General features: G+C 73.1%; 375 protein-coding genes, 8 tRNA genes, 4 pseudogenes and 1 riboswitch. Of the genes and pseudogenes, 139 read left to right on the top strand and 248 right to left on the bottom strand.

All coding sequences use genetic code 11. The features are described 5' to 3' along the window. The 3 genes from ACF068_RS22525 to ptsP all read left to right on the top strand — a co-directional run. The coding region (locus tag ACF068_RS22525; RefSeq protein ID WP_392276047.1) for a hypothetical protein at positions 1 to 234 on the top strand (234 nt) is incomplete at its 5' end. Between the two features lie 286 nt (positions 235 to 520). After that, on the top strand, positions 521 to 970 hold the full coding sequence (locus tag ACF068_RS22520) for a PTS glucose transporter subunit IIA (protein WP_392276046.1): 450 nt from the start codon (positions 521 to 523) through the stop codon (positions 968 to 970). Between the two features lie 82 nt (positions 971 to 1,052). Beyond that, on the top strand, positions 1,053 to 2,723 hold the full coding sequence (gene ptsP, locus ACF068_RS22515; protein WP_392276045.1) for a phosphoenolpyruvate--protein phosphotransferase: 1,671 nt from the start codon (positions 1,053 to 1,055) through the stop codon (positions 2,721 to 2,723). Between the two features lie 84 nt (positions 2,724 to 2,807). Here ptsP and ACF068_RS22510 read toward each other — a convergent pair whose 3' ends face one another. Continuing rightward, a complete protein-coding gene (locus ACF068_RS22510) occupies positions 2,808 to 3,698 on the bottom strand; it encodes a hypothetical protein (RefSeq protein ID WP_392276044.1) in 891 nt (296 codons plus the stop codon). 13 nt (positions 3,699 to 3,711) lie between these two features. Continuing rightward, positions 3,712 to 4,932, bottom strand: a complete 1,221-nt coding sequence (locus tag ACF068_RS22505; RefSeq protein WP_392276043.1) for an MFS transporter — start codon at positions 4,930 to 4,932, stop codon at positions 3,712 to 3,714. A 112-nt stretch (positions 4,933 to 5,044) separates the two neighbouring features. On the opposite strand from ACF068_RS22505, the gene ACF068_RS22500 reads away from it, so the two are divergent. After that, entirely contained in the window at positions 5,045 to 6,364 is a 1,320-nt protein-coding gene (locus tag ACF068_RS22500) for an aminotransferase class I/II-fold pyridoxal phosphate-dependent enzyme (protein WP_392276042.1), read from the top strand. Between the two features lies 1 nt (position 6,365). Here the strand turns inward: ACF068_RS22500 and ACF068_RS22495 are convergent, their stop codons facing one another. Then, positions 6,366 to 6,929, bottom strand: a complete 564-nt coding sequence (locus ACF068_RS22495; RefSeq protein ID WP_392276041.1) for a GNAT family N-acetyltransferase — start codon at positions 6,927 to 6,929, stop codon at positions 6,366 to 6,368. Continuing rightward, entirely contained in the window at positions 6,926 to 8,911 is a 1,986-nt protein-coding gene (locus ACF068_RS22490) for an acetoacetate--CoA ligase (RefSeq protein WP_392276040.1), read from the bottom strand. The genes ACF068_RS22495 and ACF068_RS22490 overlap by 4 nt, the downstream gene beginning before the upstream one ends. A gap of 225 nt (positions 8,912 to 9,136) precedes the next feature. Between ACF068_RS22490 and ACF068_RS22485 the strand changes: the two genes are divergently transcribed. Next, positions 9,137 to 11,509, top strand: coding sequence for a glycoside hydrolase family 31 protein (locus ACF068_RS22485; protein ID WP_392276039.1), 2,373 nt, complete (start codon positions 9,137 to 9,139; stop codon positions 11,507 to 11,509). Positions 11,510 to 11,579: 70 nt separating this feature from the next. Here the strand turns inward: ACF068_RS22485 and ACF068_RS22480 are convergent, their stop codons facing one another. Beyond that, positions 11,580 to 12,083: an NUDIX domain-containing protein gene (locus tag ACF068_RS22480; RefSeq protein ID WP_392276038.1), complete on the bottom strand. Its 504-nt coding sequence runs from the start codon at positions 12,081 to 12,083 to the stop codon at positions 11,580 to 11,582. Between the two features lie 45 nt (positions 12,084 to 12,128). Between ACF068_RS22480 and ACF068_RS22475 the strand changes: the two genes are divergently transcribed. Continuing rightward, the gene (locus ACF068_RS22475) at positions 12,129 to 13,040 is read left to right on the top strand and encodes a M15 family metallopeptidase (protein ID WP_392276037.1); all 912 of its coding nucleotides are present in this window, start codon (positions 12,129 to 12,131) and stop codon (positions 13,038 to 13,040) included. Here the strand turns inward: ACF068_RS22475 and ACF068_RS22470 are convergent. Genes ACF068_RS22470 through ACF068_RS22455 form a run of 4 tightly spaced genes read right to left on the bottom strand, consistent with a single transcriptional unit; the run spans position 13,030 to position 17,221 of the window. After that, on the bottom strand, positions 13,030 to 13,641 hold the full coding sequence (locus ACF068_RS22470; protein WP_392276036.1) for an ATP/GTP-binding protein: 612 nt from the start codon (positions 13,639 to 13,641) through the stop codon (positions 13,030 to 13,032). The two genes, ACF068_RS22475 and ACF068_RS22470, sit on opposite strands and share 11 nt — an antisense overlap. Further along, the gene (locus ACF068_RS22465; RefSeq protein ID WP_392276035.1) at positions 13,622 to 14,050 is read right to left on the bottom strand and encodes a DUF742 domain-containing protein; all 429 of its coding nucleotides are present in this window, start codon (positions 14,048 to 14,050) and stop codon (positions 13,622 to 13,624) included. The genes ACF068_RS22470 and ACF068_RS22465 overlap by 20 nt, the downstream gene beginning before the upstream one ends. Before the next feature lie 10 nt (positions 14,051 to 14,060). Then, the gene (locus tag ACF068_RS22460) at positions 14,061 to 14,498 is read right to left on the bottom strand and encodes a roadblock/LC7 domain-containing protein (RefSeq protein ID WP_392276034.1); all 438 of its coding nucleotides are present in this window, start codon (positions 14,496 to 14,498) and stop codon (positions 14,061 to 14,063) included. Continuing rightward, positions 14,495 to 17,221, bottom strand: a complete 2,727-nt coding sequence (locus ACF068_RS22455; RefSeq protein ID WP_392276033.1) for a nitrate- and nitrite sensing domain-containing protein — start codon at positions 17,219 to 17,221, stop codon at positions 14,495 to 14,497. Before ACF068_RS22455 ends, ACF068_RS22460 begins: the two co-directional genes overlap by 4 nt. 372 nt (positions 17,222 to 17,593) lie before the next feature. On the opposite strand from ACF068_RS22455, the gene ACF068_RS22450 reads away from it, so the two are divergent. Next, positions 17,594 to 18,004 carry a hypothetical protein gene (locus tag ACF068_RS22450; protein ID WP_392276032.1) on the top strand — a complete coding sequence of 137 codons (411 nt, stop codon included), beginning with the start codon at positions 17,594 to 17,596 and terminating at the stop codon, positions 18,002 to 18,004. Positions 18,005 to 18,138: 134 nt separating this feature from the next. On the opposite strand, the gene ACF068_RS22445 is transcribed toward ACF068_RS22450, so the two are convergent. From ACF068_RS22445 to ACF068_RS22430, 4 genes are all read right to left on the bottom strand, one after another. Further along, the gene (locus ACF068_RS22445) at positions 18,139 to 22,878 is read right to left on the bottom strand and encodes a hypothetical protein (protein WP_392276031.1); all 4,740 of its coding nucleotides are present in this window, start codon (positions 22,876 to 22,878) and stop codon (positions 18,139 to 18,141) included. Positions 22,879 to 22,944: 66 nt separating this feature from the next. Further along, positions 22,945 to 23,856 carry a hypothetical protein gene (locus ACF068_RS22440; RefSeq protein WP_392276030.1) on the bottom strand — a complete coding sequence of 304 codons (912 nt, stop codon included), beginning with the start codon at positions 23,854 to 23,856 and terminating at the stop codon, positions 22,945 to 22,947. Positions 23,857 to 24,067: 211 nt separating this feature from the next. Next, positions 24,068 to 25,594, bottom strand: coding sequence for a hypothetical protein (locus ACF068_RS22435; RefSeq protein ID WP_392276029.1), 1,527 nt, complete (start codon positions 25,592 to 25,594; stop codon positions 24,068 to 24,070). A gap of 92 nt (positions 25,595 to 25,686) precedes the next feature. Next, the gene (locus tag ACF068_RS22430; RefSeq protein WP_392276028.1) at positions 25,687 to 26,406 is read right to left on the bottom strand and encodes a GntR family transcriptional regulator; all 720 of its coding nucleotides are present in this window, start codon (positions 26,404 to 26,406) and stop codon (positions 25,687 to 25,689) included. A 238-nt stretch (positions 26,407 to 26,644) separates the two neighbouring features. On the opposite strand from ACF068_RS22430, the gene ACF068_RS22425 reads away from it, so the two are divergent. The 4 genes from ACF068_RS22425 to ACF068_RS22410 are packed head-to-tail and all read left to right on the top strand — an operon-like array spanning position 26,645 to position 30,253. Next, the gene (locus ACF068_RS22425) at positions 26,645 to 27,961 is read left to right on the top strand and encodes an MFS transporter (RefSeq protein WP_392276066.1); all 1,317 of its coding nucleotides are present in this window, start codon (positions 26,645 to 26,647) and stop codon (positions 27,959 to 27,961) included. Between the two features lie 23 nt (positions 27,962 to 27,984). After that, a complete protein-coding gene (locus tag ACF068_RS22420) occupies positions 27,985 to 28,749 on the top strand; it encodes a LamB/YcsF family protein (protein ID WP_392276027.1) in 765 nt (254 codons plus the stop codon). After that, complete coding sequence (locus ACF068_RS22415; RefSeq protein WP_392276026.1) at positions 28,746 to 29,372, top strand: allophanate hydrolase subunit 1; 627 nt, start codon at positions 28,746 to 28,748, stop codon at positions 29,370 to 29,372. The genes ACF068_RS22420 and ACF068_RS22415 overlap by 4 nt, the downstream gene beginning before the upstream one ends. Then, positions 29,369 to 30,253 carry a biotin-dependent carboxyltransferase family protein gene (locus ACF068_RS22410; RefSeq protein ID WP_392276025.1) on the top strand — a complete coding sequence of 295 codons (885 nt, stop codon included), beginning with the start codon at positions 29,369 to 29,371 and terminating at the stop codon, positions 30,251 to 30,253. Before ACF068_RS22415 ends, ACF068_RS22410 begins: the two co-directional genes overlap by 4 nt. A 105-nt stretch (positions 30,254 to 30,358) precedes the next feature. Here the strand turns inward: ACF068_RS22410 and ACF068_RS22405 are convergent, their stop codons facing one another. The 3 genes from ACF068_RS22405 to ACF068_RS22395 all read right to left on the bottom strand — a co-directional run bounded on the left by ACF068_RS22405 (position 30,359) and on the right by ACF068_RS22395 (position 36,319). After that, the gene (locus ACF068_RS22405) at positions 30,359 to 34,015 is read right to left on the bottom strand and encodes a hydantoinase B/oxoprolinase family protein (protein ID WP_392276024.1); all 3,657 of its coding nucleotides are present in this window, start codon (positions 34,013 to 34,015) and stop codon (positions 30,359 to 30,361) included. A gap of 243 nt (positions 34,016 to 34,258) precedes the next feature. After that, positions 34,259 to 35,677, bottom strand: a complete 1,419-nt coding sequence (locus ACF068_RS22400) for a HEAT repeat domain-containing protein (RefSeq protein ID WP_392276023.1) — start codon at positions 35,675 to 35,677, stop codon at positions 34,259 to 34,261. 249 nt (positions 35,678 to 35,926) lie between these two features. Beyond that, complete coding sequence (locus ACF068_RS22395; RefSeq protein ID WP_392276022.1) at positions 35,927 to 36,319, bottom strand: ankyrin repeat domain-containing protein; 393 nt, start codon at positions 36,317 to 36,319, stop codon at positions 35,927 to 35,929. A gap of 338 nt (positions 36,320 to 36,657) precedes the next feature. Between ACF068_RS22395 and ACF068_RS22390 the strand changes: the two genes are divergently transcribed. After that, a complete protein-coding gene (locus ACF068_RS22390) occupies positions 36,658 to 36,852 on the top strand; it encodes a hypothetical protein (RefSeq protein ID WP_017949565.1) in 195 nt (64 codons plus the stop codon). A gap of 43 nt (positions 36,853 to 36,895) precedes the next feature. Then, positions 36,896 to 38,848 carry a hypothetical protein gene (locus ACF068_RS22385; protein ID WP_392276021.1) on the top strand — a complete coding sequence of 651 codons (1,953 nt, stop codon included), beginning with the start codon at positions 36,896 to 36,898 and terminating at the stop codon, positions 38,846 to 38,848. A gap of 102 nt (positions 38,849 to 38,950) precedes the next feature. Here the strand turns inward: ACF068_RS22385 and ACF068_RS22380 are convergent, their stop codons facing one another. Continuing rightward, the gene (locus ACF068_RS22380) at positions 38,951 to 40,453 is read right to left on the bottom strand and encodes a PLP-dependent aminotransferase family protein (RefSeq protein ID WP_392276020.1); all 1,503 of its coding nucleotides are present in this window, start codon (positions 40,451 to 40,453) and stop codon (positions 38,951 to 38,953) included. 104 nt (positions 40,454 to 40,557) lie between these two features. Between ACF068_RS22380 and ACF068_RS22375 the strand changes: the two genes are divergently transcribed. The 4 genes from ACF068_RS22375 (at position 40,558) to ACF068_RS22360 (ending at position 44,037) form a co-directional block, all read left to right on the top strand. Next, complete coding sequence (locus ACF068_RS22375; protein WP_392276019.1) at positions 40,558 to 41,238, top strand: YitT family protein; 681 nt, start codon at positions 40,558 to 40,560, stop codon at positions 41,236 to 41,238. After that, positions 41,235 to 42,008 (top strand): glycerophosphodiester phosphodiesterase family protein, encoded by a 774-nt coding sequence (locus ACF068_RS22370; RefSeq protein WP_392276018.1) that lies wholly within the window; start codon positions 41,235 to 41,237, stop codon positions 42,006 to 42,008. Before ACF068_RS22375 ends, ACF068_RS22370 begins: the two co-directional genes overlap by 4 nt. Before the next feature lie 40 nt (positions 42,009 to 42,048). Beyond that, positions 42,049 to 43,407 carry an MFS transporter gene (locus tag ACF068_RS22365; RefSeq protein ID WP_392276017.1) on the top strand — a complete coding sequence of 453 codons (1,359 nt, stop codon included), beginning with the start codon at positions 42,049 to 42,051 and terminating at the stop codon, positions 43,405 to 43,407. Positions 43,408 to 43,662: 255 nt separating this feature from the next. Then, positions 43,663 to 44,037, top strand: a complete 375-nt coding sequence (locus tag ACF068_RS22360) for an RNA polymerase-binding protein RbpA (RefSeq protein WP_026278069.1) — start codon at positions 43,663 to 43,665, stop codon at positions 44,035 to 44,037. A 186-nt stretch (positions 44,038 to 44,223) separates the two neighbouring features. Here ACF068_RS22360 and fxsA (ACF068_RS22355) read toward each other — a convergent pair whose 3' ends face one another. The 4 genes from fxsA (ACF068_RS22355) to ACF068_RS22340 all read right to left on the bottom strand — a co-directional run bounded on the left by fxsA (ACF068_RS22355) (position 44,224) and on the right by ACF068_RS22340 (position 48,534). Continuing rightward, positions 44,224 to 44,823: an FxsA family membrane protein gene (fxsA, locus tag ACF068_RS22355; protein ID WP_392276016.1), complete on the bottom strand. Its 600-nt coding sequence runs from the start codon at positions 44,821 to 44,823 to the stop codon at positions 44,224 to 44,226. A gap of 56 nt (positions 44,824 to 44,879) precedes the next feature. Continuing rightward, entirely contained in the window at positions 44,880 to 45,785 is a 906-nt protein-coding gene (locus ACF068_RS22350) for a polyprenol monophosphomannose synthase (RefSeq protein ID WP_392276015.1), read from the bottom strand. Between the two features lie 660 nt (positions 45,786 to 46,445). Next, positions 46,446 to 48,071, bottom strand: a complete 1,626-nt coding sequence (locus ACF068_RS22345) for an amidohydrolase (RefSeq protein WP_392276014.1) — start codon at positions 48,069 to 48,071, stop codon at positions 46,446 to 46,448. Positions 48,072 to 48,093: 22 nt separating this feature from the next. Continuing rightward, positions 48,094 to 48,534: an Lrp/AsnC family transcriptional regulator gene (locus ACF068_RS22340; RefSeq protein WP_392276013.1), complete on the bottom strand. Its 441-nt coding sequence runs from the start codon at positions 48,532 to 48,534 to the stop codon at positions 48,094 to 48,096. A 204-nt stretch (positions 48,535 to 48,738) separates the two neighbouring features. On the opposite strand from ACF068_RS22340, the gene ACF068_RS22335 reads away from it, so the two are divergent. Beyond that, a complete protein-coding gene (locus ACF068_RS22335) occupies positions 48,739 to 49,137 on the top strand; it encodes a hypothetical protein (protein WP_392276012.1) in 399 nt (132 codons plus the stop codon). A 512-nt stretch (positions 49,138 to 49,649) separates the two neighbouring features. On the opposite strand, the gene ACF068_RS22330 is transcribed toward ACF068_RS22335, so the two are convergent. The 3 genes from ACF068_RS22330 to ACF068_RS22320 all read right to left on the bottom strand — a co-directional run bounded on the left by ACF068_RS22330 (position 49,650) and on the right by ACF068_RS22320 (position 52,812). Beyond that, a complete protein-coding gene (locus ACF068_RS22330) occupies positions 49,650 to 50,822 on the bottom strand; it encodes an acyl-CoA dehydrogenase (protein WP_392276011.1) in 1,173 nt (390 codons plus the stop codon). Positions 50,823 to 51,158: 336 nt separating this feature from the next. Continuing rightward, positions 51,159 to 51,305, bottom strand: a complete 147-nt coding sequence (locus tag ACF068_RS22325) for an SCO1431 family membrane protein (protein ID WP_392276010.1) — start codon at positions 51,303 to 51,305, stop codon at positions 51,159 to 51,161. Positions 51,306 to 51,420: 115 nt separating this feature from the next. Then, entirely contained in the window at positions 51,421 to 52,812 is a 1,392-nt protein-coding gene (locus tag ACF068_RS22320) for a C39 family peptidase (protein WP_392276009.1), read from the bottom strand. A gap of 174 nt (positions 52,813 to 52,986) precedes the next feature. Between ACF068_RS22320 and ACF068_RS22315 the strand changes: the two genes are divergently transcribed. Beyond that, a complete protein-coding gene (locus tag ACF068_RS22315) occupies positions 52,987 to 53,589 on the top strand; it encodes a uridine kinase (protein ID WP_392276008.1) in 603 nt (200 codons plus the stop codon). A 410-nt stretch (positions 53,590 to 53,999) separates the two neighbouring features. Continuing rightward, the gene (locus ACF068_RS22310; protein WP_392276007.1) at positions 54,000 to 55,937 is read left to right on the top strand and encodes an AAA family ATPase; all 1,938 of its coding nucleotides are present in this window, start codon (positions 54,000 to 54,002) and stop codon (positions 55,935 to 55,937) included. Positions 55,938 to 55,963: 26 nt separating this feature from the next. Here ACF068_RS22310 and ACF068_RS22305 read toward each other — a convergent pair whose 3' ends face one another. From ACF068_RS22305 to ribD, 10 genes are all read right to left on the bottom strand, one after another. Beyond that, complete coding sequence (locus ACF068_RS22305) at positions 55,964 to 57,205, bottom strand: hemolysin family protein (RefSeq protein ID WP_392276006.1); 1,242 nt, start codon at positions 57,203 to 57,205, stop codon at positions 55,964 to 55,966. After that, the gene (locus tag ACF068_RS22300) at positions 57,202 to 58,542 is read right to left on the bottom strand and encodes a hemolysin family protein (RefSeq protein WP_392276005.1); all 1,341 of its coding nucleotides are present in this window, start codon (positions 58,540 to 58,542) and stop codon (positions 57,202 to 57,204) included. Before ACF068_RS22300 ends, ACF068_RS22305 begins: the two co-directional genes overlap by 4 nt. A 233-nt stretch (positions 58,543 to 58,775) precedes the next feature. Further along, positions 58,776 to 59,228: a PH domain-containing protein gene (locus tag ACF068_RS22295; RefSeq protein WP_392276004.1), complete on the bottom strand. Its 453-nt coding sequence runs from the start codon at positions 59,226 to 59,228 to the stop codon at positions 58,776 to 58,778. A gap of 145 nt (positions 59,229 to 59,373) precedes the next feature. Then, entirely contained in the window at positions 59,374 to 60,249 is an 876-nt protein-coding gene (gene hisG, locus ACF068_RS22290) for an ATP phosphoribosyltransferase (protein ID WP_392276003.1), read from the bottom strand. A 50-nt stretch (positions 60,250 to 60,299) separates the two neighbouring features. Next, positions 60,300 to 60,581, bottom strand: coding sequence for a phosphoribosyl-ATP diphosphatase (locus ACF068_RS22285; RefSeq protein ID WP_126884800.1), 282 nt, complete (start codon positions 60,579 to 60,581; stop codon positions 60,300 to 60,302). Positions 60,582 to 60,616: 35 nt separating this feature from the next. After that, entirely contained in the window at positions 60,617 to 61,102 is a 486-nt protein-coding gene (ribH, locus tag ACF068_RS22280; RefSeq protein WP_392276002.1) for a 6,7-dimethyl-8-ribityllumazine synthase, read from the bottom strand. Positions 61,103 to 61,142: 40 nt separating this feature from the next. Continuing rightward, positions 61,143 to 62,420, bottom strand: a complete 1,278-nt coding sequence (locus ACF068_RS22275) for a bifunctional 3,4-dihydroxy-2-butanone-4-phosphate synthase/GTP cyclohydrolase II (protein WP_392276001.1) — start codon at positions 62,418 to 62,420, stop codon at positions 61,143 to 61,145. After that, positions 62,417 to 63,058, bottom strand: coding sequence for a nicotinamide riboside transporter PnuC (locus ACF068_RS22270; RefSeq protein WP_392276000.1), 642 nt, complete (start codon positions 63,056 to 63,058; stop codon positions 62,417 to 62,419). The genes ACF068_RS22275 and ACF068_RS22270 overlap by 4 nt, the downstream gene beginning before the upstream one ends. Next, positions 63,055 to 63,663, bottom strand: coding sequence for a riboflavin synthase (locus tag ACF068_RS22265; RefSeq protein ID WP_392275999.1), 609 nt, complete (start codon positions 63,661 to 63,663; stop codon positions 63,055 to 63,057). Before ACF068_RS22265 ends, ACF068_RS22270 begins: the two co-directional genes overlap by 4 nt. A gap of 2 nt (positions 63,664 to 63,665) precedes the next feature. Next, entirely contained in the window at positions 63,666 to 64,727 is a 1,062-nt protein-coding gene (ribD, locus tag ACF068_RS22260; RefSeq protein WP_392276065.1) for a bifunctional diaminohydroxyphosphoribosylaminopyrimidine deaminase/5-amino-6-(5-phosphoribosylamino)uracil reductase RibD, read from the bottom strand. A gap of 208 nt (positions 64,728 to 64,935) precedes the next feature. After that, positions 64,936 to 65,066: riboswitch (FMN riboswitch) on the bottom strand. Positions 65,067 to 65,333: 267 nt separating this feature from the next. On the opposite strand from ribD, the gene ACF068_RS22255 reads away from it, so the two are divergent. After that, on the top strand, positions 65,334 to 67,676 hold the full coding sequence (locus tag ACF068_RS22255; protein ID WP_392275998.1) for a chitinase C-terminal domain-containing protein: 2,343 nt from the start codon (positions 65,334 to 65,336) through the stop codon (positions 67,674 to 67,676). Positions 67,677 to 67,950: 274 nt separating this feature from the next. Here ACF068_RS22255 and ACF068_RS22250 read toward each other — a convergent pair whose 3' ends face one another. Continuing rightward, positions 67,951 to 69,126 carry an ROK family transcriptional regulator gene (locus ACF068_RS22250; RefSeq protein ID WP_392275997.1) on the bottom strand — a complete coding sequence of 392 codons (1,176 nt, stop codon included), beginning with the start codon at positions 69,124 to 69,126 and terminating at the stop codon, positions 67,951 to 67,953. A 122-nt stretch (positions 69,127 to 69,248) separates the two neighbouring features. Between ACF068_RS22250 and ACF068_RS22245 the strand changes: the two genes are divergently transcribed. The 3 genes from ACF068_RS22245 to ACF068_RS22235 all read left to right on the top strand — a co-directional run bounded on the left by ACF068_RS22245 (position 69,249) and on the right by ACF068_RS22235 (position 74,012). After that, positions 69,249 to 70,445 carry an MFS transporter gene (locus tag ACF068_RS22245; RefSeq protein WP_392276064.1) on the top strand — a complete coding sequence of 399 codons (1,197 nt, stop codon included), beginning with the start codon at positions 69,249 to 69,251 and terminating at the stop codon, positions 70,443 to 70,445. A 136-nt stretch (positions 70,446 to 70,581) separates the two neighbouring features. Then, a complete protein-coding gene (murJ, locus tag ACF068_RS22240) occupies positions 70,582 to 72,264 on the top strand; it encodes a murein biosynthesis integral membrane protein MurJ (protein ID WP_392275996.1) in 1,683 nt (560 codons plus the stop codon). Positions 72,265 to 72,578: 314 nt separating this feature from the next. After that, positions 72,579 to 74,012 (top strand): uracil-xanthine permease family protein, encoded by a 1,434-nt coding sequence (locus ACF068_RS22235; protein WP_392275995.1) that lies wholly within the window; start codon positions 72,579 to 72,581, stop codon positions 74,010 to 74,012. Here the strand turns inward: ACF068_RS22235 and ACF068_RS22230 are convergent. Next, positions 73,991 to 75,127, bottom strand: a complete 1,137-nt coding sequence (locus ACF068_RS22230) for a glycoside hydrolase family 6 protein (RefSeq protein WP_392276063.1) — start codon at positions 75,125 to 75,127, stop codon at positions 73,991 to 73,993. The genes ACF068_RS22235 and ACF068_RS22230 overlap by 22 nt on opposite strands. A gap of 494 nt (positions 75,128 to 75,621) precedes the next feature. Between ACF068_RS22230 and ACF068_RS22225 the strand changes: the two genes are divergently transcribed. Further along, positions 75,622 to 76,371 carry a DUF5995 family protein gene (locus ACF068_RS22225; protein WP_392275994.1) on the top strand — a complete coding sequence of 250 codons (750 nt, stop codon included), beginning with the start codon at positions 75,622 to 75,624 and terminating at the stop codon, positions 76,369 to 76,371. A gap of 21 nt (positions 76,372 to 76,392) precedes the next feature. On the opposite strand, the gene ACF068_RS22220 is transcribed toward ACF068_RS22225, so the two are convergent. From ACF068_RS22220 to ACF068_RS22205, 4 genes are all read right to left on the bottom strand, one after another. Continuing rightward, positions 76,393 to 78,087 carry a flavin monoamine oxidase family protein gene (locus tag ACF068_RS22220; protein ID WP_392275993.1) on the bottom strand — a complete coding sequence of 565 codons (1,695 nt, stop codon included), beginning with the start codon at positions 78,085 to 78,087 and terminating at the stop codon, positions 76,393 to 76,395. A gap of 49 nt (positions 78,088 to 78,136) precedes the next feature. Beyond that, the gene (locus ACF068_RS22215) at positions 78,137 to 78,934 is read right to left on the bottom strand and encodes a carbon-nitrogen hydrolase family protein (protein ID WP_392275992.1); all 798 of its coding nucleotides are present in this window, start codon (positions 78,932 to 78,934) and stop codon (positions 78,137 to 78,139) included. 433 nt (positions 78,935 to 79,367) lie between these two features. Next, entirely contained in the window at positions 79,368 to 79,823 is a 456-nt protein-coding gene (locus ACF068_RS22210; RefSeq protein WP_064067061.1) for an Lrp/AsnC family transcriptional regulator, read from the bottom strand. A 10-nt stretch (positions 79,824 to 79,833) separates the two neighbouring features. Further along, complete coding sequence (locus ACF068_RS22205) at positions 79,834 to 81,297, bottom strand: amino acid permease (protein WP_392275991.1); 1,464 nt, start codon at positions 81,295 to 81,297, stop codon at positions 79,834 to 79,836. Between the two features lie 292 nt (positions 81,298 to 81,589). Here ACF068_RS22205 and ACF068_RS22200 point away from each other — a divergent pair, with 292 nt between their 5' ends. From ACF068_RS22200 to ACF068_RS22165, 8 genes are all read left to right on the top strand, one after another. Further along, positions 81,590 to 82,606: a GDSL-type esterase/lipase family protein gene (locus ACF068_RS22200; protein ID WP_392275990.1), complete on the top strand. Its 1,017-nt coding sequence runs from the start codon at positions 81,590 to 81,592 to the stop codon at positions 82,604 to 82,606. A gap of 153 nt (positions 82,607 to 82,759) precedes the next feature. After that, positions 82,760 to 83,017, top strand: coding sequence for a DUF5133 domain-containing protein (locus ACF068_RS22195; protein ID WP_392276062.1), 258 nt, complete (start codon positions 82,760 to 82,762; stop codon positions 83,015 to 83,017). A gap of 206 nt (positions 83,018 to 83,223) precedes the next feature. After that, complete coding sequence (locus ACF068_RS22190) at positions 83,224 to 84,129, top strand: STAS domain-containing protein (RefSeq protein WP_392275989.1); 906 nt, start codon at positions 83,224 to 83,226, stop codon at positions 84,127 to 84,129. Beyond that, positions 84,126 to 84,536 (top strand): STAS domain-containing protein, encoded by a 411-nt coding sequence (locus tag ACF068_RS22185; protein ID WP_392275988.1) that lies wholly within the window; start codon positions 84,126 to 84,128, stop codon positions 84,534 to 84,536. Before ACF068_RS22190 ends, ACF068_RS22185 begins: the two co-directional genes overlap by 4 nt. Continuing rightward, the gene (locus ACF068_RS22180) at positions 84,520 to 85,080 is read left to right on the top strand and encodes an ATP-binding protein (RefSeq protein WP_392275987.1); all 561 of its coding nucleotides are present in this window, start codon (positions 84,520 to 84,522) and stop codon (positions 85,078 to 85,080) included. The genes ACF068_RS22185 and ACF068_RS22180 overlap by 17 nt, the downstream gene beginning before the upstream one ends. Then, complete coding sequence (locus ACF068_RS22175; protein WP_392275986.1) at positions 85,077 to 86,093, top strand: ATP-binding protein; 1,017 nt, start codon at positions 85,077 to 85,079, stop codon at positions 86,091 to 86,093. Before ACF068_RS22180 ends, ACF068_RS22175 begins: the two co-directional genes overlap by 4 nt. Further along, positions 86,090 to 87,376, top strand: coding sequence for a PP2C family protein-serine/threonine phosphatase (locus ACF068_RS22170; RefSeq protein ID WP_392275985.1), 1,287 nt, complete (start codon positions 86,090 to 86,092; stop codon positions 87,374 to 87,376). The genes ACF068_RS22175 and ACF068_RS22170 overlap by 4 nt, the downstream gene beginning before the upstream one ends. 78 nt (positions 87,377 to 87,454) lie before the next feature. After that, positions 87,455 to 87,820: an ATP-binding protein gene (locus tag ACF068_RS22165; RefSeq protein ID WP_392276061.1), complete on the top strand. Its 366-nt coding sequence runs from the start codon at positions 87,455 to 87,457 to the stop codon at positions 87,818 to 87,820. Positions 87,821 to 87,988: 168 nt separating this feature from the next. On the opposite strand, the gene ACF068_RS22160 is transcribed toward ACF068_RS22165, so the two are convergent. The 6 genes from ACF068_RS22160 to fmt all read right to left on the bottom strand — a co-directional run bounded on the left by ACF068_RS22160 (position 87,989) and on the right by fmt (position 94,999). Further along, positions 87,989 to 88,837, bottom strand: coding sequence for an RNA polymerase sigma factor SigF (locus tag ACF068_RS22160; RefSeq protein ID WP_392275984.1), 849 nt, complete (start codon positions 88,835 to 88,837; stop codon positions 87,989 to 87,991). Between the two features lie 161 nt (positions 88,838 to 88,998). Further along, complete coding sequence (locus ACF068_RS22155) at positions 88,999 to 90,444, bottom strand: GuaB1 family IMP dehydrogenase-related protein (RefSeq protein ID WP_392275983.1); 1,446 nt, start codon at positions 90,442 to 90,444, stop codon at positions 88,999 to 89,001. A gap of 236 nt (positions 90,445 to 90,680) precedes the next feature. Continuing rightward, entirely contained in the window at positions 90,681 to 91,727 is a 1,047-nt protein-coding gene (locus tag ACF068_RS22150) for a sugar-binding transcriptional regulator (RefSeq protein WP_392275982.1), read from the bottom strand. An 85-nt stretch (positions 91,728 to 91,812) separates the two neighbouring features. Beyond that, a complete protein-coding gene (gene rpe / locus ACF068_RS22145) occupies positions 91,813 to 92,496 on the bottom strand; it encodes a ribulose-phosphate 3-epimerase (protein ID WP_392275981.1) in 684 nt (227 codons plus the stop codon). A 101-nt stretch (positions 92,497 to 92,597) separates the two neighbouring features. After that, positions 92,598 to 94,019: an RsmB/NOP family class I SAM-dependent RNA methyltransferase gene (locus ACF068_RS22140; RefSeq protein ID WP_392275980.1), complete on the bottom strand. Its 1,422-nt coding sequence runs from the start codon at positions 94,017 to 94,019 to the stop codon at positions 92,598 to 92,600. A gap of 35 nt (positions 94,020 to 94,054) precedes the next feature. After that, entirely contained in the window at positions 94,055 to 94,999 is a 945-nt protein-coding gene (gene fmt, locus ACF068_RS22135) for a methionyl-tRNA formyltransferase (RefSeq protein ID WP_392276060.1), read from the bottom strand. A 228-nt stretch (positions 95,000 to 95,227) separates the two neighbouring features. On the opposite strand from fmt, the gene ACF068_RS22130 reads away from it, so the two are divergent. After that, entirely contained in the window at positions 95,228 to 95,749 is a 522-nt protein-coding gene (locus ACF068_RS22130; RefSeq protein WP_392275979.1) for a hypothetical protein, read from the top strand. Positions 95,750 to 96,053: 304 nt separating this feature from the next. Here the strand turns inward: ACF068_RS22130 and ACF068_RS22125 are convergent, their stop codons facing one another. Beyond that, on the bottom strand, positions 96,054 to 98,204 hold the full coding sequence (locus ACF068_RS22125; protein ID WP_392275978.1) for a primosomal protein N': 2,151 nt from the start codon (positions 98,202 to 98,204) through the stop codon (positions 96,054 to 96,056). A 65-nt stretch (positions 98,205 to 98,269) separates the two neighbouring features. Here ACF068_RS22125 and ACF068_RS22120 point away from each other — a divergent pair, with 65 nt between their 5' ends. Further along, positions 98,270 to 98,563, top strand: coding sequence for a hypothetical protein (locus ACF068_RS22120; protein WP_392275977.1), 294 nt, complete (start codon positions 98,270 to 98,272; stop codon positions 98,561 to 98,563). 95 nt (positions 98,564 to 98,658) lie between these two features. On the opposite strand, the gene metK is transcribed toward ACF068_RS22120, so the two are convergent. From metK to pyrR, 13 genes are all read right to left on the bottom strand, one after another. Next, positions 98,659 to 99,867, bottom strand: a complete 1,209-nt coding sequence (gene metK / locus ACF068_RS22115; RefSeq protein ID WP_392275976.1) for a methionine adenosyltransferase — start codon at positions 99,865 to 99,867, stop codon at positions 98,659 to 98,661. 242 nt (positions 99,868 to 100,109) lie between these two features. Further along, a complete protein-coding gene (gene coaBC, locus ACF068_RS22110; RefSeq protein ID WP_392275975.1) occupies positions 100,110 to 101,348 on the bottom strand; it encodes a bifunctional phosphopantothenoylcysteine decarboxylase/phosphopantothenate--cysteine ligase CoaBC in 1,239 nt (412 codons plus the stop codon). 105 nt (positions 101,349 to 101,453) lie between these two features. Then, a complete protein-coding gene (rpoZ, locus tag ACF068_RS22105; RefSeq protein WP_005319902.1) occupies positions 101,454 to 101,726 on the bottom strand; it encodes a DNA-directed RNA polymerase subunit omega in 273 nt (90 codons plus the stop codon). Positions 101,727 to 101,766: 40 nt separating this feature from the next. Continuing rightward, on the bottom strand, positions 101,767 to 102,360 hold the full coding sequence (gmk, locus tag ACF068_RS22100) for a guanylate kinase (RefSeq protein ID WP_392275974.1): 594 nt from the start codon (positions 102,358 to 102,360) through the stop codon (positions 101,767 to 101,769). Positions 102,361 to 102,398: 38 nt separating this feature from the next. Next, on the bottom strand, positions 102,399 to 102,722 hold the full coding sequence (locus ACF068_RS22095; protein WP_064068014.1) for an integration host factor: 324 nt from the start codon (positions 102,720 to 102,722) through the stop codon (positions 102,399 to 102,401). A 332-nt stretch (positions 102,723 to 103,054) separates the two neighbouring features. Further along, positions 103,055 to 103,906: an orotidine-5'-phosphate decarboxylase gene (gene pyrF, locus ACF068_RS22090; protein ID WP_392275973.1), complete on the bottom strand. Its 852-nt coding sequence runs from the start codon at positions 103,904 to 103,906 to the stop codon at positions 103,055 to 103,057. After that, the gene (locus tag ACF068_RS22085; protein ID WP_392275972.1) at positions 103,903 to 105,006 is read right to left on the bottom strand and encodes a quinone-dependent dihydroorotate dehydrogenase; all 1,104 of its coding nucleotides are present in this window, start codon (positions 105,004 to 105,006) and stop codon (positions 103,903 to 103,905) included. The genes pyrF and ACF068_RS22085 overlap by 4 nt, the downstream gene beginning before the upstream one ends. Positions 105,007 to 105,061: 55 nt before the next feature. Next, positions 105,062 to 108,370 (bottom strand): carbamoyl-phosphate synthase large subunit, encoded by a 3,309-nt coding sequence (gene carB / locus ACF068_RS22080; protein ID WP_392275971.1) that lies wholly within the window; start codon positions 108,368 to 108,370, stop codon positions 105,062 to 105,064. Next, on the bottom strand, positions 108,363 to 109,502 hold the full coding sequence (gene carA, locus ACF068_RS22075) for a glutamine-hydrolyzing carbamoyl-phosphate synthase small subunit (RefSeq protein ID WP_392275970.1): 1,140 nt from the start codon (positions 109,500 to 109,502) through the stop codon (positions 108,363 to 108,365). The genes carB and carA overlap by 8 nt, the downstream gene beginning before the upstream one ends. Next, a complete protein-coding gene (locus ACF068_RS22070; protein ID WP_392275969.1) occupies positions 109,499 to 110,059 on the bottom strand; it encodes a hypothetical protein in 561 nt (186 codons plus the stop codon). The genes carA and ACF068_RS22070 overlap by 4 nt, the downstream gene beginning before the upstream one ends. Next, positions 110,056 to 111,342, bottom strand: coding sequence for a dihydroorotase (locus ACF068_RS22065; protein WP_392275968.1), 1,287 nt, complete (start codon positions 111,340 to 111,342; stop codon positions 110,056 to 110,058). The genes ACF068_RS22070 and ACF068_RS22065 overlap by 4 nt, the downstream gene beginning before the upstream one ends. Positions 111,343 to 111,347: 5 nt before the next feature. Further along, on the bottom strand, positions 111,348 to 112,325 hold the full coding sequence (locus tag ACF068_RS22060) for an aspartate carbamoyltransferase catalytic subunit (RefSeq protein ID WP_392275967.1): 978 nt from the start codon (positions 112,323 to 112,325) through the stop codon (positions 111,348 to 111,350). Positions 112,326 to 112,442: 117 nt separating this feature from the next. After that, positions 112,443 to 113,030, bottom strand: a complete 588-nt coding sequence (gene pyrR, locus ACF068_RS22055) for a bifunctional pyr operon transcriptional regulator/uracil phosphoribosyltransferase PyrR (protein WP_392275966.1) — start codon at positions 113,028 to 113,030, stop codon at positions 112,443 to 112,445. A gap of 197 nt (positions 113,031 to 113,227) precedes the next feature. On the opposite strand from pyrR, the gene bldD reads away from it, so the two are divergent. Next, on the top strand, positions 113,228 to 113,728 hold the full coding sequence (gene bldD, locus ACF068_RS22050) for a transcriptional regulator BldD (RefSeq protein WP_064068023.1): 501 nt from the start codon (positions 113,228 to 113,230) through the stop codon (positions 113,726 to 113,728). 174 nt (positions 113,729 to 113,902) lie between these two features. Here the strand turns inward: bldD and nusB are convergent, their stop codons facing one another. The 3 genes from nusB to ACF068_RS22035 are packed head-to-tail and all read right to left on the bottom strand — an operon-like array spanning position 113,903 to position 116,065. Beyond that, the gene (gene nusB, locus ACF068_RS22045; protein WP_392275965.1) at positions 113,903 to 114,331 is read right to left on the bottom strand and encodes a transcription antitermination factor NusB; all 429 of its coding nucleotides are present in this window, start codon (positions 114,329 to 114,331) and stop codon (positions 113,903 to 113,905) included. Positions 114,332 to 114,333: 2 nt separating this feature from the next. Beyond that, positions 114,334 to 114,900, bottom strand: coding sequence for an elongation factor P (efp, locus tag ACF068_RS22040; RefSeq protein ID WP_064068025.1), 567 nt, complete (start codon positions 114,898 to 114,900; stop codon positions 114,334 to 114,336). 58 nt (positions 114,901 to 114,958) lie between these two features. Further along, complete coding sequence (locus ACF068_RS22035) at positions 114,959 to 116,065, bottom strand: aminopeptidase P family protein (protein ID WP_392275964.1); 1,107 nt, start codon at positions 116,063 to 116,065, stop codon at positions 114,959 to 114,961. A 335-nt stretch (positions 116,066 to 116,400) separates the two neighbouring features. On the opposite strand from ACF068_RS22035, the gene ACF068_RS22030 reads away from it, so the two are divergent. Together ACF068_RS22030 and ACF068_RS22025 are read left to right on the top strand one after the other, a co-directional pair. Continuing rightward, on the top strand, positions 116,401 to 117,684 hold the full coding sequence (locus ACF068_RS22030) for a serine hydrolase domain-containing protein (RefSeq protein ID WP_392275963.1): 1,284 nt from the start codon (positions 116,401 to 116,403) through the stop codon (positions 117,682 to 117,684). Positions 117,685 to 117,752: 68 nt separating this feature from the next. Beyond that, complete coding sequence (locus ACF068_RS22025; protein WP_392275962.1) at positions 117,753 to 118,271, top strand: hemerythrin domain-containing protein; 519 nt, start codon at positions 117,753 to 117,755, stop codon at positions 118,269 to 118,271. A gap of 154 nt (positions 118,272 to 118,425) precedes the next feature. On the opposite strand, the gene ACF068_RS22020 is transcribed toward ACF068_RS22025, so the two are convergent. From ACF068_RS22020 to ACF068_RS21970, 11 genes are all read right to left on the bottom strand, one after another. Next, entirely contained in the window at positions 118,426 to 119,325 is a 900-nt protein-coding gene (locus ACF068_RS22020) for a Pro-rich N-terminal domain-containing protein (RefSeq protein ID WP_392275961.1), read from the bottom strand. Between the two features lie 123 nt (positions 119,326 to 119,448). Then, positions 119,449 to 119,889: a type II 3-dehydroquinate dehydratase gene (aroQ, locus tag ACF068_RS22015; RefSeq protein WP_392275960.1), complete on the bottom strand. Its 441-nt coding sequence runs from the start codon at positions 119,887 to 119,889 to the stop codon at positions 119,449 to 119,451. Continuing rightward, on the bottom strand, positions 119,886 to 120,980 hold the full coding sequence (gene aroB, locus ACF068_RS22010) for a 3-dehydroquinate synthase (protein ID WP_392275959.1): 1,095 nt from the start codon (positions 120,978 to 120,980) through the stop codon (positions 119,886 to 119,888). Before aroB ends, aroQ begins: the two co-directional genes overlap by 4 nt. After that, entirely contained in the window at positions 120,977 to 121,492 is a 516-nt protein-coding gene (locus ACF068_RS22005; RefSeq protein WP_392275958.1) for a shikimate kinase, read from the bottom strand. The genes aroB and ACF068_RS22005 overlap by 4 nt, the downstream gene beginning before the upstream one ends. Continuing rightward, positions 121,489 to 122,673, bottom strand: a complete 1,185-nt coding sequence (gene aroC / locus ACF068_RS22000) for a chorismate synthase (protein WP_392275957.1) — start codon at positions 122,671 to 122,673, stop codon at positions 121,489 to 121,491. Before aroC ends, ACF068_RS22005 begins: the two co-directional genes overlap by 4 nt. A gap of 261 nt (positions 122,674 to 122,934) precedes the next feature. Next, positions 122,935 to 123,762 (bottom strand): shikimate dehydrogenase, encoded by an 828-nt coding sequence (locus tag ACF068_RS21995; protein WP_392275956.1) that lies wholly within the window; start codon positions 123,760 to 123,762, stop codon positions 122,935 to 122,937. Then, positions 123,759 to 125,510, bottom strand: a complete 1,752-nt coding sequence (gene mltG, locus ACF068_RS21990) for an endolytic transglycosylase MltG (RefSeq protein ID WP_392275955.1) — start codon at positions 125,508 to 125,510, stop codon at positions 123,759 to 123,761. The genes ACF068_RS21995 and mltG overlap by 4 nt, the downstream gene beginning before the upstream one ends. A gap of 106 nt (positions 125,511 to 125,616) precedes the next feature. Then, entirely contained in the window at positions 125,617 to 126,081 is a 465-nt protein-coding gene (gene ruvX, locus ACF068_RS21985; protein WP_392275954.1) for a Holliday junction resolvase RuvX, read from the bottom strand. Further along, positions 126,081 to 128,750 carry an alanine--tRNA ligase gene (gene alaS / locus ACF068_RS21980; protein ID WP_392275953.1) on the bottom strand — a complete coding sequence of 890 codons (2,670 nt, stop codon included), beginning with the start codon at positions 128,748 to 128,750 and terminating at the stop codon, positions 126,081 to 126,083. The genes ruvX and alaS overlap by 1 nt, the downstream gene beginning before the upstream one ends. Continuing rightward, on the bottom strand, positions 128,750 to 129,091 hold the full coding sequence (locus tag ACF068_RS21975; protein WP_392275952.1) for a DUF6167 family protein: 342 nt from the start codon (positions 129,089 to 129,091) through the stop codon (positions 128,750 to 128,752). The genes alaS and ACF068_RS21975 overlap by 1 nt, the downstream gene beginning before the upstream one ends. An 8-nt stretch (positions 129,092 to 129,099) precedes the next feature. Beyond that, on the bottom strand, positions 129,100 to 129,531 hold the full coding sequence (locus tag ACF068_RS21970; RefSeq protein WP_064068038.1) for a DUF948 domain-containing protein: 432 nt from the start codon (positions 129,529 to 129,531) through the stop codon (positions 129,100 to 129,102). 338 nt (positions 129,532 to 129,869) lie between these two features. Here ACF068_RS21970 and ACF068_RS21965 point away from each other — a divergent pair. Further along, positions 129,870 to 130,187 (top strand): annotated as a pseudogene (locus tag ACF068_RS21965) (regulator); the annotation flags it as partial. 373 nt (positions 130,188 to 130,560) lie between these two features. Here the strand turns inward: ACF068_RS21965 and rpsD are convergent. Next, positions 130,561 to 131,175 carry a 30S ribosomal protein S4 gene (gene rpsD, locus ACF068_RS21960; protein ID WP_126884528.1) on the bottom strand — a complete coding sequence of 205 codons (615 nt, stop codon included), beginning with the start codon at positions 131,173 to 131,175 and terminating at the stop codon, positions 130,561 to 130,563. Positions 131,176 to 131,368: 193 nt separating this feature from the next. Between rpsD and ACF068_RS21955 the strand changes: the two genes are divergently transcribed. Then, on the top strand, positions 131,369 to 132,049 hold the full coding sequence (locus tag ACF068_RS21955) for a DUF2470 domain-containing protein (RefSeq protein WP_392275951.1): 681 nt from the start codon (positions 131,369 to 131,371) through the stop codon (positions 132,047 to 132,049). A gap of 31 nt (positions 132,050 to 132,080) precedes the next feature. Here ACF068_RS21955 and ACF068_RS21950 read toward each other — a convergent pair whose 3' ends face one another. The 4 genes from ACF068_RS21950 to ACF068_RS21935 form a co-directional block, all read right to left on the bottom strand. Then, entirely contained in the window at positions 132,081 to 133,439 is a 1,359-nt protein-coding gene (locus ACF068_RS21950) for a replication-associated recombination protein A (RefSeq protein WP_392275950.1), read from the bottom strand. A gap of 31 nt (positions 133,440 to 133,470) precedes the next feature. Then, positions 133,471 to 134,094 (bottom strand): vitamin K epoxide reductase family protein, encoded by a 624-nt coding sequence (locus ACF068_RS21945; RefSeq protein ID WP_392275949.1) that lies wholly within the window; start codon positions 134,092 to 134,094, stop codon positions 133,471 to 133,473. A gap of 124 nt (positions 134,095 to 134,218) precedes the next feature. Next, complete coding sequence (hisS, locus tag ACF068_RS21940; protein ID WP_392275948.1) at positions 134,219 to 135,481, bottom strand: histidine--tRNA ligase; 1,263 nt, start codon at positions 135,479 to 135,481, stop codon at positions 134,219 to 134,221. 13 nt (positions 135,482 to 135,494) lie between these two features. Then, positions 135,495 to 136,202: an MBL fold metallo-hydrolase gene (locus tag ACF068_RS21935; protein WP_392275947.1), complete on the bottom strand. Its 708-nt coding sequence runs from the start codon at positions 136,200 to 136,202 to the stop codon at positions 135,495 to 135,497. Between the two features lie 153 nt (positions 136,203 to 136,355). On the opposite strand from ACF068_RS21935, the gene ACF068_RS21930 reads away from it, so the two are divergent. Both ACF068_RS21930 and ACF068_RS21925 read left to right on the top strand, forming a co-directional pair. After that, positions 136,356 to 137,144 carry a peptidylprolyl isomerase gene (locus ACF068_RS21930; RefSeq protein WP_392275946.1) on the top strand — a complete coding sequence of 263 codons (789 nt, stop codon included), beginning with the start codon at positions 136,356 to 136,358 and terminating at the stop codon, positions 137,142 to 137,144. 220 nt (positions 137,145 to 137,364) lie between these two features. Beyond that, positions 137,365 to 138,594 carry a DUF349 domain-containing protein gene (locus ACF068_RS21925; protein WP_392275945.1) on the top strand — a complete coding sequence of 410 codons (1,230 nt, stop codon included), beginning with the start codon at positions 137,365 to 137,367 and terminating at the stop codon, positions 138,592 to 138,594. A gap of 64 nt (positions 138,595 to 138,658) precedes the next feature. Here ACF068_RS21925 and ACF068_RS21920 read toward each other — a convergent pair whose 3' ends face one another. The 15 genes from ACF068_RS21920 to pgsA form a co-directional block, all read right to left on the bottom strand. After that, the gene (locus ACF068_RS21920; RefSeq protein WP_392275944.1) at positions 138,659 to 141,157 is read right to left on the bottom strand and encodes a RelA/SpoT family protein; all 2,499 of its coding nucleotides are present in this window, start codon (positions 141,155 to 141,157) and stop codon (positions 138,659 to 138,661) included. A gap of 188 nt (positions 141,158 to 141,345) precedes the next feature. Continuing rightward, positions 141,346 to 141,888, bottom strand: coding sequence for an adenine phosphoribosyltransferase (locus tag ACF068_RS21915; RefSeq protein WP_392275943.1), 543 nt, complete (start codon positions 141,886 to 141,888; stop codon positions 141,346 to 141,348). Continuing rightward, positions 141,885 to 142,988, bottom strand: coding sequence for a protein translocase subunit SecF (gene secF / locus ACF068_RS21910; protein ID WP_392275942.1), 1,104 nt, complete (start codon positions 142,986 to 142,988; stop codon positions 141,885 to 141,887). The genes ACF068_RS21915 and secF overlap by 4 nt, the downstream gene beginning before the upstream one ends. A 1-nt stretch (position 142,989) precedes the next feature. Further along, positions 142,990 to 144,756 (bottom strand): protein translocase subunit SecD, encoded by a 1,767-nt coding sequence (secD, locus tag ACF068_RS21905; protein WP_392275941.1) that lies wholly within the window; start codon positions 144,754 to 144,756, stop codon positions 142,990 to 142,992. Between the two features lie 141 nt (positions 144,757 to 144,897). Further along, a complete protein-coding gene (gene yajC, locus ACF068_RS21900) occupies positions 144,898 to 145,383 on the bottom strand; it encodes a preprotein translocase subunit YajC (protein WP_392275940.1) in 486 nt (161 codons plus the stop codon). 166 nt (positions 145,384 to 145,549) lie between these two features. Further along, complete coding sequence (gene ruvB / locus ACF068_RS21895) at positions 145,550 to 146,632, bottom strand: Holliday junction branch migration DNA helicase RuvB (protein WP_392275939.1); 1,083 nt, start codon at positions 146,630 to 146,632, stop codon at positions 145,550 to 145,552. 133 nt (positions 146,633 to 146,765) lie between these two features. Beyond that, a complete protein-coding gene (gene ruvA, locus ACF068_RS21890) occupies positions 146,766 to 147,383 on the bottom strand; it encodes a Holliday junction branch migration protein RuvA (RefSeq protein ID WP_392275938.1) in 618 nt (205 codons plus the stop codon). After that, on the bottom strand, positions 147,380 to 147,913 hold the full coding sequence (gene ruvC, locus ACF068_RS21885) for a crossover junction endodeoxyribonuclease RuvC (protein ID WP_392275937.1): 534 nt from the start codon (positions 147,911 to 147,913) through the stop codon (positions 147,380 to 147,382). The genes ruvA and ruvC overlap by 4 nt, the downstream gene beginning before the upstream one ends. Positions 147,914 to 148,022: 109 nt before the next feature. After that, positions 148,023 to 148,775 (bottom strand): YebC/PmpR family DNA-binding transcriptional regulator, encoded by a 753-nt coding sequence (locus tag ACF068_RS21880; protein ID WP_392275936.1) that lies wholly within the window; start codon positions 148,773 to 148,775, stop codon positions 148,023 to 148,025. 62 nt (positions 148,776 to 148,837) lie between these two features. Then, complete coding sequence (gene pdxT / locus ACF068_RS21875; protein ID WP_392275935.1) at positions 148,838 to 149,428, bottom strand: pyridoxal 5'-phosphate synthase glutaminase subunit PdxT; 591 nt, start codon at positions 149,426 to 149,428, stop codon at positions 148,838 to 148,840. Beyond that, complete coding sequence (gene pdxS, locus ACF068_RS21870) at positions 149,428 to 150,336, bottom strand: pyridoxal 5'-phosphate synthase lyase subunit PdxS (RefSeq protein WP_073758122.1); 909 nt, start codon at positions 150,334 to 150,336, stop codon at positions 149,428 to 149,430. Before pdxS ends, pdxT begins: the two co-directional genes overlap by 1 nt. A gap of 109 nt (positions 150,337 to 150,445) precedes the next feature. After that, positions 150,446 to 150,994, bottom strand: coding sequence for a hypothetical protein (locus ACF068_RS21865; protein ID WP_392275934.1), 549 nt, complete (start codon positions 150,992 to 150,994; stop codon positions 150,446 to 150,448). Positions 150,995 to 151,181: 187 nt separating this feature from the next. Beyond that, positions 151,182 to 152,342, bottom strand: coding sequence for a glycosyltransferase family 4 protein (locus tag ACF068_RS21860; protein WP_392275933.1), 1,161 nt, complete (start codon positions 152,340 to 152,342; stop codon positions 151,182 to 151,184). Beyond that, positions 152,339 to 153,253 (bottom strand): phosphatidylinositol mannoside acyltransferase, encoded by a 915-nt coding sequence (locus ACF068_RS21855; protein ID WP_392275932.1) that lies wholly within the window; start codon positions 153,251 to 153,253, stop codon positions 152,339 to 152,341. Before ACF068_RS21855 ends, ACF068_RS21860 begins: the two co-directional genes overlap by 4 nt. Further along, the gene (pgsA, locus tag ACF068_RS21850) at positions 153,250 to 154,020 is read right to left on the bottom strand and encodes a phosphatidylinositol phosphate synthase (RefSeq protein ID WP_392275931.1); all 771 of its coding nucleotides are present in this window, start codon (positions 154,018 to 154,020) and stop codon (positions 153,250 to 153,252) included. Before pgsA ends, ACF068_RS21855 begins: the two co-directional genes overlap by 4 nt. A 259-nt stretch (positions 154,021 to 154,279) precedes the next feature. On the opposite strand from pgsA, the gene ACF068_RS21845 reads away from it, so the two are divergent. Together ACF068_RS21845 and ACF068_RS21840 are read left to right on the top strand one after the other, a co-directional pair. Beyond that, the gene (locus tag ACF068_RS21845; protein WP_392275930.1) at positions 154,280 to 156,481 is read left to right on the top strand and encodes an elongation factor G-like protein EF-G2; all 2,202 of its coding nucleotides are present in this window, start codon (positions 154,280 to 154,282) and stop codon (positions 156,479 to 156,481) included. A 179-nt stretch (positions 156,482 to 156,660) separates the two neighbouring features. Then, a complete protein-coding gene (locus tag ACF068_RS21840) occupies positions 156,661 to 158,307 on the top strand; it encodes a hypothetical protein (RefSeq protein ID WP_392276059.1) in 1,647 nt (548 codons plus the stop codon). 45 nt (positions 158,308 to 158,352) lie between these two features. Here the strand turns inward: ACF068_RS21840 and ACF068_RS21835 are convergent, their stop codons facing one another. The 4 genes from ACF068_RS21835 to ACF068_RS21820 all read right to left on the bottom strand — a co-directional run bounded on the left by ACF068_RS21835 (position 158,353) and on the right by ACF068_RS21820 (position 162,865). Next, entirely contained in the window at positions 158,353 to 158,922 is a 570-nt protein-coding gene (locus tag ACF068_RS21835) for an HIT family protein (RefSeq protein WP_392275929.1), read from the bottom strand. A gap of 68 nt (positions 158,923 to 158,990) precedes the next feature. After that, the gene (gene thrS, locus ACF068_RS21830) at positions 158,991 to 160,967 is read right to left on the bottom strand and encodes a threonine--tRNA ligase (RefSeq protein ID WP_392275928.1); all 1,977 of its coding nucleotides are present in this window, start codon (positions 160,965 to 160,967) and stop codon (positions 158,991 to 158,993) included. Between the two features lie 111 nt (positions 160,968 to 161,078). Next, positions 161,079 to 162,299, bottom strand: a complete 1,221-nt coding sequence (locus tag ACF068_RS21825) for a hypothetical protein (protein ID WP_392275927.1) — start codon at positions 162,297 to 162,299, stop codon at positions 161,079 to 161,081. Next, a complete protein-coding gene (locus ACF068_RS21820) occupies positions 162,299 to 162,865 on the bottom strand; it encodes a DUF4365 domain-containing protein (RefSeq protein WP_392275926.1) in 567 nt (188 codons plus the stop codon). Before ACF068_RS21820 ends, ACF068_RS21825 begins: the two co-directional genes overlap by 1 nt. 154 nt (positions 162,866 to 163,019) lie before the next feature. Here ACF068_RS21820 and ACF068_RS21815 point away from each other — a divergent pair, with 154 nt between their 5' ends. After that, a complete protein-coding gene (locus tag ACF068_RS21815) occupies positions 163,020 to 163,745 on the top strand; it encodes a 3'-5' exonuclease (protein WP_392275925.1) in 726 nt (241 codons plus the stop codon). Positions 163,746 to 163,805: 60 nt separating this feature from the next. Here ACF068_RS21815 and ACF068_RS21810 read toward each other — a convergent pair. After that, positions 163,806 to 163,877, bottom strand: a tRNA-Val gene (locus ACF068_RS21810). A 39-nt stretch (positions 163,878 to 163,916) separates the two neighbouring features. Continuing rightward, positions 163,917 to 164,366 (bottom strand): SRPBCC family protein, encoded by a 450-nt coding sequence (locus ACF068_RS21805; RefSeq protein WP_392275924.1) that lies wholly within the window; start codon positions 164,364 to 164,366, stop codon positions 163,917 to 163,919. 89 nt (positions 164,367 to 164,455) lie between these two features. Between ACF068_RS21805 and ACF068_RS21800 the strand changes: the two genes are divergently transcribed. Then, entirely contained in the window at positions 164,456 to 166,789 is a 2,334-nt protein-coding gene (locus ACF068_RS21800) for an SCO7613 C-terminal domain-containing membrane protein (RefSeq protein WP_392275923.1), read from the top strand. A 55-nt stretch (positions 166,790 to 166,844) separates the two neighbouring features. Here ACF068_RS21800 and ACF068_RS21795 read toward each other — a convergent pair. Beyond that, positions 166,845 to 166,919: transfer RNA gene (locus ACF068_RS21795), tRNA-Val, on the bottom strand. A gap of 64 nt (positions 166,920 to 166,983) precedes the next feature. Next, positions 166,984 to 167,448 (bottom strand): TIGR02611 family protein, encoded by a 465-nt coding sequence (locus ACF068_RS21790; RefSeq protein WP_392275922.1) that lies wholly within the window; start codon positions 167,446 to 167,448, stop codon positions 166,984 to 166,986. A 190-nt stretch (positions 167,449 to 167,638) separates the two neighbouring features. Here ACF068_RS21790 and ACF068_RS21785 point away from each other — a divergent pair, with 190 nt between their 5' ends. Next, a complete protein-coding gene (locus ACF068_RS21785; RefSeq protein ID WP_003959770.1) occupies positions 167,639 to 168,052 on the top strand; it encodes an SsgA family sporulation/cell division regulator in 414 nt (137 codons plus the stop codon). Positions 168,053 to 168,308: 256 nt separating this feature from the next. Further along, on the top strand, positions 168,309 to 168,869 hold the full coding sequence (locus tag ACF068_RS21780) for a CGNR zinc finger domain-containing protein (RefSeq protein WP_392275921.1): 561 nt from the start codon (positions 168,309 to 168,311) through the stop codon (positions 168,867 to 168,869). A gap of 27 nt (positions 168,870 to 168,896) precedes the next feature. Here the strand turns inward: ACF068_RS21780 and ACF068_RS21775 are convergent, their stop codons facing one another. Both ACF068_RS21775 and ACF068_RS21770 read right to left on the bottom strand, forming a co-directional pair. Beyond that, a complete protein-coding gene (locus ACF068_RS21775) occupies positions 168,897 to 169,169 on the bottom strand; it encodes a hypothetical protein (protein WP_392276067.1) in 273 nt (90 codons plus the stop codon). A 103-nt stretch (positions 169,170 to 169,272) separates the two neighbouring features. Continuing rightward, on the bottom strand, positions 169,273 to 169,716 hold the full coding sequence (locus tag ACF068_RS21770) for a hypothetical protein (protein ID WP_392275920.1): 444 nt from the start codon (positions 169,714 to 169,716) through the stop codon (positions 169,273 to 169,275). 170 nt (positions 169,717 to 169,886) lie between these two features. Here ACF068_RS21770 and ACF068_RS21765 point away from each other — a divergent pair, with 170 nt between their 5' ends. After that, complete coding sequence (locus ACF068_RS21765) at positions 169,887 to 170,420, top strand: DsbA family protein (RefSeq protein WP_392275919.1); 534 nt, start codon at positions 169,887 to 169,889, stop codon at positions 170,418 to 170,420. Positions 170,421 to 170,426: 6 nt separating this feature from the next. Here ACF068_RS21765 and ACF068_RS21760 read toward each other — a convergent pair whose 3' ends face one another. The 3 genes from ACF068_RS21760 to ACF068_RS21750 are packed head-to-tail and all read right to left on the bottom strand — an operon-like array spanning position 170,427 to position 173,167. After that, a complete protein-coding gene (locus ACF068_RS21760; protein WP_392275918.1) occupies positions 170,427 to 171,269 on the bottom strand; it encodes a GNAT family N-acetyltransferase in 843 nt (280 codons plus the stop codon). Between the two features lie 33 nt (positions 171,270 to 171,302). Then, positions 171,303 to 172,115, bottom strand: a complete 813-nt coding sequence (locus ACF068_RS21755; RefSeq protein WP_392275917.1) for an aminotransferase class IV — start codon at positions 172,113 to 172,115, stop codon at positions 171,303 to 171,305. After that, positions 172,112 to 173,167 (bottom strand): chorismate-binding protein, encoded by a 1,056-nt coding sequence (locus ACF068_RS21750; protein WP_392275916.1) that lies wholly within the window; start codon positions 173,165 to 173,167, stop codon positions 172,112 to 172,114. Before ACF068_RS21750 ends, ACF068_RS21755 begins: the two co-directional genes overlap by 4 nt. A gap of 145 nt (positions 173,168 to 173,312) precedes the next feature. Here ACF068_RS21750 and ACF068_RS21745 point away from each other — a divergent pair. From ACF068_RS21745 to ACF068_RS21725, 5 genes are all read left to right on the top strand, one after another. After that, positions 173,313 to 173,385, top strand: a tRNA-Gly gene (locus tag ACF068_RS21745). A gap of 36 nt (positions 173,386 to 173,421) precedes the next feature. After that, positions 173,422 to 173,495 (top strand) — tRNA-Cys (locus ACF068_RS21740). A 1-nt stretch (position 173,496) separates the two neighbouring features. After that, positions 173,497 to 173,568: transfer RNA gene (locus tag ACF068_RS21735), tRNA-Val, on the top strand. A gap of 19 nt (positions 173,569 to 173,587) precedes the next feature. Next, a tRNA-Val gene (locus ACF068_RS21730) sits at positions 173,588 to 173,659 on the top strand. A 34-nt stretch (positions 173,660 to 173,693) separates the two neighbouring features. Further along, positions 173,694 to 173,765 (top strand) — tRNA-Val (locus ACF068_RS21725). Positions 173,766 to 173,815: 50 nt separating this feature from the next. On the opposite strand, the gene ACF068_RS21720 is transcribed toward ACF068_RS21725, so the two are convergent. The 3 genes from ACF068_RS21720 to ACF068_RS21710 all read right to left on the bottom strand — a co-directional run bounded on the left by ACF068_RS21720 (position 173,816) and on the right by ACF068_RS21710 (position 175,775). After that, the gene (locus ACF068_RS21720; RefSeq protein WP_392275915.1) at positions 173,816 to 174,085 is read right to left on the bottom strand and encodes a zf-TFIIB domain-containing protein; all 270 of its coding nucleotides are present in this window, start codon (positions 174,083 to 174,085) and stop codon (positions 173,816 to 173,818) included. Positions 174,086 to 174,125: 40 nt separating this feature from the next. After that, on the bottom strand, positions 174,126 to 175,103 hold the full coding sequence (locus ACF068_RS21715; protein ID WP_392275914.1) for a phosphotransferase family protein: 978 nt from the start codon (positions 175,101 to 175,103) through the stop codon (positions 174,126 to 174,128). Between the two features lie 465 nt (positions 175,104 to 175,568). Further along, positions 175,569 to 175,775, bottom strand: coding sequence for a hypothetical protein (locus ACF068_RS21710; protein ID WP_392275913.1), 207 nt, complete (start codon positions 175,773 to 175,775; stop codon positions 175,569 to 175,571). Between the two features lie 473 nt (positions 175,776 to 176,248). Here ACF068_RS21710 and ACF068_RS21705 point away from each other — a divergent pair, with 473 nt between their 5' ends. Further along, the gene (locus ACF068_RS21705; RefSeq protein WP_392275912.1) at positions 176,249 to 177,427 is read left to right on the top strand and encodes a serine/threonine-protein kinase; all 1,179 of its coding nucleotides are present in this window, start codon (positions 176,249 to 176,251) and stop codon (positions 177,425 to 177,427) included. Positions 177,428 to 177,455: 28 nt separating this feature from the next. Here the strand turns inward: ACF068_RS21705 and ACF068_RS21700 are convergent, their stop codons facing one another. The 8 genes from ACF068_RS21700 to ACF068_RS21665 all read right to left on the bottom strand — a co-directional run bounded on the left by ACF068_RS21700 (position 177,456) and on the right by ACF068_RS21665 (position 188,422). Next, positions 177,456 to 178,274, bottom strand: a complete 819-nt coding sequence (locus tag ACF068_RS21700) for a TrmH family RNA methyltransferase (RefSeq protein WP_392275911.1) — start codon at positions 178,272 to 178,274, stop codon at positions 177,456 to 177,458. Between the two features lie 39 nt (positions 178,275 to 178,313). Then, entirely contained in the window at positions 178,314 to 179,546 is a 1,233-nt protein-coding gene (cobA, locus tag ACF068_RS21695) for a uroporphyrinogen-III C-methyltransferase (protein WP_392275910.1), read from the bottom strand. A 313-nt stretch (positions 179,547 to 179,859) separates the two neighbouring features. Further along, positions 179,860 to 183,324 carry a nicotinate-nucleotide--dimethylbenzimidazole phosphoribosyltransferase gene (gene cobT / locus ACF068_RS21690; protein ID WP_392275909.1) on the bottom strand — a complete coding sequence of 1,155 codons (3,465 nt, stop codon included), beginning with the start codon at positions 183,322 to 183,324 and terminating at the stop codon, positions 179,860 to 179,862. A gap of 306 nt (positions 183,325 to 183,630) precedes the next feature. Then, positions 183,631 to 184,839 carry a precorrin-6y C5,15-methyltransferase (decarboxylating) subunit CbiE gene (gene cbiE, locus ACF068_RS21685; RefSeq protein ID WP_392275908.1) on the bottom strand — a complete coding sequence of 403 codons (1,209 nt, stop codon included), beginning with the start codon at positions 184,837 to 184,839 and terminating at the stop codon, positions 183,631 to 183,633. Between the two features lie 61 nt (positions 184,840 to 184,900). Continuing rightward, a complete protein-coding gene (locus ACF068_RS21680; RefSeq protein ID WP_392275907.1) occupies positions 184,901 to 185,548 on the bottom strand; it encodes a GNAT family N-acetyltransferase in 648 nt (215 codons plus the stop codon). A gap of 179 nt (positions 185,549 to 185,727) precedes the next feature. Next, complete coding sequence (locus tag ACF068_RS21675; protein WP_392275906.1) at positions 185,728 to 186,591, bottom strand: MetQ/NlpA family ABC transporter substrate-binding protein; 864 nt, start codon at positions 186,589 to 186,591, stop codon at positions 185,728 to 185,730. A gap of 65 nt (positions 186,592 to 186,656) precedes the next feature. Further along, positions 186,657 to 187,328 carry a methionine ABC transporter permease gene (locus ACF068_RS21670; protein WP_392275905.1) on the bottom strand — a complete coding sequence of 224 codons (672 nt, stop codon included), beginning with the start codon at positions 187,326 to 187,328 and terminating at the stop codon, positions 186,657 to 186,659. After that, positions 187,325 to 188,422 carry a methionine ABC transporter ATP-binding protein gene (locus tag ACF068_RS21665; RefSeq protein ID WP_392275904.1) on the bottom strand — a complete coding sequence of 366 codons (1,098 nt, stop codon included), beginning with the start codon at positions 188,420 to 188,422 and terminating at the stop codon, positions 187,325 to 187,327. Before ACF068_RS21665 ends, ACF068_RS21670 begins: the two co-directional genes overlap by 4 nt. A gap of 535 nt (positions 188,423 to 188,957) precedes the next feature. Between ACF068_RS21665 and ACF068_RS21660 the strand changes: the two genes are divergently transcribed. Then, positions 188,958 to 189,317 carry a hypothetical protein gene (locus tag ACF068_RS21660; RefSeq protein ID WP_392275903.1) on the top strand — a complete coding sequence of 120 codons (360 nt, stop codon included), beginning with the start codon at positions 188,958 to 188,960 and terminating at the stop codon, positions 189,315 to 189,317. A gap of 1 nt (position 189,318) precedes the next feature. Further along, positions 189,319 to 189,723: a hypothetical protein gene (locus ACF068_RS21655; protein ID WP_392275902.1), complete on the top strand. Its 405-nt coding sequence runs from the start codon at positions 189,319 to 189,321 to the stop codon at positions 189,721 to 189,723. Here the strand turns inward: ACF068_RS21655 and ACF068_RS21650 are convergent. From ACF068_RS21650 to ACF068_RS21640, 3 genes are all read right to left on the bottom strand, one after another. Beyond that, complete coding sequence (locus tag ACF068_RS21650) at positions 189,701 to 190,183, bottom strand: GNAT family N-acetyltransferase (protein ID WP_392275901.1); 483 nt, start codon at positions 190,181 to 190,183, stop codon at positions 189,701 to 189,703. The two genes, ACF068_RS21655 and ACF068_RS21650, sit on opposite strands and share 23 nt — an antisense overlap. Positions 190,184 to 190,222: 39 nt before the next feature. Further along, a complete protein-coding gene (locus ACF068_RS21645) occupies positions 190,223 to 190,924 on the bottom strand; it encodes a sigma-70 family RNA polymerase sigma factor (protein WP_392275900.1) in 702 nt (233 codons plus the stop codon). 125 nt (positions 190,925 to 191,049) lie between these two features. Beyond that, on the bottom strand, positions 191,050 to 192,198 hold the full coding sequence (locus ACF068_RS21640; RefSeq protein WP_392275899.1) for a glycerophosphodiester phosphodiesterase: 1,149 nt from the start codon (positions 192,196 to 192,198) through the stop codon (positions 191,050 to 191,052). 265 nt (positions 192,199 to 192,463) lie between these two features. Here ACF068_RS21640 and ACF068_RS21635 point away from each other — a divergent pair, with 265 nt between their 5' ends. Beyond that, positions 192,464 to 193,093: a lysophospholipid acyltransferase family protein gene (locus ACF068_RS21635; RefSeq protein WP_392276058.1), complete on the top strand. Its 630-nt coding sequence runs from the start codon at positions 192,464 to 192,466 to the stop codon at positions 193,091 to 193,093. A gap of 115 nt (positions 193,094 to 193,208) precedes the next feature. On the opposite strand, the gene ACF068_RS21630 is transcribed toward ACF068_RS21635, so the two are convergent. From ACF068_RS21630 to ACF068_RS21615, 4 genes are all read right to left on the bottom strand, one after another. Then, complete coding sequence (locus ACF068_RS21630) at positions 193,209 to 194,753, bottom strand: MFS transporter (RefSeq protein ID WP_392275898.1); 1,545 nt, start codon at positions 194,751 to 194,753, stop codon at positions 193,209 to 193,211. Beyond that, a complete protein-coding gene (locus ACF068_RS21625) occupies positions 194,750 to 195,301 on the bottom strand; it encodes a TetR/AcrR family transcriptional regulator (protein WP_392275897.1) in 552 nt (183 codons plus the stop codon). Before ACF068_RS21625 ends, ACF068_RS21630 begins: the two co-directional genes overlap by 4 nt. A gap of 222 nt (positions 195,302 to 195,523) precedes the next feature. Next, positions 195,524 to 196,951 (bottom strand): argininosuccinate lyase, encoded by a 1,428-nt coding sequence (argH, locus tag ACF068_RS21620; protein ID WP_392275896.1) that lies wholly within the window; start codon positions 196,949 to 196,951, stop codon positions 195,524 to 195,526. 82 nt (positions 196,952 to 197,033) lie between these two features. After that, positions 197,034 to 198,227: an argininosuccinate synthase gene (locus ACF068_RS21615; RefSeq protein ID WP_392275895.1), complete on the bottom strand. Its 1,194-nt coding sequence runs from the start codon at positions 198,225 to 198,227 to the stop codon at positions 197,034 to 197,036. 205 nt (positions 198,228 to 198,432) lie between these two features. Here ACF068_RS21615 and ACF068_RS21610 point away from each other — a divergent pair, with 205 nt between their 5' ends. Next, positions 198,433 to 199,164, top strand: coding sequence for a L,D-transpeptidase (locus ACF068_RS21610; RefSeq protein WP_392275894.1), 732 nt, complete (start codon positions 198,433 to 198,435; stop codon positions 199,162 to 199,164). A gap of 30 nt (positions 199,165 to 199,194) precedes the next feature. On the opposite strand, the gene ACF068_RS21605 is transcribed toward ACF068_RS21610, so the two are convergent. From ACF068_RS21605 to argC, 5 genes are all read right to left on the bottom strand, one after another. After that, entirely contained in the window at positions 199,195 to 199,731 is a 537-nt protein-coding gene (locus ACF068_RS21605) for an arginine repressor (RefSeq protein WP_392275893.1), read from the bottom strand. 7 nt (positions 199,732 to 199,738) lie between these two features. Next, a complete protein-coding gene (locus ACF068_RS21600) occupies positions 199,739 to 200,890 on the bottom strand; it encodes an acetylornithine transaminase (RefSeq protein ID WP_392276057.1) in 1,152 nt (383 codons plus the stop codon). A 38-nt stretch (positions 200,891 to 200,928) separates the two neighbouring features. Continuing rightward, a complete protein-coding gene (argB, locus tag ACF068_RS21595; RefSeq protein ID WP_392275892.1) occupies positions 200,929 to 201,834 on the bottom strand; it encodes an acetylglutamate kinase in 906 nt (301 codons plus the stop codon). Continuing rightward, positions 201,831 to 202,982, bottom strand: a complete 1,152-nt coding sequence (gene argJ, locus ACF068_RS21590; RefSeq protein ID WP_392275891.1) for a bifunctional glutamate N-acetyltransferase/amino-acid acetyltransferase ArgJ — start codon at positions 202,980 to 202,982, stop codon at positions 201,831 to 201,833. Before argJ ends, argB begins: the two co-directional genes overlap by 4 nt. Before the next feature lie 112 nt (positions 202,983 to 203,094). Next, entirely contained in the window at positions 203,095 to 204,123 is a 1,029-nt protein-coding gene (gene argC, locus ACF068_RS21585; RefSeq protein WP_392275890.1) for an N-acetyl-gamma-glutamyl-phosphate reductase, read from the bottom strand. Positions 204,124 to 204,371: 248 nt separating this feature from the next. Between argC and ACF068_RS21580 the strand changes: the two genes are divergently transcribed. Then, positions 204,372 to 204,896: a hypothetical protein gene (locus ACF068_RS21580; protein ID WP_392275889.1), complete on the top strand. Its 525-nt coding sequence runs from the start codon at positions 204,372 to 204,374 to the stop codon at positions 204,894 to 204,896. 4 nt (positions 204,897 to 204,900) lie between these two features. On the opposite strand, the gene ACF068_RS21575 is transcribed toward ACF068_RS21580, so the two are convergent. After that, complete coding sequence (locus ACF068_RS21575; protein WP_392275888.1) at positions 204,901 to 206,058, bottom strand: methyltransferase; 1,158 nt, start codon at positions 206,056 to 206,058, stop codon at positions 204,901 to 204,903. 226 nt (positions 206,059 to 206,284) lie between these two features. Here ACF068_RS21575 and ACF068_RS21570 point away from each other — a divergent pair, with 226 nt between their 5' ends. Continuing rightward, a complete protein-coding gene (locus tag ACF068_RS21570; protein WP_392275887.1) occupies positions 206,285 to 206,476 on the top strand; it encodes a DUF1918 domain-containing protein in 192 nt (63 codons plus the stop codon). A 28-nt stretch (positions 206,477 to 206,504) separates the two neighbouring features. Here the strand turns inward: ACF068_RS21570 and ACF068_RS21565 are convergent, their stop codons facing one another. Continuing rightward, positions 206,505 to 207,839: a glycoside hydrolase family 10 protein gene (locus tag ACF068_RS21565; RefSeq protein WP_392275886.1), complete on the bottom strand. Its 1,335-nt coding sequence runs from the start codon at positions 207,837 to 207,839 to the stop codon at positions 206,505 to 206,507. 168 nt (positions 207,840 to 208,007) lie between these two features. Between ACF068_RS21565 and ACF068_RS21560 the strand changes: the two genes are divergently transcribed. Beyond that, the gene (locus ACF068_RS21560; protein WP_392275885.1) at positions 208,008 to 208,871 is read left to right on the top strand and encodes a 3-hydroxybutyryl-CoA dehydrogenase; all 864 of its coding nucleotides are present in this window, start codon (positions 208,008 to 208,010) and stop codon (positions 208,869 to 208,871) included. Positions 208,872 to 209,000: 129 nt separating this feature from the next. After that, positions 209,001 to 209,258 carry a hypothetical protein gene (locus ACF068_RS21555; RefSeq protein ID WP_392275884.1) on the top strand — a complete coding sequence of 86 codons (258 nt, stop codon included), beginning with the start codon at positions 209,001 to 209,003 and terminating at the stop codon, positions 209,256 to 209,258. 15 nt (positions 209,259 to 209,273) lie between these two features. Here the strand turns inward: ACF068_RS21555 and ACF068_RS21550 are convergent, their stop codons facing one another. The 9 genes from ACF068_RS21550 to infC form a co-directional block, all read right to left on the bottom strand. Beyond that, the gene (locus ACF068_RS21550; protein ID WP_392275883.1) at positions 209,274 to 209,804 is read right to left on the bottom strand and encodes an NUDIX domain-containing protein; all 531 of its coding nucleotides are present in this window, start codon (positions 209,802 to 209,804) and stop codon (positions 209,274 to 209,276) included. 77 nt (positions 209,805 to 209,881) lie between these two features. After that, on the bottom strand, positions 209,882 to 211,222 hold the full coding sequence (locus ACF068_RS21545) for a transcriptional regulator (protein ID WP_392275882.1): 1,341 nt from the start codon (positions 211,220 to 211,222) through the stop codon (positions 209,882 to 209,884). A 477-nt stretch (positions 211,223 to 211,699) separates the two neighbouring features. Continuing rightward, positions 211,700 to 214,228, bottom strand: coding sequence for a phenylalanine--tRNA ligase subunit beta (pheT, locus tag ACF068_RS21540; RefSeq protein ID WP_392275881.1), 2,529 nt, complete (start codon positions 214,226 to 214,228; stop codon positions 211,700 to 211,702). Beyond that, the gene (gene pheS, locus ACF068_RS21535; RefSeq protein ID WP_392275880.1) at positions 214,228 to 215,367 is read right to left on the bottom strand and encodes a phenylalanine--tRNA ligase subunit alpha; all 1,140 of its coding nucleotides are present in this window, start codon (positions 215,365 to 215,367) and stop codon (positions 214,228 to 214,230) included. The genes pheT and pheS overlap by 1 nt, the downstream gene beginning before the upstream one ends. 139 nt (positions 215,368 to 215,506) lie before the next feature. Beyond that, complete coding sequence (locus ACF068_RS21530; RefSeq protein WP_392275879.1) at positions 215,507 to 216,700, bottom strand: ATP-binding protein; 1,194 nt, start codon at positions 216,698 to 216,700, stop codon at positions 215,507 to 215,509. Positions 216,701 to 216,754: 54 nt separating this feature from the next. Then, a complete protein-coding gene (locus tag ACF068_RS21525; RefSeq protein ID WP_392275878.1) occupies positions 216,755 to 217,609 on the bottom strand; it encodes a TrmH family RNA methyltransferase in 855 nt (284 codons plus the stop codon). Between the two features lie 101 nt (positions 217,610 to 217,710). Further along, complete coding sequence (gene rplT, locus ACF068_RS21520; RefSeq protein WP_064068121.1) at positions 217,711 to 218,097, bottom strand: 50S ribosomal protein L20; 387 nt, start codon at positions 218,095 to 218,097, stop codon at positions 217,711 to 217,713. Between the two features lie 102 nt (positions 218,098 to 218,199). Beyond that, complete coding sequence (rpmI, locus tag ACF068_RS21515; RefSeq protein ID WP_041128339.1) at positions 218,200 to 218,394, bottom strand: 50S ribosomal protein L35; 195 nt, start codon at positions 218,392 to 218,394, stop codon at positions 218,200 to 218,202. Positions 218,395 to 218,495: 101 nt separating this feature from the next. Next, entirely contained in the window at positions 218,496 to 219,197 is a 702-nt protein-coding gene (gene infC, locus ACF068_RS21510; RefSeq protein ID WP_392275877.1) for a translation initiation factor IF-3, read from the bottom strand. Between the two features lie 289 nt (positions 219,198 to 219,486). On the opposite strand from infC, the gene ACF068_RS21505 reads away from it, so the two are divergent. Then, on the top strand, positions 219,487 to 219,861 hold the full coding sequence (locus ACF068_RS21505; protein WP_392275876.1) for a DUF1844 domain-containing protein: 375 nt from the start codon (positions 219,487 to 219,489) through the stop codon (positions 219,859 to 219,861). A gap of 36 nt (positions 219,862 to 219,897) precedes the next feature. Here ACF068_RS21505 and ACF068_RS21500 read toward each other — a convergent pair whose 3' ends face one another. From ACF068_RS21500 to ACF068_RS21490, 3 genes are read right to left on the bottom strand one after another with little or no spacing between them, the layout of a single operon-like run. After that, entirely contained in the window at positions 219,898 to 220,632 is a 735-nt protein-coding gene (locus tag ACF068_RS21500; RefSeq protein WP_392275875.1) for an SseB family protein, read from the bottom strand. A 22-nt stretch (positions 220,633 to 220,654) separates the two neighbouring features. Next, positions 220,655 to 221,842, bottom strand: a complete 1,188-nt coding sequence (gene mycP / locus ACF068_RS21495; RefSeq protein WP_392275874.1) for a type VII secretion-associated serine protease mycosin — start codon at positions 221,840 to 221,842, stop codon at positions 220,655 to 220,657. Further along, complete coding sequence (locus ACF068_RS21490; RefSeq protein ID WP_392275873.1) at positions 221,839 to 222,693, bottom strand: hypothetical protein; 855 nt, start codon at positions 222,691 to 222,693, stop codon at positions 221,839 to 221,841. Before ACF068_RS21490 ends, mycP begins: the two co-directional genes overlap by 4 nt. Before the next feature lie 43 nt (positions 222,694 to 222,736). Here ACF068_RS21490 and ACF068_RS21485 point away from each other — a divergent pair, with 43 nt between their 5' ends. Then, complete coding sequence (locus ACF068_RS21485) at positions 222,737 to 223,276, top strand: hypothetical protein (RefSeq protein WP_392275872.1); 540 nt, start codon at positions 222,737 to 222,739, stop codon at positions 223,274 to 223,276. A gap of 346 nt (positions 223,277 to 223,622) precedes the next feature. Continuing rightward, complete coding sequence (locus tag ACF068_RS21480) at positions 223,623 to 224,825, top strand: amino acid deaminase/aldolase (RefSeq protein WP_392275871.1); 1,203 nt, start codon at positions 223,623 to 223,625, stop codon at positions 224,823 to 224,825. A 25-nt stretch (positions 224,826 to 224,850) separates the two neighbouring features. Here the strand turns inward: ACF068_RS21480 and ACF068_RS21475 are convergent, their stop codons facing one another. From ACF068_RS21475 to ACF068_RS21460, 4 genes are all read right to left on the bottom strand, one after another. Further along, on the bottom strand, positions 224,851 to 225,738 hold the full coding sequence (locus tag ACF068_RS21475; protein ID WP_392275870.1) for a DUF2510 domain-containing protein: 888 nt from the start codon (positions 225,736 to 225,738) through the stop codon (positions 224,851 to 224,853). A gap of 200 nt (positions 225,739 to 225,938) precedes the next feature. Continuing rightward, positions 225,939 to 226,721: a 3-oxoacyl-ACP reductase gene (locus tag ACF068_RS21470; protein WP_392275869.1), complete on the bottom strand. Its 783-nt coding sequence runs from the start codon at positions 226,719 to 226,721 to the stop codon at positions 225,939 to 225,941. Positions 226,722 to 226,727: 6 nt separating this feature from the next. After that, the gene (locus tag ACF068_RS21465) at positions 226,728 to 228,092 is read right to left on the bottom strand and encodes an aldehyde dehydrogenase family protein (RefSeq protein ID WP_392275868.1); all 1,365 of its coding nucleotides are present in this window, start codon (positions 228,090 to 228,092) and stop codon (positions 226,728 to 226,730) included. Between the two features lie 10 nt (positions 228,093 to 228,102). Continuing rightward, positions 228,103 to 229,473 (bottom strand): glutamine synthetase family protein, encoded by a 1,371-nt coding sequence (locus ACF068_RS21460; protein WP_392275867.1) that lies wholly within the window; start codon positions 229,471 to 229,473, stop codon positions 228,103 to 228,105. A gap of 78 nt (positions 229,474 to 229,551) precedes the next feature. Here ACF068_RS21460 and ACF068_RS21455 point away from each other — a divergent pair, with 78 nt between their 5' ends. The 3 genes from ACF068_RS21455 to ACF068_RS21445 all read left to right on the top strand — a co-directional run bounded on the left by ACF068_RS21455 (position 229,552) and on the right by ACF068_RS21445 (position 232,830). Beyond that, positions 229,552 to 230,298 carry a FadR/GntR family transcriptional regulator gene (locus ACF068_RS21455; protein ID WP_392275866.1) on the top strand — a complete coding sequence of 249 codons (747 nt, stop codon included), beginning with the start codon at positions 229,552 to 229,554 and terminating at the stop codon, positions 230,296 to 230,298. Between the two features lie 176 nt (positions 230,299 to 230,474). Continuing rightward, positions 230,475 to 231,953, top strand: coding sequence for an ethanolamine permease (eat, locus tag ACF068_RS21450; RefSeq protein WP_392275865.1), 1,479 nt, complete (start codon positions 230,475 to 230,477; stop codon positions 231,951 to 231,953). Positions 231,954 to 232,152: 199 nt separating this feature from the next. Beyond that, on the top strand, positions 232,153 to 232,830 hold the full coding sequence (locus tag ACF068_RS21445) for a gamma-glutamyl-gamma-aminobutyrate hydrolase family protein (protein ID WP_392275864.1): 678 nt from the start codon (positions 232,153 to 232,155) through the stop codon (positions 232,828 to 232,830). A gap of 118 nt (positions 232,831 to 232,948) precedes the next feature. Here the strand turns inward: ACF068_RS21445 and ACF068_RS21440 are convergent, their stop codons facing one another. Beyond that, the gene (locus ACF068_RS21440; protein ID WP_392275863.1) at positions 232,949 to 233,848 is read right to left on the bottom strand and encodes a LysR family transcriptional regulator; all 900 of its coding nucleotides are present in this window, start codon (positions 233,846 to 233,848) and stop codon (positions 232,949 to 232,951) included. A 70-nt stretch (positions 233,849 to 233,918) separates the two neighbouring features. Between ACF068_RS21440 and ACF068_RS21435 the strand changes: the two genes are divergently transcribed. Next, positions 233,919 to 235,040, top strand: a complete 1,122-nt coding sequence (locus tag ACF068_RS21435) for a TDT family transporter (protein ID WP_392275862.1) — start codon at positions 233,919 to 233,921, stop codon at positions 235,038 to 235,040. Here ACF068_RS21435 and ACF068_RS21430 read toward each other — a convergent pair. Beyond that, positions 234,958 to 235,683 carry a helical backbone metal receptor gene (locus ACF068_RS21430; RefSeq protein WP_392275861.1) on the bottom strand — a complete coding sequence of 242 codons (726 nt, stop codon included), beginning with the start codon at positions 235,681 to 235,683 and terminating at the stop codon, positions 234,958 to 234,960. The genes ACF068_RS21435 and ACF068_RS21430 overlap by 83 nt on opposite strands. Then, positions 235,683 to 236,225: a helix-turn-helix domain-containing protein gene (locus tag ACF068_RS21425; protein WP_392275860.1), complete on the bottom strand. Its 543-nt coding sequence runs from the start codon at positions 236,223 to 236,225 to the stop codon at positions 235,683 to 235,685. The genes ACF068_RS21430 and ACF068_RS21425 overlap by 1 nt, the downstream gene beginning before the upstream one ends. A 177-nt stretch (positions 236,226 to 236,402) precedes the next feature. On the opposite strand from ACF068_RS21425, the gene ACF068_RS21420 reads away from it, so the two are divergent. Then, on the top strand, positions 236,403 to 237,308 hold the full coding sequence (locus ACF068_RS21420; protein ID WP_392276056.1) for a 5'-3' exonuclease H3TH domain-containing protein: 906 nt from the start codon (positions 236,403 to 236,405) through the stop codon (positions 237,306 to 237,308). Positions 237,309 to 237,357: 49 nt separating this feature from the next. Further along, the gene (locus tag ACF068_RS21415; RefSeq protein WP_392275859.1) at positions 237,358 to 238,203 is read left to right on the top strand and encodes a siderophore-interacting protein; all 846 of its coding nucleotides are present in this window, start codon (positions 237,358 to 237,360) and stop codon (positions 238,201 to 238,203) included. Between the two features lie 351 nt (positions 238,204 to 238,554). Here the strand turns inward: ACF068_RS21415 and ACF068_RS21410 are convergent, their stop codons facing one another. After that, the gene (locus ACF068_RS21410; protein ID WP_392275858.1) at positions 238,555 to 239,265 is read right to left on the bottom strand and encodes a MerR family transcriptional regulator; all 711 of its coding nucleotides are present in this window, start codon (positions 239,263 to 239,265) and stop codon (positions 238,555 to 238,557) included. Positions 239,266 to 239,404: 139 nt separating this feature from the next. Between ACF068_RS21410 and ACF068_RS21405 the strand changes: the two genes are divergently transcribed. Genes ACF068_RS21405 through ACF068_RS21395 form a run of 3 tightly spaced genes read left to right on the top strand, consistent with a single transcriptional unit; the run spans position 239,405 to position 241,255 of the window. Next, positions 239,405 to 240,388, top strand: a complete 984-nt coding sequence (locus tag ACF068_RS21405; protein WP_392275857.1) for a hypothetical protein — start codon at positions 239,405 to 239,407, stop codon at positions 240,386 to 240,388. Then, entirely contained in the window at positions 240,385 to 240,837 is a 453-nt protein-coding gene (locus ACF068_RS21400; protein WP_392275856.1) for an ABA4-like family protein, read from the top strand. The genes ACF068_RS21405 and ACF068_RS21400 overlap by 4 nt, the downstream gene beginning before the upstream one ends. A gap of 4 nt (positions 240,838 to 240,841) precedes the next feature. Beyond that, complete coding sequence (locus ACF068_RS21395; RefSeq protein ID WP_392275855.1) at positions 240,842 to 241,255, top strand: ADP-ribosylglycohydrolase family protein; 414 nt, start codon at positions 240,842 to 240,844, stop codon at positions 241,253 to 241,255. A gap of 62 nt (positions 241,256 to 241,317) precedes the next feature. Here ACF068_RS21395 and ACF068_RS21390 read toward each other — a convergent pair whose 3' ends face one another. After that, entirely contained in the window at positions 241,318 to 244,137 is a 2,820-nt protein-coding gene (locus ACF068_RS21390) for a DEAD/DEAH box helicase (protein ID WP_392275854.1), read from the bottom strand. A 551-nt stretch (positions 244,138 to 244,688) separates the two neighbouring features. Here ACF068_RS21390 and ACF068_RS21385 point away from each other — a divergent pair. Further along, positions 244,689 to 244,847 (top strand): hypothetical protein, encoded by a 159-nt coding sequence (locus tag ACF068_RS21385; RefSeq protein ID WP_392275853.1) that lies wholly within the window; start codon positions 244,689 to 244,691, stop codon positions 244,845 to 244,847. A 62-nt stretch (positions 244,848 to 244,909) separates the two neighbouring features. Here the strand turns inward: ACF068_RS21385 and tatC are convergent, their stop codons facing one another. From tatC to ACF068_RS21335, 10 genes are all read right to left on the bottom strand, one after another. Further along, positions 244,910 to 245,866, bottom strand: coding sequence for a twin-arginine translocase subunit TatC (gene tatC, locus ACF068_RS21380; protein ID WP_392275852.1), 957 nt, complete (start codon positions 245,864 to 245,866; stop codon positions 244,910 to 244,912). Positions 245,867 to 245,915: 49 nt separating this feature from the next. After that, positions 245,916 to 246,191 carry a Sec-independent protein translocase subunit TatA gene (gene tatA / locus ACF068_RS21375; protein WP_392275851.1) on the bottom strand — a complete coding sequence of 92 codons (276 nt, stop codon included), beginning with the start codon at positions 246,189 to 246,191 and terminating at the stop codon, positions 245,916 to 245,918. Between the two features lie 212 nt (positions 246,192 to 246,403). Next, positions 246,404 to 246,601, bottom strand: a complete 198-nt coding sequence (locus ACF068_RS21370) for a hypothetical protein (protein WP_392275850.1) — start codon at positions 246,599 to 246,601, stop codon at positions 246,404 to 246,406. A gap of 20 nt (positions 246,602 to 246,621) precedes the next feature. Beyond that, positions 246,622 to 246,870, bottom strand: coding sequence for a hypothetical protein (locus tag ACF068_RS21365; RefSeq protein ID WP_392275849.1), 249 nt, complete (start codon positions 246,868 to 246,870; stop codon positions 246,622 to 246,624). 71 nt (positions 246,871 to 246,941) lie between these two features. Further along, positions 246,942 to 247,898: a helix-turn-helix transcriptional regulator gene (locus ACF068_RS21360; RefSeq protein ID WP_392275848.1), complete on the bottom strand. Its 957-nt coding sequence runs from the start codon at positions 247,896 to 247,898 to the stop codon at positions 246,942 to 246,944. A gap of 16 nt (positions 247,899 to 247,914) precedes the next feature. Further along, the gene (locus tag ACF068_RS21355; RefSeq protein ID WP_392275847.1) at positions 247,915 to 248,871 is read right to left on the bottom strand and encodes a helix-turn-helix transcriptional regulator; all 957 of its coding nucleotides are present in this window, start codon (positions 248,869 to 248,871) and stop codon (positions 247,915 to 247,917) included. Between the two features lie 170 nt (positions 248,872 to 249,041). Beyond that, entirely contained in the window at positions 249,042 to 249,413 is a 372-nt protein-coding gene (locus ACF068_RS21350) for an FKBP-type peptidyl-prolyl cis-trans isomerase (RefSeq protein ID WP_392275846.1), read from the bottom strand. 46 nt (positions 249,414 to 249,459) lie between these two features. Beyond that, positions 249,460 to 250,443: an FKBP-type peptidyl-prolyl cis-trans isomerase gene (locus tag ACF068_RS21345; RefSeq protein WP_392275845.1), complete on the bottom strand. Its 984-nt coding sequence runs from the start codon at positions 250,441 to 250,443 to the stop codon at positions 249,460 to 249,462. 242 nt (positions 250,444 to 250,685) lie between these two features. After that, on the bottom strand, positions 250,686 to 252,047 hold the full coding sequence (gene pafA / locus ACF068_RS21340; protein ID WP_064069120.1) for a Pup--protein ligase: 1,362 nt from the start codon (positions 252,045 to 252,047) through the stop codon (positions 250,686 to 250,688). A 9-nt stretch (positions 252,048 to 252,056) separates the two neighbouring features. After that, a complete protein-coding gene (locus tag ACF068_RS21335; RefSeq protein ID WP_392275844.1) occupies positions 252,057 to 253,337 on the bottom strand; it encodes an MFS transporter in 1,281 nt (426 codons plus the stop codon). Positions 253,338 to 253,680: 343 nt separating this feature from the next. On the opposite strand from ACF068_RS21335, the gene ACF068_RS21330 reads away from it, so the two are divergent. Next, positions 253,681 to 254,727: a LacI family DNA-binding transcriptional regulator gene (locus ACF068_RS21330; RefSeq protein ID WP_392276055.1), complete on the top strand. Its 1,047-nt coding sequence runs from the start codon at positions 253,681 to 253,683 to the stop codon at positions 254,725 to 254,727. A gap of 104 nt (positions 254,728 to 254,831) precedes the next feature. Here the strand turns inward: ACF068_RS21330 and prcA are convergent, their stop codons facing one another. The 5 genes from prcA to arc all read right to left on the bottom strand — a co-directional run bounded on the left by prcA (position 254,832) and on the right by arc (position 260,554). Then, complete coding sequence (gene prcA / locus ACF068_RS21325; RefSeq protein ID WP_064069118.1) at positions 254,832 to 255,593, bottom strand: proteasome subunit alpha; 762 nt, start codon at positions 255,591 to 255,593, stop codon at positions 254,832 to 254,834. A 34-nt stretch (positions 255,594 to 255,627) separates the two neighbouring features. Continuing rightward, entirely contained in the window at positions 255,628 to 256,473 is an 846-nt protein-coding gene (gene prcB / locus ACF068_RS21320; protein ID WP_392275843.1) for a proteasome subunit beta, read from the bottom strand. A 149-nt stretch (positions 256,474 to 256,622) separates the two neighbouring features. Continuing rightward, positions 256,623 to 256,841 carry a ubiquitin-like protein Pup gene (locus ACF068_RS21315; RefSeq protein WP_016325855.1) on the bottom strand — a complete coding sequence of 73 codons (219 nt, stop codon included), beginning with the start codon at positions 256,839 to 256,841 and terminating at the stop codon, positions 256,623 to 256,625. A 166-nt stretch (positions 256,842 to 257,007) separates the two neighbouring features. Beyond that, a complete protein-coding gene (gene dop / locus ACF068_RS21310) occupies positions 257,008 to 258,519 on the bottom strand; it encodes a depupylase/deamidase Dop (protein WP_392275842.1) in 1,512 nt (503 codons plus the stop codon). A gap of 268 nt (positions 258,520 to 258,787) precedes the next feature. Next, positions 258,788 to 260,554, bottom strand: a complete 1,767-nt coding sequence (gene arc / locus ACF068_RS21305; protein WP_392275841.1) for a proteasome ATPase — start codon at positions 260,552 to 260,554, stop codon at positions 258,788 to 258,790. A 232-nt stretch (positions 260,555 to 260,786) separates the two neighbouring features. On the opposite strand from arc, the gene ACF068_RS21300 reads away from it, so the two are divergent. Next, the gene (locus ACF068_RS21300; RefSeq protein ID WP_392275840.1) at positions 260,787 to 261,098 is read left to right on the top strand and encodes a ferredoxin; all 312 of its coding nucleotides are present in this window, start codon (positions 260,787 to 260,789) and stop codon (positions 261,096 to 261,098) included. 4 nt (positions 261,099 to 261,102) lie between these two features. Here the strand turns inward: ACF068_RS21300 and ACF068_RS21295 are convergent, their stop codons facing one another. The 3 genes from ACF068_RS21295 to ACF068_RS21285 form a co-directional block, all read right to left on the bottom strand. Further along, positions 261,103 to 261,675 carry a hypothetical protein gene (locus ACF068_RS21295; RefSeq protein WP_392275839.1) on the bottom strand — a complete coding sequence of 191 codons (573 nt, stop codon included), beginning with the start codon at positions 261,673 to 261,675 and terminating at the stop codon, positions 261,103 to 261,105. Positions 261,676 to 261,878: 203 nt separating this feature from the next. Beyond that, complete coding sequence (locus tag ACF068_RS21290; RefSeq protein WP_073758328.1) at positions 261,879 to 262,766, bottom strand: tRNA (adenine-N1)-methyltransferase; 888 nt, start codon at positions 262,764 to 262,766, stop codon at positions 261,879 to 261,881. 18 nt (positions 262,767 to 262,784) lie between these two features. Next, positions 262,785 to 264,032: a site-2 protease family protein gene (locus tag ACF068_RS21285; protein WP_392275838.1), complete on the bottom strand. Its 1,248-nt coding sequence runs from the start codon at positions 264,030 to 264,032 to the stop codon at positions 262,785 to 262,787. 107 nt (positions 264,033 to 264,139) lie between these two features. On the opposite strand from ACF068_RS21285, the gene ACF068_RS21280 reads away from it, so the two are divergent. Continuing rightward, a complete protein-coding gene (locus ACF068_RS21280; RefSeq protein ID WP_392275837.1) occupies positions 264,140 to 265,075 on the top strand; it encodes a RecB family exonuclease in 936 nt (311 codons plus the stop codon). Between the two features lie 17 nt (positions 265,076 to 265,092). Beyond that, positions 265,093 to 265,764, top strand: coding sequence for a response regulator (locus ACF068_RS21275; protein WP_392275836.1), 672 nt, complete (start codon positions 265,093 to 265,095; stop codon positions 265,762 to 265,764). A 139-nt stretch (positions 265,765 to 265,903) separates the two neighbouring features. Here the strand turns inward: ACF068_RS21275 and ACF068_RS21270 are convergent, their stop codons facing one another. From ACF068_RS21270 to metH, 4 genes are all read right to left on the bottom strand, one after another. Continuing rightward, on the bottom strand, positions 265,904 to 267,493 hold the full coding sequence (locus ACF068_RS21270) for an ABC transporter substrate-binding protein (protein WP_392275835.1): 1,590 nt from the start codon (positions 267,491 to 267,493) through the stop codon (positions 265,904 to 265,906). A gap of 64 nt (positions 267,494 to 267,557) precedes the next feature. Continuing rightward, positions 267,558 to 269,156 (bottom strand): ABC transporter substrate-binding protein, encoded by a 1,599-nt coding sequence (locus tag ACF068_RS21265; protein ID WP_392275834.1) that lies wholly within the window; start codon positions 269,154 to 269,156, stop codon positions 267,558 to 267,560. 478 nt (positions 269,157 to 269,634) lie between these two features. Continuing rightward, positions 269,635 to 270,336: an HAD family hydrolase gene (locus tag ACF068_RS21260; RefSeq protein WP_392275833.1), complete on the bottom strand. Its 702-nt coding sequence runs from the start codon at positions 270,334 to 270,336 to the stop codon at positions 269,635 to 269,637. Between the two features lie 137 nt (positions 270,337 to 270,473). After that, a complete protein-coding gene (metH, locus tag ACF068_RS21255) occupies positions 270,474 to 273,986 on the bottom strand; it encodes a methionine synthase (RefSeq protein WP_392275832.1) in 3,513 nt (1,170 codons plus the stop codon). 236 nt (positions 273,987 to 274,222) lie between these two features. Between metH and ACF068_RS21250 the strand changes: the two genes are divergently transcribed. The 5 genes from ACF068_RS21250 to ACF068_RS21230 all read left to right on the top strand — a co-directional run bounded on the left by ACF068_RS21250 (position 274,223) and on the right by ACF068_RS21230 (position 280,723). Then, positions 274,223 to 274,987: an IclR family transcriptional regulator gene (locus ACF068_RS21250; RefSeq protein WP_392275831.1), complete on the top strand. Its 765-nt coding sequence runs from the start codon at positions 274,223 to 274,225 to the stop codon at positions 274,985 to 274,987. Between the two features lie 234 nt (positions 274,988 to 275,221). Continuing rightward, the gene (locus tag ACF068_RS21245; RefSeq protein WP_392275830.1) at positions 275,222 to 276,013 is read left to right on the top strand and encodes an MIP/aquaporin family protein; all 792 of its coding nucleotides are present in this window, start codon (positions 275,222 to 275,224) and stop codon (positions 276,011 to 276,013) included. A 31-nt stretch (positions 276,014 to 276,044) separates the two neighbouring features. Continuing rightward, entirely contained in the window at positions 276,045 to 277,571 is a 1,527-nt protein-coding gene (gene glpK / locus ACF068_RS21240; protein WP_392275829.1) for a glycerol kinase GlpK, read from the top strand. Positions 277,572 to 277,577: 6 nt separating this feature from the next. After that, on the top strand, positions 277,578 to 279,188 hold the full coding sequence (locus tag ACF068_RS21235) for an FAD-dependent oxidoreductase (protein ID WP_392275828.1): 1,611 nt from the start codon (positions 277,578 to 277,580) through the stop codon (positions 279,186 to 279,188). 377 nt (positions 279,189 to 279,565) lie between these two features. Next, positions 279,566 to 280,723: a PAC2 family protein gene (locus ACF068_RS21230; protein WP_392275827.1), complete on the top strand. Its 1,158-nt coding sequence runs from the start codon at positions 279,566 to 279,568 to the stop codon at positions 280,721 to 280,723. Positions 280,724 to 280,838: 115 nt separating this feature from the next. Here ACF068_RS21230 and mshC read toward each other — a convergent pair whose 3' ends face one another. The 4 genes from mshC to ACF068_RS21210 form a co-directional block, all read right to left on the bottom strand. Continuing rightward, positions 280,839 to 282,068: a cysteine--1-D-myo-inosityl 2-amino-2-deoxy-alpha-D-glucopyranoside ligase gene (mshC, locus tag ACF068_RS21225; RefSeq protein ID WP_392275826.1), complete on the bottom strand. Its 1,230-nt coding sequence runs from the start codon at positions 282,066 to 282,068 to the stop codon at positions 280,839 to 280,841. Positions 282,069 to 282,189: 121 nt separating this feature from the next. After that, entirely contained in the window at positions 282,190 to 283,017 is an 828-nt protein-coding gene (locus ACF068_RS21220; protein ID WP_392275825.1) for an SCO1664 family protein, read from the bottom strand. Further along, positions 282,981 to 283,571: a DUF3090 domain-containing protein gene (locus ACF068_RS21215; RefSeq protein WP_156695229.1), complete on the bottom strand. Its 591-nt coding sequence runs from the start codon at positions 283,569 to 283,571 to the stop codon at positions 282,981 to 282,983. The genes ACF068_RS21220 and ACF068_RS21215 overlap by 37 nt, the downstream gene beginning before the upstream one ends. Before the next feature lie 65 nt (positions 283,572 to 283,636). Further along, a complete protein-coding gene (locus tag ACF068_RS21210) occupies positions 283,637 to 284,323 on the bottom strand; it encodes a histidine phosphatase family protein (protein ID WP_392275824.1) in 687 nt (228 codons plus the stop codon). A gap of 53 nt (positions 284,324 to 284,376) precedes the next feature. Here ACF068_RS21210 and corA point away from each other — a divergent pair, with 53 nt between their 5' ends. Beyond that, positions 284,377 to 285,375, top strand: coding sequence for a magnesium/cobalt transporter CorA (gene corA, locus ACF068_RS21205; RefSeq protein WP_392276054.1), 999 nt, complete (start codon positions 284,377 to 284,379; stop codon positions 285,373 to 285,375). 11 nt (positions 285,376 to 285,386) lie between these two features. On the opposite strand, the gene ACF068_RS21200 is transcribed toward corA, so the two are convergent. Both ACF068_RS21200 and ACF068_RS21195 read right to left on the bottom strand, forming a co-directional pair. Beyond that, positions 285,387 to 286,172: a ferritin-like domain-containing protein gene (locus tag ACF068_RS21200; protein WP_392276053.1), complete on the bottom strand. Its 786-nt coding sequence runs from the start codon at positions 286,170 to 286,172 to the stop codon at positions 285,387 to 285,389. A gap of 298 nt (positions 286,173 to 286,470) precedes the next feature. Then, entirely contained in the window at positions 286,471 to 287,523 is a 1,053-nt protein-coding gene (locus ACF068_RS21195) for an LLM class F420-dependent oxidoreductase (RefSeq protein WP_392275823.1), read from the bottom strand. Positions 287,524 to 287,710: 187 nt separating this feature from the next. Between ACF068_RS21195 and ACF068_RS21190 the strand changes: the two genes are divergently transcribed. Both ACF068_RS21190 and ACF068_RS21185 read left to right on the top strand, forming a co-directional pair. Beyond that, the gene (locus ACF068_RS21190) at positions 287,711 to 288,694 is read left to right on the top strand and encodes an aldo/keto reductase (RefSeq protein WP_392275822.1); all 984 of its coding nucleotides are present in this window, start codon (positions 287,711 to 287,713) and stop codon (positions 288,692 to 288,694) included. Then, entirely contained in the window at positions 288,691 to 290,922 is a 2,232-nt protein-coding gene (locus ACF068_RS21185; RefSeq protein WP_392275821.1) for a helix-hairpin-helix domain-containing protein, read from the top strand. The genes ACF068_RS21190 and ACF068_RS21185 overlap by 4 nt, the downstream gene beginning before the upstream one ends. Before the next feature lie 95 nt (positions 290,923 to 291,017). Here the strand turns inward: ACF068_RS21185 and ACF068_RS21180 are convergent, their stop codons facing one another. Continuing rightward, entirely contained in the window at positions 291,018 to 291,677 is a 660-nt protein-coding gene (locus ACF068_RS21180; protein WP_392275820.1) for a hypothetical protein, read from the bottom strand. Positions 291,678 to 291,724: 47 nt separating this feature from the next. On the opposite strand from ACF068_RS21180, the gene ACF068_RS21175 reads away from it, so the two are divergent. After that, the gene (locus ACF068_RS21175; protein ID WP_005319466.1) at positions 291,725 to 291,913 is read left to right on the top strand and encodes a DUF5703 family protein; all 189 of its coding nucleotides are present in this window, start codon (positions 291,725 to 291,727) and stop codon (positions 291,911 to 291,913) included. Positions 291,914 to 291,983: 70 nt separating this feature from the next. On the opposite strand, the gene ACF068_RS21170 is transcribed toward ACF068_RS21175, so the two are convergent. The 3 genes from ACF068_RS21170 to ACF068_RS21160 all read right to left on the bottom strand — a co-directional run bounded on the left by ACF068_RS21170 (position 291,984) and on the right by ACF068_RS21160 (position 294,672). Further along, positions 291,984 to 292,793 (bottom strand): chaplin family protein, encoded by an 810-nt coding sequence (locus ACF068_RS21170; RefSeq protein WP_392275819.1) that lies wholly within the window; start codon positions 292,791 to 292,793, stop codon positions 291,984 to 291,986. Positions 292,794 to 292,931: 138 nt separating this feature from the next. Then, complete coding sequence (locus ACF068_RS21165; protein ID WP_392275818.1) at positions 292,932 to 293,165, bottom strand: chaplin; 234 nt, start codon at positions 293,163 to 293,165, stop codon at positions 292,932 to 292,934. Positions 293,166 to 293,340: 175 nt separating this feature from the next. Beyond that, complete coding sequence (locus tag ACF068_RS21160; RefSeq protein ID WP_392275817.1) at positions 293,341 to 294,672, bottom strand: M20/M25/M40 family metallo-hydrolase; 1,332 nt, start codon at positions 294,670 to 294,672, stop codon at positions 293,341 to 293,343. A gap of 141 nt (positions 294,673 to 294,813) precedes the next feature. Here ACF068_RS21160 and ACF068_RS21155 point away from each other — a divergent pair. After that, positions 294,814 to 294,898, top strand: a tRNA-Leu gene (locus ACF068_RS21155). Between the two features lie 79 nt (positions 294,899 to 294,977). After that, a complete protein-coding gene (locus tag ACF068_RS21150) occupies positions 294,978 to 296,225 on the top strand; it encodes an ROK family protein (RefSeq protein ID WP_392275816.1) in 1,248 nt (415 codons plus the stop codon). Positions 296,226 to 296,799: 574 nt separating this feature from the next. Here the strand turns inward: ACF068_RS21150 and xylA are convergent. Then, positions 296,800 to 297,969: a xylose isomerase gene (xylA, locus tag ACF068_RS21145; RefSeq protein ID WP_392275815.1), complete on the bottom strand. Its 1,170-nt coding sequence runs from the start codon at positions 297,967 to 297,969 to the stop codon at positions 296,800 to 296,802. Between the two features lie 82 nt (positions 297,970 to 298,051). On the opposite strand from xylA, the gene xylB reads away from it, so the two are divergent. Both xylB and ACF068_RS21135 read left to right on the top strand, forming a co-directional pair. Beyond that, on the top strand, positions 298,052 to 299,512 hold the full coding sequence (gene xylB, locus ACF068_RS21140) for a xylulokinase (RefSeq protein WP_392275814.1): 1,461 nt from the start codon (positions 298,052 to 298,054) through the stop codon (positions 299,510 to 299,512). Positions 299,513 to 299,535: 23 nt separating this feature from the next. Continuing rightward, positions 299,536 to 300,465: an RluA family pseudouridine synthase gene (locus ACF068_RS21135; RefSeq protein ID WP_392275813.1), complete on the top strand. Its 930-nt coding sequence runs from the start codon at positions 299,536 to 299,538 to the stop codon at positions 300,463 to 300,465. Here ACF068_RS21135 and ACF068_RS21130 read toward each other — a convergent pair. The 4 genes from ACF068_RS21130 to ACF068_RS21115 all read right to left on the bottom strand — a co-directional run bounded on the left by ACF068_RS21130 (position 300,449) and on the right by ACF068_RS21115 (position 304,677). Next, positions 300,449 to 301,078 carry an MBL fold metallo-hydrolase gene (locus tag ACF068_RS21130; RefSeq protein ID WP_392275812.1) on the bottom strand — a complete coding sequence of 210 codons (630 nt, stop codon included), beginning with the start codon at positions 301,076 to 301,078 and terminating at the stop codon, positions 300,449 to 300,451. The two genes, ACF068_RS21135 and ACF068_RS21130, sit on opposite strands and share 17 nt — an antisense overlap. Continuing rightward, the gene (locus ACF068_RS21125) at positions 301,078 to 302,163 is read right to left on the bottom strand and encodes an S-(hydroxymethyl)mycothiol dehydrogenase (RefSeq protein WP_392275811.1); all 1,086 of its coding nucleotides are present in this window, start codon (positions 302,161 to 302,163) and stop codon (positions 301,078 to 301,080) included. The genes ACF068_RS21130 and ACF068_RS21125 overlap by 1 nt, the downstream gene beginning before the upstream one ends. A gap of 141 nt (positions 302,164 to 302,304) precedes the next feature. After that, positions 302,305 to 303,771 carry an amino acid permease gene (locus ACF068_RS21120; RefSeq protein WP_392275810.1) on the bottom strand — a complete coding sequence of 489 codons (1,467 nt, stop codon included), beginning with the start codon at positions 303,769 to 303,771 and terminating at the stop codon, positions 302,305 to 302,307. 204 nt (positions 303,772 to 303,975) lie between these two features. Continuing rightward, positions 303,976 to 304,677 (bottom strand): FadR/GntR family transcriptional regulator, encoded by a 702-nt coding sequence (locus tag ACF068_RS21115; protein WP_392275809.1) that lies wholly within the window; start codon positions 304,675 to 304,677, stop codon positions 303,976 to 303,978. Positions 304,678 to 304,819: 142 nt separating this feature from the next. Between ACF068_RS21115 and ACF068_RS21110 the strand changes: the two genes are divergently transcribed. Genes ACF068_RS21110 through ACF068_RS21095 form a run of 4 tightly spaced genes read left to right on the top strand, consistent with a single transcriptional unit; the run spans position 304,820 to position 307,606 of the window. Next, positions 304,820 to 305,329 (top strand): gluconokinase, encoded by a 510-nt coding sequence (locus ACF068_RS21110; protein ID WP_392275808.1) that lies wholly within the window; start codon positions 304,820 to 304,822, stop codon positions 305,327 to 305,329. A gap of 22 nt (positions 305,330 to 305,351) precedes the next feature. Continuing rightward, entirely contained in the window at positions 305,352 to 306,749 is a 1,398-nt protein-coding gene (locus ACF068_RS21105; protein WP_392275807.1) for a GntP family permease, read from the top strand. Positions 306,750 to 306,806: 57 nt separating this feature from the next. Continuing rightward, positions 306,807 to 307,232: an ASCH domain-containing protein gene (locus ACF068_RS21100; RefSeq protein ID WP_392275806.1), complete on the top strand. Its 426-nt coding sequence runs from the start codon at positions 306,807 to 306,809 to the stop codon at positions 307,230 to 307,232. Beyond that, positions 307,229 to 307,606, top strand: coding sequence for a DUF4440 domain-containing protein (locus ACF068_RS21095; protein WP_392275805.1), 378 nt, complete (start codon positions 307,229 to 307,231; stop codon positions 307,604 to 307,606). The genes ACF068_RS21100 and ACF068_RS21095 overlap by 4 nt, the downstream gene beginning before the upstream one ends. A 76-nt stretch (positions 307,607 to 307,682) precedes the next feature. On the opposite strand, the gene ACF068_RS21090 is transcribed toward ACF068_RS21095, so the two are convergent. Further along, a complete protein-coding gene (locus ACF068_RS21090) occupies positions 307,683 to 309,341 on the bottom strand; it encodes an FAD-binding dehydrogenase (RefSeq protein ID WP_392275804.1) in 1,659 nt (552 codons plus the stop codon). Between the two features lie 86 nt (positions 309,342 to 309,427). On the opposite strand from ACF068_RS21090, the gene ACF068_RS21085 reads away from it, so the two are divergent. Genes ACF068_RS21085 through ACF068_RS21075 form a run of 3 tightly spaced genes read left to right on the top strand, consistent with a single transcriptional unit; the run spans position 309,428 to position 310,655 of the window. Further along, on the top strand, positions 309,428 to 309,955 hold the full coding sequence (locus ACF068_RS21085; protein WP_392275803.1) for an NUDIX domain-containing protein: 528 nt from the start codon (positions 309,428 to 309,430) through the stop codon (positions 309,953 to 309,955). Beyond that, positions 309,952 to 310,344, top strand: a complete 393-nt coding sequence (locus ACF068_RS21080) for a YidH family protein (protein ID WP_392275802.1) — start codon at positions 309,952 to 309,954, stop codon at positions 310,342 to 310,344. Before ACF068_RS21085 ends, ACF068_RS21080 begins: the two co-directional genes overlap by 4 nt. Beyond that, positions 310,344 to 310,655 (top strand): DUF202 domain-containing protein, encoded by a 312-nt coding sequence (locus tag ACF068_RS21075; protein ID WP_392275801.1) that lies wholly within the window; start codon positions 310,344 to 310,346, stop codon positions 310,653 to 310,655. The genes ACF068_RS21080 and ACF068_RS21075 overlap by 1 nt, the downstream gene beginning before the upstream one ends. 36 nt (positions 310,656 to 310,691) lie before the next feature. On the opposite strand, the gene ACF068_RS21070 is transcribed toward ACF068_RS21075, so the two are convergent. Continuing rightward, the gene (locus ACF068_RS21070) at positions 310,692 to 311,618 is read right to left on the bottom strand and encodes an NADP-dependent oxidoreductase (RefSeq protein ID WP_392275800.1); all 927 of its coding nucleotides are present in this window, start codon (positions 311,616 to 311,618) and stop codon (positions 310,692 to 310,694) included. Positions 311,619 to 311,732: 114 nt separating this feature from the next. Between ACF068_RS21070 and ACF068_RS21065 the strand changes: the two genes are divergently transcribed. The 4 genes from ACF068_RS21065 (at position 311,733) to ACF068_RS21050 (ending at position 316,763) form a co-directional block, all read left to right on the top strand. After that, positions 311,733 to 312,029: a hypothetical protein gene (locus ACF068_RS21065; RefSeq protein ID WP_392275799.1), complete on the top strand. Its 297-nt coding sequence runs from the start codon at positions 311,733 to 311,735 to the stop codon at positions 312,027 to 312,029. A 372-nt stretch (positions 312,030 to 312,401) separates the two neighbouring features. Next, positions 312,402 to 313,424, top strand: a complete 1,023-nt coding sequence (locus ACF068_RS21060; RefSeq protein WP_392275798.1) for a phosphotransferase family protein — start codon at positions 312,402 to 312,404, stop codon at positions 313,422 to 313,424. A 9-nt stretch (positions 313,425 to 313,433) separates the two neighbouring features. Next, on the top strand, positions 313,434 to 314,648 hold the full coding sequence (locus tag ACF068_RS21055) for an acyl-CoA dehydrogenase family protein (RefSeq protein ID WP_392275797.1): 1,215 nt from the start codon (positions 313,434 to 313,436) through the stop codon (positions 314,646 to 314,648). A 258-nt stretch (positions 314,649 to 314,906) separates the two neighbouring features. Then, a complete protein-coding gene (locus ACF068_RS21050; protein WP_392275796.1) occupies positions 314,907 to 316,763 on the top strand; it encodes a lysyl oxidase family protein in 1,857 nt (618 codons plus the stop codon). A gap of 9 nt (positions 316,764 to 316,772) precedes the next feature. Here the strand turns inward: ACF068_RS21050 and ACF068_RS21045 are convergent, their stop codons facing one another. From ACF068_RS21045 to ACF068_RS21035, 3 genes are read right to left on the bottom strand one after another with little or no spacing between them, the layout of a single operon-like run. Further along, on the bottom strand, positions 316,773 to 317,366 hold the full coding sequence (locus tag ACF068_RS21045) for a TetR/AcrR family transcriptional regulator (protein ID WP_392275795.1): 594 nt from the start codon (positions 317,364 to 317,366) through the stop codon (positions 316,773 to 316,775). A gap of 43 nt (positions 317,367 to 317,409) precedes the next feature. Next, a complete protein-coding gene (locus ACF068_RS21040) occupies positions 317,410 to 319,071 on the bottom strand; it encodes a class I adenylate-forming enzyme family protein (RefSeq protein ID WP_392275794.1) in 1,662 nt (553 codons plus the stop codon). Then, entirely contained in the window at positions 319,068 to 319,835 is a 768-nt protein-coding gene (locus ACF068_RS21035; protein ID WP_392275793.1) for an SDR family oxidoreductase, read from the bottom strand. Before ACF068_RS21035 ends, ACF068_RS21040 begins: the two co-directional genes overlap by 4 nt. Before the next feature lie 252 nt (positions 319,836 to 320,087). Between ACF068_RS21035 and ACF068_RS21030 the strand changes: the two genes are divergently transcribed. The 5 genes from ACF068_RS21030 to ACF068_RS21010 all read left to right on the top strand — a co-directional run bounded on the left by ACF068_RS21030 (position 320,088) and on the right by ACF068_RS21010 (position 324,217). Next, a complete protein-coding gene (locus tag ACF068_RS21030; RefSeq protein WP_392275792.1) occupies positions 320,088 to 321,326 on the top strand; it encodes an exo-beta-N-acetylmuramidase NamZ domain-containing protein in 1,239 nt (412 codons plus the stop codon). 326 nt (positions 321,327 to 321,652) lie between these two features. Further along, positions 321,653 to 322,264: a hypothetical protein gene (locus ACF068_RS21025; RefSeq protein ID WP_392275791.1), complete on the top strand. Its 612-nt coding sequence runs from the start codon at positions 321,653 to 321,655 to the stop codon at positions 322,262 to 322,264. 131 nt (positions 322,265 to 322,395) lie between these two features. Next, entirely contained in the window at positions 322,396 to 323,106 is a 711-nt protein-coding gene (locus ACF068_RS21020) for a 3-keto-5-aminohexanoate cleavage protein (RefSeq protein WP_392275790.1), read from the top strand. Between the two features lie 175 nt (positions 323,107 to 323,281). Next, positions 323,282 to 323,707, top strand: coding sequence for an Hsp20/alpha crystallin family protein (locus tag ACF068_RS21015; protein WP_392275789.1), 426 nt, complete (start codon positions 323,282 to 323,284; stop codon positions 323,705 to 323,707). A gap of 93 nt (positions 323,708 to 323,800) precedes the next feature. Next, entirely contained in the window at positions 323,801 to 324,217 is a 417-nt protein-coding gene (locus ACF068_RS21010; protein ID WP_392275788.1) for a DUF2267 domain-containing protein, read from the top strand. Between the two features lie 23 nt (positions 324,218 to 324,240). Here ACF068_RS21010 and soxR read toward each other — a convergent pair whose 3' ends face one another. Next, positions 324,241 to 324,741: a redox-sensitive transcriptional activator SoxR gene (gene soxR / locus ACF068_RS21005; protein WP_392275787.1), complete on the bottom strand. Its 501-nt coding sequence runs from the start codon at positions 324,739 to 324,741 to the stop codon at positions 324,241 to 324,243. A gap of 102 nt (positions 324,742 to 324,843) precedes the next feature. Here soxR and ACF068_RS21000 point away from each other — a divergent pair, with 102 nt between their 5' ends. Further along, on the top strand, positions 324,844 to 325,305 hold the full coding sequence (locus tag ACF068_RS21000; protein ID WP_392275786.1) for a MaoC family dehydratase: 462 nt from the start codon (positions 324,844 to 324,846) through the stop codon (positions 325,303 to 325,305). Here ACF068_RS21000 and ACF068_RS20995 read toward each other — a convergent pair. From ACF068_RS20995 to ACF068_RS20985, 3 genes are read right to left on the bottom strand one after another with little or no spacing between them, the layout of a single operon-like run. After that, positions 325,296 to 325,937 (bottom strand): TetR/AcrR family transcriptional regulator, encoded by a 642-nt coding sequence (locus ACF068_RS20995; RefSeq protein WP_392275785.1) that lies wholly within the window; start codon positions 325,935 to 325,937, stop codon positions 325,296 to 325,298. The genes ACF068_RS21000 and ACF068_RS20995 overlap by 10 nt on opposite strands. Positions 325,938 to 325,996: 59 nt before the next feature. After that, the gene (locus ACF068_RS20990; RefSeq protein ID WP_392275784.1) at positions 325,997 to 326,284 is read right to left on the bottom strand and encodes a YiaA/YiaB family inner membrane protein; all 288 of its coding nucleotides are present in this window, start codon (positions 326,282 to 326,284) and stop codon (positions 325,997 to 325,999) included. Positions 326,285 to 326,342: 58 nt separating this feature from the next. Continuing rightward, positions 326,343 to 327,494 carry an acyl-CoA dehydrogenase family protein gene (locus ACF068_RS20985; protein WP_392275783.1) on the bottom strand — a complete coding sequence of 384 codons (1,152 nt, stop codon included), beginning with the start codon at positions 327,492 to 327,494 and terminating at the stop codon, positions 326,343 to 326,345. A gap of 62 nt (positions 327,495 to 327,556) precedes the next feature. On the opposite strand from ACF068_RS20985, the gene ACF068_RS20980 reads away from it, so the two are divergent. Then, entirely contained in the window at positions 327,557 to 328,252 is a 696-nt protein-coding gene (locus ACF068_RS20980; RefSeq protein ID WP_392275782.1) for a TetR/AcrR family transcriptional regulator, read from the top strand. A gap of 114 nt (positions 328,253 to 328,366) precedes the next feature. On the opposite strand, the gene ACF068_RS20975 is transcribed toward ACF068_RS20980, so the two are convergent. From ACF068_RS20975 to ACF068_RS20950, 6 genes are all read right to left on the bottom strand, one after another. Continuing rightward, entirely contained in the window at positions 328,367 to 329,446 is a 1,080-nt protein-coding gene (locus ACF068_RS20975; protein WP_392275781.1) for a zinc-binding dehydrogenase, read from the bottom strand. A gap of 34 nt (positions 329,447 to 329,480) precedes the next feature. Next, positions 329,481 to 330,875 (bottom strand): aldehyde dehydrogenase family protein, encoded by a 1,395-nt coding sequence (locus ACF068_RS20970; RefSeq protein WP_392275780.1) that lies wholly within the window; start codon positions 330,873 to 330,875, stop codon positions 329,481 to 329,483. Positions 330,876 to 330,979: 104 nt separating this feature from the next. Continuing rightward, positions 330,980 to 331,447 (bottom strand): DUF3574 domain-containing protein, encoded by a 468-nt coding sequence (locus ACF068_RS20965; protein ID WP_392275779.1) that lies wholly within the window; start codon positions 331,445 to 331,447, stop codon positions 330,980 to 330,982. Between the two features lie 120 nt (positions 331,448 to 331,567). Next, the gene (locus tag ACF068_RS20960) at positions 331,568 to 332,800 is read right to left on the bottom strand and encodes an MFS transporter (protein WP_392275778.1); all 1,233 of its coding nucleotides are present in this window, start codon (positions 332,798 to 332,800) and stop codon (positions 331,568 to 331,570) included. Further along, the gene (locus ACF068_RS20955; RefSeq protein ID WP_392275777.1) at positions 332,800 to 334,182 is read right to left on the bottom strand and encodes a CitMHS family transporter; all 1,383 of its coding nucleotides are present in this window, start codon (positions 334,180 to 334,182) and stop codon (positions 332,800 to 332,802) included. Before ACF068_RS20955 ends, ACF068_RS20960 begins: the two co-directional genes overlap by 1 nt. Positions 334,183 to 334,302: 120 nt before the next feature. Then, positions 334,303 to 336,510, bottom strand: a complete 2,208-nt coding sequence (locus ACF068_RS20950) for a molybdopterin oxidoreductase family protein (RefSeq protein ID WP_392275776.1) — start codon at positions 336,508 to 336,510, stop codon at positions 334,303 to 334,305. 326 nt (positions 336,511 to 336,836) lie between these two features. Here ACF068_RS20950 and hmgA point away from each other — a divergent pair, with 326 nt between their 5' ends. The 4 genes and pseudogenes from hmgA to ACF068_RS20930 all read left to right on the top strand — a co-directional run bounded on the left by hmgA (position 336,837) and on the right by ACF068_RS20930 (position 341,421). Next, positions 336,837 to 338,159 (top strand): homogentisate 1,2-dioxygenase, encoded by a 1,323-nt coding sequence (gene hmgA, locus ACF068_RS20945; RefSeq protein ID WP_392275775.1) that lies wholly within the window; start codon positions 336,837 to 336,839, stop codon positions 338,157 to 338,159. A gap of 12 nt (positions 338,160 to 338,171) precedes the next feature. Beyond that, entirely contained in the window at positions 338,172 to 338,921 is a 750-nt protein-coding gene (locus ACF068_RS20940) for a GntR family transcriptional regulator (RefSeq protein WP_392275774.1), read from the top strand. 14 nt (positions 338,922 to 338,935) lie between these two features. After that, positions 338,936 to 340,134, top strand: a pseudogene (locus tag ACF068_RS20935) (type ISP restriction/modification enzyme). A gap of 90 nt (positions 340,135 to 340,224) precedes the next feature. After that, entirely contained in the window at positions 340,225 to 341,421 is a 1,197-nt protein-coding gene (locus ACF068_RS20930) for a CaiB/BaiF CoA transferase family protein (RefSeq protein ID WP_392275773.1), read from the top strand. A gap of 136 nt (positions 341,422 to 341,557) precedes the next feature. Here the strand turns inward: ACF068_RS20930 and ACF068_RS20925 are convergent, their stop codons facing one another. Next, positions 341,558 to 341,821: a hypothetical protein gene (locus ACF068_RS20925; protein ID WP_392275772.1), complete on the bottom strand. Its 264-nt coding sequence runs from the start codon at positions 341,819 to 341,821 to the stop codon at positions 341,558 to 341,560. A 292-nt stretch (positions 341,822 to 342,113) separates the two neighbouring features. Beyond that, positions 342,114 to 342,923: an SGNH/GDSL hydrolase family protein gene (locus ACF068_RS20920; RefSeq protein WP_392275771.1), complete on the bottom strand. Its 810-nt coding sequence runs from the start codon at positions 342,921 to 342,923 to the stop codon at positions 342,114 to 342,116. An 808-nt stretch (positions 342,924 to 343,731) separates the two neighbouring features. Here ACF068_RS20920 and ACF068_RS20915 point away from each other — a divergent pair. The 4 genes and pseudogenes from ACF068_RS20915 to ACF068_RS20900 all read left to right on the top strand — a co-directional run bounded on the left by ACF068_RS20915 (position 343,732) and on the right by ACF068_RS20900 (position 347,496). Then, on the top strand, positions 343,732 to 344,562 hold the full coding sequence (locus ACF068_RS20915; RefSeq protein ID WP_392275770.1) for a glycosyltransferase family 2 protein: 831 nt from the start codon (positions 343,732 to 343,734) through the stop codon (positions 344,560 to 344,562). Further along, positions 344,559 to 345,509: pseudogene (locus ACF068_RS20910) on the top strand (glycosyltransferase family 2 protein); the annotation flags it as partial. The gene ACF068_RS20915 and the pseudogene ACF068_RS20910, both read left to right, overlap by 4 nt. Before the next feature lie 12 nt (positions 345,510 to 345,521). Continuing rightward, positions 345,522 to 346,325 carry a polysaccharide deacetylase family protein gene (locus ACF068_RS20905; protein WP_392276052.1) on the top strand — a complete coding sequence of 268 codons (804 nt, stop codon included), beginning with the start codon at positions 345,522 to 345,524 and terminating at the stop codon, positions 346,323 to 346,325. A 76-nt stretch (positions 346,326 to 346,401) separates the two neighbouring features. Then, entirely contained in the window at positions 346,402 to 347,496 is a 1,095-nt protein-coding gene (locus tag ACF068_RS20900) for a DUF5925 domain-containing protein (RefSeq protein ID WP_392275769.1), read from the top strand. An 80-nt stretch (positions 347,497 to 347,576) separates the two neighbouring features. Here the strand turns inward: ACF068_RS20900 and ACF068_RS20895 are convergent, their stop codons facing one another. Then, positions 347,577 to 347,951: a GntR family transcriptional regulator gene (locus ACF068_RS20895; protein ID WP_392275768.1), complete on the bottom strand. Its 375-nt coding sequence runs from the start codon at positions 347,949 to 347,951 to the stop codon at positions 347,577 to 347,579. 72 nt (positions 347,952 to 348,023) lie between these two features. Here ACF068_RS20895 and ACF068_RS20890 point away from each other — a divergent pair, with 72 nt between their 5' ends. The 4 genes from ACF068_RS20890 to ACF068_RS20875 all read left to right on the top strand — a co-directional run bounded on the left by ACF068_RS20890 (position 348,024) and on the right by ACF068_RS20875 (position 351,418). After that, entirely contained in the window at positions 348,024 to 348,947 is a 924-nt protein-coding gene (locus ACF068_RS20890) for a GNAT family N-acetyltransferase (RefSeq protein WP_392275767.1), read from the top strand. Continuing rightward, positions 348,928 to 349,428 carry a DUF402 domain-containing protein gene (locus ACF068_RS20885; RefSeq protein WP_392275766.1) on the top strand — a complete coding sequence of 167 codons (501 nt, stop codon included), beginning with the start codon at positions 348,928 to 348,930 and terminating at the stop codon, positions 349,426 to 349,428. Before ACF068_RS20890 ends, ACF068_RS20885 begins: the two co-directional genes overlap by 20 nt. A gap of 80 nt (positions 349,429 to 349,508) precedes the next feature. Further along, on the top strand, positions 349,509 to 350,093 hold the full coding sequence (locus tag ACF068_RS20880; RefSeq protein ID WP_392275765.1) for a hypothetical protein: 585 nt from the start codon (positions 349,509 to 349,511) through the stop codon (positions 350,091 to 350,093). A 281-nt stretch (positions 350,094 to 350,374) separates the two neighbouring features. Beyond that, the gene (locus tag ACF068_RS20875; protein ID WP_392275764.1) at positions 350,375 to 351,418 is read left to right on the top strand and encodes a lytic polysaccharide monooxygenase; all 1,044 of its coding nucleotides are present in this window, start codon (positions 350,375 to 350,377) and stop codon (positions 351,416 to 351,418) included. 61 nt (positions 351,419 to 351,479) lie between these two features. Here ACF068_RS20875 and ACF068_RS20870 read toward each other — a convergent pair whose 3' ends face one another. Beyond that, the gene (locus ACF068_RS20870; RefSeq protein ID WP_392275763.1) at positions 351,480 to 352,427 is read right to left on the bottom strand and encodes an esterase/lipase family protein; all 948 of its coding nucleotides are present in this window, start codon (positions 352,425 to 352,427) and stop codon (positions 351,480 to 351,482) included. Between the two features lie 162 nt (positions 352,428 to 352,589). Then, positions 352,590 to 353,843: a cytochrome P450 gene (locus ACF068_RS20865; RefSeq protein WP_392275762.1), complete on the bottom strand. Its 1,254-nt coding sequence runs from the start codon at positions 353,841 to 353,843 to the stop codon at positions 352,590 to 352,592. An 82-nt stretch (positions 353,844 to 353,925) separates the two neighbouring features. On the opposite strand from ACF068_RS20865, the gene ACF068_RS20860 reads away from it, so the two are divergent. Further along, the gene (locus ACF068_RS20860) at positions 353,926 to 355,452 is read left to right on the top strand and encodes an FAD-dependent oxidoreductase (RefSeq protein WP_392275761.1); all 1,527 of its coding nucleotides are present in this window, start codon (positions 353,926 to 353,928) and stop codon (positions 355,450 to 355,452) included. Between the two features lie 75 nt (positions 355,453 to 355,527). Here ACF068_RS20860 and ACF068_RS20855 read toward each other — a convergent pair whose 3' ends face one another. Together ACF068_RS20855 and ACF068_RS20850 are read right to left on the bottom strand one after the other, a co-directional pair. Then, complete coding sequence (locus ACF068_RS20855) at positions 355,528 to 357,462, bottom strand: FG-GAP-like repeat-containing protein (protein WP_392275760.1); 1,935 nt, start codon at positions 357,460 to 357,462, stop codon at positions 355,528 to 355,530. Positions 357,463 to 357,512: 50 nt separating this feature from the next. Next, positions 357,513 to 358,016, bottom strand: a complete 504-nt coding sequence (locus ACF068_RS20850; protein WP_392275759.1) for a hypothetical protein — start codon at positions 358,014 to 358,016, stop codon at positions 357,513 to 357,515. A gap of 363 nt (positions 358,017 to 358,379) precedes the next feature. Here ACF068_RS20850 and ACF068_RS20845 point away from each other — a divergent pair, with 363 nt between their 5' ends. Together ACF068_RS20845 and ACF068_RS20840 are read left to right on the top strand one after the other, a co-directional pair. Beyond that, positions 358,380 to 362,306, top strand: coding sequence for a polymorphic toxin-type HINT domain-containing protein (locus tag ACF068_RS20845; RefSeq protein WP_392275758.1), 3,927 nt, complete (start codon positions 358,380 to 358,382; stop codon positions 362,304 to 362,306). 41 nt (positions 362,307 to 362,347) lie between these two features. Further along, positions 362,348 to 362,692, top strand: a complete 345-nt coding sequence (locus ACF068_RS20840) for a hypothetical protein (RefSeq protein ID WP_392275757.1) — start codon at positions 362,348 to 362,350, stop codon at positions 362,690 to 362,692. Positions 362,693 to 363,035: 343 nt separating this feature from the next. On the opposite strand, the gene ACF068_RS20835 is transcribed toward ACF068_RS20840, so the two are convergent. Together ACF068_RS20835 and ACF068_RS20830 are read right to left on the bottom strand one after the other, a co-directional pair. Then, positions 363,036 to 363,995 (bottom strand): hypothetical protein, encoded by a 960-nt coding sequence (locus ACF068_RS20835; protein WP_392275756.1) that lies wholly within the window; start codon positions 363,993 to 363,995, stop codon positions 363,036 to 363,038. Further along, a complete protein-coding gene (locus ACF068_RS20830; RefSeq protein ID WP_392275755.1) occupies positions 363,992 to 367,444 on the bottom strand; it encodes a DNA polymerase III subunit alpha in 3,453 nt (1,150 codons plus the stop codon). Before ACF068_RS20830 ends, ACF068_RS20835 begins: the two co-directional genes overlap by 4 nt. A gap of 152 nt (positions 367,445 to 367,596) precedes the next feature. Between ACF068_RS20830 and ACF068_RS20825 the strand changes: the two genes are divergently transcribed. Continuing rightward, the gene (locus ACF068_RS20825; protein ID WP_392275754.1) at positions 367,597 to 368,631 is read left to right on the top strand and encodes a DUF3533 domain-containing protein; all 1,035 of its coding nucleotides are present in this window, start codon (positions 367,597 to 367,599) and stop codon (positions 368,629 to 368,631) included. A gap of 120 nt (positions 368,632 to 368,751) precedes the next feature. Here ACF068_RS20825 and ACF068_RS20820 read toward each other — a convergent pair whose 3' ends face one another. After that, positions 368,752 to 369,837 carry a S1 family peptidase gene (locus ACF068_RS20820; protein WP_392275753.1) on the bottom strand — a complete coding sequence of 362 codons (1,086 nt, stop codon included), beginning with the start codon at positions 369,835 to 369,837 and terminating at the stop codon, positions 368,752 to 368,754. A 286-nt stretch (positions 369,838 to 370,123) separates the two neighbouring features. On the opposite strand from ACF068_RS20820, the gene ACF068_RS20815 reads away from it, so the two are divergent. Continuing rightward, entirely contained in the window at positions 370,124 to 370,996 is an 873-nt protein-coding gene (locus ACF068_RS20815; protein WP_392275752.1) for an alpha/beta fold hydrolase, read from the top strand. A 258-nt stretch (positions 370,997 to 371,254) separates the two neighbouring features. Here ACF068_RS20815 and fxsT read toward each other — a convergent pair whose 3' ends face one another. From fxsT to fxsA (ACF068_RS20795), 4 genes are all read right to left on the bottom strand, one after another. After that, positions 371,255 to 375,187: an FxSxx-COOH system tetratricopeptide repeat protein gene (gene fxsT / locus ACF068_RS20810; RefSeq protein ID WP_392275751.1), complete on the bottom strand. Its 3,933-nt coding sequence runs from the start codon at positions 375,185 to 375,187 to the stop codon at positions 371,255 to 371,257. Then, on the bottom strand, positions 375,171 to 376,502 hold the full coding sequence (locus ACF068_RS20805) for a TIR-like protein FxsC (protein ID WP_392275750.1): 1,332 nt from the start codon (positions 376,500 to 376,502) through the stop codon (positions 375,171 to 375,173). The genes fxsT and ACF068_RS20805 overlap by 17 nt, the downstream gene beginning before the upstream one ends. Before the next feature lie 121 nt (positions 376,503 to 376,623). Next, positions 376,624 to 378,843 (bottom strand): radical SAM/SPASM protein FxsBH, inactivated beta-hydroxylase extension form, encoded by a 2,220-nt coding sequence (gene fxsBH, locus ACF068_RS20800; protein WP_392275749.1) that lies wholly within the window; start codon positions 378,841 to 378,843, stop codon positions 376,624 to 376,626. Positions 378,844 to 378,852: 9 nt separating this feature from the next. Then, positions 378,853 to 379,017 carry an FxSxx-COOH cyclophane-containing RiPP peptide gene (gene fxsA, locus ACF068_RS20795; RefSeq protein ID WP_392275748.1) on the bottom strand — a complete coding sequence of 55 codons (165 nt, stop codon included), beginning with the start codon at positions 379,015 to 379,017 and terminating at the stop codon, positions 378,853 to 378,855. A gap of 230 nt (positions 379,018 to 379,247) precedes the next feature. Between fxsA (ACF068_RS20795) and ACF068_RS20790 the strand changes: the two genes are divergently transcribed. Then, positions 379,248 to 380,150 (top strand): DUF4231 domain-containing protein, encoded by a 903-nt coding sequence (locus tag ACF068_RS20790; protein ID WP_392275747.1) that lies wholly within the window; start codon positions 379,248 to 379,250, stop codon positions 380,148 to 380,150. Positions 380,151 to 380,253: 103 nt separating this feature from the next. On the opposite strand, the gene ACF068_RS20785 is transcribed toward ACF068_RS20790, so the two are convergent. The 3 genes from ACF068_RS20785 to ACF068_RS20775 form a co-directional block, all read right to left on the bottom strand. Next, positions 380,254 to 380,757, bottom strand: a complete 504-nt coding sequence (locus ACF068_RS20785) for a hypothetical protein (RefSeq protein ID WP_392275746.1) — start codon at positions 380,755 to 380,757, stop codon at positions 380,254 to 380,256. A 136-nt stretch (positions 380,758 to 380,893) separates the two neighbouring features. Next, entirely contained in the window at positions 380,894 to 381,796 is a 903-nt protein-coding gene (locus ACF068_RS20780) for a S1 family peptidase (protein ID WP_392275745.1), read from the bottom strand. Between the two features lie 543 nt (positions 381,797 to 382,339). After that, on the bottom strand, positions 382,340 to 383,644 hold the full coding sequence (locus tag ACF068_RS20775) for a DUF5685 family protein (protein ID WP_392275744.1): 1,305 nt from the start codon (positions 383,642 to 383,644) through the stop codon (positions 382,340 to 382,342). Between the two features lie 287 nt (positions 383,645 to 383,931). Between ACF068_RS20775 and ACF068_RS20770 the strand changes: the two genes are divergently transcribed. After that, complete coding sequence (locus ACF068_RS20770; RefSeq protein ID WP_392275743.1) at positions 383,932 to 384,366, top strand: cell division protein SepF; 435 nt, start codon at positions 383,932 to 383,934, stop codon at positions 384,364 to 384,366. Positions 384,367 to 384,379: 13 nt separating this feature from the next. Here ACF068_RS20770 and ACF068_RS20765 read toward each other — a convergent pair whose 3' ends face one another. Beyond that, the gene (locus ACF068_RS20765; RefSeq protein WP_392275742.1) at positions 384,380 to 385,570 is read right to left on the bottom strand and encodes an acyl-CoA dehydrogenase family protein; all 1,191 of its coding nucleotides are present in this window, start codon (positions 385,568 to 385,570) and stop codon (positions 384,380 to 384,382) included. A gap of 173 nt (positions 385,571 to 385,743) precedes the next feature. Continuing rightward, complete coding sequence (locus ACF068_RS20760) at positions 385,744 to 387,432, bottom strand: MFS transporter (RefSeq protein ID WP_392275741.1); 1,689 nt, start codon at positions 387,430 to 387,432, stop codon at positions 385,744 to 385,746. A 463-nt stretch (positions 387,433 to 387,895) separates the two neighbouring features. On the opposite strand from ACF068_RS20760, the gene ACF068_RS20755 reads away from it, so the two are divergent. Then, entirely contained in the window at positions 387,896 to 388,882 is a 987-nt protein-coding gene (locus tag ACF068_RS20755) for a phosphatase PAP2 family protein (protein ID WP_392275740.1), read from the top strand. Positions 388,883 to 388,986: 104 nt separating this feature from the next. On the opposite strand, the gene ACF068_RS20750 is transcribed toward ACF068_RS20755, so the two are convergent. From ACF068_RS20750 to ACF068_RS20725, 6 genes are all read right to left on the bottom strand, one after another. After that, the gene (locus ACF068_RS20750; RefSeq protein WP_392275739.1) at positions 388,987 to 389,202 is read right to left on the bottom strand and encodes an I78 family peptidase inhibitor; all 216 of its coding nucleotides are present in this window, start codon (positions 389,200 to 389,202) and stop codon (positions 388,987 to 388,989) included. Between the two features lie 346 nt (positions 389,203 to 389,548). After that, complete coding sequence (locus ACF068_RS20745; protein ID WP_392275738.1) at positions 389,549 to 390,514, bottom strand: helix-turn-helix transcriptional regulator; 966 nt, start codon at positions 390,512 to 390,514, stop codon at positions 389,549 to 389,551. 97 nt (positions 390,515 to 390,611) lie between these two features. Further along, positions 390,612 to 391,421: a hypothetical protein gene (locus ACF068_RS20740; protein ID WP_392275737.1), complete on the bottom strand. Its 810-nt coding sequence runs from the start codon at positions 391,419 to 391,421 to the stop codon at positions 390,612 to 390,614. Beyond that, positions 391,418 to 392,701 (bottom strand): glycosyltransferase family 4 protein, encoded by a 1,284-nt coding sequence (locus tag ACF068_RS20735; RefSeq protein WP_392275736.1) that lies wholly within the window; start codon positions 392,699 to 392,701, stop codon positions 391,418 to 391,420. The genes ACF068_RS20740 and ACF068_RS20735 overlap by 4 nt, the downstream gene beginning before the upstream one ends. Before the next feature lie 111 nt (positions 392,702 to 392,812). After that, positions 392,813 to 394,126 (bottom strand): ABC transporter substrate-binding protein, encoded by a 1,314-nt coding sequence (locus tag ACF068_RS20730; protein ID WP_392275735.1) that lies wholly within the window; start codon positions 394,124 to 394,126, stop codon positions 392,813 to 392,815. Next, the gene (locus ACF068_RS20725) at positions 394,101 to 394,607 is read right to left on the bottom strand and encodes a hypothetical protein (RefSeq protein WP_392275734.1); all 507 of its coding nucleotides are present in this window, start codon (positions 394,605 to 394,607) and stop codon (positions 394,101 to 394,103) included. Before ACF068_RS20725 ends, ACF068_RS20730 begins: the two co-directional genes overlap by 26 nt. 129 nt (positions 394,608 to 394,736) lie before the next feature. On the opposite strand from ACF068_RS20725, the gene ACF068_RS20720 reads away from it, so the two are divergent. From ACF068_RS20720 to ACF068_RS20710, 3 genes are read left to right on the top strand one after another with little or no spacing between them, the layout of a single operon-like run. Further along, positions 394,737 to 395,177, top strand: a complete 441-nt coding sequence (locus ACF068_RS20720; protein WP_392275733.1) for a hypothetical protein — start codon at positions 394,737 to 394,739, stop codon at positions 395,175 to 395,177. A 7-nt stretch (positions 395,178 to 395,184) separates the two neighbouring features. Beyond that, positions 395,185 to 397,746 (top strand): ATP-binding cassette domain-containing protein, encoded by a 2,562-nt coding sequence (locus ACF068_RS20715; RefSeq protein ID WP_392275732.1) that lies wholly within the window; start codon positions 395,185 to 395,187, stop codon positions 397,744 to 397,746. Then, positions 397,743 to 398,489: an ATP-binding cassette domain-containing protein gene (locus ACF068_RS20710; RefSeq protein WP_392275731.1), complete on the top strand. Its 747-nt coding sequence runs from the start codon at positions 397,743 to 397,745 to the stop codon at positions 398,487 to 398,489. The genes ACF068_RS20715 and ACF068_RS20710 overlap by 4 nt, the downstream gene beginning before the upstream one ends. On the opposite strand, the gene ACF068_RS20705 is transcribed toward ACF068_RS20710, so the two are convergent. Continuing rightward, complete coding sequence (locus ACF068_RS20705) at positions 398,392 to 399,036, bottom strand: transglycosylase family protein (RefSeq protein ID WP_392276051.1); 645 nt, start codon at positions 399,034 to 399,036, stop codon at positions 398,392 to 398,394. The genes ACF068_RS20710 and ACF068_RS20705 overlap by 98 nt on opposite strands. A gap of 220 nt (positions 399,037 to 399,256) precedes the next feature. On the opposite strand from ACF068_RS20705, the gene ACF068_RS20700 reads away from it, so the two are divergent. Together ACF068_RS20700 and ACF068_RS20695 are read left to right on the top strand one after the other, a co-directional pair. Next, positions 399,257 to 400,054 (top strand): hypothetical protein, encoded by a 798-nt coding sequence (locus ACF068_RS20700; RefSeq protein WP_392275730.1) that lies wholly within the window; start codon positions 399,257 to 399,259, stop codon positions 400,052 to 400,054. Between the two features lie 116 nt (positions 400,055 to 400,170). Beyond that, positions 400,171 to 400,455 (top strand): hypothetical protein, encoded by a 285-nt coding sequence (locus ACF068_RS20695; RefSeq protein WP_392275729.1) that lies wholly within the window; start codon positions 400,171 to 400,173, stop codon positions 400,453 to 400,455. A 108-nt stretch (positions 400,456 to 400,563) separates the two neighbouring features. On the opposite strand, the gene der is transcribed toward ACF068_RS20695, so the two are convergent. The 5 genes from der to aroH all read right to left on the bottom strand — a co-directional run bounded on the left by der (position 400,564) and on the right by aroH (position 405,003). Beyond that, the gene (der, locus tag ACF068_RS20690) at positions 400,564 to 402,012 is read right to left on the bottom strand and encodes a ribosome biogenesis GTPase Der (RefSeq protein WP_392275728.1); all 1,449 of its coding nucleotides are present in this window, start codon (positions 402,010 to 402,012) and stop codon (positions 400,564 to 400,566) included. A 69-nt stretch (positions 402,013 to 402,081) separates the two neighbouring features. Then, positions 402,082 to 402,765 carry a lysophospholipid acyltransferase family protein gene (locus tag ACF068_RS20685; RefSeq protein WP_392275727.1) on the bottom strand — a complete coding sequence of 228 codons (684 nt, stop codon included), beginning with the start codon at positions 402,763 to 402,765 and terminating at the stop codon, positions 402,082 to 402,084. Further along, positions 402,723 to 403,385 (bottom strand): (d)CMP kinase, encoded by a 663-nt coding sequence (gene cmk, locus ACF068_RS20680; protein ID WP_392276050.1) that lies wholly within the window; start codon positions 403,383 to 403,385, stop codon positions 402,723 to 402,725. The genes ACF068_RS20685 and cmk overlap by 43 nt, the downstream gene beginning before the upstream one ends. 173 nt (positions 403,386 to 403,558) lie before the next feature. After that, the gene (locus ACF068_RS20675; RefSeq protein ID WP_392275726.1) at positions 403,559 to 404,644 is read right to left on the bottom strand and encodes a prephenate dehydrogenase; all 1,086 of its coding nucleotides are present in this window, start codon (positions 404,642 to 404,644) and stop codon (positions 403,559 to 403,561) included. Next, entirely contained in the window at positions 404,641 to 405,003 is a 363-nt protein-coding gene (gene aroH / locus ACF068_RS20670) for a chorismate mutase (protein ID WP_392275725.1), read from the bottom strand. Before aroH ends, ACF068_RS20675 begins: the two co-directional genes overlap by 4 nt. 310 nt (positions 405,004 to 405,313) lie before the next feature. Here aroH and ACF068_RS20665 point away from each other — a divergent pair, with 310 nt between their 5' ends. From ACF068_RS20665 to ACF068_RS20655, 3 genes are read left to right on the top strand one after another with little or no spacing between them, the layout of a single operon-like run. Then, a complete protein-coding gene (locus ACF068_RS20665) occupies positions 405,314 to 405,646 on the top strand; it encodes a DUF952 domain-containing protein (RefSeq protein ID WP_392275724.1) in 333 nt (110 codons plus the stop codon). A gap of 52 nt (positions 405,647 to 405,698) precedes the next feature. Continuing rightward, positions 405,699 to 406,169, top strand: coding sequence for a Rieske (2Fe-2S) protein (locus tag ACF068_RS20660; protein ID WP_392275723.1), 471 nt, complete (start codon positions 405,699 to 405,701; stop codon positions 406,167 to 406,169). 10 nt (positions 406,170 to 406,179) lie between these two features. Beyond that, positions 406,180 to 406,935, top strand: coding sequence for a DNA polymerase beta superfamily protein (locus tag ACF068_RS20655; protein ID WP_392275722.1), 756 nt, complete (start codon positions 406,180 to 406,182; stop codon positions 406,933 to 406,935). Here ACF068_RS20655 and ACF068_RS20650 read toward each other — a convergent pair. From ACF068_RS20650 to ACF068_RS20595, 12 genes and pseudogenes are all read right to left on the bottom strand, one after another. Beyond that, entirely contained in the window at positions 406,852 to 407,622 is a 771-nt protein-coding gene (locus tag ACF068_RS20650) for a DNA polymerase beta superfamily protein (protein WP_392275721.1), read from the bottom strand. The two genes, ACF068_RS20655 and ACF068_RS20650, sit on opposite strands and share 84 nt — an antisense overlap. A 3-nt stretch (positions 407,623 to 407,625) precedes the next feature. After that, positions 407,626 to 408,648, bottom strand: a complete 1,023-nt coding sequence (locus tag ACF068_RS20645; protein WP_392275720.1) for an ADP-ribosylglycohydrolase family protein — start codon at positions 408,646 to 408,648, stop codon at positions 407,626 to 407,628. Beyond that, positions 408,645 to 409,379: an NUDIX domain-containing protein gene (locus ACF068_RS20640; protein WP_392275719.1), complete on the bottom strand. Its 735-nt coding sequence runs from the start codon at positions 409,377 to 409,379 to the stop codon at positions 408,645 to 408,647. The genes ACF068_RS20645 and ACF068_RS20640 overlap by 4 nt, the downstream gene beginning before the upstream one ends. A 245-nt stretch (positions 409,380 to 409,624) precedes the next feature. Next, entirely contained in the window at positions 409,625 to 410,743 is a 1,119-nt protein-coding gene (locus ACF068_RS20635; RefSeq protein WP_392275718.1) for a pseudouridine synthase, read from the bottom strand. Next, positions 410,743 to 411,324 carry an SMC-Scp complex subunit ScpB gene (gene scpB, locus ACF068_RS20630; protein ID WP_392275717.1) on the bottom strand — a complete coding sequence of 194 codons (582 nt, stop codon included), beginning with the start codon at positions 411,322 to 411,324 and terminating at the stop codon, positions 410,743 to 410,745. Before scpB ends, ACF068_RS20635 begins: the two co-directional genes overlap by 1 nt. Further along, entirely contained in the window at positions 411,324 to 412,409 is a 1,086-nt protein-coding gene (locus ACF068_RS20625; RefSeq protein ID WP_392275716.1) for a segregation and condensation protein A, read from the bottom strand. Before ACF068_RS20625 ends, scpB begins: the two co-directional genes overlap by 1 nt. A gap of 49 nt (positions 412,410 to 412,458) precedes the next feature. After that, positions 412,459 to 412,983: a hypothetical protein gene (locus ACF068_RS20620; protein WP_392276049.1), complete on the bottom strand. Its 525-nt coding sequence runs from the start codon at positions 412,981 to 412,983 to the stop codon at positions 412,459 to 412,461. Further along, complete coding sequence (locus ACF068_RS20615) at positions 412,980 to 414,005, bottom strand: ParA family protein (RefSeq protein WP_244376298.1); 1,026 nt, start codon at positions 414,003 to 414,005, stop codon at positions 412,980 to 412,982. Before ACF068_RS20615 ends, ACF068_RS20620 begins: the two co-directional genes overlap by 4 nt. A gap of 478 nt (positions 414,006 to 414,483) precedes the next feature. Next, positions 414,484 to 415,599 carry an alanine dehydrogenase gene (gene ald / locus ACF068_RS20610; protein ID WP_392276048.1) on the bottom strand — a complete coding sequence of 372 codons (1,116 nt, stop codon included), beginning with the start codon at positions 415,597 to 415,599 and terminating at the stop codon, positions 414,484 to 414,486. A 142-nt stretch (positions 415,600 to 415,741) separates the two neighbouring features. Next, complete coding sequence (locus ACF068_RS20605; RefSeq protein WP_392275715.1) at positions 415,742 to 417,787, bottom strand: AAA family ATPase; 2,046 nt, start codon at positions 417,785 to 417,787, stop codon at positions 415,742 to 415,744. 289 nt (positions 417,788 to 418,076) lie between these two features. Beyond that, a complete protein-coding gene (locus ACF068_RS20600) occupies positions 418,077 to 418,703 on the bottom strand; it encodes an NUDIX domain-containing protein (RefSeq protein WP_392275714.1) in 627 nt (208 codons plus the stop codon). Positions 418,704 to 418,796: 93 nt separating this feature from the next. Continuing rightward, positions 418,797 to 418,976: pseudogene (locus ACF068_RS20595) on the bottom strand (CTP synthase); the annotation flags it as partial.

The following is a 418,976-nucleotide window of genomic DNA, read 5'->3' as shown; positions in this document are numbered from 1 at the left end:
GGCGTTGATTTTTGGCACGCTGTTGAGTTCTCAAGGAACGGACGCTTCCTTCGTACTCACCCTCTCGGGCTTTCCTCCGGGCGCTTCCCTTCGGTATTTCGTGTTTCCAGTCTAGCAGATCCGTTTTCCGTTTCCGCCACCCGCTGGAGCGGGTTGGTGCCGGAGAGTTCGCTCGCTTTCGCGCTTTCCGTTTCCGGCGGTTCCGACTCTATCAGCGTTTTTCCGACCCCCTGACCACCCCACCGAGCACACAGAGGTGTAGACCAGTGGTGTAGACCAGTTAGGATCCGCTTGAGAGTCGCTGCCGGCCTCCGACTCAGAGTTGCGTCGTGGCCAAGCAGGGGTACGACCCTACCGCCCGTTGGTAGTTGAGGCAAATCGTTGCCGGTAGTCCCTAGGTCCGCCAACCCGGACTTATCGGGCGTAACCCGGACTTCTCATGACATACGCTTCTGATCAGTACGCCGTCCAGGACAGGTAGGGGCGGCGACACACATCTCCACCCCCTGGGAGGCTCCCCATGACCACCGTGACGTCGCCGCTCGAGGGCCGCGCCATCGGCCTCGCCGCCGTACCCGACCCGGTCTTCTCCGGGGCGATGGTCGGCCCGGGTACGGCCATCGATCCCGTGCGCGAGGCTTCGGCGGCCGTGGCTCCCGTGGACGGCATCGTGGTGTCCCTGCACCCGCACGCCTTCGTCGTCGTCGACGGCGAAGGGCATGGTGTGCTCACGCACCTGGGCATCGACACCGTGCAGCTCAATGGCGAGGGTTTCGAGCTGCTGGTGAACAAGGGGGACACCGTGACGCGCGGCCAGGCCGTCGTGCGCTGGAACCCCGCGGCCGTCGAGGCGGCCGGCAAGTCGCCGATCTGCCCGATCGTGGCCCTGGAAGCCACCGCCGACTCCCTGAGCGAGGTCATCGAGGACGGCGGCGTCAAGGCCGGCGACGCCCTCTTCTCCTGGCGGTGACGTCACTGCCGTCGTGCCGGCGGCACCGGGGCGGGACATTCAACGTGGCGGTCCGGCCGCCACTCGATCGGAGACAGGTGTAATGGAGACAACGCTGCGGGGCGTCGGAGTGAGCCACGGGGTGGCGATCGGCGAGGTCCGCCACATGGGCACGGCGGTCCTGGAGCCGCCGGCCAAGCAGATCCCGGCCGAGGAGGCGGAGCGCGAACAGGGGCGTGCCCGTCAGGCCGTCGAGGCCGTGGCGGCCGATCTGATCGCGCGGGGCAACCTGGCCGGCGGTGAGGCGCAGGCGGTGCTCGAAGCGCAGGCCATGATGGCGCAGGACCCCGAGCTGATGGCCGACGTCGAGCGTCGTATCGCCGTGGGGAGCACGGCCGAGCGGGCCGTGTACGACGCGTTCGCCGCCTACCGGGCGCTGCTGGCCGGTGCCGGGGAGTACCTGGCGGGGCGGGTGGCGGACCTGGACGACGTGCGGAACCGGATCGTGGCCCGGCTGCTGGGCGTGCCGATGCCGGGTGTGCCGGACAGCGACGAGCCGTACGTGCTGATCGCGCGGGACCTCGCGCCGGCCGACACCGCGCTGCTGGACCCGACGCTGGTGCTCGGCTTCGTGACCGAGGAGGGCGGGCCGACCAGCCACAGCGCCATCCTGGCGCGGGCGCTCGGTGTGCCGGCCGTGGTGGCGCTGCCGGGGGCCGGTGAACTGGCCGAGGGCACCGTGATCGCGGTGGACGGCAGCACCGGCGAGATCTTCGTGGAGCCGAGCGCGGAGAAGCGGGCGGAGCTGGAGGAGGCGGCGGCCGCGCGCAAGGCGGCGCTGTCGGCGGCGACCGGTCCGGGGGCGACGTCGGACGGCCACAAGGTGCCGCTGCTGGCGAACGTGGGCGGGCCGGCCGATGTGCCGGCCGCGGTGGAGGCGGGGGCCGAGGGCGTCGGTCTGTTCCGTACCGAGTTCCTGTTCCTGGACGACAGCGAGCGGGCGCCGTCGGAGGCCAAGCAGATCGAGGCGTACCGCAAGGTGCTGGAGGCCTTCCCGGAGGGCCGGGTGGTCGTGCGGGTGCTGGACGCGGGTGCGGACAAGCCGCTGGACTTCCTGACGCCCGCCGACGAGCCGAACCCGGCGCTGGGCGTGCGGGGTCTGCGGACGCTGCTGGACCACCCGGAGGTGCTGCGGACGCAGCTTTCGGCGCTGTCGAAGGCGGCCGAGGGCCTTCCGGTGTACCTGGAGGTCATGGCGCCGATGGTGGCCGACCGGGCGGACGCGAAGGCGTTCGCGGACGCGTGCCGTCAGGCGGGGCTGCGGGCGAAGTTCGGTGCCATGGTGGAGATCCCGTCGGCGGCGCTTCGGGCGCGGTCGATCCTCCAGGAGGTGGAGTTCCTGTCGCTGGGGACGAACGACCTGGCGCAGTACACCTTCGCCGCGGACCGGCAGGTGGGTGCGGTGTCGCGGTTGCAGGACCCGTGGCAGCCGGCGCTGCTGGACCTGGTGGCGCTGGCCGCGGAGGCGGCCCGGGCCGAGGGCAAGAGCTGCGGCGTGTGCGGTGAGGCGGCGTCCGATCCGCTGCTCGCCTGTGTGCTGACGGGGCTGGGCGTCACTTCCTTGTCGATGGGTGCGGCATCGATCCCGTACGTCCGGGCGACGCTGGCCAAGCACACGCTGGCGCAGTGCGAGCGGGCGGCGGCGGCCGCTCGGGCGACGGATTCGGCCGAGGAGGCGCGGCTGGCCGCGCAGGCGGTGCTGTCCGGGGAGTAGGCCGGTCGGGGCCGGTTCGCCGGTTCGTGTGGAGGGGCTTTCCCGCCGTGTGGCGGGGAAGCCCCTTCTCCTTTGGTCCGGCGGTCAGTGGTGGCCGGGCCAGGGGTCGTCGGTGGTGATGTCGAATCCTGCGTGGTACGCGACGCCGGGTTCGGGTGGCAGGGGATCTCCGGTGTCGGCGTCGGTGCAGTAGGCGTTGAACACCTCGGCGGCGGTGAGGGGGACGAGGTGTCCCCGGTCGAGGCGCCAGCCGTGGACGTGGTCCGGGGTGTCGGGGGCGGTGGTGCGGAGGACGAGGCCGCCGGGGCGTTCGAGGGCGATCCCGGCGGCGAGGACGGTGACGAACTCGGCTCCTTCGGTGGGGTCGAGTCGGGCGGGGCCGGTGCTGGGCCGTTCGGTGTGGAGGACGGCGAGGAGGTGTTCGTCGGCGGGGACGCTGCAGACGAGGTGGTGGGTGCCGGGTCCGGCCGCTTCGAGGAGCCGGGTCAGGAGGTGGGAGGCCCGGTCGAAGGCGGTGCGGCCGATGTCCTGGCCGCAGTCGGCGCACGCTCCCAGGTCGGTCAGGAGCATGGTGGCGTACTCCCAGGTGGCCTGCCTGACCGCGCGCTGGACGAGGAGCGGGACGAGGCGGTCGACGGGTTGTCCGGTGTAGGGGACGCGGGCGCCGGTGGTGCCGATCTCGGCGGTGTAGCGGCTGCGGCCGGCGGGGGTGTCGGGGTCGAGTCCGGTCTCGGCGCAGTAGTCGGCGTAGTCCTCGGGGTCGAAGAGGGCGACGGTGGTGTGTCCCCCGTGGGTGGCGAGGGTGCGGAGGAGCTTGTCGACCTGGCGGAGGTAGGTGTCGTGGTCGTCGAAGGGGAAGGTGCGGTAGCGGCGCATGGCCGCGAAATCGATCGGGTCGGCGAGGAGACCGACGGTGCTCGCTGCTTCCCGGCGGAGTGCGCGTCGCATGGTCGTGGTGGTGCTGGTGCGTGCCATGGTTCCCCCTTGTCTATCGGTTCTCACTCACCGTAATCGGGGGCACTGACAGTGGGGCCTCGGGGAGGCGGTGGCGGACCAGGCGGTGCTGGGCGAGGCAGGTGGCGGCGAAGCCGGCTCCGAGCAGGGGCCAGGCGAGGGGGCCGGCGGCGATGACGGCGGTGACCAGGAGGGGGCCGGCGCTGCGCTGGGTGGAGGCGGCGAGTCCGTGGACGCCGAGGTAGGCGCCCTGGGCGTCGGTGGGGGCGAGGACGACGGACAGTTCCCAGGAGGCGGTGGCGTGGACCATCTCGGCGAAGGTGAGGGCGACGGCGGCGACGGTGAGGGCGGTGACCGTGGTCCAGCCGTGGCCGGCGGCGGAGGCGGCCAGGGCGAGGCAGCCGGTGGTGAAGAGGAGGGCGAGCGGGAGCAGCAGGGTGCGGGCGGCGGCCGCGGTGGCGCCGAAGCGGGCGAGGGGGACTTGGAAGAGGACGACGAGGACGGAGTTGAGGACCAGGAGGAGGGGTGCGAGGCCGGCGGGTGCGTCGGTGGCGTGGACGATCCACAGGGGCATGCCGACCTGGAGGATCGCGTCGTCGAGGAAGAGGGCGGCTTCGGTGGCGGTGAAGAGCAGGAAGGTGCGGTCGCGCCAGGGGTTGGAGGGTGGGGCGGGTGGGGTGGGGGTGGCGTGGGGGCCGGAGCGGGTGGCGATGCGGGAGGGGGACGGCGGTTCGGCGCAGCGGAGGGTGAGGGCGGCGATGAGGGCGTAGGAGAGGGCGTTGGCGATGAGGAGGGTCTGGTAGGCGGTGGTGGTCGCGACGGCGAGGGCGGCGGCCGCGCCGAGGCCGCCGAAGGCCCAGCCGAGGTTGGAGACGGTGCGGTTGAGGGCTTGGTAGCGGACGCGGTGGGGGCCGGCGATGCGGGCGGCGTAGAGCTTGGTGAGGACGTTGGAGGCGCGGTCCGGGAGGGCGCCGATGGCGGAGTAGAGCAGGAGGAGTGCGTAGGTGTGGGTGGTGAGAAGGGTGAGCAGGGCGAGGGCGCGGAGGAGTTGGGCGCCGACGAGGACGCGGGTGACGGGGAAGCGGTCGGCGAGGCGTCCGGCGAGGGGGGCTCCGGCGATGCCGATGGCGCCGGAGAGGCCGATGAGGAGGCCGACGCGGGCGACGGACATGCCGGTGACGTGGGTGAAGTAGAGCGGGAGGGCGGTGGTCCAGAGCCCGGTGCCGATCTTGTCGATGAATGAGACGAGCAGCATGCGGCGGCCGTCGCGGCCTCCTGGTATGCGCTCTGCGCGTGCGGTCGGGCGCTTGTGCGGGTCCACCGTCTCCCCCTTGACGAGACTTATGTATTGATACATAGTTCAGTACGTGGCAGCACAATATTCGATCACTGGGTCCACGGCCAGGGGAATCGCAGCTTCCGTGGAGCGGGCGGTGGCGGAGGGGGCGCTGGGGCCCGGGGTGGCACTGCCTCCGGTGCGGAGGCTGGCGGACGAGCTGGCCGTCAGTCCCGGCACGGTGGCGACGGCGTACAGGGAGCTGCGGCAGCGCGGGATCGTGGTGACCAGGGGCCGCGGCGGGACGGTGGTGGCGCAGACGCCGGCGGTCGGTTCACGGCGGCCGCCGAGGGTGCCGGCGGGCCTGCGCGACCTGGCGGGCGGGCACCCCGACCCGGCGTTCCTGCCCGTCCTGCGTCCGCCGTCCCCCGTGCCGCCGGTGCCCGGCTCGCACCGGGCGGCACCGAGGCTGGCGTCGCTGGAGGCGCTGGCCCGCGAGTGGTTCGCGCGGGACGGGGTGCCGGCGGAGCGGGTGACGTTCGCGCACGGCGCGCTCGACTGTGTGGGGCGGCTGCTGTCGACGGAGCTGAAGCCGGGTGACTCGGTGGCCGTGGAGGACCCGGGCTTCCACCATCTGCTGGACCTGGTACCGGCGTTGGGGCTGCGGATGGTGCCGGTGGCGGTGGACGACCGGGGCATGCTCCCCGAGGCGCTGGGGGCCGCTCTGCGAGCGGGCGTCCGGGCGGTGGTGTGCAGCCCCCGCGGCCAGAACCCCATGGGGGGCTGCTTCTCCCGGGAACGGCGGGACGCGCTGGCGGACGTCCTGAGCGCTTTCCCGGAGGTGCTGGTCGTCGAGGACGACCACAACGCGGACGTGTCGGGTGCGCCGTCGTACTCACTGGCGGCTGCCGGGCTGCCCCGGTGGGCCCATGTGCGGACGGTGTCCAAGCACCTGGGGATCGATCTGCGGTGGGCGGCGCTGGCGTGCGACGGGACCACGCTCGCCCGGCACGACGGCAGGCTGCTGCTGACGTCCGGGTGGATCAGTCACGTCCTCCAGGAGACCACCGCGCGGCTGCTGGCGGACGAGGACGTGCGGCGGCTCGTCGAGCGGGCCGGGGAGGTGTACACCGAGCGGCGCGAGGCGCTGGTCGCCGGGCTGGCGCGGCACGGCATCGGGGCGCACGGGGCGAGCGGGTTCAACGTGTGGGTGCCGGTGCGGGACGAGTCGGCCGTGGTCAACGGGCTGCGGTCGTGCGGCTGGTGGGTCGCCGCGGGCGCCCGGTTCCGCATCGCCGCGGCCACGGGCGTACGGGTCACCACGGCGGAGCTGGAACCGGCCGACGCGGCGCGGCTGGCCTCGGACTTCGCCGCGGTGCTGGGCGGGTCCGAGGCCATGTACGGCGGTTGAGTCAGAGCTGCTCGAAGGGATGGCGGGCGGCGAACTCCGGAGCCGTCATCCCCATCAGCACCAGGTCGTGGTGGCGCCCGGCGAAGAACTCGTGGTCGCGCAGCCGTCCCTCCTCGGTGAAGCCGAGCGCCCGGTGCAGGGCGAGCGAGGCGCCGTTGAACGCGTAGACGCCCGCCTCGCACTTGTGGTAGCGCCGCTCGCCGAACATGAAGCGCAGCAGCAGGACCACGGCGTCGGCGGCGTAGCCGCGCCGCTGGTGGTCGCCGCCGATGCCGATGCCGTACCGGAACCGGCCGGTGCGCGGGTCGGCGTCATGGGTGGACAGGGCGCCCACCAGTTCGCCGGTGTCCAGGGCCTCGATGGCGAGCCGGAAGGAGTCGCCCGTGGGCGGCGCGACGGCCTCCTCGGCCGCCCACGCGTGGTACCTCTCGGCGGAGCGCGGCGGGTGGAGGACGTCGACCGCGCGCTGGTGGCCGGTGTGGGCGTCGAACTCCATGAAGCCCTGCCAGTCCTCGGGCTCGATCCCGCGCAGCCGTACGCGCCGACCCGTCCAGAACGAGCTCATCGGGTGCTCTTGGCGCGGGCGCGGCCCAGCTCCTCGTAGAAGCGGAGCAGATCGAGGTTGTCGACGGAGCCGGGGTTGACCGCCTTGGACAGGTCCGTGCCCTGGAGGAGGCGCTTGACCGGGACCTCGATGCGCTTGCCGGTGAGGGTGTGCGGGACGCCGGGCACCTGGATGATCTCGTCGGGGACGTGGCGCGGGGAGAGCTGGGTGCGGATCGTCCGCTTGATGCGGTCGACGAGGTCGTCGTCCAGGGTGGCGCCCTCGGCGAGGTGGACGAACAGGGGCATCCAGTAGCCGCCGTCGGGCTCCTCCAGGCCGATGACGAGGGACTCGCGGATCTCCGGGAGGCGCTCGACGGCCTCGTAGATATCGGCGCTCCCCATGCGGACGCCCTGACGGTTCAGGGTCGAGTCGGAACGGCCGTGGATGACGACCGACCCGCGGTCGGTGATGGTGATCCAGTCACCGTGACGCCAGACGCCGGGGAACATGTCGAAGTAGCTGTCGTGGTAGCGGCTGCCGTCGGGGTCGTTCCAGAAGTGGACGGGCATGGAGGGCATGGGGCTGGTGACCACCAGCTCCCCCACCTCCTCGACGACCGGCTTGCCCTGCGGGTCCCAGGCCTGGAGGTCGGTGCCCAGGCAGGCGGCCTGGAGCTCGCCGATGTGCACCGGCAGGGTGGGGACCGCGCCGGCGAAGCAGCTGCACACGTCGGTGCCGCCGCTGACGGAGGCGATCCACAGGTCGTCGCGCACCTCGTCGTGCAGCCAGCGGAACCCGTCGGGCGGGAGCGGCGAGCCGGTGGTGGCGACGCACATCACCCGGGACAGGTCGTAGTCGCGGGAGGGGTGGACCCCCGCCTTGCGGCAGGCCATGACGTACGCGGCGGACGTGCCGTACAGGGTGGCGCCGGTGATTTCGGCGATCCGCCACTGGGCGCCTGTGTCCGGGTGGCCGGGGCTGCCGTCGTACACGACGACCGTGGTGCCGGTGAGCAGGCCGGAGACGAGGAAGTTCCACATCATCCAGCCGGTGGAGGTGTACCAGAAGAACCGGTCCTCGGGGCCGAGGTCGCAGTGCAGCCCGAGCTGCTTGACGTGTTCGAGGAGGATGCCGCCCTGGGACTGGACGATCGCCTTGGGCAGGCCGGTCGTGCCGGAGGAGTACAGCACCCACAGGGGGTGGTCGAAGGGCACCTGCTCGAAGACCGGCTCCGTGTCCCCCGCCGTGAGGGCGGACCACTCCAGGGCGCCCTCGGGGGCCTCGGTGCCCAGGAGCGGGATGTGGACGACCGCCCGGAGGGTGGGCAGCTCGCGGCGCAGCTCGGCGACGGTGTCGCGGCGGTCGTGCTCCTTGCCGCCGTACCGGTAGCCGTCGACGGTGAACAGGACGACGGGCTCAACCTGCTGGAAGCGGTCCAGGACGCTGCGGGCGCCGAAGTCGGGGGCGCAGGAGGTCCACACGGCGCCCACGGCGGCGGCGGCGAGGAGGGCGGTGACGGCCTGCGGGATGTTCGGCAGGTAGCCGCTGACGCGGTCGCCGGGGCGTACGCCGAGGGCGCGCAGCTCGGCGGCGAGGGAGCCCACCTGGCGGCGCAGCTCCGCCCAGCCGATCGGCGTCACCTCGTGCGTCTCGTCGACGTACAGGAGGGCGGGCGCGTCGGGCCGGTCGGCGGCGGCGCGCAGCGCGTGCTCGGCGTAGTTGAGCGTGGCGCCGGGGAACCACCGGGCGCCGGGCATGGAGCGGTCGCCGAGGACCCGCTCGTACGGCGTGGAGAAGCGGATGTCGAACCACTCGGCCACCGCCTGCCAGAAGGCGTCGAGGTGGTCGACCGACCAGCGGTGCAGTGCGGGGTAACCGCCGTCCGCGGGTGCGCCGTGCCGTTGGGCCGCCCAGGCCTGGAAACGGGTGACCGCGGCCGTGTCGACGCGGTCCTGGTCGGGCTTCCAGAGCGGCTCGGGCTGGGCGTGCTCTGTGGTCATGGGGCTGCTCCCTGGCTGTACGTCCCTGTACGCGGGTCATGCGTGGGTCCCGCGCACGTGCGGGGGTGTGCGCGTGACGCGGCTGAGCAGGACGATGCCATGTGATCGTTGTTCGCACCAGGGCTCACCACCCATGGCCGGCGGGATGAACATGTGCTCCCGCCACGGGTGAACGCAGGTTGAACGGGCCGCGCGGCCCCGGGGCCGGGTGGCAGGGTGATCGTCATGGACGGTCGTGATCTGGTGCGCTCGGTGAGGATCTTCGGCACGGTACGGGGGCTGCGGGCGATGCGGTCCGCGTGGCGGCAGCGGCGTACGGACGCCCGGGGGCTGCCGCCGGCGGGACCGGAGCGCGCCCGGGTCCCGGGGCCCGTGGAGGGTGTGGAGCCGATGCCGGGCGGGGGGACCGTGCGGTTCGCCCGCTCGTCGGTGCGGGTGTGCGTCTTCGTCGGCGGGACGGTGTTCTGGGGCTGGGACGGGGCGGAACCGCTGCCGTCGTACGCGCTGGCGGGCCGGCCGCCGGAGCCCGATCCGCGGGCGGAACTGGAGCCCGACAAGGGCGGCGGCTGGCGGGTGGTGTCGGAGCGGGTGACGGTGGCGGTGTCGCGCAACGGCGCCGTGGAGGTCCGCACACCGGGCGGGGTGGTGCTGCGCCGGGACCTGCCTCCCCGGTGGTGGGAGCCGGTCTCCGGGGGCCCCTCGCGGTGGGTGCAGCGCTCGGAGGTGCCCGCGGACGCGCGGTTCTTCGGGCTGGGCGGGCGGGCGTCGGGGCCGCGGCTGCGCAGCGGGACGTACCGGCTGTGGAACACGGACCCGCGCGGGAGCTTCGCGCCCGGTGACGACCCGCTGTACATCACCATGCCGGTGCAACTGGTGGTGTCGGACGCGGGCACGCACCTGGCGTTCCACGACAACTCCTGGGACGGCCAGGTCTCCTTGCGGGAGGGCGAGGAGGGGGCCGGCTCGGGGCACGACCGGCCGGGCGCGAGCGAGGTGCGGATGAGCGGCGGGCCGCTGCGCTGCTGGGTGGTCGTCGGCACCCCCGCGCGCGTGCTGCACGGCTGGACGGTGCTGACGGGCGCCCCCGCGTTGCCGCCGTCCTGGGCGCTGGGGCCGCAGCACGCCCGGTGGGGCTTCGGCAGTGCGGAGGAGGTGCGGCGGGTGGTGGGCGGTTACCGGGAGCGGGACCTGCCGCTGTCGGTGCTGCACCTGGACATCGACCACTACGACCGGCACCAGGTCTTCACGGTGGACGAGGAGCGGTTCCCCGACCTGCCCGGGCTCGCGCGGGAGCTGCGCGAAGAGGGCGTGCGGCTGGTGTCGATCGTCGACCCGGGGGTCAGTGCGGAGCGCGGGAACCCGGTCTACGAGAGCGGCCGCGCGGTCGGGCCCTCGGGGGCGTTCGTCAGGGACGGGAGGGGTGCCGAGGTGCGGGGCGTGGTGTGGCCGGGCGACTGCGTCTATCCGGACTTCACGGATCCGGCGGTCCGGGACTGGTGGGGCGGCCTGTACGAGGAACGGCTGGCGCGGGGCTTCTCCGGGGTGTGGCACGACATGAACGAGCCCGTCTCCTTCACGCCGTTCGGTGACATGACGCTGCCGCGCTCGGCCCGGCACGTCCTGGAGGGCCGGGGCGGCGACCACCGGGAGGCCCACAACCTGTACGGGCTGGCGATGGCGCGGGCGGGCTACGAGGGGCTGCGGCGGCTGCGCCCGGACGAGCGGCCCTTCCTGTTCTCCCGCTCCGGGTGGGCGGGGATGCAGCGGTACGGCGGGACGTGGTCGGGCGACGTGTCCACGGGGTGGCCGGGGCTGCGGGCGTCGCTGTCGCTGGTGCTGGGCCTGGGGCTGTGCGGGGTGCCGTACTCGGGCCCCGACGTCGGCGGGTTCGACGGGAGTCCGACGCCCGAGCTGTTCCTGCGGTGGTTCCAGCTCGGTGCCTGGCTGCCGCTGTTCCGCACCCACGCGGCGATCGACGCGGGGCGGCGCGAGCCGTGGGAGTTCGGCCCGAAGGTGCTGGAGCACGCCCGGGAGGCGCTGGCCGAACGGGAGCGGCTGCGGCCCTACTTCGTGACCCTGGCGCACTTGGCGCGCCTCACCGGTGCCCCCTACGTGCGGCCGGTGTGGTGGGGCTCCCCGGAGGACCGGGCGCTGCGGGACTGCGAGGACGCGTTCCTGCTGGGCGACGCGCTGCTGGTGGCGCCGGTGTTCGCGCGCGGCACGGACCGGCGGGCGGTACGGCTGCCGCGCGGCCGCTGGTACGACACGGCCACGGAGCGGGCGTACGAGGGGCCCGGGCAGGTGCTGGTGGACGCGCCGCTGTCGCGCGTTCCGGTGCTCGCCCGCGCGGGCGCGGTGATCCCGGTGCGGGACGGGGACGGGGCGGACGCGCTGGAGGTGTGGGCCCCGGCCGTGGGGCGCACCGGTGGCGGGCTGGTGGTGCGGGACGCCGGCGACGGGTGGGCGGGGGCGGAGATCGAGCGGTACCGGTCGCGGGTGGTGGACGGGCGGGTCGTGGTGGAGCGGGTGACTGACGACGGGGCGGTGGAGGTCGAACGGGGCGTGCGGATCCGGGGGGTGGGGGCGGGGTCGGGGTGAGGGGGGTGGAGTGTGGGGCGGGTGGTGCGTGGGGGTCGCGGGTGGGGACGGGGCCTGCCGTGCGTAGGGGTCAGCCGGGGTAGCGGCCCGCGAACCAGTTGGCGACCGCTGCCGTGTGGAGGGGGAAGGCCAGTTCCGCCGGGGCGTGCAGGAGGTGGTGGCCGGTCGTCTCGTCGGTGGGCACGGAGGGCGGGAGGGCGGCGGCCGGGCGTTCGGGCAGCAGGCCGAAGAGCAGCAGGTGGCCGGCGGGCGAGCTCATGGCGTCGGCGAGGGTCACGTCACCCGCCGGCGCCTCGATCCCCGTCTCCTCCCTCAGCTCCCGCACCACCGCTTCCCGCCAGTCCTCGGCGTGGTCGATGAAGCCGCCGGGCAGGGCGGTGCCGCCGCGCCGGGGTTCGATGGCGCGGGTGATGACGACGAGCCCGGTGCCGCGCGCGTCGGTCGCGGGCAGCAGGGCCACGGCGACGGGCAGCGGGTTGCGATAGGCGACGTCGCCGCAGTGCGCGCAGGCGCGGGGCCAGCCGGCGCCCGCCGCGTAGGGGGCGCCGCAACCGGTGCAGTGGGAGTCCTTCACGGAGAGGGACTGTACCCATCCCGCCGGGCCTGATAGACGGGGCGCATGACACGACGTGCTTCCTCGCTGCCCGTTGTCCGTGCCCTTGTCCCCGCCCTGCTGACGGCCGCCGCCGCGCTGGCCCTGGTGTCGACGGCGGGCGCGCCCACCGCCCGGGCCACCCCCGAGCCCAAGGCCCCGGAGGAGTTCGTGGCCCTGCGGTCCGTCGACCCGACGATCATCCAGGAGATGCGCTACACCACGGAACACAACTTCGTGGGCGAGCCGGTGGACGGCTACCGGCAGCCGGTGTGCATCCTGACCCGTCCCGCCGCCGAGGCGTTGCACCGGGCCCAGCTACGGCTGCTGCGACAGGGCCACTCGCTGAAGGTCTACGACTGCTACCGGCCGCAGCGGGCGGTGGACCACTTCGTGCGGTGGGCCAAGGACCTCCAGGACGAGCGGATGAAAGCGGAGTTCTATCCGCTCGTCGCGAAGTCCCGGCTGTTCGCGGACGGATACATCGCCGAGAACTCCGGGCACAGCAGGGGGTCCACGGTGGACCTGACGATCGTGAAGCTGCCCGCCGTGCCGACCCGCCCCTATGTGCCGGGCGAGCGGCTGGTCCCTTGTCACGCCCCACGGGAGGAGCGCTTCCCCGACAACTCCATCGACATGGGGACGGGTTTCGACTGCTTCGACACGCTGTCCCACACGGACGACCCGCGCGTCCAGGGGGCGCAGCGGGCGAACCGGCAGCTACTGAAGGGGACGCTCGGCACGGAGGGGTTCGCCAACCTCCCGGAGGAGTGGTGGCACTTCACGTACAAGCCGGAACCGTTCCCCGCCACCTACTTCGACTTCCCCGTGTCACTGCGGTCCGTGGCCGGGCACCCTGCCACGGCCCGGCGTGCGGAGACTGGGCGGCCTGTACCCCTGTCCATGGGGGTACGGGCCAGCGGGGTCGTCAGGTGGTGACCGGCTCGCGGGTGCGGGCGGCGAGGGTCATGGCGTGCTCGACGACGGCGACCAGGACCGCCTTGACCGACTCCCGGTCGCGCGCGTCGCACATCATCAGCGGCACCTCGGGGTCGAGGTCGAGTGCCGCCCGTACCGACTCGGCCGGGAAGCGGGCCGAGCCCTCGAAGCAGTTGACGGCCACCGCGAACGGGATGCCCCGGCGCTCGAAGTAGTCGATCGCCGCGAAGCTGTCCTCCAGGCGGCGGGTGTCGCACAGCACCACCGCCCCCAGGGCGCCCTGCGCGAGCTCGTCCCACAGGAACCAGAAGCGGTCCTGCCCCGGCGTGCCGAAGAGGTACAGCACCAGGTCCTCGCGGAGCGTGATGCGCCCGAAGTCCATGGCCACCGTGGTGGTGGACTTGGACTCCACGCCGTGCAGGTCGTCGACCGGCCGGCCCGCCTCGGTGAGGGTCTCCTCGGTGCGCAGCGGCCGGATCTCGCTGACCGCGCCCACCAGTGTCGTCTTGCCCACCCCGAATCCGCCGGCGACCAGCATCTTCAGTGTCACCGGCTCGACCGGTCGCTTCTTGCGGCCGGTGCTAGAGCGCCCGAAGGCCATTGATCACCTCACGGAGGATGCTGACGTCCGGCAGTTCGGCCGGCGGGACGGGACGGGTTACGTGGACGAGTTCGTCCTCGACGAGGTCGCCGACCAGGACGCGGACCACCCCGACGGGGAGGTCCAGCCCGGAGGCCAGCTCGGCGATCGACCGGGGGAGGTCGCTGCACCGCTCCACGATCTCCACGTGTTCCGGTGACAGCGTCTGGTCACGGCCGGGGTCGTCGGCCGCGGGCTCGGGGACGACCACCGCGATCAGGTCGAGGCGGTGGCGGGTGGCGCTGCTGGTACGGCCGCGTGTCATCGCGTACGGGCGGACCACCGGGCCCGCGTCGTCGTCGAACCAGTGGTGCGGCTCATGGCGGTCCCGGACCCGTGTCCGGCTGTGCCGCCCTCCTGCGTCACTCATCGCATCCCCCTCACCCTCCGGCGTGCAGTCCGGTCCGAGGTGCCGTCGCGAGGTGGGCCCCGACCCGCTTGACCATGAGCGTCATCTCGTACGCGACGAGACCGACGTCCGAATCGGCGTCCGCCAGCACGGCGAGGCAGCTCCCGTCACCCGCGGCCGTGACGAACAGGAAGGCCTCCTCCAGCTCGACGACGGTCTGGCGGACGCGACCGGCGTCGAAGTGCCGGCCGACGCCCTTGGCGAGGCTGTGGAACCCGGAGGCCACCGCCGCCATGTGCTCGCTGTCCTCGCGGCTGAGGTCCTTGGAGGACCCGGTGGCGAGGCCGTCGCTGGAGAGCACCAGTGCCTTGCGGATGGAACCCACCCGGTCGACCAGTTCGTCGAGGAGCCAGTTCAGCTCGCCGGTCGAGCCGGTTGAGTTGGGTGCTGCGGCGTTCGGTGCGGTCATCGACCGTCCCCCTCCGGTGTCGTTCCTGGTGCTGGTGCTGGTCCGTCGTGGCCGGCGGGCGGGGTGCTCTCGGCGTTGTGCCTGCGTCCCCGCTGCCAGCCCCGCTGCATCGCGGCCATGCGGCTGCGTACTTCTTCCGCCTCGCGCTCGGCGTCGCGCTCGGTGTCCGTGGCCCTGTCCGGGGCCGTGCCCCCGTCCGCGTACGCGCCCGGGTCGTCCGGGGCGGCCCGTCCGGCCGTCCGCCGCAGTTGCGGGGCGAGGCTCGCCTGGCGTACGCGGCGGGGAAGGCCGCGCAGCAGGAGGGTCGCGTCGTCGGCGGGCGGGGGCGCGGCGGGCTCGGGCGCGGTGGGCCCGGGCGCGGTGGGCCCGGCGGGTGCCGCGGGCTCCTCCGGCGCGGGATGCGTACGGCCGCCCTCGTCCAGGCGCCGGCCGCGGTGGGCGACGAGCGTCGGGGGCTTGCGGCGCGGCAGCGGTACGGGGCCGCCGGACGGGCGCTCATGGGTGCGGTCGGCGGCCTGCTGGTGCTGCTCGGGCTCCGCGCGGTGGCCGGACACGGGACGCAGCGGGGGCCGGGCGCGGAAGAGGCCGCCGCGCTCGCTCTCGCTCTCCTCCAGGTCGCCGAGCCGTTCATCGAGGGTCCCGAGGTCGGCGAGCCGGTCGTCGAGGCCGAGCGCGCCGACGGGTGCCTCCAGTTCGACCGGACCGTCGAGTACGGACGGCCCGGTGGCGGCCGACAGGCCGGAGGGCACCTTGGACAGGGCCGCGCGCCGGCGCGGGGCGTCCTTGCCGCCCTTGCGGTCGAGCCGGAATCCGGCGCCTTGCGTCTCGGGCGCGTCGGTGAGCAGCGCGGCCGGGATGAACACGACCGCCGTGGTGCCCCCGTACGGGGAGGGCTGGAGCGAGACGCGGACGTTCTGGCGCTGGGCTAGGCGGCTGACCACGAACAGGCCGAGCCGGTCGGTGTCGGAGAGCTCGAACTCGGGGGTCTCCGCGAGGCGCAGGTTCGCGTCGAGCAGGGCTTCGGGTGCCATGCCGAGGCCCCGGTCGTCGATCTCCAGGGTGAAGCCGTTGGCGACCCGCTCGCCGTGGACGTGCACGGCGGTGTGCGGCGGGGAGAACACGGTGGCGTTCTCGAGGAGTTCGGCGATGAGGTGGGTCAGGTCGGCGACCGCGGGCCCGCCGACGCCGATGCGCGGCAGCCGCCGCACCTCGACGCGCTCGTAGTCCTCGACCTCGGCGACCGCGGCCCGTACGACGTCCATCAACTGCACCGGCTTGCGCCACTGCCTCGAGGGCGCGGCGCCGGAGAGGATGACCAGGCCTTCCGCGTGGCGGCGCATACGCGTGGTGAGATGGTCCAGGCGGAACAGGTCGGCGAGTTCCTCGGTGTCCTCGGTGCGCCGCTCCATGGTGTCCAGGAGGGTGAGCTGGCGGTGGAGGAGGACCTGGTTGCGGCGGGCGAGGTTGACGAAGACCTCGGACACGCCGCGGCGCATGTCGGCCTGCTTGACGGCGGCTTCGACGGCGGCCCGCTGGAGGGTGTTGAGGGCCTGGCCGACCTGGCCGACCTCGTCCTTCTCGTACTCCAGGTGGGGCACTTCCGTCTCGACGTCGACGTGCTCCCCGGCGGCGAGGCGGCGCATCACGCTGGGCAGCCGTACGCCGGAGACCTCCTGGGCCTCCTTGCGCAGGCGCCGCAGGTCGCGCACGAGCGCGCGCCCGATGCGTACGGAGACGACGATCGACACGAGGACGGCGAGGAAGCCGAGCACACCGGCCACGCCCGCCTTGAACAGGACGCTGTGGGCGACGGGTTCGACGCGGTCCTGGTAGCGGTTGCCGGCCTCGGTGTTCTCCCGGGCGAGGCCTTCGAGGACCGGATTGGCCAGTTCCTGCCATCTGGCGGCGTCGATGGTGCGGGGCTCGTCGGTGGCGCCGGCGGCGAGGAGCGCGTCCTCCGCGTCGCGGAGGGGCTCGGTGCGGGGGCTGCGCCAGTAGGACTGGAAGACATGGCGTTCGGAGCCGGGCATGAGCTCCAGGTTGACCTCGTAGAGCAGTTCCCGGTGGGCGACGAGGTCGGAGATGGCGCGAACCTCCTGGGCGGTGAGCCGCTTGCTGATGAGGGAGGAGACCGTCAGGGCGTCCTCGCGCGACAGCATCTCCCGGGCGCGGACGACGCCGACCAGGGCGCGGCCCTCCTTGTCCATCTCCACGTTGTCGAGCGCGTGGAGGTTGCTGAGGAAGCTGTAGCAGGGGTCGACGAGGCGGTTGTAGAACTCCAGTGCCTGGACGCGGCCGACGGCGCGGCTCTCCACGGAGCGGCGCAGCGCGGTGAGGTCGTCGAAGCCCGCGGTGAGGGAGCGGAGCCGGCGGGCCGCCTGGGCGCTGAGGGCGTCGAGGACGCCCGGGTCCTTGGCGTTCTCCCGGATCCTGGCGACGGCCCGGTCCGTGGCCACGCGGTCGCGGCGCAGCACGGGGAGGGCCTCGGCGGCGCGGGGGTCGGCCAGGTAGATCAGCGTCTGGCGGCGTTCCTGCTGGATGACGTGGATGGTCTCCTCGAGCGGGTGCCCCACCCGTTCGACGATGTAGCCGACGTCCAGGAGCTGACCGGCCTCCCGGCCCGTGATGAGGGTTGCGAACCCCCACAGGCCGGTGAGGGACAGGAGCGGCACGAGGAGCAACGCCACGATCTTCCTGCGGATCGACTTCCCGCGAAAGCGCATGGCCTCCCCCACTCGCACCCGCCTGGTCGTCCGGCGTGGGTGTACACATCAACACATCAACAAACGGCGCGAGCCTACTACTGCACCACGGACAACTCGAAGGGACGTCCGGGCGATTTTCAGCCGCAGCCGGACGCGCAGATCGTGAGTTGTCCTGCTATTCGCCACGGTGACCCATGGGGTGTGTCGGAGGACACCTGGCGGAGCGTCATTTCCGATTCGATGGGGGATGGCTGGAATTGCATGTTCCGAGGGAATCTTCACCGCCGGCCGTTCGTCCTCCTGTGCGGGGAGGCGAGAAACCTCGGCGTAAAGCGGCCGAAGAGGGGCAGCCACCTTTGAGACGGTCGGTCGTGGGGAGTGGCGGTTCGGATGGAGACGGCAGCGCGGCGCGAACTGTGGGTGGAAGAGCCGGTGGGGAGGCCCAGGCTGCCGGACGCGGTGCGTTCGGCGGCGGTGCGTGCCGTGCTCGTCGTCGCGCTGACGCTGATACAGGCGATGGTGGCGTTCTTCTGCACGGTCACCACGTCCTGGCTGGCCTTCCCGATGGTGCTGAGCAGTGTCGCCAGTACGGTGATCGCGACCTGGGCCGTGCTGGACGTGTGGGTGACCCGGCAGGTGTGGAACCAGCGGCACGGTGTGGTGTCGACCCCCAGCAGTACGGCGCGGAGGCTGCGCCGTGAGCGGCGCCGGGCCCGGCGCGCCGCCCGCGCGGAGGCCCGGGCGACGGCGCGCATACGGGGGCGGCGGGGCGCGGGCGACAACCGGCTGTCGAGGGCGTGACCGCCCGGCCGGCCCGTACGGTGACGGGCCGGCCGGTTGACGCCGGGCCGGTGACGGGCCGCCGGGCCGGTGACGGGCCGCCGGGCCGGTGACGGGCCGCCGGGCCGGTGACGGGCCGGTCGGTGGCCTCCGGGTCAGTCGGTGGTCGCCGGCACCGGGTCCGGGGTGCGCTTGTACATGCGGGTGGCGGTGATCTCCCCGTGCACGACCGTCTCCCCCTCGGCCGGGGGCTGCGGCAGGCCGGGGCGGAGGTGCTCCTCCACGCTGATGTACTTCAGGCCCGCCCGTAGGTCCGCGTCGTTGCGCAGCCGGATGACCAGCGGGAACTCGGCCAGCGCGGTGGTGTCGAAGAGGCCCGTGGTGTAGAGAAGCTGAACACCGAGCGCGTCCGACACCGCCCGCTGGAGCTCCAGCAGGTACGTGGCGTTGGCGCGGCCGATCGGGTTGTCGAGGAACAGCGTGCCGGCGTGCCGGTGCTTGTCGCGGCCCCGGTCGTTGCTGCGCAGGGCGGCCATCGTGCAGTAGAGGGCGATGGCGGCGGTGAGGAGCTGGCCGCCGGAGAAGACGTCGCCCATCTGTCCGACCGGGACCCGCTCGGCGCGCAGCACCGCGTCCGGCTTGAGGATCTCCACGGCCACGCCCCTGGGTTCGAGGGCGGCCTGGACACCGCGCAGCAGCAGGGACATGCCGTCCCGGCGCAGGTCGGAGTTCTTCCTGACGGCCGCGCGGGTCGCCTCGTCGATGACCTCGCCGAGCCGGTCGACGAGCGTGGCCTGGTCGGGCTCCTCGAAGCGGATGCGGAGGAACTCCTGGCCCGACCACTCCCCCAGGCCCTCGGGGAGCCGGGAGAGGCGCTGCGCCGAGCGGAGCGTGGCCAGGGCGGACTCCACCAGGCCGCGCAGCCGGTCGACGATCGACTCGCGGTTGCGCTCCAGTTGCGCCAGCTCGTCGGTGAGGACGCGCAGCCGGGGCGCGAAGGCGTCGGCCCACTTGGCGGCGTGCTCGGGCAGGGCCGAGGCGGGCAGTTCGCGGATCTGCTGGCGGGCGGGGGTGCGGACCTGCTCGTAGCGGGTGGAGTTGGCGTGCCGTACGAGGATGTCGGACGCCTCCCGTACGGCCGCGTCGGCGGCGGACAGGTCGGCCGCGCAGCCACGCAGGGAGCGCCGGGCCTCGGCGGCGGACCGGCGCGCCTCCTCCAGGCTGCCCGGGTAGGGCTCCGGCGTCTCCTGGTCCTCGTCGGGGTGCTCCCTGAGCAGGTCGCGGAGGAGGGCGGCCGTCTCGTCGAAGCCGCCGGCCGCGTCCTCGGCGGCCCGGTGGGCCTGGAGGAGCCGGGCGTGGGTGGCCCGGGCGGTCTCCAGGGCGTCGGTGTGGGTGGCGAGTTCGGTGGTGGCGGTGCGGAGGAGGGACTGGGCGTGGTCGGCGTCGGCGGGCACCAGCTCCCCGGGCAGCTCGGTGTGCGCCTCGCCGTCCTCCGGGGCCAGACGCTCGGCCTCGCCGCGGAGCCTGCCGAGCTTCTCACTGGCCTCGGAGGCCCGGGTCTCCAGCATCTGCACCAGGGACTCGGCGCGAGCGGCGGCGGCCTGGCGGGAGGGGCCGTCGGCGCCGTCCGGGCTCTCCAGGAGCTGGGCGGCGCGGGTGCGGACCTTGTTGGTGAGCCGGTCCAGTTCGGCGAGGGCGGCGCTCTCGTCGCTCTCGGCCCGGGCCTGCTCGGCGCGCAGGTCGGCGCCGACGCCGACCTTCTCGTAGAGCTGGGAGGCGGCGCGGTAGGCCTCGCGGAGGGCGGCGAGCGGTACGCGCGGGGCGTCGGCGTCCTGCGCGGGCAGGGTCTCGGGGGCGCCGGCGATCTCGGCCCGCTCGGCGCGCAGGGCGCGGGCGGTGCGGTGGGCGTCGTCGGCGGCGCGCTGGGCGGCGCGGCGGTCCTCGTCGGCGGCGCGGGCCCGCTCCAGGCAGGTCTGGGCGCGGGCCTCGTACTCGGCGGTCTCGTCGGCCAGTTCGCGCAGCCGCGCCTGCCAGCCGGCCCGCTCGCGCAGCCGGAACGCCAGTCCCGCGAGGGCGTCGGCGACCCGGCGGGCCCGCTGGGCGGCTTCCTGCCGTTCGTCGCGGACCCGGGCGGTGTCGGCCGCCGCCTCGTCGGCCTCGGCCCGTGCCGTACGGGCTTCGGCGAGCGCCACCTCGGCGGCCTCGGCGGCCGCGCGGGCGGTGGTGGCGGCCTCCGCCAGCTCGGTGAGCATGCCGGGCGGGCAGTCGGCGCGCCAGGAGCCGATGCGGGCGGCGAGCGAGCGGTCGCCGGTGAGGCGGGCGGCGAGGGTGCGGATCTCCTCGTCGCGGGCGGTGGCACGGGCGCGCAGCGCCTGGCGCTCCTCGTCCGCGGCGTGCTCGTCGTGCATGGCCGGGTTGGGCGGGACGAGGAAGACGTCGGTGTCCGCGCCGGTCTGTCCGGGGACGGGGGCGAGGAGGGCGGCGGCGGTGCCGACGGCCACGGCGGAGCGCGGCAGCAGCGCGGCGCCGGCCAGGGCTTCGCGGGCCCGGGCGTACGAGACCGGGTCGGTGATCACCACGCCGTCGACCAGCTCGGGCCGGGCGGCGAGCACGGCGGCGTGGTCGGCGGGGTCGACGGCCTGGGCGAGGTAGCGCCAGCCGGGCAGGGCGGGGATGCCCTGTTCGCCGAGGTACTCGACGGTGGCGAGGACGTCGGGGCCGGGCGGCAGGAGCCCGCCGTCGCCGAGGGCGCCGAGGATGCGGGAGTCGTCGGCGGCGGCGGTGCGCAGTTCGAACAGCTTGCGTTCGGCGGAGGCGATGCCCTGGTCGAGCAGCTCGCGGAGGTCGTCCGCGTACCGGTCGAACTCCTCGACGGTGAGGGGGCCTTGGGCCGTGCGCGCGGGTGCGGGCGTCCCGCCGTGACCGCCGGGGTGGCCGTCGTCGTCCCCGGCGCCCGGGCCGGTGTCCGTGCCCTGGCGGGGGCCCGGGACGGCGGCCCTGGGACCGGCCGGGCCGGTGCCGGGCGGTTCGGCGGCGGACGGGCCGGTGGCCGACGGCAGGCTCAGCAGCTCGGCGAGGCGTTCCTCGGCGGCGATGGCCTCGGCGGCGCGGCGCTCGGCCTGGTGGGCGTGGTCGGCCGCCTGGGCGGCGTCGGCGGCGCGGGCGGCGGCCAGTTCGGCGCGGGACTCGGCGGCGGCCGCCTCGCGGGCCCGGTCGGCCGCCGCGCGGGCGGCGTCGCGGGCCGTGTCCCAGGCGGCGACGGTGGTCTTCTCGGCGTCGCTGGCGGCGAGCGCGGCGCGGGCCGGGTCGGCGTCGGGGGCGGTGTCGTCGAGCCAGCCGGCGCGTACCGCTTCGGCCGTCTCCTGCTCCACCTCGGCGAGGCGCTGGCGCAGGTGGCCCGCTTCGCTGCGGGCGCGCTGGGCCTCGGTGGCGGCGGCGGTGGCGTCGCGGTGGGCGGTTTCCCCGGCCTCCTGAAGGGCGGCGGAGCGCTCCTCCTCCTCGGCCGCCTGCCGTTCCCCCTCCTCGGCGGCGGTGTGCAGGGCGCGTACGAGGTCGGCGGCGGCCTTGGCGCGGGCGGCGAGCGCGGGGGCGGCGTCGCGCTCGGCCTCGCGGATGGCGGCGGCCACGCGCGCGGAGCGGTCGGCGGCGGCGCGGTGCCTGAGGACCGCCTCGGCGGCCTGCCAGGCGGCGTGCAGGGTGCGGGCGTCCATCAGCTCGCGCCGCTGGGCGGCGGCGCCCTTCTCGGCGGCGGTGAGGGCCAGGGAGGCGTGGCGGTAGGCCAGCTCGGCGGCGATCAGGGAGCTGCGGGCGCGGGCGTCCTCCGTCTCGGTGACGGTGTGGGCGGCGGCGGTGACCTGCCGGGCCAGCTCGGCGGCGCGGCCGCGTTCCTGAGCGGCGCGGGCGGAGAGGCGGTGGGCGAGCGTGCGGGTGCGGCGCTCGGCCCCGGCGTGGACGTCGCGGGCACGCGCGCGGGTGCCGGCCGCTTCGACGATCCGTCCCAGGAGGTCGACGGACCCGGCGGTGAAGTCCCGTTCGGCGGTGAGCTCGGCGCGGCGGCCCAGCTTGTTGCCGAAACCGCTGACCAGGTCGGCGAGGCCGTCCGTGTCGCGGGTGTCGGTGACCGCGCGCAGCAGGAGGTCGGTGAAGTCGGAGTCCTTCTTGACCGCGAAGAGGCCGGCGGCCTCGCCCTCGTCCGCGTTCATCTCGCGCTGGTAGCGGAACAGTTCGGGGTCCAGGCCGAGGTCGCCGAGGTGTTCGTTCCAGCGGTCGTGGATCTCCTCCCAGTACACCTCCAGGTGCGGGTACGCCTTGCCGGCTTCGGTCAGGGCGTCGCGGAAGCCCTTCATCGTGCGGCGGCGGCCCTGCGCGCCGGAGATGCCCTCGGCGGGCGGGCGTACGGAGGTGGCTTCCGCGACCGGGAGGGAGTCGAGGCCGAGACCGGGTCCGGGGCGGAAGGAGTACCAGGCCTCGGCGAACTTGCGCGGGTCGTTGGAGACCTGGCGGCCGCGCCACTCGCTGACCTTGCCGACCACGACGAGCTCGCCGGTGAGGGTGTGCTGCCATTCGAGGGCCACGTGGCCGCAGTCGTCGGCGAGCAGGAACTTGCGCAGGACGCCGGAGCTGGCGCCGCCGAGGGTGTTGCGGTGGCCGGGCAGCATCACCGAGAAGATCAGCTTGAGCAGGACGGACTTGCCGCCGCCGTTCTCCAGGAAGAGCACGCCCGCGGGCGCGGGGCGGCGCGGCGGGCCGACCGGTTCGTCCTCGAAGAACTCCGCCTGGGTGGGGGCGGGGTTGGGCACGGGCGCGCCCACTCCGCGCAGGTCCAGCACGGTGTCGGCGTACCGCGCACCGGCCGGCCCGATGGAGTAGAGGCGGACCCGGGACAACTCGTACATGTCGGCGGACTCTCAGTCGTTACTGTCGTGGTGCGCGTGTCAGGTGGGCGTGTCGGAGGGCGCGTGTCAGGCGTGGAAGGGCAGACCGGCGTCGGCCGCGAGCTCCAGGTCGTCGCCCTCGGGCGGCGGCAGGAGGGTGGCGGTGCCGTCGGAGACCGGGACGACGCCCAGGTCCAGGAGCTCTGCCATGGCGGCGCTGCCCGCCATGTCGCGGACCTGGAGCTGGTAGCGGGCGGTGGTGCGGTAGGAGCCGCCGCCCTCGTCACCGGTGCGCTGGAGGAAGCCGGAGTCGGTGAGGAAGGCGACGGCCTTGCCGATGATGCCGGTGGTGGAGCCGGCGAGCCGGCGGGCGTCCTTGGTGGCTCCGGTGGCGCTGCGCCGGGCGTAGATGCGCCAGGCGGCCTCCAGGCCGGGGGCGTCGCTGGCCGGGTCGGTGTTCTCGCCCTGTTCCTCGGCGCGCTCCTCCAGGCGGCGGCAGGCCTGGCGTACGAAGGCGTCGACGCCGTTGACGGTGAGGCGGCCGATGTAGCCGTCGTCGGCGAGGTCCTCGGGGCGGGGGAAGGCCATGGCGGCGACGGCGAGGTGGGCCAGGCCGTGCAGGAAGCGGTCGCCCGAGTCGGTGGAGGCGCGGCGGGCGTAGTCGCCCATGCGGACGGCGAAGACGGAGTCCTCGGCGGCGGTGACGGCCATGCCGGCGCGGGGGGACACCTCCAGCACGATGAGGCCGAGGCCGGTGGCCACGGCGTCGGCGACCCGCGCGAAGGCGGGCTCCTCGCGGTAGCGGCGGAGCAGGTCGGCGTACTCGGCGTCCCGGGCGGGGAGCAGCTTGGGCTGGAGCCCGAAGGAGACCAGGCGGGCGGCGTCGGCGGCGTCGGCCGGTGTGACGGCGGAGCCGCCGGTGGGCGTGCCGGGCTGGGCCGCCTCGGGGGCGTCCGGCTCGCTCCACGCGTCGGTGTGCTCGGCGTGGTGGTCGCTCACGGCTGGGGCTCCTCGGTACGGGTGGATCGTGGTCGGGACGGGGACGGGGACGGAGGCCGGAACCGGAACCGGGGCCGGGGCCGGGCCGCGGACCGGGCCAGGGACAGGGTCCGGGGCCGGGACGTGCGGCGGGGTGCGGCGCTCCCGGCCGCGGCCGGGCTCGGCGTCCACCGCCCCGCCGGGCGGTGGACGGGGGCGGTGGCGGGGCCGGTCACGCGGTGTCCTTGCGGTCGGCGGCCATGCCCACCGCGTCGAGCAGCGCGGTGCCGACTATCAGGTCGGCGCCGCCGAACTCCGGGTCGTCCAGCTCGGTGCCGTCGTCGACGGCGAACAGCAGGCGTTCCTCGCCCTGCCGGTAGGCGGTGCCGACCGGGGGGCTGGCCGCGTGTACGGCCAGCAGGGCGACCAGGTAGGGCAGTTCGGGGTCGCGGCGGCGGGCTTCGGCGAGAAGTCCGGAGAGCCTGCGCGGCGCGTCGTGCTCCAGGTCGAGCAGTTCCATGGCGGTGGCAAGCTGCGCCTCGCTGAAGCGGCTGTCGTCGGGGGTGGCGATGAGGTCGGGCTCGGGCATCTCGGCGCCCAGGTGCTCCCGCTCCACGGGGGGCGTCAGCAGCAGCTCGACCAGGTCGCCCATCCGTACGGCGCCGGGGGCGCGCAGACCTGTGCCGTGGGCGAAGTACGCGTCGGTGACCTTGGTGGCCCGCTCCACCGGCAGGGGGAGGAGGGGGGCGACGAGCTGACCGTAGAGGTCGAGTCCGGCGCGGGCGGTGGGCTGGGTGAAGGCCTGTCGGTCCTGTTCGGCGCGGAACAGCGGCCCGGCCTCCAGGAGCCGGGACTGGAGCTGGGTGTGGCGGCGGATGCAGTCCTTGACGATGTCGACGAGCTCGGCGGCGCGCCGCTTGTGCTCCTGGTCCTCGGCCTCGTCGCGCGCCTTGCGGATGTTGGTGAGGATGGCGTTCTCGTGGCGGTACCGGTCGGCGACGTGGTCGAGCGCCTCGTCGATCATGTCGGGTACGGCGCTGAGCCAGTCGACGGCCCGGACGTTGCGCCGGGTGGCCTCCAGGGTCTTGCGGAGGGTCTCCGCGTACTGCACGGTGCGGTACCGCGCCTGTTCGGCGGCGAGCTGGGCGTCGGCGAGCCTGCCGCGGCTGATCAGCACCTCCAGCTTGACCTCCGCGGCGATCTGCGCGCTGGTGACGTCGGTGTCGAGGGCGCCGACGAGGACGTTGACCGCCTCGTCGGTGGTGCGGAGGTAGACGCTGCCCCCGTACCCGGGGACCTCCTCGATGAGCTTGAAGTCGTAGTCGCGGCGTACGTAGACGCCGTCGGCGCCGAAGGTGCCGTACACGGCGCGGAAGCCCCGGTCGACGCTGCCGACGTTGATCAGGTTCTCCAGGACCCAGCGGGCGACGCGCTCGTGCTCGGCGGCGGGCCGCCGCGGGGCCTGGGCGGCGACCCTGGGCAGCAGCCGGGCGACGATCTGCTCGTGGTCGGCGCCGGTGTCGAAGTCCATGTTGAGCGTGACGAGGTCGATCGCGGCGAGGGCGACCTCGGCCATGGCGTACGTCGAGTACTCCCCCGCCAGGTTCGCCTTGCGCGCGTCCAGGTCGTGCAGGGGCGCGGTGCACGCGAGCGCGCGCAGCCGCCGCGCGAGCCCTTCGTCGGCGGCCGGGCCCTGCGCGGGCCGCGGCCCCGCGCTGAGCTGGGGCGGAACCGATTCCGTCGAGGCAGGCGAAGTCACGCTGCACAGATTAGGTCCTCGCACCGACAACGGTCGAAACGGCGCAGACGGCCCGCGCGGGCCCGTGGGCCGGCCGGTGTGCGCGGCGGCCGTCAGCCGGCGCCGGGCGGCGGGTCCGCCGCGACCACATCGGAATAGACCCGGACCAACTGCTCACGGGAATCGTCGAGGTAGTCCATGAGCAGCCGTTCGGCACGGGTCGGCTCCCCCGCCTGAAGAGCGTCCAGTATCTCCCGGTTTCGCATGAGATACGGCTCATGGAGCGCCCGGGGATCGGCCACCGAGTGGAAGGCGAGCCGGAGTTCGGCGAGCACCCCGCGCATCAGCTCGTCCGTGCGGTCGCTGCCCGCGAGGGCGACCAGCTCCCGGTGGAAGTGGATGTTGGCGGTGGACACGCCCTTCCAGTCGCCGTCCCGGGCGTCGCGCTCACCCCCGGTCACCGCGAGGACCAGGCCGTCGAGGGCGTACGGGGGCTCACCCAGGTCGTGCAGGACGGCGCATTCGACGAGCCGCCGGGTGCGGTAGATGTCGACGACGTCCTCGACGGCGAGGACGCGCACGAAGACCCCCCGGTTCAGCTCGTGGACGAGCAGCCGCTCGTGCGTGAGCAGCCGGAACGCCTCGCGCAGGGTGTTGCGCGACACCCCGAGCGCGCCCCCGATGCTCTCCTCCGACAGGCGGGTGCCGGGCGGGAAGAACCCCTCGGCGATCCGGGTGCGCAGGATGTCCGCGACCCGTTCCGCGGTGCTCGTACGGCCGAGGAGCACGCGGTCGTCCGCGAGCCCGCCGCTCCCTGAGCCCGTCGTCCCCACAGCGCCCTCTTCTCATCCGTCTCATCCGACTCGCACGACTTGTTCGTCTTTGTGCGTCCCGTCCGCCTCACCCGTCGGCGGCGCGTGCCCCCCTCATCGTAGAAGGAAGGGCGAGGTGCGAGAACGAGGGGACGAACCTCTTGTCGGATCGTTCAACGATCCCTACCTTGGGGACACCGCACCGCTCCCGCTCGACCCCGTACCGCTCCGGCACGCCTCCCCCAGCTACGAGGTGCAGATGAGTACGCCCCGGACGACTCCGACGACTCCGACGACTCCGACGACCCCGACGACCCCGACGACCAAGGGCGAACAGCCCGACGACGACGGCGCGTTCGCCTGGCTGCGCGCCCTCGGGCCGCGCGGCCGCCGCGCCTTCGGCGGCGCGTTCGGTGGCTACGCCCTGGACTCCTACGACTTCTTCACGCTGCCGCTGAGCATGGTGGCGATCTCCGCCTACTTCGGTCTGAGCAGCGGCCGGACCGGCCTGCTCACCACCGTCACGCTGGTCGTGTCGGCAGTCGGCGGCGTCCTCGCCGGGATCCTCGCCGACCGGATCGGCCGGGTGCGGGCGCTGATGATCACGGTGATCACCTACGCGCTGTTCACCGTCCTGTGCGGCTTCGCGCCCAACTACGAGACGCTGCTCGTCTTCCGCGCCCTCCAGGGCGTCGGATTCGGCGGCGAGTGGGCGGTCGGGGCGATCCTGGTGGCCGAGTACGCCTCCGCCAAGCACCGCGGCCGGACCCTCGGCGGCGTCCAGAGCGCCTGGGCGGCGGGCTGGGCCCTCGCGGTCGTCGTCTACACGCTGGTCTTCCACTTCGCCGACCCGGACACCGCCTGGCGCGTGATGTTCTGGACGGGCGCCCTGCCCGCCCTGCTGGTGATCTGGGTGCGCCGGAACGTCGAGGACGCGCCGGACGCCGCCGCGGTACGCGCGTCGAGCGCCGAGCGCGGCTCCTTCACGGCCGTCTTCCGGCCGGGTCTGCTGCGGACGACGGTGTGCGCGACGCTGCTCTCCACCGGCGTCCAGGGCGGCTACTACACGCTGGCCACCTGGGTACCGACGTACCTCAAGAGCGACCGCGGGCTGACCGTCGTCGGTACGGGCGGCTACCTGGCGTTCCTGATATCCGGCGCGTTCCTCGGGTACCTGACGGGTGGTTACCTCACCGACCGGCTGGGGCGGAAGCGCAACATCGTCGTCTTCGCGTTCCTCTCGGCGGTGTGCATCCTCGCCTACACGAACATCCCCTCCGGGGCGAACGGTCTCGTCCTCGTCCTGGGCTTCCCCCTCGGCTTCTGCATGTCGGCCATCTTCAGCGGCTTCGGCTCGTTCCTCGCCGAGCTCTACCCGACGGCGGTGCGCGGCACGGGCCAGGGCTTCACGTACAACACCGGACGGGCGGTCGGCGCGTTCTTCCCCACCCTGGTCGGCTTCCTCGCCGAGAGCTGGGGCGTGGGAGGAGCGCTGGTCTTCGGCGCGGTCGGGTACGGCATCGCCGTGCTCGCCCTGCTCGGCCTGCCCGAGACGCGCGGGCGCGAGCTCGTCTGACACACGGGGACGGAGTCACCACCATGACCTGGGCATCGATCGACCTCAACGCCGACCTCGGGGAGGGCTTCGGCCGCTGGCGGCTGACCGACGACGAACAGCTCCTGTCGGTCGTCACCAGCGCCAACGTGGCCTGCGGCTTCCACGCCGGAGACGCGGCCACCATGCGGCGCGTCTGCGCGCTGGCCGCCGAGCGCGGGGTGCGGATCGGCGCCCAGGTCTCCTACCGCGACCTGGCCGGCTTCGGACGGCGCTCCATGGACGTGCCGTACGACGAGCTGGCCGCCGAAGTGGCCTACCAGATCGGCGCCTTGCAGGTGTTCGCCCGGGCGGCCGGTGCGCGGGTGTCGTACGTGAAACCGCACGGGGCGCTGTACAACCGCGTCGTCCACGACGAGGGCCAGGCGCAGGCGGTGGTCGACGGCGTGCTGCTGACCGGCGAGCGGCTCCCGCTCCTGGGCCTGCCCGGCTCACGCGTGCACGAGGTGGCGGAGAAGGCCGGACTGCCGGTCGTCGCCGAGGCGTTCGCCGACCGCGCCTACACCGCGGCCGGCACCCTGGTGCCGCGGACCGAGGACGGCGCCGTCGTCACCGACCCGGCGGCCGTCGTGGAACGGTCGGTGTCCATGGCCCGGTTCGGTGTGGTCACCTCCCGGTGCGGACGCCCGGTACCGGTTCGCGCCCGGTCGCTGTGCCTGCACGGCGACACTCCGGGGGCGGTGGGCCTGGCCCGCCGGGTCCGGGCCGAGCTGGAGTCCTCGGGCGTGCGCGTGGAGGCCTTCGTATGAGGACCCTCCCGGTCGGCGAGCGGGCCCTGCTGGTCGAGCTCGACAGCGGCGAGGAGGCCGAGGCCTTCCACGCCGAGCTGCTGCACCGCCGGGCGGCCGGCGCGCTCCCCGCCGTGACGGAGATCGTCCCGGCGGCGCGGACGGTGCTGCTGGACGGGGTGGCGGATCCCGGGCGGCTCGCCGCCCTGGTCGCCGGCTGGGAGACCGGCCCGACGCACGCGCGCGTGGAACCGGTCGTCGAGATACCTGTCCGGTACGACGGGCCCGACCTGGCGGACGTGGCGGCCCTGTGGGGTGTGCCGCCCGGCGAGGCGGCCCGGATCCACGCGGCGGCCGAGTTCCGGGTGGCGTTCTGCGGGTTCGCCCCGGGGTTCGGGTACCTCACGGGGCTGCCGGCGGTGTACGAGGTGCCCAGGCGGGCCACCCCGCGCACCGCCGTCCCGGCCGGCTCGGTGGCGTTGGCCGGCCCGTACACGGGGGTGTACCCGCGCGCGTCGCCCGGCGGCTGGCAGCTCATCGGGACGACCGACACCGTGCTGTGGGACCCGGCCCGGGAGCCCGCGGCGCTGCTGTCGCCGGGCACCCGGGTCCGCTTCGTGCCGCGGGACGTGGGGGGCCGATGACCGACCGGGCCTTCGCCGTCGTACGGGCCGGGGCGCTGACCACCGTGCAGGACCTGGGGCGTCCCGGCCACGCCCACCTGGGCGTTCCGCATTCGGGTGCCCTCGATCCGTACGCGAGCGGCCTCGTCAACCGGCTGGTCGGCAACCCGGCGGACGCGGCCGTGCTGGAGACCACCGTCGACGGCTGCGCGGTGCGGCCCCGCTGTGCCGTGACCGTCGCGGTGGGCGGGGCGCCATGCCCCGTCACGGTCGACGGGCGCCCGGCCGGCTGGGGCACCGCCGTGCGCGTCCCGGCGGGCGCCGTCCTGGAGGTGGGCACGGCGGTGCGCGGCCTGCGCTGCTACGTGGCGTTCGCCGGGGGCGTCGCCCCCGACCCGGTGCTCGGCAGCCGGTCCACGGACCTGCTCTCGGGGCTCGGCCCGGCCCCGCTGCGCGACGGTGCCGTGCTGCCGCTGGGCCCGGCCCCGTCGTCCGCGCCCGGGGCTCCGCCCGCGCCGGCGCCCGGCGTCGTGCCCTGGCCGGGGCCGCCCCGGGAACTGGTGCTGGGCGTCCGGCTCGGCCCGCGCGACGACTGGTTCACCCGGCGGGCGCTCAGCACCTTCGCCACGCACGCGTACCGGGTGTCGCCCGCGAGCAACCGCATCGGGCTGCGCACCGAAGGACCGCCCCTGGAGCGTGCGGTGGCGGGTGAGCTGCCGAGCGAGGGCATGGTCCTGGGCGCCGTCCAGGTGCCCCCGGACGGGCGCCCGGTGGTGTTCCTCGCGGACCATCCCACGACGGGCGGCTACCCGGTGGTGGCCGTCGTCCGGGAGCGGGACCTGGCGGCGGCCGCCCAGGCCGTGCCTGGGACGCCCGTCCGGTTCGTGCCCACCGGCCCGTGACCGGCGGCCCCCGGGGACCGGGCCGGGCCCGGGGAACCGGACCGGGGTCACGGGGTGGCGGCCGGCGGATCCGGGGTCACGGGGTGGCGGCCGGCGGATCCGGGGTCACGGGGTGGCGGCCGGCGGATCCGGGGTCACGGGGTGGCGGCCGGCGGGTCCGGCGGGCCGGCCGGGGGGGCCGTACCCGCCGCCCCCGGGGGTGGCGACGACCAGGACGTCCCCCGGCTCGACGTCCACCACGTCCACCCCCGCCAGCCGGCGTCCGGTGCCGTCCGCCCGCTCCACCGCGTTCTCGCCGAGCGCGCCCGGAGCGCCGCCCGCCATCCCGTACGGGGGGACCCTCCGGTGCCCGGTCAGGAGCGCCACCGTCATGGGCTCCAGGAACCGGATGCGCCGGACCACGCCGTCACCGCCCCGCCGGCGGCCTCGGCCCCCGCTGCCCTCCCGCACCCCGAAGGCCTCCACCCGGACCGGGTAGCGCCACTCCAGGACCTCGGGGTCGGTGAGCCGCGAGTTGGTCATGTGGGTCTGGACGGCGTCCGCGCCGTCGAAGCCGTCCCCGGCGCCCGAACCGCTCGCCACCGTCTCGTAGTACTGCACCCGGTCGTTGCCGAAGGTCACGTTGTTCATGGTCCCCGAGCCCTCGGCCTGGACCCCCAGCGCGGCGTAGAGGGCGCCGGTCACCGCCTGCGAGGTCTCGACGTTGCCCGCGACCGTCGCCGCCGGGTGGACGGGGGCGAGCATCGAGCCGGCCGGCACCCGCACGTCCAGCGGCTCCAGGCAGCCGCTGTTGAGGGGGATGTCGTCGTCGACGAGCGTGCGGAACACGTACAGCACGGCCGCCATGACCACGGCCGTCGGCGCGTTGGTGTTCCCCGGCTGCTGCGGTGACGTGCCGCTGAAGTCCAGGACGGCAGCGCGGTGCTCGCGGTCGACGCGGACGGCCACCTGGATGACCGCCCCGCCGTCCGTCTCGTAGCGGTAGGAGCCGTTCTCGAGGGTGGCGACGATCCGGCGCACCGACTCCTCGGCGTTGTGCCGTACGTGCCGCATGTAGGCGTGGACGACGTCCAGGCCGAACTGCTCCACCATGCGGTCCAGTTCCTCGATGCCCTTCTCGTTGGCGGCGATCTGGGCCCGCAGGTCGGCGAGGTTGGTGTCCGGGTCCCGGGAGGGGTACGGGGCGTCGGTGAGCAGCCTCCTCGTCTCGGCCTCGCGCAGCTTCCCGTCCCGTACCAGGAGCCAGTTGTCGAAGAGGACGCCCTCCTCGTGGATGCTGCGGCTGAAGGCCGGCATGGAGCCGGGCGTGATCCCGCCGATCTCGGCGTGGTGCCCGCGGGAGGCGACGAGGAAGCGGAGTCCGCCGGACGGTCCGAAGACGGGCGTCACGACCGTCACGTCGGGCAGGTGCGTGCCCCCGTGGTACGGGTCGTTGATGGCGTACACGTCTCCGGGGCGCATGGTCCCCCGGTTGCGGCGCAACACCTCCTTGATGGACTCCCCCATGGAGCCGAGGTGGACGGGGATGTGGGGCGCGTTCGCGATCAGGTTGCCGTCCGCGTCGAACAGGGCGCAGGAGAAGTCGAGCCGTTCCTTGATGTTGACCGAGTGGGCGGTGTTCTCCAGCCGCACGCCCATCTGTTCGGCGATCGCCATGAAGAGGTTGTTGAACACCTCCAGGAGGACCGGGTCGACCTCGGTGCCGACGGCGCTGCGGCGCGGCCGGGGGCGGGCCCGGGTCAGCAACAGGTGGCCGGTGTCCGCCGCGACGGCCCGCCATCCGTCGTCCACGACCGTCGTGGCGTCGGCCTCGGCGACGAGGGCCGGTCCCGGCACGCCGTCGCCCGGGCGGAGGTCCTCCCTCCGGTACAGCGGGGTGTCCGTGCGCTTGCCGCCGGTGAACATCGCCACCGTCGCACGCGGCCGTGGCGCGCCCCGGGCGGGCCGTTCCGGCGTGGCCGGGCCGTGGGCGCCGGCCCGGCCCACCGCCTCGACCGACACGGCCTCCACCACCAGGGGCTTGTCCATGGTGAAGCCGTACCGCGCCCGGTGCGCCGCCGTGAACGCCTCCGCCATGGCCTCGGCCGGGCCGAACGGTACGGCCAGGCCGGCGTCCGTTCCGGCGTAACGGAGCAGTACGCGCGCGTGGGTGCTGATCGCGCCGCCGGGCAGCCCGTCGGCCCGCAGTTCCTCGGCGGTGCGCGCGGCGAGCCGGTCGCAGAGGTCCCGCACGCGCGCGTGCACGGCGTCGCCGTCCAGTTCCGCCTCGACGGACCGTTCGCGCATCGCGGTGGCGTCGGCGAGCCCGATGCCGTACGCGGAGAGGACGCCGGCCAGGGGCGGCACCAGGACGGTGTCGACCCCGAGGGCATCGGCGACCGCGCACGCGTGCTGGCCGCCGGCGCCGCCGAAGCTGGTCAGGGCGTAGCGGGTGATGTCGTGGCCGCGCTGCACGGAGATCTTCTTGACGGCGTTCGCCATGTTGAGGACGGCGATCTCCAGGAACCCGGCCGCCACTTCCTCCGGGGTGGGGGCGGTTCCGGTGTGCCGCCGCACCTCCTCCGCGAGGGCGGTGAAGCGGTCGCGGACGACGTCCGGGTCGAGCGGCTGGTCGCCCCGGGGGCCGAAGACGGCCGGGAAGTGGTCCGGCTGGACGCGGCCGAGCATCACGTTGGCGTCGGTCACGGTCAGCGGTCCGCCGCGCCGGTAGCAGGCGGGCCCCGGGTCCGCCCCGGCGGAGTCGGGGCCCACGCGGTAGCGCTGCCCGTCGAAGTGGAGGACCGAGCCGCCACCCGCCGCGACGGTGTGGATGTTCATCATCGGGGCCCGCATCCGCACCCCCGCCACCTGGGTGCCCAGCTCCCGTTCGAACGCGCCCGCGTAGTGCGACACGTCGGTGGACGTGCCGCCCATGTCGAAGCCGATCACCCGCCCGTACCCCGCCTGCTCCGACGTGCGGGCCATGCCGACGACCCCGCCCGCCGGGCCGGACAGCACGGCGTCCTTGCCGCGGAAGTGGGCGGCCTCGCGCAGCCCGCCGTTGGACTGCATGAACATCAGTCTGACGCCGGCGAGTTCGCCCGCGACCTCGTCGACGTACCGCCGCAGGATCGGGGAGAGGTACGCGTCGACGACCGTGGTGTCGCCGCGCGGCACCAGTTTGATCAGCGGACTGACCTCGTGCGAACAGCTGACCTGGGTGAATCCGGCCTCGCGGGCCGCCTCGGCGACGCGCAGCTCGTGCTCGGGGTGGCGGTAGCCGTGCATGAGGACGATCGCGGCGCTGCGGAAGCCGTCACCGTGGGCGGCTGCCAGCCGGCCGGTGACGGCGGGCAGGTCGAGCGGCCGGACGACGGTTCCGCGGGCGTCGACGCGTTCGGGAACCTCGACGACCCGGTCGTACACCGCCTCGGGCAACAGGATGCGCCGGTCGAAGATCCGGGGCCGGTTCTGGTAGGCGATGCGCAGCGCGTCACGGAAGCCCTCGGTGACGACCAGCACGGTCGGCTCCCCGCGCCGCTCCAGGAGGGCGTTGGTGGCGACGGTGGTGCCCATCTTCACCGAGGCGATCCGGTCGGCCGGTACGGGCTCGTCCGGAGCGAGCCCCAGGAGGAGCCGGATGCCGGCGACGGCGGCGTCCCGGTACCGGGCGGGGTCGTGGGAGAGCAGCTTGCGGGTGACCAGGCGACCGTCGGGCCGCCGGGCGACGACGTCGGTGAAGGTGCCGCCCCGGTCGATCCAGAACTCCCAGCGCCCTGCCATCCCCCCATTTTCTCTCGGACGGCTCGGTCCGCCTCCTGGGCGCCCCCCTCTTTTGAAGGCTCGGTTCGCCTCCGGGGCGCCTTCAGTCGGCGCCGACGGTCGATCGTGCTCGGTTCCTCGTTCCTCGGAACCTCCGCGCGTTCTCCCTTTCGGCACCGCCGGCGCCCCTTCGGCTCACTCGCCCCGCCGGCGGCCCTTCGGCTCGCTCGCCCGGCCGGCGCGCCGGGCGAGCGGCCGGGCGGGTCAGACCTTGGGGAGGTCGGGGCCGATGCGGCTGCGGACGGCGTCCTGGACCTCGTCCTCCTCGGCGGGATCGGCGGCGAGCCGGCGCAGCCGTTCGGCCACGCGTACGTCACCGGTCTCGGCGTGCAGGGCGGCGATCTCCCTCGTCGTCTCCTCGCAGTCCCACAGGCACTCGACGGCGAAGCCGGTCGCGAAGGAGGGGTCCGTGGCGGCCAGGGCGCGTGCGGTGCGCCCGCGTAGCTGGGAGGAGGCGGTCTCGCGGTAGATGTGGCGCAGTACGGGCGCGGCGCAGGCGACGCCCAGCCTGCCCGTGCCGTCGACGAGCGCGTAGAGCGAGGGGGCGTCGGGGCCGTCGGCCCGTACCGCCTCGCGCAGCGCCCCGAGGACGAGCGTGGCGTCCCGGGCGTCGCCCCGGCAGGCGAGCACCCCGGCCGCGGAGGCGCCGAGCGGGTCGGGCCGGTGCACCCAGCCCCGGGCCCGGTCGACGGCCGCGTCGCCGCACATGCGCTCGAACGCCGCGACGGCGGCTTCGGCGACGGTACGGGAGTCACTGGCGGCCGCGGCCTCGATGAGGTCGAGCACGGCGGGGTCCCGCGCTTCGGCGAGGTAGTGCAGGGCGGCGCAGCGGGCGCCGTCCTGGCCGGCGCGGGCCGCTTCGAGGATCAGCGGCCGGTCGCCGGGGCCGGCGACGGCGGTCAGGCAGCGGGCGGCGGGCACATGGAGCACGGAGCCGCGCTCCAGGCCCTCCTGGGCCCACTCGAAGACCGCCTGGACGCTCCAGCCGGGCCGGGGCCCCGTGGGGCGCATCTGGCGCTGCCAGCGGTCGAAGGAGCCCTGTTCCCGGGCGGCCCGGACGCGGGCGCCGACCGCTTCTCGGGGGTCCTCGGCCCACAGCCGCCACGGGCGCGGCTCGAAGGCGTCGCGCACGGCGGTGGCGAGCTCGGCGTCGCCCTCGGGGGTGGCCGGGAACCTGGCGAGGATCGGGCCGGCGAGACCGCGCAGCCCGGCGTCGTCGTCGCGCAGGGCCAGCTCGTCGAGCGCCCAGGACCAGTTGGCCCCGGTCGCCGCGTACCGGCGCAGCAGTACCAGGGCGTCCCCGCGGCCGTACGCGGCGAGGTGGCCCAGGACGGCCAGCGGGAGCCCGGTGCGGGCCTCCTCGGTGTCGAGGTGGTCCTCGGCACCGAACAGGTGGGCCTCGATCTCGTCGAGCCCGCCGTGCAGATCCAGGTAGAGCCGTGCGTAGTAGAGGGAGCGGTTCTCGACCTGCCAGTCCTTGCGCGGGTCGTGGAGAACACAGTGGTTGAGGGCCGCGAGGGCTTCCGCCCGTGGCGCGGCCAACGCGTGCAGCGTGCCGTCGCCGCGACCCCTCTGCAGCAGGCCGAGCAGCGTACCGCTCGGCGCTATGACTGGATCGAACATGGAAAATGCCTCACATCAAGCTGTCGACGCACCCGGAGGACACCGGGGATCCCGGGGTGACCGGGGAACGGTGATGACCTAGGCCGCGCAGCAACATGTGGAGCCGCCCGTCGTCTTCCGCTTGGTGTTGACCATCTTCCTCTGCCTCTCGTCGGTGGCCCCGTACGGGCCCGACGTCATGATGACCCAGCCATTTCGCCACCGCGACCACATTTACGGCACCGCTCTCACCTGGCGTTCAGCACCCGTTCACCGGGAGCCGAACAGCTCCAGGAGGTGTGCCTTCCCAAACATCCTGGCGGTATCCACGGCGGACGGAGTTCCTGCTTCCGGATCGGCGCCCGCGGCGAGGAGGGCACGGACGATGGTGTCCTCGCCCTTGAAGACGGCGCCGGCGATCGGCGTCTGGCCCCGGTCGTTGACTCGGTCGGGGTCGGCGCCGCGCTCCAGCAGGGCGGCCACCGCGGCCTCGTGGCCGTGGTAGGCCGCGAGCATGACCAGGGAGTCGCCCTTGTCGTTGGTGAGGTTCGCGGGCACGCCCGCGTCGACGTAGGCGGCGAGCGCCTCGGCGTCGCCCTGCCGTGCCAGATCGAAGACCTTGGACGCCAGCTCGATCACCTCGGGGTCCGGGGTTTCACTCATCGGACGTACCGCCTCTCACCTCGTTGACGCGTCATGCCGCCATGGACGCGTGCGGCTACGACAGCCGCGTTGACCTGCATGGACCCGGTCGGACCGGTACGCACGGCGGGAGCGCCGTACGAGTGAACCGACAGGGTACTGCCCGGGCGCGGACATGACCCGGTCCGGCATTGGCAAGGGATGAGCAGCGGAGCGAAGGGGTCACGACCCGGGCATTCCGTCCGCCAGTCAAGTGAAAAGCACATAATTTCACCCATTTGCACCTTTTATCACATAGATACTTTCTGTGAGGCTGGAAGAACTGAAGGTGACTGTCCCCTCACCCAGGAGATCCCCTCATGATCCTGTCCATCTCAGGCGTGGTACTGCTCGGCATCATCGTCTTCCTCTTCTTCAAGAAGGACGGGCTCAAGGCCTCCCACGCCCTGGTCTGCGCGCTCTTCGGCTTCTACCTCGCGGGCACCGCGATCGCACCCAGCATCACGGCGGGCGGCGCGAGCCTGGCCAGCCTGCTGGGCGGGATCAAGTTCTGACGCCCCGCGGCCCCTTCCACGACCCCAGGACCAGGAGTACGACGTGGCACGGCGCCCCCTTCCGCGCATCCCGCACCTCCCGAGCCTCCCGAGCATGCCGAGCGGCGCCACCGCCCGGATCGCCCGCGGCCGGGAGATCGCCCGAACGGCCGCCGACAGCGCCACGGACGTCCTCCATCCACTGATCACGATCAGTCGTGGTCTGCGGAAGCTGGTGGGGGCCGGTCGCGCCAAGTGGGCCGCGACGCCCAGGGAACGGCGCGGTCCCGCGCTGTTCGTGGTCGCGGCCTGCGTCATGGCCGTCGCGCTCGTCCCGTACGGGCCGCTGCTGGCCCTCGTCTCGGTCATGGGCGCGGCGGCGTGGCAGGGGCGCGAGCGCCCGGTCGTCAGGACGGGCCCCGACGAGGCCGAGACGGAACGGCTCCGGGCGCTGTACGAGGCCCTGGTGCCGTACTTCTCCGTCCCCGAGGACCCAAGCCCGCTGTTCGCCCACGGCGGCGACTGGTCGAAGGCCTTCGGCGACGCCGAGTTCGACGGTGACGGGCGGCCCACCCGGCTGCGGATCACCTACCCCGCCTACTTCACGGACGGCGAGGCCGAGTCCCGCGCGCGGATCGAGCAACTGCTGTTCGCCAAGTCCGGCCGGGGCCGGGAGTACCTCTTCGACTGGGACGAAGAGGGCAACCAGCTCCTCATGCGGGTGCTCCCCGCGCTCTCCACGACGGTGGCCGCCCAGCGCTTCGTCACCGTCCCGGGCGAGACCGTGCTCGGGTTCACCGACCCCGACGCCGTCCAGCGGACCGTGCCCGTGCTGGACGGTGACGAGACCCGGGACGCGCCGCCCGTGGTGTGGCGCACGGGTCCCCGCTCCACCGAGCCGCACCTGCTGGCCGTCGGGCAGCCGGGCAGCGGCACCACCACCCTGCTGCGGTCCGTCGCGCTCCAGGCGCTCCAGCACGGCGACGTGCTCGTCGTCGAGGGCGCCGGAACCGGCGAGTACGCCTGCCTCGTCGGGCGCGAGGGCGTCCTGGCCGTCGAGTGCGGACTGTCCGGCGCGCTGGCCAGCCTGGAATGGGCGGCGCACGAGACGGAGCGGCGGCTGATCGCGGCCAACCGGGCGCGCCAGGCCGGTCACCCGGCGCCCGAGGACACCAGACGGCCGCTGTGGATCCTGCTGGACCGGCCGAGCGTGCTCGGCCACCTGGCGGCCGCGGACGGCCGGACGGACCCCCAGTCGCTGCTCCAGGTCCCCCTGCGGCACGGCCGGGCGGCCCATGTGACGGTGGTCGTGGCGGAGCAGTTCGACTGCCTGGACACGCTCGGCGAACCCGTCTGGGCCCACACCCGTGCCCGGGTCGTGCTCGGACCCGCCTCCGCCGAGCAGGTGCGCTGCGTCCTGGACGCCACTCCGCACACCACGCCGACCCCGCACGTGCCGCCGGGGCGGGGCTACGCCCGGCTCGGTACGGGACCGGTTCTCCGGCTCCAGGTCCCCGCGACGCCGGACCCGTACGACGACGCCACGACGGAGACGCACCGGCAGGCCGTCCTGGACCTCCTCCCGCCGCGCCAGCCCGCCCCGGCACCGGCCGCGCCCCCCATGCCGGCCGGCCCCCCGAAGGCGGCTCCCCGGATGGCGGACCCCGCCGAGGCCGACCCCCCGGAGGCCGAGCCACGGGCCGCCGCGCCGGCCACCGACGAGCCACCGCTCCAGCCCGTACCGCAGGACGTCCAGCCGGTGCCGCGGGCCGTCCAGCCCGTACCCCAGGCGCTCCAGTCCGTACCGCCGGTCCTCACCGACGCCCTCCACGCCGCGCCCGGAGCCGCCCCGCCGGCACCGCAGGCGCCCGGGCCCCTCCCCCAGGCCCCCCAGCCCGCGCCGCCCCAGGCCTCCCCGCCCCTCACCGCGGCCCCGGCCACGCCGCCGGCGGCCGGACCGCCCGCCGTACCGGACCCGCTGCCCGGCGGCCCGCGGACCGCCCCCACCGGCGGCTGACCCGGCACCGGGGCCCACACCCAGCACCCCCGCACCCACGGCCCGGCCGGCGGGGGCGCCGGTCCCGTCGAGCGCCGCGCCCCTCCGGCCGTCCCACCCCGCTCAGGCCACGAACGTCCTCGGCGAGTCGCCCGAACCGGCGCTCGCGCCCGCCCTCACCAGCCGGGCCGCCGCCGCGAGGCGTACCGCCGCCTCGTCCGCGACCGGACCGGCGACGGTGAACGGGAGCCGGACGTACCCCTCGAAGGCGCCGTCCACGCCGAAGCGGGGACCGGAGGGCACCCGTACGCCCACCCGCTCGCCCACCTCGGCCAGCCGGGAGCCGGACAGCCCACCGGTGCGGACCCAGAGGGTCAGACCCCCGCGCGGCACCTCGAACTCCCAGTCGGGCAGCTCCCGGCGTACGGCGGCGACCAGCGCGTCGCGGTTCTCCCGCGCCTGGGCGCGGCGCAGGGCGACCGCCTCCTCCCAGCCGCCGGTCCGCATCAGCCAGTTGACGCCGAGCTGCTCCAGTACGGGGGTGCCCAGGTCGGCGTACGCGCGGGCGGCGACCAGCGCGCGGATCACGTCGGGCGCCGCCCGTACCCACCCGATGCGCATGCCCGCCCAGAAGGCCTTGCTGGCCGATCCGACGGTGAGCACCGTGCTCCCGGCCGGGTCGAAGGCGCACACGGGCCGGGGCATGTCGAGCCCCTCCTCCAGGTGCAGCTCCGTCATGGTCTCGTCGACCACGAGCACCGTCCCGGCCGAGCGGGAGGCGTCGACCAGGGCGCGCCGCCGGTCCTCGTCCGCCAGGGCCCCGGTCGGGTTGTGGAAGTCCGCCACCACGTAGGCGAGCCTCGGGGCGGCGTCCCGGAGCACCTGGCGCCACCGGGCCACGTCCCAGCCGTCCAGGCCCTCGGCCATCGCGACCGGCACCAGCCGGGCGCCCGCCTCCCGCATGAGCTGGAGGATGTTGGCGTAGGAGGGTGACTCGACGGCGATGCGCTCGCCGCGCCCGGCGAACAGGTGGCAGATGGCGTCGATCGCCCCCATGGCGCCGGTCGTCACCATGATCTGCTCAGGCATCGTCGGGATGCCCCGCTCGGTGTACCGGTCGGCGAGCATCTGCCGCAGCGCGGGCAGGCCGGCCGGGTAGTCGCCATGGGTGTGGGCGTAGGGCGGCAGCTCCTCCAGGGCGCCCTGGAAGCCGCGGGTCAGCCACGGCTCGGGGGCGGGCAGCGAGGCGCAGCCCAGGTCGATCATGGAACCGAGCGACTCCGGCGGGAGCGGTTCCAGGCCCCGGGCGGGCAGCGGGTTCCCGGCGGGCACCGCCGTCCAGCTCCCGGCCCCGCGACGGGACTCCAGGAACCCCTCGGCGCGCAGTGCCTCGTACGCGGCGGCGACCGTCGTACGGCTCACGGACAGGGCGAGGGCCAGTTCCCGCTCGGCGGGGAGCCGGGCGGCGACCGGGACGCGCCCCTCCAGCACCAGCAGGCGGATGCCGTCGGCGAGTGCCCGGTAGGCGGGGGGCTTGCGGGTGCCGGGGCCGGCCGGCCGCGGCTGCTGCGCGTTGAGCTGCCGGGCGAGCTGGGCCGGGCCCACCGCCGAAGTCCACTCAGCCATGGAATTCAGTCCACCTTCCTCGAATTGGACCTGGTTGGCCTCCAAAGCCCTGCCACAGGGTGGCATGAGTCAGTCCACCACCATCACATCGGGGGGCACAACCCATGTCGACGACATCCGGCTCACCGGATCCCGGCCCCACGCCCGCACACCTCACCCGCCGGCTGTTCCAGCTCTACGCCGGCCTCACCCTGTACGGGGTCAGTTCGGCCCTGCTGGTCCGCAGCGGCCTCGGCCTGGAGCCGTGGAACGTCCTGCACCAGGGGCTCGCCGAACGCACCGGCCTGACGATGGGCGCCGTGCTGACCGTCGTCGGCGCCCTGGTCCTCCTCCTGTGGATCCCGCTGCGCCAGAGGCCGGGCCTGGGCACCGTCTCCAACGTGCTGGTCATCGGCGTCGCCATGGACGGGGCCCTGTGGCTGGTCCCGGACGCCCACGGGCCGGTGGCGCAGATCCCGGTGATGACCGCCGGCATCGTCCTCAACGGGGTGGCCACCGGCCTCTACATCGCCGCCCGCTTCGGCCCCGGCCCGCGCGACGGCCTGATGACGGGTCTGCACCGGCTCACCGGCCGTTCCCTCCGGCTGATCCGCACGACGATCGAGGTCACCGTCGTCGTGACCGGGTTCCTGCTCGGCGGCTCCCTCGGGATCGGTACGGTCCTGTACGCCCTGGCCATCGGCCCGCTGGCACAGTTCTTCCTGCGGGTCTTCGCCGTCCCCGGCGGCACGGTGAGCACCGTGGTCGCCTCCGGGGAGCCCCGGCAGGCCATACTGCGGCCGTGACTCGCCTACGCCATCCCTATCTGGACCACCCCTCCACCCCCATACCCTTCGCCCATCGCGGCGGGGCGGCGGACGGACTGGAGAACACGGCGGCGGCCTTCCGGCGCGCCGCAGCGACGGGCTACCGCTACTTCGAGACGGACGTGCACACGACCGCGGACGGCCGGCTGGTGGCGTTCCACGACGCCACCCTGGACCGGGTGACGGACACCCACGGCCGGATCCGGGACCTGCCCTGGAGCGCCGTGCGGCACGCGCGCGTGGCGGGCAAGGAGCCGCTCCCGCTCTTCGAGGAGCTGCTGGAGGAGTTCCCGGACGCCCGCTGGAACGTGGACGTCAAGGCGGAGCCCGCCCTGGAGCCGCTGATCGAGGTGGTGCGCAAGGCGGGCGCCTGGGACCGGGTGTGCGTCGGCTCGTTCGACGAGGGGCGGGTCGCCAGGGCGCTGCGGCTGGCGGGGCCGCGGCTGGCCACCTCGTACGGGGTGCGGGGCGTGCTGGGGCTGCGGCTGCGGTCGTACGGAATCCCGGCGGCGCTGCGGGCGGGTGCCGTCGCGGCCCAGGTGCCGGAGACGCAGAACGGGATCCGGGTGGTGGACCGGCGGTTCGTGCGGGCCGCCCATGAACGGGGTCTCCAGGTACACGTGTGGACCGTGAACGATCCGGTGCGGATGACCGCTCTGCTGGACCTCGGGGTGGATGGCATCATGACCGATCATCTGGAGACGTTGCGCACGGTACTGACAGACCGGGGTGTCTGGGTCCAGGCCTGACCTATGTCTCCCGTCTCGGGGACGAACAAGGGGGGCGGGCATGAGCGACGCCGCGACAAACGACCGGGCCGCCGGTGAGACCGGGCCCTCCGACCGCCGGCGGGAGCAACGCGGCTGGTATTTCTACGACTTCGCGTGCTCCGTCTATTCGACGAGTGTGCTGACGGTCTTCGTCGGCCCCTACCTGACGTCTATCGCCAGGGCGGCGGCGGACGCGGACGGTTTCGTCCACCCGCTCGGCATCCCGGTCCGCGCGGGCTCCGTCTTCCCGTACGCCGTCTCGGTGTCGGTGGTCCTCGCGGTCCTGGTGATGCCGCTGGCGGGTGCGGCGGCCGACCGTACGGGCCGCAAGAAGCCGCTCCTGGCGGCCGCCGCCTACCTGGGGGCGGCCGCCACGGCGGGCCTGTTCTTCCTGGACGGGGACCGCTACCTGCTGGGCGCCTTCCTCCTGATCGTGGCGAACGCCTCACTCGCGGTGTCGATGGTGCTGTACAACGCCTACCTGCCGCAGATCGCCGAGCCCGCCGAGCGCGACGCCGTGTCCTCGCGCGGGTGGGCCTTCGGTTACACGTCGGGCGCCCTGGTGCTCGTCCTGGACCTGGTCCTGTACACGGGCCACGCATCCTTCGGGCTCTCGGAGCCGGAGGCGGTGCGGATCTGCCTGGCCTCGGCCGGCCTGTGGTGGGGCGCCTTCACCCTCGTACCGCTGCGGCGGCTGCGCGACCGGGCCGTGGTGGCCGGCGGGGACGGGGCGGTCGGTTCGGGCTGGCGGCAGTTGCTGTCCACGCTGCGCGACATGCGCCGGCATCCGCTGACGCTCTCCTTCCTCCTCGCGTACCTCGTCTACAACGACGGTGTGCAGACGGTGATTTCACAGGCTTCCGTCTACGGCTCCGAGGAACTGGGGCTGGACCAGACGACGCTGATCACGGCCGTACTGCTGGTACAGGTGCTGGCCGTGGTGGGAGCACTGGGCATGGGGCGGCTGGCGCGCACGTACGGCGCCAAGCGCACGATCCTCGGTTCGCTGGCCGTGTGGACGCTGATCCTGGGGGCCGGTTATTTCCTGCCGTCGGGGGCGCCGGTGTTCTTCTACGTCCTGGCGGCGGCGATCGGGCTGGTGCTGGGCGGCAGCCAGGCGCTGTCGCGTTCGCTCTTCTCCCACCTGGTGCCGCGCGGCAAGGAGGCCGAGTACTTCTCGGCGTACGAGATGAGCGACCGGGGACTCAGCTGGCTGGGGCCACTGGTGTTCGGGCTCGCCTACCAGCTCTCGGGCAGCTACCGGGATGCCATCATCTCGTTGGTGATCTTCTTCGTCCTCGGATTCATCCTCCTCGCGCGGGTACCCGTACGGCAGGCGGTGGCCGCCGCGGGGAACCCCGTGCCGGACCGGATTTAGACGCGGAAGTGAAAGGCCGGTAGTGTACGCCTTTGGCCTGCCAGGCGGACCGTTACTGCGTGCTCTGAAAGCAAAGACGCTGGGTGACATCTGCTGCCAGATGTGACAAACCGGGCACTGGTGGGTACAACAAGGGGCGGCACGACGGGCGACGCATGACCCGCAACGGGAATCTTTACCGCCGACCGGACGTTGACCGGATGACGACGACAGCGACACCTGTCCTGTGGGCGACAAGCCCGGGAGGCACGATTCATGAGTGAGCGAGCTCTTCGCGGCACGCGCCTCGTGGTGACCAGCTACGAGACCGACCGCGGCATCGATCTGGCCCCGCGCCAGGCCGTGGAGTACGCATGCGAGAAGGGGCATCGTTTCGAGATGCCGTTCTCGGTCGAGGCGGAAATTCCGCCGGAGTGGGAGTGCAAGGTCTGCGGAAGCCAGGCACTCCTCGTTGACGGGGACGGCCCCGAGGAGAAGAAGGGCAAGCCGGCGCGTACGCACTGGGACATGCTCATGGAGCGGCGCACCCGCGAGGAGCTCGAGGAGGTGCTGGCCGAAAGGCTGGCGGTCCTGCGCTCCGGCGCCATGAACATCGCCGTGCATCCGCGCGACAGCCGGAAGTCCGCGTAGGCGCACAACAGCAGCGTCCGCGACAGCGGGCGTCATGAGCAACAGCCGCGGGGCGGCGGTACACCTGGTGTACCGCCGCCCCGCGGCGTTCGCGCGTCCGCGTCCCGGGCGCTGCCGCCCGCCCCTAGGACGTGTTGCGAAAGTCCCGTCCGGCCGGCGGCAGCGAACGGCGACACCCGGCGGCGGTCAGCGGGTCAGCGGCGGGCGGGGCCCGTCGTCGCCGTGGGCGCCCGGCTGCCGGGACGCCTCGTCGCGGATGACCTCGCCCTGCACGACCTTGCCGCCGGCGTGGTGCGTACGCGTCTGCTGGAAGGCGTCACCGAGGGAGCCGTAACCGGGCACGGCGACGGCTCGCATCCGCCGCTCCAGGGCCTTCTCCGCGTACCGGCCCGCGATCGTCCGCACGGCCGGAACCAGCAGCAGCAGACCGGCCACGTCCGAGATCAGGCCCGGCAGCATCAGCAGCAGCCCGCCGAGCATCAGGAACCCGTTCCCGGTGCCGGTCCGGTCGGCACCGGCGCCCGGCACGGGCGCGCCGCCCTGTTGCCGCTGGAGCGTTTCGGTCAGCGTACGGAACGCCCGCCGCCCCGCCCGCTTGATCACCGCACCGCCGAGCACGCCCCCGGCGACGAGCAGGAGCAGCACGGTCAGGCCGCCCGCCGCGCCGGCCACCAGGGTCAGCAACCAGATCTCGAGCACCAGCCAGGCGGCGAGGCCGAGCGGGGCCAGGGTGCGGGCGCGTGAGCGCGGCGTACGGGCGGGAGGAGGCGTGGTGCCGGTCGTCATGCCCCCAGTGTGCCGGGGAGCCCGCCGGGACGGCGTAAAGGAACGATCAGTGACCGTCAGGCACGGCCGGCGGCGCCGTCGGCCCCAGGAGCCTCCTGAGCCCCGTCGGTCCCGCGGGTCGTGTCGGTCCCGGCGGAACCGGCGGAACCGGCGCTCCCGGAGGCCGCCGTCTCCGCCGGGCCACCGGCCGGGGAGCCGGTGGCACCGCCGGCCGGCGCGGCCGGGCGGGGGGCCGCGGCGGGGCCGGACGGCTTGCGGCCGAGCAGGCGGTCGGCGCGGGACCCGACGCCCCACGCGGTGACCCGCCACAGCGCCTCGACGACGATGTCCCGGCTCATCTTGGAGTCGCCGAGCTCCCGCTCCACGAAGGTGATGGGCACCTCGACGACGTGGTACCCGGCGGCCACCGCGCGGCGCGCAAGGTCGACCTGGAAGCAGTAGCCCTGGGAGGCGACCTCGTCGAGCCCCAGGCCCTCCAGGGTCTCCTTGCGGAAAGCCCGGAATCCGCCGGTGACGTCCCGGATGGGCACGTCGAGGAGCAGGCGGGAATAGGTGCTGCCGCCGCGGGAGAGGAACTCGCGGGACTTGGGCCAGTTCACGACCCGGCCGCCGGGGACCCAGCGCGAGCCCAGCACGAGATCGGCGCCCTTGAGGGCCGTCAGCAGCCGGGGCAGTTCCTCGGGCTGGTGGGAGCCGTCGGCGTCCATCTCGACGAGGACGCCGTAGTCGCGCTCGATGCCCCAGCGGAAGCCCGCCAGGTAGGCGGCCCCGAGGCCTTCCTTGCCCTTGCGGTGCAGGACGTGGACGTGCGCGTCCTCGGCGGCCAGTTCGTCGGCCAGCTTGCCGGTGCCGTCCGGGCTGTTGTCGTCGGCGACCAGGACGTCGACGTCCGGCACGGCGGCGCGCACCCGGGACACGATCGGCTTGATGTTCTCGGCCTCGTTGTAGGTCGGGATGATCACCAAGGCTCTGCCGAGCGGGCCGTACCGCCTCTGGCCACCGTCGTTCACTGCTGCCCCTTACGTCCGTACACGGATCACCACCATAGCGAGCCCGGGGCGCGGCCCGTCGCGGCGCGGTGCGCAAAGCGGCCGGACCGGCCGCGACGGCCCGTGCGGCGGGCGGTGCCGCGGGCGGCGCGGAGCCGGCACGGAAGGGCGCCGGAGGGCGTGGGGAGGGCGCCGGGCGGGGCGCGGATGGGGGCCCGACGTCCTTCGGGCCGACCTGGGGCCCGCTGGCTGCGGGTCGACCGAGAGCCGTTGTCTACTGAACGTCCGGGCCCCACCCGGGTCGCACCTCCCCGGGCTCCGGGGAGCAGGGGGGACCTCCGGCCGGCGGGTGCCTCCCTTCGCCCCCGGCACGCGGGCGCTGGACCTGGCTCCCAGTGGTGGTGTGCCGGTGCGGCGCACCACCCCATGGCCCAGCGGCGTTCGAGGACTGCGTGGAGGTCGGCCGGTCGGACGTCCTGTGGTGGACGCGGCCGAACCTACCCGCCGCCGACCGCTCGCTGTCAACAGTCGTTCCACCTGGGGTGATTGACAGAAACAGCAGGTCAGAGGGGAAGATCCGCAGGTCGCGGGGGACCCTGCGGGAAGCCGGCCGGACCGTGCGGCCCCGTCACGTCACTCGTTCGGTCGCAGGAAGACGGTACGTCCGCCGACGACGGTCCGCAGGCAGACGGGGAGGTCCACGCCCGGGGTCAGGTCGGGCAGGCCGGGCGTTCCGGAACGGGGGTCGGTGGACCAGCGGGCGACCCGGTCGTCGGGTGCCTGGACGACCAGTTCGTCGGCGCGCCAGACCGCGTAGTCGGCGGGCGCGCCCGGCACCAGGACGCCGGCGTCGTCCCGGCCGGTGGCCCGCCAGCCGCCCCGGGTGTGGGCGGTGAAGCCGGCCCGCACCGAGATGCGGTGCTCCGGCGTGCGGTGGAAGGCGGCGGCCCGGACGGTGCCCCAGGGGTCCAGCGGGGTGACGGGGCTGTCGGAGCCGAAGGCCAGGGGGACGCCGGCGCGCAGCATCGCGGCGTACGGGTTGAGCGTGCGCGCCCGCTCGGCGCCCAGCCGCCGCGCGTACATCCCGTCCTCCCCGCCCCAGGCGGCGTCGAAGGCGGGCTGTACCGAGGCGGTGAGGCCGAGCTCGGCGAAGGCGGCGATGGTCTCCGGGGTGAGCATCTCGGCGTGCTCGACGCGGTGGCGGGCGGCACGCACGCGTGCCAGGCCGACCGCCTCGGCGGCCGCCCGTACGCCGTCGACGACGGCGCTGACGGCGGCGTCCCCGATGGCGTGGAAGCCCGCCTGGAGCCCGGCCTCGGTGCAGGCGGTGACATGGGCGGCGACGGCGGCGGCGTCCAGGTGGGCGGTGCCGGTGTGCCCGGCGTCGGCGTACGGCTGGTGCAGGCAGGCGGTGTGCGAGCCGAGGGAGCCGTCGACGAAGAGGTCCCCGGCCGCTCCGACCGCGCCCAGTCCGCGGACGCGGCGGGCGTCCTTCTCGCCGGTCACCGCCTCGGCCCAGTAGCCGACGACCCGGAGGCCGGGCTCCTCGGCCGCCAGCGCCAGCAGAGCGGTGAAGTCGTCCTCGTCGGAGATCTCCGGGCCCGCGCACTCGTGGACGGTGCCGATGCCCAGGGAGGCGGCGCGGGCCAGTGCGGCACGCTGGGCGCCGGCGCGCTGGGCGGGGGTGACGGCGGCGTGCGCGGCGGCCCGTACGGCGTGGTGGGCGGCGCCGGTGAGCGGCTGGTCCGGGTGGTGTCCGGGCAGGTCGGTCACGCCGGGGACGAGGTCCAGCAGGGCGGTGGTGACGACCGCGGAGTGGACGTCGACGCGCGGCAGGTAGAGCGGGCGCCCGCCGGTGGCCTCGTCGAGTTCGGTACGGGACGGGGGGCGCTGTTCGGGCCAGCGGGCGGCGTCCCAGCCGTGGCCGAGGAGGACCCGGTCGGTGGGGCGCGCGGCGCTGTGCGCCCGTACGCGCTCCAGAGCCTCGGCGAGCGTGCGGGCGCCCGACAGGTCGAGGCCGGTGAGGGCGAGCCCGGTAGCCGTGGTGTGGACGTGCGCGTCGGTGAAGGCGGGGGTCACCAGGGCGCCTTCGAGGTCGATCACCTCGTCCACGCCGGAGGCGAAGGCGTCGGCGGCGCCCTCGGACCCCACCCAGGCGACATGGCCGCGTTCGACGACCATCGCGGTGGCGAAGGGGTCGGCGGGGCTGTGGACGTCTCCGCCGCGCAGGAGCACGGTGCGGTGTGCGCTCTCGGTCATGACGACCAGCCTAGATACCTGGTCAGACGCGCGGGGGCCGGGCCTCGTACGGAGTGGACAGGACCACGGTGGTACGGGTGGAGACGCCGGACTGCGAACGGATCCTGGTGAGCAGGTGCTCCAGCTCCAGCGGGGTGGAGACCCGCACCTTGAGGATGTAGTTCTCGTCGCCGGCCACGCTGTGGCAGGCCTCGATCTCGGCGATGTCGGCGAGCCGGTCCGCGATGTCGTCGGGGGCGCTGGGGTCGAACGGTTTGACCGAGATGAACGCGGTCAGCGGCAGGCCCACCGCCTCGGGGTCGACGACGGCGGCGTAACCGCGGATGACTCCGCGCTGCTCGAGGCGTCGGACGCGCTGATGCACCGCCGAGGTGGACAGGCCCGTGGCCTTGCCCAGATCGGTGTAGCTCATGCGCCCGTCCTTGACGAGCAACTCGACGATCTGACGATCCAGCTCCTCCATGCGGTCAACCTATTGCCCCGGGTGCCCCGCGGCACAGTCGGAGGCGCCCCGGAAGGGCACCTGCGGGCGGCATGTGACGAAGGCCACAGGTTTGCGGCAGGCGTCCTTCGTGACCGGATGGTTATCCGCGCGCGTGGAAGGGAATTGGTTGCTGTGGTCGAGGCCGCAAGAGCCTGGTCGGCCCACCCGAGGGGGAGATTCTCCATGCAGGAGCCTGTTGATTCGGTCGCATCCCACGAGGACGACGAACTCGACGCGTACGACACTTTCGAAATGGTCCGGGTCATTTGCCCGGACTGCTCGCAGCCCATCGCACTGCTGGCGGACGAGGACGAGCTGCCGGAGCACGCCCTGTGCCCGACGCCGTGGAACCCGTTCGTCCTGACGGTGTGCACGGGCACGGGACGGGCCGCGTCGGAGGCGCGGCCGGCCGACGAGTCCCTGGAGCTCCAGGAGCAGGACACGGCCCTGCTGCTGACCCTCCCGCAGGGGCTGGACTGGCGCACACAGCCGTTCTCGCACGTGGGCGGCCCCGGTTCGCGGCCCATCAAGGTGCCGCGCCCGACGCAGCGCCGGATGCCGCGGATGGGGCGCGCGGCCTGACGGGTCCGGCCCCGGCGCCCGGCCCGCGTGCCGGCCGCTCCGGCTCCACCCGGATCACTTGGTGACGGTCCCGCGTCCTCGCCCTGAGCACGGCGGGGGCGCGGGGACCTCACCGTCCTCCGCCCCCATGGCTGTTGACCCCACAGGGATGTGACGGTGCGTCAACCGGGTTCGGCGCACCGGTGCGCGATGGGGGCGACCTCCCCGTACGGGCTCGGCGGTCGGGGGTGAACTGGCGCCCGAATGCGCCGGGGGGTGACCAGGCGGGACCGCCCGGCGTTGGCCGGGCATGACCTCGCTGCACTCGACGTACCCGACGTACCCGACGAGCGGCTACGGTGCGAGCCGCATGGTCCCGGGTACGGAAGAATCGGTTCCGCAGTCCTCCGACCCGCCCATCTACCGGGCGCTGGTCCGTCAGTGGGCCGGCAGCGGCAAGACGCTGCCGGGCCGCCGCGACCAGGAGTGGTCCCGGCTCACGGCGGCCCCGGTGTGGGCGCTGCCCGGGGAGATCAGCGGCTCTCGGGGCCCACGACGTGACGGGCGATGACCATCCGCTGGATCTGGTTGGTGCCCTCGACGATCTGGAGCACCTTGGCCTCACGCATGTAGCGCTCGACGGGGAAGTCGGCGGTGTAGCCGTAGCCGCCCAGTACCTGCACCGCGTCGGTGGTGACCTTCATCGCCGCGTCCGTGCAGAAGAGCTTGGCCATGGCCGCCTCCCGGGAGAACGGCAGGCCGGCGTCGCGCAGCCGGGCCGCGGACAGGTACAGCGCGCGTCCCGCCTCGACCTGGGTGGCCATGTCGGCCAGCATGAAGCGCAGGCCCTGGAAGTCGGCGATGGGGCGGCCGAACTGCTTCCGGCCGGTGGCGTAGGTGAGCGCTTCGTCCAGCGCCGCCTGGGCGACGCCGATGGCGCACGCGGCGATGCCGAGCCGGCCCGAGTCCAGCGCCGACAGGGCGATGGCGAAACCCTGGCCCTCGTCGCCGATGCGGCGCGCGTCGGGGACGCGCACGCCGTCGAAGTGGAGCTGGGCGGTGGGTGAGCCCTTCATGCCCATCTTCTTCTCCGGCGCGGCGGCCGAGAGGCCGTCCGCGTCGCCGGGGACCAGGAAGGCGGTGATGCCGCGCGGGCCTTCGACGCCCGTGCGGGCCAGGACCGTGTAGAAGTCGGCGACGCCGCCGTGGGTGATCCACGCCTTGGTGCCGGTGATGACCCAGTCGTCGCCCTCGCGGACGGCCTTGGTGCGCAGCGAGGCGGCGTCCGAGCCGGAGGAGGGCTCGGACAGGCAGTAGGCGCCGAGGAGCCCGCCGCCCAGCATGGCCGCCAGGTGCTCGGTCCGCTGCTCCTTGGTGCCGTAGCCCGCGAGGGCGTGGCAGGCGAGGGAGTGGACGCTCACCCCGAGGCCCACAGTGAGCCGGGCGGCGGCGAGCTCTTCGAGGACCTGGAGGTAGACCTCGTACGGCTGGTCGCCGCCGCCGAAGGCGGAGTCGTACGGCAGGCCGAGCAGACCGGCTTCGGAGAGCAGGGTGAAGACCTCGCGCGGGAAGCGTCCGGCGTCCTCTTCCTCCGCCGCGCGCGGTGCGATCTCCCGCTGGACGATGTCACGAACCAGGGCGACGAGGTCCCTGGATTCCTCGGTGGGCAGCTGTCGTTCCACCGGCTGCGGGGCGCGGTCGGACATGGGGGCGCTCTCCTCCCTATCGGGCGCTGCGGCGGGCGCGCGCGAAGGGTAGGGCGGCGCCGCCGGGTCTCACTGCTTCGCCGATGCTGCCTTCCCGGATCACGGAACCGGCTGACCAGCGGCTGTGGCGGGTTGAGTATGCCCGATCGAGTGGCTCCCGTCACCGGTGGGCCGGGATGCCACGGGGACGCGACGGTCCGGAAGCTCGAGGGCCTGGGGGTGCCGGCGTGAAAACCGCTGCTCGGCATGGGCTTCCACGTCTCCGGGCGGCACCGCGAACGGGGAGCTGATCCGCTCCGTCCGGGAGCGGACCCGCCGCCCGGATCGCCGGGGCCGTCAGATCAGGCCGAGCCGCGTGACCAGCATGGCGAGGACGACGACGAGCACCCAGCCCAGGATGTGCTCCAGCAGCTCGGGGCCGTCGTCCTTCGGCCCGCCGGTACGGGCCCTGGGGGCGGCGAGGGCAGCGGCGTTGGTGGTCATGGTTTCCCGCTCTGTCGACCGTTGGGGGACGCCCTCCACAGTGCCAGCGCGGACGGGCCCCGGGGTAGAGACGTTCATCACGGTCCCGGGGCCGTCCGCCGCTGTCCGGCCCCGCTCAGCGGACGCCGACCGCCGCCAGGGCCCGGCGCTGCGCGGTCGTCGGACGGGCGGGCCAGTACAGGTAGCAGACGCCGCCCGTGCCGGAGACCACCTTTCCGGTGGCGTTGTAGCGCTTGGTCCGCAGCCAGATGTTCTCCCACTCGCGGCGCCGGTAGACCCGGCGTACGGCCTCGTTGCTCGGGGACGCGGGGTCGTTGGCGATCACGTCGCCGCCCTCGGTGAAGCCGATCACGGTCATCAGGTGGCCCGCCGTGCCGTAGCCGGCGCCCGTCAGCTCCTCGGCCCGGAAGGACTGCGAGGTGATCGCCGGGACACCCGCCCGGACCAGCGTCTCCAGGTCGGTCAGCGACCGCAGCCGCGTGACGACGGCGCTCAGGCCGTCGTAGGTGGCGGCGTAGGCGGCGTTGAAGGGCCAGTTGCCGCAGCCGTCGTACTGGTGGTCGAAGGTGGAGCGGGCCGCGTGGCACACCTGGGGGTCGGCGTAGGCGGGGTCCACCCAGGCCAGGTCCTCCGCGGTCGGCCGGCGGCCCCAGTACTCGACGATCATCTGCGAGGAGGTGGGGCTGCACCAGGCCTCGCCGCCGTTGTCGTACTCCGGGTACTGCCCGATGTGGAGGTTCTGGGAGTAGCGCGGGACGACCAGCTCGCGCGCCACGCCCGGCTCGGAGGCGGGCACCGTGAACCGGTCCGGGACGTCGGACGCCATGGCGCCCACCCGCCACACGGCCGGGGTGAGCCGGGTGCCGGGCCGGCGGTGGAGCGTGAGCCGCAGCCGGTAGGAGACCAGGCGCAGCCCGCTCGCCGTGTCGTCGACGGCGAGGGTGTCGGTCCAGACGCTGCTCCTGCCGTCCGTCTGGCCGTCCACCGAGGTGCGCCGGATGTCGCCGTCGCCGGCCGCCCAGCGGCCCATCACGTACCAGGGTGTCTCGGAGCCGTCCGGGTACCGGCCTTTCAGCTCGACCGCGATCCAGGTCCCGGCCGGGGTGGCGGCGTTCCAGGAAGCGATGACCTCGGTCGCGGGGGCGGTGGGGATGTGCTCGGGCGAGGTCCAGGTCGCGTACTCCCAGGTGCCCTTCGTGCCGGTGTGCGGATCGGTGTAGTCGGTGCGGCCGGCGGGGGTGTCGATCACCAGCGCGGGGCGCTGGGAGAGGACGGCGCGGGTCCCGGCGCGGATGCCGGTGCGCCAGTCCGTGTACGAGGTCCAGAAGCGGTTGTCGACGAAGCCGGACGACGCCCGGGGGCCGGCCGCGGCCCCGGTGGTGCCGCCGGCGGTCAGGGCGGAGACGGGCGCCGAGGAGGCCGCGGCGGTGCCGACCACGGCGAGCGCGGCCGCCAGCACGGTCCTGCGGGCGGCCGACGGCGCTTCGGGCGGCGGGGAACTGGTCATGGCGAGACCCCCGGTCGGTCGGGATGTTCGACGGGTACGTCAGGGCGGCGCGTACGACAGGTGCGTACGGCGGGTCCGCCCACTATCCCGGTTCCGGCGGCGGATCGGCCAGCGCCGCGGCACGCGTCGCCCCACGAATATTGGTCTCCACCTGTGGCTTTGTAGGGTGGCCGCATGGACGCCCTCGACCGCCACGCCGCCGCGCTGCGCGCGCTGCCGCCTTCGTGCGGCCCCGTCCGGCTGGTCGCGGTCGACGGACACGCCGGCTCGGGCAAGTCCACGTTCGCCGGCCGGCTGGCGGCGGCGCTCGGTGGCGCTCCCGTCCTCCACCTGGACGACATCGCCACCCACGAGGAACCGTTCGCCTGGACGGACCGGCTCCGGGAGCAGGTGCTCGAACCGCTGACCCGTGGCGAGGTCGCCCGCGTTCACCCGTACGACTGGAATCTGCGGCGGTTCGGTCCGCCCCGGCCGCTCCCGCCGGCCCCGGTCGTCCTCGTCGAGGGCGTGGGCGCCGGACGCCGGGCGCTGCGGCCCGTTCTGGCCCGGCTGCTGTGGATGGAACGGGGCCCGGTGGAGTCCTGGGAGCGGGGCCGGCACCGGGACGGACCGGCACAATCGGCGTTCTGGGACGGATGGACGGCGGCCGAGACCCGGCATTTCGCGACGGACCCGTCCCGGCCCTTCGCCGACGTCCTGGTACGCGAGTGCACCGTGGGATACGAGTGGCTGCCGGGGCCGTCTGTGACAGCGAGCCCGGACCACATCGTCACGTGACGTAACCGGCTCCGGCCCCCGTCCGGTCCACCGTACTGAGCAGTCGGAAATCAGCCTCCAGAGTGCCCCAACTTCGCTTGACCGACGGGGCTTACAGGTCTTACGTTCTCAATGTGCGGCTTTTCGGAGCCGACACGGACGCGAAGCCCCCGGTTGTTCCCCCGTGATCGGGGGCTTCGTTCTGCCCCCACCCCGCCGATTCCGGCGCCGCTCGAGCACCCGACGCTCACCGTCGGTCACCATTCCCGGGAAGCTCGCGGGCCCCTTCGCGCTCTTAAACGAACACTCCCCGTGCAGGTACGATGCCCCTCGGTGCGGTCAAATCCCGTTGATGAGAGGGCGATTGGGAACGCTTCCGGCGGGCGGCCGCCCGGCGGACAGGTACGGGGACACGGTTTGTGGGGGACCCGATGGACATCGGCACGCAGGGCACGCACGCCCCGGCCGACCTCGCCTGGCTGCGTGGCGTGGACGCCTACACCATGGGTGCGTATCCGCAGGCGGAGGAGGAGTTCCGGGCGGCGGTCCGGATCGATCCCGGCATGGCCGACGGCTGGCTCGGACTGCACGCGCTGCGCGTCGACACGACCACCGCGCTGCTGCGGATGTACCGCAACCGGGACCGGTTCGGTGAGCAGCGGGCCCGCTATCGCCGGACGCTGAACTCCTGGTACTGGCTGGGCTGGTGGGTCCAGCCCGTGCTGGAGTCCCCGCGCGACCTGCTGCTCGCCCACGCCTCCCACTGGCTCGACGGCCGCCACGTGCCGGAGCTGGACCGGGCGCTGGCGGGGCTGCCGCCCGTGGACGCCGACCCGCAGGTGCGCTTCCTGCACGCCTGCCGGGCCTACCTGGTCAAGGACTGGGACCAGCTCGTGCGCCACACCGAACCGCTGGTGGGCGATCCGCTGCTCGGCATCGAGGCCGGGCTGTTCGGCGGCATGGCCCGGGTGCGCCTGGAGATGTACGGGCAGGCGGAGCCGCTGCTGGCCGCCGCCCTGATGCGCTGCCGCAGCGAGCAGCCGCAGCGCAAGGAGCTGCGCTACTGGCTCGCCCGCGCGCGCGAGGGCACCGGCCGCAGCGCCGCCGCCCTCCCCCTGTACCGGGCGGTGCACCGGATCGACCCGGCCTTCATGGACACGGCCGCGCGACTCGCCGCGATCGCCGAGTACGACGGGTTCGACGGGACCGACGACCCGGTGGCCGACCTGGCCGCCGTCTCCCTGGCCGGCTTCGGGCAGGACGCGGCGGACCTCCCCGACGTCCCGGACGCCCCGCCCGGCGACGGGCTCCGTCTGGGCGGCGACCCGCAGCAGCCGCCGGGGCAGGCGCAGGGCGGGGGGCAGCCGCCGGGCCAGGCACCTGCCCAACCGCCCGCCCCCGCCCACGGCGTACGGGAGCAGGCGCCCGGTCCCGGCCGGCCGCGGACCCCGGCGTTCCCGGCGAGCCCCACCGATCCGGCGCTGCTGGCGGAGGCGCTCGCCGAGCTGGAGCGCATGGTGGGCATGGAGCCGGTCAAGCGGCAGGTGAAGGCGCTGTCGGCGCAGCTCGAGATGGCGAGGCTGCGGGCCGAGCAGGGGCTTCCGGTCCAGCCGCCGAAACGTCACTTTGTCTTCTCCGGTCCCTCCGGCACCGGGAAGACCACCGTCGCCAGGATCCTCGGCCGGGTCTTCTACGCGCTCGGGCTGCTCGGCGGCGACCACCTCGTGGAGGCCCAGCGGTCCGACCTGGTCGGGGAGTTCCTGGGGCAGACCGCCGTGAAGGCCAACGAGCTGATCGACTCGGCGCTGGGCGGGGTGCTGTTCGTCGACGAGGCGTACTCGCTGTCGAACTCCGGCTACAGCAAGGGCGACGCCTACGGCGACGAGGCGCTCCAGGTGCTGCTCAAGCGCGCCGAGGACAACCGCGACCACCTGGTGGTCATCCTCGCCGGCTACCCGGAGGGCATGGACCGGCTGCTCGCCGCCAACCCCGGTCTGTCGTCCCGCTTCACCACCCGGGTCGACTTCCCCTCGTACCGGCCCGCCGAGCTGACCGCCATCGGCCAGGTGCTGGCCGCGGCGAACGACGACGTCTGGGACGAGGAGGCCCTCGACGAGCTGCGCTCCATCAGCGGCCACGTCGTCGAGCAGGGCTGGATCGACGAGCTGGGCAACGGCCGGTTCCTGCGCACGCTGTACGAGAAGTCGTGCGCCTACCGGGACCTGCGGCTGTCCGGCTACACCGTGACGCCCACCCGCGAGGACCTCGCCACGCTGCGCCTGCCGGACCTGATGCAGGCGTACGGCGAGGTCCTGTCGGGCCGCGGTCCCTCGAACCGCGGCCCCCAGGACCCGCCGGGCGGCTACTGACCCGGGCGGGGTGCGCCCCGGGCGGATCAGGCGGTCAGGACGCCCTTGCTGGCGGAGCCGGAGGGCTGCTCCGACGGCGCTCCGGCGAGCGGCTCCTGGTTCCGGTCCGGACCCGGCTCCTGGTTCCCGCCCGTTGCCGTGCCCGGCCCCGTCCCCCGGTCCAGGTCCCGGTCGCGGTCGTCGTCCGGGGAGCCGGCCGGGGGCGCGGGGGCGACCATCGGGACCGGTGGCGCGGCCGAGCGGTGTGCCGGGTCGCGTACCTCGCCGACCAGCATTTCCAGGACGTCCTCCAGGGCGACCAGGCCCAGGATGCGGCCCGACGCGTCGGCGACCTGCGCCAGGTGCGTGGCCGCGCGGCGCATCACGGTGAGGGCGTCGTCGAGCGGCAGCTCCGCCCGCAGCGTGGCCATCGGCCGCCAGACGTGCTGCGGTACGGCGCGGCCGGCGTCCTCCAGGTCCAGCACGTCCTTGACGTGCACGAACCCCATGAAGCCCCCTCCCCCGCCCTCCGCGCACACCGGGAACCGGGAGTACCCGGTGCGGACGGTGAGCTCCTCGACCTCGGCGGGTGTGACCGACGGGGTGACCGTCACCAGGGACGGACGCGGGATGAGGACGTCGGACACCGGGCGGCTGCCCAGTTCCAGGGCGTCCTCCAGGCGTTCCTGTTCGGCCGGGTCGAGCAGCCCGGCCTGGCCGGCGTCCTCGACGAGCCGGCCGAGCTGGGCACGGGTGAAGACCGCCTCCACCTCGTCCTTGGGCTCCACCCGGAAGGCCTTCAGCACCAGCCGGGAGCACGCGCCCAGCGCCGCCGTCACCGGACGGCACAGCCGGGCGAAGCCGACCAGCCCGGGGCTGAGCCACAGCGCGGTCCTCTCGGGCGCCGCCATGGCCAGGTTCTTCGGCAGCATCTCGCCGATGACGAGGTGCAGGAAGACCACCACGGCGAGCGCGATGACGTAGCCCAGTGGATGGACCAGGCCCTCGGGCAGCCGTACCGCGTGGAAGACCGGCTCCAGCAGGTGCGCCACCGTCGGTTCGGCGACCGCGCCCAGGGTGAGCGAGCAGACGGTGATGCCGAACTGCGCGGCGGCCATCATCCGCGGCAGGTTCTCCAGGCCGTACAGGACCTGCCGGGCCCGCTTGGAGCCGGGGCCGAGGGGCTCGATCTGGCTGCGGCGTACCGAGACGAGGGCGAACTCGGCACCGACGAAGAAGCCGTTCGCGAGCACGAGCAGGCCGGCGAAGAGGAGCTGGAGGACGCTCATCGGACCGCCTCCGTCATGACACCGGCGTCCGCCGTGCGGACCAGCCGCACGCGTTCGGCTCGGTACCGGTCCACCTGGCGCACGGAGAGGCGCCAGCCGGGCAGTTCGGCGCGGTCGCCGGGGGCGGGGATGCGGCCGAGCAGGTCGGCCACGAGCCCGGCGACGGTCTCGTACGGCCCGTCGGGGACGTCGAGGCCTATCCGCTTCAGGGTGTGGACGCGGCAACTGCCGTCGGCCTCCCACGCGGCATGGCCGTCCTCGGCCGCGACGGCGGCGAGTTCGGGCAGGTCGTCGGCCTCGGCGTCGTGCTCGTCGCGGACCTCGCCGACGAGTTCCTCGACGATGTCCTCCAGGGTGACGACGCCGGCGGTGCCGCCGTACTCGTCGACGACGACGGCGATCGGCTGCTCACTGCGCAGCCGCTCCAGCAGTGCCTGGGCGGGCAGGGTCTCGGGGACCAGCAGCGGAGGGACGGCGACCCGGCCCACCGGGGTGCGCAGCCGCTCGTGTCCGGGCACGGCGAGCGCGTCCTTGAGGTGGACCATGCCGACGATCTCGTCGATGCGGTCCCGGTAGACCGGGAAGCGCGACAGGCCGGTGGCCCGGGTGAGGTTGACGACGTCCGCGGCCGTGGCGTCGGTGCGCAGGGCGTTGACCTTCACGCGCGGGGTCATCAGGTGCTGCGCGGTGAGCCCGCCCAGCGAGAGGGTGCGTACGAAGAGGTCGGCCGTGTCCTGTTCGAGGGCGCCGGCCCGTGCCGAGTGCCGGGCGAGCGAGACCAGCTCGCCGGGGGTACGGGCGGAGGCGAGCTCCTCGGTGGGCTCGACGCCCAGCAGCCGCACGAGGCGGTTGGCGGCGGCGTTGAGCAGGGTGATGACCGGCCGGAAGGCGGACGAGAACAGCGCCTGCGGGCCGGCGACGAAGCGTGCCACGTGCAGGGGCCGGGAGACGGCCCAGTTCTTCGGGACCAGCTCGCCGATCACCATCTGGACGGCGGACGCGCCCAGCATGCCGATCACCACCGCGGCGCCGGAGACGGCCCCCGCGGGCAGTCCCGTGGCGGTCAGCGGCCCGTCGAGGAGCCGCGCGAGCGCCGGTTCGGCGAGCATGCCGACGACGAGCGAGGTGATGGTGATGCCGAGCTGCGTGCCGGACAGCTGGAAGGACAGCTCCCGCAGGGACGTCACGACCGTGCGGGCCCGCCGGTCGCCCTCGGCGGCGGCGCGTTCGGCGTCCGCCCGTTCCACGGTGACGAGGCCGAACTCGGCCGCCACGAAGAAGCCGTTGGCGAGGATCAGGAGGAATGCCGCGGCGAGCAGCAGGAGGGGGATGGTCATGCCGCCGACTCCTCGGAGGGGGCGGCGCAGGTACTACCGGACGATCCGTCCATTGCTGGAGGGAATCACTCCTCGGGTCGCTGGGGCCCCGCCGGCCGTGTGGTGCGTGGTGCTGCCGTGTGTGCGGGGCGGTGGCGCGGTCGGCGCCACCGCCACAAGAGTAATCACGCGGGGCCCCGGTGGGGCAGAGGGTCGGCGCCCATCCGGGCGACCGGCGGGCGGCGGGGGCGCGTTCAGGCGGCGTCGGTGCCGGTGCCGCGGGTCTCGGCGAGGGCGCGCAGGGCCTGGGCGTCGCGGATGGCCTGCCGCTTGCCGATCCCCGGCTGGATGCCGAGCGCGGGCATGCTGGTGCCGTCGCTGAGGTCCAGGAACACCCAGGGGTCGCCCTCGCGCAGGTTGACCTGGAGGATCTCCGCCCAGGCGAGCCGGCGCCGCCGCGTGAGGTTGACCACGGTGACGCCCTCGTCGTCCGCGACGACCTTGGGGCGGCTGAGGAGGGCGAGCACGCCGAAGAAGAGCGCCGCCGTGAAGACGAAGCTGGCGCGCTCCCCCGGGCCGAGCTTGTCCAGCATCAGGGCGACGGCCGTGATGGTCGCGAACATCACCGTGCCCACGGCCAGCAGGACGGCCCGGGTGCGGGTCGGCCGGAAGGTGACCGGGAGGACGGGGAGGCGGGGGTCGGACATGTGACGTACCGGTTCTGGGTCGGGCCTCGGAGGGGGCGGCGCAGCGGGGGTGGCTCCGGGGCGGCCCCTGGGCCGGCCCGGGAAAGACCGCGTCCGGCGCGGGCCCGGGGGCCGGGCGCCGGAGGCGGTTTAGCCGGGCCGCGCCTCAGAGGCGGCAGGCGTGGATCTCGGTGGTGAGGATGGCGCGGGCGCCCAGGGCGTACAGGTCGTCCATGATCCGCTGCGCCTCACGGGCGGGGACCATGGCGCGGACGGCGACCCAGCCCTCGTTGTGCAGCGGGGAGACCGTCGGGGACTCCAGGCCGGGGGTGAGGGCGACGGCCTGCTCCAGGTGCTCGGCGCGGCAGTCGTAGTCCATCATCACGTACGACCGGGCCACCAGGACGCCCTGGAGGCGGCGCAGGAACTGCTGCACTCGTGGGTCGTCGGCGGGGGCGCCGGTGCCGGCGGCACCCCCGGACGGAGTCCGGGGGAGGATGACGACGGCCTCGGACCTGAGGATCGGCTCGCCGATGACCTCCAGGCCCGCGTTGCGCAGCGAGGTGCCGGTCTCCACGACGTCGGCGATGATCTGGGCGACACCGAGCTCGATCGCGGTCTCGACCGCGCCGTCGAGGTGCACCACGGAGGCGTCGATGCCCTGGTCGGCGAGGTGCTTGGCGACGATGCCCTCGTAGGAGGTGGCGATCGTCATGCCGCCGAAGTCGGCGGGGCCGCTCGCGGTGCCGGGCTTGGTGGCGTACCGGAAGGTGGAGCGGGCGAAGCCGAGCTGGAGGATCTCCTCGGCGTCGGCGCCGGAGTCCAGCAGGAGGTCGCGGCCGGTGATGCCGATGTCGAGCTTGCCGGAGCTGACGTAGATGGCGATGTCGCGGGGGCGGAGGTAGAAGAACTCGACCTCGTTCTCCGGGTCGACCATCACCAGCTCTTTGGACTCCTTGCGCTGCTGGTAGCCGGCCTCATGGAGCATCGCCGACGCAGGTCCGGACAGTGAACCCTTGTTGGGGACGGCGATGCGCAGCATGGGGTGGGCTTCCTAACTATGAAAAGGAGGTTCTGTGGGAGCGGTGGTGCTCAGAGGTGGGCGTAGACGTCGTCGAGCGAGATCCCGCGAGCGACCATCATCACTTGGACGTGGTACAGCAGCTGCGAGATCTCCTCGGCGGCGGCTTCCTTGCCCTCGTACTCGGCGGCCATCCAGACCTCGGCGGCCTCCTCGACGACCTTCTTGCCGATGGCATGGACGCCCTTGTCCACCAGCTCGGCGGTGCGGGAGGTGGCGGGATCGCCGGTCTTGGCCTTGAGCTCCAGCTCGGCGAAGAGCTCTTCGAAGCTTTTACGGGTTCTGTTCGCCATGATGGTCCTAAGAGTACGGGGTGGGACATGCCCACTCAGCGCCAGGGTTCGCTGACCGTGCGCAGTGTGGTGGCGGTGGAGACGGCGGCGGTGACCGCCTCGTGCCCCTTGTCCTCGTTCGAGCCCTCCAGGCCGGCCCGGTCCAGGGCCTGCTCCTCGGTGTCGCAGGTCAGTACGCCGAAACCGACGGGGACGCCGGTGTCGACGGAGACCTGCACCAGGCCCTGGGTGACGCCCTGGCACACGTACTCGAAGTGGGGGGTGCCGCCGCGGATGACGACGCCGAGCGCGACGATCGCGTCGTAGCCGCGGCCGGCGAGGACCTTGGCGACGACCGGGAGCTCGAAGCTGCCGGGGACCCGCAGCAGGGTCGGCTCGTCGATGCCGAGCTCGTGCAGGGCGCGCAGGGCGCCGCCGACGAGGCCGTCCATGATCTTCTCGTGCCACTGCGCCGCGATCACGGCGACCCGGAGGTCGCCGCAGTTCTTCACGCTCAGTTCGGGTGCGCCCTTGCCGCTCACGTACGTACTCTCCTCGTGCTCTGGTGCTGGACCGTGCTGGTTACTGGTTGTTGCAGGGGGACGCGCCGGAGGCGTCGAGCCACGGCAGGTCGTGGCCCATCCGGTCGCGCTTGGTGCGCAGGTAGCGGAGGTTGTGCTCCCCGGCCTGGACAGGCATGGGCTCGCGGCCGTTGACCGTCAGTCCGTGGCGGACGAGGGCGTCGACCTTGTCGGGGTTGTTGGTCATCAGCCGGAGGCTGCGTACGCCGAGGTCGGCGAGCATCTGGGCGCCGGCGGCGTAGTCGCGGGCGTCGGCGGGAAGGCCGAGCTCCAGGTTGGCGTCGAGGGTGTCGTGGCCGCGTTCCTGGAGTTCGTAGGCGCGCAGCTTGGACAGCAGGCCGATGCCGCGTCCCTCATGGCCGCGCAGGTAGACGACGACACCGCGGCCGGCCTCGGTGACGCGGTCCATGGAGGCCTGGAGCTGGGGTCCGCAGTCGCAGCGCAGCGAGTGGAAGATGTCGCCGGTGAGGCATTCGGAGTGGAGGCGGACGAGGACGTCCTCGCCGTCGCCGATGTCGCCGTGGACGAGGGCGATGTGCTCGACGCCGTCGACGGTGGAGCGGTAGCCGTACGCGGTGTACGCGCCGTGCGCGGTCGGCAGCCGTACCTCCGCCTCGCGGCGGACGGTGGGCTCGCTGCTGCGGCGGTAGGCGATGAGGTCCTCGATCGAGATGATCGTCAGGCCGTGCTTGCGGGCGAAGGGCACCAGCTCGGGCAGGCGCAGCATGACGCCGTCCTCGCCGGCGATCTCGACGATGGCGCCGGCCGGGCGGAGTCCGGCGAGCCGGGCCAGGTCGACGGCGGCCTCGGTGTGCCCGTTGCGGACGAGGACGCCGCCGGGCTGGGCGCGCAGCGGGAAGACGTGGCCGGGCCGGACGAAGTCGGCCGGGGCGGCCACGCCGCTCGCGAGGAGCTGAAGGGTGGTGGCGCGGTCGGCGGCGGAGATGCCGGTGGTCACGCCGTGGACGGGGGCGGCGTCGACGGAGACGGTGAAGGCCGTCTTCATGGACTCGGTGTTGTCGCCGACCATCTGCGGGAGCTGGAGGCGGTCCAGTTCGTCGCCCTCCATGGGGGCGCAGATCAGGCCGCGGCACTCGCTCATCATGAAGGCGACGATCTCGGGGGTGGCCTTCTCGGCGGCGATGACGAGGTCGCCCTCGTTCTCGCGGTCCTCGTCGTCGACGACCACCACGGGGCGGCCTGCGGCGATGTCGCGGATGGCCTGCTCGACGGGGTCGAGGGCGAGGTCCGTGGCGTCCCAGAGGGGGAGGCTGCTCATGCGGGTGCTCCTTCCAGGGAGGCGGACTCGCTCGCTCGGGAGCGCAGCCACCAGTCGCGCAGGCCCCACAGGACGAGCGCGCCGTAGATGACGTAGACGAAGCCGGAGAAGGCGTAGCCGTTGACGAAGTTCAGCGGTACGCCGACGAGGTCGACCAGCAGCCAGGCGAACCAGAACTCGACCATGCCGCGGGCCTGGGCGTACATGGCGACCAGCGTGCCGACGAAGATGTACGCGTCGGGCCACGGGTCCCAGGACAGCGCCGGGTAGGCGGTGAACAGGCCGCCGACGGCGAGGGTGCCGAGGAGGGCGCCGCCCGCCATGAGGCCGCGTTCACGCCAGGTGGCGAAGCGCACGGCGATGGAGCCGTCCTGGTCGCGCTGCCGGCCACGGGTCCACTGCCACCAGCCCCAGGCGGCGACGACCATGACCACGACCTGCTTGCCGGCGCTGCCGGTGAGGTGGCCCGCGAAGGCGGCGAAGAGAATGGCGCCGGACAGGAACTGGGCGGGCCAGGTCAGCACGGAGCGCCGCCAGCCGAGCGCGAGGGCGACCAGGCCGATGGTGTTGCCGATCATGTCCGACCAGAGGATGTGCTGGCCGAAGGCGGTGAAGGCCTCTGAGTTGAGCCAGTTCACTGGGTGTTCCCCCCGTAGGTGGTGCCGACGAGCCGCTCGACGTACTTGGCGATGACGTCGACCTCGAGGTTGACCGGGTCGCCCGGCTCCTTGATGCCCAGCGTGGTGAGGGCGAGGGTCGTCGGGATGAGGCTGATGGTGAAGTGGTCGGCCCCGGCGTCGACGACGGTGAGGCTGACGCCGTCGACGGTGATGGAGCCCTTCTCGACGACGTACCGGCGGAGCGCGGCCGGGAGGGAGACCTTGACGATCTCCCAGTTGTCGGAGGGGGTGCGTTCCAGGATGGTGCCGGTGCCGTCGACGTGGCCCTGCACGATGTGGCCGCCGAGCCGGTCGCCGACGGCCATGGGGCGCTCCAGGTTGACCCGGGAGCCGGGGGTGAGGGCCCCGAGGCTGGAGCGGTTCAGCGTCTCGGCCATGACGTCGGCGGTGAACTCGCCGTCGGCGGTGTCCACGACGGTGAGGCAGACGCCGTTGACGGCGATCGAGTCGCCGTGCTTGGCGTCCCCGGTGACAAGGGGGCCGCGCAGGCGGAAGCGGGAGGAGTCGCCGAGGTTCTCGACGGCGGTGACCTCGCCCAGCTCTTCGACGATTCCGGTGAACACGCTCAGCGCTCCTTGGGTGTGACGGTGGCGGTGATACGAAGGTCGGGGCCGAGGGGCACGGTCTCGGTGACGTCGAGCCGCAGGGCCTCGGTGAGGGTGGTGATGCCGGCGCCGGTGAGGGCGGTGGGCCCGGCGCCGAGGAGGACCGGGGCCAGGTAGCCGACGACCCGGTCGACGGCTCCGGCGGCGACGAAGGAGCCGGCGAGCGTCGGGCCGCCCTCCAGGAGGACGGAGCGGACGCCCCGCTCGTAGAGGGCCGCCAGCAGGGCGGGTACCGACAGGCCGCGGCCGTCCCTGGGGAGGCGTACGACGTCGGCGGCGGGGAGCCGGTCCGTGGCGGCGTCCTGGGCGACCGCGATCAGGGTCGGGGCGGCGTCGTCCAGGACGCGGGCGCCCGCCCGGACGGCGGTGGCCTCGGTGTCGACGACCACCCGCAGCGGCTGGACGGCGCCCTCGACGCCGCGTACCGCCAGGTGGGGGTCGTCGGCGCGGGCGGTGCCGGAGCCGACGACCACGGCGTCGGCCTCGGCGCGCAGCCGGTGGACGTCGGCACGGGACGCGGGCGAGCTGATCCAGCGGCTGGTGCCGTCCTGGGCGGCGACGCGGCCGTCGAGGGTGGCGGCGTACTTCCACAGGACGTAGGGGCGGCCGAGGCGTACGGAGGTGAGCCAGGCGGCGTTGCCGGCCTCGGCCTCGGCCTCCAGCAGGCCGCCGACGACCTCGACGCCGGCCGCGCGCAGGGTGTCGGCGCCTCCGGTGGCCCGCGCGTCCGGGTCGCCGACCGCGTAGACCACGCGGGCGATGCCGGCCTCGACGAGGGCCTGGGAGCAGGGGCCGGTGCGGCCGGTGTGGTCGCAGGGTTCGAGGGTGACGTACGCGGTGCCGCCACGGGCGAGGACGCCGGCCTGGCGCAGGGCGTGGACCTCGGCGTGCGGGCCGCCGGCGCGCTGGTGCCAGCCGGCGCCGACCTCGTGGCCGGAGGCGTCGTGGATCACGCATCCGACGACGGGGTTGGGGCTGGTGGAGCCGAGGCCCCGGGCGGCGAGCGCGACGGCTCGGCGCATGGCGGCGACGTCGGCCGTGTCCGCGGGCTGGTCCACTGCGGTGGCCACCGGGTCCTCCTGCCTCTTCGGGCGCGGACTCCGGGGCCTGCCGAGGACGACAGGGAGCGGGTAGGACACCACCGCACAGGGGACGCGTGGCCGGAACACCGGTCGCCGGACACCGGCGACCAGCGGACGTACGGCCGGTCGCCCCAGGGGGGGTCACCCGCCGCGCACTGCCTCCCATCCGGACTTTCACCGTCGGTCCAGGAATTTCACCTGGTCAACCGGCCACTGGATGCGGCCGGGTCGCGGACTGTAACCGCCGGTTCGGAATTACACCGACCCCGGAGTGCGCTGCTGCTGATACAGGGCCAGTGTGCCACGCCCGCTCGTCACCCATGCGGGCGAAGGCTGTGGGCTGCCTCACAGACCGCCGGGACCCCTCCGGGATGCCGAACGGTCCGGACCTATTGGTCCAGACCTATTGACCGGCTGGTCTAGTCCTCTTAATGTCTGCGTCACCTCCACGGAGACGGCCCGCCGGGTGTGCGCACGCCAGGGCCCAACGCGACCCATCCGCCTGTCAGTTGTGTGCCCCTCAGCCTCCACGGGAGGAAACCCACCGTGCTGTCCCCCACCCGCAGACGAGCCACTCTGCTGGCGTCCGGCGCCGCCGCGGCCGGACTGCTGCTCGGCTCGCTCTCCGGTGGCGTCTCCCACGCCGCCACCGACCACGAGTCCTGTCGCCCCGACGGTCTCCACCGGACGTCCGGCGTCGACGTCCCCTACTGCTCGGTGTACGACACCGACGGTCGCGAGAAGATGGGCGCCGACCACCAGCGGCGGGTCATCGGCTACTTCACCGGCTGGCGCACCGGCAAGGACGGCACGCCCGCCTACCTCGCGCCGAACATCCCGTGGGACAAGGTCACCCACATCAACTACGCCTTCGGCCACATCGACTCGGGCAACAAGCTGTCCGTCGGCGCCGACGGCCCGGACAACGCCGCGACCGGTATGACCTGGCCGGGGGTCGCGGGCGCCGAGATGGATCCCGCGTACGCCTACAAGGGCCACTTCAACCTGCTGAACAAGTTCAAGAAGCAGCACCCGGACGTCAAGACGCTGATCTCGGTGGGCGGCTGGGCCGAGACCGGCGGCTACTTCGACGACGGCGGCAAGCGCGTCGGCTCCGGCGGCTTCTACTCGATGGCCACCAACGCCGACGGCTCGGTCAACCAGGCGGGCATCGACACCTTCTCCGACTCGGCGGTCGCCTTCATCAAGAAGTACGGGTTCAACGGCGTCGACATCGACTACGAGTACCCCACCTCCATGAAGGACGCGGGCAACCCGCTCGACCACGCGATCTCCAACGCCCGCCGGGCCGGTCTCGTCAAGGGCTACGCCGCCCTGATGAAGACCCTGCGCGAGAAGCTGGACCGGGCGGGCGCGGCCGACGGCAAGCACTACATGCTGACCGTCGCGGCCCCCTCCTCCGGATACCTGCTGCGCGGCATGGAGACCTTCCAGGTCCAGAAGTACCTGGACTACGTCAACATCATGTCGTACGACCTGCACGGCGCCTGGAACGAGTACGTCGGCCCCAACGCCTCGCTCTTCGACGACGGCAAGGACGCGGAGCTGGCGGCGGCGAACGTCTACGGCAGCGCGCAGTACGGGGGCATCGGCTACCTCAACACCGACTGGGCGTACCACTACTTCCGCGGCTCCATGCCGGCCGGCCGCATCAACATCGGCCTGCCGTACTACACCCGCGGCTTCAAGAACGTCCAGGGCGGCACCGACGGCCTGTGGGGCAGGGCGGCCACGACCACCTGTCCGGCCGGGTCCGGCCTCACCAAGTGCGGTGACGGCGCGGTGGGCATCGACAACCTGTGGCACGACAAGGACGACAGCGGCAAGGAGTCGCCGGCCGGCTCCAACCCGATGTGGCACGCCAAGAACCTGGAGAAGGGCGTTCTCGGCGACTACCTGCCGAAGTACGGCTTCGGCGCGGACACCAGGCTGACCGGCACCTACGCCCGCAAGTACGACTCCACGCTGGTCGCGCCGTGGCTGTGGAACGCGGAGAAGAAGGTGTTCCTGTCGACCGAGGATGAGCAGTCGGTCGCCCGCAAGGCCGACTACGTGGTCGACAAGGGCATCGGCGGCACCATGGTCTGGGAGCTGGCCGGTGACTACGGCTGGAACGCCGCCAAGGGGCAGTACGAGCCGGGGTCCGCGCTGACCTCGCTGATGTACGACAAGTTCAGGGCGGCCACCCCCTACGGCGCGAAGGTCTCCGACAAGACGCTGCCCGCCAAGGCGGTGAACATCGGGGTCGAGTTCGGCGAGTTCAAGCTCGGCGACTCCAACTACCCCCTCACCCCCAAGGTGAAGATCACCAACGGGACGAGGACCACGCTGCCGGGCGGCACGGAGTTCCAGTTCGACTACTCCACGGCCGCCCCGGGCAACGCCTCCGACCAGTCCGGCTTCGGCACCAAGGTGATCAGCAGCGATCACACCGGCAACAACGTCGGCGGGCTCAAGGGCGACTTCCACCGCGTCTCGCTGAAGCTGCCGGCCTGGCAGACGCTGGCGCCGGGCGCGTCGGTGGAGCTGTCCTTCAACTACTACCTGCCGGTGTCCACCCCGTGGAACTGGACCGTGAACATCGGCGGGACCACCTACGCTCTCGCCGGCGACCTGGCGCGCGGGGCGACGGTGGTGGAGCCGGGCTCCGGCACCGGTCCCTCGCCGGACCCGACGAACCCGACGCCGACCCCCACGCCCACTCCCGGCGCGTGCACCGCGCCCGCGTGGAGCTCGGCGGCCGAGTACGGCTCCGGCGCCACGGTGTCCCACGCGTCCCGCACCTGGAAGGCGAAGTGGTGGACCAAGGGCGAGGAGCCCGGCACCACCGGCCAATGGGGTGTCTGGCAGGACCTCGGCGCCTGCTGACCCGGTGACGGGACGGGCCCCGGCGGCGGAGAGACGGCCCTTGCCGCCGCCGGGGCCCTTCGCCGTGCTCCGGGGAGCCGCCCTTTGCCATGCCTCCGGGGAGCCGCCCTTTCGGCGTACCGCCTGCCGCCGGGGGCGGCTTTCGCCGTGGCGCCGGGGCCTTACGGCGTGACGTGCGACGCCGGTGGCGGCGGCGCGGGGTCCCGCGTGCCGCTCAGGGTCCCGCGTGCCGCTCGGGGACGGACGGGACGCGGTGGGCCGGCCGGCCCGGAGGTCAGGGGGTCGTGGGGGCGAAGAGCTCGTCCTGGGCCGCGTCCCGGACCGTCAGCAGCGCGCCCCGCAGTACCGCCGCGCCGCCCAGGGCGCTCGCCCGTACCTCCGTGCGCAGCGGGGACAGGGCGGCCAGCCGGTCCTCGACGCGGGCCGCCAGCGCGGGGCCGCCCGCGTGGCCGGTCTCACCGCCCAGGACGACGCAGCCGGGGTCGAGCACGGCGCTGACGGCGGCCGCGCCCAGGGCCAGCCGGTCGGCGAGGGCGTCGAGGAAGTCGTCCGCACCGGCGGCCAGGGCGGTCCGCACGGCCACGGCACCGGCCGGCTCCTCGCCCCGGTCGTCGCCGGACACGACACCGTGCTCGGCCGCCAGTGAGCGGATCGCCGCCGAACCGGCCAGCGCGTGGAAGCCGCCGTCGCAGCCGGTGGCCGACGGCAGGCCCCCGGTCCCCGGCACGGGCAGGAAGCCGATCTCGCCCGCGCCTCCGGAGGCGCCGCGCCGCAACGCGCCGTCCAGCACGACGGCCGCGCCGACGCCGTGGCCGAGCCACAGCAGGACGAAGGTGTCCCGGTCGGGGGCGGCACCCTCGCGCTGCTCCGCCACCGCCGCGAGGTTGGTCTCGTTCTCGACGACGACGGTGGCGGGCAGCCGTTCCTGGAGGGCGCCGACGAGCCGGCGGTGCCAGGCCGGCAGGCCGGTCGAGTCGCGCAGCTCGCCCGTGGCCGGGTCGATCAGGCCGGGCGCCCCGATGCCGACGCTGTGCAGCCGCCGCACCCCCGCCTCGGCCACCGTTCGCTCCAGCAGGCCGACCGCGCGCTGCACGGCGGGCTCGTCGCTGTGGCCGGTCATGGGCAGGGACGCCTCGGCGAGCGTGGCGCCCAGCAGGTCCGTGACGACCACGGAGACGCTGGTGGTGCGGACGTCGAGGGCGGCGAGGTGCGCCCGGTCGGCGACGATCCCGTACAACCGGGCGTTGGGGCCCCGCCGTTCGGCGCCCGATTCCCCGACGACCCCGATGAGCCCGGAGCCCTGGAGCCGTTCGACGAGATCGGCGACGGTGGGGCGGGAGAGCCCGGTGAGGTTCTTGAGCTGACCGGCCGTCAACGGCCCCTGGTCCTGGAGGAGTCGCAGGGCGAGCCGGTCGTTGATGGCCCGGGCGGTGCTGGGCGATGCGGGCATGCCGTGATCCTCTCAGACCTCGTCGTACCAGCTTACTATCAGGCAGGGTTCCTGATAATTTACGTCCCGCCGGAGAGGCCGGAGAAGGAGCAGGACGGGGAGGGCCCGTGGCGTCGCACGACATGGTGTTCGGCAAGGAACGGCTGAGGCGGGCGCGGTTCGCGGTGGCCGCCGTGTTCTGTGTGCACGGCGCCGTGACCGGCAGTTTCGCCACCCGCATCCCGTGGATCCAGGACCACGCGGGCGTCAGCGCCGGCCAGCTCGGCCTGGCGCTCGCCTTCCCCGCGCTGGGCGCCTCGGCCGCGATGCCGCTGGCGGGCGCGGTCAGCCACCGCTTCGGCGCCCGGGCGGCCCTGCGCGGCCTGTTGGCGCTGTGGACCCTCTCGCTGGTCCTGCCCGCCCTGGCGCCCGGCGTGTACACGCTGTGCGGCACGCTGTTCGTGTACGGGGCGACCGCGGGCATGTCCGACGTGGCCATGAACGCGCTGGGTGTCGAGGTCGAGAACCGCCTCGATAAGTCGATCATGTCCGGCCTGCACGGCATGTGGAGCGCCGGCGCCCTGATCGGCTCCGCCTGCGGCACGCTCGCCGCGCACCTGGGCGTGGACGCCCGGGTGCACCACCTCGTCGCGGCGCTGGTGCTCACGGCCCTGGGCCTGGTCTTCTGCCAGGGCGTCCTGGACCTGCGCAGCGCGCCGGACGAGGAACCGCCGCCCCGGTTCGCGCTGCCGCCCAGGTCGGCCCTGGTGATCGGGGCGATCGGCTTCTGCGGGGTGTTCGCGGAGGGCGCGAGCCTGGACTGGTCGGCGGTGTACCTCCGGGACGAGCTGGACGCGTCGGCGGGTCTCGCGGCCGCGTCGACCACCGCGTTCGCCCTGACCATGGCGGTGGCGCGGCTGGTGGGCGACCGGGTCGTGGACCGCTTCGGGGCGGTGCGCACGGTACGGGCCGGGGGCGCCGCGGCGACGGCGGGCGGCCTGCTGGTGGTGTCCGCGCCGCACCCGGCGGTCGCCATGGCCGGGTTCGGGCTCATCGGACTGGGCGTGGCCGTCGTCGTCCCGCTGGCCTTCGCGGCAGCCGGGCGCAGCGGCCCGAACCCGAGCCAGGCGATCGCGGGCGTCGCCACGATCACGTACACCTCGGGCCTCATCGCCCCCTCGGCGATCGGCGGAGTGGCCGACGCGACGTCCCTCACCGTGTCGTTCGGGCTGGTCACCCTGCTGACCTTCGGGCTGGTGCTGGGCGCGGGCGTTCTGCGCACCGCCGGCCGGACGTCCGACCCGGCGAGCACGGCGAAGACCGCACGAACCCCCCACTGACACGCGGGCCCGCCCGGCCCGGCCTTGAAGGTCCTCCGGCTCAGTCCTGCCGCAGCCCCGCTCCTTGTGCCGGGACCGCGGGAGCAGTGAGGCGCGCGAATTGGGAGCGTGGGATCTTGCGGCATAGGTTGACGGCATGGTGGAGGGGGCGAACTCCGCGGCGCAGACCATGCCGCAGGAGCAGCGGACAAGGGGGCGGCATGCCGCCCGGCGGAACAAGGACAAAGGCGGGCTGGCTCGTTCGTCCTTGTTGATGGCTGTCGGCACGGTGGTGTCGCGGGCGACGGGGCTGATCCGTCAGGTGCTGCAGGCCGCGGCGCTGGGAACGGGCCTGCTGGCCAGTACGTACAACACGGCGAACACCGTGCCGACGAGCCTGTACACGCTGCTGATCGGCGGCGCGCTCAATGCTGTGCTGGTGCCGCAACTGGTGCGGGCCCGGGCCACGGAGCCCGATGGCGGGCGGGCGTACGAGCAGCGGCTGATCACGCTCGTGGTGTGCGTGTTGGGCGTGGGGACGGCGCTGGCGGTATGGGCGGCGCCGCGGATCGTGGGCCTGTACATGCGGGACACCCCGGACAATCACGAGGCGTTCGAGCTGACGGTGACGTTCGCGCGGTTTCTGCTGCCGCAGATCTTCTTCTATGGGCTGTTCAGCATCTACGGGCAGGTGCTGAACGCGCGTGAGAAGTTCGGCGCGATGATGTGGACCCCGGTGCTGAACAACGTCGTGCTGGTCGGCATGTTCGCCGCCTATCTGGGGCTGATGACGGTGCCCGACCGGGTGGAGGACATCACCGCCGCCCAGGTGCGGCTGCTGGGGATCGGGACGACCGCGGGCATCGCCGTCCAGGCCCTGGCTCTTATCCCGTTCGCCCGGGCGGCCGGTTTCCGGTTCCGGCCGCGGTTCGACTGGCGGGGCACCGGCCTGGGCAAGAGCGTGCACGCGGCGAAGTGGACGCTGCTGTTCGTCCTGGCCAATCAGGTCTCCCTGACGGTGGTCACGAACTACGCCAATGCCGCCGACCAGGAGCTGCCGCAGGCCGGCGCGGGCTACTCCGCCTACACCTACGCGCAGACGATCTGGATGCTGCCGCAGTCGATCGTGACCGTGTCCCTGGTGACGGCGCTGCTGCCGCGCATGAGCCGGGCCGTCGCCGAGGGCCGCATCCCGGACCTGCGCGCGGACCTGTCCCGGGCGCTGCGGATCAGCGGCGTGGTCATCGTGCCCGCCGCCTTCCTCTTCCTCGCCCTGGGGCCCCAGATCTCTTCGCTGCTGTTCGCCCACGGAGCAGCCGATGCCGCCTCAGCCCGCCCACTGGGCTACATGCTGCAGGGGTTCGGGCTCGGGCTCATCCCGTTCTCCGCCCAGTACCTGCTGCTGCGCGGCTTCTACGCCTTCGAGGACACCCGCACCCCGTTCTTCATGGCGGCCTGGATCGCAGGCGTGAACATCGCCCTGGCCACGGCCTGCCATGTGGCCCTGCCCGCCCGCTGGTCGGTGGTCGGCATGGCCGGCGCCTACACCCTCTCCTATGTGGCCGGTCTCGCGCTTACCGCCTGCCTGCTGCGCAACAAGATGGGGAGCCGGATCGACGACGGAGGTCTGCGCCGCACCTACGTGAAGCTGCTGTGCGCCGCGTGCCCGGCTGCCGGGCTGGGCTGGGCCGCGGCGCGTGCGTGCGCCGGCCTGGGAGAAGGGACGTGGCCTACCGCTGTCGCCTTGGCCGCCGGGGCCCTCGCGACAGCCCTGGCGTATCTCCTTCTTGCCCGGTTGCTGAAGGTCGACGAGCTCCGTCGTCTGCCCGGGATGGGTTGAGCCCGGGCAAACGATGGAAGGGGGCGAGGAGGAACGCCGGCACCAGCCGCCACCATGGGTGTCACGTCCGGCGACGTGCGGCGGGGTCGCGCTCGGCGACGTGCGGCGGTAGGAGATCCGGGCCCGGCGGTCTCGGTGCACACGTCGAGCGTCACCGACCCGGACCGGGCCCGCAGTGACGTTCCGGGCCGGCCGGGCGGCGGGGGCGGGGTGGTGGAGGGCCGGGATTACCATGGCGGCTGGTCTTTTTCGGCCGCACCCGGCCGGGATCCGGTCGCGCGGTCGCCCGAACCGGAGAAGTGGAGTCACCACCCATGAACCTCGGCGTGCGCTGGACCCTGCACGGCGACGGACGGACACCCGCTCCCGGAGCCGTGGTCCGTCCCGACGAACGGCTGTCGTGGCCCCGTACGGTCGGGCTCGGCGCACAGCACGTGGTGGCCATGTTCGGTGCCTCGTTCGTGGCACCCGTGCTCATGGGGCTCGACCCCAACCTGGCGATCATGATGTCCGGCGTCGCCACGGTGATCTTCCTGCTCGCCACCCGCGGCAGGGTGCCCAGCTACCTCGGCTGCTCCCTGTCCTTCGTGGGCGTGGCGGCGACCATCCGGGCGTCGGGCGGCGACAGCGCCACCGTCACCGGGGCGGTCCTCGTGGTCGGCGCCGTGCTGTTCCTGGCGGGCCTCGCGGTACAGCGCTTCGGCGCCCGGATCATCCACGCGGCGATGCCGCCGATCGTGACGGGCGCCGTCGTCATGCTGATCGGCTTCAACCTGGCGCCGGTGACGGCCTCGACGTACTGGCCCCAGGACCAGTGGACCGCGCTGCTGGTGATGCTGTTCACCGGTCTCGCCGTCGTCTGTCTGCGCGGCTTCTGGTCGCGGGTGGCCATCTTCCTGGGGCTGGTCTTCGGTTACGCCGTGTCCTGGCTGTTCGACCTGGTCTTCGGCCGGATCCACTCCCCGCTCGGCGGCCCCGAGGCCGTCGACCACTGGCGGCTGGACCTGTCCGGCGTCGCCAAGGCCGACTGGGTCGGACTGCCGTCCTTCCACGCCCCCGCCTTCGAGTGGTCGGCGATCCTCGTCGCGCTGCCGGTCGTCATCGCGCTGGTGGCGGAGAACGCCGGGCACGTCAAGGCGGTCGGCGAGATGACCGGCGACCCGCTGGACGACCAGCTCGGGACCGCCATCGCCGCGGACGGCGCCGCCTCGGTCCTGTCCACCGCCGTGGGCGGCCCGCCGAACACCACATACTCCGAGAACATCGGCGTCATGGCCGCCACCCGCGTCTACTCGACGGCCGCCTACTGGGCCGCCGCCGGCTTCGCGCTGCTCTTCGGCCTGTGCCCCAAGTTCGGCGCGGTCGTCGCGGCCATCCCCGGCGGCGTCCTGGGCGGGATCACCGTGATCCTCTACGGAATGATCGGCCTGCTGGGCGCGCAGATCTGGACCAACGCCCGGGTGGACCTGCGCAATCCGCTCAACCTCGTCCCCGCCGCCGCGGGCATCATCATCGGCGTCGGCGGCGTCAGCCTGAAGATCACCGACAACTTCGAGCTGGGCGGCATCGCGCTCGGCACGATCGTCGTCATCACCGGCTACCACGTGCTGCGCGCCTTCGCCCCGGCCCACCTCAAGCAGCAGGAACCGCTGCTGGACGCCGGCACCTCCGCGTACGACACCGAAGACGGAGACGGCACCGGAGACCAAGACGGCACCGGCGGCGATCAGCCGGTCGCCAAGTCGTAGGCGTAGTCGGCGGAGAACTCCCCCGCCGCACCGGAGCAGCCGTCCGACTCCCCAGGCAGCTTGATCCACAGGTAGGCGTCGATCCGGGCCTCACCGGTCCGGGTCGTCGGGGTCCGGCCGAGTGCCCGGCCGGCCGGGTCGCACCACTCACCGGGCGCGGGGGCGCCGTTGCCGTTGCGGCTGGTGTCGATGACGGCACCCAGGTGGGACGGTCCGCCGAGCGCGGTGAGCACCCGGCGCGCGTAGGCGGCCTCGTCGGCGGTGCCGTGGAAGTTCGAGACGTTGGTGAAGATGCCGTCGCTGCTGGTCGCGGCGCCCGCCTCGCGGAGGGCGCCGGCCATCTTCGCGGCCGAGTGCCAGCCGGAGTGGCCCGCGTCGAAGTACACCTTGGCCTGCGGGTTGGCGGCCCGCAGCGCCTTGCCCGCGCGGGCGAGCGAGGCGTAGCGGGCGGCCCGCTGCCCGTCCGAGAGGCAGTCGGCGAGCGCGATCGAGTCCGGCTCCAGGACGACGATGACCGGCCCGCTGCCGAGCCCGTCCGCGAAGTTCCGTATCCAGCCGTCGTAGGCGTCCAGGTCCGGCGCGCCGCCCTGCGAGGCGCCGCCGCAGTCCCGGTCGGGTATCGCGTACGGCACGAGGACGGGCACGCGCCCGGCGGCGGCTGCCCCGGAGGTGACCGCGCGGACCCGGCCGGTGATGGCGCCCGGGTCGTACTCGGCGAACCAGACCGCGGCCGGCTGGTCGGCGATCCGGGACTCGATGACCGGCCGGCGCGGGTCGCCGGGGTTGGCACGCACCCAGTCCAGGACCTGCGACTCCGGATGGCGGTACAGGGCCGCCGACACGGTCCGCGGGGCGGGCGCCCGGGGCGCCCGCTTCTTGGTCACGGAGGGCTTGGGCCTCGGCGCGGCGGACGGCTTCGCCGGGGTGCGCGAGGGCGTCGGGGACGGTGAGGGCGAGGCGGCCGTGGGGCTGGGCCGCGCGGGCAGCGGTACGGGCAGGGCGCTGGCCGACACCTCGGGGCGCGGCCGGGCCGAGTCGTCGCGGTCGCCCCCGGTCGCGGCGAGCAGGCCGCTGACGGTGCCGACGGCGACGACCACCGAGGCGGCGGCCGCCATGGCGTGACGGCGCGCGGTGCGGCGCCGCTCGGCGCGGCGTCCCCGCGCCCGCCGCCGTCCGCCGCCTTCGCCACCGCCGCCGGGGCCGCCCGGGCGGTCCTGGCCCCCGCCACGACCGCCACGGCCACCCCGGCCACCGCCGTCGCGCCCGGGCCCGCCGGTGCCACCGCTGCCGGGCAGCTCCGTCCCGGACCAGGCGGCCGCCCCCGGCTCCGCCGCGTCCGCCGGATCCGCGCCCGGGCCGGTCGCCGGGCCCGTGGTGGCCGGATCCGGCCTGTGCGGGGCCGCCGCGTACGGGGCCTCCGCCTCGTGGCGGGCGGCTCGTTCCGGTGGCCCGGTGCGGCCCGTACGCTTCGTCGGGCGCTGTGCGCGCACGCCTGACACCGTGGTTTTCCCCTCCCCCTGGGTGCTCGCCCGGGCGGATCGTTCCCCCGTTCCGGGGAAGCCCGGCGCGATGACACCACCGAGAGCCTACCTACTGGGACGCTGCCCCCATGGCGCAGATCGAACAGTTCTCGGCGGCCCCCTCGGCGGTCGGCCCCGTCCTGACCCGGATGCGGGCGTTCCGCGAACTGTGGCCGGCGGCGGACGGCGTGGCCGTGTTCAACCGGGTCTACCTGACCGTCACGGAGGAGATCGCCCGGCGCATCGACGCGGGCGGGTTCGCGGACCGGCGGGCCGCCGCCACGCTGGACGTACGGTTCGCGGAGAGGTACCTCGCGGCCGTCGACGCGGTCGCCGCGGGCGGGCGTCCGCCCGCGTGCTGGCGGCCGCTGTTCGACTACCGGCGCCATCCCGGCGTACGGCCGTTGCAGTTCGCCCTGGCGGGCATCAACGCGCACGTCGGGCACGATCTGGCGCTGGCCGTGGTGGACGCCTGTCGTACGCTCGGCTGCGAACCGGCCGACCTGGAGGAGGAGTTCGACCGGGTGGGCGACATCCTCGTACTGCTGGAGGAGCGCATCCGCGAGGAGCTGATGCCGGGCCCCGACCTGCTGGAGATCGCCGACCCGCTGACCCATCTGGTGGGCTGCTGGAGCCTGGAGCGGGCCCGCGAGGGGGCATGGCTCGCGGCCCGCTCCCTGTGGCAGCTCGAGCGGCTGGGGCGGCTGACCGGACTGGCCGGGCCGACCCGGGCGGGCGGGCCCCCGGAGCCGGCCGAGGAGTTCACCGAACGCCTCGACCGCTCCGTCGGGCTCGTGGGACGGATGCTGCTGACCCCGCTCGCACCGCCCGGACACTGACGTCCCGCGCGGTGCCGGCCGTCAGTCCTCCGGGAGTTCCACCGGGGCGATCTCGTCGTAGACGTCGCCCGGGCCGGGGTTCGTGGCGTCCGTCCCGCCACCGAAGTGGTGCATGACGCCCCACACGGCGTTCAGCGCGGTCTGGACGGCGCCCTCGGCCCAGCCGGCCGTCCAGGAGATGTCGTCGCCCGCGAGGAAGATGCCGCGCTTGTCCTCGGGCAGCCGGTCCTGCATGAAGTGGGTGAACAGGCGCCGCTGGTAGCGGTAGTGACCCGGCAGGTTGGCCTTGAAGGCGCCCATGAAGTAGGGCTCGTTCTCCCACGACACGGTCACCGGGTTGCCGATGATGTGCTTGCGGATGTCGACCTTCGGGTAGATCTCACCGAGCGACTTGAGCATGACCTCCATGCGCTCGTTGGCGGAGAGCGGCAGCCACTTCAGGCTGTCGTCGCACCAGGTGTACGACAGGCAGATGACGGCCGGCTTGTCCGGGCCGTCGTCCAGCAGGTACGTGCCGCGGGTCATCCGGTCGGTGAGCGTCATCGACATGACGTCACGGCCCGTCTCCTCGTCCTTGTCCAGCCAGAAGGGCCGGTCGACCGGGACGAAGAGCTTGGACGACTCCATGTAGTGGGTGCGCTCCATCGCCGTCCAGTGGTCGATGGGGAACAGCGAGTCGTCACAGGCGATCTTGGACAGCAGCATCCAGGACTGGGCGGTGAAGATCGCCGCCTGGTACGTGCGGATGTCGCCGTTCGCGTCGGTGACGGTGATGCGGTTGCCGGCGGTGCGGTGCAGGCGCGTGACGGCGGGCTTGGGGTCGCCCTCGTGGAGCGACTTCAGCGACGTGCCGAGCGGCCAGTGGACGATCTTCTCCGGCTCGCGCTCCCACAGGCGCAGCGGTAGCTGCTGGGAGCCGCCGACGATGCCGCGGTGGTGGTCGTCCGCCTCGGTGTAGACGACGCGGAGGATCTCCAGGATGGAGTTGGGGAAGTCGGTGTCCCAGCCGCCGGTGCCGAAGCCGACCTGGCCGAAGATCTCGCGGTGCCGGAAGGACTTGAAGGCCTCGGACTCGCAGAGGAAGCCGTAGAAGGTCTGGTTGTCCAGCTTCTCGACGAGCTTGCCCCAGATCTCGCGGATGCGCGGGACGTCGCGCTCGCGCATGGCGCGGTTCATGTCGGAGAAGTCCGCGCCCTCCTCCAGGCACTCGTTCCAGGCCTTGGCCACGTCGCGGTAGACCTGCGGCAGGTCGTCGATGGTCTCCGCGTAGTGGGACTCGCCCTTGAGGTCGACGACGGTCGACGGGGTCGACTCGGCGAGCGGGTTGGGGAACGGGCGGGTCTCCAGGCCGACGAGGTCGATGTAGTGCTGGAGCGCGGTCGAGGAGGGCGGGAACCGCATGGCGCCCATCTCGGCGGTCAGGCCCTCGGTGCCGGTGCCCTCGAAGCCGACGGTGCGCAGCCGGCCGCCGATCTGGTCGGCCTCGTAGACGACGGGCTTGAGGCCCATCTTCATCAGCTCGTACGCGGCGACGATGCCGGACAGCCCGCCGCCGATCACGGCGACCTCGGTGCCGTGCTCGGTCGCGGGTATCTGGCCGAGCCCGGCCGGGTGGGCCAGGTAGTCGTCGTACGCGTACGGGAAGTCCGGACCGAACATGGTGATCGGCGGCTGCGCGTCGGTGTGCTGGACGGCGGTGGGCACCGTGGACGTCATGGGGTACGGACTCCTTGCGGGAAAGCTGGGGCGGGGCGGGAGGCGGGGCTCAGACGAGGGAGGTGTAGAGGCCGGGGCGGCGGTCGCGCAGGTAGGGGTTCGCCTCGCGCGAGGAGGTCAGCAGCTCCGGGTCGACGTCGCCGGTGACGAGCTCCTCGCCGCGGCCGGCGCGGGCGCGGGCGGTGCCGTCGGGGCCGGCCAGGGCGGACAGGCCGACGAACTCGAACTCGCCCTCGGGGCCGGTGCGGTTGGCGTACGCGATGTAGATCTGGTTCTCGAAGGCGCGCACCGGCACCACGGACTCGGCGACGATCTCGGCGGGGTGCATCAGGGCGGTGGGCACCAGCAGGAGCTGGGTGCCGGCCAGGGCGTGCGCCCGCACGTTCTCGGGGAACTCGACGTCGTAGCAGATCATCAGGCCGACGCGCAGTCCGCCGAGCTGCGCCTGGACGACCGGCTGGTCGCCGGGCGTGAAGGCACCGGTCTCGAAGCCGCCGTAGAGGTGGGTCTTGCGGTAGCTCAGCAGCCGGGTGCCGTCCGGGCCGATGAGCTGGGCGGCGTTGTACACGTGGTCGCCGTCGCGCTCGGGGTAGCCGTAGGCGACGGCGAGGCCGTGACGCTCGGCGATGTCGGCCACGGCGTCGGCCCAGTCGCCGTCGGCGGGCTCGGCCAGCCGGGCGATCCCGTCACCGATCGCGTACCCGGTGAGGAACATCTCGGGGGCGACCAGCAGCTCCGCGCCGGTAGCGGCGGCACGGCCGGCGGCCTCGTCGAGGACCTTGAGGTTGGCGGCGACGTCACCGGGCTGTCCGGAGCTCTGGAGCAGGGCGGTGCGCAGCGGCGGCATCGGCAGACCTCGGTCGGGTGCGTGACGGGCGGGGAAGGTGTCGTAAGACGTTCAAAACGGTACGGTCCGGGGTTCTTCCGGGACAAGGCGTGACCGTTGCGGACCGACGACCGATCCATTGCGCGGAAGGGGTGCCGCGCGGTGATTCATTGCGCGGCCGCTCTCCCTGGCTCGGAAGGCTCCCTCGCCGAGCGTCGGAGCCAGGTCGCCCCCGGGCCGCGACGCGGCGGGCCGGCGCCTCCCACCAGCCCGGAGGGCTCCGCCGCCACCTCCGAGGACGGGGCGGGGACCGGGTCCGTACGGGCTAGGGAGTGTGGTGTCGATCAGGCCGGATCAGCGAGAGCCCGGCAAGATCGGCGAGACGCCCCCTAGGTCGTATCCGGAAAGCCTCCCCTGGCCTCCGGGCGCACGCCGATACTTTCCCGGACACTCCCTAGGCCGGCGAGCCGGAGGAGAAGCGCCGCAGCAGGGGGGAGAGCACCAGCACCGACTTGGTGCGCTCCACGAACGGCTCGCCCGCGATGCGCTCCAGCACGCGCTCGAAGTGGCGCATGTCGGAGGCGAAGACCTGGACGATCGCGTCCGCGTCACCGGTGACGGTGGACGCGGCCGCGACCTCCGGGTAACGCTCGAGACCGCGCTGGATGGTCTCGGGCGAGGTGTTGCCCCGTGCGTAGATCTCGATGAACCCCTCGGTCTCCCAGCCGAGCGCCGCCGGGTCCACCCGGACGGTGAACCCGGTGATGGCCCCTTCGGCCCGCAGCCGGTCCACCCGCCGCTTGACGGCGGGCGCGGACAGACCGACGAGCGAGCCGATGTCGGCGTAGGAACGGCGGGCGTCCTCGGCGAGGGCGTGGACGATGCGTTCGTCGAGATCGTTCAGTCGCACTGGGCGTGGGTCACTTCTCTGCGGTGGCCAAACGGGAGCGGCGCATGCCGTACAGGAAGTAGAACACGAGGCCGACGGCCATCCAGACACCGAAGACGATCCACGTGATGGCGTCGAGGCTGAACATGTTGTACGCGCAGAACAGGAAGCCCAGCACCGGGAAGAGCCAGCCGAGCGGGACCCGGAAGGTGCGCGGCATGTCCGGACGGGTGCGGCGCAGCACGATCACCGCGATGTTGACCAGGGCGAAGGCGAACAGGGTGCCGATGCTGGTGGCGTCGACCAGCTCACCCAGCGGGATGACGGAGGCGAGCAGACCGCAGAAGACGGACACGATCACGGTGTTGACGCGCGGGGTGCCGGTCTTCTCGTCCACCTTGCCGAACGCCTTGGGGACCAGGCCGTCGCGGGACATGGCGAACAGGACGCGGGTCTGGCCGTACAGCACGGTCAGCACGACGCTGGCGATGGAGATGACGGCGCCGGCGGCGAGGAGCGTGCCCCAGAAGGCGTGGCCGCTGACGTCGTTCATGATCGCGGCGAGCGAGGCCTCGGAGCCCTCGAAGTCCTTCCAGTTCTGCGCGCCGACGGCGACACCGGCGACCAGGACGTACAGCGCGGTGACGATGATCAGCGACAGCATGATCGCGCGCGGCAGGTCACGCTGCGGGTTCTTGGCCTCCTCGCCGGCCGTGGAGGCGGCGTCGAAGCCGATGTAGGAGAAGAAGAGGCTGGCACCGGCGGCGCTGACGCCCGCCATGCCGAGCGGCATGAAGTCGGCGTAGTTGCCGGACTTGAAGCCCATGAAGCCGATGGCGCAGAAGAGGACCAGCGCGGCCATCTTCACCACGACCATGATCGTGTTGATGCGGGCGGACTCACGGGCGCCGCCGAGCAGGAAGACCATGGCGAGCATCACGACGATCAGGCCGGGCAGGTTGATGACACCGCCCTCGCCGGGCGCGGAGGAGAGCACGTCCGGGATCGTGACGCCGATGGTGCCGTTCAGGAGCTCGTTGAGGTACTCGCCCCAGCCGACGGCCACCGCGGCGACCGAGACGCCGTACTCCAGCACCAGGCACCAGCCGCAGACCCAGGCGACGAGTTCGCCCATCGTTGCGTACGCGTACGAGTACGAGGAGCCGGCGACGGGGATCGAGCCGGCCAGCTCGGCGTAGGAGAGGGCGGAGAAGAGGGCGGTGAGACCGGCGATCACGAACGCCAGGGTGACCGCGGGTCCGGCCTGCGGGACGGCGTCCCCGAGGACGACGAAGATACCGGTGCCGAGCGTGGCACCGATGCTGATCATGGTGAGCTGCCACATGGAGAGTGAGCGGCGGAGGGAACCGCCCTCACCCTGTCCACCCTCTGCGACCAGCACGTCCACCGGCTTGCGGCGGGTGAGGGCGGAGAGGCCGGACGCCTTGGGCGCGGACTTCTCGGTGGCGGGAGGGGCTGCGCCTTGGTCCAGCACTGCGGAGGCTCCTTCATGGCTGCGGGTCGAACGGAGGCGACCCGCGGCGGCTCCGTGGGCGTGCGTGCGCAGACCACGGGGAAGGGGAACCGCCGAGCAGGCGGTCGCCGCCACTCCTGGTACGGGCCCTGAGCCTACGATGTGCGGTTCGCGCTCGTAATGCAGGGTTGTTGCGCACCGACGATTGATCATTGCGCGCTTGGGGCACAGACGGGGAAACATTGCGCCCCGCCGCACGAATCGACACATTGGGGGTCCGGGGCAGGCATTTCACCGACCTGAGGAGACCCGCATGACCTGGCAGGATCCGGTGCCCTTCCTCCGCGGGACGGCCTGGCTCGACGACCGCGGCCGCGCGGTGCGCGCCGACCCGGCCGACCTGGCGCGCCTGACGTGGGACTCGGCCCGGCGGGCCGAGCTGCCCATCGGCGTACGCCTGGAGTTCACGGTGTCGCCGGGCACCCGGGCCGTGGAGATCCGCTACCGGGCCACCGTGCCGGACGCGCCCCGGGACCTGCGCCGGCTGGCGCACTGCTTCGCGCTCTGGGAGGGCCGGACATGCGTCCACGAGGCCCTCGCCGACCCCGCCGAGGAAGCCACCGTCACCGTCCCGCTTCCCGGGGGGCCAGGGCCCTACACCGTCCACCCGCCGGAGAGCCAGGCCCCCGACGTCCTGGGGCTCCGGGCCGTCGGCGGCACCCTCTCCCCCGCTCCCCCGCGGCCCCGCTGGCTGGTGCACGGCGACTCGATCACCGAGGGCTGGTGGTCCACCCGCCCCGCCCACTCCTGGCCCGCCGTCGCCGGACGGGCCCTGGGCCTGGACACGGTCAACCTCGGCTACGCGGGCTGCGGGCGCGGCGAGCTGCCCACCGCCCAGCACCTGGCCGCCCTCCCCGCCGACCTCCTCACCCTGGCGTTCGGCACGAACTGCTGGTCCGGCGTCCCGCACTCGGCGCCCCTGCTGTACGAGACGACGCGGGCGTTCATCACCCTGGTGCGCCGGGGCCATCCGGACACACCCCTGCTGCTGCTCTCGCCGCTGTTGCGCCCCGAGGCGGAGTCGACGGCCAACGCCCTGGGCGCGACGCTCGCCGAGCTGCGCACCGCCATGGAGGAGGCCGTCCGGGACCTGGTCGCGGCCGGTGACGAGCGGCTGGCCCTGCTGCCCGGGCGGGACCTGCTGGGGCCCGGGCACCTCGCGGACGGTCTGCATCCGGACGACGCGGGCCACGCGCGGGTCGCCGCCGCGGTCGCCTCGGCGGTACGGACCGCGGGGCCGCTCCGGGGACGGGTGCTCACCGGGAGGTGACGGCCGGTCCACCGCGCACATCCGTGCCGGAGGGAGGTGAGGGGGAATGACCCGACGACGTCGGGGTAGGGGCGCCTCTGGCCGGTGACAACATTTTCCGGCTGACAATCCCAGGTCCGGGGTTTTCCGCCACAAGGAGGTTCTGACGTGCTGATGGCGCACCCGTCGATGCTGCGCAAGCTCGTGGCCAGGTATGAGGAACTGGCCGCATCCGGTGCGGAGTCGGTGGACCCGAAGATCGTGCGTCAACGGGAGGACACCGCCTACACCCTGTGCGTGTCCACCGGCACACGTGACATACGCGACGCTCTGCGGGTGGCCCGGCAGGCGATCGCGGCGGCCGGGGAGCAGGTGACCGTCAGGGCGGCCGGGGAGCCGGTGACCGTCGCGGCGGCGTCGGTCTCGCGCTGAGCGGACGGGGAGGGCGGCGACCGGCACTCTCCGGTCGCCGCCCTCGGCGTCCGCGCGGTGGAGTCACGTTTCTTCCCACCGCCCCCGGCCACTACGATCCAACCGCCGTTGCACACGAGAAGCGGGCCGGGCGGCCATCCCGTCGATGTTTCCGGCGCCTCGCCGCGGAAACCCGCCCGAACCGTTTCCGACTGCGAGAGGTGCTTGTGAACACCAGCGAATCGAGCGTGCGGGACCGCCTCTGTGAGGCCCTGCGGGAGCGCGAGGAGGAGATCGCGGACCGCTGGGTCCGGCTCCAGCTGGAGCAGGCGGTGCTCAGCACGGACATGAGCGAGCACGAGGTGCGCGAGGAAGCGGACCTGCTGATCTCCGCCCTCGCGGCGGGCCTGGCCAGTGACGTACCGGTGGAACGCCTGGTGGCGTCCCGCAACGAGCTGCGCCAGACGGTCATAGAGCTGTCGCTGCGCCGCGCGCGGGCCGGTGCCTCTCCGACCGCCACGTCGTTGGCCGTGCTGTCGCTCAAGGAGGCGCTGCTGTCCGCCGTGCAGCACACCACCCGCGACTCGGCCGAGCTGTTCTCCGCCGCCATCCTGGTCAACCGGCTGCTGGACGCGGCCGGTGTGCTCTCCTTCGAGACGTACGTGGAGGGGCGCGAGGAGATCATCCAGCGGCAGAGCCGACAACTGCTGGAGGTCTCCACGCCGGTGGTCCGGCTGTGGCGGCACGTGCTGGCCGTACCCCTGATCGGCACGCTGGACACCGCCCGCACGCAGGTCGTGATGGAGAGCCTCCTCCAGGCGATCCAGGACAACGAGGCCCAGGTCGCCATCATCGACATCACCGGAGTGCCGGCCGTCGACACCGCGGTCGCCCAGCACCTGATGCACACCGTCAACGCGGTGCGGCTGATGGGCGCGGACTGTGTGATCAGCGGGATCCGGCCGCCGATCGCCCAGACCATCGCGCAGTTGGGCATCGACCTGTCGACCATCCTGACCCGGGCCACCCTGGCGGACGCCCTGGCCGCCGCCATCCGGCTGACCGACCAGCCCGCCGTCGGCCAGGACCCCGTCGGCCAGGACGCCGTCAGCGCCCGGCCGGTGACCGCGTGACGGCCCCGCGCGCCACCGGCGTGCCGATCCTGCGGCTCGGCGACGTGCTGGTCACCGGGCTGCTCAATGAGCTGGACGACCAGTCGGCGGTGGCCTTCACCGACGAGCTCACCGAGCGGATCGCCGGGGACGGCGCCAGGGGTGTGCTGATCGACATCTCCCGGCTGGAGATCATCGACTCGTTCGTCGCGCGCACCCTGATGGAACTCACCACCATGGCCCGGCTGCTCGGCGCCCGGGTGATCGTGGCCGGGATGCGGCCGGCGGTCGCCATCACCCTGGTCGAGCTCGGCCTGCAACTGACCGGCGTCGAGACGGCCCTCAACGCGGAACAGGGCCTGACCGCACTCGGCTGGCACCGTATGCCCCGACCCCCGGGGGAGGTCCGACGTGACGCTCGGCGGTGAACGGGTGGCGACACCGGGCTCCGAGCTGATCGCCCAGCGCTCCCCCCTCTCCGGCTCCTCCGTCGCGGCCGGGCCGTCCGGCACCCGCGCCGACGCGTCCGACGGCGGCCCCGCGGACCCGCCGCCACCGGCCGGCGGCCACGGCGCCGGGTCGCGCTTCAACGTCGCCTCCGAGGAAGACCTGCTGACGGTCCGCCACGCGGTGCGGGCCGCCACGATCGAGGCCGGCTTCGGTCTGGTCGACCAGACCAGGATCGTGACCGCCGCCAGTGAGCTCGCCCGCAACGCCTACGTCCACGGGGGCGGCGGCTCCCTGGAGATCGAGGCCGCGACCCGGGCCGGGCGCCGGGGCCTGCGGCTGACGGTCCGGGACGACGGGCCCGGCATCCCCGACCTGGAGGAGGCGCTAACCGACGGGTTCACCACCGGCGGCGGGCTGGGCCACGGCCTGGGCGGCGCCCGGCGGCTGATGCACGAGTTCCAGGTCCACAGCCGCCCGGGGCAGGGCACCACCGTCGTCGTGACGCGCTGGAACGACCGTTGACGAGGTCACCGGAGTCCGTCACCACCCACGTCCCGGTGGACCACTACAGCGCCGTCCAGCTCGCGGCCACGGCCGCCCGCCGGACGGCGCTGGAACAGGGGCTCACCGGCGCGCTGCCCGACCAGGCGGCCGTCCTCGCCAGCGAGCTGGCCGGCAACGTGGCCAAGCACGCCCGGCGCGGCTCCCTGTACATCCAGCCGCTGCCGCTGCGCGCCGGGGTGGAGATCCTCGCCGTCGACCGGGGGCCGGGCATGGCGGACCTGGAGCAGTGCCTCACCGACGGGTACACCACCAGCCGCACGCTCGGCTCCGGCCTGGGCGCGGTCCGCCGGATCGCGGACGAGTTCACCGTACGGACGAGGGAGGGCACCGGCACCGTCGTCTCCGCCCGGCTGGGTGAGCCGGGCGGCGGCCCCGCCGAGGGGACGCCCGGCGTGGGCGCGGTGCGCGTGCCCGCCGACGGGGAGACCGCGTGCGGCGACTCCTGGGGTCTGGCCGTGTCCGGGGAGATACGCACCGCCCTGGTCGTCGACGGCCTCGGGCACGGCACGCCGGCGGCCGAGGCGGCCGAGGCGGCCGTCCGCGCCTTCCACCGGGACCCGGACCAGCCGCTGCCGCAGTTGCTGCGCGCGATGAACCGGGCGCTGCGGCGCAGCAGGGGCGCGGCGGTCGGGCTGCTGCGTCTGTCCCCCGACGGTGTGGACCACTGCTCGGTGGGCAATGTGCGCGCCCTGCTGCTGGGACACGACGGGGTGCGCCGGCGCTTCGGCGGCCAGCCCGGGGTCGTCGGCTGGAACATGCCCGAACCGCGGGTGCAGCGGGTGCCGGCCGAACCGGGCGCCATCGCCCTGCTGCACAGCGACGGCATCGACGCCGGGTGGACGCACACCCTGACCCCGTTCCTCACGGGGCTGCCCGCGCCGCTGCTCGCCGCAGCCCTCGTCCACGAGAACCGGCGGAGCCGGGACGACGCGACCGTCCTCGCGCTCGGCCCGGCCCGGAGAGAGCCATGAAACCGCAGATCACCACCCTGCACTCGCTCGCGGGGCTGCGCAGCGCCCTGCGACGGCTGGCCCACCGGGCCGGCCTGTCCGTCGAACTGCGCTACCGGCTGGCGCTGTCGGCGACCAGGGTGGCGCGCGCCGAGCTCGCGGCCGGCCGGCCCGTCCTGCTGGAGACCGTGCCGCCGCGGCCCTCCGGCCGTGCGGACGGCCGCCCGGGCGAGGGGCGGGCCGGCGGCGGGCCGGGCGACGGTGCCGCGGAGGGGCGGCTCGTCGTACGGCTGCACCTGCCGCACGCGCCGCGCCGGCCCTCCCTGGAGGGGCTGCCGCTGCCCGCGGAGCAGCTGCCCGGCACGGCCGCCGTGTGGCGGGTCCCCGCCCCCGTCCCGTCCGCCGAGGACACCGGCCGGGACGACCCGCCGGGTCTGGTGGAGCTGCTGGAGGAGGAGCTGAGCGCCGCCGTGGACCGGGCGGACGCGCTCGCCGAGGACCACCAGCGCCTCAAGCACGAGCTGGCCGAGACGAACAGCGGCGTGCTGGCCCTGTACGTGCAGCTCGAAGAGCGCGACGAGCAGTTGCGCCAGGCCCACGGCCGGATACTGCGCCAGCTCGAGGACGCCCTGCGCCCGCCGCCGGTACGGGTGCCGGGCCTGGAGATGGCCGTCCACTACGAACCCGCGGAGAAGCACGCCCCGACGGGCGGCGACCTCTACGACTGGTTCGTCCTGCCGGACGGCACCGTGCACATCACGATCGTGGACGCCCTGGGGCACGGACTGACCAGTACGCGCAGCGCGCTCAACGTCACCCACGCGGTCCGCACCCTGGCCCTGGAGGGGCACCCCCTGGAGTCGATCGTCGCCCGGACGGACGAGGTGCTCGCCACCTTCGACCACGAGCTGATGGCCACCGTGCAGCTCGTGCGGCTCGACCCGGACAGCGGGGAACTGGTGCTGGCCAACGGCAGCCACCCGCCGGCCCTCCTCGTACGGGAGGACGGGGAATCGTCCCTGCTGGAGGTGCGCGGCCGGGGCATCGGCTTCCCGCTGCCCGGCAGCGAGCGGCTGCTGCGCGCCCGGCTCGACCCCGGGGATCTGCTGGTGCTCTACACGGACGGGCTGACCGAGAGCCGCCGTGACCCCCGGGAGGGCGAGCTGCGGCTGGCGCGGGCGGCCCGCCGGCACCGGCACCTGCCGATAGAGGAGATCCCGGCCGCCATCGCCGACGAGATGCACACGGTGATCCTGCATCCGGACGACACCGTCGCCCTGACCGTGCGGCGGGTACGCGGCTGATCCTCGCCGGACCCGTGGTGAACGCACGAGGTCTGGGTAAGCGAGCGGTGAAGGATGAAGGAGCCGCTCGTGGTTGTCATGATTTCGCCCTCCGTCGACTGTGCCTCGGCCCGTGACTCGGCCGCGCGTTTCGTCACCGAGCACTGCCCGTGGGCAGACCTGGACGCCGTGCAACTGGTGGTCACGGAGCTGACCGCCAACGCCCTGCGCCACACGACCGGCTGGTGGCGGCTGCGGATGCGGGCCGAGCCGGGCGAGCTGGCCGTGGAGCTGGACGACTCCAGCCACGCCGTTCCCGAGGCGCGGACGCCGGACTTCACGGGCGGTGGCGGCGGCTTCGGCTGGCCGATGGTGCTGAGCCTGGCGGGCCGGGTGGAGGTCCGCCCGACGGCGGCGGGCAAGACGGTTCGGGCGATCTGGTCGCGCCGGGCGGCCGCGGCCTGATCCGGCCCCCCTCGCGGCGGCACGGGCGGCACGGTCGGGCGGTCAGGCCGTCAGGCCGTCACGGCCTCCGTACCGGAATCGCCGCGCCGTCCCCCGCCCACCCCACAAGCGCGTCCGCCGGCGTCCGGACCGTGGGGCCCGGGCGCCGGCGGTGACCGGCCGGTGGAGTCACTCCACGGCCAGGAGTCCTTCCCGCAGCCGCGCGGTGATCCGCGACAGCAGCCGGGAGACGTGCATCTGCGACACCCCCAGCTCCGCGCCGATCTCGGCCTGGGTCATCTCGTCCACGTACCGCATGCGCAGGATGCGCCGGTCGCGCTCGTCGAACTTCTCGATGAGCGGCTTCAGGGCCTGGACGTTCTCGACGATCTCCAGCTCCCGGTCCGGCGCTCCCAGCCGGTCGCCCAGCGTCTCGGAGGAGTTGTCGGCGCTGTCGTCGAGCGGGAGGTCGATGGAGCCGGCGGTGTACCCGTTGGCGGCGACGAGCCCTTCGAGGATCTCGTCCTCCTCCATCCCCAGGTGCTCGGCCAGTTCGGCCGGGGTCGGAGAGCGGTCGAGGCGCTGGAAGAGCTCGTCGGTCGCGCGGGCGATGTCGATGCGCAGCTCCTGGAGCCGCCGGGGCACGTGCACCGACCAGCTCGTGTCCCGGAAGAACCGCTTGATCTCACCGATGACGCACGGCATCGCGAAGGTGGTGAACTCCACCTCGCGGCTGAGGTCGAACCGGTCGATCGCCTTGATCAGCCCGATGGTGCCGACCTGGATGATGTCTTCCATCTGGTCGGCCCGGTTGCGGAAGCGGGTCGCCGCGTACTTCACCAGGGAGAGGTTGAGCTCGATCAGGGTGTTGCGGACGTACTGGTACTCCGCGGTCCCCTCCTCGAGAACAGCCAGCCGGTCGAAGAACTGCTTCGACAGCTCCTTCGCGTCCTTCGGAGCCACCTCGCCCGGGTTCCGGATCTCCGGCAGACCGGTCGTGGCCTGCGAGGCGGTACCGGCCGAGATCGTGGTCGCCATGGACACTGCACCCTCCCTCTTGTCTGCACGCGTTCGCAGGGCGCGTGTACCCGCCTCCGGCCCGAGCACGCGTACGGATTCGGCCCGGCGTGAAAAAAGCGGAACGGCCGCTCCGCGCACCTGGCGCGAAACGGCCGCTCCGACCGCGGCTTGAGGGGCCGTCAGCTCCAACTGGCGTGCAGCGGCTTGCCCTCGGCGTACCCGGCGGCGCTCTGGACGCCCACGATGGCCTTCTCGGCGAACTCCTCCAGGGAGGCCGCGCCGGCGTACGTGCAGGACGAGCGGACGCCCGCGATGATCGAGTCGATCAGGTCCTCGACGCCCGGGCGGGCCGGGTCCAGGAACATCCGCGAGTGCGAGATGCCCTCCTCGAAGATCGCCTTGCGGGCCCGGTCGTACGCGGACTCCTCGCTCGTGCGGTTGCGGACGGCGCGCTTGGACGCCATGCCGAACGACTCCTTGTACAGGCGGCCGCTGGCGTCCTGCTGGAGGTCGCCCGGGGACTCGTACGTACCGGCGAACCAGGAGCCGATCATCACGTTCGACGCGCCGGCGGCGAGCGCCATGGCGACGTCGCGCGGGTGACGGACACCGCCGTCGGCCCAGACGTGCTTGCCGTACTTCTTGGCCTCGGCGGCGCATTCTAGGACGGCGGAGAACTGCGGGCGGCCCACGCCGGTCATCATCCGGGTGGTGCACATGGCGCCGGGGCCCACACCGACCTTGATGATGTCCGCGCCGGCCTCGATCAGGTCGCGCACGCCCTCGGCGGCGACGATGTTGCCCGCGACGATCGGCACGTGCGGGTCGAGACCGCGGACGGCCTTGATCGCGGCGATCATCGACTCCTGGTGGCCGTGCGCGGTGTCCACGACGAGGGTGTCGACGCCCGCGTCGAGAAGCTGCTTGGCCTTGCCGGCGACGTCGCCGTTGATGCCGACGGCGGCGGCGATGCGGAGCATGCCGTTGGCGTCGACGGCCGGCGAGTAGAGCGTGGCGCGCAGCGCGCCCTTGCGGGTCAGGATGCCGGCGAGGCGGCCGTCCTTGTCCACGGCCGGGGCGTAGCGGCGGTTGTGGTGGTCGAGGGTGTTGAACGCCTCGCGCGGGTCGATGTCGGCGTCGAGCAGCAGCAGCTCGTCCTTGGACATGACCTCGGAGAGCTGGGTGAAGCGGTCGACCCCGGACAGGTCCTCGTCGGTGACGACACCGATCGGACGCTGGTCGGCGTCCACGACGACCGCCGCGTTGTGCGCGCGCTTGGGCAGCAGCGACAGCGCGTCGGCGACCGTCTGGTGCGGGTCGAGGACGATCGGGGTGTCGAGGACGTGGTGACGGCTCTTGACCCAGGAGATGACGTCGGTGACGACCTCGATCGGAATGTCCTGGGGGATGACGACGAGGCCACCGCGCCGGGCGACGGTCTCGGCCATCCGGCGGCCGGCGATCGCCGTCATGTTGGCGACGACCAGGGGGATGGTGGTCCCAGTGCCGTCGGGGGAGGACAGGTCGACACCCTGGCGGGAGCCCACGGCCGAGCGGCTAGGCACCATGAATACGTCGTCGTACGTGAGGTCGTACGGCGGCTTCAGGTCATTGAGGAAACGCACGTGCTGAACATCCCAGTCGTTCGGAGTTGGCCCCCGGGCATTTCAGCCGGGGGGAAAACGCACGTACTTCATTCTCCCATGGCCGCACACGCGTACGCCCCGGGCGAAAGGCACAGGGACGCGGGAGGGCCCTGGTGGTTTCCTCCAAGCGGGCACCGTCCGGGCGCGCGCCGGCCCCCGGACGGTGCCCGGGGGCGGTGACGGCAGCGGAGCCCCGGGGTGGCCGGAGCCCGGGGCTACTCGTCGGGGTCCGCGCGGTCGAGGGCCGGGCGGGGGCCCGGGGTGAACTCGGTGAGCAGGTAATCCGCCGCCATGGTGTCCGTGACCAGGCTGGTGACCAGCCCGGACCGCAGTACCGCGCCGATCGCCGCGGCCTTGCGGCGGCCGCCCGCGATGGCCACGACCTCCGGGATGCGCCGCAGCCGGTCGGCCTCGACCGTGATGCACCGCTCCCCCAGGTCCCGGCCGACCCGGCGTCCGGACGCGTCGAACAGGTGGGCCGACATCTCGGCCGCGACGCCCAGCGAGGCGTAGTGCGCCCGCTCCTCGTCCGTGAGCATGTCGTGCACCGTGGAGATGCCCGGCTCCCAGGAGCCGATGGACACGGCCGCGACGGTGACCTTGTCGAAGTACTCGAAGGCGCGCGCGATGCCGGTCTGGTTGCGCAGCGCCGCCGCGGTCGCCGGGTCGGGCAGCAGCATGGGCGCGTAGATCGGGTGCGCCTCGCCGCCGGAGACCTGGGCGGCCCGCCGTACCGCCTCCACCGAGCCGCGCTCGGCGGTGCCGGCGTCGTACACGCCCGTGAGCTGGACGACCGTGCAGGGCGGCAGCCGGTCGAGGGCGGCCGCCATGTGGATGGTGGAGCGGCCCCAGGCGAGGCCCAGGACGTCGCCCTCCGCCACGAGCTCACCGAGCAGGTCGGCCGCGACCTCGCCCAGGTTCTCGGGGTCCGGCGAGGCGTCCTCGCCCTCCGGCGGGGACTCGACGACCACCGCGTGACGCAGCCCGTACCGGGCGCGCAGCGCGTCGGAGCGCTCCGCGTCGAGCTCGGCGGGTACGCGGATCTCGATGCGTACGAGGTCACGCTCGAGGGCGGTCTCCAGGACCCGGGCGACCTTGAAGCGGCTGACGCCGAACTCCTCCGCGATCTGGATCTTGGACTTGCCCTCGAGATAGAAGCGACGGGCCATGGCCGCCGCCTGCACCAGCTCCGCGGGTCCCATCCGCAGGGCTGGCCGTCCCGCCGACATAGCAGACACCGCGTTCTCCTCACTGCTGTTCACACTTCGGATCGCCATCCTCGCAGATGCGGCGGTCCTCGATCGGTCCTGATGGGCTGCGTTCATCTGCCCGTGGTCCACCCGTGGCTCAGTGGCCGCACGCCCACGCGGCCGTGGTGGTCGCCGCGGTGGCCTGTTCGCGCAGGGCCCGCACCGCGGCGGCCGGGTCCTCCGCTCCGTACACGGCGGAACCGGCGACGAAGACGTCCGCACCGGCCTCCGCGCAGCGCTCGATCGTGGCGGCCGAGACCCCGCCGTCGACCTGGAGCCACAGCTCCAGGCCGTGCTTGGAGATCAGCTCCCTGGTGCGGCGGATCTTCGGCAGCATGATGTCGAGGAACGCCTGGCCGCCGAAGCCCGGCTCCACGGTCATGATCAGCAGCATGTCGAGCTCGGGGAGCAGGTCCTCGTACGGCTCGATGGGGGTGGCGGGCTTCAGCGCCATCGACGCCCGCGCGCCCTTGGCCCGGATCTCGCGGGCCAGCCGCACGGGGGCCGCGGCCGCCTCCACGTGGAAGGTGACCGACCCGGCCCCCGCCTCCACGTACTGCGGGGCCCAGCGGTCCGGGTCCTCGATCATCAGGTGGCAGTCCAGCGGGGTGTCCGTCGCCCGCCGGAGCGACTCCACGACGGGCACGCCCAGGGTCAGGTTGGGCACGAAGTGGTTGTCCATGACGTCGACGTGGAGCCAGTCGGCGCCGTCGACGGCCTTCGCCTCCTCGGCGAGCCGGGCGAAATCGGCGGACAGGATGCTGGGGTTGATCTGGGCCATGAGCCAAGCCTGCCATGTCCCATGGGGTTTCTTTTACCCGATGCCGCCGCGGCCCTCGCGGGACGCGGCACACTTGCCGCATTCCCGGCGAATCGAAGTGCTCACGCGGTACGCCGCAGCAGCGCCAGGTACATCGCGTCCGTTCCGTGCAGATGCGGCCAGAGCTGTACGTCGGGCCCGTCGCCGAGCGCCGGGACCCCCGGCATCAGGGGCCTGGCGTCGATCAGCTCGGCGCCGCCGTGCCGCTTGAGGACGTCGTCGACGACCACCCGCGTCTCGGCCAGGTGCGGCGAGCAGGTCGCGTACCCGACGACGCCGCCGACCCGGACGGCCCGCAACGCCTCGGTGAGCAGACCCCGTTGCAGCGGGCCGAAGCCCTCCAGGTCCTCCGGACGGCGGCGCCAGCGGGCCTCGGGGCGGCGCCGCAGGGCGCCCAGGCCCGAGCACGGCACGTCCACGAGGACCCGGTCGAAGGAGCCGGGGCGCCACGGCGGCCGGGTGCCGTCGGCGGCGATGACCGTGTACGGGCCGGGGTTGCCGGACAGCGCACGGTCGACCAGCCGGGCGCGGTGGGGCTGCTTCTCGGAGGCGAGCAGGGCGGCGCCCCGCTCGGCGGCCAGGGCGCCCAGCAGGGCCGCCTTTCCGCCGGGGCCCGCGCAGCCGTCGAGCCAGCGGGCGTCGGGGCCGTCGACCGGGGCGTTGGCGAGGGCGATCGCGACGAGCTGGCTGCCCTCGTCCTGGACGCCCGCCCGGCCGTCGCGCACGGGGCCGATCGCGCCGGGCTCCCCGCCCTCGGCGAGCCGCACGGCATAGGGGGACCAGCGGCCCGGCAGGCCGGCCTCCTCCCCCAGCAGGTCCAGCAGCTCGTCGGGGGTGGACCGGCCCGGGCGGGCCACCAGGGTGACCTCGGGCCGCTCGTTGTCGGCCTCCAGCAGGTCCTCGATCCCGGCGCGCCCGCCGCCCAGCGCGTCCCACAGCGCGGAGACGACCCAGCGGGGGTGCGAGTGGACGACCGCCAGGTGGTCCTCGGCGTCCTCGTCGTACGGCGGGGCCACCTGCTCCAGCCAGGCGTCCAGGTCCTGCTGCGCGATCTTGCGGAGCACGGCGTTGACGAACTTGGCCCGCCCGTCGCCGAGCACCACCCGCGCCAGCTCCACGCTCGCCGACACCGCCGCGTGCGTGGGGATGCGGGTGCCGAGGAGCTGGTGCGCGCCCAGCGCGAGCACGTCCAGCACCGGCGGGTCCACCTCGCGCAGCGGCCGGTCGATGCAGGCCGCGATGACCGCGTCGTAGGTGCCCTGGCGGCGCAGCGTGCCGTACACCAGCTCGGTGGCGAGCGCCGCGTCGCGGCCGTCGAAGCCCTCCTTCTCGCGCGCCTTCTTCAGCAGCGGCGGCAGGACGAGGTTGGCGTACGCGTCGCGCTCGTCGACGGCGCGCAGCGCCTCGAAGGCCAGGATCCGCACCGGGTCCTTCTTGGGGCGGCGGTACGGCTTGGGGGGACGGCGACGGGACTGCTCGCTCAAAAGGTGCTCCGCTTTTCGGTGAGGCATCTACCCTTTCAGCCTACGTCGGCCGGGCCGGCCTTCTCCCCCGGGGCGATCCGGACGCCCCGGGCCCAGTCGGCGGCGCGCATCGGCTTCTTGCCCTGGGGCCGCACCCACAGCAGCTCGACGGCGTGCGATCCGGTACCGACGTACACGTTGTTCTTGCCGGCCGACAGCTCGCCGGGGGCCAGGTCGGTGCGGTCCGGGACGAGGGCGGCCTGGACGATCTTCAGCCGCTCGCCGCGGAAGACGGTCCAGGCGCCGGGGGCGGGCGTGCAGCCGCGGACGACACGGTCGACGCGCAGCGCCGGGGCGGTCCAGTCGAGGTGCGCGTCCTCGACGGTGATCTTCGGGGCGAGCGAGATGCCGTCGGCCGGCTGCGGCACGGCCTTCAGGGAGCCGTCCTCGATGCCGTCCATCGTCGCGGCGAGCAGCCCGGCGCCGGCGAAGGCGAGCCGGGTGAGCAGGTCGCCGCTGGTGTCGGTGGGCCGGATCCCCTCGGTGATCACGCCGTACACGGGGCCGGAGTCCAGCCCCTCCTCGATCTGGAAGGTCGAGGCTCCGGTCACCTCGTCCCCGGCCATGATCGCGTGCTGCACGGGCGCGGCGCCGCGCCAGGCGGGCAGCAGCGAGAAGTGCAGGTTCACCCAGCCGTGCGCGGGGACGTCCAGGGCCACCTTGGGCAGCAGGGCGCCGTAGGCGACGACGGGGCAGCAGTCCGGCGCGATCTCGCGCAGCCGGGCGAGGAACTCCTCGTCGCGGGGCCTCACCGGCTTGAGCACCTCGATCCCGGCCTCCTCGGCGCGCTGGGCCACCGGGCTGGCGACCAGCCGGCGGCCGCGCCCCGCGGGGGCGTCGGGGCGGGTGACGACGGCGGCCACCTCGTGCCGGTCCGAGGCGATCAGGGCGTCCAGGGCGGGTACGGCGACCTCGGGGGTGCCTGCGAAGACGAGCTTCATCAGTGGCTGACTGCCTGTCTGTCCGGTGGCGGTGGTGGGCAACGCACCAGTTTAGGTGCCGTCGGGGCGGGGGCGTACGCCGCCTTGCGCGCCCTGGGCATATGCGGATACGCCCCCGCAGCGTGACCCGGACCCCGGGTGGCGCGTTGGTCAAGGCAGATTGACCGTCACGGGCCGCCGCCACGGAGTGGCCCACCCCTTTCCAACGCCGGTTCGAGAGGCTTGTACATGGCCGACCACGCAACCCACGACGCCCAAGCCCGGGCGAGCCTGCACCTGCTGGTGCGGGACATCGAGCGGGTCCGCCGGCAGGTGGACGCGCTGCGCACGCTCACCGCCCAGCTCGGCAATGTCTACCGCCCGCGGCGCTCCGGCCCGTCCACGGGCTTCGTCGTCTACGGCAGGGCCCCGGCCCCCACCGTCCGGCTCGCCCAGGAGCTGCGGGACAGCGTCGAGACCCTGGTGACCGCGGCGGTGGACTTCGACCGCTCGCTGGGCTTCTCGTGGGACGCGGTGGGCTCGGCGCTCGGGGTGACCAAGCAGGCGGTCCACCGCCGGTACGGTTCCCGGCGCGCCACGGCCCAGCAGCCGGGCCCGGCGGAGGCGGAGCACACCGTCGAGCCGGGCGGTACGCGCACGATGCCCTCGGTCCCGGCCGCGCGGTCGATGCCGCCGCAGCCCACCTCCGGCTCCCAGACCCTCCGCGAGGAGGTCCGCCCGAGCGCCTTCCCCGGCCCGCGCAACGGCTGACCCCACCGGCCGCCCGGCCCCCTGCCCCCAGGGGACCGGGCGGCCGCCCATGCCGGCTTCTCGCCCCGTGCGTGTCGGGTGCCGCCCGGCGTGAGGCGCCGCCCGCCGGGCACCGCCACGGGGCCTTCCCGGAAGGGCGCCGAACCGCCGCCCTGGGGGCGGATCCCGCCCATGGGCGCCGCCGCGCCGGTCCCGGTCCCGCCGGTCGGGTCGGACAGAGCCCGGCGCGCGCCCGCGGACCCACGGCGCCACCACCCCGCGCCCGCCCGGTCAGCAGGCCCGGGAGGTCCGGCAGGCCCCTCGGTCAGCCGATGTCGGGAGGGTCCACGCGGATGCGGACCGGGTCCGTGCCGCCGCGGGCGAGGCGGGCCGCCTGGGTGGTCTTGAGGGCGGCCGCCAGGGCCGAGCCCCGGCCCGGCGGCACCCGGAGCAGGGCCCGCTCCCAGACCTCGCCCGGCGGCGGGTCGCCCGGGCGGCGGGGGGCGCCCGGCGGCGGGGGCGCGAGGGGCACGGGGCCGAGGACCTCGGCCTCGGCGGGCAGCTCGGCGGCGGCCAGGAACGCCGCGACCGCCTCCGCCCGGCCCGTCACGGCGGCCATCCGGGAGACCGGGGGGAAGCCGAGCTCGGCCCGCTCGGCCAGCTCCCGCTGGGCGTGCCCGACCGGGTCCCACCGCACCAGGGCCTGCACCGGCCGCAGGGTGGGCTCGGCCACGATGACGACGGTGCCGCCCTCCTCCTGGCCGCGTACCAGCGAGGCGGCGTCCGTCCAGCGCCGCAGGGCCTCCTCGCCGGCCCGCAGGTCGGCCCGGCCCAGCATGGCCCAGCCGTCCAGGAGCAGGGCCGCCGCGTACCCGCCCTCGGCGACCGGCTCGGCGCCCGGGGTGCTGACCACCAGGGCGGGACGCCCCGGCACGGTGTCCAGCACATGGTCCCGCCCCGAGGTCCGTACCGGTACGGCGGGGAACGCCCGCCCCAGTTCCTCGGCCGTGCGCCGGGCGCCCACCACCTGGGCCCGCAGCCGAGCGGACCCGCACTCCACGCAGTGCCAGTCGGGCGCGCCCCGCCCGCACCAGCCGCACCGCAGCTCCCGCTGACCGGGCGCCTCCAGGGGGCCCGCGCAGTGCCGGCACCGCGCGGGCGTCCGGCACCGCTCGCACGCCAGCCGGGGTACGTATCCCCGCCTGGGCACCTGCACCAGCACCGGCCCGGTCTTCAGGCCCTCCCGGGCGACCTGCCAGGCCAGCGACGGCAGCCGGGCCGCCCGCGCGGCCTCGTCGCGCGCCAGCTCCCCGTCCCCCACGGTCCGGACGAGCGGCGCGGCGGCCCGCACCTGGTCCCGGGGCGCCACCAGGGGGCGGGCCCAGCCGGTCTCGACGAGCTGGGCCGCCTCGACCGTGCAGCTCGTGCCGCCCAGCAGGAAGGCGCACCCGTCGTGCGCGGCGCGCAGGAGCAGCACCTCGCGGGCGTGGGGCAGCGGGGCGTGCTGCTCGCTGTGGCTGGAGTCCCCGTCGTCCCAGATGGCCACCAGCCCCAGGTCCCGCACCGGGGCGAACATCGACGCCCGGGTGCCGACGACCGCGCGGACGGCTCCGCGCCGCACCGCGAGCCACTGCGCGTACCGCTTCTCGGGCCCCGCCTCGGCGGTCAGCAGGGCGTGCCGCCCCTGGCCGAGCACGGTGGTCAGGGCCTCGTCGACCCGGCCGGCCGCCCGCCCGTCGGGCACCACGACGAGCGCGCCGCGCCCCGACGCGAGGGTGGCGGCCACCGCGCGGGCGAGCTCCTCCGCCCAGTGCGGTCCGGGCAGCGCGTTCCACACGGCCCGTGGCGCGCGACCGTCCGCGAGCGCGGCCAGGAACGCCTCCCCCCGTTCGTACCTGCTCCAGGTGCCGGGGTCCGGCGGCGGGGGCGGCGGCAGCGGCGGGGGCGACGGCTTGCCCTCGGCCCTGGCGTTGCGCGGCGGGACGGCGAGCTGGAGCACGTCGGCGAGGCTGCCGGCGTACCGGTCGGCGACCGCCCGGGCCAGGCCGAGCAGTTCGTCGTCGAGGACCGGTTCGGGCGACACCACGTCGGCCAGCGCCGCCAGCGGTCCCGAGTAGTCGGACTCGGCCCGCCGTTCGACCAGGAAGCCGTCCAGCAGCCGTCCGCCCTCGCGCCGCCCGTCGCGCACCTGGTGGGCGCCCGCCCCGAACCGCACCCGCACCCGCACGCCCGGCCGGGCGACGGCGTCGAGTTCCTCGGGCACGGCGTAGTCGAAGAACTGGTCGAGGTGGAGCACGCCTTTGTTGACCACGACCCGCGCGACGGGCAGCTCCTTGGCCAGGGCGGCCCCGCGCCAGGTGCGCGGTTTGGCGCGGGGCACCTTCGCCTTGCGCACGGTCTCCCGTATGAGCGCGAGCTGCTCGGGCGGCTCGGCCCCCCGGCCCCCGCCTTCCCTCTTCCCGTCGTCGCTGCTCACAGCCACATTCCTACCAGAGCGGACTGACAGCGCCCGTTGTCGGCGGGGTGCGCTTCCATGGTCCCGTGACCGTCCATGACACCGCGAGGCTGCTGCCTCCCCCACGGGTCCTCCGCGACCACTGCCGTGCCCTGGCCCTGCTGGAGGCGATCCTCTGCCGCGACCCGGCGTACCGGCACTACTCCTTCGACGCGCAATGGTCGCGGACCGAGGAGCTGGCCTCGATGAGCAACGGCTCGGGCGTCCTCGCGTCGCGTCCCCTCACCGACGAGGTGGTGGCCGCCCTGAACCCGGGGCCGGCGCTCGCCGGCCTCGCCGGGGACCTGGCGGCCCTCGGCCGTCCCGGGTCCGGCCGCTGAGCCGTTCCCCGTCCGCCCGTGCCGCCGCCGGAACGCCGAAGTCCGGCACCCCTGTCGGGGATGCCGGACTTCCGGTCGGGCGGTCGGCCTGCGGGCTACAGTCCGGCGGCCTTGCGCAGCGCGTCCACGCGGTCGGTGCGCTCCCAGGTGAAGTCGGGGAGCTCGCGGCCGAAGTGGCCGTACGCCGCCGTCTGGCCGTAGATCGGCCGCAGCAGGTCGAGGTCGCGGATGATGGCGGCCGGGCGGAGGTCGAAGACCTCGCCGATCGCGTTCTCGATCTTCTCCACCTCGACCTTGGCGGTGCCAAAGGTCTCGACGAAGAGGCCGACCGGCTCGGCCTTGCCGATGGCGTAGGCGACCTGGACCTCGCAGCGCGAGGCGAGCCCGGCCGCGACGACGTTCTTGGCGACCCAGCGCATGGCGTAGGCGGCCGAGCGGTCGACCTTGGACGGGTCCTTGCCGGAGAAGGCGCCGCCGCCGTGGCGGGCCATGCCGCCGTACGTGTCGATGATGATCTTGCGGCCGGTGAGGCCGGCGTCGCCCATCGGGCCGCCGATCTCGAAGCGGCCGGTCGGGTTGACCAGCAGGCGGTAGCCCTCGGTCTCCAGCTTGATGCCGTCGTCCAGGAGCTGCTTGAGGACGTGCTCGACGACGAACTCGCGGATGTCGGGCGCGAGCAGCGACTCCAGGTCGATGTCCGAGGCGTGCTGGGAGGAGACGACGACCGTGTCGAGGCGGATGGCCTTGTCGCCGTCGTACTCGATGGTGACCTGGGTCTTCCCGTCGGGCCGCAGGTAGGGGATGGTGCCGTTCTTGCGGACCTCGGTCAGGCGCTTGGAGAGCCGGTGCGCGAGGTGGATCGGCAGCGGCATCAGCTCGGGCGTCTCGTCCGAGGCGTACCCGAACATCAGGCCCTGGTCGCCCGCGCCCTGCTTGTCGAGCTCGTCCTCGTCGCCCTCGACGCGCTTCTCGTAGGCGGTGTCGACGCCCTGCGCGATGTCCGGCGACTGGGCGCCGATCGAGACGGAGACGCCGCAGGACGCGCCGTCGAAGCCCTTCTTGGAGGAGTCGTAACCGATCTCCAGGATCTTGTTGCGCACCAGCGTGGGGATGTCGGCGTACGCCTTGGTCGTCACCTCGCCGGCCACGTGCACCAGGCCGGTGGTGATCAACGTCTCCACGGCGACGCGGGAGGTGGGGTCCTCCCGGAGCAGCGCATCGAGAATCGTGTCGCTGATCTGGTCAGCGATCTTGTCGGGGTGACCCTCGGTCACGGACTCCGAGGTGAAGAGACGACGGGACACAACGCTCCCTGGGTTTGCAGCGGCTGCTGGCTGATCATTTGCGGACCGGCAGGGGGCTGCGCCCCGCGTCGTTCCGAGGACAGTTTATCGGGCGCTCTCGGCCGTCGGACCAGGTGTCTCGCAAGGTGGGAGCCGGATCGGCCACATCCACCGTTTCGGCGGTAGGAAGATCGGCTTCCACTCCGGGCCGGAACGCCGGTTTTCGTGGGGTTTCATCCACCCAAAGGGGCGAAATCAGAGATTCATCCTGTTTTGTCCGAGTCGGTCTTCCCCACCCCGCCGAGCCGGGGTGCGACGAGGTCCCAGACGGTTTCCGCCAGGGCTTCTTTCGGGCCGTGGGGAACGGGGGTCTCCCCGCCGTCCGCCGCCAGGACCACGGCTTCGTTCTCCTCGGAGCCGAAGGTCTTGCGCTCCCCCACCTCGTTCACCACGAGGAAGTCGCACCCCTTGCGGCGCAGCTTGTCCCGACCATTGGCCAAAACATCATCCGTCTCGGCGGCGAACCCGACGATCACCTGCTCCGGACGGGGACGCTCCGCCGAGATCTCTGCCAGGATGTCGGGGTTGCGCACCAGGGCGATGGGGGCCGGCTCCTGGCCGTCCTTCTTCTTGATCTTGCCTTCGGCGTACGTGGCGGGGCGGAAGTCCGCGACGGCCGCGGCCATCACCACGGTGTCCGCGTCGGCGGCCGCCTTGAGCACCGCCTCGCGGAGCTGGACGGCGGTGCCGACGTGGACGACGTCGACGCCCGCCGGGTCGGGCATCCCGGTGTTGGCCTCGATCAGCGTCACCCGGGCGCCCCGGGCGGCGGCGGTCCTGGCGAGGGCGTACCCCTGCTTGCCGGAGGAGCGGTTGCCCAGGTAGCGCACGGGGTCCAGGGGTTCCCGCGTACCGCCCGCGCTGATCACCACGTGCCGGCCGGCGAGGTCGGGCACGGCGGTGGCGCCGCGGGCCAGCACCCGGCGGCAGACCTCGAAGATCGCGTCCGGGTCGGGCAGCCGGCCCTTGCCGGTGTCGGCGCCGGTGAGGCGGCCCACGGCGGGCTCGACGACCACGGCGCCGCGGCGGCGCAGGGTGGCGACGTTCTCCTGGGTGGCGGGGTGCTCCCACATCTCGGTGTGCATCGCCGGCGCGAAGACCACCGGGCACCGGGCGGTGAGCAGCGTATTTGTGAGGAGGTCGTCCGCCAGGCCGTGGGCGGCCTTGGCCAGCATGTCGGCGGTGGCGGGGGCGACGACCACGAGGTCGGCGTGCTGCCCGATGCGTACGTGCGGGACCTCGTGCACGTCCGACCAGACCTCGGTGGAGACCGGGTTGCCGGAGAGCGCGGACCAGGTCGCGGCGCCGACGAAGTGCAGGGCGGCCGCGGTCGGGACGACCCGTACGTCATGACCGGACTCGGTGAGCCGGCGCAGCAGCTCGCACGCCTTGTAGGCGGCGATGCCCCCGCTGACCCCGAGGACGACCTTCGGCTTGTCCACTCAACGCCTCCCGGCTCCGTAACGCGTACGAGTCCTACGACTCCATGACACACCACAGGCCCGGCGGAGTGTCCACCGGGCCTGTCATGACGTGCAGTGGGGCGCCTACTGGGCCGGGCCCTCGATGGCCTCGGAGGTCAGCAGACCCGCGTTGATCTCACGCAGGGCGATCGAGAGCGGCTTCTCGTGGACGTGGGTGTCCACCAGCGGACCGACGTACTCCAGCAGGCCCTCACCGAGCTGCGAGTAGTACGCGTTGATCTGACGCGCACGCTTGGCCGCGTAGATCACGAGGCTGTACTTCGAGTCAGTGGCCTCGAGCAGCTCGTCGATCGGCGGGTTGATGATGCCCTCGGGCGCGGTGATGGAAGAGGACACGCTCTACCTTCCGAAAAACTTCTGGAAAATGGGACAAAGATCAAACAACTTGCATCAAGGCTAGCAGCTCACGGGCTACGTCCTCGACGGAGGTGTTGACCAGGGTGGTGTCGAACTCCGACTCCGCCGCGAGCTCGACCTTGGCCGCCTCCAGGCGTCGCTCGATGACCTCCGGCGGCTCGGTGCCGCGGCCGGTCAGCCGGCGGACCAGCTCGTCCCAGCTCGGCGGGGCCAGGAAGACGAGCTGGGCCTCGGGCATCGACTCGCGGACCAGCCGCGCGCCCTGGAGGTCGATCTCCAGCAGCACGGGCTCGCCCGCCTCGATCCGCTCCAGCACCGCGCGGCGCGGGGTGCCGTAGCGGTTGCCGGCGAACTCGGCCCACTCCAGCAGTTCGCCGTTGGCGACCAGCTTGTCGAACTCGTCGTCGGCGACGAAGTGGTACTGCACGCCGTCCCGCTCACCGGGGCGCGGCTTGCGGGTCGTCGCGGACACCGACAGCCAGACCTCGGGGTGGACCTTGCGCATATGAGCGACGACCGTGCTCTTGCCGACCCCGGAGGGGCCGGAGAGCACGGTCAGTCGCGGACGTACGTCCGGGGGCTCGGGGGCGGTCCCCCGGGATGTTGCGGCCATGGGGCGATTATTCCAGGTTTAAGCCAGTGCCCCGGACGTCAGGCCCCGGTGCTGCCGAACTCGCGCTCCAGGGAGGCGATCTGGTTGGAGCCGAGGCCCCGGACACGACGGCTCTCGGAGATGCCGAGCCGCTCCATGATCTGCTTGGCGCGGACCTTGCCCACGCCCGGCAGGGACTCCAGGAGGGCGGAGACCTTCATCTTGCCGATGACCTCGTTCTCCTGGCCCTGCTTGATGACCTCCTGGAGCGAGGCGCCGGAGTGCTTGAGTCGATTCTTGACCTCGGCCCGCTCCCGGCGAGCCGCGGCGGCCTTTTCGAGCGCGGCTGCGCGCTGTTCAGGGGTAAGGGGCGGAAGAGCCACGCCTACGTCACCTCGGATGTCGAACTGTCGGATACGGACCGGTGAGGAACCTAGTCGGCCCACACCAGGGGAGCAACGAGCAACGCAGTGCACGTTGGCTCTGCGACGGAGACTAGCGGCCATGGCCGCCAGAGTCAGCGAGAACGAAGGAAAAGTCCTGGTCAGCATCGACCTACCCAGACATGTGCGACATAACGACCCGGTTTTGCGCGCAGATTCCGACATGGGGAAGCACGAGCCGGTCGAACGTGAGACGCATCACACCGGAAACACCGGAACCCACGGTCACCCCGAGGTGACCGTGGGCTCCGACCAGGAGCGGAACGGGCGGGTCAGCCGCCGGTCGCCGCCCGCACCTCGTCCGCGTACCGCTCCGCCGCCCCGCGCAGCGCCGCCGCGTCGGGACCGTGCCGCAGCACGCCCCGGCTGACGCTCGGGACCACGTTGCGCACGGCCGCCCCGAAGACGGCCGGCAGGTCGGCCGGGGTCGCGCCCTGGGCGCCGATGCCGGGCGCGAGGAGCGGGCCGTTGATGTCCAGGTCGTACGAGGAGAGGTCGCCGAGCGTGGCGCCGACCACCGCGCCGAAGGAGCCGAGCGGCTCCGCGCCCGCGTTGTCCGCGGCGAGGTGGGCCAGCATGGTGGCGCCGATGGTGCGGCCGGCCGGGTCCTCGGTGCGGACGGCGCGCTGGACCTCGGCGCCCTCCGGGTTGGAGGTGAGGGCGAGCACGAACAGTCCGGCGCCGCTCTCGCGGGCCAGGTCGACCGCCGGCTTCAGGGAGCCGTACCCGAGGTACGGGGAGACCGTCAGCGCGTCCGAGAAGAGCGGCGCGCCCTCCCGCAGGTAGGTCTCGGCGTAGGCGGCCATGGTGGAGCCGATGTCGCCGCGCTTGGCGTCCATCACCACCAGGGCGCCCGCCTCCCGCAGATCGGCGACGGCCCGCTCCAGGACGGCGATGCCGCGCGAGCCGAACCGCTCGAAGAAGGCGCTCTGCGGCTTGAAGACGGCCACCCGGTCGGCCAGCGCGTCCACCACCGTGCGCGTGAAGCGCTCCAGGCCCGCCACGTCGTCCGCCAGGCCCCAGTCGGCCAGCAGGGAGGCGTGCGGGTCGATCCCGACGCACAGCGGGCCACGGGCGTCCATGGCGAGCCGCAGACGGGCACCGAAGGGGGCGAGGGGGCTCATGCGGCGGCCTTCCGGGTGTCGGCGCCGACGGCCTCGGCGAGAGTGGCGTAGGGGGACGCGTGCAGCCGGGCCGCGAGGCCCTTGTGGATGGCGCGGGCGTAGAACGGGCCCTCGTAGACGAAGGCGCTGTACCCCTGGATCAGGGTGGCCCCGGCCAGGATCCGCTGCCAGGCGTCCTCGGCGTTCTCGATGCCGCCGACGCCGACGAGCGTAAGGCGGTCGCCCACGCGCGCGTAGAGACGGCGCAGCACCTCCAGGGAGCGCTGCTTGAGCGGCGCCCCGGACAGGCCGCCGGTCTCGCTGCTGAGGTACGCCGGGGACTTCAGGCCCTCGCGCGCGATGGTGGTGTTGGTGGCGATGATGCCGTCCAGGCCGAGCTCGACGGCCAGGTCGGCGACCGCGTCGACGTCCTCGTCGGCCAGGTCGGGCGCGATCTTGACGAGCAGCGGGACGCGGCGGTCGGTGACCGTGCGGTCGGCGGCCTCGCGGACGGCCGTCAGCAGGGGCCGGAGGGACTCCGTGGCCTGGAGGTTGCGCAGCCCCGGGGTGTTCGGCGAGGAGACGTTGACGACCAGGTAGTCGGCGTGGCGGGCGAGCCGCTCGGTGGACTTCACGTAGTCGGCGGCGGCCTCGGCCTCCGGGACGACCTTGGTCTTGCCGATGTTGACGCCCACGACCGTCCGGAACACCGGCACGCGCGCGTGGAGGCGGGCGGCGACGGCGGCCGAGCCGTCGTTGTTGAAGCCCATGCGGTTGATCAGGGCGCGGTCGGTGACGAGGCGGAAGAGGCGCTTCTTGGGGTTGCCGGGCTGCGGCTCACCCGTGACCGTGCCGATCTCGACGTGGTCGAAGCCGAGCATGGCCATGCCGTCGATGGCGACGGCGTTCTTGTCGAAGCCGGCGGCGAGCCCGAAGGGGCCGTGCATGCGCAGCCCGAGCGCCTCGGTGCGCAGCTCCTTGTGGCGGGGTGCCAGGGCGGCGGCGAGGAACGTGCGCAGCACCGGGACGCGGGCGGCCAGCCGGATCCAGCGGAAGGCCAGGTGGTGGGCCTGCTCGGGGTCCATGCGGGTGAAGAACAGCCGGAAGAAGAGCTTGTACATGTGTGGTGGTGTCCTCATGAGGAGGGGGACACCGTTTCCGGTGTCCCCCTCGCTGCTAGTCGCGGGCCGCGGTCAGGTGCTCGGCGTGTTCCTGGAGGGAACGGACGCCGACGCCGCCGTGGTTGAGCGCGTCGATGCCCTGGACGGCCGCGGCGAGCGCCTGGACGGTCGTCAGGCACGGGACGCCGCGGGAGACGGCCGCGGTGCGGATCTCGTAGCCGTCGAGGCGGCCGCCGGTGCCGTAGGGGGTGTTGACGATGAGGTCGACCTCGCCGTCGTGGATGAGGCGGACGATGGTCTTCTCGCCGTTGGGGCCCTCGCCCTCGGACTGCTTGCGCACGACGGTGGCGTTGATGCCGTTGCGCTTGAGGACCTCGGCGGTGCCGGAGGTGGCCAGCAGCTCGAAGCCGTGGGCGACCAGCTCGCGGGCCGGGAAGATCATCGAGCGCTTGTCGCGGTTGGCGACCGAGATGAAGGCGCGGCCCTTGGTGGGCAGCGGACCGTAGGCGCCCGCCTGCGACTTGGCGTACGCGGTGCCGAAGACCGCGTCGATGCCCATGACCTCGCCGGTGGAGCGCATCTCGGGGCCGAGGACGGTGTCCACGCCGCGGCCGTGCACGTCGCGGAAGCGCGACCACGGCATGACGGCCTCCTTGACGGAGATCGGCGCGTCCAGCGGCAGGGTGCCGCCGTCGCCGTTCTTCGGCAGCAGGCCCTCCGCGCGCAGCTCGGCGATGGTGGCGCCCAGCGAGATGCGGGCGGCGGCCTTCGCCAGCGGCACGGCGGTCGCCTTGGAGGTGAAGGGGACCGTGCGGGAGGCGCGCGGGTTGGCCTCCAGGACGTACAGGATGTCGCCGGCCATGGCGAACTGGATGTTGATCAGGCCGCGGACGCCGACGCCCTTGGCGATCGCCTCGGTGGAGGCGCGCAGCCGCTTGATGTCGAAGCCGCCGAGCGTGATCGGGGGCAGGGCGCAGGCCGAGTCGCCGGAGTGGATGCCGGCCTCCTCGATGTGCTCCATGACGCCGCCGAGGTAGAGCTCGGTGCCGTCGTAGAGGGCGTCGACGTCGATCTCGATGGCGTCGTCGAGGAACCGGTCGACCAGGACCGGGCGGGTCGGGGAGATCTCGGTGGACTCGGCGATGTACGCCTCCAGGCGCGCCTCGTCGTACACGATCTCCATGCCGCGGCCGCCGAGCACGTACGACGGGCGTACGAGGACGGGGTAGCCGATCTCGTCGGCGATGGCCTTGGCGCCGGCGAAGGTGGTCGCGGTGCCGTGCTTGGGGGCGGGCAGTCCGGCCTCGGCGAGGACCTGCCCGAAGGCGCCGCGGTCCTCGGCGGCGTGGATGGCCTCCGGGGAGGTGCCGACGACCGGCACGCCGTTGTCCTTGAGCGCCTGGGCGAGGCCCAGCGGGGTCTGGCCGCCGAGCTGGACGACGACGCCCGCGACGGGTCCGGCGAGGGTCTCGGCGTGGACGATCTCCAGCACGTCCTCGAGCGTCAGCGGCTCGAAGTACAGGCGGTCGGAGGTGTCGTAGTCGGTCGAGACCGTCTCGGGATTGCAGTTGACCATCACGGTCTCGTAGCCCGCGTCGCTCAGGGCGAAGGAGGCGTGGACGCACGAGTAGTCGAACTCGATGCCCTGGCCGATGCGGTTCGGGCCGGAGCCCAGGATGATCACCGCGGGCTTCTCGCGCGGCGCGACCTCGCTCTCCTCGTCGTACGAGGAGTAGAAGTACGGGGTCTTGGCGGCGAACTCGGCGGCGCAGGTGTCGACCGTCTTGTAGACCGGGCGGACGCCCAGGGCGTGCCGGACCTCGCGGACGACGTCCTCGCGCAGACCACGGATCCCGGCGATCTGGGCGTCGGAGAAGCCGTGGCGCTTGGCCTCGGCGAGCAGCTCGGGCTCGAGCTTCTCGGCGGCGGCGAGCTCGTCGGCGATCTCCTTGATCAGGAAGAGCTGGTCGACGAACCACGGGTCGATCTTCGTGAAATCGAAGACCTCCTCGGGCGTGGCGCCGGCGCGGATGGCCTGCATGACGGTGTTGATACGGCCGTCGGTGGGGCGCACGGCCGCGCGCAGCAGCTCGTCCTTGTCGCCGGGCTCGCCGGTGAAGGTGAACTGGCTGCCCTTCTTCTCCAGGGAGCGCAGGGCCTTCTGGAGGGCCTCGGTGAAGTTGCGGCCGATGGCCATGGCCTCGCCGACCGACTTCATGGTCGTGGTCAGCGTGGAGTCGGCGGAGGGGAACTTCTCGAAGGCGAAGCGCGGGGCCTTGACGACGACGTAGTCGAGGGTCGGCTCGAAGGAGGCCGGAGTCTTCTCGGTGATGTCGTTGGGGATCTCGTCGAGCGTGTAGCCGACGGCGAGCCGGGCGGCGATCTTCGCGATCGGGAAGCCGGTGGCCTTGGACGCGAGGGCGGAGGAGCGGGAGACCCGGGGGTTCATCTCGATGACGATGACCCGGCCGTCCTCGGGGTTGACCGCGAACTGGATGTTGCAGCCACCGGTGTCGACGCCGACCTCGCGGATGATCGCGATGCCGACGTCCCGGAGGATCTGGTACTCGCGGTCGGTGAGGGTCATCGCCGGGGCGACGGTGATGGAGTCACCGGTGTGGACGCCCATGGGGTCGAAGTTCTCGATGGAGCAGACGACCACGACGTTGTCGTGCTTGTCGCGCATCAGCTCCAGCTCGTACTCCTTCCAGCCGAGGATGGACTCCTCCAGGAGCACCTCGGTGGTCGGGGAGAGCGTGAGGCCCTGGCCGGCGATGCGGCGCAGCTCCTCCTCGTCGTGGGCGAAGCCGGAGCCGGCGCCGCCCATGGTGAAGGAGGGGCGGACGACGACGGGGTAGCCGCCGAGCGTCTCGACGCCCTTGAGGACGTCGTCCATGGAGTGGCAGATCACCGAGCGGGCGGACTCGCCGTGGCCGATCTTGGCACGGACGGCCTCGACGACGCCCTTGAACAGGTCGCGGTCCTCGCCCTTGTGGATCGCCTCGACGTTGGCGCCGATGAGCTCCACGCCGTACTTCTCCAGCACACCCTGCTCGTGCATGGAGATGGCGGTGTTGAGCGCGGTCTGGCCGCCGAGGGTGGGCAGCAGCGCGTCGGGGCGCTCCTTGGCGATGATCTTCTCGACGAACTCGGGGGTGATCGGCTCGACGTAGGTGGCGTCGGCGATCTCCGGGTCGGTCATGATCGTCGCCGGGTTGGAGTTCACCAGGATGACCCGCAGGCCCTCGGACTTGAGGACGCGGCACGCCTGGGTGCCGGAGTAGTCGAACTCGGCGGCCTGGCCGATGACGATCGGGCCGGAGCCGATGACCAGGACGGACTGGATATCGGTGCGCTTAGGCACGCTCGGCCTCCATCAGGGTTACGAAGCGGTCGAAGAGGTACGCGGCGTCGTGCGGGCCGGCGGCCGCTTCGGGGTGGTACTGGACGCTGAAGGCCGGCTGGTCGAGCAGCTGGAGGCCCTCCACCACGTTGTCGTTGAGGCAGACGTGGGAGACCTCGGCGCGGCCGAAGGGGGTCTCGGACACCTTGTCGAGCGGGGCGTCGACGGCGAAGCCGTGGTTGTGCGCGGTGACCTCGACCTTTCCGGTCGTACGGTCCTGCACGGGCTGGTTGATGCCGCGGTGGCCGTACTTCAGCTTGTAGGTGCCGAAGCCGAGCGCGCGGCCCAGGATCTGGTTGCCGAAGCAGATGCCGAACAGGGGCGTCTTGCGCTCCAGCACGGCCCGCATCACGGAGACGGGGCCGTCGGCGGTGGCGGGGTCGCCGGGGCCGTTGGAGAAGAACACGCCGTCGGGGTTCACGGCGTACACGTCCTCGGCGGTGGCGGTGGCGGGCAGCACGTGCACCTCGATGCCGCGCTCCGCCATCCGGTGCGGGGTCATGCCCTTGATGCCGAGGTCGACGGCGGCGACGGTGAACTTCTTCTCGCCGACGGCCGGGACGACGTAGGGCTCCTTGGTGGCCACCTCGGCGGCCAGGTCGGCGCCCTTCATCTGCGGGGCGGCCTGGACCTTGGCCAGCAGGGCGGCGTCGTCGGCGAGGGCCTCGCCGGAGAAGATGCCGACGCGCATGGCGCCGCGCTCGCGGAGGTGGCGGGTCAGGGCGCGGGTGTCGATGCCGCTGATGCCGACGACGCCCTGGGCGGCCAGCTCCTCGTCGAGGGTGCGGCGGGAGCGCCAGCTCGACGGGACGCGGGCGGGGTCGCGGACGACGTAGCCGGAGACCCAGATCTTCCCGGACTCGGGGTCCTCGTCGTTGACACCGGTGTTGCCGACGTGCGGCGCGGTCATCACGACGACCTGGCGGTGGTACGACGGGTCGGTCAGCGTCTCCTGGTAGCCGGTCATGCCGGTGGAGAAGACGGCCTCGCCGAAGGTCTCCCCCACGGCCCCGTAGGCGCGGCCGCGGAAGGTGCGGCCGTCCTCCAGGACGAGTACGGCGGGAACCTTGGTTCCCCGGGTGGAGGTGGTCATCGTGCGGTGCCTTCCGTCGTAGTGATCATGGTGTTGAGGGTGTCGGCCCAGGTGCCGTGCTCCGCCGCCCGGTCCGAGCGGAAGCCCGAGTCGATCAGCGTGCCGCCGTGCTCCCAGGTGACGACCAGCAGGCCGCCCTCGGTGAGGACCTTGCCCGCGATGCCCTTGTCGAGGCGGGCGCCGCGCAGTTGCCCGGCCGGGACGAAGAAGTCGCGCGCCCCGGGGCGGACGACCACCAGTCCCGCGTCGGTCAGCGTCAGCTCGACCCGGCTGCGGGTGCCCAGGCCGTGGGCGACGATCCGGTCGAGCCACTGCCCGGCGGTGGTGGACCCGTGGTAGCGGCCGCTCATCGTCAGTCTCGCCGCACCGGGCGCGTCCGGCGCGGCGGGGAGGTCCGGCAGACCGGACTGGAGGCTGCCGCGCCACTTCCATCCCTGGCGCATCAGCCAGTAGACGAGGGTGATGAAGAGCAGCAGTCCGGCGACCCAGCCGAGCCGGGCGGCCCAGTCGGTCACCTCGGCGGACTTCTGCTCCGCGGCCAGTTCGATGAGTGTCACGCCAGCTTCCCGTCCATGAGCGTCGCCCGGCCCCGCAGGAAGGTGTGGGTGACACGCCCCGGCAGCTCACGGCCCTCGTAGGGCGTGTTGCGGCTGCGGGAGGCGAAGCCCGCGGGGTCCACGGCTCCACGGTATGCCGGATCGACCAGGGTGAGGTTGGCGGGCTCACCAGCCGAGACGGGGCGGCCGTGGCCGGTGGCGCGGCCGATCCGCGCGGGCGCGAAGGACATGCGGTCGGCGACGCCGGCCCAGTCCAGCAGCCCGGTCTCGACCATCGTGTGCTGCACGACGGACAGCGCGGTCTCCAGGCCGACCATGCCCATGGCGGCGGCGGCCCACTCGCAGTCCTTGTCCTCGTGCGGGTGCGGGGCGTGGTCGGTGGCGACGATGTCGATCGTGCCGTCGGCCAGCGCCGCGCGCAGCGCCATCACGTCGCGCTCGGTGCGCAGCGGCGGGTTGACCTTGTAGACCGGGTTGTACGAGCGGACCATCTCGTCGGTCAGCAGGAGGTGGTGCGGGGTGACCTCGGCGGTGACGTCGATGCCGCGCGACTTGGCCCAGCGGACGATCTCGACGGACCCGGCGGTCGACAGGTGGCAGATGTGGACGCGGGAGCCGACGTGCTCGGCGAGGAGCACGTCCCGGGCGATGATCGACTCCTCGGCGACGGCCGGCCAGCCGCCGAGGCCCAGCTCCGCGGAGACGACGCCCTCGTTCATCTGGGCACCCTCGGTGAGGCGGGGCTCCTGGGCGTGCTGGGCGACGACGCCGCCGAAGGCCTTCACGTACTCCAGGGCGCGGCGCATGATCACGGCGTCGTCGACGCACTTGCCGTCGTCGGAGAAGACGGTGACGCCGGCGGCGGACTCGTGCATGGCGCCGAGCTCGGCGAGCTTCTTGCCCTCCAGGCCGACGGTGACGGCGCCGATGGGCTGGACGTCGCAGTAGCCGTGTTCCTGGCCGAGCCGGTAGACCTGCTCGACCACGCCGGCGGTGTCGGCGACCGGGAAGGTGTTGGCCATGGCGAACACGGAGGTGTAGCCACCGGTGGCGGCGGCGCGGGTGCCGGTGAGGACGGTCTCGGAGTCCTCGCGGCCGGGCTCGCGGAGGTGGGTGTGCAGGTCGACCAGGCCGGGCAGCAGGATCCGCCCCTCGGCCTCGACGACGGTGGCGCCGTCGGCCGGCAGGCCGGAGCCGACCCGGTCGATGGTCTCGCCGTCGATCAGGACGTCCTGGGCCTCGCCGCCCAGCACCTTCGCACCACGGATCAGGATCTTGCTCATGGTTCTTACTTCTCCTCGGTACGGGTGTGGGCGACGGCGGACTCGTTACCGCCGAGCAGCAGGTAGAGGACGGCCATGCGGATGGAGACGCCGTTGGCGACCTGCTCGACGACCGTGCAGCGGCCGGAGTCGGCGACCTCGGCGGTGATCTCCATGCCGCGCACCATCGGGCCGGGGTGCATCACGATGGCGTGTTCCGGCATCCGCGCCATGCGGTCCCCGTCCAGGCCGTAGCGGCGGGAGTACTCGCGCTCGGTGGGGAAGAACGCGGCGTTCATGCGCTCGCGCTGGACGCGCAGCATCATCACGGCGTCGGACTTCGGCAGGGTGCTGTCGAGGTCGTACGACACCTCGCAGGGCCAGGTCTCGACGCCGACGGGGACGAGGGTGGGCGGGGCGACCAGGGTGACCTCGGCGCCGAGGGTGTGCAGCAGGTCGACGTTGGAGCGGGCGACCCGGCTGTGCAGGACGTCGCCGACGATGGTGATGCGCTTTCCGGCCAGGTCCTGCCCCAGGCCGGCGTCCCGGCCGACGAGGCGGCGGCGCATGGTGAAGGCGTCCAGCAGGGCCTGGGTGGGGTGCTGGTGGGTGCCGTCGCCGGCGTTGATGACGGCGGCGTCGATCCAGCCGGAGGTGGCCAGGCGGTACGGGGCGCCGGAGGCGCCGTGCCGGATGACGACGGCGTCGACGCCCATCGCCTCCAGGGTCTGCGCGGTGTCCTTGAGCGATTCGCCCTTGGAGACCGAGGAGCCCTTGGCACTGAAGTTGATGACGTCGGCGGACAGGCGCTTCTCGGCCGCCTCGAAGGAGATGCGGGTGCGGGTCGAGTCCTCGAAGAAGAGGTTGACGACCGTGCGGCCGCGGAGGGTGGGCAGCTTCTTGATCGGCCGGTCGGCGACCCGGGCCATCTCCTCGGCGGTGTCGAGGATGAGGACGGCGTCGTCGCGGGTGAGGTCGGCGGCCGAGATGAGGTGGCGCATCATCGGGGGTTCTCTCCGTTGAGGTGGAGGTGAGGGCCGGAGTGACCTGTTGTCGGACAGGCCCGGCGGGCATGCGGGCGCACGGCGGCACACGCCGTACGACGGGGTCGTACGGGGGTGCTACCGCTCGCCGGCCGGGGCGGTGGGGGCGGTCTCCCGCACACCGAGCAGCACGGTGTCGCGACCGTCCTCCTCGGCGAGCTGGACCTTGACCGTCTCCCGCAGCGACGTGGGGAGGTTCTTGCCGACGTAGTCGGCGCGGATCGGGAGTTCGCGGTGTCCCCGGTCGACGAGGACCGCGAGCTGCACGGCGCGCGGGCGGCCGATGTCGCCGAGCGCGTCGAGGGCGGCGCGGATGGTGCGGCCGGAGAAGAGGACGTCGTCGACGAGGACGACGAGGCGGCCGTCGATGCCGTCACCGGGGATCTCGGTGCGGGCGAGCGCGCGGGCGGGCCGCATCCGCAGGTCGTCCCGGTACATGGTGATGTCGAGGGAGCCGACCGGCACCGGGCGGCCGGTGATCTGCTCGAGCTTGTCGGCGAGACGGCGGGCGAGGAAGACGCCGCGCGTGGGAATGCCGAGGAGGACGACGTCGTCGGCACCCTTGGCGCGCTCGACGATCTCGTGGGCGATGCGGGTCAGGACCCGCGCGATGTCCGGGCCCTCGAGGACGGGGCGTGCGGCATCGGACTGCTGAATGGCGTCCATACGAAACGGACCTCCTTCTCCGCCTCACGGGACGGACCTTAAAGGACGTCGGAATTGCGTCACCCACGGTACCAGGGCCCGGCGGCTGCTCCGCTCCGGCCCGGTGAAGACCGTCGGTACGGACCATTCGGCTTGACGCAGCCAAGTAACGCTGCGTAACCTCACAGTGAGTTACCAGCCTTCGTCCCGGGAGCTATATGTCCAGCGAATACGCAAAACAGCTCGGGGCCAAGCTCCGTGCCATCCGCACCCAGCAGGGCCTCTCCCTCCACGGTGTGGAGGAGAAGTCGCAGGGCCGCTGGAAGGCCGTGGTGGTCGGTTCGTACGAGCGCGGTGACCGTGCCGTGACCGTGCAGCGCCTCGCCGAGCTGGCCGACTTCTACGGCGTCCCGGTGCAGGAGCTGCTGCCGGGCACCACGCCGGGCGGGGCCGCCGAGCCGCCGCCGAAGCTCGTCCTGGACCTGGAGCGCCTGGCCCACGTCCCCGCGGAGAAGGCGGGCCCGTTGCAGCGCTACGCGGCGACGATCCAGTCGCAGCGCGGCGACTACAACGGCAAGGTGCTCTCCATCCGCCAGGACGACCTGCGCACCCTGGCCGTCATCTACGACCAGTCGCCCTCGGTGCTGACCGAGCAGCTGATCAGCTGGGGAGTGCTGGACGCGGACGCGCGTCGGGCGGTCGCCCACGAAGAGGCCTGATCCACGGGCCACCACAGCAGAAACGTTGCCGCCGGGTGCGGGGGAAGCCTTCGGGCGCCCTCCGCACCCGGCGGTTCCGTCATGGGGCCCGTCCCCGGCCTTCCTCCCGCCCCGGGTACGCCGAAGGGCCCGCGGCGCGTGGTGCGCGGCGGGCCCTTCGGCAGGTCGTCGGGATCAGTCCCGGCGGAGCTTCGGCTTGAGGTCCTTGAAGCGGGCCATCATGCCGTTGACGAACGACGGGGACTCGTCGGTGGAGAACTCCTTGGCGAGCTGCACCGCCTCGTCGATCACCACCGCGTCCGGCGTGCCGTCCACCCAGACGAGCTCGTACGTACCGAGGCGCAGGATGTTCCGGTCGACGACCGGCATCCGGTCGAGCGCCCAGCCCTCCGCGTAGGTGGCGATGAGCTCGTCGATGCGGCCGGCGTACTGCGCGTACCCCTCGACGAGCTCCATCGTGTACTCGCTGACCGGCGGCTGCCGGTCGTCGGACCGGGCGTGCCGGACCCAGTCCGCGAGGACCTCCTGCACGGACGCACCGCGCTGGTCGGCCTCGAAGAGGATCTGGAAGGCGCGCTTACGGGCCTTGTTCCGGGCAGCCACGGTTAGCTGTTCACCCGGCCGAGGTAGCCGCTGTCGCGGGTGTCGACCTTGATCTTCTCACCGGTGGTGATGAAGAGCGGGACCTGGATCTGGTGGCCGGTCTCCAGGATGGCCGGCTTGGTGCCACCGGTGGAGCGGTCGCCCTGGACACCCGGCTCGGTCTCCTGGATCGTCAGCTCGACGGCGGCGGGCAGCTCGACGTAGAGCACCTCGCCCTCGTGCGTGGCGACGGTGGCGGTGAAGCCCTCGATCAGGAAGTTCGCGGCGTCGCCGACGGCCGCGCGGGAGACGTGCAGCTGGTCGTACGTCTGCATGTCCATGAAGACGAAGTACTCGCCGTCCATGTACGAGAACTGCATGTCGCGGCGGTCGACGGTGGCCGTCTCGACCTTCACACCGGCGTTGAACGTCTTGTCGACGATCTTGCCGGAGAGCACGTTCTTGAGCTTGGTGCGCACGAAGGCCGGGCCCTTGCCGGGCTTGACGTGCTGGAACTCGACCACGGACCAGAGCTGGTCGTTGTCGAGCTTGAGCACCATGCCGTTCTTGAGGTCGTTCGTGGAAGCCACGGTTGCGGAATCTCCTGGACTGACGCTGGTGGACGACCGAGGCGTGGTGCGTCACGCGCTACAGCGCGAGCAGCTCCTTGGTCGTGATGGTGAGTAGCTCGGGTCCGCCGTCCGCCTCCTGGCGTACGACGAGCGTGTCATCGATCCGGACCCCGCCCCGGCCCGGGAGGTGGACCCCCGGTTCGACGGTGACCGGCACACAAGCGTCCAGTTTACCCATGGCGCCGGGTGCCAACTGCGGGTCCTCCTCGATTTCGAGCCCCACACCGTGTCCGATGACGGGTGCGACGCACTCCGCGTACCCGGCGCCGTCGAGGATCTGGCGGGCCGCGCGGTCCACGTCGCCGTACGCCCGCCCCGGCGCCAGTGACTCCCGGGCGGCGCGCTGAGCGGCGAAGACGAGGTCGTACAGCTCGATCTGCCAGTCGGCCGGCGAGGTCCCGATGACGAACGTCCGGCCGATCTCGCAACGGTAGCCGCGGTAGTTGGCGCCCAGACAGACGGAGAGGAAATCACCCTCCTCGACCCGGCGGTCGGAGGGCCGGTGGCCGCCCCGGCCGGCGTTGGGGCCGGTGGCGACCGAGGTGGGGAACGCCGGGCCGTCGGCGCCGTGGTCGACCAGCCGGCGCTCCAGTTCGAGCGCGAGATGGCGTTCGGTGCGGCCGACGAGGATGGATTCCAGCAGCTCGCCCAGGGCCTGGTCGGTGATCTCCGCCGCGATCCGGAGGCAGGTGATCTCGTCCTCGTCCTTGACGATCCGCTCCTGCTCGATGGCCGAGCCCAGGTCCGCCAGGCGCAGTCGCGGGGCGGCCGCGCCCATCGCGCGGTGCCGGGCCACGCTCAGGTGGTGCTCCTCGACCGCGAGCACGTCCGCTCCGGCCGTGCCGGCGAAACCGGCGGCCGCGACCGCCGGGTCCCCGCCGGACGGGGGCAGCACCACGAGCCGCAGCCACTCGTCGATGCGGCCCTCCACGGGGTCGCCGGACGGCGTGCGGGGGCACAGCAGGACGTCGTCGTCGGCGCCCAGGAGCAGGACGGCGCCCGGGGGCGCGCCGCCCGCGAGATACCGGACGTTGGCGGGGCGGGAGACCAGGGCCGCCGCAGAGCCGGACGCCGCGCACCGGTCGCGCAGCCGCCCTCGTCGGTCCGCAAACACCTCTGACATGCCCCGAGCCTACGAGGGTGGGCGCGCCCCGGCAGGTCGGGCGGGTCCGACCGGGGCGGGGCGCCTCCCCGGGGCCCGGGCGCCCGGGCCGGGCGCGGGCCACGCGGGCGGCTACGGCGGGCGGTCACGGCGGCGGTCACGGCGGGCGCGCATTGTCGCCGACGGGCGCCCGGCGGGCATCCTCCCCGGGCACCGTCGCGACCCGGGGAAATGCGGGGGCCGTCCCTCTGCCGGAGGGAGGAAACGGCCGGGTACCTGCGGCGGACGCCGCAGCGGACGTCCGCTGCGAGGCTTTCCGCACCGGGCCGCACCGGGCGGCCCGTGGAGGGAGAGACGTGATCGCCAAGCAGTCAGCCGTGCGCGGCGCCCGCCGGACGGCCTTATGGATGACCGCCACGACGCTCGTGGGGGCGACCCTGCTGACCGTCGCCCCGGCCGCCATGGCCGCCCCGTCCCCCGCGGCATCCGCCGCATCCGCCGCATCCGCCGCATCCGCCGGGCAGGGTGACCGGGTACACGGCACCGACCTGGGGCCGGAGCTCCGGGCACTGGTCGAGCGGGCCGGGGCGAGCGCCGCGCTCGGCGAGGTCCGGGACCGGGGGCGGGTCACGTGGCGGGGAGCGGCCGGCGCGGCCGACCTGCGGACGGGGGCGCCCGCCCGGGCGGACGGACGCTTCCGCATCGGCAGCGTCACCAAGACGTTCGTCGCCACGGTGGTGCTCCAGCTCGCGGCCGAGGGCCGCATCGGGCTCGACGACCCGGTGGAGCGGTATCTTCCCGGACCTCTCCCCCATGGGCGGAGCGTGACCGTCCGGCAGCTCCTCAACCACACCAGCGGCATCTACGACTACACCTCCGACCCGGAGTTCGCCCTGGAGGACGAGGCGGACGTACGCCGGTTCCTGGCGGAGGACCGGTGGCGGACGTACAGCCGCCGGCAGCTTCTCGACGCGGCCGACCGCCACGACCCGTACTTCGCGCCGGGCCAGGGCTGGAGGTACTCCAACACCAACTACGTGCTGGTGGGAATGATCGTGGAGAAGGTGACCGGCAGGACCTGGCAGCGGGAGGTGGAACGGCGGATCCTCCGCCCGCTGCGGCTGGACGGCACGGTCATGCCCGACACCTCGACGCGCATCCCGGGTCCGCACGCGAAGGGCTACTTCCCGCTGCCGGAGGGCCCGGCCGACGTCAGCCGGCTCAACCCCAGCGTGGCCGGCGCGGCCGGGGCCGGCATCTCCTCCACCCGTGACCTCAACCGGTTCCTGTCGGCACTGCTCGGCGGGCGGCTGCTGCCGGAGGCGCAGCTCGCGGAGCTGAAGCGGACCGTCCCCGCGCCCGAGCTGGGCGCCTCCTACGGGCTGGGGATCATCCGGTACGAGACGGCCTGCGGACCGGTGTGGGGCCACCCCGGCGGAATCGAGGGCTACTCCACGTTCCTCCTCGGTACCGAGGACGGGCGGCGCCAGGTGGCGCTGTCGGCCAACCCCTACGGGCCGGACGCCGGCGAAGGGGCGGTCACCGAGGAGCTGCTCGACAAGGCGCTGTGCGGCCCGGCCGAGCGGCCGGGGCGGACGCCCGCGTACGGTCATGCCGCCGACCGGGTGAGGTTGCGGTAGTCAACGGCCGGAAGCGGGGTATCCGGCGCTTCGGACAGCAGTCGCCACGGTTCGAAGGAGTCGCCACCATGCCCAGCAGCAGCCCCGCCACGACCACCACCGACGTCGTCGAGCTGATCCTCCGGGACCACCGCCGGATGGAGGAGCTGTTCCGGGCGATGCGCAACGTCCAGGCGGACCGTGCCGGGGCGCTCCAGGAGTTCGCCGCCCTCCTCGTGGCCCATGCCGAGGCGGAGGAGCGCGAGGTCTACCCGGCGCTGCGGCGCTACAAGAACGTGGACGACGAGGACGTCGAACACAGCGTCCACGAGCACCGGGAGGGCAACGAGGCCCTCCTGGCGCTGCTGGAGGTCGGGGACACCGGCTCCGAGGAGTGGGACGAGAAGCTGGAGGAGCTGGTCACGGCGGTGAACCACCACGCCGACGAGGAGGAGCGGACGCTCCTGAACGACGCGCGCGAGAACGTCGCGGCCGAGCGCCGCGCGGAACTCGGCGCGGCGTTCGAGGAGGCGCGGGCGCGGCTGCTCGCGGACGACTGCGGCAGCGTGGAGAACGTGCGCCGGCTGGTGGAGTCGTCCTCCGACTGATCCCCGGCCCCGAGCCGGCGCCCCCGGCTCCCCGCCGGCCACCGGGCCCGCGTCCCCGGCCCGGTCAGTCGCACCGCCCGGACGGTTCCCGCCGTCCGGGCGGTGCGGTCGTGCGGGCGGTGCGTGACCGGGCCGGACGGACGTACCCGCGACCCTAGAAGGCCGGGGGGCTGGCGATCGCGCGCGCGAGGACGTCGTCCAGGACGCGGGCGGTGGTCTCCACGTCGTACTTCGAGTTGTCGATGATCGGCAGGCCGGAGCCGTACCAGCCGGCCATCCGGCCGTGGATGCCGGCGACCTCCTCGTCGGAGAGGCGGCGGTTGCCGGACCGCTCGGCGTTGCGCTCCAGGACGATCTCCAGGCCCGGGAGGAGCACGACGGGCAGCAGGCCCGGCCCGACGTGCCGCTTCCAGCCGCCGAGGCCGACGACGGGCCGGTCGGGGAAGACGGCGTCGTCGAGGATGCAGGAGATGCCGTTGGCGAGGAAGTTCCGCGCGGCGAAGCCGCAGGTGCGCCGCGCGAGGCGGTATTGGGCCTCGGACTGGTCGTTCCAGCCGTCCTGGGGGTCGGCGAAGCCGGCGCGGACCCATTCGCGGACGTCGTCGAGGCTGATGTGGGCGGTCGGCACCCGGCGGTTGTTCGCCCAGTACCGGGCGACGGTCGTCTTGCCCGCGCCGGCCGGGCCTATGAGCAGGACGGCCAGGGTGGCGGCGCCCGTACCGCCGTGGTCGGCGGGCGGGGGCGGGGCCGGGGCGGCGACCGGGGCGCCGGGCGGGAGGTGGATGTGGCCCGTGGCGTCGCGCGGGGGCGCGCCCGGTGGCGTCCAGCCGGGCGGCACCGGCGCCGCGGGCGCGCCCGGTGGCGTCCAGCCGGGCGGCACCGGCGCCGCGGGGGCGGCCGGGGGCGCGGGTACCGGGGCCGCCGCGGGCGGGGCGGGCGGCCCCTGGGGCGGCGGCGGGCCCGGGTGGTGGGCGGCGGGCTGATTCATCCATCCGGTGGCTGCGTGCCCCGGGTGGTGGGGCGGCGGCAGCGGAGCCCCCACTGCATGCTGCATCCGGTGCCACTCCGTCTCGTGCGACTGACGCTGGTCGGGCGGCCGTTCGGATCGGCCGTTACCGAACCGTACCCTCCCCGGCCGCCGTTGGGTGAAACGGCCGGGGAGGTGGGGACGTGCCGGTCAGCCGGTGAGCTCGTCGGCGAGGGCGCGCAGGGCCAGCCGGTAGGAGCCGATGCCGAAGCCCGCGACGGTGCCGCTGGCGACCGCCGCGACGACGGAGGTGTGACGGAACTCCTCCCGCGCGTACGGGTTGGAGATGTGCACCTCGATGAGGGGGGCGGTGCGCTGGGCGGCCGCGTCCCTCATCCCGTACGAGTAGTGGGTGAAGGCGCCGGGGTTGATGACGACCGGGAGCGCCCCGTCGGCCGCCTCGTGCAGCCAGCGGATCATCTCGCCCTCGTCGTTCGTCTCGCGTACGTCGACGTCGAAGCCGAGTTCCTTGCCGAGGGCCCGGCAGGCGTCCACCAGGCCGGCGTAGGAGGTCGCGCCGTAGACGTCGGGCTCCCGCGAGCCGAGGCGGCCGAGGTTGGGGCCGTTGAGGACCAGCACTTTGCGGGTCACGCGGCGACCTCCCCGTAGGCCGCGACGAGGACGGCCGGGTCCGGGCCCTCGAGCACCGTGGGCTTGCCCAGCCCGTCGAGGACGATGAAGCGCAGCAGGTCGCCGCGGGACTTCTTGTCGACCTTCATGGTCTCCAGCAGCTTGGGCCACTGGTCGCCGCGGTAGGTGAGGGGCAGTCCGACGGACTCCAGGACGGCGCGGTGCCGGTCGGCGGTGGCGTCGTCGAGCCGTCCGGCGAGCCGGCCGAGTTCGGCGGCGAAGACCATGCCCACGGAGACCGCGGCGCCGTGGCGCCACTTGTAGCGCTCGTTCTTCTCGATGGCGTGGGCGAGGGTGTGACCGTAGTTGAGGATCTCACGCAGGCCGGATTCCTTCAGGTCGGACGAGACGACGTCCGCCTTGACCCGGATGGAGCGCTCGATGAGCTCGGCGGTGTGCGGACCCTGGGGCGTCCGCGCGGCGGCCGGGTCGGCCTCGATGAGGTCCAGGATCACCGGGTCGGCGATGAAACCGGCCTTGATGACCTCGGCCAGGCCGCTGACGTAGTCGTGGACGGGCAGCGAGTCCAGCGCGGCCAGGTCGCACAGGACGCCGGCCGGCGGGTGGAAGGCGCCGACCAGGTTCTTGCCCTCGGCGGTGTTGATGCCGGTCTTGCCGCCGACGGCCGCGTCCACCATCGCCAGGACGGTGGTGGGCACGGCGACCCAGCGCACCCCGCGCAGCCAGGTGGCCGCCACGAAACCGGCGAGGTCGGTGGTGGCTCCGCCGCCCACGCCGACGATCACGTCGGTGCGCGTGAAGCCGGTCTGCCCGAGCGCCTTCCAGCAGTACGCCGCTACCTCGGCCGTCTTGGCCTCCTCGGCGTTCGGCACCTGGATGGCGACCGCCTCGTATCCCTGGTCGGCGAGGTCGGCGCGCAGCGCCTCACCGGTCTCGGCGAGCGCCTCGGGGTGGATCACGGCGACGCGCTTGGCCTTGGGGCCGATGACGCCGGCGAGTTCGCCGAGCAGTTGCCGGCCGACCAGTACCTCGTACGGGTCGGTGCCGGCCGTGCCGCCGACCTGGATGCGGGTCACTGCCTGGTCAGTCACTTCTTCAGCTCCAGTGCGTCGAGGACCGCCTCGGCGACCTCTTCGGGGGTCTTGTCGTCGGTGGCGACCACCACCCGGGCGACTTCGGTGTACAGGTGGCGCCTGGCCTCCATCAGCTCGCGCCACTGACGGCGCGGGTTGACGGCGAGCAGCGGGCGGGCGGTGTTGAGGCCGACGCGCCGGACCGCCTCCTCGACGTCCATCGACAGGTAGGCGACCGGCAGCCCGGCGAGCAGTGCGCGGGTGCCGGCGTCGAGGACGGCGCCGCCGCCGAGGGCGAGGACGCCCCGGTGCTCGGCGACGGCGGTCCGGACGGCCTCGCGTTCGAGGGCGCGGAAGTGCTCCTCGCCGTCCTCGACGAAGATGTCCGAGATCTCGCGTCCCTCGGCGGCCACGATGTCGGCGTCGGTGTCCCGGTAGGGCGCGCCGAGCCGTTCGGCGAGCAGCGCGCCCACGGTGGACTTGCCGGAGCCCATCGGGCCGACCAGGACGATCAGCGGGCCGGTGCTCACCGGATGTGGAGGTTGTCGAGGTACGAGCGGACGTTGCGGCGGGTCTCCGTCACGCTGTCGCCGCCGAACTTCTCCGCGACCGCGTCGGCGAGGACGAGGGCCACCATGGCCTCGGCGACGATGCCGGCGGCCGGGACCGCGCAGACGTCGGAGCGCTGGTGGTGAGCGGCGGCTGCCTCGCCGGTGACGACGTCGACGGTCTTCAGCGCCCGGGGCACGGTCGCGATGGGCTTCATGGCGGCGCGGACGCGCAGCAGCTCGCCCGTGGTGAGGCCGCCTTCCGTACCGCCGGAGCGGCCGGAGGTGCGCCTGATGCCCTCGTCGGTGGCGACGATCTCGTCGTGCGCCTTGGAGCCGGGCACGCGGGCGAGGTCGAACCCGTCGCCGACCTCGACGCCCTTGATGGCCTGGATACCCATCAGGGCGGCGGCCAGGCGGGCGTCCAGGCGCCGGTCCCAGTGGACGTGCGAGCCGAGGCCGACGGGTACGTCGTAGGCGAGGACCTCGACGACGCCGCCGAGGGTGTCGCCGTCCTTGTGGGCCTGGTCGATCTCGGCGACCATCGCCTCCGAGGCGTCGGCGTCCAGGCAGCGCACCGGGTCGGCGTCCAGCTTCTCGACGTCGGCCGGGGTCGGGTACACGCCGTAGGGGGCCTTCGCGGCGGCCAGCTCCACGACGTGCGACACGATCTCGATGCCGGCGGTCTCCTTGAGGTACGAGCGGGCGACCGCGCCCAGCGCGACGCGGGCCGCGGTCTCGCGGGCGCTGGCCCGCTCCAGGACCGGCCGGGCCTCGTCGAAGCCGTACTTCTGCATGCCGGCCAGGTCGGCGTGGCCGGGGCGGGGCCGGGTCAGCGGGGCGTTGCGGGCCAGTTCGGCGAGCTCGGCCGGGTCGACCGGGTCGGCCGACATGACCTTCTCCCACTTGGGCCACTCGGTGTTGCCGACCATCACGGCGACGGGCGAGCCCATGGTCAGGCCGTGGCGTACGCCGCCGAGGAAGGTCACCTCGTCGCGCTCGAACTTCATCCGCGCACCGCGCCCATAGCCGAGGCGCCGACGGGCCAGGTGGTCCGCCACCATCTCCGTGGTGATCGGGACGCCGGCGGGAAGGCCCTCCAGCGTCGCCACCAGTGCGGGGCCGTGCGACTCCCCCGCGGTCAGCCAGCGCAACCTGCTCAACGGTGCTCCTCATGCTCGCGCCTCGACTGCGACGGCGCGACCGGGTGCGCGGCCCTGGCCCGCCTCCCCCGATCCTCCCATGTCCGGGGGGCGCCCCGGTGTCCGGTCCAGCACGCGGACATCCGGTCCGTCAGGCGGACACCCCCTGGGCGGCCCGGCGCACGGACTCCCCGGACGGGCCGGAGCCGACCGGCGCCTGGGCCACCCCGGGCACCCCGGAGCGGACCGGCGCGCACGGGCCGGGGCGGACCGGGCGGGGCGCTACCCGGCGGCCAGGGCCCGCTCCCCGGCGGCCCGCATGGCGGCCATCGGGGCGGGCGTGCGCCCGGTCATCTGTTCCACCTGGAGGACGGCCTGGTGGACGAGCAGGTCCAGCCCGCCGACCACGCCGCCGCCGCGCGCGGACCAGGCGGCCGCCAGGGCGGTGGGCCAGGGGTCGTACAGCACGTCGAAGAGGGTGCCGGGCCGGGCGGGCACCCCGGCGGCGAGCGCGTCGGTGGTCCCGGCGGGCGTGGTGGCGACCACCAGCGGCGCCGCCAGGCCCTCGGCCGCGCGTGACCAGTCGGCGGTACGGACCGGGACGCCGAGCCGCTCGCCCCAGCCGCGCATCTCGGCGGCGCGGGCCTCGCTGCGCACATAGGCGGTGACGGGGCCGGTGCAGACGCGGGACAGCGCGGCGAGCGCGGAGGACGCGGTGGCGCCCGCGCCGAGCACCGTGGCGGACTCCACCGTCTCCACGCCCCGCTCCCGCAGCGCGGCGACCATGCCGGGGATGTCGGTGTTGTCGCCCAGGCGGCGGCCGTCCTCGGTGAACACCACCGTGTTGACGGCCTCGACGGCGGCGGCCGTGGCGGTGACCTCGTCGAGCAACGGGATCACGGCCCGCTTGAGCGGCATGGTCAGGGACAGCCCGGCCCAGGACGCGTCCAGCCCCTCCAGGAAAGCGGGGAGCCGGGCCTCGTCCACTTCGTGCCTGCCGTACGACCAGTCGGTGAGGCCGAGTTCCGCGTAGGCGGCGCGGTGCAGCACCGGGGAGAGGGAGTGGGCGATGGGCGACCCGAGTACGGCGGCGCGCTTCGCTGTGCTCACTGGCCGGACTTCTCCCGTTCCTTCTCGTACTGCTCGACGTTCCGGTTGTGTTCCTCGTTCGTCACCGAGAAGACGGTCTTCTCCTCGTTGATCGAGACGAAGTAGTACCAGGGGCCGGGAGTCGGCTTCAGCGCGGAATTGATGGCGTCGACGCCCGGATTGCTGATGGGGCCGGGCGTGAGGCCCTTGATGTCATAGGTGTTGTACGGATCGTCGATCTTCCGGAGATCGGCGACCGTACCGACGTCAAGGGTGCTTTCTTCCTTGATGTAGTTGATCGTGGAGTCGAATTCGAGCCGGCCGACCGTCTCCAGGTTGTTGGGCTTGAGCCGGTTGTAGACGACCCGGGCGACCTTGTCGAAGTCGCGCTTGTACTTGCCCTCGACCTGGACCATGCTCGCGACGGTCAGCAGTTCCCAGGGCCCCTTGAGGCCGAGGGAGGTGGCCTTCGTCTCGATGTCGAGCTTCGCGTATTCGGCGTTCGCCCGGGCGACCATCTTCTTGAGGACGTCCTCCGGCTTGGTGCCCTTCGCCACCGGATAGCTGGCCGGGAAGAGGAATCCCTCCAGCGGGTCCTTGAGGTCGGGGTGGTTGGTCGCCCAGGCCGGCAGCCCGAGGGTCTTCGCCTTGGCCAGGGCGACCGATTTCGTCGTGCCCGGCTTCAGTTCGAGCTTCTTGTCGATCTGCGCGTAGACGTAGGCGCTCCGCTTGCCTTCCGGAATGGTCAGCGCGTTCCGGTTCGCGGGATCGAGCATGGCTTCGACGGCGCTGGCGGCGGACATGCCCTTCTTGAGCGTGTAGACGCCGTCCTGGATGCTCTTGCCGTCGGGGTTCTTCTCCTGGGCGGAGACGAAGGCACCCTGGCTCTTGACCACACCGTTCTTGACGAGCAGCGCGGCGATCTCGTAGCCGCCCGCGCCCTTGGGGATCTCCACCTGGACGGTCTCGCCGGTGCCGTCGCCGGTGAAGTCGGGGGCGGGGCCGAACTGCCCCTGCCAGAACTGGTAGCCGAAGTAGCCGACACCGCCCGCGCCGCCCGCCATGACCAGGGCGACGACCAGGCAGGCCAGTCCGTTGCGGCTCTTCTTCTTCTGCTGCTTGCCGCCCCGGCGGCCCGGCCCGCCGCCGCCGCGCCGCGATCCGGCGGCCTCGTCGTCGTGGCCGTCGTCCTCGTCGCCGTCGTCGGCGCCGTCCGAGAAGAACGGGTGGCTCTCCTCCTCCGGCTCCTGTTCCGGTTCCCGGCGCTCCGGTTCCGGTTCGGCCCGCCGCCGGCCGGGCGGCTGCGGCGGCGGGTACGCCTCGGGCGTGCCGTACAGGTCGGGTCCCTGGGCGCCGTACGGGTCGGCCGGGGCCGCCGCGCCGTAGGGCATGGCGGTCTGCTGGCCGGTGTCCCAGCCTCCGGTGTCGTACGGCTGCCCCCCGTAGGTCTGCCCCGCGTAGGCCTGCTGCGGGTAGGACTGCTGGGGGTGGCCGTGCTGCGGATGCCCCTGCTGGGGCGGGTACTGCTCGGCCTGGGGCTGCTGGGGGTGCGCCTGCTGCGGAGGGACCTGCGGGCCCTGGTACTCCTGCCCGCCCTGGTACTGCTGGTCGCCGTAACCCTGCTGCGGCTGCTGCTGGTACGGGTCCTGCTCGTTCCCGTACGGCGTCTGCTGGTAGTAGGCCTGCTGACCTTCCCACCCCTGGTGCCCGTGGGCCGGGTCCTCGGGGTGCCACGGTTCGGAGCCGGGGCTCCGGCCATACTCAGTCATCGATCCCCAAACAGCCGCGAGGCTTCCGGACGATCCGCCTCTACGTCGCGCGGCGGCGGTTCTGTTCGAACACCACCGCATCGCGCGGAACGTTACCGTATCGCGATCAGATGACCACTTCGACGCTCTCCCCGGGCGGATTACCCGATACCCGTTCGGACTCAAGAGCGTTCTGAAGGATGATCACAGCGGCCGCCTGATCGATGACAGAACGGCCCTTTTTGGACTTCACGCCCGACGCGCGGAGCCCCTGACCCGCCGTCACTGTGGTCATCCTCTCGTCCACCAGTCGTACGGGGACGGGGGCGACGCCCCGGGCGAGCTCCTGGGCGAAGGCGCGGACCTTGACCGCGGCCGGGCCCTCGCCCCCACTGAGGGAGCGAGGCAGCCCGACCACGAGTTCGATCGGTTCGTACTCCTCGGTGAGCTGCTTCAACCGCCGGTGGGCGGCCGGGACGTCACGTCCCGGCACGGTCTCCACCGGTGTGGCGAGCACCCCGTCGGGGTCGCACGAGGCGACCCCGATCCGGGCGTCCCCGACGTCGATCGCGAGCCGGCGGCCCCGTCTCATCAGACGGTGTCCGCGACGAGACGCTCGACGGCGGCCAGGGCGTCGCCGATGGCCTCCGGGTTCTGGCCGCCGCCCTGGGCGACGTCCGGCTTGCCGCCACCGCCGCCGCCGAGGGTCTTGGCGGCCGTGCGGACCAGGTCGCCGGCCTTGAGCCCGCGCTCACGGGCGGCCTCGTTGGTGGCGATGACCGTCAGCGGGCGGCCGTTGGCGGTGGTGAACAGGGCCACCACGGCCGGGCGGTCGCCCGGGATGCGGCCGCGCACGTCCAGGACCAGCTTGCGGAGGTCGTCGGCGGAGGTGCCGTCGGGGACCTGGCCGGTCACCAGGGCCACGCCGCGCACGTCCTGGGCGCCCTGGGCCAGCCCGGCGGCGGCCTGGAGCACCTTCTCGGCGCGGAACTTCTCGATCTCCTTCTCGGCGTCCTTCAGCTTGGCGAGCATGCCGGAGATCTTCTCGGGAAGCTCCTCGGGACGGCCCTTGACCAGCTCCTGGAGCTGGGCGACGACCGTGTGCTCCCTGGCCAGGAAGTTGTAGGCGTCGACGCCGACGAGGGCCTCGATACGGCGCACACCGGAGCCGATCGACGACTCGCCCAGCAGCTTCACCAGACCGAGCTGGGCGGTGTTGTGGACGTGCGTACCGCCGCACAGCTCCTTGGAGAAGTCGCCGATGGTGACGACGCGGACCCTCTCGCCGTACTTCTCGCCGAACTCGGCGATGGCGCCCTGCCGCTTGGCCTCGTCGATGGGCATGACCTCGGCGTGCACGTCCAGCTCGCGGGCCAGCACCTCGTTGATCTTCTGCTCCACGTCGGTCATCACCGTCTGCGGAACGGCGGACGGGGAGCCGAAGTCGAAGCGGAACCGGCCGGGCTGGTTCTCGGAACCGGCCTGGGCGGCCGTGGGGCCGAGGGCGTCACGCAGCGCCTGGTGGGTGAGGTGCGTGGCGCTGTGGGCGCGGGCGATGGCCCGGCGGCGCCGGACGTCGATCGTGGCGTAGGCGGTGGCGCCCACGGTCACCTCGCCGACCTGCACCGATCCCTTGTGGACGGAGACGCCCGGGACCGGCTGCTGGACGTCGCGCACCTCGATGACGGCACCGCTGTGCAGCCGGATGCGGCCGGTGTCGGCGATCTGGCCGCCGCCCTCGGCGTAGAACGGCGTGCGGTCGAGGACGACCTCGATCTCGTCGCCCTCGGTGGCGGCCGGCGAGGGGACGCCGTTGACCAGCAGGCCGACGACGGTCGTCTCGCCCTCGGTGTTGGTGTAGCCGACGAACTCGGTGGCACCGGAGGTGTCGGCGATCTCCCGGTAGGCGGAGACGTCGGCGTGGCCGGTCTTCTTGGCGCGGGCGTCCGCCTTGGCGCGGTCCCGCTGCTCCTGCATCAGGCGGCGGAAGCCGGCCTCGTCCACGGAGAGGCCCTGCTCGGCGGCCATCTCCAGGGTGAGGTCGATGGGGAAGCCCCACGTGTCGTGGAGCAGGAACGCCTTGTCGCCGGGCAGGACCGTGCCGCCGCCGGCCTTGGTCTCGGTCACGGCGGTGTCGAGGATGTTGGTGCCGCCCTTGAGGGCCTTGAGGAAGGCGGCCTCCTCGGCGAGGGCGACGGTCTCGATGCGCTTGCGGTCGGTCTCCAGTTCGGGGTACTGCTCGCCCATCGTCCGGATGACCGTGTCGACGAGCTCGCCGACGACCGGGCCGGTGGCGCCCAGCAGGCGCATGTTGCGGACGGCGCGGCGCATGATGCGGCGCAGCACGTAGCCACGGCCCTCGTTGCCGGGGGTGACGCCGTCACCGATGAGCATCACGGAGGTGCGCATGTGGTCGGCGACCACGCGCAGCGAGACGTCGCTCCCGTGGGCCTGGCCGTACCGCACACCGGTGAGTTCGGTGGCCTTGTCGATGACGACCTTCAGGGTGTCGGTCTCGTACATGTTCTGTACGCCCTGGAGGATCATCGCCAGGCGCTCCAGGCCGAGACCCGTGTCGATGTTCTTGCTCGGCAGGTCACCGAGGATCTCGAAGTCCTCCTTCGAGGTGCCCTCGCCCCGCTCGTACTGCATGAAGACCAGGTTCCAGATCTCCACGTACCGCTCGTCGTTGACGGCCGGGCCGCCCTCGACGCCGAACTCGGGGCCGCGGTCGTAGTTGATCTCGGAGCAGGGTCCGCAGGGGCCGGGGACGCCCATGGACCAGAAGTTGTCCTTCTTGCCCAGGCGCTGGATGCGCTCGGCGGGCACGCCCACGACGTCGCGCCAGATCTGCTCGGCCTCGTCGTCGTCCTGGTAGACGGTGATCCACAGCTTCTCCGGGGCCAGACCGTAGCCGCCGTGCTCGACGGAGGTGGTCAGCAGCTCCCAGGCGAGCTTGATGGCGCCTTCCTTGAAGTAGTCGCCGAAGGAGAAGTTGCCGCACATCTGGAAGAAGGTGCCGTGCCGGGTGGTCTTGCCGACCTCCTCGATGTCCGGCGTGCGCACGCACTTCTGGACGCTGGAGGCGCGGGTGTACGGCGGCTTCTCCTCACCGAGGAAGAAGGGCTTGAACGGCACCATGCCGGCGTTGACCAGGAGCAGAGTCGGGTCGTCCGCGATGAGCGACGCCGAAGGGACGACGGTGTGCCCGCGCTCCTCGAAGAAGCTCAGCCAGCGGCGGCGGATTTCAGCCGACTCCATCAGTGGTCCTCATTCCGGTTGTACGAGTGGTTGTCGGGGTACGGACGGCGGGCGCCGTCCCGGGGGCTGTCCAGGGCGGCGCGGCGCGGCGCCGGCAGCGCCGGGTCGTCGGCGGGCGCCTCGATGCCGAGGGCCTCGCCCAGTTCGGCCTCGCGCTGGAGCATGCCCGCGCGGACGTCGAGTGCGAACTCCTTGAGCCGGTGGCCGGTCTCGACCGCCTTGTCGGCGGCCTGGGCGGCGAGGCTCTCGGGGGTCAGCCGCTTGAGCTTGCGGTTGACCTTGGTGGTGGCCCACACGCCGGCTGCGGCGCCCGCGGTGAACCAGAAAGCACGGCGGAACATCCCTTGCGTCAGCCCTTCCGCTTCCGGCCCCTGGCGCCCGGCACCGTACGGCCGACGATCACCGTACGCCGGGGCTGCTCGGCCGGCCTGTCGTTCTTGTTCCGGCTCATCGCCCGGCGCACGCCGTAGCCGAACGCCGCGACCTTGACGAGCGGTCCGCCGAAGGTGGAGGCGACCGTCGTGGAGAGCGCGGAGGCGTTGGAGGTGACTTCCTGGACGTCCGACGCGATCGCGTCGACCCGGTCGAGCTGCGTCTGCGCGGAGCGCACCGTCGCGGAGGCGTCGGCCAGCAGCGGGACCGCCTGCTCGGTCACCTCGGCCACGAGTCGGGTGGTCGCCCTGAGCGTCTGGGCCAGCCTCACCAGCACCACGGCCAGGAAGGAGACCAGGATCGCCCAGAAGACGGCGACCAGAATCCCGGCAACCTCTCCACCGGTCACTGCGCACCGCTCTCTGCTCGTCGGTCGTCGGACGTCGCACGTCGGGTGTCGAACGTCGTGAAAGTCGTTCTCCGAGCCTATCGCGCCGATGCTGGCTCCCCGTACCGCATTAGGGGCGTCCGGAGCCGGAGTTGTGCGGTCCGATTGCACGCAGCGCGTTCCTCTGAGTACGCTCCGTGTTCCATGTGTTCCAAGCGACGGGCCGTCTTCCGGCGGAGCTGAACCGGTTCGTCGGACGTGAGGGCGAACTCGCCGAAGTGGAGCGGTTGCTGGCCCGGTTCCGGCTCGTCACGGTGACCGGCGTGGGAGGGGTGGGCAAGACCCGGCTGGCGCTCACCCTCGGCGGTCTGGTGGGCCAGTCCGTGGTGCTGCGGGAGGAGACCCCCGCGGGCATGCGCTACCGGCTGCTGGACACCGTCCGGGCGTACGGCGCCCAGTGGCTGGCCGCGCTGGGCGACGAGGAGCGGATGCGGCGGCGGCACCGTGACTGGTACATGGGCCTGGCCACCTGGTGCGAGGTGGAGTGGTTCAGCCCGCGCCAGGCCGAGGTGGCGGCCTGCGCCGACGGCGCGCCGCCCGATCTGCGGGCCGCCCTGGAGCTGTGCCTGGAGGTGCCGGACGAGGCGCACCTGGCGCAGCACCTGGCCGCGAAGCTGGGCGCGGAGCGGTTCCGGGCGTACGTGGCGGAGGGCGGGGCGCTGTCGCTGGACGCGGCGGTGGAGCGCGCGCTGTCGGGCCGGCCCTGCGCGGGTGCCCCGGAGGGCGGCGGGGCGGCGGCGTGCCGTGCGGGCCGCTGCGGGTGCGTCGGGGGCGGGAGGCCTCCGGGCGGGGCGCCTCCGGGCCCGGCGCCTCGGGACCGGCGGTCGTGAGGGCGCCGGCCGGGCCTGCCGCGGCCGCGTGCGGAAACGAGCCCGCGCGGCCCGCCGTCCGCCCCCCCGTCCGGCCGGCGATCGCGGGCGGAAACGCCGGAGCCCGCCGCTCCCCGGAGGGAACGGCGGGCTCGGTGCACGCGTGAGCGTTACACCCGGGTCAGCGGGCGTAGTACTCGACGACCAGCTGCTCGTCGCAGATGACCGGGATTTCCTTGCGGTTCGGCTCGCGGTCCAGGCGGAAGGCCAGGGCCTTCAGGTTGACCTGGAGGTAGCGGGGGGTCTCGCCGTCGGGGGCGAAGCCACCCTCACGGGCCACCTGGAACAGGCTCTTGCTGCGGCTGCGCTCGCGGACCATCACGACGTCGTCGGGACGGACGCGGAACGACGGCTTGTCGACCTTGCCACCGTTGACCTCGATGTGGCCGTGGACGACCATCTGGCGGGCCTGGTAGATGGTGCGGGCGATGCCCGAACGCAGGACCAGGGCGTCGAGACGACGCTCCAGCTCGACGACCAGCGCCTCGCCCGTCTTGCCCTCGGCCTTCTTGGCGCGGTCGTAGGCGCGCGCCATCTGGCGCTCGCTGATGTCGTACTGCGCACGCAGACGCTGCTTCTCGAGCAGACGGACCTTGTAGTCCGAGTTCTGCTTGCGGCCACGGCCGTGCTCGCCCGGCGGGTAGGGGCGGGCCTCGAAGTACTTGACGGCCTTCGGCGTCAGCGCGATACCGAGCGCACGGGACTTCTTGACCTTGGGACGCGACTGGTTAGGCACGTTCTCCAGACCTCCGAATAGGTTAGGTTAGGCTTACCTTAATCAAGGAGATCGCATGTCGAGCCCTGGGAACACCACGCGCATCACAGACAGCAGCACAAAGAGCGACGCTCCTGCTTCGCAGAGCGCCGATGTGACGGAGGTCCGATCAGCTCATGGTCAGCCGCGTCCCAGCGGGCTTGAAATCGCGCGGATGCCGTCAGCAGCCGAGCGCACACGAACTCTCGTACAGAGTACATGCTCCGCGGTGCTCATCCTCCCGGGGGCGGACGAGGCCCGGCCCGACGAGCTGATGCCGGGCGCGCGCTCGGTGGGACCCGACGGGGCGGTCCACCTGCTGTTCCCGGCCGCATCCCCGGCCGTGCGGGCCGCCACGCACGCCCAGGACCACGACCTGCCGGCCGTGCTGGAGCTCACGGACGTCGCCCCGGTCGCCGTCCCCAACCGTGTGCGCGGCCGGGCCTGGGCCTCCGGATGGCTGACGTGCGCGCCCGGCCACGGGGAGCCCGGGACGACGACACTGCGCCTGGAGGTCGGCGAGCTGTACGTCGACGACCTGTGGGGCGACGCCGCGGTGGGCGCCGAGGAGTTCGCCCGGGCCGAGCCGGACCCGCTCATCGCGTACGAGACCGAGGTGCTCCAGCACCTCGCCGCCGCCCACGACGACCACGTCCAGGGCCTGGGCGCACTGCTCGGACGGCGGGCCGGCGTCCGGCGCGTGGTGCCGCTCGCGCTGGACCGGTTCGGACTGCGGGTGCGGTGCCGGGAGGAGACGGGGGGCTGCTTCGACGCCCGCTTCGACTTCCCCGAGCCCGTGCGGGATGTCCACGGGCTGCGGCGGGCGATGCGCGCGCTGTTCGAAGCGGCCGGCTAGGGCGTGCGGGACGCCGTCGGCCGGACACCCCCTAGGGCGTTCCCTCGCCGCGGAGCCGCTCCCGCACCTTCTCCACCACGTCCGCGTACCGCGCCTCCGCGCCGTACCGCGTGGGTTCGTAGTAGCGCCTGCCGTGGATCTCGTCGGGCGCGTACTGCTGGGCCGCGATGCCGCCCGGGACGTCGTGCGGGTACACGTACCCCTGGGCGTGGCCGAGCTTGGCGGCGCCCTTGTAGTGGCCGTCGCGCAGATGGGGCGGGACGGGGCCGGCCAGGCCGTTGCGCACGTCCGCCCGGGCGGCGCTGATCGCGGTGGTCGCGGCGTTCGACTTGGGGGCCAGGGCGAGGGCGATCGTGGCGTGGCTGAGGGTGAGGGCCGCCTCCGGGAAGCCGATCATGGCGACCGCCTGGGCGGCCGCGACCGCGAGGGGAAGCGCGGTGGGGTCCGCGAGCCCGATGTCCTCACTGGCGGAGATCATCAGACGGCGGGCGATGAAGCGGGGGTCCTCACCGGCCTCGATCATCCGCGCCAGGTAGTGCAGGGCCGCGTCGACGTCGGAGCCCCGGATGGACTTGATCAGGGCGCTGGCCACGTCGTAGTGCTGGTCGCCGTCCCGGTCGTACGTCACCGCGGCACGGTCCACCGTCTCCTCGAGGGTGGCGAGGGTGATCTCCGGTTCGCCCTTGGCGAGGGCCGCTCCGGCCGCCGCCTCCAGGGCGGTCAGCGCCCGGCGGGCGTCACCGCCCGCGATGCGCAGCAGGTGCGCCACCGCGTCGTCCGGCAGGGTCACCGCGCCGCCCAGACCGCGCTCGTCGGTGAGCGCGCGCTCCAGCAGTCCCCGCACGTCGGTGTCGGTGAGCGGCTCCAGGGTGAGGAGCAGCGAGCGCGACAGCAGCGGGGAGATCACCGAGAAGTACGGGTTCTCGGTGGTGGCGGCGATGAGGGTGACCCAGCGGTTCTCCACGGCCGGGAGCAGCGAGTCCTGCTGAGCCTTGCTGAAGCGGTGGATCTCGTCGAGGAAGAGCACCGTCTCCTTGCCGAAACCGCCGGCCGCCCGCCGGGCGCCGTCGATGACCGCCCGGACCTCCTTGACGCCCGCCGTGATCGCGGACAGCTCCACGAACCGCTTGTTGGTCGCCTTGGAGACGACGTACGCAAGGGTCGTCTTACCGGTGCCGGGCGGGCCCCAGAGGATCACGGAGGACGCTCCGGCGGGCCCGCCCGCGCCCTCGCCGACCAGTCGGCGCAAGGGGGATCCGGGCTTCAGCAGGTGCTGCTGGCCGACGACTTCGTCGAGGGTGCGCGGACGCATCCGGACGGCCAGGGGGCTGCTGGACGGGTCCTTCTCCTGGCGTTCCTCGGCTGCGGCGGTAAAGAGGTCGGGCTCCACACCGTGAAGCCTATGTCAGGCCACTGACACGTCAGCCGGTCCAGAAGTCCCACCAGCGGGTGAGGACCAGCATGCCGATGATCCCGATGTGCAGGACGGGCAGGACCCAGGTGAACTCGTCGAGGAACGTGCGCACCGGGCGGGGGGCGGGCAGCAGGCCCGCGCGGACGTTGTGCGAGGTGACGTACCAGAACATGGTGAGGGTGGCGGCCCAGGCCAGCGAGCACCACAGGCACAGCGCGTTGATCTCGTACAGCGACTGGTACATCAGCCACATGCAGAAGCCGGTGCCGAACAGCGTCCCGGCGTTCAGGCCCAGCCAGTACCAGCGCCGGTAGCGGGCGCCGGCCAGCAGCCCGGCACCGATGGCGACGACCATGCCGTAGGCGACCAGGCCCAGCATCGGGTTGGGGAAGCCGAAGACCGAGGCCTGCTCGCTCTTCATGATGCTGCCGCACGAGACGACCGGGTTCAGGCTGCACCCCGGGGTGAAGTCCGGGTCCTGAAGCAGCTTGAACTTGTCCAGCGTGATCACCCACGCCGCCAGCAGCCCCGCCGCCCCCGTGACCACCAGCATCCACGCGAACGCCCGCCCCGCCCCCACGGACGTCGTGCCGGGGCCGGAGGACGCTTCGTCAACCGCTGTCGTCGTCATGGTGGGCCGTTCCCTCACTCGGTCGGTGCATGAGGCAGTGGTCATTCTGCCGTACACGGGCGCCCGTCCGCCGTTCGCGGGACATAAGGACACCCCGGCCGGGGGCCGGGGTGTCCGGAAGGCGTCAGGCCAGGCGCGCGCCCAGCTTCTCGACGAGTCCGTCGAGCGCGACCGGCTCCTGCTCGCCGGTCTCCATGTCCTTGAGCTGCGCCACGCCCTCGGCGAGGTCCCGCTCGCCCAGGACGAGGGCGTACCGGGCACCACTGCGGTTGGCGGCCTTCATCGCCGCCTTGAGGCCCTTGCCGCCGTACGCGAAGTCCGTCGCCACCCCCGCCTTGCGCAGGCCGGTGACCACGCCGAACAGCCGGCGCCGGGCGTCCTCGCCGATCGGGACCGCGAAGACGCTGGTGGTGGCGGGCAGGTCGAGGGTGACGCCCTCGGCCTCCAGCGCCAGCACCGTGCGGTCCACGCCGAGCGCCCAGCCCACCGACGGCAGGGCGGGGCCGCCGATCATCTCGGACAGGCCGTCGTAGCGGCCGCCGCCGCCCACCGCGGACTGCGCGCCCAGGCCGTCGTGGACGAACTCGAAGGTGGTGCGCGTGTAGTAGTCCAGGCCGCGCACCAGCTTCTCGTCGTCCTCGAAGGCCACCCCGGCCGCCGTCAGCAGCTCGCGCACCTCGGAGTGGTACGCCCGGCACGCCTCGCACAGGTGGTCGCGCAGCAGCGGCGCGCCCACGAGCTGCTTCTGGACGTCCGCGCGCTTGTCGTCGAGGACCCGCAGGGGGTTGATGTCGATCCGGCGCCGGGTGTCCTCGTCGAGGTCGAGGCCGCGCAGGAAGCCCTGGAGGGCCTCGCGGTAGACGGGGCGGCACTCCTTGTCGCCCAGCGAGTTCAGCAGGATGCGGAAGTTCCGCAGGCCGAGCGAGCGGTACGCCTGGTCGGCCAGGATGATCAGCTCGGCGTCCAGCGCGGGGTCCTCGGCACCGATCGCCTCGGCGCCCACCTGCGAGAAGTGGCGGTAGCGGCCCTTCTGGGGGCGCTCGTAGCGGTAGTACGAGCCGGAGTACCAGAGCTTGACGGGGAGGTTGCCCTGCTTGTGCAGGTTGGCCTCCAGCGCGGCGCGGAGCACCGACGCGGTGCCCTCGGGGCGCAGGGCCAGCCGGTCGCCGCCCTTGGTCTCGAAGGCGTACATCTCCTTGGTGACGATGTCGGTGGACTCGCCGACACCGCGCGCGAACAGTTCGACGTTCTCGAAGCCGGGGGTCTCGACGTACCCGTAGCCGGAGTTCCGCAGCGGCGCGGAGATCGCCTCGCGGACGGCGAGGTACGTCGCGGAATTCGGCGGCAGCAGGTCGTAGGTGCCCTTGGGGGCCTGGAAGGTACTCACGGGGCTTCTCTCGTCACATTCCTCGTCGGGGAGCGGGGGACGCTCCCTGGCCGGCCGCCACCTCGCGCAGGTACGGGTTGGTGGCGCGCTCGCGGCCGATGGTCGTCTGGGGGCCGTGGCCGGACAGCACCACGGTCGAGTCGTCGAGCGGCAGGCACACGCGGGCCAGCGACGCGAGCATCTCGTCCATGTCACCGCCGGGCAGGTCGGTGCGTCCGATGGAGCCGGCGAAGAGCAGGTCGCCCGAGAAGAAGACCGGCGGGACGTCCGCGGCCTCGGGCATCCCGAAGGTCACCGACCCCTTGGTATGGCCGGGCGCGTGCGCCACGGTGAGCTCCAGGCCGGCGAGGCTCAGCTTCGACCCGTCGGTCAGCTCGTGGACGTCGTCCGGCTCCCCCACGGTCAGCTCGCCCATGAGCGGCATGCCGATGGAGCGGCCGAGGGCCTTCTCCGGGTCGCTCATCATGTACCGGTCGGCCGGGTGGATCCAGGCGGGTACGTCATGGGCGCCGCAGACCGGGACGACGGAGGCGACGTGATCGATGTGGCCGTGGGTCAGGACGACGGCCACGGGCTTGAGCCGATGCTTCTTGAGCGTCTCCTCGACCCCCTGGGTGGCCTGGTGGCCCGGGTCGATGATCACGCACTCCTCGCCGGCGGCGGGGGCGACCAGGTAGCAGTTGGTCCCCCAGGCCCCGGCGGGGAACCCGGCAATGAGCACGATCGTCCTTAAGGGTCGTCCGGCACGCGTCGTCCGGTAAAGGAATGCAGCAGATCAGAGCCTACCGGCGCTGCTCAATCCACAGCCAACCCGTATACGGTACGGGCACACTCGGCCAGGACAGGAACAGACGACCGACAAGGAGAAGACCCGGTGGTCACCAGCGATCAGCGGCGGCGCCAGCTCGCCCGGGAGAAGTTCGAGCGGCAGCAGAGGCGCCGGGAGGAGGCCCAGAAGAGGGCCAGGCGCCGCACCCGGATCGTCGTGGCCGCGGTGGCCGTGGCGCTGGTGGCGGGAGCCGGGGCCTACACGAACTTCCGCACCGAATCCGCCGACGCGAAGAAGCCCATCGAGTTCCCCTCCTCGTCGCCGGGCGCCGAGTCCTCGCCGGAGCCGAAGGCCGACGAGCCGAAGATGAGCGTCGACGCCAAGGCGGCGTACACGATGGCGCTCACCACCAACCACGGTGCCGTGTCGATCACCATGGACGCGTCGAAGACACCGCGCACGGTGAACTCGTTCAAGCACCTCGCGGACAAGAAGTACTTCGACGGCACGACGTGCCACCGGCTCACCACGCAGGGCATCTTCGTGCTCCAGTGCGGCGACCCCAAGGGCGACGGCACCGGAGGCCCGGGCTACACCCTCCCGGACGAGAACCTCGCCTCGCTGGGCAAGCCGGGCGCGGACGGCAAGGTGACCTTCAAAGCCGGGACGGTGGCGATGGCCAACACCATGCAGCCGAACACCGGCGGCAGCCAGTTCTTCCTGGTCTACAAGGACACCAAGCTGCCCCCGCAGTTCACACCCTTCGGAACGATGGACGCGGCCGGCCTGAAGGTCGTCCAGGACATCGCGGAGGGCGGGGTCGAGGGCGGCGCGACGGACGGTGCGCCCAAGAAGGCCGTCACCCTCCAGAAGGCGGTCGTCGGCAAGGCGTGAGCCGCGGCGTGACGCACAGCGTGACCTACGGCGCACCCAGGGCGTGAACCACCGAATTCGGTCGCGCTGAGAGCGGACAGCCGGGCGGCAGGTCGCCTAGATTGGCGTTGTGCAGCGCGGTTCGAATGTCGCGTTGTGGAGGGCGGGCGAGGCCCGTCAGGGAACTGTGGACGATGCCCGGGGGTGACCGCCCTCGTCGGCATCATGTGGAGGAGGCGCTGTGAGCAGCGACCCGTGGGGCCGCGTCGACGAGACGGGCACCGTGTACGTGCGTACAGCCGACGGCGAGCAGGTCGTCGGATCGTGGCAGGCCGGATCTCCCGAGGAGGCACTGGCCTACTTCGAGCGCAAGTACGAGGGCTTGGTTGTCGAGATCGGCCTCCTCGAGAAGCGGGTGAAGACCACCGACCTGTCGGCCAAGGACGCGACGGCCGCGATCGACCACATCCGTCATCAGGTGGACGAGCACCACGCCGTCGGCGACCTCGAGGCGCTGCGCAAGCGGCTCGACAAGCTGGTCGAGACCGTGGAGGCGCGGCGCGAGGAGCGCAAGGCCCAGAAGGCCAAGCAGACCGACGAGGCGCGGCACGCCAAGGAGGCGCTGGTCGCCGAGGCGGAGGAGCTGGCGCAGAGCGAGCAGTGGCGGGCCGCGGGTGAGCGGCTGCGGGCGCTGGTGGACACCTGGAAGGGTCTCCCCCGGCTCGACCGGAAGTCCGACGACGAGCTGTGGCACCGCTTCTCGCACGCCCGGTCGGCGTTCTCCAAGCGGCGCAAGGCGCACTTCGCGTCGCTGGACGCGCAGCGCGAGGAGGCCCGCAAGGTCAAGGAGCGCCTGGTCGCGGAGGCCGAGGCACTGTCCGGCTCCACCGACTGGGGCGTGACGGCCGCCCGCTACCGCGAGCTGATGGCGGAGTGGAAGGCGGCGGGCCGGGCCCAGCGGGAGCACGAGGACGATCTGTGGAACCGTTTCCGCGGTGCCCAGGACGTCTTCTTCGCGGCCCGCAGCGAAGTCTTCGCGGAGCGTGACGCCGAGCAGGCGGAGAACCTCAAGCTGAAGGAGGAGCTCGCCGGCGAGGCCGAGAAGCTGCTGCCGGTGACGGACCTGAAGGCGGCCCGTGCGGCCTTCCGGGCCATCAACGAGCGGTGGGAGGCGATCGGGCACGTACCGCGCGACGCCCGTCCCAAGGTCGAGGGCCGGATGCACACCGTCGAGCGGGCGATCCAGGAGGCCGAGGAGACCGAGTGGCGCCGGACCAACCCGGAGGCACGCGCGCGTGCGGCGGGTCTGACGGGCCAGCTCCAGGACGCGGTCGACAAGCTCCAGAAGCAGATCGACGCCGCCCGTGCGGCCGGCAACGACGCCAAGGCGGACAAGCTGGCGCGTGAGCTGGAGGGCCGGCAGGCGCTGCTGGACCAGGCCCTGAAGGGTCTCCAGGAGTTCGGCGGCTGACCGCGCGTACCGCGCGTACGAGAAAGGGGCCTCCCCGGCGGGGGAGGCCCCTTTCGCTGTCCGGTTACGGTCGGCGGGCCGAGGTCACGCGGTACACGTCGTACACGCCCTCCACGCCCCTGACCGCCTTGAGGACGTGCCCGAGGTGCTTGGGGTCGCCCATCTCGAAGGTGAAGCGGGAGGTGGCCACCCGGTCGCGGGAGGTCTGGACGGCCGCCGACAAGATGTTGACGTGCTGGTCGGACAGCACCCGGGTGACGTCCGACAGCAGCCGGGAGCGGTCCAGCGCCTCGACCTGGATGGCGACCAGGAAGACCGAGGACTGGGTGGGCGCCCATTCGACGTCGAGGATCCGCTCGGGCTGCTGCGACAGCGAGTCCACGTTGACGCAGTCGGCGCGGTGAACCGATACGCCACTGCCGCGGGTGACGAAGCCGATGATCGGGTCGCCCGGTACCGGCGTGCAGCAGCGGGCGAGCTTGACCCACACGTCCTCGACGCCCTTGACGACCACGCCCGGGTCGGCCTTGGCGCGCCGCTTGCCGCGGCCGCGCGACGGCGGGGCGGACTCGGCGATGTCCTCGCTGGCGGCCTCCTCGCCGCCGAGGGCCTGCACCAGCTTCTGCACGACGCCCTGGGCGGCGACATGGCCCTCGCCGATCGCCGCGTACAGCGACGAGATGTCGGGGTAGCGCATCTCGTGCGCGAGGGTGACCAGCGAGTCGCCGGTGAGGATGCGCTGGATCGGCAGGTTCTGCTTGCGCATCGCGCGCGCGATGGCGTCCTTGCCCTGCTCGATCGCCTCGTCGCGGCGCTCCTTGGAGAACCAGGCGCGGATCTTGTTGCGGGCGCGCGGCGACTTGACGAAGCCGAGCCAGTCGCGGGAGGGGCCGGCGCCGGCGGCCTTGGAGGTGAAGACCTCCACCAGGTCGCCGTTGTCGAGGGTCGATTCCAGCGGGACGAGCCGTCCGTTGACCCGCGCCCCTATGGTGCGGTGGCCGACCTCGGTGTGGACGGCGTACGCGAAGTCCACCGGGGTGGCGCCCGCGGGGAGCGCTATGACGTCACCCTTCGGGGTGAAGACGAAGACCTCGTTGCGGGACAGGTCGAAGCGCAGTGACTCCAGGAACTCGCTGGGGTCCTCGGTCTCCTTCTGCCAGTCGAGGAGCTGGCGCAGCCACGCCATGTCGTTGATGTGGTCGTCCTTGCCGCCGGCCCGCTTGGGGACGTCGGTACGCACCTTGGAGGCACCGGCGACGGCTTCCTGCTTGTACTTCCAGTGCGCGGCGATGCCGTACTCGGCGCGGCGGTGCATGTCGAAGGTGCGGATCTGGAGCTCGACGGGCTTGCCGTTGGGTCCGATGACCGTCGTGTGCAGCGACTGGTACATGTTGAACTTCGGCATCGCGATGTAGTCCTTGAACCGGCCGGGGACCGGGTTCCACCGCGCGTGGACGGTGCCGAGTGCGGCGTAGCAGTCGCGGACGGTGTCGACGAGGACGCGGATGCCGACCAGGTCGTAGATCTCCGCGAAGTCACGGCCGCGGACGATCATCTTCTGGTAGACGCTGTAGTAGTGCTTGGGCCGGCCGGTGACGGTGGCCTTGATGCGGGCGGCGCGGAGGTCGGCCTGGACCTCGTCGGTCACTATGGCGAGGTACTCGTCCCGCTTGGGGGCGCGCTCGGCGACGAGGCGGACGATCTCGTCGTACATCTTGGGGTAGAGGATCGCGAAGGCGAGGTCCTCCAGCTCCCACTTGATGGTGTTCATGCCCAGCCGGTGGGCCAGCGGCGCGTAGATCTCGAGGGTCTCGCGGGCCTTCTTCTCCTGCTTCTCCCGCTTGAGGTAGCGCATGGTGCGCATGTTGTGCAGCCGGTCGGCGAGCTTGATGACCAGGACACGCGGGTCCTTGGCCATGGCGACGACCATCTTGCGGACCGTCTCGGCCTGGGCGGCCTCGCCGAACTTGACCTTGTCGAGCTTGGTGACGCCGTCGACGAGGAGGGCGACCTGGTCGCCGAAGTCCTTGCGGAGCTGCTCCAGGCCGTACTCGGTGTCCTCGACGGTGTCGTGGAGGAGGCCCGCCATCAGCGTGGCCGGGTCCATGCCGAGCTCGGCGAGGATGGTGGTGACGGCCAGCGGGTGCGTGATGTACGGGTCGCCGCTCTTGCGCTTCTGGCCGCGGTGCCAGCGCTCGGCGACCTGGTAGGCGCTCTCGATCTGGCGGAGGGTCGACGTCTCGATCTTCGGGTCGTTGCCGCGGACTATGCGCAGCAGCGGCTCCAGGACCGGGTTGTACGGCGACGAGCGCTGGCCGCCGAGCCGGGCGAGGCGGGCGCGCACGCGGTTGGAGGAGCCGCCGGAGCGGGCGACGGCGGGCGGCGTGGGCTTGGGGGCCGAGACGGGGGCGGGGCCCTGGGCGCGCTGCGGCGCGGCCTTCCGCGCGTCCGCCGCCGCCTCGCCGCGCGCGGCCTCGTCGGGGGGCGTGGCTGGGGGCGCCGCGGCCTTGTCGGCCTGCTGGTCGGGCTTCGCGGCGGAGAGTGGCTGGGCCTCGTCTGGCAAGAGCGCTCCTCGTGCGGGTCCGGGTCCCCCGGTCAGGCCCGGAATCCCATGGTACTGACCCCGGGCGAGCCGTTCCCCCTCGGACGGGACGGGACCGGTCCGGGCCGGGGCGCCGGGAGCCCCGGACGCGCACACGAAACGGGCACCCGGTGTTCCGGGTGCCCGTCGTGGTGCCGTGTGCGTGCTGGTCAGAGCGTGATCAGCGACTCCAGCGGGGCGCCGGCCAGGCTCCGCTCCAGCCGGGCGCGACCGCCCAGGAACCCGAGTTCCATGAGGACGGCGACGCCCGCGACCTCCGCGCCGGCCCGCCGGATGAGCTCCAGCGAGGCCTCGGCGGTGCCGCCGGTGGCGAGGACGTCGTCGATGACCATGACCCGGTCACCGGGGGCCAGGTCCTCGGCGTGGACCTCGATCTCCGCGGTGCCGTACTCCAGCTCGTACGCCTGGCTCAGTGTCGCGCCGGGCAGCTTGCCCGCCTTGCGGACGGGGACGAAGCCGAGCTTCGCGGAGACGGCCACCGGGGCGGCCAGGATGAACCCGCGCGCCTCCAAGCCGACGATCTTGGTCGCGCCGTGCCGGACGCACAGCTCGGCCAGCGCCCCGGTCAGGGCGGCGAACGCCTCCGGGTCCGCCAGGAGCGGCGTGATGTCCTTGAACGTCACCCCCGCGATGGGGTGGTCCGGGACGTCCCGGATGCGGCTGAGCAGCAGCTCCCGTGTGGTGACGGTCATCGGCGCTTGCCCCGCCCCCGGGTGGGCTGGCGGCGCTGGCCGACCACCGCTCCGGCCGGGGCGGCGTCCTGCGGCTCGTCGTCCCGGTCGTCGGTCCCGGTGTCCCCCGCGTCCAGGGGCTCGCCCTTCTGGGCGGCCTGGGCGCGCTTGGCGAGGACCCGCTTCTTCAGCGCCTTCATCTGCGGGTCGCGTTCCTTGAGGTCGGCGACGAGCGGCGTGGCGATGAAGATCGACGAGTACGCGCCGGCGGCGAGACCCACGAACAGCGACAGCGAGATGTCGTTGAGCATGCCCGCGCCGAGGAAGCCGCCGCCGATGAACAGCAGGCCGGCGACCGGCAGCAGCGCCACGATGGTGGTGTTGATGGAGCGGACCAGGGTGCCGTTGAGGCTGCGGTTGGCGATCTCGCTGTAGGTCCAGCGGGTCTGCTTGGTGATGTCCTTCGACGCCTCCTTCAGACCGTCGAAGACGACGACGGTGTCGTAGAGGGAGTAACCGAGGATGGTGAGCAGACCGATCACGGTGCCCGGGGTGACCTCGAAGCCCACCAGGGCGTAGATGCCGACGGTGATCGTCAGGTCGTGGACCAGGGCGATCAGCGCGGCCAGCGCCATGCGCCACTCGAAGGCGATGGCCAGGTAGACCACCACGAGGATCATGAAGACGCCGAGGCCGGTCCAGGCCTTGTTGGCGATCTGCTCGCCCCAGCTCGGGCCGACCAGCTCGCGGTCGATCTTGTCCGCGGGGAGGTTCAGGTCCTCGGCCAGTTCGGCGGCCACCCGGTCGGCCTGGCCGGTGTTGAGCTCGCTGACCTGGATGCGCAGGGTGCCGTTGCCGAGCTTCTGGACGATCGCGGCGTGGCCGGAGGCCTCCTCCGCGTACTCCTGGGCCTGGGCGACGGAGGCGCTCGTCTTCGGGGTGTTGAAGACGGCACCGCCCTTGAACTCGATGCCCATGTTGAGGCCCTGCACCGCCAGGCCCACGACGGCGGTGATGGTGATCAGGATGGAGACGCCGTACCAGATCATCCGCTTGCCGACGAAGTCGTAGCCGACCTCGCCGCGGTACAGCCTGGCGCCGATGCTGCCGAGACGCGACATCTCACGCCTCCTTCGGGTCGATGGGGGCGGACAGACGGCGCGAGCGGCGCAGCGGGGGCTTCGCCCCGAGCCGCTTCGGGTCCAGACCGGACCAGGGGTGCCCGCCGGCGAAGAACTTCGTGCGGGCGAGGAGCGTCATGACCGGCTTGGTGAAGAAGAACACGACCACGACGTCCAGCAGCGTGGTCAGGCCCAGCGTGAACGCGAAGCCCTGCACCTTGCCGACGGTGACGATGAAGAGCACGGCGGCGGCCAGGAACGACACGAAGTCGGAGACCAGGATGGTGCGCCGGGCGCGCGGCCAGGCCCGCTCGACGGCCGGGCGGAGCGTCCGCCCCTCGCGGATCTCGTCGCGGATGCGCTCGAAGTACACGATGAAGGAGTCCGCGGTGATGCCGATCGCGACGATCGCACCGCAGACGGCCGGCAGGTTCAGCGCGAAGCCGATGGCCGGGCCGAGCAGCGCCATCAGGGTGTACGTGAGGATCGCGGAGGCCAGCAGGCTGAGCAGGGCGACGACGGACAGGCCCCGGTAGTAGACCAGCAGGTAGATCACGACGAGTGCCAGACCGATGGCACCGGCGATGAGACCGGCCTTGAGCTGCTCGCCGCCGAGGGCGGCGGAGACGGTGGTGACGCTCTGCTCCTCGAAGCTCAGCGGCAGCGCGCCGTAGCTGAGGATGTTGCCCAGGTCCTGGGCGGACTGCTGGTCGAAGCTGCCGGAGATCTCGGCGTTGGCGCTCAGCGTCGTGCGGACGGAGGGCGCGGAGACGACCTCGCCGTCGAGGACGATGGCGAACTGGTTCATCGGCGGCTGCTGCTGCGAGAGCCGGCTCGTGATCTTCTGGAACTTCTTGGAGCCCTTGTCGGTGAACTCCATCTGAACGATCCACTGACCGTTCTGCTGGTTGATGGCCGCCTGGGCGTCGTCGACGTCCTTGCCGTCCACCTCGGCCGGGCCGAGGATGTACTTCTCCCACTCGCCGATGCCGTTCTTGCCACAGCCGATGGTCGTGTCGCTGGGCTTGGCGTGCTCGCCGGCCGCGACCCGGGCCTTGCGGTCCGTGCAGTCGAGCGCGATGAACTGGGCCTGGAGCTTCTCGGCGGCCGCGGCGTCACCGGACGGCGTCGGCTTGGGGCTTTCGGGCGTCTTCGGCTTGCCGGAGGCGGAGCCGCTGGGCGCCGGCGTCGGCGCCTTGAGCGCGTCGGTGACGGCACGGCCCTGCGCGGTGGCGCTCGGCTTGGGGGACGGAGCGGTCACCTCGTCCTGGCCGCCCTTGCCGGAGGGCGAGGCGCTGGGCTTGGGGCTCGTCGACGGCTTGGGGCTCGTCGAGGGGTCCGGCTTCACCGGGCCGCCGGGGGCGACGGTGATGACGGGGCGGAAGTAGAGCTGGGCGGTGGTGCCCACCTGCTCCCGGGCCTGCTGCGAGTTCGTCCCCTTGGGGATGTTGACGATGATGTTCTCGCGGCCCTGGGTCTGGACCTCGGACTCGGTCACGCCCAAGCCGTTCACACGGCGCTCGATGATCCCGACCGCGGTGTTCATGTTGGTCTCGTTGACCGCGCTCTCCTGGCCGGGCTCCGCCTCGGCCTTGAGGGTGATCGTCGTACCGCCGGCGAGGTCGATGCCCAGGCGCGGCGTGGTGTGCCCCGACCAGAACATGCCGCCGGTCAGCGCGGCCATGACGATCAGGATCGCGGCCAGGGCGCGCCCCGGCTTGCCCTGCCCCCCCGATGCCGGCCCTCGGCCCTTCTTGGGTGCTGCCACCTTCTCGTTTCTCCCTGTCCAACCGCCGCTACGCCGGGTGAGCGTCGAGGCGGCCACGAAGTGGTGTGGGGAATCCCCCGTGTGTGTCGGCACGGAACGGACCGCGCACGCCGGTGGGCGCCGCGGTCCGTCGGCACGGCCCTACTTCGCGTCGGTGCCGCCGTCGTTCTTCTCGTCGGCCTTGGCGTCCTCGGCCCGCGGGGCGGTCGCGCCGTCGTCGGCCGCGTCCTTCTTGCCCAGGTCGATCCGGGCGTCGTCGTCGGCGGCCGCGGCGTCGGTGGATCCGGCTCCGGTGAGCGACGAGGCGTCGTCCGGCACGACGGCGGCGTCGGTCTTCAGGTCACCGTCACCGTGCACGATGCGGTTGTACTCCTCGTCGTCGAGCACGGCGCCGACGGCGTTCTTGGCGTACACGGCGTGGACTCCTGGAGCGACCTCCAGGAGGACCGTGTCCTCGCCGACCTCCTTGACAGTGGCGTACATCCCCCCGATCGTCCGTACGCCGGTTCCGGGCTGCATCTGGTTGCGCATTTCCACCGCCTGCTGCTGCTTCTTCTTGGCAGAGCGGGTCATCAGGAACATGGCCCCGATGAGGACGATGAACGGCAGGAGAGTCACGATACTCACGGGACGACAAATCCTTCGCACGGTCGCGGGGCAACCGCGGCCTGATCTTCGGGGGTGGGTACGCCGGCCTGAAGGGTCGGCATCGGCGGAGTCTAGGCGAGTCCGCATCGATGGAACAACGCCCAGCATGGCACCGCGGTTCCTGGCCCGGCGAGTCCCCTCGCCGTCACACCCCGAACAGGCCCTGTTGTCCGCCGCCCGGGCCGCCGGCCTGCGGGGGCAGCAGCCCGAGGTGCGCCCACGCCGCCGGGGTGGCGACCCGGCCACGGGGCGTACGGGCCAGCAGACCCTCCCGTACGAGGAAGGGCTCGGCGACCTCCTCGACGGTCTCGCGCTCCTCGCCCACGGCGACGGCGAGGGTGGACAGGCCGACCGGCCCACCGCCGAACAGCTTGAGCAGGGCTTCCAGCACGGCCCGGTCGAGCCGGTCCAGGCCCCGGTCGTCCACCTCGTACACCTTGAGGGCGGTGGCGGCGATGTCGCGGTTGATCATGCCGTCCGCCTTGACCTGGGCGTAGTCGCGGACCCGGCGCAGCAGGCGGTTGGCGATACGGGGCGTGCCGCGGGAGCGGCCGGCGATCTCGGCGGCGCCGTCGGTGTCGATCCCGACGTCCAGGAGCTGGGCGGAGCGGTGGATGACGCGCTCCAGCTCGGCCGGCGCGTAGAACTCCATGTGGGCGGTGAAGCCGAAGCGGTCCCGCAGCGGGGGCGGCAGCAGGCCGGCCCGGGTGGTGGCGCCGACCAGGGTGAAGGGCGGCAGCTCCAGCGGGATGGCGGTGGCGCCGGGGCCCTTGCCGACGATGACGTCGACGCGGAAGTCCTCCATGGCCATGTAGAGCATCTCCTCGGCGGGCCGGGACATCCGGTGGATCTCGTCGAGGAAGAGGACCTCTCCCTCCTGGAGGGAGGAGAGGATCGCGGCGAGGTCGCCGGCGTGCTGGATCGCGGGGCCGGAGGTGATGCGGATGGGGGCGCCCATCTCGGCCGCGATGATCATGGAGAGGGTGGTCTTGCCGAGGCCGGGGGCGCCGGAGAGCAGGACGTGGTCGGCGGTGGCGCCCCGGGCGAGGGCGGCCTTGAGCACCAGGTCGAGCTGCTCGCGCACCCGCTCCTGGCCCACGAACTCGTCCAGTGACTTGGGGCGCAGGGCCGCCTCGACGGCCTGGTCCTCCCCGTCGGCGGACGCCCCGACGAGCCGGTCGGCCGCGGCGTCGGCGGCCGGCGTGCTGGTGTCGTCGTCCCAGTTCACTGCGGATTGCCTCGTGTGGTCATGGCGGCGGAGCCGCACGGGTGGTCGGCCGGCGGCACCGGTCCCCGGTGGGGCGCGGGATGCGCGGCGGGGCCGGTGGGTCCGGTGGGCGCGGTGGCTGTGGCGAGCGGGGTCATCGGGTGCGGTTCAGGGTCTGGAGGGCGGCCTTCAGGAGCTGTCCGATCGGGGGTACGTCGCCGGCGGCCTCGGCCTGCGGGGCGACCGCCGCCACCGCGTCGTCGGCCTCGCGGCCGGCGTACCCCAGGCCGATCAGCGCGGCGTGGAGCTGGTCGCGCCAGGGCGCGGGGCCCGCGGTGCCGACGCCCTGCCGGCCGATGTGGGCGCCGACCGGTTCGCCGAGCCGGTCCTTCAGCTCCAGCAGCAGCTTCTGCGCGCCCTTCTTCCCGATGCCCGGCACCGCGGTGAGCGCCTTCTCGTCGCCGGACGCGACCGCGACGCGCAGCGCGTCCGGGGAGTGCACGGCGAGCATGGCCTGGGCCAGGCGCGGGCCGACCCCGCTGGCGGTCTGGAGCAGCTCGAAGACCTGGCGCTCGTCGTCGTCCGCGAAGCCGTACAGCGTCAGGGAGTCCTCCCGGACCACCAACGACGTGGCCAGCCGGGCCTCCTGACCGACCTTCAGCCCGGACAGGGTGTTCGGGGCGCACTGGACGGCCATGCCGATGCCGCCGACCTCGATCACGGCGGTGGTCGGGGCGAGCGCGGCGACCGGGCCGGAGACAAAGGCGATCATGCGGTGGGGCCTTTCCTTGCGTGGTGTGCGGCGACCGCCTGCTGGAGGCGGTTCTGGGCGGGGGCGCGCCAGATGTGGCAGATGGCGAGGGCGAGCGCGTCGGCGGCGTCGGCCGGCCTGGGCGGGGCGTCCAGCCGGAGCAGCCGGGTGACCATCGCTCCGACCTGGGCCTTGTCGGCGCGGCCGCTGCCGGTGACGGCGGCCTTGACCTCGCTGGGGGTGTGCAGGGCGACGGGGATGCCCCGGCGCGCGGCGCACAGGATGGCGACGGCGCTGGCCTGGGCCGTGCCCATCACCGTACGCACATTGTGCTGGCTGAACACCCGCTCCACGGCGACCCGTTCCGGCCGGTGCTCATCGAGCCACTCCTCTATGCCGCGCTCGATGGCGACGAGGCGGTGCCCCGTCTCCGCGTCCGCGGGCGTACGCACGACGCCGACGCCGAGCATGGTCAGCGGGCGCCCGGCGACGCCTTCGACGACCCCGACACCGCACCGGGTCAGCCCCGGGTCCACCCCGAGAACGCGCACGCCGCCCCCCTTCTTCGTCAACCTGTTCGTGCAGGCTATCGGGTGGCACCGACAACGGGACGGGCCGGCGAGGGGTGTGTCCCCTGCCGGCCCGTCACCCGTGCGTGGGTCAGGCGTCGACCTTCGCCATGACGTCGTCGGAGACGTCGAAGTTGGCGAAGACGTTCTGCACGTCGTCGCTGTCCTCGAGCGCGTCGATCAGCTTGAAGATCTTGCGGGCGCCCTCCTCGTCCAGCTCGACCTGCATGGTCGGGACGAAGTTGGCGTCGGCCGAGTCGTAGTCGATGCCGGCCTCCTGGAGGGCGGTGCGGACCGCGACCAGGTCGGTGGCCTCGCTGATGACCTCGAAGGTCTCGCCGAGGTCGTTGACCTCCTCGGCGCCCGCGTCCAGGACGGCGCCGAGCACGTCGTCCTCGGACAGCTCGCCCTTGGGGACGATGACGACGCCCTTGCGGTTGAACAGGTACGACACCGAGCCCGGGTCGGCCATCGAGCCGCCGTTGCGGGTCATGGCGACACGGACGTCGGAGGCGGCGCGGTTGCGGTTGTCGGTGAGGCACTCGATGAGCACCGCGACACCGTTCGGGCCGTAACCCTCGTACATGATCGTCTCGTAGTCGGCGCCACCGGCCTCCAGGCCGGCGCCGCGCTTGACCGCGGAGTCGATGTTCTTGTTCGGGACCGAGCTCTTCTTCGCCTTCTGGATGGCGTCGAAGAGCGTGGGGTTACCGTCGGGGTCGGCGCCGCCGGTGCGGGCCGCGACCTCGATGTTCTTGATCAGCTTCGCGAAGAGCTTGCCGCGCTTGGCATCGATCACGGCCTTCTTGTGCTTCGTCGTAGCCCATTTAGAGTGGCCGGACATCTGCCTGTCTCCTTCGCGTAACCAATTTCTGAACTGACCCCGGAGATCCTACCGGGAGCGGGTCAGGCCGCGGCGCGCACCATGTCGACGAACAGGGCGTGCACGCGGTGGTCGCCGGTCAGTTCCGGGTGGAACGACGTGGCGAGGGCATTGCCCTGCCGTACGGCGACGATGTGGCCGTCGTGCTCGGCGACGACCTCGGCCCGGGCGCCGACCGACTCGACCCAGGGGGCCCGGATGAAGACGCCCTCCACCGGACCGCCCTCGACGCCCGCGACCTCGACGGCCGCCTCGAAGGACTCGTTCTGGCGCCCGAAGGCGTTGCGGCGGACGATCATGTCGATGCCGCCGAGCGTCTCCTGGCCCGAGCGCGGGTCGAGGATCTTGTCGGCGAGCATGATCAGGCCGGCGCAGGTGCCGTAGACGGGCATGCCCGCCCCGATGCGCTCGCGCAGCGGCTCCATGAGGCCGAACAGGTCGGCGAGCTTGGAGATGGTGGTGGACTCGCCGCCGGGGATGACCAGGCCGTCCACCTCGGCGAGCTCCTCGGGACGCCGGACCGGCCTGGCCACGGCGTCCGCCGCGGCCAGGGCGATCAGGTGCTCACGTACGTCGCCCTGGAGGGCCAGGACCCCGATGAGCGGAGTGGTCATCACCAGCCCCGGTTCGCGTAGCGCTCGGCCTCGGGGAGGGTGTCGCAGTTGATGCCGACCATGGCCTCGCCCAGGTTGCGGGAGGCGTCGGCGATGATCTTCGGGTCGTCGTAGAAGGTGGTGGCCTTGACGATGGCGGCGGCGCGCTTGGCCGGGTCGCCGGACTTGAAGATGCCGGAGCCGACGAAGACGCCCTCGGCGCCGAGCTGGCGCATCAGCGCGGCGTCGGCCGGGGTGGCCACGCCACCGGCGGAGAACAGCACGACCGGCAGCTTGCCGAGCTCGCTGACCTCCTTGACGAGCTCGTAGGGGGCGCGCAGCTCCTTGGCGGCGGCGTACAGCTCGTTGTTGTCGAAGCCGCGCAGCTTGGCGATCTCGTTCTTGATCTGGCGCAGGTGGCGGACGGCCTCGACGACGTTGCCGGTGCCGGCCTCGCCCTTGGAGCGGATCATGGCCGCGCCCTCGGCGATGCGGCGCAGGGCCTCGCCCAGGTTGGTGGCACCGCAGACGAAGGGAGTGGTGAAGGCCCACTTGTCGGAGTGGTTGACCTCGTCGGCCGGGGTGAGGACCTCGGACTCGTCGATGTAGTCCACGCCGAGGGACTGGAGGACCTGGGCCTCGACGAAGTGACCGATGCGGGACTTGGCCATGACCGGGATGGAGACCGCGTCGATGATCTCCTCGATCATGTTCGGGTCGGACATCCGGGCCACACCGCCGTCCTTGCGGATGTCGGCCGGGACCCGCTCCAGGGCCATGACGGCGACGGCGCCGGCGTCCTCGGCGATCTTGGCCTGCTCGGCGTTGACCACGTCCATGATCACGCCGCCCTTGAGCTGCTCGGCCATGCCGCGCTTGACGCGGGCGGTGCCGGTCTCGGGGGACTGCGGGGTGGTGGTGCTGGACACGGATGGACCTCACTCGGGAAACGGGGCGGTTTCAGCTACACCGAGGAAACCGGGGCCACCCAGTCCACATCAAGGGCCAATGGTGAGCCGGTGGCTCGTTTTGCCGGGCTCAGCCGCTCCCGGGCCGGTCCGCGAGGGCCACCGGCGGCTCGTCGTCCATCTCGAACGCCATCGGGAACGGGGCGTGCCCGGCCAGCCGGAACCAGCGCACCTTGCGGTGCCGGCGCAGCGCCCGGGCCGCCCGTACGGCGTCGTTGTGGAACCGGCGGGCCATCGGCACCCGGCGCACCGCCGCCGCGAGCTCGCCGGCCGCCTCCTCGCCGCCCGGGGCCTCCCGTACCGCCTCCATCTGCTCCGGCTCGCCGAACACCGCGCGCAGCGCCTGGCTCAGCTCGCTCTCGGCGACCTCCCGCTGCTCCTCCTCAGCCTGCCGGGCGGCGTGGGCGGCCTCGTACAGCACGATCGACGCCGCCGGGTCGAGCACGCCCGAGGTGGCCAGTTCCTGGGCCACCGAGGCGCGGCGCAGGAGCTGGGCGTCGAGCGCCGCCCGGGCCGCGTCGATCCGGGCGTGCAGCCGGTCGAGCCGCCCGGCGGTCCAGCTCAGGTACAGGCCGATGGCCACCAGGCCGACGACGATCCAGATGAGGGTTTCGATCACGGCGGAAGGCTACCGGCACCCCGCCACCGGACGGCCCGCGGTACGCCGCGGCCCGGCGGGCAGGGGACGGGTCCGGGCGGCCGGGCAGGGGCCGGCGTCCGGGCGGCCGGGTGCGGCTCCGGCCCGCGTCCGGACGGCCGGGCACGGGCCGGGTGCTCGTACGGCGTCACGGCCACGGCCCGCCGGGTCAGTCGCGGGCCAGGCCCCAGCGGGCGCGGAGGCCGAGGCGCTCGTCGGTGGCGACCGACGCCGCGCCGTCCGTGACCGTCTCGTACACCGCGAGGATGTCCGCGCCGACGGTCGACCAGTCGAAGCGGCGGACATGGGCGCTGCCCCGCTCCCGCAGCTCCTCGCGCCGGTCCGGGTCGCCGAGCAGGCGGACGGCGGCCTTCGCCAGCGCGTCCGCGTCCTCGTTGGCGAACAGCTCGCCCGCCGCGCCCTGGTCCAGGACCTGGGCGAACGCGTCGAGGTCGCTGGCCAGCACCGGGGCGCCCGCCGACAGGGCCTCGACCAGGATGATGCCGAAGCTCTCGCCGCCCGTGTTGGGCGCGACGTACACGTCCACGCTGCGCAGCAGCCGCGCCTTGTCCTCGTCGCTGACCATGCCGAGGAACTCGACCCGCGAGCGCATGTCGGCCGGCAGGGACGCGACGGCCTCCTCCTCGTCGCCCCGGCCCGCGACGAGCAGCCGGGTGTCGGGGCAGGCGGCAAGGATCCTGGGGAAGGCCTTCATCAGCACGGGCAGTCCCTTGCGGGGCTCGTCGATCCGCCCGATGAACCCGAGGGTCCCGCCGCGCCACTCCGCCTTCGGTTCCGCCTTGGCGAAGAAATCGACGTCGACGCCGTTGGGGATGACGACGGCGTCGCCGCCCAGGTGCTCGACGAGGGTCCGGCGCGCGTACTCGCTGACCGCGATCCGGGCGCTGATCTTCTCCAGCGCGGGCTGGAGGATCGGGTACGCGGCGATCATCGCCCGCGACCGCGGGTTGGACGTGTGGAAGGTCGCCACGATCGGCCCCTGCGCCGCCCAGCAGGACAGCAGCCCCAGGGACGGCGACGCCGGCTCGTGGATGTGGATGACGTCGAACGTGCCGTCGTGCAGCCATCGCCGCACCCGGGCCGCCGACAGGAAGCCGAAGTTCAGCCGGGCCACCGAGCCGTTGTACGGCACGGGGACCGCGCGCCCCGCCGAGACGACGTACGGCGGCAGCGGCGTCCCGTCGTCGGCGGGGGCCAGCACCGACACCTCGTGGCCGAGCCGGATCAGATGCTCGGCGAGGTCCCGGATGTGGAACTGGACGCCGCCCGGCACGTCCCAGGAGTACGGGCAGACGATGCCGATCCTCACGCGCCGGGCCCCTTCGCGGGATCCAGGTCGGCGAGCCACAGCCGCTGCAACATGTGCCAGTCCTCCGGGTGGTCGGCGATTCCGGTGGCGAAGGCGTCGGCCAGCGCCTGTGTCATGGAGGACGTCTTCTCGGCGCGCGTACCCGTCTCGGGGACGTCGACGGGCGCGTGCACCCGCCCCTTCATGACCGGCGACCCGTCGTACCAGAGCGTCACCGGCAGCAGCAGCGCGCCGGTCTGCTGGGCCAGCATCGCCGGCCCGGCCGGCATCCGCGCCGTCTCGCCGAAGAACTTCACCTCGACGCCCGACGTCGACAGGTCACGGTCGGCGACCAGGCAGACCAGCCCGCCCGCCCGCAGCCGCCGCGCCAGCGTCCCGAACGCCGAGCCGCCGGTGTGCGGCAGGACCTCCATGCCCAGCGACTCCCGGTACGCGACGAACCGGTCGTACAGCGTCTCGGGCTTCAGCCGCTCGGCGACCGTCGTGAACGGCACGCCCAGCGCCCGCGTGACCCACACGCCGGCGAGGTCCCAGTTGGCCATGTGGGGCAGCGCCAGGATCACGCCCCGGCCGGCGGCGAGGCCGTCGGTGAGCTGGTGCACGTCCTTCACGTCGACGGATTCCCCGACGCGCTCCGCGCTCCACGCGGGCAGCCGGAACGACTCCATCCAGTAGCGCATGTACGAGCGCATCCCGGCCCGCGACAGCTCGGCGAGCCGCGCCGGGGAGGCGTCGGGCACCACGCGCGCGAGGTTGGACTCCAGGCGCAGCACGCCCTTGCCGCGCCGCTTCCACGCGGTGTCGGCGATGCGCCGGCCGAGCCCGGCCGCCACCGGCTCGGGCAGCTTCTTCACGGCCGACCAGCCGAGCCCGTACAGCGCGTCGGTCACCCGCTCACCCACAGCGCTCATGTCGCCTCACTCCCCCTCGCACCCGAAGCGCCCGAAGCACCCGAAGCGTCGCCGGGCGCCCCCGCACCACCGGTACCAGCAGCACCACCGGTGCCAGCAGCACGATCGGTACCAGCAGCACCACCGGTACCCACCGCCGCGTCCGCCTCGGCCGCTTCGCGCCGTACCGTCACCACCCGCTGCCCCAGCGTCACCGCGCTGCCCACGGCCACCAGCCAGAGGGCGATCGGCAGCAGCACCTGGATGCCCGGCACCCCGAACCCGTGGAGTCCGGCGAGACCCGCGGCCACCAGCGAGACCACGAGCCGTTCCGCTCGCTCGACCAGCCCGTTGACGGCCACCGGCAGGCCGATCGACTCGCCGCGCGCCTTGGTGTACGACACGACCTGGCCGCTCGCCAGGCAGAAGATCGCCACCGCGCACAGCACGTTGTCGTCGCCGCCGCCCGCGTACCACAGGGCGAAGCCCCCGAAGATCGCCCCGTCTGCGACCCGGTCCAGGGTCGAGTCCAGGAAGGCGCCCCAGCGGCTGGAGACACCGGCCTGGCGGGCCATGTTCCCGTCGACCAGGTCGGAGAACACGAACAGGGTGATGACGATCGTGCCCCAGAAGAACTCGCCCCTGGGGAAGAAGACCAGCGCGCCCGCCACCACGCCGGCCGTGCCGATGAGCGTGACGGCGTCGGGGCTCACCCCGCGGCGGAGCAGAAACGCGGCGAACGGCGTGAGAACACGCGTGAAGAAAGCACGCGCGTACTTGTTCAGCATGGCCTTCCCGAGGGTCGGTGGGCCGCGCGGCCCCTACGGCCACCGGCTGGCCCATCGTAGCCACGCGGGGCCACCCGCCACCCCGGGGCACCCTGCTCCCGTCGCGGTGTCGGACGTATGGACGCAACCTGGCCTGAGTGGAAAGCTCGAAAGACGACCGCGGGCACCGCCGGAGCTGCCCGAAGGAGGCTCCTCCCCCGCGCCCGCGCCCCCCACCTCCACCGTGCACCCCGTGCACTCGCGATCAGGAGGAAGAATCATGGGCGACAAGGCGAACGCACACCCCGGAGCCGCCGGCAGGGCAATAACGGCCGACCAGCCCTCATCGGTACGGAACGTGGTGCTGGTCGGCCACAGCGGATCCGGCAAGACGACCCTCGTGGAGGCCCTCGCGCTGACCGCCGGAGCGGTCAACCGGGCGGGCCGGGTCGAGGAGGGCGGCACGGTCTCCGACTACGACGAGATCGAACACCGCCAGCAGCGCTCCGTACAGCTCTCCCTCGTCCCCCTCGAATGGGGCGGGTGCAAGATCAATCTGCTGGACACTCCCGGGTACGCCGACTTCGTCGGGGAACTCCGGGCCGGTCTGCGCGCCGCGGACGCGGCCCTCTTCGTCGTCTCCGCCGCACAGGAGGCCGACGCCGTCGCCGGCTCGTGCCGCATGGTGTGGGAGGAGTGCGCGGCGGTCGGCATGCCCCGGGCCATCGTCGTCACCCACCTCGACACCGCGCGCGTCGACTTCGACGAGCTGACCCGCGTCCTCGCGCGGATCTTCGGCGGCGACGACCCCGACGCCATCCTGCCGCTGTACGTCCCCGTCCTGGGCGCCCAGACGCCCGACGGGCACTCCCCCGCCACCGGACTCGTGGGGCTGCTCACCCAGAAGGTCTTCGACTACTCCTCCGGCGAGCGGAAGGAGAACCCGCCCGACGACGCCCAGCTCCCGCTCATCGCGGAGGCCCGCAACCGTCTCATCGAGGGGATCATCGCCGAGAGCGAGGACGAGACCCTGATGGACCGCTACCTCGGCGGCGAGGAGATCGACCTCAAGACCCTCGTCGACGACCTGGAGAAGGCCGTCGCCCGGGGCACCTTCCACCCGGTCCTCGCCGCCGCGGCCGCCGCGTCCGGGGCGAAGCAGGGGCTCGGCACCGTCGAACTGCTGGACCTGATCACCCGCGGCTTCCCCACCCCCCTGGAGCGCGAGGCGCCCACCGTCACCACCCCCGACGGAAGGGCGCGCCCCGGGATCACCTGCGACCCGGACGGGCCGCTCGTCGCCGAGGTCGTCAAGACCTCCTCCGACCCGTACGTCGGCCGCATCTCGCTGGTACGGGTCTTCTCCGGGACCCTGCGCCCCGACGAGACCGTCCACGTCTCCGGGCACGGCCTCGCCGACCGGGGCCACGAGGATCATGACGTCGACGAGCGGATCGGCGCGCTCTCCGCGCCCTTCGGCAAGCAGCAGCGGCAGCTCAACCGCTGCATCGCCGGCGACCTGGCGTGCGTCGCCAAGCTGTCCCGCGCCGAGACCGGCGACACCCTCTCCTCCAAGGACGACCCCCTCCTGATGGAGCCGTGGAGCATGCCCGACCCGCTGCTGCCGCTCGCCATCCAGGCGCACGGCAAGGCGGACGAGGACAAGCTGTCCCAGGGGCTGTCCCGGCTCGTCGCCGAGGACCCGACCATGCGGCTGGAGCAGAACCAGGACACCCACCAGGTCGTCCTGTGGTGCCTGGGCGAGGCGCACAAGGACGTCGCCCTGGAGCGGCTGCGCAACCGGTTCGGGGTCCAGGTCGACGTCGTCCCGCACAAGGTGTCGCTGCGCGAGACCTTCGCCGGACCGGCCTCGGGCCGCGGGCGGCACGTCAAGCAGTCCGGCGGGCACGGGCAGTACGCCATCTGCGAGATCGAGGTCGAGCCGCTGCCGCCCGGGTCCGGGATCGAGTTCGTCGACAAGGTCGTCGGCGGGGCCGTACCGCGCCAGTTCATCCCGTCGGTCGAGAAGGGCGTGCGCGCCCAGGCCGCCAAGGGCGTCGCGGCCGGTCATCCGCTCGTCGACGTGCGGGTCACCCTCCTCGACGGCAAGGCCCACTCGGTGGACTCCTCCGACGCGGCCTTCCAGACGGCCGGCGCCCTGGCGCTGCGCGAGGCCGCCGCCGACGCCCGCATCGACCTCCTGGAACCGGTCGCCGAGGTCCAGGTCCTGGTACCGGACGAGTTCGTCGGACCGGTGATGAGCGACCTGTCCGGCCGGCGCGGCCGGGTCGTCGGCACCGAGCAGGCCGGCCAGGGGCGGACGCTCGTCCGGGCCGACGTACCGGAGATCGAGATCGGACGGTACGCCGTCGACCTCCGCTCCATCTCCCACGGCACCGGCCGGTTCGACCGCGCCTACGCCCGTCACGAGGCGATGCCCCCGCAGATCGCCGAGAAGGTCCGCGAACGCACGGAGGACTGACCACCGTTGGCCGTGCCGCCCGCCCAACCCCGTTGAGCGGGCGGCATTCCGCCGTCCGCCGACGCGCGCGCGATGTCCTCGATAGGCTGTAGTGCCCAGCTCAGCAGGTGTGCGGGGCACGGGGGTTGGGAACAGACCGCAGTGCGGACACACGCGGCGATGGGGGCGGCGAAGTGACAATGGACAGTTTCGGCCCCGGGGCACAGGTCCCGCTCCAGGGCTCGGCCGGACAGACCGTGGCGACGCACGCGCTGGCATCCGCCGCCTACCGGGAGAACGTCGAGGTCGAGGAGATCCTCAAGGCCAACAACGAATGGCACGAGTCGACCGTCACGAAAGGCCGGTTCTCGCTGTTCAAACCGACCTTCGGCGAGGCGTTCTCGCGGGCCGTCCAGGTACGGATGCTCGGTGGCGCCCGCAAGCCGCTCATCCAGTCCTTCGGCACCGATCCCCAGCCGGTCGTCGAGCACTGCCTGGCCGCCACCAACATCCGCAAGCGGCGCGACCGGCGGCTGACCCTGATCACCCTGGTCTTCGGCGTGCTGTTCCTGCCCGGCATGCTGGTGTGGCTGACCGTCTTCCAGTTGCGCCGCATGCTGGCCGGCGGCGCCTCCGGCAAACGCTCGGGACCGCTGGGCACCCTGCTGCTGGTCGGGGTGGGCATCCTGGCCGTGCTGTTCCTGTTCCGGCTGCCCTTCACCGGCATCCCGGCGCTCTACCTCCGCGCCATGTTCGTCGCCCCGGTGATCGGCTGGTTCCTCGCCAAACGGATCTGCGAGGCGACCGCGAAGGATCTGCGCGCCCGCTGGGACTCCCTGCTCAGCGGCGGTGGCGGCATGGGCCCCAAGATCCCCGAGGCCGTACCGCACGACCCCAACGAGACCGCCGCCGAGGAACTGCGCCAGCAGCTCGAGAAGCTCACCGCCGAGCAGCGCTCCAACGTCGTCTTCTACGCCGGCCCCAAGGGCATCCTCGGCATGGGCACCCGCTGGGGGAGCTGGCACCTCGCCGAGGAACTCGTCCCGCAGGAGGGCAAGGAGATCCACGCCTTCCGCACCTGGGACGTCATCCGCCCCATCCACGACGAGCTGAAGATGCTGGAGCGCGGCACCCTCAAGACCGGCTTCCCGGCCCCGTCGGTGAAGCACTGGATCGTCACCCCGGTCGGGGAGGGCGCGAAGGAGGTCGCCCGGCCGGAGGGCGAGGACATCGTGGCGTACCAGGTCAAGCCGCACGAGATACAGCGCATCTGCAACGAGAACCAGTTCGGCAAGGGCAACCGCCACTACCTGGGCGTGCAGTTCGTCCTGTGGGACGGCCAACTGGTCCTCACCATGATGGTCACCGTCACGGCGCTCCTGCACACGCTGCGCATCGAGGTCACCGGCCACGCCCTCGGCCCGGTGCACGGGCTGTTCACCACGAAGCCGGAGCCCAAGAAGAAGGTCGTCTCCAAGACCGTCCGGTTCTGGGAGACCAAGGAGATCCCGCTGCCGCTGATCGACAACGACGAGGTGGTACGCCTGGCGGTCCGGGCCCCGCTGACGTGGTTCCCGCCGGTCCTGGACTTCCTGGGCGGCAAGCTGGTCCTGCCGGAGCCCTTCGGCCTGCGGCACGCCTGGGCGGCCCAGCCCTGGCGCCACCGCTTCATGGCCGACGACGCCATCCGCGCGGCCACCCCGGTCATGCGGGCCGTGCACACGGCGACCATCAGGATGCTCACCGAGCACGGGGTGGACACCGAGCGCTTCAGCAACCGTTCGATGGTCCTCAGCGGCCTCGTCCAGGACCCGATGCCGAAGAAGGCCGACACGTACGACGCGTGACCCGGCACCGCCGGCCGGACGGGCCGGCGGGGCGGACGGCCGCGACTAGGCCGTGGGTCCTGCCGGCCAAGCCTCGGCGAGCATCCGGCGAGTGTCGCCGAGGAGCTGCGGCAGCACCTTGGTGTGGCCGACGACCGGCATGAAGTTGGTGTCGCCGCCCCAGCGCGGCACGATGTGCTGGTGCAGGTGGGCGGCGATGCCCGCGCCGGCGGACGCGCCCTGGTTCATGCCGATGTTGAAGCCGTGCGCGCCGGATGCGGTCCGCAGCGCCGTCATGGCCTGCTTGGTGAACCGCGCCAGTTCGGCCGTCTCGGCCTCGTCCAGTTCCGTGTAGTCGGCGACGTGCCGGAACGGCACGACCATCAGGTGTCCGCCGTTGTACGGGTACAGGTTGAGCACGGCGTACACGCTCTCGCCCCGGGCGACGACGAGGCCGTCCTCGTCCGACTTGGCCGGAATGGTGCAGAACGGGCAGCCGTCGTCGGCGCCGGGGCCGGTCGGCTTGTTCTCGCCCTGGATGTACGCCATCCGGTGGGGCGTCCACAGGCGCTGGAACGCGTCAGGCGTCCCGACTCCGATCTGCTGCTCCGGCTCAGTCGTCATGCGTGCCAGCATATTCGCTGGCGGTGGAGCGATGACCGAGGGGCGGTCCCGTCGACCGGGACCGCCCCTCGGCTCCTGCGTCAGACCTGGACCCGGCGCTCCACGACGTCGGCGATCTTCGCCAGCGCCTCCTCGCGCGGGATGCCGTTCTCCTGCGAACCGTCCCGGTAGCGGAAGGAGACCGTGCCGGCGTTCATGTCGTCGTCACCGACGATGATCATGAAGGGCACCTTCAGCTTCTGGTGGTTGCGGATCTTCTTCTGCATGCGGTCCGAGGACGCGTCGACCTCGATCCGGAGGCCCTTCTTCTTCGCCTCGGCGGCGAACTCGTGGAGGTAGTCCACGTGCGCGTCGCCGATCGGGATGCCGACCGCCTGCACCGGGGCCAGCCACGGCGGCATGGCGCCCGCGTAGTGCTCCAGCAGCACCGCGAAGAAGCGCTCGATGGAGCCGAACAGGGCACGGTGGATCATGACCGGCCGCTGACGGGAACCGTCCGGGGCGGTGTACTCCAGGTTGAACCGCTCCGGCAGGTTGAAGTCGAGCTGGACGGTCGACATCTGCCAGGTCCGGCCGATCGCGTCCTTCGCCTGGACCGAGATCTTCGGGCCGTAGAAGGCCGCGCCGCCCGGGTCCGGGGTCAGGGGCAGGCCCTGCTTCTCGGCCACCTGCCGCAGCGTCTCGGTGGCCTCCTCCCAGATCTCGTCCGAGCCGACGAACTTCTCCGGGTCCTTGGTGGACAGCTCCAGGTAGAAGTCGTTGAGACCGTAGTCGCGCAGCAGGTTCAGGACGAAGGTGAGCGTCTTGTCGAGCTCCTCCGCCATCTGCTCCTTGGTGCAGTAGATGTGCGCGTCGTCCTGGGTGAAGCCGCGGGCACGGGTCAGGCCGTGCACGACGCCGGACTTCTCGTACCGGTACACGGTCCCGAACTCGAACAGGCGCAGCGGCAGCTCACGGTAGGACCGGCCCCGCGCGTCGAAGATCAGGTTGTGCATCGGGCAGTTCATGGGCTTGAGGTAGTAGTCCACGCCCTCGTCGAGCTGCATGGGCGGGTACATACCGTCCGCGTACCAGTCGAGGTGCCCGGAGGTCTCGAAGAGGCGGCCCTTGGTGGCGTGCGGGGTGTAGACGAACTCGTACCCCTCCTCCTCGTGGCGCTTGCGCGAGTAGTCCTCCATGACGCGGCGGATGATGCCGCCCCGGGGGTGGAAGACGGCGAGGCCGGAGCCGATCTGGTCGGGGACGGAGAACAGGTCCAGCTCGGTGCCCAGGCGGCGGTGGTCGCGCTTCTCGGCCTCGGCGAGGAAGTCCAGGTGCGCCTTCAGCTCGTCCTTCGACGGCCACGCGGTGCCGTAGATGCGCTGGAGCATCGGGTTCTTCTCGCTGCCGCGCCAGTACGCCGCCGCGTTGCGCATCAGCTTGAACGCCGGGATGTTCCGGGTGGTCGGCAGGTGCGGGCCGCGGCAGAGGTCCTTCCAGCACAGCTCGCCGGTCTTGGCGTCGAGGTTGTCGTAGATGGTCAGCTCGCCGCCGCCCACCTCGACGTCCGCGCCGTCGTCGCTGGACGCGGAGCCCTTGATGCCGATGAGCTCCAGCTTGTACGGCTCGCCCGCCAACTCCTCGCGGGCGGCCTCGTCGCTCACCACCCGGCGGGAGAAGCGCTGGCCGCGCTTCTGGATCTCCTGCATCTTCTTCTCGATGGCCTTCAGGTCATCGGGGGTGAAGGGGCGCTCGACGTCGAAGTCGTAGTAGAAGCCGTCCTTGACCGGCGGGCCGATGCCGAGCTTCGCCTCGGGGAACAGCTCCTGCACGGCCTGCGCCATGACGTGCGCGGTCGAGTGGCGGAGGATGTTCAGACCGTCCTCGGAGGAGATCTCCACCGGCTCGACGGTCTCGCCGTCGGCGACCGCGTAGCCGAGGTCCTTCAGCTCGCCCGCGACCCGGGCGGCGACGACGGTGCGCTCACCGGTGAAGAGGTCGGCGGCCGTAGTGCCCGTCGTCACCACGCGCTCTTCCCGCTCGGAATCGCGTTGGATGATCACACGGACGTCTGACACCGGTCTCTCCTGACTGAAGGGGAAGCGCGCCGCATGACGTGTGCGACGGCCAGACGTCATGGTACCGAGCCGCCCGGCCCGCCCGCGAAACGGTTTCCCCCGCCCCGGGCCTCAGTCCCCCGGGCCGCACGCCTCCCCGAAGATGCCCAGGTTCTCGTGCAGGGACTTCATCAGCCGGTCCCGCTCCGCCTCGTCGACCTGCACCGGAACCACCCCGGAGGCGTCCGTCAGCCGCCGGAACCCGCCCCGGCTCTCCAGCCGCCCCGCCACCCGGACGGGCAGCCCGACCAGGTGCGCGTGCCCGGCCGTGCGGTAGGACTCCTCGTCCAGCGCCACCCGTACGTAGGGCACCTCCGCCCCGGCCAGCACCCGCAGCCGCACCGTGCCCGCCCCGCGCGGACCCGACCGGCGCATGCGGACCACCGTCCCGGTGATGCGCACGGGCACCGAGGGCTCCTCCTGGAGGTACCGGGCGCCCGCCTCCCGCAGCGCGGGCAGGTCGCCCGGGGAGAACTCGACCGGCTCCGGCCGGGCCGCGCACCCCTCCGGGACGCCCGCCGCGGGCGCCCACTCCAGGGCGATCCGCGCTCCCTCGGCACCGCGCACCAGCGAGACCAGCGCCTCGGTGAGCTCCCTGCTGACCCCGGCCTCGACAGCCGAGTCGAACGCCTCCGGCCTGCCGGTCGCCCGCTGATAGTCGACGGCCTCCCGGGCCGCGTACAGGGCGTGGTAGAGCCGGGCGGTGACCACCCGGCCGGGGTCGACCGGCACGAAGGCGGTGAGACCGCGGCCGCCCTGGGCGTTGCCGACGAGGACGCCGTCCAGCGAGGCCCGGGCCTGCCGCCGGTGCCGGGCGCCGTGGTAGCCGGCGCGGCCGCGCACCGCGAGGGCGCCGGCGAGGAGGACCTGCCGGGCGGCGGAGCGGAGCTGTTCCTGCACGGGCCACGGGACGGTGCCGGACGGCCCCTGCGGGACGTCCCGCCACCAGCGGACCTCGTCGCTGGGCACCGTCAGCCCGGTGAGGACCTCGCGGGCGGACGGCGCGGGGCAGTGGGTGAGCGCGGCGAGGGCCTCGCCGACGAGGTCCTCGCAGTCGGGGAAGGCACGGCTCTCGGGAACGAGGAGGCTGGTGGCCCCTCCGCCGGGGCCGGGCGGGGTCCAGCGGCTGTAGCGTCCGGGCGCGCCGCCGCGGCGGCGCCAGCCGTGCCGGTCCAGCAGGGCACCGAGGACGAGCGGGTCGACCTGGGCGGGATCGAGCGGGGTGTGGGGGGCCGGAGTGGCGCCGGGGGCGGTGGGGGGCGGCCGCATGGGCTCGCCGGTCGGCCGGTGCATCAGGGTCTTCCTCCCGCCCCGACCCGGGTCATGATGTCGCAGAGCGCCCGGTCGTCGAATATCCGATGGGTTGGTACGCGCACGGTGGTGCGGCGCCGGCCGGTGACCGGGTGCCCCGCGAGGTTGGTCCAGTAGCAGCAGTGCCGCAGGTCGAGACGGTCGTGACCGGCGCGCAGCCAGTCCTCCCGGGACCTGGGGGCGATCATCACGACCAGGATCTTGTGCACCGAGACGGGGGTGCGGGCCAGCTTCACCAGGTGGTCGTTGTCGAGGGTGAAGGAGAACGCGGGCCCCGGCGGGTGCGGCGGGATCTGGTAGGTGCACTTGAGCTGCACCTTGATGGTGACCTCGTCGTCGACGGTGTGCCCGGGGGCGCTGTGGCTGACGTGCCAGTCGATGCCGTTGTCCGGAAACGGCTGGGACAGCGAGCAGCCCGCGGCGGCCGCGACCGCGTGGAGGTAGCCCACCTGGAGGGTCTCCATGCAGGCGGTGGTGGCGAGCGCGCCCCGCAGCGGCGCGACGCGCTCGGGCAGCAGCCCACCGGGTTCGGGCTGCGCGAGCGCCATGGCTCCCATGCCTTCCGGGTGGCGACGGGGCGTCAGTCCGACGGCCCCTCACCTGTGTTGTCACCGTCCTGCGTACGGCGCAAACGGCGCGGGTATCACCGTTTCGGGCAGGGGGATCACGCCATCTGCCGGGCACGCGCGAGGAGTTCGGGGTATGACGCTCTGGTACGAAGGGCCCCTGGCCGCTTTCGACACGGAAACCACGGGAGTTGACGTCGAGCGGGACCGCATAGTGTCGGCCGCCGTCGTCGTCCAGGATGCCGCCGGCGGGCGGGTCCGGGCCACCAGGTGGCTGGTCAATCCGGGCATACCGGTGCCGCCGGGCGCCACCGAGGTGCACGGCCTGACGGACGATCACCTCCAGCGCAACGGGCGCTGGCCGTCACCGGTGGTGGAGGAGATAGCGCGGCAGCTCGCCGAGCACTGCGCGGCGGGCCGGCCGCTGGTGGTGATGAACGCGCCGTTCGACCTGACCCTGCTCGACCGGGAACTGCGCCGCCACCGCGCCTCGTCGCTCTCCCGGTACCTCCAGAACGCCCCGCTGTGCGTACTGGACCCGAGGGTGCTGGACAAGCACCTGGACCGGTACCGCAAGGGCCGCCGTACGCTCACGGACCTCTGCGCCCAGTACGAGGTGGCGCTGGAGGGCGCGCACGACGCGGCGGCGGACGCGACGGCGGCGCTGGAGGTCGTCCGGGCGGTGGGGCGCCGGTTCGCGGCGCGGATGGAGCGGCTGTCACCGGCGGAACTGCACACCTTGCAGGCGGGGTGGCACGCCGCCCAGGCCCGGGGCCTCCAGGCGTGGTTCGCGCGCAACGGCTCAGAGGAGGCCGTGGACCCGGCCTGGCCGCTGCGCCCGGAGCTGTCGGCGGCCGCCTGACGCGGACGGGCCCGGGAAGCGCGAAGGCCGGTCCGTGACTCACGGACCGGCCTTCCCCGGTGGGCGATACTGGGTTCGAACCAGTGACCTCTTCGGTGTGAACGAAGCGCTCTCCCACTGAGCTAATCGCCCGGGAACGCACTGAACCATACAGGCCCCGGCCCGCTTCCTTCAAACCGTTCGCACCCGGGCGGCCAGGCCCCGGCGCCCCGCCCGCATCATCACGGCGTGGTTGGCCCGGAAGAGGGGGCGGCAGGGCAGGGCGAGGCGCCGCAGCAGGGGCCGTTGGACCTCGACCTCCTGCTCGTAGAGGACGCGCGTGCGGTCGCCCCCGGGGGAGGTGAGCGTCCAGCGGGCCCATCCCTCGACGTCCCCGGCGAGCGAGGTCTCCAGGACCCGGGCGGCCGGGTCACGGCGCCGCTCGGTGAGGGTCACCACGAGGTCGTACGGGAGGAAGGACCGCACGCGGGCGGTGCCGGTGCGCTCGTCGAGCCGGGTCGCCTCGCGCACCTGCGGCCACCAGGAGGGGTACTCCTCGGCGTGCTCCAGGACCCGGTAGACGGTCCCGGGCGGGGCGGTCAGTTCCCAGACGCTGCGGAAGCGGTAGTGGCACCAGTTCATGGTGCGAGTCTGCGCCGCCGGGCCGTACTCATGCCCGTCTGAGTACGTACGCTCATGTCGCGCGGTGTGGCCCGGGACACACTCCGCTCATGAACACCGTGCCGTCACCGGCCGAGGAGCTGGTGGTCCTGGACCGTGAGCTGGCGCAACTGGACGCCCGCCGGTCGCATTTGCTGGCCCGCAGGGCCTGGTTGCTGAGCGTGCTGTACGCGCCGGCCGCTCCCGGGCGCCCCGCGCCACCGACGACACCGGCGGCCGCCGCCGGGGCGGAGACCGCGCCGCGCGGCGCGCGGAACGTGCTGCTGACGCTGGGCGGTGTGCTGCTGGCCGTCGCCGCGGTCGCCTTCACGCTGGTGAGCTGGGGACACCTGGGCATCGGTGGCCGTGCCGCGGTCCTGGCCGCGGTCACGGCCGGGGCGCTCGCCGCGCCGGTGGTGCTGCTGCGCCGGCGGCTGGGCGCGACGGCGGAGACGGTGGCCTCGCTGGGCCTGCTGCTGACGGTGCTGGACGCGTACGCGCTGCACCGGGTCGCCCTGTCGCAGACCGGCGCCCTGGCGTACGCGGCGGTCGCGTCGGCGGTGCTGGCGGCGCTGTGGGCGGCGTACGGCGTGGTGGCCGTCGGGCTGCGGGGTCCGCTCCCGGTGGCGGTGGTGGCGGCGCAACTGCCGCTGCCGCTGTGGGCGCTGGCGTCGGGCGCGGGGACGCTGACGGTCGGCTGGGCGCTGCTGGCGACGGCGGCCCTGGACGTGCTGATGGCGGTGCGGCTGCGGCCGGGTGGCGCGGTGCGGGTGGTCACGGGTGCGACGGCCGGTGCGACCGGGGGCGGGGCGGTCCTGGTGGCGTCCTGGTTCTCGGTGGTGGACGGCGGGGCGGGACCGGCCGTGCTGCTGCTGGGGGCGGCGGGTCTCGCGCTGTACGGGGCGTGGGGGGCGACGGCCGGCGGCGAGGGGTGGGCCGCGGCGTGGGCGGTGGTCGCCGGGCTGCTGGCGGTCGCCGGTGGCGGCGGGCTGGTGCGGGAGGTGGTGCCCGGGGCGTGGGCGGTGCCGGGTCATCTGCTGGTCGCGGTGGCGGTGTGCGGGGTGGCGGTGCGCGGTGGGGTGCCGGGCGCGGTGGGCCGGGGACTGGCCTGGGCGTCGGCGGCTGCGCAGGCGGTGGCGCTGGTGTGGGCGCTGCCCCTGGTGGCGGCCGCCGTGGCGGGGATCCGGCCGGGTGCTCCGTGGGCGGTGGAGGCGTCGCTGGTGATGGTCGCCGGGGTGCTGGTGTGCCTCCGGTCCGTGCCGGCGCGGTGCGGTGCGCTGGGGCTGGGCTGGGTGGCCGCGTTCGGTCTGCCGGACGCCCTGTCGCTGCCGTTCGGGGGCGCGTCGGCGGCCCGGCTCCTGCTGACGGCCGGGCTCCTGGCCGTGGTGGTGCGTCCGGCCCGGGTGGCCGCCGGGCTGCCGGGGCGTCCCGGTGCGGCGCGGGACGCGGTCGGCGGTGGCGCCCTGGGCGGGGCGCTGCTCGGCGGCGTGGTCGTCGCGGTGGACGCGTGGGGTACGGGCCCGGCGGCGGTCGTCGTGCCGGGGGTACTGTGCGGGCTCCTCGCGGGCGCGGCGGTCCTCGGCGGGGGCGCGCACCGGACCGTGGCGGCCTGTGCCGCGGTGGTGGCCGCGACCGGCCTGGTGGGCGCCGTCGCCGCGGCGGTGGACCTGCCGATGGACCTGGTGGGCCTGGCGCTGCTGGCCGTGCCGGCCGCGACGGCGACCGTCGGGGCGGTGCTGCGGCGCCACCCGGTGGCCGTGCCGGTCGAGCTGGCGGGCGCCGGGGCGGGGGCCCTGGCGGTGGGGACGGCGTCCGCCCGCCCGGCGGTCCTGGCCCTCGTGCTGGCCCTGGGCGGGGTGCTGGCGGCGGCCACGGCGGTACGCCCGGAGCGGCGCCCCGCGGCCGGGTACGCGGCCACGGCGCTGTTCGTGGCGGCGACCTGGGTGCGGCTGGCCGCCTCCGGGGTGGCCGCCCCGGAGGCGTACACGGTCCCGGTGACGGTGCCGGCGCTCGTGGTGGGCGTGCTGCGGACGCGCCGCGACCCGGCGGCGTCGTCCTGGACGGCGTACGGTCCGGGCCTGGCCGCGACCCTGGTGCCGAGCCTGTTCGCGGCGTGGGGCGACGCGGACTGGCCGCGCCCGCTGCTGCTGGGCCTGGTGGCGCTCGCCGTCACGCTGGCGGGCGCCCGGCTGCGGTTGCAGGCCCCGCTGCTGCTGGGCGGCGCGGTCCTCGCCCTGGTCGGGGTGCACGAACTGGCGCCGTACGTCGTCCAGGCGGTCGGCGCGCTGCCCCGCTGGCTGCCGCCGGCGCTGGCCGGTCTGCTGCTGCTCGCGGTGGGCGCGACGTACGAACAGCGACCGCGCGACGCCCGGCGGCTCCGCGACACCCTCGGCCGGATGGGCTGACCGGGGAACGCCGAAGGCCCCGGAGACATAGGTTCTCCGGGGCCTTCGGGCCGGGTGGTGGGCGATACTGGGTTCGAACCAGTGACCTCTTCGGTGTGAACGAAGCGCTCTCCCACTGAGCTAATCGCCCGGGCGCACCGCAAACATTACCCCATGTCAGAGGGTGCCCCGACCACGTCCGGCGGCCCGGTGGATCACCGTTCGATCTTCCAGGGCAGGGTGAGCCCGTACTTCCACAGGTAGACGCTCAGCAGCGCCGCGATGATCACCAGGCCGACGGTGGTGAGGATGATGTTGCGCCGCCGCACCTTGGGGTCGAGGGCCCGCTGCGCGGCCTCGGTCACTTTCCGTTTGGTCCAGCGCAGCACGAGCTGCGCCCAGACGAACTCGGTCGCCCAGATCGCCATGCCGCCGAAGATCACGACCCAGCCCGGCCCCGGCAGCACCAGCATCGAGACGCCGGCCGCCACGACGGCGAGGCCGACGACGAACACGCCGACCTGCCAGCTGATGTGGAGCGTCCTGCGCGCCTTGATGAATTCGGGCGCCCGCGAACCGAGTGCCGGTTCCGCGGTCGCCTCCCCCGTCACGTCCCCCGTGGCGGGTGTGGTGGTCGCCGGTCGGGCGACCTTGCCCCGCTCGTCACTCTCCGCGTTCATGAGCACCAACCTACCCGACGGCGACCGGGCACCGGAATGGACGTATAAGGCCCGCTTACACACCGCCATACGAGGTACCTCAAGGGCCACAAAACAGACAGAGGGGTTTACAACGGCACCGTAGGTGGCATGTCGATTTCGCCGACGTGCGAATCCCCGAGCGCACACTGAGCGAAAGGCCCTGGCGCTTATGAACACCACGGTCAGCTGCGAGCTGCACCTGCGCCTCGTTGTATCCAGCGAGTCCTCACTGCCTGTACCGGCGGGCCTGCGGTATGACACGGCCGATCCCTATGCCGTGCACGCCACCTTCCACACCGGAGCCGAGGAGACGGTCGAGTGGGTGTTCGCCCGCGACCTTCTCGCCGAAGGGCTCCACCGCCCCACGGGCACCGGCGACGTCAGAGTATGGCCGTCCCGCAGCCACGGCCAGGGCGTCGTCTGCATCGCGCTGAGCTCCCCGGAGGGCGAAGCCCTGCTCGAGGCCCCCGCGCGTGCCCTGGAGTCGTTCCTGAAGCGGACCGACGCCGCGGTGCCGCCCGGCACCGAGCACCGTCACTTCGACCTCGACACGGAGCTCTCGCACATCCTGGCCGAAAGCTAGGGCCAGGCCGAGAGCCGCACGGCGCCGTCCGACTCGGGGCGACGGCGCCGCGCGGAGAGCTCGTACGGCCGTGACCGGCCGGATACGGCGACACCGGCGCCGTCACCGCGGAAACCACCGCGGTGACGGCGCCGGTGCGTTTCCGGCCGCCCGGGCGCCCCGCTCCCCCGGACACCGCCCCGGCGCCCCGCCGGCGAGCCGCTAGAGTCGGCGCCATCCGGCGGGCGCCCGCCCGCGGCAGGCCAGGGAGCGAATCGTGCTGATCCCCCACGACACCCGGATCGCGCTCGACACCGTCGTCGATCTGCTGAACACCGCGCCCGAGGGCGGCCGGGGCGACGGGCTCGGCACCATCGCGGCGCTGTACGCCTTCGTACGGGACCACAACGTCAGCGGGGTCACCGACCTCGGCGAGCCGGACCTGCGGGCCGTACGCGACGTACGAAAACGATTCGCCGAGGTGTTCGCGGCACCCGACGCCCGTACCGCCGCCGAGCTGATCAACCAGCTCGTGGCCGCCGCCGGCACCACGCCGCAGCTCACCGACCACGACGGCTACGACTGGCACGTGCACTACTTCGCGCCGGGCGCCTCGGTCGCCGACCACCTGGCCGCCGACTGCGGCATGGCGCTGGCCTTCATCGTGGTCGCCGGCGAGCAGGACCGGCTGCGCCGCTGCGAGGCGCCGGACTGTGGACGGGCCTTCGTCGACCTGTCCCGCAACCGCTCGCGCCGCTACTGCGACAGCCGCACCTGCGGGAACCGGCTCCACGTGGCGGCGTACCGGGCCCGCCGCAAGGAGGCGGCGGCGGGCTGAACCGCACCGCGCCGGGCCCGGCCGCGGTTACAGCACGAACAGATCGTGCACCGCGGCCATCAGCAGCAGGCAGCCGATGACCGCCAGGAAGATCACCAGCGGTGGCTGGGAGAGCGCGAACAGGCATCCGCGCCGCTCCTCGACGGTGGTACCGACGGTCATGTCGCCGGTTCTGTCGGCGGCTTCTCCGCCGGAGGTGGCGGAGGTGTGAAGGGCGTGGGTTCTGTCGATGACCTCGTCGATGGCGTGCTGGGCGGTTGCGTAGGTGGCGGGGAACGACTCCCGCGTGGTTTCCGGCATCTCGGTCCCGATGATGGCGCAGCCGGTCACCGCGTGAACGGCGAACGCACATGATCGGCAGGGGAGTTCACCCCTTCCCGTGGTCCCTGGCCGTGTGCCGTGCTCAGATCCCGTGCTTCTTGAGAATGGCCTCGATGTCGCTGAAGTCGTCGGCGGGCTTCGCCGTGGCGCGGCCCCCGGCTCCCAGCGACGGCGCGGACGCGGCCGGCTCGGCCGCCGGGCGGCCCTCCCCGCCCTCCGCCCGCTCCCGGCGGGCCTTGCGACCCCCGCGCTCGGCACGGGTCCCGCCGGCGCGCCGGCGCTCCACGGCCCGGGTCGTCATGAACAGCAGCCAGGACAGCCCGAGCACGGCGAAGCCGCCCCACGCCACCGGGCTGAAGGCGGTCCGGGCCAGCCACTCCACGGCACCGGTCATGACCAGCCCGAGCGGGACCAGCGCGTAGGCGGCGACACGGGCGGCGGCCAGGAACCTCTTGCGGTACGCGGTGAGCGCCGCGATGCCCAGCCCGGCGGCGGACACGGCGGAGCAGATCGTCTCGGCGAGCATCCGGTCCTCCAGGCGGGTGCGGACGGTACGTCCCCTCCATCCTGCACCGCCCGGCCGCGCCGCGGCCATGCCCCGAGCGGCCACCGGGGCGATCTCCGGGACATCTCAGGGCCCGCCTCCACCCCAGGTCCCGGTTGGGGCCCCGGCGGTCCTGCTGGAAGACTGCCCCCATGAACGACTCCACCACCGACCGCACCGCGAGCCCCGTCGTCCTGGACGTCTGGTGCGAGCTCCAGTGCCCCGACTGCCACGCCGCCCTGGACGACCTGCGCGCCCTGCGCGCCCGGTACGGGGACCGGATGGAGGTGCGGCTGCGGCACTTCCCGCTGGAGAAGCACCGGCACGCCTACGCCGCCGCGCAGGCCGCCGAGGAGGCGATCGAGCAGGGCAAGGGCTGGCCGTACGCGGAGGCGGTGCTGGCCAGGACCCAGGAACTGACCGCCCGGGGCGAGCCGGTACTGATCGACACGGCTCGCGAACTGGGCCTGGACGCCGAGGAGTTCGACACCGCCCTGATCGACGGCCGGCACCTGCTGATCGTCGACGCCGACCAGGCGGAGGGCAAGGCCATCGGCGTCACCGGCACCCCGACGTACGTGATCGGCGGCGAGCGGCTGGACGGCGGCAAGAGCCAGGAGGGGCTGCGCGAGCGCATCGAGGAAATCGCCGACCGGCTCCTGGCCGAGCCGGACGGCCGGTCCTGAGGGCCCTCAGAGCAGCGGCTTGACGCTGTTCACGTGCGTCGTCGCGTACCCCAGCGACTCGTAGAGCCGCTGGGCCGGCGCGTTGCCCGCGAAGACGTGCAGGGCGATCCGGCGCTCCCCCGCCTCCAGCGCGATCCGCTCGGCCAGCAGCATCAGCGCCCGGCCGTACCCCCTGCCCCGCTGCTCGACCGTCACCTCGACGTCGTACACGAACGCGGCCTCCTCGCCCGGGGAGAGCTCCAGCCGGCCGGTCCACAGGTGCCCGACGGGCAGGCCGTCCCGGACCGCCACGTGGAACGCGGCCCCGGCCGTGGCCGGGCCGTCCGGCAGGTGCCGCAGCCGGCTCGCCTCGGCCCGCGCCACCGCCTCCTCCTCCGGTACGCCCCGCTCGGCCCAGCTCCGGGCGAACCGCCGCTGGGAACGGACCTCCCACTCCGCGTACTCGACCCGGGTCATGGGCCTGGTCAGGACCTCCGGGGGCAGCTCCGGCGGCGGCCCGGTGAGGTCCTTGGCCATGTTGCGGCTGCGCTCGGTGTAGCCGAGGGCGGTCGCCATCCGCAGCGCGGCCTCCGCCCCGGCCGGTACGGAGACGGTGACCTGGTCGCAGCCCCAGTCGCGCAGCACCTCCTCGGCGGCGAGCGCGGCCACGGTGCCACGGCCGCGCCGCCGGTCCGGCTCCTCGATGCGGAGCGAGCGGATCAGCCCGGCCGGCCGCCGCCCCGTGCCGGGGACGGTGCCGAGCTCGACGGAGCCCGCGCGGCGGCTGTTCACGCAGACGTCGTAGAGGCGCGAGCGGCCGCCGTCGGGGGTCTGCTGGAGCGGCCCGGCCGGCCGCAGGGTGGTGGTCATCGCCTGTGTCCTACCCACCCCGCGCCCGGCTGCTCACATCTGGGCCGCGCGCTCCGCGAAGATCCGCATGGCCTTGGCGGTGACCGGCCCCGGCGCACCGGGCAGCTCGCGCCCGTCGACCCGGTGGACCGCCTGGACGTCGCGGAGGGTGGAGGTCAGGAAGATCTCGTCGGCGCGCTCCAGGACGTCCATCGGCAGCACGGCCTCCTGGGCGCCGGTCCATTCGACGGTCAGCGCCCGGGTGATGCCGGCGAGGCAGCCGGAGGCGAGCGGCGGGGTGTACAGCCCGCCGTCCAGGACGACGAAGACGTTGGAGCCGGTGCCCTCGCAGAGCTGTCCGACCGTGTTGGCGAACAGCGCCTCGCTCGCGCCCGCCTCGTGGGCCCTGGCGAGGGCGACCACGTTCTCGGCGTACGAGGTGGTCTTGAGCCCGGCCAGCGCACTGCGCTCGTTGCGGGTCCAGGGAACGGTGATCACGGCGGTGCTGTCGGGGCGGGGCCGCGTCTCGCCGAGGGCGACCACCAGCGTCGGTCCGGCGTCGCCACGGTCGGAGCCCAGCGGGGACAGCCCCCCGGTGTACGTGACCCGCAGCCGGCCCAGCGGCATCGGGTTGGCCTCCAGCACGGCGGCGCAGGCCCGGCGGACCTCGTCGAGGTCGGGGTCGGGCAGGCCGAGGCCGCGCGCGGAACGGGTGAGCCGCTCCAGGTGCGGGTCCATCGCGAAGGGCCGGCCGTCCACGGCCTTGAGCGTCTCGAAGACGCCGTCACCCACGGTGAGTCCGTGATCGAGTACGGAGACCTTGGCGGCGTCCGCGTCGTGCAGCGCGCCGTTGACCCACAGTTTCATGTCCCGATGGTCCTTCCACTCGCCTCGTACGTGCCCGACGCTACAGCGAGCAGCCGGGAGGCCTTCAGTTCCGTCTCGTCCCACTCGCGCTCGGGGTCCGAGCCCCAGGTGATGCCCGCGCCGGTGCCGAAGCGCAGCACGCCCGGGCCTTCCGTGCGGTCGATCCAGAAGGTGCGTATGCCGACGGCCAGCTCGCCGGTGCGGCGGTCGGCGTCGACCCAGCCGATGCCGCCGCAGTACGGCCCCCGGGGGGCGGTCTCCAGCGCGTCGATGATCCGCAGGGCGCTCGACTTGGGGGCGCCGGTCACCGAACCGGGCGGGAAGGTGGCGTCCAGCAGGTCCTTCCAGCGGGCCCGGGGCGCCAGCTCGCCGCGCACGGTGGACACCAGGTGCACGAGCCCGGGGTGTTCCTCCAGGGCGCACAGGGCGGGCACGGTGACCGATCCGGTGGCGCACACCCGCCCCAGGTCGTTGCGGACCAGGTCGACGATCATCACGTTCTCGGCGCGGTCCTTGTCCAGGAGGTCCTCGGCGGTCCGCCCGGTGCCCTTGATGGGGCCGGACTCGACGGTGGCGCCGTCCCTGCGCAGATACAGCTCCGGCGAGGCGGTGGCGATCTCCACGCCGTGGGCGGGGAGGCGAATCGTTCCGGCATAGGGGGCCGGGTTGCCGCGCGCGAGGAGCGCGGTGAGCGCGTCCACGTCGGCGGCGGGGTCCGGCAGGGGCGCGGAGAGCACCCGGCAGAGGTTCGCCTGGTAGACCTCGCCCGCCGCGATGTGCTCCCGGATCCTCCGTACGCCGGCGGTGTACGCGGCGCGGTCGAGCGAGGACGTCCAGTCACCGGCGGCCGGCCCGCGCCAGGCGCCGGGAACGGGCGCGGGCACCGGGTCGGGACGTACGTCGCCGAAGCGTGCGCAGGTCAGACGGCCCTCGAAGTCCGCGCTGACCGCCCAGAAGCCGGTCGAGTCGAGGGCCTCGGGGTCACTGGTGACATCCCGCAGGTCGGTTGCGAGGAGGCCGCCGAAGCGGGCCAGAGGAGCGAGGTCGTGCACGGATGCGAGTCTATGGCCGGGGCCGACGGGACGGTGCGGAGCGGGCTCAGCGCAGCACGCTGGGCAAACGCGTTTTTGTGCTGGCCCGGGAATCCGCTAGAGTTCAACACGTCGCCGGGACGCGGAAGCGGAACGGAAACGACAAGCGGACGTGGCTCAGTTGGTAGAGCATCACCTTGCCAAGGTGAGGGTCGCGAGTTCGAATCTCGTCGTCCGCTCGAAGTGGGGGATCCATCCCGAACCCCTGCACTCCTGGTGGAGTGGCCGAGAGGCGAGGCAACGGCCTGCAAAGCCGTCTACACGGGTTCAAATCCCGTCTCCACCTCCAAGGACGATTAGCTCAGCGGGAGAGCGCTTCCCTGACACGGAAGAGGTCACTGGTTCAATCCCAGTATCGTCCACTGGATCTTCGGATCCCCCGCGCGATTAGCTCAGCGGGAGAGCGCTTCCCTGACACGGAAGAGGTCACTGGTTCAATCCCAGTATCGCGCACGCAGTGCCCGTGATCTCCGGATCATGGTCCCGAGGACGATTAGCTCAGCGGGAGAGCGCTTCCCTGACACGGAAGAGGTCACTGGTTCAATCCCAGTATCGTCCACACGCCCCGGAGCCCCGGCCGCATCACGCGGCCGGGGCTTCGTCGTCGTCTCAGGACGAGAAGAGCATCCGGCCGAAGCCGCGGTGGTGGCCGTGGTGCCCGTGGTGCGGGGCGCCCCAGGCGGGGGCGTGCGCGGCCGGGTAGGCCTGCGGGGCCGGCGGGGCGGGCGGGGCCTGCTGGACCCACTGCGCCTCCAGGCGGGTCAGGGCCTCCAGCTCGCCGTAGTCCAGGAAGATCCCCCGGCAGCCGCTGCACTGCTCGATCTGGACGCCGTTGCGGTTGTAGGTGTGCATGGGGGCATGGCACTTGGGACACTGCATGCTCGGCTCAACTCCTCGCCGTACGGATGGTGTCCTCACCCTACGACGGAGCCGCGGCGTCCAACTCGGGTGGGAGTGTCGCGATTCGGGTACAGGCGTCGATCACGCTCAGTTCGACGTCGTCCAAGTCCCGGCTCTCGGCCGTGCTCTTGGCGATCGCGAGGGCGGCCGTCTGGACCGTCAGCGCGCGGGCCGGCACGTCCAGCCGGGGCCAGGGGTCGCCGTCGGCGGGTACGGCCGGACCGCCCGCCGCCCGGTAGGCGCCGAGGAAGCGGTCCCACACCCGCGGAGCCAGCAGCCCGGCCGCGTACCAGGCGGCGGGGCGGGCCAGGTCCCACGCGGGCTCGCCCACCCCCAGGTCGTCGACGTCGATCAGCAGCCAGGGCCCGGTGGCGGCGGGGTGGCGGACGAGCTGGCCCAGGTGCAGGTCCCCGTGGCAGAGCGCCGCGCCCGTCCCGGGCGGTACGGCGGGGCCGGGTGCCTCGTCGCGCGCCCAGGCGGGAAGGCGGCGCCAGGCGGCCCGTACCGGCGCGGCGGCCGGGTGCGGTCCGGCCGCCGTCATCCGCGCCACCGCCCGGGCCGCCTTGGCGGGGCCGCGCATCACCGGCAACGGACCGGGCAGGTCGCCGGGCGGTACGCGGTGGAGGCGGGCGAGCAGGGTGGCCGCCTGCTCCCACGGGGCGGCCTCCGGGTCGCCCGGGTCGACGGGGCTGCCGTACGGCCAGGCGCTCACCGGTCGGCCGCCCACCTCCCGCGCGGCCACCGGGAGGGGCGGCAGCAGGATGCCCGCGAGGCGCGGGTGGGCGGCGACGGCGAGGCGCACGCGGTGGGCGGCGGCCTCGGTGTCCGGGGCGTGCGCCTTGGCCACGGCGTGCCCGTGCCGGACCACGGTGCCGTCCGGGCGGTCCGCCAGGACGGCGCCGGACCCCCGGCAGGCGCGGCAGTCCGGGTGGGGCACGGCCCGCCGGGCCACGGCGTCGAGCTCCCGTACGAGGGCGTCGGTCTCCTGCTGCTGCACGCCACGACCTTACGGGTGCGGTGCGGTGCGGTGCCCGGGCGCGGGGCGGGCCCCTCAACGACGGGCACGTCAGCCTCGGACGATCCGGCCTGCGGACGACGCACAAGGGAGAGGGCCACGGCCTCGGCGAACCGGTCCGCAGACGGGCGACGGGCTGGGGTGGGGCCGTGCAGGGTCGCCCCCGCAGAGGCCGGCGGCGACGAACGGCCACACATCCGGTAGGGCGCCCCGCCGGCCTCAAGGAGGTGAGCCCGGAGGAGCCACACCCCCCACCCACCGGCAGGCACCGCGCACCGCGCACACCGCCCCGCGGCACGGGCGGGCAACCAGGGTCGGGGGGACAAAGCGGTGGCCGGCAGCTCCCCAGCTGCCGGCCACCGCTGCCGTCCGCCGCACCCCCGTCCCCACGGGGTTGTTGGCCGGATGACCCCGACCCGGGCCGCTCTCCCGGGTCCGGGGCGCCGTTCAGCGCCCCAGCATCACGCCCACGGACGACGCCTGTGTGACCACTGCGTCCCAGCCGCCGAAGGCGACCACCAGGAGCACGGCCAGCGGGAGGACCATGGCCGTGGCCACCAGGGGGTGGCGTCGGCCGGACGGGCGGGCGCCGAACGAGGCGTACGCCTTGCGTCCCTGCGTGCGGACCATCGTCCGCGTTGCCGTGTCCGCCATGGTTCCTCTCCTGTCGTTTCGGCAGCGGCGGGTGTCTGACCTCGGGGGACGAGTGCTGCCACCCGCCGCTTGACCTCAACATTAGGGAAGCGGTGGGCCCGGCACGTCATGCCCGCGTACCCATTCGCGGGCCTCCCGGAGGATGAGCCGCCACCGGACGGCGTACTCCCCTGGGTGGAGACGGACGTGCCGGTGTGGGGGACTTCCCGGAGGGGTCCGCGGCGCCGGGTGACGTCACTCACGTCCGGTCGGCGCCTCCGTACCGCCGGTCACCGTGGAGGGTCAACACCCGTATCGGGGGCGGGGCTTGAGGTCACGGGCCGCTCCTGGGGGGCCATCGGCACTGACAATCGATCGGTTCGCGAGGGCGCGGCCTATGAGCGCGCCGGGGCGCGGGTACGTAAGCTGTGCCACGTCAAACGGACACCGGTGCAGCGAGGGTGGGGCCTCCCCACCGCAGGTAGGGGACGGACATGGCGATGATGCGGCTCCGGCGCGAGGACCCGCGTGTCGTCGGCTCATTCAGGCTTCACCGGCGGCTCGGCGCGGGCGGCATGGGGGTCGTGTACCTCGGTTCCGACCGGCGGGGGCAGCGCGTGGCCCTGAAGGTGATCCGGCCGGATCTCGCCGAGGACCAGGAGTTCCGTTCGCGCTTCGCCCGCGAGGTGTCGGCCGCGCGGCGGATCCGCGGCGGGTGCACGGCCCGGCTGGTGGCGGCCGACCTGGAGGCGGACCGGCCCTGGTTCGCCACGCAGTACGTGCCCGGACCCTCCCTGCACGACAAGGTCGCCGAGGAGGGTCCGCTGGTGGCGGCCGACGTGGCGGCCATCGGCGCGGCGCTCTCGGAGGGCCTGGTGGCCGTGCACGAGGCCGGGGTGGTGCACCGGGACCTGAAGCCGTCGAACATCCTGCTGTCGCCCAAGGGCCCCCGGATCATCGACTTCGGCATCGCCTGGGCGACCGGCGCGTCCACGCTCACCCATGTGGGGACGGCGGTGGGCTCGCCCGGCTTCCTGGCGCCCGAGCAGGTCAGGGGCGCGGCGGTCACCCCGGCGACGGACGTGTTCGCGCTGGGGGCGACCTTGGCGTACGCGGCGATGGCGGACTCGCCCTTCGGGCACGGGAGTTCCGAGGTGATGCTGTACCGGGTGGTGCACGAGGAGCCGCAGTTGCACGGCGTGCCGGACGCGCTGGCGCCGCTCGTGCGGGCGTGTCTGGCGAAGGACCCGGAGGAACGTCCCAGCACCCTGCAACTGTCCATGCGGCTCAAGGAGATCGCCGCCCGGGAGGCGCAGGGGCTGTCCGACGTCCGGCCGCCGGCGCCGCGGCCGGCCGCGAGGCCGGTGGACGACCGGCCCACGGGGCGGCTGACGGAGCGTTACACGGAGCGCGGCACCCAGGACCGGTCCCCGCGCACGCCCGCGCCCGGGGCGCGCGGCGCGTCGGCTCCGCGCGCCTCGTCGCCGCGCAATCGGCCGCCGGCCCGGACCGGCGGCGGCCGGACGGCGTCGCGGCCGGGGGTCCGTACGGGAGCGGGCGGTGCGCGCCGGCCGGCGAACCCGCGGCTGCTGCGTCAGCGGATCTTCGTCTTCGTGGTGGTGACGCTGATCGTGCTGCTGGGCATCGCGGCGGCGCAGGGCCTCCAGGGATAGGGACCGGGGCCCCCTGGAGGGCCGCCGGTCAGGCCCCGGGGCGGCCGGTGGCCACCGCGTAGAACGCGACGGCGGCCGCCGCGCCCACGTTGAGCGAGTCCACGCCGTGGGCCATGGGGATGCGCACCCATTCGTCGGCGGCCATCAGCGCCTTGGTGGTGAGTCCGTCGCCTTCCGCGCCCAGCATCAGGGCGACGCGCTCCAGCCGGTGCGGGGCTGCCGCGTCGATGCTGGTGGCCTTCTCGTCGGGGGTCAGCGCGAGCAGCCGGAAGCCGGCTTCCCGTACCATCTCCAGGCCTCGGGGCCAGGTGTCGAGGCGGGCGTAGGGGACGGAGAAGACGGCGCCCATGGAGACCTTCACGGACCGGCGGTAGAGCGGGTCCGCGCAGTCGGGCGACAGCAGGACCGCGTCCATGCCGAGGGCGGCGGCGCTGCGGAAGATGGCGCCGATGTTGGTGTGGTCGTTGACGCCCTCCATGACGACCACCCGGCGGGCACCGGTGAGGAGTTCGCCGGCCGTGGGCAGCGGCTTGCGCTGCATGGAGGCGAGCGCGCCGCGGTGCACGTGGTAGCCGGTGACGCGTTCGGCGAGGTCCGGCGTCACCGCGTACACGGGCGCCGGGACCTCGTCGATCACATCGCGCATGGCGTCGACCCACTTGGCCGACAGCAGCATCGACCGCATCTCGTACCCGGCCTGCTTGGCGCGCCGGATGACCTTCTCGCCCTCGGCGATGAAGAGGCCCTCGGCCGGCTCGCGCCGGCGGCGCAGCTCGACGTCGGTCAGACCCGTGTAGTCGTGCAGGCGCGGGTCGTCGGGGTCGTCGATGGTGATGAGTTCGGCCACGGGGTGATACTGCCTCGTCCGGTATGGGGTGCCAACGGGTTACTTGGTGCTCTTGTGCGGGCCTTCGGCGACGACCGGTCCGATGACGATGACCGCGGGCGGGCGGACGTCCTCGGCCCGGACCCGCTCCGCGACCGTCGCGAGCGTGGCGTCCACGCGCCGCTGGGAGGCCGTCGTGCCCTCCTGGACGAGCGCGAGCGGGGTGTCCGGGGCCTTGCCGTGCGCCACCAGTGCCTCGGCGATCGCGCCGATCTTGTCGACGCCCATGAGGATGACGAGGGTGCCGGTGAGCTTGGCGAGCGACGCCCAGTCGACGAGCGAGCGCGGGTCGTCGGGGGCGACATGGCCGCTGACGACGGTGAACTCGTGCGCCACGCCCCGGTGGGTGACCGGGATGCCCGCCGCACCGGGAACGCTGATCGAGCTGGAGATGCCCGGGACGACCGTGCAGGCGATGCCGGCCTCGGCGAGTGCCTGCGCCTCCTCCATGCCCCGGCCGAAGACGAAGGGGTCGCCGCCCTTGAGGCGGACGACGGACTTGCCGGCCTTGGCGTGCTCGACGAGGGCGTTGTTGATGGCCTCCTGCGCCATGAACCTGCCGTACGGGATCTTCGCCGCGTCGATCACCTCGACGTGCGGCGGCAGTTCGTCGAGCAGGTCGCGGGGGCCGAGGCGGTCGGCGATGACCACGTCCGCCTCGGCCAGCAGCCGGCGGCCGCGCACGGTGATCAGGTCCGGGTCGCCGGGGCCGCCGCCGACCAGGGCGACGAAGGGCGTGCGGGAGCGGTGGTGCGGGGCCGCGATCGAACCGTCGCGCAGCCCCTCCACGATCGCGTCCCGTACGGCGGCGGAACGGCGCGGGTCGTGTCCGGTGAGCACGGCGACGGTGACGCCCTCGCTGCGGCCGGTCGCCGGGGTCCAGGCCGTGGCCGCCTCGGCGTCGTCGGAGCGTACGCACCAGACGCGGTGGCGCTCGGCCTCGGCGGACGCGCGGGCGTTGGCCTCCGGGTCGGTGGCGGCGATCAGGGCGTACCAGGCGTCGGCCAGGTCCCCGTCCTCGTACCGGCGCTTCACCCAGGTCAGCTCGCCGGCCTCCACCATGGCTTCGACGGACGGCGTCGCGGACGGGGAGACCAGGGTGATGTCGGCGCCGGCCGCGATGAGGGCGGGGAGGCGGCGCTGGGCGACCTGGCCGCCGCCGATGACGACGACGCGGCGCCCGGTCAGGCGCAGTCCGACGGGGTAGGCGGGGTGCTCGGCGTGCTCGGCCATGACGGTGCGGCTCCTCGGCAGGGCGGTGGTGCGGTGTGCGGGGCCGCTGCGACGGTGAAGCGGCTGGTGGGGCGGGGGCGGCGCGGTGGGGGACGCTGCCGACCACGATACGGTGCGCTCCGCCGGACGGGTCCGGGGCGGTGGCCCGGGCCGGGCGGCCGGCGGGTCCGGGAGGGGCGGAGGGTGGCCGGGCGGTGCCGGAGGCCCGGGGGCCAAGGGGGCGGGTGGTGGCCGGTGGACCGGGAGGCGGGCGGTACGGGCGGCGGGGGCCGCCGGGGCTTGCGTCCCCGGCGGCCCTCCCCCGCCGCGCCCGCTACTTCTCCGTGACGCCCGCCGAGTCGAACGTCGCCACCTCGTGCATCGCGCGGGCCGCGCTCTGGATCACCGGCAGGGCCAGCAGGGCACCGGTGCCCTCGCCCAGGCGGAGGTCGAGGTCCACCAGCGGGCGGAGGCCCAGCTTGTTCAGGGCCGCCATGTGGCCCGGCTCCGCGCTGCGGTGGCCAGCGATGCACGCCGCCAGCGCCTCGGGGGCGATGGCCCGGGCGACGAGTGCCGCCGCTCCCGCGCTGACCCCGTCGAGGACGACGGGCGTGCGGAGGGAGGCGCCGCCGAGGATGAACCCGACGAGCGCCGCGTGCTCCAGGCCGCCGATGGCCGCGAGGACACCGATGGGGTCGGCCGGGTCCGGCTGGTGCAGCTCCAGTCCGCGCCGGACGACGTCCACCTTGCGGGCGTGCATCTCGTCGTTGATGCCCGTGCCCCGGCCGGTGACCTCCGCGGCGTCGGCGTCCGTGTAGACGGAGATCAGCGCGGCGGACGCGGTGGTGTTCGCGATGCCCATCTCACCGGTCAGCAGCGCCTTGTTGCCCGCGGCGACGAGGTCCCTGGCCGTCTCGATGCCGACCTCGACGGCCGCGAGGACGTCCTCGCGGCTGAGGGCGGGGCCGGTGGTGAAGTCGGCGGTGCCAGGGCGCACCTTGCGCGGCAGGAGGCCGGGGGTGGCCGGCAGGTCGCCGGCGACGCCGACGTCGATCACGCAGACCTCGGCGCCCACCTGGTTGGCGAACGCGTTGCAGACCGCGCCGCCGCCCAGGAAGTTGGCGACCATCTGGGCCGTCACCTCCTGGGGCCAGGCGGTGACGCCCTGGGCGTGCACGCCGTGGTCGCCGGCGAAGATCGCGACGGCCGCGGGCTCGGGGATGGGCGGCGGGCACATCCGGGACAGGCCGGAGAGCTGCGCGGAGATGATCTCCAGCATGCCGAGCGCGCCGGCCGGCTTGGTCATCCGCTTCTGCCGCTCCCAGGCCTCGCCGAGCGCCTTGGCGTCGAGCGGGCGGATGTTGGAGACGGTCTCCTGGAGGAGGTCGTGCGGCTCCTCGCCGGGCAGGGCGCGGCGGCCGTACGTCTCCTCGTGGACGACCCACGACAGCGGGCGGCGCTTGGACCAGCCGGCCTGCATCAGTTCCGGCTCCTCCGGGAACTCGTCGACGTAGCCGACGCACAGGTACGCGACGACCTCCAGGTGCTCGGGCAGGCCGAGGGCGCGGACCATCTCGCGCTCGTCGAAGAAGCTGACCCAGCCGACGCCGAGGCCCTCGGCGCGGGCGGCGAGCCACAGGTTCTCGACGGCGAGCGCCGAGGAGTACGGGGCCATCTGCGGCTGGGTGTACCGGCCGAGGGTGTGGCGTCCGCCGCGGGTGGGGTCGGCGGTGACGACGATGTTCACCGGGGTGTCGAGGATGGCCTCGATCTTCAGTTCCTTGAACTGCTTGGCCCGGGCCTTCGGCAGCGACTTGGCGTACGCCTCGCGCTGGCGCTGGGCGAGCTCGTGCATGGTGCGCCGGGTCTCTGCCGAGCGGATGACGACGAAGTCCCAGGGCTGCGAGTGGCCCACGGACGGTGCCGTGTGGGCCGCTTCGAGGACCCGGAGGAGGACCTCGTGCGGGATCGGGTCGCCGCGGAAGCCGTTGCGGATGTCCCGGCGCTCGCGCATGACCCGGAGCACGGCCTCGCGCTCCACGTCGTCGTAGCCGGGGGCGGGCGCGCCCTGGACGGGCGCGCCCTGGACGGGGGCGTCCGGGGCGGGGGCGTCGGGGGCGGGGGCGTCCGTGCCGGGGGTGGCGTCCGCTTCGGGCGTGGCGTCCGGGGCGGGTGCGTCCGGGGCGGGTGCGTCCGGGGCGGGTGCGGCGTCCGCTTCGGGCGTGGCGTCCGGGGCGGGGGCGTCGGAAGGGGCAGGGGCCTCGGGGGCGTCCGGGGCGGTGGGCGCCTCCTGGGCGGGGGTCTCCGCCGTCGGGGGGACCTCGGCCTGCCCGGCGTCGGCAGCCTGCTCGGGGTCGGCCGTCTCCAGGACCTCGGGCTGCTGCTCGGGGGCGGCCTGCGCGGGCTCGGCCGCCGGCGCAGGCTCGGGCGCGACGGCCACGGGCTGCGGCTGCGGCTCGGCGGCCGGCTGCTCGGCGAGGACCGGCTGGGCGGCGACGGGCTGCTCGGCGGCGGGCTCCGTTGCCACCGGCTCGGCGGGCTCGGCGGGCCCGGCGGGCTCGGCGACGGGCTGCTCGGCGACCGGCTCCGGTGCCACCGGCTGCTCGGGCGCGCCAGGCTCGGCGGGCGCGGGCTGCTCGGCCACCGGCTGCTCGGGCACGGGCTCGACGACGGGCTGCTCGGCAACCGGCTCCGGCGCGGCCGGCGCGGCGGCGGGGGCGTCGCCGTCGCGGGGGGCCGGGACGGTCACGGCGACGTCCGCCGCGGGCTCCTGGGCGGCGGCGACGGGTTCGGCGGCGGGCTCCTGGGGGGCCGGCTCGGCGGGCGGCGCGGGCGCCAGGTGCGGCGCGGTCGGGACGGTGCCCTCGACCGGCACGAACTGCCCGGCCGGCGCGGGCACCTGCTCCGGAACGACCGTTTCTGCTGTGGCAGGCGGCGATGTGTGGGGCTGCTGGGGTTGCTGTGGCTGCGGGGACCACGGCTCCGCGCTCTGCGGCGGCAGCTCACCGAGCTGCGGACCGGGCAGCGGCGACGGCACCGGCTCCTCGCGGGGCACGTCCAGGTACTCCAGGCCGCCGGAGGTCGCCGGACCGGGCTGGGCGGGGCCGCGGTCGGCGAGCGAGCGGACGACGCCGCCCGTGGCGTCCGGGACCGGCGGGCCCATGTGGAGCGGGCGACGCGCGGGCGCGGGAACCTGCGCCTGGGCGGGCTCGGGGGCGGGCGCCGGGACCTGGGCCTGCGCCGGGGCGGGCTCGGGCATCCGTACGCCGGTCAGGTCGACCGACCCGGAGTCATGCCCACCGGCCTCGTGCGCGCCCGCCTCGTGGACGGCGTGCTCGTGGTGGACGACCGGCTCCTGGACGAACTGCTCCGGCGCGACCGCCTCCCGGGCGGCCTGCTCGGGGGCCGTTGCGGCCTGCTCCGGGGCGGCCGGTTCGTACACCGGGGCCACCGGCTCGTGGGCGGCCGGCGCGGCCTGCGCCACCGGCTCGAACACCGGCTGTTCCTGCTGGAGCTGCTGGGCCTGCTGGGCCTGCTGCTCGGCGATGACCGCCGCGCCCACCGGGTCCACCGCCGCGGGGACGGTCGGGGGCATCGCCATGGGCGCCGGGGCGACGCCGGCGTGCGGCTCGCTCCAGGCTCCTTGCGACCCCGGCATCAGCAGCAGGTCGTCGTCCTCGGCAGCGGTGTCGGAGGGGTCCAGGAAGGTGTAGGCGCCCGGGGCGGGGACGCCCGGCTGCTCCACCATGCCTGCGTTCTCCGGCTGCCCCTCGCCCGGGACCTGGCCGGTGTCAGTCATGCGTACCCCTCGCCCATCGGTTGTGCTCCTTCAGACCGTCGCCCGCCAACAAGAACGAGCATGCGCGCCGCGCGGCACGAACGACCCGCGGACAAGACGTATTGTCGCGGCCTTCTGCCGCCGTGGCAGCGGGATCCGCCACCGTCGGCTGTGGACTGCGCCACGTCGCGCAACCCCCCGGTAGCGCCGTACGGCGGAGGGGCGCCGGAAAGGCCCCCTCGTCCGGATGCCGACGAAGCGATGTGCCGGTCGTCCGGCCGCCGTACAACGATCGGCCAGCCTACCTGCCGTGGTGTAGTGACATGGTCACGGGGAGGGTGCCGGCCGGTGGCCGGACAGCAGGAAGACGACCGTGCGGTCGCGTTCGGTCCAGGCGCCGGGGTCGAGTTCGACGGACTGGAGGAGCGCGCACTCGACCGCGTACCCGCCCTCGGTCAGCGCCGCCCCGACGGCCTCCGCCTCGTCCCGGGTGGTGGCGTGCGTGACGATGCGCTCGGGCCGGCGGTCCGCGCAGGCGGTGACGACGGCCACTCCCCCGCCCCCGATCCGTACGACATCGGGTTCCGGCAGCCGCTCCAGCACGTGCGGCGCCCGTCCCGCCACCGTCTGGACCTGGACGCCGTAGTGGCGTGCGGCGGCCTCGGTGCGGGCGCAGGCGGCCGGGTCCTCGTCGACCGCGATGACGGCGGCCCCGAAGCGGGCGGCCTCCACGGCGAGCGCGCCGGCGCCGCAGCCGATGTCCCAGACGAGGTCGCCGGTGCGGGGGCCGAGGCGGGCGAGCTGGGCGGCGCGGAGGTCCGCCGTCTCGCCGGTGCGGAGGTCGTCGCCGTACGCGTGCGCGGGCAGCCCCCAGCCGCGTACGGCTCCGGGGTCGGGGCCCATCAGCCAGCCGCCGCCCTGGGCGCCGGCCGCGGCGCCGCCGATGACGATGACGACGTTGGGGTCGCGCCAGGCGTGGTCGGCGGCCTTGTCGGAGGTGAGGACGGTGACCTGTTCGCGTTCCGTGCCGAGTTCCTCGCAGATGACGAACGTGCGGTGGACGTCGTCGAGGAGGAGGGCGAGTTCGGCGGGGCCGGCGCCCGGGGAGGTGAGGACGGCGACCTTGGGGTGGGCGCGGCAGACGTTGACGGCGCGGCGCAGCGTACGGCTGTGGGCGACGACGACGTGGGCGTCGTCCCAGGGCATGCCGGCGCGGGCGAAGGCGGCGGCGACGGAGGAGACGGCGGGCACCACTTCGACCTCCAGGCCGTACTGGGGTGCGCGCAGGGTGCGGACGACGCCGAAGAAGCCGGGGTCGCCGTCGGCGAGGACGACGGCGGTGCCGCGGTGGCCGGCGATGCGGCGGGCGGCGAGGTCGACGCTGCCGAGGCGGACGCGTTCGGCGGCGGGAGGGATGTCCGGGAGGGCCAGATGGTGGCCTGCTCCGGCCACCAGGGTGGCGGCCGAAAGGGCGGACCTGGCGGCCGTGGTGAGGGGCGAGCCGTCCCAGCCGATCACCGTGACCCGGTCGGCCATCTTCGTCTGTCTCCTGGAGTGTTGTGGAGGTCGGGTGGAGTGCTGGTGAGCGTACCGGGTGTCAGTTCCAGTCGGTGAACGAGGAGTATCCGGCGTCGGCGAGCTGGTCGGCGGCGCCTTCGAGGTCCTCGGGGAGCAGGCTCCAGACGATCAGGTCGGTCCTGATGTCGGTCCAGCCGCCGTCCTCCGTCTGGGTGCGCGCTATCCAGGCGTTGCGGAGGACGCCCTCGCTGATGCAGCCGATCTTCTGGGCGACCTGCTGGGAGGCGGTGTTGTCGGCGGCGGTGCGCAGTTCCAGGCGTTCGAAGCGCTGGTGGCGGAAGAGCCACTGGGCGACGGCGAGGACGGATTCGGTGGCGTAGCCCTCGCCGCGGGCCCAGGGGGCGGTGACGTAGGCGACCTCGGTGGCGCGGGTGCGCCAGTTGGTGTTCTTCAGGTGGATGGTGCCGACGAGGCGCTGGGTGAGGAACTCGGTGACGGCGAGGACGACGCCGCGGCCTTCGGTGCGTTCCCCGGGAGCGATCCTGCGGACCCAGTCCTCGGCGTGGCCGGTGGTGTAGGGGTGCGGGGCGGAGGTCCAGGCGACGACCATCTCGTCGTTCATCATCTCGGTGTGCGCGGGGATGTCCGACTCGTCGTAGGGGCGCAGCACCAACCGTTCCGTGCTGATGGAGATGTCCGGAAAGGTGGTAGTCATGCGCAGCTCCATGCAGGGGACCGTCCGTAAAGGCCGTGAAGGCACAGCATGCAGCATGCAGCCGGTTGTGCGCATGGCCGGGTCGGTACGGATTCGTCGGTACGGATACGTCGACTCGTCGATGCGTCGACATGGCGGAGGCCCCGCGCACCGGACGGGGTGCGCGGGGCCTGTGTGCCGTACGGACGGGGCTACTTGACCGCGCCGAAGGCGGGGACGATGGAGCCGTCCTTGTAGGTGTCCTCGATGAACTTCTTCACCTCGGGCGAGTTCAGCAGCTCGGCGAGCTTGCGCACGCGGGCGTCCTTCTCGTTGCCCTCCTTGACGGCGAGGAAGTTGGCGTAGGGGTTGCCCTCGGCCTTCTCCAGGGCCAGGGCGTCCTTGGCGGGGCTGAGCTTGGCCTCGATGGCGTAGTTGCCGTTGATGACGGCGGCGTCGACGTCGTTCAGGGCGCGGGGCACGGTGGCGGCCTCCAGCTCCTTGAACTCCAGGCCCTTCTTGTCCTTGATGTCGGACAGCTTGCCGTTGGCGCCGACGCCGTCCTTGAGGGTGATGACGCCGTTGTCGGCGAGCAGCTTGAGCGCGCGGCCGCCGTTGGTGGTGTCGTTGGGGACGGCGACGGTCTGGCCGGGCTTGAGGTCCTTGAGCGCCTTCAGCTTCTTGGAGTAGAGGCCGAGGGGCTCCAGGTGGACGTTGACGACCGGGACGATGGTGGTCTTGTTCTTCTTGTTGAAGTCGTCCAGGTACGGCTTGTGCTGGAAGTAGTTGGCGTCGACCTGGCCCTGCTGGGTGGCGGTGTTCGGCAGGACGTAGTCCGTGAACTCCTTGATCTCCAGCTTGAGGCCGGCCTTCTCGGCGAGGTTGTCCTTGACGAAGCCCAGGATGTCGGCGTGCGGCGTGGGGGACGCGGCGACGACGAGGGGCTTGGTCTCGTCGGCCTTGCCGGAGCCGCCCTTGGAGGAGGACGGGTCGGAGGCGGTGCCGCAGGCGGTCAGGCCGAGGGCGAGGACGGTGATGCCGGCGAAGGCGGTGGTGAGCTTGATGTTCTTACGCACGAAAAGTGCCTCTTTCTGGTGGTGCGGACAACGCCCGGACAAGGAGTGCGGGCTGTTTTTGGGGGTCAGGAAGCGGTGCGGCCGCGGCGGGCGAGGAGGAGTACGGCCAGGTCGCCGATGAGCTGGATGATCGTGACGATGACGATCAGCAGCACCACGGTGATGAGCATGAAGCCGGTCTCGAACCGCTGGTAGCCGTAGGTGATCACCTTGGAGCCGAGGCCCTCGCCGCCGACCGCGCCGGCCAGGGCCGAGTAGCTGATGAGCGTGATCACGGTGGTGGTCAGGGCGGCGATCAGGGACGGGAGGGCCTGCGGGAGCAGCACCTTCCCCACGATCGTCGGGATCCCGCCGCCCATGGACTGGACGGCTTCGACGAGTCCGTGGTCGACCTCGCGGATCGCGGTCTCGACGAGGCGGGCGAAGAAGGGGATGGCTCCGATGGAGAGCGGCACGATCATGGCGGTGGGGCCGATGAAGGTGCCGACCACCAGTGTGGTGACCGGGATGAGGGCGACCAGCAGGATGATGAACGGCAGCGACCGGCCGATGTTCACGATCACGCCGATGACCTTGTTCACCGGGCGGTTCTGGAGCAGTCCGCCCTTGTCGGTCAGGACGAGGAGGACACCGAGCGGCAGGCCGCCGGCGACGGTGACGACGGTGGACCACAGCACCATGTAGAGCGTGTCGATGGTGCCCTGCTCCAGCAGGGGCCGCATTTCTTCCCAGGTCACTTCGCGATCTCCTTGACCAGGCCCTGTGCGGGCACCTTCGGTTCCCCGTCGACGACCTCCACCTGGAGGCCCTGTTCGCGCAGGAAGCCGATGGGGACGACGTTCTCCTCGTAGCGGCCGGGCAGCTCGATGCGCATGCGGCCGATCTGCCGTCCGGCGACGGTGTCCATGGCGGCGCCGAGGATCGAGATGTCGATGTTGTACGTGCGGGAGAGCTGGGAGATCACCGGCTGGGTGGCGGCCTCGCCGTGGAAGGTGACGTCGACGACCGTGCGGTCGCCGCCGGAGGCCTCGCCGGTCACCGGGAACAGCTCCCGGGCGAGCTCGGAGCCGGGAGTGGCGAGGAGCTCGGCGACGGTGCCGGACTCGACGACGCGGCCCCGCTTCATCAGGGCGGCGGAGTCACAGATCTGCTTGACGACGTCCATCTCGTGGGTGATGAGCAGGACGGTCAGGCCGAGCTGCCGGTTGAGGTCGCGCAGCAGTTGGAGGATGGAGCGGGTGGTCTCGGGGTCCAGGGCGCTGGTGGCCTCGTCGGAGAGCAGCACCTTGGGATTGCCGGCCAGGGCGCGGGCGATGCCGACGCGCTGCTTCTGGCCGCCGGAGAGCTGGCCGGGGTACGCCTTGGCCTTGTCGGCGAGGCCGACGAGGTCGAGGAGTTCGAGGGCACGGCGGGAGCGGTCGGCGCCGGAGACGCCGAGGATCTCCAGCGGCAGCTCGATGTTGTCCTGGACGGTGCGGGAGGACAGCAGGTTGAAGTGCTGGAAGACCATGCCGATGCGGCTGCGTGCCCGGCGCAGGTCCTTGCCCGCGCGGCGGCCGCGGCCGGCGAGGGCGGTGAGGTCGGTGCCGTCGACCGTCACGGTGCCGGAGGTGGGGCGCTCCAGGAGGTTGACGCAGCGGATGAGCGAGGACTTGCCGGCGCCGCTCTGTCCGATGACGCCGAAGACCTCGCCTTCGCGGACATGCAGGTCGACGCCGTCCAGAGCGGTGACCTGGCGGCCTCGCGACTCGTAGACCTTGGTCAGGCCCGTAGTGGTGATCACAGGGGTTTCCGTCACTGTCGAGTGCACGGCGCGGTGTCCGCCGGGCACGGGGCATTCGTCGTTCCGACGCGCGGCACGGCTGATTCGGCCGGGTGGGCCGGGGAACGGCTCGTGCGCGGGGCAGGCGTGGTCCGTCGGTTTCGATGACGTACGGAGCACGGCTCGGCTGTCGGGTCTCGCTTCGGGGCGCGAGGCTCAGGCAGGGGCCCTCAGAAGGCGCACATTCGACACATACAACGAGCACCGGGCGTCGTGATCGCCTCGGTCGCAAGGGTGCGGCAGCTCGTCGTGGTCATGCGGGCCAGTAAACCAGACCCCCTGTCGGCGTCCGGATGGCTGTCCGAATAGCGGACGGGCCGTGTACGTCATACGGACAACCGTGGGGCGGTGGCGGCACGGCGCCGGGGGCCGTTCCGCCCGCTGTGGCCTGGGCCGTCGCCCTTCCCGCGACCGTCGGCCGGGGTGCCGGGGGTGGCCGGCGGGGGCGCCCGCTGTGGTCAAGACCACGGTCGCCCCGGCCCGGCCCGTCGCCCTCGCGGGGGCGGTCGCACGGGGCCTTTTGGCCCGTAATAGTCTCGGGCGCATGCTTGACGCCCTGACGGTCGCGGTCTCCGTGGCCGCGCTCGCCCTCGCCGCCTGGTGCGGCTTCGCCGCGTACCGGGACCAGCCGACGAAGGACTGGCACTTCATCGGCATGGCGGTGGTGACGGTGCTGGCCCTGGCGCAGCTCGTGGTCGGCGTCGTACGGCTGGTGGGGGGCGAGGATGCCGACGAGGGTACGGCGATCTTCCTGGCGTACCTGATCGGCGCGTTGTGCGCGGTGCCGGCGGCCGGTTTCCTGTCGCTGACCGAGCGCAGCCGCTGGGGGTCGGCGACCGTCGCGGCCGGGGCGGTGGTGCTGGCGGTGCTCGAAGTACGCCTCTACGACATCTGGAACGGCTGACATGACGGAGCGCCGGTTGGCCCGGGGGCCGGGCATGCTGCTGGTGTGGCTGTACGGGGTGATGTCGGTCGGCGCGGTGTCGCGGTCGGTGTTGCAGATCGCCACCGAGTTCGGCCGCGCGCCGCTGGCGTACTCGCTGTCGGCGCTGGCGGCGGTGGTGTACGTGTTCATCACGTACACGCTGGTGCGGGGCGGGGAGACGGCCCGCAGGGCGGCGCTGGTGTGCTGCGCCGCCGAGCTGGTGGGCGTACTGACCGTGGGTACCTGGACGCTGGCCGATCCCGGCGCCTTCCCGGACGCCACGGTCTGGTCGGACTACGGGTACGGGTACGTCTTCATCCCGGTGCTGCTCCCGGTGACCGGGATCCTGTGGCTGCGGAAGGCTAGGCGGCCTTCTCCAGCGTGACGAGGGTGAGCCGCGGGCCCACTTCCTCGGTGGCGACGGTCTCGTACCCCTTCTTGCGGTAGAGGCGCAGGTTGGCGTCGCTGCGGTGTCCGGTGAAGAGCTGGAAGCGCTTGGCGGCGGGGGCGCGGCCGGTGGCGAAGTGCTCCTCGATGGCGTCCAGAAGGCGGCCGCCGAGGCCGTGGCGGCGCAGCCGCGGATGGACGATGAGCTTGCCGATGGTGGCGGTGCCGGTGTCGTCGATCCGGCCGCGTACGGAGGCGATGACCTCGTCGCCGAGCCGGGCGACCAGGGCGTGGCCGCGGTCGAGTTCGGCCTTCAGGTCGTCGAGCGACTGGGTGAGGGGTTCGATGGCGTAGTCGCCGTAGAGCTCGGCCTCGCTCTGGTAACACAGGTACTGGAGCTTCAGGATGTGTTCGGCGTCCTGCGCGCTCGCCGCTGAGATGGTCACGCTCATGCCCATGTATGCATGCCTCCGGCTCACCTGATCCGCCCTGTGGGTCTACCGCTCCATTCCCCGATGTGCAGGAACGGCAACCTCTGCCGCGAGCATTCTGCGCAGGCATCCCAGGCAACGGGAACGCATTGGCCCCAAACTGCCTTGTGAGATACCCAACTCTCCTGCGATTTCCCGGTAGGTGGGGTCGGTGGGCGACAGCATCGCGGTCAGCAGGCGCCGGCAGTGGACGGGTGTGCGCGCGACGGCGGTCCGCAGGGCACGGCGGCGTTCGGCGACCAGCGCGGCGCTCTCGGGCTCGGTGTCGGACACGGGGTCGTGGGCGTAGGGCAGTTCCCGTACGACGGTGCGGCGGGCGCGGCGGGCTTCCGCCCGGACCGCGCGGCGCAGCCAGTCGGCGGGGTGGTCGGGAACGCCGGGGCCGCCGTCGAGGCGCTCCAGGAGCCTGAGCCACACGGCCTGTTCGAGGTCGCCCGGCTCGACGCCGGCGGCCGCGGCCTCCGCCGCCGACTCGGCGGCGAGCAGCGCGGTGAGGGCGCGGACCAGTTCGGGGAGGGCGTCCCCGGCCGGCGCGGGGGCACCGGTGGCGCGGGCGGGTGCGCGGCGGGCGGGCACATGGCGGGTTGGTGCGGTGCCGGTGGGTGCGGTGGGGGTAGGTGCGGTGCCGGTGGGTGCGGTGGGGGTGGGTGCGGTGGGGGGCGCTTCGGGCAGCGGCTCTCGGGTGGGCGTCGCTTCGGGGGGTGTCATGCCGGCCATGACACGGCCGCCGGGTGGCGCGGTTGCCCGCGCCACCCGAAACCGCCCGTCCGGGGGTTGTGCCGGGCGGGGTGCTGACGACCGCGCGACACGGGCCCGGCCGGGCGGGGCGTGGGTCAGCGGGCGCGGTGGTCCGCGGCGGCCAGGAGGCCGGTGTCGGGCTGGTCGGTGAAGATGCCGTCGATACCGGTGGCGAAGTACGCCCGGTACGCGCCGAAAGCGTCCCCGTAGGCCGCCGGGTCCGTGCCCCGCCGGAACTCGGCCGGCAGGAAGGTGTTCTCGTTGCGCAGCGTGTACGGGTGGAGGACCAGCCCCTCGGCGTGCGCGTCGCGCACCAGGGTGGTGGGCTCGCCGAGGGTGCCGTCGGGGCGCCGGGGGACGACGAGGTCCAGCGTGGGGCCGATGCCCTGGGCGAAGGAGGCGATCCACTCCAGGCCCTCGGGGGTGATGAGGTCGGCGACCGTGCGCGGGTCGCCCGACTCGGTGAAGTCCCAGGGGCGGGTGCCGGCGCCGGACAGCAGGACGACGCGCGGCGCCGAGACCAGCTTCGCCATCCGCATCATGCTGCTGGGCTCGAACGACTGGAGGAAGGTCGGCGAGCCGGCGCCGTGGCGCCCGTACCGGCGCAGCAGCTTGGCGAGCGGTTCCTCCAGGGCGAGGCCCAGCTTGCGGAAGTAGGTGGGGTGCTTGGTCTCGACGTGCAGCCACACCGGGCGGCCGCGGCGGTGCCCCTCCTTCTCGGCCCAGCGCAGCACCTCCTCGAACGTGGGGACGGTCCAGCGCCCGTCGTAGAGGGTGTTCTCCTGCCGGGTGGCGGGGATCCGCTCCTTGGCCCGCAGCGTCTTCAGCTCGGCGAGCGTGAAGTCCTCGGTGAACCAGCCGGTCAGGGGCGTGCCGTCGACGGTCTTGGTGGTCTTGCGGGAGGCGAACTCCGGGTGGTCGGCGACGTCCGTCGTCCCGGTGATGTCGTTCTCGTGACGGCAGACGAGGTGCCCGTCCTTGGTGGGGACGAGGTCCTGCTCGATGACGTCCGCGCCCATGTCGAGGGCCAGCCGGTAGGAGCCGAGGGTGTGTTCGGGGCGGTGGCCGCTGGCGCCCCGGTGCGCGATGACCGTCGGCACGGGCAGGTGCCGGTACGCGGCCGGCGGGCGGCCGTGCGCGGCGGCCGGGCCGGCGCCGGCGCCCACGGAGAGGGCGGCCGAGCCGAGCACCGCCGCTCCCAGCACCGTACGGCGCCCGGGACTCGTGTGCGCGCCCTGTGTCATGGAGGCTCCCTTGGTGAGTACTTTTCGGACATCCTTGCGAGGCCGATCGTAGGCAGCGGCGCCCCGCCCGGGGGAGACCTCGCGCGAATTCGCGGAAAACACGGGTCAACACTGTGTATCGACTCGGTGAACCCGGTGTGCGTCCGGGCGTGGCCCACGAGTATCGTCCTCACCTGCACATACTGGTCATGTACGTGGTCGGCTGATTTCGACGGAGGACTCGTTGTCCCGCTTCGCGCTCATCAAGGCAGTGCTCGGCCCGGTCATGCGCCTGATGTTCCGCCCCCGGGTGGAGGGCGCCGAGAACATCCCCGGTGACGGGCCGGTCATCCTGGCGGGCAACCACCTGACGTTCATCGACTCGATCGTCCTGCCGATCGTGTGCGACCGTCAGGTCTACTTCATCGGCAAGGACGAGTACGTCACGGGCAAGGGCGTCAAGGGCCGGCTCATGGCGTGGTTCTTCACGGGCGTCGGCATGATCCCGGTGGACCGGGACGGCGCCAACGGCGGTGTCGCCGCGCTGATGACGGGGCGCCGGGTGCTGGAGGAGGGCAACGTCTTCGGCATCTACCCGGAGGGCACCCGCTCCCCCGACGGCCGCCTGTACCGCGGCCGCACCGGGATCGCGCGCCTCACGCTGATGACGGGCGCGCCGGTGGTGCCGTTCGCGATGATCGGTACCGACAAGCTCCAGCCGGGCGGCGCGGGTCTGCCCCGCCCGGGCCGGGTGACGGTGCGCTTCGGCGAGCCGATGGAGTTCTCCCGCTACGAGGGCATGGACCGTGACCGGTACGTGCTGCGGGCGGTGACGGACTCGGTGATGACCGAGGTGATGCGCCTGTCGGGGCAGGAGTACGTGGACATGTACGCCACCAAGGCGAAGGCGGCGTAGCGGTACGGGGGCCCGGGCTCCCGTACTGCCGGAGGGCCGCACCCGCGTCGGGTGCGGCCCTCCGGCCTGTCCGGCACGGGTCCGGCCAGGTGCCGGACCTGTGCCCGGACACCCCCTAGGGGTGTTCGGCGCCCTCTTCGAGCCTCTGGCCCCGGAGCAGGAACCAGGCCGCGACCGCCGTCGCCAGCAGGACGGCCGCGCCGGCCCCGGCCGCGATGCGCAGGCCCTCGACGAAGGCGTCCTGCGCGGTGGTGACCAGCGCCCCGGCCGTCGCGTCCGGCAGGCCGGCGGAGGCCTCCACCGCGCCGCCCAGCGACTCGTGCGCGGCCGCCGCCGTGTCGGCGGGGACGCCCGGCGGGGTGACGAAGTCGCTGTAGACGCCGGTCACCACGGAGCCGAGGAGCGCGATGCCGAGCGCCGCGCCGAGTTCGTACGCCGTCTCGGAGACGGCCGACGCGGCCCCCGCCTGCTCGCGCGGGACGCTCGACAGGATGACGTCGGCGGTCACGGTGAACGCGAAGCCCGCGCCGACCCCGACGACCAGCAGGGACACGCCGAGCATCGGGTAGCCCGTGGAGCGGTCGAGCAGGGTCAGCGCGGCGAGCGCCAGGCCCACGGCGGCGAGGCCGCCCGACACCACGGACCGCACCGAGAAGCGCCGGGCCACATGACCGGCGATCAGACCGGTCGTCACCGCGCCGAGGGCGGCGGGCAGTTCGGCGAGGCCCGCCTCCAGCGGGGAACGTCCCTGGACGAGCTGGAGGAACTGGGAGAGGAAGAACACCAGTCCCGACAGGCCCAGGATGGTCAGCAGATCGGCGAGCACCGCGCCGGAGAAGCCCCGGTGGTGGAACAGCCGCATGTCGAGCAGCGGTGCGGCGAGCCGGAGCTGGCGCCGTACGAACCAGGCCAGCGCGGCCGCGCCGATGACGGCGGCGGCGGCCGTACCGAGGTGAAGCCCGTGCGCGGCGGCCTCCTTGACCGCGTACACGACGCCGATCATGCCGACGAGCGACAGCGCGACGCTGGGCAGGTCCCAGGGTCCGGGCGCGGGGTTCTTCGACTCGGGGATGTACCGCATGCCGACCAGGACGAGCACGGCCATGACCGGCAGGTTGATCAGGAAGACCGAGCCCCACCAGAAGTGCTCCAGCAGGAAGCCGCCGACGACCGGGCCCACCGCCGCGCCGGCGGACGCCATGGCGCCCCAGATGCCGATGGCGAGGCTGCGCTCGCGCGGGTCGTGGAACAGGTTGCGGATGAGCGCCAGCGTGGAGGGCATGAGGGTCGCGCCGGCGACGCCGAGCAGCGCACGGGCGAGGATCATCATCTCGGGGCTGGTGGCGTACGCGTTGAGGACGGAGACGGCACCGAAGGCGGTGGCCCCGGTCAGCAGCAGCTTCTTGCGGCCGATGCGGTCGCCGAGACTGCCCATGGAGACGAGGAGCCCGGCGATGACGAAGGAGTAGACGTCGCCGATCCACAGCAACTGGGTGCCGGTCGGCCGGAGGTCCTCGCTGAGGAACGGTGTCGCCAGGCCGAGCACGGTGGCGTCGACGGCCACCAGCAGCACGGCGAGGACCAGTACGGCGAGTGCCAGCCACCGGCCCGGGCGGCGCAGGACCTCCGCTTCCCTGGTGGGCTGATCGGTACGGGTCATCTCTCCACGCTCCTGCGTGCTCCGCCGAGCAGCAGCTCGGCGATCATGTACTGGTAGTCCTTGGCGGCGACCCGCCCGTCCTGCACGGCCCAGGCACAGGTGCCGATGAGCCCGTAGAGCGCCTCGGTGAGCCAGGCGGGCGTGAGGTCGATCCGGAACTCGCCCTCCTCCTGGCCGCGCCGGAAGAGCGCGGCCACGCGGGCGTCGAGGCGGGCCCAGCCCTCGTTCATCTGGTCGCCCTCGAAGAGCTGGTTCTCGGTGACGAGGAACGCGAGCAGCCCGGCGACCGGCTCCAGTCCGGCGATCAGCCGGCGCAGTGCCGCCTCGGCGGTGCCGTCCTCGAACCGGGCGGCGTCGATGGCCGCCTCGAACTCCTGGATCCCGAGCGCCTCCAGGGCCCTGACCAGCGCGTCCCGTCCGGCGAAGTGCCGGTGAAGGGTCGCGCGGCCGATGCCGGCGGCGCGGGCGACCTCGTCCATGGTGGCGGTCGCCTTGCGGGAGAGGAGGGCGGCGGCGGTGCGCAGCACCTGCTCACGGTCGACGGTCATGAGACAACCATAACCCACGTGAGACATCAACGTCTCATTCGGGATCCGATCGACTCGCCTGATACGCCGACGGCGCGGTCCCTCAGGCCACACGCCCGTACGCCACCGGCTCCGGCCCGCTCCCGCTGCGGCCCCGAACGCACCGAAGGCCCCTCGCGGGGCCTTCGGTGGGTGCTGGGAAAGCGCGGCACGCGCGATCGCGCGCAAGGTGCCGCCGCGCCGTTACCGCTTGGCAGTGGCCCAGGCGCGCTGGATCACGAGGTCGGCCTTGAGCTCGGCGAGCTGGGTGGCGACGGCGGAGGGGGCCGTGCCGCCCCGGCCGCTGCGGGAGGCGAGGGCGCCGGGGACGTCCAGGACCGTCCGCACCTCGGGGGTGAGGTGCTCGGAGATCTTGGCGAACTGCTCGTCGGTGAGCTGGTCCAGCTCGATGCCGTGCGCCTCGCACTCCTTGACGCACTCACCGGCGACCTCGTGCGCCACCCGGAACGGCACACCCTGCTTGACCAGCCACTCCGCGATGTCGGTGGCGAGCGAGAAGCCCGCCGGGGCCAGCTCCTCCATCCGCTCGCGGTTGACGGTGAGCGTGGCCATCATGCCGGTGAAGGCGGGCAGCAGGACCTCGAGCTGGTCGCAGGAGTCGAAGACCGGCTCCTTGTCCTCCTGGAGATCGCGGTTGTACGCGAGCGGGAGCGCCTTCAGGGTCGCCAGCAGGCCCGTGAGGTTGCCGATCAGCCGCCCCGACTTGCCGCGCGCGAGCTCGGCGATGTCCGGGTTCTTCTTCTGCGGCATGATCGACGAGCCGGTGGAGAAGGCGTCGTGCAGGGTCACGAAGGAGAACTCCTTCGTGTTCCAGATGATGACCTCCTCCGCGATCCGGGAGAGGTTCACCCCGATCATCGCGGTGATGAACGCGAACTCGGCGACGAAGTCGCGCGAGGCCGTGCCGTCGATGGAGTTGCCCGCGCTGCCGTTCTCGAAGCCCAGGTCCTTGGCGACCGCCTCCGGGTCCAGCCCGAGCGACGAGCCGGCGAGGGCGCCGGAGCCGTACGGGGAGACCGCCGTCCGCTTGTCCCACTGGCGCAGCCGCTCCGCGTCCCGGGAGAGCGACTGCACATGGGCGAGCACATGGTGGGCGAAGAGCACGGGCTGGGCGTGCTGGAGGTGCGTACGCCCCGGCATGGCGACGTCCGGGTGGGCGTCGGCCAGGCCCACCAGGGCGTCCTGGAGGTCGGCGAGCAGCCCGCCGATGATCCGGGCGTGGTCGCGCAGGTACATCCGGAACAGCGTGGCCACCTGGTCGTTGCGGGACCGGCCCGCGCGCAGCTTGCCGCCGAGGTCGGGGCCGAGCCGCTCCAGCAGGCCCCGCTCCAGCGCCGTGTGGACGTCCTCGTCGGCGATGGTGCCGGTGAAGGAGCCGTCCGCGACGTCGGCCTCCAGCCGGTCGAGGCCCGCCAGCATGCGCGTCAGCTCGTCGGCGGTCAGCAGCCCGGCCTTGTGCAGGACGCGGGCGTGGGCGCGGGAGCCGGCGATGTCGTACGGCGCGAGGCGCCAGTCGAAGTGCACGGACGCGGACAGCTTGGCCAGTGCCTCGGCGGGACCGTCGGCGAAGCGGCCGCCCCAGAGCCGGACGTCACCGTTGTTGCTGCTCACTGCTTCAAGCTCCTCAAGGCCGGGGAAGTACGACGCCTCCCCGCCCACGGGGAACGGGGAGGCGGCTGTCGAACGAGCGGGGTCAGGTCAGGTCACGCTTGGCGGCGATCTTCGACGAGAGCGCGAAGATGTCGATGAAGCCCTGCGCCTTGGACTGGTCGAAGGTGTCGCCCGAGTCGTACGTGGCCAGGTTGAAGTCGTACAGGGACTTGTCCGACTTCCGGCCGGTGACGACGGCGCGGCCGCCGTGCAGGGTCATCCGGATGTCACCGGAGACGTGCTGGTTGGCCTCGTTGATGAAGCCGTCCAGGGCCCGCTTGAGCGGCGAGAACCACAGGCCGTCGTAGACCAGCTCGCCCCAGCGCTGCTCGACCTGCCGCTTGTAGCGGGCCAGCTCGCGCTCGACCGTGACGTTCTCCAGCTCCTGATGGGCGGTGATCAGGGCGATCGCGCCGGGGGCCTCGTAGACCTCGCGGGACTTGATGCCGACCAGCCGGTCCTCGACCATGTCGATCCGGCCGATGCCCTGGGCGCCGGCCCGCTCGTTGAGCTGCTGGATGGCCTGGAGGACGGTGACGGGCTTGCCGTCGATGGCGACCGGGACGCCCTCCTTGAAGGTGACGACCACCTCGTCGGGCTCACGGGGGGTGGCCGGGTTCGAGGTGTACTCGTAGATGTCCTCGATCGGCGCGTTCCAGATGTCCTCGAGGAAGCCGGTCTCGACGGCCCGGCCGAAGACGTTCTGGTCGATGGAGTACGGGGACTTCTTGGTGGTCGCGATCGGCAGCTCCGCCTTCTCGGCGAACGCGATGGCCTTGTCGCGGGTCATCGCGTAGTCCCGGACCGGGGCGATGCACTTCAGGTCGGGACCGAGGGCCTGGATGCCGGCCTCGAAGCGGACCTGGTCGTTGCCCTTGCCGGTGCAGCCGTGGGCGACGATCGAGGCGTCGTGCTTCCTGGCGGCGGCGACCAGGTGCTTGACGATCGCGGGCCGGGAGAGCGCCGAGACCAGCGGGTAGCGGTCCATGTAGAGGGCGTTGGCCTTGATCGCCGGGAGGCAGTACTCGTCGGCGAACTCGTCCTTGGCGTCCGCGACCTCGGCCTCGACCGCACCGCAGGCGAGCGCGCGCTTGCGGATGACGTCCAGGTCCTCGCCGCCCTGGCCGACGTCCACGGCGACGGCGATGACCTCGGCACCCGTCTCCTCGGCGATCCAGCCGATGGCGACGGAGGTGTCCAGTCCGCCCGAGTAGGCGAGTACGACGCGCTCGGTCACGGGTTTCTCCTTACGGTGCATTCACTGACAGGTATAACTATGCAGACCGCCGTATGTTTTGTCAACGCGGGGTCCCGGTGGTCCGGGAGGCGGGTGACGCGGGGGCCGGTGGGCCGGGGAGGGGCGCGCGGACCGGCCGTGGGGCCCGGCCCCGTTCGGCCGCGCGCGGCGGGCGGGAGGGGGGCGGCGGGCGTACGGTCCGGGCATGCGCCGCCCAGGTCCCGCCTTCGCCGCCGTTCTCGCGTCCGCCCTCGCCGCCGTCCTCGTGGCCGTCCTGCCGCCGGTCCCGGTCGCCGCCGCCGGGGAGGGTCCGCCGCTGCCCGCGCGGATGGCGGACACGGGGGGCGGTACGCAGCTGATCACGGCCGTCGCGCCCCGCGCCGGGGCCACCCACGGGAGGGTGAGCTGGTGGGACCGGCGCGGCGGGCGGTGGGTGCGGGCGGGTTCGGCGGCGGCGCGGTTCGGGGCGAACGGGCTGGTCGAGGGCGGCCGGCGGCGCCAGGGCACGTCGACCACGCCGACGGGTCTGTACGCGCTGCCGTACGCCTTCGGCATCGACGCCCGCCCGGCGGGCACGGGGGTGCGGTACCGGCGCGTGACGCGGGAGTCCTGGTGGTGCCAGGACAACCGGTCACGCGCCTACAACCGCTGGGTGGAGGGCCTGCCTCCCGACTGCCGGGCCGGGGAGGCGGAGCACCTCGTCACCTACGGGCGGCGCTACGCCCACGCCCTGGTGATCGGATTCAACTACGACCGTCCGGTACGCGGCCGGGGCGCGGGCATCTTCCTGCACGTGGCGGGGCGCGGGCCGACGGCGGGCTGCGTGGCCGTTCCGGCCCGCGCCATGCGCCGGATCCTCACCTGGGCGGACCGCTCCCGCCGCCCGCACATCGCGATCGGCACGGAGTCGGGCGCGACCGCCGTCACCCGGTACTGACCCGGTGGTCGGGGCCGGGTGCCGGGCCGGTCACCGCTCCTTCTGCGCCAGCCGCAGCAGGTGGTCCGCGAGGGCCTGGCCGCCCGCGGGGTCGCGGGAGATGAGCAGCAGGGTGTCGTCACCGGCGATGGTGCCGAGGATGGCGTGCAGTTCGGCCTGGTCGATGGCCGACGCGAGGAACTGGGCCGCGCCCGGGGGCGTCCGCAGGACCACCAGGTTGGCGGAGGCCTCGGCGGAGATCAGCAGCTCGCCCGAGAGGCGCCGCATCCGCTCCTCCTTGGCCGACTCGCCGAGCGGGGCCTGCGGGGTGCGGAAGCCGCCCTCGCTGGGCACCGCGTAGATGAGTTCGCCGCCCGTGTTGCGGATCTTCACGGCGCCCAGCTCGTCGAGGTCCCGGGAGAGCGTCGCCTGGGTGACGCTCAGCCCGTCGTCGGCGAGGAGCTTCGCGAGCTGGCTCTGGGACCGCACCGGCTGCCGGTTGAGGATGTCCACGATCCGGCGGTGGCGTGCCGTCCGGGTCTGCGGGACGGACGGCCCCCCGTGGTCGAGGTCCTGCGCGTCGGTCATCGTCGTCTCATTCTCCGGCTCGTCCTTCCCCGTTCACGCTGCTGAGGACGCCGGGCAGGGCCCGGAGGAAGGCGTCCACCTCGTCGTCACCGATGACGAGCGGCGGCATGAGCCGTACGACATCGGGAGCGGGCGCGTTCACCAGGAGGCCGGCGTCCTGAGCCGCCTGCTGCACCTGAGGCGCGAGGGGCTCGGTGAGCACGATACCCAGCAGCAGGCCCGCACCACGGACGTGGGAGACCAGCGAGTGGTCCAGGGCCTCGATTCCGGCGCGCAGCCTCTCGCCGAGGCGCTTGACCTCGTCGAGGGCGGAATCGGCGGCGAGGGTGTCGAGTACGGCGAGTCCGGCGGCGCACGCGACGGGGTTCCCGCCGAACGTCGTGCCGTGGTGGCCGGGCTTCAGCAGGTCGGCCGCCGGGCCGAACGCGATCGTCGCGCCGATGGGCAGGCCGCCGCCCAGGCCCTTGGCGAGGGTGACGACGTCCGGCTCGACGCCGTGCGCCTGGTGCTCGAACCAGTGGCCGCACCGCCCGATGCCGGTCTGCACCTCGTCGAGGACGAGCAGCGCGCCGGTCGCGCGGGTGATCTCCCGGGCGGCCTTCAGATAACCGGGCGGCGGGACGACGACGCCGATCTCGCCCTGGATGGGCTCGATGACGACGAACGCCGTCCGGTCGGTGACGGCGGCGCGGAGCGCGTCGACGTCCCCGTACGGCACATGGGTGACGTCGCCGGGCAGCGGCAGGAACGGCTCCTGCTTGCCGGGCTGGCCGGTGAGGGCCAGGGCGCCCATGGTGCGGCCGTGGAAGCCGCCGGTGGTGGCGACCATATGGGTGCGGCCGGTCAGCCGTCCGATCTTGAAGACGGCCTCGTTGGCCTCGGCGCCCGAGTTGCAGAAGAAGACCCGCCCGGGCCGGCCGAGGAGCTGGAGCAACCGCTCGGCGAGGGCGACGGGCGGCTCGGCGACGAAGAGGTTGGAGACGTGGCCGAGGGTGCCGATCTGCCGCGAGACGGCCTCGACGACGGCGGGGTGGGCGTGACCGAGGGCGTTGACGGCGATGCCGCCGACGAAGTCGAGGTACTCGGTGCCGTCCGCGTCCCACACCTTGGCGCCCTCGCCCCGGACGAGGGGGAGCCGAGGCGTGCCGTAGTTGTCCATCAGCGCGCCTTGCCAGCGCTGGGTCAGTTCCTGGTTCGTCACTGCGGTCCCCCTGGTCCGTCCGGCACGACCATCGTGCCGATGCCCTCGTCGGTGAAGATCTCCAGCAGGATCGAGTGCTGTACGCGCCCGTCGATGACGCGCGCGGTGGTGACGCCGTTGCGCACGGCGTGCAGGCAGCCCTCCATCTTGGGGACCATGCCGCTGGAGAGCTCGGGCAGCAGCTTCTCCAGCTCGGTGGCGGTGAGCCGGCTGATGACCTCGTCGCTGTGGGGCCAGTCCTCGTACAGGCCCTCGACGTCGGTCAGCACCATCAGAGTCTCGGCGCCCAGCGCCGCAGCGAGTGCCGCAGCCGCCGTATCAGCATTGACGTTGTAGACATGTCCGTCGTCCTGGGAACGTGCGATCGAGGAGACGACCGGGATGCGGCCGTTGTCCAGCAGTGCTTGGATGGCGCCGGTGTCGATCTCGGTGATCTCACCGACGCGGCCGATGTCGACGAGCTCGCCGTCGATGCGCGGCCGGTACTGCGTGGCGGTGATGGTGTGCGCGTCCTCGCCGGTCATGCCGACGGCGAACGGGCCGTGCTGGTTGAGCAGTCCGACGAGCTCGCGCTGGACCTGTCCGGCGAGCACCATCCGTACGACGTCCATCGCCTCGGGCGTGGTGACGCGGAGGCCGGCCTTGAACTCGCTGGCCAGGCCGTGCTTGTCGAGCTGGGCGCTGATCTGGGGACCGCCGCCGTGGACGACGACCGGCTTGAGGCCGGCGTGCCGGAGGAAGACGACGTCCTGGGCGAACGCGGCCTTCAGCTCCTCGTCGACCATGGCGTTGCCGCCGAACTTGATGACGACGGTCTTGCCGTGGTGGCGCGTCAGCCAGGGCAGCGCCTCGATGAGGATCTGCGCCTTGGGCAGGGCGGTGTGCTTGCGTGTGGTGCTCATGAGCTGTACGCGCTGTTCTCGTGGACGTAGTCGGCGGTGAGGTCGTTGGTCCAGATGACGGCGGACGCGGACCCGGCCGCCAGGTCGGCGGTGATCTTCACTTCGCGGTACCGCATGTCGACGAGGTCGCGGTCCTCGCCGACCGAGCCGTTCTTGCAGACCCAGACGCCGTTGATGGCGACGTTGAGCCGGTCGGGCTCGAAGGCGGCCTTCGTGGTGCCGATGGCGGACAGCACGCGGCCCCAGTTGGGGTCCTCGCCGTGGATGGCGCACTTGAGGAGGTTGTTGCGGGCGATGGAGCGGCCCACCTCGACGGCGTCGTCCTCGCTCGCCGCGTTGATCACCTCGACGCGGATGTCCTTGGACGCGCCCTCGGCGTCGCCGATGAGCTGGCGGCCGAGGTCGCCGCAGACCTGCGTCACGGCCTCGGCGAAGTCGTCGTGGTCCGGGGTGATGCCGGAGGCGCCGGAGGCGAGCAGCAGGACGGTGTCGTTGGTGGACATGCAGCCGTCGGAGTCGACCCGGTCGAAGGTGACGCGGGTGGCGTCGCGGAGCGCCTTGTCGAGCGCGGCGGCGTCGACGTCGGCGTCGGTGGTGAGGACGACGAGCATGGTGGCGAGACCGGGGGCGAGCATGCCGGCGCCCTTGGCCATGCCGCCGACGGTCCAGCCGTCCTTGGTGACCACGGAGGTCTTGTGGACGGTGTCGGTGGTCTTGATGGCGATGGCGGCCTTCTCGCCGCCGTGCTCGGACAGTTCCCCGGCGGCCTTCTCGACGCCGGGAAGCAGCTTGTCCATGGGCAGGAGCACGCCGATGAGTCCGGTGGAGGCGACGGCGACCTCGCCGGCGCCGATGTCGAGGACCTCCGCGACCTTCTCGGCGGTGGCGTGGGTGTCCTGGAAGCCCTGGGGGCCGGTGCAGGCGTTGGCGCCGCCGGAGTTGAGAACGACGGCCCGCAGCTCGCCGGTCTTCAGGACCTGCTCGGACCACAGGACGGGGGCGGCCTTGACGCGGTTGGAGGTGAACACGCCCGCGGCGGCGCGGCGGGGCCCGTTGTTGACCACGAGGGCCAGGTCCGGGTTGCCGTTCGCCTTGATCCCGGCCGCGATGCCCGCGGCCGTGAATCCCTTCGCTGCCGTGACGCTCACTGTGCTTCTCCGTTCGCTGCTGCGCCCGCGCACGGTGGTGCGGGCATCGTCGTCGTCCGCGGCCCGGTCGCCGCGTGTTCCGCCCCGGCCACCACGGGGAGGCGTCCCGGGCTCACGGTGCGACTCCGGTCGTGGAAAGACCCGTGTCCTCGGGGAGCCCGAGGGCGATGTTCATGCTCTGCACCGCGCCGCCGGCGGTGCCCTTGGTGAGGTTGTCGATGGCGCTGATCGCGATGACGCGGCCGGCCGCCGGGTCGAGGGCGATCTGGACCTGTACGGCGTTGGAGCCGTACACGGACGACGTCGCGGGCCACTGCCCCTCGGGGAGGAGGTGGACGAACGGCTCGTCGGCGTACGCCTTGGTGTAGGCGGCCCGGACGTCCTCGGCGGTGGTGCCCGGCTTCGCCCTGGCGCTGCACGTGGCGAGGATGCCGCGGGCCATCGGGGCGAGGGTGGGGGTGAAGGAGACGGTGACGGGCTCCCCTGCGACCCCGCCGAGGTTCTGCATCATCTCGGGGGTGTGGCGGTGGCCGCCGCCGACGCCGTACGGGCTCATGGAACCCATGACCTCGGAGCCGAGCAGGTGCGGCTTGAGCGCCTTGCCCGCGCCGGAGGTACCGGTCGCGGCGACGACCACCGCCTCCGGCTCGACGAGGCCGCCCGCGTACGCGGGGTAGAGCGCGAGGGAGACGGCGGTGGGGTAGCAGCCCGGCACCGCGATGCGCTTGGTCCCCTCCAGCGCGGCGCGGGCACCCGGCAGCTCGGGGAGGCCGTAGGGCCAGGTCCCGGCGTGCGCGGAGCCGTAGAACCGCTCCCAGTCGGCGGCGTCCTTCAGCCGGAAGTCGGCGCCCATGTCGATGACCAGGACGTCGTCGCCGAGCTGCTCGGCGACCGCGGCGGACTGTCCGTGCGGAAGGGCGAGGAAGACCACGTCGTGGCCGGCGAGGACCTCGGCGGTGGTCGGTTCGAGGACGCGGTCGGCGAGCGGCGGCAGGTGGGGCTGGAGCGTGCCGAACGTCTGGCCCGCGTTGGAGTGGCCGGTCAGGGCGCCGATCTCCACCCGGGGGTGGCCGAGGAGCAGCCGGAGCACCTCTCCGCCCGCGTACCCGCTCGCACCCGCCACTGCTGCTCGTACTGCCACTGGACCCTCCTCGTCGATGGCATGACTATACGCATCTTCGCAGTTTTATGCAACGTTTCCGCGTGCCTGCCGGCATGGGCGGGCACGGGCGCGCCCGTGCGGGGAGCGGGGAGCGCCGGCGGCGGCACTGACGGACTTCTCGGGGCGTTCGGCGGCCACAACGCCTCGTTGACGTTCACGCGTTGAGGGGACGGTACGGACGGTAATATCCGCTGCCTCAGCGATTCGGCGCGAGCAGGAGCACGACGATGGCAGCGAACCCGGTGGCCGGTGTACTCGCCCGTGTGGCGGACGTGATCCGGGACGTGCCTGCCGACCGGAGCGGTGCGCTGTGGCGCCTCGCGGAGGACAGCCGTCAGCTCGACGCCAATGTGGTGCGCCTGGCCGCCGGCTCCCGGGTCGCCGCGCACGTCGAGCCGGACCTGGACGTGCTGGTCTACGTGGTGGACGGCACCGGGCGGCTCGGCACCCCGGAGGGTGAGCTCCCGCTGGAGGCGGGGTGCGTGGTGTGGCTGCCGCGCGGCTCGCGGCGCGGGATGGCGGCCGGGCCGGAGGGGCTGACGTACCTGACGGCACACCGCCGCCGGCCGGGGCTCTCCATCCGGTCCGCCCCCGGTGCCCCGGCGGAGGACCGGGCGGACGACGGTGACCGGGCGGGCGGCGAGGCCGTGTGCCTGCTCGGCCGGGTGTGCCCGGAGTGCGGGCGGCTCGCCCCCGACGAGTCCGGCGTCCGCTTCTGCGGGCGCTGCGGGAGCCGGCTGCCGGACGCCTGACCGGCTACTTCTTCACGGCCCGCAGCACGACGAACTTCGGGTCGGCCGCCACGACCTCGGAGTTGCCGAAGACGCGGCGCAGCGTCACGTGGTAGCCGAGGTGCCGGTTGCCGACCACCCACAGCTCGCCGCCGTCGCGCAGCGCGCGCCGGGCGTCGGAGAACATCCGGCGGGCCGTGACGTCGGTCATGGCCTGGTGACTGTGGAAGGGCGGGTTGTTCAGCACCAGGTCGACGGAGCCGGCCGGGACGTCCGCGAGTCCGTCGCCGACCAGGAACTCGGCGTCGCCGCCGGGCGGGCCGCTGCTCCGGTACGTCTCCTCGGCCGACGCGACCGCCTGGTACGACTCGTCGGTGAACAGGAGCCGCGCCCCCGGGTCGGCGAGCGCCACGGCGAGGCCCACCACCCCGTTGCCGCAACCCAGGTCGACGACCCGGGAGCCGCCGAGGCCGCGCGGCAGGTGCTGGAGGAAGAACCGGGTGCCGATGTCCAGGCGGTCGGCGCAGAAGACGCCGGCGTGATTGACGACGGTCCGGCCCGCGACGGGCGCCGGGGCGTCGTCGGGGAGGGCGTAACGGAGCGGCCAGGGGCTCGGGGTGCGCGGGAGCGCGGGGTCCGGCGTGCACAGGACGAGCCGGGCCTTCTTGACCGCCAGGGACGTGGGGGCGGGGCCGATGATCCGCTCGAAGAGCCGGAGCGTGGAGGTGTGGATCTCCTTGACCATGCCGGTGCCGACGACGACCGTCCCGGCGTGCACGGCCGGGGCGAGGCGGTGCAGCAGGTCCTCCAGGAGCGCCAGGCTCTTGGGGACCCGGACGAGCAGCACGTCGATGCGCTCGGGCGGGGCGTCCCGGGTGGTCAGCAGCCGCACGGCGCCGGGGTCGACGCCGTTGCGGGCGAGGTTGGCGCGGGTGGCCTCGCGCGCGAGGTACGAGTCGGTGATCTGGACGACCCGCCCGGGGTGGTGCCCGGCGAGCGAGGTGGCCAGGGCGCCCCACCGGTCACCGGCCACGACCACGGTGCCGGTGTCCGGGAGCGGTGTTCCGGCGAGGTGTCCCAGCAGGTACTCGTCGGCGGCGTCCCAGGCGCGCAGCCGGTCGCGCGGGTCCTCGGGGAAGCGGGCGAGTTCGTACGCGCCCCATGACGTGGTCAGACGGTTCATTGTCCGCCCAGGCTAGCCGGTGGGGCGGGGGCCGCCGGAACCGGAGCGCGCCCTCCAGCGGTCCGGGACGTCGAGCGGCGCGAACGCGTGCTGCGGGACACGCTCGTTGCCCCCTCAACGACCGGCACCCGACCGGCTTCCTCCGGGTGACACGGACCACACCTGCGGACGTAGACTCCCCCTACGGAACGACAAACAGGGCGAAATGCCGCAAGGAGGTCACTCGATGCACGCGATCGTGGGCGACACATTGCTGGTGCACGGCAGGGTCGTGGGCCAGCACGACCGGACCGCCGAGGTCATCGAGGTGCTCGGGCCGGACGGCACTCCCCCGTACCGCGTCCGCTTCGACGACGGTCACGAGGCCGTGATGTCCCCGGGCCCCGACAGCGTCGTACGCCACAAGGAGCCCGGTTAGCCGTCCGGCACGATCGGCGAGACGCTCCCTAGTCCGGCGGACGGGCCGGGGTCGGGTAGTGGTCGGCCACCACCCGGGCCATCGCGCCGATACGGTCCGCCACGACCTCCTTGGCCGAGAAGAAGACATGCCCCCGCACCCGCGGGTACTCCCCCGCGAGCGTGAGGTGGCGTGACAGTTCGGCCGGGTCCTGCCAGGCCGCCGGCTGGGCGGGGTCACCGGCCTTGTACAGCGCCTCCCCGACGTACAGCTCGACGCCCGTGCCCCGCGCCACGTCGTCCCACCAGGGCACCAGCGTGGCGTAGTCGGCGGCGGCGAAGCCGATGTGCCAGTAGAGCTGCGGCACCACGTAGTCGATCCAGCGCTCCTTGACCCACTTGCGGGTGTCGGCGTGCAGGTGGTCGTAGGTCTGGACGCCCGCCCGGGTGTCCGAGCCCAGCGGGTCGGCGGCGCGGTTGCGCCACACGCCGAAGGGGCTGATCCCGAACCGTACGTCCCGGTCGATGTCCCGGATCCCCTCGGACATCTCCCGCACCAGCCGGTCGATGTTGTCGCGCCGCCACGCGGCCTTGTCCGGGAAGCCGGCCCCGTGGGCGGCGTAGGTGTCGTCGTCGGCGAAGGCCTGGCCCGCGACCGGGTAGGGGTAGAAGTGGTCGTCGAAGTGCACGGCGTCGATGTCGTAGCGGCGTACGGCGTCGAGCATGGCGTCCTGGACGAACCGCCGCACCTCCGGCAGCCCCGGGTCGTAGTACAGCTTCCCGCCGTACGGCAGCACCCAGTCCGGGTGGACCCGGGCCGGGTGGCCCTCCGCCAGCCGGGCCGGGTCCGTGTGGTTGGCCACCCGGTACGGGTTGAACCAGGCGTGCAGCTCCAGGCCCCGCGCGTGCGCCTCGGCCACCGCCGTGCCCAGCGGGTCCCAGCCCGGGTCCCGGCCCTGGACGCCGGTGAGCCACTGCGACCAGGGCTCGTACGGCGAGGGCCACAGCGCGTCGGCGGTGGGGCGCACCTGGAACACCACCGCGTTCAGCCGCCGCTCCACCGCGGCGTCGAGGAACGCCAGCAGCTCGGCGCGCTGCCGGTCGGCCGGGAGGCCCGGCTTGGAGGGCCAGTCGCGGTTGGCGACGGTCGCCAGCCACATCCCGCGGAACTCCCGGCCGGCCCGCCGCCTGCCATGCTTCCCGTGCTTCCCGTGCTTCCCGTGTTTGTCGTGCTTCCCGTGCTTCCCGTGTTTGTCGTGCTTCCCGTGGCCCTGGCCGTGCTCGCGGCCGGACCGGGCCGCCGCGCCCGCGTCCGCCGCCGTCCACAGCGAGGCCGCCGCTCCGATCACGGCCGCCGCCAGGCTCCGTCTACCGATATGCCGCATTCATATGCCCCTTACCGGTGGGTTGTCCCGTTGTCTCCCCGTCCCCGCAGAGCATGCCCGCCCCGGAGCGGCCTCCACCCGCGCGAACGGAGTAACGTCGTGGGGTCGAGGCGGGCGCCGGAATCACACGGGGGACCTGCCGCAGGGAAGATCAGCGAAAGGCACGATGTGACCGACATCGAACGCGTCGGAGTGGTGGGCTGCGGCCAGATGGGCGCGGGCATCGCGGAGGTGTGTGCCCGTAGCGGCCTGGAGGTCAAGGTCGCCGAAACCACCGGCGAGGCCCTGGAGATCGGCCGTACCCGGCTGTACAACTCCCTCTCCAAGGCCGCCCAGCGGGGCAAGATCACCGAGGAGGAGCGCGACGCGACGCTCGCCCGGCTCAGCTTCACCACCGATCTCGGCGAGTTCGCCGACCGTGACCTGGTCGTCGAGGCGGTCGTCGAGAACGAGCAGGTGAAGACCGAGATCTTCCAGGTCCTCGACCAGGTCGTGACCCGCCAGGACGCGATCCTCGCCTCGAACACCTCCTCCATCCCGCTGGTGAAGCTGGCCGTGGCGACGTCCCGCCCCGACCAGGTCATCGGCATCCACTTCTTCAACCCGGCCCCGGTGCAGCAGCTCGTCGAGCTGATCCCGGCACTGACCACCTCCGAGGGCACGATCAGCCGCTCCCAGGCCGTGGTGGAGAAGGTGCTCGGCAAGCACGCGATCCGCGCCCAGGACCGCTCCGGCTTCGTGGTGAACGCGCTGCTGATCCCCTACCTCCTCTCCGCGATCCGGATGTTCGAGTCGGGCATCGCCAGCCGCGAGGACATCGACAACGGCATGGAGATGGGCTGCGCCCACCCCATGGGGCCGCTGAAGCTCGCCGACCTCATCGGCCTCGACACGGTCCACTCGGTCGCGGACTCGATGTACGCCGAGTACAAGGAGCCGCTGTACGCCGCTCCCCCGCTGCTCCAGCGCATGGTGGACGCGGGGCGCCTCGGCCGTAAGACGGGATCGGGCTTCTACCCGTACGGTTCGTGACGCTGAGCGACGAACTTTCGCACGGGGTGTGCGGAGCGTGTGCGCATATGCCCTGCGCACACGCTCCCCGCGCTCCCGTCACGGGGGTTGACTCGGTACCGCTCAGTCGACCAAGAGGAGCGGAGAACCGTGACCACCGATCCCGAACACTTAACGGCCGTCGAGGAGTTCGCAGAGCTGCGCCGCTGTCTCGACGTCGGGCTCGCCCGGATCGACGGGCAGCTCGCGCTGCTCGCCCAGCGCAACGGCCAGATCGACCGTGAACTGACCGGTCTGGCCGCGCGCGTGGCGGCACTGGAGCAGGCCAAGTGGCCGCTGCCCGCCGTTTCCGCGTGCACCGCCGTGGGCGCGCTGGCGGTGGCGGTGTGGCAGGCGCTCGGCCACTGACCCGGGCGACCGCCGTCAGCCGAGCCGGAGATGGTGCAGCATCAGCAGCCCGGCCGCCATGTTGGCGGCCGGGACCTCACCCCGGGCGATCATGTCCGGGACGAGTTTCAGCGGTATCCACTCGCGGCGGGACGACTCGAAGTCGTCCTGGGGGTGGCCCACGTACGTGGCGTCGTCCGCCCAGTAGAGGTGGTGGCGGGCGTCGGTGAGGCCGTTGGACGGTTCGACGGTCAGGAGGTGGTGCAGGGGGCCCGGGCGCCACCCGGTCTCCTCCTCCATCTCCCGGGCTGCCGCCGCGGCGACGTCCTCGCCGTCCTCGACGACCCCGGCGGCGAGTTCCCAGCCCCAGCTATCGGTGATGAAACGGTGCCGCCACAGCATCAGCACCTCGTTGGCCGCGTTGACGGCCGTCGCCACGGCCACCGGGCGGAGCCGGATGAGGAAGTGCTCCAGGTGCCGGCCGTCGGGGAGTGCGACGTCCGCGAGGTTGACCTTGAACCAGCGGTTCTCATAGATGGTTTGTTCGCTCAGGTTCGTCCACTGCACTTTTCTGCCACCTTCCGACAAGTAGGTGGCAATATCGCAGCAGGCCCTGGGACCGTGCGGAACGTCGCACGGCAAGGTCACAGCGGCACGCGCAGCGCCCCGTCGATGAGCCCGGCCGCCTCCTCGGCATCACTGCACCCGCTCGCCACCAGGTGTTCGCGCACCTCGCGCAACCGGTCCCGCAGCCGTTGCGACTCCATCCCGCGCGCCCGTTCGGCCATCTCGGCCGCCGTCACCGCCGCCCGGTCCGCCTCGCCCTGCCGCAGTTCGATCTGGCTCAGCATGGCGAGCCGGTGCACACGCCCCCGGTCGTGCGCCGGTGTGCGCACCGCCGCCGCCGCGTGCTCCCGCGCCCCGTCCAGATCGCCCAGGCTCAGCAGGGCCTCGGCGACCTGCACGTTGACCAGCCCTGGCTGGACGTAGCCGGTCTCGTCCGGCTCGTGGCCCGGCCGGATGCGCTCCGCGTCCGCCTCCGCCCGCCGGATGCATCTCAGCGCGCCGGACCCGTCGCCCAGGTGCGCGTACGCCTTGGCCTGCATCGCGTACAGGTCCGCGGCGAGCGCCGGGGTGATCTGCCGTCCCGCGGTGCGCAGCGCGGCCTCCGCGAACGCCACCGCCTGCCGGTACTCCCCCATGAACAGCGACTGGTTGACCAGCAGGGCGATCACATAACCGCCGAGCCCCCGGTCGCCGCTCGCCTTCGCCAGCCGCAGCGCCTGGTGGAAGTACCGCTGGGCGAGGCCGTGCGCGTCGGAGTCGTACGCGCAGATGCCGGCGACCGCGACCAGTCCGCCGGTCGCGCGGTGCAACTGGCGGCCCAGCGCGTCGCTGTAGCCGCCGCGCAGCAGCGGCGCGGTCTCCGCGTTGAGGAAGCCGACGATCCGGGCGCGGGTGGCGATGCCGCCCGCCCGGCGGTACATCAGCTCGTAGTGGGCGCGGGCCGCGCGCAGCATGGTGATGTCGGACAGGCTCACCCGGGTCTGGCCGTCGCGCGAGACGTCGGCGTCCTCAGGCGGGTTCTCCCACTCCCACACGGGCATCACGGCCGGGGTGCCGGTCACCGCCGGTGCGCCCAGGACGTGCGGCCGCTGCTGCTCGTCGGAGCGCCACAGCGCGGTGGCCCGCTCCACGAAGCCGGACAGCGGCGAGCCGTGCGCGGCGGCGGCCTCGCCGGGGACGCCCAGCCCGATGTCGTCCAGGGTGACGGGGCGGCGCAGCCGGGCGCCCAGCACCTCGCAGATCAGGTCCGGGACCTGGCCGCGCGGCCGCTGGCCCTTCAACCAGCGCGCCACCGCGGTGTGTTCGTACCGCAGCGCCAGGCCGCGCGCCCGTCCGGCCTGGTTCACGTGGGCGGCCAGGCCCGCGTGCGAGATCCCCGCCTCGTCGAGCAGGGCGTCGAGCAGGGTGTTGGGCTGCATGGGCCCCTCCGGTGACTCGGTGTGCCCAGACTAGTGGAGTCGGGTTCGCACGGGGTGTGAACGGAATGCCCGTATCCGTACTCCGCGCGCGCTGCCGCCGGGCGCCCGGCGCCGGTTGACTGGGCGGTCTCTCACAGAGGCGGCCGGGCCGCCGGCTCCCCCTCGAACAGTGCGGCGGCCCGCAGGAGCGTCGTCCGTCCTGCCTGATCTGCCCGACACTCCGCGGCAGGGCGGACGGCGCCGGCCGCACCGCCATGTCCCCGACGGACGCGACCGATGGGAGGGCACAGGACGGGTACGGCGCGGCCCCGGGTCCGCGCCGTACCCGTACGACCGTCGCGCACGGCCGATCACGTCCACGCCGCCGGGGAGACGCCCGGCGGTACCCGCGTCCCCGGCCCTACGGCGTCCGGTCCGGGCACGCGTGAGGGGCACGGCCCGTGGTCCCGGCCGTGCCCCTCCTCGTGCGTACGGGCGTCAGGCGCCGCGCAGCACCGCGCCGGTCCGCTCGGCGGCCACGGCCACCGCGGCGTCACGGGCGGCCGAGGCCTCCTCGACGGTCAGCGTGCGGTCGGCCGCCCGGAACCGCAGGGCGTACGCCAGGGACTTCTTGCCCTCGCCGATCTGCTCGCCCTCGAAGACGTCGAACAGCCGGATGGACTCCAGCAGTTCACCGGCGCCCTCGCGCAGCGCGCTGCCCACCTCGGCGGACGGCACCTGCCGGTCCACGACCAGGGCGACGTCCTGCGTGGCGACCGGGAACGCCGAGATCCGCGGCGCGCGCACGGCACCGGCCGAGGCCCGCTCGACGGTGTCGAGGTCCAGCTCCATCGCGCACGTACGGGCGGGCAGGTGCAGCGCCTTGATGACGCGCGGGTGCAGCTCGCCGGCGTGGCCGACGACCCGCTCCTCGCCGTCCACCACCACGGCCAGCTCGGCGCAGCGGCCCGGGTGCCACGGCCCGTACTGGCCCTGACGCACGATCAGCTCGGTGCCGGCCTCGCGGGCGACGGTCCGGGCGGCCTCGACGGCGTCGGCCCAGTCGGACGGGCGGCCACCGCCCCACCAGCCGGCCTGCTCGCGCGCCCCGGCCAGGACGACGGCGGCGTGCCGCGGCTGCTCGGGCAGGACGGCGTTGACGCCGGCGATCTCCTCGTCGGTCGGGCGCCGGTCGACGGGCAGCCGCACCGCGACGCCCTGCTCCCGGGCGGCCCTGAAGACCAGGCCGGTCTCGAAGAGCGCCAGGTCGTGGCTGCCGCGGCCGTCGTTGCGGCGCAGCGCGCCGAGCAGGCCCGGCAGCAGCGTCGTGCGGAGCGCGGGCTCCTCGTCGGAGAGCGGGTTGACGAGGGTGACGACCTCGCGGCACGGGTCGTCCGCCGGGATGTCGAGCTGGTCGAGGACCTGCTCGCCGATGAACGGGTAGTTCAGCGCCTCGACGTACCCGGCACCCGCCAGGGCGCGGCCCACGCGGCGGTGGGTGCGCTGGCGCTCGGTGAGCCCGCGGCCGGCCGGGGGCCTGGGGAGCGTGGAGGGCAGGTTCTCGTACCCCTCGAGCCGGATGACCTCTTCGGCGAGGTCGTTGGGCTCGTTGAGGTCGGGACGCCAGGACGGGACGGTGACGACCAGCTCGTCCTGCCCGTACACGTCGCAGCCGACCTCCTGGAGGCGGCGGACGACGGTCTCCCGGCCGTACGCCACGCCGGCGACGCGGTCGGGGTGGTCGGCGGGCATCGTGATCGTGCGCGGCGCGGACGGCGCGAGGACCTCGGTGACGCCGGCCTCGGCGGTGCCGCCCGCGAGGAGGACCAGCAGGTCGACGGTGCGCTGCGCGGCGGCGGCCGCGGCCTGCGGGTCGACGCCGCGCTCGAAGCGCTTGGACGCCTCCGAGGACAGCTTGTGGCGGCGCGCGGTGCGGGCGATGGAGATCGCGTCGAAGTGCGCGGCCTCGATGACCACCTCGGTGGTGCCGCGGACCTCGCCGGTCTCCGGGTCGGTCTCGGAGTCGGCGATCTCGGTGTTGGCGCCGCCCATGACGCCCGCGAGGCCGATGGGGCCGCGGTTGTCGGTGATGAGCAGGTCGGCCGGGTCGAGGACGCGGACCGTGCCGTCGAGGGTGGTGAGTTTCTCGCCGGGCTCGGCGCGGCGGACCCCGATGGGGCCGTCGAGCCGGGAGCGGTCGTAGGCGTGCAGCGGCTGGCCGAGCTCCAGCATCACGTAGTTGGTGATGTCCACGGCGAGGGAGATCGGGCGCATGCCGGCCTTCTGGAGGCGGCGCTGGAGCCAGATCGGGGAGCGGGCCTCCGGGTCGAGGCCGACGACGGTGCGCGCGGTGAAGCGGTCGCAGCCGATCGGGTCGGAGACCTTGACCAGGTAGCCGTAGGAGTTGGGCGCGGGCACGTCGAGGAGCGCCGGGTCGCGCAGCGGCAGGCCGTAGGCGGTGGCGACCTCGCGGGCGATACCGCGCATCGACAGGCAGTAGCCGCGGTCGGGCGTGACGGCGATGTCGAGGACCTCGTCGTACAGCTCCAGCAGCTCGGTGGCGTCGATGCCGACCTCGTACTCCGGCGGGAGGACGATGATGCCGTGGGAGCCGTCGTCGCCCATGCCCAGCTCGTCGCCGGAGCAGATCATGCCGCGCGAGACCTTGCCGTACGTCTTGCGCTCGGCGATCCGGAAGTCGCCGGGGAGGACGGCGCCGGGCAGGGCCACGACGACCTTGTCGCCCTCGGCGAAGTTCCGGGCGCCGCAGATGATCTCCTGCGGCTCGCCGGTGCCGTTGGCGCCGCCGACGTCGACGGTGCAGAAGCGGATCGGCTTCTTGAACTCGGTCAGTTCCTCGATGGTGAGGACCTTGCCCACCACGAGCGGGCCCGTCAGGCCGGCGCCGAGCCGCTCGACGGTCTCGACCTCCAGCCCGGCCGACACCAGCTTGGCCTGTACGTCACGGCCGGTCTCCGTCGCCGGCAGGTCGACGTACTCCCGCAGCCACGAAAGCGGGACCCGCATCAGATCTCCATCCCGAACGGCCGGGTGAACCGGACGTCACCCTCGACCATGTCTCGCATGTCTTCGACGTTGTGGCGGAACATCAGCATCCGCTCGATGCCGAACCCGAAGGCGAACCCGCTGTACTTCTCGGGGTCCACGCCGCAGGCGGTGAGCACCTTGGGGTTGACCATGCCGCAGCCGCCCAGCTCGATCCAGCCCTCGCTGCCGCAGGTGCGGCAGGGCCGGTCCACGTCGCCGACGGACTCGCCGCGGCACACGTAGCAGAGCATGTCCATCTCGGCGGACGGCTCGGTGAACGGGAAGAAGTTCGGGCGCAGCCGGGTCTTCATGTCCGGGCCGAAGAGCGCCTGGACCATGTGGTCCAGGGTGCCCTTGAGGTCCGCCATGGTCAGGCCCTCGTCGACGGCCAGCAGCTCGATCTGGTGGAAGACCGGGGTGTGCGTGGCATCGAGCTCGTCGGTGCGGTAGACGCGGCCGGGGCACACCACGTACACGGGCGGCTCGCGGTCGATGAGCGTGCGGGCCTGCACCGGGGAGGTGTGGGTGCGCAGCACGATGCCGGACTCGTCGCCCGTCGTGGCCTCGCCGTCGGAGGAGGTGCCCCGGACGAAGAAGGTGTCCTGCATCTGGCGCGCCGGGTGGTCCGGCACGAAGTTCAGGGCGTCGAAGTTGAACCACTCCGCCTCGACCTCGGGGCCTTCGGCGACCTCGTAGCCCATGGAGACGAAGACGTCCGCGACGCGCTCCATGAGGGTGGTCAGCGGGTGGCGGGCGCCGGCCGGGGTGCGGTCGTGGGGCAGGGTGACGTCCACCGCCTCCTCGACGAGCACGCGCGCGTCGCGCTCCGCCTCCAGCTCGGCCTGCCGGGCGGCCAGTGCCTTGTTCACGGCACCCCGGGCCTGCCCCACGCGCTTGCCGGCCTCGGCCTTGGCGTGCGGCGGCAGGGCGCCGATCTCCCGGTTGGCGAGCGCGAGCGGCGAGGTGGGGCCGGTCTGGGCGACCTTGGCCTCGTGCAGCGCGTCGAGGTCGCCGGCGGCCGCGAAGGCGGCGAGCGCCTCGTCCCGCATGCGCTCGATCTCTTCCGGTTTCAGTGCCTCGACCTCGACTGGGTCGTACGACTTGTTCGGTGCCGACATCTCTTCCCGTACTTCCGATGGGCTGGCTGGGGCCCCCGCTCGACGACCGAGGACGCAAAGGTGCCAAAGGACGAGTCTAACGGGGTGTGGGCGGCGCGATGAGCCGCGGATCAGCCCGTGGACACTCGGCGGGCCCTGGCTAGGCCAGGTAGGCCGGGGCGCCCACGGGCAGCGTAAATCGGAACTGGGCGCCACCGGCGGGTCCGCGGCCGACGGTGATGGTCCCGCCGTGCGCCTCGACGATGCCCTTGACGATGTACAGGCCGAGGCCGGTCCCGCCGCGCTTGCTCCCCCGCCAGAAGCGGGTGAAGACACGGCCCATCGACTCCTCGGGGATGCCGGGGCCTTCGTCGCTCACGGTGACGGCCGTTCCCTTCTCGTCGTCCTGGGGGCCGGTGGGGGCCACCTCGATGGTGACGGTTCCCTCACCGTGGCGCACCGCATTTTCCAGCAGGTTGCCGAGGATCTGGTCGATCTTGTCCGGGTCCGCCCACAGATCGGGCAGCGGGTGGCGTACGCGGACGAAGAACCGGTCCGGCGACTGGCCGCGGGCGGTGTGCGCCTGGACGTGGCGGCCGACGGCGGCCGCGATGTCGACCGGCTGGCGGCGCACCTCGAGACGCCCGGAGTCTATTCGGGAGATGTCGAGGAGTTCGGCGATCAGCCGGGTGACGCGGTTGGCGTCGGCGTCGACGGTCTCCAGCATCAGCCGCTTCTGGTCGTCGGTGAACCGCTCCCACTTGGCCAGCAGCGTGGCGGTGAACCCCTTGACGGAGGTGAGCGGGGAGCGCAGCTCGTGGGCGACGGTGGCGATCAGTTCGGCGTGGCTGCGCTCGGTGCGCCGCCGCGCCTCGGTGCCGCGGACGGTGACGACGACCTTCCGGACCGGCCCGAGGGGCTCCTCGCGCACGTAGCGGGCGGCGACGAGGACCTCCCGGTTGCCGGGCAGCAGGAGGTTGCGCTCGGGCTGGCCGACGCGGATGGCGAGTCCGCCGTACGGGTCGGTCAGCGTCCACCAGCGCCTGCCCTTGAGGTCCTCCAGCGGCAGCGCCTGGTCCAGGGGCCGGCCGAGTGCCTCGGCGCGGGGGACGGCGGTGAGGCGCACGGCGGCGGCGTTGAAGCACACCACCCGGCCGTCCGCGTCGGCGACGACGAGGCCGTCGGGCAGGTCGTCGGGGTCGATCCCGGGCGTGGCCGTCGCGGGCCCGGGCGTGGCGGGCGCGTCCGTCCCGGCCGTGTCCGTCCCGGTCGTGCCGGGAGCGGCGGAAGCGCCCGCGCCGGCGCCCGCTAAGGCGCCCTTCCGTGCCGCGGGCCTGCTGGTGCCGACCGTCATCCCCGTCTCCCACCCCTCCGTGTCACGCAGTGGGCCCCCGAGCCCGCCACCCTACTAGCTGGAGGTCACGGAGCGGCACCCTCCGGCAGCACGCTGCGCACGCGCGGAGCCGTAGAGACATACGGCCGCGGCGGTCGCCAGGTTCAGGCTCTCGGCCTTGCCGTGGATGGGGACGCGCACCACGGCGTCGGCGAGGGCGCGGGTCTCCTCGGGCAGGCCCCACGCCTCGTTGCCGAAGATCCAGGCGGTGGGCCCGCCCATGGTGCCGGCGTCGAGCTCGGCGTCCAGGTCGTCCCGGCCGGCCCCGTCGGCGGCGAGGATCCGCACCCCGGCGCCCCTCAGTCCGGCGACGGCCTGCTCGACGGGGACGCCGACGGCGACCGGGAGGTGGAAGACGGAGCCGACGGAGGCGCGCACCGCCTTGGGGTTGTAGAGGTCGACGGAGGCGTCGGTGAGGACGACGGCGTCGGCGCCGGCCGCGTCGGCGCACCGCAGCACGGTCCCGGCGTTGCCGGGGTCGCGTACGTGGGCGAGGACGGCGACCAGCTTGGGCCGGCCGGCGAGGATCTCCTCGAACGGCGAGTCCAGGAAGCGGCACACCCCGAGCAGCCCCTGCGGGGTGACGGTCTGGGAGACCTCGGCGAGCACGGCGTCGGAGGCGTGGTGGACGCGGGCGCCGGTGGCGCGGGCGGCCTCGACGATGCCGGCGTACCGCTCGGCGGCCTCGACGGTGGTGAACAGCTCCACCAGGGTCGGTTCGCCGCCGGTCCGGTGGGCGACGGCCTCGCGCACGGCCTGGGGGCCCTCCGCGATGAACCGGCGCTCCTTGCCCCTGAAGTTGCGCTTGGCGAGCCGCCGCGCCGCGATGACGCGCGGGGAACGGGGGGAGATCAGCTCGGGGGTGCCCATGGTGGTCGGCGGCTCTCTTCTCGTACGCGCGGGGGTTGAACAGACCGGACCCGCAGGCTCGGGGCCTGCGGGTCCGGAGGAAAGAACTGCGGCCTGGGAGATCAGGCAGCGGCCTTCGGGGCGTTGACGTCGCTCGGGAGCGCCTTCTGGGCGACCTCGACGAGCGCGGCGAACGCGTTGGCGTCGTTGACCGCGAGCTCGGCCAGGATCTTGCGGTCCACCTCGATGTTGGCGGCCTTCAGACCCTGGATGAGGCGGTTGTACGTCATGCCGTTGGCGCGGGCAGCGGCGTTGATGCGCTGGATCCACAGCTGACGGAAGTCGCCCTTGCGCTTCTTGCGGTCGTTGTAGTTGTAGACCAGCGAGTGGGTGACCTGCTCCTTGGCCTTGCGGTACAGGCGCGAACGCTGACCGCGGTAGCCGCTGGCCTGCTCGAGGATCGCCCGGCGCTTCTTGTGGGCGTTGACTGCCCGCTTGACGCGTGCCACTTGTTAACTCCTTGTAGCGGGGCCGTGGTTGGACTCACACGGCCCGGAAACGATATGGGTCCCGGTGTCGGGCTGCCCCCGGTGGCCGGGGGCGGAGGTCAGTCAGATGCCCAGCATCTTCTTGATCTTGGCGCTGTCACCCGGGGCCATCTCGGCGTTGCCGGTGAGGCGACGCGTCAGCTTGGACGACTTGTGCTCGAGCAGGTGGCGCTTGCCGGCGCGCTCACGCAGGATCTTGCCGGAGCCGGTGACCTTGAAGCGCTTCTTGGCACCGGAGTGCGTCTTGTTCTTCGGCATAGCGCCGTTCTCTCCTCGTCAGTGGCGCTCCCAGCCGGTCCGGGGACCGGCAGGCGGGAGCGTCATGTGTGTCGGTTGAATCCTGGGCGGGTGCCCGGGAATCAGGCCTCGGCGGCCTCGTCGGCAACCTCGTCGGCGACCTCGTCCGCCTGGGCGGGCTGGCCCTGGCGTTCGGCCTTGCGAGCGGCCTGGGCCTCGCGGGCCTCGGCCATCGCCTCGGTCTTCTTCTTGTGCGGGCCGAGAACCATGATCATGTTCCGGCCGTCCTGCTTCGGGTTCGACTCGATGAAGCCGAGGTCCTGGACGTCCTCCGCGAGCCGCTGGAGCAGGCGGTAGCCGAGCTCCGGCCGGGACTGCTCGCGACCACGGAACATGATCGTGATCTTGACCTTGTCGCCCTGCTTGAGGAACCGGACGACGTGACCCTTCTTGGTGTCATAGTCGTGCGGGTCGATCTTCGGCCGGAGCTTCATCTCCTTGATGACCGTGTGCGCCTGGTTCTTGCGCGCCTCACGGGCCTTCATGGCCGACTCGTACTTGAACTTCCCGTAGTCCATGAGCTTGCAGACCGGCGGACGGGCGTTCGCCGCGACCTCGACGAGGTCGAGGTCGTACTCCTGCGCAAGCTCCAGGGCCTTGGCAAGCGGAACAATCCCGACCTGCTCGCCGCTGGGACCGACAAGTCGCACCTCGGGAACGCGAATCCGGTCGTTGATGCGGGGCTCGGCGCTGATGGATCCTCCTCGGTAGCACCACGCGACCGCCTGGCGGACGGACGCGTAACGTCTGTTTAGTGAGACCAACCGCGCCGGCGCATGAAAAATGCCCCGGACGGGACACAGGCGGGGCTCCTCGTCATACCGGAGCACCGCCACGGCGTACCGCGGGGCGCACATCGGGCGGCTCCATCGTCCGTACGGAACGATGGTCGCCACCTGACCGGTGACCCGCCGTCCCGGAGGACGGTCAGGTGGGAGATCGGAGCCTCCACTTGTGGGCCGGAGCACGAGTCGTGTCCAGCCGGTCGTCACACCAGGTTACCAGCTCCCGCCGGGTGCGGCTAACCGGGACGGGGCGCATATCGTGGGCCCCATGAGTGACGCAACGCCGAGCAACGCCTCCGCCGCCCAGACCCCCGATTTCGAGACGATGACCCGCGACATCGCGGAGGTCCCCGCGGTCGAGGTGATCGTGACGGTCGCCGTCAACCTGATGAGCGCCGCCGCCGTCAAGCTCGGGCTCACCGAGGAGGGCGACGAGCACAAGGACCTCGACGAGGCGCGCAAGCTGATCCACGCGCTGGCGGGTCTCCTGGACGCGGGCGTCACCGAGATCTCCTCCTTCCACGCGGCTCCGCTGCGGGACGGTCTGAAGTCGCTCCAGCTCGCCTTCCGCGAGGCGTCCTTCGTGCCCGACGAGCCGGGTCAGGGCCCGGGCGAGAAGTACACCGGGCCGGTCTACGGCTGATCCGCGCGGCCGTCCCTCTCAGGGGCGTACGCAGTCTCAGGGACGTACGTAGAAGGGCTCGCCCGGGGGCGTGGCAGTGGCCGGCAGGAGTGCCAGGTCGAGGCCGCGCACCAGGCGGGCCCTCAGTGTCTCGTCGGCGGCCAGGGCGCGGGCGACGCGACGGGCCGCCTCGGCGGGGGCCGCGTCCGGGGCCAGCACCAGGGCGAGGGTGCCGTCCGCGGTGCCGGGGCCGAGGTGGGCGCGGAGGACCGCGGGTTCGGCGGCGACCACGGTACGCACCGCCGCCGTGACGGCCGGGTCCGCGAGCGGGTCGGTGGAGGTGCGGCCCTCGGCGAGGGCGAGCAGCGCGCGGCCGGTCAGCTGGTACGGCACCGGCCCGGCGAGGTCCAGCACCAGGGTGTCGGCCTTCTCGTGGGCGGCCGCCTGGAGCGCCTGGTGCAGCGGTACGGCGACGGGGCGGGCGGCCGGGTCCCACAGGGCCAGGGACGCGAGGGAGGTGAACGCCGGCAGGGCGCGGCGGTCGCCGGCCGTGAGCGTGGGGACGGCCATGTCGCTGGTCTTCTCGCGGCGCAGCCCCGTCTCCGGGTCCTCCTCCACCTCGCCGAGGACGGCGACGACCGGGACGAGCAGCCGGGCGTCCTTGAGGGCGGCGAGGACGCGCGGCTCGGCGGCCCGGTCCTCGGCCCAGGCCGCGAGGGCCTCGGCGAGCCTCGGGTCGGCGGTGCCGTCGTCGTCGGAGAAACCGGGGTCAGGGATGTTCTTGAGCGCCACGCGACGAGCCTAACGGCGCGGGTCAGCGCCCGGCGGCGCGGCCCCCGCGCCACAGCACGAGCGCGGCGGCCAGCAGCAGCACGCCGATCCCGCCGGCGACCGGGGCGAGCAGGCCGGTGTCCTCGTCCCCGCCGGGCGCGGCCGCCGGGCCCGTACCGAAGTACCGCTTGCCGTAGCCGGCGGTGGCGGCCTTGAGGTCGGCCGGGCGCAGCGCGGCACCCGCCCGGATCGCGGCGGCCGGGTCGACCGTCCCGTAGCCCTTGTCGATGTCGTGGCCGCCGCCCCGGGGGCGGTCCCGGGCGGTGTCCGTGAGCAGCTTCTTGACCTGGGCGGGGGTGAGCCCGGGGTGGGCGGCCTTGACGAGGGCGGCGGCGCCCGAGACGAACGCGGAGGCGGCGCTGGTGCCCCAGCCCTCGTAGTACTTGCGGTCGGGGTCGGCGATGATGATGTCGACGCCGGGCGCGCTGACCGTCGCGTACCAGCGGCTGGTGGAGAACGCGGCGTGGGTGCCGTACCGGTCGACGGCGGTGACCGCGATGACGCCGGGATAGGCGGCGGGGTACGAGATGTGGTCGCCCTTGTCGCCGCCGTTGCCGGCCGAGGCGACGACGACGGCGCCCTTGGACAGGGCGTACTGGACGGCGGCGTCCTCGCCCGCGTCGGGGTGGGCGGACTCGCTGTCGTCGCCGAGCGACAGGTTGATGACGTCGGCGCCCTGGTCGACGGCCCAGCGGATGCCCTGGGCGAGGGCGGTGCCCCGGGTGTTGCGGGCCTTGGTGCGGGCCGGGTCGCCGCCTTCGAGGATGACGCGGACGGGCAGGATCTTCGCCTCGGGCGCGATGCCGAGGACACCGTCCTCGCCGCCGGGGCCGTGCCCGTGGCCCGCGATGATGCCGGCCATGGCGGTGCCGTGGCGGGCCCAGGGCCGGTCGCCGCGCCGGGCGCCGAAGCCGATGAGGTCCTTGCCGGGCAGGACGTTGCCGGCGAGGTCCGGGTGGGTGTCGTCCACGCCGGTGTCCAGGACCGCGACGGTGACGCCCTCGCCCTTGGTGGTGTCCCAGGCCCCGGCGGTGTGCAGCGCCTCCAGGCCCCACTGGCGCTCCCGGATGGTGTCGGCGTGCGCGGGCGCGGCGGGCAGCACGGCGAAGGCGGTGGCGGCGAGGGCTGCCGTGAGGGCCGCGCCGCGGCGGCGGTGGGTCGGGGACGTCATCGGAGCTCCTGTGCGGCTTCCGCGCCGGTGGTCGCCGTGGTGCGGAGGCGGCGCTCGATCCGGTCGGCGATGCCGTCGGCGTCGTGGCCGAGTCCCGCCTGCGCGGGGGTGCTGGTCTGGCCCTCGGCCATCGCCTCGGCGGCGGGCTGCGGGTCGGCGACCGTACGGCCGTCGGCGAAGCCGGACACCGCGTAGACGATGACGGGTACGTCGGTGAGCACGCTCACCCGCCAGCTCGCCCGCTGCGCGTCCCCGAAGCGGGCGGCGACGGTGCCGGGTGCGGAGAGGGTGCGCGGCAGCAGGTCGGTGCGCTCGTCGAGGCTCTCGGCCCGGAAGCGCTCACGCAGCGCGGCCATGCCGGGGCGGTCGGCGTCGGTGAAGACCATGCCGACGGTGGTGACGCTGGTGGAGGTGGCGTCGGTGTACGTGGCGCGCAGCACCCGGTCGCAGCCCACCGGCCGCAGGGTCCGCAGCAGCAGCGGGTCGAAGGCCCCGGCGCACGGCCCGTCCGGCGCGACGGCGACCCGCGTCCAGGTGCGGTCGGCGCGTCCGGGTCCGGCGCCCTCGCCGTCGAGGGTGCGCGGGAACAGGGTGTCGACGGGGACGCTGTGCCAGAGGCCGCGCGCCTCGCCGAAGCGGTCACCGGCGGAGGTCCGCGCGGCCGAGTCCCCCACGAGCCACGACCCGGCGGCCGCCCCGCCGGTGAGCCCGAGCCCCAGCACCAGGCAGGCGACGGCCGCCGCCGCGCGGGCGGGGTGCCTGCTGCGGACGGGCCGGAGGCGGGTGGTCGTCTCGACGGGCGTCTCTGGGGGCAGCCAGTAGGGCGGGGCGGTCGGGTGCGGGGCGGTCACGTGCGGGGCGGCGGGGTGCGGGGAGGCGGCCCCGGGCCGGGGCGTGAGGTCGACGGCGCCGACGGGCCGCCGCCGGGTGGGCGGCGGGGGCGTCGGCGTCGCGGGCGCCGCCGTCGTGGGCTTCGGCGTCGTGGGCGGTACGGCCCGGGGCGCCGCTCCGGGGGCCGGCGGGGCGGCAGGGGTGGTCGCCTGCTCGCGGACGGGGCGCAACCGGGCGGTCGTCTCGACGGCCCCGGCGGCGGGCGCGGAGGCGGGGACGCGCGGCGCCGTGGCGGGCCCGGGGGCGGCGGTGGTTCCGGGCGTCGGGGCGGGGGCTCGCGGCGCGGAGGCGGGGGCCGGGGCGGCTTCGCGCGCCGGCGCCGGCGCCGGCGCGGGCGTGCGCGGCGCGGAGGCGGGCGCGGGTGCCGGGGCGGGCGCGGTACCGGGGGCCGGAGCGGTGGCGGGCGCGGGCGGCGCGGTGGTGGCGTGGCGGGGCCCGGAGGCGGGTGCCGGAGCGGTTCCGGGGGCGGGGGCCAGGGGGCGCGTAGGGGCGCCGCCGGGTCCCTGGGCCGGAACGGTGCCGGACGCGGTCGGCCGGGTCTGACCGGAACCCGTCGCGGGGCGGGCCGCCGGTGCGGTGGTGGGGCGGGGCGGCGTGACCGGAGCGGTGGCGGACGCGCTCGCCGGGGCGGAACCGGAACCCGGGGCCGACGGCGGTATCGACGGCGGGCGGGGAGTCCGCGTGGCGCCGGGCGAAGGGTGTCGTGCCTCGGTGCTCATCCGCCCCCCTCGGTGTCGTCCGGATCGCCTTGCGGGGCAGGCCCGTTCGTCAGCGCGTGGGTAACTCTACGGGCTGCGCCCGCTCGGACGGGAACGCGGCCGCCGGCCGGGCCGGATCTGACCGGAACGTCCCCCTACCCCCGGGTAGGCGGTTCTGGCAGGCTCTGGCCATGACTCCGCGTGCCGCTGACCGGGCCCGGTACGACCGGGCCACCGCCCATCTCGACGCGCCCCTCGCCGTCGTCGACCTGGAGGCGTTCGACGCCAACGCCGACGATCTCGTCCGCCGGGCCGGCGGCAAGCCGGTACGGGTGGCGAGCAAGTCCGTGCGGTGCCGGGCGCTGCTGGAGCGGGTGCTGGCCAGGGACGGGTTCGCGGGCGTCATGTCGTACACGCTCGCCGAGTCGCTGTGGCTGGCGCGGGCCGGGTTCGACGACGTGCTGCTGGCCTATCCGTCGGCCGACCGCGCCGGGTTCGCCGAGCTCTCGCGGGACGCCAAGCTCGCGGCCGCGGTGACCGTGATGGTGGACGACCCGGCGCAGCTGGACCTGGTCGACGGCGCGCGGGACGGGGGTGCCGAGGAGGTCCGGGTGTGCCTGGAGCTGGACACGTCGCTGCACCTGCTGGGCGGCAGGATCCGGATCGGGGCCCGCCGGTCGCCGCTGCGTACGCCGGCGCAGGTGGCGGAGCTGGCGCGGTCGGTGGCCCGGCGCCCGGGGTTCCGGCTCGTCGGGCTGATGGCGTACGAGGGTCATGTCGCCGGTGTGGGTGACGCCCTCGCCGGCCGGCCGGTGCGGTCGCGGGCGGTGCGGCTGATGCAGGCGGCCGCCCGGCGGGAACTGGCGGTGCGGCGGGCGGCCGTGGTGGCGGCGGTACGGGCGGTGGCGCCGGACCTGGAGTTCGTCAACGGGGGCGGGACGGGGAGCGTCCAGCACACGGCGGCCGAGGACGCGGTGACCGAGGTCGCGGCCGGGTCGGGGCTGTACGTACCGCGTCTGTTCGACGACTACACGTCGTTCCGCGGCCGTCCGGCGGCGCTGTTCGCGCAGCCCGTGGTGCGCCGGCCGGGCATGGGCGTGGTGACGGTGCTGGGGGGCGGGTACCCCGCGTCGGGTGCGGCGGGGGCGGACCGGCTGCCGGTCCCGTACCTCCCGGAGGGGCTGCGGTACGACCCGCGGGAGGGCGCGGGTGAGGTGCAGACCCCGCTGCTGGGCCCGGCCGCCGACGACCTGCTGATCGGCGACAAGGTGTGGTTCCGGCACGCGAAGGCGGGCGAGCTGTGCGAGCGGTTCGACGCGCTGCACCTGATCGAGGGCGACCGGGTCACGGCGACCGTGCCGACCTACCGGGGTGAGGGGCGGACGTTCCTCTGACGGGCCCGGCGGGCGCCCGGCGCGGTCACGGGCCGATGCTGCTGCCCACTCCCCCACCGGTCGAGCTGCCGACGGGCCGGATGCCGGCGGTGATCTCGTCCATCGCCGACAGTGGCGGGGCGCCCGGCCCGGCGGAGAACGCGAACCGCACGATCACGGGTGACTCGCTGCCGAGCGACGAGGGGAAGACCAGGGACTGGACGTAGCCGCCGGGGCCCTGGCCGGTGGTGACCTGCCAGCGGACCAGGTAGCCGGTGCGGCCGGCGACGACCGCGGCCCGTTCGGCCAGCACCTTGTGGGAGCGGATGCCGCCGTAGGGCCGGACGCCGAGGGTGTCCTCCTCGAAGGCACGGTCGGCGGCCCTGGCGATGTCCTCCTCGGCGATGGCCTTGGGGTCGCTGGTGCCGGTGGCCGTGGCGGTGCGGGAGGACACCGTGCCGCGCTTGCAGGTGCGGCTGCTCGCGGCGGGGCACGGGTCGTCGGCGACCGTCGAGACGGTCGGCACGTTGTCGGTGGTGAACTCCGCCTTCTCCCAGCCGTCGAGGACGGGCAGGGTGATGCCGTTGAGCTGGTCGACGACGAGTCCCGGGTCCTCCTGAGGGGAGGTGGCCGGGGCGGGGGGCGGCGACGCGGGCGCGGACGTGACCGGTGGTGGCGTGGGGCTGTTCGCGGCGTCGGCCGGCGGTCCGTCGCCGCCGCCGAGGAGGAGCGCCGCCGCGCCGGCCACCGCCACGCCGGCCAGCGCGACGGCGACGAGGCGGCCGGTCCGCCGCTCCGGGCGCGCGGGGGTCAGGGCGGTGGGGGCGCCGGTGCCGGCGGCGCGGGTGTGCCCGGTCCAGGCGGTGCCGTCCCACCAGTGCTCGACGGCGGGGTCGGCCGGGTCGGGGTACCAGCCGGGTGGCGTCATGCTCATGCGGTCACCTTAGGGGGCGCGCACGGCATCCGGTCGGTCCGGTACGGCGCTCCCGCCGGTCCGGCGCACAAGACCCGGCCGGCGTCGTCCGTCCGTCCCTCACGTGCACGCTCCTGCTCCGCGCCCGGCAGCCGGGCGTCGTGCGCCGCCCGGCTGCCGGGTGGGTGGAGGTGGCCGCGGGGGTGGCCGCGAGGGGTGGGCTAGAGGGGCGTGACGTACGCCCCGGAGATGCCGCCGTCGACGAGGAAGTCGGTGGCGTTGACGAACGACGAGTCGTCGCTCGCGAGGAAGGCGACGGCGGCCGCGATCTCGTCGGCCTCGGCGAAGCGGCCGGCCGGGATGTGCACGAGGCGGCGGGCGGCGCGCTCGGGGTCCTTGGCGAACAGTTCCTGGAGGAGCGGGGTGTTCACCGGCCCGGGGCACAGGGCGTTGACGCGGATGCCCTCGCGGGCGAACTGCACGCCCAGCTCGCGGGACATGGCCAGGACGCCGCCCTTGGAGGCGGTGTACGAGATCTGGCTGGTGGCCGCGCCCATGATGGCGACGAAGGAGGCCGTGTTGATGATGGAGCCCCTGCCCTGGCGCTGCATGTAGGGGATGGCGGCCTTGCAGCACAGGTAGACGGAGGTGAGGTTGACCTCCTGGACCCGCTTCCACGCCTCCAGGCCGGTGGTGAGGATGGAGTCGTCGTCGGGCGGCGAGATGCCGGCGTTGTTGAAGGCGATGTCGACGCTGCCGTAGGTCTCGTACGCGGTCCTGAAGAGCGCCTCGACCTCGTCGGCGTCGGTGACGTCGACGCGTACGAAGGTGCCGCCGACCTCGTCGGCCGCCGCCTTGCCCGCCCGCTCGTCGATGTCGCCGCAGACGACGTGGGCGCCCTCGGCGGCGAGGCGGCGGGCCGCGGCGAGGCCGATGCCGCTGCCGGCGCCGGTGATGACGGCGGTACGGCCGGTGAGGCGGCGGCACACAGGGGTTTCGGTCATGGTGGGTCAGGCCTCCGTACTGATGAAGACGTTCTTGGTTTCGGTGAAGGCGGTGAGGGCGTCGGGGCCGAGTTCGCGGCCGAGGCCGGACTGCTTGTAGCCGCCGAACGGGGTCCAGTAGCGGACGCTGGAGTGGGAGTTGACGGAGAGGTTCCCGGCCCGGACGGCGCCGGAGACACGCAGGGCGCGGCCGATGTCCCGGGTCCAGACGGAGCCGGACAGGCCGTACTCGGTGGCGTTGGCGAGCCGGATCGCGTCGGCCTCGTCGTCGAAGGGGAGGACGGCGGCGACGGGGCCGAAGACCTCTTCGACGGCGGCGGGCGCGTCGGGCGCGAGGCCGGTGAGGACGGTGGGCGGGAACCAGAAGCCGGGGCGTTCGGGGGCCTTGCCGCGGATGCCTTCCGCGTCGTCGGGGACGTACGACCGGACCCGGTCGAGCTGGGCGCGGGAGATGAGGGGGCCCATCTGCGTCCTCTCGTCGGACGGGTCGCCGACGACGATCTCCTCGATGGCGGGCGCCAGCAGCTCCAGGAAGCGGTCGTACACGGCGCGCTGGACCAGGATGCGGGTGCGGGCGCAGCAGTCCTGTCCGGAGTTGTCCAGGAAGGACATGGGGGTGGCGGCGGCCGCGGCCTCGATGTCGGCGTCGGCGAAGACGATGTTGGGGCTCTTGCCGCCGAGTTCCAGCGTCACGCGTTTCACCCGGGCGGCGCACTTGGCCATGATGGCCTTGCCGACCCGTGTCGAGCCGGTGAAGACGATCTTGGCGACGCCGGGGTGCTCGACGAGGGCGTCGCCGGTGACGGGCCCGGCGCCCGGCAGCACCTGGAACAGGTGCTCGGGGAGGCCGGCCTCCAGGGCGAGTTCGGCGAGGCGGAGCGCGGTGAGCGGGGTGGTCTCGGCGGGCTTGAGGACGACCGCGTTGCCGGCCGCGAGGGCGGGGGCGGTGCCCCAGGCGGCGATCGGCATGGGGAAGTTCCACGGCGCGATCACGCCGATGACGCCGAGGGGTTCGAGGACGGTGATGTCGAGGCCGCCGGGGACGGGGATCTGCCGGCCGTTGAGGCGCTCGACACCGCCGGCCGCGTAGTCGAGGAGGTCGCGGACGTTGCCGGCCTCCCAGCGGGCGTTGCCGAGGGTGTGGCCGGCCTCGCGGACCTCCAGGCGGGCCAGTTCCTCGACGTGCTCGTCGACGACGGCGGCGAAGCGGCGCAGCAGGCGGGCGCGGTCGGCGGGGGCCGCCGCCGCCCACCCCCGCTGGGCGGCGGCGGCACGGGTGACGGCCGCGTCGACGTCGGCCGGGGTGGCGGCCGGGACGGTCGCGACGACCTCTTCGGTGGCGGGGTCGAGTACGAGGTGCTCGGTGGTCACGACAGGGGCCTCACATGCGTTCGAAGGAGCGGCGCAGCTCCCAGTCGGTCACCGCGGCGTCGAAGGCCTCCAGCTCGACCCGCGCCATGTTGCGGTAGTGGGCGACGACCTCGTCCCCGAAGGCGGCCTTGGCGATGGGGCTGCTCTCCCACAGTTCGGCGGCCTCGCGCAGGGTGGTGGGGACGTGGTCGTAGTCGGCGGCGTACGCGTTGCCGTCGCACGGCTCGGGGAGCTCCAGCTCCTGTTCGATGCCGTACAGGCCGGCCGCGACCAGGCCGGCGACGGCGAGGTGCGGGTTGACGTCGCCGCCGGGGAGGCGGTTCTCGAAGCGCATCGAGCGGCCGTGGCCGACGACCCGGAGGGAACAGGTGCGGTTGTCGTACCCCCAGGCGACGGCCGTCGGCGCGAAGGAGCCGGGCTGGAAGCGCTTGTAGGAGTTGATGTTGGGGGCGTAGAGCAGGGAGAAGTCGCGCAGCGCGGCGAGCTGTCCGGCGAGGAAGTGCCGCATGACCCGTGACATCCCTCCCGGTCCGTCGCCCGCCATGACGCTGTGTCCGGCCTCGTCGATGGACTGGAGGGACAGGTGGATGTGGCAGGAGTTGCCCTCGCGCTCGTTGTACTTCGCCATGAAGGTGAGCGAGACGCCCTCCTGGGCGGCGATCTCCTTGGCGCCGGTCTTGTAGATGGCGTGCTGGTCGCAGGTGACCAGGGCCTCGTCGTACTTGAACGCGATCTCGTGCTGGCCCGGGTTGCACTCGCCCTTGGCGGACTCGACGGTCAGCCCGGCGGCGGCCATCTCGTTGCGGATGCGGCGCAGCAGGGGTTCGATGCGGCCGGTGCCGAGGACGGAGTAGTCGATGTTGTACTGGTTCGCCGGGGTGAGGTCGCGGTAGTCGGCGTTCCAGGCCTGCTCGTAGGTGTCCTTGAAGACGATGAACTCGAGCTCGGTGCCGACGTGGGCGGTGTAGCCGTGTTCGGCGAGCCGTTCGAGCTGGCGGCGCAGGATCTGGCGGGGCGCGGCGACGACCGGTGAGCCGTCGTTCCAGGCGAGGTCGGCGATGAGCATCGCGGTGCCGTCGTTCCAGGGGACCCGGCGCAGGGTGGTCAGGTCCGGGCGCATGGCGAAGTCGCCGTAGCCCTTGGCCCAGGAGGACATGTCGTAGCCCTCGACGGTGTTGAGCTCGACGTCGACGGCGAGGAGGTAGTTGCAGCCCTCGGTGCCGTGCTCCAGCACGTCGTCGAGGAAGAAGGGTGCGGCGAACCGCTTGCCCTGGAGCCGCCCTTGCATATCGGGGAAGGCCAGGACCACTGTGTCGATCTCACCGCTCGCGACGAGGGCACGCAGTTCCTCGACGTCGAGCGGGGGTTTGCGGTCTGCCACGGGATTGCTCCTCCTTCGGTCAGCCGGGAGCCATAAGGTATTGCGGAAGACCATTGCTTGGGAAGGGGAAACGGCGAGGTGGCGAAGAAGAGCCCGGGCGGCGAACCCGGGGACCGGTTGGCACCCGTGCTGCGGCCGGTGCGCGCGGGCAACGGCTTCGAGGAGGCGCTGGAGCAGATCCTCCAGGTCGTACGGCTGGGTCTGGTGCCCGGCGGCGAGCGGCTGCCCGCCGAGCGGGAGCTGGCCGACCGGATGGGGATCAGCCGGGTGACGCTGCGCGAGGTGCTCAAGGTGCTCCAGGAGCAGGGCCTGGTGGAGAGCCGGCGCGGCCGCTACGGCGGAACGTTCGTGCTGCACCGGGACCGGGCGCCCGGCGACTCCGGCGAGGCGGAGCTGCGGCGGCGCATCGCGTCGGTCGACGTCGAGGACACGCTGCGGTTCCGCGAGGTGCTGGAGGTCGGCGCGGCGGGGCTGTGCGCGGCGCACGGGCTGACCGAGGAGGGCGCCGAACGGCTGCGCACGGCGCTGCGGGCCACGCACGACGCCCCGCTGGAGGAGTACCGGCGCCAGGACACGCTGCTGCACCTGACGCTCGCCGAACTGTCCGGCTCGCCCACACTGACGGCCCAGTACGCGGCCGTGCGGGCGTCGGTCAACGACCTGCTGGACTGCATCCCGCTGCTCGTGCGCAACCTGGAGCACTCGCAGCACCAGCACACCGCACTGGTGGAGGCCGTCCTGGAGGGCGACGCGGACGCGGCGCGCGAGGTGATGCGGGAGCACTGCGCGGGTACGGCGGCGCTGCTGCGCGGGTTCCTGACGTGACGGGGCGCGGGCCGGGGCGGGCGACCACGGGCGGCGGGGGGCGGGCGGCCACCGGGGGCGGACCGGGCCGTCGGCGTAACCCGAAAGTAACGCACGGGTCTTGCGCTCCCGCCCGCCCACCGCAAAGGTATGGGTCCATTCCATTGGGCCCCGACCGACACGGGAGCACGGCTGCCATGACGCTGGAAGAAACCAAGGACACACCCGGACCGGCGGACTCCGGCTCCGACTCCGGATCCGGCTCCGAATCCGACGACTATCTGCGGCGCCGGGCGCTGCGGCAGGGCAGCGCCGGCTGGCTGCTGCTCACCGGGCTCGGAGTGGGGTACGTCGTCTCCGGCGACTTCTCCGGCTGGAACATCGGCCTCTCCGAGGGCGGCTTCGGCGGGCTGGCGACGGCGACCGTGCTGATGGGCGTGATGTACGCCTGTCTCGTCTACGCCCTCGCCGAACTGTCCGCCATCCTGCCGGCCGCCGGCGGCGGCTACGGCTTCGCCCGCCGGGCGCTCGGCACCTGGGGCGGGTTCCTCACCGGGACGGCCATCCTCATCGAGTACATCCTCGCCCCGGCCGCCATCTCGATCTTCATCGGCGACTACGTCGAATCCCTCGGCCTGTTCGGCCTGGAGTCCGGCTGGCCCGTCTACCTGGCCTGCTTCGTGATCTTCATCGGTATCCACCTGTGGGGCGTCGGCGAGGCGCTGCGCTTCAGCCTGGTCGTGACCGCCGTCGCGGTGGCCGCCCTGCTGATCTTCGCGGCCGGCGCCCTCACCGAGTTCCACACGGACGGGCTGAACGACATCCCGGCCGACCCCACGGCGTTCGGGGCGAACTCCTGGCTGCCGTACGGGCTGCTCGGCATCTGGGCGGCCTTCCCGTTCGGGATGTGGTTCTTCCTGGGGGTCGAGGGCGTGCCGCTCGCCGCCGAGGAGGCCAAGGACCCGGTGCGCTCGATGCCCCGGGCGCTGTCGCTGTCGCTGATGGTCCTGGTGCTGCTGGCGGTGCTGACGTTCTTCGCCTCGACGGGTGTCCGCGGCTCGGCCGCCATCCAGGACGCTGGCAACCCGCTGGTGGTGGCCCTCCAGGGGGACGGGGACCCGACGGCGCTGAGCCGGTTCGTCAACTACGCGGGGCTGGCGGGGCTGGTGGCCTCGTTCTTCTCACTCATCTACGCCGGTTCGCGGCAGCTCTTCGCCCTCTCCCGGGCCGGGTACCTGCCCCGGTTCCTGTCGCTGACCAGCCGCCGCAAGTCCCCGTACCTGGGGCTGCTGATCCCGGGCGCGATCGGGTTCGCGCTGGCGGCCGGGACCGGGAACGGGGCGCGGATGCTGAACATCGCGGTGTTCGGCGCCACCATCAGCTACGCACTGATGGCGCTGTCCCACATCGTGCTGCGGCGCCGCGAGCCGGAGCTGCCCCGCCCGTACCGTACGCCCGGCGGGATCGTCACCTCTTCGGTCGCCTTCGTGCTGGCGCTGTCGGCGCTGGTGGCGACGTTCCTGGTGGACAAGGACGCCGCGTTCATGGCGCTGGGGGTCTACGCGGTCGCCCTGGCGTACTTCGCCTTCTACAGTCGGCACCGTCTCGTCGCCAACGCGCCCGAGGAGGAGTTCGCGGCCCTGGCCGCGGCCGAGGCCGAACTCACCCGCGACTGAGCCCGTGTCCGGGACCGGGACGGGACCGGACCCGGGACCGGGGCTGGAACCGGGACCGGGGCCGGGGCTGGAACCGGGACCGGGGCCGGGGCTGGAACCGGGACCGGGGCCGGAACCGGGGCTGGAACCGGAACCAGGACCGGGACGGGAAGCGCTCCCGGCGCCCGGCGCCCGGACCGAGACAGAGAGGAACCACACCGTGCCGAAGCCGCTCATCGGCGTCACGACCTACCTGAACCCCGCCCGGTGGGGCGTGTGGGAGCTGCCCGCCGCGCTCCTCCCGGAGGCGTACCCCCGTCTGGTCCGGGCCGCGGGCGGCATCGCCGTGATGCTCCCGCCGGACGCGCCGTCCGTCGCCGCCGATGTGGTCGCCCGCCTCGACGGGCTCGTCGTCGCGGGCGGCGCCGACGTCGACCCCGAGCGGTACGGGGCCGAGCGCGACCCGCGCACCGGCCCGCCGGCGGCGGCGCGGGACGCCTGGGAGCTCGCGCTCATCGGGGCGGCGCTGGCGGCGGACACGCCGCTCCTGGGCATCTGCCGCGGCATGCAACTGCTGAACGTGGCCCTCGGCGGCACGCTGGTCCAGCACCTGGACGGGCACACCGGCGGGGTCGGCGTGTTCGACGCCCACACGGTGAAGCCGGTTCCGGGGACGCGGTACGCCGCGCTCGTCGGCGAGGCGACGGCGGTCCCCACCTACCACCACCAGGCCGTGGACCGGCTGGGCGAGGGCCTGATCCCCTCGGCGCACGCCGAGGACGGCACCGTGGAGGCGGTCGAACTGCCGGGTGCCCCGTGGGTGCTGGGCGTGCAGTGGCACCCCGAGATGGGCGACGACCCGCGGGTCATGGAGGGCCTGGTCCGGGCCTCCTCGTGACGAGCCCGTCCGGGCGGCCCGGGCGGCGTTGCCAGGGGGTGCCCCGACGATCTGGCCGGATCGGCGCGAGGTGCGGTGGCGGACGCCGAGAGCCCGGCAAGATCGGCGCGACTGCCCCCTAGCCCCGCGCCAGGGACAGCAGGTCGCGGGCCGGGCCGGTGGGGAGGGGGCCCGTCGGCCAGACGGCGCGGAGGGCGCGGCGGAGGTGGACGCCCTCCACGGGGACCTCCACCAGGCGCCGCGAGGACAGCTCCTCGGTGACGGCCAGTTCGCTGAGCACCGCCGGTCCCGCCCCGCTGACCGCCGCGCCCTTCACGGCGGTCGTCGAGGCCAGCTCCATCAGGGGGTCGGCCAGCCCGCCGTACTCGGCGAGCGCGGCGTCCAGGACCTGGCGGGTGCCCGAGCCGTACTCGCGCAGCACCAGCGGGGTGGCCGCCAGTTCCGCGGGGGTCAGCGGGGCGCGGCGGCGGGCCCACCGGTGGGAGGGCGCCGTGACGACCACCAGGCGGTCGTGGGCGACCACCGCCGCGTCCAGGCCCTCCGGAACGGTGAGGCCCTCGACGTACCCCAGGTCCGCCTCCCCGGCGAGCAGCCCGGCGGCGACGTCGGTCGAGTTGCCGGCCCATAGCGACACCGCCGTGTCGGGGCGCTCGGCCCGCAGCGCGATGAGCCAGCCGGGCAGCAGGTACTCGGCGATCGTCATGGACGCGGCGACCCGCAGCCGCGAGTCGCGCCGGTCGCGCAGCGCCTGGGCCCCGGCGTCGAACGCCTCCGCCGCCTCGACGATCCGCCGCGCCCAGTCGGTGACCAGGGTGCCCGCGTCGGTGAGCCGGGACCCGCGCGGGGAGCGGTCCACCAGGGCGACCCCCAGTTGGCGTTCCATGGAGCGGACGCGGCTGCTGGCGGCGGGCTGGGTGATCCCGACCTCGCGCGCGGCGCGGCCCAGGCTGCCGTGCCGGGCGACGGCCAGCAGCAGTTCCAGGGCCCCGAGGTCGGGAACGCGGTGCGCGAGAGTCATAACCCCAGTTTATGTGGCCATAGGACAGTGATCTCTGGTGAGGGGCATCCCCGGGACACAGGGTGGTGCCATGGCAACCCTCGCGCAGCACCGTGTCCCGATCACCCGCGCTCCCCGCGCCACGGCCGTCCGGCACCTCGGGCCCAACTGGTACGCGACGGTGATGGGCACCGCGATCGTCGCCAACGCGGGCGCCGCGCTTCCCGCCCCCGTGCCGGGGCTGCGTACCGCCTGCGCCGCCGTCTGGGCGCTGTCCCTGGTGCTGCTGCTCACCCTGCTCGCGGCGCGGGCGCTGCACTGGACGCACCACCGGGACCAGGCCCGGACGCACCTCCTGGATCCCGCCGTCGCCCCGTTCTACGGGTGCCTGGCCATGGCCCTGGTGGCGGTCGGGGGCGGGGCGCTCGTGGTCGGCGTGGACTGGATCGGGCCGGGTGCCGCGCTGGCCCTCGACGCGGTCCTGTTCACGGCCGGGACGGTGATCGGGCTGACGGTCGCGGTGGCGGTCCCGTACCTGATGGTGGTGCGCCATGACACCGGTCCGGCCTCACCGGTGTGGCTGCTGCCCGTCGTGGCGCCCATGGTGTCCGCGGCGCTCGGCCCCCTCCTGGTGCCGCACCTGCCGCCCGGCCAGTGGCAGCGGACCCTGCTGACCGCCTGTTACGGGATGTTCGGGCTGAGCCTGCTGGCGACCCTGGTGGTGCTGCCGCTGGTCTTCGGGCGGCTGGTGACCGGCGGCCCGCTGCCGCTGGCCATGACGCCGACGCTGTTCCTGGTCCTCGGGCCGCTGGGCCAGTCCGCGACGGCGGCGAACAACCTCGCCGGCGCGGTGCCGGCCGGCGTGCCGTACGCCGCCGGCCTGGCCGTGCTGTATGGCGTGCCCGTGATGGGCTTCGCGCTGATGTGGCTGGCGCTGGCCGGGGCGGTGGTGCTGCGGGCGCGTCGCCGGGGCATGCCGTTCGCGATGACCTGGTGGGCGTTCACGTTCCCGGTCGGTACGTGCGTGACGGGCGCGGAGGGGCTGGCGCGGCACACCGGGCTCGCCGTCCTGGGGTGGCTGGCGGTCGGCCTGTACGCGCTGCTGGTGGCGGCATGGCTGACGGCGGCCGTCAGGACGGCCCGTGGACTGGCCGCCGGAGAGCTGCTCGCAGCGACTCCGGTGCCGCGGCCAGCGACGGCCCGTACCACGTGAGGTGCCGTCCGTCGACGAGCGCGGCGGGGATGCCGTCGAACGCCTCGGGCCCGTCGTCGGCGGTGAACCGGTACGGCTCGTCCGGCAGGACGACCAGGTCGGGCCCGGCGGCGCGCAGCTCGTCGAGGGGCACGCGCGGGTAGCGCTCGGGGTGGTCCGCGTACACGTTGACGACGCCGAGGCGGGCCAGCAGGTCGCCCGCGAAGGTGTCGCGGCCCAGCACCATCCAGGGGCGGCGCCAGACGGGCACGACGGCCGTGCGGCGCGGACCGGGCGTGACCGCCGCCCAGGCCTCCCGCGCCGCCTCCAGCCAGTGCGGCCGCTCCGGCACCCCGCAGGCGCGCAGCACCCGGTCCAGCTCCGGGAAGGCCTGGTCCAGGTCGCGGACCTCGGTGACCAGGACGTCGATCCCGGCGGCGCGCAGGGCGGCCAGGTCGGGGGCCCGGTTCTCCTCCTCGTTGGCGACGACGAGGTCGGGGCGGAGGGCGACGACCGCCGCGACGTCCGGGTTCTTGGTGCCGCCGATACGGGTGACGTCGAGTCCGGCGGGGTGGGTGCACCAGTTCGTGGCACCGACCAGCAGTCCCGGGGCCGTGACGGCGACGGCCTCGGTGAGGGAGGGCACCAGCGACACGACCCGCATCAGGCGGAGGTCTCGATGTGCTCGGCGACGGACACGACCAGGACCCGGGTGTGCGGGTCGCCGGCCCGCCAGCGGTGCCGGACGCCCCCGGAGAGGTAGAGGGTGTCGCCGCGCTCCAGCCGGTACGCCTGCCCCTCGGCCTCCACCTGGGCGGTGCCGTCGGCGACGTACAGCATGGCGTCGTTGCGCAGCACGAGTTCCCGCCCCGCGTCGTGCTCGCCGGTGAACTCCTCGGCGTGCATCTGGTGCTGGCCGCGCACCAGCGCCCGCGCGCCGGGGCGGCCGGGATCGTCCGCGGCGCGTACGACGTCGACGGTGCGTGCCGGGTCGGCGGCGTCGAGCAGCGCCACGGTGGTGGTCTCCAGGGCGTCGGCGATCTGCTGGAGGGAGCGCTCGCTGGGCCGGGCGCGCTCGTTCTCGATCTGGCTGAGGAAGGGCACGGACAGCCCGCTCCGCGCGGCGACCGCGGCGAGGGTGAGCGCCATGGCTCTTCGCCTCCTGCGGACGGCCACGCCCACCCGGAGCGTCTCCTTCTCGTCCATGTCTCGGCTCCCTCCCTCTGCGACCACCTTACGCAGCGGCGGTACCACCGAGTAGCGCAACGGTAGGGAAAGGCGCGAAGCGGCGGGCCCCGGGGGACGTGTGCTCCGCGCGGGCCCGTCGCGGACGCCCGGCTGTCAGTGGGGTGGGGCATGATCGGAGGCGTGACGCGACGCCTGATGCTCCTCGACTCCGCCTCCCTGTACTTCCGCGCCTACTTCGGGGTCCCCGACTCCGTCCGGGCGCCGGACGGCACGCCGGTCAACGCCGTGCGCGGACTGCTGGACTTCATCGCCCGGCTGGTCCAGGACCGGCGGCCGGACGACCTGGTCGCCTGCATGGACGCGGACTGGCGGCCGGCCTGGCGGGTGGAGCTGATCCCGTCGTACAAGGCGCACCGGGTGGCCGAGGAGACGGAGGTGGGGCCGGACGAGGAGGAGGTCCCGGACACGCTGTCGCCCCAGGTGCCGGTGATCGAGGCGGTGCTGGACGCCCTGGGGATCGCCCGGGTGGGTGTGGCGGGGTACGAGGCGGACGACGTCATCGGGACGCTGGCCGGGCGGGCGGCGGGGCCGGTGGACATCGTGACCGGCGACCGGGACCTGTACCAGCTTGTGGACGACGCCCGGGGCGTGCGGGTGCTGTACCCGCTCAAGGGCGTCGGCACGCTCCAGGTCACGGACGAGGCGTGGCTGCGCGGCAAGTACGGGGTGGGCGGGCCGGGGTACGCGGACCTGGCGCTGCTGCGCGGCGACCCGAGCGACGGGCTGCCGGGCGTGCCGGGCATCGGCGAGAAGACGGCGGCCAAGCTGCTGGACACGTACGGGGACCTGGCCGGGATCATGGCGGCGGTGGACGATCCGGCGTCGAAGCTGACGCCCGCGCAGCGGAGGCGGCTGGACGAGGCCCGGGACTACGTGGCGGTGGCCCCGAAGGTCGTACGGGTCGCCGGGGACGTGCCCCTGCCGGAGTTCGACCCCGCGCTGCCGTCCGGCCCGCGCGACCCCGCGGGCCTGGAACGGCTGGCGGAGCGGTGGGGGCTGGGCGGTTCGCTGGACCGGCTCCTCGTCACGCTTCGCGGATGAGGTGTTAACTTAGGTATACCTAAGCAACCACGTCCCCCGGGAGACCACTGTGGCGGAACAGCCGGCTCGCAAGGCACCCCAGGCGCGAGAGGCGCGCGTCGTGCACACCGAGCGGATCACGCCGCACATGGTGCGCATCGTGCTGGGCGGTGACGGGCTGGACGACTTCCCGGCGGACGAGTTCACGGACCATTACGTCAAGCTGCTCTTCCCGGCGCCCGGCGTGACGTACCCGGAGCCGTTCGACATGGCGCGGATCCGCGAGGAGTTCCCGCGTGAGCAGTGGCCCACCACCCGGACGTACACGGTCCGGGCGTGGGACCCGGCCCAGCGGGAGCTGACCCTGGACTTCGTCGTGCACGGCGACGAGGGCCTGGCCGGCCCGTGGGCGGCGCGCGCCCGGGTGGGCGAGACCGTGCGCTTCCTCGGGCCGGGCGGCGGGTACGCGCCGGACCCCGCGGCGGACTGGCACCTGCTGGTGGGCGACGAGAGCGCGCTGCCCGCCATCGCCGCCTCGCTGGAGCGGCTGCCGGAGGACGCGGTGGGCCACGCCCTCGTCGAGGTCGAGTCCCCCGACGAGGAGCAGAAGATCGCGGTGCCGTCCGGCGTGGAGCTGCGCTGGATCCACCGCGGCGCGGCCCCGGTCGGCGACGCGCTCCTCGCGGCGGTCCGGGCGCTGGACTTCCCGCCCGGCGACGTGCACGCCTTCGTCCACGGCGAGGCCGGCTTCGTCAAGGAGCTGCGCCGCCACCTCCGCCTGGAGCGCCAGGTGCCGCGCGAGCGCCTGTCCATCTCCGGCTACTGGCGCCTGGGCCAGACGGACGAGGCCTGGCGCGCGGTCAAGCGCGACTGGAACGCCCAGGTGGAGCGCGAACAGGAATCCCCCGCCGCCTGACCCCCCGGGCCCCGGCCCCTTACCGGATCAGGCTCCCGCGGGCGCTCGCCGCGTGACACCGACCGCGCCGGGCGCCCGGCACCGCCCCGGCAGCCTCACGCGAGCGCCCGCGGCCCCACGCGGCCGCCGCGGCCGCCGGCACCTCCCGAGGGCGCCCCGCGGTCCCACCCGACCGCCCGTCCGCCGGCACCGCGCGCGGGCGCCCCTCGGCCTCACACGACCGCCCGCCGGCACCGCGCCCAACCGCCCCGCCCGACACCGCGTCCGGCAGCCCGGCGCGGCCGCCCCGGCCCGTCGGCACCGGGCGCGGGCAACCTCGCGGCGGCCCGGGCGCGGTGCGACCCGGGCCGGTCACTCCCCCGCCCGCGCCCCCGGCGCCACCCCGTCACCGGCGTGGCCGGCGGCGTCGGCCACGCCGAGGACCCGGTCCCCGTCCCCGTCCCCGTACGCGCGGGCCGAGGCGTCCACATGGGCCAGGCGGCGCAAGGACGAGAGGACCGCGTCGCCCAGCACCGTGCCGATGACCGCGCATTCGACGACCTCCTCGCGCTTGACGTTGCGGGCCACCCACGCCAGGTCGGCGGCGGCCACCTTCTCGGCGGCGTCCGCGTAGGCGTCCAGCAGCTCCACGAACGACCCGTGCCCCAGGCGCCGGAGCGCGGCGATGGCCCCCGCGAGCGACTCGGCGTGGGGGCCATCGGTGTACACGTGCCAGCCCCGGCGCGTGATGAACTCCGCCGCCGTGGCGCGCGCCGCCTCCATGTCCTCGTCGGCCTCGCCCGCGTGCCGGGGCGTGAGGCGGTCGGCGGCCTCACCGAGCATCTCGTGCACCGGCCGGCCGTCGTCGTCGACCGCGTCGAGCACCTCCCGGATGGCGGCCACCGACAGGCCGCCCACGTCCAGCAGAGCCCGGATCAGCCGCAGTCTGCGCTCGTGGAGCGTGTCGTAGCTGGCCTGGTTCGGGCTGGTCAGCCGGCCCGCCGGGAGGAGTCCCTCCCGTACGTAGTACTTGATCGTCGGCACCGCGACCCCGGTCCTGCGGCTCAACTCACCGATACGCACGCGGCGTTCACCCTCTTCGTTTCCGGCTCACCCTTGCCAACGCAACCTCCATCATAGATAGTCTCACTATCAGATAGCAGACAGTGCCGCTATCCATACATGTCCCGGCCGTGGCCGTCACACAGGGGGATCCAGAAGCATGTCCGTCTTCCGTCGACTCGCCGGTCTCCACCGGCCGCTGACGCTCTTCTCCGGCGCGATGATGGTGCTCGCCGTCGTCTCCGCGGCCGGTCTCGCCGTCGACGACCGCGTCCTGGTGGGCGCGCCGATCTGGGCGAAGCCGCTCAAGTTCACCCTCTCCCTCACCGCCTACTGCTTGTCCCTGGCCTGGATGCTGTCGCTGCTCCCCCGCTTCCGGCGGGCCGGCTGGTGGGCGGGGACCGTCGTCGCGGCGGCGGGCGCCGTGGAGATGGCCGTGATCACCGGCCAGGTGATCCGGGGCAGGCGCAGCCACTTCAACGTCGGGACCGCTTTCGACGCCGGGCTGTACGAGATCATGGCGGTGACCATCGTGATCCTGTGGACCGCCACGCTCACCCTCGCCGTGCTCCTCTTCCGCACCCGGCTCGTGGATCGGGCCTCCACCTGGGCCATCCGTCTGGGCACGGCGCTCGCCCTGGCCGGCACGGGGCTCGGCTTCCTGATGACGCAGCCGACGCCCGAGCAGAAGCCGGACTCCACGACCGTCGGCGCGCACAGCGTCGGAGTCCCGGACGGCCGCCCCGGCATGCCGCTCACCGGCTGGTCGACCACCGGCGGCGACCTGCGGATCCCGCACTTCGTGGGCATGCACGCCCTGCAACTGCTCCCGCTGCTGGTCCTCGTCCTCGTCACCCTGGCCCCGCGTTTCCGCCGGCTCCACGACGAACGGGTCCGGACCCGCCTGGTACTGGTCGCGTCGGCGGCGTACGCGGCGGTGCTGGCCCTGCTCACCTGGCAGGCGCTGCGCGGTCAGCCGCTGGTCCACCCCGACGGTGCGACGCTCATCGCGGCGGCCCTGATCCTCGCCCTCACCGCGGCGGCGACCTGGGTGGCGCTGCGCCGCTCCACGCCCGCCCCGGCCGCCGGCACCACCCCGTCACCCGCTCCCGCCCCCTCGGCACACCCGGAGCACGCGGCATGACCGTCCTCCTCTTCGAGCTGTCCTTCTTCCTGGCCGCCCCGGTCTGGCTGCTGATGATCCTGGCGCCCAACTGGTCCCGGACGGCCCGGATCGCCGCCTCGCCCTGGACCGTCGTCCCGATCCTGCTGGTCTACCTCGGCCTCGCCGTACCGGTGTTCCCCGAGCTGTGGACCGCCGTCCGCGAGCCGGACCTGGAGACGTTCCGCGCCCTGACCGCACTCTCCGGCGGCGCGGGCGCGATCTGGGCGCAGGTCATCGCGTGGGACCTGCTGATCGGCCAGTGGATGTTCCTCCAGGCCCGGCGCCTCGGTCTGCACCCGCTGGTGACCGGACCGCTGCTGGTCCTGACGATCCTGCTCTCCCCTGTCGGGCTGCTGCTCTTCCTGGCCGTCCGGGCGGCGGCCCGCCGGAGCGCGCCGCCCCGCCCCGGCGGGCCGGCCGTACGCTGACCCCATGCCAACCCCCGACCGTCACGGCCGTGTTGCCGGTACCGTCCTGGGCTCGGCCGTCGGAGACGCGCTCGGCGCCCCCTTCGAGTTCGGCCCGCCGGGCGTCTACTCGGCGCGCTTCCCGGACGGGAGGGGCGCGATGTGCGGGGGCGCCGGCTGGGACCCGGGCGAGGCCACGGACGACACGCAGATGGCCGAGGACGCCCTGGCCGCCGCGATCGACCTGGGCGGTGACACCGATACCGTCGCGGCCGTCACGGGCACGCTGGCGGGCGCGGTGTACGGGGCGGGGGCGATCCCCGACCGCTGGACGGCCGCCCTGCATGTGCCCCTGCCGGGCCACGGCGACCGGGTGCTGCGGGTCGCGGAGCTCACCGCGCTGGCCGGGGCCCTCGCGGCGGGCCCCCGTCAGGGGTGACCTGAGCCCGGAGCGCGTCAGGGCCCGGCCGGGATCCGGCCGGGCCCTGACGTCGTGCCCCGTCAGCCCACCGAGCTGTAGGCGACGACGCCCCTCAGCAGCGCGTCGACCGCCTTCCGCGCGTTCTTGGTGACCGTACTGCCCTCGCCGGGCGCCGCCGCCGCGATCTGTCCGAGGACGTCGATGACCTGCTTGCACCAGCGGACGAAGTCACCGGCCGGCATCTCCGCCTCGCGCAGCACCTCGTCGAGGCTCTTGTCGGAGGCCCACTGGTAGGCGGCCCAGGCGAAGCCGAGGTCCGGTTCGCGCTGGCCGACGCCCTCGGCCTGGTTGATCCGGAAGTCCTCCTCCAGGGCGTCCAGCCGTCCCCAGATGCGGACCATCTCGCCGAGCGCCGCCTTGGCCTTGCCCGTGGGGAGCTTCGGCGCGACCGCGTCGTCGGCCTGCCGGGACTCGTAGACCAGGGCGGAGACGCACGCGGCCAGTTCGGCCGGGTTGAGCCCCTCCCAGACGCCGTCCCGCAGGCATTCGCTGGCCAGCAGGTCCAGTTCGCCGTAGAGGCGGGCGAGCCGCTTGCCGTGCTCGGTCACCTCGTCGCCGCGCAGGTAGTCCATCTCCGTGAGCAGGGCGACGATCCGGTCGAAGGTCCGCGCGATGGTGTTCGTACGCCCCTCGATGCGCCGCTCCAGTTGCCGCGTGTCGCGCTGGAGCCGGTGGTACCGCTCGGCCCAGCGGGCGTGGTCCTCCCGCTCGTCGCACCCGTGGCAGGGGTGCGCGCGCAAGGCGGTGCGCAGCCGGGCGATCTCGCGGTCGTCGGCGGCGGCCGAGCGCTGCTTGCGGTGCCGCTCCGGCGCTATGTGCCCGGCCTTGGTGCGCAACGCGGACGCCAGGTCGCGCCGCGACTGCGGGGAGCGCGGGTTGAAGGACTTGGGGATGCGCATCCGCTCCAGCGGTTCGACCGGCACGGGGAAGTCGATCGACGCCAGCCGCTTGACCTGCCGCTCGGCCGTGAGCACCAGCGGGCGCGGCCCGTCCTGGTGTTCGAAGCCGCGGTGCCCGTTGGCCCGGCCGGCCGGCAGGCCCGGGTCCAGCACCAGCGCCAGTCCGGCGAACTTGCCGGTCGGCACATGGATGACGTCGCCCGGCTTGAGGCGCTCCAGGGACGTCGCGGCCGCCACCCGGCGCTGCGCGGCGCCCTGCTTGGCCAGCTCCGTCTCGCGCTCCTTGAGCTCGCGGCGCAGCCGCGCGTACTCCTCGAAGTCACCGAGATGGCAGGTCATGCCCTCGCGGTAGCCCTCCAGGCCCTCCTCGTTGCGCTGGACCTGGCGGGAGATGCCGACGACCGACCGGTCCGCCTGGAACTGGGCGAAGGACGTCTCCAGCAGCTCGCGCGAGCGGTGCCGGCCGAACTGGTCGACCAGGTTGACCGCCATGTTGTACGAGGGCTTGAAGCTGGAGCGCAACGGGTACGTACGCGTGCCGGCGAGTCCCGCCAGGTGGCCGGGGTCCATGCCGCGCTGCCAGAGGACCACGGCGTGGCCCTCGACGTCGATGCCCCGCCGCCCGGCGCGCCCGGTCAACTGGGTGTACTCGCCGGGGGTGATGTCGGCGTGCTGCTCGCCGTTCCACTTGACGAGCTTCTCCAACACCACGGAGCGGGCGGGCATGTTGATGCCGAGCGCCAGGGTCTCGGTGGCGAACACGGCCTTGACCAGGCCCTGGACGAACAGCTCCTCGACGACCTCCTTGAAGGTCGGCAGCATGCCGGCGTGGTGCGCGGCGATGCCCCGCTCCAGGCCCTCCAGCCATTCGTAGTACCCGAGGACGTGCAGGTCCTCGGTGGGGATGGAGGCGGTGCGCTCCTCGACGATCTCGCGGACGCGGGCGCGTCCCTCGTCGTCGTTGAGCCGGAGGCCCGCGTACAGGCACTGCTGTACGGCGGCCTCGCAGCCGGCCCGGCTGAAGATGAACGTGATGGCGGGCAGCAGGCCCTCGGCGTCCAGCCGCTCGATGACCTCGGGCCGTCCCGGGGTCCAGATCCGCGAGCGCTGCCGCCGCTCCCGCTCGCGGTCCGCCTCGCGCCCGCGCCGCCGGTCCCGGCCGCCCATCGGGCGCGAGTTCTCCATGCGCGCCAGGCGGACCAGGTCGGGGTTGACCTCGCGGCGGGCGGAGCCGCGGCCGCCGTGGTCGGTCTCCTCCTCGAAGAGGTCGTAGATCCGGCGTCCGGCCAGGACGTGCTGCCACAGCGGCACGGGCCGGCTCTCCGAGACGATCACCTCGGTGTCGCCACGGACCGTGTCGAGCCAGTCACCGAACTCCTCGGCGTTGGACACGGTCGCGGAGAGCGACACCAGGGTCACGGACTCGGGGAGGTGGATGATCACTTCCTCCCAGACGGCCCCGCGGAACCGGTCGGAGAGGTAGTGCACCTCGTCCATCACCACGTACCCCAGGCCCCGGAGGGACTGGGACCCCGCGTACAGCATGTTGCGGAGCACCTCGGTGGTCATGACGATCACCGGCGCGTCGGCGTTGACGCTGTTGTCACCGGTGAGCAGCCCGACCTTCCCGGGCCCGTACCGCTTGACCAGGTCGGCGTACTTCTGGTTCGACAGGGCCTTGATGGGCGTGGTGTAGAAGCACTTGCGCCCCTGCTCCAGGGCGAGGTGCACGGCGAACTCACCGACGATGGTCTTGCCCGAGCCGGTGGGTGCCGCGACGAGTACTCCCTTGCCGGCCTCGAGGGCCTGGCACGCCTCGATCTGGAAGGGGTCCAGCTCGAAGTCGTACAGGGCGCGGAAAGGAGCGAGCGCGGTGGCCTGCTCGGCGGCGCGGAGCCGGGCGGCCGCGTACGCTTCCGCGGGTGTGAGTTCTTCTGTCATCTTGTTATCGAGCCTACCCGCCGCCACTGACAGTCAGCCGATCTTTAACCGCACCCTTCTCCGTCTCCGCCCGGAGGACCGGACGCACCCCTCGCACCACCGCGCTGTTCGCCGGTGCGTCCCGCCGAGAACCTTCCTGTGAGCCCGCGGTTGGCATGATCCACCGCAGACCGCGTGCGTTCCGCTACGCAACGCACTCACGGGAGGGGAACAATGAAGATCACATCGTCCCGCACGGGAACGGCCCTGCTTGCCGCCGTAGTCTCGTCAGGCGCCACGCTGGCTTTGGCCGCGCCGGCGAAAGCTGCATCCGCGACACAGTGCAGCGGCTGGCAGCGGCAGGAGATCGACACCATAGGCACGAATCTGGTCGTGCAGGTCCAGCTGTGCGTCCAGCGCACGGCAGCAAACGCGATAACCGCTCGAGCGGAGACTCGCTGGACCGCGGCGGGGGCGGGATCAGCACCGGCCTCGACAAGTTCTCCATACAGGTCAGGCTGGAGCGCAACGACGCCACGGTGAAGTCCGCAAGCGCCCAGTACACCGGACACATGAACAACTACCCGGAGTCGGCCCGGCTGCTGATCACCCCGTCCCACTACAGCAGCGTCCCCGCCGGGTGGACCGCGGACGGCGTGGTTACGTACAACGTCGCCAATGACGGAGGCGGGGACAAGACTTGGCAGCTGGGCGGCTCGCCTTCAATTTGATCTTCTCGTAGGTCCCCCGCCACGGGGCCCACTCACCGGTGGGCCCTTACCTGCGGCTCACCTCAGGTGACGTCGTCGTATGAGCTGCCGTTCAACCGCTGCGAACGGCCACCGTCCGCCTGCTCGGGCAAGGCCGGGGCGGCGTGGACGGACTCGACGGCGCCGATGGCTTCAGGCGTGAGGTCCAGCACCGAAGCCTCGTCCTCGCTCAGCTCGGCGTCGCCGTTCCCGCGCCGCCGACGCATGTCGTTCAGCAGCGAGAGTCCGGTCGCCAGGAAGTACAGCACGGCCAGCGGGCCCGCCAGCAGCAGCATGGAGAGCGGCTCGCCGCCAGGGGTGGCGATGGCCGCGAACGCGGTGAGGCCGATGATCATCCCTCGCCACCAGCCGAGCATGCGCTTGCCGCTGATGACGCCCGTCATGTTGAGGGCGATGAGAAGCAGGGGCAGCTCGAAGGCGAGACCGAAAACGATCACCATGCGGGTGATCAGGTCGAGATAGTCGTCGAGTGAGATCTGATTCTGCGTGTCGGACGGCGTGAAGCTGAGCATGATCGCCGCTGTCTGCGGCAGGATCGCGTATGCCAGGTAGGCACCCGCCACGAAGAGGGGGACGCCGACCGCCACGAACGCGTAGGCGTAGCGCCTCTCGTGCCGGTGCAGCCCCGGGGCGACGAACGCCCACAGCTGGTAGAGCCACACCGGGGTCGCCGCGAGGACGCCCGCCATGAGGGCGACCTTGAGGGCAATGGTGAAAGGCGAGATCAGCGTGTCCGTCTTCAGGACCGCGCACAGCTGCCCGTTCTTCTGGACGACGACACCGCCCTCACAGCCGACCGAGTCGATGATCGGCCTCATGAGGAACTCGAAGATGTCCTTCTGGAAGAAGGCCGCCACAATCGTGACGACGAGAATCGCCAGGACCGCCTTCAGCAGCCGGTTCCGCAGTTCACGCAAATGATCGACAAGGGGCATGCGCCCCTCGTCGTTCTTCTCCCGCTTGCGGGCAGACTTGAGCAACCCACTTCCCTTGTCTCGTGCGAGTGCGGCAGCCGTCAGCGCGTGTGCGTCAGCTCTTGGTGGTGTTCTGCTCGGCGACCGGGCGGGCGCTGCTCACGTCGCCGGGTGCGGCCTGGATGGTGCGCGGGGCGGGCTGCTGGGCCGCGGGGTCGGCGGTGGGAGCCGGCTCGGCGTCGTCCTTCTTCATGGCCTTCGCCTCGCTCTTGAGGATGCGGGCCGACTTGCCCAGCGAACGCGCCATCTCGGGGAGCTTCTTGGCACCGAAGAGCAGCAGGATGACTGCGATGATCAGAACGATCTCGAGGGGCTTCAGATTGCCGATCATGTGCGACTTCCTTCTCACCGAGGCGGCTGGGGGGAGGGGGCTTACCTGTGCGACCGGACAGTTGTCCAGCCCCATGCTGCAAGGATCGTAACTCGCACGGGTAAACGTCGGGCAATCCCTGTGCATACTCCGCGTTCCCGGCGAGTACCTCCATACCTCCGCCGGGACAAGCAGCGTACCTCTCGGGCCCGGGCGCGAGGAGGGTGGCGGCCCTACCGCAAGTCCTCGCCCGTACGGGCGAGATCGGTGGCCGCCCGCTCCAGGTCCTCGGCGGCGCGGTTGATCCGCTGTGTGGTGTGCGTCACTTGACGGCCGAGGCGCTGGGCCTCGATGAACACCCGGATGCCGAGGACGCCGAGGACGGCGATACCGAGGAACCCCAGGGCGATGGCGAGCATGGGCCAGAACATGCGCAGAGCCTAGACGACGGTCAGACCGTGGAGTGGAGGCGGAGCGTCCGCACGCCGCCGCCGGTGAGGAGTTCGACGATGCGCTCACCGGCGGGCTTGCGTACGGCGGAGCCGCACGCGGGGCACGTGAAGGAGTAGAAGGTGGTCCGGCGGCTGGCGCCGATGGCCAGGCGCAGTGACCCGGCCGACAGTTCGCAGCGCGCCTGGCACTCGGGGCAGGCGGCCTTGAAGAGGACGGGGGCCGGAGGCGGCGGAATAGTTCCGGGCATCACGGACAATTACCTCAATTCGCTCGACGGTGGTCTGATCGGCCTGATCGGCTCGACTGCCCCGGCTCCGCCTACTCCTGGTCGCCGTACGCGGCCAGCGCCTCGCACGCCGCCTGCCGGGCGCTCGCCGCCAGCTCCGGCGGGGTGACGATCCGGCCCTCCCCGCCCAGGCGCAGGGCGAGGCGCCGCAGCGAGGCCGGTTCCGGCGTGCGCAGGGTGATGCGCAGCCCGCCGTCGGGCAGTTCCTCGGCGCTGTCGTGCGGGTAGTACTCGGCCACCCAGCGGCCGCCCGGCCCCACCTCGACCACGACCTCGGGGTCGTCGGCCGACGGCTGGACCAGGCCCTCGGACAGGTCGCGCAGCTCGATCTCGGGCGGCGCGGACGGCTCGTCCAGCAGCCGGATCTCGGCCACCCGGTCGAGGCGGAAGGTCCGCCGCGCCTCGGACAGTCGGCACCAGGCCTCCATGTAGGTGTGGCCGACGGCGAAGAGGCGGATCGGGTCGACCTCCCGCTCGGTGAGCTCGTCCCGCGCGGGCGAGTAGTACCGCAGCCACAGCCGGCGCCGTTCCGAGATGGCCCGGTCGACCTCGGCGAACACCCCGCCCTCGGACTCGAAGGTCACCGACAGCCGGGAGCTGGCGCCCGCCGCCTCCCCCGCCGCGGCCTCCAGCTTGGCGGTGGCGCGCAGCAGCGCCTCCCGGTCGCCCTCCCGCAGTCCGGGCAGCGTGGCGACGGCCCGGGCCGCCACCAGCAGGGCGGTCGCCTCGTCGGCGGCGAGCCGCAGCGGCTCGGCGACGTCGTCGGGGTTGTGCCACCAGATCTGCTCGCCGTCCGTGTCGATGTCGAGCAGGTCGCCACCGCGGAAGCTGGTGCCGCACATGGGCAGCACGTCGAGGTCGGAGATCAGCTCGTCCTCGGTGATACCGAACGCCCGTGCGACGTCCCCGACATGGGCGCCGGGGCGCTCACGCAGGTACGTCACCAGCGAGAGCATCCGCCTGGTCTGGTCGATCGCGTTCGCGGCCATCGAAGTCCGTTCCCCCTCAGCCCTTGGCCACGGCGCGCAGCCGGTCCACCACGTCGGCCCGCAGATCGGCCGGTTCCAGTACGACGACGTCCGGGCCGAACTCGACGAGCCAGGCGTCCAGTCCGTGCCCGTACGGGATCTCCAGCTCGTCCCAGCCGCCCCCCAGCTCCCGCACCGACAGGGCGCGGGCGCGCAGCGGGTAGCCGCAGTCGGTGCGCAGCCGGATCCGGGCGGAGCGGGTCGCCGTCTCCCCCGCCCAGCTCTCGACGGTCTCGCGGACGGTCGACACGTCCGGTACGGGGGCGGTGAAGGCCCCGGCCCGGGAGCGGACCCTGCCGGTGATGCGGGAGAGCCGGAAGACGCGCTCGGCGCCCCGGTCACGGTCCCAGCCCGCCAGGTACCAGTGGCCGCGCCAGCACTCCAGCGTCCAGGGCTCGACCTGCCGGGTCTCGGGGCGGGCGGCATTGGCCTTGCGGTACTCGAAGACGACGGGGCGCCGGTCCCGGCAGGCCAGCATCAGCGGCTCGAAGGCCGCCTCGTGGACGGGGATGCGCGGTTCGAGGGCGCTGTGCGGGGTGTCGTACGCGTCCCCGGCCTCGGGCATGCCGGCGGCGCGCAGCTTCTGGAGGGCTCCGCTGGCGGCGCCGGCGAGGCGGGCCTGCTGCCAGACCTTGGCGGCCAGGCCCAGGGCGGCCGCCTCCTCCGCGTCGAGCTGGATCGGGGGGAGCCGGTTGGAGTCGCGGCGGGCCAGGTAGCCGGTCTCGCCGTCGAGGTTGTCCACGGTCTCGATGACCAGGCCGAGCTCGCGCAGATCATCCTTGTCGCGCTCGAACATGCGGTTGAAGGAGTCGTCCGAGCCGGCTTCGAGGTACGCCTCGATCGAGCCGCGCAGCTCGCGCTTGCTCAGCGGGCGCCGGGTCCCCAGGAGGCACAGCGCCAGATTCATCAGCCGCTCGGCCTTGGCAATGGCCATCGACGCCCTGCACCTCTTCTTATGGACTCACTTTTCCCGCTCAACGTACCGCCCCGGGGTGTCGCGGGAAAAGTCGCGCCACGGCGGAGGGCCCGTACCGGGAGGCACGGGCCCTCTGGGTGGCCGGTCGGCCACGGGTGCGGTGTGCCTCAGCGGCGACCGCGGGCGGATCAGACGCCGACGAGGTCGCAGACGAAGATCAGCGTCTCGCCCGGCGCGATGGCGCTGCCGGCGCCACGGTCGCCGTACGCGAGGTGCGCGGGGATGATCAGCTGGCGGCGGCCGCCGACCTTCATGCCCTGCACGCCCTGGTCCCAGCCCGCGATGACCTGGCCGATGCCGAGCTTGAACTGGAGCGGCGTACCGCGGTTCCAGGAGGAGTCGAACTCCTCACCGGTGGAGAAGGCCACGCCCACGTAGTGGACCTTGACCATGTCGCCGGCCTTGGCCTCGGGGCCGTCGCCCTCCCAGATGTCCTTGATCTCCAGGTCCTTCGGCGGCTCGCCACCCGGGAAGTCGACCTCGGGCTTCTCGATGCTCACGAAAACAGTGCTCCTCAAACGAATGTACTGGGCAACCGGGACAGTCTTACATCACGGCGAGGATGTCGAGCGAGAAGACCAGCGTCGAGTTGGCGGGGATGTCCCCGGACGCCTGGTCGCCGTAGCCGAGCTCCGGCGGGACGACGAGCATGACGCGGCTGCCCGCCTTCTTGCCCGCCAGCCCCTGCTGCCAGCCCTTGATCAGGCTCTGCAGGGGGAACTCGGCGAGCTGGCCGCCCTTGTAGCTGGAGTCGAACTCCTTGCCGCCCTCCCACAGGACGCCCTTGTACTGGAGCAGCAGCTTGTCCGTGGGCTTGACCACCGGGCCGTCGCCCTCCAGGACGTACTTCGCGACGAGGCCCTTGGGCGCGGGCTTCTTCGGCACGTCGATGGACGGGGCGGCGCCGTCGGTGTTGGTGCCGATCTTGGGGAGGTCGATGTTGTCCTGCGCGACCTCGCGGCCCTTGGCCGAGCTCTTGCCGTTGAAGGTGCCGCGGATGTCGACCACGAACACCAGGGTGTCGGTGCCCTTGATCCCGCCCTGCGGGTTGCCCTGGGACCCGTAACCGAGGGCCGGCGGGATCGCCAGCTCGACGCGGCTGCCGACCTTCTTGCCCGGCAGCGCCCTGTCCCAGCCGGGGATGAGCTGGCCGACGCCGATGGCGCTGGTCAGCGGCGCCTTGCGGTCGTACGAGTTGTCGAAGACCTTCGCCGTGTCCCAGATCTGGCCGAGGTAGTCGAACTGGAGGTAGTCACCCTTGGCCACCGTCTGCCCCTTGCCGGGGATCAGCGTCTTCACCGCCAGGTCGGACGAGGGCTTGCCCGGGCCCTTGGCGACGGTCGGCTTCTGGCCGAACGCGGTGCCCGCGGTGATGGCGGGGAGCGGTCCCTCCACGATCTTCGTGGACGTCTCCGGGGCGGACGCCGACGGGCTCTCGTCGGTCTTGGCCTTGTCGGACTTGTCGTCGCCGCAGCCCGCGAGCGTGAGCAGGCCGGCGGGGACGGCGAGGAGGAGGGAGCGACGGCGCACGGAATGCCTCGTATCTTGGTCGGGATCTCGGGATCTGTAGGTCTTCGCAGTCGAGTTCGCGAGGGTGTCGCGTCACTCTACGGCGTGACTCTACGGCGTGGGTGAGGCGCCGTACGAGCCCCGCACGACGCCTCCCGGTGGTGATCCCGGCCTCCCGCCCGGCCCCCGGGCGCCCGGCGGCGGGCGCCCTCGGGCCGGTGCCGCCGGCGGGTCCCCCGCGGGACCCGGCGGCGGCCGCCGGCTCACATCCCGGCGATGAGCTTCTCCACCCGGTCGTCCACCGACCGGAAGGGGTCCTTGCACAGCACGGTGCGCTGCGCCTGGTCGTTGAGCTTGAGGTGCACCCAGTCCACCGTGAAGTCCCGGCGCTGCTCCTGCGCCCGGCGGATGAAGTCGCCGCGCAGCCGTGCCCGGGTGGTCTGCGGGGGCACCGACTTGCCCTCGAAGATCTTCAGGTCGTTGCAGATCCGGGCGGCCTGTCCCTTCTTCTCCAGCAGGTAGTAGAGCCCGCGGCGACGGTGGATGTCGTGGTACGCGAGGTCTATCTGGGCGACCCTGGGGTGCGACATGGTCATGTTGTGCTTGGCCCGGTACCGCTCCAGCAGCTTGTACTTCATGACCCAGTCGATCTCGGTGCCGATCCGGTCGAGGTCCTCCTGCTCGATGGCGTCCAGCGTGCGGCCCCACAGCTCCAGGACCTGGGCGACGGTGCCGGTGCGGATGCCACGGCGGTCGACGAAGTCGGCGGCCTTCTCGTAGTACTCCCGCTGGACCTCCAGGGCGGAGGCCTCGCGGCCGCTGGCGAGCCGCACCTTGCGCTGGCCGGTGATGTCGTGGCTGACCTCGCGGATCGCCCGGATCGGGTTCTCCAGGGTCAGGTCCCGCATCACCGTGCCGGCCTCGATCATGCGCAGCACGAGGTCGGTGGCGCCGACCTTGAGGAGCATGGTCGTCTCGGACATGTTCGAGTCGCCGACGATGACGTGCAGCCGGCGGTAGCGCTCGGCGTCCGCGTGCGGTTCGTCGCGGGTGTTGATGATGGGCCGGGAGCGGGTCGTCGCGGAGCTGACGCCCTCCCAGATGTGCTCGGCGCGCTGGCTGACGCAGTACACGGCGCCGCGCGGGGTCTGGAGCACCTTCCCCGCGCCGCACAGCAGCTGCCGGGTGACGAGGAACGGGATGAGGATGTCCGCGAGCCGCGAGAACTCTCCGTGGCGGGCGACGAGATAGTTCTCGTGGCAGCCGTAGGAGTTTCCCGCCGAGTCGGTGTTGTTCTTGAAGAGATAGACGTCGCCCGCGATTCCCTCCTCGTGCAGGCGGCGTTCGGCGTCGACGAGCAGACCTTCGAGAATGCGCTCGCCGGCCTTGTCGTGGGTGACCAGTTCCGTCACGTTGTCACATTCTGGAGTGGCGTATTCCGGATGTGATCCCACGTCGAGGTAGAGGCGGGCACCGTTCCGCAGGAAGACATTGCTGCTGCGGCCCCATGACACGACACGGCGGAAGAGGTAGCGCGCCACTTCGTCAGGAGACAGTCGGCGCTGTCCCCTGAACGTGCACGTGACGCCGTACTCGTTCTCCAGCCCGAAAATGCGGCGGTCCATGACTGAACATTACGCCTGATGGCCTGAGCTGAAACCGGGTTCGACGGCACCGTTTCGATCATTTTCCGATGCCGCCACGACATCTTCGGCGTGTTGGGCCTGGTGGCGGGGAACTGCCAGTACGCGCTGGGTCGCCAGCAGGACCAGCAGGGCGGCGAATCCGCCGGCGCCGGCCACCGCGAAACTCGCGGTGGTGCCGGAGTGCTGGACCACCGGGCCGGCGACGGCCGTTCCGGCGGCGGCGCCCACCCCGAAGGTGGTGACCAGCCAGGAGAACGCCTCGGTGACCGTGCCGCGCGGCGCGTGCCGGTCCACGACGATGAACGCGCAGGCGATGGCGGGCGCGAGGAACACGCCCGAGACGGCCGCCAGGGCGGTCATGGCCGCCACGCCGGGGGTCAGCGTGAGCGGCAGGTAGCCGAGCGCCAGAAGGCCGATCAGGGCCCGCAGGCGGCGCTCCGGGGCGCCCGCCCACTGCCGGGCCCCGTAGACCGTGCCGCCGACCAGCGCGCCGAGGCCCAGGGCGGCCATCAGCCAGCCGTAGACGGACTCGCTGCCGTAATCCTCGGCGTACGCGTAGGCGGCGACCGTGATGGAGCCGAGGGCGAGGCCGACGAAGAAGAACGCGCCGAGCAGGGCGAGCAGCCCGGGTGAGCGCAGCGCGCCGAGCCAGTGGGCCTCGCGCGGGGCGGAGCGCCAGGCACGGGACGGCTCGGACAGCACGACGGACAGGGCGCCGAGCACACCGATGGCGTTGATCACGAGCAGGGCGGCGGCGGGCGACCAGAGCGCCACGAGCAGGGTGACCAGCAGAGGCCCGACGGTGAACATGACCTCCTGGGCGACCGCGTCCATGGCGTACGCCCGGTGGACCCGTTCCTCGCGGCCCAGCACGCTCGGCCACAGGGCCCGCAGCCCGCCCTCCAGGGGCGGGGTGAACAGACCGGCGACGGCGACCGCCGCGTAGGTGAGCGGGAGCGGATCCGTGCCGGCCAGCACCAGCAGGGCCATGCCCAGGGCGGAGACCAGGGCCGCCGGGAGCTGGACGCGGGGCTGGCCGTACAGGTCGACGGCCCGGCCGAGGAGGGGCTGGCCGACGGCGTTGCCGATGCCGTACACCGCGGCGAGGGCGCCGGCGAGGCTGTAGCTGCCGCCCTCGGCACGGGTGAACACCATGATCGCGATGGGTCCGGTGCCGTTGGGGAGGCGCCCTATGAGGGTGCCGATGAGCAGCCTGGCGGCATGGGGTGCCTTCAGGATGTCGGCGTACCCGCCCGGTGCGGCGGCCATGTGCTGCCCCTCTCCCCCGGCCGGAGGCCGAGGTTTTACGTATAACGTCCTTCGTCATACGTACCATGACGGCATCCCGCGGGTCCACCTCGCGGGCGGGATCCCCGAAGCGGAGGCGTGCGTGCACCACCCGGACCCCCAGGTCCCCGACCCGGCGCCCAGGACGGCGGCCGGGCCCGCCCCCGGGCGGGCCGGTGCCCCCGGCGGGCGGGACGCCGACGCCTCCGGGGCCGGCGCACCCGCGCGCCCCGCCGCGGACGGCGGCCCGCCCGGCGGGGCGGTCGTGGCCGGCGACCCGTCCGGCGGGACGGTCGTGGCCGGCGACCCGTCCGGCGGGACGGTCGTGGCCGGCGACCCGTCCGGCGGGGCGGCGGGCCGCCCCGGCGCAGCGCGGCCGACGAGCCGGGACGTGGCCCGGGCGGCCGGGGTGTCCCAGGCGACCGTGTCGCTGGTGCTCGGCGACAAGTGGCGCGGGCGGGTCTCGGAGCGCACCGCCCGGCTGGTGCGGGAGGCGGCGGACGAGCTCGGGTACCGGCCCAACCTCGCGGCCCGGAACCTCCGTCTGGGCCGTACCAGGACCGCGCTGCTGGTGGTGCCCGCGCTGACCAACGAGTTCTTCGCCCGGGTCTACACGGGCGCCGCCGCGGTGGCCGCCCGGCACGGGTTCGGTGTCGTCCTGTACCCCTCACCCGAGGGCGTCGGCCCGGCGCGCGACCCCTTCGCCTCCGCCCGCGCGGCCCTGGACGGCGTGATCGCGTCCTCGATGGCCGCCGACGCGCTGCGGGCGATCGGGGGCACCGACCTGCCGCTGGTGATGCTGGACAGCGACCCGGCGGACCCGGGCGCGGCGGCCCGGGTGAACCTCGACATCGCGGACGGCGTGCGCCAGGTGACGGAGCATCTGCTGACCCTGGGTCACCGCCGTTTCGCGCACCTGTCGTCGGCGGTGCCGTCCTGGACGTTCGACGTCCGCGGCCGGGCCATGACCGCCTGCCTGGGCGGCGTCCCCGGCGTCACGGTACGGACCGTTCCGGCGCCACTGGACGTGGGCGGCGCCCGGGAGGCCGCCGAGCGCGCGCTGACCGCGCCGGGGCCGCGCCCGACGGCCCTGGTCTGTGACGACGACATCGTGGCGGCGGGCGCCTGCAAGGCGGTACGGCGGCTCGGGCTGCGCGTCCCGGAGGACGTGTCGGTCACCGGCTTCGACGACCTGGCCCTCGCCACGGCGGTGGAACCGGAGCTGACCACGGTCCGGCTGCCGGCCGAGCGGATCGGCGAGCGCGGGATGACGGCCCTGCTGGACGTCCTGGCGGGCCGTCCGCCGGAGTCCGGCGACCTGCCGGTCACCCTCATGGTCCGGGGCTCCTCGGGGCCGCCCCCGGCCCCCTGACACAGAATCCCGGCCACGGCCCGGGCACGGCCCCGCGACGGCCCCCGGCATGCCGGTGCCCCGGACCGCGGGTGCGGTCCGGGGCACTCGTGTCCGGGCCCGGATCAGTCCTCCGACTCCTCCGGCTCCTCGTCCGAGGGCGCGTCCGTCGGGGTGGAGGCCGAGGCGTCCGCCTCCAGGAGGCGGGAGAGCTGGCGGCCGACGATCCGCTTGAACTTGCGCTGCTGCGGGCGCGTGCGGTCCAGGATCGCCACCTCCAGCCGCTCCGCGGGGATCTCCCGCTCGCTGCCGTTGGTGTCCCGGGACAGCGCCTGCACGGCGAGCTTCAGCGCCTCGGCGAGCGACATGCCGTCGCGGTGCCGCTGGTCGAGGAAGCTGCTGATCTGCTCGGCGTTGCCGCCGACCGCGACCGAGCCGTGCTCGTCCACGATCGACCCGTCGTGCGGCAGACGGTAGATCTGGTCGCCCTCCGGGGAGGTGCCCACCTCCGCCACGACCAGCTCCACCTCGTAGGGCTTCTCGCCCGCGCTGGAGAAGATGGTGCCGAGCGTCTGGGCGTAGACGTTGGCGAGCCCGCGGGCCGTCACGTCGTCGCGGTCGTAGGTGTAGCCGCGCAGGTCCGCGTACCGCACGCCGCCGATCCGGAGGTTCTCGTACTCGTTGTACTTGCCGGCCGCGGCGAAACCGATGCGGTCGTAGATCTCGCTGAACTTGTGCAGCGCACGGGACGGGTTCTCACCGACGAAGACGATGCCGTCGGCGTACTGCAGCACAACCAGGCTGCGTCCACGGGCGATGCCCTTGCGGGCGTACTCCGCCCGGTCCTGCATGGCCTGTGCGGGCGAGACATAGAACGGCGTCGTCACCGGCTATCCGTCCCTTTCTTCAGATGGGCAAACATCAGAGCAGCGCGGCGCGCGGGCCGTCGGGCTGTTCGAGGCGGCGCTCCAGGATCGCGCGGGCGGTCTCGGAGGACTCGGCCTCGGTGAGCCGCCGGAAGCCCTCGTCGGTGATGACGGTGACGATCGGGTAGATCCGCCGGGCCACGTCCGGGCCGCCGGTCGCCGAGTCGTCGTCCGCCGCGTCGTAGAGCGCCTGCACGACCAGGGTGATGGCCTGCTGCTCCGTCAGGTCGTCGCGGTAGAGCTTCTTCATGGCGCCACGGGCGAAGATGGAGCCGGAGCCGGTGGCCGCGAAGCCGTGCTCCTCGGACCGGCCGCCCGTCACGTCGTAGCTGAAGATCCGGCCCTTCTCCCGCTCGACGTCCCAGCCGGCGAAGAGGGGGACGACGGCCAGGCCCTGCATGGCCATGCCCAGGTTGCTGCGGATCATCGTGGAGAGGCGGTTCGCCTTGCCCTCCAGGGAGAGCTGGGCGCCCTCGACCTTCTCGAAGTGCTCCAGCTCAAGCTGGAAGAGCTTGACCATCTCCACGGCGAGTCCGGCGGTACCGGCGATGCCCACCGCCGAGTACTCGTCGGCCGGGAACACCTTCTCGATGTCCCGCTGGGCGATCATGTTGCCCATCGTGGCGCGCCGGTCACCGGCGAGCACCACGCCGCCGGGGAAGGTGGTGGCGACGATGGTCGTGCCGTGCGGTGCCTCGATGGCACCCTGGAGGGGCGGCAGGGTCCGCTTGCCGGGCAGCAGCTCGGGCGAGTGGTCGGCCAGGAAGTCCATGAAGGAGGAGGAGCCGGGCGTCAGGAAGGCTGCCGGCAGACGCCCGATGCTACGAGGGTTGGCTTCCACGCGTTTCCTTCCGAAATGAGGCGGCGGCCCGCCGCTGCGACGGTCGGGCCGATCATGCGTGCTGTGCACGGACCTTACCCGTGCCGTCGCCGGTCATCCGTCCCGGTGCCCTCGGCTTTCACCGACGGCACCGGGAGGGACAACGAGCTCTACTGTCCGCCCTTTTGCACGAAGGACCGCACGAAGTCCTCGGCGTTCTCCTCGAGGACGTCGTCGATCTCGTCGAGTACGGAGTCGACGTCGTCGGACAGCTTCTCCTGGCGCTCCTTGAGGTCCTCCGAAGCCTGCGCGTCCTGCGCCTGCTCCTCGACCTCCTCGGTGGAACGCGTGGCCTTCTGCTGCCCGCCGCCGGTGTCCTTGGTCGCCATATCCCTCACCCCGCTCGTTTGCCCGCTTGGTTCGGTGTCTCAAGATCAGACCCTACAAGGACGGTCTGACATCGGCCCTGCACTTTCTCCAACGTCCAGGGAGTATCCCCATGATTCCCGGAGATCCCCCGGCCAAGCTCTTTTCGCACGAGTACTCGGCCGGGGCTCAGTGCCCGGACAGCACGCGGACCAGGTCCTCGGCCGTGCGGCAGCGGTCCAGGAGCTCCTTCACGTGGTTACGTGTACCGCGCAACGGTTCCAGGGTGGGAACCCGCTGGAGGGAGTCGCGGCCGGGCAGATCGAAGATCACCGAGTCCCAGGAGGCGGCGGCCACGTCGTCCGCGTACTGCTCCAGGCACCTGCCCCGGAAGTAGGCCCTGGTGTCCTCAGGAGGCTTCGACTGCGCCCGCGTGACCTCGTCCTCGGTCAGCAGCCGCTTCATCCTCCCGCGGGCCGCCAGACGGTTGTACAGGCCCTTCTCGGGGCGCACGTCGGCGTACTGGAGGTCGACCAGGTGCAGCCGCGCCGCGTCCCAGTCGACGCCGTCCCGGCGGCGGTATCCCTCCATGAGCTCCCGCTTGGCCACCCAGTCCAGCTCGCCCGCCAGGCTCATGGGATCGTTCTCCAGCCGGCCCAGGGTGTCCTCCCACCGGGCCAGCACGTCCATGGTCTGCTCGTCGGCGTCGGCCCCGAACCGCTCCTCCACGTACTTGCGGGCCAGCTCGAAGTACTCCATCTGCAATTGCACCGCGGTGAGTGTCCGGCCGCTGCGCAGCGTGATCAGGTACTGGAGCGAGGGGTCGTGGGAGACCTGGTGCAGGGTGCGCACCGGCTGGTCGACCGCGAGGTCCACCGTGATGAAGCCGTCCTCGATCATCGAGAGCACCAGGGCCGTCGTGCCGAGCTTGAGGTAGGTCGAGATCTCGGAGAGGTTCGCGTCGCCGATGATCACATGGAGGCGGCGGTACTTCTCGGCGTCGGCGTGCGGCTCGTCCCGGGTGTTGATGATCGGCCGTTTGAGGGTGGTCTCCAGTCCGACCTCGACCTCGAAGTAGTCGGCACGCTGACTGATCTGGAAGCCGTGCTCGTGGCCGTCCTGGCCGATGCCGACCCGGCCGGCGCCCGTGACGACCTGCCGGGAGACGAAGAAGGGCGTCAGGTGGCGCACGATGTCCGAGAAGGGGGTCTCCCGCTTCATCAGGTAGTTCTCGTGCGTGCCGTAGGAGGCGCCCTTGTTGTCGGTGTTGTTCTTGTAGAGGTGGATCGGCTGGGCGCCCGGGAGCTGGGCGGCCCGCTCCGCGGCCTCCGCCATGATCCGCTCGCCGGCCTTGTCCCACAGGACGGCGTCGCGCGGATTGGTGACCTCGGGGGCGCTGTACTCGGGGTGGGCGTGGTCCACGTAGAGCCGCGCGCCATTGGTGAGGATCACATTGGCCAGGCCGATGTCCTCGTCCGTGAGCTGACTGGAGTCGGCGGCCTCGCGGGCGAGGTCGAAGCCGCGGGCGTCCCGCAGCGGGTTCTCCTCCTCGAAGTCCCAGCGGGCGCGTCGCGCCCGGTGCATCGCCGCCGCGTAGGCGTTGACGATCTGGGACGAGGTGAGCATGGCATTGGCGTTCGGGTGGCCGGGGACGGAGATCCCGTACTCCGTCTCGATGCCCATTACTCGCCGTACAGTCATGCGGCCCTCCTTGCCCGGCGGCGTCCCCGTCCGGGAACGGCGCTCAAGTACCGCTGCTTCTCCGATGCGTGTGCGGTGCCCGTCCCCGCACTGCGCGACTCGGCGGTACGGAAGAGCCTAGAACGCCTCTGCGCTGGTGGGGAGATCAATTGCGTCATTGCTGCGGTGTGGTCGGAATGGTGGCCAGGACCGGTGAAAGCAGCCGGCCGCGGATGCCCTCCCCCGCTTTTCGCGGGGGACTCCCGGGCACCCGCAGCCGGAATGCGATCTACAGGTACTGACCGGTGTTCGCCACCGTGTCGATGGAGCGACCGGTGTCGGCGCCCTGCTTTCCGGTGACGAGCGTGCGGATGAACACGATCCGCTCGCCCTTCTTTCCGGAGATCCGGGCCCAGTCGTCCGGGTTGGTGGTGTTGGGCAGGTCCTCGTTCTCCTTGAACTCGTCCACGCAAGCCTGGAGGAGGTGGGAGACCCGGAGGCCCTTCTGGTTGTGGTCGAGGAAGGCCTTGATGGCCATCTTCTTCGCCCGGTCGACGATGTTCTGGATCATCGCTCCGGAATTGAAGTCCTTGAAGTACAGGACTTCCTTGTCACCGTTGGCGTACGTGACCTCGAGGAACCGGTTCTCCTCGGACTCCGCGTACATCTGCTCCACGACCGACTGGATCATCGCCTGGGCCGCGGCTTCCTTGGACCCATTGTGCTCGGTCAGGTCGTCCGCGTGCAGCGGCAGCGAAGGTGTCAGGTACTTGGCGAAGATGTCCTTGGCGGCCTCCGCGTCCGGACGCTCGATCTTGATCTTCACATCGAGCCGGCCCGGCCGCAGGATGGCGGGGTCGATCATGTCTTCGCGGTTGGAGGCGCCGATGACGATGACGTTCTCCAGGCCCTCCACGCCGTCGATCTCGGCGAGCAGCTGCGGGACGATGGTGTTCTCCACGTCCGAGCTGACACCGGAGCCACGGGTGCGGAACAGGGACTCCATCTCGTCGAAGAAGACGATCACCGGGGTGCCCTCGCTGGCCTTCTCACGAGCACGCTGGAAGACCAGGCGGATGTGCCGCTCGGTCTCGCCGACGTACTTGTTGAGGAGCTCGGGGCCCTTGATGTTGAGGAAGTAGCTCTTCCCCGCGGGCTGCCCGGTCACCTCGGCGACCTTCTTGGCAAGGGAGTTGGCGACGGCCTTCGCGATCAGCGTCTTGCCGCAGCCGGGCGGGCCGTACAGAAGGATGCCCTTCGGCGGCCGCAGCTCGTGCTCCTGGAAGAGGTCGGGGTAGAGGTACGGGAGCTCGACCGCGTCGCGGATCAGCTCGATCTGGTTCCCCAGACCGCCGATCTTGGTGTAGTCGACGTCCGGGACCTCTTCGAGGACGAGTTCCTCGACCTCGCTCTTCGGGATCACCTCGTAGACGTAGCCGGACCTGGGCTCCAGCAGCAGGGCGTCGCCGGGCCGGATGGTGATGTCCAGCAGCGGCTCGGCGAGCCTCACCACCCGTTCCTCGTCGGTGTGCCCGATCACCAGGGCGCGCTCGCCGTCCTCGAGGATCTCCTTGAGGGTGACGATGTCCCCGGCGCGCTCGAACTCCATGGCCTCGACCACGTTGAGCGCTTCGTTGAGCATGAGTTCCTGGCCGCGCCGGAGCTCGTCGAGCTCGACGCTGGGGCTGACGTTCACCCGGAGCTTGCGGCCCCCGGTGAAGATGTCGCAGGTGCCGTCCTCGTTCGCCTGCAGGAAGACACCGAAGCCGGCCGGAGGCTGCGCGAGCCTGTCGACCTCCTCCTTGAGGGCCACGATCTGGTCGCGGGCCTCACGGAGCGTATTGGCGAGTCGCTCGTTCTGCGCGGACACGCCGGCCAGGTTGGTCTGCAGCTCGACGATCCGCTCTTCGAGAATCCTCGTGTGACGCGGAGAGTCGGCGAGCTTACGTCGCAGGACGGCGATTTCCTGCTCGAGATAGGCAACCTGGCCGGCAGGGTCTTCAGACCCCCGCCCCGGCCGGATGCCGCGGTTGATGTCGTCGTCGTGGGCTGCCACGGTCCTCACCTCCTCCAAGGGGAGCTGGACGCTTCCTGACCCTACCTGGGTGGGTGGTGATTGAAACCCCTAGATCACAAAGACTCTCGGGGTGTGTCCGATCTTCACCCTTGCGCTCTCCCTCGCATCAGGGGGATACCCACCCATCAACATCTGAAAGCGGGCGGTTGTATGGTCGGAGTGGTCAACACCCGTCAGGGTTGGCCCGACTTACCACAGCAGAGGCAGGAACATGACCGTGCAGCACGAGGCCCCGACCACGGGCGCGGGCGAGGACCTGGAGGTCTGGATCGACCAGGACCTCTGCACCGGCGACGGGATCTGCGCGCAGTACGCTCCCGAGGTCTTCGAGCTGGACATCGACGGCCTGGCCTACGTGAAGAGTCCCGACGACGAACTGCTCCAGGCCCCCGGCGCCACCACACCCGTGCCGCTGCCCCTGCTCCAGGACGTCGTCGACTCCGCCAAGGAGTGCCCGGGCGACTGCATCCACGTACGCCGCGTCGCCGACCGGGTCGAGGTCTACGGGCCTGACGCGGAGTGACCGCTCACGCACTCCCGGCTTCGGCCGCGGAGGAGCGGACGAACTCGTCCCCCTGCCAGCGCCACTTGACCGTCTCGCGCCGGTCCGGGCAGCAGCTCGGCACGTCCGGTGAGGAATAGCCCAGCACGGTCGCGGTGACCACCCCGTCACGTACGGCGAGCCGCTCGACGCTGCGGCGCTCGGCCGGGGCCACCAGCGTGGCCACCACCCGGGGTCCCGCGGCACCGCCGACCAGGACGTACACCCCGCTGGGCGGGGTGCCGGAGCCCGCGCGGCAGTGCGCCGCCACGACCGTCTCCGGCCGCCCGTCGCCGTCGATGTCGCCCGTGGCCCGCTCGGCCACCACGCTGGGCGCCCCCGCGCAGTCGAGCGGGTACGCCACCGAGGCCGGGTCCGGGGCCGGCGCGGGCGCCGGGGCCGCCGCTGTCCGGATCACGCCCGTCTGGGAGGCCGTCGCGGCCCCGGGCTGGAGCATCCCGGCGCCGGCGACCACCGCGGCCATCGCCGCGGCGGTGGCGAGCCAGTGCACCGGGCGGGCGTGGGTGTGTGCGAGGTCCGGGACGGCGGAGGTCGGCACGCGGAGCGTCTCCTGTGGGCTGTGCGGTGGGGGTGGCCAGCATCGTGCCACACGTCACACGGGGCCCGTAACCAGGGGGTCGGTAACGCGAACGTAAAGGCGCCGCCGTCGAGTTCCCCCACCGGTGGCGGGAACTCGACGGCGGCGCCGCTGCGTTGTCGGGGCCTCGGGACGGGTGCCCGGGGCCTGCGCCGGACCCGGCGTCAGCCCTTGTTCGGGCCTTCGTAGTCCTCGCCGTACGCGCCCTTGGCGGGCCGGCGGCGGCGCATCGGGGGCTCCACGCCGTCCGCGAGGCGGCGGGCGGTGAGCAGGAAGCCGGTGTGGCCGATCATCCGGTGGTCGGGGCGGACCGCCAGGCCCTCCACGTGCCAGTTGCGGATCATCGACTCCCAGGCGGCCGGCTCGGCGAAGCAGCCGATCTCGCGGATGGACTCCACGGTCCGGGCGAGCTGGGTGGTGGTGGCGACGTAGCAGCAGAGGATGCCGCCGGGGACGAGGGCCTTGGAGACGGCCTCCAGGCACTCCCAGGGGGCGAGCATGTCCAGGATGACCCGGTCGACGTCGGTGTCGGACAGGTTGTCCTGGAGGTCGCCGACGGTGAGCTGCCAGGCGGGGTGCGGGCCGCCGAAGTAGCGCTCCACATTGCCCTTGGCGATCTCGGCGAAGTCCTCGCGCCGCTCGTAGGAGTGCAGCATGCCGTCGTCGCCGATGGCGCGGAGCAGGAAGCTGCTGAGCGAGCCGGAGCCCACACCCGCCTCGACGACGCGCGCGCCGGGGAAGATGTCGGCGAACGCCAGGATCTGCCCCGCGTCCTTGGGGTAGACCACGGCGGCGCCGCGGGGCATGGACAGGACGTAGTCGGGGAGCAGGGGGCGCAGCGCGAGGTAGGCGACGTTTCCCGTGGTACGGACAACACTGCCCTCGGGAGCACCGATCAGCTCGTCGTGCGGGAAGGAACCCTTGTGGGTGTGGAAATTCTTCCCGGCCTCGAGCGTGAACGTGTAGTGGCGTCCCTTGGGGTCGGTGAGCTGGACCTGGTCCCCGACCTCGAAGGGCCCGCGACGGCGGGCGGCACCGGTCGGTTCGGACATGTGACCAGTGTATGGGCTTCAGGAGCCCGGGCGTGCCATGGCCTGGACGAAGGCCCGCTCGACGTCCGCGGTGGACAGGACGCCGTAGATCTCGCCGGACTCCTCGACCACCAGGTACTCGGTGGCCGGATTCGCGCGGAGCCGGTCCAGCAGCGCCTCGCCCGCGAGGTCCGCCCCGACCCGCATGCCCTCGGTGAGGTCCTGGGCGAGGCCGCCGACCTCGACCCAGGGGCGGCGGTGCTGGGGGACGCCGACGATGGCCGTCTCGCGGACGAGGGCGGTGGGCTCGCCGTGGCCGTCGACCACGACGAGGGCCCGGGCGCCGGCCTCGTTGGCGCGGCGGAGCGCCTCGGACAGGGGGGTGGCGGGCTCGACGGGGACGGCCCGCCGGGTGAGGGTGCGGGCGCGCAGCTCGGGGAGGTGCTCGCGCAGCCGCGCCATGCGGAGGCTGTTCCCGGCGCCGGTCCAGATGATGGCGGCGAGGATGGCCGCGAGGAGCGCGTCGGTGACGGTCTCCAGGCCGCTGATCTCCTCGGTGTCGTTGCCGAGGGCACCCGTGTGGGTGAGCAGCGGGAGGCCGATGAGGACGGTGACGGCGAGGGCGCGGCCGACCCAGGCGGCGGCGACCGTGCCGCTCATGGGCTTGCCGGTGAGCTTCCACACGACGGCGCGGAGCATGCGGCCGCCGTCGAGCGGCAGCCCGGGCAGCAGGTTGAAGGCGGCGACGATCAGGTTGGAGATCATCAGGCCGGCGAGCAGGACGCCGGGCACGGTGCCGGGCTCCACGGCGTACATCGTGGCGTAGAAGACCCCGGCGAGGACCAGCGAGAGCAGCGGGCCGACGAAGGCGAGGACGAACTCGCGGCCGGGGGTCTCGCACTCCTTCTCGATCTCCGAGACGCCGCCGAAGAACTGGAGCTGGATGCGGCGGACCGGCAGCCGGAAGCGGAGCGCGGCGACGGTGTGCGCCAGTTCGTGCACGAGCACGGAGGCGTAGAAGGCGACCGCGAAGAAGAGGGAGACCAGGTAGCGGGCATTGCCGAGCTCGGGCAGGACGCGCTCGATCTGGCCGCCGAAGACCCAGGTGATGAGGGCCGCGACCAGGAACCAGCTGGGGGCGACGTACACGGGCACGCCGAGGACGCGGCCCATCAGGATGCCGCCGCCTTCCCGTGGCCGCCGCGGCTTTCCGCTGTCGGGAGCGGTGGCTCCGGCCTGGTCGGACCGCGGGCGGGGGTGCTCGCCGCTCTCGTCGTCCTTGTTCACAGGTTCCCTTCGGTGTGAAGCGTCACACGACGATCATGCAGTGTGGGAGGTTCTGGCGTCGATGGTATGCCGCGGGGTGTCAGTGGCGGGCCGTAGGGTTTGGAACCATGACCACGAGCCCCTCCAGCTCTCCGAGCCCGTCCGCGTCCTCGGGCCCACGCCCGCCCGTGTCGCTCTCGCCGTCGCGGGCGAGCGACTTCATGCAGTGCCCGCTGCTGTACCGGTTCCGGGTGATCGACAAGCTGCCCGAGAAGCCGAGCGCGGCGGCGACGCGGGGCACGCTGGTGCACGCCGTGCTGGAGCGGCTCTTCGACGACCCGGCGGTGGAGCGGACGGTGCCGCGGGCGAAGGCGATGGTGCCGGGGCAGTGGACGCGGCTGCTGGAGTCGCGGCCCGAGCTCGGCGAGCTGTTCGAGGGGGACGCCGACGGGGAGCTGCTGGCCCGCTGGCTGGCCGAGGCGGAGCAGCTCGTCGAGCGGTGGTTCACGCTGGAGGACCCGACGCGGCTGGAGCCGGCGGAGCGGGAGCTGTTCGTGGAGACCGAGCTGGACTCGGGGCTGCGGCTGCGGGGGGTGATCGACCGGGTCGACGTGGCGCCGACGGGCGAGGTGCGGATCGTCGACTACAAGACGGGCAAGGCTCCGCGTCCGGAGTACAGCGAGGGCGCCCTGTTCCAGATGACGTTCTACGCGCTGGTGGTCTGGCGGCTGAAGGGCGTGGTGCCGCGCCGGCTCCAGCTCGTCTACCTGGGCAGTGGCGACGTGCTGACGTACGACCCGGTGGAGGCGGACCTGCTGCGGGTGGAGCGCAAGCTCCAGGCGCTGTGGGACGCCATCGCGCTCGCCACCGAGACGGGTGACTGGCGGCCGCGTCCGACGAAGCTGTGCGGGTGGTGCGACCACCGGTCGGTGTGCCCGGAGTTCGGCGGCACTCCCCCGGTGTACCCGCTGCCGATCGTCCCCGCGCCGCGGGCGGACGGAGAGGTTCCGGGACCGGCGGGGCCGGGGGCGGGCGACCAGGGCAGAATGGGCCCCGTCCGCTGAGCCTTGGAGGAGTACCTGTGGCCATCCGCGTCCTACTGGTCGACGACCAGCCGCTGCTGCGTACCGGTTTCCGGATGATCCTGGAGGCGGAGCAGGACATCGCGGTCGTGGGTGAGGCCGGGGACGGCCTCCAGGCCCTCGACCAGGTCCGGGCGCTTCAGCCCGACGTCGTCCTGATGGACATCCGGATGCCCCGCATGGACGGGGTGGAGGCGACCCGCCAGATCACCGGTCCGGGCCGGGACGGTCCGGCGAAGGTGCTGGTGCTGACCACGTTCGATCTGGACGAGTACGTGGTGGAGGCGCTGCGCGCCGGGGCCAGCGGCTTCCTGCTGAAGGACGCGCCGGCCAATGAGCTGGTGCAGGCGATCCGGGTGGTCGCGGCGGGCGAGGCGATGCTGGCGCCGAGCATCACGCGCCGGCTGCTGGACAAGTACGCGGACCACCTGCCGTCCGGCGAGGAGCCGGTGCCGGACGCGCTGGGCACGCTGACGGACCGCGAGGTCGAGGTGCTGAAGCTGGTGGCGCGCGGGCTGTCGAACGCGGAGATCGCCGCGGACCTGTTCGTCAGCGAGACGACCGTCAAGACGCACGTGGGGCATGTGCTGACCAAGCTGGGCCTGCGCGACCGCGTGCAAGCGGCGGTGTACGCGTACGAGAGCGGTCTGGTGCGTCCCGGCGCCCAGTGACCGCCGGCGCCGGGCACGCCGCCGCGGGCACCGTCGGCGTACCGCGCGCGGTGGCGTGCCGACGGCGTGCCGGTGGCGTACGCGGACGGGGTGCCCGGCCGGTGGCCGGGCACCCCGTTCGTGCGTGGGGCGGGCGGGATCAGCCCTTCTTGATCTCCCAGAAGCGGAAGACGGTGGACGCGTCCAGCGTCCACTCCAGGCCGCTGATGCCGTCGCGGGCGACCGCGTACTGCTTGCCCTGCCACAGCGGCAGGATCGGCAGGTCCTTGGCCACCTGGTCCTGGAGCTTGCCGAAGTCCTCCTCGGTGGCGGTCCGGTCGGCGGTGGCGGAGGTGCGCGGGACGAGCGTGCCGGTGATCTTGCTGTTCTTGTAGTTGTTGGCGAGGACGTTGCCCTCGCCGAAGAACGGCTGCGTGAAGTTGTCGGGGTCCGGGTAGTCGGGCACCCAGCCCTTGACGTACACGCCGTACTTGCCGGCCTTGATGTCCTTCTCGTACTGGTCGAACTCGACCGACTGGACGGTGGCCTCGAACAGGCCGCTGTCGTTGAGCTGCTTGGCGATGGCCTTGAGCTCGTCGTCGGTGGAGGGGCCGTAACGGCTGGGCGTCGACCAGAGGGTGAGCTTCACCTTGTCGTCGATGCCGGCCGAGCGCAGGGCCTGCGCGGCCTTGTCGCGCTGCGGCTTGTCGCCGTACTCGTTGACGAAGGCCGTGTTGTGGCCGACGACGCCCGCCGGGATGATCGAGTACAGCGGGGTGGCGGTGGACCGGTAGATCTCGTTGACCAGGGCGTCCCGGTCGACGAGGTAGGCGATGGCCTTGCGTACGCCGAGCTTGCCGACGACCGGGTCCTCGACGTTGAACACCAGGTGCTGAACCTCGGCGCTGGAGCCCTCGATGACCTCTATCTCGCGCTCGGCGGAGGTGCTGGAGGCCTGGATGCCGGCGATCTCGGCGGCGGCGAGACCACGGTAGGCGATGTCCACGTCGCCCTTCTGGAGGGCCGTGCCCAGCGCCTTGCGGTCGCCGTGGAAGAACTTCAGCCGGACGCCGCCGTTCTTCACCTTGACCGTGCCCCGGTACTCGGGGTTGGGCGAGAAGACGGCCTCGCCGTCGCTGAAGGAGTCCAGCTTGTACGGGCCGGAGCCGACGGCCTTGCCGTCCTCGCGCAGTTCCCCGTCCTGGTACTCGCGGTGGTCGACGATGGAGCCGGCACCCGAGGCGATCTTGCTCGGGAAGGTGGCGTCGGGGACCTTCAGCGTGAACACGACGGTCTTGTCGTCCGGCGTGTCGATCTTGGCGATGGTGGCGAGCAGCGGCGCCGGCCCGGCCGGGTCGTTGATCTTCATCGCCCGCTCGAAGGAGAACTTGACGTCCTCGGAGGTCAGGGCATTGCCGTTGCTGAACTTCAGCCCGTCACGCAGCGTGCAGCGGTAGACCTTGCTGCCGCCCTGGTCGAAGCCGCACTTGTCGGCCGCCTCCGGCTGGGGCACCGACGAGCCCTTGGGGAAGCCGAGCAGGGACTGGAAGACGTTGTTGAACAGCAGCCACGAGCCCGGGTCGTAACCGGCGGCGGGGTCCGTCGCCAGAACCTCGTCGGACATGCCGACGGTCACCGAGCCGCCGGCGTCACCGGCGCCGCCGCTCTTCTCCTCGCCGCAGCCGCTCAGCAGGGCGGCCGCAAGCCCCGCGGCGAGCGGGGCCGTCAGCCACTTGTTGTGTGCCTTCACAGGAACCTTGCCTTTTGGATCTCATCGCCGGCCGAGCCCGTGTGCGCGGCCGGGTACAGCAGGGTCAGGCGATACCTCGGGAGAGCTCCCAGAGCTGCAGGTCCGAGGAGGTGTTCAGCGCCCACTCGACACCGGTCAGGTCGTCGCGGGCGGCGACGTACTGCTTGCCCTGCCACAGCGGCAGCACCGGGACGTCGGTGGCGACGATGTCCTGGATCTGCGCGAAGGCGGGCGAGGCGGCGTTGCGGTCCGCCGCGCGGCGCGACTCGGGGAGCAGCCGGCTGCGCGTGGCGCTGTTGACGTAGGGGGTGTTGAGGAAGTTGTCCGCGTCGAGGAACGGTGCGACGTAGTTGTCCGGGTCCGGGAAGTCGGGGAACCAGCCGAGGCCGTACACGGCGTAGTCGCCGCGCTTCTGGGCGGGGCGGAACTCCGACCACTTGGCGCCCTGGACGGTCACGTCGAAGAGCCCGGTGGCGTTGAGCTGGTCGCGCAGCGCGGCGAACTCCCGGGCGGTGCCGGTGCCGTAGTGGTCGCTGGTGTAGTGCAGCGTCAGCTTCACCGGGGTCGTGATGCCGGCGTCGCGGAGGATGCCGGCGGCCTTCTTGCCGTTCGGCTCGCCGTACTTGTTGAAGAAGGAGTTGGTGTGGGCGGTGATGCTGGAGGGGATGAGCGAGTACAGCGGGGTGGCCGTGGACCCGTACACCTTGCCGGCGAGCTGGTCGCGGTCGACGACGGCCGCCATGGCCTGGCGGACCGCCTTGTTCTTGACCGACGGGTCGTTGGTGTTGAAGCCGAGGTAGCGGATCTCCAGGCCGGGCACCTCGGTGATCTTGACGCCGGGCTTGGGGTCGTCGTTGAGGTCCTTGACCTGCTCGGGCGACATCGTCCGGGTCATCATGTCGATGTCACCGGACTCCAGCGCCTTGCCCATCGCGCCGGGGTCGTCGAAGGACCGCAGCTCGACCTTGTCGTTGCGGAGCTTGATGTCGCCCTTGTAGTGGCTGTTCCTGGTGAAGACCACCCGGGTGACCCGGTCGCCGCTGACGTGCGCCTTCATCGTGTACGGCCCGGAGCCGTCGACGTCGAAGCCGTCGCGGAGCTTCTTGGCGTCGTACTTCTCGCTGCTGAGAATGCCGGCGACGGGGGTGGAGAGCTTGTACGGGAATGTGGCGTCGGGGCTCTTGAGGTGGAAGACGACCTCGTCCTCGCCCTTGGTCTCGATCGTGTCGATGTTCGACAGCAGACCGGCGGCGCCGTTGTCCGACTTGATGGCGAGCACCCGCTCGATGGAGAACTTGACGTCCTTGGGGGTGACCGGCGTGCCGTCCGCGAAGGTCAGACCGTCCCGGAGGGTGCAGCGGTAGCTCTCGCTGGCGCGGTCGGTGAAGCCGCACTGGGAGGCCGCCTCGGGCACCGGGGCGCCGCCGCCGCGCGGGACGTGCATCAGCGTCTGGACGGTCTGGCGCAGCACGTTCCAGACGCCGGTGTCGTAGGCGAAGGCCGGGTCGAAGGGGGCGGAAGCGTCCTCTGTGGCGGCGAACTGGTCCGTGGTACCGACGACGATGGCGTCACCGCCGGAGCCGCCACCCGAACCGCCGCAGGCGGCGAGCAGGGGGGCGAGCAGGCCTGCGACGGCCGGCAGCACCAAGGTCTTGCGGTTCATTCTGGACGTTCTCCTCATCCGGCACTGGGTACAGCGGCGTTCGGACACTCCGCCGCGTCCGCCCGGTCGGGGCGGGGCGATCGGGCCGGGATACAGAGCGATCGATCGTGTGTTCCCGTGGGCTTGGTGGCCGGACGGGGCACGCGGAAACTGCGGCGAAGTTCTCGGCAAGAGATTAGTAGGCGACGCCACACTTCCAGGAACGGGGCCGAGTTGGGGCGACATCGGACAGTGATCAGTAATGCGCGCCGATCGATCTCTATGCGCTGGAATGATTCGTACACGGCTCCATGAATCAGGACACATGGGCGAGGCCGAAGCATGGTGTTCCGGGCATGTGGGCGTTTCCGGCCATGCGGTCCGCGCCACGCTGAGTGAGCAAGGTCACTCCGGGAGCCGGATGCCGGGGCACCGGGAATTGCCTCCCCGGACACTTCCGGTTTTCGCTGCTATTCGGCGCCGTACGCTCGGTGTGCGCTCAGTTCATTCGGGTGATCAATGTCCGCAGAAAGCGCAGGTCGACTTCTTCCAGGGATCGCACGACGACCCGCCCGTCGGCGGGCGCGATGGGCGCGACGGAGGGCACGGCGACCACCCGGCAGCCCGCGGCCTCGGCGGCCGCGACACCGGTCGCGGTGTCCTCGATGACGGCGCATCTGGCGGGCTCGGCGCCCACTCCGCGGGCGGCCAGCAGGTACGGGTCGGGGTGCGGTTTCGTACGGGAGACCTCGTCGCCCGCGACGGTGAGCGTGAAGCGGTCGCGGCCCAGCGAGTGCAGGACGCGGTCGATGATGCGGCGGTGCGAGGCGGAGACCAGCGCGGTCGGCACGTTGTGCGCGGCGAGCTCGGTGAGCAGCCGCTCGGCGCCCGGCATGAGCGGCACGCCCCGGCCGATGCGCCGCTCGAAGCGCTCGTTGAGCAGCACGGTCAGCTCCGGGAGTGTGATGTCGGCGCCGGTGGCCTCGATGAGGTACCCGGCGCTGCGGGTCATCGGGCCGCCGACGACCACGTCGCGCCAGGACTCGTCGAGAGCGTGGCCCAGCTCGCCGAAGACCTCGACCTCCGCGTCCCACCAGAACCCCTCGGTGTCGACGAGCGTGCCGTCCATGTCGAGGAACACCGCCTGGAGGGCGGAACCCCCGGCCGTACGGGTCAGGGACGCGGGGACCGTACTGGTCATCGGCACACCTCCAGGAAGGGACGAGAAGGCCGGCCGCTCTCCCCGGTGGGAAGCCCTCCGGGACATCCCCGCCGGGATTCCGCCGGGGAGGAGCGACCGGCCTGTTCTGGACCGACCAGTGTACGTCGCGCCGGGTGTCAGCGCGCGTTGAAGTACTTCGCCTCGGGGTGGTGGATGACGATGGCGTCGGTGGACTGCTCCGGATGGAGCTGGAACTCCTCGGAGAGGTGGACGCCGATCCGCTCCGGCCGGAGCAGGTCCGCGATCTTGGCGCGGTCCTCCAGGTCGGGGCAGGCGCCGTAGCCGAGCGAGAACCGCGCGCCGCGGTACTTCAGCGCGAACATGTCCTCCACGTCGGCGGGGTCCTCGCCCGCGAAGCCCAGCTCCGCGCGCACCCGCGCGTGCCAGTACTCGGCGAGCGCCTCCGCCAACTGGACGGACAGACCGTGCAGTTCGAGGTAGTCGCGGTACGAGTCGGAGGCGAACAGCTCGGCGGTGGCCTCGCCGATCCGGGAGCCGACGGTGACGACCTGGAGGCCGACGACATCGGTCTCGCCCGACTCCTCGGGGCGGAAGAAGTCGGCCAGGCACAGCCGCCGGCCCCGGCGCTGGCGCGGGAAGGTGAAGCGGGTGCGCTCGTTGCCGCTCTCGTCCAGGAGGATCAGGTCGTCGCCCTTGGACACGCAGGGGAAGTAGCCGTAGACGACGGCGGCCTCCAGCATGTTCCGGGTGTGGAGCTGGTCCAGCCAGCCGCGCAGCCGGGGCCGGCCCTCGGTCTCGACGAGCTCCTCGTACGTCGGCCCGTCGCCCGCGCGGGCCTGCTTCAGGCCCCACTGCCCCTTGAACAGGGCGCCCTCGTCCAGCCAGGACGCGTACTCCTTGAGCTGGATGCCCTTGACGACCCGGGTCCCCCAGAACGGCGGGGCGGGTACGGGGTTGTCGGTGGCCACGTCGGAGCGGACGCCGCTCTCGGGGGCCGGCTCGTCGACGACGGCGCCGGCCGTGGGGCGCACCCGGCGCTGCTTGAGTTCGGGGAGGGTGGCGCCCGGGACGCCGCGCTTGACGGCGATGAGGGCGTCCATCAGGCGCAGGCCCTCGAACGCGTCCCGGGCGTAGCGGACTTCGCCCTGGTAGATCTCGTGCAGGTCCTGTTCCACGTAGGCGCGGGTCAGGGCGGCGCCGCCGAGGATGACCGGGTAGGCGGTGGCCAGGCCGCGCTGGTTGAGCTCCTCCAGGTTCTCCTTCATGATCACGGTTGACTTGACCAGGAGACCGGACATGCCGATGACGTCGGCCTTGTGCTCGTCCGCGGCTTCGAGGATGGCCGAAACCGGCTGCTTGATGCCGAGGTTGACGACGTTGTAGCCGTTGTTGGACAGGATGATGTCGACGAGGTTCTTGCCGATGTCGTGCACGTCGCCCCGGACGGTGGCCAGGACGATGGTGCCCTTGCCGTCGTCGTCCGTCTTCTCCATGTGCGGTTCCAGGTGGGCGACCGCGGTCTTCATGACCTCGGCCGACTGGAGCACGAACGGGAGCTGCATCTGGCCGGAGCCGAACAGTTCGCCGACGACCTTCATCCCGTCCAGCAGGGTGTCGTTGACGATGTCGAGGGCGGGGCGGGTGGTGAGGGCCTCGTCGAGGTCGGCCTCCAGGCCGTTCTTCTCGCCGTCGATGATGCGCCGCTTGAGCCGCTCCTCCAGAGGCAGCGCGGCCAGCTCTTCGGCCCTGCCCGCCTTGAGCGACTTGGTGTTGACGCCCTCGAACAGTGCCATCAGCTTCTGCAGCGGGTCGTAGCCCTCGCTGCGCCGGTCGTAGATCAGGTCGAGGGCGGTGGTGACCTGCTCCTCGTCGAACCGGGCGATCGGCAGGATCTTGCTGGCGTGCACGATCGCCGAGTCCAGGCCCGCCTTGACGCACTCGTCGAGGAAGACCGAGTTCAGCAGGACCCGGGCGGCCGGGTTCAGACCGAAGGAGATGTTCGACAGGCCCAGGGTGGTCTGGACGTCCGGGTGGCGGCGCTTGAGCTCGCGGATCGCCTCGATGGTGGCGATGCCGTCCTTGCGGGACTCCTCCTGACCGGTGCAGATGGTGAAGGTCAGGGTGTCGATGAGGATGTCCTCCTCACGGATGCCCCAGGTGCCGGTCAGGTCGGCGATCAGCCGTTCGGCGATGGCGACCTTAGCCTCGGGCGTGCGGGCCTGGCCCTCCTCGTCGATGGTCAGCGCGATCAGCGCGGCGCCGTGCTCCCTGGCGAGGGCGGTGACCTTGGCGAAGCGGGAGTCCGGGCCGTCGCCGTCCTCGTAGTTGACCGAGTTGATCACCGCGCGGCCGCCGAGCTTCTCCAGCCCGGCCCGGATGACGTCGACCTCGGTGGAGTCCAGGACGATCGGGAGGGTGGAGGCGGTGGCGAACCGGCCGGCCAGCTCCTCCATGTCGGCGACGCCGTCGCGGCCGACGTAGTCGACGCAGAGGTCGAGCATGTGGGCGCCCTCGCGGATCTGGTCGCGGGCCATCTCCACGCAGTCGTCCCAGCGGCCCTCCAGCATCGCCTCCCTGAACTTCTTGGAGCCGTTGGCGTTCGTCCGCTCGCCGATCGCCATGTACGCGGTGTCCTGGCGGAACGGCACGGTCTGGTACAGCGAGGCCGCGCCCGGCTCGGGGCGGGGGTCCCGCTCGGCGGGGACGAGGCCGCGGACGCGCTCGACGACCTGGCGGAGGTGCTCCGGCGTCGTGCCGCAGCAGCCGCCGACCAGGGACAGCCCGTACTCGCGGACGAAGGTCTCCTGGGCGTCCGCGAGCTCGGGCGCGGTCAGCGGGTAGTGCGCGCCGTCCCTGCCCAGGACCGGCAGGCCGGCGTTGGGCATGCAGGACAGCGGGAGGCGGGAGTGGCGGGCGAGGTAGCGGAGGTGCTCGCTCATCTCGGCGGGGCCGGTGGCGCAGTTCAGCCCGATCATGTCGATGCCGAGCGGCTCCAGGGCGGTGAGCGCGGCGCCGATCTCGGAGCCGAGCAGCATGGTGCCGGTGGTCTCGACGGTGACGGAGCAGATCAGGGGCAGGTCCAGGCCGGCGGTCTCCAGGGCCCGGCGGGCGCCGAGGATGGCGGCCTTGGTCTGGAGGAGGTCCTGGGTGGTCTCGACGAGCAGCGCGTCGGCGCCGCCGGCGATGAGGCCCTCGGCGTTCTGCTGGTAGGCGGCGCGGAGGGTGCCGTACGCGACGTGTCCGAGGGTGGGCAGCTTGGTGCCGGGCCCCATGGAGCCGAGCACCCAGCGCTGCCGGCCGTCACCGGCGGTGAACCGGTCGGCGGCCTCGCGGGCGATCCGGGCGCCGGCCTCGGACAGCTCCAGGATGCGGTCGGAGATGTCGTACTCCCCCAGGGCGGAGAAGTTCGCGTTGAACGTGTTGGTCCCGACGCAGTCGACACCGGCGGCGAAGTACTCCTCGTGGACCGTACGGACGATGTCGGGCCGGGAGACGTTGAGGATCTCGTTGCAGCCCTCGAGGCCCTCGAAGTCCTCGAGCGTGGGGTCCTGCGCCTGGAGCATCGTGCCCATGGCTCCGTCGGACACGACCACGCGGGAGGCGAGCGCGTCGCGGAGGGCCGCGGCTCGGGTCCTGCTGTCAGCGGAAGGGGTCGGCAACGAGGCCATGGATGTGCTCCCTGGAGTGCGACGGCTGTCGGCTTTGCGCCCTCGGGGGAGGACGCACCGGGCCAGAGTAACCGCGTACCCGCCGGGGCGGACATCTTGTTCCAGGTGGTGGGACGGCATGCTGGGGCGGCGGCGTCCGTTCGTGTGAGTACCCCGGGGGCTTCCTCGATGTGGCTCAAGGTCGGCAACGACCGATAGTGTTCAGCATTGTCGAACTGAGGGAGAAAGGCCGGGCGATGCCGAAGAACATCCAGTCGCTGGAGCGGGCGGCGGCGATGCTGCGACTGCTCGCCGGTGGGGAACGCCGTCTCGGACTGTCGGACATCGCCTCGTCGCTGGACCTGGCCAAGGGCACCGCGCACGGCATCCTGCGCACCCTCCAGGCGGAGGGCTTCGTCGAGCAGGACCCCGCCTCGGGCCGTTACCAGCTCGGCGCGGAGCTGCTGCGCCTCGGCAACAGCTACCTGGACGTGCACGAGCTGCGCGCCCGGGCCCTGGTGTGGACCGACGACCTGGCCCGCTCCAGCGGTGAGAGCGTCCACCTGGGGGTGCTGCACCAGCACGGCGTCCTGGTGGTCCACCACGTCTTCCGCCCGGACGACAGCCGTCAAGTGCTGGAGGTCGGGGCCATGCAGCCGCTGCACTCCACGGCGCTCGGCAAGGTGCTGTCCGCCTACGACCCGGTGGCGCACACCGAGGCCCTGGAGGTGGACCGCAAGACGTTCACCCCGCGCACCGTGACGGACCTGGAGGACTTCGAGGCCGTCCTGGACCTGACCCGGGCGCGCGGCTGGGCGGCGGACGTGGAGGAGACCTGGGAGGGCGTGGCCTCGGTGGCCGCCCCCATCCACGACCGGCGCCGGATGCCGGTCGGGGCGGTGGCCATCACGGGCGCCGTGGAGCGGGTCTGCGACGGCGGCGAGCTGCGTCACGAGCTGGTCGCGGCGGTACGGGACTGTGCCCGCGCGGTCTCCCGGGACCTGGGCGCCGGGCGCTTCTGACGCCCCGGGGCACCCCTCGGTAACGAACGCATTTCGGCCAACAGAACCCTTGACGCCACGTTTACCCGGGGGCAAAACTGCCGTTCATCGGTCGGCATTGTCGAACACTTACCGGCAATACGCGCTAGAGTGTGACAACGCCAGGAGGCCGGTTAACGCCCACACCTGAGGGCGCGGACCACCGGAGGGACCCGGGGTTCGCCTTCCCCTGGACGAAGGACAAAGGAGTCGCGGGTGTCCAGCTCCGACATCTTCATCGGCGAGATCATTGGTACCGCCGTACTCATCCTGCTCGGCGGTGGCGTGGTCGCCGCCGTCGTACTCAAGCGCTCGAAGGCGCAGGACGCCGGCTGGCTGGCCATCACCTTCGGGTGGGGCTTCGCCGTTCTGACCGCCGTCTACACGACGGGCACCCTGTCCGGCGCCCACCTCAACCCCGCCGTCACGGTCGGCATCGCGATCAAGGACGGGGACTGGAAGAACGTCCCCGTCTACTTCGCGGGCCAGCTCCTGGGCGCCATGGTCGGCGCGGCGCTGGTCTGGATCGCCTACTACGGCCACTTCCAGGCCCACCTCACCGACCCCGAGATCGTGGGCGACCCGGCCGACAAGGCCATCGAGGGCCCGCACAACGAGGCCGCCGGCAAGGCCGGCCCCGTGCTCGGCGTCTTCTCCACCGGCCCCGAGATCCGCAACGTCTGGCAGAACCTGGCCACCGAGATCCTGGGCACCGCGGTGCTCGTGCTGGCGGTCCTCACCCAGGGCCTCAACAACAGCGGCAAGGGCCTCGGCACCCTCGGCGCCCTGATCACCGCGCTCGTCGTGGTCGGCGTCGGCCTCTCCCTCGGCGGCCCGACCGGCTACGCCATCAACCCGGCCCGTGACCTCGGACCGCGCATCGTGCACGCCCTGCTCCCGCTGCCGAACAAGGGCGGCTCCGACTGGGGCTACGCCTGGATCCCCGTCGTCGGCCCGCTGGTCGGCGGAGCCCTCGCCGCGGGTATCTACAACATCGCGTTCGCCTGAGCCGTCCTTCTCTACCGATACGGGAGCAACCGTGACCGACGCACACACCACCGGCCCCTTCATCGCGGCCATCGACCAGGGCACCACCTCCAGCCGCTGCATCGTCTTCGACCGCGACGGGCGCATCGTCTCCGTCGACCAGAAGGAGCACGAGCAGATCTTCCCCAAGCCCGGCTGGGTGGAGCACGACGCCGCGGAGATCTGGGCGAACGTCCAGGAGGTCGTGGCGGGCGCCATCGACAAGGCCGGCATCACCGCCGCCGACGTCAAGGCCATCGGCATCACCAACCAGCGCGAGACCACGCTGCTGTGGGACAAGAACACCGGTGAGCCCGTCCACAACGCCATCGTCTGGCAGGACACCCGCACCGACGCCCTGTGCCGCGAGCTCGGCCGCAACGTCGGCCAGGACCGCTTCCGGCGCGAGACGGGCCTGCCGCTCGCCTCGTACTTCGCCGGCCCGAAGATCCGCTGGATGCTCGACAACGTCGACGGCCTGCGGGAGCGCGCCGAGCGCGGCGACATCCTCTTCGGCACCATGGACTCCTGGGTCATCTGGAACCTCACGGGCGGCACCGACGGCGGGCACCACGTCACCGACGTCACCAACGCGTCCCGCACCATGCTGATGAACCTGCACACCATGGAGTGGGACGACAAGATCCTCCAGTCCATGGAGGTCCCCGCGACCGTCCTGCCCGAGATCCGGTCCTCCGCCGAGGTGTACGGCCACGTCAAGGGCGGCGTCCTGGACGGTGTCCCGGTCGCCTCCGCGCTCGGCGACCAGCAGGCCGCCCTCTTCGGCCAGACCTGTTTCTCGGAGGGCGAGGCCAAGTCGACGTACGGCACCGGCACCTTCCTGCTGATGAACACCGGCGAGAAGATCATCAACTCGTACTCCGGGCTCATCACCACCGTCGGCTACAAGATCGGCGACGACGCCCCGGTGTACGCCCTGGAGGGCTCCATCGCCGTCACCGGCTCCCTGGTGCAGTGGATGCGCGACCAGATGGGCCTGATCAACTCCGCCGCCGAGATCGAGACCCTCGCGTCCTCGGTCGACGACAACGGCGGTGCGTACTTCGTACCGGCCTTCTCCGGCCTCTTCGCCCCCTACTGGCGCTCCGACGCCCGCGGGGTGATCGCCGGCCTCACCCGGTACGTCACCAAGGCGCACATCGCGCGCGCCGTGCTCGAGGCCACCGCCTGGCAGACCCGCGAGATCACCGACGCCATGACGAAGGACTCCGGCGTCGAACTGGCCGCGCTCAAGGTCGACGGCGGCATGACCTCCAACAACCTGCTGATGCAGACGCTCTCGGACTTCGTGGACGCCCCCGTGGTGCGCCCCATGGTCGCCGAGACGACCTGCCTCGGCGCCGCCTACGCCGCCGGCCTGGCCGTCGGCTTCTGGCCCGACACCGACGCGCTGCGCGCCAACTGGCGCAGGGCCGCCGAGTGGACCCCCCGCATGGACGCTGACAAGCGTGACAGCGAGTACAAGAACTGGCTCAAGGCCGTCGAGCGGACCATGGGCTGGATCGAGGACGAGGAGTAAATCGACATGACCACCCTGCAGAGCGTCCCTGCCCTCGGGACGCACCCGGCTGCCGGTTCCCTGCCGAGCCGTGCCGAGACACGGGAGCAGCTCTCCAAGGCGACGTACGACCTCCTGGTGATCGGCGGCGGCATCCTCGGCATCTCCACGGCCTGGCACGCCGCGCAGTCCGGGCTGCGGGTGGCCCTGGTGGACGCCGGCGACTTCGCCGGCGCCACCTCCTCCGCCTCCTCCAAGCTCCTCCACGGCGGTCTGCGCTACCTCCAGACCGGCGCGGTGAAGCTCGTCGCGGAGAACCACTTCGAGCGCCGTGCGGTCTCCCGCCAGGTCGCCCCGCACCTGGCGAACCCGCTCACCTTCTACCTGCCGGTCTACAAGGGCGGCCCGCACGGCGCCGCCAAGCTCGGCGCGGGCGTCTTCGCCTACTCGGCGCTCTCCGCCTTCGGCGACGGCGTGGGCCACCTCCTGAGCCCCGCCAAGGCCGCCCAGGACGTGCCCGAGCTGCGCACCGACAACCTCAAGGCCGTGGCCGTCTACGGCGACGACCAGATGAACGACGCGCGCATGGCCCTGATGACCGTCCGCGCCGCCGTCGACGCGGGCGCCACCGTCCTCAACCACGCCGAGGTCACCGGCCTGCGCTTCACCCAGGGCCGGGTCACCGGCGCCGACCTGAAGGACCGCACCAGCGGTGACGAGTTCGGCGTCGACGCCCGCCTGGTGCTCAACGCCACCGGCCCCTGGGTCGACCACCTGCGCCGGATGGAGGACCCCAACGCGGCCCCCTCCATCCGCCTGTCCAAGGGCGCGCACCTCGTCCTGAAGCGCACCTCGCCCTGGAAGGCCGCGCTGGCCACCCCGATCGACAAGTACCGCATCACCTTCGCCCTCCCCTGGGAGGACATGCTGCTGCTCGGCACGACCGACGAGGAGTACGAGGGCGACCCGGGCGAGGTCGCGGTCAACGAGAAGGACATCACCCAGATCCTGGACGAGGCCGCCTTCTCCATCCGCGACCAGCAGCTCTCCCGGGACCTGATCACCTACTCCTTCGCCGGCCTCCGCGTCCTGCCGGGCGGGCCCGGCGACACCTCCAAGGCCAAGCGCGAGACGGTCGTCACCGAGGGCCGCGGCGGCATGCTGTCGGTCGCGGGCGGCAAGTGGACGACGTTCCGCCACATCGGCCGTACGGTGATGAACAAGCTGGCGTCCCTGCCCGGCCACCCGCTGGGCGAGGACATGGAGCCGATCTCCCGGCTCCCCAAGAAGCTGCCGCTGCCGGGCATAGCCAACCCCAACGCGGTCGCCCACCGGCTGCTCGTCGACGGGGGCACCCCCGGCCCGCGCATGTCCGCCGACACCGCCCGCCACCTGGCCACCCACTACGGGTCGCTGTCCTTCGACATCGCCCGCCTGGCCAACGACGACCCCGCGCTGGCCGAGCGCATCCACCCGGACGCGCCGGAGATCTGGGCCCAGGTCGCCTACGCCCGGGACCACGAGTGGGCCGAGACGGCCGACGACGTGCTGCGGCGCCGGACCACGCTGACGATCCGCGGCCTGGCGACGGACGACATCCGCGCCAGGGTCGAGGACATGCTCGGCAAGAAGGCCTGACCGACGGGCCGGGCCCCGGCCGTACGGGCCCGGTGACCACCGGTCAGGAACACGAGGGCGGCTCCGGGGGGAGCCGCCCTCGCTGTACGTCCGGACACGTCATGGCGGCGCCCGCCTCACCGGCCCGGACCCGCAACCGCCGCCGCGGGCGCCGGGCTTCGCCGTGCGGCGGCCGTGCGCCCGGCGGGCGCGGAGCGGCGGCCGGCCCGTGGGCGGCGCGCCGCCGAATCGGCCGGCTCTCCGCCGTGTTTCCCCCGGTCGCCCTGGGTAGTGGCTCCCGGTCGGCACCGCACTCGGAGGTGTACGGGGACTGCGGGCGGTGCCCCGGAAAGCCGTAAGGTTGGTCCGTACGCACGGAACTTCGGAAGGAGGCCTGGGTGATCGAGCTCGAGGGGGTTCCCGAGCTGATCGACCCGGTCATGGTGGCCGCGTTCGAGGGCTGGAACGACGCCGGCGACGCCGCCTCCACCGCGGTCGCGCACCTGGAACGGGAGTGGAAGGGCGAGGTGTTCGCGGCGCTGGACGCCGAGGACTACTACGACTTCCAGGTCAACCGGCCCACGGTGTACCTGGACGGCGGGGTACGGAAGATCACCTGGCCGACCACCCGTCTGTCGGTGGTCCGGGTGGGCGGCGACAAGCCGCGTGACCTGGTGCTGGTGCGCGGCATCGAGCCGTCGATGCGCTGGCGCTCGTTCTGCAACGAGCTGCTCGGCTTCGCCCACGAGTTGGGCGTGGAGATGGTGGTGATCCTGGGCGCGCTGCTCGGCGACACCCCGCACACCCGGCCGGTGCCGGTCAGCGGCGTCACGTCCGACCCGGACCTGGCGCGCACCATGGACCTGGAGGAGACCCGGTACGAGGGGCCGACCGGGATCGTCGGCATCCTCCAGGAGGCCTGCACGCACGCGGGCGTGCCGGCGGTGAGCCTGTGGGCGGCGGTGCCGCATTACGTGTCGCAGCCGCCGAACCCCAAGGCGACGCTGGCCCTGCTCAACCGGCTGGAGGACCTCATCGACCTCCGCATCCCGCTGGGCGAGCTGGCCGAGGACGCGCGCGCCTGGCAGGTCGGCGTGGACCAGCTCGCCTCGGAGGACAGCGAGGTGGCGGAGTACGTCCAGACGCTGGAGGAGGCGCGGGACACCGCCGAGCTGCCGGAGGCGTCGGGCGAGGCCATCGCGCGCGAGTTCGAGCGGTACCTGCGGCGGCGGGACGGGGGGCCGGGCCACGCGACCGAGACCGGCGGCGACAGCTCGTACCTGCGCGACACGTCGAGCGGGCGGACGCGGCCGCCGAAGCCGTCGAAGGCGGAGGACACGGGCGCGGAGGGCGGCTCCCAGGACTCCCCGGAAGCGCCCGGGAGGCTGCCCCAGGACGCCGCGGAGACCCCGGAGGCCCCGGGCACCACGGAGGCCCCGGAAGCCCCGGAGGGCCCGGAAGCCCCGGACGCGACGCGGGCCGGCGAGACGCCGGACACCCCGGACTCCCCCGGCTCTCCCGGATCCCCCGGTTCGCCGGGTTCCTCGGAGGACTGACAAAGCTGACGAAGCTGACGACGAAGGGGCGGCACCTCGGCCGAGGTGCCGCCCCTTCGTCGTCAGCGGTGCCGTACGCCCCCCAGGGGCGTGCCGGAGACGGTGTCGTCCCGCCCTACAGGGCCACGCCCAGAAGGGCGTCGACGGCACGGGAGACAAGGCCCGGCGCGGCCTCGTCCGTGCCGCCCTCCGCCTCCTGGCGGGCGGCCCAGCGGTCCACGGCCGCGAGGGCGGCCGGGGCGTCCAGGTCGTCGGCCAGCGCCTCGCGCACCTCGTCGACCAGCGCGTCCGCGGACGGCCCGTCCGGGCGGGAGACGGCGGCGCGCCAGCGGCCCAGCCGCTCCACGGCGGCCCGGAGCACCTCGTCGGTCCATTCCCAGTCGGCGCGGTAGTGGTGGGACAGCAGGGCGAGCCGGATGGCGGCCGGGTCGACGCCCTGGCGGCGCAGCGCGGAGACGAAGACCAGGTTGCCCTTGGACTTGGACATCTTCTCGCCGTGCAGGGCGACCATCCCGGCGTGCACGTACGCCTTGGCGAACGGGTGCTCGCCGGTCAGCGCCTGGGCGTGCGAGGCGCCCATCTCGTGGTGCGGGAAGACCAGGTCGGAGCCGCCGCCCTGGACGTCGAAGCCCATGCCCAGGTGGTCCAGCGCGATGGCGACGCACTCGATGTGCCAGCCGGGGCGGCCGGGCCCGAGGGTGCCGCCGTCCCAGCTCGGCTCGCCCTCGCGGGCGGCCATCCACAGCATCGGGTCGAGCGGGTTCTTCTTGCCGGGGCGGTCGGGGTCGCCGCCGCGCTCGGCGGACAGGGCCCGCATGAGCTCGGCGTCGTAGTGCGAGACCTCGCCGAAGTGCGGGTCGGCCTCGACGGAGAAGTAGACGTCGCCGTCGAGCTCGTACGCGGCGCCGGCGTCACGGAGCCGCTCGACGAGCGGGACGATGCCGGGTATCGCCTCGACGGCCCCGATGTACTGCCGCGGCGGGAGCATCCGGAGGGCGGTCATGTCCTCGCGGAACAGGGACGTCTCGCGCTCGGCGAGGGTCTCCCAGGCGATGTCGTCGCGGACGGCGCGCTCCAGGAGCGGATCGTCCACGTCGGTGACGTTCTGGACGTAGTGGACCTGCCGCTTGGTGTCGAGCCACACGCGCTGAACGAGGTCGAACGCGTTGTAGGTCGCCGCGTGACCGATGTGGGTCGCGTCGTACGGCGTGATGCCGCACACGTAGATACGGGCGACGGGGCCGGGGGCGAGGGTCACTCGCTCGCCGGTCGCGGTGTCGTGGATCCGGAGGTCGCGGCCCTTGCCGGGCAGGGCGGGGACCTCAGAAGCGGGCCAGGCATGCATGTCACGAGCGTAACCGGACGCGAGTTCCGGATACGAACCGGATACGGAATTCCCGACCGAACACGCCCTCTTGCGCGACCGCCGCCCGTGTGCGCGGCCCGGACGGTACCCGGGAGACGGGTCAGACGGGCGGCCAGGGGATGGCCGGCCATTGGCCGGAAGGCTCCGGGTGGCGGCCGGACGCGCGCAGGGCGGCGACCCGGGACCGTACCGCCGTCACCTCGCCGGGCGTGATGAGTTCCGCCAGCCGGGCCGCCAGGGGCGCACCGGGCTCCAGGGCGGCGTCCAGACGGGTGAGGACGTCCAGGGCCTCCGCGGGCAGCGGTTCGCCCGCCCAGCCCCACAGGAGGGTGCGCAGCTTGTCGTCCACGTGGAAGGTGACGCCGTGGTCGATGGCGTACAGCCGGCCGTCCGGCGCGGGCAGCAGGTGGCCGCCCTTGCGGTCACCGTTGTTGATCACCGCGTCGAGCACCGCGAGCCGCCGCAGCCGTACGTCGTCGGCGTGCACCAGCAGCGCGGTGCGGTCCTCGTCGACCTGGGCGAACCCCACCGCCTTCCAGCCCTCCCCCGGCTCCTCGTCCTCGACGAGCGCCAGCAGGGGGGCGGACGGGTCGTCCTCGACCCACCGCTGGACCATGCCCTCGCCGAACGGGCCGTCCCGGAGCACGGTCGGCGGGACCAGACCCCAGCCGGTTGCCTCGGACACCTCGTACGCCGCGACCTCGCGCCGCGCCAGCGTCCCGTCGGGGAAGTCCCACAGCGGACGCTCGCCGGCGACCGGCTTGTAGACGCAGTCCGCCTCCTGGCCCTCGTACGCGACGGAGCAGAACAGCACCGCGTTGGACGCCTCGCGGACCTGGCCGCGCACCGTCAGCTCGCCCTTGGCGAGCAGGTCGAGCAGCTCCACCGCCGTCAGGCTCCCCGGCGGTATCCGTTCTGGCGCGGGCATACGTGTCCTTCCGGATCGAGCGGCAGGCTGCACAGGGGGCACGGCGGCCGTCCCGCGTTGACCACGTCGAGGGCCCGCTTGGCGAACGCCCTGGCCTGCGCCCCGGTGAGCCGGACGCGCAGCATCGGCGGGCCGTTCTCCTCGTCCTGGAGCAGCCGCTCCTCCGCCTCCGCGAGGTCCTCCTCGGACTCCACGTCCAGCTCGACGAGCGCCTGCGCCTCGACGATCATGCGCTGTTCCTCGCCGTCCCAGGCCAGCGCCATCGTGCCGACCCGGAACTCCTCCTCGACCGGGGAGTCCAGGGGCGCGGTGTCACTGACGTCGGACGGTGCCACGGCCGGCACCGGGGCGTTGCCCCCGGTGCGCCGCACCACCTCGTCGAGCAGCTCGTCGATCCGCTCGGCGAGCGCGGCCACCTGGGTCTTCTCCAGGGCGACGCTGGTGACCCGGCCCCCGGCGGAGGCCTGGAGGAAGAACGTACGGCGGCCAGGCAGCCCGACCGTGCCGGCCACGAAGCGCTCCGGTGGGTCATAGAGGAACACCTGACGGGACACGTTCCCTCTCCCTTGCTTCGGTTCGGACGGGCGCTACGGCCCGTCCACCCTACTGTGCGATTGGATCACGGTGCTCCCGCGCCGCCGCCCACCTCGGCCGCCTCGCCGCCGGGCTGGTCGCGCGGAACCAGCGCGGCGAAGTCACCGGTGTCGCCGAGCCGCAGAAGAGAAGGCCGGAGACGGGTGTAACGGATCGCCGTCACGGAACAAGGATCCACATGGATCCGCTGGAACAGATCGAGATGCATCCCGAGTGCGTCGGCGACGAGCGACTTGATGATGTCGCCGTGCGAGCACATCAGGTAGACCGCGTCCTCCCCGTTGTCCGCCTCCACGCGCGCGTTCCACTCGCGCACGGCCTCCACGGCGCGCGCCTGCATGGCGCGCATGGACTCGCCGCCGGGGAAGGCGGCGTTGGACGGGTGGCGCTGGACGACGTCCATCAGGGGTTCGTCGGCCAGTTCGGCGAGCTTGCGCCCGGACCAGTCGCCGTAGTCGCACTCGCCGATCCGCTCCTCGGAGTGCAGGGGCAGCCCGGGGCGGGCGTCCAGCAGCGGCTGGAGGGTCTCCCGGCACCGCTGGAGCGGGCTGGTCACGGCCGCCGCGAGCGGCACCCCGGCCAGCCGGCCGGGCAGCGCCGCGGCCTGTGCGGCGCCGCGCTCGTCGAGGGCGACACCGGGCGTCCGCCCCGCGAGTACGCCGGAGGTGTTGGCGGTCGAGCGTCCGTGCCGTACGAGGATCAACGTGGCCATGCCTGCCAGCCTAGGCGGCTCCGTGCGTGCAAGGCGCCGGGGGCCGGGGAAGAATACGCGCCGTGATCGTGGACTGTGCCATCTACCGGGACGGGCGCCGCAGTGAGGGCCCGTCCGACTTCTCCGACGCGCTCGCGGCGGCGCGCGCCGCCGAAACGGGCGACGCCTTCCTCTGGATCGGGCTGCACGAGCCGACGGAGCAGGAGTTCGATCACGTCGCCGAGGAGTTCGGCCTGCACCCGCTGGCCGTGGAGGACGCCCTCAAGGCGCACCAGCGGCCCAAGCTGGAGGTGTACGACGACTCGCTGTTCATGGTGCTCAAACCGGTCGTGTACGAGCCGGCGAGCGACACCGTCACCACGGGCGAGCTCATGGTGTTCATGGGCGACTCGTTCGTGGTGACGGTCCGGCACGGCGAGGGCGCGCCGCTCACGGCCGTGCGCAAGCGGCTGGAGGCGGAACCGGAAGTACTCCGCCAGGGGCCCACGTCCGTGCTGTACGCGATCAGCGACGCGGTCGTGGACCACTACATCGAGGTGGCAGGCGAGCTCCAGGTCGACCTGGAGGAGATGGAGACGGAGGTCTTCCAGCCGACGGGCGGCGACGCCAAGAACACGGCGTCGCGGATCTACATGTTCAAGCGGCAGGTCCTGGAGTTCCGCCGGGCCACCGGGCCGCTGGCCGCGCCGATGGCCCGGCTGGCGGGGGCGGGCGTGCCGTTCGTCAGCGCGGACGCCCAGCCGTTCTTCCGGGACGTCAGCGACCACCTGACCCGTGCGACGGAGCAGGTGGAGGGGCTGGACCGGCTGCTGTCGGACATCCTGTCGGCCCATCTGGCGCAGATGGGGGTACGGCAGAACGACGACATGCGGAAGATCTCGGCGTGGGCGGCGATGGCCGCGGTGCCCACGATGGTCGCGGGCGTCTACGGCATGAACTTCGACCACATGTGGGAGCTGCACCAGACGTGGGGCTACCCGGCCGTGATCGTGCTGATGGGCGTCGTGGTGGTCGGGCTGTACCGGCTGTTCAAGCGCCGGGGGTGGCTGTAGGCGCCGGGGGCTCAGAAGGCCGGGGCGGGCTCGGCCGGTCCGCCCAGCGGGTTGCGCCGCTCCGGCATCCTGAGGTCCACCATGCGGCGCCAGCCGCCGGCCCTCTCGTACGCGTACATGGCCCGGATGCCCAGGGCGAGGGCGGTCCGCTTGGCGGCCGGCCACCGCAGGACGCGGCCCATGTGGTCCATGACGGCGAGGCTGACGTCGCGGTAGACGGCGATCTCGGCGAGCGCGCACTGGCGCAGGGTGCGCTGGATGGTGCGGCCGTGCCCGGCGTAGGCGAGGCGCAGCAGTTCCTCGTGGCAGTAGGCGAGGTGGTTCTCCTCGTCGTGGCAGATGATCCGGATCGCCTTGCCGACCTCGGGGTGGTCGCCGAAGTACGTGACGAGCATGTCCATCTGGTCGGCGGCACGCTGCTCGGTGACCCGGCTGTGCGAGAGGTAGACCAGGACGTCCTCCTCCGTCAGCCGCTGGTCCCGGCGCAGCTTCTCGTGGGCAAGGCCGATGCCCCGCTGTTCCAGCAGCATCGTGTAGTCGGTCCCGGGCGGCACGGGGACCGGTTCCAGGCCGCGCTTCTTGAGCAGGCCCTGGAAGATCCGGCCGTGCTTGTCCTCGTCGGCACCGTGCCGGGTCACCTTGGGGGCGAGTTCCGCCATGCTCTCGGGGAGCAGGGCCGCGATACGGGCGTTCTCCCAGCCGCCCTGGGCCTCCCCGCTGGCCGCGATGGAACAGAAGAGCTGGTAGGAGTCGTCGTTGTCGACGATCTCCTGGAACAGGCTCCGGGCCGACAGCATCAATGCCACCTCCATCAGCGCGTCCTCGCGCCCATCCGCGAAGTCCCGCGAAGAAGGAGTCAAATGCCGCATGCCGGGCGTGGCAACAGCAGGACCTCGGAAGTCCGCCGGATGGCGGAGCATCGGTGGCAGGGGAGGGAACGGGGCCGGCGCGCGCGGCGGACGCGCCCGGGCAGTAACCAGTCGGGGGCGTGGCGCGTTGTGCTGCGTGACGGCCGTGGCGGGGATGACCCCGAGCCCCCACCACGGCCGCAGGCCTGTCCGGAAGGCCGGCCCGCAGCGAGGGCTCAGGGGGTGCCTAGTCGACCAGGCCGGCGCGTTCCAGGGCCTCGGTGCCCGCCCGCAGCGCGGCGATCCGCTCGTCGAGCGTGAAGCCGGCCGGGGCGAGGGTGAGCGTGGTGACACCGGCTGCCGCGTACGCCTGCATCCGGTCGGCGATCCGCTCCACGGAGCCGAGCAGTGTGGTCTGGTCGATCAGCCGGTGCGGGACGGCGGCCGCGGCGCCGCTCTTGTCACCGGACAGGTACTTGTCCTGGATCTCGGCGGCTTCCTTCTCGTAGCCCATGCGCTGGGCGAGCTGGTTGTAGAAGTTCTGCTTGCGGCTGCCCATGCCGCCGACGTACAGCGCGGTGTACGGGCGGAACATGTCGGCGAGCCCGTTGACGTCGTCGCCGACGGCCAGCGGGAGGGTCGGGCAGACGTCGAAGCCGTCCATGGTGGCGCCGGCCTTCTCGCGGCCCGCGCGGATGTGCCGCAGCGCGGTCTCCTCCAGGTGCTCGGCGGAGGGGAAGATCAGCAGGGCGCCGTCGGCGATCTCGCCGGTCTGCTCCAGGTTCTTGGGGCCGATCGCCGCGATGTAGAGCGGGATGTGCTCGCGCTGCGGGTGGACGGTCAGCTTGATCGGCTTGCCGGGGCCGCCGGGGAGCGGGAGGGTCCAGTGCTCGCCCTCGTGGGTCAGCCGCTCCCGGGCCATGGCCTTGCGCACGATCTCGACGTACTCGCGGGTGCGCGCCAGCGGCTTGTCGAACTTGACGCCGTACCAGCCCTCGGAGACCTGGGGTCCGGAGACGCCGAGGCCGAGGCGGAAGCGGCCGCCGGACAGCGAGTCCAGGGTGGCCGCCGTCATCGCCGTCATGGTGGGCTGGCGGGCCGGGATCTGCATGATCGCGGAGCCGATGTCGATGTTCTCGGTCTGGGCGGCGACCCAGGCGAGGACGGTGGGGGCGTCGGAGCCGTACGCCTCGGCGGCCCAGCAGACGTCGTAGCCGAGGCGGTCCGCCTCCTGGGCGACGGCGAGGTTGTCGCCGTCCATGCCCGCGCCCCAGTAGCCGAGGTTGATGCCGAGCCGCATAGCCGGTCCCCTTACTCATCGACTCATGTACTGATCAGTAACGATCTGCGTCCGGACTCTAGCGCGCGGGTGCGCGTCCCGTCAGGAGGGGGACGCGCCTGGTACCGGAGGGGGACGCGCCTCACGCCGGTACGAGCTTGTCCACAGGCTCTCTCCGCGTGGGCCTCTGGCCAGTAATCTCGCGGCCATGGAGCAGAGGCATCTCGGCCGTACCGGCCTGCGTGTGTCCCGGATCGGCCTCGGCACCCTCACCTGGGGGCGGGACACCGACGAGCACGACGCGGCGGACCAGCTCAAGGCGTTCTGGGAGGCCGGCGGGACGCTGATCGACACGGCGGACGTGTACGGCGGCGGCGAGGCCGAATACCTGCTCGGGCAGCTCATGGAGCGGCTGGTCCCCCGACGCGACATGGTCGTCGCCACGAAGGCCGGCAGCGTGCCGGACCCCGACCGGCGGTTCGACGGCTCGCGCGGTCACCTCCTGGCCGCGCTCGACGCGTCACTGGCCCGCCTCGGCACGGACTACGTGGACCTGTGGCAGGTGCACGCCTTCGACCCGGAGACCCCGCTGGAGGAGACGCTCCAGGCCCTGGACATAGCGGTCAGCAGCGGCCGGGCCCGGTACGTGGGGGTGTCCAACTTCTGCGGGTGGCAACTGGCCAAGGCCGCCACCTGGCAGCTCGCGCCGGGCGGGGCCCGGGCCCGGCTCGCCAGCACGCAGATGGAGTACTCGCTGCTCCAGCGGGGCGTGGAGCGCGAGGTGCTGCCCGCCGCGCTGGACCTCGGGGTGGGACTGCTGCCCTCGTCGCCGCTCGGGCGCGGGGTGCTCACGGGCAAGTACCGGCAGGGCACGCCGTCCGACTCACGGGGGGCGTCCGACCGGCTGGCGCCGTTCGTGGAGCCGTACCTGGACGACTCGGCGACCCGGATCGTGGACGCGGTGCTCACGGCCGCCGACGGGCTGGCGGCCACCCCCCTCCAGGTGGCCCTGGCGTGGGTGCGGGACCGGCCGGGTGTGGTGGCGCCGGTGGTGGGCGCGCGCAACGCGCAGCAGCTCACGGCCGCGTTGTCAGTGGAGACCCTTAGTCTTCCTGACGAGATCCGCCGGGCGCTCGACGACGTGTCGGCGCCCGTGCACCGCTATCCCGATCAGGACTGGAGCACGCTGTGACCGCGCTTCCCCGGGGGGCAACCCCCGGCTCCTCGGCCGACGACGACCAGGACGCCCCCGCACCCGACGCCCCGGAGGCCCCCGACGCCGCCGGGGCTCCCACCGCCCCGGTGGGTGACGGCGCGGACGCGGGCGGGACCCCGGACGCGGCGGACACCGACGGGGACACCGGGGCCGACACCGAGGCGGACGGCGGCGGTACGGAGGAGGAGGCTCCGGGCGCCGCCGCGGAGGGCGCCGCCGCGGAGGGCGCCGCCGGGAGCGGGGTCTCCGAGGCGGAGGCCGAGCTGGCGGCCCAGCGGGAGCTGCGGGCGCGGATCGAGCAGCGCAAGGCGGAGAAGGGCGGCCCCATCGAGGCGGGCGCCAAACTGAGCGGCACGGCCGCCGACCTGCTGGCGGCGGTGCGGGCGGTGGAGAGCGGCGGGGCGTCCGGCACGGCGTTCTTCGACTCCCCCGCGCCCGCGCCCCGCCGGCCCGCCCCCGAGCCCGCCGCGCCCGCGCGGCCGGCCGCCCCGGTGGAGCCAGCCCGTCCCGCGCGGGCGGCCGCGCCGGAGACGGTCGCGGCCGTGCGTGCCGTGCTGGCCGAGGGCGGCGCGCCCGAGTCGCTCGCCGCGGGCGTCGCCGCCGTACTGGGCGCGACGGCGGCGGACGCGCTGCGCGACGACCCCTGGCAGCTGCTGTCGGTGGCGGGGGTGCGCCCCGAGCAGGCCGACGGGTTCGCCCGGGCGCTGCTCGGCGCGGAGTGCGGCCCCGGGGACGAGCGCCGGACGGTCGCCCTTGTCGACTGGGTGCTCCAGCGCGCCGCCCTCCAGGGGCACACGGCGCTGGAGGCGTCGGCCGTGCGGGCGGCGCTCGCGGAGCGGTCCGTGCCCGAGCCGGACGAGGCGGTGCAGCACGCGATCGCCGAGGGCGCGGTGCTGGTCTTCCACGACGGGCTGGACGAGGACGAGAGCGCCGGGGACGAGGAGCGGGCGGAGGACACGGAGCCGGTGCCGGTGCTGCTGGGGCTGGACCGGTACGCGCTGGCGGAGGAGAGCCTCGCCGACGGCCTGGCCCGGCTCGCCAGGACCGGCCCGGACACCCGCTGGCAGGACGCCCCCCGGACCGACCTGACCCGCGCGGTCGCCGGGCACGGGCTGGTCGCCCACACCGGCGGCGAGGCGGCACGGGCCGAGGCGGTCGCCCTGGCCGGTGCCGCGAGGGAGCTCGGGCTCCGCGCGGCCGTGGCCGCGTACACGGAGAACGGCCGCCGCCGGCTGGGGCCGGAGGCCGGCGCGGTCACCGTCGCCGGGCTGCTGGCCGGGACGGCCGGTCCCGGCCGGGACGAGGACGGGGCGCTCGCCCTGGACCTGCTGGTCGTGCTGGACGCTCCGCAGCTCGACGTCGAGACGGCCGCGATGCTGGTGGAGGCCCTGCCGGACGGCTGCCGCCTGGTGCTCAGCGGTGACCCGGGCGTGCTGTGGTCGGCGGGCGCGGGACGGGTCTTCGCCGACGTGCTGGCGGCCGGGGCGTGCCCGCACGTCGCGTCGCGCACCCCGGACCCGGGGCCGATCGGCGAGCTGGTGTCCGGCATCGGGATCGGGGAGCTCAACCAGGTGGAGGCACCGGGCAAGGAGGTCGTGATCGTCCCGGTCCGGGAACCGGGCGAGGCGGTGCACCGGACGGTGCAGCTCGTGGCCGACTCGATCCCGCGCGCGATCGGGGTGCCCGCCGACCGGACCCAGGTGATCACCGTCGGCCATGGCGGTCCGGCGGGGACGCGGGCGCTCAACGCGGCGCTGAAGCAGCGGCTGAACCCGGGGCCGGGCCGCTTCGGCGGTTTCGATCCGGGCGACCGGGTCGCCCACGCCCCCGCGCCGGGCCGGACGGTGCCGGGCACGGTCCTCTCGGCGGACGCCGACGGGCTGCACCTGGACTGCGAGGGCGAGCGGGTGCTCGTCCCCAAGGACCGCGTGGACACCGCCCTGCGGCACGGCTGGGCGCTGACCGCCCACCAGTCGGTGGGCATGCGCTGGCCGGCGGCGGTCGTCGTCCTGCCGGGCGACGCGGCGGAGGCGCTGGACCGGGCGTGGGTCCACACCGCGTTCGGCCGGGGCGAGCGGCACCTCTCGGTGGTGCACGGCGTGGACCAGGCCCTGCCGCGCGCCGTGGCCGAGGTGCTCCCCCGCCCCCGCACCACCCGGCTGCGGGGCCTCCTGGAAGCCCTGCTCGCCACCGGCGAGGACTGACCCCTCGGGCGGATCTCCCCCGGGGACACCCGCGCAGACCCCGGCCCCCGCCGCCCCGGCGGGAGCCGGGGCGGCGGCGGGGCCCGGAGCGCGGGTCAGGCGGAGTGGGGACGATGGTCGTCGGGGTCGCCGTGGAGCTCGTCCTCGTCGAACACCGCGCTCACGTCGAAGCGGCAGATCACCCGGCCGGGATCCGCCTGGTCGAACGGGGTGCTCAGCCACTCCCCCGCTTCCGGCAGCTCGTCGGCGGCGGCCACCCACAGCGTGGAGTCCCCCTCCTCCAGACCGAACTCCTTGTGCCGCGAAGCGATCTCGTCGGGTTCGAACTCGCCGAACAGCACCCCCAGCGCCGCGGGCACGCTCGCCCCCACCACGGCGGCGGTCCGCTCGCCGTCGTCCTCCCGGTCCAGATCCGCGATGCGCTGCGACTGGGCCAGCAGGCGCTGTGGCTCCACGACCGCGTAGTCGCGACGGATCAGCACGGTCAGCGCGCTCGGTTCCTCCGGGCCCTCGTACGGCGGGAGGGAATCCTCCACGCCGGGGATCTCGAACGGCGTGACCTCGTCGTAGCGGTCGTAGAGCCGCTCGTCGTAGGCCTCGGCCGCGGTGGCGAGCGCGTTGAAGGCGGCGTAGACGGCCGGGTCGTCGTCACCGGTGCGGTTCTCGACCGCCTCCAGGTGCCGGTCCAGTGCGGCTTTGACCGCCTCGGCGGCGGCGCGTACCTCGGCAGCGGTGGGCTGCGCAGCATCAGACATAGTGCAGACGCTATCCGTACCGGGCCTCTGCCCGCACAATAGATGCGATGCCGGAATACGAATTCGTCGACGTGTACGTGCCTCGCGGGGTGTCCCGCAAGGAGGCGACCCGTCTGCTGACCGACCATGCCGAGTACGGACACTGGGAGTTGGACCGACTGAGTCTGCACCGGGACGGCAGCCGCCGTGTGCGGCTGCGCAGGCGCATCATCCGTCAGGTGCGCGCCACCTGGTGAGGGTGGCGCGCAGCACGGAGCGGGCCCCGCGATCGCGAGGCCCGCTCCGTCGTCTCCGCGGGGACGGGGACTACGAGGACTGCCGGGCACGGCGGTAGAGGACCGTGCCCCCGAGCAGCAGGCCCGCGCCCGCCGGGATCAGCATGCCGAGCGGTGCCGCACCGGTCAGCGCCAGCTCGTCGTCCGCCTCGGGCGGGGTGACGGTGTGCGCGCCGGGCTCGTTCGGCTCGATCGGCGAGCCGTGCTCGTCCGGGGTACCCGGCTGAACCGGCTTACCGGGCTTGCCCGGCTCGTCCGGCTCATCGGGGTTGCCGGGCTCGTCCGGGTTCCCCGGGTTGCCGGGCTCGTCGGGGTTGCCGGGCTCGTCCGGGTGGCCGGGGTTACCGGGCTCGTCCGGGTTCCCGGGGTTGCCGGGCTCGTCCGGGTTCCCGGGGTTGCCGGGCTCGCCCGGGTGGCCGGGCTTGTGCGGGTGACCGTTGGCGCAGCCGTTGCCGAACGACGGATTGAGCGCGCCGACCACGTCCACGCTGTTGCCGCAGGCGTTGACCGGCACGTTCACCGGGGCCTGGACGTTGTTGCCGGACGCGACGCCGGGAGAGTTCGCCGCCGCCCCGTTCGCCTTGGCGCCGTTGGACTTGTTGACGCACTTGTTCCCGAACGACGGGTTCAGTGCCCCCACGACGTTCACGGTGTTGCCGCACGCGTTCACCGGCACGCTGACCGGTGCCTGCACGTTGTTCCCGGACGCGACGCCCGGGGAATTCGTCGCCGCCCCGTGGGCGTCGGCGCCGGTGTGCGCCTGGGCGAATCCGCCGCCGAGGGCGAGCACACCGCCCGCGGCCGCCACGATGGTCAGGCCCTTTCGCGTGACCTGTCGCATAGCTGGTTCCCTGCCTTCTAGGCTTCCGGAATACTCCCGGGCACAGCGCCCGGGGTACGAAATTCCGGCGGCCCCGGAGCGCATGGCGCGCGCTCCGGGGCCGGCCGGGCTCGGACCACTAGGGGTCGAGGCTCAACGTCAGTCGTTGACGCAGACGTTCCCGAAGGCCGGGTTCAGCAGGCCGATGATGTTCACCGTGTTGCCGCAGGCGTTGACCGGGATGTGGATGGGAACCTGCACCACATTGCCCGAGATGACACCGGGGGAGCCAACGGCGGCACCGTTCGCACCCGCATCGGCCATGGCCATGCCCGCGCCAGCCAGGACCAGTCCGCCGGTGGCGGCCGCGACAGCGGCGACCTTCTTGATCATTATTCCTCCTTGTTGGCAATGCGGTCCCAGCCGCGGACCGCATCACTTGTAACGACAGGGAGGTAATCGGGCTACGACCGGATGACGTCGTTCACCCTTTTCGGTCAGATGTGCACACGCGGGCGATTATTGGAGTTTCGTTTCACCCGACTATTCCAGGTAATCGGGCCGGGGCTCAGCTGGCGTCGATGAAACGGTCCAGCACCCGCACCCCGAATTTCAGGCCCTCCACCGGGACGCGCTCGTCCACCCCGTGGAACATCCCCGCGAAGTCCAGCTCCGGCGGCAGCTTCAGCGGCGCGAAGCCGAAGCAGCGGATGCCGAGGTCGTCGAAGGACTTGGCGTCGGTCCCGCCGGACAGCATGTACGGCACCGCCCGGGCGATCGGGTCCTCCGCCCGGAGCGCGGACTGCATGGCGTCCACCAGGTCCCCGTCGAAACTGGTCTCCAGGGCCTTGTCCGCGTGCACGTCCTCGCGCCGGACCCGCGGCCCCAGCAACCGGTCCAGGTCGGCCAGGAACTCCTCCTCGTACCCCGGCAGGAAACGCCCGTCCACGTGGGCGGTCGCCTGCCCCGGGATGACGTTGACCTTGTACCCGGCGCCGAGCATGGTCGGTGCGGCGGAATTGCGGAGGGTGGCACCGATCATCTTGGCGATGCCGCCCAGCTTCGCCAGGGTGGCGTCCATGTCCTCCGGGTCCAGCGGGGTCCCGAGCGCGTCCGAGAGCTCGTCCAGGAACGACCGTACGGTCTTGGTGACCCTGACCGGCCAGGTGTGCCGGCCGAGCCTGCCGACCGCCTCGCACAGCTCGGTGATGGCGTTGTCGGTGTTGGTCATGGAGCCGTGCCCCGCCGTGCCGTCCACGGTGAGCCGCATCCAGTGCATGCCCTTCTGGGCCGTCTCCACCAGGTACAGGCGCAGGTTCTCGTTCACCGTGAACGAGAAGCCGCCGACCTCGCCGATCGCCTCCGTGACGCCCTCGAAGAGACCGGGATGCTTGTCCACGAGGTGACGTGCCCCGTACGTGCCGCCCGCCTCCTCGTCCGCGAGGAACGCCAGCACGATGTCGCGCGGGGGCTTGCGGCCGCTGCGCAGCCGGTCCCGTACGACCGCCAGCGTCATGGCGTCCATGTCCTTCATGTCGACCGCGCCGCGGCCCCAGACGCAGCCGTCCGCGATCTCGCCCGAGAACGGGTGGTGCGTCCAGTCCCCCGCGTTGGCCGGCACCACGTCGGTGTGGCCGTGGATCAGCAGGGCGGGCTGGGACGGGTCCTCGCCCGCGATGCGCGCCACCGTGGAGGCGCGTCCCTTGTGGGACTCGATGATCCTCGGCTCCAGCCCCACCTCCGCCAGCTTCTCGGCGATGTACTCGGCGGCCGCGCGCTCGCCCGGCCCCGAGTGGTCGCCGTAGTTGCTGGTGTCGATCCGGATGAGGTCGCGGCAGAGGTCCGTGACCTCGTCCTCGCCCCTGACGGTGGCGGTTCGCGCCGTGCTCGACTCGCTCACGCTGGTTCCTCCCGCGTCGCTGCTGCTGAGGCTCCCATCCTGCCCCCTCCCCCGGCGCGGACGGGGGCGTGATCGAGCCCTCCCAATGTTTGCTATGGTTTTCCACGTCGGAACGGCCACGGGCCGCGAGACAGACACCTTGTCCGGGTGGCGGAATGGCAGACGCGCTAGCTTGAGGTGCTAGTGCCCTTTATCGGGCGTGGGGGTTCAAGTCCCCCCTCGGACACAGCGAGAAGAGCGGTTCCGGTCGGCAGACCGGGGCCGCTCTTCGGCGTCACCGGGCTTCGCATAGGCTCGGCCGCACCATGAAGAGCACCCCCGACCCGCTGGAGCCCAAGGCCGACAAGGACACCGTGCGGCGGCACAACCTGAGCCTGGTGCTGCGGGCCGTGCACGACGAGGGCGAGGCGACCCGGGCGGCGGTCGCGGCGCGGGTCGGCCTCACGCGGGCTGCGGTGTCGTCGCTGGTGGAGCAGCTCCTGGCGGGAGGGTTCCTCACCGAGCGCGGCAAGACGTTCAGCGGCCAGGCCGGCCGGCCCGGGACGGCGCTGAGAGTGGCCCGTACGGGACCGGCGGGGCTCGGCGTCGAGATCAACGTCGACTACGTGACCGTCTGCGTCGTCGACCTCGCCGGTGCCGACCGGGTCCGGCTCACCGAGCACGTCGACAACCGGGGCGCCGCCCCCGGCGAGGTACTGGAGCGGGCCGCGCGGATCGCGGCGCGGACGCTGGACTCCGCGGCCGGGCACGACCTCCACCCGGCCGGGGCCCGGCTGGCGCTGCCCGGTCTGGTCTCCGGCGGCACGGTGCGCCAGGCCCCGAACCTCGGCTGGGACCGGGTCGCGGCGGAGGACCTGTTCGGGCGGGCCCTGGCCGCCGCGCGGCCCGGCCGGCCGCCGCTGCCGGTGGGCTCGGACAACGAGGCGAACGCGGCGGCGCTGGCGGAGCTGTGGTTCGGCGTCGGCGCCGGGCCGGAGCGCGTGCGCGGCTTCCTGTACCTGACCGGCGAGATCGGGGTGGGCGGGGCTGTCGTCGTGGACGGCCGGCTGCTGCGCGGGGCGCACGGCTTCGCCGGGGAGATCGGGCACGTCGTGGCGGACGCGGACGGTCCGGAGTGCCGGTGCGGTTCGCGGGGGTGCCTGGAGCAGTACGCCGGGCAGGCCGCGCTGCTGCGGGGCGCGGGCCTGGACGAGGCGGCGGGGCTGCCGGGCGTGGCCGAGCTGGAACGGCGGGCCCGCGCCGGTGACACCCTGGCCGTGGCGGCCCTGGAGCGCGCCGGGCGGATGCTCGGGCTGGTCGTCTCCGGCGCGGTGAACCTGCTGGACCCGGAGGCGGTGGTGCTGGGCGGCATCTACCGGCCGCTCATGCCGTGGCTGGGCCCGGCGGCCGACCGTGAACTGACCCGGCGCGTGGTGTCCGGGCTGTGGCCGGCGGGGTCCGGGCGGCTGCGGGGCTCCTCCTCGTCCGGCGACGCGGCGCGCGGCGCGGCGGCGGTGGTCGTCCGTGACGTGATCGCCGACCCGGCGGGACACACCGCCCGCGCGGCCGGGTAGCCCCGGCCGCGCGCCGGGTGACTGCGGCGGGTGGCCTTACGAGGGGTGGGTTGCGGCCGGTGGGTCAGGGGCGGGGCCCCTCCGGGCTCACCTCCTCGCGGTTGGCGGGGCACCCTACCGGTCTTGTGGCCGTTCGTCGCCGCCAACCGCTGCGGGGGCGACCCTGCACGGCCCCTCCTCGCCGTACGACCCTCCCCAACCCGCCGTAGGTACCGATATCCGCGGGCCGGATCGTCCTAGGGGGCTCTGTGGCGTGTACGTCGTCCGGACGACGTTCGAGGGAGAGGGCCACGGCCTCGGGCGAACCGGCCCGCGGACGGGCGACGGGCCGGGGTGGGGCCGTGCAGGGTCGCCCCCGCAGAGGATGGGGGGTCCCCCCTGCTCGAGCGAAGCCGAGAGCTTGGGGGAGGCAAGGGGCGGGTGCCCTTACCGGTGGCGCAGGCCGCCGGCCTCGAGGAGGTGAGCCCGGAGGGGCCACACCCCCCACCCACCGGCAGGCACCGCATCGCCGGGGCCGGAAGAGGCCACCCACCGGCAGGCGCCGCGCACCGGGCACCGAGCGCGGCCGGTGGGCTCAGCGGGTGGCCAGGAGGTGTTCGAGGGCCAGTTGATCGAGGCGCTCGAAGGACATGGAGCGGGCCGCCGCCGTCGCGGGGTCGAAGGTCTCGTACGCCGAGGCGTCGGCGAGCAGCCCGGCGAGGCCGTCGGCGGCGGTGGGGCGGGTGAGGTCGGGTACGCGGGAGGCGGCGAGGGCGGCTCGGACCTCGGGGTCGGCGCGGAACGCGGCGGCGCGGTCCTTGAGGATCAGGTAGTTGCGCATGCAGTTCTTCGCGGACTCCCAGACGCCGTCGGGGCCGTCGGTGCGGACGGGCTTGAAGTCGAAGTGGCGGGGGCCGTCGTAGCCGGCGCTCTCCAGAAGGTCGACCAGCCAGAAGGCCTGGCGGAGGTCGCCGGCGCCGAAGCGGAGGTCCTGGTCGTACTTGATGCCGGACTGGCCGTTGAGGTCGATGTGGAAGAGCTTGCCCGCCCACAGGGCCTGGGCGATGCCGTGGGGGAAGTTGAGGCCCGCCATCTGCTCGTGGCCGACCTCGGGGTTGACGCCGACGAGTTCGGGGCGTTCCAGGCGCTCGATGAAGGCGAGGGCGTGGCCGATGGTGGGCAGGAGGATGTCGCCGCGCGGCTCGTTGGGCTTGGGCTCGATGGCGAAGCGCAGGTCGTAGCCCTGGGAGGTGACGTACTCGCCGAGGAGGTCGAAGGCCTCCTTCATGCGGTCCAGGGCCGCCCGGACGTCCTTCGCGGCGCCCGATTCGGCGCCCTCGCGGCCGCCCCACGCGACGTACACCCCGGCGCCGAGCTCGACCGCGAGGTCGATGTTGCGGATCGTCTTGCGCAGGGCGTAGCGGCGGACGTCGCGGTCGTTGGCGGTGAAGGCGCCGTCCTTGAAGACCGGATGGGTGAAGAGGTTGGTGGTGGCCATGGGGACCTTGAGGCCCGTGCGGTCGAGGGCGGCGCGGAACCGCTTGACCAGCGCTTCGCGCTCGGCGCCGGAGGACCCGTGGGGGATCAGGTCGTCGTCGTGGAAGGTCACGCCGTACGCGCCGAGGGCCGCGAGGCGCTCGACCGTTTCGACCGGGTCGAGGGCGGGGCGGGTGGCGGTACCGAAGGGGTCGGCGCCCTGCCAGCCCACCGTCCACAGCCCGAAGGTGAACCTGTCCTCGGGAGCGGGGATGAAGCGTTCCGACATGTCCGGGCCTCCAGCCGATCTATTTGTTTTCTGACATTACTAATACGCTACGGGAAGCCCTTCGCCAAGAGAGAGGTGCGCGATGTCGTCGTCCCCGGTGGTCATCGGTGTGGACAGTTCCACCCAGTCGGCCAAGGCGGTCGTGGTGGACGTGGTGTCCGGGCGGGTGGTGGCGACGGGCCGGGCCGCCCACACCGTGAGCGGCGAGGGCGGCGCCCGGGAGAGCGACCCCGAGCAGTGGTGGCGGGCACTGGCCGCGGCCGTGGGCGAGGCCCTGCGCGGCCGGGACGCCCGGGCGGTGACCGGCATCGCGGTGGCCGGCCAGCAGCACGGACTGGTCGTCCTGGACGCCGCGGGCCGCCCGCTGCGTCCCGCGCTGCTGTGGAACGACACCCGCGCGGCACCGCAGGCCGCCGCGCTCGCCGGGGAGCTGGGCGCCGACGGCTGGCTGGCCCGTACCGGTTCGGTGCCCGTGGCGTCGATGACGGCGGCCAAGTGGCGCTGGCTGTGCGAGCACGAGCCGCGTACCGCCGCGGCGGCCGCCGCCGTGCGCCTCCCCCACGACTTCCTCACCGAGCGGCTCGCCGGCACCGCCGCCACCGACCCGGGGGACGCGTCCGGCACCTGCTGGTACGCCACCGCGACCGGGGCGTACGACCCGGGGCTGCTGGACCTCCTGGGGCTGGACGGCGCCCTGCTGCCGGCGGTCGCCCCGTCGGGGGCCACCCGCGTGGGGTCGCTGACGGCCCGGGCGGCCGGGGAGCTGGGCCTGCCGGAGGGCATCGCCGTCGCCGCGGGCACCGGGGACAACATGGCCGCCGCCGTGGGGCTCGGGCTGGGCGCGCGGGGGCTGCTCGACCACCCGGTGGTGTCGCTCGGTACGTCCGGGACCGTCTTCGCGGCCACCCGCACCCGGCCGGCGACGGCCGCGCTGGCCGGGTTCGCCGCCACCGACGGCACGTTCCTGCCGCTGGGCTGCACGCTCAACTGCACGCTGGCGGTCGACAAGGTGGCGGCGCTGCTGGGCCTGGACCGGGAGGACGCCGCGCCCGGCGGGGAGGCCGTCCTCCTGCCGTACCTGGACGGTGAGCGCACCCCCGATCTGCCCCGCGCGTCGGGTCTGCTGACCGGACTGCGGCACGCGACCACCCGGCAGCAGCTCCTGGGGGCCGCCTACGAGGGCGCGGTGTTCACGGTCCTGCGGGTGCTGGACGAGCTGCCTCCGGCGGGGGCGGACGTGCCGCTGCGGCTGATCGGCGGCGGCGCCCGGGGGCGTACGTGGGTGGAGACCGTGCGCCGCCTGTCGGGGCGGCCGGTGGTACTGCCGCGCGCTCCGGAGCCGGTCGCGCTGGGTGCCGCCGCGCTGGCGGCGGGGGCGGCGACCGGAGAGGATCCGGTGGCCGTGGCGTCCGCGTGGGGCGGCGGTGCGGGCGAGGCGCTCCCGGCGGTGGAGCGCGACCGGGCCACCTGGGACCGGATCGCCGCCGCCCTGCCCGCCGCCGGCGCCCTGGGGGCCCGGTGGGAGGCGCGTACGCCCGGGTGACGTGGGCGTATACCGTGGGGCGGGTGAGACGCAGGACCAGGGCCCCGGTGGCCCCGCTTCCGCAGCGCGACGGCGTGGACCCGGTGCGGCTGCGGCTGCCGGCCGACCCGGAGGGGTCGTGGGCGACCGTCCGGGACCATCTGCTGGGCCGGTACGCGGGGGCGATCGGCGCCGGGCGGGTGGACGCGATGCTCGCGGCGGGCCGCTTCGTGGGGGCGGACGGGGTGCCGGTCGGGGCGGACGAGCCGTACGCGCCCGGGCGTTACGTGTGGTTCCACCGGGACTTCCCGCCCGAGGAGCGGGTGCCGTTCGAGGTGGGGATCGTGCACCGGGACGAGCGGATCGTGGTCGCCGACAAGCCGCACTTCCTGGCGACGACGCCGCGCGGGCGGCACGTCACGGAGACGGCGGTGGCGCGGTTGCGGCGCGAGCTGGGCCTGCCCGGGTTGCAGCCGGCGCATCGGCTGGACCGGCTGACGGCGGGGCTGGCGCTGTTCGTGGTGGAGCCCGGGGACCGGGGCGCGTACCAGTCGCTGTTCCGGGACCGGCGGGTGCGCAAGGAGTACGAGGCGGTGGCCCCGTACGATCCGGGGCTCCCGCTGCCGGTGACCGTGCGCAGCCGGATCGTGAAGGAGCGGGGGGTGCTCGCGGCCCGGGAGGAGCCGGGCGAGCCGAACAGCGAGAGCCGGGTCGAGCTGCTGGAGCACCGGGGCGGGCTCGGCCGGTACCGGCTGGTGCCGGCGACCGGCCAGACCCACCAGCTCCGGGTGCACATGGCCCGGCTGGGCGTGCCGATCCTGCACGATCCGCTGTATCCGGTGGTGCGGGAGGACGGGCCGGAGGACTTCACCCGACCGCTGCAACTGCTGGCGCGGCGGCTGGAGTTCACCGACCCGGTCACGGGTGTGCCGATGCGGTTCGTGAGCGGGCTGTCGCTCAGTGGCCTCGGTTGATCCACTCCTGGAGGTGCGGGGCCTCGGCGCCGATGGTGGTGCCGTCCCCGTGTCCGGTGCGGACGACGGTGTCCGGCGGCAGGGTGAGCAGCCGGTCGCGGATCGAGTCGATGATCGTGGGGAAGTGGGAGAAGGACCGGCCGGTGGCGCCCGGGCCGCCCCGGAAGAGGGTGTCGCCGGTGAAGACGGTGCCCAGGTCGGGCGCGTACAGGCAGACGGCGCCGGGGGCGTGGCCGGGGGTGTGCAGGACGGTGAGGTCGGTGCCCGCGATGGTGAGGGTCCGGCCGTCGGTGAGTTCCCCGTCCGGGTAATGGTCGGGGTGGGTCCGCTTCCACAGCGGCAGGTCGTCGGGGTGCAGCAGGACGCGGGCGCCGGTGGCGGCGGCGAGCGCCGGGGCGGCGCCGATGTGGTCGTCGTGGGCGTGCGTGCAGATGATGGCCCGCAGCGTCCGGCCGTCGAGAGCGGCGAGGATGGCGTCGGCGTCGTGGGCCGCGTCGATGACGACGGCCTCGGCGCCGTCCCCGACGATCCACACGTTGTTGTCGACGTCCCAGGTGCCGCCGTCCAGCGAGAAGGTGCCGGAGGTGACGAGGTGGTCGATGCGCGCGGTCATCAGAAGACCACCACCGAGCGCAGGACGTCGCCCTCGTGCATCCGGGCGAACGCCTTCTCGACGTCGCCGAGGCCGATCGTCTCGGTGACGAAGGCGGCCAGGTCGATGCGGCCCTGCCGGTGCAGGTCGATGAGCATGGGGAAGTCGCGGGAGGGGAGGCAGTCGCCGTACCAGGACGACTTGAGGGCGCCGCCGCGTCCGAAGACGTCGAGGAGCGGGAGCTCCAGGGTCATCTCGGGGGTCGGTACGCCGACGAGGACGACGGTGCCGGCGAGGTCGCGGGCGTAGAAGGCCTGCCGGTACGTCTCGGGCCGGCCGACCGCCTCGATGACGACGTCGGCGCCGAAGCCGTCGGTGAGTTCACGGATCGCCTCGACGGGGTCGGTGGTGCGGGAGTTGACGGTGTGGGTGGCGCCCATGGTCCGGGCGGTCTCCAGCTTGCGGTCGTCGATGTCGACGGCGATGATCCGCGCGGCGCCCGCCAGCCGGGAGCCCACGATCGCCGCGTCGCCGACGCCGCCGCAGCCGATGACGGCGACGGAGTCGCCCCGGCCGACCTGGCCGGTATTGATCGCCGCGCCGATGCCGGCCATGACGCCGCAGCCCAGGAGGCCGGCGACGGCGGGGGCGACGGACGGGTCGACCTTGGTGCACTGGCCGGCGGCGACGAGGGTCTTCTCGGCGAAGGCGCCGATGCCGAGGGCGGGCGACAGCTCGGTGCCGTCCTCCAGGGTCATCTTCCGTACGGCGTTGTGGGTGGCGAAGCAGTACCAGGGCCGGCCCCGCCGGCACGCCCGGCAGGTGCCGCAGACGGCCCGCCAGTTGAGGATGACGAAGTCGCCGGGCGTGACGTCGGTGACGCCGTCGCCGACGGACTCGACCACACCGGCGGCCTCGTGGCCGAGGAGGAACGGGAAGTCGTCGTTGATGCCGCCCTGCTTGTAGTGCAGGTCGGTGTGGCACACCCCGCACGCCTGGATCCGGACGACGGCTTCGCCGGGGCCGGGGTCGGGGACCAGGATGGTCTCCACCCGCACGGGTTCGTTCTTCCCCGGGGCAATGACCCCTGTGACCTGCTGCGCCATCGTGGCTCTTCCCTTCGTCACGCGATTGTCCGGCACCACTATTCCGGTCGGGGGCGTCCCGGGGGGTGCATATTCGGCCGCACAAGCGAAGCCCCCGCCGGACGGGTGTCCGGCGGGGGCTCGACGCGTGCCCGGGGTGGGTCAGTCCTGCGGCTGCGAGGTGGCCAGCGCGTTGACGCGCTTGCGGACGGCGAACCAGCCGCCGACGAGCAGGGCCGCGATCAGCGGCAGGCAGTTGACGGTGGTCCGGCCGACGCCGCCGCCGTACCACATCAGGCCGAGGACGGAGACGAGGAAGACCAGCGTCACGATCTGGGTGTAAGGCGCCCAGGGCAGCTTGTAGGAGGGGCGGGTGACCTTGCCCTCCTTGGAGCGCGACCAGAACAGCAGCGAGCAGAGCATGATCATGCCCCAGGTGCCGAGGATGCCGATGGAGGCGAGGTTCAGCACGATCTCGAAGGCCTCGCCGGGCATGACGTAGTTCAGGGCGACGCCGAGGACGCCGAAGCCGGCGGTGAGCAGGATGCCGCCGTAGGGCACCTGGCCCTTGTTCATCCGGGCGGTGAACTTGGGCGCGGAGCCGGACATGGCCATCGAGCGCAGGATGCGGCCGGTGGAGTACAGGCCGGAGTTCAGGCTGGAGAGGGCGGCGGTGAGGACGACCAGGTTCATGACGCCGGCCGTGCCGGGGATGCCGAGCTTGTCGAAGACGGTGACGAAGGGGCTCTGGTCGCCGGAGAACGAGGTGTACGGCAGGAGCAGGACCAGCAGGACGACCGAGCCGACGTAGAACAGGCCCACGCGCCACATGATCGAGTTGATCGCCTTCGGCATGATCTTCTCGGGGTTCTCGGTCTCACCGGCGGCGACGCCGACCAGCTCGACGGACGCGTAGGCGAAGACGACGCCCTGGACGACCATCAGCATCGGCACCATGCCCATCGGGAAGATGCCGCCGTTGTCGGTGATGGTGGCGAGACCCGGGGTGTGGCCGCCGACCTCGTGCTGGGTCACCACCAGGAAGATGCCCACGCACATGAAGATCACCAGCGCGGCGACCTTGATGATCGCGAACCAGAACTCCATCTCGCCGAAGTACTTCACCGAGATCAGGTTCGCGGTGAGGACGACGGCCAGGGCGATCAGGGCGAGGATCCACTGCGGGACGTCGCTGAACATGGCCCAGAAGTGGGCGTAGGTCGCCGCCGCGGTGATGTCGGCGACGGCGGTGGTCGACCAGTTGAGGAAGTACAGCCAGCCGGCCGTGTAGGCGCCCTTCTCGCCCATGAACTCACGGGCGTAGGAGACGAAGGCGCCGGAGGAGGGACGGTAGAGCACCAGCTCACCGAGGGCCCGGACGACGAAGAAGGCGAAGACGCCGCAGACCGCGTACGCGATCGCGAGCGAGGGACCGGCCCCGGCCAGGCGGCCACCGGCGCCGAGGAAGAGGCCGGTGCCGATCGCGCCACCGATGGCGATCATGTTGACGTGGCGGGACTTGAGGTCCTTGCTGTAACCGGCGTCACCGGCGTCGATGTGGGGGGCGCCCGTCGCCGCGGGAGTCCCGGGGCTCAGGGTGTCGGCCGCAGGCATGGTGCGGTCACTCATCTGGAAGTCGCCTTTGTGAGGGGTCGTGCGGTATCAGCCAGCCGTACGTGGGTGATGAATGTGGTCACCGCGGCAGAAGGCCAGGGCACATAGTCACGGCTTCGCCGCCGTTTTGGCTGTGGCCTATGTCACGTACGGGCGGATCTGAGGTGTTTTTGAGGTTACCGACTGGTTAATCAGCGTTGAGCAGCTTACGTGGTGGAGCTACGGCGCGAGGACGTCGAGCTCTCGGAGCGCCCCGGTGGCGATCTCCCTGGTGAGCCGCTCGGCCCGGTCCGCGTCCCGCTCCCGTACGGCCTCGGCGACCCGCACGTGGAGGGTGACGGCGGCCGGGTCGGGGTCCTCGAACATCACGTGGTGGTGCGTCCGCCCCGCGAGGACCTCGGCGACCACGTCGCCGAGCCGGGCGAACATCTCGTTGCCGGAGGCGTTGAGCACAATCCGGTGGAAGGCGATGTCGTGGACCAGATACGCCTCGAGCTGCCGGCCGCGCGAGGTCGCGACCATGCCGAGGGCCTGCTCGGTCAGCTCCCGGCACTGCTCGGGGGTGGCGTGGGTGGCCGCGAGGCCGGCGGCGACCGGCTCGACGGCGGAGCGGAGGACGGTGAGCGAGCGGAGCTGGCGGGGGCGGTCGGCGCCGGCCAGCCGCCAGCGGATGACGCGCGGGTCGTAGACGTTCCACTGCTCGGTGGCGCGCACGGTCACGCCGACGCGGCGGCGCGACTCCACCAGGTGCATGGATTCCAGGACGCGGACCACCTCGCGGATCACGGTGCGTGACACCTCGAAGCGCTGGGCGAGCTCATCGGTGCGCAGCACACTGCCCGGCGGGTACTCCCCCGCGGTGATCGCCAGGCCCAGGGTGTCCAGGACATGCGTGTGGAGCCCGGGTGCCTGCGTCTTCATGTGCATAGCGTAACCGCCACTGAAAAGTATGACTTTTACGTCACAGGCTCTTGAATACGTCGTACCAGATGGGTTTCAGTGTGCGGCGACGGATGCCGCGCGGGCGTCCGGATCGATGTCGAGGAAGACAGCGAGGCACCCCATGGAGCAACCCCCCGTCGTCGTGGTGATGGGCGTGGCCGGGACCGGCAAGACCACCGTCGGCCCGCTGGTCGCCGAACGCCTCGGCGTCCCGTACGCCGAGGGCGACGACTTCCACCCCGAGGCGAACATCGCCAAGATGTCGGCCGGCGTCCCGCTGGACGACGACGACCGGTGGCCCTGGCTGGACGCCATCGGGCGGTGGGCGCACGGGCGGGCGGGCCTCGGCGGGGTGGTGAGCAGCTCGGCGCTGAAGCGGTCGTACCGCGACCGGCTGCGGGCGGCCGCGCCCGGTGCCGTCTTCCTGCACCTGACCGGCGACCGGTCGCTGATCGAGGGGCGGATGGCCGCGCGCACGGGGCACTTCATGCCCGCCGCGCTCCTGGACTCGCAGTTCGCCACGCTCCAGCCGCTCGGGGACGACGAGGCCGGGGTGGCCGTGGACGTCGCCGGCTCCCCCGAGGACATCGCCGACCGGGCCGTCGCCGCGCTGCGCCGGCTCGCCCCCTGATCCGCCTACCCGAGGAACCCCTGTGACCAGTCTCCACGTCGAGATGCTGGCAGCGGACGCCACCGAGCCGATCACCTCGGCCGGCAACGCCCGGCTCGGCATCGCCGTCCTGGCGGGCATCGCCCTCATCGTCCTGCTCATCACCAGGACCAAGCTGCACGCCTTCCTGGCGCTGACCATCGGCTCACTGGCGCTCGGCGCCTTCGCCGGCGCCCCGCTGGACGCGACCATCGCCTCGTTCACCAAGGGCCTCGGCTCGACCGTGGCGGGAGTCGGTGTGCTCATCGCGCTCGGGGCGATCCTCGGCAAGCTGCTCGCCGACTCGGGCGGTGCGGACCGGATCGTCGACACCATCCTGGCGAGGGCGGGCGGCCGGGCCATGCCGTGGGCGATGGTGCTGATCGCCTCGGTGATCGGGCTGCCGCTGTTCTTCGAGGTCGGGATCGTGCTGCTGATCCCGGTGGTGCTGATGGTGGCCCAGCGGGGCGGCTATTCGCTGATGCGGATCGGCATCCCGGCGCTGGCGGGCCTGTCCGTGATGCACGGGCTGATACCGCCGCACCCCGGCCCGCTGGTCGCCATCGACGCCATCGGCGCCAACCTGGGCGTGACGCTGGCGCTGGGCATCGTCGTCGCCGTCCCGACCGTGATCATCGCCGGTCCGCTCTTCTCCCGGTACGCGGCGCGCTGGGTGGACGTCCCGGTGCCCGAGCGGATGGTCCCCCAGCGGGCCTCCGAGGACCTGGAGCGCCGGCCGGGCTTCGGCGCCACGGTCGCGACGGTGCTGCTGCCCGTGGTGCTGATGCTGGTCAAGGCGCTGGTGGACATCGTGGTGGACGACCCGGAGAACCACGTCCAGCGGGTGACCGACGTCATCGGCTCCCCGCTGATCGCGCTGCTCGCCGCCGTCCTGGCCGGCATGTTCACGCTGGGCCGGGCGGCCGGCTTCACCAAGGAGCGGATCTCCTCCACGGTCGAGAAGTCCCTCGCCCCGATCGCCGGCGTACTGCTGATCGTCGGCGCGGGCGGCGGTTTCAAGCAGACGCTCATCGACGTGGGCGTCGGGCGGATGATCCTGGACTTCTCCGACGACTGGTCGGTTCCGGCGCTGCTGCTCGCCTGGCTGATCGCGGTGGCGATCCGGCTGGCCACCGGCTCGGCGACGGTCGCCACCATCTCGGCGGCCGGGCTGGTCGCACCGCTGGCGGCCGACATGTCGACCGCCCACGCGGCGCTGCTGGTACTGGCGATCGGCGCGGGCTCGCTGTTCTTCAGCCATGTCAACGACGCCGGGTTCTGGCTGGTGAAGGAGTACTTCGGGATGTCCGTCAGCCAGACGGTCAAGACCTGGTCGGTGATGGAGACGATCATCTCGGTCGTCGGCATCGGGTGCGTGCTGCTGCTGTCCCTGGTGCTGTAGCCGCGCCCCGGGTATTGCCTCGCGGTCGGGGCGGCGGTCTTGCCAGACTGTCGCCCCATGACGGACTCCGAACAGCTCAAGCCGTATCTGCTGGCCTTCCCCGGGCCGTTGCGCGACCGGTTGGTCGCCGCCGTCCTGTCGGGCGAGAAGGTGTCGACGACCGGTCTCCTCGTGGAGTACGAGGCGGAGGACGAGGAGCTGCCGGAGATCGGCGAACGCTCCGCGCTCATCGACTCCGACGGCCGCGAGGTGGCGGTGGTCGAGGTGACGGAGGTGCGGGTGCTGCCGCTCGGCGAGGTGGACCTGGCGCACGCGCTCGACGAGGGCGAGGGGTACGCCTCGGTCGCCGAGTGGCGGGCGGGCCACGAACGCTTCTGGCACGGCGCCGAGATGCGCGAGGCCCTCGGGGACCCGGACTTCACGGTGGACGACGGGACGATGGTGGTCGCCGAGCGGTTCCGCGTCGTGGAGCGTCTGCGGTGACGGGGGTGGACGAGGCGGTCGCGGGCGAGTTGCGGCTGGTGGACCCGGCGGTACGCACGTCCCGGGCGGAGGCGGCCCGGCTGCTGCACCCGGACTTCGTGGAGGTCGGCGCCTCGGGGCGGCGGTGGAGCCGGGACGACATGCTCGCCGCGCTGCCGGAGCTGGAGGGCGGTGCGGCGGACGGGCCCCGGTACGAGGTGTCCGGCATGACGGGCGTCCTGCTCGCCCCGGACCTGGTGCACCTGACGTACGAAGCGGTCCTGGACGGCCGCCGGACCCGGCGCAGCTCCCTCTGGCGCCGCGACCCGGAGACCGGCGGCGCCTGGCGGCTGTACTACCACCAGGGGACTCCGGTGCCGGAGGGCGTGCCCTAGGGAGTGTGGCGACACCCGCCTCGGGGGGTGCCGTGCCGGCAGGGCCGCGGGGCACCCGCGCGCGGCCCGATACGCGCTACGCGCCGGTGGCCTGCGCGGCGGCGCGGCCGGCGGCGCGGCCCGAGAAGATGCAGCCGCCGAGGAAGGTGCCCTCCAGGGCCCGGTAGCCGTGGACGCCGCCGCCGCCGAAACCGGCGGCTTCGCCGGCCGCGTAGACGCCGGGCAGCGGGGTGCCGTCGGCGGTGAGCACGCGGGAGGAGAGGTCGGTCTCCAGGCCGCCCAGTGACTTGCGGGTGAGGATGTTGAGGCGTACGGCGATGAGCGGGCCCGCCTTGGGGTCGAGGACGCGGTGCGGGGCGACCGTGCGGATCAGTTTGTCGCCGAGGTACTTGCGGGCCCCGTGGATCGCCGTGACCTGGAGGTCCTTGGTGAAGGGGTTGGCGATCTCGCGGTCGCGGGCGACGATCTCGCGGCGCAGCGCGGCCTCGTCGATCAGCGGTTCCTTCGTCAGCGCGTTCATGCCGCGCACCAGGGACGTCAGGTCGTCCTCGACGACGAAGTCGGCACCGTGGTCCATGAACGCCTTGACGGGGCCGGGGACGTCGGCGCGGGCGCGGTCCAGGACGCCCCGCACGGACTTGCCGGTGAGGTCGGGGTTCTGCTCGGACCCGGAGAGGGTGAACTCCTTGCCGATGATGCGCCGGTTGAGGACGAACCAGGTGTGGCCGTGGCCGCTCCGCGCGATGTGTTCGAGGGTGCCGAGCGTGTCGAAGCCGGGGAACAGCGGGACGGGCAGCCGCCGGCCGTGCGCGTCCAGCCACAGCGAGGACGGTCCGGGGAGGATGCGGATGCCGTGCCGCGCCCAGATGGGGTTCCAGTTCTCGATGCCCTCGGTGTAGTGCCACATCCGGTCGCGGTTGATGTGGTGGGCGCCGGCCTCCTCGGCGATGCCGAGCATCAGGCCGTCGACGTGGGCGGGCACGCCGGAGAGCAGCTTCTCGGGCGGGGTGCCGAGCCGCTCGGGCCACTGGGCCCGGACCAGGTCGTGGTTGCCGCCGATGCCGCCCGAGGTGATGACGACGGCCTGGGCCCGGTACGCGAACGTGCCGGTGACCCGGCGGCTGCTGGCCGTGCCGCGCTCGGCGCCGGACGGCTCCAGGACCTCGCCGCTGACGGTGTCGACGGCGCCCGCGGTGCGGCCGAGGCCGGTGACCCGGTGACGGAACGCGAGCCGTACGAGGCCCCGGTCGACGCCCGCGCGGACGCGGCGCTCGAAGGGGGCGACGAGGCCGGGGCCGGTGCCCCAGGTGATGTGGAAGCGCGGGACCGAGTTGCCGTGCCCGGTGGCGCCGTAGCCGCCGCGTTCGGCCCAGCCGACGACCGGGAAGAAGCGGACACCCTGCCGGTGCAGCCAGGCCCGCTTCTCGCCGGCCGCGAAGTCGACGTACGCCTCGGCCCACGCGCGCGGCCAGTGGTCCTCAGGGCGGTCGAAGCCGGCGGTGCCGAGCCAGTCCTGGAGGGCGAGGGCGTGGCTGTCGCGGATGCGCATCCGGCGCTGTTCGGGCGAGTCGACGAAGAACAGCCCGCCGAAGGACCAGTGCGCCTGGCCGCCGAGGGACTGTGCCGGCTCCTGGTCGAGAAGGATGACGCTGCGGCCCGCGTCGACGAGCTCGGCGGTGGCGACCAGGCCCGCGAGACCCGCCCCGATCACGATCACATCAGCGTCGTACGCCATGGGTCCTCATCCTTGTCGGCCGGGTGCTCCGATCTTCGGTACGCGGCGGTAACACGTCAACAGGCGGGCGGTGATTTCATGGCCGCATGAGCGCTGCCGAAGAGATCCTGGACGTCGTCGACGAGCACGACGAGGTGGTGGGGCGGGCGCCGCGCGGCGAGGTGTACGCGCGGGGCCTGCGGCACCGGTGCGTGTTCGTCCTGGCCCGGGACGCCGAGGACCGGCTGTTCGTCCACCGCCGCACGGCCACCAAGCTGGTCTTCCCGTCGCTGTACGACATGTTCGTGGGCGGTGTCGTCGGGGCGGGCGAGGGCTACGACGAGGCGGCGCTGCGGGAGGCGGAGGAGGAGCTGGGCGTGCGCGGGCTGCCGGCGCCCACGCCGCTGCTGAAGTTCCTGTACGAGGACGGGGGCGGGCGCGGGTCGTGGTGGTCGGCCGTGTACGAGGTGCGGTGCGCCCTGCCGGTGGAGCCGCAGGCCGAGGAGGTCGCCTGGCACGCGTTCCTGCCGGAGCGGGAGCTGGAGGCGCGGCTGGGCGACTGGGAGTGGGTGCCGGACGGGCTGGCGGCCTACGAAAGGCTGCGCGAGTACCGCGCCGGTAGTCTGATCATGTGAGCGACTTCGTGCGGGGCCTGCGGCTGTGGTTCGCGCCGCAGCGGATCCGGGAGGAGGGCGCGACGCCCGACTACCGGTTCTCCCTCGCCAACGAGCGCACCTTCCTGGCCTGGCTCCGTACCGCGCTGGCGCTGGTCGGCGGCGGGTTCGCGGTGGACCAGTTCCTGCCCGACCTGCGGTGGGGCGTCCGGGTGGGGATGGCGCTCGCCCTGCTGGCCGCCGGGGCGCTGTGCGCGCTGCGGGCGGTGAACCACTGGGTGCGGTGCGAGCGGGCGATGCGGCGGGGCGAGGACCTGCCGGTGAGCCGCTTCCCGACGCTGCTGAGCCTGGCGGTGGGTCTGGTCGCGGGCGCGATGGTGGTGGTCGTCCTGTTCGGCTGGCGCGACTGATGGACGTGGGCGGCCGCGACCCGGGGCTCCAGCCGGAGCGGACGCGGCTGGCGTGGCGGCGTACGACCCTGTCGGCGACGGTCGCGGCGGTGCTCGCCGCCAAGCAGGCGCTGCACGACGGGGTGGACGCGGCGGGACTGGTGGGGGCGGGGCTGTCGCTGCTGGTGTGGCTGGCGTTCCTGATCGTCGCCCATCGCCGGGTGGGGGCGCTGGCCCCGGTGCGCCCGGTCCCGATGACGCCGCGCGGCGCGGTCGCGGCGGCGGCCTGCACGGTGGCGCTGGCCGCGTTCGGGGTGGCGGTGGTGGTGTGAGCGTGGCGGCGTGTCACGGGTTCCGCCGCCCGCGCCTCAGCCGACGGTGACGACGACCTTGCCGTGCAGGCCGCCCTCCCTGTTGGCGCGCTGGGCCTCGGCGGCCTGCTCCAGGGGGAAGGTGCGGGCGACCCGGACCGACAGGGCGCCCTGTTCGGCCAGTTCGGCGAGGACCGTGAGGTCGGCCATGTCGGGGCGTACCCAGTAGTAGTGGCCGCCGAGCGCGACGACCTCGCCGTCGGCGACGGAGGCCAGGCGGCCCTCGGGGGCGAGCAGGTGGGCGGAGTCCTTGAGGACCTGACCGCCGACGGTGTCGAGGGCCGCGTCCACGCCGTGCGGGGCCAGCTTCCTGACCCGTCCGGTGAAGCCGTCCCCGTACGCCACCGGTTCGGCGCCCAGCTCGCGTACCCGGTCCAGGCCGTTCCCGCGGGCGGCGCCGATGACCCGGGCACCGATGTGCCGGGCGATCTGGACGGCCATCGAGCCGACGGCGCCGGACGCGGCGTTCACCAGGACGGTGTCGCCCGGCCGCACGGCGAGCGCCCGGTGCAGCGCCTGGTACGCCGTGAGGCCGGCCAGCGGCAGGGCCGCCGCCTCCTCGAAGCCCAGGTTGCGGGGCTTGCGCGCCAGGGTGCGGACGGGCGCCGCGACGTACTCGGCGAAGGTGCCGTGGCACAGGACGTCCTCGCGGACGTACCCCATCACCTCGTCCCCGACGGCGAACTCCGGTACGGACACCCCGGGCTGGATGACGACGCCGGAGACGTCCCAGCCGGGGATCACCGGGAAGACGGTGTCGAAGGTCGTGTCGAGGTACCCGGCCTGGGCCTTCCAGTCGACCGGGTTGACGGCGGCAGCGCGCACCCTGACGAGCACCTTGTCCGGGCCCACCTTGGGGTCCGGCCGGTCGCCGTACTCGAGGACTTCGGGGCCGCCGTAGTGGTGGTAGCTGATGGCCTTCATGGTCCGACCCTCCGGGCCGCTCCGCCGGCTCGCAAGCGGAGGGAACCACAAACCGATCAATGCCGACAAAAAGGGCTAGCCTGGTGGTGTCGTCCTCGACGTCGGAGGCCCGCGATGACCGTTCTCCATCAGGAACACTCCTCGCACACCCACGTGCACGGTCCGGCCTGCGGGCACCGGGCGATGGTCCACAACGACCACTTGGACTACGTCCACGACGGGCACCTGCACCGGGAGCACTCCGGGCACTGGGACGAGTGCGAGCCGGGGGAGCACATCGCCCACAGCGGGCACAGCCACGAGCACGGCGAGGGGTGCGGGCACCCGGCCGTCGCACACGGCGACCACATGGACTACGTGCACGAGGGACACCGGCACGCGGCGCACGAGGGCCACTGGGACGATCACTGACCGCCGCCACCGACCGGGGTGCGCCCGGGGCCCGCGCCGAGGCCGGCCGGCCTCCGGGGACGGGTGAGCCGCCGCACACCCACTCGCCGGGCCCGGAGCGCGCGTTCATGTCCGTGACCGGGTGACGGCCGGGGCTTGGGGCGGGCGGCGGGCCGGGGCCAGGAGGGTAGAGGGCGGGTGCAGCGGCGATGAGCGAGGTGGGCGGGACACAGTCGATCGGCGACGGCGTTCCCTCCTGTGCACGCTGTTCAGTGACATGACCCCGGAGCTGGATACCCACAGGCGATTACCGGTCCGGTACTGGACGACATACCGACTGGTCGGTCATGCTGCGTACCACCACCCGTCTTCCCGTATCCGGAGGTGCGAACGATGAGCTCAGCTCCCCCACCAGGTCTCGATCCCGAGCGGTTGCGCGGCTTCCTCGACCGCGAGCGGCCCGGCCTGGTGAGCGGACCGCTCAGCGCCCGCCTCGTCGAGGGCGGCCGGTCGAACCTCACGTACCTCGTCACCGACTCCACCGGCCAGTGGGTGGTGCGCCGCCCGCCGCTCGGACACGTCCTCGCCACCGCCCACGACATGAGGCGCGAGCACCGGGTGATCAGCGCCCTGCACCCGACGGCGGTGCCGGTCCCCGAGCCGCTGGTGCTGTGCGAGGACGAGGAGGTGCTCGGAGCGCCGTTCTACGTCATGGAGTTCGTGTCCGGCACCCCGTACCGCACCGCCGCGCAGCTCGCCCCGCTCGGCCCCGGGCGCACCCGGGCCGCCGTCCTCGGCCTGGTCGACACCCTGGTCGACCTGCACGCGGTGGACCCCGCGGCCGTGGGGCTCGGCGACTTCGGGCGGCCCGACGGCTTCCTGGACCGGCAGCTCCGGCGCTGGGGCAAGCAGCTCGACGCCTCCCGCAGCCGCGAGCTGGCCGGGATCGACGAGCTGCACGCCGCCCTGGGCCGTGACCTGCCGCGCTCCCCCGCGGCGACCGTCGTGCACGGCGACTACCGCCTGGACAACGCGCTGCTGGGCGAGGACGACCGGGTGAACGCCGTCCTGGACTGGGAGATGTCCACGCTCGGCGACCCGCTCACCGACCTGGGCCTGCTGGCCATGTACAGCGTCCGGCTGGACCTGCCGCACTCCCCCGTCTCCACCACCGCGGCCGCGCCCGGGCACCCCTCGCCCGCCGAGCTGGTCGAGCGCTACGCCGACCGCTCCGGCCGCGACACCTCCGCCATCTCCTGGTACACGGCGTTCGCCTGGTTCAAGCTCGCCGTGATCCTGGAGGGCATCCACTACCGCTACACCCTCGGGCAGACCGTCGGCGCCGGTTTCGACCGGATCGGCGAGCTGGTCCCGGTCTTCATCGAGCACGGCCTCACCACCCTCCAGGAAGGCTGACCGTCACCCATGGACTTCGCATTCGACGCGCGCACCGAGGAACTGCGGGCGAAACTCCTCGCCTTCATGGACGACTTCGTCTACCCGGCGGAGGAGCTCGCGCACGAGCAGCGCGCGAAGCTCGCCTCCCCGTGGGACACCCCGGCGGTGGTCGAGAATCTCAAGGCCGAGGCGCGCCGGCAGGGCCTGTGGAACCTCTTCCTGCCCGACGAGGAGCACGGCGCCGGTCTGACGAACCTCCAGTACGCCCCGCTCGCCGAGATCACCGGCCGCTCCCCGCACCTGGCGCCCACGGCGCTGAACTGCGCGGCCCCGGACACCGGCAACATGGAGGTGCTGGCCCAGTTCGGCGACGAGCGGCAGAAGGAGCGGTGGCTGCGGCCGCTGCTCGCCGGGGAGATCCGGTCCGCCTTCGCGATGACCGAGCCCGAGGTGGCCTCGTCCGACGCGACCAACATCGAGACCCGGATCCGGCGGGACGGTGACGACTACGTCATCAACGGCCGCAAGTGGTACATCTCCGGGGCGATGAACCCGGACTGCGCGATCTTCATCGTGATGGGCAAGACCGACCCGGACGGCGAGGACGTCCGCCGCCAGCAGTCGATGGTCCTGGTGCCCCGCGACACCCCGGGGCTGCACGTCCGGCGCGCGATGCAGGTGTACGGGTACGAGGACCACTCCCACGGCGGACACGCCGAGGTCGTCTTCGAGGACGTCCGGGTGCCGGCGGCGAACCTGATCGGCGAGGAGGGCGGCGGCTTCGCCATCGCCCAGGCCCGGCTCGGCCCCGGGCGCATCCACCACTGCATGCGGCTGATCGGCATGGCCGAGCGGGCGATCGAGCTGATGTGCCGCCGTGCGGTGTCCCGTACCGCCTTCGGCAAGCCGCTGGCCGCGCAGGGGCAGGTGCAGGGGTGGATCGCCGACGCCCGGGTGACGGTGGAGCAACTGCGGCTGCTGGTGCTGAAGACGGCCTGGCTGATGGACACGGTCGGCAACAGGGGCGCCCACACCGAGATCCAGGCCATCAAGATCGCCACGCCCCGCGCGGTGGTGGACATCATCGACAAGGCGGTCCAGGTGCACGGCGCGGGAGGCGTCAGCCAGGACTTCCCGCTCGCCGAACTGTGGGCGTCGGCACGCACGTTGAAGCTCGCGGACGGCCCGGACGAGGTGCACCAGCGGTCGCTGGCGCGGCGGGAGCTGAAGGCGTACCTCTGAGTTCCCGTACGGAAGCGGGTGGAGCCCGGGGCCTTCGTGGTCCCGGGCTCCTCCGCGTGCGAGGCCCGGCGACGGGAACCGCGGGGCGGTCCGGTCCGGCGGCCGGTGACTGGTTTCGGCCAAGGATCCGGGGGTGACCGGTTCACAGCCAACCCACAGGACCCGGGGACGCTCTCACGGGCCGGAGACGGCCACGCGCCCCGACCACGCGCGCCGGCCGCCCTCCGTCCCCGATCGGCACTCGCAGAACGAGGAACGATGACCAGATCCCACCAGACCCGTCTCGGGCGCTCGGTGATCGCCGGAACCGCGGCCGTCGCCGTGACCGCCGGCATCGTCGCCGCCGCGCCCGACGGCAAGGCGGCCCCGTCCACCCCGCAGCTCAGCCTGATCGCCGCCGCCAAGTCGGTGACGCTCGACTCCTACAAGGAGGAACCGGGCGTCTACCTCGACCTCGGTACCTACCTCACCGCCGAGGGCGCCCCGCTGGAACTGCGGGTGACCCGCAAGTCCTACAAGGACCCGGTCGTCGCCACGCAGATGGTCCGCGAGGGGAACAGGACCCGCGCCAAGGCGCTGCCCGCGGGCCTGGTGAAGGACTTCTCGGGGCTGCCCGGGTTCGTCCAGGTCACCCTCACCAACGCGGCCGGGAAGACCGTGCTGAACCGCACGGAGGACTTCTGCCCCAACAACGCCTCGGGACGGGTCCGGCCCGACGCCCCGGCGACGTCGAAGTATCCGGAGAGCTGCCCCACCAACCCCTTCACGCTCGGTTCCGTGTGGGGCGTGGAGCAGGGCTGGGCCGCCAACACGTACGCGGGCGTCTACTCGCGGCCCGTCGTCCTGCCGGCCGGCACCTACACGGCCAAGGTGTCCGTGGCGAAGCGCTACCGGGACGTCTTCGGCATCGCGGACAAGCCGCAGACGGTCAAGGTGACCGTGCGCGAGGTCAGCGGCGAGGGGGGCGGCGCCGGAGTGGCGTCCGCCGCGCGGCGCGACACCCACGCGGCCGGCCACACCGGGGTGACCGCCCCGGCCGGGCACGACGGGCACGCGGCCCCGTCCGCCGCCGGGCACGACGGGCACGGCGCTCCGGCGGGCCACGGCACGCACCCGGCTCCGGCCGGGCACGGCACCGCGGCGGCCGGGCACGGCACCGCGGGCGGGCACGCGGGGCACGGGGCCGTGGCCCCGGCGGCGCCCGCGGCTCCCACCAGCGGTGCGGGACCCTCGTACAACGTGGGCCACGGGCCTCTGATCCCGGCACCGCCCGCCGTGCCGTGGGCGGTCAAGCGGCAGGGCCTGAAGGCGGGGGCGCGGATGGGTGACGGGGGCGGCCAGACCGACGGCTCCCGCAAGGCGCCCGCGGTGAAGGCCGCCCCCAAGCGGCCGACCGGCAAGGCGACCGTGCCCGACGTCCCCAAGCCCGACCTCCGTTCGCTGCCCGCCTACGGCATCACCGTCAGCCCGCCGGCCACCGAGGGGCCCGACAAGGGCAAGGACTTCCTCGCCTTCAGCGCCAACGTGTGGAACGCCGGCCCCGCCCAGCTCGTCGTCGACGGCTTCCGCTCCCCCGGCAAGGAGCTGATGGACGCCTACCAGTACTTCTACGACGCCAAGGGCAAGCAGGTCGGCTACACCCCGACCGGCACCATGGAGTGGGACCCGCGCCCGGGCCACGTGCACTGGCACTTCACCGACTTCGCCAGCTACCGGCTGCTGAAGGCGGACCAGAAGGAGGCCGTGCGCAGCGGCAAGGAGGCCTTCTGCCTGGCCAACACGGACGCGGTCGACTACACGGTGAAGAACGCCAACTGGCACCCGTACAACACCGACCTGTCCACGGCCTGCGGCCAGGAGAACTCGATCTCGGTGCGTGAGGTGCTGGACGTCGGTTCCGGCGACACCTACACCCAGGACCTGCCCGGCCAGTCCTTCGACATCACCACGCTGCCGAACGGCACCTACTACATCCAGGTGCTGGCCAACCCGGCGAAGCGGCTCAAGGAGACCGACCTGACCAACAACAGCGCGCTGCGCAAGATCGTCCTCGGCGGGAAGAAGGGCGCCCGTACGGTCACCGTGCCGGCGCACGACCTGGTGAACGCCAACTGACGTCCGGCGTCAGGGCCGCAACGCCCTCAGCAGCAGGTCGGCCAGGTGGTCGGCCACCTGCTGGGGGCTGAGCGGCCCGCCCGGGCGGTACCAGGTGGACAGGTGGTGGACCGAGCCGAAGTGGTAGTCCACCACCAGGTCCGCGGGCGTGGCGGTGGAGAAGACGCCCTCCTCCTGGCCCTCCTCGATGAGGGCCCGGAACCGCTCGTGGTAGCGGCGCCGCTCCGCCCGCACCTGCTTGTTCTTCTCCGGGCTCAGGTGGTGCATCGACCGGAAGAAGATCGACGCGTCGTCGAGGTTGTCGATGGTGGTGACCACCACGTCGGCGGCGGCGTCGCGCAGCCGCTGCTCCACCGGGGCGTCCGCGCCCGCGAAGGCGTCCAGCCGCTCCTGCTGGAGCCGCAGCACGCGCGAGTACACCTCCTGGAGCAGGTCCTCCTTGGAGCCGAAGTAGTGGTAGAGGGCGCCCTTGGTGACGCCCGCCGCCTCGACGATCTCCTGGACGGAGGTGCGGTCGTAGCCGCGCTCCGCGAAGAGCCGGGTGGCGGTGGCCAGCAGCCTCTGGGGGACGGGGGTGCCGCTCCCGTCCGTCGTCCTGGCCATGTGCCGCCACCTCTCTCGTGTCCGCGTCCGTGTCGCCGTCGTCTTACGCGGGGTAACGCAGTTCCCGCCTGAGGATCTTCCCACTCGTGGTCTTGGGGAGTTCCGGCAGGATCTCGACCTCGCGGGGATATTTGTACGCCGCCAGCCGCCGCTCGCAGTACGCGGACAGCTCGGCGGGCTCGATCGAGGCGCCGGGCCGGAGGCTGACGTAGGCCTTGACCGTCTCCCCCCGGTAGGCGTCGGGGACCCCGACGACGGCCGCCTCGCGGACCGCCGGATGGGTGTGGAGGACGTCCTCCACCTCGCGCGGCCACACCTTGAAGCCGGAGGCGTTGATCATGTCCTTCTTGCGGTCGACGACGTAGAGCCAGCCGTCCGGGTCCATGAAGCCGATGTCGCCGGTGCGCAGTTCGCCGTCCGGGAAGGTCGTGGCGGTGGCCTCCGGCAGCCGCCAGTAGCCGGGGACGACCTGGGGGCCGCGTACCGCGATCTCGCCCTGCTCGCCGAACGGCACCTCGGCGCCCGTTTCGTCCAGGATGCGCACGACGGTCGCGGGTCCCGGCACGCCGACCGACAGGGTGCCGGAGACGGGGTCGACCGGCGCCTCCTTCTCGGGCGGTACGGAGGCGCAGGGGGCGGTGCACTCGGTGAGGCCGTAGCCGTTGCGGATGTAGGGGCCGAACGCGGTGCGGAACTTCTCGACGAGCGCCGGGGGCACCGGGGCGCCGCCGGAGGAGATCACCCGGAAGGAGGCGAAGTGGCCGGGCGTGGCGGCGGGGTGGGCGGCCAGGGCCATGAAGGCGGTGGAGGGGCCGACGGTGTAGGCGGGACGGTGCTCGGCGAAGGCGTCCAGGACGACGCCCGCCTCGAAGCGGTACGCGAGGACGAGGGTGCCCGCGTTGGCGACGCAGGCGGCCAGTTCGCAGACCAGGCCGGTGATGTGGAAGAGCGGGGCGAGGGCGAAGTAGGCGGCGCCCTCCTCGACGGGGTGGCCGGTGCGCTGCCGCTCGGCGTTGTACATGATCCCGTCGTGCCGGTTCATGGCGCCCTTGGGGGTGCCGCTGGTGCCGGAGGTGTAGCTGATCAGGGCGATGTCGGGGCCGGCGGGGTCCCGCCCGTCGGGCGCCGGGTGCCCGGCCCGCGCGACGGCGACCAGGTCGTGGGTGTCGGCCGGGACGGGCAGCCGCTCGAAGCCGAGGACGCGCGGGTCGTCGCGGGTCTGGAGGTCCTTCTCGCAGGCGGTGAGGACGACGGTCACGGACGAGGCCGCGGCGGTCCCGCGGAGGTACGCCTCCCAGGCGCGGTCGGAGCAGACCAGCGCGCTCGCCCCGGAGTCGTCCAGGGCGTGGGCGACCTCGGCCGACTTGTACATCGGGTTCAGCGGGACGACGGTGGCGCCCGCCTTCCAGGCGCCGAGGAGGGCGAGGACGAAGTGCGGGGTGTTCTGGAGCATGACCGCGACCCGGTCGCCGCGGCCGATGCCCCGGGAGGCCAGGTGTCCGGCCACCGAGTCGGAGAGCGCGTCGGTCTCGCGGTAGGTCAGGCGACCGTCGAAATAGGCCAGCGCGGGGTGCTCCGGGGCGCGGGCGGCGGCCGCGCGGAGGGCGTGCACCAGGGTGGCCGCCGGCCGGACCGGCGCCCGCTGGGCGTCGCTGAGCTGGGCGAGCCAGGGCTTGGCCGCGTAGATCGAGGTCGTCGGGTTCACTGCCCGCTGCCCTCCCACTTCTGCTGGATGTGGCTCATATTGTTCAGCCAGCGTTCGGGGTCGCTCGCACGGGCCCGGTAGTAACCGGCCACCTCGGGGTGCGGCAGGATCAGGAAGCGGTCGGACTCGATGCCCTCGAACAGCGCGTCGGCCACGTCCTCGGGTTCGATGGCGGTGGGGGCGAGGACGAGGTCCCCGGCCGAGCCGGCGGCGGTGAGCATGTCGGTGCGGACGCCCTGCGGGCAGATCGCGTGGACCTTCAGGCCGCGGTGGCGGTAGGTGAGCGAGAGCCATTCGGCGAAGGCGTAGGCGCCGTGCTTGGACACGCTGTACGGCACGGCGCCGACCATGGTGAGCAGCCCGGCGGCGGAGACAGTGGAGACGAAGCGGCCCGAGCCGCGCTCCAGCCAGTCGGGCAGCAGGGCGCGGGCGGCGCGGACGTGGGCCATCACGTTGACGTCCCAGGCGGCCGCCCAGACGTCCTCGCCGGCGAAGGCGTCGCCGGGTGAGGCGAGGCCGGCGTTGGCGCAGTAGACGTCGACGGTGCCGCCGAGCGCGTCGCGGGCCTCGTCGACGATCGCGGAGGCGTCGCCGGGGACGGCGGTGGCGCCGATCTCGTCGGCGACGGCCTTGGTGCGGGCGGGGTCGAGGTCGTTGACCACGACGCGGGCCCCTTCCGCGGCGAACCTGCGCGCGAGGGCGGCTCCGATGCCGCCGCCCGCTCCGGTGACGACCACGCCCGCGCCCTGGACCGTCGTGCTCATCGGGACCCGCCTCTCTGGTGACTGGTGTCTGGCGTGCCCGCGGTGCCGGTGACCGGTGCCGGGCAGCCTGTCGCCGGTGCCCGGCGACCTGTGGCCGGCGCCCGGTGAGGGTGACCGATGACCACGGACGAGCGACAGACTAACCAGTCGGTATGTGCGGAGGGAAGGCCGTCGTGCCGTGTTCGTTCCCTGGCGGCGCGGGGCGCGCTAGCGTGCGTGGCCGGAACGGTCGGTCGTCACGGAGGTGTGCGGATGAGCGTGTCCAGGCGGGGTCTGCTGGTCGCCGGCGGTGCGGCCGGGGCGGTGGCGGCCGCGGCGCCCGCCGTCGCGCACGGGGGCGGCCGGCGGGTGCGGACCGGTTTCGACCTGCTCGCGGCCGACGGGTACGCGGCGCTGGCCGGGCAGCGGGTGGGCGTGGTGACCAACCCGACGGGGGTGACGGCAGGGGCCCGGCACATCGTGGACGTGATGCACGCCGACGACCGGGTGGACCTGGTGGCGGTGTTCGGCCCCGAGCACGGGTTCCGGGGCACGGCCCAGGCGGGCGGTTCGGAGGGGCGGTACGACGACCCGGCGACGGGGCTGCCGGTCTACGACACGTACCTGAAGAGCGGGCAGCCCCTGGCGGACGTCTTCACCGCGTCGGGCGTCGACACGGTCGTGTTCGACATCCAGGACGTGGGCGCCCGCTTCTACACGTACATCTGGACGCTGTACGACTGCATGGTGGCGGCGGCGCTCGCGGGCAAGCGCCTCATGGTGCTGGACCGCCCGAACCCGGTGACCGGGCGGGCCGCGCTGGGGCCCGTCCTGGAGCGGCCGTTCGCGACCTTCGTGGGGCGGGAGCCGATCGCCCAGGCGCACGGGATGACGGTGGCGGAACTGGCGCGGCTGTTCAACGGGGAGTTCCTGGCGAAGCCGGTGGAGCTGGCGACGGTACGGATGTCGGGGTGGCGGCGGTCGGACTTCTTCGACGCCACGGGGCTGCCGTGGGTGCCGCCGAGCCCCAACATGCCGACGCCGGACACGGCGCTGGTGTACTCCGGGACGTGTCTGTTCGAGGGCACGAACCTCTCGGAGGGGCGGGGGACGACCCGGCCCTTCGAACTGCTGGGCGCCGAGGGCGTCGACCGGCGCTGGGCGGAGGCCGCGAACGCCCTGGACCTGCCGGGCGTGCGCTTCCGGGAGGCGTACTTCGCCCCGGTGTTCTCCAAGTTCCAGGGCAGGACGGTGGGCGGGGTGCAGGTGCACGTCCACGACCGGGAGGCGTTCGATCCGGTGCGCGCGGGTATCGGTCTGCTGGTGACGGCGAAACGGAGCTGGAGCGGGTTCGCCTGGCGGGCGGACAACTGGATCGACAAGCTGACGGGTTCGACCCGGGTCCGGACGCTGGTCGACGCGGGCGCGGACACGGACGAGGTCGTGGGCGCCTGGGAGGCGGACCTGGCGGCCTTCCGCGCGGTGCGCCGGCGGTACCTGATGTACCGCTGATCCGGTGGGGCCGGTGGCCGAACCGGCCACGGCCGCCGGGGTGGCGGCGCCGGGGACCGGCCGTCCGGAGCGGTGGTATCCCGCCGTTGCCGTCGCGCGGGCGGTACGGCCGGGTATGGGGGTGTTCGTGCGCGGCCGGACGCCGCCGTACCCGCTGTGTGGTGAGGGAGCGTCAGTTCCGCCGGAGCGCCACTCCCGGCGCCGTGGGGACATTTCACGTCAGATGTCCCGCTGATGGGCGTCATTCGTTTTTCGATGGAGCCGAACCGGGAACCCGTACGTCCATTCATCGACGCCGAAGTACGAGTGACGGAGGTGGCAGTGCAATGGCCGGTTTCCGGAGTCTTGCAAGACAGGTGCGTGATCCGGGATGTGATCTGGCGCTGCGGCGGTACTCGCTGCGCAAGTGCCTTGAGCGGTTCGCCCCTTATGGGCACCGGGCGACCTGGGACCACCTGTGCACCAGGCACAGGTTCGGGCCGGAGGACCGGGAACCCGATCCGGCGCGGCTGGTGGCCGCGCTCGACGAGCTGGAGGAGGCACGGGCGGTCTGGCTCGCGTACGAGGAGAAGTTCGCCGCGCGCCGCAGGCGCGAGAAGCACGACGGGCTGCGGCGGCCCGGCTGGATCGACGACTGGCACCGGCGCACGTGGGGCGGCAACGGCATAGCGCGGTGCGACGACCCGTCGCTGCACCCGACGGTGCCCCTGGCGGAGGCGCTGCGCCGGCTGATCACCGCCCTGGAGGCCGGCCCCGGCGAGCACTGCCCGGTGTGCGCGGGGGACGCGATCGTCTGGCGACCGGACCTGTCGAACGAGCCGTGGTTCGGACCGGTGTGCACCCACTGCGGAGTGGTGGTGCCGCAGGCGGTGCTGACGCCCGACGCGCTGGCGACGGCGAAACGGGAGCGGCGCCGGGAACTCGTGTCGGTGGCGTGAGTGCGGGCAACGAGCGGGGGCGCGCGACTGCGTCGGCACGCCCCCTCAGCCCGGCCGGTACGCCCCTCGCCGGTCGTGGGCCCGTCGCCGGTGGCGGGCCCGTCGCCGGTGGAGGATGCCACCATCGGGGCATGATCCAGGTCTGTCTGAACGGGAGCCGCGGGCCCGGTGACGCCGCGGCCGTCCCCGTGTCGCCCGCCGCGCTGGCCGAGGCGGCCGCCCGCGCGGTCGCGGCCGGGGCCGCCGATGTCCATCTGCACCCCAAGACACCGTGCGGGGACGACACGATGTCCCCACGGGTGGTGGCCGCGGCACTCGGGGCGGTACGGGAGGTGGTGGACGTCCCGGTCGGGGTGACCACGGGCGCCTGGGCCGAGCCGGATCCACGGCGGCGGGTGGAGCGGGTGCGCTCCTGGACGGTGCTGCCCGACCACGCCTCGGTCAACTGGCACGAGCCGGGCGCCGAGGAGGTCGCCGCCGCGCTGCTGGAGCGCGGCGTGGGCGTGGAGGCCGGTGTCTGGTCCGGTACGGACGGCGCGCGGCGGTTCCTGGCGTCGCCCCTGGCGCCCCGGGTGACGAGGGTGCTGGCCGAGGTGACGGACCGGGACGCGGCGACGGCCGGGGACACGGCCCGGGCGCTGCTGGCGGAGCTGGGCGGTGCCCGTGGCGTGCCCGTCCTGCTGCACGGCGAGGAGGGCGGCGCCTGGCCCGTGCTGCGCCTGGCGGTACGGCTGGGGCTGGACACCCGCGTGGGCCTGGAGGACACGCTGGTCCTGCCCGACGGGCGGCCCGCGGGGTCGAACGCGCGGCTGGTGGAGGCGGCGCGGGCGTACCGGGCGTGACCGCCGGGCGGACACGTGCCCGCCGAGCGGACAGGCATCTGCCGCGCGCGGGCACGCGGTCGGCCAGGAGCACGCGAGTGAGTTTTCTTGAGTCGCGGCTTGTCAACTTTCACCGGCCGAGCTATAAGAAAAAGCAGACGTCAGCAGCATCCGTGATGACGCAGAGGAGGGACCGATGATGCTGATGCGGACCGACCCCTTCCGTGAGCTCGACCGGCTCACCGAGCGCCTGTTGGGCACCGGCACCCACCCGGCGGCCATGCCGATGGACGCCTACCGCGAGGGGGAGACCTTCGTCGTCCGGCTCGACCTCCCGGGCGTGACGCCCGAGAGCATCGACCTGGACGTCGAGCGCAACGTCCTCACCGTCAGGGCCGAGCGGCGTACGGCCCCGGACGGCGACGCCGAGATGGTGATCGCCGAGCGGCCGTCCGGCACCTTCAGCCGCCAGCTCTTCCTGGGCGAGACGCTGGACACCGAGCGCATCGAGGCGTCGTACGACGTCGGTGTCCTGACGCTGCGGATCCCGGTCGCCGAGCAGGCCAAGCCCCGCAAGATCGAGATCAGCGGCGGCAGCGACCGCAAGCAGATCAGCGGCTGACCCGGCCCGCCGCCGCAGCGCGAGAGACGGGCGGGGCCCGGTTCCTCCCGGCCCCGCCCGGGCCCGTCGATCGAGGTACCGAGGGGAAGAGAGATGCGCATGCGTTGGGACGCGTTCCTGACCGCGGTACAGGAACGCGGTGAATACCCCTCCCGGCGGGAGGCGGACCGGGCGGCCAGGGTCGTCCTGGCGCTGCTGGGCGCCCATCTCGTCGGCAACGAGCGGGCCGAGCTGGCCGCCGGCCTGCCGGAAACCTGTGCCCTGGTGCTGCTCAACCCGCTCCCGGCCGCCGAACCGCTCGGGCCCGACCGGTTCGTACGGGCCACGGCGGCGTGGATCGAGGGTGCCACGGAGGAGACGGCCAAGTGGGACATCGGCGCGGTGCTGAGCGTCGTGGCCGACACCGCGGACGAGGACCTGATGCGCCGGATACTCCTCCAGCTTCCGCCCGGGTACGACCTCCTGTTCGGCCGCCCCGGCATGGACCCGGGCCTCCCCCCGCCGGCCTGACGCCCCGGCACCGCGAGCGGGGGCTACGCCGGCGCTTCGGACCCGGGGGTCTTCCGGCCGGCCGGCCGCCGCGCCTCGGGCAGCAGGCGGGAGCCGGCGAGGCGCTCACCGAAGACGTCGTCCGGGTTGGACAGCACGCACGTCTCCAGGGAGAGGCAGCCGCAGCCGATGCAGTCGGTCAGATGGTCGCGCAGCCGGCCGAGCTGCTTGATCCGCTCGTCCAGTTCCGCGCGCCACGCCTCGGACAGCCGCGCCCAGTCCTCCCGGGTGGGCGTGCGCTCCTCGGGCAGCCGCGCCAGGGCGTCCCGGATCGTGGCCAGCGGGATGCCCACGCGTTGCGCGGCGCGCACGAAGGCGACCCGGCGCAGCGCGTCCCTGCTGTAGCGGCGCTGGTTGCCGCTGGTGCGGCGGCTGCTGATGAGGCCCTTGGACTCGTAGAAGTGCAGGGCCGAGACGGCCGCCCCGCTGCGCGCGGAAAGCTGGCCGACGGTGAGCTCGTGGATCTTCTCTGGAAGCTGCGGCACCCCTCGAACCCTACTGGTCGTCCCCGGCGGTCCGTTGACAGGAGCGCACCCGGCCAGCATGCTGAGCAAGCGCTTAGACATCGAGAGTCAGGGAGCCGGGACATGGCAGAGCCGAGGATCTTCACGTCCGCCGACGAGCTGCGCGGCGCGGTGGGCGAACAGCTCGGGCACAGCGACTGGCTGGAGGTCGAGCAGAAGCGGATCGACCTGTTCGCCGAGGCCACCGGCGACCACCAGTGGATCCACGTGGACCCCGAGCGCGCCGCCTCGGGACCCTTCGGGACGACCATCGCGCACGGCTACCTCACGCTGTCGCTGCTGCCCCTCCTCGTACCGCAGATCATGCGGGTGGAGGGCATGCGGATGGGCGTCAACTACGGGACCAACAAGGTCCGCTTCCCCGCCCCGGTGCCGGTCGGCTCGCGGCTGCGCGCCACGGCCCTCCTCAAGGACGTCGAGGACGCGGGCGGCGGTGTGCAGGTGACGGCCGTGGTCACGGTGGAGCGCGAGGGCGGCGACAAGCCGGTGTGCGTCGCCGAGTCCCTGTCCCGCTACTACTTCTGAGCGCCGGGGGCCCCGGCCCCCACCATGCGCAGGACGAGGTCGGCGTAGAGCGCGCCGACCTCGTCGGGCGTCCGGCGTCCGGCGGTGCTGAACCAGCGGGCCACGTCGATGCAGAGCGAGAGCACCGCCAGGGTGGTGCCGGAGACGTCGGGGACGTCGAACTCGCCCGCCGCCACGCCCTCGTTGATGATCCGGCGCACCGCGGCGTCGCTCTTGCGGCGCAGCTCGAAGATCTCCTCGCGGTGCTCGGCGCCGAGCGACTCGAGTTCGTACTGCACCACGCGCGCGGTGGTGCGCCGTCCGGCATGCCAGCGGACGAAGGAGCGTACGGCGTCGGCGAGCCGCTCCGCGGCGGTCCCGGGGCCGTCGGCGGCGGCCTGGAGTATCTCCAGGGCCTTCACGTGGCCGATGCGGCTGATCCGGTGGAGCAGCTCTTCCTTGGTCTTGTAGTGGATGTAGAGCGCCGCCGGGCTCATACCCGCCCGGCCCGCGATGTCGCGGGTGGTGGTGGCGTGGTAGCCGCGCTCGGCGAAGGCCTCGACGGCGGCGACGAGCAGCCGCCTGGCCGCGTCGGGGGTCACCTCGTCCCACGGCGTGTCCTCGCCGCCGGCCGTCTCCTCCGCCGTGCTCATCGTTCGCCCCTTCCGGTGGTCGCGGGAGGGAACACCATACCCCGACAGTGAGCAAGCGCTTAGAGCTTCTGGAACGGGTCGTGCTCGGCGAGCAGCTTCTCCAGCCGGGCCTGGTCGACGCGGCTGGTGATCTGCCCGGCCTCCTGCCGGTCGCGGACGACCTTGGCGAGGGTGAAGGCGGAGGTGGTGAGGTAGAGCACGGCGATGCCGAGGAAGGCGCGCACCCAGGCGTCGGTCTCCAGGTTGAAGATGCCGAGCGCGACCGCGCCGAGGGCGACCGCGAAGGACGCGACGGCCTGGCCGTAGTAGGCGGCGGTGTTCTGCTGCTTGACCGGTGTGTCACTCATGGGGACAGGATGCGCGGCTGTGGCACGGCCCGTATCCGTACCCGTACTCACACCGTACTCAGAAGGCGGAGACCCCGGTCAGGGCGCGGCCGATGATGAGCTTCTGGATCTGGCTGGTGCCTTCGTAGAGGGTCATCACCCGGGCGTCGCGGAGGAGTTTGCCGACCGGGTACTCGTCGATGTAGCCGTAACCGCCGAAGACCTGGAGGGCGTTGTTGGCGGAGCGCACGGCGGCCTCGGAGGCGAAGAGCTTGGCCTTGGAGGCGGCCGTGGCGAACTCCTCGCCCCGGTCGACGAGATCGGCGACCCGCCAGGTGAGCAGCCGCGCCGCGTCCACGTCCACCGCGATGTCGCTGATCAGCTCCTGGACGAGCTGGTACGAGGCGATGGGCTTGCCGAACTGCTCCCGCTCCCCCGCGTACCGCACGGCCGCGTCCAGCGCGGCCCTGGCGATGCCGACGCAGCCGGCGGCGACCGACATCCGGCCCTTGGCGAGCGCGGACATGGCGATGGAGAAGCCCTTGCCCTCGGGGCCGAGCAGGGCGGAGGCGGGGACCCGGACGCCCTCCAGGACCAGTTCGGCGGTGGCCTGGCCGCGCAGGCCCAGCTTGCCGTGGATGGTGCGGCGGGTGAGGCCGGGGGTGTCGGTGGGGACGAGGAAGGCGGAGACGCCCCGGTGGCCGGGGCGGTCCCCGGTCCGGGCGAAGAGGAGCACCACATCGGCCCAGGTGCCGTTGGTGATGAACATCTTGGTGCCGTCGATGACGTAGTCGCCGCCGTCGCGCACGGCCCGGGTGGTGAGGTTCCCGGCGTCGGACCCCGTGCCGGGCTCGGTGAGGCCGAAGCAGCCGATCGCGTCGCCGGAGGTGAGCCGGGGCAGCCAGTGCCGCTTCTGCTCCTCGTCGCCCCAGGCCGCGACCGTCTTGGCGACCAGACCGAGGGAGACGGAGACGATGCCGCGCACGGAGGAGTCGCCGCGCCCCAGCTCCTCGGTCACCAGGCAGTACGCCAGGTGGTCACCGCCCGAGCCGCCGTACTCCTCCGGCACGGTCAGGCCGAGGAAGCCGAGCGCGCCGAGCTTCTTGACGATCGACTTGTCGACGTTCTCGGCGCGGTCCCACGCCACGACGTGCGGGGCGATCTCGCGCTGGACGAAGTCCTCGGCGAGCTGCCGGACGGCTTCCTGCTCGTCGCTCAGCTCCAGGTCCATACCCGCACACCCCACTTTAACTATCACTGCTAGTTTCTTGTGCCAGGCCTACTATGTGCCGCATGGCCCGACCGCGCAAGCCCCTCCTCAGCCGAGACCGCATCGTCGCCACGGCCGCCGCGCTCGTGGACGCGGAGGGCCTGGACGCCGTCTCCACCCGGCGTCTCGCCGCCGAGCTGGGCGTCAGCGGGCCGTCGCTCTACAACCACTTCCGGACGAAGGACGAGATCCTGGAGGCGGTCGCGGACTCCGTGAGCGCCCGGGTCGACCTGTCGATGTTCGACGAGTCCGACGGCCGCGACTGGCGTACGGCCCTGCACGACTGGGCCGTCTCCTACCGCGCGGCCCTCACCGCCCACCCGAACGTCGTCCCGGTGCTGGCCCGGGGGCCGGGCCGCCGTCCGGCGGGCCTCCGGGTCGCCGACGCCGTCTTCGGCGCCATGGTCCGCGCGGGCTGGCCCCCGGCCCAGGCCACCCACATCGGCGCGCTGATGCGGTACTTCATCACCGGCTCGGCGCTCGGCTCGTTCGCCCGCGGCTTCGTCGACGACGAGACGGCGTACGACCCGGCCGACTACCCCCACCTGGGCCAGGCCCATCTGCTCGCCGAACGCCAGGAGCAGGTCGACGAGGGCGCCTTCGAAACGGGCCTGCGGGCGCTGTTGGACGGACTGGCGGTCCGCTACGAGGGCGTACGGGACGCACCGCCCCCGGGCGGCTCCGTGGCGCGGGACGCTTCGGCCGGGGCCGAACGGTAGCCGCGCGGCCCCGCGGCGCGCCGACGCACGGACGCCCCGGCCGCGCGGGGCGGGCCGGGGCGTCCGCCGGGCCGGGCGGGACCGGGAGGTTCCCGGTCGGGCGGGTGCGGAGGCCTAGAAGACCACCAGGGCGCGGCCGCCCTTGCCCGCGAGCATGTTGTCGAACGCCGCCGGGATGCCCTCGAGCCCGATCCGCTCGGTGACGAGCGCGTCCAGGTCGAGCCGTCCGGCGCGGATGTGCGCGGCGAGGACGGGCAGGTCGGCGGCGGGGTCGGAGTTGCCGTACACGCAGCCCGAGAGCGTCCGGCCCCAGTGGAAGATCTCCAGGGCGTTGAACGTCACCTGCTGGTCCTTGCCGCCGATGCCGACGACCGTGGTGCGGCCGCCGCGCCGGGTGGAGTCCCAGGCGGTACGGATGGTGGCGGCGCGGCCGACGCACTCGACCGCCACGTCGGCGCCGTGCCCGCCGGTGAGCTTCCGGACCTCCTTGGCCGTGGTCTCGGAGGCGACCAGGTACTCGGTGGCCCCGGCCCGCCGGGCGAGCCCTTCCTTCTCGGGCGAGACGTCGACCGCGATGACCGGCCCCGCGCCCGCGATCCGCGCCGCCTGGAGGGTCGCGAGGCCCACCCCGCCGACGCCGAACACGACGACGGACTCGCCCTCGCGGACCCGCGCGGAGTGGTGGACCGCCCCGTACCCGGTGAGGACGGCGCAGCCGAGGAGGGCGGCGTCGGTGAGCGGTACCCCGTCGGGGACGGGGAGCACGCAGTTGGCGGCGACGACGGTCTCCTCGGCGAACGCGGCGACGTTCAGGCCCGGGTGGAGCTCCCTGCCGTCCTCGGTGACGGCGTGGACGTTGCCCGCGCCGGTGAGGGCGTCGGCGCACAGCCACACCTCGCCGAGCGTGCAGGGGTGGCAGGAGCCGCAGGACGGCGCCCAGTTGAGGACGACGCCGTCGCCGGGGGCGACGTGGGTGACGCCCTCGCCCACGGCGAGCACGGTGCCGGCGCCCTCGTGGCCGAGGACGGCGGGGACGGGCACCCGCATGGTGCCGTTGGACAGCGACAGATCGGAGTGGCAGACGCCGGCGGCGGCGAGGCGGACCCTCACCTGGCCGGGGCCGGGCTCCGGGAGTTCGATGCCGGTGATCTCCAGCGGAGCACCTATGGCGGGCAGGACGGCGGCGCGGACCACGATCGTTTCTCTCTCTCCCGGTGCGTCGACCGGCTCAGAACTGGAGGGACTTGGTCTGGAGGTACTCGGTGAGGCCGTGCGCGCCGAGCTCGCGCCCGACACCGGACTCCTTGTAGCCGCCGAAGGGGGCGAGCGGGTTGAAGCGGCCGCCGTTGATGTCGACCTGGCCCGTCTGCATGCGGCGCGCGAACGCGACGGCCTCCGCCTCGTCGCCGGCCCACACCGCGCCGGCGAGGCCGTACGGGGAGTCGTTGGCGATCCGGAGGGCGTCCTCCTCGTCCGCGTACTTGAGGAACGAGACGACCGGGCCGAAGATCTCCTCCCGGGCGATGGTCATCTCGGGGGTGACGTCGGCGAAGACGGTGGGGCTGACGTAGTAGCCCTTGTCGAGGGGCGGTTCGGTGCCGCCCGTGACGAGCCGGGCGCCCTCCTCGACGCCCTTCTCGATGTAGCCGCGGACACGCTGGAGCTGCTTGGCGTTGACCATCGGGCCGAGCCGGTCGCCGGGGGTGAACTTGGCGACGGCCTCCGCCGCGATCGACACGGCCTCCTCGTACTGGTCCTCGTGCACCAGGACCCGGGTCAGCGCGCTGCACCGCTGGCCGGAGTTGGACAGGGCGTTCGCCAGGCCGACCTGGACCGCCTTGGCGAGGTCGGCGGAGGGCAGGATGACGTTGGGGGACTTGCCGCCGAGTTCCAGGGCGACCCGCTTGACGGCTCCGCCCGCGAGCGCGCCCATCCGCTTGCCGACGGCGGTGGAGCCGGTGAAGGAGATCATGTCCACCCCCTCGTGCTCGGCGAGCGCCTGGCCGGCGACCGGTCCCAGGCCGGTGACCAGGTTGAAGACGCCGGCGGGGAAGCCGGCCTCCTCGACGGCCTCGGCGAAGAGCTGGGCGGTGAGCGGGGTGTCCTCGGCGGGCTTGAGCACCACGGTGCAGCCGGCGGCCAGGGCGGGGGCCACCTTGGCGACCACCTGGTGGAGCGGGTAGTTCCAGGGCGTGATGGCGCCCACCACGCCGATCGGTTCGAGCAGGACGGTGGAGTTGCCGACCTTCTCCTCGAACGGGTGCGACGCGGCCATCTCCGCGTACGTGCCGGTGATCAGGACCGGCAGCCCGGCGTGCACCTGCTGGGCGAGCTGCTCCGGCGCGCCGAGCTCGGCCGTCACCGTGGCGGCGATCTCCTCCTGGCGCGCGGCGAGCACGTCGCGCAGGGCGGTGAGCCGGGCGGCCCGCTCGGCGGGCGGGGTGGCGGCCCAGGCGGGGAAGGCCGCCCGGGCGGCCCGGACCGCCGCGTCGACGTCCTCGGCCGTGCCGGCCGGGACGTGGGCGATGACCTGCTCGTCCGCCGGGTTCACCACCGCGATGGTGTCGGTGCCTGCGGCGGGCCGCCAGGCACCGTCGATGTACATCCCCTCGTGGGCCTTCATCCGCTTCTCCTCCGGGCCGTCGGACCGTTCTCCATGGTCTTCCGACCCCAAACTAGCGGTGGTAGTTTTCTGACGCCAGGGGCTGCGGGACCGAGCACATCACATCAGAAGTCCGCCGTGGTCCTCTCATCGAGGCGGGCGACCGACTCCTGGCCGAAAGTACGCTCATACGCGGCGCGGATCCGCTCGATCCGCGGATCGCGGGCGGCCGCCTCCGCCGGCGGGTAGAGCAGGACCAGTTCGTACGAGCGCTCCCGCTCGATCCCGCCGTTCGCGTCCCGCCACTGCCCCCGCCCCTCCCGCACGGTCAGCCCCTCCGGGAAGGCGGGGGTGACCTCGCGGTCGACGAACGCCATGAACTGCCGGTCGGTGACGGCCGGTCCGCCGTCGGGCCGCCCGGTCCCGAAGAGCAGCCGCGTCTCCCGGTAGGCCGCGCCCCGGGCGCTGCCGGCCGCGGTGCCGGCCGCCCCGTCGTCGCCGAGGGCCGCGTACGCGGCGGGGGCGCCGGCCGCGAGCAGGACGGCCGCCGTGGCGACGGCCAGGCGGGCGCGGGCGGTGGTCGGGATCGGCATGACGTGCCCTTCCGTGCGGGGACGTGAGCGCGATCACTCTGGCAGTCCGCCGCCGTCCGGACCGGCCGAAACACCGGAACCGACCGGATCCGGTGACCCGGGAGCACCCGGGCCGTGGCGTCAGGTGCGCTGCCGGCCCTCGTGGGCAGCGCGGCGCCCGGCCCGGGGGCGCGGGGCCGCGTCCTGGCCGGGCCGGCGTCCCGCCCTTACGCCCAGCCCCGCCGACGCCACCAGCAGAACGCCGAGCAGGACGAAAGGCGCCGCCACGCCCGCGACCCCGGCGACCAGGCCGGCCGAGGCGGGGGCCGCGACCTGGCCGAGCCGGTTGCCGGTCAGGCGCAGGGCGAGGGCCGTGGAGCGGGCCCCGGCGGGGGCGGCCCCCACCACGGTGGTCATCGACAGCGGCTGGCCGACGCCGAGGCAGAAGCCCAGCAGCACCAGCACCACCGCCAGCACCGGTACCGGGAGCGGCAGGGCGATCCCGGCGCACAGCAGCCCGGCGAGCAGGCAGGTGCCGGTGAGCAGGGCCGTACGGCCGACCATCCGGATCATCGGTGTCATGACCAGCCGGCAGGCGATGGTGGCGGCGGCGCGCAGGCTCAGCAGCAGTCCCACGGTGGCGGGGGCGATGGCGCGGTGCTCCCCCACCACCGGCAGGTACGCGGTGAGGACGTCGGTCGCCGAGAGCACCGCGAGGCTGATGAAGATGCCGGCCGGGACGCCCCGCGTCCGCAGGATCCGGTGCACCGGGACCCTGCCCCGCTCCACGCGCGCGTGGCCGGTCCCGGCGCGGTCCTCGACGCGCCACAGGGACGTGAAGGCCACGGCCGCGACGCCCGCCGAGACCGCCAGGGCCAGGGCGCTGGTACGGCCCATGGCGCCGTCGTGGCCGGAGATCAGCAGGCCCGCGGCGACCGGCCCCACGAGCTGGCCCAGCGACGCGCCGATGGTGAAGTGCCCGAAGTCGCGGTCCTGGTCGGCCGGGAGGGACCTGCGGGCCACCAGGGACTGGGCGCCGATGACGAAGCACAGGTGGCCGAGGCCCATGACCCCGCTCCACGCGGCCATCCACCCGAGCGTGCCCGCCGTCGCGCTCAGCGCGCACCCGCCGGCTATCAGCACCACGCCGGCGGACAGCAGCGGGCCGCACCGCCCCCGGTCGGTCCGGCGCCCCAGGGGTACGGCGGCGAACAGCGGCAGCAGCGCGTAGACGCCCGCGACGGCACCGACCGCGCGCTCGTCGGCGCCCAGGGCCAGGGCGCGGTACGACACGGCGGGCCGCGCCATCGACACCGCCCCCTGCGCGAAGCCGAAGGCGATGACGAGGCGCAGCAGCCAGTACCGGCGCTCCATCAGACGGTGCCGAAGAGGATTCCCGCGCCGAGCACCACCAGCGAGGTGAGCGCGGCCCACTTCACGGTGAACCGGGTGTGGTCGCCGAACTCGACCTTGGCCATGCCGACCAGGACGTAGACGGCGGGCACGAGCGGGCTGGACATGTGCAGCGCCTGGCCCGCCAGCGAGGCGCGGGCGATCTCCAGCGGTGACACGCCGTGGGCGGCGCCGGCCTCGGCGAGGACGGGCAGGACGCCGAAGTAGAAGCCGTCGTTCGACATGAAGTACGTCAGCGGCAGGCTCAGCAGGCCGGTGACCAGTGCCATGTGCGGGCCCATGGCGTCCGGGACGGCACCGACGAGCCAGTCGGCCATGTGCTCGACCATGCCGGTGCCGGTGAGCACGCCGGTGAAGACGGCGGCGGCGAAGACCATGCCGGAGACGTTGAGGACGTTGTCGGCGTGGGCGGCGATGCGGGCCTTCTGGTCGGGCATGTGCGGGAAGTTGACCGTCAGGGCGAGGGCCGCGCCGATCAGGAAGAGCACCGGGATGGGCAGCACTTCCAGGATCATGGCGGTGAGCAGGACCACGGTGAGGGCCGCGTTGAACCAGTACAGCCGGGGCCGCAGGGTGGGGCGGTCGGGGTCGAGTCCCTGGAAGGCCCCCTCGGGCTCCGGTCCGGTGCCGCCGGCCGCGGGGCCCGCGGGGCGGCCCCCCTCGGCGTCCCCGCCCGCCGTGACCAGCACGCTCTCCGGCCGCGGCGCCATGGCCCCGTCCAGGCTCAGGTGCCCCAGGCGGGTGCGCTCCCGCCGCCCCAGGACGTACGCCAGGACGAAGACGAACACCAGGCCGACCCCGAGGGCGGGGATCATCGGTACGAAGATGTCGCCGGCGTCCAGCTTGAGGGCGGTGGCCGCGCGGGCGGTGGGACCGCCCCAGGGCAGGGTGTTCATGACGCCGTTGGCGGTGGCGGCGACACCGGTCAGGACGACCGGGCTCATCCCCAGGCGCTTGTAGAGCGGGTACATCGCCGAGACGGTGATCATGAAGGTGGTCGAGCCGTCGCCGTCGAGCGAGACGATCGCGGCGAGCACCGCCGTACCGACGACGATCCGCATGGGGTCGGCCTTGCAGAAGCGCAGGATGCCCCGGACGACCGGATCGAAGAGCCCGACGTCGATCATCACGCCGAAGTAGACGATGGCGAACATCAGCATCGCGGCGGTGGGCGCGAGCTTGCCCACGCCTTCGATGACGTAGTCGCCGAGGTGCGCGCCCTGTCCGACGAGGACGCAGAACAGGGCGGGGATGAGGACGAGCGCCGCGATCGGCGACATCTTCTTCAGCATGATCAGGACCAGGAAGGTCGCGATCATGCCGAAGCCGAGGATGGTCAGCATGGAGGACACCTAACGTTCACCCTTGAACTCCACCGGGGGCGGCGGCCCGGACGACGTTAGGTGCCCCGTTCTGCCGTCAGCAAGGTGTTGACGCGTGAGCAATACGAGCAAAACCCCAGGTCATGGCGCCGGTGATACCTGTACGGGGAAGCCGTTGAGCACGGCGGTGCCGGACAGGGGGTCGAGCCGGGTGCCGTCGAGGAGCTGGTTGACGTTGACGCCGGGGCGCGTCGAGGCGACGGTCGTGCGCGTGCCGGGCCGGTCGTGCCCCCAGCCGTGCGGAAGGCTCACCACGCCCCGGCGCACGGTGTCGGTCACCTCCACCGGGACCCGGAGCTCGCCGCCCTCGCCCTTCACCCGGGCGGGGGTGCCGTCGGTGAGCCCCAGGCGGGCCGCGTCGTCGGGGTGGACCTGGAGGGTGCAGGTGTTGGTGCCGCCGTTGAGTGTGGGGACGTTGTGCATCCAGCTGTTGTTGGAGCGGAGGTGACGCCGGCCGACGAGGAGCAGCGTGTCGTCGGCGGGCGGGGCGGCGTGGAGGAAGGCGCGCAGCCGGGGCAGGTCGGCGGCGATGGGGTCCGGCAGGAGTTCGACGCGGCCGCTGCGGGTCTTCAGGATCTGCGGGACGCGCGGCTCCAGGGGGCCCAGGTCGATGCCGTGGGGGTGCTCCCGGAGCCGGTCGAGCGTCAGCCCGTACGGGCCGAGGCGCAGCATCAGGTCCAGGCGCCGCTCGGCGCCGGTGCGGCCGGTGAGCCGGGCCGCGTACTCCTCGGGGTCCTGGCCGTAGGCGGGTGAGTGCGGCTCGGTGACGGCCTTGGCGAGGGTGCGCCGGATGACCATGTCGTCGACGGCGGACGGGTCGGCGCCGTGCATGCCGGTCGCGGCCAGGACCAGCCGGGCGTGGATCTCGCACTCGTCCATGCGGCCCGGTTCCAGCGGGACGGGCGCGGGCGTGTGGCGGACCTGGTTACGGACGGCGAACCCGTTGAACGCGAAGTCGAAGTGGGCGCTCTGGGAGGGCGGCGGCGGGGGCAGGACCACGTGCGCGTGGCGCGAGGTCTCGTTGAGGTAGGGGTCGACGCTCACCATGAAGTCCAGCGAGGCGAGGGCCCGGTCGAGGCGGTCGCCGTCCGGGGCGGACAGCACCGGGTTGGCGGCGATGGCGACGAGCGCCCGGATCCGCCCCTCGCCGGGGGTCTCGATCTCCTCCGCCAGCGCGGCCGTGGGCAGTTCGCCCTTCGCCTCCGGGTGCCCGGACACCCGGCTCGCCCAGCGGCCCAGCGCGAAGCCCTTGCCGGGGCCCGCCGGGCGGGGCGCCGGCGCGGTGGCGGAGAGCGGGAACAGCGCGCCGCCGGGCCGGTCGAGGTTGCCGCTCAGGACGTTGAGGACGTCGACGAGCCAGTTGGTCAGCGTGCCGTACGCGACGGTGCTGCCGCCGACCCGTCCGTACACGGCCGCCGCCGGGGCCGCCGCCAGCTCGCGGGCCAGGGCCCGGATGGTGCCGGCGTCCACGTCGCACGCCCCGGCGACCGCCTCGGGCGCGAAGTCCCGTACGGCGGAACCGACTTCCTCGACCCCCCGGACGTGCCCGGCCAGTGCCCCGAGGTCGGTGAGGCCCTCCTCGTACAAGACGTGCACGAGGGCGGCGAGCAGCAGCGCGTCCGTGCCCGGGCGGATCGCGACGTGCCGGTCGGCGAGGCGCGCGGTGCGGGTGCGGCGCGGGTCGACGACGGTGAGGGTGCCGCCGCGCTTGCGCAGCGCCTTGAGCTTGCCGGGGAAGTCCGGCGCGGTGCACAGACTGCCGTTGGAGTCCAGGGGGTTGGCGCCGATCACCAGCAGGTGGGCGGTGCGGTCCAGGTCCGGTACGGGGATGGCGAACGCGTCGCCGAACATCAGCCCGCTGGAGACGTGCTTGGGCATCTGGTCGAGCGTGGAGGCGGTGAACAGGTTGCGGGTGCGCAGGGCGCCGAGGAGGACGGGCGGGTAGAGCGCCCCGGCCATGGTGTGGACGTTGGGGTTGCCGAGGACCACCCCGACGGCGTCGGCGCCGTGCCGTTCGACGAGCGGCGGCAGCCGGCGGGCGATCAGGTCGAACGCCTCGTCCCAGGAGGCCTCCCGCAGCGTGCCGTGCTCGTCGCGGACGAGCGGGGTGCGCAGACGGTCCGGGTCGGCGTCGAGCTCGCCGAACGAGGCGCCCTTGGGGCAGATGAACCCCTGGCTGAAGACGTCGTCCCGGTCGCCGCGCGCGCCGGTGACGCGTGTGCCGTCGAGGGTGAGGGTGAGCCCGCAGGTGGCTTCGCAGAGCGGGCAGATGCGCGGGGCGGTGGGCATGGCGGGCCTCCCGGGGCGGCGTGTGGGCACTCGCGGCGAGCATACCGACCGGTAGGCATGCGGGCGACGGTTTCGCGGGGCCGGGTTCCCGGGGCCTGCCCGACCCGAGCCGGGGCCGTGCCGCCCGTACCGGTAGCTGCCACCCCCTCCGCACCTGGGCGCACCGGGGAAGCGCACCGCCCTGGGGGCAGGTCCCTGCCGCCGCGCCGCCGGAACCCGACGGCTCCGGAAATCGTCCAAGACGCGCCCCGCCCCCGTTGACGTGCGGCGGACGGAATCCTACGGTCATACATAGGATTCCATCCACGCAGGTCGAGGAGCGGGCGATGACCCATGGCGGCAGCGAGCAGGCGAAGAAGATCGCCGAGGCACTGGAGTACTCCTCCGGCTTCGGCAACGAACACGGTTCGGAGGCCGTACCCGGCGCGCTGCCGCTCGGGCGGAACTCCCCGCAGCGCGCGCCGCTGGGCCTGTACGCCGAGCAGCTGAGCGGCTCCGCGTTCACCGAGCCGCGCGCCCACAACCGCCGCTCGTGGCTGTACCGCATCCGCCCCTCGGCCGCGCACCCGCCCTTCACCCGCGTGGACAACGGGGCCATCCGCACCGCGCCCTTCACCGAGACCGTCGCCGACCCCAACCGGCTGCGCTGGAACCCGCTCCCCGAGCCGGCGCCCGGCACGGACTGGCTGGCCGGCCTGTGGACGCTCGGCGGCAACGGCGACGCCGCCCAGCGCACCGGCATGGCCGTGCACCTCTACCACGCCAACGCGTCCATGGACCGTGTCTTCAGCGACTCCGACGGCGAGCTGCTGATCGTCCCCGAGCGCGGCGGACTGCTGCTCCGCACCGAGCTGGGCCTGCTCGCCGCCCGCCCCGGCGAGGTGGCGCTCGTCCCGCGCGGGGTGCGCTTCCGCGTCGAGCTGCTGGACGGGACCGCGCGCGGTTACGTGTGCGAGAACTACGGCCAGCCGTTCCAGCTCCCCGACCTGGGCCCGATCGGCGCCAACGGCCTGGCCAACCCGCGGGACTTCCGCGCCCCGGTCGCGGCCTACGAGGACGTGGAGGGCGAGGTGGAGGTGGTGAACAAGTTCTGCGGGAACCTGTGGACCGCCACGTACGGCCACTCCCCGCTGGACGTCGTCGCCTGGCACGGCAACCACGTTCCGTACGTCTACGACCTGCGCACCTTCAACGTCATCGGGACGATCTCCTACGACCACCCCGACCCGTCGATCTTCACGGTGCTCACCTCGCCGTCCGACACCCCCGGGCTCGCGGGCGTCGACTTCGTGGTCTTCGCCCCGCGCTGGCTGGTCGGCGAGGACACCTTCCGCCCGCCGTACTTCCACCGCAACGTGATGAGCGAGTACATGGGCCTGATCGAGGGCGCGTACGACGCCAAGGCCGAAGGGTTCGTCCCCGGCGGCGGCTCGCTGCACAACATGATGTCGGCCCACGGCCCCGACCGGGAGACGTTCGACAGGGCGAGCGCGGCCGAGCTGAAGCCGCAGAAGATCGACGACGGCCTGGCGTTCATGTTCGAGACGCGCTGGCCCGTCACGGCCACCGCCCAGGCGGCGGACGCCGACCACCTGCAGCGCGGGTACGACGACGTGTGGCAGGGTCTTGAGCGCCACTTTCGGCCGTAGTACGGAGTACCCGTGACCGCTTTCGCCCCTGACTCGCTGGTCCTGAACCGCAAGCTCCCGTTGTGGTACCAGGTCTCGCAGTCCCTGCGCGCCTCCATACTCGGGCGCGCGCCGGACGCCTCCTTGCGGCTGCCCACCGAGGAGCAGCTCGCCGCCCACTACGGGGTCAGCGTGCTGACCATGCGGCAGGCGCTCAAGGAGCTGGAGGCGGAGGGGCTCATCACCCGGCACCGGCGGCGCGGCACCTTCATCGAGCCGGGCGCCCGGCGCAGCGCGCCCCGCCGGCTGCTGGGTTCGATCGACGCGATCGTGGCCCAGCAGTCGGGCGAGCGGACGACGATCCTCGGCCACGGCGGCGACAAGGTGCCGGGCGATCTCGCCGAGCACTTCCCCGGGCTGTCGGAGGTGGTCGTGTACCGGCGGCTGCGCCGCGACGGCGAGAGCGGTGAGCCGACGAACTGGGCGGAGAACGCTGTCCGGCCCGAGGTCGCGGCCCGGATCGACCTGGCCGACCTGGAGCGGTGGCCGATGACGAAGGTGCTGCGGGACGCGGTGGGGGTGCGGATCAGCCGGATCACCGACACCGTGGAGGCCCGGCTCGCGGACCCGGAGACGGCCGAACTGCTCCAGGTCCCGCTGCTGTCCCCGATCCTGCACTACACGGGCGTGACCTACGACGAGGACGGCCGGGTCGTGGACGTGGCGCGCATCCGCTACCGGGGCGACCGGTTCTCCTTCACCGTCACGGTGGAGGCGGACTGAGCGCGGTCACTACCATGCGGGCCGTGACGGATGACGCGCCCCTGCTCGACGACCTGATGCCCTGGTCCGTGGCGCCGCTGCGGCTGGGGCGTTCCTGGGTGGTCGCCCCCGACGTGCGCACCCTGCGGGCCCGCTGGGCGGCGCTGGCGGCGGCCGGGGACGGCGAGCGGGAGGCGCTGTTCCGGCCCAGCCGGGCGCGGACGCTCACCAGTTCGGTGGCCGCGCTGCCCGGGCAGCGCACCGGCACGGGGCGGCTGGCGCGGGAGGCGGGGCCGTGCCCGGAGCCGGTGCGGCTGGCCCACGGGCCGTTCGACGAGCAGTGGCTGCTGCCGGACCACCGGCTGCTGGACGTGGCCCGCCCGGAGCTGTGGCGGGTGGCGGACGAGCGGCAGTCGTTCGCCGTGGAGCAGGGGTACGTGCCACGGGCGCCGGGGCCCGCGCTCCTGGTGACCGCCGCGCTGCCGGACGGCCGCTCCCCGGCGGGGCGGCCCGGCCGCATCCGCCCGCTGTACCGGCGCCCGGGCGGCCGGGAACCGAACCTCGCGCCGGGGCTGGCCGAGCTGCTGGGCGCGCGGTACGGCCGCCCGGTCGCACCCGGGGACGTGCTGGCCTGGGCGCTGGCCGCCGCCCGCCCCTCCCCCGCCGGGTGCGCCGTCCCGCTGCCGGCCGACCCCGCCGTGTGGGCGTCCGGTGTGGAGCTGGGCCACCGGATGGCGGAGGTCCAGCTAAGGGGCGCCCGGGGCGGTGAGCGCCCGCGCCTGCCCGGCGGCCGCCGCCCCTACGTGCGCGCCGCGCTCCCGGCGCGCCCGCGCGGCCTGGCGTACGACGCGGAGACCGAGGCCCTGCTGGTCGGCGACGGCGGCCGGGTGGCCCCCGTACCGGCCGAGGCCTGGGACTACCGGGTGGGCGGGATCCGCGTGCTGGAGCTCTGGTTCGCCCGCCGCACCGCCCCCGCCGAGCCGGGCACCCTGGAGGCGATCCGCCCCGCCGCATGGCCCCAGAGTGGACGTCCGAGCTGCTGGAACTGATCACCGTGCTCGCCCTCCAGGCCCAGCTCGAGTCGCTCCGGCCCGACCTGTCCGCCACCGGGCGGCTCACCCGTACCGACCTGCGCACGGCCGGCGTGCTGCCCGCCCCGGGCACGGCCCGCCGCCCCGCCTCCGTCCTGGACCGGGACGAGGAGGGCCCCGAGGGCCAGCTCGCCCTGCTGTAGCCCCCGAGGCGCCCGGAGCCGCCCCGCACCGGGCGTCGCCCGGCCCCGAGGGGTGACAAAGGTGGTACGTACACGGTAGGTACGGCTGTCATGAGCACTCTGCCACTGCCCCTCGAAGGCATCACCGTCGTCGCCGTCGAGCAGGCCGTCTCCGCGCCGTTCGCCACCCGCCAGCTCGCCGACCTGGGCGCCCGGGTGATCAAGGTCGAGCGTCCCGGGGGCGGTGACTTCGCCCGTGCGTACGACACCGCTGCCGGCGGTCTGGCCTCGCACTTCGTGTGGTGCAACCGGGGCAAGGAGTCGGTGGCCGTGGATCTGAAGGACCCGCGCGGACTGGACGTCGTCCGCCGGCTCGTGGCCGGCGCGGACGTGTTCGTGCAGAACCTCGCGCAGGGCGCGGCGGCCCGGCTGGGCCTGGACGCGGCCACCCTGTGCGCGGCGCACGAACGGCTGGTCGCGGTGGACATCTCCGGGTACGGAGCGGGCGGCCCGTACGCGCACAAGCGGGCGTACGACATGCTCGTGCAGTGCGAGGCCGGGCTGGTGTCGGTGACCGGGACACCCGCGCAGCCCGTCAAGGCGGGCGTCCCGGCGGCCGACATCGCGGCGGCGATGTACGCCTTCTCGGGGGTGCTGGCGGCGCTGCTGCGGCGGGCGGCCACCGGGCGGGGCGGCCCGGTGGAGATCTCCATGCTGGAGTCGCTGGCCGAGTGGATGGGCCATCCCCTGCACCACGGGATGCACGGGGGTGAGGCACCGGCGCGCACCGGGGTGGCGCACGCCGTGATCGCGCCGTACGACGCCTACCCGACCGCCGACGGGGGCCAGGTGCTGCTGTCGGTGCAGAACGACCGCGAGTGGCGGCGGCTGGCCGCACAGGTGCTGCACCGGCCGGAGCTGGGCGACGACCCGGCGTTCGCGACCAACACGGCCCGGGTGGCGCACCGGGGGAGGACCGACGCGGTGGTGGCGGAGGCGCTGGCCGTGCTGGACACGGCGGAGGCGATCGAGCGCCTGGAGGCGGCGGGCATCGCGTGCGCCCGCCTCAACACGGTCACGGACGTGGCGGCCCACCCGCAGCTCGCGGCGCGGGACCGGTGGCGGGAGGTCGGCACCGAGGTCGGGCCGTTGCGGGCGATGCTGCCGCCGATCACCCTGCCGGGTGGTCCCGAGGCGCGGATGGGCGCGGTGCCCGCCCTGGGCGAGCACACGGACGCGGTGCTGCGGGAGCTGGGCTTCTCGGCGGACGGCCGTGAGGAGCTGCGGCGGGCGGGCGTGGTCGCCTGAGGCCCGGGGCGCCCCCGGCCTTCGCGGGGCCGGTGCCGCACGGCCCCGCCCCCGGCCGCCGCACGGTCACAGGCCGTGGTCGTGGCCGGGGAACGACCTGGCGCGGCGGGAGCGTGGGCGGCGGGTGCGGGAGCCGTCAGGCGTGGTTGCCGAAGAGCGAGCGACGCAGGCGGCGCAGCGGGGCGAAAAGCCTGACGCGCGCGCTCTTGCTGGTGCGGGTGTGGGCGATGTCACGCGTCGTCAACTCCCGCATGAGCAGGGTCGCTTCGGCCGACTCGCGCTGCGGGACGGCCGGGCCGCCCAGCACCGAGAGGTGGCGGTCGAGGCGCCTGCTGGTCGCGCTGCTCCCGCATGTGATGGCAGGCACCCGAGGCCTGCTGCGCACCGTTATCTGTTCCATGTCACTCCCCACCCGTACGAGGGCACCCGGCCGCTGCAGATTAACCCTATCGTCCCCGCATCACACCCGTGTATCCCGGTGGAGCGATTCACCACACATGTACGACGGTTGACGACTACCCTCCGAATGCGGCTGGTATCAGCGCGAGTTGGATGGCTTTCCGCCTGGGGCAGGACCGGGCCGGCCCGCGGCCCCGTGACCGAAGGGCCGGTCAGCGCCCCAGTGGTGACGGGGCGTTACCGACTTCGTGGGCACGGGGCCGGCGGGCGGGCCCGGTCACCGGTCGCGCTCCTTACAGCGCCGCCCTGAAGGTGGGGAGGTAACCGCCGGACTGCCCGGCGGCCGTGGGGTGGTAGGACTCGCCGATGTTGAGCCAGTTCACGCTGTGCAGCCAGGACGCGCCCGAGCAGATCTCGTGGCCGGTGAAGGCCGCGGTGACGTCGGCCCAGGCGTACCCGTGGTCGGCGGCGCGCTTGGCCGTCGCCGCGTTGAGGTGGTCGGCGCCGCTGTTGATGGCGCGGCGCTCGTTCTCGGTGAGACCGGCGAGACAGCTCCCGCCGAGCTGGTAGAAGCGGGGGTAGCCGATGACGACGACCCGTGCCGAGGGGGCCTTCGTCCTGATCGCGGAGTAGACCGAGTCGAGACGGCCCGGCAGGGTCGTGTCGACGTAGTTCTTCGCCTCGTTGACGCGGGCGATGCAGGTGGCCTCGGACTGGAGGACGCAGGTGGTCATGACGTCGGCGAAGCCGGCGTCGTTGCCGCCGATGGTGAGGGAGACGAGGTCGGTGGCGGAGGACAGGGGGCCGAGCTGACTTGCCGTCACATCGTTGGTGCGGGCACCGGAGCAGGCGGTGAACGCGAACGACGAGGGGGAGTTGGCGGCGGCCCACAGGGCCGGGAAGGCACGGGTGCTGCGCTTGCAGTTGCCACTGGAGCTGTCGTAGCTGCCGGCGCCGACTCCGGAGGAGTACGAGTCGCCGAGGGCCACGTAGTCGAGGGCCGCGGCCGACGAGTCGGCTCGCGCCGCCCCCGCCCCGGTGAGGGCGAGGACGATACCGAGGAGGAGCGAGGTGGAGAAGGCCGCGGCTCGGGACAGTTTCATGGAACCTCCCTTAGGCAGGATTTCTGCCTAAAAAGTTCGTAGCAGGATGCAGTGTCCATGCCAATAGCCGGGCGTGGCGCGCAGGTGACGTCGAGTCAAAGTCTGCTCGGCCTTGAGGGCCGATATCCGCAACTTTGGGGGCAACTCACCCGTGCGGAGTCTTTTTCGATGAGGTGTCAACCTCCCCCGCCGTCCGATGCGACGGCACCGGGGGCCGGGCGCCTGGTGCCACGCGCCGGTTGCCGGGTGCCGCGCGCCGGGTGCCGCGCGCCGGGGTGCGGTCACGGCCGGCCTTCGGGGGGCGCCGGGCCACTGACATACGCGCGTGACGCGGGGGGAATTCGGTTTCCCAGGCACACCTCCCGCCCCAATTCCCTCGTATACCCGGAAGGATTGTTTCCGCTCCATTCCCGGGAACCGGTCGCGCCCACGAGCGTCTTTGTCGCAGTCCGTCAAAGTACGGCCAAAGAAGCAAAAAGGTGAGCCGCTGTCCAGGTCTTGCCATACAGTCGCCATTATCAATACCGTCGTACATCCACCCGCACCGGTCCATCACGCAACGCGGCTCAAGGGGAGGGCTCGAGCGCCGCGAGGGAACGGGGGCGGGGCGCGGTAGGGGGGTGCCGTGCCCGGTGTCGTTTCCCGTGCCGAGGCGCGTACCGCGCACGGCCGGAACTGCCAGTTCACCCGTCCTCTACGGAGATCCGCTCCGCCGTGGGACGCGTGGGCGACAACCCCCCTTTCGAACCGGATACACAGCCGGACCGCCCGGGGGTGGGCGGTCCACCGGACGAGAGGGAAATGACCCATGAGCTCTTTCCTGCACCCGGCCGCCGGCGATGCCGTCGAATCCGACGACGGCCGAATAGCCGCCCAGTACCGGGCGATCACCTCGCACCTGGCCATCACACCGCCGGTGAGTGTGGTGATTCCCGCGATGAATGAGGCGGAGAACCTTCCGTACGTGTTCAAGACCCTGCCCGACTGGATTCACGAAGTGGTCCTCGTCGACGGGAATTCCACCGACGACACGGTCGGCGTCGCCCGGGGGTTGCGGCCGGACGTGAAGGTGGTGGAACAGGCAGGCAAGGGCAAGGGCGACGCCCTCATCAGCGGCTTCGCCGCCTGCACCGGCGACATCATCGTGATGGTCGACGCCGACGGCTCGGCCGACGGCCAGGAGATCGTGTCGTACGTCTCCGCCCTGGTCGGCGGCGCCGACTTCGCCAAGGGCTCCCGCTTCGCCAACGGCGGCGGCACCGACGACATGACGCCGGTCCGCAAGCTCGGCAACCGCCTGCTGTGCGCCGCCGTCAACGCCAAGTTCGGCGCCCGCTACACCGACCTCTGCTACGGCTACAACGCCTTCTGGCGCCACTGCCTCGACGAGATCGCCCTGGACTGCACCGGCTTCGAGATCGAGACACTGATCAACATCCGGGTCGTCAAGGCCGGCCTCCGGGTCCAGGAGGTGCCCAGCCACGAGTACGTGCGCATTCACGGCGTCAGCAACCTCAACGCCGTGCGCGACGGCATCCGCGTCCTGCGGGTGATCCTCCGGGAGAAGGGCGTCCGGCGCGCCGGGCGCCGCCGCACGGCGGGCTCCTCCGCCGGCGCGCCCCGGGTGGGGCTGTCGTGAGGGGGCGTCGCTTCTCCGTGGTGATCTGCGCGTACACCGAGGACCGCTGGGAGGACGTCCTGGCGGCCGTGGAATCCGTACGCCGCCAGTCCCGCCCCGCGCTGGAGACGCTGCTCGTGGTGGACCACAACGAGCCGCTGCGGGGGCGGCTGGGCAAGGAGTACGCGGACGCCGGGGAGGACGTGCGGGTGCTGGCCAACGCGGGCCCCCGCGGCCTGTCGGCCGGCCGCAACACCGGGATCGCCGCCGCCCGCGGTGACATCGTCGCCTTCCTCGACGACGACGCCGTCGCCGACCGGGACTGGCTGCGGTGGTTCGACGCGGCGTACGACGACCCCCGGGTGTGGGCCGTCGGCGGGCGGACCGTTCCGGCCTGGGTGTCGGGCCGGCGCCCGGTCTGGTTCCCGGAGGAGTTCGACTGGGTCGTCGGCTGCACCTACCGGGGCCTGCCCGCCGGGCGGGTCCGCGTGCGCAACGTCCTGGGCGGCAACGCCTCCTTCCGGCGCGGCGCCTTCGACGCGGCGGGCGGGTTCGCCACCGGCATCGGGCGGGACGGTGACGCGCGGCCGCTGGGCTGCGAGGAGACCGAGCTGTGCATCCGGCTCGCCCGTGCCGTACCGGACGCCGTGCTGCTGATCGACGACCGGGCGGTGATCCACCACAAGGTCCCGCCCGCCCGTGCGACGTACCGCTACTTCCGCGCCCGCGCCTACGCCGAGGGGCTGTCCAAGGCACTGGTCGCCCGGAGCGTCGGCGCGGGCCGGGGGCTCGCCACCGAACGCCGGTACACCGCGCGCGTGCTGCCCGCCGGAGTGGCGCGCGGGCTGCGGGACTTCGTGCTCGCCCGGCCGGGCGGCGCGGGCCGGGCGGGCGCCATCGTCACCGGTGCGGCGGTGGCGGCGGCCGGCTACGCACGGGGCTCACTGGCCACCCGGAGGTGCGGGTCCGCGCGGGACGGCATGAACGGCCCGGTCGCGGTGCCGATCCTGATGTACCACGCGGTGGGGCACCGGCCCGCGAGGGCCGCGTACCGGCTGAGCGTGTCACCGGAGGCGTTCGCCGAGCAGATGGGGCTGCTCGGCGAACGCGGGTTCACCCCGGTCACCACCGCGCGGCTCGGCGCCGCCTGGCGGACCGGGGCGCCGCTGCCGGCCCGGCCGGTGCTGGTCACCTTCGACGACGGGTACGAGGGGGTGCACCGGCACGCCCTGCCGGTCCTCGCCGCGCACGGCTTCGCCGCCACGCTGTTCGTGTCGACCGGCTGGCTGCGCGGCGCGCACCACGAGGGCGGCGCACCGGACACCATGCTCGACTGGGACCAGGTGCGGGAACTGGCGGCCGCGGGCACCGAGATCGGTGGCCACAGCCACACCCACCCGCCGCTGGACCGGCTCGGCGATGAACGGCTCCGGTCCGAGGCCGTACGGTGCCGGGAGATCGTCGCGCGGGAGCTGGGCACCGCGCCCGTCTCCTTCGCCTACCCCTACGGCTACTCCAGCCGGCGGGTGCGCCGCGCGGTCCGGGAGGCCGGGTTCGCCCAGTCGCTGGCCGTGGGCAACGCGCTGGCCCGGCGCTCCCAGGGGCCGTACGCGCTGCGCCGGGTGACCGTGCGGCGGACCACGGACCTCGCCGCGTTCGAACGGCTGGTGGAGGGCCGGGCGGTCGGCCGGGCCTTCGCACGGGACCGGGCGCTGACGAAGGGGTACGCGCTCGTCCGGCGCGCCGCGCGGGCGGCGGACGTCCTGGTCCGAACACGCACGTAAACGCGGCGGACGTCCTGGTCCGAACACGCACGTAAACACCGTGCGGGGAAGGCGGGTGTGCCGGATCATGGGGCGCATGTCCGCCAACCCGCATGAGGCCCTGCCGATCCGGCTCACCGTCGACGACAGCGATTCCCCCGCCGATGTCGTCGACGCGCTGTTCCTCGGGCGCTTCGCGACGGGCGAGCAGCCGTACGCGCACAGCTCGTCCATCGACCGCGTCAAGCCCGGCGCGACCCTGCTCCCACCGGGCGCCGCGGTGCTGCGCACGGCCCGCGACGACGACCGCAGCGCCACCCTGGCCGAGGGCGACGGGTGGACGCTGCTCGTCTCCCGCTGGAGCCGGGGCGCCGACGTGACCGTGACGGCGGTCGACGCCGACCTGGCCGAACGGGTGCTGAAACAGGCCACGGAGGGGGCGAAGGACGACCCGGAGCCGCAGCCGGACAACGTGACCATGGGCTTCTGGTACGTGTCGCCGCGCCGCGGCCCGCACCGCACCACCCGCCGGATCACCGCCGGGACGTGGGAGGAGATCCGGCCCAACTACACGGCGCCGGTGGCCGAGGCGATGGACCGGCTGATGAAGGTCACGCCCGACGACATCGCGGGCCGCCTGCTCCTGCTGCACGGCCCGCCGGGCACCGGGAAGACGTCCGCGCTGCGCACCCTGGCCCGGTCCTGGCGCGACTGGTGCCAGGTCGACTGCGTCCTGGACCCGGAGCGGCTGTTCAACGACGTCGGGTACCTGATGGACATCGCCATCGGCGAGGACGAGGGCACCGGGAACGGCCGGTGGCGGCTGCTGCTGCTGGAGGACTGCGACGAGCTGATCCGCGGCGAGGCCCGGCACACCGCCGGCCAGGCCCTGTCCCGGCTGCTGAACCTGACGGACGGGCTGCTGGGCCAGGGCCGCAACGTGCTGGTGGGCGTCACCACCAACGAGGACCTGGAGCGGCTGCACCCGGCCGTGGTCCGCCCGGGCCGCTGCCTGGCCCGGATCGAGGTCGGCCCGCTGACCCGCCCGGAGGCGGTGACGTGGCTCGGCACCGAGGAGGGCGTCGGCCGGGACGGGGCGACGCTGGCGGAGCTCTACGCGCTGCGGCGCGGCACCGGCCCGGCGGCCATCCCGGACCAGGCGCGCGGCGCGGACGCGGGGCTGTACCTGTAGCGAGCGGGCGGGCGCCTACCGCGGGGTGCGCGTACCGCGGGCAGTGCGGGATGCGCGTACCGCGGGTGCGCGCGGAACCGCTACCGCTCGTACACCGCCCGGAGCGCGTCCGCCACGGCCGCTTCGGCGTCGGCGCGGGTCAGGCCCAGCCGGTGGGCCTCCGCGGCGTACGCGGCGGCCGCGGCGGCCACCTGGCGGGCGGCGGCGTCACCGGCGGCGGCGACGAACGTGCCGGCCCGGCCGCGCGTCTCGATCACCCCGTCCGTCTCCAGCACCCGGTAGGCCTTGGCGACCGTGTTCGCGGCGAGGCCGAGTTCCTCCGCGAGGCCCCGGACGGTGGGCAGTTTGTGGCCGACGGGCAGCTTGCCCGAGCGGGCCTGCTCGGAGATCTGGGCGCGCAGTTGTTCGTACGGGGCGGTCGGGGAGTCCGCGTCGATGGCGATCTTCAGGGTCACGGGCACGATTGTCCCGTACGCGGGCGTAATTGGGAGGCGGCCGCCGTGGCCGCGCGCGTACCGTGCCGCTCCATGACCACGATCGTGCGTGACTTCCGGCCGGCCGACGCCGAGGCCGTGACCAGGGTGAGACGGGCCGCGCTGCCCTTCGAGGTGACGACGCCGAAGGCGGTGCTCTTCCGCGTGGCGTCGGCGAACCCGGCGGCGAGGTACCGGCTGCTGGTGGCGGAGGAGGACGGCGAGGTCGTCGGCACGGCCCAGATCGGCCTGGCGTACGAATCCGGCACCCCCGGGCTGTCGTACGCCAACCCCCAGGTGCACCCCGCGCACCGCGGGCACGGGGCGGGCGGCCTGCTGTTGCGCACCGCCGAGGAGCACCTGGCGGCCGAGGGGGCGCGGAGCGTGTACGCCTGGGTGCTGGACGAGCCGGACTGCCGGTCGTTCGCCGGGAAGCGCGGCTACCGGCCGACCCGTCCCGCGCACTTCCTGCGGCTGGACCTGGCGGGCGGCACCCTGCCGGAGCTGCCCGGGGAGCTGCCACCCGGTGTCGAGCTGCGCACCGCCGCCGCGTACGCCGACGACCCGCGCCCGCTGTTCGAGGCGGACGCGGAGGTGACGGCGGACGAGCCCAGCGACATCGGTGCCGACCTGGACGACTACGAGGACTGGCTCGCCGGCACCTGGAACCACCCCCTGCTCGACCGCGACCTGACCACGGTGGTGACGGTGGACGGCGAGGTGGCCGCGTTCACCGCCGCCCACACCGACGGGGAGACCCGCTACCACTCGGGCATGACCGGCACGCTGCGCGCGCACCGGGGCCGGGGGCTCGCGAAGCTCGCCAAGACGGACTCGCTGCGCCGCGCCCGGGCGGCCGGATACACGGACGCGTTCACCAACAACGACGCGGAGAACGGGCCGATGCTGGCGATCAACGAGTGGTTCGGCTACCGGGTCTGCGCGACGGAGGTCCGGCATGTCCGCGCGCTCGGTTGACGTCCGCCTCGTCAAGGCGGGGCGGACGAAGATCGTGTATCCGGCGGTGGTGGTCGGCGAGGCCGGATCCCGTCTCACCGTGCGCGCCCCGTGGGCGGTGGACGGGACGCGGGACTTCGGGTTCGTACGCTTCGAACCGGGTGACGTCTTCACCGAGCACTACTGGCGCGACCGGTGGTACGCGGTGAAGGAGGTCCGCTCGGGGGACGGCTCCCTGAAGGGCTGGTACTGCGACGTCACCCGGCCGGCCGTGGTCGACGCCGCCCTGGGTGAGGTGGTCGTGGAGGACCTCGACCTGGACCTGTGGGTGTCGGCGGACGGCAGCGAGGTGCTGCGGCTGGACGAGGACGAGTTCGCCGCGAGCGGCCTGGCCGAGCGGGACCCCGCCGCAGCGGCCGCCGCGCTCGCCGCCCTGGACGCGCTGGAGGCCCTGGCCCGGACGGGTGGCCTGCCGGGCGGCCTGGAGCCCGGCTCGCGGTAGGGGACGACGCGGGCGCACGGCCTCCGGCGGGGCGCCTACCGTGGGGGCGGAGGTCTTCCGCGGGGCATGAAGGGACGTACATGGGCGCCGGTTGGGCGGGGTTGTTGGTCGCCGTCGTGGGCGTGGCGGGAACTCTGGGGGCCGCGCTGCTCACGCAGAACCGCGCGGACCGCACCAAGCGGATGGAGTTGCGCGCGGCGGCCGAGCAGCGTCGCGAGGAGCGCGAGCACGCCGAGGAGCTGCGCCGGGTGGAGCTGGCCGAGCAGCGCCGGCGCGAGAACCTGGAGCGGCGGCGCGCCTGTTACATCGCGCTGAACACCGCCGCGCGCCAGTTCCTGACGTCGATGACCAGCCATCTGCACGCCCTGCGGCGCGGCGAGGACGCCGAGGTGTCCCTGGCGGATCTGGAGGCGAGCAGGCTGGCCTTCCGGGACAGTTACGCGGAGGCCCAGATGGTGGTCCCGGAGGCGGTGTTGCGCACGTGCAGCACGGCCAAGTCGCGTCTGAACGCCGCGTACGGCACGCTCCGGCAGTACGGTGCGGCGCCCGCCGCCCACCCCGGCGAACTGGCGGGCCTGGAGGACGAGTTCCACCGGGGGGTCTGGCCGCACCTGCGGGAGATGAAGCGTTCCATGCGCGCCGACCTGGGCGTCGACGACGACTAGGGCGTGCGGAGCGGGGGGCCGGCGCGCCCGGCGAGCCGAGCGGCCGGGCGGGCGGCTGCCGAGCGGCTACCTGAGCGTCTTCTTAGCATCGCCTTAAGCGGAGCATAAGGATCCTCATCAGCCGCTCGCAGGGGCCGGACCAGGCGTTTCCAGGGGCTAGTTTGGCGATCACCGGAGCTGGTCCGGACCGTCGGTGCCGAAGCCGGGGGGCTGCGCCGCCCGTCCGGGCCCGGGTCCGTAACCCCCCACATCTGTTCGTCCCCTCGAAGGAGAACGTCATCGTGACTGATCGCCGCCTCAGCAAGCCGGCAGCCGCCGCCGTCGTCCTGGGCCTCGCGCCGTTCACGCTCGCGGGACCGGCCGCGTCGCCGGCCATGGCGCACGGAACGATGACCGATCCGGTCAGCCGGGTGTCCGCCTGTTACGCGGAGGGGCCGGAGAGCCCGGACTCGGCGGCCTGCAAGGCGGCGCTGGCGGCGAGCGGTCCGCAGGCGTTCTACGACTGGAACGAGGTCAACATCGCCAACGCGGCGGGCCAGCACCGGAAGTTGATCCCGGACGGCAAGCTGTGCAGCGCCAACCGCGACAAGTACAAGGGGCTCGACCTGCCCCGGGGCGACTGGCCCTCGTCGAAGCTGGCCGCCGGCGGCCACACCTTCCGGTACAAGGCGACCGCCCCGCACAAGGGGTCCTTCGAGCTGTACATCACCAAGGACGGCTACGACCCGGCCAAGCCGCTGAAGTGGTCGGACCTGGAGGCGAAGCCGTTCGCCAAGGTGACCAACCCCCGGCTGGAGAGCGGTGCGTACGTGTTCGACGGCACCGTCCCGGCCCGGTCCGGCCGGCACCTGATCTACTCGATATGGCAGCGCTCCGACTCGCCCGAGGCGTTCTACACCTGCTCCGACGTGGTGTTCGGCAAGGACGACGGGCAGACGGGCGGCGCTCCCGCGCCGGTCGCGTCGGCACCCTCCGACGAGCAGATCGAGCAGGGTACGGACAAGTCGACGGTCGACCACGGCGGGCACGGCGGCGACGACCACGGCGCGAGCCCCGCGGCGCCCGCGAGCCCGGCGGGCTCCACCGCCCAGGAGTCCGGGCGGCCCGAGCAGGCGGACGCGACCGCCCAGGCCGAGCAGGCCGGCACGCTCCAGGCCCAGGGCGCCGGGACCCCTTCGCCCGTCGCCGCCGCCGCGAGCGGGGCCGACCTCGCCGAGACCGGCGGCAGCGGTGCGACCCCGTACCTGGCCGCCGGTGGCGCGGCCGTCCTCGCGGTGGGTGCCGCCGTGCTGTTCGGCAGCGCCCGCCGCAGGTCCACGCGCTGACGACCGGTCGCATGCGGGAGGGGCCCGTCCGGATCCGGACGGGCCCCTTCGCGTCGTTGCGTCAGCCGACGACGGACGCGCAGGTGGTGGGCGTCGCGTGCGCCGGGTCCAGGGCGTTGACGACCTCGTGGTACGCGATGCGGTCGAGCAGGCCGATGGCCACGTGCTCGGAGAAGTCCAGCGGGCACAGGTCCTGGAGCAGGACGTTGCGGACGCCCGGCCCGTCGAGGAACTGGGAGCGGTACGGGGTGACGACCTCCTCGTACTTGGTGGCGATGACGGTGTAGCGGACGCCGGGCACGGTGTCGCCGCCCTCGTTGAGCTTCTGGAGGAACGGGGAGCCGGCCACCTGGTCGGCGAGGCCGGGGGTCTTGGCGCTCAGCAGGTCGGCCGCGCCGGGGAAGTACGGCAGCAGTTCGGCCAGGCCGAGGAGCGTGGTGCCGTGGTTGTCGGGGGCGATGCCGACCAGGGCGTTCACCTTGTCGGCGCCGCCGAGGAACTTGAGGTAGTGGCGCGGCATCATGCCGCCCTGGGAGTGGCCGACGAGGTCCACCTCGGCGGCGCCGGTGGCGGCGAGGACCTGGTCGACGTAGGTGTCGAGCTGTCCGGCGGACGCGGCGATGGGGCCGAGGCCGTGGAAGAACGGCACGCCCGGCAGTTGGCCGTAGTCGAGGGAGAAGACGCAGTAGCCGCGCCGGACCAGGTAGGGGGCGAGGGAGAGCCAGTTGTCGACGGAGTTGCCGAAGGTGCCGTGGACGAGGACGACCGGGCGGGGGTGGGCGGCCGACGGCCGGCAGGTGTAGTCGTTCCAGCCGCTGCTGGGGGCCGAGGCCTGGGCGGCGGAGGCGGGCGCGAGGGTCGCGGCGACGGCGAGCAGCAGGACGGCGGAGGCCCTGAGCGCGCGGCGCAGGCGCGAGGTGCCGCGTGACGGGGTGCGGGCGGACCCGGGTGAGGGGGTGCGGGTGGCGGCGCGGGCGTGTCTGCGGAAGGGCGGGCGTGAGGGCAGCATCGAGTGGTCTCCTCGCGGCTCAAGGAATGGGGATGGGGCGATGGCGGTACGCCCTGTGGCCCGGACCACTGGTGGGGAGGCACGGCAGTTATGCCGTGCTCATGCCAAGCTACGCACGGGTAGCGGCAACAAGGAAGTTACGCGTCGGTAAAAACTGACGTCCTACCACCTCACCGGCAGCCGCAGCGGGAAGCGCCGGATCGTCTCCGTGTCCCACCGCACCTGTCGCGCCGGGACCGCGAGCCGCAGTCGGGGGAACCGTTCGGCCAGGGCCCCGACCGCCACCCGCAGCTCCGCCAGCGCCAGGGGCGCGGCCACGCAGTGGTGGCCGCCCCAGCCGAAGGTCATGTGGGGGTGGGCCGGCCGGTCCGGGTCCAGCTCATGGGGGTCGCGGAACACCGAGGGGTCCCGGTTGGCCGCGAGGTACGACACATGGACGAAGTCGCCCGCGCGGATGAGGACGCCCTCCACCTCCACGTCCTCCAGCGCGACGCGCGGGATGCCGACGCCCTTGCGGAACGGGATGAGACGCAGCAGCTCGTCCAGCGTCCCGGGCAGCCGCGCGGGGTCGCGCACCAGCTCCTCCCACCGGCCGGGGCGGGTGAGCAGGGTGTAGACGATGTTGCTGATCTGGCAGGTGGCCGTGTCGTTGCCGCTCAGGATCAGGGTCACCGCCAGGACCGCCAGTTCGCGGTCGTCCAGGGGCCGTTCACCGTCACCGGCGTGCGCGGTCGCCATGGCGCTGATGAGGTCGTCCCCCGGGGCCCTCCGCCGCCGGGCCACCAGGTCGGTGAAGTGGTCGCGCAGGAACCGCTTGGCGTCCGCCGCCGTCCGCCGGGCCTCCGGGGCGGTGGCCAGCATCTCGTGCGTCCGGCGCAGCAGCAGCGGCCGGTCGGCCGGGGCCACGCCGAGCAGCTCGCAGATGGTGTGGTGCGGCAGCCGGGTGGAGAGGTGGTGGGCCAGGTCGGCCGGCGGGCCGTGCTCGGCCATCCCGTCCAGCAGCCGGTGGGCCACCCGCTCGATGGCCGGCCGCATGCGCTCGACGTTCCGCTTGGTGAACGCCCGCGCGGCGACGCGGCGCAGGCGGCCGCTGTGCGGCGGGTCCAGCACGTTGACCGACTCCGGCGACACGATGGGCTCCGGCGTCAGCCGCGGATAGTCCCGGCCGACGATGGCCGCGCGGCTGAACCGGGGGTCGGTGGTCACCCGCCGTACCCCGTCGAAGCTGGTCACCAGCCAGGCGTCGGCGTCGCCGTAGGGCAGCCGGACGCGGCTCACCGGCCCCCTGGCCATGAGGTCAGCGAGCACCGGGTCGAAATCGAGGGCCTCGCTGAAGTCGAAGGGACAGCCGACGGCGTCCGGCCATGTGGGCGGATGTGGCCGGCCACTCGACGCGGGTGACTGCTTCAGGGGCATATTCCACATATGCCGCATCTTCCGGCAGACAACCGTTCCGTGCACTCCCAGGCCGTGCCCGCACGGCAGAAAGCGGTGAGAGATGCCCACCGACCCGCACACCGCCGCACCGCGCCGAGGGGCACCGGTGCACGGCGCCGTGGACGTCCTGGTCGTCGGCGCCGGCCCGACCGGGCTCACCCTCGCCTGCGACCTGGCCCGCCGGGGCGTCCGTACGCATGTCGTCGAGGCGGGCGAACGGCTCTTCGGGGGCTCCCGGGGCAAGAGCCTCCAGCCCCGCACCCAGGAAGTGCTGGACGACCTCGGGGTCATGGCGGAGCTCCGGTCGGCCGGCGGCCCGTTCCCGCCCATGCAGACCTGGCGGGACGGCCGCCGGGAGGGCACCTGGCGGCTCCTCGAACGTGACCCCGGGGCGCCGGTGTCGGGGTATCCCGAGCCGTGGCTGGTCCCGCAGTGGCGTACCCAGGAGATCCTCCGCGACCGGTTCCTGGCCCTGGGCGGGACGGTGGAGTACGGAACCCGGCTGACGACCCTGCACCAGGCGGAGCGGCACGTGCTGGCCGAGCTGGAGCACGCCGACGGCGGCCGCCGGACACTGACCGTGCCGTACCTGGTCGGGTGCGACGGCGGGCGCAGCACCGTGCGGGAGGCGCTGGGCGTCGCGATGAAGGGCGAGGAGGGCGGGCTGCGCCCGGCCGTGGTGGCGGACGTGCGCGTCCGGGGCCTGGACCAGGACCACTGGCACATCTGGCCGGACGGCCCGGGCGGCGGGGACGCGGGCCTGCTGCTGTGCCCGCTGCCCGGCATGGACGCGTTCCAGCTCAACGCCCGCGCGGACGGCGAGGAACGGGAGCTCACCGAGGACGCGGTACGGGAGCTGGTCGCCACCCGCACGCACCTGCCCGCCGACGCGGTCACCGACGTGCTGTGGCACTCGTACTACCGGCCCCGTACCGCGCTGGCCGAGCGTTTCCGGGACGGGCGGGTGTTCCTCGCGGGCGACGCCGCGCACGCCCACCCGCCGGGCGGCGGGCAGGGGCTGAACATCGGTGTCCAGGACGCCTACAACCTGGGCTGGAAGCTGGGACAGGTGCTGCGCCACCACGCCCCGGACGCGTTGCTGGACAGTTACGAGGCAGAGCGCCGGCCCGCCGCCGCGCACGTCCTGGAGCTCAGCTCCCGGCTCTACCGGGCGGGCCGCAGCCCGGACGGGGGTGACGAGCAGGCACGGCACCGGGGCCGGACCACCCACCTGCTGTCGGTCCACTACCGGGACAGCGCCCTGAGCACCGAGACCCGCGAACGGCTCCCCGGCACGGCCGTCCAGGCGGGCGACCGCGCCCCCGACCTGCCGTGCTCCACGGAGGGCGGCGGTACGCGGCGGCTCTTCGAGCTGCTGCGGGGCCCGCACTTCACCCTGCTCGTGGTGGACCGCACACCACCCCGGGTACCGCCGGCCGTCGTCACGCACCGGGTGGCCGGCGGCGCCCTGGCGGAGGAGCTGGGCGCGGGACTGTTCCTGGTCCGCCCCGACGGCCACATCGGCCTGGCCACCCAGGACCCCGCCCACCTCGACCGCTACCTGGCGAAGACCGGCCTGGCGGACTAGCTGGCCGCGGCTGCTCCGACGGCCCCGGCGCCGTCAGCGGGTACCTCCCGCGGTGGCGCCGGGGGTCACTGAGCCTCAGCTCGCGGTGGTGAGAGAGACGTTGTCGAGGGTGATGGCGGTTTTGGCGGGGTTGCCGCCGATCTCGAAGTTGAGGGACCCGGTGGTGGTGTCGATGGTGGAGGTGAAGGTGTAGGTGTACCGCTTGAGGCCGGTGCCGAGGTCGACGACCTGGTCCAGGGTGGAGGTGTAGGGCTCTTCGCCGAGCTGGACGATGGCTCGGATCCGGGCGGCGGCCGATGCCTTGGCGTCGAACGTCAGGGTGTACGTCGCCCCCTTGCGGAGGGCGAGACCGTTCTGTCCGGCGATGGCTTCCCAGGAGGCGGTGGTGTCCGCCTCGACGGTGGCGAGCAGCGTGCCGTCGGCGTGGACGACGGAGGCGCGTTCGGCGGCCCACCACTCGTCGACGTTGGCGCTGAAGGTGCCGTTGCGGATCAGGTTGGTGTAGTGGACCGGTCCCGGGGTGACGACGGGGGCGGTGAAGCCGCTGTTGCCGTTGCCGGGGTAGGCGTAGATGCTGCCATTGGTGTGGAGGGCGATCAGGTCGCCCTTCTTGTCGCCGTTGAAGTCGGCGGCGGAGACCAGGCGCATGTTCTGCCAGCCGTCGCCGTTCTTCTTCGCCCCGTGGAAGGTGCCGTCACCCTTGCCCGCGTACATGTACAGGGCGCCGCTGTTGTGCACGGCGTAGATGTCGGCCCGGGCGTCGTTGTTGAAGTCTCCGGCGACCAGCACGCGCATGTTGGACCAACCGGAACTGGCCACGACCCCTGCGGCGAAGTTCTTCCCGTTGCCCGCGTAGAAGAAGAGGTGGCCGTTGGTGTGAATGGCGGTCAGGTCGCCCTTGTTGTCGCCGTTGAAGTCGGCGGCGGCGAGCAGACGGATGCCGCCCCAGCCACTTCCGGCCACGGAGGACCCGGTCACCCCGTTCTTACCGTTGCCCGAATACAGGTAGAGATTGCCGTTGGCGTGGGCGGCGAGGATGTCGGCCTTGCCGTCACCGGTGAAGTCCGTGGCGGCCAGCAGGCGCATACCGCTCCACTTGCCCTCGCTGACCTTGACACGATTACCGAACTTGCCCTTGCCATCCCCCGGCTGGACGTAGAGGTAGTCGTCGGCGGCATCGATCGTGAGCAGATCGGCCTTGCCGTCACCGTTGAAGTCGGTGGCTGTCATCAGCTGCGACCATGACCGTCCTACCGTGGTGGCGACCCAGTCGGCCACATCGTCCGTACGCGTGGCAACAGCGTCGGTGCGGGTCTCGGTCTCCCCCACACACCCGCCCTGACGCGACCGGGTGGCCACACCCACCAGCTCCACACGGCCCTCGGCCTCCCGCAGCAGCGGGGCACCGGTATCTCCCTTGCACAGGGCGTCGTTCCCGGTGACGCCGGTCAGGGTGAGCTCCGTGTCCGACACGGTGCCGGTCTTCATCGACGCGGTGTGGGCCGTGCCGGGCACCCATTCGGTCCTGGTCCGGCCGAACCCGACCGCCTGGACAACGTCCCCCTCTCCGGCCGGGGAGGCGGCCAGCCCGACCGGCGCCATGCCGGTGGCCGGCGTCGCCAGGCGCGCCATGACCAGATCGCGACTGGGTGACGGAACCAGCTCGACGACCTCGGCCGCGTGCCCGCCCGACCCGGTGAGGGAGCCGCGCCCAACCGTCGCGGTGGTCTTGAGGGCCGGCTTGCCCGGCGCGACGTTCGTGGGGGCCTTGAGGTCTGTGGCGAAGCACGCCGCGGCGGTCAGCACCCACTGACTGTCGACCAGGGTGCCGGAGCAGGAACGGGCGGTGTCGCCTTCGCCGATGTGGAGACGGGCGACGGATGCCTTGGCACCGAGGGAAGCGTCGGCACCAGTGGCTGCCAGGGCAGGGGTGCCGGTGAGCATGGTCGAGGTCCCGGCAGCGGCCAAGGCCATGGCGAGTACGACGGGGCGCGTGCGTGTACGGAGCACGGTGGGAATCTTCCTTGGAGTAGGACGGTCGGTGACTGCGGTCGGCGCCATCAGCCGGTGACGCGAAGTTCGACGAGTACCGAGCGCGGCCCCTTGTCGACGCCCTCACCCAGAGCCTTGTAACCATTGGCCGCCGCCTCGACCGTTGTCTTCTTGCCGTCGGCGGTGACAGTCGCCTGTACCGGATGGTCCTCAGTCCAAAGACCGAAGACGTCGGGCAGTTCGAGGGCCAGATAGCCTCGCGCCGCATTGACGTCGAAGCAGTAACTCTTTTGCCCCGTACGCGACTTGACCAGGATGTCCGGAGTGCCCTCGCAGGTGGTCAGCGTGATGTGACCGTCACCACGTCGCAGCATGATCTGCTGGTTCTGCTCGATTTGAGCGGCGCCGGGATACGAGAAGTCCTCCACCACCCACGGCAGGTCAGCGGCCGCAGCCGGCTCCGCCTTCTGCGGCGCGGCGCTTACGGCGCCGAACGCCGAAATTCCGCCAACCACCGAAAACACGCCAATAAGACCGCTCAACGCAGCAATGCGAACGCGGGATATCGCCACAGTTCCCCCTGAGGCTCGATACAGCAGGCGTGAACTCGCCTGCACAAGTTACACACAAGTAGAACACATGTATGGTGCTCTACACGCAAGTCGCCGGAGTGGACGCTGCCTTGCAACACTCCCCCCGCGAACCGGCCTGCATATGAGCCCGGTTGACCTTGTGACCAGCCAGTGGACGCACCTCAAGAGGCGATCCGCCGGCAAAGGTTCGACATGCGCGTCATTTAGTTGAGAATCAAACGAGGGGGAGTCGGTCGAGTGAACCGACACACATTCCTTCCCGGAAGGGGAGAACCCGGAAGGCCGCCTGGTAGAACGGCAAGGCAGTGGCGGGGCATCGTCAGCGCCGCGCTACCCATCGCCATGCTGGTGGGCGTACTGGGAAGCGCACCTGCGTCCGCCGATGACGACCCGGCTGATGCCGCTTTCGATCGCAGCCTGGTCGTCGACTACTGGCAGACCGGCGGTTCGGGAATCAAGGAGGCCGCGGAGCGATCTCTGTTGGGTTCCGACGAGGACATTCGCGCATTCCTCGACAAGGCGCCCGAGATCGAGTACGACGATGACTACGTCGAGGCCACCCGCATCTTCAGCGTTGGCGGGGTGGCTGTTCGGGAGGCCACGAAGAAGGCACTGAAGGGCACCCCGAGGCAACTGCGTGCGTTCCTGTACAGCGGATGGAAGAAGCCGCTGGAGGAGGACCGTGAAGTCGAGGCTTCCCGTGTCATCAGTGTGGGTGGCGTCGGCGTGCGGGAGGCCGGCGAGGCGGCTCTGAAGGCCGGTCCCGAGGCTGTCGCGAAGTTCCTGGAGACGGACCAGTACGAAGCCAGGGAGGTCGACAACGAGGTCAGGGTTACCCAGCTGTTCAGCGTTGGCGGGCCGAACATGCAGGCCGCCGCGAAGGTCGCTCTGCGGGGTACGCCTGACGACATCGTCGAGTTCCTGGAGGTCGGGCAGTTCGTCGCCCGCAACCGCGACCAGGAACACGCCACGATCGCGCAGCTGACGGAGCAGGCCAAGCAGGCCGGCATCCAGGCCGGGGAAGCCACGCGGAAGTCCGAAGCGGCATCCGCCCGAGCCGTCGCCGCCTCCCAGGCCGCCAAGGAAGCCGCAGCGAAGGCGGCACGGGAAACCGCCGCGGCCGGCAAGGATGCCGGTGTCGCCGCGTACAAGGCCGAACAGGCCGCCGCGTCCGCGCGAGCGGCGGCTGCCGCAGCACGGACGGCGATCGGTGCGGCCAGCGCCGCCAACAGGGCCGCGCGCACTGCGGCGCTCAGCGCGGCGCAGACCGCCAATGCCGCGGCTGCAGCGGCCACTGCGGCCAACGACGCCTACACCGCGGCGATCGCCGCGGCCGATAACGCCAGCAAGGCGGAGACCGCGAAGAAGGCCGCGGCCAACGCCCGCGCCGCGGCGCTCCTGACCCGCACATCAGCCGCCGCGGCCGAGCAGGCCCGTACGGCTTCGTTGGCCGCCATCAACGCGGCGGACGCCTCTCGGAGCGCCGGAGACAACGCCAACGCGGCCGCGAGCTCGGCCGAGGAGGCCAACCGGCACGCCGAAGCGGCCGGTGTGCACTCCGCCGCGACGCGCAACGCCGCGGCCGAGGCCCGTCGTCACGCCGGTGTCGCCAACCGCGCCGCGGACAGTGCCACCGCCCTGGCCCGACGCTCCGCGCAACAGGCCCTTGAGGCCCGCGACGCGGCGAACTCCGCCGCCGACCACGCCGAGAAGGCCGCCGAGGCCGCCGACCTGGCGGTGAAGTACGCCGGCCAGAGCGCGACCGCTGCGGCTGATGCGCGCAAGTGGGCCACTGCCGCGAAGGTCGCAGCCGACGCGGCGAGCAACGCCGTGAAGTCCGCGAAGAAGGTGCACCAGCTCGCTCTCGACGTCGAGACCCAGGACTTGGCCATCCGCAAGGACGCGGCTCTGGAGCAGGCCCGTAGCGAGAAGAGCCAGACCGAACGGCTGATCTCGGCGTCCGCGACCGTCGCCCGCGACGCCCGCGCTCTCGACACCACCGCCCAGGCCCTGGCCGCGGAGGCGGCCAAGCCTGACGCGGACACCGCAGCCATCGCCGCCAAGGGCCGCAAGCTCGCCATGGACGCCCTCAAGCTCCGCGGCCCCTGGCACCAGCAGGCCGCCGCTGCCGCACTCGGCGGCTCGGACGCCGACGTCCTGGAATACCTGCGCAGCGGATGGAACAAGGCGAATCTGGACGAGACCCGGGACAAGGTCCTCCAGCTCAGCGTGAACAGCCCCCACCCCTCGATCCGGCAGGGAGCGGTCGAGGCGCTCAAGGGCAACCCGCAGCAGATCGCCGACTACTACACGACCGGTCAGTACGTCGTCGGCGAGGACGACCTGGCCGTCGCCGTCTCCAGGATCCACAGCACCGGCGGAGTCAGCGTCAAGGAGGACGCCGAGAAGGCCTTGGCCGATGGCAGGGGCAAGGTTCTGGCCACCTTCCTCGAAGTCGGCCAGTACCCCGCCCGCATCACCGACGAGGAGGTCATCGCCAGCAGGCTCATCAAGAAGGACGACAGCGAGCTCGAGGCTGCCGCCCTGGCGGCTCTCGCCGGCACCTCGCAGGACCTCCACGAGTTCGTCACCGTCGGCCAGTACACCGCCGCACGCAAGGACGCCCTCACCGCCCACCACCGCGCACAGATCGCACGGATCCTGGCCGAAGGCGAGATCATCGCCGCCAAGGCCCAGATCAACCGCTGGCGCGCCGCCGAAGCAGCGGCCAGGGCGAACAGGGCCACCGACGAAGCGGAGAACGCCGCCACCGAGGCCAAGAAGTCCGAGATTCTGGCGAAGGGCCACGCCGCCGACGCCAAGAAGTCCGCCGACGACGCCGCGGCCAGCTCCGCCTCAGCCAGTAAGTCCGCAGCCACCGCGCGCCAAGCGGCCGCCGCCGCCGACCGCGACGCGGACGCCGCCGAAGCAATGGCCGCACAGGCCGAGTTCTCCGCCGGCTACGCGCGCGATTCCGCCAGGAAGGCAGATGACGCCGCTGCCCGGGCGCGCGCCTCAGCCGTCGCGGCCGGCAAGAGCAAGGCCGAGGCCGAAGCCTCTGCGACCCTGGCCTGGCTTGAGGTCCAACGCAAGCGCGAGGCAGAGATCGCCGAAGCCAAGCGCCTGGCCGAGGAAGCGCAAAGGGAGAAGGCTAAGCAGGAAGCGAAGAAGAAGCAACCGCGCTGCACCTACCGTGAGGGGGCAGTCAACTACTACCCTGCCACCTGCAACGGTCCCTACGAGGACATCGAATTCCGCGACGTCGTGTCAGCCGTCGGCAAGGGCGCATGGGAATTCTCCGGTGCCGCCGACATCGAAAGGTGCATTAAAGAACCTACTTGGGGCGGCTGCACCATGGCAGCCGTGGGTGTCTTGCCAGTAGGCAAGATCAAGGCGGTCAAGAAGGCCGCCGACAAGCTCGAAGAGCTCATCAAGAACACAAGGGCGGGACGGGAAGCCGCCAAGTGCGCCAGGAAGGTGAGCAAGGACAGCTTCCCGGCAGGCACCCGCGTGCTCATGGGCGACCGCACCATACGCCCCATCGAACAGGTGAGCGTCGGTGACTACGTCCTGGCCACGAACCCTGAAAGCGGAGCCACAGGGCCCCGCCGCGTCGATGCAACCATCTACACGCCGGACGATCGGGACTTCACTGACATCACCCTCAGCCAGACCGCCGGCGGTGGTTCCCTCACAACAACGGACCACCATCCCTTCTGGACGGACAACGCCAAGCGTTGGAAGAACGCTGCGGATCTCACTCCTCAGGACGTGCTACGTACTTCTGATGGCGCGTCGGCACGTGTCGGCAATGTTCGCCACTGGTCCGGACTCGCTCCTGCCTACAACCTCACCGTCAATGACCTGCACACTTACTATGTACTGGCGGGGGCCACACCAGTCCTCGTTCACAACTGCAATGGCAGGGATCCCGTCAATGGGGGGCTCGATGACGACACCTACGACCGAATAGATGGTGCGCACGGCCCGGATATAGCCGACGGCGTCGATTACCAGGTGCAGAGGATGCACGACAGAACCCCCACTGCAGCAGATCACGATCTTCCTGGTATCGGACATGACCCTGACGCGTTGGCTTCCTACTTTGCGTCATGGCGAGGCAAGATGACGCATACGGATACTAGGACTGGATCTCGTGTGGCATACGACTCCAGTCGAGGTGTGCTGATTGTGACAACTAGCCGCAACATCCACGGTTTCAGGTACAGTCAGGGCGCCTTTGAAAGTGGGAGGTATGTGACGCCATGAGGGTAAAGATTGCAGCCACGGCGACTCGCAGTGGAGTCCTCTTGCGGCTGACTGCGGTACAGAAGCAGTTGATTTGCGAGACGCTGATGTTCCACGCGGATCGTCCGGATGGGGACAGCCCTTCGATTGTGCGCCTCGGTGTCGATCGCGCAAGCGCTGCACGGATAATGAAGAAGGCCGCTGGGGCAGATTCAGAGTTCCAGCTCAATGAGATTCACGTGCTGTTTGCGGCATTGGTTTCCGCTCCAGTATTGATGCCCTCCGAAGAGGTGTTCTATGAAAGAATCGGCTTCTTCAGAGAGCAGGCATTTGCGTTGGCCGGCGGGTTGGTGAGTGCCATCGGGGCAACGCCTAGCTGGACCGGAGAGCCTTCGGGAAGCGATTAACCAGAGGCTCTACCTTCATACAGTTCCGTGAATCCGCCCGGGGCCCGTGAGCCCACGCAATCAGAAACGTGAAGCCCCGTCAGCATGTCCTGGCGGGGCAGCGCGTTGTGCGGCAGTAGTTGCCGGCAACGCCTTCGCGGACCTCGTACTCCGGTACGGATTCGAGCACCGAGTGCCCGGTCACGGTCACGGAGGACATCGGCGTTTACTGCCGGTCACCTATCGCCGGCACTGTTTCCCTTTGGTGCGGGACGCGGGTCGGTGGTGGTGTGGACACCACCGCGGCCGGGCGGTCGTCCGCTTGGGGCCGCTCCGCGTACCGGCACCGCCGTTCGTTCGGCCGTCAGGCCGCCAGCGAGCCCGGGACGATCGCGCCCGGTCCGAACTTCGCGCGGGCCCGGTCCGCCACCGCCTCGATCCGCCGCGCCTTGTCGTCCCCCGGGTCGAGGGAGAGCTGGTGCGCGGCCTTCTCGGCGGGCATCAGGCCCTCGGCGCGCAGCCCGACGGCCCGTACCCGGGCGCGCTGGAGCCCGAGCGCGCCGTGCATCGCGTACGCGGCGGCGGTGAGCGCGGCCGTGTGGGCGGTCGGTTCGCCCAGGGTGCGGGTCCGGGTGGTGGCCGTCCGGTCGGCGTACCGCACGGTCAGCGTCAGCGAGCGGCACACCTGCTCCTCGCCCCGCATCCGCGCGCCCAGCTCCCCGGCGAGGGACAGCAGGGCGCGCCGGTGCCGGTCCTGGTCCAGCTCGTCGCGGTCGAAGGCCCGTTCGGCGGCGACCGACCGGGACGCGGCGTTGGGGACGACCGCCGTACGGTCGGTGCCCCGCGCCCGCTCCCACAGCTCGCGGCCCGCCCGCGCGCCCACGATCCGCTGGAGGACGGCGAGCGGCGCGGCGGCGACCCGCCCGACGGAGTCGAGCCCGTAGGAGCAGAGCGTGCGGGCGGTGGCGGGGCCGACGCCGTACAGCGCGGCGACCGGCTTGTCCCGCAGGAACGCCTCCGCGTCCTCGACCACCAGGGTCGTCCCGGGCGCCGCGTCCCGGGCGGCCATGCGGGCCAGCATCGGGTTGGGGCCCGCTCCGATGGCGCAGTCCACGCCGTACAGGGCGAGTGCCCTGACCCGGATCACGGCGGCCAGTCCGGCGGGGCCGCGCCCGAAGTACCGTACGGCGCCGCGCACGTCGGCGAGCGCGGCGTCGGGCGGGGCCGCCTCCACGACGGGGGTGAACTGGCCGAGCATTCCGACCAGTTGCGGGAGCAGGGCCTCGTCCATCGGCTCCAGCCGGAATCGTACGTAGAGGATCATCCCGCGCTCCCCTGGCTCTGGTGCCACAGCTTCCTGGGCACTGCCGTTCCCTCACCCGCCGGGCGCAGGTCCGCCCAGGGGTTCATCTCGTAGCCGGTGGGCATGGTGATGCGCCGGCCGCTGTCGGAGGACCGCGGGGCGCCGCCCGGCGCCGGCTCCGCCAGCCGCGCCGCCACCGCGTCCAGGCCGCCCTCGCGCCGGAGTTCCACCAGTTCGGCGAGGTCCCAGGCGGCCGAGGCGACGACGCTGTAGCTGCGCGGGCCGCGGCGCTGGACCACCCCGCGCACCAGCAGCAGCCAGGAGTGGAAGACGGTGTGGGCGCACCGCTCGTGGCTGTCGTCGAAGAAGGCCAGGTCGACCAGGCCGGTCCCGTCGTCGAGCGTGGTGAAGATGACCCGCTTGCCGGACCGGATGGGCGGGGTCTGGGTGGCCGCCTTGGCTCCCGCCACCAGCACGGTCTGTCCGTTGCGGGCGGCCCGGAGCCGCTGGGCGGAGACCACGCCGAGCTCGGCGAGGAAGGCGTGGTGGTCGGTCATCAGGTTGCGCGAGGCGTCCATGGACAGCACGCCCAGCTCGGCGCTGAGGCGTTCGGCCTCGTTGAGGTCCGGCAGTCCGATGGGGGCGGAGGCCCGGCCGCCGGCGAGCGGGAGCTGGTCGCCGTACGAGCCGGCGCCCCGCTGGGCGCGGTGGAGTTCGGCGAGGTGCAGCAGCAGGTCTCGCCGGTTGCCGCCGAACGCGTCGAGCGCGCCGACCTGGGCGAGCCGTTCGGCGACGGGGCGGCTGGGGCGGGCCCGTTCCCAGAAGTCCAGCAGGGAGGCGTAGGGCTGGCCGGCCTCGATCCGGGCGGCCTCGGCCTCGCTGATGCCGTGGACGTCGGAGAGGGCCAGCCGCAGTCCCCACTTCCCCAGCGAACCGGACACCAGTTCGATCCGGTGGGCGACCGCCGACCGGTTCACGTCCACCGGCAGCACCGGCACCCCGCGCCGCCGCGCGTCCGCCAGCAGCAGCCGCTTGGGGTACATGCCGGGGTCGTGGGTGAGCAACCCGGCGTAGAAGGCGGCCGGGTGGTGCGCCTTCAGCCACGCCGACTGGTACGTGGGGACGGCGAAGGCCACCGCGTGCGCCTTGCAGAAGCCGTAGCTGCCGAAGGCCTCGACGATCTCCCAGGTCCGCGCGACCACGTCGTCCCCGTACCCCTTCGCCCGCGCGTGCTGCGCGAACCAGGCCTTGATGCGGCCCTGCGACTCGGGGTCGGACAGGCCCCGCCGTACCGCGTCGGCCTCCTCCCGCCCGCAGCCGGTCATGATGTCGAGGATCTTGATGATCTGCTCGTGGAAGACGACCACGCCGTACGTCTCCCTCAGCGCGTCCTCCAGGTCGGGGTGCGGGTAGCGCACCGGCGCCCGGCCGTGCCGGGCCTCGATGAACGGCCGCACCATGTCGGCGGCGACCGGGCCGGGGCGGAAGAGGGAGATGTCCACGACCAGGTCGTGGAAGGTGGACGGCTGGAGCCGCCCGACCAGGTCGCGCTGGCCCGGCGACTCGATCTGGAAGCAGCCGAGCGTCTCGGCGGACTGGATCAGCCGGTACGTGGCGGGGTCGCCGGGCGGCACCTGCGCGGGGTCGTCGATGTCGAGGACCTCGCCGCTCGCCCGTTCGAGCTCGGCGACCGCGTGCGCCATCGCCGACTGCATCCGCACCCCGAGGACGTCGAGCTTGAGCAGCCCCAGCTCCTCCACGTCGTCCTTGTCGAACTGGGACATGGGGAAGTTCTCGCCGCTGGTCGGCACCACCGGCGTACGCAGCGGCAGCGAGGAGTCCGAGAGCAGCACCCCGCACGGGTGCATGGCGACGCCGCGCGGCAGCGCGTCCAGCGCCTCGACCAGCTCCCAGAGCCTGCCGTACCTGTCCTTCTCCCCCGCGAGCGCGCGCAGCTCGGGCAGTTCCTCCAGCGCGGCGCGGGCGTCCCGGGCGCGGACGTGCGGGAAGGCCTTGGCGATCCGGTCGATCTCGGCCGGGTCCATGGACAGGGCGGCGCCCACGTCCCGCACGGCGTGGCGCACCCGGTACGTCTCGGGCATGGCGACGGCGGCCACGCGCTCGGGCCCGAAGCGGCCGAGGATCGCGCGGTAGACCTCCAGGCGGCGGGCGGACTCCACGTCGATGTCGATGTCGGGCAGCACCGGCCGGCGCACCGACAGGAAGCGTTCCATCAGCAGCCCCTGCTCGACGGGGTCGGCGTGGGCGATGCCGAGGAGGTGGTTGACCAGGGACCCGGCGCCGGAGCCGCGGGCGGCGACGCGGATGCCCATGGCGCGGGTGTCGTCGACGACCTGGGCGACGGTGAGGAAGTACGAGGCGAAGCCGAGCCGCTCGATGGTGCGCAGCTCGTCCTCCAGCCGGCTCCAGTACGCCCGCTTCCGGTCGTGGCCGCGCAGCACCATGCCGGCGGCGCAGCGGGAGCGCAGCACCCGCTCGGCGGTGCGCCGGCCGGCGCCGACCAGGTGGGCCTCGGGGAAGTGGACGCTGCCGATGCCCAGGTCGTCCTCGGGGTCGACCAGGCACGCGGCGGCGGTCTCCTCGGTCATGGCGAGGAGCCGGTGCGCGGTGTCGCGGCGGAACCCGGCGGCCTCGGCGACGCGCTCGGCGGTGGCCGCCATCGCGGCGGGGTCCTTGAGCCAGCGTTCACCGCTGTCGAGCCCTTTGCGGGGGTCGATGGGCACCAGGCGGCGGGCCGCGTCGAGGACGTCGGCGACCGGCCCCTGGCCGGGGTCGGCGTACCGCACGGCGTTGGTCAGCACGGCGCGTACGCCCTGCTCGGCGGCGAAGCCCAGGGTGCGGGCGGCGTGCCGCATCGAGCCGGGGCCGGTGCCGGTGCGGCCGTGGTGGACGACCTCCAGCCGCAGGGCGTCGCCGTGGGCGTCCCGCCAGGGGGCGAGGAGCCGGGCGGCGCGGTCGGGGCGTCCGGCGGCGAGGGCGCGGCCGACCCCGGAGTCGGGGCCGAGGAGCACGGTCACCCCGTCCCCGTGGTTCTCCGCCCAGGGGAGCAGCGGGGAGCCCTCGGCCGTGTGCGCGGCGCTGATCAGCCGGCACAGGGTGGCCCAGCCCTGCCGGGAGCGGGCCAGGTAGACCGCGCGGGGCGCGGACTCGTCGACGAAGGCGCCGCCGCGCACGGGGGTGCGGCGCCGCTCGGTGATCCCGGTGCCGGCGCCCGGGGCGGTCTCGCGCACCGGGTCGTCGACGGCGAGGTCGGTGCCGAAGAGCGGCCGGACGCCCTCCTTGGCGCAGGCCGCGGCGAAGCGGACCGCACCGGCGACGGTGTCGCGGTCGGTCAGGGCGACGGCGTCCATGCCGCGCTCGGCGGCGCGCGCCGCCAGCCGCTCCGGGTGTGAGGCCCCATAGCGCAGGGAGAAGCCCGAAACGGTGTGCAGATGCGTGAACCCTGGCACCCGCACCTCCTGGATCAATCCGGTCTCACCTCCCCCACATCCACCATAGACCAGTTTCGAACATTCGTACGACGAGCGGGGCGGCGGAGCCGGAATCCGCCATTCGGCCCGCCCCACCTGCGCGAACGGGGCGGGCCCCGGAGCGTGGGGACATGAAGCTCGCCGCCGAAGTCAAGAACGCCGTCACGCCCCGCGCCGCGTTGCTGGTGATCGGTGTGCTCGCCCTCCAGCTCCTGTTCATCGCCTCCTACGTGGGCGCGCTGCACGACCCGAAGCCCAAGGACGTGCCCTTCGGCGTGGTGGCACCGGGGGCGGCCGCCGACCAGGCCGCCGCACGGCTGGCGCGGCTTCCCGGCGACCCGCTCGACCCCCGCGTGCTCACCGACCGGGAGGAGGCGCGGCGGCAGATCATGGAGCGGGAGATCGACGGCGCCCTGGTCGTCCACCCGGCGGGCACGACCGACACCCTGCTGGTCGCCTCCGGCGGCGGGACCGTCCTCTCCACCACCCTGGACGCGATCATCACGGCGGTCGAGAAGCCGCAGCGCCGTACGGTGCGGACGGTGGACGTGGCTCCCGCCTCCCCCGAGGACTTCGACGGGCTGTCCGCGTTCTACCTGGCGGTGGGGTGGTGCGTGGGCGGCTACCTGCTCGCCTCGATCCTGGCGATCAGCGCGGGCTCCCGGCCCGCCAACCCGCAGCGCGCCGTCATCCGGCTGGCCGTCCTGGCGCTCTCCGCGCTCCTCGGCGGCATCGGCGGCGCGGTGATCGTCGGCCCGGTCCTCGGCGCCCTGCCCGGCAGCGTCCTCGCCCTGTGGGGCCTGGGCACCCTGGTGGTCTTCGCGGTCGGCGCGGTCACGCTGGCGCTCCAGGCGCTCACCGGCATCGTGGGCATCGGGCTTGCGGTGCTGCTCATCGTGATCGCGGGCAACCCGAGCGCGGGCGGGGCCTTCCCCGGCCCGATGCTGCCCGACTTCTGGCGGACGATCGGCCCGGCCCTGCCGCCGGGCGCGGGCACCTGGGCGGCCCGCTCGATCGCGTACTTCAAGGGCAACGCGATCTCCGGCGCGATGCAGGTCCTCGCGATCTGGGCGGTCATCGGCACCGTGCTCACCCTGGTGATGTCCGCGGTCCGCCGACGGGACGGGCGGGAGGACGGCAAAGCGGTCGGCGCGGACCCCGTGTGAGGCGAGGGCCCCGGGACGGGCAGGGTACACAGGACGGGGCGAGGGTCCAGGACATGGCAAGGGCCCCGGGCCGCCGGCTGTCGCCGGGGTCCGGGGCCCTGTCGTGCGGTACGCCCGATGTCAGCCGATCTGCGCGCCGAGGGTGCTCAGCGCCTCCGTCACGGGCTGGAAGAACGTCTCACCGCCCGAGGCGCAGTCACCGCTGCCGCCCGAGGTGAGCCCGACCGCGGCGTCGCCCGAGAAGAGCGAGCCGCCGCTGTCGCCGGGCTCGGCGCAGACGTTGGTCTGGATGAGACCCTCGACGACCTGGCCACTGCCGTAGTTCACGGTGGCGTTCAGGCCGGTGACCTCGCCCTGGTGGACCTGGGTGGTCGAGCCGCTGCGGGTCACCTTCATCCCGACGGTCGCCTCGGCCGCCTTGGTGATCGCCTGCGCGCTCCCGTCGTAGAGGTTCACCTCGCTCGGGTGCGCGGTGTCACCGGCGTACTTGACCAGCGCGAAGTCGTTGCCGGGGAACTGCGAGTCGACCATGGTGCCGATCGCCGCCCCGCCCCGCGCGTCCGACCACTCGCTGCCCGACTCGCCGCAGTGGCCGGCCGTGATGAAGTGCGGCGCCCCGTCCTTGACCACGTTGAACCCGAGCGAGCAGCGCCCGCCGCCGGAGTGGATGGCGTCGCCGCCCGCGAGGAACGGTGTGAACTCCCCGGCCGTGCGCTTCAGTTCGGCCCTGGAGCCGAGGCCCTTCACGACCTGGTCGAGCTTCTTCCAGTCGGCGCCCTTGACCGTGCGGTCGGCCGTGACGACGACCTTGTTGCTCACCGGGTCGACGGCCCAGGACGTGCCGGGTATCGTCGCGCGGCTCTTCAGCGTCTGCCGGGCGCTCGTCAGCTCGGCCAGCGTGTGCTCGACGAGTCTCGCCCTGCCGCCGGCCTCGCGCACGGACCGGGCCGCGGCCTCGTCCACCACGTTGACGACCAGGGCCTTGGCCTCGGCGTCGTAGTACGCGCCCGCCGCGTCACCGCCGAGCGTCCTGTCGAGCGCCGCGGCGAGGTTCCCCGCCGCGGGGGCCGACAGCGTCTTCACGGCGGGCCGCGGTGCGTCCTCGCTGGCGTTCGCAGTCTGGAAGGTGAGTCCGGCTCCGAGCAGAGCCGCAGCGGCTCCGCCGGCGATCGCCGCACGCCTCGTGGGTATGCGTCGGTGCTTCACAACGTCGACCTCTCCTGTGGGGGGCCGTGCCGGGACAAGTGGGGTGCCCTGACACGGAGGATGGTCAACTCACTATCCCGATACCGGCCGGTAGCACACAAGGCCGACTTCCAGACGCGCACGCGACCTTCACTCCGCGCCCCCGGCACACCCATCACTCCCGGCATCACGGCCGGTTCCGTTTGCGAACACCGAGCGTGTCACGACAGGCGACAAAGGCCCTCCGCACAGGCACCCTGATGGGGAATCATCAAAGGTTCCGGGGACGGAGAAGGAGGCGGGGGGCTTGCGACGTCGGGTGCGCGCGACGGACGGCCGGCATCTGATGGTGGAACGCCTGGGGGACCCGCAGGGCCGTCCGGTCTTCCTGCTGCACGGCACGCCCGGCAGCAGACTGGGACCGGCCCCGCGGGGCATGGTGCTCTACCAGCGCGGCATGCAACTGATCGCGTACGACCGTCCCGGCTACGGCGGTTCGGACCGGCTGGCGGGGCGCAGCGTCGCGGACGTGGCCTCGGACGTGGCGGACATCGCGGACGCGCTCGGCCTGGAGCGGTTCGCGGTGGTGGGCCGCTCCGGCGGCGCCCCGCACGCGCTGGCCTGCGCGGCCCTGCTGCCGCACCGGGTGACCCGTACCGCCGCGCTGGTGACGCTGGCGCCCCGGGACGCGGACGGGCTGGACTGGTTCGAGGGCATGGCCGCGTCGAACGTCACGGAGTACACCCACGCGACCCTCGACCCCGACGGCGTCGCCGCCCGTCTCACCCCCCGCGCCGACGCGATCCGCCAGGACCCGGTCCGGCTCCTGGACGACCTGCGGCGGGAGCTGACCGCCTCGGACCGCCTGGTCGTCTCGGACGCGGGCGTACGGTCGATGCTGCTGCGCAACTACCAGGAGGCGCTGCGCACCTCGGCGTACGGCTGGATCGACGACGCGCTGGCCTTCTGCAGCCCCTGGGGCTTCGACCCGGCCGACATCCCCGGCGAGGTGCTGCTCTGGCACGGCGAGCAGGACGTCTTCTCACCGGTCGGCCACTCCCGCTGGCTCGCCGAACGCATCCCCGGCGCCACCGCCGTCCTCGAACCCGCCGCCGCCCACTTCGACGCCCTGCACGCCCTCCCCCGCGTCCTGACCTGGCTGCTGGACACGCGCGAGTGAGCCGAAGGGGCGCGGCGGGTGCCGAAAGGGAGAACGCGCGGAGGCCCCGAGGAACGAGGGGCCGAGCACGATCGACCGTCGGCACACGCTCGAGCGCCCCGGAGGCGAACCGAGCCCGGAAAAAGGGGCGAGCGAGCCGAAGGGGCGCGGCGGGTGCCGAAAGGGAGAACGCGCGGAGGCCCCGAGGGACGAGGGGCCGAGCACGATCGACCGTCGACACCGACTCAAGCGCCCCGGAGGCGAACCGAGCCGAGAAATTCAGACAGCCAGCGGCTCCAGGTCCCGGTGTACGCGGCGTTCGTCCCGTGCCAGGCGGGTCAGGGCGTGGTCGTCGCCCAGTTGGCGGGCGAGTTCGTCGCCGGTCTCGGTCCGGAGCAGGGCCGCCTCGTCCTTGCGGCCCAGCGCGCCCAGGGTGACCGCCAGGTTGGAGACGACGCCCAGCACTTCCGGGTGGTGGCTGCCCAGGACCTCGCGCAGGGCGCGCACGGTGCGCTGTTCGATCGCCAGGGCCTCGTCCAGCTCGCCCAGGTCGGCCTTGGCGTTGGCGAGGTTCACGGTGCAGAACAGGGCGTGCGGGTGCCGTTCGCCCAGGACCTCCCGCATGCCCCGGAGGGCGGCCTGGAGCAGTTGTTCGGCGTTCTCCGGCGCCCCGCAGCCCCACTGGTAGATGCCCAGGTTGTTGAGGGCCGCGAGGGTGTACGGGTGCCGCTCCCCCGGCACCTCGCGGTACTGGTCGACGACCTCCTGGGCCAGGTCCCGGGCGGCCACCGGCTCCCCGGCGGCGAACAGGTCCGCCGCCAGGTTCAGGTCGCAGGCCAGGGAGTCGGGGTGCGCGTACGTGTACTTGGCGCGGTACCGGTTGCGGGTGGCGGTGGTGAGCCGCCGCGCGTCCTCCAGTTTGCCCGCGCGCCGCAGCGACACGGCGAGGCTCTTGCCGGCGGCGAGGGTGCCGGGGAAGGTGCGGCCCAGGGTCTCCTTGTACCTGTCGTACGTGCGCGCCAGCAGCGTCACGGAGTCCTCGTACCGTCCGACCTCCCGCAGGTCGCGGGCGAGCGAGGTGGCCGAGGAGAGGGTGTAGGGGTGCTCGGGGCCGAGCACCTCGGTGCGCCGGTCGAAGACGTCCTGGTCGATCTCGCGGGCCCGGGAGTACTGGCCGACCATGCGCAGGTTGAGCGCCAGGTTGTTGGCGGCGGCCAGGGTGCGCGGGTGGGAGTCGTGGAAGATCTGGCTGAACCCCTCGTGCGCCTCGGTCGCCAGTTCCATGGCCCTGCCGTACTGGCCGAGGGCGCCCAGGTCCATGGCGAGGCTGGAGGTGGTCATGTACGTGTGAGGGTGGGAGCGGCCGAGGACGGCGCGCTGCCGCTCCAGGGTGACCTCGTCGAGCTCCCTGGCCTCCACGTACCGGCCCTGGGAGCGGAGGATGTTGGAGAGGTGGAAGCGCAGGTAGAGGTACTGGAGGTCGTCGTTGCCGAGCATGTCGCGCCAGGCGTTGCGCAGGTCCTCGGCGAGCGAGCCGGCGGTCTGCCAGTCGCCGCGCTTCCAGAGGTAGCGGACGCGGTCGATGAGCAGCCGGCGGGTCTCGGGTTCCTTGCAGTACCGGGCCTCGGAGGTGCCCAGGTGCGGCCAGATGGTGGCGAACCGGGGCCAGGTCTCGGGGTTGTCGATGGGTTCGTCGTCGTCCGGCCGGGCGCCGGCGAGGATGCGGTGGACGGCGTGGCGGGCTTCCCGCTGCTCCTGTTCGGAGAGCTGCGCCCGGATGACGGCCTGCACCAGCCGGTGCACCTGGATCGAGTTGGACACCTGGTCGACCTTGGCGAGGGCGAACCGGCCGATCTCGCGGATGACCCGGCCGAGGACCAGCTTCTCCTGGAGGGAGGCGTCGTAGGGCTTGAGCGCCTCGATCATCTCCTTGCTGTACAGGAGGTTGGCGTGGATCGGCTCGGGCGCGAAGAAGGCGCAGAGCTGGAGCAGCCGTACGGCGGCCGGTGAGCGTTCCTTGAGCCGTTCGATGGAGACGTTCCAGGTGGCGGCGACGGGTTCGGGGTAGCCGGCCGGCTGGTTGAGCGCCAGGGTGCGGGCGGCGGCTTCCTGGAGCTGTTCCAGGTAGGCGGCGACCGGGGTGGCCGTCTCCGCGATCCAGGCGGCGGCCTGTTCGACGGCGAGCGGCAGGTCCCCGACCGCTTCGGCGACCTTGTCTGCGTCCTCGGCGCCGAGGCCCTTGGCGCGGCGCCGGAGGTGTTCGACGGACTCCTCGCGCAGGAAGACGTCGACGGGCAGGGCGTCGCCGTACTGCGACCAGGTCTGGTTCCTGGAGGTCACCAGGATGTGCCCGCCGGTGGGGAAGAACCGCTTGAGCGCGTCGGGGTCGTCGGCGTTGTCGAAGACGAGGAGCCAGCGGTTGGTCGGCACGCCGCGGCGCAGCAGGTCGATGGCCTCCTGGGAGGCGGCGGCCATGTCGTCGCCGCCCTGGGCGCCGAGGCGGACGGCGAGTTCGGCGAGTCCGGCGATGACGTCGTCGGTCTGTTCGGCGGACATCCACCACACGAGGTCGTAGTCGGCCATGAAGCGGTGGACGTACTCCAGGGCGACCTGGGTCTTGCCGACGCCGCCGAGGCCGTAGAGGGTCTGCGGCTGGGGCAGGACGACGGCCATTCCTCCGCCGAGCTGGTCACGCATCCGTTCGAGGACGACGGAGCGGCCGGTGAAGCCGGGGTTGCGGGGCGGGGCGTTCCAGATCTTGGGCACGGTCCCGGGGAAGCGCGGTCCGGGGGGCACGCCCTCGTTGAGCTTGACCGGCCGGTCCAGGGCGCGCAGCAGGGCGCCGGTGGCGGTGACCTCGTCGAGGCGGAAGAGGTCGACGGGGTTGCGGTCGATGTACGGGGTGGTGAGCCGGACGTCGCCGACGCGCAGCGGCAGCAGGTGGCGCCGTCCGCCGCCGGGGTCCTCGGCGGCGGCGCGCTCCCACACCTCGACGGCGCGGGCCGATTTGAGGTAGGCGCTGGACAGCAGGACGACGGTGCGGGCGGCGTTCTCGGCGGCGTGGAGGGCGTCGGCGCCGCCGGTCGCCGGGTCGGCGGACACGTCGCGGGGGACGACGCGGAACCCGGCCCGGGTGAGGACGGACTCGATCCAGTCGGCCCACATGCGGTTCTCGGCGACGTACGACAGGAACAGGTCGGCGGGCAGGGCGGGGCGACGGCGGGTGAAGGCGTCGCGGATCCGCAGCCGTACCTCCTCGTCGACCGCCGGCATGGCGGTGACGTCCCCGTCGGTGACGACGGTGGTCAGCCGTTCGAAGGCGGAGAGCAGCGAGTTGGCGATGCCGGCGTCGTCGCCGAAGGTGGCGAGGGTCTCCTCGTAGGCGTAGTAGGGGCGGTACGGGATTTCGACGGCGCCCCAGTAGGAGGCGAGTTCCTCCCCGGCCATCCCGCTGGGGAAACCGTCGAACTTCAGCCGTGCCAGCGCCCGGCCCGCGTCGGCCTTCTCCTTCTCGCCCTCGTCGATCCGCATCGGTACGGGGAAGATGCGGATGCCCCGGCCGCCGTAGCGTTCGTCGATCTGGCGGGCGACGGCGGCGGCGCCGTCCATGGACTGGTCGCTGAGGGTGAAGCAGTCGACGAGGGCGTCCGGCAGGTGGACGGTGCAGATGTCGGCGATGTCGCTGAGGCCGGTGCGGCTGTCGATGAGGACGTAGTCGTAGTTGGCCTTCATGTCGTCGCGCAGCGCGTCGAAGAAGTGGCCGCCGCCGAGCCGGTCGTAGAAGTTGTCCCAGTCGAAGGTGGAGACGGTGGCGGAGTACTCGCGGTTCTGCTTGCCCGCGGAGACGAAGTCGAGGGTGCCGCCGTCGGGGAACTCCCAGCCGAGTGCCTCGGGGGTGAGGGAGACGGCGTGCGGCTGGATGCGGGCGTAGTCGCGGTGCCAGTCGTCGGGCCGCTGCACGGGGCTTGTGGCGGCCCAGGCGTACTCGGTGATCAGGTCGATGACGCCGGTGGTGGCGCCGAGGGTGGACGGGTCGAGGAAGGGGTGGAAGAAGCGGTGCAGGCCGGGGGCCTCCAGGTCCCAGTCGACGGCCAGGACCCGCTTGCCGTTCGCGGCGAGAATCCAGGCCGTGTTGGCCAGGGCCATCGTCCGTCCCGTACCACCCTTGTAGGAGTAGAAGGTGACGATGCGTCCGTCACGACTGGCTGTCATCCAGGTCCTCCGCATCGGGCGCGACGTGTGTCTCGGGTATGTAGTGCGTGGTGCCCAGTTCGCCCGCCATGGGGCCGCGCAGCCGGGGCCGTTCGGTGTGCCGGCCGCCCGCGGGCGGGTAGACGGCGGCGTGCCGCAGGTACTGCTGGGCGGCCGCCTCCACCACCTGGGGCAGGATCTGGCCGAAGGCCTCCATGCTGGGGACCCCCCGGGCGGCGGCGCGGCTGGCGGCGCGGCCCTGGCCCATCTTGATGGGCATGGTCTCCTCGAGCGTCCGGTTCAGTTCGGCGTCCACCGCCCGGCTCTGGTGGTCGGTCTGGTTGCGGGGGACGACGACGCTCACCCAGGGGCGGTGTTCGGCGTCGAAGGCGGCGAGCCGTTCGCGGCGTTCGTCGTCCTTCAGGGCCCAGCGGTCGAGGAGCAGGATCTCGGGGCTGCTGGGGGGCTGCTTGGCGTCGGGCGGGCCGGCGTCGTGGTCGAAGGACGTGACGGTGGCCTGGTAGTTGAGCGAGCGGACCAGGTCCTCGGTGACGTAGGCGAGCGGCCGGGCGGCGTCGGGGTGGTACGGGTTCCAGTCCAGCGGCATGTCGCCGTAGTAGTCGGGGTCCCGGCCGTCGGGGAGGTCGTGGCGGCTGGGGGCGGCGACGGTGACCCGCAGGGGCCGGGGGCCGCGGCCGGGGGCGCCGAAGGCGCTGGGTGCCGAGCGGTAGTCGACGGGTCTGCCGGGGCTGATGGCCGCGCTGTCGGCGACGGCGACGATGCGTTTGGCGAGTTCGTACACGGCCCGTTCGTACTCCTCGGCGAATATGCGGAGTTTGATCAGGCCGTAGAGTCCGTCGGTGACGTAGCGGTCGCCGAAGTCGCGGTGGTTGAACTGCAGTCGCTCGGCGGGTCCGGGGAGTTGTTCGGGCGGTACGGGTACCCACAGGGCGGGCACGATCGCCTCGGCGGGCTTGTTGTGCTTGGCGTGGTGGTAGATCGCCCGGGTGGCGAACGCGTACCACTCCTTGCCGCACATCTCGCTGGCGAAGTAGCGGGGTGAGAACAGGGGGACGAAGACCCGGCAGGTGGCCAGGACTTCCCCCAGCCGTTCCGACCAGCCCTCGCCGGAGCGGATCTCCCGGTCCATGAATCCGGCGGGGGATCCGGCGGGAAGATCCGTCATGGCCATCACATGGCCGCACAGATCGCGGAAGAGCCGCTCGACCCACATGTCGGGATCGGGGCCACCGGATCCGTACCTCGGCGTGTGGGCGTAACTCAAGAAGAAGTACGGCCGATGGTCCGCCGCTCGCGCTTGCGGTGACGCCTGCACACGACCCCCGTCCTATGTGATCACTCGCATCCGGGATGAGAAGGATACGAGCTGATTAATCATTCCGGAGCAGGCTTTGCTCGACCCCCATGACGTTCAGTCATTCACCGTTGCTTTTCGGTCATCCCTGCAACAGCATGCCGGACCGTTCCCTTGATCGGCACAGTTCCTTGCGCAGACCGGTGACCAGCAGTTTGCCGCTCACGGTGAGTTCCGCGGCGTTTTCCAGCAGGTCGAGGGCCCTTTCCGCATGATCGCCACCGGTTTCCCCGGAGGCCGGGAGGCCGGCCCGCTCGTAGGCCCCGGCGAGCAGTTCGGAGACCGGTACGGGCTCCTCCCGCCAGGGCGCCGGGTGCCGCCAGGCGCCGTCCAGGGCGTAGAGGTCCGTGACGTCGAGCAGCGCCCGCAGCTTGGCCCGCCGGAAGCCGCGCAGCAGGGCCCGCGCCAGCTCGGGGCCGTCCGCCGCGAGCGGCAGGCCCAGGGCCCCGTAGCCGTGCCGGCCCACGGACGGGCCGGTTCCGGTGACGGGCGTCAGGACGGTCAGGCTCGCGGCGGCCTCCCCGGCCTGTTCCGGTACGGCGTCCCGCAGCAGCGCCCAGGCGTCGTCCAGCCGCCCGGCCCACCCGGCCGCGTCGCCGGGCGCGAGCCGGCCGGCGACGGGGGCGTCGAAGACGTCGCGGTAGGGGTCGAGGTCGTCGAGCGCCGCGCCGTGCGGGCCCCGCCGCACCGGCCGCCAGCCGGCCGCCTCCTCCCCCGGTCGCTCGACGCGCAGTTCGCCGCCCCCGGCCGCCCGGACCACGAGCCCCCCGCCGGCCGCCCGCACCTCGGTGGCACCGGCCGCCAGGGGGCCGAGCGTCCCGAGGGTGGGCAGGTGCAGCGGGCCGCCCGGGTGGGCGATCCGGACCGGGACGTCGACCCGCCCCCGTACGGCGGCGGCGGCCACGTACCGCGCCAGTTCCCCCGCCCGGTCCGCCGCGCCGGGGCGTTCCTCGCGGAGGGCGTCCAGGCAGGCGAGGAGCCAGCCGCGCGTGTAGGGGTGGGCGAGCACCTCGTCGAGCCCGTCGGAGCACCGCTCGACGGCGCCGGCCCGTTCCCAGGCCTCGGCCCACGGCTCGCCGCCGCGCCCGTCGAGCTCGCTGTGCAGTTCGGCGAGCAGGACGCGGGTCAGGTCGTGCTGTTCGGCGACGAGCGCGCCCGGGTCGGCCACGGCGGGCGCCGCGGTGGTGGCGGCGGTGCGGTCCTCGATGCCGCGGACCAGCGCTTCGAGGTCGGCGCAGTAGACGGACGGGTTGTCGAAGCCGTTGTCCGCCCGGTAGCGGTGGGTGTAGAGGCCGCCGCCGCAGGAGCGGACGACGGGGCAGCGGCGGCAGGTCGCGCCGACGCCGGCGAGGCCGAGCTGGCGGACGCGCACGCCGGGGTGGGCGGCGACCTCGTCGAGGGTGTTGCGGAACACGTCGAACCCGGTGGCCGCGGCGCCCTCGTAGGCGCTCTTCAGGCTGTCGACCTGCTCCAGGGTGCCGTCGGTCTCGACGACCACGAGGTCGGTGGGGGCCAGGCCCAGGGATTCGGTGAGGCTCGGGCCCCCGCCGAGGGTCGACAGAATCGAGGCGAAGAGGCGTACGGGCACGGGCCTGCCCCGGTCGTTCCACCGGTCGAAGACGGCGAGGATCCACTCGGCGTACGCGGTGGGCGAGCCGTCCGGGCGGGGCGGCGGCTGCTCCCAGGTGGCGTGCGGGAGCAGGAAGTCGATGCGCGGCGGCGCGAGGGCGGTGAGCGCGTCGTACACGGCGACGGGATCGTTGGCCACGTCGATGGTGCAGAGCAGACCGAGGTCGAGGTGGCGGTAGCGGTCCTGGTGCAGCAGGTCGACGGCCCTGAGGACGAGGGGGTGGCTGCTGCGGCCGTCGGCGAAGCGGCGGTGGCGGTCGTTGGCCGCCTTGTCACCGTCGAGGGAGATGCCCACCTTCACGCCGTACTCGTCGAAGAGGTCGAGGTAGCGGGGGCTGAGCTGGAGGCCGTTGGTGTGGATCCGGAGGTCCAGGTCGGTGACCGGGGCGAGGGCGGCGGTCAGTTCCTCACAGACGCGCCTCAGACGCGCGGGCCCTGCCAGCAGAGGCTCCCCTCCGTGCAGGATCACTGACACGGAGGGCAGGGCATGTTTCTTGGCATGCTCGGCCAGTCGCAGAGCTGTCCAGGAAATGGCCTGGTCAGAGATTGCCTTGGGGCGGGTACGCCAGCTCTGATCAGCGTGTTCGTAGATATAGCAGTGGTCACACGCAAGATCACACCTGCTGTGGACCTTCAGGACGATCTCGCGGAATGGGACCAGGGGTCCAGTCATTCCGCCAGTTTAGAGCGCCGAGTTGAACGTCGGGACGCGCTCGGTACGGTCGCTCACGGACGGCAGGACCCGGCCGAGCTTCTTGGCGGCTGCCGCTCCGCGTACGTCGATCTCGGCGAGCGGCACACGATTCTTCTTCGCGACAGCGAAGGTTACTGCGGTGGGAAAGCTCACGACGGCCGTCCTAGGGGAGTGGGTCGGTTGGGGATAACCGCACCGTTGCAGTGTCGGCGGCACGACTTTACTCTCATGCCCACCTACAGCAAATCAGCGCAAGGGGTTGAAACAAAAGCGTTGCGCCAGTATTCACCGACCGGCCCGGAACAAGCCATTCCACCGAAAGAGTGAAGACAAAACCGCAGACGGGGGTGCGCATGACCGGGTTTCAGGGCCCACTGCACAGCATGGTCTTCCGAAACGCAGATCTGCCGGCACTGTTCCACCGGGCGGACGAGACAGCCATCGCCCGGCAGCGCGAAGCGGTGCAGGACACCCGCGCGCAGCTCTGGCTGCTGGTCCTGGGCGCCTGTCTGGCGGCGGTGCCCGGCGGCTGGCGCGTCGGGGGTACGTTCCAACTGGCGGCGGCGCTCAGCGCGTTGGCGTACGCGGGCGTACTCCTGGCGACATTACGGGCCTCACGGCGCCGCGCGTCGTCGCAATGGCAACTGAACCGATCCGCCGCCGAGTTCATCAAGTCGATGTGCTGGCGGTACGCCGTCCACGGCGCGCCCTTCGACGCCGATTTCCCCGATCCTGACGGGGAGTTCCTGTCCCGGCTGGAGGCCGGGCTCGGTGAACTGCGGAAGGTGGGCTGGGCCGACCCGCGGGCCTCGGCACCGGCCGACGACCGGACGGAGCTCATCACCCCGGCCATGCGGATGCTGCGCGACAAGCCCTTCCGCGTACGCAAGGAAACGTACGTGAGGGACCGTCTGATCGAGCAGCGGAACTGGTACCACAGGAAGACGGTGATGTCGCGGCGCGCCACCACGCTGTGGTCGGCGACCATCTCGGTGCTCACGGTCCTGGCCCTGTTCCTGGGGGTGCTGCGGACCTTCTCGGTGGGCGATTCGGCGGTGCCGGCGGGACTCCTGTCGGCCGCGGCGGCCGCGTGCGTCGCCTGGAGCGAGATCCGCCGCCACCAGCCGCTGATAGCGGCACACTCCCTGGTGGAGGAGGACCTGGCGGCGATGCACACGGCGATGGAGACGGTGATCGGCGAGGACCGGTGGGCGGCCGCGGTCTACGAGACCGAGCGCGTCGTCTCGCCGCAGCACACCGACTGGCTGGTCCAGCACCGCCGCTGACGCCCGGGCCGGGCGACGCGCCACCGGGTCCGGCGCGCCGCCTGATGGGCCCCGGGCGGTGGGCCGCCCGGTCCGGCGGGGCGGTGGGCGGGCGTCCGGCCAGTCAGGCGCGTTGGACGCCCGTGCGCCAGACGACGGTGACCGGCTTCCCGCGGGCGCGGGCGTAGCGGACGATGTCGCCGGTGCCGCCGAGGCCGCGGGCGGGGCGGCCGTCCCAGACGGCGATCAGCCGGTCGCACTGGTCGGCGATGTAGGTGCCGGCCGCGTAGTACGCCTCGTCGGTGGAGCGCGCGAAGTCCATCCTGACCTCGCGCGTGGCGCGCTTGCGGAGGCAGTGGTAGCGGGCGAGCTCGTCCGGGTCGGTGAAACCGTCCTCGTAGTCACCGCTGGGGATGACGACGGTCAGCTCGGCGCCGCAGTCGAGGGCGATGCCGGCGAAGATCTGGTCCGCCCCGGCCGCCAGGCTGGACAGCGCCTCCAGCGGGCCGCCGGGGCCACGGGCGGCGCGGCGGGCGGCGGCGTCGACCTCGGCGCGGACGACGGCACGCACGTGGGCGTCGAGCTCCTCGGGGATGTCCCTGTGACCGGTCACTCCGATGCGCTTCATCCGCCCCCGCTTCCCGAAGTCGGCCTCTGGCCGAGCGCCGTCACATCCTCTCAAATGCGGGCGCTTCCGGGCAGTGCGCCGGGCCCCCGGCCGGGACGTCCGGCCGGGGGCCCGGGTGGTGCCGGGTGGAGGACGGTCAGTAGACGCTGACGCCGTAGGCGCTCAGGGCCTCGGTGACCGGCTGGAAGAAGGTCGTCCCGCCGGAGGAGCAGTTGCCGCTGCCGCCGGAGGTGAGACCGATGGCGCGGCTGCCGGAGTAGAGCGGGCCACCGCTGTCGCCGGGCTCGGCGCACACGTTCGTGCGGATCATGCCGTAGACGATGTCGCCGCCGCCGTAGTTGACCGTGGCGTTCAGGCCGGTGACGGACCCGCTGTGGGTGCCGGTCGTGGAGCCGCGTCGGGTCACCGACATGCCGACGGTGGCGTTGGCGGCGCTGGTGATGTCGACGCTGCCGACGGTGCCGGACTTGGTGACGGTGCTATTGGTGTAGCGGACGATCCCGTAGTCGTTGGTGGGGAAGCTGGACCCGGAGGTCGAGCCGAGGACCGTGGTGCGACCGGAGTTGGAGTACCAGGTGCCCGCACCGTCGGTGCAGTGACCGGCGGTCAGGAAGTAGTAGGCGCCCGCGCCGTCGCGGACGTTGAAGCCGAGCGAGCAGCGCCAGCTGCTGGCGTAGATGGCGTCGCCGCCGGAGATCAGCTTGGTGAACCTGCCGGGCGTGCGCTCGATCTTCAGGGCACCGGCGTTGGCCCCGGCCTGGCGCTTGATCCTGGCGATCTCGGCCGGTGACACGGTCGAGTCGACGGTGACGACCAGTTTGTCGGTGGCCTGGTCGACGTGCCATGCGGTGCCCGGTACGTCGGCCGCCAGGACGGCCGAGCCGGCGGCGGACAGCTCGGCGGCGCTGAAGGACTGCGCGGATTCGGCGTTCGCGGCGGGGACCGCGAGGGTGGCGGCGGCGGCGAGACCGGTGGCGACGGCGAGCAGACGGGGGCGTCTGGCTATGCCGCTGCGGGGGGTGGTGCGCTTGATCCTCACTTGTCGTTCCTCCAGAGGGGAATCGGGGGCCCGCCGTGGGGGGTCGGGCCCGTGAGGCGCAGTCAGACTCCGTCTCGGGCTCGGTCACCTCCGGGACGCCATGGCGTGCGCCTTCGGTTCACTCACCCTTTCCGGTGGTGTCCGGGTTCCGGACACGCCGTGCTCCTGACAAGCGCTGCTTGGGGGAGTATTCGCATGGTCAACCACCGGCACAAGGGTGTGTTTCGGCCGTGCCGTACCGGGGGCGTGGCGAGGCGGACGGCGGGGCCCGCCCGCCCCCGGACGCCGGGCGGGCGGGCGTGTGCACCGGGCGGGCGGGCGTGTGCACCGGCGGACGAACGGCAGCTCGGCGCGGGGGCCGAGGCCGCGACCCGGCCCGCCGCCGCCTCGCCGGACCGCGGCCGCCGCTCCCCCGCCGCCGTCGGCGCGCGCGGCGGCGGGGGCCGCCGTCCTCGTCCTGGCAGACGTCCGGGGCGTCCGGAATTCGCCCCTCCGGGTGATGCCTGAGCCTGGAGGGGTGCACCCGGCGTCCCTTACGGACCGTCAGCAGCCGTCACAGGGGCAGCAGCAGTCGCAGCCGCCGGGGTTGCAGTCGCAGTCGCGGCAGCAGCCCTCGCGCTTCTTGCGGGACCAGGGCCCCTCGTACTCCTTGGCGCAGCACATCTGGCAGGTGCAGAAGAGCCAGGTGAAGGCGGCGCAGCCGGCCAGGAGGCCGCGGGGCTTGGGGCGCGACGGCCCGCCGTCCCCGGGCCCGCCGAAGGGCGGCATCCCGCCGCCGTAACCGCCGCCGTGGCCGCCGTGACCGCCGCCGGGGCCTCCGGGTCCCCCGTGGCCGTGCGGGCCGCCGGGCTGCGCGCCGTAGGGGTTCTGACCGCCGTACGGGTTCTGGCCCCCGTAGGGGCCCTGGCCGCCGTACGGGTTCTGGCCGCCGTACGGCCCCGGGGCGCCGCCCTGGTGCGGGGGGTTACCGCCGTACCCCTGGTGCGAGCAGCTCGTCGTGCCGAACGCCCGGTCCACGGACTGCCGCAGCTCGTGCGCGAGCAGGACGTGCAGCAGCTTGTCGTCCACGAAGTCCGCGTCGCGCAGCGCGAGCCGGATGCCGTGCAGCGCGTCGTCCGCGAGCCGCCGCGCCTCGGCGAGCGGCGTCCCGGTCGCGGTGAGCGGGTTCCAGGCGCCCGAGGCCGCGTCGGCCTCCCGGTCCTCCACGGCGTCCAGCAGGTGCGCCAGGCGCCCGAAGAGCCGGCCCGCCTCGGCCAGGGGGGCCACGTTCTGCGGCTTGCCGGCCAGGACCGCGGTGTGCGCGAAGGCCGCCGCGGTGGCCGTCTCGGTCGGCTCGGTGACCGTCAGCAGGGATGTTCCGGGACCGGCCAGCGACTCGATGCCGGTCTGCCGGTCCACCGCGTCGACCAGGACGGCCGTGTCGAAGCCCAGCTCGCGGCCGGCCCGGGCGCCCGCCCTGTCCCAGCCGAGCGCGACCCGGCGGGCGGCGGCGGCCATCGGACGGCGCGCCAGCAGCCCGTCCCGGTCGGCGACATGGTCCCGTACCTTGGCCGAGGCCAGCACCAGGGAGACGGCGGCGGCGAGCCGCGCCCCCTCGCCCCGCGCGACGGGTGCCGTGCGCATGGCGCGCAGCGGGCACGGCCCGGCGGTGCGCCGCGCGTCGGCGGAGCGCTGCGTCTGAGCCTCCGTCAGGACGGAGACGATGAGGCCGTCGTAGTTGGTGGCGACCCGCGCGAACTGCCCGTGGTCGGCCCGAAGTGCCAGGCAGAGCCCGCAGAGATGGGCCATCCACTCGGTCTTCAGCCCGTCGCTGAGCCGGTGGGTGCACGGTCTGACGATCCCGAACATGGTGTTCCCCCGTGAGGTGTGCGAAGTGCGGCGGGCATCGTACCGAGCCCGGTTCGTTCACCCGTACGTCCGCACGCTCACCCGTACGGCCCGAACGTCGTATTTACGTTCCGCCGCCCCTTTCTCAGGGGCCGTACACCCGGGGAACCTTGACGAATCGCCACATCTTCTGCACCAGTAGCGTCACGAATCGCTCGCGCGGTGACTGTCCACTTGGCGCGCGATCCGCATGATGGACGACCATAGGGATAGCGGAACCACAAGTGACCGCGCGAAAGGAGGCGTCCATGGGATCGGTGCGCAAGGCGAGTGCATGGCTCGGCCTCGTCGAGGACAACGACGAGCGCTACTACGACGACGAGTACGCCGAGGGTGACCGCAGCAGCGACTCCTGGGTGACCGACCCGCGGGTGCGGGTCGCCTCCGAGACCGCCCAGGAGGAGGGCCGCCGCATCGCCACGGTGTCCCCGGACGGCTTCCGGGACGCCCGCAGCATCGGCGAGCTCTTCCGGGACGGCGTCCCGGTCATCATGAACCTCACCTCCATGGAGCCCGCCGACGCCAAGCGCGTGGTCGACTTCGCGGCCGGCCTGACCTTCGGTCTGCGCGGGTCGATCGAGCGCGTGGCGACCCGGGTCTTCCTGCTGACGCCCGCGGACACGCAGATCGTCAACGGAGAGCCCGGGACGCACACCCAGGACGGTTTTTTCAACCAGAGCTGACGGGCAGGGCCGCTTACCGGAACGCGTCGAGACCGGTGAGCGCCTTGCCCAGCACGAGCTGGTGCATTTCCACGGTGCCCTCGTAGGTGAGCACCGATTCCAGGTTGGTGGCGTGCCGCATGACGGGGTATTCGAGCGAGATCCCGTTGGCGCCGAGGATCGTCCGCGAGGTGCGGCAGATCTCGATGGCCTCGCGCACGTTGTTGAGCTTGCCGAAGCTGACCTGCTCGGGGCGGAGCCTGCCGGCGTCGAGCCGCCGCCCGAGGTGGTGGGCGAGCAGGATGCCCTTGTGCAGCTCCAGCGCCATGTCGGCGAGCTTGGCCTGGGTGAGCTGGAAGCCGCCGATGGGCCTGCCGAACTGCTCGCGCGTCCTCGCGTACGCCAGGGCCGCCTCGAACGAGGAGCGCGCGGCGCCCATGGCGCCCCAGACGATTCCGTAGCGGGCGTGGCTCAGGCAGCTGAGCGGCCCCTTGAGACCGGTGACCCCGGGCAGCACCGCGTCGGCGGGCAGCCGTACGTCGTCCAGGACGAGTTCGCTGGTGACGCTGGCGCGCAGCGACCACTTGTGCTTGATCTCGGGGGCCGAGAAGCCGGGGGCGTCCGTCGGTACGGCGAAGCCGCGGACGCCCTCGTCGGTCTGCGCCCAGACGACGGCGACCCCGGCCACCGAGCCGTTGGTGATCCACATCTTGCGGCCGTTGAGGATCCAGTCGGTGCCGTCCTTCTTGGCGTGCGTGCGCATCGCGGCCGGGTCGGAGCCGATGTCCGGCTCGGTGAGGCCGAAGCAGCCGATGGTCTCCCCCGCCGCCATGGACGGCAGCCAGTGCCGCTTCTGCTCTTCGGAGCCGAACCGGTGGATCGCGTACATGGCGAGCGAGCCCTGGACGGAGACCAGGGAGCGGATGCCGGAGTCGGCGGCCTCCAGTTCGAGGCAGGCCAGTCCGTACTGGACGGCGCTCGCGCCCGCGCAACCGTAGCCCTCCAGCGACATGCCGAGCGCGCCGATCGAGCCGAGCTCCCGGGCCAGCTCGCGGATGACGGGCAGCTCACCCTTCTCGTACCACTCGGCGATGTGCGGCAGGACGCGGTCGGCGGCCCAGGTGCGGACGGTGTCGCGGACGGCGAGGTCGTCGGGTCCGAGCAGGTCGTCCAGGCCGAGGGGGTCCCCGGCGTCGAACGGCGGGAGCTTCGCGGGTGCGGACATGGCGGGACCTCCGGGCGGCACGGGGCGACGAGGCTAAAACTAGCGGTGTTAGTTACGCTGCGCCGCCGACGTTACGACGCCGGATGCCACGCGTCCAGAGCCGGTGGCGGGCGCCACACCGGCAGTGTGCCCTAGGGGGTGTCTCGCCGATCAGGCCGGGATCGCGACACCCCCTATGCGCCCGGCCCGCTCGCGCGTCCCGACCTGACGGGCTCCGCCGGCTCGCGGCGCGCGGGAACGCGGGCCATCGGGGCGGGGTCCGCGAGGGTCCCGCCGTCCGCCTCCGGCCAGGGGTCGCCGGCGCCCAGCCGGACGTCGGGGTCCGCCTGGCACTCCATCACGCGCGGCAGCCGCACCGCCATCAGCGCGCCGAGCAGCAGCAGCCCGGCGCTGACCACCAGCGTGACGTGCAGCCCGTGCACGAACGCGTGCCGTGCGGCCGTGCGCAGCGCGTCGCCCGCCGGGCCGCCGAGCCGGGCGGCGACCTGGTAGGCCTCGCCCAGCGAGTTGGCGGCGGCGGAGCCGGCCGGGGCGGGGACGCCCGGAACGTGCGCCAGGCCGGGCGCGTAGGCGGCGTTCATGACGCTGCCGAGCAGGGCGATGCCCATGCCGGCGCCGAGCTGGTAGGAGGTCTCGCCGATCGCGGCGGCCCCGCCCGCGCTGTGCGCCGGGGCCTCGCTGAGCATCGACTCGTACGCCCCGAACAGAGTGGTCTGGAGGCCGAAGCCGAGCAGGACGAAGCCCGCGGTGAGCAGCAGCGGGCGGTCGTGCTGGCCCATCAGCACGAGCAGCAGGACGGCCCCGGCGGTGAGGACGAAGCCCCAGCCGACCATCCGGCGCGGGCCGATCCGGCGCAGGGTGGACGAGCCGGTGGCGCCGGCGGCCATGGCGGCGAAGGTGAGCGGCAGCAGCCGCAGCCCGGTCTCCAGCGGGGTGAGCTCCAGGACGAGCTGGAGGTACTGGACGGCGATCAGCTCCAGGCCGACCAGCGCGAGCATGGCGAGGACGATGCAGCCGACGGAGGTGGTGAAGGCGGCGCGGGCGAACATCCGCATGTCGATGAGCGGGTGCGCGCGGCGCTTCTGCCGCCGGACGAAGAGGACCAGCAGGGTGGCGCCGACCAGCAGGGGCACGGCCGTCCCGGGGGTCGCCAGACCGCCGCCGGCGCCCGCCCGCTTGACGCCGAGGACCACGCCGAGCACTCCGGCCGCCGCCATGAGCGCGCCCAGCACGTCCCAGGGGCCCTGGCCCCGGCCCCGGGACTCCGGCAGCAGCCAGCGGCCCAGCGGCAGGATAAGCGCCATGAGCGGGATGTTTATGAGGAAGACCGAGCCCCACCAGAAGTGCTCGACCAGGAAGCCGCCGAGGACCGGGCCGGTCGCGGCGCCGACGGCCGCGACGGCGGTCCATATGCCGATCGCGGTGGCGCGTTCGCGCCGGTCGGGGAAGACCGCGCGGAGGATGGAGAGGGTGGCGGGCATGATCATCGCCCCGCCGACGCCGAGCAGCGCGCGGGCGGCGATGAGTACGGCCGGGGTGTCGGCGCAGGCCGCGACCGCGGAGGCGACGCCGAACAGCCCGTACCCCGCCAGCAGGACCCGCCGCCGCCCGACCCGGTCGCCGAGCGTGCCGAACAGGATCAGCAGCGAGGCGCACACCAGGGGGTAGGCGTCGACGATCCACAGCAGCGCGGTGGCGCTGGGGCGGAGGTCCTCGGTGACGGCGGGGACGGCGACGTGGAGGACGGTGGCGTCGAGCGCGACCAGCAGCAGGCTGACGCAGAGGACGACGAGGACGACCCAGCGGTTGGCACCGCCACCGGTGGCACGCAGCCGCGCTCCGGCCGTGGTCGTCACGGACATGTACGTACCTCCCACAGACCACAGATGATTCCCTCGCGCTCGGTGGGCACCGGCCGGAGGGGGGACGTCCTCCCGGGGGCCCGGCATCGACGGGCGAGTGAGCCGCCAGCGTACGCGAGTCCTGCCGGGTGACGCGTGGTCCACCTCTCACCGGGGCAGACGCGGCCGTGTGGCGTACGCCACTCCGGCGGGCCCGCCAGGGGCGGCGCCGGCCGCGTACCAGAGGTGGGGACCCGGCGGCGGGGAGGAGTGAATTCGGTCCCCGGCCACCCCCGGCCAATTCCCGTGGCACACAAAGCCGCTTCCGTGCGGAGGCCCTGTGGCAATAGGGCCTCCCCGGCCCCCGAGGTTTATGGATAAGCAAGGGATAAACGTCCGGCTGAGACGTACTCCACATCACATCGTCATCACGAAGAGAGCGGATGGGCGTGGGCCGACACTCACTCCCTGTAACGTCGATTGGGTGCGTACCGACATCTTTGCCCGTCTGGACCGGGAGCCGGAACCGCCGAAGATTGAGATCCCGCGGATGAGCCGCACCCGTCTCGCCCTCTTCGGCGGGACGTCGGCGTTCTACCTCGCCATCGTGGTGGCCGTGCTCGTCTCGTCGTGGCTGGTGACCCTCGACTGGAAGGTCATGCTCTTCCGGCCGTATCAGCAGTGGCCGGAGCTGCACGCGACGCTGGACTACTTCGTGGTGCTGGGCCAGCGCGGCCCGACGGCCGTCATGGTGGCGGCCTGGCTCGGCTGGCGTTCCTGGCGGCAGCACACGCTCCGCCCGCTGCTGGCGCTGGGCGCCGCGCTGCTGGCGCTGAACGTCACCGTGGGCGCGGTCAAACTCGGTCTGGGCCGGCTCGGCCCCCACTACGCGACCAGGATCGGCTCCCCGGAGCTGTTCGCCGGCGGCGATATATTCCCTTCCGGGCACACCGCCAACGCGGTGGTGACCTGGGGCATCCTGGCGTACCTCGCCACCACGCCCCGGGCCAGGCGCTATCTGTCGGCCCTGTCCGCCGTGGTCGCCCTGGGCGTCGGCCTGACCACCGTCTACCTCGGTACGCACTGGCTGAGCGACGTCCTGCTCGGCTGGGCCGCCGGTCTGCTGATCCTGCTCGGACTGCCCTGGTGCGAGCCGCTGATCGCCCGCGCCGAGGCGCTCGTCCTCGGGGCGCGCGACCAGCTCCTGGCCGGCCGCCGGCGGGTGCCGTCGCTGCCCGTCGCGGCGGGCGGGCCCCGGCCGGCGATGTACCAGCAGAAGCGGCCGGCCGGCGCGGAGGACGAACCGGCGCGCGAGCCGGTCGCCGCGGCGGGCGCCGTCGGCCGCCCGGCGCCGGTCAGGACCACGCTCACCCAGCCCCGTCCCCACACGGTGGTGCGTTCGGAGCGGACGCCGGTCACCCCGGCGGGCAGCCGCAGACCGCCGCGCTCCCGGCCGGTGACGGGCGGCTGAGGACGACCCGACGGACCCGACGACGTACGACGAGGGCCCCGGCCGTGACGGCCGGGGCCCTCGTCGTACGTCGTGTGCGCGGGCGGGCGGACGGGTGACCGGGGTCAGCCGACCCAGCAGCGCGTCACGGTGTCGCCGTCGACCTCGAAGTTGATCCGGCCCGCCACGTACTCCAGGGTGATGATCGAGCCGGGAGGCAGGGACCGCACCGTGGTCCAGCCGCGTGAGCGGGCGAGCCGTTCGGCGTCGCGCCCGCCGAGGCCGACGTAGGACTCGGGGGTGTCGTCGGGCTGTCGGGGAGAGCTCGGAATCGGTGCCATGCCCTTCACCGTAGGGGGCGGCGGACAGTGACGGAAGCCGGGCCGGGCAGATCGACCCACCATCCTCACGTACCTCGGCGGTCACGCTTGTGTCACAGGATCACGACATGTGTTCTGTAAGGACGCCTTCCCTCCGGAGGGACTCACAGGCCGCCGCGGAGGGGGTTGTCACCGGAATTCCGCGGGTCTCCCCCGGACTTCCCGCACCTTCGTACGAGCGAATTCCCCGGCTGCGGAAAAACGCTTCGGCATATCGTCACGAGAATTGTGGCGGCACACGCCTTTCACGGGTTCCCCGCACCATTCCCACATCGCGCCGACACCGCGCCGGAACACCTTGTTCCGGTTAGGCGGAGCGGTCCAGCGCCCGTGCGAGACGGTCCCGGACGTCCCTGATGCGGTCGTTCAGCTCCACCGGCTCGACCACCTCGAACTCCAGTCCCATGAGCACGATGTGGATCACCAGGACATCCAGCGCGGCGGCGCCGGTGCGCAGCAGGCAGGTCGACTCGCCCTCCGCCTCCAGGACGCCGTCCATCGGTCCCACCACCCGGGCGGCCTCCTCGGCCGGGACGTGGAGGCGGACCACGGCCCGTGCCGCGTACACCCGGCTGGCCACGCCCTCGGAGACGTAGGCCGCCAGGTCCTCCGCGGGCGGCGTCCGGGGCGCGAAGCGCGGTCCGTGGGGCGGCTTCGGGAGGATCCGGTCCGCCCGGAACGTCCGCCAGTCCGAGCGGTCCACGTCCCAGGCGACCAGGTACCAGCGGCGCTCGGTGCACACCAGCCGGTGCGGCTCGACCGTGCGGCGGGTGGCCGAGCCCCCGTGGTCGCGGTACTCGAAGCGCAGCCGCTCGCCGTCCCGGCAGGCCGTCGCGAGCTCGGTGAGCACCGAGGGGTCCACCGGGGACTCGGCCGCCCGCAGCATGGGCACCGTGAAGGTGGTCAGCGCGCTGATCCGGCGCCGCAGCCGGTCGGGCAGCACCTGCTCCAGCTTGGCCAGCGCGCCCACCGACGTCTCGCCCACGCCCTCGATGCCGCTGCCCGCCGCCGTGCGCAGCCCGACGGCGACCGCGACGGCCTCGTCGTCGTCCAGGAGCAGCGGGGGCAGCGCGGCCCCCGCGCCGAGCTGGTAGCCGCCGCCGGTGCCGGGGCTGGCGTTGACGGGGTAGCCGAGCTCCCGCAGCCGGTCGACGTCACGCCGCACCGTGCGCGGCGTGACGCCCAGGCGCTGCGCGAGGTCGGCGCCGGACCAATCGCGGTGGGCCTGGAGCAGGGACAGCAGGCGCAGCAGTCGTGCCGAGGTCTCCAACATGGTCGGGAGTCTGCCAGCCGTCGCGGACAGCCACGGTCCTCGATCGGGCTTTCGGCGGATCGCTCGACCGTGCCACGGCCCGGCCTCGGGCCGTGCGCTACGGAGTGATCCGTACGCAGAGGTCGTTGTCCGTGGTGTAGCAGGGCGCGGCCGTGTAGCCCTCGCCCCGGTGCACCGGGTAGACGAAGACGTTCTTCCGGTCCCAGACGTCGTCCAGGAGGCGGGAGATCCGCACCGGCTCCGCGTCCGCCGCGGGCCGCAGCCACAGCTCCCACAGCCGCTCCGCCGTGACCGGCCGCTCGACCAGCGTGTCGTACGCCAGGGTGAAGGCGAACGCGCCGCCCTCCTCCGCCTCGGCCGGCACCCGGTGGACCGTGCCGCCCAGCCGGGCCTCGACCACCGCCCCGGCACCGGCACGGGCCCCGTACAGGGTCCCCTCGACGGTGCACACGCCCTCGCCGAGGACGACGTCCCCGGCCTCGGCGTGCGGCGCCCGCACCCAGCTCCGCACGACCAGCCGGCCGTCCGCCGTGGGGTACGGCAGGCGCACGGACACCCCGCCCTCCCCGTCGGGCACCCGGTCCACCAGCGCCCGCAGGTCCCGGACGCCCGGCTCGACCGGCCGCCCGTCGAGGTACACGTCCCAGCGGCCCTCGGCGAGCTCCATGGTGCTGGGCAGCACCGCCCGCACATGGCCGCCGCCCGGGCCCTCGCCCGCCGGGGTGAGCGGCAGCCGGGCCTCGTCCGACGGACCGGAACCGCCGCGCCGGCGCAGCACCAGCACCGGCTCGGCCGCCTCGACGACCGCTATGTCGAACGTGATGCCGCCCGCGGAGTCCGCGACGCAGTCGGCACGCGGCGCGGCGCCCGGGACGGGGGCCGGGGCCGGGTTGGTGGCGTCGCTCATGCGGACTTCCCCTTCCGGATCACATCGGCGGCCTTGTACCGCGCGGAGTAGGCCGCGTCCAGGACCGCCCCGCGGGTGCGGTGCAGCGCGTCCCGGAGCGTGCCGCGCGAGCGGCCGTTGGTGCCGCCGGCGACGAGTTCGGCGAAGAGCGCCTCGTGGCGTTCGGCGATCCGGGCCGGGTCGAAGCGCTCCGAGGCGGCGAGGGCGGCCTGCCCGGTGCGACGCCGGAGGTCGTCGTCCTGGATGAGGGCGAGCAGCGCGTCGGCGATCGCGTCCACGTCGCCGACCGGTACGAGCCGCCCGTCGACGCCGTCCTCGATGATCTCCCCCGGGCCGTGCGGGCAGTCGGTGGAGACCACCGGCAGGCCGCAGCGCATCGCCTCGACGATGGTCATGCCGAAGGATTCGAGGCGGGAGGTGACGGCGGCGATGGAGCCCTTGACCCACTCGGGCTCCAGCGGGTTGGCCGTGCCCATCAGGAAGACGTGGTTGTGCAGTCCCCGCGACGCGATGAGGGAGCGCAGCGCGTCGCGTTCGTTGCCGGTGGCGTCACCGGAGCCGTAGATGCGCAGCCGCCAGTCGGGGCGGGCGGCGACCACCTTGGCGAAGGCCTCGACGAGCAGGTCGTACCGCTTCACCCGGGTCAGCCGGCCGGCCGCGACGACCCACTTGGCGGACGTGTCGGCGGGCTCGACGGCGGGCGCCGGCACGCTGTTGGGCACGGACTCGACGCGTACGCCGGGGAGCTTGAGCCGGGTGCGGTACGCGCGGGCGTCGGCCTCGGTGACGGTGGTGACGGCGTCGAGCAGGGCGTAGCGGTGACCGATCTCGCGGCGCAGCCGGTAGCCGTGGCTGTCCAGGGTCAGGTGCTCCTGCCCGACACGGACGGGGCCGCGGCGGGCCTGGCGGGCGATGTGGACGTTGAGCCCGGGGCGGGTGCCGACCACCACATCGGCCTGAAGGCCCTTCAGATGGGCGGCGATCCGGTCGTCGGTGAGGCGGCTGTACTGCTTCCAGCGCCCGTCCCCGCGGGGGAAGACCTTGGCGGGCTTCGTGTAGTCGGGGTGCGCGCCGTCGTAGGTGGGGCTGTTCTTGCGCAGGTCGACCAGGTGCTTCATGGTCACGCCGGCGGGGGCGCCGAGCGTGGGCTCCTCGCGGTGGCGGAAGACGGACACGATCTCGACGTCGTGCCGCTCGGCCAGGATCCGGGCGAGGTTGAACGTCGTACGGATCGTGCCGCCGATGCCGTACGCGTTGTGCAGCAGGAAAGAGATATGCATCGCGTCGCCGCGTCCCCCTGGTCCGGACGGGCCCGGGGTCCGGTCCGGTCCGATGGTCTCTGGATTGGTCGTCAAAGGTGGACTGTACTTGGCTTTCCCCGGCCGGGGCGGTCAGGGCCGGTAAGGGAGCTGGGGCACGGTGGCGCAGTTGCGGTACATGTCGCCGCCCTGGGTCACCCAGCCGCGCCCGTCCTGCCAACGGGCGACCGACAGGCAGGTGTGACGGGTCGTCGGCGGCTCGGGGAGCCGCTCGAAGCGGACGGGCAGGAGCAGTCCCCGGGCGGTGTACGGCTCCGCCCGGTTCACGAACCGCTCGACGCACGCGCGCGTGAGCCCCGCCGGCGCGCAGGACGTCGCGGCGTCGGTGAACCACATGGCGGCGGCCCAGCCCTCCAGCGCCCACTGGGAGAGGGGCCTGCCCTTCATGGCGTCGCGGAACTCCCGTACGGCGGGGTCGGCCCTCTCGTCGTGGTTGCGGCTGGCGCCGGTCACCCACAGGGCGTTGCGGCAGCGGGGAGCGTCCTTGAAGTCCCGTGGAACGGCCTGGTTCCAGTTCTGGACGTTGGTGACCTTGGCGGTGACGGTGGCGCCGACGGCGTCCATGGCCGCGCACAACTGGGCGTTGCCGTGGGTGTCGAGGGCGTCGAAGACGAGGTCGACGTCCTGTTCGCGGAGGTCGGCGGCGACGGCCCGGTAGTTGGGGAGGGCGAAGTCGACCTGTTCGGTGACGACCCGGTAGCCCTCCTTCCGCAGGCCGTCGGTGACCAGCCGGGCGTACGCGGCGGACGCGGCCTGGTTGTAGGACACGACGGCCGCGGTGCGGGCGCCGAGCTCGTGCCGGAACCAGCGGTAGACCTCGGTGCCGCCGGTCAGCACGCCGTTCCAGCCGGGCTCGTCGCCGGTGCGCGGCGCGGAGCTGCCGTAGATGCCGTACAGGTGGGGGTAGGTGTCGTAGGCGGGGCCGAGCGGCTGGCCGCCGATGTCGGGGACGCCGGCCCGGGACACGCGCGCGGCGCCCGCGTAGTCGAGGGCGGTGGTGGCGACCAGGGCGAAGACGTGCTTCCGGTCGACGAGTTCGTGCACGCACTGGTTGTTGCCGATGCCGCTGCCGCCGTCGTCGCAGGTGATGGCCTCGACGCGGCGCCCGCCGATGCCGCCGCGGGCGTTGAGGGCGGCGAAGTACGCCAGCGCCCCGTCGCGCGGGCCCGTGAGGGCGCCGCCGCCGACGGGGCTGGTGGCCCCGGTGATGAGGCCGATCCTGATCGGTTCGCCGGCGCCGGTGGTGGGCGCGGGCGGCCGTGCGGTGAAATCGCTCTCGGGGAGGCGGCTGCCGCAGGCGGCGCTCAGCAGTGCGGTGACCAGGAGGGTGACCAGCAGGAGCGCCGCCGTCGGCGGGCGGTCAGCAACCCGGCACGGCTGTCGCATCGGGGCTGAGTTTCACCAGCGCGCACAGCGTCTTCGCCGACACCTTCCAGGTGTCCTGCTGGTGCACGGAGGAGCCCTTGGAGTCGGGCAGGGCCGGGGTGCCGCCGACCAGCAGGTCGTAGGTGACCTCGGCCTGGGTGGCGGAGGTGAAGGTGATCCCCTTGACCTTCGCCGACGTCTGCGCGGCCTGCGGGTTGCCGGCGAACGCCTCCAGCACGGGCCGCATGCGGTCGCCGTTCTCCAGCAGCTTCGTCTTCTGCTCGACCGGTGTCGCGGGGTCGAAGAAGGCGACCCAGTTCTTCTGGATCTCCTGGCGGGCCGCGGCCGGGTCGGCCGGCTGGTCCTGTCCCTGGGTCGCGGTCGCGGTGGGGGTGGCGGACTGCTGGGTCCCCCCGCCGTTGTCGTCGTCGCCGCAGCCCGCGACGACCGGGAGCAGCACCAGAGCCGCCATGGCGGCCAGTGCCGCCGTCCGGGTACGCATGCCGCCGTGCCTCGTGTGGCTCGTGTGGACCATCTGGCTCACCGCCGGGTTCCGGGGTCTGTGCCTTCTTGGGCCTTCTTGGGCATAGTGCAAGGAATCGCCATACATCGCCAGCCGGAGGATCGCGGTATGCCGTCGTCGCGGGTGCTGTGGTGGGGCGGGGCCGTGGCCGCCGCCACCGGCGCGGTGCTGTGCGTGCTGGGCTGGTACGGCGTGTCCGGCGAGCGCTTCGTGGAGCGGCAGCTCCCGTATGTGGCGTCCTGCACGGTGCCGGGGGCGGCGCTGCTGGTCGCGGGGGCGGTCCTGCTGGCGGGAGCGCCGCTGTGGCGGGCGCCCGGGGAACGGGCGCCGGCGAGGGGCCCCGCGGGTCCGGACGACCCGGGAGCGGGGGCCTCGGGGGCGGACGCTGCGGGCGCGGACCGGCCGTCCTCCGGTGCCCCGCCGGTCCGGGTGCCGGGCGGGACGCTGGCGCACCGCCCGGACTGCCCGCTGGTGGCGGGCAAGCCGGACGCGGTGCCGGCCGGGGACGCGGCGCTGGACCCCTGCCCGGTGTGCGAGCCCGGAAGCTGACGGCCCGGTGGCCTCGCTGACGTACGAACTCGTCCTGGCCGGGCTGGCGGTCGGCAGCGCGGCCGCCCTGACCGGTATCGGACTGGTCGTCACCTACCGGGCGACGGGCGTGCTCAACCTCGCGCACGGCGCGGTCGCCATGGTCTGCGCGTATGTGCTGCGGCAACTGGTGGTGGAGTGGGCCTGGCCGCTGCCGCTCGCCGCGTGCGTGACGCTGCTGGTGGTGGCGCCCGGCATCGGGCTGGTGCTGGACCGGGCGGTGTTCCGCCCGGCGGCGGTGCTGGACCTGGACCCCGCGCGGACCCTGGTGGCGTCGATCGGCGTGTTCGTGCTGCTCGTCGGGGGCGCCGCGCTGGTGTGGGGCGAGGGCGCGCGGGCGGACGCGCCGGTGCTGCTGGGCGACGACCCGTGGGCGCAGCTCGCCGTGGTGCTGCTGGTGGCCGGTGCGGTGGGGGCGGTGACCCGGTGGACGCGGCTGGGGCGCGAGCTGCGGGCGGTGGTGGACGACCGGGAGCTCGCGGTGCTGAGCGGCATCGACGCGGACCGGGTGTCGGCGGCCGGGTGGGCGTTCGGGTCCTGCACGGCGGGGCTGACGGGCGTGCTGCTGGCACCGTACGTCCGGCTCGACCCGTACGGGCTGCCGCTGCTGGTCGTGGAGGTGATCGCGGTCGCGGTGGCCGCCCGGATGCGGAGCCTGCCGGTGGCGGTGGTGACGGCGCTGGCCATCGGGGTCGCCCAGGCCCAGCTCACCCGCCTCCACCCGGTGGGCTGGGCCGGCCCGCTGGTCCAGGCGGTCGCCACGAACCTGTTCGTGGTCGCCCTGCTGGTCGCCGCACTGGTGCTGCCGGGAGTGGGGGCGCGGGACGCCCTGCCGCGCACGTCGACGGCGGGGGCCCGGGTACCGGCCGGGCTGTGGGCGGCGGCGGGGGTGCTGTTCCTGCTGCCGCTGGGCCTCGCCGGGGCCGACCTCCAGACGGCGGTCCAGGTGCCCGCGCTGGCGGTCGTCCTGCTGTCCCTCGTCGTGGTCACCGGCCGGGGCGGGCAGATCTCGCTGGGCCAGGCCGCGTACGCGGGCCTGGGCGCCCTGTTCACCGCGCTGCTCGCGGCCGGCCGCTTCCCGGGCCTGCCCCCACTCCCGGAACCCACCGCGCTCCTGGTGGCCGTCGTGCTGGTCGCCCCGCTGGGCCTGCTCACCGGGTGGCCGGCGATCCGCCGCCACGGCCTGGCGCTGGCGCTGGCGACGCTGGCGGTCGGGGTGGGTGTCAGCCGGTTCGTGTTCGCCCAGCCGTACGCCACGGCGGGCCTGTCGCTGTCACGGCCGGCCGGCCTGGCGTCGGACCGCGCGTACTACGCCGTGGAACTGGGCGTCCTGGTGGCCGCGCTGCTGCTGGTCGCGGCCCTGCGCCGGGGCCGTACGGGCAGGGCGCTGGCCGCCCTGCGCGACCACGAGGCGGGGGCGGAGGCGTCCGGCGTGCCGGTGGCCGCCCTGAAGGTCGTCGCGTTCGTCGCGGGCGCTGCCCTGGCGGCGCTGGGCGGCGGGCTGCTCGGCATGGGCGTCCAGGCCTTCGACCCGGCCGCCTTCGACCCGGTGCGGGGCCTGCTGTGGTTCGCCGCGGTCCTGGTCCTGGGCGCCGACAGCCTCCTGACGCCCCTGGCGGCCGCGGCGCTCCTGGTCGGGCTCGACGCGGGCGCCCGGGGCGGCGCCGCGGCGGCCGTGATCGGCCTGCTGGCCGCCTTCACCGCCCGCGTACCCCCTCTCGCCTCCCTGCTCCCCTCCCCCGCCCGCGCCGCCGCTCGCGCGCACGGCCGCACGGCACCGCCCCACCCCGCGCCGTCCCCCGCCCGCTCCCCCGTCCCCGCCGGCACCGCCCCGAGCGCCCACCCGCCCCGCACCGCCCGCACCGCCGGCCGGGCCCGCACCGCACCGCCCGTCCTGGAGGCGCACCACCTCACCCTCCGCTACGCCGGGGCCACCGCCCTGGACCGGGTCGACCTCCGGGTGGCGCCCGGCAGGGTGACCGCTCTCGTGGGGCCCAACGGGGCCGGGAAGAGCAGCCTGTTCCACTGCCTGGCCGGTACGGCCCGTCCCGCCTCCGGGCGCGTCACCCTGGAGGGGACCGACATCACCGCGCGGCCCGCGCACGCCCGTACCCGGCTCGGGATCGCCCGCACGTTCCAGGAGCTGGCCGTGTTCCCGTCCCTGACCGTCGAGGAGAACGTACGGATCGGCGCCGAGCGGGGCCGCGTGCGGGACGATCCGTACGCCGTCGAGGGCGCCCTGCGCCTCCTCGGCCTGACCGGCGTCCGCCACCTGCCCGCCGCCGGGCTGTCGACGGGCGCGCTGCGCCGGGTGGAGGTCGCCCGCGCCCTCGCCGGACGGCCGCACACGCTGCTGCTGGACGAGCCCGCCGCCGGGCTGGACGCGGACGAGACCGCCGCGCTCGCCCGGGTGCTCAAGGCCCTCGCTGCGGACGGGACGGCCGTGCTGGTCGTCGAGCACGACCTGGACCTGGTCGCGGACGTCGCGCACACCGTGCACGTCATGGAGGCGGGGCGGATCGTGTCATGAGCGTCGAGATCGCGCTGCGCGCCGCCCGGGTGCGCTACGGCCCCCTGGAGGCACTGCACGGGATCGACCTGCCGGTCCCGTCCGGCACCGTGACCGTGCTCCTGGGCCGCAACGGCGCGGGCCGGACGAGCGTGCTGCGCGCCCTCGCCGGCACGGTGCCGCTGAGCGCCGGGCGGGTGCTGTGGCGGGACGCGGACGTGACCCGGCTGCGCGCCCACCGGCGGGCGCACCGCGGCCTGTGCTTCGTGCCGGACCGGCGTGCCCTGTACCCCACGCTCACGGTGGCCGAGAACCTCGGGCTCGGCGCTCCGGACGGCGGCTTCGGGGCCGCCCTCGACGCGTACCCCGAGCTCGGCCCGCTCCTGCCGCGGCCCGCCGGCACGCTGTCCGGCGGTGAGCGGCGGATGCTGGCGCTGTCCCGCGCCCTGCTGACGCCCGCGCGCGTCGTCCTCGTCGACGAGCCGGCCCTCGGCATGTCGCCCGCCGTCGCGGCCCGGACCTACCGGTTGCTGGCCGGCCTGTGCGGCCGGCGGGGCGCGGCGGTGGTGGTGGCCGAGCAGCGCCCGCCGGCGGGGCTGCCGGCCGGGACGCTGGCGCACGAACTGCGGCGCGGCACGCTGTCCTTCAGCGGCGAGCTGACCGAGTTCACTTCCCGCGCGGCGGCACGGGACGCGGAACGGGCGGAACGCCAGCCGGAGGGACGGCCACCGCCGGAGGGACGGCCGCCCTCGGGGCGGGCCTGAGGCCCGGCAGGCCGAGCATCATCCCCGGCCGGATGCGGTTCGGGTCGGCGCCCACGATCTTGGTGTTGGCCTTGTACAGCGCGTTCCAGCCGCCCGGGACCTTGAACCGCCGGGCGACGGAGGTCAGGGTGTCGCCCGGCTGGACGGTGTGGGCGCGGCCGGCCAGCCCGTACTTCTTGGAGCAGGTCGGCCAGGCGCCCCAGCCCTGCCAGCGCAGGACCTCCTCGGCGACGGTGATCTGCTGCCGCCGGGTGGCCAGGTCGGCACGGCGGGCGTGGGCGCGGCCGCCGTAGGTCTCCCAGGTGGACTGCTTGAACTGGAGTCCGCCGTAGTAGCCGTTGCCGGTGTTGAGGTGCCAGCGGCCGCCGCTCTCGCACTCCGCGACGCAGCCCCACGGCCACTGGTCGGCGGCGCAGCCGGCGGTGGGCACGGGCCGGGCCCTCGGGCCGGGGGCGGGCGGGGGCGGGTGGGCACCCGGTGCGGCGGGCGCCACGGCCGCGGCCGCGCCTGTCGTACCCCACACGAGCAGCAGTACGCCGGGCAGCATGGCCGGCCACGAGCGGATCTTCGGCATCGGGCCACGCTAGGCAGGGTGCCGGCGTGCGGGGCCGCCGCCGCGCGGGCCGCCGGGGAAGACCCACCCGGTCGGCCGACGCGCCGAGGAGCGGACCGACCCGTGACCCCGGAAGCAGATCAACCGTTGAACCCTTCATGAGACGAGCCGGGAACCGCCCGGCATCGCACGCAACGAGTCCGAGGAGCGACCCGTGCCCCGCATGCTCGACGTCAGCGAGGACGTACGCGCCGAGATCGGCGACGAAGAGGCCGACCGGCTGCTCGCCGGCGAGAACGCCCCGGGCAGCTACGACTGCACCTCCTGCCGTACCCCGGGCGACTCCGAGCAGGAGCGCACCAGCACCGTCCTGTTCGTGGGCGAGGAGACCGCCGTCCTCGCGTTCGCCCACGCCACCTGCATCCCCTCCCAGGTCGTGAAGGTCGCCGAGGAGCAGCTCCAGGGCGCCGTCCGGTCGATCACCGGCGTGGAGGCGCAGGCGGCGGCCCCGGCGGCCGCCGCTCCCGCCCCCACCGGCGACCAGGCCGTCCTCGGCGTCACCAGCGGTCTCGTGCTGATCGACAACGAACTGCACCCGGCCCTCGTCGTCGAGCCGACCGCCCCCATCGCCCGGCCGGGTTCGGGCGGCAGCACCGACGAGTTCCTGCCCCTGCTGATCGAGCAGGGCTTCCTGCCGGTCGCGAACGTCAACCAGAAGCCGGGCCCGATCGCCGGCTGGTCGGTGCTCCTGGCGATGGGCCAGCTCCACGCCATCCTCCAGCCCGGCACGGGCGGTGGCAGCCCGGTCGCCTGGTGGCAGGCCCACCAGCCGCTCCAGGTCACCGAGGGCTGGCGCGCCGCCGCCAACAAGTCGCACACGGTGCTGGTCTTCGCCGCCCCGGTCGGCTCCATCGGCCAGCAGCCCCGCGAGGACCTGCTGCGTGACGCGCTGGAGAAGGCGGCGGCGAACGGCCGGCTGGTCGCGGCGTCGATGCCGCTGGCCGGCACCTGATGCGCACCGGGGCGACGGAAGGACGGGCGGGGCCGCATCCGAAGCGCGGCGAGGTCGTTGGCTCATACGTGCACGCATACGAGCCTTCCCGCCAGCCGTACCAGCAGATTCCCGCGATGCGTTCCACGCAGGACGGACTGTCCGCCCCGTCGGCCACGCCGATCTACGACGCGCTGTACTCCGAGTACCTGAGGTCGTTCAGGACGCTGCCCGGCGACCGCAGTGGCGAGGAGGACCTGGACTTCAAGGCGTTCGGGTCGTTCGCGTCGGGCGGCGGCGGGGCGTACCAGACGCAGCACGGCTACACGACCGGGTGGCAGCCGGTCCAGTCGATGCGCCGGGCCGCCGGTCACCACCATGTGCCGGCGGCCCTGCCGCCGGCGCCCCGCCGGGGGCTGTGACCGACGACCGGCGGGGGCCGGGAACGGGGACCGCGGGGGCCGTGACCGATGACGGCGGGGCCGGAGCGAATCGTTCGCTCCGGCCCCGCCGTCATGTGTCCGTGCCCGTCACTTCTTGCGGCCGCGCTTCTCGCGCACCCGTACCGAGATGTGGATCGGGGTGCCCTCGAAGCCGAACTCCTCGCGCAGCCGGCGCTCGACGAACCGCCGGTAGCCGTGCTCCAGGAAGCCCGAGGCGAACAGCACGAACCGCGGCGGCTTGGTGCCCGCCTGCGTACCGAACAGGATGCGGGGCTGCTTGCCGCCCCGGATGGGGTGCGGGTGGGCCGCGACCAGCTCGCCGAGGAAGGCGTTCAGCCGCCCGGTGGGGACGCGGGTCTCCCAGCCGGCCAGTGCCGTCTCGATCGCGGGGACGAGCCGGTCCATGTGGCGGCCGGTGAGGGCGGAGACGTTGACGCGCGGGGCCCAGGCCACCTGCTGCATCTCGGTCTCGATCTCGCGCTCCAGGTAGTAGCGGCGCTCCTCGTCGAGCTCGTCCCACTTGTTGTAGGCGATGACGAGGGCGCGACCCGCCTCGACGGCCATGGTGATGATCCGCTGGTCCTGGACGGAGATGGAGTCCGTCGTGTCGATCAGGACGACGGCCACCTCCGCCTTCTCGACGGCGGCGGCGGTGCGCAGCGAGGCGTAGTAGTCCGCGCCCTCCTGGAGGTGCACCTTCTTGCGGATGCCGGCGGTGTCGACGAACTTCCAGGTGGTCCCGCCGAGCTCGATGAGCTCGTCGACCGGGTCGCGGGTGGTACCGGCCATCTCGTTGACGACCACGCGCTCCTCCCCGGCGATCTTGTTGAGCAGGGACGACTTGCCGACGTTCGGGCGTCCGATGAGCGCGATGCGGCGCGGGCCGCCGACGGCGGTGCCGAAGGACTGCTCGGGGGCCTCGGGAAGGGCCTTGAGGACCTCGTCGAGGAGGTCGCCGGTGCCGCGGCCGTGCAGGGCCGAGACGGGGAACGGCTCGCCCAGGCCAAGGGACCAGAGCATGGAGGCGTCGGCCTCGCCGGACGGGCCGTCGACCTTGTTGGCGGCGAGGACCACGGGCTTGCCGGCCCGGCGGAGCAGCTTGACGACGGCCTCGTCGGTGTCGGTGGCGCCGACGGTGGCGTCCACGACGAAGACGACCGCGTCGGCGGCCTCGATGGCGTACTCGGCCTGGGCGGCGACGGAGGCGTCGATGCCGAGGACGTCCTGCTCCCAGCCGCCGGTGTCGACGACCTTGAAGCGGCGGCCCGCCCATTCGGCCTCGTAGGTGACGCGGTCGCGGGTGACGCCGGGCTTGTCCTCGACGACGGCCTCGCGGCGCCCGATGATGCGGTTCACCAGGGTCGACTTGCCGACATTCGGCCGGCCGACGACGGCGAGGACCGGCAGCGGGCCGTGCCCGGCCTCCTCGATCGCGCCTTCGACCTCCTCGATGTCGAAGCCCTCTTCGGCGGCGAGCTCCATGAACTCCGTGTACTCGGTGTCGCCGAGTGCCCCGTGGTCGTGCTGGTCGTTCATGAAGTCCGTTCCTCGTTCATCATCGTCATCGGCGGGTCGAGTGATCCGCTACTCAAGAGTCAGTCTCGCTCAGCGCCCGGTGAGGCGCCTGGCGTTTCCCAGGTGGGCGGTGAGCCGTTCCTGGATGCGTACGGTGGCGTCGTCCAGCGCCTTGCGGGTGCGGCGGCCGGAGCCGTCCCCCGCCTGGAAGGCGTCGCCGAAGACGACGTCCACGCCGCTGCGCAGCGGGGGCAGCGCCTTTATCAACCGTCCGCGGCGGTCGGTGCTTCCCAGGACGGCGACCGGGACGATCGGGGCGCCGCTGCGCAGGGCGAAGTAGGCGAGGCCGGCGCGGAGGGAGGCGAAGTCGCCCCCGCCGCGGGTGCCCTCCGGGAAAATGCCGAGGACACCACCGCCGGCGAGGACGTCCAGGGCGCCGGTGATGGCGGTGCGGTCGGGTGCGCCGCGGTCCACCTTGAGCTGGCCGATGCCCTCCAGGAACGGCCCGAGAGGCCCCTTGAAGGCCTCCTTCTTGATCAGGAAGTGCACCGGCCGGGGCGCGGTGCCCATGAGCATGGGGCCGTCGAGGTTGTGGGCGTGGTTGACGGCGAAGATCACCGGTCCGGTGGCCGGGACGCGCCAGGCGCCCAGGACGCGCGGCTTCCACAGCCCGTACATCAGCCCGATGCCGATGCCCCGGCCGACCGCGGCGCCCTTGGGGGTGGGTGGGGTCACGCGGCGGCCCGCTTCTCCTCGACGAGGGTGACGACGCACTCGATGACCTGCTGGAGGGTGAGGTCGGTGGTGTCGACCTCGACGGCGTCGTCCGCCTTGGCGAGCGGGGACGTCTTGCGGCTGGAGTCGGCCGCGTCCCGCTTGACGAGCGCCTCGCGGGTGGAGTGGATGTCGGCGCCCTTGAGCTCGCCGGAGCGGCGGGCGGCGCGGGCCTCGGGGGACGCGGTGAGGAAGATCTTGAGGTCGGCGTCGGGGAGGACGGTGGTGCCGATGTCCCGCCCCTCGACGACGATGCCCTGCCCGGCGCTCGCGGCGATGGACCGCTGGAGCTCGGTGATCAGCGCACGCACCTCGGGGACGGCGCTGACGGCGCTGACCTTGGAGGTGACCTCCTGGGTGCGGATGGGGCCGGAGGCGTCCACCCCGTCGACGGTGATCGTCGGGTGGGACGGGTCGGTCCCGGAGACGATGGTGGGCTTCCCGGCGGCCGAGGCCACGGCGTCGGCGTCGTCGACGTCCACCCCGTTGGTGATCATCCACCAGGTGATCGCCCGGTACTGGGCGCCGGTGTCCAGGTAGCTGAGCCCCAGCTTGGCGGCGACCGCCTTGGAGGTGCTCGACTTGCCCGTGCCGGAGGGCCCGTCGATGGCGACGATCACGGATTCCACGGTGTCGGACACCTTCCTGGTACGCGGGAGGGGGCCGGCCGGATGCCGAGGGGCCCCGCACCAGGTTACCGACTGCCGCCGCCACCCCTTGCACCCGTTCGTGCGACCCCCTCCCCACCGGGTCCGTACCGGCCCCCGTCCGCCGGGCCGGGCCGGGCCGGCGGCTACTGCCGCAGTGCCCAGCCGCGCTCCCGGAGGGCCGCGGCGAGCACCGGGGCGGAGGCGGGTTCCACCATGAGCTGGATGAGGCCGGCCTGCTGGCCCGTGGCGTGCTCGATGCGGACGTCCTCGATGTTGACGCCCGCCCGGCCCGCGTCCGCGAAGATGCGGGCGAGCTCGCCGGGCTGGTCGCTGAGGAGGACGGCGACGGTCTCGTAGGCGACCGGGCCGCCACCGTGCTTGCCGGGGACCCGGGCGCGGCCGGCGTTGCCGCGGCGCAGCACGTCCTCGACGCCGGTGGCGCCGTCGCGGCGCTCGCCCTCGTCGGCGGACTGGAGGGACCGCAGGGCGCGGACGGTCTCGTCGAGGTCGGCGGCCACGCCGGCGAGGACGTCGGCGACCGGGCCGGGGTTCGCCGACAGGATCTCGACCCACATGCGCGGGTCGGAGGCGGCGATGCGGGTCACGTCGCGGATGCCCTGGCCACAGAGCCGTACGGCCGCCTCGTCCGCGTCCGCGAGCCGGGCGGCGACCATCGACGACACGAGCTGCGGGGTGTGGGAGACCAGGGCGACGGCCCGGTCGTGGGCGTCCGCGTCCATGACGACGGGGACCGCCCGGCACAGGGCGACCAGCTCCAGGGCGAGGTTCAGGACCTCGGTGTCGGTGTCCCGGGTCGGGGTGAGCACCCAGGGGCGGCCCTCGAAGAGGTCGGCGGTCGCGGCGAGCGGGCCGGAGCGCTCCTTGCCGGACATGGGGTGCGTGCCGATGTACGCGGAGAGGTCGAGGCCCATGGCCTCCAGCTCCCGCTTGGGCCCGCCTTTGACGCTGGCCACGTCCAGGTAGCCGCGGGCGATACCGCCGCGCATGGCGTCGGCCAGGGTGGCGGCGACGTACGCGGGCGGTACGGCGACCAGAGCGAGGTCGACGGGGCCCTCGGGCGGCTCCTCGGTGCCGGCGCCGCGGGCGGCGGCGGTACGGGCGCGCGAGGGGTCGTGGTCGACGAGGTGGACGCGGATGCCGCGCCCGGCCAGCGCGAGGGCCGCGGAGGTGCCGATCAGCCCGGTTCCGATGACGACGGCGGTTCTCACTGGGCGATGTCCTTGCGGAGGGCGGCCGCGGCGCCGAGGTAGACGTGCGCGACGGCGGACTTGGGCAGGTCGGTCTCGACGTGGGCGAGCAGGCGCACCACGCGGGGCATCGCGCCGGCGATGTCCAGTTCCTGGGCGCAGATCAGCGGTACGTCCACGATGCCGAGCTCGCGGGCCGCCACGGCGGGGAAGTCGCTGTGCAGGTCGGGGGTGGCGGTGAACCAGATGCTGATCAGGTCGTCGGGGACGAGGCCGTTGCGGTCCATCACGGCGGTGAGCAGCTCGCCGACCTGGTCCCGCATGTGTCCGGCGTCGTCCCGCTCGAGTTGGACGGCCCCTCGGACCGCTCGTACCGCCACGTCCCGCTCCTTCACCCTGTGCCGCGTGCGCGTCTGCAGGCGTTCAGCCTAGGGGGTGTCTCGCCGATCATGCCGGGCTCACGACGCCCGGCACCGCACCTCGCCGCGTTGTCGTCGGTCGCCGACTCCCCCAAGGTCTCGGCTTCGCTCGACCAGGGGAGACCCCCACCGCGTCGACTCCCTCCTCCGCCTTGCGATGCACGGCGCCGGCCGCCGCTCGCTGATCCGGCCTGATCGACAAGACACCCCCTGGTCAGCCCGGGCGTGGGTGCCCGATCCGTCCGGCATGCAGACGGGGGAGACTGTGCGCATGCTGCTCCACATCGCACCGGCCGCCGAGTGGGCCGATCCGGAGATCCCCTACCGCCCGGCCTCCCTGGCCTCCGAGGGGTTCGTGCACTGCTCGCCCGACGAGGAAACGGCGCTGGCCGTCGCCGAGGCCCACTACCGGGAGGTGCCGGGGCCGCTGCTGCTGGTGAACCTCGACGAGACGCTGCTCACGGCGGAGGTCCGCTGGGAGGCCGCGGAGGGCCGGCTCTTCCCGCACGTGTACGGTCCGCTCGACCGCGCCGCCGTCACCGGCGTGCGGGAGGTGCGCCGTGATGCGGCCGGCCGCGTCACGGGGCTCGCCCCCTGGGGGTAACCGGCAGCGCGGTGGCTTCGCGCCGGGGGCGTGCGGCGTCAGGATGCCGCGCATGAACGCAGCCCCCACCCCTCGCCGTGCCGTCCTCGCGACCGCCGCCTCCGCCACCGCCGCCCTGGTCGCGGGGTGCGGTGACGGCGGCGGCGACGCCCCGGCGGCCACCGTGAGCCCGGCACCGACCGCACCGGGGACTCCCCCGGACCCGACGGACTCCGCCTCCGCCTCGGCGCCCGGGGCCGGCGAGCTGGCCAGGACGGCGGACATCCCCTCCGGCGGCGGCCTGATCCTCAAGGAGCGGAAGGTCGTGGTCACCCAGCCCGAGGACGGCGAGTTCAAGGCGTTCTCCGCGGTCTGCACCCACCAGGGCTGCATCGTCGCCACGGTGGACAACGGCACCATCAACTGCGCCTGCCACGGCAGCCGGTTCCGCATCACGGACGGCTCCGTCGCGCGCGGCCCGGCGACCCGGCCGCTGCCCGGGGAGCAGATCACCGTGACGGGGGACGGCATCCGCCTGGCGTAGGGTCTGGCGCATGCCGACCCCCGACGAACTGGTGCGCGACCACACGATCTACTCCTGTGTCATGGGGTCGCGCGCCTTCGGGCTGGCCACGGCGGACAGCGACACCGACCGCCGGGGTGTGTTCCTGGCCCCCACCGCCCTCCAGTGGCGTTTCGACAAGCCCCCCACCCATGTGGAGGGCCCGGCGGACGAGCAGTTCAGCTGGGAGCTGGAGCGCTTCTGCGAGCTGGCGCTGACCGCCAACCCGAACGTCCTGGAGTGCCTGCACTCCCCGCTCGTCGAGCGGCTCGACGACACCGGCCGGGAACTGCTGGCGCTGCGCGGCGCGTTCCTGTCCCGCCAGGCCCACCGGACCTTCGTCCGGTACGCGGCGGGCCAGCGCAGGAAGCTCGAGGCGGACGTCCGCCGGTACGGCGCGCCGCGCTGGAAGCACGCCATGCACCTGCTGCGCCTGCTGGCGGGCTGCCGCGACCTGTTGCGCACCGGTGAGCTGGTGCTGGACGTGGGCGACGACCGCGAGCGGCTGCTGGCGGTCAAGCGGGGCGAGGTGTCGTGGCGGGAGGTCGAGACGCGGATGGCCCGCCTGGCCACGGAGGCCGACGAGGCGCTCCCCGGCTCGCCGCTCCCGCCCGAACCCGACCGGCGGAGCGTGGAGGACTTCCTGTTCCGTACGCGCCGGGCGTCAGCGCTGCGGTCGGTCCAGTCGGGTCCGGACGACGAAGTCGTGCAGGGCGTCGTGGGCGGCCGGGGCGGGCGCGTCGGGTAGGGCGGAGGCCGCCTGCGCCTCGTCCAGGACGGTGTGCAGCGCCTCCACGTCGGCCCGCAGCCGCTCGGTGTCCACGCCGGTGGCCGCCCCGTGCTCGGCGTCGGCCTTGGCCGCGATGAGCTCGGCCACGTACTCCGGCGCCGGCACCGCGCCGATGAGGGTCGGCAGGTGGGCCACCACCTCGCCCGTCCGCATCAGGTGGATGCCGGTGAGCAGCACCCGGAAGGTGTAGAGCAGGGGCTTGAGCTCCCCGTTCTTCTCGAACAGCCGCCACTGGGTGGCGGCGAAGCCGCGGTAGTGATGGGCGTGGTGGGTGGTGAGCACGGCCGGGGCGAGGGCGGTCAGTTCGGCGTGGGCGTCGGTGGTGTGGGCGACCAGCGGGGACAGGAGCTGTTCCAGGACGTAGCCGTTGCGCCGCAGCATCAGCCGTACGAACTTCCGCAGGTCGTGGGTGACCAGGTCCATCTCGACGCCGTCCCGCTCCCAGGCGCGGGAGCGGGTCTCCTCGGGCTCGCGCAGCCCGATCAGCGTGTCCACCGGCAGCAGGTGCACACCGCGTACGTCCACGTCCGAGTCGCGGGAGGGGAAGCCGTACAGGTGGGCGCCGGAGACGGTGGCGAACAGCAGGGGATCGGGCTGCTCGGCGACGACGGAGGCCAGGTCGGGGAGGGCGAGGAGTTCGGTCATGGGCTAAGCGTCCCAGAGCGCCCCCAGCGTCAGCAGCTCGCTGCCGTACTCGATCCGGTCCGCCCACGGCCGGGGCCACGCCCCCGCGCCCAGGTGGGCCCCGGCGAAGGCGCCGGCGAGGCAGGCGATGGAGTCGGAGTCGCCCTTGGTGCAGGCCGCCCGGCGGATGGCGGTGACGGGCTCCTCGGGGAAGAGCAGGAAGCAGAGCAGCGCGGCGGTCAGCGCCTCCTCGGCGATCCAGCCCTCGCCCGTCACCAGGCACGGGTCGGTCTCCGGGTCGGCCGTGCGCAGCGCCGCGTCGAGCGCGGTCAGGGCGTCCGCGCACTCGTCCCAGCCGCGCTCGATGAACGCGTGCGGCGTCGCGTCGTGGGAGTGGGTCCACAGGTCGCCCAGCCACTGCTGGTGGTAGCGGGAGCGGTTCTCGTACGCGTACGAACGCAGTTGCCCGACCAGTCCGAGCGGCTCGGCGCCCCGCGACAGCAGGTACACGGCCTGGGCGGTGAGGTCGGAGGCGGCCAGGGCGGTGGGGTGGCCGTGGGTGAGGGCGGCCTGGAGCTGGGCGGCGCCGGCGCGCTGTTCCTGGCTGAGTCCGGGGACGAGCCCGATCGGCGCGACCCGCATGTTGGCGCCGCAGCCCTTGGAGCCGATCTGGCTGGCCTCCTGCCAGGGCCGGTCGCCGTCGAGCTTCTCGCAGGCGACCAGGCAGGTGCGGCCGGGTGCCCGGTTGTTCTCCGGCGAGTGGTACCAGGCCACGAACTCCTCGCGCAGCGGTCGGGTGAGCCACTGCGGGGCGAGTGCGCCGCGGGCCAGGGCCGTGCGTACGGCGCGGGCGACCGCGAGGGTCATCTGGGTGTCGTCCGTGACGAGCGCGGGCTTCGGCAGGGCCATCTCCCGCCACGGGCCGCACTTGGCGAGGATGGACGGTACGTCGTTGAACTCGGTCGGGAAGCCCAGCGCGTCGCCGAGCGCGAGCCCGACGAGCGAGCCGGTGGCCGCCTGCTTGGTGAGGGTCCTGGCGGTGATCATGCCTGCCGTCCTTCCGGTCGCAGCAGTGGCGGGTGCAGGGCCGTGGCCTGGCCCGCCCGGTAGAGAGCGGCCGGTTTCCCCCGTCCGCCGGTGAGGCGCGGCGGTCCTTCCACGGCCTGGACGAAGCCGGGTGTGGTGAGGACCTTGCGCCGGAAGTTGGGGCGGTCGAGTTCGACGCCCCACACCGTCTCGTACACCTGCCGCAGCTCGCCGAGGGTGAACTCGGGCGGGCAGAAAGCGGTGGCGAGGCAGGTGTACTCGAGCTTGGCGCCGACCCGTTCGTGCGCGTCGGCGAGGATCGTGTCGTGGTCGAAGGCCAGGGGCCCGTACGAGCCGTAGGGCAGCCACTGGGCGTGCGCGGCGTCCCCGCCGCCGCGCGGCTCGGGCAGGTCCGGCCCGAGGGCCGTGTACGCCACCGAGACGACCCGCATGCGGGGGTCCCGGTCGGGGTCGCTGTAGGTGCGGAGCTGTTCCAGGTGGAGGCGGGCGACGGTGGCGTCGGACAGCCCGGTCTCCTCGGCGAGCTCGCGGCGGGCGGCCTGCCCGGCGGACTCGCGGGGCAGGACGAAGCCGCCGGGGAGGGCCCAGCAGCCCTGGTACGGCTCCTGTCCCCGCCGGACGAGCAGCACGTGCAGCCGCTCCTCGCGGACGGTGAAGACGGCGAGGTCGACGGTGACGGCGAAGGGCTCGAAGGCGTACGGGTCGTACCCGGCGGGGCGTTGTGCCGTCATGCGTGCCGTCCCGCCGCGCCGGTCCCCACCGCTCCCGCCGCGCGGGCTCCGGAGCCTGGTCCACCCCCGTGGGTCCAGGTCCGCCGGCCGGGCGCGGCGGGAGTGGTGGAGACGGTCCTGTGGGCGATCCGCACGCCGCACCCCCTTTAGAGTCATCATGACTATAAAGGTGGCCGAGGGTGCCCGACAAGACGGAAGCCCGTGGCCTTTCCGCAGGCCACGGGCTTTCGTACGGGTATGTGCTGTTACAGACCGACTTCCTTCATCAGCATGCCGACCTCCGTGTTCGTCAGGCGGCGCAGCCAGCCCGACTTCTGGTCGCCGAGCTGGATGGGACCGAACGCCGTCCGGACGAGCTTCTCGACCGGGAAGCCCGCCTCGGCGAGCATGCGGCGCACGATGTGCTTGCGGCCCTCGTGGAGCTGCACCTCGACCAGGTAGTTCTTGCCGGTCTGCTCGACCACCCGGAAGTGGTCGGCGCGGGCGTAGCCGTCCTCGAGCTGGATGCCGTCCTTGAGCCGCTTGCCGACCTCGCGCGGGAGCGGGCCGGTGATGGCGGCCAGGTAGGTCTTCTTCACCCCGTACTTGGGGTGGGTCAGACGGTGGGCCAGCTCACCGTGGTTGGTGAGCAGGATGATGCCCTCGGTCTCGGTGTCCAGCCGGCCGACGTGGAAGAGCCGCGTCTCACGGTTGGTGACGTAGTCCCCGAGGCACTGCCGGCCGTCGGGGTCCTCCATCGTCGAGACGACACCGGCCGGCTTGTTGAGGGCGAAGAACAGGTACGACTGGGTCGCCACGGTCAGGCCGTCGACCTTGATCTCGTCCTTCTCCGGGTCGACCCGCGTGCCCTGCTCGATGACGATCTTGCCGTTGACCTCGACCCGGCCGGCGTCGATCATCTCCTCGCAGGCCCGCCGTGAGCCCATGCCGGCCCTGGCCAGCACCTTCTGGAGGCGCTCGCCCTCCTGGTCGCCGAACGTCTTGGGCGTCTTGATCTCGGGCTTGTTCGCGTACCGCTCGCGGTTGCGCTCCTCGATCCGGGCGTCGAGCTCACGCGGACGCGCCGGGGTCGTGCGGCCGCCGCCGCGCTGGGGGGACTGGCGGGGGCCGCCCTTGGCGCCGCCACGGGCCGCCGCGCCCCGCCCGCGCTTGGGACCGCCTTCGGCGGGGCCGCCGCCCACGTCGTAGGTCCGCTCCTCGGGGCGGGGGCGGCGCGGGTTGCTCCCGCTCTGCCCGCGGTCGTCGCGGCTGTTACCGGCACCCCGGTAATTGCCGCGGCCGCCGCTGCTGCCGCGGCCGCCGCTGTTGCCACCACGGCTCCCGCCGTTGTTTCCGCTGCTGTTCCTGCCGCTGCTGCTTCGCATCAAAGTTCCGTCTTGTCGTCGTCTGGATCGAACGACGGGACCCCTTCCCGGCTCTCGGCCTCGACCGCGTCCGCCTCGGGGAGGAAGGGCGCGAGTTCGGGGAGCTCGTCCAGGCCGCGAAGGCCCATCCGCTCCAGGAAGTAGTTCGTCGTCCTGTACAGGATCGCACCTGTTTCGGGTTCCGCGCCCGCCTCCGCCAGCAGACCCCTCTGGAGCAGGGTCCTCATCACCCCGTCGCAGTTCACCCCGCGCACCGCCGAGACCCTCGACCGGCTGACCGGCTGGCGGTACGCGACGACCGCCAGAGTCTCCAGCGCGGCCTGGGTGAGCCGGGCCTGCTGCCCGTCGAGGACGAAGGCCTCGACCGCCTCCGCGTACGCGGCCCGGGTGGAGAAGCGCCAGCCGCCGGCCACCAGCCGCAGCTCGAAGCCCCGGCGCTGGGCGTCGTACTCGTCGGCCAGCTCGCGCAGCGCGTCGGCGACCTCTCTGCGCGGGCGGTCCAGCACCTTGGCCAGGTGCTCCTCGGTGGCCGGCTCGTCGACGACCATGAGGACGGCCTCCAGGGCCGGCTTCAGCTCCATCACTCCTCCTCCTGGTCGAACTCGTCGGTCACGGCGACGCCCTCCGCCCCGGTCCACCTCACCGTGAGCTCGGCCAGCGCCTCCTCCTGTTCGAGGGCGACGGCTCTCTCCCGGTACAGCTCCAGCAGGGCCAGGAACCTGGCCACGACCGTGAGGGTGTCGGGGGCGTCCTCGGCGAGCTCCCGGAAGGTCGCCTCGCCGCGCTCACGCAGCCGGGCCACAACCACCCCGGCCTGCTCGCGGACGCTCACCAGCGGGGCGTGGATGTGCTCGACGTACACCTGCGGCTTCGCCTTGGGCTGCATCGCCTTGACGGCCAGCTTGGCGAACCCCTCGAGGCCGATGCTGATGACGACGTCGGGCAGCAGCTCCGCGTGGTGCGGCTCCAGGCCCACCGTACGCGGGTGGCGCCGCCCCTCGCTCTCCAGCCGTTCGCCGAAGATCTCCGCGACCCGCTTGTACGCGCGGTACTGCAACAGCCGCGCGAACAGCAGGTCCCGTGCCTCCAGCAGCGCGAGGTCCGCCTCGTCCTCCACCTCGGCGGCGGGCAGCAGCCGGGCGGCCTTCAGGTCGAGCAGCGTGGCCGCGACGACCAGGAACTCGGTCGTCTGGTCGAGGTCCCAGTCCGGCCCCATGGCCCTGATGTGGGCCATGAACTCGTCGGTGACCTTGGAGAGGGCGACCTCGGTGACGTCCAGCTTGTGCTTGGAGATGAGCTGCAACAGCAGGTCGAACGGTCCCTCGAAGTTCGCCAGCCGTACCGTGAACCGCCCCTCACCCCCCACCGCGGCCCCGTCCGGCGCGGGGGCGCCTCCGGGGATCTCGTCCGCCGGGGGCGCCGGGGCCTCAGGGGCACTGTCCGGCTCCGGGACGGGCGCCGGGGCCTCAGGGGCACTGTCCGGCTCCGGGACGGGCGCCGGGGCCTCAGGGGCACTGTCCGGCTCCGGGACGGGCGCCGGGGCCTCGGGGGCACCCTGCGGGGCGTCGTGAGGCTCCGGCGGGGCGTCGTGAGGCTCCGGCGGCGCGGCCCCCGGGCCGCGGCCCAGGGCGCGGCGGCGGGGGGCGGGAGCGTCGGTCGGGGGCATCCTGGTCCTGGGGCGGAGCGGCAACGGGCGGGGCCCGCGCAGGCTACCGTCAGCGCCCGCGCAGGCGCCGCACGAGGATGCTCGCGTCGCCCCGCGACTCCAGGTCCGCCAGCACCACGGCGACCGCCTCGCGGACGATGCGCCCGCGGTCCACGGCCAGACCGTGCTCGCCGCGCAGGACCAGGCGAGCGTGCTCCAGGTCCATGAGCTCCTCGGCGGAGACGTACACCGTGATCTTCTCGTCGTGCCGTTCGCGCCCGCTGGGGCGCCGGTTCGCCGCGCGCCCGCGGCGCCGGGCGGCCGCGGCCGCCTTGGCGGGGGCGGGGGACGCGGCGGGTTCCTCCGCCGCGCGGCTGCGGGGCTCCGCCGCGTCCGCCTCGGCGGCCGAGTGCTCCTCGGGGGCCGGGCCGGAGCCCGCGGGGGCGGCGGGAACCGCGGCGGAACCGGCCGCCGGGTCGCTCTCGCCCGCCGGCGCGGGCACCCGCGGCTCGCCGTTCTGGCGGCGCGGGGTGGAGGACTGCAGCGCCATGCCCCCGGTCGTACGGAACAGCTCGTCGGCACCGGGCAGACTCACTCGGCGTGACACCGGGCGAGCACCTCCCTGGCGAGCTGGCGGTAGGCGGCCGCACCGACCGAGTTCGAGGCGTACGTGGTGATCGGCTCACCGGCGACCGTGGTCTCCGGGAAGCGCACGGTCCGGCCGATCACCGTGTGGTACACGTGGTCGTCGAAGGCCTCGACGACACGGGCGAGGACCTCACGGCTGTGCACCGTGCGCGAGTCGTACATCGTGGCGAGGATGCCGTCGAGCTCCAGCTCCGGGTTGAGCCGCTCCTGGACCTTCTCGATGGTCTCGGTCAGCAGCGCGACGCCACGCAGGGCGAAGAACTCGCACTCCAGCGGCACTATCACCTTGTGAGCCGCCGTCAGCGCGTTCACGGTCAGCAGACCGAGCGAGGGCTGACAGTCGATCACGATGTAGTCGTAGTCCTGGAGCAGCGGCTTGAGCGCCCGCTGGAGGGTGGACTCGCGCGCGACCTCGCTCACCAACTGCACTTCGGCGGCTGACAAATCGATATTGCTGGGCAGCAGGTCCATGTTGGGCACGGCGGTCTTCAGCAGGACCTCGTCCGCCGACATGCCCCGCTCCATGAGCAGGTTGTAGACCGTGAGGTCGAGCTCCATCGGGTTCACGCCGAGGCCGACCGACAGGGCTCCCTGCGGGTCGAAGTCGACGAGCAGGACGCGCCGCCCGTACTCCGCGAGCGCGGCGCCCAGGTTGATGGTCGACGTCGTCTTGCCCACGCCGCCCTTCTGGTTGCACATCGCGATGATCTTCGCGGGGCCGTGGTCGGTCAGCGGTCCCGGGATCGGGAAGTACGGCAGGGGCCGTCCGGTGGGGCCGATCCGCTCGCGGCGCTGGCGGGCAGCGTCGGGCGCGAGGGTGGCCGCGTACTCCGGGTCGGGCTCGTACTCGGCGTCAGGGTCGTAGAAGTGCCCCTCGGGGACTTCGTCGTAGGCGGCGAAGTGGGTGGACTCTCGGCCACTCTCGTTGCCGGCCATGGCGTTCACGTGTTGGCCGTCCATCATCTTCATCGTGTGGGCTGTCGTCCTGTGCTGCTGGCCGGCCGCGAAGGTTCGGACAGCGACCGAGCCGGCGTCGCCGACCGTTCCTGGCTGACCACCCCCAGGAGTAAATGTCGACTCATTCACAAGTCGTCTTACCTCCTCGGAAGTGACCAGGGGACTTATCGATAGGTCAGCGTGGCACCATGCCGACGGTTTGCGACTCTATGGCGTGTCACCGCTCCGCAGCAACACAATCGCCCGGACGCGGGCCGATGTGTCGGCAAAGAAACAGACCCGTGTCAAGGGCGCACGGCCATCCATCGACACGTTTCCTGGGTGTGCGAAACGGTTAAAGGGTTACGTTCGAGACGACTTGAGCAACGGCCGGGGACGTCCGGACACACGTCCGGCCGGACCTCGTCGCGCAAGGTCCGGCCGGATGTGTGAGGTTGACGGCACCCGTTGACGGTCGAGCGGTGCGCCGGCCGTCGGGTCGGTCGCCGGGTCAGCCGATGAGCGAGCTCAGCTCGACGTGCTCCAGGCCGTGGGCCTCGGCGACCTCCTTGTAGACGACCTTGCCGTCATGGGTGTTGAGGCCCTTGGCGAGCGCGGCGTCGCGGCGGAGCGCCTCGGCCCAGCCGTTGTTGGCCAGCGACACGATGTAGGGCAGCGTGGCGTTGGTCAGCGCGTAGGTGGAGGTGTTGGGCACCGCGCCGGGCATGTTGGCGACGCAGTAGAAGACCGACTCGTGGACGTTGAACGTCGGCTCGGCGTGCGTGGTGGGACGGGAGTCCTCGAAGCAGCCGCCCTGGTCGATCGCGATGTCGACAAGGACACTTCCGGGCTTCATCCGGGAGACGAGCTCGTTGGTGACCAGCTTCGGGGCCTTGGCGCCCGGGATCAGGACGGCGCCGATGACGAGGTCGGCCTCCAGGACGGCCTTCTCCAGCTCGAAGGAGTTGGACATGACGGCCTTGACCTTCGTACCGAAGATCTTGTCGGCCTCGCGGAGCTTGTTGATGTCGCGGTCGAGCAGCGTCACCTCGAAGCCCATGCCGACGGCGATCTGGGTGGCGTTCCAGCCGGAGACACCGCCACCGATGACGACGGCCTTGGCCGGGATCACGCCCGGGACGCCGCCCGGCAGGACACCGCGGCCGCCGGCCGCGCGCATCAGGTGGTAGGCGCCGACCTGCGGGGCCAGCCGGCCCGCGACCTCGGACATCGGGGCGAGCAGCGGCAGGGCGCGGTTGGCGGTCTCGACCGTCTCGTACGCGATGGCCGTGGTACCCGACTCGATCAGGGCGTCCGTGCACTCGCGGGAGGCGGCGAGGTGCAGGTAGGTGAAGAGGGTCTGGTCCTTGCGGAGGCGGTGGTACTCCTCCGCGATCGGCTCCTTGACCTTGAGCAGGAGGTCCGCCGTGGCCCACACCTCGTCGGCGGTCGGCAGGATCTGCGCGCCCGCGGCGACGTACTCGTCGTCCGTGATCGAGGAGCCGACACCGGCGTTCTGCTCGACGAAGACCTGGTGCCCGTTGCGCACGAGCTCGTGCACACCGGCGGGGGTGATGGCCACCCGGAACTCGTTGTTCTTGACCTCGCGGGGGATGCCGACCTTCACGTCGATCACGGTCCTTGGCTTTGGGGGTACGGGGGCAATGCAATACATACCCGGATGCACGGGACGCACCGGGATACACCGCGGTCAATCGCGGCTCACCCAGTCTATTGAAGGGTCCACCGTTGTCTAGCCTTGCAAAGCATTAATCTTCGGCGGAAGCACTGCGGATTTCGTAGGCGGAGTGATCGGTTCCCAGCAGGCGATCAGCCGCAGCCCGATGCAGCCGCGCCGCGGCGGGATCGCCGAGCCGGTCCAGCGTGTCCGCCAGCCGTAGCTGGAGGGCCGCGAGAAGCCGCACATCGTCGGCCCGGCGGGCCCACTCGACGGCCTCCTCGCAGGTGCGCAGGCACTCCTGCGGCCGGCCCGCGTACTCCTGGACGCGGGCCGCCTCGCTCAACGCGCGCGCGTGGCCCGCGAGATCGCCGAGCCGGCGATACCCGGCCGCGGCGGCCCGCCAGTTCCTGAGCGCCTCGCCGTACCGGCCCTCGTAGGTGTGGACGGCACCGAGCCGGCCGTAGAGCCGCGCCTGGTCGGCCCGCTCGTCGCGGGCCAGACGCTGCGACAGGGCCCGCCCGTACCAGTCGGCGGCCCGCTGCCAGTCCCCCAGCTCCTGGTGGGCGCCGCCTACGGATTCCATCGCGCGGCTGATCGCGTACGGGTCGTTCGCCAGCCGTCCGGCGTCCAGCGCGGCCCGGTAGCGGACCAGGGCGTCGCCGGTACGGCCGGTCCTGGCGTCCAGGTCGGCGAGGTTCAGCAGGGCGGCGGCCCGCTCGCGGTGCAGCCCGCGCCGCTCGGCGACGTCCAGCACGAGCTGGTGCAGCCCGTACAGCTCGGGCGCTGCCTCCTCGGTGCCCCGGTGGGCGGCGAGCGCCCGGACGAGGGCGGCGACCAGCCGCCGGGCGAGGGTGTCGAGTTCCCCGTCCGCGACGGCCACACGGGCGGCGGCCAGCAGCGCGGGCTGCCGGGTGCGCAGCCACTCCGAGGCCGCCTCGGGCCCGGCGAAGCGCAGCGCCCTGGGCAGGCCGGCGAGCTTCCGCCGCGCGGCCGACCCCTCCGGCTCGGTGACCGCCCGGCAGGACTGGAGGAGCCGTACGGTCCGCTCCAGCATCCGGGCGCGGGCGAGCTGGACCTCGGCGGGCCGGTCCTCGGTCCGCAGCAGGTCCCGCAGCAGCGGCATCAGGCAGCCGGGCACCTCGTACTGCTCGTCGTCCGCCTCGTGCATCAGCCCGGCGGCGGCGAAGCCCTCCAGCAGGGACCGGGCGGCCGACACCGAGCAGCCGGCCAGAGCGGAGGCGGTGTGGGCGTCGGCGACGCCGACCGGGGCCAGGGCGAGCAGGCGCAGCATCCGGGCGGCGGGCACGGGCAGCGCCTCGTACGCCAGGCGGAAGGCACGGGCGAGCGGGCGGGCGGCGACGGGGCGGTCGGGGTCGTCCGGCAGGGCGCGCAGCCGCTTGGTGAGGTCGGCGACGGACGACATGGGGCGGGCGGCGAGCCAGCCGCCGGCCAGCATCAGGGCGGCGGGCTGGCCGCCGCACAGTTCGGTGAGCGTCTCGGCGGCCTGCGGATCGACGGTGATGCGCACCGAGCCGGTGAAGCCGTCGAGCAGTTCGATGGCGGACTTGGCGTCCAGTCCGCCGACCGTGCAGGGACGTACGTCCGGAATGCCGGTCAGGGGGCCCTGTGCGACGGCGACGACCAGGCACTCGGGGTTGTCGGGGAGCAGCGCGTCGACCTGTTCGGCGCTCGCGGCGTCGTCCAGCAGGAGCAGGGCGCGGCGCCCGGTGAAGGCCTGCCGCAGGAGCTGGGTCAGTTCGTCCTCCCCCGCGCCCGGGGGCGCGGGCACCCGGAGCCGGTCGAGCAGCCCGCGGGCGATGCGCTCGACGGGCACCGGTTCGCCGCCGGGCTCGGTGAGCCGGGCCCGCAGCACGCCGTCGCGGTAACCGCGGGCGAGGTCGCCGGCCAGTTCCTCGGCGAGCGCGGTCCGCCCGCTGCCGGGCCGGCCGGCGATCAGCAGCACCCGCGCGCGCGGGGAGGGCCGCCCGGCGAGGGTGTCGAGCCCGGCACGGGCGATGTCGGCGCGCAGCTCCTTGAGCTCGCGCGCCCGTCCGAAGAACCGACGGCGCCCGGGCCGCGCACCGGACCGGTCCGCACCGCCCGCGCCGCCGAAGTCCACCGCCTGATCCGTCACGGGCCACGCTCCCGTCCGCCTGCGCACGTACTGATCCCGCCGGATCCCCAGGCGGGCGATCCGAGCGTAGTTCAGCCGCGGTGCCCCGACCGGCGGAGCAGGGCGGACGAGTCCCTCAATCGGATCAGCAGATCGTCACACCACTGGGCCGTTCCTGACACCCCCGGGCGACCGTGCCTCCCCGGCCGCCCGGCCGGGGCCGGGCACCGCCGACAGCGGTCGGCACCGCGCCGGTACCGACCGGTGCCGGCCGGTACTGCGGTGGGGCATGCCGGGGCCGCCGGTGGCTCTACGCCTCGAAGGGGCGGGCCGGCCAGGGCGCCTCCGCCGGGCGCAGCGCGTCCAGGCCGTCGCCCGCTCGGGCGGCGAGCACCGACAGGACTCCCACGACCAGGCAGTTGTTGTGCAGGTCGCCGGCCAGCACGCCCCGCGCCAGCTCGTCGAGCGGCACCCGGGCGAGCTCCATGTCGGCCTCCTCCTCGGCGACCTCGAAGCGTTCGCCGTCCGCCACCGACAGACCGCGCGCGAGGAAGATCCGTACGGCCTCGTCGCAGCCGCCCGGCGTGGTGTACACGTCCGTGAGGACGTTCCACCGCTCCGCCTTGACGTGCGCCTCCTCGTACAGCTCGCGCACCGCGGCGCTCAGCGGGTTCTCGCCGGGCACGTCCAGCAGGCCGGCCGGGATCTCCCAGAGCTTGTGCCGCACCGGGTGGCGGTACTGGCGCAGCACCAGGACGTTGTCCTCGTCGTCGAGGGCGAGGACCGCGACCGACCCGGGGTGGACCTGGTAGTCCCGGCCCACCACGGTTCCGTCCGGCATGACCACGTCGTCGGTGCGGACACTCGTCTTCTTGCCCTGGAACGGCACGGCGGTCGCGGTGACCCGCCACTCCTCGGGCGTGTCCTTGATGGTCATGAAAGACGTCCTCCCTCGTACGCGCACTGCACAGAAAACCGGGGCACAGGCCCTGATCAGGCCCGTACCCCGGTCAACCGTATCGCTAGCGTGTCACTTGCCCGTCTTGCGCTCCACGGCCGCCTTCACCAGTCCGGCGAAGAGGGGGTGGGGGCGGGTGGGGCGGGAGCGGAGTTCGGGGTGAGCCTGGGTGGCGACGAGGTAGGGGTGGACCTCGCGCGGGTACTCCACGTACTCGACGAGCTTGTTGTCCGGGGAGGTACCGGAGAAGAC

The sequence above is a fragment of the Streptomyces sp. NPDC016309 genome (genome assembly GCF_043077235.1).
GTDB lineage: Bacteria > Actinomycetota > Actinomycetes > Streptomycetales > Streptomycetaceae > Streptomyces.
This window is presented reverse-complemented; position numbering and strand designations above follow the sequence as displayed.

Excerpts from the sequence above, each read along its gene's own strand:
- ACF068_RS22160 (WP_392275984.1), bottom strand. The coding sequence starts at position 88,837 with ATGGCGACCACGATCTCGGCCGGTACCGCCTCGCAGGCCACGACCGGT.
- der (WP_392275728.1), bottom strand. The coding sequence starts at position 402,012 with ATGAACGACCAGCACGACCACGGGGCACTCGGCGACACCGAGTACACG.
- hisG (WP_392276003.1), bottom strand. The coding sequence starts at position 60,249 with ATGCTGCGCATCGCCGTCCCCAACAAGGGTTCACTGTCCGGACCTGCG.
- ACF068_RS21405 (WP_392275857.1), top strand. The coding sequence starts at position 239,405 with ATGTCCGTCTTCCGTCGACTCGCCGGTCTCCACCGGCCGCTGACGCTC.
- ACF068_RS22235 (WP_392275995.1), top strand. The coding sequence starts at position 72,579 with ATGAACCTCGGCGTGCGCTGGACCCTGCACGGCGACGGACGGACACCC.
- ACF068_RS20730 (WP_392275735.1), bottom strand. The coding sequence starts at position 394,126 with ATGCGACAGCCGTGCCGGGTTGCTGACCGCCCGCCGACGGCGGCGCTC.
- ACF068_RS22275 (WP_392276001.1), bottom strand. The coding sequence starts at position 62,420 with ATGAGCAGCCTCCCCCTCTGGGACGCCACGGACCTCGCCCTCGACCCC.
- ACF068_RS21570 (WP_392275887.1), top strand. The coding sequence starts at position 206,285 with ATGCACGCGATCGTGGGCGACACATTGCTGGTGCACGGCAGGGTCGTG.
- cobT (WP_392275909.1), bottom strand. The coding sequence starts at position 183,324 with ATGACTGACACCGGCCAGGTCCCGGGCGAGGGGCAGCCGGAGAACGCA.
- ACF068_RS21260 (WP_392275833.1), bottom strand. The coding sequence starts at position 270,336 with ATGACCAGTACGGTCCCCGCGTCCCTGACCCGTACGGCCGGGGGTTCC.
- fxsA (WP_392276016.1), bottom strand. The coding sequence starts at position 44,823 with ATGACGACCGGCACCACGCCTCCTCCCGCCCGTACGCCGCGCTCACGC.
- ACF068_RS22310 (WP_392276007.1), top strand. The coding sequence starts at position 54,000 with ATGGACATCGGCACGCAGGGCACGCACGCCCCGGCCGACCTCGCCTGG.
- ACF068_RS22380 (WP_392276020.1), bottom strand. The coding sequence starts at position 40,453 with ATGGCTGAGTGGACTTCGGCGGTGGGCCCGGCCCAGCTCGCCCGGCAG.
- ACF068_RS22420 (WP_392276027.1), top strand. The coding sequence starts at position 27,985 with ATGACCTGGGCATCGATCGACCTCAACGCCGACCTCGGGGAGGGCTTC.
- ACF068_RS22400 (WP_392276023.1), bottom strand. The coding sequence starts at position 35,677 with ATGTTCGATCCAGTCATAGCGCCGAGCGGTACGCTGCTCGGCCTGCTG.
- ACF068_RS21100 (WP_392275806.1), top strand. The coding sequence starts at position 306,807 with ATGACGGACTCCGAACAGCTCAAGCCGTATCTGCTGGCCTTCCCCGGG.
- ACF068_RS21650 (WP_392275901.1), bottom strand. The coding sequence starts at position 190,183 with ATGGGCATGAGCGTGACCATCTCAGCGGCGAGCGCGCAGGACGCCGAA.
- ACF068_RS20920 (WP_392275771.1), bottom strand. The coding sequence starts at position 342,923 with ATGAAACTGTCCCGAGCCGCGGCCTTCTCCACCTCGCTCCTCCTCGGT.
- ACF068_RS20640 (WP_392275719.1), bottom strand. The coding sequence starts at position 409,379 with ATGACGGCACAACGCCCCGCCGGGTACGACCCGTACGCCTTCGAGCCC.
- ACF068_RS21720 (WP_392275915.1), bottom strand. The coding sequence starts at position 174,085 with ATGCAGTGTCCCAAGTGCCATGCCCCCATGCACACCTACAACCGCAAC.
- ACF068_RS21525 (WP_392275878.1), bottom strand. The coding sequence starts at position 217,609 with ATGGGCACCCCCGAGCTGATCTCCCCCCGTTCCCCGCGCGTCATCGCG.
- ACF068_RS20660 (WP_392275723.1), top strand. The coding sequence starts at position 405,699 with ATGAACGCAGCCCCCACCCCTCGCCGTGCCGTCCTCGCGACCGCCGCC.
- ACF068_RS22325 (WP_392276010.1), bottom strand. The coding sequence starts at position 51,305 with ATGACCACCAACGCCGCTGCCCTCGCCGCCCCCAGGGCCCGTACCGGC.
- ACF068_RS21580 (WP_392275889.1), top strand. The coding sequence starts at position 204,372 with ATGGCAGCGAACCCGGTGGCCGGTGTACTCGCCCGTGTGGCGGACGTG.
- ACF068_RS21815 (WP_392275925.1), top strand. The coding sequence starts at position 163,020 with ATGACGCTCTGGTACGAAGGGCCCCTGGCCGCTTTCGACACGGAAACC.
- pheT (WP_392275881.1), bottom strand. The coding sequence starts at position 214,228 with ATGCGGGTCCCGCTTTCGTGGCTGCGGGAGTACGTCGACCTGCCGGCG.
- ruvX (WP_392275954.1), bottom strand. The coding sequence starts at position 126,081 with ATGAGACGGGGCCGCCGGCTCGCGATCGACGTCGGGGACGCCCGGATC.
- ACF068_RS21565 (WP_392275886.1), bottom strand. The coding sequence starts at position 207,839 with ATGCGGCATATCGGTAGACGGAGCCTGGCGGCGGCCGTGATCGGAGCG.
- argB (WP_392275892.1), bottom strand. The coding sequence starts at position 201,834 with ATGAGCACCACACGCAAGCACACCGCCCTGCCCAAGGCGCAGATCCTC.
- ACF068_RS22320 (WP_392276009.1), bottom strand. The coding sequence starts at position 52,812 with ATGACCAGTTCCCCGCCGCCCGAAGCGCCGTCGGCCGCCCGCAGGACC.
- ACF068_RS21075 (WP_392275801.1), top strand. The coding sequence starts at position 310,344 with ATGGACGTGGGCGGCCGCGACCCGGGGCTCCAGCCGGAGCGGACGCGG.
- ACF068_RS21880 (WP_392275936.1), bottom strand. The coding sequence starts at position 148,775 with ATGTCCGGCCACTCTAAATGGGCTACGACGAAGCACAAGAAGGCCGTG.
- ACF068_RS21915 (WP_392275943.1), bottom strand. The coding sequence starts at position 141,888 with ATGACCGTCACCACACGGGAGCTGCTGCTCAGCCGCATCCGGGACGTC.
- ACF068_RS21360 (WP_392275848.1), bottom strand. The coding sequence starts at position 247,898 with ATGGCCGCGAACGCGATCGACCAGACCAGGCGGATGCTCTCGCTGGTG.
- ACF068_RS21170 (WP_392275819.1), bottom strand. The coding sequence starts at position 292,793 with ATGCGACAGGTCACGCGAAAGGGCCTGACCATCGTGGCGGCCGCGGGC.
- ACF068_RS21150 (WP_392275816.1), top strand. The coding sequence starts at position 294,978 with ATGAAGAGCACCCCCGACCCGCTGGAGCCCAAGGCCGACAAGGACACC.
- ACF068_RS20985 (WP_392275783.1), bottom strand. The coding sequence starts at position 327,494 with ATGGACCTGGAGCTGAGCGACGAGCAGGAAGCCGTCCGGCAGCTCGCC.
- ACF068_RS21420 (WP_392276056.1), top strand. The coding sequence starts at position 236,403 with ATGCTCCTCGACTCCGCCTCCCTGTACTTCCGCGCCTACTTCGGGGTC.
- ACF068_RS22285 (WP_126884800.1), bottom strand. The coding sequence starts at position 60,581 with ATGGCGAACAGAACCCGTAAAAGCTTCGAAGAGCTCTTCGCCGAGCTG.
- ACF068_RS21110 (WP_392275808.1), top strand. The coding sequence starts at position 304,820 with ATGGAGCAACCCCCCGTCGTCGTGGTGATGGGCGTGGCCGGGACCGGC.
- ACF068_RS21630 (WP_392275898.1), bottom strand. The coding sequence starts at position 194,753 with ATGACCCGTACCGATCAGCCCACCAGGGAAGCGGAGGTCCTGCGCCGC.
- ACF068_RS21805 (WP_392275924.1), bottom strand. The coding sequence starts at position 164,366 with ATGAACTGGTGCCACTACCGCTTCCGCAGCGTCTGGGAACTGACCGCC.
- ACF068_RS21035 (WP_392275793.1), bottom strand. The coding sequence starts at position 319,835 with ATGAGCACGACGGTCCAGGGCGCGGGCGTGGTCGTCACCGGAGCGGGC.
- eat (WP_392275865.1), top strand. The coding sequence starts at position 230,475 with ATGACGCTGGAAGAAACCAAGGACACACCCGGACCGGCGGACTCCGGC.
- ACF068_RS21655 (WP_392275902.1), top strand. The coding sequence starts at position 189,319 with ATGACGGAGCGCCGGTTGGCCCGGGGGCCGGGCATGCTGCTGGTGTGG.
- ACF068_RS20770 (WP_392275743.1), top strand. The coding sequence starts at position 383,932 with ATGGGATCGGTGCGCAAGGCGAGTGCATGGCTCGGCCTCGTCGAGGAC.
- fxsT (WP_392275751.1), bottom strand. The coding sequence starts at position 375,187 with ATGACAGCCAGTCGTGACGGACGCATCGTCACCTTCTACTCCTACAAG.
- ACF068_RS22170 (WP_392275985.1), top strand. The coding sequence starts at position 86,090 with ATGAAACCGCAGATCACCACCCTGCACTCGCTCGCGGGGCTGCGCAGC.
- ACF068_RS22470 (WP_392276036.1), bottom strand. The coding sequence starts at position 13,641 with ATGGCCTTCGGGCGCTCTAGCACCGGCCGCAAGAAGCGACCGGTCGAG.
- ACF068_RS21825 (WP_392275927.1), bottom strand. The coding sequence starts at position 162,299 with ATGCACCGGCCGACCGGCGAGCCCATGCGGCCGCCCCCCACCGCCCCC.
- ACF068_RS22165 (WP_392276061.1), top strand. The coding sequence starts at position 87,455 with ATGATTTCGCCCTCCGTCGACTGTGCCTCGGCCCGTGACTCGGCCGCG.
- ACF068_RS21300 (WP_392275840.1), top strand. The coding sequence starts at position 260,787 with ATGACCGTGCAGCACGAGGCCCCGACCACGGGCGCGGGCGAGGACCTG.
- ACF068_RS21820 (WP_392275926.1), bottom strand. The coding sequence starts at position 162,865 with ATGGCGCTCGCGCAGCCCGAACCCGGTGGGCTGCTGCCCGAGCGCGTC.
- mshC (WP_392275826.1), bottom strand. The coding sequence starts at position 282,068 with ATGCATGCCTGGCCCGCTTCTGAGGTCCCCGCCCTGCCCGGCAAGGGC.
- ACF068_RS22505 (WP_392276043.1), bottom strand. The coding sequence starts at position 4,932 with ATGCTGCTCGTCTCATTCATCGACAAGATCGGCACCGGGCTCTGGACC.
- ACF068_RS20930 (WP_392275773.1), top strand. The coding sequence starts at position 340,225 with ATGAGCACTCTGCCACTGCCCCTCGAAGGCATCACCGTCGTCGCCGTC.
- ACF068_RS21060 (WP_392275798.1), top strand. The coding sequence starts at position 312,402 with ATGAGCTCAGCTCCCCCACCAGGTCTCGATCCCGAGCGGTTGCGCGGC.
- ACF068_RS22020 (WP_392275961.1), bottom strand. The coding sequence starts at position 119,325 with ATGCAGCATGCAGTGGGGGCTCCGCTGCCGCCGCCCCACCACCCGGGG.
- ACF068_RS22395 (WP_392276022.1), bottom strand. The coding sequence starts at position 36,319 with ATGAGTGAAACCCCGGACCCCGAGGTGATCGAGCTGGCGTCCAAGGTC.
- cbiE (WP_392275908.1), bottom strand. The coding sequence starts at position 184,839 with ATGGCCGACCGGGTCACGGTGATCGGCTGGGACGGCTCGCCCCTCACC.
- ribD (WP_392276065.1), bottom strand. The coding sequence starts at position 64,727 with ATGCGCCGAGCCGTCGCGCTCGCCGCCCGGGGCCTCGGCTCCACCAGC.
- ACF068_RS20775 (WP_392275744.1), bottom strand. The coding sequence starts at position 383,644 with ATGTTCGGGATCGTCAGACCGTGCACCCACCGGCTCAGCGACGGGCTG.
- ACF068_RS22330 (WP_392276011.1), bottom strand. The coding sequence starts at position 50,822 with ATGTCCGACCGCGCCCCGCAGCCGGTGGAACGACAGCTGCCCACCGAG.
- ACF068_RS21680 (WP_392275907.1), bottom strand. The coding sequence starts at position 185,548 with ATGGAGCTGCGCATGACTACCACCTTTCCGGACATCTCCATCAGCACG.
- ACF068_RS21190 (WP_392275822.1), top strand. The coding sequence starts at position 287,711 with ATGGAGCAGAGGCATCTCGGCCGTACCGGCCTGCGTGTGTCCCGGATC.
- ACF068_RS21180 (WP_392275820.1), bottom strand. The coding sequence starts at position 291,677 with ATGTCTGATGCTGCGCAGCCCACCGCTGCCGAGGTACGCGCCGCCGCC.
- ACF068_RS20655 (WP_392275722.1), top strand. The coding sequence starts at position 406,180 with ATGCCGACCCCCGACGAACTGGTGCGCGACCACACGATCTACTCCTGT.
- ACF068_RS21050 (WP_392275796.1), top strand. The coding sequence starts at position 314,907 with ATGACCAGATCCCACCAGACCCGTCTCGGGCGCTCGGTGATCGCCGGA.
- hmgA (WP_392275775.1), top strand. The coding sequence starts at position 336,837 with ATGACCCATGGCGGCAGCGAGCAGGCGAAGAAGATCGCCGAGGCACTG.
- pdxT (WP_392275935.1), bottom strand. The coding sequence starts at position 149,428 with ATGACCACTCCGCTCATCGGGGTCCTGGCCCTCCAGGGCGACGTACGT.
- secF (WP_392275942.1), bottom strand. The coding sequence starts at position 142,988 with ATGTCGCGTCTCGGCAGCATCGGCGCCAGGCTGTACCGCGGCGAGGTC.
- ACF068_RS21235 (WP_392275828.1), top strand. The coding sequence starts at position 277,578 with ATGACCACCCTGCAGAGCGTCCCTGCCCTCGGGACGCACCCGGCTGCC.
- xylA (WP_392275815.1), bottom strand. The coding sequence starts at position 297,969 with ATGTCGGAACGCTTCATCCCCGCTCCCGAGGACAGGTTCACCTTCGGG.
- ACF068_RS22340 (WP_392276013.1), bottom strand. The coding sequence starts at position 48,534 with ATGGAGGAGCTGGATCGTCAGATCGTCGAGTTGCTCGTCAAGGACGGG.
- ACF068_RS21790 (WP_392275922.1), bottom strand. The coding sequence starts at position 167,448 with ATGAACGCGGAGAGTGACGAGCGGGGCAAGGTCGCCCGACCGGCGACC.
- ACF068_RS21505 (WP_392275876.1), top strand. The coding sequence starts at position 219,487 with ATGAGTGACGCAACGCCGAGCAACGCCTCCGCCGCCCAGACCCCCGAT.
- ACF068_RS21575 (WP_392275888.1), bottom strand. The coding sequence starts at position 206,058 with ATGAACCGTCTGACCACGTCATGGGGCGCGTACGAACTCGCCCGCTTC.
- fmt (WP_392276060.1), bottom strand. The coding sequence starts at position 94,999 with ATGAAGCTCGTCTTCGCAGGCACCCCCGAGGTCGCCGTACCCGCCCTG.
- ACF068_RS20600 (WP_392275714.1), bottom strand. The coding sequence starts at position 418,703 with ATGACCATCAAGGACACGCCCGAGGAGTGGCGGGTCACCGCGACCGCC.
- ACF068_RS21395 (WP_392275855.1), top strand. The coding sequence starts at position 240,842 with ATGCCAACCCCCGACCGTCACGGCCGTGTTGCCGGTACCGTCCTGGGC.
- ACF068_RS21645 (WP_392275900.1), bottom strand. The coding sequence starts at position 190,924 with ATGACACCCCCCGAAGCGACGCCCACCCGAGAGCCGCTGCCCGAAGCG.
- ACF068_RS20645 (WP_392275720.1), bottom strand. The coding sequence starts at position 408,648 with ATGATCACCGCCAGGACCCTCACCAAGCAGGCGGCCACCGGCTCGCTC.
- rpmI (WP_041128339.1), bottom strand. The coding sequence starts at position 218,394 with ATGCCGAAGAACAAGACGCACTCCGGTGCCAAGAAGCGCTTCAAGGTC.
- ACF068_RS20635 (WP_392275718.1), bottom strand. The coding sequence starts at position 410,743 with ATGCGAAGCAGCAGCGGCAGGAACAGCAGCGGAAACAACGGCGGGAGC.
- ACF068_RS21265 (WP_392275834.1), bottom strand. The coding sequence starts at position 269,156 with ATGAACCGCAAGACCTTGGTGCTGCCGGCCGTCGCAGGCCTGCTCGCC.
- ACF068_RS21070 (WP_392275800.1), bottom strand. The coding sequence starts at position 311,618 with ATGAAGGCCATCAGCTACCACCACTACGGCGGCCCCGAAGTCCTCGAG.
- pheS (WP_392275880.1), bottom strand. The coding sequence starts at position 215,367 with ATGTCGGCACCGAACAAGTCGTACGACCCAGTCGAGGTCGAGGCACTG.
- pgsA (WP_392275931.1), bottom strand. The coding sequence starts at position 154,020 with ATGCTGAACAAGTACGCGCGTGCTTTCTTCACGCGTGTTCTCACGCCG.
- ACF068_RS21365 (WP_392275849.1), bottom strand. The coding sequence starts at position 246,870 with ATGCCCGGAACTATTCCGCCGCCTCCGGCCCCCGTCCTCTTCAAGGCC.
- ACF068_RS20825 (WP_392275754.1), top strand. The coding sequence starts at position 367,597 with ATGAAGCTCGCCGCCGAAGTCAAGAACGCCGTCACGCCCCGCGCCGCG.
- ACF068_RS21125 (WP_392275811.1), bottom strand. The coding sequence starts at position 302,163 with ATGGCGCAGCAGGTCACAGGGGTCATTGCCCCGGGGAAGAACGAACCC.
- ACF068_RS21475 (WP_392275870.1), bottom strand. The coding sequence starts at position 225,738 with ATGAGCATGACGCCACCCGGCTGGTACCCCGACCCGGCCGACCCCGCC.
- ACF068_RS22445 (WP_392276031.1), bottom strand. The coding sequence starts at position 22,878 with ATGTACGAGTTGTCCCGGGTCCGCCTCTACTCCATCGGGCCGGCCGGT.
- ACF068_RS22245 (WP_392276064.1), top strand. The coding sequence starts at position 69,249 with ATGGTGTTCGGCAAGGAACGGCTGAGGCGGGCGCGGTTCGCGGTGGCC.
- ACF068_RS20890 (WP_392275767.1), top strand. The coding sequence starts at position 348,024 with ATGACCACGATCGTGCGTGACTTCCGGCCGGCCGACGCCGAGGCCGTG.
- ACF068_RS20955 (WP_392275777.1), bottom strand. The coding sequence starts at position 334,182 with ATGCTGACCATCCTCGGCTTCGGCATGATCGCGACCTTCCTGGTCCTG.
- ACF068_RS21975 (WP_392275952.1), bottom strand. The coding sequence starts at position 129,091 with ATGTTCCGCCGTGCTTTCTGGTTCACCGCGGGCGCCGCAGCCGGCGTG.
- ACF068_RS22215 (WP_392275992.1), bottom strand. The coding sequence starts at position 78,934 with ATGCCGCCGCTGCGCACCGCCCTGCTCCAGAGCTCCGGACAGCCCGGT.
- ACF068_RS22295 (WP_392276004.1), bottom strand. The coding sequence starts at position 59,228 with ATGTCCGACCCCCGCCTCCCCGTCCTCCCGGTCACCTTCCGGCCGACC.
- ACF068_RS22065 (WP_392275968.1), bottom strand. The coding sequence starts at position 111,342 with ATGAGCAAGATCCTGATCCGTGGTGCGAAGGTGCTGGGCGGCGAGGCC.
- mycP (WP_392275874.1), bottom strand. The coding sequence starts at position 221,842 with ATGACGTCCCCGACCCACCGCCGCCGCGGCGCGGCCCTCACGGCAGCC.
- ACF068_RS22230 (WP_392276063.1), bottom strand. The coding sequence starts at position 75,127 with ATGGCGGCCGCCGCCTCGGTGGTCGTCGCCGTCGGCACCGTCAGCGGC.
- ACF068_RS20785 (WP_392275746.1), bottom strand. The coding sequence starts at position 380,757 with ATGAAGCGCATCGGAGTGACCGGTCACAGGGACATCCCCGAGGAGCTC.
- ACF068_RS21705 (WP_392275912.1), top strand. The coding sequence starts at position 176,249 with ATGGCGATGATGCGGCTCCGGCGCGAGGACCCGCGTGTCGTCGGCTCA.
- ACF068_RS21390 (WP_392275854.1), bottom strand. The coding sequence starts at position 244,137 with ATGACAGAAGAACTCACACCCGCGGAAGCGTACGCGGCCGCCCGGCTC.
- ACF068_RS20970 (WP_392275780.1), bottom strand. The coding sequence starts at position 330,875 with ATGAAGGCCCACGAGGGGATGTACATCGACGGTGCCTGGCGGCCCGCC.
- ACF068_RS22510 (WP_392276044.1), bottom strand. The coding sequence starts at position 3,698 with ATGGCACGCACCAGCACCACCACGACCATGCGACGCGCACTCCGCCGG.
- ACF068_RS20990 (WP_392275784.1), bottom strand. The coding sequence starts at position 326,284 with ATGAGTGACACACCGGTCAAGCAGCAGAACACCGCCGCCTACTACGGC.
- ACF068_RS21055 (WP_392275797.1), top strand. The coding sequence starts at position 313,434 with ATGGACTTCGCATTCGACGCGCGCACCGAGGAACTGCGGGCGAAACTC.
- ACF068_RS21085 (WP_392275803.1), top strand. The coding sequence starts at position 309,428 with ATGAGCGCTGCCGAAGAGATCCTGGACGTCGTCGACGAGCACGACGAG.
- ACF068_RS20650 (WP_392275721.1), bottom strand. The coding sequence starts at position 407,622 with ATGACCGAACTCCTCGCCCTCCCCGACCTGGCCTCCGTCGTCGCCGAG.
- ACF068_RS21775 (WP_392276067.1), bottom strand. The coding sequence starts at position 169,169 with ATGCCGGAAACCACGCGGGAGTCGTTCCCCGCCACCTACGCAACCGCC.
- ACF068_RS22335 (WP_392276012.1), top strand. The coding sequence starts at position 48,739 with ATGCAGGAGCCTGTTGATTCGGTCGCATCCCACGAGGACGACGAACTC.
- ACF068_RS21115 (WP_392275809.1), bottom strand. The coding sequence starts at position 304,677 with ATGAAGACGCAGGCACCCGGGCTCCACACGCATGTCCTGGACACCCTG.
- rpe (WP_392275981.1), bottom strand. The coding sequence starts at position 92,496 with ATGGCCCAGATCAACCCCAGCATCCTGTCCGCCGATTTCGCCCGGCTC.
- ACF068_RS22425 (WP_392276066.1), top strand. The coding sequence starts at position 26,645 with ATGAGTACGCCCCGGACGACTCCGACGACTCCGACGACTCCGACGACC.
- ACF068_RS21840 (WP_392276059.1), top strand. The coding sequence starts at position 156,661 with ATGGACAGTTTCGGCCCCGGGGCACAGGTCCCGCTCCAGGGCTCGGCC.
- ACF068_RS21000 (WP_392275786.1), top strand. The coding sequence starts at position 324,844 with ATGGCAGAGCCGAGGATCTTCACGTCCGCCGACGAGCTGCGCGGCGCG.
- ACF068_RS22250 (WP_392275997.1), bottom strand. The coding sequence starts at position 69,126 with ATGCCCGCATCGCCCAGCACCGCCCGGGCCATCAACGACCGGCTCGCC.
- ACF068_RS21370 (WP_392275850.1), bottom strand. The coding sequence starts at position 246,601 with ATGTTCTGGCCCATGCTCGCCATCGCCCTGGGGTTCCTCGGTATCGCC.
- ACF068_RS21165 (WP_392275818.1), bottom strand. The coding sequence starts at position 293,165 with ATGATCAAGAAGGTCGCCGCTGTCGCGGCCGCCACCGGCGGACTGGTC.
- fxsBH (WP_392275749.1), bottom strand. The coding sequence starts at position 378,843 with ATGACTGGACCCCTGGTCCCATTCCGCGAGATCGTCCTGAAGGTCCAC.
- ACF068_RS21710 (WP_392275913.1), bottom strand. The coding sequence starts at position 175,775 with ATGGCGGACACGGCAACGCGGACGATGGTCCGCACGCAGGGACGCAAG.
- ACF068_RS21195 (WP_392275823.1), bottom strand. The coding sequence starts at position 287,523 with ATGCGGCTCGGCATCAACCTCGGCTACTGGGGCGCGGGCATGGACGGC.
- ACF068_RS20905 (WP_392276052.1), top strand. The coding sequence starts at position 345,522 with ATGAACGGCCCGGTCGCGGTGCCGATCCTGATGTACCACGCGGTGGGG.
- ACF068_RS21385 (WP_392275853.1), top strand. The coding sequence starts at position 244,689 with ATGAACAACTACCCGGAGTCGGCCCGGCTGCTGATCACCCCGTCCCAC.
- ACF068_RS21010 (WP_392275788.1), top strand. The coding sequence starts at position 323,801 with ATGCGCATGCGTTGGGACGCGTTCCTGACCGCGGTACAGGAACGCGGT.
- ACF068_RS20720 (WP_392275733.1), top strand. The coding sequence starts at position 394,737 with ATGCCGTCGTCGCGGGTGCTGTGGTGGGGCGGGGCCGTGGCCGCCGCC.
- ACF068_RS21430 (WP_392275861.1), bottom strand. The coding sequence starts at position 235,683 with ATGCGGGTCGTGTCGCTGGTGCCCTCCCTCACCGAGGCCGTCGCCGTC.
- ACF068_RS22085 (WP_392275972.1), bottom strand. The coding sequence starts at position 105,006 with ATGTACAAGCTCTTCTTCCGGCTGTTCTTCACCCGCATGGACCCCGAG.
- ACF068_RS20965 (WP_392275779.1), bottom strand. The coding sequence starts at position 331,447 with ATGCCGATCCCGACCACCGCCCGCGCCCGCCTGGCCGTCGCCACGGCG.
- ACF068_RS21400 (WP_392275856.1), top strand. The coding sequence starts at position 240,385 with ATGACCGTCCTCCTCTTCGAGCTGTCCTTCTTCCTGGCCGCCCCGGTC.
- ACF068_RS21755 (WP_392275917.1), bottom strand. The coding sequence starts at position 172,115 with ATGAAACTGTGGGTCAACGGCGCGCTGCACGACGCGGACGCCGCCAAG.
- ACF068_RS20960 (WP_392275778.1), bottom strand. The coding sequence starts at position 332,800 with ATGGAGCGCCGGTACTGGCTGCTGCGCCTCGTCATCGCCTTCGGCTTC.
- ACF068_RS20615 (WP_244376298.1), bottom strand. The coding sequence starts at position 414,005 with ATGAAGATGATGGACGGCCAACACGTGAACGCCATGGCCGGCAACGAG.
- ACF068_RS21065 (WP_392275799.1), top strand. The coding sequence starts at position 311,733 with ATGACCGTTCTCCATCAGGAACACTCCTCGCACACCCACGTGCACGGT.
- ACF068_RS20980 (WP_392275782.1), top strand. The coding sequence starts at position 327,557 with ATGGCCCGACCGCGCAAGCCCCTCCTCAGCCGAGACCGCATCGTCGCC.
- ACF068_RS21090 (WP_392275804.1), bottom strand. The coding sequence starts at position 309,341 with ATGGCGTACGACGCTGATGTGATCGTGATCGGGGCGGGTCTCGCGGGC.
- ACF068_RS22225 (WP_392275994.1), top strand. The coding sequence starts at position 75,622 with ATGGCGCAGATCGAACAGTTCTCGGCGGCCCCCTCGGCGGTCGGCCCC.
- ACF068_RS20625 (WP_392275716.1), bottom strand. The coding sequence starts at position 412,409 with ATGCCCCCGACCGACGCTCCCGCCCCCCGCCGCCGCGCCCTGGGCCGC.
- ptsP (WP_392276045.1), top strand. The coding sequence starts at position 1,053 with ATGGAGACAACGCTGCGGGGCGTCGGAGTGAGCCACGGGGTGGCGATC.
- ACF068_RS20760 (WP_392275741.1), bottom strand. The coding sequence starts at position 387,432 with ATGTCCGTGACGACCACGGCCGGAGCGCGGCTGCGTGCCACCGGTGGC.
- ACF068_RS21120 (WP_392275810.1), bottom strand. The coding sequence starts at position 303,771 with ATGAGTGACCGCACCATGCCTGCGGCCGACACCCTGAGCCCCGGGACT.
- ACF068_RS20995 (WP_392275785.1), bottom strand. The coding sequence starts at position 325,937 with ATGAGCACGGCGGAGGAGACGGCCGGCGGCGAGGACACGCCGTGGGAC.
- ACF068_RS22460 (WP_392276034.1), bottom strand. The coding sequence starts at position 14,498 with ATGACCGCACCGAACGCCGCAGCACCCAACTCAACCGGCTCGACCGGC.
- ACF068_RS20740 (WP_392275737.1), bottom strand. The coding sequence starts at position 391,421 with ATGAGCGACGCCACCAACCCGGCCCCGGCCCCCGTCCCGGGCGCCGCG.
- ACF068_RS22025 (WP_392275962.1), top strand. The coding sequence starts at position 117,753 with ATGCCCAGCAGCAGCCCCGCCACGACCACCACCGACGTCGTCGAGCTG.
- ACF068_RS21635 (WP_392276058.1), top strand. The coding sequence starts at position 192,464 with ATGCGCCTGATGTTCCGCCCCCGGGTGGAGGGCGCCGAGAACATCCCC.
- ACF068_RS20870 (WP_392275763.1), bottom strand. The coding sequence starts at position 352,427 with ATGCTGCCCTCACGCCCGCCCTTCCGCAGACACGCCCGCGCCGCCACC.
- ruvA (WP_392275938.1), bottom strand. The coding sequence starts at position 147,383 with ATGATCGCCTTTGTCTCCGGCCCGGTCGCCGCGCTCGCCCCGACCACC.
- ACF068_RS22305 (WP_392276006.1), bottom strand. The coding sequence starts at position 57,205 with ATGAGCGTCCTCCAGCTCCTCTTCGCCGGCCTGCTCGTGCTCGCGAAC.
- ACF068_RS21480 (WP_392275871.1), top strand. The coding sequence starts at position 223,623 with ATGACTCCGCGTGCCGCTGACCGGGCCCGGTACGACCGGGCCACCGCC.
- ACF068_RS21845 (WP_392275930.1), top strand. The coding sequence starts at position 154,280 with ATGGGCGACAAGGCGAACGCACACCCCGGAGCCGCCGGCAGGGCAATA.
- ACF068_RS22520 (WP_392276046.1), top strand. The coding sequence starts at position 521 with ATGACCACCGTGACGTCGCCGCTCGAGGGCCGCGCCATCGGCCTCGCC.
- ACF068_RS20710 (WP_392275731.1), top strand. The coding sequence starts at position 397,743 with ATGAGCGTCGAGATCGCGCTGCGCGCCGCCCGGGTGCGCTACGGCCCC.
- ACF068_RS21130 (WP_392275812.1), bottom strand. The coding sequence starts at position 301,078 with ATGACCGCGCGCATCGACCACCTCGTCACCTCCGGCACCTTCTCGCTG.
- ACF068_RS22410 (WP_392276025.1), top strand. The coding sequence starts at position 29,369 with ATGACCGACCGGGCCTTCGCCGTCGTACGGGCCGGGGCGCTGACCACC.
- ACF068_RS20915 (WP_392275770.1), top strand. The coding sequence starts at position 343,732 with ATGAGCTCTTTCCTGCACCCGGCCGCCGGCGATGCCGTCGAATCCGAC.
- ACF068_RS20705 (WP_392276051.1), bottom strand. The coding sequence starts at position 399,036 with ATGCTGCCCGGCGTACTGCTGCTCGTGTGGGGTACGACAGGCGCGGCC.
- ACF068_RS21545 (WP_392275882.1), bottom strand. The coding sequence starts at position 211,222 with ATGCAGCCCAACACCCTGCTCGACGCCCTGCTCGACGAGGCGGGGATC.
- scpB (WP_392275717.1), bottom strand. The coding sequence starts at position 411,324 with ATGGAGCTGAAGCCGGCCCTGGAGGCCGTCCTCATGGTCGTCGACGAG.
- ACF068_RS20665 (WP_392275724.1), top strand. The coding sequence starts at position 405,314 with ATGCTGCTCCACATCGCACCGGCCGCCGAGTGGGCCGATCCGGAGATC.
- metH (WP_392275832.1), bottom strand. The coding sequence starts at position 273,986 with ATGGCCTCGTTGCCGACCCCTTCCGCTGACAGCAGGACCCGAGCCGCG.
- ACF068_RS21250 (WP_392275831.1), top strand. The coding sequence starts at position 274,223 with ATGCCGAAGAACATCCAGTCGCTGGAGCGGGCGGCGGCGATGCTGCGA.
- ACF068_RS21435 (WP_392275862.1), top strand. The coding sequence starts at position 233,919 with ATGGCAACCCTCGCGCAGCACCGTGTCCCGATCACCCGCGCTCCCCGC.
- ACF068_RS20845 (WP_392275758.1), top strand. The coding sequence starts at position 358,380 with ATGCTGGTGGGCGTACTGGGAAGCGCACCTGCGTCCGCCGATGACGAC.
- ACF068_RS20695 (WP_392275729.1), top strand. The coding sequence starts at position 400,171 with ATGCGTTCCACGCAGGACGGACTGTCCGCCCCGTCGGCCACGCCGATC.
- ACF068_RS21955 (WP_392275951.1), top strand. The coding sequence starts at position 131,369 with ATGCCGTCAGCAGCCGAGCGCACACGAACTCTCGTACAGAGTACATGC.
- ACF068_RS21045 (WP_392275795.1), bottom strand. The coding sequence starts at position 317,366 with ATGGCCAGGACGACGGACGGGAGCGGCACCCCCGTCCCCCAGAGGCTG.
- alaS (WP_392275953.1), bottom strand. The coding sequence starts at position 128,750 with ATGGAGTCGGCTGAAATCCGCCGCCGCTGGCTGAGCTTCTTCGAGGAG.
- ACF068_RS20950 (WP_392275776.1), bottom strand. The coding sequence starts at position 336,510 with ATGCCCACCGCCCCGCGCATCTGCCCGCTCTGCGAAGCCACCTGCGGG.
- ACF068_RS21760 (WP_392275918.1), bottom strand. The coding sequence starts at position 171,269 with ATGACCACCACCCTGCGGCCGGCCGGGCCGCTCCAGCAGACCCCCGAC.
- tatA (WP_392275851.1), bottom strand. The coding sequence starts at position 246,191 with ATGATCGGCAATCTGAAGCCCCTCGAGATCGTTCTGATCATCGCAGTC.
- ACF068_RS21290 (WP_073758328.1), bottom strand. The coding sequence starts at position 262,766 with ATGTCCGAACCGACCGGTGCCGCCCGCCGTCGCGGGCCCTTCGAGGTC.
- ACF068_RS21220 (WP_392275825.1), bottom strand. The coding sequence starts at position 283,017 with ATGCCCGCGCCAGAACGGATACCGCCGGGGAGCCTGACGGCGGTGGAG.
- ACF068_RS20745 (WP_392275738.1), bottom strand. The coding sequence starts at position 390,514 with ATGTTGGAGACCTCGGCACGACTGCTGCGCCTGCTGTCCCTGCTCCAG.
- mltG (WP_392275955.1), bottom strand. The coding sequence starts at position 125,510 with ATGACTGAGTATGGCCGGAGCCCCGGCTCCGAACCGTGGCACCCCGAG.
- ACF068_RS21280 (WP_392275837.1), top strand. The coding sequence starts at position 264,140 with ATGACCACGAGCCCCTCCAGCTCTCCGAGCCCGTCCGCGTCCTCGGGC.
- ACF068_RS21440 (WP_392275863.1), bottom strand. The coding sequence starts at position 233,848 with ATGACTCTCGCGCACCGCGTTCCCGACCTCGGGGCCCTGGAACTGCTG.
- cobA (WP_392275910.1), bottom strand. The coding sequence starts at position 179,546 with ATGGCCGAGCACGCCGAGCACCCCGCCTACCCCGTCGGACTGCGCCTG.
- ACF068_RS21800 (WP_392275923.1), top strand. The coding sequence starts at position 164,456 with ATGAACACCGTGCCGTCACCGGCCGAGGAGCTGGTGGTCCTGGACCGT.
- ACF068_RS22375 (WP_392276019.1), top strand. The coding sequence starts at position 40,558 with ATGTCGACGACATCCGGCTCACCGGATCCCGGCCCCACGCCCGCACAC.
- ACF068_RS21335 (WP_392275844.1), bottom strand. The coding sequence starts at position 253,337 with ATGGCCGCCGCACCGGGCGGGTACGCCGACATCCTGAAGGCACCCCAT.
- ACF068_RS20725 (WP_392275734.1), bottom strand. The coding sequence starts at position 394,607 with ATGCGTACCCGGACGGCGGCACTGGCCGCCATGGCGGCTCTGGTGCTG.
- ACF068_RS21770 (WP_392275920.1), bottom strand. The coding sequence starts at position 169,716 with ATGCTCGCCGAGACGATCTGCTCCGCCGTGTCCGCCGCCGGGCTGGGC.
- ACF068_RS22130 (WP_392275979.1), top strand. The coding sequence starts at position 95,228 with ATGGCCGACCACGCAACCCACGACGCCCAAGCCCGGGCGAGCCTGCAC.
- gmk (WP_392275974.1), bottom strand. The coding sequence starts at position 102,360 with ATGGCCGCAACATCCCGGGGGACCGCCCCCGAGCCCCCGGACGTACGT.
- ACF068_RS22405 (WP_392276024.1), bottom strand. The coding sequence starts at position 34,015 with ATGGCAGGGCGCTGGGAGTTCTGGATCGACCGGGGCGGCACCTTCACC.
- ACF068_RS21605 (WP_392275893.1), bottom strand. The coding sequence starts at position 199,731 with ATGACCGACGCGCAGGACCTCGACCACGGGGGGCCGTCCGTCCCGCAG.
- ACF068_RS21640 (WP_392275899.1), bottom strand. The coding sequence starts at position 192,198 with ATGACACAGGGCGCGCACACGAGTCCCGGGCGCCGTACGGTGCTGGGA.
- ACF068_RS21855 (WP_392275932.1), bottom strand. The coding sequence starts at position 153,253 with ATGAGCGCTGTGGGTGAGCGGGTGACCGACGCGCTGTACGGGCTCGGC.
- ACF068_RS22060 (WP_392275967.1), bottom strand. The coding sequence starts at position 112,325 with ATGATGCGCCACCTCATCTCGGCCGCCGACCTCACCCGCGACGACGCC.
- ACF068_RS21015 (WP_392275789.1), top strand. The coding sequence starts at position 323,282 with ATGATGCTGATGCGGACCGACCCCTTCCGTGAGCTCGACCGGCTCACC.
- ACF068_RS21835 (WP_392275929.1), bottom strand. The coding sequence starts at position 158,922 with ATGCTGGCACGCATGACGACTGAGCCGGAGCAGCAGATCGGAGTCGGG.
- ACF068_RS22495 (WP_392276041.1), bottom strand. The coding sequence starts at position 6,929 with ATGAGCTCGTTCTGGACGGGTCGGCGCGTACGGCTGCGCGGGATCGAG.
- pyrF (WP_392275973.1), bottom strand. The coding sequence starts at position 103,906 with ATGAGCCCCCTCGCCCCCTTCGGTGCCCGTCTGCGGCTCGCCATGGAC.
- ACF068_RS22455 (WP_392276033.1), bottom strand. The coding sequence starts at position 17,221 with ATGCGCTTTCGCGGGAAGTCGATCCGCAGGAAGATCGTGGCGTTGCTC.
- ACF068_RS22315 (WP_392276008.1), top strand. The coding sequence starts at position 52,987 with ATGGACGCCCTCGACCGCCACGCCGCCGCGCTGCGCGCGCTGCCGCCT.
- ACF068_RS21175 (WP_005319466.1), top strand. The coding sequence starts at position 291,725 with ATGCCGGAATACGAATTCGTCGACGTGTACGTGCCTCGCGGGGTGTCC.
- ACF068_RS22220 (WP_392275993.1), bottom strand. The coding sequence starts at position 78,087 with ATGACGTCCACGGTGCCCACCGCCGTCCAGCACACCGACGCGCAGCCG.
- ACF068_RS22300 (WP_392276005.1), bottom strand. The coding sequence starts at position 58,542 with ATGACCATCCCCCTCCTGCTGCTCGCCGCGGCATTCCTCCTGATCCTC.
- ACF068_RS21945 (WP_392275949.1), bottom strand. The coding sequence starts at position 134,094 with ATGACGACGACAGCGGTTGACGAAGCGTCCTCCGGCCCCGGCACGACG.
- bldD (WP_064068023.1), top strand. The coding sequence starts at position 113,228 with ATGTCCAGCGAATACGCAAAACAGCTCGGGGCCAAGCTCCGTGCCATC.
- ACF068_RS21765 (WP_392275919.1), top strand. The coding sequence starts at position 169,887 with ATGAACGACTCCACCACCGACCGCACCGCGAGCCCCGTCGTCCTGGAC.
- ACF068_RS22475 (WP_392276037.1), top strand. The coding sequence starts at position 12,129 with ATGACACGACGTGCTTCCTCGCTGCCCGTTGTCCGTGCCCTTGTCCCC.
- ACF068_RS21660 (WP_392275903.1), top strand. The coding sequence starts at position 188,958 with ATGCTTGACGCCCTGACGGTCGCGGTCTCCGTGGCCGCGCTCGCCCTC.
- ACF068_RS21610 (WP_392275894.1), top strand. The coding sequence starts at position 198,433 with ATGCGCCGCCCAGGTCCCGCCTTCGCCGCCGTTCTCGCGTCCGCCCTC.
- ACF068_RS21030 (WP_392275792.1), top strand. The coding sequence starts at position 320,088 with ATGAGCGTGTCCAGGCGGGGTCTGCTGGTCGCCGGCGGTGCGGCCGGG.
- ACF068_RS22345 (WP_392276014.1), bottom strand. The coding sequence starts at position 48,071 with ATGACCGAGAGCGCACACCGCACCGTGCTCCTGCGCGGCGGAGACGTC.
- ACF068_RS21425 (WP_392275860.1), bottom strand. The coding sequence starts at position 236,225 with ATGGACGAGAAGGAGACGCTCCGGGTGGGCGTGGCCGTCCGCAGGAGG.
- ACF068_RS20735 (WP_392275736.1), bottom strand. The coding sequence starts at position 392,701 with ATGCATATCTCTTTCCTGCTGCACAACGCGTACGGCATCGGCGGCACG.
- ACF068_RS21025 (WP_392275791.1), top strand. The coding sequence starts at position 321,653 with ATGGCCGGTTTCCGGAGTCTTGCAAGACAGGTGCGTGATCCGGGATGT.
- murJ (WP_392275996.1), top strand. The coding sequence starts at position 70,582 with ATGGTGGAGGGGGCGAACTCCGCGGCGCAGACCATGCCGCAGGAGCAG.
- ACF068_RS22360 (WP_026278069.1), top strand. The coding sequence starts at position 43,663 with ATGAGTGAGCGAGCTCTTCGCGGCACGCGCCTCGTGGTGACCAGCTAC.
- ACF068_RS22415 (WP_392276026.1), top strand. The coding sequence starts at position 28,746 with ATGAGGACCCTCCCGGTCGGCGAGCGGGCCCTGCTGGTCGAGCTCGAC.
- ACF068_RS20860 (WP_392275761.1), top strand. The coding sequence starts at position 353,926 with ATGCCCACCGACCCGCACACCGCCGCACCGCGCCGAGGGGCACCGGTG.
- ACF068_RS22465 (WP_392276035.1), bottom strand. The coding sequence starts at position 14,050 with ATGAGTGACGCAGGAGGGCGGCACAGCCGGACACGGGTCCGGGACCGC.
- ACF068_RS21020 (WP_392275790.1), top strand. The coding sequence starts at position 322,396 with ATGATCCAGGTCTGTCTGAACGGGAGCCGCGGGCCCGGTGACGCCGCG.
- ACF068_RS22485 (WP_392276039.1), top strand. The coding sequence starts at position 9,137 with ATGGACGGTCGTGATCTGGTGCGCTCGGTGAGGATCTTCGGCACGGTA.
- ACF068_RS21625 (WP_392275897.1), bottom strand. The coding sequence starts at position 195,301 with ATGACCGTCGACCGTGAGCAGGTGCTGCGCACCGCCGCCGCCCTCCTC.
- ACF068_RS21530 (WP_392275879.1), bottom strand. The coding sequence starts at position 216,700 with ATGACGGTCGGCACCAGCAGGCCCGCGGCACGGAAGGGCGCCTTAGCG.
- ACF068_RS20750 (WP_392275739.1), bottom strand. The coding sequence starts at position 389,202 with ATGGCACCGATTCCGAGCTCTCCCCGACAGCCCGACGACACCCCCGAG.
- ACF068_RS21315 (WP_016325855.1), bottom strand. The coding sequence starts at position 256,841 with ATGGCGACCAAGGACACCGGCGGCGGGCAGCAGAAGGCCACGCGTTCC.
- ACF068_RS22490 (WP_392276040.1), bottom strand. The coding sequence starts at position 8,911 with ATGACCACAGAGCACGCCCAGCCCGAGCCGCTCTGGAAGCCCGACCAG.
- ACF068_RS22365 (WP_392276017.1), top strand. The coding sequence starts at position 42,049 with ATGAGCGACGCCGCGACAAACGACCGGGCCGCCGGTGAGACCGGGCCC.
- ACF068_RS22450 (WP_392276032.1), top strand. The coding sequence starts at position 17,594 with ATGGAGACGGCAGCGCGGCGCGAACTGTGGGTGGAAGAGCCGGTGGGG.
- ACF068_RS21600 (WP_392276057.1), bottom strand. The coding sequence starts at position 200,890 with ATGGACAACTACGGCACGCCTCGGCTCCCCCTCGTCCGGGGCGAGGGC.
- ACF068_RS21470 (WP_392275869.1), bottom strand. The coding sequence starts at position 226,721 with ATGACCGAAACCCCTGTGTGCCGCCGCCTCACCGGCCGTACCGCCGTC.
- ACF068_RS20880 (WP_392275765.1), top strand. The coding sequence starts at position 349,509 with ATGGGCGCCGGTTGGGCGGGGTTGTTGGTCGCCGTCGTGGGCGTGGCG.
- dop (WP_392275842.1), bottom strand. The coding sequence starts at position 258,519 with ATGACTGTACGGCGAGTAATGGGCATCGAGACGGAGTACGGGATCTCC.
- ACF068_RS22200 (WP_392275990.1), top strand. The coding sequence starts at position 81,590 with ATGACCTGGCAGGATCCGGTGCCCTTCCTCCGCGGGACGGCCTGGCTC.
- ACF068_RS20900 (WP_392275769.1), top strand. The coding sequence starts at position 346,402 with ATGTCCGCCAACCCGCATGAGGCCCTGCCGATCCGGCTCACCGTCGAC.
- ACF068_RS20790 (WP_392275747.1), top strand. The coding sequence starts at position 379,248 with ATGGTCTTCCGAAACGCAGATCTGCCGGCACTGTTCCACCGGGCGGAC.
- ACF068_RS22390 (WP_017949565.1), top strand. The coding sequence starts at position 36,658 with ATGATCCTGTCCATCTCAGGCGTGGTACTGCTCGGCATCATCGTCTTC.
- ACF068_RS20835 (WP_392275756.1), bottom strand. The coding sequence starts at position 363,995 with ATGATCCTCTACGTACGATTCCGGCTGGAGCCGATGGACGAGGCCCTG.
- ACF068_RS22195 (WP_392276062.1), top strand. The coding sequence starts at position 82,760 with ATGGCGCACCCGTCGATGCTGCGCAAGCTCGTGGCCAGGTATGAGGAA.
- ACF068_RS21785 (WP_003959770.1), top strand. The coding sequence starts at position 167,639 with ATGAACACCACGGTCAGCTGCGAGCTGCACCTGCGCCTCGTTGTATCC.
- ACF068_RS20865 (WP_392275762.1), bottom strand. The coding sequence starts at position 353,843 with ATGCCCCTGAAGCAGTCACCCGCGTCGAGTGGCCGGCCACATCCGCCC.
- ACF068_RS20885 (WP_392275766.1), top strand. The coding sequence starts at position 348,928 with ATGTCCGCGCGCTCGGTTGACGTCCGCCTCGTCAAGGCGGGGCGGACG.
- ACF068_RS21355 (WP_392275847.1), bottom strand. The coding sequence starts at position 248,871 with ATGGCCATTGCCAAGGCCGAGCGGCTGATGAATCTGGCGCTGTGCCTC.
- pafA (WP_064069120.1), bottom strand. The coding sequence starts at position 252,047 with ATGGACCGCCGCATTTTCGGGCTGGAGAACGAGTACGGCGTCACGTGC.
- carA (WP_392275970.1), bottom strand. The coding sequence starts at position 109,502 with ATGACCACCTCCACCCGGGGAACCAAGGTTCCCGCCGTACTCGTCCTG.
- ACF068_RS20925 (WP_392275772.1), bottom strand. The coding sequence starts at position 341,821 with ATGGAACAGATAACGGTGCGCAGCAGGCCTCGGGTGCCTGCCATCACA.
- ACF068_RS20765 (WP_392275742.1), bottom strand. The coding sequence starts at position 385,570 with ATGTCCGCACCCGCGAAGCTCCCGCCGTTCGACGCCGGGGACCCCCTC.
- xylB (WP_392275814.1), top strand. The coding sequence starts at position 298,052 with ATGTCGTCGTCCCCGGTGGTCATCGGTGTGGACAGTTCCACCCAGTCG.
- pyrR (WP_392275966.1), bottom strand. The coding sequence starts at position 113,030 with ATGGACGCCATTCAGCAGTCCGATGCCGCACGCCCCGTCCTCGAGGGC.
- ACF068_RS21200 (WP_392276053.1), bottom strand. The coding sequence starts at position 286,172 with ATGCTGTCGGCCCGGAGCCTGTTCCAGGAGATCGTCGACAACGACGAC.
- ACF068_RS21210 (WP_392275824.1), bottom strand. The coding sequence starts at position 284,323 with ATGGCCACGTTGATCCTCGTACGGCACGGACGCTCGACCGCCAACACC.
- ACF068_RS22035 (WP_392275964.1), bottom strand. The coding sequence starts at position 116,065 with ATGTCAGAGGTGTTTGCGGACCGACGAGGGCGGCTGCGCGACCGGTGC.